The following is a 407978-nucleotide window of genomic DNA, read 5'->3' as shown; positions in this document are numbered from 1 at the left end:
GGTTCGACAGGCTCGCGATGACAAGTTTGCTAATGTTAGTCTTAGCTTGTCGAAGACCTGTACGATTGACTAATGGTTCGACAGGCTCACCATGACAAGTTTACTATCGCTAAGAGTTCGCCTCCATGTCAGTCTGAGCTTGTCGAAGACTTGTAAGAGCGACTAATGGTTCGACAGGCTCACCACGACAAGTTTGACCCGTCAGACTAAGCTTATAAAAGACCTACTTTAACTCTTTATTGTAAACAGCTTCATCGAAGCCAAAGAACAGAAAACCATCTTTCTCGATAACAGGGCGTTTAATCATGCTGGTTTTTTCTTGTAAAAGTTTAAGTGCATCTGCAGATGTTTTCACGCTGTCCTTAACAACCGGATCTAGTTGTTTCCAGGTAAGTCCCTGCTTGTTCATAAACTTTTCGTAACCTGCTTTTTCATTCCATTCCTGCAGCTTTTCGGCGCTTACACCCAGCTTCTTAAAGTCATGAAACTCGTAAGCTATATTGTTCGCCTTAAGCCAGTCAAGGGCTTTCTTAACGGTGTTGCAATTTGTTATTCCGTAAACTTTCATGAGGCAAATGTACTTATCGGTCCGATATTTACAGCAGGCAGTAACGTCTATGCGGTTAATCGCCTCCGGCAGTCTTTTCCACGTTTACCTGGCTTATTTTCGCCGCCTCTTTAACACCTTCGGTACTAATGTAAAAAGCTCCGGCGGGGTCAAACATCAATCCTTCTACCTGAGGGAACTCCTTTTTATCTACCTCCAGGTAGTACTTGGGTTTACCATCGGCAGATAACACCAGCACACGCTGGCTTGGCCCATCGGCAATATAGATCTCTTTGGTGGCCGGGTTTACCGCTATTTCTGATGGCCGAATTTCCTTGTGCTTTTTACCTTTTTTATTCGCCTTGACATTGTCATCGCAACTGATCACCGGGTCTGCCATATCCAGCGTGTAAACCGGCTGGTTGTTAAACTTGCGAGCGGGCAGGTCAAAACTAAATACCTTTTTTACTTTGCTGCCCTGGTCGCCATCCTTTTGCCCTATTAGCAACCTGTCGTTAGGTGCATCAAAAAACAGGGATTCTATGTTGTCTGTTTCTGTAAGGGGTAGATCGTACTGTTTAACTACTTTGCCTGCAGCATTCACTTCATACAGCTGCCCGTCAGAACGCATTACAAAAAAGCTGTTATGCGCGTAGGCAATGCCTTCGTAGTCGCCATTGTCGCTAAACCTTATCTCGTTGGCAATTTTTTTGGCTTGCAGGTCATATATGTAAATGATGCCTTTTTGATCCTGAACGGCGCAAACCTTGTCTTCGCCCATCCAGGCCATGCCTGATATTTCTTTTAAGGCTTTAGGCATCTCCCACTCTTTAGCAGAGATCAACTTGCCCGCCACACATGAACTGCTTTCGCCACCGGATTGCTCATCCGCTTTGGCTTTTTTATTCTTATCTTTCTTTTTTTCGTTTTTAGAACCTTTTTTATCCTCTGCGCCAGAGCTACCTTTTAAATGAGAAAAGGTTAACGCCGCTATCATTACCAATACAACTATACCACCGAGGATTATGCCTAATCTATACTCTTTCATGCTTATAAAAATTGGGTATCTATACTCCTTTAAGTAGAAATAACAAAGTTTGTTTTATAAAGCTAAGAAACATGCAAACTGATCTTACCCCCCTGATTACATACAGGTAATCTCGTCGGCCAGCACATACCGACAAAGACTGTTACCGCCCCTCTGCATACTTCCTGAAGTAACCGCATTCTTTAAGCACTTCTTTGTAATAGTTTGTTGCTGCGTATTTGCTTTTTAGTTCTTTAAAGCGTTCTCCGGCTTCAGGCATATCGTCCCCCGGTTCATAATTTTCATCATTGGCAAAGTGCTTATTGTACTGGCGGTTGCGGTCGCATTTACTCAGCAGGAACACGAGTTTTGCTTTTTGTTCGTTACCCGGAGCGTTGGCCAAAGCTATTTTGTAATACTTTTCGGCAATGTTGGGCGAGGTGAAGTAATCGCGGTAATCTTTATCATACAGATCGGGCTGATAAGCATACCCGGTGAGTTCTGTTTGGAAGAACACGCGAGAGTTGCCGTAATGCGTGATATTGTAATAAGCGTTGCCAAGCTTTAACGCGGCATTATACTTGTTTTTTCCGGAGCGAAGATCTTCCTTAAGCTGCTGTATAACCTCTAAGAATTTTAAGGAGGTGTAGCTTACCTTTGACTCTGCTGCATCGCAATCGTGGCAGTCGTTCAACCTGCTGGTGAACGGATCAGCCTGCAGTTTACCCAAACCTGCATCTTTTGCTTTTATCATGAACTTTAGCGCAGAGCCAATATCTTCTTTGTAGGTGGCAACAAGCGCCTGGTGGTAATACAACTGCTCGTATTTAACCGGAGAGTACCGGGCCATGGCTTTTTCGAAAGGCGATTTATTTACTTTAAGAAGCTGCTTTTCCAATGAATCAACACTAATACTGTCGGTGTAAATGTGCGGTACATCCTTAAAAAAGTTGGCTTTAACAAACTGGTGTTGTTTAATGTAAAGGCCGCCAATTTCGTTCTTCATCCATTGGATGGCGTTTGTAAATCTTAAGGCCTTAACCGTGGTTTTATTGTCCCGCAAATTAGCTAACCAGTTCAGCGGTTCTACCAGGTAGTTCTCTACACCGGCATCCATACGCTTTGCGGAGCGTACATACAATAAAATGCTGAGCAGCTTATATTGCGCTGTTACTTCGCTATTACCGGCCGGCAGCTCGTTTTTAGCGAGGGCATAATATTTCTGCGCACGTTTTACATCATAATGTAAGTAGTGAAGGTAGCCCGCCGCCATGTGCCAGTAATACGGCTTGCTAATACCTTTAACTGCTGATATTGAGTCAACCAGCCGTAGGCCGCGGTCGTTTGCCAAACTTTGCTGACGGGCTTTGATCAAAGCTTTATTGTAGGCAGCCTCGCGTGCGGCAGCGTTCTTTTCGTCGGCAAGTTTAGCTGCACTGCCATCTGTATTAAACGGAAATACGGTTTGATAATCGAGCTTGCTCTCGTCCACTTTGGCGTCGCCGGCTTCTTCTTCGGCCATGTTTACCAAACGGCTAAGCAGCAGATCCAGCTTTTCTGATCCGGGGTTGATAGCGGCTATCTCTTTAATGGCGCGGGCGGCATCGTTATTTATACCCAGCAAATGCCAAAGGGTGATGCGTTCTTCGGGTGTTTTAGCCAGTTTAAGTGTTTGGCGCCAGTCGGCTTCTTCCTGCGGGTGAAAGCTCCACTCGCTGGGCAGGTACATTTGCCAGGTGTAGTTGTAGCACAAGCTATAATGGTAATTGGCGTGCGCGTAATCCTTTTGGGCATACTCCGCACCTGCCAGGTAACCCAATGCCCGGTAGTACAACAAATTGCGCGGGAATTCCTTCTCGTACTTGTAAAATACCGGTTTTACGCTATTGCCTGTGGTATCGCTAAAGTATTGGTTACGCACCAGCTGAAACCACAACCGCTGCCTGATAAATTTGTCTTTAAAGGTTGCCAGCGCGCGGTTTATTCGTCCCTCGATATTAGCCGCAGGCTGCTTATGCGGCACCTTTTCATACCAGTAATCAACATCCTGCACAGCGTAGCTTTCGCAATCCTTAGAAAGTGGCAGGTAATTAAAAAACGTTTTGCCCCGGCCATCAAGCCGGGCAGCTACACGTTTATAAAGCGAATCTGCCCTGCGCGTATTGGCCTTGAATAAAAGAAAATTGATTTGAGCGGTGCTTAACTGCTGGCCAAGGTACTCCTGCCATTCAGCCACTACCAGGTCGTTATAGCGACGGTTGTTATCGCCTATAGGGCCAACATCATAGCCATAATAACGGTTGTAACCGTCGTAAAAAAATGGGGTGTAATGTTTATTAACAAAATACTCTGGTGCAAACACCGAGTTGTCATCATAGCCGATATCTGCACAAGCCCATACCAGGCCGGCACCGGAAATGACCAGGATGCTAAAAATGATCAGCGATAGTGTTGAGGACGTTTGCAGTAAACGCAGGCGGACCGATGTTAGATAGCTCATAAAATATCAATATCCTGTTTGGCAGCGGCGCTAATTTACCTGATAGTTGCTTAGCAGCCTCTTCCAGAGTGTTAAGGTTAGTTTCTTCAAGCTTAAAAGTATCGTTTTGTTTTATATAAATGCCTTTAAAAAAAAATGATGTTGTTGCTTTAAAAGCATTTTGGCCGGCGCGGATGAAGTTAGCGCTCCTCTGCAGATCAGCCCGGGTGATTTTAGTATAAAGGTTTACAATGCGGCTATCGCGACTTTGCACAGCCCAGGAGAAAACAGGTAAAGCTACATCCAGTTGCAGCGGATAACTGCCTATGCGTGCAAGATACCGCGCGGCATCGTTCTCGTTATAAATAGAGTTCGCCTGTATTCCCGCGCTTACTTTACCCATGTTGTAAAACATCAGCACGCCGCGGTCTGCAGGAGGCACACCGGTGCGCTCTCGGAATTTTACCTGGTGCAGCCGTATGGTTACTTGCAGGCTGCAATGCACATACTTTTTTAGCGCCTGCAAATAAGTGAAGTACTTTTCACGGGTGGCGTCCGTCCAGTCGCAGTCAATTTGAATTGCTTTATAGCTGATATGATGCCTGGAAGCGATGACCGAGATAAGCCGCGCGCTTTTGTAAGCAAGGCTATCCACATTGCTCAACGTTGTTTGAAGAAAAGCCTGATTGGTGATAAATACTACAGGGGTGACATCGATATTTTTCAACGAGGTACTCACGCTTAATGTGGCATTGGGAATAACTTGTTGACGGCGGGAGTCCCACTTGATATCAAAAAACCGCAGGTAGAGGCGGTTATCTGCTGTTTGCTTTAGCAGATCCTGCTGACCAGAGTTAAGCGTGTAATTGGTTTTCCAGTAATAGAACGCTGCTTTAGGCGGACCTTCCTGCCTGCAAGTACAAAATAGCAAGCAACAAACCGCGATAAAAGCTACCCTGCGGACTAACGACAACGAAACAACAGTCATATCAGCCCGCAAGATAGTAAAGCAAATTTAAGCTAGTGGTTTAATTCCTTGATCCGCCGCTGCTGGTATCATCGTTGTTTATACCGCGCTGGTTCTTTTTAATACTGCTGTTAAGCTTTCCAAACTTGTAGTTTACACCTACGCCGAGTGTCCTGTAGAAATTGTAGTTGTAAGAATAATTTGTAAAGTCTTTGGTACGGGTAGAGAAATCGACCTTAAAGAATTCCTTGAAAGGGCTGTTAACATAAACCGAAACATTCAGTTTCTTGTTCAGGAACTCTTTAGAGCCATTGAAGCCATAGCCAAACCAGTAATTGTCCGTACCCTGCAGCAACACGTACCGGCTATCAAAGCTGATGTTTAGCCCTACGCGGTACCCATCGTCAAACTTGTAACTGGCATAGCTGAACACGTGGCCCTGGTAGCCATTGTTCTTGAACAGTTCGCCGCCGTAATAGCCTTCCAGCCAGATGTGCAGCAGTTCAGCATTCATATTCACGTTGAATTTAGGCGTGATAGGATAATTAGTATTGAGGTCCAACCCCAGTGTTTTGTTCTTGCCCACGTTGGCATAAGTGGTAGTGGTTACAATACCGTTCACGCTGGATAAGTTTTGTATGGTATTGTTAGCAAACGAATAGCTGGCACTCAGGTTGAGCGATCCTTTCGAGAAGTTGCCGTAGCTCAGTTCAAAGTTGTTGTTTACCGACGGGCGAAGGTTGGGATTACCTGTGTTTATGTAATTGGGGTTAGACCGATCTGTAAACGGGTTCAACTGGTAAATGCCAGGGCGCTGTATACGCTGCGTAAAGCCAAAAGTTAAGCTACTGCTTTTTAAGCTGCGCTGCAACGAGAAAGATGGCACTACGTTGGTGAAGTTTTGATCGAGATTGGTAGCCGTTGATGTAAAATCAGCGTTGATGTTGGTGCGCTCGTAACGAACACCGCCCTTCAGGCTCCACTTTGTGAACTTTAAAGTGTAAGAATTATAAAGGCTGTATACATCCTGGTGGTAGTTAAAGTCATTGTCTTGGGTAGGGTCCGGAACGTAGGTGTTACTTGCTGCGTCAAATACATCCGTATGAAAACTGCTGAAGCTTTTGCGGTTGATGGCCTTACCGCCTGCTTCTATAGTCACTACCTTCAACGGGTGTATATAATCAAGCTGAGTCGTGTGCTCTTTCGTTCCTGCTGAGTTAAACTGATTATAATCTACCGCGTTGCCCGGGCTTACCATATTGTTGGTGCCGTTATCATTGTCGCTAAACTTGTACGACGCGGTAAGCAACCTGTCTTTATTGCCTTTAAAACCGCGCTGATAATTTACGCCAAAGTCCTTGCCGTTAAACTTGCCGTCGTTATTATTAGTGTTAATGTATTTTGATTCAACACCATTATCGTTCTGTTCGGTGTTGGTGGTACTCTCGCTGTTGTTAGCGTTTTTATAGTAGTTGAACTGTCCGGTAATGAGGTTGAGTGAATCTGCTTCAAAACTTAATTCTGTACTTACATAAGTGTTCTTGCCGCCGCTGCGCCTGCTGCCATTCTGCTCGATAAAGGATGGCGTGTTTAAAAAATCTGTACGGTTATAAAAATCAGCCGAGCGCGGCCGGCGCTCTCCCGTACCCGTAAAGCCGCTAAGCCCGAACTTACCCTGCTTTACGGTTAAGTTAGCGTTAGCGCGGTAACCAAAAACACTATTGTAGTTGCTGTTTAACGATCCGTTGTAACCTTGATCGGCATTCTTTTGCGTAATGATGTTAATAATACCTGCTAAACCTTCCGCATCATACTTAGCCGGCGGCGTGGTGATCACCTCGATCTTTACAATGTTGGTACCCGGCATCGCTTTCAAGATATCCGACGGATTTCGCGCCATAATAGCTGATTCTTTACCGTTCAGCAATATTTTGTAATTGCCGCTGCCACGCAACTTTATGGCATCATTAGCATCTACCGACAGTAAAGGTACTTTGCGAATCATGTCCAGTGCCGACAGGGTTTTACTTTCCGGATCGGCCAATACATCATAGCTCAACCGGTCTACCTCCTGCTTCATTAACGGACGTGCAGCTGTAACCGAAACTTCTTTTAATTGCTTACTGGATGGCGCTATCATCACCTTACCAAGATTAACGGTAATACCGCCTTTTACATCAATTACTTTGGTGGCGTAGCCGATAGATATAAGTGAAAGTTTGTAGGCTTTAGCCGGCAGGTTAACAAGTTCAAAGGAGCCGTCATCTTTACTAAGCGTGCTTTTTACCGGGGCATTTGTTGCTGCATCAGAGAGAGCTACAGTTGCATATCCTAAAGGCTTGTTAGCTGCGGAATCTACTACAATCCCTTTGATGGTTATCTGCTGTGTACCTTGTGCAAATGATGCGATCGATAGAAAACAGCAAACTGCTGCCAGTAAAAGTCTTCTCATTTAATAGATGTTTAGGTTAAAAGACGCACAAAAATAGCCTTCGTTACACCTAAAAGAAGCATTTAACAGTTATTTAACTAAATTTTTAGGTAACAAGCTTGTTACCATAAACTAGATGATGTTATTAGCATCTACTTATTACATTCGAAAATCAATTTATAATATGCTTAAAATATGGGAGCCTGGAGTGCGGCAATTTTGGGAAACGATACGTCCTGCGAAGTTTACGAACGCTTCATAGAACTTTACAATTCAGGTTACGACCCGGGAAGTATTTCTGCAATAGTGTTAAAAGAGCAGCAAGAAAACCTCAAATACGACCGTACAAACGTTTGGTTTGCGCTAGCATTGGCATGCTGGGAGTGCAAAGTGTTAACCACCAAAATTCTTAAAGAGGTAGAAGTTATTATAGATACTGGCGAGGACATCAGGTATAACGAAGGCCTGGATGCAGGAGCAGGTTTTTTTAAAGAAAGAAAACGAGTATTGGTTAATTTTTTAAAAAAGCTCTCAGTAGAAAAAAGTAAGCCTCGGCTGAAAAAAAAAGACCCTGTTAAAATAGAAAGTGTTTTTTGCGCCGGAATGTGTTTAACATACCAAAATCAACAGGAAAAATATATAGGCATATATATTACCAGATCCGAACATTTTAAAGATAAAGGAAGTATCTCATTTTGGTTTTTAAACTTTGAATCAGCACAATTGCCTTTATTACAAACATTTTTAGATGCCAGACCAATAGGTTTAAAAGAATTAGGACCCGAATGGAAAAGCAGGCGTTACATGGGTCATCACACAGAAATATCCTACACAAAGGATTCTAAAGCTGCTTTTTTCCGAAATGTACCAGCCTTGCTGCATTTGGTGGGAAAACTTCCGGTTTACGATGACAGCGTAACCAATAATAGCAAGTGGCATTATATGGATCTTTATAATCCAGATAGTATAATAACCGAAATAGAACTGATACGTACAGAATGGGCGACGCTTTCACCAGCGACGTTAACCCTTGGTAAATTGCTTAAGAAAGCTGGTGTAAGTTAACTACAGGCCTGTTACTTATTAAACTTAGTCATCGTTAACTCTGTACCTATAGTGCAAAAGCTTTTCACCATTTCAATAGACCGGTCTATTAGCGCGGGGAGCTCGGGGAGTTCGTCTTTATCAAAACCACTTAATACATAATCTACCTGGCGGCCTTTAGGGTAGTTGTCACTAATGCCAAAACGCAGGCGCGCGTAGTTGTTGTGCCCAAGCGTGGCTTCAATATTTTTTAAACCGTTGTGGCCTGCAGCACTGCCCTTTGGCTTTAGCCGTAGTGTACCTAATGGCAAAGCCAGGTCGTCCACAATCACCAACACATTCTCTACAGGTATCTTGAGCTCTTTCATCCAGTGGTTAAGGGCCTTACCACTAAGGTTCATGTAAGTTGTTGGCTTAATAAGGCACAGGGTACGACTTTTATAGTTTACCTCGGTGTAATAAGCCAGGCGCATATTGTAAAACTTTGCGCCTTCCTGCTTAGCCATTTCGTCCAACACCATAAAACCAATATTGTGCCGGGTATCGGCATATTCAGGGCCTATATTGCCTAATCCTACAATTAAGTATTTCATAACCGGTTGGCCCGCTTGCTTTACTATGGGCCGTGTAGCAGTGGGTGTTTGTTTCTTAAGATATTTACTAAAGTAGGGTTTAAAGCCCATCTTGTTTTTGCGGCAAAAGTAATTATTTTCTTTCGACTCCCCCTGCCTACTCTCTACGCGGCTTGGAGAGGGTGCAATCGACCTGTTTTAGTTGTTAGTGTCTAACGCAGGTCGCCTGTAGTGGATAAAGATTGGCGATTATGGCTGCAGGGTAAGCAAAAAGCGACAGGCATATACCTGTCGCTTTGATTCCCAGAGGGTCCCCCGTTAGGGGGTTAAGGGGTAATTATTTCTTACCTGAAGCAGCTTCCTGCTCTGCCTGACGCAGTGCACGTGAAGTAGTTACAGATACAATGGTATCTTCCTGAGCGTTGGTGATAGTCAGGTTTGGAACCTTAATATCGCTAACACGTACAGATTTACCAACTTCAAGAGCATCAATAGCAACTTCGATGTTGTCCAGATGATCTTTTGGCAATGCTTTTACGCGCAGTTTACGTAACTTTTGTACCAGCTTACCACCAACCTTAACACCAGGAGAAGTACCTGTTAATTTTACAGGGATCTCGATAGTTACCGGTTTGTTCTCATCTAACTGTAAGAAGTCGATGTGGATAAGCTGTTCTGTCAACGGGTGGAACTGAGCATCTTTAATGATGGCCTGAGTTGTTGTACCGTCTACTGTGATGTCGATGAATTGAACAACCGGAGTATAAATCACGGCTCTCAAATCAGCTGCGGACACAGAAAAGTGGGTTTGGGTAGCCCCACCGTAAAGCACTGCTGGCACTAAGCCCTGGTAACGCAGCTCTTTCGCGTCTCTTTTCCCTACGTTCTCTCTTGGAGAACCGCTAATAGCAATTGATTTCATTATTTATTTATTATTCAAAGCCACACCAACATGATGTGGATATTTTTAATCTTTTTTAATCTACCCTGAACAGCTGGCTTATAGAGCCGTGCTCATTTACGTTCACTATCGCTTTCGCGAAAAGCTCTGCGGTTGATAATACCCTTATTTTAGAGCTTTGCTGCTTTAGCGGGATAGTATCCGTTACGATAAGTTCCGTTAATGCGGAGTTCTCGATAGTTTCGTATGCCTTACCTGATAATACCGGGTGCGTACATACCGCTCTTACTGACTTTGCTCCTCGCTCCATAATTAGCCCGGCTGCTTTAGCCAGTGTACCTGCCGTATCGCATATATCGTCAATCAATACAATGTCCTGGCCGGTAACATCACCAATTATGGTCATGCTTTCTATTTCATTCGCACGCTTTCTGCGTTTATCACAGATAACAACTTCGGCGTTAAAGAACTTTGCAAAGCCACGTGCCCTGTATGATCCGCCCATATCTGGCGAAGCAATGGTTAAATTACCAAGGCCAAGGCTTTTTATATAAGGCACAAAAATGATAGATGCATCCAGGTGATCTACAGGAACATCAAAAAACGCCTGTATCTGCGCTGCGTGCAGGTCCATCGTCATAATACGGTTAATACCTGCAGCTACCAACAGGTTAGCCACCAGTTTAGAACCAATAGCCACACGTGGCTTATCTTTCCTGTCCTGCCTTGCTAAACCAAAGTAAGGTATTACTGCTGTAATGTAATGTGCAGATGCACGGCGCGCGGCATCTACCATCATCAGCAGTTCCATTAGGTTATCTGTTGGCTGGTGAGTGCTCTGTATCAGGAAAACATCGCATCCGCGGATACTTTCGTTGAAATGCGGCTGAAACTCGCCGTCGCTAAAACGTGAAAGAACTACATCGCCCAGGGGCTGGCCATAAGCATCAGCTATCTTGTCAGATAACTCTTTAGAACCAGAACCTGCAAAAAGCTTAACGGTATTAAACTGTAAAGGCATCTTTATTTACGATTTAGATTAAGAGCAATGTTAATCCTTATAATCTCAAACCCCTATAAAAAACTTCGGATTTCTTATTTTCAAGAGGTGTGTCCTGCATTGAAAATTCGAAATCCGAAATCATCTATTGTTGCCCGACCAGGATTCGAACCTAGACAAACGGTACCAAAAACCGTCGTACTACCATTATACTATCAGGCAATCTCCTTTGGCTAGCAAGCTCTCCGAAAAGGAATGCAAATATAAGACGATTTTTTACACTTCAAAAGCAAAATGTAAAAAAGTATTGCAGCCTTGTTTCAAGCGTTAAAAAGTGTTAATGTACCTTAAACATCCTGATACTTTTACTACTTTCGAAACTTCAAAAAACCTATCGTACAGCAAACGAGCTATGGACTATAAAAAGATAAATAACATTTTTGGCTGGGCTGCTTTCGCAATAGCCTCATTAACATACATTTTAACGCTTGAACCTTCTACCAGCTTCTGGGACTGCGGCGAGTTCATCGCTTGTATATTCAGGTTGCAGGTAGCCCACCAGCCGGGTGCACCTTTGTTTACCATGATAGGTAAAGCGTTCTCGTTGTTATCCATGGGTGATAACAACAAAGTAGCGTACTTCACTAACTTCTCCTCGGCACTGGCAAGTGGTGCTACTATTTTGTTTTTGTTTTGGACCATTACCGCACTTGCCAAAAAGTTATTGGTAAAAGCCGGCGAAGAAATGACCACCACCAAGGTAATTTTAATAATTGGATCGGGCTTAGTAGGTGCACTAGCTTATACTTACTCGGACACCTTCTGGTTCTCGGCTGTAGAGTCTGAGGTTTACGCACAATCTTCGCTCTGTACGGCAGTGGTTTTCTGGGCAATATTAAAGTGGGAAGCGCATGCCGACGAGCCATATGCAGACAGATGGATTGTTTTTATCGCCTACATAATGGGCCTTTCCATCGGTATCCACTTATTAAACTTATTGGTGATACCAGCAATAGGGCTTATCATTTACTTCAAAAGAGCTAAAAATGTTACTACTGGGGGCACCATTGGCGCATTTGCGTTAAGCATTGTAATACTTGCTGTAGTGCTTTGGGGTGTTATTCAGTTCACCGTTAAAGGCGCGGCTTTCTCTGACCTATTCTTTGTTAATACCCTGGGCATGGGTTTTGGTACCGGTGCAATAATCTTCTTCCTGCTGGTTGCGGCAGCGCTGGTTACTGGTATATACTTTACAGTTAAGCCATCTAACATTTTAATTATTATATCGGCCGTTTGCTTTGTTCTGCTGCTAACGTTTAGCGCCGGAATAGCAGGTTTTATAGGTGCAGCTGTTACTATCGCTTTACTAGAGTATGTGGTTAAGATACGTACCCGCCGCGCCGTACTTAATATGGTACTAATATCGGCGGTGTTCATCTTGTTCGGTTACAGCTCTTTTGTAATGATAGTTATCCGTGCTAAGGCCAGCCCTAACCTTAACAACAGTAATCCTCAGGATGCTTTTTCTCTTAACAGCTACCTTAACCGAGACCAGTATGGCGAAACCCCCTTGTTATACGGCGAGTTTTTTGATGGTAAGCCGGTAGAACAGACCGATGGCGCAACTATATGGCGCCGCGGGGAAAAGAAATATGAAGTTGCAGGCAAAAAGCTAAACACCACATATGACCACATGACGCTGTTCCCGCGCATGTTCAGCCAGAAACCTAACCACCCGGAATTCTACCGCGACTGGATGAAGATGGGTCCGCAGGATAGCCCAACAATGGGTACCAACCTTGGTTTCTTTGCCAGTTGGCAGATCAGCCAAATGTATACACGTTATTTCATGTGGAACTTTGCAGGCCGGGCCAATGACCTGGACGGGCAGACCAACGGTATTGATGGCAGCTGGATCAGCGGAGTTAACTTCGGTAAAGAATTGCCAAAATCTGTAACCACAAGCAATGCTTACAACCGCCTGTACTTTCTGCCACTTATTATTGGCCTACTGGGTATGATCTATCATTTCCGTCGCAACCAGCAAGATGCAGGTGTGGTATTGGTACTGTTCTTTTTTACAGGCCTAGCCATTGTGCTATACCTTAATCAGGACCCGCTACAGCCACGCGAACGTGATTATGCATATGCGGGCTCGTTCTACGCCTTTGCTATCTGGATAGGACTTGGTGTGCTCATGATTGCCGAGCTCATCAGCAAAGCGCTTAATCCAAAAATAGCTGCAACCGTGGCTACAGCTGCTTGTTTGCTGGCTGCTCCGGTACTTATGGCTAGCCAGGAATGGGACGATCATGACCGCTCTACTAAGCTTACGCCGCACGATATGGCGTACAACTACCTTAACTCGTGCGCTCCGAATGCTATTTTATTCTGCTTTGCTGATAACGATACATATCCGCTTTGGTATATACAGGAAGTTGAAGGTGTTCGCCCGGATGTACGTATTGTAAACCTGAGCTTGCTGGGTACCGATTGGTACATAAAACAGATGAAGCAGAAGATGAATGCATCTGACCCATTGCCCATCAGCATGCCTTATGATAAATTTAAGATGGGTGTGCGCGATGTAATTTATTTTGAAGACAGGCAGCTACCGGGATCAACCGAGTTGAAAGACATCTTTAATTTTATCACCTCAGATGATCCGCAAACCAAGCTTCCGCTGGAGAACGGTGAAACCACCAACTATTTGCCTACAAAAAATCTAAAAATGACTGTAAATGCGGATGAGGTAATAAAAGCAGGTGCCGTGCCTGCATCTATGCGCGACCGTATTGCCCCTGAACTAGACTTTACCTATCCGGGCAAATGGGTAACTAAGGACAACCTGGCCATTATGGATATACTTACCCATAACAACTGGAAACGTCCGGTATATTTCACCGTTACTGCCGGCAACGAGAACATGCTTGGATTGGACAAATACATGTATAACGAAGGTTTCGCGTTCCGCCTGCTGCCGCTGAAGCCTGATACCACCATACAGCCGCTGGAAGCTACCAACACCATGGTGATGTATAATAACATGATGAACAAATTCAAGTTCGGCCAGATGAAAACGGCTAAAAACCTTGATAATACATCCACCACTCTTTTTTATCCGCTGGTTACGCGTATGTATGCAGACCTTGCTGATAACATGATGAGGGAAGGGCATCCTGATATGGCTAAAAGCGCGCTGAAGAAGTATGCGGACAATATGCCTGAGAATATCACATCTCCCGAGTTGGCTATCCGCAAGTATTATATGCTGCAAACTGCATTTCATGCCGGCGATACAGCTTTCGGCCTTAAACTGATGAAGAACCTTGACGACTATATTATGGATCAGTTGAAGTACAACTACGCGGTTTACCAGCAAGATAGTAATAACGTAGATGTAAGGTCAGTACAACTGGCGCTATCAATGCTCAATGGTATGAACGGTGTAGCAAAAAGCGTAAACCAAACACAATGGGCTACACAAACTGATGCGCAACTAAAAGACTATAGCACCAAGTTTGGTGGGTTGCAGGCACCCCAACAATAGCATTCGCATAAAACAATTTGAAGGCCGGTACAGGTGTACCGGCCTTTTTTGTGTGTCAATAATTCAACGTTTGTTGAGGTAACAAATGTTAACTGCGAGTATCTAAATACAAAACGCACCTATGAAAACCATCTACAAAATATATCTCGCATTCCTGCTGTTACCTGCTTACAACCTGGTTCATGCTCAGGGCAAGGCTGCTATTATCGACACATTGATGCAGCGTACCCATCGCCTGGGTCTGTTTAATGGTAACATACTGGTGATTGATCACGGCAAGAAGGTTTACCAAAACGCAATAGGACAGGCAGACACAACGGGAAAAGTAAAACTTACCAGCGAATACCGCTTCCATATAGGCTCCATAGCAAAGGAGTTTAATGCAGTAGGCATTATGATGCTGAAAGAACAAGGCAAGCTCAGTCTGGACGACAAGGTGTCCAATTATCTGCCTCAATTGCCTGCATGGGCAAATAGTATCAGCATCAAAAATTTGCTGCAGTATACCAGCGGCATTCCCGACGTGAAATGGAAAACAGTTAAGAGCGATGCTGATAACATGGATGACCTCATGAAAGTGCAGCAACTGGACTTTGAGCCAGGTACAAAATACGCCTACAATAACAACAACGTTTTCCTGCGACGGCGCATCATCGAAAAAATAACAGGACTTAGCTTCAACCGCTTTGTTGAAGAAAGACTGTTGAAGCCGGCGGGAATGACAACAGCTATAGTTGATCCGAACGAGAACACTCCTTTAATGGCGATATCGTACAACAACAATAATCGCCCGGGCTCTTTTTTCTATCCAATAACCGGCTGGACGGCCGTTACACTTGCGGACTTCAACAAATGGGAACAGGCATTAGAGCAGTTTAAATTAATAAGCCCGGCTTCAACACAGATACTCCTGACACCATTTGCCCTGGGTAAGCAATGTGGTTTAGGTGGAGGTAGCATGCAGAACGATAGGCTGATACATCACCAACACGATGGCATTAGTATTAATTACCAGGCGTTGGTAGTTGCTGATCCCCTTAAAGGGCGTACCGTTATCCTGATGAGCAATAACAAGCAGAATAACGTTTATGACATTAACAACGCGCTGCAGGACATCTTAGATGGTAAAGCCTATGTACAACCCAAGCGTGCTGTAATCAGTGACTATCAACAGCAACTTGCAACAATGACTGGCGAACAGGTAATTGCGCTATTGAAAGACCTGAACGTTAAATATCCGGAAAAATACGACGTTAGCAGCGAAAAAGGTATAAACGAGGTAGGCTACGCCTTAATGAATAACAAACGGTTGGATGCTGCAATAGAACTGTTTAAGTACAACGTCGAGCTGCATCCAAATTCGGGCAATGCTTATGATAGCCTTGGCGAAGCCTACTACAATAAAGGTGATAAGGCAAATGCGCTTAGCAATTATAAGCGCTCCTTACAGTTAGATCCAACTAACACCACTGCCAGAACTATTATAGCTGAACTGGAAAAGTAATTCCGGTAAGCAGCATACGTAACGCTCACCCCAAAGTTTTGGCATTTCACCACATTTATTTTAAAGCGACAAAGGGTATGCTTTCATTTGAAACATGATGAAAGCATACCTTCGTAAATTCCACATCTATTGGTTACAACACTTCGCCCTGGTATGGCTTGTAACCAACATTTTCAACCTTGTAAACTACGCCTATAAGCTAAGTATATGGGGGCCAATGACGCTAAATGCAGATGGCACACCAATAACGGTTTGGCAGATGTTTGTTAGCCACAACTTTCAACGGCCAGATTACCTGTACCTGCTACTATTTACATTTTTGGTAGAACTAAATTACAGGTATACTTTCAAGAGGTATAACCTGGCTATATTTGCCGGTGTGGCAACTATTATCGCCGCGATTGGTACCGCTACCTCGCTTTACCTTAGCACAGGAGGGTTCCGGAACAAATATCCCGTAAACCTTTTAGAGCCCTGGGCCGCAGCTGTCACCTACGCTATTTTTTATGGTTTGGTACGGGAGTTCTTTTATCAACGCCTTTATAAACTTAAAGTAAGGGCTGAGCAATCGGACATCGAGCTGAACAGCCTAAAGCAGCAGCTTAACCCTCACTTTCTTTTTAATACCCTTAACTACTTATATGGTACCGCTCTGCAGGAAAAAGCAGAACGTACAGCTGAGGGCATTGACATGGTCGCAGCGATGATGCGCTACACCGTAACTGGTGTACAGGAAACATTTGTACCATTGAATGAAGAAATTAAATTTATTCGTAACTACATCGCCCTCCAAAAACTACGAATGCCCGTCAATACTGGCGAGCAGATCAGTGTCAACATCGATGTACCTGCTAGCGCTCTCAAGATAGCGCCTATGCTGCTACTCCCTTTCATTGAAAACGCTTTTAAATATGGCATCAGCAACCATCAAGCGAGTGTTGTTGAGGTAGACATGCGTTTATATCAAAAGAAGCTACAGGCTACTATAACCAATACCATTACCGTTGGTGCACATGGAACAAAAGGGACCGGGAGTGGCATTAGCACCTGTAAAAAAAGACTAGAGCTTTTGTACCCTCATACACATACGCTGGAAATAACGCAAACAGCAGATAGCTATCATGTAAATCTACTGATAAGCCTTTAATAACAGTCAATACTTATTACTAAATACTAAACTCATGAAAAGATCATTCATCATCTTAATGGCATTGCTATGCGCTTTACCGGGAGTTTGCCAGCAACTTAGTTCGTCCAGCAACTTTACAATCAGCCTCACAGCTAACAAAGTAGCACCGGGAACAAAACTGTACCTACTCTATCAAACAGATGGTAGCAAGTTTGTGGATTCTGCAACGCTGATAAAAGGTTGCTATCAACTATCTGGCAACATAACCAAACCCATTCGGGCAACAATGGTATTGGACACCCATAATAATGGGTTACAGACATTACTTAAAAAGCGGCAGCTAACGAGCGATGTATTACAGTTCTATATCCACCCTGGCGTCATTAAAGCAACAATAGGCAACACACTTGCCGAAACAACATTTATCCATTCGAACATTAATAAAGACTTTGCGATTCTCGAGGCCAGCCTCAAAACCATCTTTGATCGTGAAAAACAGCTCAGCAGCCGGATAGTTGCTGAGCAGGATACCGCGAAACTAAAGCCGCTTGAAAAAACATATGATAGCTTAAAAATAGCACGTATGCCAATATTAAAAGCGTTTATTACTGGCCACGCCAACAGCTTTATCTCTCTTGTTGCCCTACAGGAATACCACAGCAGGCTGCAAGCTGCAGATAATTATAAGCTCAATATGGTACATTTTAACGAAAGCAGAAGCATGTTTAGCAACCTTGCTGCTTCTGTTCAAAACACAACAGATGGCAAGCAATTTGCGCGTCAGTTTACTAATGTAACACGCTTAGCAGAAGGTGAAGTTGCTCCTGAGTTTTCCCAACCCGATGAAAACGGATCTCAGGTAAGTTTATCATCTTATAGAGGAAAATATGTATTGCTAAACTTTTGGGCATCCTGGTGTGGTCCATGCAGGCAGGAAAGCCCACAGCTGGTGAAATTATACAACCAATTTTCAAGCAAAAACTTTACTATCTTAGGCATATCACTGGATGATAAAAAAGGCCGTAAGGCCTGGCTGAATGCTATTAAAGTGGATGGTTTGCAATGGACACAAGTGAGCGACTTAAAGCACTGGGATAACGATGTAGTAAAACTATACTCAATCGCAGCCATTCCTCGGAATATTTTGATAGGTCCGAATGGCAGAATAATAGCCAACGGCATATCTGTAGAAGACCTAAGAATTAAATTGAACCAGCTTTTGCTTGCAAAATGATTGATGCTATTGCTATAGACGATGAACCAGTAGCACTTGATATTATCAGGATGCATACCGAAAAAATCCCGTTTGTAAATCTGCAGAACACCTTTGGAAGTGCGACAGCAGCGCTAACCTTTTTGCAAGAAAATACCGGCGTTAGCCTGATCTTCCTCGACATAAATATGCCTGGAATGAGCGGATTGGAGTTTGCCGCTCTTGCGCCGGCAGGTGTCCAGATCATCTTTACCACAGCACATGCCGATTATGCAGTTGCAGGTTTTGACATGGCGATAACCGACTTCCTGCTCAAGCCGATTAACTACAACCGCTTTTTGCAGGCCTGCACCCTTGCACTTAATCGTGCAGAGAACAAGGTTAAGCCCGATAACAACATACTTTTTGTAAAGGACGGGTACAAATTCGTCAAAATAGATCTGGCAAAACTCCTCTATATTAAAGCAGAGGATAACTACCTACATTTAGTCGAGCCGAATAAGCAAACGCTGGTAAGGATGACACTGCAAGAGTTATCAAAAAAACTACCCGCTACCTTTACTAAGGTGCACAAGTCGTACATTGTGAATACAGCGTTAATAGATCATCTGGAAAGCCACCAACTCGCAATAGCTGGCAATAAGATCCCGATAGCCAAGACTTTCTTAGAAAACCTTAAAAAAACGTTATCCATAGGTTGATAACAAAACGGCCTCCCATGTGGGAGGCCGTCTTTATATTGTTGCTTTTGAATTATGCTCCTGCAAGGGCCGCAGCGCCACTCACAATTTCGGTAAGCTCGGTAGTAATAGCTGCCTGGCGTGCCTGGTTGTACGACAACTTCAACGCCTTCAAAAGCTCACCGGCATTTTCGGTTGCTTTATCCATTGCTGTCATACGAGCACCATGTTCAGATGCATTAGAATCGAGCACTGCACGGTACAACTGTATCTTGATGTTCTTAGGGATAAGTTGCTCTACAATCTCTTCCTTAGATGGTTCCAGTATATAATCAACTTGTGCAGGGTTCACCTTATCCTTAGCTTTAAACGCCTCAGCCTTTGCTTCTGGCTTTTCTTCAGCTTTAGGTACAGGTAATAACTGCTCGGTGATAAGATATTGCACAGCGGCATTACGGAAGTGGTTATAAACAAGCTCCACACGGTCGTAGTCACCGTTAACAAAGCCCTTCATTACCTCTTCAGTTATTTTTGATGTATTTTCGAAGTTAAGGGCAAGGTACAGGTCGTTGTTGTTACCTATTACATTGTACTTACGGCGCTGATAATAATCCTGAGATTTCTTACCTATAGAAACGATAGAAACGTTGCCCGCCTTCATCTGCTCGCTATATTTTTCAGCAATAAGCGCGTTAGCTGCTTTGATAACGTTACTGTTGAAAGCGCCGGCCAAACCACGGTTAGATGACACTACAACAACCAATACACGCACAGGCTCGCGGTCCTGCAGGTATGGTGATGCGCCGTCTTCCAGACTCGATGACAAGTTGGATAGCAGATCCTTCAACTTATTTGCGTAAGGGCGTAATTGTACAATAGCGTCCGTAGCTCTTCTCAGTTTTGCCGCCGAAACCATCTTCATGGCCTTGGTGATCTGCTGAGTTGAGTTTACCGATACTATCCTGTTTCTTACTTCTTTTAAATTAGCCATTCTCTTTTATGAGCGGTTAATGGGAAGCAGTAAACAGTAAGCAATTCACTTACTGTTTACCGCGTATGTTTCGTTATTAGTATTTACCTGCCAGCTCCTTAGCAACTGTTTCCAGTACGCCTGTAAGCTGATCATCAAACTTACCTGCTTTAAGGGCAGCAAGTACTTCAGGGTGGCGAAGCTCCAGTTGGCTGGTGTACTCGCTTTCAAACTCCCTAATTTTGTTAACAGGTACGTTACGCATCAGGTTCTTAGTACCCAGATAAATGATAGCGACTTGTTTCTCTACAGATACTGGTGAATACTGGCCTTGCTTAAGTATCTCAACGTTACGAGCACCTTTGTCAATTACGTTCTTGGTAGAAGCATCAAGGTCAGAACCGAACTTAGAGAAAGCCTCGAGCTCGCGGTATTGAGCCTGGTCAAGCTTTAAGGTACCTGCTACTTTCTTCATCGACTTGATCTGCGCGTTACCACCTACACGTGATACAGAGATACCTACGTTAATAGCAGGACGGATACCGGCAAGGAACAAGTTAGATTCCAGGAATATCTGACCATCGGTGATAGAGATCACGTTGGTTGGGATATAAGCGGATACGTCACCGGCTTGTGTTTCGATGATAGGAAGCGCGGTTAACGAACCACCACCTTTTACAATATGTTTGATGGACTCCGGCAGATCGTTCATTTGTTGAGCGATGTTGTCGTTAGAATTGATCTTAGCGGCACGCTCTAATAAACGGCTGTGCAGGTAAAACACGTCACCAGGGTAAGCCTCGCGGCCCGGTGGACGACGCAATAGCAACGACACCTCACGGTAAGCAACAGCCTGTTTAGACAAATCATCATAGATGATCAAAGCAGGACGGCCTGTATCGCGGAAGTACTCACCAATTGCTGCACCTGCAAACGGAGAGAAGAACTGCATGGTAGCAGAGTCTGACGCGTTAGCAGCAACAATAATTGAGTATGGCATAGCGCCGTTCTCTTCTAACGTGCGCACAATGTTTGCCACGGTAGAAGCTTTCTGACCGCAGGCAACATATATACATATAACCGGCTGGCCGGCATCATAAAATTCTTTTTGATTGATAATGGTGTCAATACACACAGCTGTTTTACCAGTCTGGCGGTCACCGATTACCAACTCACGCTGGCCACGGCCGATAGGGATCATCGCGTCAATCGCTTTAATACCTGTTTGCAATGGCTCGGTAACCGGCTGGCGATAGATAACACCCGGGGCTTTACGCTCAAGCGGCATTTCGTAAGTTTCGCCAAGGATAGGTCCTTTACCATCTATAGGTGTACCGAGGGTATCCACAACGCGGCCCAGCATGCCTTCACCTACTTTGATAGATGCAATGCGACTGGTACGTTTTACAGTATCACCTTCTTTTATTTCGTCGTATTTACCAAGCAATACAACACCTACGTTGTCTTCCTCAAGGTTCAAAACGATGCCTTGCAGACCGTTGTCAAACTCAACCAGCTCGCCTGATTGTACCTTAGTTAATCCGTAAACGCGTGCAATACCGTCACCTATTTGCAGTACGGTGCCTACTTCTTCTAATTCAGATTCTGACTTAAAGCCGGCTAATTGCTGACGCAGGATAGCTGATACTTCGTCTGGTCTTACCTCTACCATTTTTGAATTTATTTTAGAGTTTTAATTTATTATTATTTGATTGCAGCTTGTGCAAAATCCTTCTTAACTTTCTTCAGGCTTGCAGCAATGCTGGTGTCAATCTGCCTGTCGCCTACTGTTAAAACAAATCCACCGATTAATGACGGGTCTACTTTCTCACTAAGCTTTACAGTACCACCTATTGCTTTCTGCACATCATCCAGCATCTTTTGCTTGTTAGCAACTGATAACGGAGTAGCGGTAACTACCCTGGCGCTGGTAATACGATTCTTTTGATTATACAGGTTAATGTATTCATTTGCAGTAGTTACAAGAACTTCACCGCGGCCTTTATTAACCATTATATTAAAGAAACCGATTGTAACCTTGTTTACGCTTTTACCAAAGATCTCAGCCAGGATGCTGCTCTTTTTGCTGTGCGATATGATCGGGTTAGCCAATACAGCACCCAGTTCAGAGCTTCCTTTTATGGTTTTAAGAAACAGCTCCATATCATCTTTAACCTCGCTTACAGTATTCTGCTCTGCTGCAAGGTCAATTAATGCTTTGGCGTATCTTAATGCAACTGTTACTTCTGACATATTTTAGTGATTAGTGGGTATCGAGTTTTTGTTAATTACTCAATGCTCACAACTCTTTATTACAATTTCACTTCCTTTAAAAGTTCGGCAACCAGGGCATCCTGCTTGCTACTATCTTCTAATTGCTTGCGCAAAACCTTCTCTGCTATCTCTAAAGATAAAGCAGCAACCTGATTTTTCACATCAGCCAGGGCAATTGCCTTCTGGTTGTTGATCTCGATACGGGCAAGCTCAATCTGGCGTGCACCTTCTTTTTGTGCGCTTTCTTTAGCTTCGCTTACAATCTGTTCTTTAACCTTGCGTGCTTCCTGTAATATAAGGTCGCGTTCTGCGCGTGCTTGTTTTAAAAGAACTTCGTTCTCGTTGGTAAGGCGCGCCATTTCTTCCTTAGCTGCTTCAGCTTTAAGCAAAGCATCTTCAATAGAACGCTCACGCTCATCAATGGCGCCCATAATAGGCTTCCAGGCAAATTTAGCCAAAATAAAGAACAACACTAAGAACGATACCGTGGTCCAAAAAACCAAACCTATCTCTGGGGTTACTAATTCCATTTGATATATATGATATTAATTAAATGTCATTGTTAATGACCGTATTCTGCCGCCAACCGCTGCAGGATACGGTCAATAATTTTTGTTGCTCCGGATTATTTTAAACCCAGGAACGATACAACCACACCGAACAGTGCAGCACCCTCAATAAGGGCGGCAGCAATGATCATCGCAGTTTGGATCTTTGAAGCAGCTTCAGGCTGGCGAGAGATACCTTCCATCGCTTTACCACCTACCTGGCCAATACCAATACCGGCACCGATAACCGCTAAACCTGCACCTAATGCAGCAATACTTCCGAACATTGTTTTAAAATTAAAGTGAATATATATTACAGTTATTTACAAAATTAATGATGGTGCTCTTCAATAGCTGTACCGATAAACAATGCGGTTAACAGTGTGAAGATGAACGCCTGCAATGCAGCTACCAACAACTCGAGCACATCCATGAAAACCACGAACGCGACAGATACAGGAGCTATAGCAAAGCTTTTAAATACAAAAATAAGTGATATTAAACTTAGCACGATAATGTGGCCTGCAGTGATGTTCGCAAACAAACGGATCATTAAGGCGAATGGTCGTGAAATGATACCCACTAGCTCTACCGGCCACATGATCGGGTAAAGCCAAACAGGTACATCCGGTGCAAAAATATGTTTCCAGTAGTATTTGTTCCCGTTAACATTCACCACAATTAGCGTAATAATCGCCAAAACAAACGTTACAGCAATATTACCTGTAAGGTTAGAACCACCTGGGAAAAATGGAATTAAGCCTATAAGGTTGTTTATGAAAATAAAGAAGAACACAGTAAGCAGTAGCGGCATAAAGCGCTGGTACTTATAACCTATATTCGGGCGGGCAATATCGTCACGCACAAATAGGATAACTGGCTCTAAAAATGATTGCAAACCCTTTGGGGCCTTACCCTCGCGCTTTTTGTAAGCAGAAGAAATCCCAAGGAAAATAATTAGGAGAACAAGTATAGACAACCACATGCTTACTACGTTCCTGGTTATCGAGAAATCTATAAGCTTCTTATGCATGTTAAGCATATTTGCACCTGCAGTAAGTTCTTCACCCGGTCCAACAATGCTTACCTTATCTTTTATTAAGCGATAAGTATAGTACTGTCCCTGGTAGTCGGCATGCCCGTGCTCGAAATGTTTCGATGAAAAAACCTCAACCCCTTTGTCGGTGTAAAGGATCACCGGAAGAGGAACTGTGGTAGTACCCCAAAGGTGCCAGCTATGCGAATCGGCAATGTGCTCCAGGATCACTTCACTCGGATTAAATTCCTCCTGATTGTGTGTTTCTGAAGCCTCTGAGGCATGTTCTTCTGCCTGCACAGCAAAAGTTTTACAACTAACGAACATCAAAAAAACGCCTAAAACGACGTTTAAAGCAACTTTTTTTGATTTCAAAATCCGGCTTAAATACATTTAATGAGTGTTTTTTGCTTCTAATTTTGGTGGCGCAAGTTACTCAACAAAACGTAAACTTCAAAGCCTGTATTCAAGAAATATACATAACAAAAATCAACCAGGAACACACCATGGCTGATGTGTATTTTTGACACAAAAATAAGTGCGAACCCCATGCAGGCAAGCATTTTTACAATGGTGGTTGCTAAAAATGTTTGGGCAAATAAATCAGGCTTTATCCGCTGTATGATCACCATAGATACGATCAGCATAAAAGTAAATAGGCTCACAAACGAAAAAAGCACCCAAAATTTGGGCACAAGCAAGTTTCCGCTACCTGTGTAGCTCAACAAAAAAGGCACCGATGCCAGTACTACCGTAAACACCAGGAACTTGATAATAGGTGTAAACACTTTCAACTTTTTGTAGATCTGTAAACTAAATATAATGATATAAAAACTCCAGCCAGTGACATGATTGCCGTTACCCACTTGGTAACATGACCTGTGCTCTCATCTATTTTGTACCCGGCAAATGTAAACGCCCCAATGATCACGATCATCTGGATAGCTATACCCATATACTTTGCATAAGAACTTGCCTGCGTGCTTGCGTCTGTATCTCTGTCATCTTCAATTTTAGCCATCCGCAAATTTATTGAACCTATTGCATACTATTTAGTAAATTAGCAATTGCTTTTTTAAACCATCTTTTGCCTTGAAGTATCTTTTTACAAAGCCCACGTTATACTTATATACAGCACTACTAACAGGCATAATTTTAGGTATATCCGGCTGTTCGCTCGAAAAGAAAAGCGCAGTTAACCGCGGCTTGCAAAATCTCACGGCGCACTACAACATTCTTTTTAATGCACGCGAAACGCTGCGTCAAAAACAAGAAGCTTATGCAACGGGCTTTATTGATGACTACAGCGAGCTGCTTTCCGTTTACCAGGATACATCCGCTACCCCACCCAATGAAGACAAAGATCTGGTTGCGACAAAGCAGCGAGCCAATAACATCATCAGTTTAAAAGAACAAAGTCACTACATTCCGGATGCATACTTGGTACTGGGTAAAGCCAATTATCTCGAAGCGAATTTCTTTAATGCTGTTGAATATTTCAACTACGCCTTGCTTATTGCCACACCTAAGCAGGAAGACCTAAAACAGGAGGCTCGTGTGTGGAAGGCTCGCTCGTTGCTTTACTTAAATAACAACGCTGAAGCAAAGCTTGTGATTGATACCGCTATCCAAAACGTTAATCCTAAAAGAGGCATTACGGCAGATGTTTACGCTACAAAGCTTCAATATGATATAAACACAGGCAATTATACCGAAGGCGAGGAAATGGCGAAGTTGGCTGTAGAAAAAGCCGGCAATAATTTACAGCGTATGCATTGGACCTACATTCTGGGGCAATTGCAGGAATTGAACCATAAACCCGGCGATGCAATTGTAAGTTACTCACGGGTGGCCCGGAGCAACGTTAGTTTTGACATGGCGTTTAATGCTACCTTAAACCGGATACGTATTGAGGACAGTCTAAACGGGGTTAAGGCCAGCCGCATAGCGCGGTTGCGCAGCTTAATACGTAACCCTAACAATCAAGACTTTATTGATCAGATATATTACCAGATCGGTCAGTTGCAGTATGTAGATAATGATGTTGATGGCGCAATAAAGAGCTATAAACAGTCTACTGCTGCAAGTCAAAAAAACCAAGGCCAGAAAGGACTATCTTATCTACGCCTGGCAGACGTGTACTTTAAAAATAGATCCGACTATGTTTTAGCAAAAAACTACTATGATAGTTCGCTTATAAACCTATCACCCAATTACCCAGGCTACATCAGCATAAAAAAGAAAGCCGACAATTTGCAATATCTTGCAGACAAGCTGGATATTATTGCACGGGAAGACACAGCGCAGATGCTTGCAGCTCTAGACGAGGTAGCACAGGCTAAACGTATAGACGAAATGGTAAACCGACATGTGCTGCAACAACAAATTATAAGCAACCCAACTGGCGGTAATGGAAACAGCACCCTTCCTCCTATTGATGAATACGGCAACAGCGCTTCGCCTCGGGCAAGTGTGCCAAACGGCACTAGTTTTTACTTTTATAACCCAAACGCCATTAGTCAAGGATACACTGATTTTAAACGAGTATGGGGCAACCGTAAACTGGAAGACAACTGGCGACGGAGTAATCGGTCGAACAGTGACATTACAATAAATAACACCAACACTGGCCGCAATATTGATCCGGATGCAGTGGCCGATAATATCCAGAAAAACCCCTCTCAGGTAGATGCGGGCACCTATCGCCAAGGTCTGTTACAAAGCTTGCCACTTACGCCCGAGCTTTTGGCAAAATCTAACCAACGCAGGTATGATGCCTACCTTGATATCGCTAACTTTTACAGGGATGTTCTTGATGACAAGGTTGAAGCTGCATTAGCTTACGAGAATATACTAAGGCTCTTCCCTGGCACGGACAATAAAGCTGCGATATACTATAACCTTTATAGGTTGTATAACTACGGCAACGCTCCTTTGTCAGATAAGTATCGGTCGTTGGTACTGAAGGAGTACCCGGAATCTCCATTTGCTAAAACCATTTTAAATCCCTACTATGGGAAACGTTTAAATGATGAAGATACCGGCTTCAGCAGCCTTTATAACCAGGTGTATGATCTTTACGCCACACGGAAGTATGCACAGGTAATTACCACAACCGATGGGCTACTGCAGCAGTATCCAAATAATCGGTATGCCGCCCAGCTCGCTTATCTAAAAGCTTTCGCCGCCGGGCACCAGGAAAAACTTGAGCCGTTTAAAGCTGACTTGCAACAAATTGTTGCCAAATACTCGGCAGACAAGCTGATTACGCCATTGGTAAACCAACATTTAGAATACATCAACTTAAACCAAGAAGAACTTGCTGCACGCGCGGTCGTGATAACTGATAGAGAAGCAAAGGATTTACAGTTTACCATCCCGATAGTGTATCAGCAGCAAACAGAATATCGCAAAGCATACACCGGCGGGCAGATAATAGCCGCTCCGGATGTACGAAAGCCAGAGAAAAAACAAGACCCTGCGACAGTAATAACTAAGGTTACACCTGCTATAATTAAGCGCGACAGCACACCTAATGCACCTGCAGTTAAAGAACCTGTAAAGCAGCCAGAGATTAGCCTTGAGGCACCGGATGAAAAGCCGGCGAACATAAAAACAAACTCCCTTGCCAAACCGCCATCCATATTCAGTAACAGGGACAGCACCAACTACTTTTTTGTTGTAAATGTAAATTCGGGTACAACTAATTTGTCGTCCTCTCGTTTTGGTATTGGTCAGTTTAATCGCGTGCAGTATCAGGGTAGCCCCATCAGCCATCAGCTGAAAAACGCCGGACCAGATAATCAGCTTATTTACGTTGGGCGTTTCTATTCCCTTGATGATGTAAAGAAATACGCCAGGCAAATTGTCCCTCTCCTTCCTGACATCATGAAGGTACCAAAGGGCAAGTACAGCTTTTTTATCGTAACCAAAGAAAATCTGGATAAATTAGCCGACGCAAAAATACTGGAGAGTTACGTAGATTTTTACCAGCAAACCTATTAATGTAATGGCAAACAAGATATATAGCAGAAATAATGCTAACGACAAAAACAAGCTTACCTCTCAGGACATCCGGAGATATAACTGGTACATATGGCGGCTGGTGATAGCCGGCTTTGCGTTTTTCGCTATCATGATCATGCTTATTGCTTTCCAGGTATTCGGTACGCTGCCGTCCTTTCGTGAACTGGAAAATCCTAAAAGCGACCAGGCCTCCCAGGTAATTTCGTCTGACAACCAGGTTATCGGCAACTACTATATTAAAAACCGTACTAGCGTTACTTACAAGCAACTATCGCCAAACGTGATAAACGCGCTTGTAGCTACCGAAGATGCCAGGTTTTATGAGCACTCCGGCATAGACTTTCAACGAACCTTCAGCATTTTAGCCTACAACTTAATCGGCAAAAAACAGGGCGGCAGTACAATTACTCAGCAATTAGCCCTTAACCTGTTTTCTGAACGGGCCAGAAACCCTTTCAAACGGATTATTCAAAAACTGCAGGAATGGATAACGGCTGTGAAGCTGGAACGTAATTATACCAAGGAAGAGATACTTACCCTCTACATGAACACTGTAGACTTTGGTGCTTACAACACCTACGGAATAAGCGCAGCTTCTCGTACCTACTTTAATACAACACCTGACAAGTTAACTCCCGACCAGGCGGCCATGCTAATGGGAATGATAAACGGCCCCGGTATTTACAGCCCGATCAATCACCCTGAAAATGCACTTAAACGCCGCAACTTTGTGTTGCGACGTATGGCTGAAGAAGGCTACTTAAGCGCAGGACAAGCAGAAGAGTTTAAACAAAAACCTCTTGGCTTGCAGTTTAAGATCACCGATCATAATGATGGTATGGCTACCTACTTCAGGGCCGTCCTGAAAAGAGAGGTTCAAAAGATTTTAGTAGACAAATCAATACTCAAGCCTGACGGCGTTACCCCTTATGATCTTGATCGCGACGGGTTAAAAATATACACAACCATTGATGCTACTATGCAGCAGTATGCTGAAGAGGCGCAAAAAGAATACATGCGCAATTTACAGGCACAGTTTAACGACCACTGGAAAGGTTATAACTTAAAAAAGGCTATACCAACTTTTAAGGCGTTAATTGATAAGGGTATGCACCGGTCTGACAGGTATGCTTCATTAAAGCAACAAAATAAAAGCGACGAAGAGATCCGTGAGGATTTTAACACACCCGCTAAGATGAATATTTTCACCTGGCACGGGGATGTAGATACGCTGATGAAGCCAATTGACTCTATTGTTTATTGCAAAATGATGCTGCGCAACGCCCTGATGAGCATGGATCCTACAACAGGCTATATAAAGGCTTGGGTGGGCGGAACAAACTTTGAGCATTTTAAATATGACCAGGTTAAAATGGGTACCCGCCAGGTTGGTTCAACAGCTAAACCGTTTACATATGCAGTTGCGATAGATGACGGGTTTTCACCCTGTATGCAAGTGGCCAACGAACCCATTACCATTACTGGCTACGGTGCTGACTGGAGCCCACGATCGTCGCCGTCCGAGACTGTGCCGGGCGTTATAACGCTGCGTACGGCTCTTGCCCGTTCGCAGAACTGGGTAACGGCTTATGTTATGAACGAGGTTAAACCGCAGCCAGTGGCCGACCTGATCAAGAAAATGGGGGTAACCAGCCCGGTACCGCCTTATCCATCCATCTGCCTTGGCACGTTTGACGCATCTGTGTTTGACATGACCGGAGCTTACAGTGCCTTTGCGAACGAAGGTGTATGGACAGAACCTACCTTCTTATTACGCATTGAGGACAAAAATGGCAACGTGTTATACAACAATACACCAAAGGTGGTGCAAGCCATGAACCCGCAAACAGCTTATGTAATGACGTATATGCTGAAAGGTGTGGTTGATGAAGGTACAGGCTGGCGTTTACGTGGCAAGTACGGTTTAACAAATCCAATTGGCGGTAAAACCGGCACCACTAACGATAACTCCGACGGCTGGTTCATTGGTATTACTCCGCAATTAGTAACTGGTATTTGGACAGGTTGCGAAGACCGCGATGTTCATTTCCGCTCTACCCGTTTGGGAGAGGGTGCAAATACGGCGCTTCCAATATTTGCCGGCTACATGAAGCGCGTTTATGCGAATAACAAACTTGGCATCAAAAAGAATGTTGATTTTGTTCCGCCTAAGAGTGGCGTTAGCATCACGCTGGACTGTGGCGCCTATAGCCAGCAACAAAAGGGAACTAACGAGGTGGAAAAGAAGCTGGACTTCTAAAAAAGAGTGATAAGTGTGGAGTAGTTGCGGACGAGTAATCCGCACTTACCCAAAACTAAGCAATGGATAAATTTGACTACAGGGAAGCCCTGAAAAACATACCGCACAAGCCTGGTGTATACCAGTATTGGGACAGCACTAACGAGCTAATTTACATTGGCAAAGCAAAAGACCTGCGCAACAGGGTAGGGTCATACTTTAACAAAGACCAACAGATAAATGCCAAAACAAGGGTGTTGGTGTCCAAGATCCGCAAAATAACCTTTACTATAGTTGATACTGAGGTTGATGCCTGGTTGCTGGAAAACAGCATGATCAAGAAGCATCAGCCGCGCTATAACGTTATGCTTAAGGATGATAAGACCTATCCCTGGATCATTATTAAAAATGAAAATTATCCCCGCATCTACTGGACAAGGCGCATCATTCGTGATGGATCTAAATACCTAGGCCCGTACGCTTCGGTAAGCATGATGCATACTATTTTAGGGCTGATTAAAGAAACTTACCCGCTACGTACCTGTAACTTGGCCTTAACTCGCGACAACATCGAAAAAGGCAAGTTCAAGGTATGTTTGGAATACCAGCTTGGTAACTGCAAAGGACCATGCCAGGACTATCAAAGTGAGGAGGATTACAACAATAATATAGAGGAAATTAAAGACGTACTGAACGGCAAAATAGGCACCGTAGTACGCAACCTTAAAGGAGACCTTGAAAAAGCAGTGAGCGAATTGAACTTTGAGCTTGCACACAGGTTGAAACGTAAAGCCGAGTTGCTGGAGAACTATCAAAGCAAGTCTACCGTTGTAAATTCTTCTATAACTGACGTCGATGTATTCAGCATAGCATCTGAAGAAAAATACGCTTTCGTAAACTTTTTGAAAGTGATGAACGGTACCATCACCCAAACACAAACCATTGAGTTAAAGAAAAGACTTGACGAAAGTGACGAAGAATTACTTACCATAGCTATAAGCGAATTCAGAAGCAGGTACAATAGCCATTCAAAAGAAATCATTGTACCTTTTGACATTGATTTAGAGGATGCCGGTAGCATAAAGTTTACCGTTCCTAAACTTGGAGAAAAGAAGAAACTGCTTGACCTCTCGCAAAAGAACGTGATGTTCTTTAAAAAGGAGAAGATAGATCAATACGAGAAACTTAATCCGGAGGTTCGTACAGAGCGCCTGCTTACCCAGATGATGAACGACCTGCGCATGAACCAGCTTCCGCGGCATATAGAGTGTTTCGATAACTCTAACTTTCAGGGTAAATACCCAGTGTCAGCCATTGTGGTGTTTAAAGATGGTAAGCCATCAAAAAAAGATTACCGGCACTTTAATGTAAAAACAGTAGAAGGGCCTAATGACTTTGCAACCATGGAAGAGGCAGTATTCCGTAGATACCGCCGCACACTAGATGAGGACACCGGTTTACCTCAGTTAATAATTATAGACGGTGGTAAAGGACAACTATCCGCTGCTATGAAAAGCTTAAAGCTGTTAGGTATTGAAAAACAAGTCACTATTATTGGTATTGCCAAGCGGCTGGAAGAATTGTTCTACCCTGGTGATCAATATCCTATGTACCTGGATAAACGATCTGAGACACTGAAGGTAATACAACAGCTGCGCGATGAAGCACACCGGTTTGGTATTACCTTTCACCGTAAAAAACGTGATAAGGGAACACTTGCTACTGAACTTGAACTTATAGAAGGGATAGGTAAAACAACAGCCGAGAAGCTTTTAAAACACTTTAAATCAGTAAAGAAGATACGTGAGGCAAGCGAAACAGATTTGCAGCAAGTGGTTAACCTGAAACAAGCTAAAGCTATAGCGCAATACTTCAGGCCCGAAGTAAGCGAGCAAAAAGCTGGCGGATTGCTTCCTTAAAACAAAAAGCCCTTGCATAATGCAAAGGCTCTGTATTTAAGTTTGAAGTTGGTCTTTTACTAGTACTGCCATAAGTTAAGTTCCCAATCCATCAGGCTCTTTTTGATCCTTTCAGATTCGTATAACTTATCAATACCCTGTGCGTAATCTTTTATACGCTCGTCTTTGTCGTTGGACTGTTTAACTATGTAGCTAGTGAAAATACGTTTAGCAAATACATCGTCAAAGCTTAGGCCAGTAGCATCATTGTTGCGGCTTACAGCTTCTTTGGTAGCTAATACCTGGCGAGCTTCAGGGAAGTATATCCAAAATGCCGGCTGATAATCTGTATTAACACCCACTGCAGCAGTTTTTACTTTAACCATTGGAGCTATGCCTATAATCCGTGGCTCAAAAATGGAGCGCTGGCGATCAAAAACCCAGTCTTCTTTAAGGCGGAACTTAACAACGCTATCTGCCTGAAAATCGCCGGCCACCACTTTTGAACCTGTTTTGTCGCCATTAGCATCAAAGGTATCCACAACACTGCTGTCGGCCATTTTGCTACGTGCCTGGCCCGCAGTCAACCGTGTCGAGAATGCATCTCCGTTAGGGTCATCCTTTGTAGTTACACTCGCATCATATGCAGTTAGTTCTCCTGCGTCGATCGCTGTTAATAAAACATCAATCAATCTTTGCTTGGGAGATGACAAATACTGGTTCATTTTTTCGCGGGTATCAATCTCTCTCCAAACACGTTTAGCAAAAGCCACATCACTTTCGCGAAGGTTAGCGTAGGGAGTAACACGTGCGCTAAGGATGTTTCCTTTTTTATAATAGCCATCTAACGGGCGATCAAAAGGTTTCGCAGCTAGCGCTCCCGCTTTCCTGGTGGTGTCCATTACAGAAGGTTGCAGCGCGGTGCTTCCGGCGCTACCAGCACCTTGTACTTTGGTTTTGCTTGTGCTTGTAACACTGCGCTTAGGTGTGGTTCTGCGCGCTTTTTTCCTTTGCTGTGCAAAGCCTACCGTGGTAAGCAGGCAAAGTGCAATTACTAAAGCTTTTGTCTTCATGTTTGTCAACTTTTAATTGGCCTGTAACACAATTGCGTCCAGCCCGCGCTGTGTTCCATCCGGACCTACAGCAATAATATCTTGTATAACAACCGTGGTGCCAGGTACAACCCCGTTCATTGCAGACCGCATTGCAGCACTAAGTTCGCCGCCGGTGGTTGATAACTGCACTGCATCCTGGCGTGGTTTTATTACAATAAGGCTAAACCTTGTTACATTAAATTTGGCGTCAAAATCAAAACCTTCAAGCTTGGCAAACACCCTGTCCTGAGAGCGTAAGTTAGCCGCACTTGTTCTGCCGCCGCTTTTACCTGCAAACTGCGGCTTAGGATCAGGGATGCGTTTTACACGGAAATCTGATGCACCTAATACCATGCCTTTATCTCCATATACAGTAACCTTTGCTGTGCCTGCACTACTTACTGTAGCCGTGTAGTGCCCGTTAGAGCCCGAAACAGATCCATTGGAAATGCTCACCTTCATGCTTTCCTTGGGTACACCCGGCGCCGATACCGACAATGGGTTAGGTACGCCAATATATAGCACATTCATCTTGTCAGGAGAAACCACAGCAGATGGTTTAGCAACCATGTAGCTACCGCTAACCGGATAACTTTCAAAACCACCGGCAAGCTTTTTAACAGCTAAAGTTCCGGTCCAGGTACGCAGGCCCTCTCCACTGGTGTTCACAGTGTAAGTTCCCACACCGTTTGACGTTGGAATATTAGAACCTCCTACCGTAATCGATGGATTGGTATGCGAATCGTAAGCAGTCAAATAAATTTCCGCTTTGTAAGGCTGTCCTGCAAGTATGTAGCTGCTTGGTGCAACTGCTACAGCTTTAAATTGGTTGAGCTTAACTTCTTGTACGTCTATTTTACCCAGTATTTGCTTAACAACATCGTTCTCAGCGTTTTTGGCATCAGCCTGAACTTTTGCGAGGGTTGTAAGCGCCGCGCCCAATGGTATACCTTCACCAAAGTAAGCATTCTGCCACGTTTTGTTTTCGTAACCCGGGCGACGTGGAGGATCGTTAGCATTTAATGAAAAGTTTACACCTTGCGATTCCTTACCCAGCAATTGTAGTAAGCGGGCTTTGGTAGCGTTAATCTTTTCTTTCAAAACGTCGGCTTTTTTTCCGTTGATCATCACCTCAGATGATATATCAAGGCTCTCTCTGGCGTTCACGTCATCTATATCCGCGTTAATGCCACCGCCTTTACTTATAAGCTCCTTTTTAATCTCTTCTATGTAGCTGTTGAGGTCATCAGCAGCTTTGGTAGCTTCCTGTGCCTGAGTCAAAAGCTTTCCGGCTTTCTCCGGATCCTCCTTTAGCTTTGTAGATTTAAAAGCATTGTAAGTTGTGTTTAAACTTGTTGTTACGTTGCTTCGGGAAGCATCTAAGCTTCTGGTTATATTTTTAAATGAATCTAGTAAACTATCCGGTACGTTAAGGGCAATAAGCCCTAAAAGCACCAGGTATAGTATACCTATCATTCGCTGTCTTGGGGTTTCTTTACCTCCGGCCATGCTCTCTTTGTTATACTGTTCTTCTCTTCAACTATACTATTAGCTAACGCGGGGTTGGTTCATGGCGCTTAACATGTTGCCATAGATGCTGTTCAGCGAAGCAAGATTTTTAGCCAAACGTCCAACTTCGTCTTTAAATAAACGCGAGTCATCTAAAGATTCGTTAAAGTTGTTCATAGTCAAAGACAAGTTTTTATAAAAGCTGTTCATCGCCTTCAAATGGGCACTTGAATCCTGTAGCTCAAGTTCATAAACTCCGTTCAACTCAGACAAGTTGCGGGCCAATTTATTAACCTGATCATGATATGCTTTAGAGTCCACATTAGAGTTTGCCATCTCTGAAAGATTAGCTGAAGCTTTTTCAAAAGCAATGCTCAAGTTATCATAACTGGCAGTTGCCTGTTTAACTTTGTTGGTGAACGCAGCTGTAGCTTCGCCGGCGTCAGTTACACGCGAGATGGCGCTAACTTTATCACCGAAAGTACGAAGCCCCTCGCCAAGGCTACTGATCAATTCCGGACCGATCTTAGCGTCAGTAAGCATTTTATCCAAAGCGACGGTATTTGAAAAGTTTGTTGCAGGAGCCACTGCTGGTCGTGCAGATACCGTTGGTAATTCGCCATGATAATCTTCGTTGAGTTCAGGATAAGCCCTTGTCCAATCAACTTCTTTCTCTTCCCTCTGAAAACCTAATATAAAAAACAACAATGCTTCTGCAATTAGTCCAATAGATATAAATGTACCACCATAAGGCCAATGCTGTATTTTAAATAACAAGCCTATGATTACTACCGTTGCCCCCCACGAAACGATGTTACTTATCCCAAATGGTTTCTTCTTCCCAGCCATAAATTTAAATAAAGAATGATGTTATAATTAGTTTTTGTTTTGATTAGCGTTTGTCCCTGATGTCGCGGCCAAGATACTTGGTAACGCAACGGAAACCGATATAAGATTTTGCGGTATCCTGATACTCGTAAGTACGTGTAGAGTTTTGAAGGAAATAACCAATATCTTTCCAGGATCCACCACGAACTACTTTTCTTTTAAGTACTTCCGGATCTGTTGATTTAGCTTCGTAGTTGAAAGTTGGTGCAAGGTCATGCACGAACGTGGTTGCAGACTCGTCATAAGCTGATAACGTCCATTCCGCAACATTACCCGACATGTTGTACAAGCCAAAGTCGTTAGGAAAGTAAGATCTAACGTTTACGGTGTAGGCACCCCCATCATCAGTGTAATTGCCACGGCCTGGTTTAAAATTGGCCATCAGGCACCCCTTAGCATTTTTGATGTATGGACCACCCCATGGATAATCAGTACCGATGCGGCCGCCTCGTGAAGCATATTCAAACTCAGCCTCGTTCGGCAGATCAAAAGGCAGGTTAGGATCAAGGCCCTTAGCGTGTTTAGCACCTTCACTAAGGCGGGTACGCCAAACGCTGAAAGCGCGTGCCTGGCGCCAGGTAACGCCGACTACCGGATAATTGCGATAAGCCGGATGTGAAAAATAGCCTTCAACCATTGGCTCGTTAGCAGCGTACGAAAAATCGCTTAACCAAACCAGCGTGTCCGGATAAACAGGAACGGTATCCCTAAAAATAAAGTCGGAGCGTTTTTTTGTTTTGTCGTTCTTGTAATTAGCGGCGTCACGCAGCACCATTAAAGAATAGTTGTATTTAAGCAACCGAACATCAATTTCGTTACGGTCAAATACCCTGTCATCACCCTGGTAATATAAACCCTGGAGTTTCTGCGCGTTAGCAGAAGCGTTCTTACCCCTGGTGCTAAAAATAGGGTTATTACGGGCATAGGTCCAGTTGATGTACTTTCTGCCGCTAGGATCAAGTCGTGCGCCTTTCTTAGGTTGTAAATAATATTTCTGATCGTTAAGATAGTTGGTTATTGCAATTGAATCGCGGACCCAAAAAACGAATTGCTTATACTTACTATTAGAAATTTCCGTCTCATCCATAAAGAATGGCGGAACAGTTACCTGCTTTGTTTGTGAAATTTGAGCGAAAGTGACATCCTGATCGGTTTGCCCCATTAAAAAAGTACCGCCTTTGATGTAGACCATGTTAAGCGGTGTAGTAGCTTTAAAGTTACGTTGCCTTACACCTACCACCTCACCGTTTCCTGCGCCGCCTGTACTACAACCTGATAATACCGAACCTGCTAAAACTACAATCAGAAAGTATATTTGCTTCATCTTATATCAAAAATCAATTACACGCTATTGAAATAAATGCCATATAACGCCCCCCGAATATATTAAATATCCTGCAATCCAAGGGAATAAATGTTTAACTAAATCTATAAAATACCTTATTACCACGAAATTGGTAATAATTTATCTCTTAACCAAACACCTAAAAAATTGTCAAAAACACCTGTTAACGTGTAATAACTTAGGCGCTTCTACGCAATATTGCTTTTTTTGTTGCAGCTTTTTTGGCGATTTTATCACTTATTAGCTTGTTTAACATATTGCTCAATGGCCATTGTCATTGACGGGGCGGCAGGGGTGGGCGCCGGAATGTCCAGGATAAGTCCCGCCTGAAGAACAGCCTTGTGTGTAGTAGCACCAAATGCTGCTATGCGGGTATTGTTTTGCTTAAAGTTAGGAAAGTTTTGATAAAGGGACTGAATGCTTGACGGGCTAAAAAATGCTATTACATCATAAAAAACCTCGGCAAGGTCACTTAGGTCACTGCAAACTGTACGGAAGAGAACCGCCGGAGTAAAATTGTAACCATTATCTAACAAGAACTTCTGCGTCTCTTCTGCAGCTACATCAGAGCATGGATATAAGAACTTCTCTCCAGAATGTTTTTTAAGAACTTCCGCTAAATCAGCGGCAGTTTGCTTACCAAAAAATATCTTGCGTTTACGGTACTGTATATATTTCTGAAGATAAAGCGCGATAGTTTCCGAAAGACAGAAATATTTCATTTCTACCGGCACCTCAAATCGCATTTCTTCACAAATGCGGAAAAAGTGGTCAGCAGAGTTACGGCTGGTAAATATAACAGCTGTAAAATCAGCCAGGTTGATCTTTTCTTTACGAAAGTCCTTTGCTGGTACGCCTTCCACATGAATGAACGACCTAAAATCGATCTTCAAGTTAAGCTTCTTAGCCAGTTCAGCGTAAGGATTTTTATCGTTCTCAGGTTTTGGGAGGGTAACTAATATACTCTTAACCTTTTTCTTTCTGTCTTCCAATGCTCTGCGTAATAAAAACTAACTACCTAAATCCGATGTCAAGTGCCTTAATTAATATTAATATGGGGCAAATTTCGAGGGCACAAAGATAGACAAATAAATAAAATTTATGAAATTGAAAATTGGAAATGATACCCACGCTGCTGCGAAGGTATTGCCACACGAAGATAATTACTGATAATAATAAGGTGACACTAAGCAGATAGGGGATAAATTTAGTAGCAATTAAGCTAAAACACAGTGCTACAGGTAAAAAAACAAACGTAATATTAAAATAAGTTAATGATAAAGTCATGATGTAATCACTAACCAGTTTGTTGATATTAAACACAAAGCCCAGGAATTTTAATATTAAAAACTTGCCTGCAAAAAGCGCCAGAATAACCACAGACAATGTTAAAAAAAGCTGAACGCCGCTAATGGTATAATAAACCTTGTAGTAACCCGTGGTAAGCAGGTACAAAAACAACCCAAAAGTGAAGCCAAACAGAAGAAACAGCCCTATAAAAATCCACGTCGTTATTGGGCTGTCTTCTTTACCGGTTTGTGTAGACTTCCGGCTGTAAAACGAAATAAAAATATTGCTAAGATCTTTTGTTGCAAAGATGTTAAGCAAAGCGGTGAATAGCAGCAGTACAATAATTACGGCTATAACCCACCTGTCGCGGGCTGGCCTTACGTGCCCATACCCCAAAATGCTTCGCTTAGTAGTAACGGCATTTTTTGCCAAATCTAAGAAGTGGTTACCTGTGTAGGTACTCGATTTAATAATGCTGTCTGCAAAAAGATTGGTGCGGGTACTATCTGGCCGTAATACATAAACAAGCCCCAGCGAGTCAGACACAGCTTTTTCTTCCAGCTTAATCGCTCGCGCTACCGAATCAAGTAAAGTCATTGGTCTTGGCCTGTATACGCGCCGCGGACTATCTACGCTGCCAGATACGCTATCTTGCTGTGCATACGCAGAGCATGCTAAGCCAATAAAACTAATGAAGATAAATAAAAATCTGCGTAACATTAAGTGCACAAATTTACCTCTTTAATTGTTGCCTGCAAGGTTGTTAAACAATTATAATGACCAGTTGCTGATACTTCAGCAATTGTATTGGTGTATTTGGGTACATGATTTAACCTATCTTTGAAGCCTGAAATTTAATACTACTTACATTGGCCGGTATTTATATACACATTCCATTTTGCAAGCAAGCCTGCCACTACTGCGACTTCCATTTCAGCACTTCGCTTAAATACAAAGAAGAAATGGTTATGGCGTTGTTAAGGGAAGCTGTTTTTCAAAAGGACTATTTAAACGGTGAACCTGTACAAACAATTTATTTTGGCGGAGGCACGCCGTCTTTACTTGGTGCTGAAGACATAAACCGGCTTATTGATACAATTACAAAAACTCATACCGTCAGTAGCGACGCCGAGATAACACTTGAAGCAAACCCGGATGATCTGAACGCCTCTAAGGTTATGGAACTTAGGGCTACTGCTATTAACCGCTTTAGCATAGGCACACAATCTTTTTTTGATGAAGACCTGCTATGGATGAACCGCGTGCACCGCAGCCAGGAAGCTGAGGCATCAATAATGCGGGTGCAGGACGCTGGCTTTGAAAATATATCTATAGACCTGATATACGGCTATCCGCTGCTTACTAACGAAAAGTGGAAACATAACCTTGACAAGGTTTTTACATTAGGTATACCTCATATGTCTGCGTATAGCATGACTGTAGAACCTCAAACAGCATTGGCATCTTTTATTAGTAAAAAAAGACAACCACCAATGAACGAAAGGCAAAGCGCTGAACAGTTCACCTTTATGATAGATGAAATGGAGCAGCGGGGCTTTGACCAATACGAGATATCTAACTTTAGCAAACCGGGGAAACACTCAAAGCACAACTCCAACTACTGGAAAGGTGTAAAATACCTGGGGATAGGTCCGTCGGCACACTCGTTTAACGGTGTTACACGCCAATGGAATATTGCCAATAATGCAAAATACCTCGATGCAATATCCCAGGCATCTATCCCGGCAGAAATTGAGCAATTAAGTGAGAACGACAGGTTAAATGAATACATTATGACGTCGCTGCGCACAATGTGGGGTGTGGACATTGAAAAGCTTGAAGCAATTGCAGTTGGCTCTTCCGCGATATTTTTAAAGGAAGCCGCACAATATGTTAACTCCGGTAAGTTATTGTTGAACAATAATGTTATTACACTTACAAAATCCGGCAAGCTATATGCCGACAATATCGCAGCAAACTTATTCTTCGCGTAATACGATATCTAGCTCTCTCTGGTTTTTAGTTTATTATCCCCGCCGGTTGTTATAAGTAACCAGCAAAACGGAAACTGCTATTTCACTTAAGGCGTATCTCCCAATATAATTTAAACAACATCATAAAATGAAAAAACTAATTATGGGAGTGCTGGCAATAGCAGCTTTAGCGTTCGCTCCAAAAGCTTTTGCTCAAACTAAAATGGTTGGCGGTGCAGCTATGTATCCTACCAAAAACATTGTAGAGAATGCTGTAAACTCTAAGGACCACACTACTCTAGTCGCAGCCGTGAAAGCAGCGGGTTTGGTAGAAACTTTGCAATCAGCAGGACCGTTTACGGTGTTCGCACCTACTAACGAGGCTTTCAATAAACTGCCTGCAGGAACCGTAGATAACCTAGTTAAACCAGAGAACAAAGCTACATTGACCAAAATATTAACTTATCACGTAGTTGCCGGTAAGCTAAGCGCAGCTGACCTTTTGGCGAAAATTAAAGCCGGTGGTGGCAAAGCAGAACTAACTACAGTAAGTGGTGGCGTTTTAACTGCAATGGTTAAAGGTAAAAAGGTTTATCTGGTTGATGAAAAAGGTGGAAAAAGTTGGGTAACCATTGCTGATGTAAACCAAAGCAACGGTGTAATACACGTAGTAAATACCGTGTTGATGCCGAACTAAGAGCAGGAATAACTCCAAAAAACAAACAATTAAGGGCAAGCCCGGCGCTATAAACGCCGGGTTTATTTTTTGTCAGCAAAAAATCAAAATAGATTTTGGCGGTGATACCAGTTGTTAATTTAATAATTTTGCTTGTTAAGAAATTGTAATTATGAGTTTGTTGTTAACCGCTATAGACAGAGTAGACCAAATCAGTAAAGAGGACTTTATAACTAACTACTTAAAACCGCGTAAACCGCTTGTAATTACCAAAGCAACAAAGAATTGGCCAGCTCTGCAAAAATGGAGCTTTGAATACCTAAAAGAAATTGTAGGCGATATTAAGGTTCCGCTTTACGACAGCAGTAAGGCAGACCCATCTAAACCGATAAATGCCTCTGCTGCAGAGATGAAGTTTGGTGACTACATAGATCTTATTCAAACGGAACCGACAGATCTGCGGATATTTCTGTTCGACCCTATTAAGCACGCTCCCAAGTTACTGGATGACTACCGGTCCCCTACCGACTTAATGGGCGGCTTCCTTGACAAATACCCCAACATGTTTTTCGGCGGAAGAGGTTCGGTAACGTTCCTGCATTACGACATTGACCTCGCTCATATATTTCATACTCATTTTAATGGCCGCAAGCACGTGATTCTTTTTGATCAGAAATGGAGCGAACGCCTTTATTGCATTCCATTTGCTACTTACGCACTTGAAGATTACGACATTGAAAACCCAGACTTCAGTAAATTTCCGGCACTGGATGGCATTGAAGGCCAGGAAACGATTTTGGAACACGGCGATACTTTGTTTATGCCAACTGGTTACTGGCACTGGATGAAATATCTTGATGGATCATTCTCTATATCATTACGTGCGTGGGATAGCTCGTGGGCTATTAAAGCAAAAAGTTTATACAATTTAACCCTGCAACGCAAGTTTGACGACGTCATGAAAAAAAACTTCAAAAAACGTTACATGGATTGGAAAGAAGAGCTTGCAATAAAACGCGCGAACAAAGCCTTATCACAAGGTAAACCTTTCTGATCGGCTGTTATTTAACATGCTAAAACTTCTTTAGTTCTAAAACTATAAGTTATAAAACCCGCAGGCCAAACTTTCGTAAAGGGCTGTTGTTTGTTGAGTGTTAATAATGGAAAATGTCGAGCCAAAACCAGCCTTTGATTCCGGTAGAGGAACAATTTAAAATAATAACCGATACTGCCCCGGTACTAATCTGGATATCCGGAGTAGACAAGTTGTGCTATTTTTTTAATGCTGGCTGGTTAAATTTTACAGGCCGATCAATGCAACAGGAAGTTGGAACTGGCTGGACAGAAGGTGTACATCCGGATGACTTGCAGCGCTTTTTGAAAACATATTATTATGCATTCGACGCTCGGCAGGAATTCAGAATGGAGTATCGGCTCAAAAGGCACGATGGTCATTTCTGCTGGGTGATAGATCATGGCGTGCCTCGATATACTCAAGATGGAGAGTTCGCAGGATATATCGGATCTTGTATGAATATAGACAGTGTATTGGAATCTGAACGGGTTAAAACAGATTTTATAAGCACCGAATCCTTTAAGAACGAACAGGCCTTAAATGAAGAGTTAGCCTCAACAAATGAGGAACTTACGGCCGCAAATGAAGAATTGGCATCAATAAACATTCAACTGGTATCTGCGCAGGGTAAACATGCTGCACTAAACAGCCAGTTGGAGGAAAAAGTACTTTTACGTACCGCAGAACTGGAACAGAGCGAGCAGGAACAACAAGCGCTTAACGAGGAGCTGGCGGCAACTAATGAAGAATTATCCGCTGCTAACGACGGCCTGTTGATTAGCCAGGAACAACTTGAAAATACCATTCGCGAACTTGCAGAAAGCGAACACCAGATACGCAGTCTGGTAGACAGCGCACCGTTTCCAATAGGTGTATACAAAGGCAGGGAGATGCGTATTATCCTTGCAAACCAATCAATAATGGATGTTTGGGGAAAAGGCAACGATGTTGTAGGTAAACTGTATTCAGAAATACTACCGGAGCTGTCTAATCAGCAGATCTATTCACAACTGGATGATGTATATACTACCGGCGTTCCATTCCACGCCCGCAACCAACGGGTTGACCTTGTAGTTGGTGGCAAGCTACAGCCCTACTATTTTAACTACAGCTTTACTCCGCTTTACGATACCGCAGGAACTATATATGGTGTTATGAATACCGCCGCGGAAGTTACCGATCTTGTATTAGCCAAACAACGTGTTGAGCAAAGCGAGAAGAAACTTGAGCAAAGCCTTGAAGACGTGCATAAGCTGCAGCGACAAAAGGACGGCTTTATAGGTATCGCAAGCCATGAATTAAAAACGCCGCTAACATCACTATCGGCTATTATACAAGTACTTACAGCAAAACTTAAAGATTCCACAGATCCGTTTATATCAGGTGGGTTAAGTAAAGCAACCGCTCAGGTCAAGAAAATGAGCAACCTGATCAACGGTTTTCTTAATATATCCAGGCTGGAGTCTGGTAAAATTTTGATAGAGAAGCATCAATTTAGATTGGACCAGTTGCTGGATGACGTGATCGACGAGGTACAATTGACAACCCAAAACCATCAAATTTCGCATTTATCACGCCAGTCGGTAAATGTTTTTGCCGACAAAGAAAAGATAGGCTCAGTTTTAGCTAATCTTCTCAGCAATGCTATAAAATACTCTCCTAAAGGCAGGCAAATAGACGTTAGTTACGAGGTGCAAAACAACATAGTAAAAGTTGCTATCCGTGATGAAGGTATGGGCATTAAACAGCAAGACCTGGACAAGTTGTTCGACCGATACTACCGTGTAGAATCAAATCACACACGTCACATATCCGGGTTTGGCATAGGGCTGTACCTAAGTGCGGAAATTGTTAAACAGCATGAAGGTAAGATATGGGCCGAAAGCGAAAGCGGTGTTGGGTCAACCTTCTACTTCACATTGCCGTTAAATTAACCCCACCTCTGAAAGTGGCTATACCTGTTCACGTGTGGTGCTTACGTAATTTTAACACCATTTTAACTGGTTATTCATTTTAAATTTATTATTTTGACATATCGGTGTAACCTTTAACTAATAACGGTTGGAGGTTTAACCTGTATCCCTATATGTGTTTCAAACTAGGCCCAATTGATACTGTCGATACGATTTCTGCTGAAGATTTTAGAAAGCATTATCTTAAGCCGCGCCGCCCGCTTATTATAAAGGGGCTTACAAGCAATTGGCCTGCCCGCGAGAAGTGGACACCGGAATACCTTAAGGAGGTTGTCGGCAAAAAGGTGGTACCTTTATATGATAACTCAAAGGCTGATCCATCAAAGCCTATTAACTCATCGGTAAAGGAAATGCCTTTTGATGAGTACATCGACCTGATAAGATCCACCCCAACTGAACTACGTATTTTTTTCTTCAACATTTTCAAGCAAGCGCCAGAACTACTTAATGATATCGTGCTGCCGAAAGATCTTATGGGTGGCTTTCTGGAGAGCATGCCTGCTATGTTCTTCGGAGGGTCCAACTCTGTTACTTTCCTGCATTATGATATCGATTTGCCACACATATTCCACACCCACTTTGGGGGCCGGAAGCATGTGATACTTTTTGAAAATAAGTGGAAACGCCGGTTGTACTGCATTCCCAACGCTACCTACGCGCTGGAGGATTACGATGTACTAAATCCGGATATCAAAAAATTTCCAGCTCTGGCGGGTGTAGAAGGCACCGAGGCTTTCCTGGAGCATGGCGATACGTTATTTATGCCCACAGGCTATTGGCACTGGATGAAGTATATAGATGGGTCTTACTCGCTTAGCCTGCGTGCATGGGATGCCTCTTTAAGCCGAAAAGCAGCAAGCATCTACAACCTCGCTGTAAAAGGAGGTTTAGACAGTCTATTGAAAATGACCCTTAAAAAAAACTATGCTCAATACCGCGAAAGGTTGGCAGTAAAATGGGCAGAAAAGGAATTAGCCGCCGGAAAGCCGTATTAAAATGTAAATGATGTTACCACGAAGAATTCCCGCCTGAGTCTCCCGAATCAGAGGAGCCACTGTCAGAAAAGCCGCTGTCATCTGATGATGAGGAATCTGAAGATGATGTATCAGAAAAGCCATTATCGTCAGATCCGCTGGTATCCCAATTACCCCAGTTACTCTGGTTGTTATCTTCAGTAATAGGCTTGTCGCGAAAGCTGTCACTGCCAGTAACCCTCCCATAATTGCTGTCACCAGCAGATGGTGCATCTACTTCAGAACGGTTCCGGTCTTGATAAGCACGCGCAGCGTAACCCGCTGCGGCTCCTAAAGCTGCACCGCCCAAAACACGTCCCCAACCAGACGACCCACCCGAACGTCCCGGTGAAGAATAGCGGCCGCCATATCCCGGTTGACCGTAATCTGGCGGATAGTTACCCTGATAGCCATTATTTAACGGGTACCGGCCCGACCTGGAACCCGTCCCAAATATTCTTTTAACAATCTTCCATACTATAACAATTCCACCTATCCACAAGAAAGCCTTAAACCAAAATTCAAGAGCCCCCATCTCTACGTCTTTTTCGGTAGTTGCAACGGCTTCCTGAGGCTTAGTTTTTTCAACTGGCACGTCGGCTTTTGGCGAAAAAGTTTCATGTATTCCGTTAACTAAAATAGTTAGACCTCCAGCGTAGTCTTGCTGCCTGTAAGCAGTTTTCATACTCGCTAATATATTATCACTTACTTCGCCGGTGATTATACTGTCAAGATTTGTGGCAACCACCAATTGCTGCTTATGTTCCGCAATTGCTGCCACGTAAACCATTCCTCTTTTATTCTTTCCGACGTGCCACTTTTTACCAATAAGATTAGCATACTGTTTTATTGTATACTTTGCCGGAATCTTGTTTACAAGCACTATCGCTAACTGTGCGGCGTTTTCTTTTTCTATAATATATATCTTTTGATTAAGGCGTTTGATATCCTCCTTGGACAACACTTTTGCTAAATCATTTACGTAAGTGTTTTTCTTTGGTTTTGGAATTTGGCCAGCAACAATAGTTGTAATAAAAAGCAAGAGCAGAAGAAGGTATGATCTCATGATTAAGGTTTGCAATTGAGACTAGCAAGTTATATACTTTCCTATTAAATAAAAAAATATACTAATGAAATTTTGCCATCATTCCTGATGCCCTAACTGGTATGGTCACAAACTATCTTCCACTCGCCGTTGATCTTGCGGAACCAAAGGGTAAAGTAGCCACCGGGCGTGTCCTTTTCCCGCTTAAGCGACCACGCGCCCATAACAAAAGCGTCTCTGTCGCCAAGTAGTTCTATCTTATCCAGCCTAAATGTAAGCCGTCCCATTGCCGCTTTGTCCGGGTAGCCTTTCTTGTAGCCGTCGTAAGTTTGCTGCCAGCCGTAGTTTGGCCCGCGTTTGCTGATGAACATCAGCGAGTCCGATTTCCAGTAGCCCTGCATAAAGCCCTCAAGGTCGCCTTTGCTCCAGGCAATCTCCTGGTCGTGCATCAGTTTCTGTATAGCTTCTTTATCCTGTGCAAAGCAAAAACTTGTTGCAAGTATCAATACTAAACAAAGCAGTGTGTTCTTCATACTTTAAAGATATAGATTTAAGAAACATTAATTGCAGGTTGCCCGTTAAGTAAACGCCCGATCATTAAAAATTAATTAGCTTTACGTTTTCAGCCCCAAAATATGAATAAACAGATACTGTGCTTTGGCGAGGTTTTATGGGACGCATTTGGCGATGGTAAAAAGGCAGGTGGCGCACCTATGAATGTTGCACGCCATTTGGTGCAGCAAGGCAACAATGTACTTTTTGCCAGTAGAGTAGGCGCCGATCTCTCCGGTGAGGAACTAACAGGCTTTCTAAAAACAAGCGGCCTTTATAGCAACCTGCTACAGCAGGATGAGCAACTGCCAACTTGCGAAGTGACAGTGCAACTGGACGAAAACAATACGGCTACATACGTTTTTCCGGAAAAGGTATCCTGGGACAACATCCAGTTTACAGATGAGCTGAGTACTGCTGCGCGTAACGCAGGTGCTATTGTTTTTGGCAGCCTGGCTTGCCGATACGATACCACTATGGACACGCTTGTACAAGTGCTTGACGAAAGCGACGCTATCAAGATTTTTGATGTGAACCTGCGCCCGCCGCACTTTACACTTGGCACCATCGAAGCTTTGGCCGCCCGTGCCAATGTTATTAAAATGAACGAGGAAGAAGCGCAGCTATTAATCCACAGTAGCAAAACCGGCGACCTCAAGGAAATGATAATGGAATTCCAGAGCAAATTTAACGCAACGGTTATATGTGTAACCCGCGGAGACAAAGGCGCTATTATCTGGAAAGATTTCCAGTTTTTCGAGCATCCAGGTTATAGCGTTGAAGTAGCTGATACCGTGGGTGCGGGCGATTCGTTCCTGGCAACCCTTATCACGGGTTTAATAAACGACGAACCTGTCCCGGACATCTTATGCAAAGCTTGCGCAGTAGGTGCATTTGTTGCCAGCAAGCGGGGCGCCAATCCTGAGTACAAAATAGACGAGGTGATGGCATCCTTGTCTTAATTGTCATGACAGGCTAACAATTGACTTTATTGGGCTGCAAGGGAAACTTTTGCAGCAAATAATCCGTTACTTTATATTCAGAAAGGGTACAACATGCGTGGTTACGGATTTTCGAATTTCAAACCCAACCAGATCCCCAAAGGCGGATTTGAAGAATTACTAAAACTTTTCCTGGAGCTGCTTAACTATACATCCGGCGATGCCGGTGAGGCATTATCGTGGCTTACCGAGTTGGATAAACAATACGGCATTACCAATGATGACTATGGTATTGGCGACTTTATTGATGAGCTTAAACAGAAGGGCTATCTTGACGAAGATAAGCAGAACGGTGAGTTTAACATAACTGCTAAAACAGAACAAAGCATCCGGCAATCGGCACTGGAGGAGATCTTCGGCAAGCTAAAGAAATCGGGTAAGGGCAATCACCGCTCACCGCAAAGCGGTCAGGGCGATGAAAAAAATGCCGAGCGGCGTGAGTTTGAATTTGGCGACAGCCTGGACCAGATAGACATGACGCAATCTATACAGAACGCGCAGGTAAACCATGGTATAGGCGGCGATTTCATGATGACGGAGCGGGATTTAGAGGTAGAGGAAATGGATTACAAAACCTTAACCTCAACTGTGCTGATGATAGACATATCGCACTCAATGATACTTTACGGTGAAGACCGCATTACGCCTGCTAAAAAGGTTGCTATGGCCCTTGCAGAGCTAATCCGGACCAAGTACCCTAAAGATACATTGGATATAGTTGTATTTGGTAATGATGCCTGGCCAATTTCGTTGCAGGACCTCCCCTATTTGCAGGTTGGCCCATACCACACCAACACTTATGCGGGTTTGGAATTGGCAACAGATATGCTTCGCCGGCGCAAAACGCACAACAAACAAATTTTTATGATAACCGATGGTAAGCCAACCTGTTTAAAGGAAGGTACCCGTTATTATAAGAACAGCATAGGATTAGACAGAAAGGTGGTGAACAAAACGCTGAACATGGCGGCGCAATGTAAAAGGCTTAAAATACCAATCACCACTTTTATGATTGCTAAGGACCCTTACCTGCAGCAGTTTGTACGTAAGTTTACAGAGACCAACGGCGGTAAAGCATTCTACAGCTCATTAAATAACCTTGGCGAATACATTTTTGAAGATTACGCCAAGAACAGAAGAAAAAACGTAAGGTAAGCTCCTCGATCCCATGAAGGGGAAGTAGGATGTTAAGCAGGGCTAATCAAAAACAATCATCTCATCGGTGAGATCATATAAACCGATGACATCAAACTAACGAATGAATTATAAAGATATAACAACACTAGGGCAGCTTAAACAATCGGGCTATGTAAGCCGGTCTGTTAAAGACGAGCTGCGTGCTAACCTTATTAAACAACTTCAAAAAAAAGAAGGTGGGTTTGAGGGTATTGTCGGCTTTGAGGATACTGTTATTCCAGATCTGCAAACCGCTATCCTGTCACGCCACAACATCTTACTGCTTGGTCTTCGTGGCCAGGCTAAAACACGTATTGCCCGTTTGCTGGTAAACCTGCTGGACGAGTATGTGCCTTATGTTGAAGGCTCGGAATTGTTTGACGATCCATTGGCGCCAATTTCCTGGTTCGCGCATAATCTCATCAAAGAAAAAGGTGATGAAACGCCTATTGGGTGGGTACACCGCAGCGAACGTTATACAGAAAAGCTGGCCACTCCCGATGTTACCGTTGCCGATTTAATTGGCGACGTTGACCCTATAAAGGCGGCCACCATGAAGCTGACCTACTCTGACGAACGGGTAATTCACTTTGGCCTTATTCCGCGTGCGCACAGGGGCATTTTTGTTATTAACGAACTTCCCGATTTGCAGGCGCGTATCCAGGTATCGTTATTCAACATACTGCAGGAGCGCGATATACAGATACGTGGTTTCAAACTACGTCTGCCGCTCGACCTGCAATTTGTGTTTACCGCTAACCCGGAAGATTATACCAATCGTGGTTCTATTGTAACACCTCTAAAGGACCGTATAGAAAGCCAGATACTTACCCACTACCCGCGTACGGTGGAGATCTCCCGTAAGATCACCCAGCAGGAGGCGTTACTATCGCCCGAGCAGCGTACTACCGTTGAAGCTGATGGTCTAGTGAAAGACCTGGTGGAGCAAATAGCTTTTGAAGCACGCAATTCTGAGTACATCGACAAGAAATCCGGCGTTTCTGCCCGTTTAACTATTTCCGCTTACGAGAATTTGATCAGCAATGCCGAGCGCCGCATGATCATCAATGGTGAAAGCTCTACTTTTGTACGCATTTCTGATTTCCTGGGCGTAATCCCTGCAATTACCGGCAAGATTGAGCTGGTATATGAAGGAGAGCTGGAAGGGCCGGGCAAAGTGGCCAATATATTAATTGGCAAGGCAATAAAAACGCTGATGCTGCAGTTCTTCCCTGATCCTGAAAAAGCCAAGAAGTCTAAAGCCCCTAACCCGTATGCAGAAATTGTAAACTGGTTTAGCGATGGCAACAGTATCTCGCTGGTAGATGACCTGCCGCAGCAGGAGTATAAAAAACTTTTGAACAGCGTACCTGGTTTAAAAGACGTTGTCAAAAAGTTCCATCCGCGTCTAAGCGAGAATCAGCAATTGTTATTAATGGAGTTCATTCTTCACGGACTTGCGGAGTTCTCACAGCTAAATAAAGGTTTCCTTGATAACGGCTTTGCCTTTTCGGATATGTTCAACAGCTTGTTCAATTTGCAGCCGGATGAGGACGACCTTGATAATGACGATGACCGCTATTAACTTTGCCGCTCATTTTAACATTTGTTGATGCAAGGTTCGCTGGCTACCATACTCCTTATTCCCGCTATTTTAGTTGTTGATGCTTACCTGCTTAAAGGTTTAAAAGCCGCTTTTCCCAAGCGTAAGTTTGCTGGGAAAAGCGGCTTTGTAATTTCATACTGGGTGTTTTCTATCACGCTGATCACTGCGGCGTTATTGGGCGTTTATTCACCCTTGGGTGCCGGCATACGTGCCGCATTCCTCTTCGGTTTCGCGTTGGTATTTATATTTAAGTTTTGCTTCCTTTTAGCAATGCTGATAGATGAAGTGCGCCGTTGGGTAATCTTGCGTGGAAAGAAGCGCAAAGCACAGCCCATAATTGAACAACCTGCGCCGGCTAAAGAAAAAACCGACAACATCCCCCGTTCAGAATTTTTGATGAAGGCCGGCTTACTGGCAGGTGTGGTACCGCTGGCTGCTATTAAACTGACCATGTCTAAGGGGTGTTATGATTATCATGTAAGACAGGTAGACCTCTACCTGCCAAACCTGCCGAAGGCTTTCGACCGAATGCGTATCGGGCAGATATCAGACATTCATTCTGGTAGCTTTTACAATAAAACCGCGGTTAAAGGCGGCGTGGAAATGTTATTGCGCGAGAAAACGGATGTAATTTTCTTTACAGGAGACCTTGTTAATAAAGAAGCCTGGGAGATGAAAGATTACCAGGACATTTTTACTAAGGTAAAAGCCCCGCTGGGTGTATACTCCATACTGGGCAATCACGATTATGGTGATTACAGCGAATGGAGTTCGCCAGCTGCTAAACAGAAGAACAATAATGCAATAATTGCCACCCACAAAAATATGGGTTGGGATATCCTGATAGACGAACACCGCCGCCTGAAGGTTGATGGTGAAGAGATAGGGCTGCTGGGCATAGGTAATTGGGGGCAGATGAGCCGTTTTCCTAAATACGGACGCATGGATAAAGCGGTTGTTAATACTCATGATTTGCCTGTTAAACTGTTGTTGTCTCATGACCCATCGCATTGGCGCGCAGAAGTTTTACCAAAGTACCCGCAGATTGATGCGGTATTTGCCGGGCATACACATGGCTTGCAGTTTGGTATCCGTACAAATGATTTTCAATGGAGCCCGATAGAATACGTGTACCAGGAATGGGCCGGATTGTACCGGGAGAAGCATCAGCAAATTTATGTGAATGTTGGTTATGGCTTCGCCGGCTTTGACGGCCGTGTTGGTATATTGCCCGAGATAACTATATTTACACTAAGGGCCGCCGAAGACCCCAACTACAAAGCCTAGCTACACTTTCGCATCTATGAAGAAATTACTGCTTGCTGCATTAGATTTTTTGCTCTTCAGTAATATATTCATGTCTTTATGCGCAGTAGCGCAGGCACTGGTAACTTTTCACCTGATTGATGCAAAACCCGTTCCTGCAGTTATTGGACTTCTATTTACATCAACCCTCGGTATTTACAACTTCAGCATTCTGCTTAGTAAACCCAAGCGGCCCGAGCTTTCGCCCTACCGGCGTGTACGATGGTTTTTTAGCCACAACCGCTTAATGGTGACCTTTACAATTGTATCGCTGTTGTCGCTTATTCCATTGTTTTTTTTGCTATCGATGGAGTCGCGCATATTGCTGATGTTTTTGTCGGTACTATCATTTTGCTATAGCCTACCACTGTTTACCGTCGGCGAACAGAAATTTGGGCTGCGCAATATCCCTGGCTTAAAGCCATTCCTGATAACAGTAGTATGGACGCTCAGTTGTGTACTGTTGCCCATTCTGGAGGCAGAGAATTTGCACATAGCTGATGTGAGCATGCGCGATACCATGATCCTGACAGCAAAGCGGTTCCTGCTTATTGGTGCGCTAACCGTTCCGTTTGATATACGCGACCTTTTCCAGGACCGGCAATCTGGCCTCAAAACAATTCCTGTCGCCTGGGGAGAAAAGAACGCTTACTTATTTTGCCAGTTTTTACTTGCCGGATATATTGTACTGCTATTCCTGTTCAGGAACAATGGTTTCAACAAAGACTTCTTTGCACTTGCTATAACCGCAGCATTAATGGGCTGGCTTATCTTCCGTTCTAAATGGGAAAAGAACGAATACTACTACTTTTTTTACCTGGACGGTGTACTGGTGCTGCAATATGTAGTATTGGTAATATTTAACTTCTTCTAAAATGCCGGCGAATTATGATAATTCCGCATCCTTTTACGATCGGCTATCAGGATTGGTTTTCGGGAAAGCGATTATAAACGCGCAAACCTTTTTACTAGGTCATATTCCTGCACATAGCAATATACTTGTTATCGGTGGAGGAACAGGGTGGATACTGGAAGAAATAGCAAAGGTACACCCCGATGGTTTAAGCATTACCTATGTGGAGATATCCGCAAATATGATGGATTTGTCGCGGAAAAGAAGCCATGGCGCCAACCAGGTGAACTTTGTTAACACCGCCATTGAAGAACTGGAAACTGAAATAGCTTTTGATGTAGTAATCACACCATTCTTACTGGACAACTATACCGAAGAACATCTCCCGGCAACCTTCAACCACATACACCGATTGCTTAAACCTTCCGGGTTATGGCTGTACACGGATTTTCAGCTTACCGGCAAATGGTGGCAACCTGCAATGCTCAAAAGCATGCTGTTGTTTTTTAAATTACTCTGCGGAGTAGAGTCGTGGCACTTGCCGGATGCAAAAGGACAATTTGCAAACTTTCATTACGAAATACTAGCTGGTAAAACTTTCTACCAAGACTTTATCGTTTCAAAAGCATACCAAAAGCCGGCTTAACAGGCACCTAGTACACGAACTTGTAACCAATTCCCCTGACTGTTTGCAGATATGTTGGCGAATCAGGGTTGTTCTCTATCTTTTTCCTTAGGCGTACAATGTGCATATCAAGCGTACGTGTGTTAACATCGGCGTTGTAACCCCAAACCTCCATCATCAGCTCTTCGCGATTGATCACTTTATTCTTGTTTTTTAAAAAATAAAGCAGAATTCTGTTCTCCAGAATGGTAAGCTCAGTTTTTCGGCCATCGCGTATAAGCAGGTGGGTATTTGGCAGATGTTCCATATTGCCAAACTTGTGCGACTCCGTCTTTTCACCGCTATTCAGCGAAAACTTTATCTTGCTGTCAATCATCGCAACAAGCACATCCATGTTAAAAGGCTTGGTGATGTAGTCAGACACGCCAAAGTTGTAAGCATCTATCTTATCTATATCCTGCGCTTTAGCAGTCATCATAATTACCAGCTTATCAAAGCCCTTTTCCCTTAAGCTAGCACAAACTTCGGAACCTTGCCTGCCCGGGAGCATCCAGTCTAATAGCACAATATCAGGCTGCTCGGCAAGAATCATTTTTTCAGCCTCGACGCCATTGCCAGATTCTAAAACTTTGTAGCCTTCGCTCTGCATGCGTTCCGCTACCAAAAACCGCAGGTTCTCGTCGTCCTCAACCAGCGCTATCTTAATTTCTTTGTTCATGTACTCTTATGTGTATCGCTTTAGCTTTCAAGTGGCAATGTAACAATAAACGTTGAACCTTCATTATATCTACTGTTCACCGTAATACTGCCGTTCATAAAATTCATTAATTCCTTACAGAATGCCAACCCGAGACCAACGCTTCCGTTCTGATTATATTGGTTCTCTATACGGTAAAACTTCTTAAACACATCCCCCTGCTCACTTTTATCCATTCCAATACCTTTATCTGCAAATGAAAATACAATATTTCTTTTATCCTGTTTTATACTGATCAGCAATTCCTTCTTACCCGGATGCGAGTACTTGTACGCGTTTTCCATTAAGTTCTGGAAAACGCTGCCCAGTAATACCGGATCGCTGTAAAAAGTACTAACGTTATCCATGATATATTTGAGGTTAAAGTCCGGATACTTTATCTTAAAAGTATCTATATACCCTTTAACAAACTGCTGAATATCTATCTCCTCGCGCTTTATACGTATAGAACGGTTTTCCAGTTGAGTAAACGACAGCAGCTTGTTCATCAATTCGTTCAGCTTATCCGCTTCTTCGTCCAATATTTTACCATAGTGTTTACGCTGCCGCTCACTAAGCTCTCCATCACCCCTTAAATTCGACCCGGCTATTTTAATAACACTTACAGGCGTTTTAAACTCATGTGTAAAATTGTTTATAAAGTCGTACTGGAGCTTGAATATTTTGAGGTTAACATTTAGGTTTCGGTAAATAAGGTAGCTAATAAGCACCAAGAAAAAGTATATCAGGAACAACACCGCGCCTATAGGAAGGTACCGTTTATCTATTTCGCGATTAAGATGACTTCTTTCGGAACTGAAGTATAATTTGAAGTTAGAGAAGGCACCAGGCAGGGCAACTTCTGTAATAATCTTTTCCTTTTCTACATCCAGCGGATCATACACCACCGGTTGAATGGTAACATCCTGGTAAAGCTCGGGATGGGTATTGTTTACCTTTAAAAAATGAGGGTCAAGCGAAAATGTAAGCATGTTCTGCTTACCAAAGTTTTGCGATTTACGATTTTTGAGCACCGCCCGGTAAATCTTTATATCCTCCCTACGTGGAATGTTGAGGTAACTTATTTTATCCGGATTAACGTTATAAAAGGTGCGAAATATTTCATCCTGCGAGGGCAGCCTTGTGGTGTCTGCCACATTAATAAAGTTGTGCAGCTTTAAGGCCATCTGTTTAAAATCATCGTCGTTAGCTACCGACATATCTTTCTGGCCGAAAACTTTGCCGTGCTTAGGCTTGTAACGGTAAACAGCCTTAACAAATATGCCTTGATCTGCTACAACCTGGCTTACCGGCTTCCCTATTTGTATATCGTAGAAAAGCACCTTTCGTACAAAAGGGTAACTTTTAAACACCGTATAAGCATAGTTGGCTGCGGATGCCGAATCAAGAAAGCCGTTGTAAGAGGTAATTTCCGGAATCTTGATCTGGAAAAAATCGTTGTAGGGTTTTATGGTTTGTTCCTGTACCTCTATTTTCTTGGATGTAAATTCATTCTCGACATACTTGGCCGTGAGCTTGTAGCTTACAAAAATAGCAATGACAAGCGTTACCGTTATCAGTACCAAAAAAGCAGTGATCAGTGTAAAGTTGGTTCGGTAAACGTGTTTTTTAGGCGCCGTCATAGCAGGTTAAGGTTTAACCTGCATATTTGTTCCCAGGAACTTTTCTATTTCGGCATACATCTCCATACGATTGTGCTCGCTACGGAAGAAGGCGCGCTCATTTTCTTTAAGCTGGTACGTTACGGGCACATTACGCTTCTTTAGCTCTCTAACAAACTGATTTAGTTCGCTTATGTTCGCCCTCGGATCTTTAGCACCCTGAAAAATCAGTAGCGGACTTTTAATTTTATCAGTATGGAAAACGGGCGATATTGCCCTCAACTGCTCCGCGTCCTTCTCCGGGTCACCTATCATTTCATAGGTCATTTTCAGGTAAGGCTTATAAAACGCAGGTGCATCCTTCAGGTAAGTAAAAAAGTTTATCACCCCGTATTTCACCACAGCGCAGTTGTATAGTTCCGGATGGAACGAGACACCGTAAAGCGCCGAAAAGCCGCCAAATCCACCACCGAAAATCGCGATTTTCTTAGGATTAGCTATCTTTTGATTGATAAGCCAGTGTACACCATCAGTTATATCACTTTGTATCTTACCGCCAACTTGTTTAAAGCCGGCCCTCCTGAAGGCTTTACCATACCCAGCAGATCCACGATAATTTACCTGGAAAACGGCATACCCGCGACTAGCCAAAAATTGCACCTCCGGATCATATCCCCATGAGTCGCGTCCCCAAATACCATCATGCGGCATTACAACCACTGGTAAATTCTTGCGCTCTTTATCTTTTGGTACGGTTAGGTATCCGTTAATGGTTAACCCATCAGTCGCTTTGAAACTAACCGGCTGCATGGCGCAAAACGCCGACGGGTTAAGCCCGCTATAAACGTCGCCGAGTTTGGTTAATTTATCCCTATCGCGCTCATATAAATAATAGGTTCCGGGAGACTTATCAGTATAAGTATTAATAACAAATTTATTCTCCAGGCTATCCCGATCTACCACGTTTACCTCATCACCTTTAAGCTTGCCCGAAAGGCTGCTGTATATTTTTTCGATATCGTTGCTCAGGAAATGCTTTTGCGGCTTTGCTTCATCCCACCAAACAAACTCCACGCGGCGCTTATTTTTGCTATAGGCCACATCCATTATATCCGCGTTAGCGCTGGCATACAACACCTTTACTTCACGACCGCTCTCAGCATCAATTTCAACCAAGGCAGTTTTATCACGATTAACGTTGGATAACGCATAGAAGTAGTTCTTTTCACCTGTGAAAGCAATCGGCTCTACCTTATCGTTAAAGTTATTTTTAATTACTGGCTTAAAAGCTGTTTGTTCGTTTAAGCGGAACAGTATAGTTTCGTTTACACCGTCCGATAACTTTTCCAGCCTGATGGTACCATCAGGCTCGGGGTACCATTTTGTTACGTTACCAGGGTTTTGTAAATACAGCTTTAGTTCACCTGTTTTAACGTTTAAATGGAACACGTCAAAGTTAGCAGGGTCACGCTTGTTTATAGCAACAGTGATAATATCGGGTTTTAGTCTATTGCGGTTTAATATACGTATGCGCGCATTATTCAGGTTAAGCAGGTTTTTGATCTTCAGGCTGGCAACATCCAGTGTAAAAACCCTGAACTCATCGTTAGCAATAATATCCTGAGTAAACACAATCTGGTTGTTAAAGGTCCAGGAATAGTCGCGTACAGAGTAATCGGTGTACGATGTAGCCATTTGCTCGTTACCCGTCTTTAACGACTTGATGTATATATTTTGTTTATCTTTATAAGGCTTGAGGTACGACACGAACTGCCCATCGGGAGAGATCTTATAGAAGCTCTTTTCCGGCGTTCTGAAAAAATTGCCAATAGGTATTTGCTGGTCTTCTTGTTGTTTACACGCACCCAGTAGTACAGCAATAGCAAAAAATAATAAAGTTCTTAAGCGGCCGGGCATTTGTATGTGGCTTATTAATTATCAGGGTCAAAGTACCTATTTAAAACAACGCAAATCTAAATGTCACTACAATTTTACCCTGTAACAACGTTATATACAATGCCTGGGCGCACATAAATATACAACATAAATGATGCGGTTTTTAGCCATTTTAATATTCACACTTGTATCTGCCACCAGGCTTTTTGCTCAAGATAACGATTTATTGCTTGCCCGCCAATATGCTCAAAATGGCGAACAACAGAAAGCGCTGGATATTTATCTGAAGTTGTATAGACAGGATAACGAGTTGTACTTTCAACAATATTTAAGCGCCTTGTTGAACAACAAAAAGTTTGACGAAGCCGAAAGCATCACAAAAAAGATGATTAAGCGGCACGCGGGCAGCAATGAGTATGTTATAGCCCTTGGATCGGTATACACGCAGCAGGGCCAGGCAGACAAAGCAGATGCTGTTTACTCGGACTTGATAAAGAACCTCCCGGCAGATCAGAATGAAATATCATCCATTGCCACCCAGTTTTACCAGAATGCCAATGTAGATTACGCGATACGCATCTTTTTACAAGGCAGAAAAGTGCTGCGCAACGATGCACTTTTTTCTTTTGAGCTGATAAATCTGTACCGCTATAAGCGAGATAAACCCGCATTAACAGAAGAGTACCTTAAGTTTCTACCGTCAAACCCGTCTTTCATAAACCAGGCGCAAAGCGTATTGGCAACAGTTTATGAAGGAAGCCAGGATTATGAAGCACTTAAGTTTACCTTACTTAAGCGCATACAAAAAGATCCGCAGCAGGTAGTATACATTAACCTGCTTACATGGCAGTTTTTACAACAGAAAGAATACGACCAGGCGCTTAACCAAACGCTTGCTTTAAGCCGCCGTACAAACGATGATGGAAGCAGTGTGTTTGAACTCTGCAGCACATTAGTAGCCAACAATGCTTTTGATGCTGCTATACGAGGGTATGAGTACATTATTTCAAAAGGTAAAGAAAATGCCAACTACGTGTCCGCCAAAATCGAAATTTTAAACACCAGAAATTTAAAGGTCACCAGTGGTAAATACACCCAGGCAGATTTGCTTAGCCTGGAACAGGATTATCTCACTTTACTAGAAGAATTCGGCCGGAACCGGGGTACACTATTCGCCATGGAAAAACTGGCAACACTACAGGCGTTTAAACTTCACAAGTTAAAAGAGGCACAATCCCTTTTAGAAGCAGCAGTTAACATACAAGGTGCAAGGCCTAACCTCATTGCGACCTGTAAACTTGACCTTGGCGATGTTTACCTGCTTAATAACCGTCCCTGGGATGCTACATTGGAATACAGCCAGGTAGAGAAAGACAATTCTGCAATCAGCACTGCTATTGGGCAGGAAGCTCTCTTCAGAAATGCGAAGCTTGCCTATTATATGGGCGATTTTACCTGGAGCCGCGGCCAGCTGGATGTTTTAAAAGCAGCCACTACGCAATTGATTGCTAATGATGCTTTAAATTTATCATTATTGATATCTGACAACTTAGCAGCGGACAGTACAGGCGCAGCGCTAAAGATGTATGCCAGGGCCGATTTGCTGATTTTTTCGGAACAGACTGAAAAAGCGATTAAAACATTGGACAGCATAGGCAAAAAATATCCTGAAAACGGCCTCGCAGCTGATATACTGATGGCAAAAACAAAAATTGCTATGCAACAGCAAGATTATGCTAATGCTATTACGCTTCTTAAACAAATTGCAGATAAATACCCCGACAACCTTTGGGCTGATGATGCGGTGTACATGCTGGGCGACATTTACGAAAACAGGCTTAGCAACCCCGATCTTGCCAAAACTTACTATCAGAAAATAATTGCCGATTATCCAGGTAGTTTGTGGCTTAACGAAGCCCGTAAGAGGTTTAGGCTTTTAAGAGGCGACAAGAACTCGTCCTAAGCTTTCCCGTCGTTACTCAACATTCTTTCATCTAAAATCATTTAGTACTTTTGCCGAATGATAATCTATAACGATACCTATATACTGGAAGATACTGTTGAGCAGGAATGGCTCACCTGGATGAGGGAAGTACATATCCCTGCTATTATGGCCACCGGCTGCTTTAGCTCACACCAGATACTCACCGTAATTGACTCTCCTAACGATGGTATAACCTACTGCGTACAGTTTATTGCAGACACCATCGAAAATTTTCAGGACTATTATCGCACCCATCTTTTTGGCTTTCAGAAGCTTCATCAACAGCAATTTGCCGAGAGGTTTGTATTGTTTAATACTTTGATGAAAACTGTAGACTAACCATGAACCTTACTGAAACTGTTATTCCGGGCGTATTGATACTTGAACCACGAGTATTCACAGATGACCGTGGTTACTTTTTTGAAAGCTACAGCAAGCGCACCCTTGCCGAACTGGGCATTGAAGCTGATTTCGTACAGGACAACCAGTCTATGTCACAAAAAGGTACTGTAAGGGGATTGCATGCTCAGGCACATCCTTTTGCACAAGATAAACTTGTACGTGTATTACAAGGAAGTGTAATGGATGTTGCAGTTGATGCAAGGGTAGGTTCGCCAACTTACGGCCGCCACGTAGCAGTTGAGCTTACAGCAGCTAACAATTGGCAGTTATGGGTGCCGGCCGGCTGCCTGCACGGCTTTGTAACACTGGAAGACAATACCATATTCACCTACAAAGTAACCAACTACTACGACAAGGCATCAGAAACAGGAGTAGTATGGAACGATCCTGAACTTGCTATCGGGTGGGGAATTAACGAGGCAAATGCAGTACTATCTTCAAAAGATCTGGAGCTTCCGGATTTTAAATCTTTTAAGAGCCCTTTTACTTACCAGGCATAAACATTAGCCGGTAAGGTCTCCTTTCCTACAAGTAATATTTACCATGGGTTAAATTTGCTATACAGCTCATTTAACCTTTTCGTGTTTCATGAACATTTTTCTTTTTTGTTAAAAAATACGTAACTTACACGTTACAATTAACGTACTAGAAATTGACCGGCCAGTCAACAACAATCACGAAAATTAACACATCTAACTGTTTCACTCACTTAACTTAACTTGAATTAACTCTACACTTACATGAAAACTAATTTGTTAACAAGAACAGGCTTATCAATAGCCTTGCTGTCGAGCGTATTATTAGCTTGCCAGAAAAACACTAAAACTACAGATGCTACACCGGTAGCTAAAACCGAAGTTTCCAGCCAAGCGCTTCAATCCATTGCCAACATGGGCTTTAGTACAGATGATGTACACAAGGTAAACGGCGGCTATTTAGTTGAAGGCGACATTATGCTTACCGATGAGAATATGGCTGATGCGGCTACCAGCTCTTTCCTTCGTGTTGCCGAAGCTGAGCAGTACCGTACCACTAACCTGGTAAAAAACCTGCCAAGAACAGTAACTGTATCGGTATCAAACCTGCCAACCGTGTATGCTACGGCAACACAAAACGCACTTGCCCGCTACAATGCACTTAACTTAACACTTAAGTTCCAGTTTGTAAGCACCGGCGGGCAGATCCAGGTGATTGGCTTTAACGAAGGCCCTAGCGGCGGTTACATCACCTTAGGCTCTTCAGGCTTCCCTACCCGTAAAGGCAATCCATACAGCCAAATACAAATGAATACTAACGCACAGGCTTACGGCACCAATCCGGATGTTAATTACCTAACTTCAGTATTACAACATGAGTTAGGCCATTGCATCGGTTTCCGCCATACCGATTATTTTGATCGCTCTTACAGCTGCGGTGGTACTGCAACAAACGAAGGTGCATCAAACATTGGTGCAGTTTTAATTCCGGGTACACCAGCCGGAGCTGATGCTGCTTCGTGGATGCTGGCCTGCTCTAACGGCGGCGACCGCACCTTTAATTCAAATGATAAAATAGCTTTGAATTACCTGTACTAAGCAAAACGTATTTCACAGTTAATGTTTAATTTATTGATTGGTAAAGGGGAGTGAAAATTCCCCTTTATTATTTCTACCTGCTATGATAAAAAAAGGGAGCTGCCTTTTATTAGTGATGACACTTTGTGCCACTTTATCTATGGCGCAACTTACCCGGTTTCAAAAACAGCTGAATACTATTTATACTACTAAGGCCGATCTCCAGCAAAACAAAACCGACACCAATAAATACTTTCTTGTGCAACTTAAAAGCCCTGCACATGCCGGCAAACTGAGGCTGGTTAAGCGCCTTTCTTACGATTACTACATTGCTGCTTCTACGTCCAAAATAAATACCGGCGAAAACCTGCTTAGCGTTGCACCCGCAAATGCCTTATGGAAAGCTACTGATGACCTGGCGTTACAAGCTGCATCGCACCCAAACAGCAGCAGGCAAGTTACCCTGGTGCTTCGCCATCAAAACGCAACAAGCGTTAACAACATCAGGGCCGTTGCTAATATCGTCTCTGCCAACGGTGATAACATTGTTGTAAATATCCCTCTGAAACAACTCTCGGCCTTACTCGCTGACGACAATTTAATTTTTGCGGCTCCCGTTCGAAAAGCACATGAAGAACTCGCCATAGGTAATCTGGATTTAGGTGTGAACAGCATAGCTGCTGTTACAAATGCCTACCCCGAGCTAAACGGCGCAGGCATTAATGTAAGCCTGAAAGAACAAACCTACGACGAAGCAGACCTTGATCTCCTTGGCCGCTCTTTTAATTCTGCACCTCGATCTGAAATTATTTCCAATCATGCTACTACGATGGCTACGCTTATTGGTGGCAGCGGCATATCTTACATTAAAGGCCTGGGCGCTGCTCCTGCAGTAAAGTTCACTTCGACAGACTTTATCACACTGTCGCCGGATAGCCTTCCTTACTTTACCAATTTCAACATTGCGCTGCAAAACCACTCCTACGGTACCGGTATTGAAAACTATTACGGTATTGAAGCGGTAGCGTACGATAAACAATTGTACGAGAACGACACCCTAATACATGTTTTTTCATCTGGCAACATTGGTACAAGTACACCTGCCACAGGCCTGTATAATGGATTAGCGAACGTAGCAAACCTGTCGGGTACCTTTAAGCAGGCTAAGAACGTACTGGTTGTAGGTGGTACCGGGCGCACCAATATTCCGGAGGCGTTAAGCTCCGCCGGCCCGACTTACGACGGCCGGGTAAAACCCGAACTCGTTGCCGATGGTGAAGATGGCACATCTGGCGCTGCGGCACTTGCATCTGGCACGGTAGCGTTAATGCAACAAGCTTACAAGCTAAAGTTTAACAAAAAGCCACCCGCAGCCCTTGTAAAAAGTATCCTGATTAATACTGCCGATGACCTTGGCACATCCGAATTAGACTTTAAAACCGGTTATGGAAAAATGAATGCCCTTGAAGCGGTAAAGTCCATCAACAACAATCGTTTTTTTTCCGGGACGGTAAGCAACCAAACGAAAGCCACTTACCAGGTAACCGTACTAGCCAATTGCAGTATGTTGAAAATAGCATTAGCGTGGAACGATGTACCCGCTACGCTGAATGCGCCTTATGCGCTCATTAACGATCTCGACCTGTCAATACAAACTCCTGCCGGCGAAAAACTGCTTCCCTGGGTATTAAGCAGCTATCCAAATACCGATTCGCTCACCAAGCCTGCAACCAGGCAACGGGATACACTAAACAATACCGAACAGATTACGCTTAATAATCCAGTAGCCGGGACTTATACTATACTGGTTAATGGCAGCCGGGTTACCACAGCGAGCCAACCATTCTACGTAGCCTACAATACAAAGCAGGCAAACAGTTTTGAATGGACGTATCCATCACCCTCCGACAAAATTCTGGCTACGGAAGACAATTACCTGCGGTGGCAAAATACCGTTAACGCTACCAACGGACAACTGAGCATCAGCTACGACCATGGCGCTACCTGGCAGGCAATTGCTTTCATCCCACTCTCCGGCGGATATTACAAGTGGAACGTGCCCGACGTTTTTACTAAAGCCATACTAAAGATGAGCATTAACGGTAATGATCATCTGAGTAAAGAGTTCACCATCTCCAAACCGCTAGGTCTGAATGTAGGCTTCGACTGTACCGATGGCACATTGCTTCATTGGAGCCCCCAGCCCGGTGCTACCAAATACATCGTTTATAACTTAAAAGATAACCAGCTACAGCAACTTACTACAGTTACCGACACCACCGTTATTATTCCTACTGCCATGCAATCCTCTAAATACTTTGCAGTGAGCGCCGTGGGGAATGGTTTTGAGGGAGTACGCAGTTATACCATTAATGCCACCACTCAGGGCACCGGTTGTTATGTTAAAAACATACTGGCAGAGGTAAATAACAACAACAGTATAAAACTAACGCTCAACGTGGGCAGCGTTTTTAATCTCAGCAACGTTACCTGGGAAAAACAAACCGGTATTAACAGGTATACAGATCTTGGCAACTCGGCCGTTACAACAGCGTTGAGCTATCAGTTTATAGATACTAATCCTAAAAAGGGGATCAACTACTACCGCGCCAGGCTGACCAAAACAGACGGGAGCGCCCTTTATTCTGATCTGGCAAGCGCTGTTCTGCTTCAGGCAAACCAGATCACCTTATTTCCAAACCCGGTAAGCACGCAGCTAAATATCCTCACCGGTGAGTTGAATACCTATGAGCTGAAACTGTACGATGCCATGGGTATACTTCGCTTTAGCAAAACGTTAAATGGCTTGCAAAACGCTATAAGTTTGGATGTTATACCGGGTATGTACATCTGCACTGTTAGTGCAAACTCCAAAATTTTATACCAGGGAAAAATTGTGAAGCTTTAGTAACAATATTGTGATTTAACAATCCTACAGGTGTTTTTAACAGATTTTAACAATTAAAAATTCTATTACTAAGAATTTAGTTATATCTTGTTCCCCCGTAAACCATCAGCATGAAGATCACAATTTCTACCCTCCTACTCTTTTTTCTTTTTTCTGCAGCGGCATTTGCGCAGAAAAGTTACTCTGTTAAAGGTGCCGCTATCGACTCCGCATCAAACGCGAAATTACTTAACGCCAGCGTCAGCGTTTTAAATGCTAAAGATTCCATTTTACGCAAATTTACCCGCGCGGGTACCGGCGGTATTTTTAGTATCTCGGGACTTAGCAAAGGCAACTACATCCTGATGGTCACCTACCCGGATTATGCAGACTACGTAGAAAAATTTACGCTTGACTCGGCCCATACCGACCGTAATTTTGGCAGCATCAACATGCAGCTCAAGTCCAGATTACTTAAAGAGGTACTGATTAAAGGTACCGTGTCAGCCATAAAAATTAAAGGCGATACTACTGAGTATAACGCGGCTGCATTTAAGATAGAACCAAATTCCAAAGTAGAAGACCTGATCAGGCAGCTACCTGGTATGCAGGTTGATAAGGATGGTAAAATTACCGCACAAGGACAAGCCGTACCAAAGGTACTGGTAGATGGTGAAGAATTTTTTGGTGACGATCCTACCCTGGTTACCAAAAACCTTCGTGCAGATATGGTGGATAAGGTGCAGCTATACGACAAGAAAAGCGACCAGGCTACCTTTACAGGTATTGATGATGGCGAGAAAACCAAAACGATAAACATTAAACTAAAAGAAGATAAAAAGAACGGCTACTTTGGTAAGGTAAACGGCGGTGTTGGTACCGATGGTTTTTACGAAAGCCAGGCTTTGTTCAATCGCTTTAAAGGCAAAGAAAAATTCTCTGGTTATGCTACAGCAGCTAACACAGGTAAAACCGGCTTAGGCTGGGAGGATAATAACAAGCTGGGCAACTCTGACGGTTTGCAGTTTGGCGATAATGGCGAGATCTTCATCTTTGGTGGTGGCGGCGACGATCTGGATTCCTTCGACGGAAGATACAACGGCCAGGGCCTGCCAAAAGCATACACCGGCGGCTTGCACTACGACAAAAAATTTGATGCCGATAAGCAGTCTATCAACACCAACTACAAAGCGGGTTCGCTGGAGGTTGATGGCACAAATAACAGCCAAACACAAAATGACCTCCCGGGCCGTTCATTAAAAACAAATGCCGACGGAACTGATAACAACTATATGTTCCGCCAGAAACTGGACGCGATGTACCAGGTAAAAATTGACTCCACCTCTAACTTAAAAGTAACGGTAGATGGTACGCTTAAAAACTCCCGTACACGCAGCAGTAACCTGTCTGAAAGTATGCAGAACGATACCTTACTTAACCGCCAGGATCGCAGCTTGCGTAACTACACCGATGCGCAGTTGTTTAACGCCACCGCCTTCTACAACAAAAAGCTGAAGAAAACGGGCCGTACTTTCTCTGTTAACTTCACAGTAGGTACCAGCGACAGCAAATCAAAAGGTAACCTTAATGCTACTACAGACTACTTTAAAGCGGGTCTGCTGGATAGCAGCCGCGTTATAGACCAGTATAAAACTAACGATATGATGAGCACCAAAGTGCTTACCAACGTTACCTATACCGAGCCGTTTAGCAAGTACTTCTCTGTGGTGCTTAATTACGGATTGAACATTAACAACAGCGAGGCTGACCGCAAATCGTTTGATCAAACCTCACCTGGTGTATACAACTCTCTTGTAGATTCCCTCAGCAGCGATTACAAATTCAATCAATTGGCTAACCAGGGTGGCGCTATCTTCAACTATAAAAAGGGCAAGCAAACTATCAACTTTGGTACAAAAGTTTCTGCCGTTCGGTTTAAACAGGTAGACCAGGTAACAGGCAACGACTTTAAACGCAACTTTACCAACTGGAATCCTACAGCAACTTATCAGTACAGGTTCTCTCAGCAAAAATCATTTAGCCTGCGTTACAATGGCAGCCCAACACAGCCAACGTTTGACCAGATACAGCCTATCCGTAACAACAATGACCCATTGAACATTACTATAGGTAACCCGGATCTAGGCCCGTCGTTTACGCACCGCTTTAACATCAACTTTAATTCATATAAAACGCTTACCGGTCAATATTTGTCTGGATACGGATCTTACTCCTTCACTACCGATCCGATAGTAAACAATATTACTACCGATACATCTGGCAAGAACACCATCCAGTACCTTAACCTTCCAAACAGAAAACAGGCAAACTACTATGGTGGCTTTTACTTTGACAGGAAGATAGCGGCGCTTGATTTTAATGTTGGCTTAAGCGCTAACCTTAATGGCAATACTTATTACAGTTTGAAAAATGGTGCAGAAAACAAAACCACATCTAACACCATAAGTGGCCGCTTAAACTTTAATAAATACGTTCAAAAGAAATTTTCCTTTGATATTGGCGCTGGTCCAACTTATACAACCGGTCAATCATCACTTAACCCCAACCGTAACAACAACGGCCGCGGCTTTAATGCAAACGGCAGGTTTAATGTGTACCTACCCGGTAAGATACAAGTAGGCGCAGATGGCGAATACCAGTACCAGGCGGCAACCCAGTCGTTTGATACCCCATTTGAACAAACCATCATCAATGCTAACATCACTAAGACATTCTTTAAGGCAGAAAACCTGAAATTAATACTTAGCGGTAATGACTTGTTGAACCAAAACTCTGGCTTTAGCCGCAACGCCAGCGGGTTATACATTTCTCAAAGCAGGTACACTACAATACGCAGGTACTTTATGCTATCGGTACAATGGGACTTTAATAAAATGGGTGGCGGAGCACCTGCAAAGAAATAACGATCATGAAAAGAATATCAATTATAGCCCTTATTACCTGCCTGTTCAGCGGCAGCTTACTGGCTCAAAACGCCCACTTTACTACCAGCGGTACTATTGAGTTTGAGAAGAAGGTAAATATGTATGCCTTCCTGAAAAAACGCATGACGCCCGACAACGAGAGCTTTTTGGCGCCTGCACTGGAGCAGTACAAAAAAACGCAGCCGCAGTTTAAAACACTAAAAAGCACACTCACTTTTACCAATAACAAAACCCTTTTTACGCCTGAGGAACCACCAGAAACCGCCAACAATAACTTTTTTGGTAATGAACCTATTGCGCAGCAAAACAACACCATCTTCACCGACCTGAACACCACCATTAGTACGGCTAATAAAAAGGTGTTTGAGCAAATGTTCCTGGTAAAAGATACCGTACGTAGAATTGACTGGAAGATAACTGATGAGACACGTGAAATAGCAGGTTACAAATGCCGCCGTGCCAATGCCGTGGTGATGGACTCCATATACGTAGTGGCTTTTTATTCTGAGGAGATCCCGGTAAGCGGCGGCCCCGAAACTTTCACCGGCTTACCCGGCATGATACTGGGTGTAGCGCTTCCGCACGAAAATGTTACCTGGTTTGCCACCAAAGTTACCGACCTGCCGGTTGCTGAAACATCGCTTAAAGTACCTAACAAGGGTAAAGCGGTGAACGCAGCAGGCCTGGCAACTACCCTAAAATCAGCATTAAAGGACTGGGGAGAATACGGACAGGTTTACTTTAAAATATTTTTGCTATAACCTAAACTGCATACAATGAACAAGCCCTTTGATAACTCAAAGGGCTTTGTTGTTTATCCCCTAACCCCCTAAAGGGGGAACAATAGTTTAATAGTTTCTTTATTTGACTTGAGCACTTAAGTTTTTCAAAGTTCCCCCTTTAGGGGGCTATGGGGTTCCGGATAAGATACTTTGCATTTTTAGCAGCGCTTTGCAGCGGTGTTTCGTGATTATAGCGACTCTGCTCAACAAAGAAGTATTTGCAGCCGCTGTGTTGCGCCGCTGATAAAAGCTTAGGAAAATTGATGATACCCTCGCCCAGATCACAAGCTGATTCCTCCTGGCTACCCTTTGGCAATCGCTCCTTCAGTACATCCCGCAGGTGCATCAGTTTAAAGCGGCCAGGGTGCTTAAACAGGTAGGTGTATGGATCGCGACCTTCGCTAACCGTATAGTACACATCCATCTGGAAATCTACCAACTGTTTATCAGTATTCGCCAGTAGCACATCAATTGGTAGTTGCCCGTCCACAGGCTTGTACGGGTAATCATGCGGATGGTAGCCGTAGCGCAAACCGTGCTTTTTGCAAATCTCGCCGCGCTTATTAAAATCATCAGCCGCTTGTTTAAATACGTCTATCGACTTTTGAGGGCCTAGCCACGGGCATATCAAATACTTCATGCCTATCGCTGACGATTGAGCGGCAAGTTGCTCGAACTCTTCAACCGGCATAGGATTATGATGGGTAGATACCAGCTTAAGGCCGTATCCGTTGGCAAGCTTTTGAAAAGCCTTGTTGTTCATGCCCCAAAACACGCCCTTGTCGCTGCCGTAGCTTTCCAGCTGAGTATAGCCCATTTTGCCCAGCTGCTTCAAGGTGCCTTCCGGATTTTTGGTCATTTCGTCCTTCACCATATAAAGCTGTATGCCCCGGTTTGGTAAGACGCGGGCATCACCAAACGCCAACGAGCCCGGCAACGGCATAGCAGCAGCCAGTATGCCGCTGCTGTATAAAAAGTTTCTTCTATCCATAAGCCTTTAACCCCCTAGCCCCCTAAAGGGGAGACAAGAGTTGAATATTTTCTTTATTGACATACTTCCCCCTTCAGGGAGTTAGGGGTTGTTGTTCCGGGTTTACAAGTCCCTTACGATAACTTCTCCACTGGTTTTATCTTTCAGAATCAGTTTTCTATCGCCGTGCGGAAGTATTTCTTCTTTGATAAGGTAATACTGCTCATCATAGCTGGCAAATTCAGTAGCGATTTTGGTATCGGTATTACCGCGCCAGTCGTCAAGCTGAACAGGTTCCCATACACCACTTTTAGCAGAAGCATAAGCCGCGTCGATAATCGCGTTTACAACATAACCGTCGTAAAAGGTCTCTGCCGGCTCACGGTTTTGCTCAATAGCCTCAAACATATCTGTAAACATGTGATTATAGCCTAACTCGTTTACCTCGTCGCCAACAGGAAATAACCACCCGCTGCTGCTCTCCGCCTTTTCGGCAACGTAGCCGCCGCCTTTACCGGTACTGAACATATCGAAGCCCGTACGTAAAAAGTTATTAAGCCAAATGGTGCCTTCCGTCCCCATCACCTCGTCGCGCAGGTCCATTCCGCCTCGGAAACACCAGCTCACCTCAAACTGGCCGATAGCGCCATTGGCGTACTTCACCATACCTATTGCATTATCTTCGGCATCAATAGGGTGTACCTGGGTAGCTGCCCAGCACATCACCTCAACCGGTCTGATGTCCTTACCAATATAGTTACGCGCGATCTCGATACAATGACAGCCGAGATCTACAATGGCACCGCCCCCGCTTTGTTCTTTGTTCCAAAACCAGTTGCTGTGCGGGCCGGGATGTGCTTCGCGGCTCTTGGCCCATAGTATCCTGCCCAGGGCACCTGCCTTAACACTTGCCAGCGATTTCAGGAACTTTGGTCCGTAGCATAAGTCTTCCAGGTAGCCGCCCATAATACCAGCCTGTTCTACAAGGTCAAGCATTTGTTTAGCCTCTGCCGCAGTACGGCCAAGCGGTTTGGTGCACAACACGTGCTTTCCTGCTTTGGCGCATGCTTCAACAGCAGCAAGGTGCAGATCGTTGGGGAGAGATATTACCACTACATCTACCTCAGGGTGTTCAATCACCTCCTGCATACTGGTGCTGTGGAAGGATAGCTTGTAATCATCAGCAAACTTTTTGGCTTTATCTGCACTCCGGCCGTACACAGCAAAAAGCTGATCTACACGTCGGTGCGCCACCAGCGAATCGGCATAGAACCGCGCAATAAAGCCGGAGCCGAGCATAGCAATTTTCATAAGTTTTGGTATAAAAGGTTTGAGCCGTTAAGATATGAAATTTTGCAATCTAAGCTGATCACATACTGGAAAAATGCGGAAGAGAATCGCCAGAGCTTTTGGGAAACCTAATTAAGATAGATCTGAAAACCGTTACAGCAACTGAATAGTTAATATACAAAAAAATCTGCTTTAATGCAAAAAATCATGAAAATAGCTGTTTCAAATGGTGTAAAAAAGTGTGGTTCTTGCTGGTAAATAAGCGATTAGATCAAGTGTTCATTTTCGATTTCACGAAAAAAACTGAACACTAAACCTGCATACATAAGCTAAGTGAACATGTAACATTCTTGTCAATTTCAAGTTCAGTTTTACAATTAAAAGAATTTTTAATACTTTCCGTAAGTAATTTACGACACAGTTAAACACACATTGTGTCGTGCTGTTAACAATAACAATGCACCAGGTTACCTCTACCATACATCTGCTCGAAGACTCGGTTTTTTACTACGTAATTACAACCGGCATGAACGGCACCTACACCTATGTAAACAGGCATTACGCACGTACTTTTGGCTACCGTTACTCAGACTTGGTAGGTCAACCCTACTTTATCACCATGCATAATGATGACCGGCGTGTTTGTGAAGAAACATCTGCACGTTGCTTTAACGAACCAAACAGGTCCTTTCCTGCAACCATACGCAAACATGATGGGCACGGCGGCTATGTGGTTACCCAGTGGGAGTTCCGCGCCATGATGGACGATAATGGTGAGCCCTTAGGTGTTTTTTGCCTTGGTCACAACATTACGGAGATGGTAAATTCAAACACTGAGCTGGAGAAGACAAAAATAGAGCTTGCAGATAAAACTACAATGCTGGAGCAAATAGGTTGGGAGCAGTCTCATGTGCTTCGCCGGCCATTAGCCAACATACAGGGGCTTACAGGCATACTCAGCAATATGGAACTAGATCAAAACATGAGCAACATATGTGATATGCTTACTGACAGCACCGAACAGTTGGATAAGGTAATTAAAGATATGGTTAAGAAAGCTGAAAATTAATCACTGTCAGTCCTTGGTTGTTCAGCATTATAAATGACTATAGTGTTAATTAACGAACTTGTCATGGTGAGCTTGTCGAACCATATGGCAGGAGTTCTTTCCGGGCGTACAGGTCTTCGATTACACTCAGACAGACGCTTGTAGAAAAGCTTATAAACAAAGAAACCCCCGATGCTTTCGCACGGGGGTTTAACTTTAAGATTTGGCACCGACCTACTCTCCCACATTTTACTGCAGTACCATCGGCTCTGGCGGGCTTAACTTCTCTGTTCGGAATGGGAAGAGGTGGACACCGCCGATATAGGCACCTGAATATTTTAATAGTTTGCAGTTTTGAGTTGCAGTTTGCAGTTATACTAACCGCTTGATGCTACTGTTCACTAAACAAACAATGACATATTATTGAAAGAAGTAATCTGTAAGAGAAAACAACAGCAAATTCTTCTGTTAGAGAAAGCTTCGGATAATTAGTATTACTCGACTTTGATGTCACCACCTTTATATCTGTAACCTATCAACGTAGTAGTCTGCTACGATCCTATAAGGAAGTCTCATCTCATGGCTAGTTTCGCACTTAGATGCTTTCAGCGCTTATCTATTCCCAACGTAGCTACTCTGCAGTACACCTGGCGGCATAACAGATTCACCAGAGGTTAGTCCAACCCGGTCCTCTCGTACTAAGGTCAGCCCCATTCAAACTTCCAACGCCCACAACAGATAGGGACCGAACTGTCTCGCGACGTTCTGAACCCAGCTCGCGTGCCACTTTAATGAGCGAACAGCTCAACCCTTGGGACCTTCTCCAGCCCCAGGATGTGACGAGCCGACATCGAGGTGCCAAACCTCCCCGTCGATATGAGCTCTTGGGGGAGATCAGCCTGTTATCCCCAGCGTACCTTTTATCCTTTGAGCGATGGCCCTTCCATGCAGAACCACCGGATCACTATATCCGTCTTTCGACCCAGCTCGACTTGTCTGTCTCACTGTCAAGCAAGCTTATGCTATTGCACTCCGCGTACGGTTACCAAGCGTACTGAGCTTACCTTTGAAAGCCTCCGTTACCTTTTTGGAGGCGACCACCCCAGTCAAACTACCCGCCAAACAATGTCCCCGACATTATCGGGTTAGACACCAAATACAGAAAGGGTGGTATTTCAACGTTGGCTAACCTACTCCTAGCGAAGCAGGATCACAGCCTCCCACCTATCCTACACATCCTGTATCCGATATCAATGTTAAGTTGTAGTGAAGGTGCATGGGGTCTTTCCGTCCCGTTGCGGGTAACCGGCGTCTTCACCGATACCACAATTTCACCGAGCTCATGGCTGAGACAGCGCCCAGATCGTTACACCATTCGTGCAGGTCGGAACTTACCCGACAAGGAATTTCGCTACCTTAGGACCGTTATAGTTACGGCCGCCGTTTACCGGGGCTTCGATTCAATGCTTCGCCTTGCGACTAACATCCCCTCTTAACCTTCCGGCACCGGGCAGGTGTCAGGCCTTATACGTCATCTTTCGATTTTGCAAAGCCATGTGTTTTTGTTAAACAGTCGCCTGGGCCTTTTCACTGCGGCTGATATTGCTACCAGCGCCCCTTCTCCCGAAGTTACAGGGCCATTTTGCCGAGTTCCTTAGCCATGATTCACTCGAGCACCTTAGGATTCTCTCCTCGACTACCTGTGTCGGTTTACGGTACGGGTTTTTATAACCTGAAGCTTAGCGGGTTTTCTTGGAAGTCTGATTACCTGAACTATCACCTTACCCGAAGGCTCAGTGTACTATCAGCTTTCAGCAAGTCTGGCGTACTTAACTACCAAACCTATACCTACGGCCTTTAACGAACTATTCCGTCAGTTCGCGTCAGTGTCACTACTCCGTCACCGCATCGCAGTTATAAAAAGTACTGGAATATTAACCAGTTGTCCATCGGCTACGCCCTTCGGCTTCACCTTAGGCCCCGACTAACCCTGATCCGATTAGCGTTGATCAGGAAACCTTAGTCTTTCGGTGGGCGGGTTTCTCTCCCGCCTTATCGTTACTTATGCCTACATTTGCTTTTCTACACCCTCCACAGTCAGTTGTCCTTCCTGCTTCACCGCATGTAGAATGCTCCCCTACCAGTACACTAAAAGTGTAATCCATAGCTTCGGTATAACGCTTAATGCCCGTTTATTATCCATGCCCGATCGCTCGACTAGTGAGCTGTTACGCACTCTTTAAATGAATGGCTGCTTCCAAGCCAACATCCTAGCTGTCTGTGCAATCGGACCTCGTTAGTTCAACTTAGCGTTAATTTGGGGACCTTAGCTGATGGTCTGGGTTCTTTCCCTCTCGGCCATGGACCTTAGCACCCATAGCCTCACTGCAGTGTATATTATACAGCATTCGGAGTTTGTCTGGATTTGGTAGGATTTGACTCCCCCGCACCCAATCAGTAGCTCTACCTCTGTATAACTTTACCACCACGCTGTTCCTAAAAACATTTCGGGGAGTACGAGCTATTTCCCAGTTTGATTAGCCTTTCACCCCTACCCACAAGTCATCCGGAAACTTTTCAACGTTTATCGGTTCGGTCCTCCAGTACCTGTTACGGCACCTTCAACCTGCCCATGGGTAGATCACAAGGTTTCGCGTCTACCTCCCCTGACTATACGCCCTATTCAGACTCGCTTTCGCTTCGGATCCGTGTCTTAAACACTTAACCTTGCCAGGGAAGAGTAACTCGTAGGCTCATTATGCAAAAGGCACGCCGTCACAGAACAAGTCTGCTCCGACCGCTTGTAAGTACACGGTTTCAGGTTCTATTTCACTCCCCTGTTCGGGGTTCTTTTCACCTTTCCCTCACGGTACTGGTTCACTATCGGTCTCTCAGGAGTATTTAGCCTTACCGGATGGTGCCGGCAAATTCCCACAAGGCGTCTCCGACCTCGCGGTACTCAGGATACCACTATCCTATTATTACTTACCCGTACGCAACTCTCATGCTCTATGGTGGGCCTTCCCATGCCCTTCCGGTTCATTTTAATATTCATGTTGTGGTCCTATAACCCCGTATATGCCGTAACATATATGGTTTGGGCTTCTTCCCTTTCGCTCGCCACTACTCAGGAAATCACTGTTGTTTTCTCTTCCTCTGCTTACTTAGATGTTTCAGTTCAGCAGGTTTGCGCATTTATGCAACTATTCTTCAAATAGTTAGGTTTCCCCATTCGGAAATCTGCGGATCAATTTATATTTGCTAATCCCCGCAGCTTATCGCAGCTTATCACGTCCTTCATCGCCTCTGAGAGCCAAGGCATCCCCCGTGTACCCTTTCTTACTTTCTTCTAATATCATTGCCGCTTTTGCTCGGCACGATACGTTTTTATTATTCGAGATGTCTCTCTTTTAATTCCGCTCGTATTGCTACTCGCTTCATCGTCCAGAAAAGACTCCCTACTGTTGTCTTCTCTTTCATTTTACTTCTTCCAATATGTCAAAGAACTTTACCCAATATGATATCGCTATCATAACTTGCATTATATCCTATCCCTCTCAGGAAACGGTGGGTGTGGTGGAGAATAACGGATTCGAACCGTTGACCCCCTGCGTGCAAGGCAGGTGCTCTAGCCAGCTGAGCTAATCCCCCTTTCAGATGTGTAGTCCCGAGCAGATTTGAACTGCTGACCCCTACATTATCAGTGTAGTGCTCTAACCAAGCTGAGCTACAGGACTGTCTTTTACCTACAATCTTGCCACTCGTATGGCGCACCACATGATGGCTTCATCTTCCGGGTTGTTTTTTTTGAGATCTTATTTAGAAAATTAATGCAGGTAACAGCCTTTCAGTGCTGTTATCTTAAAGAATACTTATTGCTTAAAGTTTGGGATAATGCTCCAGAAAGGAGGTATTCCAGCCACACCTTCCGGTACGGCTACCTTGTTACGACTTAGCCCCAGTTACCGACTTTACCCTAGGACGCTCCTTGCGGTTACGCACTTCAGGCACTTCCAGCTTCCATGGCTTGACGGGCGGTGTGTACAAGGCCCGGGAACGTATTCACCGCGTCATTGCTGATACGCGATTACTAGCGAATCCAACTTCACGGGGTCGAGTTGCAGACCCCGATCCGAACTGTGAACAGCTTTTGGAGATTGGCATCCTGTTGCCAGGTAGCTGCCCTCTGTACTGCCCATTGTAGCACGTGTGTAGCCCCGGACGTAAGGGCCATGATGACTTGACGTCGTCCCCTCCTTCCTCTCTATTTGCATAGGCAGTCTGTTTAGAGTCCCCATCATTACATGCTGGCAACTAAACATAGGGGTTGCGCTCGTTGCGGGACTTAACCCAACACCTCACGGCACGAGCTGACGACAGCCATGCAGCACCTAGTTTCGTGTCCCGAAGGACTAGAGCGTCTCTGCTCTATTCACTAACTTTCAAGCCCGGGTAAGGTTCCTCGCGTATCATCGAATTAAACCACATGCTCCTCCGCTTGTGCGGGCCCCCGTCAATTCCTTTGAGTTTCACCCTTGCGGGCGTACTCCCCAGGTGGAATACTTAACGCTTTCGCTTAGACGCTGACCGTATATCGCCAACATCGAGTATTCATCGTTTAGGGCGTGGACTACCAGGGTATCTAATCCTGTTTGATCCCCACGCTTTCGTGCCTCAGCGTCAATCACACTTTAGTAAGCTGCCTTCGCAATTGGTGTTCTGTGACATATCTATGCATTTCACCGCTACTTGTCACATTCCGCCTACCTCAAGTGTATTCAAGCCCATCAGTATCAAAGGCACTGCGATAGTTGAGCTACCGTCTTTCACCCCTGACTTAATAGGCCGCCTACGCACCCTTTAAACCCAATAAATCCGGATAACGCTCGGATCCTCCGTATTACCGCGGCTGCTGGCACGGAGTTAGCCGATCCTTATTCTTACCGTACATTCAGCCTCTTACACGTAAAAGGGTTTATTCCGGTACAAAAGCAGTTTACAACCCGTAGGGCCGTCTTCCTGCACGCGGCATGGCTGGTTCAGGCTTGCGCCCATTGACCAATATTCCTTACTGCTGCCTCCCGTAGGAGTCTGGTCCGTGTCTCAGTACCAGTGTGGGGGGTCATCCTCTCAGATCCCCTAAACATCGTAGCCTTGGTAAGCCGTTACCTTACCAACTAGCTAATGTTCCGCATGCCCATCTTGTTCCTATAAATATTTGATATCATTGTGATGCCACATCGATATTTTATGCGGTGTTAATCTCTCTTTCGAGAGGCTATCCCCCTGAACAAGGTAGGTTACATACGTGTTACGCACCCGTGCGCCACTCTCATCAGGAGCAAGCTCCCAAATCCCGTCCGACTTGCATGTATTAGGCCTGCCGCTAGCGTTCATCCTGAGCCAGGATCAAACTCTCCATTGTAAAATGTGTTGTTTGTATCCAGACCCTATTAAACTCAATCAATAGAAATCTGTAAAAAAAATATTCTCTTACATTATCCCATCGCTCTTCAAGCTTCTTCTTTTCAGTATAACTAATCCCGTGGGACCGTTACGCTGCATTCTAATCTTCTAATCTCTTTAAGAACTTTTCGCTTCTCCTCGCGGTTCAGCATTTATGTTATTGCATCATTGCGACGCTTAACTTTAATCTTTTGTTTTTCCCGGAAATCGCTTCCGGCTTTTTAACGTTATTTTTCAAATCTCGTTTCCGATTTTTTCTCCCTCGTTTTGGGACTGCAAAGGTAGAAAAGTTTTTTATTTCTGCAAAAATTATTTTTTAATTTTTTTGCCCTTTTCCGTTTCCTTATTTCAATTAACTACCGCAATTTCGTTGCCTCATTTGCGGAGTGCAAAGGTGCAAATAATTTTAACTCCTGTCAAGTGATTTTTTCACTTTTCTTAAAGTCTTTCCTATTTGCATGATGTCAGAGAACTAATCCCGCTATCTCGTTTGCGGGCTGCAAAGGTACGAACAGAAATTGCTTTCGCAAACGTTTGCTCAATTAATTTCACTCACTTTTCTTAAACCACTGTAAATGAATGCAGAAATTTAATCAGCCTTGTTGCCGGAGTGAATAAATAATGTAGTTAGGCGCCAAAACACCTGCTAATTATCCAAAAATTGCAACCTATAACCATTTCGGGATTGATTATAACATATCCACGGTTTCTGCTATATACCCTATTGTAACAAACGCACCGCCGCATTCAACGCAGGATAAATGCACGCTATATTATAAACGTATGCTGTCGCAACGTCACATTGATGCCAATAGACGCAGATAAATTCCTGCGTTAAAGAATCGAAGGCTTAAGAATACATACCAGACGACCGGATAAATTACACTATAAAACCTTCAACATACTAATAACACAGTTATAATTAGCATTTATTCGGTAGGCCTTTCATATATAGTATATATGCAACCCTCCTCCACAGCAACAGAATAGCTTGTCGTGTATCATATAAGCAAGCGTTAAAAGATGTTAAATCGTGCTACTATATATATAAGGAGAACAAACGCCGTTATATATTCGCCTGTTAAATAAATAATTGACGGGTCATGAATATTAACTTATCTTTGCAAAATGTTTAAAAAGCAACTACATATAATTTCGGGCGCATTGCTGTTATTGCTTATTGCGTTCGGGAGTTGTAAAAGCAAATACGAAAAGCTAAAAGCCAGTAACGATAACGCCAAGAAATACTCAGAAGCGGTTAAATACTATAATAAGAAGGATTACAGCAAAGCACTTGGTTTATTTGAGGATCTGGTAACACTTTACCGCGGTCGCCAGGGTGCAGAAGACCTTTACTACTATTACGCATACACAAACTATAAGCTAAAAGATTACGCAAGCGCGCGTTATCACTTTAAAACCTTTGCAGATACTTATCCGTCCAGCCCGCGTGCGGAAGAGTGCCGGTTTATAGCGGCTTATTGCTTCTACCTGGATTCGCCAATCTATTCACTGGATCAGGAGAACACCACTAAGGCTATAGAGGCATTACAGTTGTTTATAAACTTGTATCCGAAAAGCGACCGTGTTACCGAAGCTAGTAAGTTGATACAAAACCTGCGTGATAAACTGGAGAGAAAAGCTTACGAAAATGCTAAGCTATACCTTACTATAAGCGACTACCAGGCCGCTGTTATAGCCTTTAATAATACACTGCGCGACTATCCGGACACTAAGTATGCTGAGGAGCTTGACTTTTTAACCATCAAAGCTCAATATGAATATGCAAAAGTGAGCAGCGAGCCAAAGCAGGAAGAACGCTTTAACCAGGCAATTAGCTATGCTGACCAGTTTACCGAAAAATACCCAAGCAGCACCTATAGTAAACAAGCTACCGATTTAAAACAAAGCAGCGAGCAAGGTGCTTTGAAAGCCAAGCGCTTTATGGCTCAGCTTTCGGTGAACCCTAAGCTTGCAGAAAAAGTTGCGAAAAAGGATACAACGGCAACTCAGCCACCATCAATAAAAGACAGAGATAACCAGAAAATACCATATTAATTAGTAAAGATATATGAGCGCTAACAACACAAATAAAGGCACAGTTGCCAGCAGTACCGTAACACGCGACCTGCGCGAACTGGATGTAAAAACCGACAACATCTACGAATCGTTGGTGATCATGTCTAAACGTGCTAACCAGATATCTAACAATATCAAAGAAGAATTGCACCAGAAACTATCTGAATTTGCATCAGCAAATGATAACCTTGAAGAGGTTTTTGAAAACCGCGAGCAGATAGAGATCTCTAAACACTACGAGAGATTGCCAAAACCAACTTTGGTTGCGGTACAGGAGTTTCTTGAAGACAAGGTTTACTATCGTAACCCTGCAAAAGAAAAAGAAGCATAAGCTTCCTTAAATCTAAAGTTTAAAGTCAAAGTTCAAAGATCAGGTATCGCCGGTTTTTGAACTTTGACTTTTATTTTTTACTTTAACTTGTATGCTGGAAGGTAAAAAGATATTATTAGGCGTTTGCGGGAGTATAGCAGCTTATAAATCGGCCACGTTGGCGCGGTTACTAATAAAAGCTGGTGCAGAAGTACAGGTTGTGCTTACACCTGATGCTGCCAACTTTATTACTCCGCTTACACTGTCTACGCTTTCCAAAAAACCGGCATATAGCGAATACTTCAAAACCGAAACAGGAGAGTGGAACAACCACGTTGAACTTGGCCTTTGGGCCGACCTCATGCTTATTGCCCCGGCAAGTGCCAACACTATGGCGAAAATGGCCGGCGGGTTAGTAGATAATCTGCTTACCGCGGTTTACCTGTCGGCAAAATGCCCCGTGTACTTTGCCCCTGCAATGGACCTGGATATGTGGAAGCATGATTCTACAAAGCATAATATTGCCCAGCTAAAAACCTTTGGGAACATTATGATACCTCCGGGCAGTGGTGAACTGGCCAGCGGCTTGCATGGTGAAGGGCGTATGGCAGAACCTGAAGAGATACTCACATTTTTGGAAGCTGATCTGAAAAAGAATGTGCCATTGGCTAATAAAAAAGTGCTGGTAACTGCCGGCCCTACTTATGAAGCTATTGATCCGGTTAGATTTATTGGCAATCACTCTTCCGGCAAGATGGGTTTTGCTATTGCTGATGAATTAGCGGCGAAAGGTGCCGATGTTATTTTGATTGCAGGTCCTACGGCACAAAAAAGCACGTTTAAAAATATCCGGAGGATAGATGTTGTTAGTGCTGCCGATATGTTGCGCGAGTGCCTAACCTACTTTCCATCTTCAAATGGCTGCATTATGTGCGCCGCCGTAGCAGACTATACACCCGTAGAAGTTGCTCCTCAGAAAATTAAAAAACAGGAAGGCAGCTTAACCATTGAACTTAAGAAAACCACCGATATCCTTAAAACGCTTGGCCAGCAAAAACAGCAAGGGCAGGTATTGGTTGGCTTTGCACTGGAAACCGAGAACGAAGAACAGCATGCCGTTGGTAAGCTGCAGAACAAAAACCTGGATGCTATTGTGCTGAATTCTCTTAACGATGCCGGCGCTGGTTTTAAAAGTGACACCAACAAGATTACTATTATAGATAGCAGCTTGAATAAGACTGCTTTTAATTTAAAGGATAAAAGTGAAGTAGCAAAGGATATTTGTGCTAAATTTATATTCTTATTAAATCTATGAAGCGTTACTTTTTACTTGCTGGCTTGCTGTTGTCGTGCTGCTTTACCCAAGCTCAGGACCTAAGGGCACGGGTAAAGGTGCTCACACCCAAAATACAGGTTAGCAACAAACGCCTATTCTCTACACTTGAAACAGCTATAAAAGATTTTCTAAACGGCCGCAAGTGGGCGGCTGATGCGATTGGCCCGCTGGAAAGAATAGACTGCAACTTTGTACTGAATGTAAATGCTTGGGACGGCGGCAGCAACTTCAGTTGCGAGCTGCAGGTGCAATCATCCAGGCCGGTTTACAATTCGGGGTATACGACTACTCTGTTGAACATCAACGACAAAGATGTAGACTTTAGCTATACGGAAGGGCAGACAATTGATTACAGCGATCAAAATTTTCAAAACAACCTGAGCTCCGTAATGGCGTTTTACGCCTACATTATTGTAGGAATGGATTATGATTCGTTCTCGCGATATGGCGGAACAAACTACTTCCTGAACGCACAAAACATCGTTACTAATGCACAAACCGCCTCGTTTAAAGGCTGGAAAGCTTTCGACAGCAACCTAAACCGTTACTGGCTAGCCGAGAACCTTAACAATAAAATCTACAATAATCTTCGCGGTTTCAGTTACGACTATCATCGCAACGGGCTAGATCTTATGGCAGACAACCCGGCGCGTGCGCGCAAGGCTATAGCAGCATTATTGCCGCAGCTTACCCAGGTTGATCGCAAGCGTATAGGTTCTTACTACCCTCTGGCATTTTTTACCGCGAAGGATGAGGAATTAGTTTCCATATTCAGCAAAGCAAGCGGCACCGAAAAGATGCAGGCGATGAACACCCTTTTACAAGCCGACCCATCTAACGGCAACAAGTACGAAACGTTAAAATCGAACTAACAAGCAACCGCGCTTCAGGTTATTATTACATTATTCTTCATGTTCGTACCGGGTGTAACTGTATGAAAGCCCGCCGTTTTTGAGTATATTTGCGAACTTTTTTAGTATTTAATCGGCTGATTAAAACCCCTCAGCCCTTTACCTGTTTTTGCTGACATATATGAATGAAAAACAAATAGACCTGGGCGAGCAAAGTGAAGTTGAAGTGTATGGCGCCCGGGTGCATAACCTCAAAAATATAGATGTTTCCTTTCCGCGCAACAAGCTGGTGGTGATCACCGGCCTAAGTGGCAGCGGGAAATCGTCGCTAGCTTTTGATACGATCTACGCAGAAGGGCAGCGTCGTTATATGGAAACTTTTTCGGCCTACTCCCGCCAGTTTATGGGTGGTATGGAACGGCCTGATGTAGATAAGGTATCTGGCCTGAGCCCGGTTATTGCTATTGAGCAAAAAACAACCAGCAAAAACCCGCGCAGTACCGTTGGTACTATTACTGAGATATATGACTTTATGCGCTTACTTTTTGCAAGGGCGGGTGATGCTTACAGCTACACCACCGGCGAGAAAATGGAGCGCATGAGTGAGGACCAGATCCTGCGCACCATAACAGAAAAATTTGATGGGCAGCCTGTAAACATATTAGCACCGGTTGTTAAAGCACGTAAGGGCCACTACCGGGAGCTGTTTGAGCAGATACGCAAACAAGGATACCTGAAAGTATACGTTGATGGCGCCATTATGGACGTTGAGCCGAAAATGCAGCTGGACCGTTATAAGATACACGACATTGATATTGTGGTAGACCGGCTAGTGGTAAGTGAAGCCGACAGTAAACGCTTGTATACATCCGTACAGTCGGCACTTAAAACTGCCAAGGGTATCATCCGTATTGCTGATAAGGATAATAACGTAGCCTACTTTAGTAAATACTTAATGGATCCGGTATCGGGCATATCTTATGATGAGCCCCAGCCAAACACATTTTCCTTTAACTCGCCATACGGCGCATGCGAAAAATGCAATGGCCTTGGCTACATATTCGAGGTTGACGAAGCTTCAGTTATACCCAATCCAAAACTCAGCATTATAAATGGTGGCCTGGCACCTATTGGTGAATACCGCGAAACCTGGATTTTCCAGGTGTTAAAGGCATTGGGTAAAAAGTACGAGTTCTCGTTATCGGTTCCTTTAGAGAAACTCACACGCGAACAACTGGACATCATTTTAAATGGTAGTCCGGATATGATAACCGTTGCAGTTGAGTATAACAAATGGAACGTACAAAGCTACCAGATAACATTCGACGGTATCATCCGCATGCTGGAAGAACAACAGGAGCGCCGCAACGATGAAGGTATGGACGATATGGAAAACTATCGTGTACTGCGTACCTGCCCGGTTTGTAATGGCGCACGGCTAAAGAAGGAGTCGTTGCACTTTAAGGTCGACGAGAAGAACATCTTCGAACTCGCCACCATGGACATTACCACGCTTCAAAAGTGGTTCACTAATCTGGAGGACCGTTTGAACGAGCGACAAAATGTTATTGCAAAAGAGATACTGAAAGAAATACGTGCGCGCATTGGCTTTTTGCTGGACGTAGGTTTAAGTTATTTAACGCTTGACCGAACCGCTAAGACGCTATCGGGCGGCGAAGCGCAACGCATCAGGCTGGCTACACAAATAGGTTCGCAGCTGATGAACGTAATGTACATTCTGGATGAACCGAGCATTGGACTTCACCAGCGTGACAACGAACGCTTGATAAACGCGCTTAAAAACCTTCGGGATTTGGGCAATACGGTGTTGGTTGTGGAACACGATAAAGACATGATCCTGGAAGCCGATCATGTTATAGATATGGGTCCTGCGGCCGGTGTGCACGGCGGTCAAGTTGTCGCACAGGGTACCCCTGCCGAATTAATAACTAAACATACGCTCACAACATCATATATCAACGGCGAAAGAGAGATAGCGATACCAAAAAAACGCCGTGAAGGAAACGGAAAATTGCTGAGCCTTAAAAAGGCTACCGGTCATAACCTCAAAAAAGTTTCTGTAGACTTTCCTTTAGGTAAGCTTATAGGTATAACAGGTGTTTCCGGCAGTGGTAAGTCCAGCCTGATCACTGAAACATTGTATCCTATTCTTAACCATCATTTCTTCAGGGCGAAGAAACATCCTCTTCCTTATGACAAAATAGAGGGTTTGGAACACATAGATAAGGTGATTGAGATAGATCAAACACCTATTGGTCGTACACCAAGATCAAACCCGGCTACGTATACAGGCGTATTCTCTGATATCCGCAACCTGTTTGTGGCACTGCCGGAGTCGCGCATACGTGGTTACAAACCTGGCAGATTCTCCTTTAATGTTAAGGGTGGCCGCTGCGAAACTTGCCAGGGTGGTGGTATGAAAGTGATTGAAATGAACTTTTTACCTGATGTACAGGTGCCTTGTGAAGAATGCCAAGGTCGTCGGTATAACCGGGAAACACTCGAAGTTCGTTACCGTGGCAAATCCATTAGCGATGTTTTGGACATGAGCATTGAGGATGCCACACCATTTTTTGAACATATACCATCCATCTATCGTAAGGTAAAAACGCTGTTTGATGTTGGTTTGGGTTATATAACGCTTGGTCAGGCATCTACTACCCTATCCGGCGGTGAAGCGCAACGTGTAAAACTGGCTACGGAGTTATCTAAAAAAGACACCGGAAATACCTTTTATATATTGGACGAACCTACGACGGGCCTTCACTTCGAAGATATTAATGTGCTACTCGGCGTGATAAACCAATTGGTAGACAAAGGCAATACAGTTTTAGTGATAGAACATAACCTGGATGTGATAAAGGTTGTTGACCACGTGATTGACCTCGGTCCGGAAGGTGGCTCGGGTGGTGGCAAGATCCTGTTCAGCGGCACGCCGGAAGGATTGTGTAAAGTAAAGGAAAGCTTTACAGGGCAATTCCTGAAGAAAGAAATGGGAATAAAATAAACCTATACATGCGATAGCTACCGACCAGTACCTTTAAAACTTTCAAACAAAAGCTCGGCAGCATATCTTTACAGTATATGTTGCCATTACTTATTGCCGAACAGATCCGCCAGGCGGATGCTTACACCATTGCCAACGAACCCATAAGCTCTCTCGACTTGATGGAGCGTGCGTCCAAAGCTTTCGTAGGCTGGTTCATCAACCATTTTCAGGATAAGCGCAAAAGTATATCGGTGTATTGCGGCACCGGGAACAATGGTGGCGACGGATTAGCTATCGCTCGCCTGCTGAACGATCATGGCTACAATCTTATTAACGTTAAGATAACCAGGTTTTCGGCAAAAGCGAGTGAGGATTTTGAAGCAAACCTGCAAAGGCTGGGAGGTATAAAGCGTCTTGAAATTGGAAGTGGGGCTTTATTACCGCCCGAAAACAGCGACATAATTATAGATGCTATGCTGGGCAGCGGCTTAAACAAGCCGCTTGGGGGTGATTACAGAAAAGTTGTCAATTACCTTAATGGTTTGCAAAAAACCGTTGTTGCGGTTGATGTGCCAACCGGCTTTTTTACTGACGGCGAGATACCTGACGGTGCAGCGGTATTAAGGGCCGACCTCACCATCACCTTTGAACAACCAAAGATCAACTTTCTGCTTCCTGAATCCGCGCCATACATTAACTGTTTGGAAGTGGTAAAAATTGGGTTGGACAAATTGTTTGTAAACTCGCTGGCTACACCGTATTACTATATAGAAGAAAGCGATGCTAAAGTGATTATAGCCGAAAGGCATCGTTTTAGCAATAAAGGCACTTACGGGCATGGGCTAATTATAGCCGGCGCCGATGAAACTATGGGTGCTGCGCTGCTGTCATCATCAGCCTGCGCGCATGCCGGTGCCGGCTTAACTACCGCCTGCATCCCACAAAGCGGATTAACTGCGCTCAACAGCTACCTCCCGGAGTTGATGGCTATTGTCCGGAAGGATGATAACTTGCCGGAAATTAACCTGGAAAAGTATAGCGCAATTGGTATTGGCCCTGGATTAAGTAAGAATTTCGCATCGCTCAACTTGCTGAAACACGTTATGTCTAATTCTAATAAGCCAATATTGATTGATGCGGACGGGCTAAACTTGTTAAGCGAGAATAAAGAGTTGCTTAAACAGCTCCCGCCGGCCAGCATCCTTACGCCACATATGAAAGAATTTGACAGGCTTTTTGGCGAGCACAACAGTTGGTGGCAGCGCCTGCAAACTGCTAAAGCTAAAGCAGCTGAGCTTAATATTAATATAGTACTGAAGAATGATTACACCATAACGGTGTCGCCGGAAGGAAGATTATACTTTAACTCCACCGGGAACGCTGCCATGGCAACCGGCGGAATGGGAGACGTGTTAACAGGGATCATCACCTCACTTTTGGCACAAAAGTACGCGCCTACCCAAGCCTGTATTCTTGGCGTTTACCTGCACGGTAAAGCGGGAGACGAACTAGCTTTACCAAACCGGATGAATGTAGTTTTGCCTGGTAATGTGATAACTCAATTGCCTGCTACTATGGCTAAAATACTGGCATAAAAAAAACGGGTGCAAGTATCATACATCCGTTTTCCAAAACTATTAACTGATCTTATAAAGAACTAAATACTTCAAACTAGTATATATATGACGAGCGAAATATATAATAGTTACTAAACACAGCAATTTATTTTTGGTTTTTTGTGTAATAAAAATCCCCGGGAGTTTTGCTCACGGGGATAGTTCTTAATATTTTATATAAGCTAGTTTGTAGCACCTGCAACTACCATTTCTGTAATAGTTGGATTTACGCTTCCGCCCATTGGTTCAACAGTTACGGCAAACATTTCAGCAGCAGCAATCGCCTTCATTTCTTTAACCATTGAAGAATCCAACTTGCCTGCAGCGTCAAAAACACCAAGATCTATTGGTTTGCCACCCGCAATAGCCCAAAGCTGATACTGGTGTTTAGGATCATGAGCCGGCAACTTCATGCTCTTCATGTCGAGCATAATCTTTTTGTTAGACGTGTTCCAAGCCAGGGTCAAAGCTGCATCAGGAGACTTTGGCGTGCCTTTTAACCTTAACACTTTGTAAACCGGATCGCGGTAAACACCAAGTTCCCTATCCATCAAGTTAACTTGGTTGGCAATTTTCTCCCGCTCGGCGGTCATGGCAGTAAGTTGCGCATCGCGCTCCTGTAGCCGGTTATACAAATTTACAATGCCGTATATACTAACCAGCAGTAGTACCAGGCATGCAGCAAAAGCATATTTATAAAAATCACCCGTTCGCACATGCATCTCAACTACTTTCGCCCCGGTGTGTTCATCCTTTTCGGTTATATCTATTTCGGTGTGTTTGCGAGACTTGGTAAATATACGGTCATCTCCAAGATTGGTAAGCAGGCCGTTCAATATTTTTTCCCGCAAAGGTTCTGCAGGTTCAATAGCGTTGGCTTCTGCATAAAATTCCATCGAACGCTCTATATCTTCAATCTCCGCCTTAACATCAGCATGCTGGGCGGCCATTGCCTCCACTTGAAGCTTTTCTTCGGGGCTTAAATCGCCCAGAACATAAAGCTCCAAAATCCCTGACTCGATATACTCCCTGATGTTTTCCACTTTAATTGAAATGTTTTCTGAGTTGCTGTATCGCCATTCTTAACCGTGTTTTAATGGTACCCAGCGGCACGCCAAGTTCGTCGGCTGCTTCCACGTGGGTATAACCTTTAAAATACACCAGGTCAAGTATGGATTTTTGTTCGGGTTTTAAGGTAGATACCAAATCTCTGATTCCCAGCAACTCAGGCTTGTAAACCGTGTTTCTTTGTTCGTCTATAAAAGTTACGTTATTTTCAAGCTCCTGGTTTTTGTTCTGATTTTTATAGTCTTTTGATCGCACCTTGTCTATAGACAAATTTCGGGCGATATTGACCATCCAGGTAAACAGGCGGCCTTTTTCGGCACTATAGCCAGAAAAAGAATTCCAGATCTTAACAAATGTTTCCTGCAAAACGTCTTCAGCAACGGCGGTATCAGTGATGATGCGGGAGATAACACCAAACAACGAAGCCGAATACATATCGTATAATGCTTCTATTGCTACTTTCTCGCGATTACGAAGGGCACTTACCAGCTCTTCCTCTGACAGTGATATTTTTCTCTTCTTGCTCAACTCGGTGAAGATAGAAAGGAATAATTACATTTCAAAAAGGTGCTTCTCAGCATGGTAAGACGAACGCACAAGCGGTCCGCTTTCTACATACCTGAAACCTTTTTTTAATCCCCACTCCTTGTAAGCAGCAAACTGATCAGGGTGTATCCAATCTATAACCGGGTGATGGTTGCGCGTTGGCTGCAGGTATTGGCCAAGCGTTAAGATGTGTACTCCTGCCTGCAATAGGTCGTCCATTGCCTCAAGCACATCCTCTTCCTTTTCGCCCAAGCCAAGCATAATGCCCGATTTCGTGCGTAGGCCGCTGTCAGCTATTCGCCTAAGGGCTTCCAGGCTACGGTCGTATTTTGCCTGGATACGTACCTCGCGGGTTAAGCGGCGCACAGTTTCCAGGTTATGAGAAACTACTTCTGGCCGCACCGCTATTACACGATCAAGATTGTCCCATATGCCACGGAAATCGGGCAGCAGGGTTTCTAATGTCGTTTCCGGGCTCTCGCGGCGGATAGCGTTTATAGTTTCTGCCCAAATGGTAGATCCGCCGTCCTTTAAATCATCACGGTCAACAGAAGTGATCACGCAATGCTTTACCTGCATTAGCTTAACAGAGTTAGCTACACGGTTTGGCTCGTCGAGGTCGACTGCCAGCGGCCTGCCTGTAGCTACCGCGCAAAAAGAACAGCTACGGGTACATATGTTACCCAATATCATGAAAGTTGCCGTACCGGCACCCCAGCATTCGCCCATATTGGGGCAATTACCGCTTTCGCAAATGGTGTGCAATTTGTGGGTGTCCACCAAACCGCGAACATGTGCATACTCCTTCCCTACAGGGAGCCTTACTCTTAACCAGTCCGGCTTACGCTGTGGTTGGGTGGCAGGCACTACAGGCAATTCTATCATGTTACAAAAGTAAGTAAAAAGCCACTAAACAACTAAAGCACCGGCACAAGTTTTACACATGGTTGATGAACGAAAATGCTTTCCAACAGCGTCACCAATTAAATTACCGCCTTCGATTTCAACACTGGTATCCCGCATCTAAAAAATGTGGTTTTTGCAGATTCTTGCTCGTGAAAGCACCTATTTACGGTCTCGTTGATGCTATTTTTAAGGGCCGACCATCTCACGTCATAACTTTTAATTATATCGTATATTTGAGCAAATGCTCCCGAGATGATATCTTTTTCGCACCGCGTGTTTATGGAAGTTGCCGCCAACCTGAGTTTTTCCAAGGCAGCTCAGGTGCTGTTTGTAACCCAGCCCGCCATTAGCAAACATATAAAAGCTATGGAGGACCAATACAAAGTGGCCCTTTTTGAACGCAAGGGGAACAGCATTTTACTTACTAACGCAGGCATTAAACTAAACGAATACTTGCAGCAAGCAACCGATATAGAGCGCAAAATAGAATATGAGCTATCCATACTAAGCAATGCCGGGAGCGCTGCAGGACACCTACGTTTAGGGGCCAGTACTACCATTGCATTATATATATTACCGTATATTCTGTCAGGTTTCCAGCGGGAATATGCTAACGTGGGTGTACAATTGGTTAACCGCAATTCTGAGTATATCCTAAACGCACTGCTTAACCACGAGGTGGATCTGGGTATTATTGAAGCAGATAGCAAGTTAACCACCGTAACTTACAAGCATTTCATGAGTGACGAGGTGATACCTGTTTGCTCTGCAAAAAGCCCCTTGGCAGGTAAGTCATTAACATTAAAGCAGTTTGTAAAAACGCCGCTGGCGTTGCGGGAACGCGGTTCAGGGACGTTAACAGCTTTACTAAAATCCCTATCAACACTAAATATCAAACCAAGTGATTTATCGGTAAAAATCCGCCTGGGCGGTACCGAGGCACTAAAAAACTTTTTACTTGCAGACCAATGTCTTGGTTTTATGCCTCGGCCATCAATCATCAGGCAACTGGCTGAAGGTGAGTTGGTAGAGGTTCCCGTAGAGGGGCTTAAAATCACAAGGGACTTCTATTTCATTCGCAGGAAAGGCACTGAAGACTATGGTTTAACGGGCAATTTCATCAATTATGCAATTGCTCACGTTGCAGATAAGCAACTCGTGTCACAATCCTGATTTTCTTAAAACCTTCTGTTTATAAAGCTGTAGTTAATGTAAACAATTTAAAACTACTACTATGGCTAAGTTAGATAACAGGAGAGTAGCAATACTTACCGAAGAAGGATTTGAGCAAGTGGAACTTACCAGTCCTAAACAGGCTTTGGAAGAAGCAGGTGCAACTGTACACATAATATCACCCAAAAACGGAAAAATAAAAGCCTGGAACAAGACCGATTGGGGCATTGAGATAGATGTTGACAAAGAACTAAGCGCCGTTAGCCCTGATGATTACGATGCGCTGGTACTGCCCGGAGGTGTTCTCAATCCTGATAAGTTGCGCCAGAATAAAGATGCAGTAGCCTTTGTTTCGGCATTCCTTGATGAGGGTAAACCAGTTGCAGCAATATGCCACGGACCACAAACCTTAATAGAAACAGGTATGTTAAAAGGCAGAACACTTACCTCCTACCCGTCTTTACAAACCGACCTGGTAAACGCAGGCGTAAATTGGGTTGATGAAGAGGTTGTGGTTGACAACGGCTTGGTAACTAGCAGAACCCCTGCCGATCTGGAAGCATTTAACAGGAAAACAATTGAGGAAATAGGCGAAGGCGTCCATGAAGGATAGTTTGTCCTCTTACTAAACATTATTTAAAAAGCAGGAAACATCGTCCTGCTTTTTATCTTTACGCCCATGCCTAATCAAAAAGCCGCTGTAATTGGTGCCGGTATAGCTGGAATAGCTGCAGCAATCCGTTTAGCTGTTAAAGGTTATAAAGTGGATGTTTTTGAGGCAAATAGTTACCCGGGTGGTAAGCTCGCCGAGATGGTAATTGAAGGTTACCGTTTTGATGCAGGTCCAAGTTTGTTCACCATGCCGCAATACGTTGACGAGCTTTTTGAATTAGCCGGAAAAAACCCGCGTGACTACTTTAACTATCAAAAGCTGGAAGTGGTTTGCAAGTACTTTTATCCTGACGGTACCCGGATATGTGCATACGACGATACAGAGAGATTTGCCCGGGAAATAACTAATGCCACAGGAGAGCCAACTTCTACTATCATTAATTACCTGGCCAACAGTGCAGATATTTATAATATAACCAACCATGTCTTCCTGGAGCAATCACTTCATCAATTAAAAACGTACCTGCAATGGGGCACGTTTAAATCTGTGTTAAAGCTGCCGCAAATTGATGCTTTACGCAGCATGCACAATGCTAACAGGAAGTTTTTCAAGGATAAAAGGTTAATACAGTTCTTTGACAGATACGCTACTTACAATGGCTCCAATCCGTATCAGGCGCCAGCAACACTGAATGTAATTCCTCACCTCGAGCACCATTATGGCGCGTGGTTTCCTAACGGCGGGATGTACAGCATTACCTCGTCATTGGTACAGTTGGCAAAAGATTTAGGTGTCACCTTTACGTTTAACAACCGGGTAGATGAGATAGTCCTTATCAATAATCAAGCAAAAGGTGTACGCGTTAATGGACAAGACGTATTTAGCGACGTTGTGGTATCCAACATGGATGTATGGTTTACCTACAAGAAACTATTGAGCAAACACGTTAATTTGCATCCCACCGGAACGCTGGAGCAGCAACGAAGCAGTTCTGCACTTATCTTTTACTGGGGTATTAAAAGAACTTTTTCTGAGCTTGACTTGCACAACATCTTTTTTAGCAGCGACAATGGCGCTGAATTTGAACACGTTTGGAAACAAGGCACTGTTTATCATGACCCAACGGTGTATATTAATATAAGCTCTAAGTACAAATCAGACGATGCACCAGAAGGTTGTGAGAATTGGTTTGTGATGATAAATGTACCATCAAACGATGGACAAAATTGGGAGCAGATAATTAAAGAAGCAAGAGCCAATATCCAAAGTAAATTATCTAAAATACTTGGGGTAGACATTAGTAAGCTTATCGCCTGTGAAAATATATTAGATCCAATCAGTATAGAATCTAAAACATCTTCTTATAAAGGTTCTATCTACGGCACAAGTTCCAACAGCAAACTTGCGGCATTCCTCCGCCATTCAAACAAATCGACAAAGGTAAAGGGACTTTACTTTTGTGGCGGCAGCGTACACCCGGGCGGGGGTATACCATTGTGCCTTTTATCGGCTAAAATTACCAGTGAATTGGTAACTTAAACCAGCTGTGGTGTTTTGGCAACCGTATTTACTTCCTTTTTAACCATTCTCTCCAAAGCGTCTATCCACTTTGGCGAATCATTAAGGCTTTCGACCAACTGCACATGCTCACCGCCAAGTGCCTTAAATTCCTCTCCGTATTCTGTTGTTACCTCATAAACAGTTTCGAGACAATCGGCAACAAACGCGGGACAGAAAACCAGCAGCCGCTTTTTCCCTTCTTTAGCCAGCTTTTCTATAATCTCGCTGGTGTAAGGTTGAGCCCATGGATCGCTACCTAGGCGCGATTGAAAACAAACGGTATATCTCTCCCGCTGTAAATTCATCTTAGCTGCTATCAACCTAGCGGTATCATGCGACTGAGCCGAATAACAAAGCTTATTTGTATCGTTCAGCGTATTGCAGCAGCCGTCAACTTTTAAGCAGTAGTTGCCGGTATGATCACACTTTTTAAGCTGGCGCTGTGGTAATCCGTGAAAACTAAACAGTATATGATCGTAGGTATCAGGCTGATACTTTGCAGCATTGTCTGCAAAGGTTTCAATCATAAGATTATCGTCATGAAACGAATTTAAAAAGCTGATGTTAGGAATAGTTTGCCATTCCTTAACAATGCTCATCACCTTTTCCTGTACCGATCCCGTACTTGCAGACGCATATTGTGGGAACAAAGGGATAACCTGAATATCACTTATCAAAGCTTCTTTCAACCGCTTCAGGGCCGAATCTATTGATGGGCTTTGGTACCGCATTGCGAGTTCCACCATATACCCGTCACCAAGTCGCTGCTGCAACAATTGTTGTTGAAGTATGCTATAATGCAACAGCGGTGAACCTGTTTTTTCATCCCATATGGCCCGATAAAGCTTTGCAGACTTAGGTGCCCTAAACGGAACAATAATGGTTTTTACTAAAAAGGTGCGTAGCACAGGGTTTACATCAATGACCCTCGGATCCATTAAAAATTCATCAAGGTATTTGCGAACATCTGCGGTTGATGGGCTATCCGGTGTACCCAGATTAACCAGTAAGATTCCCTTTTTAGCCATAATTGAACTGCAAAAATAATAAAATTTCAGCCCTAAGTTCTTGAATGATCAACAACTTACAAAAAGATGATAGGCTGTAAACTTAGTTTTTAACCTTCCACAACTTCCACCAGGGCACCCATGGTGCATCATGATGTTCGTAGTGATACCCAAAAAAGTAACAAGTGACAAAAGCAATGATATGGTTTCGCTTTTGGCTTCGCGACTGATGCTTGTTGTCATGCTCTCCTTTATGAGGCAGGTAAGTGCCAAAGTAGAACAACTGCAAAGTGCTTAGCAGTGATGGCATCACCCAAAAAAGGATGAGATTAGCTTGAGGGATCCAAATCTTTAAAACATTGAATACAACTGCCATTACAACAATCTGCCACCATGCCAAGTAATTGCGTATAAACCGCACGTACCAGCTAAAGAAATTTCCATTATGGTAATCCGGGTCTTCATCAGAATGAACATGGTTGTGATGCTGATGATGCTTTGTATAAAGCTTAGGGTACCAGAAAGATGCGTAAAACAATGTACAAATTTGCCCTACCACATTGTTCACCATTTTATTCGGAGCTATCGTGCCATGCATAGCATCGTGCGCGGTGATGAACAAACCGGTATACAGATGCATTTGCACAATAATAAATAAATATAAAAGAGGTTTGCTAAAGTTTACCGGCGATTGCATTAGCAAAACGGTAGACGTGATCCAGCTGCCAATAACCACAATGGCAACTACTAGACCGGTATAAGAAGGTTTGTTTTTCAATTGAGATGTATACAGCAAAAAGCGTGCTGTTAAAACGACTCCAGTTTGGCTTTCACTTGTTGCATAAGCCACATAGGAGTTGATGTAGCCCCTGCTATACCTACTTTATCATTTTCAGAGAACATACCCGGGTCTAATTCGTCCAGGCTTGATACAAAATAAGTATCCGGATTATGCTTTCGGCAAACTTCAAAAAGCACCTTCCCGTTAGATGATTTCTTACCGGATACAAATACCACCTTGTTGAACTTAGCTGCAAATGCAGGTAGATCCTTGTCGCGATTACTTACCTGGCGGCAAATTGTATCATTAGCCTTTACTTCGTAACCGCGGGCCAGTAACTCATCTTTCACACTATAAAACTTCTCCATGCTCTTGGTAGTTTGACTATAAAGCGTGAAGCTAGACGGAAGGTCGGCATTATCCAACTCGGCGATGTCTTGAAAAACTAACGCTTCTCCGTTTGTTTGACCTTGTAAGCCAACTACTTCTGCATGCCCGTGTTTACCAAATATTAATATTTGTTCTTTATTATCGTAGGAGGTTTTTATCCGGTTTTGCAGTTTAAGTACAACCGGACAAGATGCATCAATGAGTGTAATATTATGCTCCAGCGCCAAACGGTACGTTTCTGGGGCTTCGCCGTGTGCCCGGATAAGCACTTTCTCGTTGTATAGATTCGCAAGATCAGCATGATCTATTATGCGCAAGCCAAGCGCCTTTAAACGGCTAACTTCCTCATCATTATGCACGATGTCGCCCAGGCAATACAAATAGCCATCTTCGGCGAGTATCTCCTCCGCCATATCAATAGCGTAAACTACTCCAAAGCAAAAGCCAGAGTCCTGATCTATAGTTACCTGTAAGTTTAACTCGCTCATTGTTTACAAAAATACGCATTAAGTGTTAAAGAGCATCTATCAATAAAAAGGATGAAACTTTGCCGACAAACCGGAGCTAATTATGCCCAAATCACCGTTGGACACTGATAATCAGTAGCAAAATACCGAAAAATACAAATTGAGTCAACAACAGAACTGGTGCAGCAATGCTTTGTTTTTTAAACCTGAACAGCTCAAACACAGATAACATTACAGCACTTACCAAAAACCAGCAGACGTAATTTTTCACTGGAATTGAACCTGTTGTCCAATGCCAGTAGTCAAACTTTATAGCTACGGGCTCTATTAATACATCCAGCAATACCAGTATGAGGCCTCCAATAATTATCCTTAATAGCCCACTTTTAAGCCTGCTTCGCTGTAGGGTAACCCCTGTAGCATATACCAACAGGAACCAATTTACCCCTATCATCAATGGTATATCAAGCACCTTGGTGCCTAGTGTTGCTCCATAGCCATAATCACCAAAGAGCCAGTGCTTGTGAACGCCGATCCACTCAACCAATACTCCAGCGGTAAAAACACAAGCAAAAAACGTCAAAAACCACACATTTATGGTACTGTGGTTCAGCGTGATGATCAGCAACATAAGCAACAGGTGCAAAACTACAACTTGCGTAAAAAGGGGCCGTGTTGAGGGTACCGCAAAACCAACCAGACCAACAAAATGGAACAGTATTATTACAGCCACGGCAACGCGGGAACTCAGGATGGTATTTTCCGGCCTTTCCATGTGGTGGATTTAGTGAAATACTTTTGTACAGATGTAACACCGATATGCAGCAGCGCTAACATCTGTAAAGGATGCAGCCATATGTTGCGGAAGGCGTTCTGGCCTGAGGCCAGCGAAATCATTACACGGCTCATAACAACCAGGGTGAGCATGATAGATACTAGGTTTGGATTTCGGGTAGCAAGGATAACAGCCGGGCCGCCAATGATCATGAGCAGATAAAATGCAAAGCCAACTATATTGTAATTGAATGCAGCCAGGAAGTTTTTGCTGAAGCCGTTGATAGCTTCGTTGTAGCTTTTATACATTCGGCAGCTTATCATACCGTTTGCCAGTAACGCCTCGCCATTTAGCTTTGCTGATTTCACCAGCTTCATTATTTCCACGTCCTCTACTATCTTGTCCTTAACTAATTGATGCCATTGATATTCTTTATAGGTTTCAGCGTCAAACAGCATAAACTGACCGCTAGCAGCTGATACAGAAGCACTCCTTACAAGGAACACCAGTCTTAACGGTAGCAGGTTAAGCAGAATAAAATGCATCAACGGCACTACAATCTTCTCGCCGGTAGTTTGCATCTCCTGGTTGGTAAAAAGGCTTAAAAGGGTAAGTCCCCGAAGGTGCATACGATGTACGGCGCTGTTAAGCAATCCTTTGTACACCTTTTCATCAGCATCTAAAAATAAATAGTATTTACCTTTCGCATGTTGGGCCAACTGGTAGCAGGCATAATTTTTACCCAACCAACCTGCAGGCAGTGGATTACCCCTTATCACACGGAACTGGCGGTGTTTAGCGCAAAACGCTTCACATAGCTCATAAGTTTTGTCGGTCGAGTTGTCGTCTAATACCAGTACTTCATAATAGCTGTAATCTTGCTCAACAATTGACTGCAGTAATGCGATAATGTCTTCTTCCTCGTTGCGTGCGGGGATCAGGATAGACACCTTTTCCGTATAGTGTTTGCCAATACGCGGCAGCTTAGGGTTAGAAACATAATTGAACAAGGTAACCGTAAACCTCAGTATCAAAAAAATAAATACAATGAGCAGTACTATGATCACTTATATCTCTATTTTGGTTTGCTGCTCACGACCAGCCTTATACAGCTCCTGGTAATCGCTTTGCAATTTGGTTATATCAAGTCCGGCATATTCCCTAACCGGCGCTTCTAAATAAACGTTCACATTTGGCTTTTTGTGCCTGAAGTACTGAATAAAAGTTGCCGCAAATATCACCTGGCATTTCTCTCCCGCCTTGTCTATCAGCCTCATTACGCCTTTCTCGAATTTGACTTCTTCTACAAAGTTTGAGTACAGCTTTCCCTGCGGGAACATCAGCACCAAATTATTTGCATCTTTCAGTAATTCTGCGGCATAATTTAGCGAAGCAATTACATCTTTGGAGGTTTTGTTTACTGTAAATGCCCCGCCGTACCGCAGCATACTACTTTTCCGGGCTGTCTCCTCCAGTATCATGACGTGAAACTTCTTCTTGAAAAGTTTCTCATTCAGGTAAAATAAAATAAGACCATCCCAAAAGCTGAAGTGGTTACCTATCAATAGCACCGACCTTTTCGGATCTACGAGAACACTGTTATAGGTAACTTCATGAAATTCGTTCTTCACCAACCTGTTTACATAGGTCCGGAAGATCCATTTCATGAACGGGTTACTTTTTGGGTAGAGCATGCGTTAATGTGCTACATTTACCTGTGCTGCCAACGCCTCGCGGTGAAAGCTGTTTACTTTTTTGGTCAGCTCATCAAAGCTCACTTCCCCGGCAACGCCGCAATCAAATAAATGAAAGTAAACAGATGGCTTTAAGCTCTCAAAGTAATCTACAAGCGCGCAATTGTAAACTATCTGGCAAGGGCCTTTAATGTTTTTGATCAGCCGCTCTATTCCCTTCTCTACTTTTATCTCGGTAGTATGGTTAGATATCAGTTCACCTTGAGGGAACACCACTACAAGGTTTTCAGTATTGTTTAGTAATCCGGCGGCGTATTGCAACGATTTAATCATCTCACGCGAGCTGCGGTTGATGGAAAAGCCACCAAAAAGATTGAACAACATCCGCTTTTGCAAGTGGTCCTCCTGCATCATAATGTACAACTTGCGTTTCAAGTGCCAATAGGCAAGATAGTTGCCCCATAGCCCGTCCCACCAGCTAAAATGGTTGCAAAGCAGCAAAACAGAGTGGCCCTCTTTTGGTGTAAAAGGCATTACTTCCAGCCGGTTAAATGCTTTACGCATTCTGTAACGCATGTAGTACGCGAACCAGTTGCTAAAAAGTGTTACGCGGCGGGCAGGTATCATCGTGGTAAATTTACTAAATACTCGTCCAATTCTTTCACTACCAACCAGTGCCCGAGCGCGACCTCGTGTACATTGGCCGTGGGTACGCTTTCAATAAAGGCAGTCGCTGCCGATTTAGGAAATAAGTTATCATCCTTTCCAAAAATCAGTTGGCAGTTGATATTATGCCTGCCAATTAGTTCAGCTACTTTCCTGGCATTTGGTTTTAGTAAGCGGATGAGGTTGAGTGTATAATAAACATCCTGCCGTTTTTGCTCGGTATCAATCTCGTTATACGCAATGTTATATAAACTTTGGTCAATAAATCCGGCCCGCTTCAACGCCTTAATTACCGAAGGTGCCAGCCACTTGCTTTTAGTAACAGTTCTAAAGAAGTACCGCCCGTGACGTTTGTGCAATAATATTTCAAACCCTTTGTAAACTGATAGGCCATCGGGTGCCATCAGAATAACATCGTCGATCATATCGCCATATTCTTCAATTAAAACGAGTACGATATTAGCACCTATGGAGTACCCCATAAGCGAAAAGCGCTGCTTGCCGTACTTAGCAAACCATTCTTCTACATAGCCCCTCACCATTTCGCGCGGCATGCCTGCGAGTATCTGTTGCTCTGTCCAGCCGGCTAGTTTGCTTTCTCCGTGAAAAAAATGATCGAAACCATAAACGTGGTACTTCTGCAAAATGGATCGTTCTAATACGTGAAACTGTTTGCCGGTCATCCCATACCCATGAAAAGCAAGCATAGGCTTACTGCCCTTGCCATATTCATGATAGTGCGCCTTGCCCAAACCCGGGAGATCCAAAAAACCCATAGCCGGCAATATTAATAAAAATTGAACTGATTTGTTTTGAGAGGGCGACTAATTACAACTTCGCTCCCTTGCCAATAATTAGCAAACTATAGCTTGTGCTTAGTGGTAATGTACTTTATAATGGCTTCGGTTGCGCCAACATTATCGCCCACATACTTTTTCGCTATAGCCGCAGCTGCTGCGCTTAACTGTTGGTCATCCATCAGTTGCCTTGCAGTATTAAGCAGTTCTTCCTCATTATTAACAACAAAGCCGGCATTAAGCGCTACTAAGTCGCGGGCTTCTTTAAACTTCTCGAAGTTAGGTCCAAATAATACAGGCATTCCAAACGAAGCTGCCTCAAGTGTATTATGTATACCCGCGCCAAACCCGCCTCCAATATAAGCTATCTCGGCGTATTGGTATAAGGCAGACAGCATACCAATGTTATCTATAATAAGTGTGTTTGCAGGCGTTTCCCTGCCGGTCAGTTGCGAATATCTGACGGTACTATCTACAGGTAGCAAGCCCATCAACCCGTTGATCTTCTCTTCTGATATTTCATGAGGGGCAATAATGAATTTCGACCCGGGGTGAGCTTTAATCAATACTGCCAGCAGCTGCTCGTCAGCAGGCCAGGTGCTGCCTGCTATAAACAGTTTACTATTGCCTTTAAAAGCAGCGATCTCCGGCAGTTCCTTTGGCTGTAAAGCATTTGCCCATACCCTATCAAATCTGGTGTCGCCACTAATGGTTACGTTAGTAACTCTGGCATTGTGCAGTAGATGTTTAGAGGCGATGTCCTGAACAAAAAACCAGGTAACTATTTTTAACATCCGCCTGTGTAAACTGCCATACCATCTAAAAAACACCTGCCCTGGCCTGAAAATACCAGATATCACATAAAGAGGCACGTGCGCTTTATGCAATTGATAAAAATAGTGGTACCAGTACTCGTATTTGGTGAATATTGCCATCTGCGGTTTAATGGCAGTTATAAATCTGGCGGCATTTTCCGCAGTATCTAAAGGCAAATAATATACCGCATCAGCCAGCGGTGTATTTTTCCTGATCTCATATCCCGAAGGAGAAAAAAAAGTAACCACCAACGGTTTGCCCGGATACATCTCGCGCATTCTTTCAAGTACCGGTCTTCCCTGTTCGAACTCTCCTAATGAGGCAAAATGAAACCAGATGCTGGATGGTAGAGGTTGTACAATTTGTCCTCTGCGCCCGTTTATCCACAAAGCTGCTTTTTTATTAAACAAGGCGGCAATACTTATCAGCAGGTAATATATCCGTATGCCAATGTTATATATAAACAGCATTTTATAAATTGTAATTATTATCTTCGTGCGAAAGCAAAAATAGTATATTGACAACAACAATAGCTTTTTAGTATCAACGCTTAAATAAATACCACCTGAACTTTGTTCTACCGTATAAAATCAACAATCAAATATGGCAAATCGTAAACGCATTTTAATTACCGGTGCAGCCGGCTTTCTGGGGTCGCATTTATGTGACAGGTTTATAAGTGAAGATTATCACGTTATTGCAATGGATAATTTAATCACAGGTGACCTGCGCAACATTGAGCACCTTTTTAAACTGGAAAATTTTGAGTTTTACAATCATGATGTTTCTAAGTTTGTGCACGTACCGGGCGAGTTACACTACATTCTTCACTTTGCGTCTCCGGCAAGCCCTATTGATTATCTTAAAATCCCGATACAAACCCTTAAAGTTGGTTCTTTAGGTACGCATAACTTACTGGGCCTTGCCCGTGCTAAAAATGCCAGAATGCTTATTGCATCAACCTCTGAAATTTATGGCGATCCGAATGTTAACCCACAGCCTGAGGAATATTGGGGTAACGTTAACGCGGTGGGTCCGCGTGGTGTTTACGACGAAGCAAAACGTTTCCAGGAGTCTATCACCATGGCTTACCATACCTTCCACGGCTTAGAAACCCGCATTGTACGTATATTTAATACATACGGCCCGCGTATGCGCCTAAACGACGGACGTGTGTTACCTGCTTTCATAGGCCAGGCTATCCGTGGTGAAGACCTTACTGTTTTTGGCGATGGTTCACAAACAAGATCATTCTGCTATGTAAGTGACCTTATTGAAGGTATATACCGTTTACTGTTTAGCGACTATGCATACCCTGTAAACATTGGTAATCCAAGCGAAATAACAATAAAAGAATTTGGTGAAGAAATAATAAAACTCACCGGCACCAAACAAAAAATGGTGTATAAGGATTTACCTTTAGACGACCCTAAGCAACGTCGCCCGGATATTACTAAAGCGCGTTCTATATTGGGTTGGGAACCAAAGGTATCCCGTGAGGAAGGTTTAAAGATCACTTATGAATACTTTAAATCGTTACCTCAGGAGGCCATTGATAAAATTGAACACAAAGATTTTACAACTTACAACAAGTAGTTGGTTTGCTCGGGCAAACCAACCTGATTTAATATGAAGATTTTAGTAACAGGCGGGCTAGGCTACATTGGCTCGCATACAGTGGTTGAATTGGTTGGGGCGGGTTATGAACCAGTTATTGTTGATAACCTTTCTAACTCCAACATCAAGATTTTAGATCAGCTCGCCAAAATAATCGGTTACAAACCCGCATTTTATGAGCTTGACCTGTGCGACGAAAAGGCTGTTCTGGACTTTGCCGCATCTGAACCTGAAATTGGAGGGGTGATACATTTTGCCGCTTATAAGGCAGTTGGCGAATCGGTAAAAGAACCATTAAAGTATTATCGCAATAACTTCTATTCGCTTATTAACCTGCTTAACGCATATAAAGGCAAGGCGCTGAACTTCGTTTTCTCGTCCAGCTGCACTGTATACGGTCAACCAGACGAATTGCCTGTTACCGAAGATGCTCCTGTGAAGGCTGCGCAATCTCCATACGGTAACACCAAGCAAATTGCCGAAGAAATACTTAAAGATGTAATTGCTGCCGGCAGTAATTACAAGATCATATCTCTGCGATACTTTAATCCAGTTGGCGCACATCAATCGGCGTTAATAGGCGAACTTCCACTGGGTGTGCCACAAAACCTTGTGCCTTTTATCACTCAAACGGCGATAGGTAAACGCGAAAAACTCACTGTGTTTGGTAACACCTACAATACACCTGACGGCAGCAACGTTCGCGACTATATCCACGTAGTAGATTTAGGTAAGGCTCACGTTGCGGCGCTTAAGCTAGCTGAAACAGAAGCGTTCACAGGCTTTGATGTATTTAATTTAGGCACTGGCAAAGGATCTTCTGTACTGGAGGTTATAAAAGCTTTTGAGAGCGTAACCGGAGTAAAACTCAACTACGAAATAGGGCCGCCTCGTGCAGGAGATGTAGAGCAAGTTTGGGGCGATGTTACAAAATCTACCGACGAGCTACACTGGAAAACAGAACTGGGGATTGAAGAAATGATGTCTTCTGCCTGGGCCTGGGAAAAGTATTTGGCTGAAAATCCGTTATAATACCGATATTTGCGAAGCCTTGTAATACGCCTTTGTGGGTGTGTTACAAGGCTTTGACTTGAAACACACTTTCCTGAATGAAAAAGATAATTATTACAGGCGGAGCTGGTTTTATTGGTTCACACGTAGTGCGCCGCTTTGTAAAAACCTATCCTCAATACCAGATCATTAACCTGGATAAACTTACCTACGCCGGTAACCTTGCTAACCTAAGAGATATCGAGAACGAACCTAACTATCGCTTTATAAAGGGTGATATTGTAGATCTTGCTTATATAAACAACCTGTTTGAAACGGAGCAGCCAGATGCAGTGATACACCTTGCGGCAGAATCTCACGTAGATCGTTCCATATCTAACCCGCTGGAATTTGTAATGACCAACGTGGTGGGCACCGTTAACTTGCTGAATGCCGCAAAACACATCTGGAAAGGCAATTACGCCGACAAAAGGTTTTACCATGTATCTACCGACGAGGTGTATGGCACGCTTGGTGAAACAGATATGTTTACGGAGACAACGGCTTACGACCCACATTCACCATATTCTGCATCAAAGGCAAGTTCAGATCATTTTGTAAGAGCATACCATGATACTTACGGCATTGATGTTGTAATATCAAATTGCTCTAATAACTACGGTTCTTTTCACTTTCCTGAGAAATTAATACCATTGGCCATCCATAATATAAAACAGCAGAAGGCTGTTCCGGTTTATGGTAAGGGCGAGAACGTGCGCGACTGGCTTTGGGTAGAAGACCATGCCCGCGCAATTGATGTTATCTTTCATAATGCGGCATCGGGTACTACTTACAACATTGGCGGGCACAATGAGTGGAAGAACATAGATCTGATTCAGCTGCTTTGCCGTATATTGGATAAGAAGCTGGGCAGAGCTGAAGGAGAGTCTGCAAAGCTGATCACCTACGTAACAGACAGAGCAGGACATGACCTCCGATACGCTATTGATGCCACCAAGTTGAAAAATGAGCTGGGTTGGACACCATCAATAACATTTGAAGAAGGGCTCGAAAAAACTGTTGACTGGTACCTGGCAAACGACGAATGGTTAAACGACGTTACATCTGGACATTACCAGGACTACTATAGCGAACAATATAACAACCGGTAAATAAATGTTTGGACTATTTAAGAAAAAGGAAGTTAAAAAAGTTAGAACGCTTGATTACGGGCCTATTGTTGTAGACATGCATTCACATGTATTGCCAGGAATTGATGATGGTGCGCAAACTCCTGAAGAGTCCATAGTTCTTATAAAAAAGATGATGGAGCTGGGCATCAAAAAGATTATTGCGACGCCTCACGTAATGGTAGATTACTATCGTAATGACAGCACTACTATATTCAATGCACTTTCTGTTCTTAAAGAAGAGCTGGTAAATCAGAACATAGACATTGAAGTAGAAGCCGCAGCTGAACATTACTTTGATGAGGTTTTTGAGAAGCGGATTGACGAACGTACCCTAATGACCATGGGTGGCGAGCAGAAATTTGTGTTGTTCGAGCTTTCGTTTATTAACGAACCACCAAATGTCATTCAAATGATCCAAAAGATGCGCGACGCGGGCTATAAGCCTATACTCGCGCATCCGGAAAGATATGGTTACATGGACATTGACCGATTGAGAATGATACGTAGCTGGGGATGTAACCTTCAACTGAATACTATTTCACTTACTGGTTATTACGGCAAGCCTACCAAGAAAATGGCTGAAGACCTGGTAGATGAGCAGATGGTTGATTTTATATCGAGCGATATGCACCATCCCCGCCATGCAGCAGCGTTTGAAGATGCTTTAACTACTGACTACGTAGAAAAATTATTGAACGATTATCCGCTGAAAAATAAGCTGCTGCTGCAATAAACATCGTTACTCGTAACGCAAAGCTTCTACCGGATCAAGCCTGGCTGCTTTCTTAGCCGGGTAAAACCCTGATGACAGACCAATAAAGGTACACAGCATTATAGCAAAGAATAACCACATCCATGGTACTACAAACGTACCACTGATTTGCACGGCTATTAAGTTCCCAACGGCCATACCTAATATTATTCCACCCAAGCCACCAATCAGGCAGATTACTATAGCTTCTATCAAAAACTGCTTGCGTATAACTGCAGGCGTTGCACCTATTGATTTGCGCAGGCCTATCTCGCGTGTACGTTCTGTAACAGATACCAGCATAATGTTCATCAAGCCTATTGCTGCGCCAAGCAGGGTTATAAAACCTATAGCAAAGCCTGCTACTGTAACACCATTTAAGTTATTGGTAAGCTCCTGCTGAATAGAGTCGCTACGGAAAATTTCAAAGTTATCATCCTCGCTAATGCGCAACCCGCGGATGTTCCTGAAGTAAGATGTTGCCTCACCAACAGTAGCATCAAGGGCGGTAGGATCGCTAATGGCTACAGTTATTTGAAATGAAGGTTTTGAGGTGGCAGCTATCTGGCGGGCTTTTACCACCGGTATAATGCAAAACTTGTCTCCTCCAAAACTATTGCTGCCTTTAGGCGCAAACACGCCTATTATCCTGAACTTGCTGGAGCCAAGCAAAATTGACTTGTTTAGCGGGTCCTCATTCTTAAATAACTTTAACCTTATCTCGTCGCCGATTATAACCACGTTAGCACCATGCTCCAACTCTGATGCAGAGAAGTTGCGACCTGAAGCCATCTTGTGCCCGGTGGTTAACAGGTAGTTCTCATTTGAGCCCGTTACAGAGATATTGGGATTTGTTTTAATGCTATTATATTTTGCTACCGCGGTACCAGTTACACTCAGGTCTATACGCACCTTTGCCGGCAGCTTAAAGCCTTTTTCAAAACGCGCTGCTTGTTCGTAAGTAATTACCGGGTACATTTTGCGGTGACCGCCCATACCAAAGCTAATACCCGAACCACGATTCTGGATGGTAAAGGAATTTGCACCCAAGCCTGCGAAAGCGTCGTTAGTGAATTGCTTAATACCTTCTATAGCTGTTAAAATACCTACAAGGGCCATTATACCTATAGCAATAATCAGCGCAGTAAGCGAGGTACGCAACCGGTTTCCACTTATAGATTGCAATGCAATAGATATATTTTCTCGTAGGGTAGTTTTTACCGCCATGCTGTAATTTTCAAAAACTTAGCGGTTTGACTGCATCATGATGCGCTTTGTTACAATCAGACTAAATTAAATACTTTGACGCGTTAGGCACATATCAATTAAAAAGCGCACCAATCTAAACTGATGCGCTTCTACTCAATCAGATAGCTGATCGTAATATATTTATTCTGCCTTACGCCTCTACTGCTTGCCCAATCAGGTTCTTTGCAACAAGGTATTCAGCTATTTGTACAGCATTGGTTGCTGCACCTTTACGCAAGTTGTCAGATACGATCCAGCAGTTAAGTGTTTTCTCCTGCGTTTCATCGCGGCGGATACGTCCGACAAAAACATCATCCTTATCATGCGCTTCAAGCGGTGTGGGATATTTAAGGTTAGCCACATCATCAACCACTACAATGCCAGGTGCTTTACTTAGCAAGTCCCTAACTTCCGCCAGATCAAATTCGTTCTCAAACTCAATATTAACCGATTCTGAGTGACCACCCATCACTGGAATGCGAACAGTAGTAGCGGTAACTTTAATATTCTCATCGCCCATTATTTTCACAGTTTCCTTCACCATCTTCATTTCTTCTTTGGTGTAACCGTTTTCAGTAAATACGTCTATATGTGGTAGAACGTTCAGGTCGATAGTATATGGGTAAGCCTTGGGGCCGTCAATACCTTTACGCTCATTAAATAACTGGTCTACTGCCTTCACGCCGGTACCTGTAACGGATTGGTAAGTAGATACTACTACACGCTTTATTTTATAAGCATCGTGCAATGGCTTTAAGGCCACAACCATTTGTATGGTAGAGCAATTAGGGTTAGCAATTATCTTGTCTTCCGGGGTAAGCACATCCGCATTTACCTCTGGTACAACCAATTTCTTGGTGGGATCCATTCTCCAGGCAGATGAGTTATCAATAACAGTAGTGCCCGCAGCCGCAAACAACGGTGCCTGCTCTAACGAAGCACTTCCACCCGCAGAGAAAATAGCAACGTCCGGCTTCTGCTTTATCGCATCCTCAACAGAAACCACCTTAAACTGCTTACCCTTAAAAGTAATTTCTTTGCCAATACTTTTTGCGGAAGCTACGGGGATTAATTCTGTAACCGGGAAGTTGCGTTCGGCTAAAACCTGCAACATCTTAGTGCCTACCAAACCGGTTGCACCTACTACTGCGACTTTCATTTTTGTTTATTGTTAATGATAATTAAATAGCAAAACTGGCTGCGATGCCAACATTGCATGTAAACGCAAATATGCGATTTTTAAACTAAACCGAAGATGAAAGACGACTGTTTTAGTATAATTTATTTGATTAAGAGTGCATCTATACCACTTGTAATTTACCAACCCTACGCTTGTTAGCTGTAAACTTTCCATTACGGATTGAGGTCATTTCCGCCAATTTTTTACCTTTGCAACCAAACCTGCATCTGCATGAGCGAAAAGATTTTTGTGATAGGGGCTAATGGCCAAATTGGCACCGAACTGGTAACTGCATTAAGGACTATACACGGCGCTGAGAACGTAATTGCATCTGATATAAACAGCCCGGTTTACGCGTTAAGAAATACCGGCCCCTTTGAATTTGCCAACGTGATGGACAAGGACAACCTGCATCACTTGTTTGACAAACATCGCCCTACGCAAGTTTACCTGCTTGCTGCAATATTGTCCGCAGTGGGCGAACAAAAGCCTAAGTTGGCTTGGGACCTTAATATGACCGGGCTGCTGAACATACTGGACCTGGCTGTTGAATTTAAAATAGCCAAGGTATTCTGGCCAAGTTCGATAGCGGTATTTGGACCACATTCACCCCAGTGGGACACTCCACAGTATTGCGTTATGGACCCTAACACTGTTTACGGTTTTAGTAAACTGGCAGGCGAGCGTTGGTGCGAGTATTATTTCACAAAATATGGTTTGGATGTACGCAGTATCCGGTATCCGGGCCTGATAGGCTGGCGTGCCAACCCGGGTGGCGGCACAACTGATTACGCTGTTCATATTTTTCATGAGGCACTTAAAACAGGCAAATATCAAAGCTTTTTAGCTGAAGGTACCGCCTTGCCAATGATGTATATGGACGATGCGATACGTGCAACAATAAGCCTGATGGATGCTCCTGCAGAGCGTATTACTATCCGGTCCAGCTACAACCTTGCAGGAATAAGCTTTACGCCGGAACAATTAGCTGATGAGATTAAAAAACGTTTGCCTGACTTTGAGATTAGCTATGCAGACAATGACCCACGCCAGGCAATTGCAGATAGCTGGCCAAAATCAATTGATGACAGCCAGGCCCAGCAAGATTGGGGATGGCAAATAGAGTATGACCTGCCAAAGATGACGCACGACATGCTGGATAATCTAAAGAAGACATTATAACATTGCGGTGCTGTAATACATTTATTCGGAAGTACAGTTATTTAAAAAATTATCAATATATTGATAAAAACGATAAATTGAGCTCCTTAGGAGATCGTTAGCTAATATGGGAAGAGCATTTGAATTCCGTAAGGAAAGAAAGTTTAAGCGCTGGGCTAAAATGGCAGTGCAGTTTACCCGTTTGGGTAAAGAAATTGTGATGGCAGTTAAAGCAGGTGGTGGCGACCCTCACACCAACTCGCGATTGCGTACCGCTATCCAAAACTCCAAGGCGGTTAACATGCCGAAGGACCGTGTAGAAGCGGCCATTAAACGCGCTACCAGCCGCGACGAAAAAGATTACGAAGAACTGGTTTACGAAGGTTACGCACAACACGGCGTAGCGATACTGGTAGAAACCGCAACCGACAACACCAACCGTACCGTGGCTAACGTACGTAGCTACTTTACCAAGTACGGTGGCACGTTAGGCAAAACCGGATCGCTGGATTTCATCTTCAGCCGTAAGTCTGTTTTTCGTTTTGATCCGGGAGAACGTGACCTGGAAGAACTGGAATTTGAACTGATTGATGCAGGCTTGGAAGACTTATTTGTAGAGTCGGACGAAGAAGGTAACGATATTGCAGTGATTCATGCAGCTTATGAGGACTTTGGCAAAATGCAGAAGACTTTAGAAGAGATGGGCATCGAAACAAAGTCAGCTAAGCTGGAGCGTATTCCACTTTCAACCACCGCCGTTACAGAAGAACAGGCAGCAGATGTGCTGAAAATAGTGGATCGCCTGGAAGAAGATGATGATGTGCAGGCGGTTTACCATAACATGGCCGAGTAACGTTCTTGTCAATGTTCAGCTTGGAAAGTTCAGGTAATTACCACTTGATGATTAAAAGTCTGCCTTTTAAGTAAGACCCGGAGGATGTTTAATGCCACTACTATCAACACGTAAGCAGGAAAAGAAAGTAAAGGTAACTTTTGCCAATGGTTTGCTTTTTGTGGAGAAAGCTGATGGAAAGCAGCAGGCATTTCCGTTGGAATGGTTCCCTAAGTTAATGAACGCTAGCGAAGAAGAGCGTGAAGACTGGGACCAAACAGATAAGGGATTGCGCTTTAACAAACTTGGCGTGGACGTGGACTTATAAGCTATAAAAATGACTTTCGAAGAGTTCTTCAATAAAAAGCGGATTGACCTCATGGCCCTGAAAGCTGGTGAGCCCGTACTATTTGCAGAGTTCCGGGAGCATTTTGAGCAAATGGGCGAAAAAAGCTTCGATCATACAAAAAAGTATTGGTTCAATAAATTAAGGTTACAGTACCATCTTGCACCGGAGCTAAAGCCGGAAAAAGTACACCTCGAGAACCGCCTTGCTGAACAAACCATTGTAGAAACACTGACAGAAAACATTCCTCAGGGTGAAAGTCAACAGCCAAAAAGTGATGAGGCACTGAGCTCTGCTGAAAAAGCATCAGGATTTAAGCCAAGGTTTAAAGCTGCAACCCCGATATCAACTACCAATACGCCTGATGTACAACATCCTGTATTAAAGGATAGCGCTACAGTTACTTCCGAGGTAAATGAAGCTGCCTCGACCAAAGATCAATCACTGGAGTACCAGCAGGAAAAAGAAGCAATGCAAGCCCTTGCGGACGAAACCAACAGGCCTGCTGATGATACACCAACTCCATCTGCGGGCACCAAACAACCCGGCTTTAAACCCCGGCTTAACGTAAAGATGACGAGTGGCGAAGCGCCCCAAACTAAAAAGCTCGAGCAGACACACCCTGACGACGAGAACCGGGTTATAGCTTCAGAACCAACATTGCCAGAATCAGAAAAATCGGAAGCGCCAAAGCCACCTGGTTTCAAACCAAGATTCAATATGAAAATGGCAGGTGCCAAGCCCCAACAGGAGCTAGGCACAGCAGAACCGGAAAACAAAGGACAGGAAGAAGAAGACGTTAGTTCAACAAACATTTCTACCGAATCTCAACAACCTGAAGCACCCGAACCGCTGCCAAAGGATGAGGGCGCAGCTAAGCCAGCCGGCTTTAAGCCCAGGTTTAACATGAAAATGGTTGCACCTAAGCCAGCTGAAACTAGAGAGTTTCGTGAAGATACCGGCGCCGAACCAGCAAAAAGCGATTCGGCAGATGACGCCTTAACCGTTGCACCGGAGCATACTACTGCAGAACCGGAGACAGACACAGCACCTAAAGCATCAAAACCGGCGGGGTTTAAACCTCGTTTCAATATGAAACCCAAACCTTCGCAAGAGTAATTTTATTTGATCATAACACCACATCATTATATGGATACCCAGGAACTTTTTAATCAGGATCGTGGCAGCGAAGAGAAGCCGAAAAAGCAAAGTCCGCTGGTAAGCCTCGAACGGGATTTAAAATTCTTTAACGAGTCTATTCACGAAGTAGCAGTAGATATCATGTCAGAAGGTATATCCTCTACCCCAATATTTATTGCACACCAGCACGAAGTTAAGCTTGGAGAAGTAATATTGGACCGTAATGAACTGAATACGGAGTGGAGCATACACGCTTCTACTATAGAGGAGTTTGTAGAAAAAGGGATTATCAAAAAGGAGTTGAAAGACCGTTTTATGAACACGTACAAAAATCCCAATGATTTTATGTGCCTTTTTGTGATCGTACCAGAGGGTGCAAATTTTGTTTATTACCCTTACACTAAGAGTTAATTACAGGCAGTTGAAATGTTGTAATGTTCGTTTATCTTTACGGCAACAGCAATTTCACCTTCAGTGATACTATACCGCAGCGAAAACCATGTCCGAGAAAAAGCTTCTTATACTCAACAGCCATCAAATACAGCAAAAGATAGACCGCATTGCTTACCAGGTACTGGAAGATAATTTTGATGAAGAGGAATTACTTATTGCCGGTATATTACCCAGGGGTAACCATGTAGCCGAAAGATTAAAAGCTGTATTAGATAATATCGCTCCGTTTAAAACAAGGCTACTGGTAATTGAACTACAAAAACAAAGCAGCAGTCTGCAGGCTAAGATCAACTTTGATATAGAGGAGTGCGCAAATAAAGTAGTTGTATTGGTTGATGATGTGCTTAACAGCGGCAAAACCCTGGCTTATGGCTTTGGGGTGTTTCTTGATGTCCCTCTAAAAAAGCTCCGCACCGTAGTACTTGTAGACCGAAACCACAAAAGCTTTCCCGTAACTACCGACTATGCAGGAATGGCATTATCTACTGTTATAAAAGAACACGTAAGCGTTGTTCTGGACCAGGAAGGTGAAGATGACGCGGTCTATTTGATGTAAATATAGGCTATCTATCAAGTCTCTGCCGCAATAGGGTTGTATTCTTACTTGGCTTTGATGCCGGTGACCTCCATCAACCCCTCTGCAGATATGGTTATACCGTTAACAATGTGCGTGGCCTGCTCATAGTACATTTCCCTTTCTTCAAGCTTTTGTGATATAAAGTTTACAAGTTCATCACCGCTTTTCCCCTGCACCAACGGCCGTTTAATGCGGGCATTCTCTAAGCGCTCGGCTAGTGTTTTTGGCGAATGCTTAATGTATAGTGATTGGCCCTGACTGTTCATCCAAACCATATTGTCAAAAAAACAAGGCAAGCCACCACCTGTAGAAACAATAACGTCCTCGGGGTACTTGGTCTCCTTTAATACCTTCGACTCCAGTTTTCTAAAAGCCTCCTCACCGTGAGCAGCAAAGTATTCCGCCACACTCATGCCTGCTTCTGCTTCGAGGGCGTTATCGAGGTCTATAAATGCGTAGCCAGTTGCAGCAGATAGCTTTTTACCCCATGTGGTTTTACCACATCCCATAAACCCTATAAGGAAGATCCGGCTCATTGCTTACTGAAGTATTGTTTTACGAGGTCATCGTATGATGGTACGTTGTGATAATGCCATTTATTTACAACAGTTCCGTTTTTTATCAGCATTATACCGGGGTTGGCGCGCACCATTGTTTTAAGCGGAACACCGTCTGCATAGAATACTTCGGCAACTAGCTTGTGCTGCTTTGCAAACTGCTCTGCATTTTGTGGCGCATTTGACGTAAGCAGTATAACACGGGTATTATAGTGTTCTATAAGGTTTGCAGCAAGCGCATTGAGCTTGGCCAAAGCAGCATTGTCCGCTTGTTCCAGATTGTCGGCCACAATCCATAAACTATAGTACGGACTTGAAAGAAGTTCCTGGTTATAGTTTGTGCCGCCGTTATCCTGAATGTTCAGGTCGCGTATTTTAGGTTCAAAGCCTTTTTTAACAAGCTTGTTTTCGGGGTTACCAATTATCTCCCAGTTAGTGTCTTTCCATATGGCCGTCTTCAGGTATTCTTTGTCAGTCATGGTTTTGGTATCACCTGTTTTCTTGTTCTTGAGATGGTAGGTGATCTCAAACCCATCCGGTGCGGCACCGGGTGGCGTTTTCATTTGAGCCAAAATATTGTTTCCCGCTTTATAAGGCAGAAAATCTACTATCGGCATGAAGTTGTAAGTATACAAGCCAAACCCCACAGAAATAACAGCAGCTCCTACTAGCAGTTTATCACCTAACTTCTGTTTAACTAACGGCTGTATGCGTTTACGATTTACAAAAAGCACCAGCACCAAAGCCAGCAGTACCATATCCTTTATGAACGACTGCCAGGGCGTAAGCGGGATTGCGTCACCAAAACAGCCACAGGTTTGCACTACTTTAAAATAGGCCGAGTAAAAAGTGAGGAAGCCAAAGAAGACAATAAGCAGCAGTAAACCCCAGACAACTTTGACGGCTCTTACACCCACCAGCAACGCGAAGCCAAGCAGCATCTCTAATGCGCAAAGAATAATTGCCATTGCAAGTGAAAAACTGCTCAAGAATGTTAATCCAAATACTTCGAAGTATTCCTCAAGCTTATAGGAAAACCCGAGTGGATCGTTAGCCTTTATCAGTCCCGAGAATATAAACAGCAAGCCTACGGCAATCCGGCACAACCAAACTAAACGGTTCTTCATTTTACTCCCAGCTTTATCAACGCAAACACCGAATAGTTAAGCATGTCCTGGTAATTAGCATGCACACCCTCAGAGGCAAGTGTTTGTCCTTGGTTATCTTCTATCTGTTTAACCCTCAAAATTTTCATCAAGATCAAGTCGGTAAGTGAGCTTATCCGCATATCGCGCCATGCTTCGCCGTAATCATGATTTTTAGCAAACATCAGGTCTTTGGTCTCTTTCACCTTCGCATCAAACATTTGTTCTACGTGTGCAGGCTCCAGTTCGTAAGACGTATTATCTGTACTGTCCAACTGCATCATAGCTATAACGCAGTAATTTACAATGCCAATGTACTCCCCCGTAATATCGTCCCCCACTTTAGAAATCTTTTTTTCTTCCAGCGTGCGAATGCGTTGGGCTTTGATAAAAATTTGATCCGTAATTGACGACGGACGAAGTATCCGCCATGCTGTACCATAATCGCGGGTCTTTTTCATAAAAAGGCCTTTGCAAACGTTGATGACCGAGTCGTATTCTGCAGATGTATTGCTCACTTGGAAAAACAAAACTCCTTTGGATTTATATGCGGTTGCAGGGCGAGTGTAAGTTATCCCATTTTTGCTCCTTTGGAAAAGGTGGCGCATATATTTGCTGAATAGCACTACAAAGGTAATTTGACTGTACCTTTGCTACCTAAACAAACAATGGCTAAAGATACGTTTTTTAGAAAAAAGGCCATCATAAATGCAGGCGGCAAATTGATAGAGCTCTCCTCACCAACCGTGATGGGTATTATCAATATAACACCCGACTCCTTTTATGCTGACAGCCGCAAGAACAGTTTGGATGATATTTTAAGCCAGGCAGAACGCATGCTGGCAGAAGGTGCAACCATCCTGGATATTGGCGCTTATTCCTCAAGACCTGGAGCAGAAGACATTTCTGCCGATGAGGAGCTGTACAGATTATTACCTGCAGTAGGCGCCATTGCAGAATCGTTCCCTAGCGCAGTACTATCCATAGACACGTTTCGTGCTGAAGTTGCGGAAGCTGCTGTAAAAGCCGGAGGACACATTATAAATGATATTTCAGGTGGGAGTTTAGACACAAACATGTTTAACACCGTTGCCCGTTTGCAGGTGCCGTATATCCTGATGCACATGAAAGGCACACCGCAAAACATGGTTAAGTTGGCAACTTATACTGATGTATTCAGCGAAGTGTTCGACTACTATGTGGAAAAGATCTATCAGCTAAAGCGCCTCGGTGTTCACGATATCATCCTTGATCCAGGGTTTGGCTTTGCGAAAACTGCAGAACACAGTTACGAGCTCATGAAGCGTTTGGATGAACTTGAACGTCTACAGCTGCCCATATTAGCAGGAGTATCACGCAAACGCATGATCTATGGCCTGCTGGGTACATCAGCTGACGAAGCGCTAAATGGCACTACTGCGCTTAACACCATTGCACTTATGAAAGGTGCAACTATCCTGAGGGTACATGATGTAAAGGAAGCAGTAGAAGCAATAAATGTCTGGGAAGCGGTGACCGCTTAATTTATTTTTCGATAACCGTATGATGGCCCGTCTGCTATAGATGTGCCAATAGTGATAGTGCTAGGGGTCTCTGTCCACGCATCGCTATAATCAGGATTAGTGAACTTTATAGTACCAAATGCCAGGGTGTCGCGGCGCTCGGTTATATTAATGCTAAACTTTCCTTGCTTTTGCACTTTACCGTCAAGATATCTAATGTAGGTACTATCTCTATTAAATTGATAGATGTCGCCGTTACCTGCTGGTACTTTCGCCGGTTGTGACCATCCACCCGAAATAGAAGCCAGTTCCCATTTTCCAAACAAGCCGGAGACTGGCACTACTTTTTTATCTTTTTTACAGGATGCCAGGAATGCTATAACAGCCATTAACAGTAAAGCCTTTTTCATAATGTGGGTTTATTGCTATTACGGGTAATTAAGCAGTTGTGCTACAGTAGGTACCTGAAATTTAAACTTCTCCGGCCAACGCCATCATCTTTAATATATCATCTACGTATTCGCGGCTGTTTGCCAGACGGGGCACTTTATGCTGACCTCCAATTTTGCCACGTTCTTTCATCCACGAAAAGAATGTTCCTTCAGCAACTTTGCGGACAAGCGGTCGACGAAGCGCCATATCCTTAAACCTTTTTGCATCGTAATCAGAATTTATGCGGCGTAAGGTCTCATCAAGAATATCAACAAACCTGTCAAATTCGCGCGGCCGTTCTTCAAACTCTATCAGCCATTCGTGCGCGCCACATTCATTATCGCTGAAATATACCGGTGCTGCGGTATAGTCGCGTACGATAGCGCCAGTTTGAGAACAAGCTTCTGCAAGTGCCCGTTCTGCATTATCTACAATCAGTTCTTCGCCAAATGCATTTATAAAATGCTTGGTACGGCCCGTAATTTGAATGCGGTACGGGCTTAACGAGGTAAATTTAACAGTATCGCCGATCATGTACCGCCAAAGGCCAGCGTTGGTACTGATAATAAGTGCATAGTTTTTGCCAAGTTCTACCTCATCCAATGTTAACGTATCGGGATGTTCGTCGTACAAGTTTTCTAAAGGCAGAAATTCATAGAAGATACCATAATCTAACATAAGCAGCATTTCGCCGGGTGTTTCCAAATCCTGAATACCAAAGAAACCTTCAGATGCATTATAAGTTTCCAGGTAATACATTTCGTCGTTTGGTATCAGCTTTCTAAACTGATCACGGTATGGAGTAAAGTTTACTGCTCCGTGAAAGTAAAGTTCCAGGTTGGGCCAAACCTCTAACAAGTTATTTTTACCGGTAATCTCCAGTATTCGTTTAAAGAGCAGGATATTCCATGTAGGCACACCGCTGATGCTGGTTACGTTTACATCCTTGGTGGCATACGCCATCTTTTCTATTTTCTCCTCAAAGTTCTCGAGAAGCGCTATGTCCAGGTGAGGTGTACGATAAAACTCAGCCCATAGGGGCAGGTTCTTCATGATCACTGCAGAAAGGTCTCCAAAAAAGGTATCGTCACTTAGCTGGCTTACCTGATGGCTGCCGCCGAGGGTGAGGCTTTTACCGGTAAATATGCGCGCATCAGGCCTGTTGTTAAAATAAAGGGTAAGCATATCTTTTCCCCCTTTGAAGTGACATTCCTCCAGTGACTCTTCACTTACCGGTATAAATTTGCTCCTGTCGCTGGTAGTGCCTGACGACTTCGCAAACCATCGTATCTCAGATGGCCAAAGGACATTTTGCTCGCCTTTGAGCATTCGTTCTATATAAGGCTTTAGCGTATCGTATGTTTGTATTGGTACCCGCTCCTTAAAATCAGTAAGATTTTCGATGCTTTTATAGTAATGCTTTTTGCCCCATTCAGTGTTTTCGGCACCGGCCACTAATTGCTCAAACCACTCTTCCTGTACTTCGTTTGGATACTTCATAAAAAGCTCTATCTGATGGATACGCTTTTTCATAAACCAGGTAAAAACAGAGTTTAAAATGGTCATACAGGATGTTTAGCAGTGCGTTTTGACGTGTTTGATAATTGGTTGCGACAAATACATAATTACCAATACCTGCTACAGCAGCTTTGGCGGGTGCACCGGCAGATTTAAACTAAAGAAATTTATTGAGCAAAAGTTTTTCTCTTCAGCACAAAATTTGCACCCAGGTATACTTTACGTACCAACTCATTAGCAGCCAATACTTCTGGCACGCCGGACTCTAGTATCTTCCCTTCAAATAGCAGATAGGCGCGATCTGTTATTGAGAGGGTCTCCTGTACGTTGTGGTCGGTTATCAAAATACCGATATTGCGGTGGCGGAGTTTTGCAACCATCGCTTGTATCTCTTCTACAGCAATAGGGTCTACACCAGCAAAAGGCTCATCAAGCAGAATGAAGTTCGGTTCGGCAGCAAGCGCCCGTGCTATTTCAGTACGACGCCGTTCACCGCCGGATAGTAAGTCGCCACGATTTCTGCGTACTTTATGCAGGCTGAACTCATCTATCAGTTCCTCTAGCTTATCCCTCTGCTTATCTTTAGGCATTTTACCCATTTCCAGCACCGCTTTGATGTTATCTTCAACTGTGAGTTTTCTGAACACAGAGGCTTCCTGCGCCAGGTAACCTATACCTTTCTGTGCTCGGCGGTACATTGGGTCTCCGGTTATGTCCTCATCATCGAGGTATATTCTACCTTCATTAGGCTTAATAAGGCCTACTATCATGTAAAACGACGTGGTTTTGCCTGCCCCATTTGGGCCAAGTAACCCAACGATTTCGCCCTGCGAAACATTGAACGTTACGTCGTTTACAACAGTGCGCTGTTTGTACTTTTTAATCAGATGTTCTGCCCGTAATATCATAAAGCCTGAGCCCTCTTTATCTCCCGTAACGTGAGACTGGTAGTATTGTTATATTATATGCCGCCGGTACTGTTTAGTTTAGTAGCTCACATTTACTTAAACGGAACCAAATCTAATCCCTTTTATATTCAATTGAATGCTTCGCTGCTCACGCCAAACATTCTCTTCGATGGTATAACACACATCAAAAGGTACATTCGGTTTTAACATTTGCAGGTACTCGCCATAATTAAAAGCAATACAGCTAAACGCTGCCGACCCTGGCTGTATTATATTCACTTTTATATGATTACCGCCTACCAGCCCTGCATTGCCGCTAACATACACATTTTTGGTTAGGAACACTGGTGCCATATTCTCCGGGCCGAATGGTGCAAACTGCGCCATTATCCTGAAAAATTTCGAATCGATATCGCTGAGGTTCAACTCCGCATCAATAACAATCTGCTGTGTTAGTTGCTCTTCGCTAATGCTGGTGCTTACTACTTCTTCAAACCGGTGCATAAAAGCGTCAACATTCTCGGGCTTCATAGTTAAACCAGCTGCATAACGGTGACCACCAAATTGTATCAGCAGGTCACTGCAGCCGCAAAGTGCTTCGTAGAGGTCATACCCTAATACAGAACGTGCGGAACCTGCCACGTGTCCGTTTGACCGGGTAAGCACCACCGTCGGCCGGTAATACTTCTCAGTTAACCGCGATGCTACAATGCCAATAACGCCTTTGTGCCATTTCTCGTTAAAGACCACCGTAGATTTGCGACTTATCAATACTTCATCGCCATCAATCATTCCCAGGGCTTCGTCAGTTATCTGCTGGTCATGCCCTTTACGTTCGACATTTCGGTTGTTTATCAAAAGACCTTGCTCCTTTGCCTCATCCTCATGGCAGGATATCAGGAGCTTTACCGCATCTTTTGCGTCAGCTATCCTGCCGGCAGCATTAATACGTGGCCCGAGCAGAAACACTACATCAGAAATGGTATACGGGCCACCACGGCCAGATACCTCCATAAGCGTTTTAATTCCAATGCAAGGGTCGTTGTTAATCTTTTGCAAACCAAGGTGTGCCAGCACACGGTTTTCACCTGTAATATGCACAATGTCGCAGGCAATGCTTATAGCGGCTAAGTCGTAATACTCAGCAACATGCTCAAAAGGCAGATCATGTTTTTGGGTATAAGCCTGGGCAAGTTTAAACCCGATGCCACAGCCGGATAGCTCTTTGTAAGGATAATCGCAATCAGCTCTTTTAGGATCCAGTATAGCTACGGCATCCGGCAACTCTTCTCCGGGTAAGTGATGGTCACAAATAATGAAATCGATATCAAGGGTATTTGCGTAAGCAATCTTATCAACAGACTTAATACCACAGTCAAGTGCAATAATCAGCGTGAAACCGTGCTCTGCAGCATAATCAATCCCCTGCGTTGATATCCCATACCCCTCTTTGTAGCGATCTGGTATGTAGTACGCTATATTTTCATGATGCTTTTTAAAGAAGCTATATACCAGCGAAACGGCCGTAGTACCATCCACATCATAGTCGCCAAACACCAAAATCTTCTCGTTTCGGGCTATTGCAAGGTCAATGCGATCGATGGCTTTTTCCATATCCTGCATCAGAAATGGATCATGCAGGTGCAGCTCGCTTGGCCTGAAAAAAAAACGGGCTTCTTCGAAATTGCTAATAGACCTATGAGCAAGCAGGTTAGCTAATACCGGACTTATGTTAAGCTCAGTTGCTAAATGCTCTACCACTTCAGTACTACCGGCACCTTTCAATACCCATCGTTTGGCCATATCAACAGAAAATAAGATGACAAAGATAGCGGTTTCGCATTAACCCTTACTAACGCCTCTGTCGCTAAAATACCATCAACATGAAAACGTATTTTGCCCTGGCTTGCTAATCCACAATTTACAGTTATCAAGTCATGCATGTATTTGCCCAAAGCATTCATTCCTAACGCTATCAACCACTTAACTATACAAATTATTATTTGCTAAAACCCTTTTAAACCGTATTTTTGCAAACTTAATTTTTAAATACAAAGATGTCAGCAACCGAGGTGAATACAAAAACTACAGCCCCAACCAATGTGGTGGAGAAGAAAGGTAGTTTTATTCAGGAGAATCAAAAAAGCTTACTATTTATAGCTGGAGCTATTATTGTTTTAGTTGTAATATACATTGCTTACTTAAGGCTTTACCTGGCTCCTCGTGAAGTTACTGCAGCTAACCAAATGCATGTAGCACAGGAATACTGGGCCAAGAAAGACTGGGACAAGGCTATTAAGGGTGCTGATAGCTATCCTGGCTTTGAGAAAATTATTGCTGATTACAGTAACACCAAAACTGCTAACCTGGCCTATTTTTACCTTGGCGTTGCATACCTCAATAAAGGCGAATTCCGTAAGGCTATTGATAACTTTAACAGCTATCGTGGAGATGATGTTATGGTGGCGGCAGAAGCTTACGGTGGCGCAGCAGACGCTTACGTAGAACTTAAAGATTACGACAAAGCAGAGACCTACTTTAAAAAAGCAATTGATAAAGCTAATAACCAGTTCTTATCTCCCGTTTACCTGAAAAAATTAGGCCTTGTTTACGAAGCTAAAAACGACAATAAGGCAGCTGCTGAAAGCTACAAGAAAATAAAGACAGATTACCCGGCAAGTGCTGAAGCTCAAAACATTGATGAGTATATTGCACGTGCTGAGGCAAAATCATAATTACTACAAGTAAAAGTAAAAAGGTTGAAAATGGCCCGCGTAATTTGCGGTAACATTTTCAACCTTTTTTATTTAAAAACTTTAAGCGACTAATTAATAACGATCAACGTATGGCATCATCATTAAAAAACCTATCTGATTTTTCAACTGCATCAGATATCCCGTCTGCAGAAGAGTTTAAATTTGGTATTGCCGTAGCAGAATGGAATGCCGAAGTTACCGGCGCTTTATACAAAGGTGCATTTGACACTCTAGTTAAATACGGCGCAAAAGAGGAAAATATACACAGCTACCCTGTTCCGGGTAGTTACGAACTTGTTGCAAGTGCCGACCTTTTGCTGCAAACGGGAAAGTTTGATGCTATTATATGTTTAGGCTGCGTGATACAGGGCGAAACCCGTCACTTCGACTTTATATGTGACGCGGTAGCAAATGGTCTGTATACTGTTGGTGTAAAATATGCTAAACCTGTTATATTTGGTGTATTAACCACTAACGACCAGCAGCAGGCTATTGACAGGGCAGGTGGTAAACACGGCAACAAAGGAGATGAGGCTGCTGTAACAGCAATTAAAATGGCCAAATTAGCTGCAACATTAAAGGAGTAAAAACGTATTATTGTGTTATAAAATAAAAAATGAAAAAAGCATTTTACATTGCTATTGTAGCTTTGGCGCTAGGTTGCAGCATATCTTCATGCTCTAACAAACTTTGTCCGGCTTATGGTTCTTACCCTAATAGGGGGAGGTAGAAACGGCGTGTTGTTTACCGCTTTAATTAAAACCTAAGCAGTTTTACATTGTATTAACTATTAACAAAGTTTATACTCGTAATTTTGCTTTATGGAATGGATATCGTTAGATACTGCGGCGCAGATAGATAATATTAAACAAAATCAAGGCTATAGTTTGATATTTAAACATAGCACACGCTGTTCTATCAGCATGATGGCTAAGAGGCGTTTTGAACTTGACTGGGAGAATCTGCCTGATGATATGCCCCTTTATTTTCTTGACTTGATTAAACATCGTGAACTATCGAATAAAGTTGCGACAGATTTCCAGGTACATCACGAATCTCCTCAATTGCTATTAATCAAAGATGGTGAATGTGTGCTTGATCAATCACACGGTGCTATTTCAGTTGACGAAGCGGTTTCGGTATTGAACTAAATATTATTTGATAGCTACAAAAAAATTGGAACTTAATAAAAAACGCCCGGCAAAAGCGGGCCTTATAATTTTATACGGTTTAAGAATTTATACCGAAAACGAAGATCCACAACCGCAGGTGCTTGCTGCATTAGGATTGTTAAAAGTAAATCCACGGGCATTCAATCCATCCTGAAAGTCTATCTGCATACCGGCAAGGTAAAGCCCGTGCGCTTTATGCATGTACACTTTAATACCATCAATATTGAATTCCTGATCGCCATCCTTCTTTTGATCAAAGCCAAGAACATAGTTCATGCCCGAACAGCCACCACCTTCAACACCAACACGCAGGCCAAACTCATCCGAAATCTCCTGCTGATCTTTAAGCTTAAAAAGTTCTTTAACGGCACCAGGCGTAAACGTAACAGGTGCGGTAAGGGTTTCAACAACAGCGCTCATCTTATTTTATATTTAAACACACAAATATAAGCTAAAATGCGGATTTTTGTTTCGGCCTGGATATTATGACCTCTGCCTAACATTACCTAAAATGATGCTTTACAGTTTACTAATCGACATTCTAAAATATTCCGTCGCTGGCATTGGCGTGGTTTACGTTGCTTTTTATATGCTTAAACCATATCTGGATAAATCTCAAAATTTGCAGATATTGGAGATAAAAAAAGCCGTAAGTACCCAAACGCTGCCACTTAAATTACAAGCTTACGAGCGCCTGGTGTTGTTTGTAGACAGGATAAACCCTGCTAATATGCTTATTAGGTTAAACGGCAACAACCTGTCTGCTTCCGAATTACAGGTAGTTATCCTTAACGAAATCCGCACGGAACTGCAGCACAACACTACTCAGCAAATATACGTAAGCACCCGCGCCTGGAGCGTCATCCGCAAGGTAAAGGACGATACCGTTTCCCTGATTAACAACGCTGTCCAGGGCTTGCCGGAACATGCCACCGGACTGGATCTTGGTCGGATACTATTAAACCATTTAGGCAAAGTTGAAGATAACCCCTATGACATTGCCACCAACTTGCTGCGCCAGGACCTGGAAGATCTTTTTTGACCTACCTTCAGCAATAGCTTAAACAAGCATAAATAAACCGGTTTACAGCCGTTTTCACGAGCAGAATTCTTTAAAAACCACACTTAATTACGCACAGCGATGAGTAAAAAATTCACCACTTCTTCCGGCATTGAAATTAAGGAGGTTTATACCCGGCCATCCGGTATGGAAGAGCTTCCCGGTGAGTTTCCTTACACTCGTGGAATACAAAAAGACATGTATCGTGGTAAGCCCTGGACCATGCGCCAGTACGCTGGTTTTTCAACTGCCGAAGAAAGCAACAAACGCTACCATTACCTGCTGGGTCAGGGAACGATGGGCCTTTCCGTCGCGTTTGACCTGCCTACTCAAATAGGTTATGATAGCGACCACGAACTAGCCGAAGGTGAAGTAGGCAAAGTGGGCGTCGCCATAGACTCGTTAAAGGATATGGAAATTTTGTTCAACGGCATAGAGCTGAAGAATATTACCACTTCCATGACCATTAACGCTACAGCCTCTATACTGCTGGCCATGTATATTGCCTTAGCGAAAAAACAAGGTGCAGACTTAAAGCAACTATCAGGCACCATTCAAAACGACATCTTAAAAGAATACGCAGCAAGAGGAACCTACATCTACCCTCCCGGCCCATCCATGCGGCTCATCACCGATATATTTGAGTACTGTAGCAAAGAAGTTCCAAAATGGAACACCATTTCTATTTCGGGGTACCACATACGTGAGGCAGGGTCCACGGCCGTACAGGAATTGGCCTTTACCCTTGCCAATGGCAAGGCATACTTAGAAGCAGCACAAAGTAAAGGGTTAGACATTAATGTATTTGCGAAAAGGCTGTCCTTCTTTTTTAACTGCCACAACAACTTTTTTGAAGAGATTGCAAAATTTCGGGCGGCAAGGCGTATGTGGGCCAATATGACTAAGGAACTTGGCGCGACCGACCCGTCTGCACAAAAGCTTCGTTTTCATACACAAACAGGGGGGTCTACCCTTACTGCGCAGCAGCCCATGAATAATATTGTAAGGGTAAGCATGCAGGCCCTGGCAGCGGTGCTTGGCGGCACACAATCCTTACATACCAACGGTTACGACGAAGCGCTTTCTCTCCCAACAGAGGCAGCAGCCAAAATAGCTTTACGCACCCAGCAGATCATAGCTTTTGAAAGCGGTGCTACGGATACTGTGGACCCGCTGGCCGGCTCGTTCTTCATAGAAGAGCTTACCAACGAAATTGAAAAAGCCGCCCAGGTGTATATTGATACGATAGATGCCATGGGTGGATCGGTGAAAGCGATTGAGCAGGACTACATGCAGCAGCAGATAGCAGCATCCGCTTATCAGTATCAAAATGACATAGAAAGTGGCGAAAAAACACTGGTGGGGGTAAATAAATTTAATGAGCCTGAACCTGTGGGAGATAGCGTTTTCCGGGTTGATGATGCGATCCGGCAGAAACAAATAGAGCAAAAACAGCGTTTAAAAGAAGAACGAAACAACGCAGAGGTAACACTTGCACTGCAGGAATTGAGAATTGCAGCCGGCGGAACAGCCAATCTGATGCCTCACATTTTAACCGCGGTAGAGCGCTATGCAACACTCGGTGAAATCGCGGATGTGCTCCGGGAAATATTTGGAGAGCATTAATTACAAGTTATTATTTTATCTAATTTTTAAAACGGATTTGCCTTTTAAATAAAGGCAAATTTGCGGGATTTTGTTGTTTAAACTTTGAAAAACGCCATTCCGTTGAATGTGAGCAGATAATGCAAAAACGCATGCGAAAGATATAATTTAATATGAATTTAACCTTAAAATAAGTGCCTTTTGGCAAAAAAATAATTAACAAAAAAACTAACATTTAATTTTTTGAACCGCTTTTTTTTTGAATATTCGATGTTCCGAAACGGCGAGAAAACCAGCTTAGCGGGATACTGAAAATCAAATAATTACTGATATTTATATGGAAAAAACTTGTACTACCGTTTGGAATAGTTGCTTGCAAATCATCAAAGACAACATACCGGCCCAGAGTTTTAAAACCTGGTTTGAGCCGATTAAAGCGTTGAGGATGGAAGGCAGCGTACTTACCATACAGGTTCCAAGTTTATTTTTTTACGAATGGCTGGAGGAGCACTATGTTGGCCTGCTGCGCAAGACTATAAAAAAACAACTGGGCGACGAAGGCCGGCTGGAGTATAATATAGTTGTAGAGCAGTCTACCAAGCAGCCTTATACCACCAATATGCCGTCAAACGGTAATGGTGCCGAATCTAAACACCAAAGCATGCCCATCCCTATTGCTATCAATAAGGATATAAAAAACCCATTTGTTATACCAGGCCTTAAAAAGCTCAACGTTGATCCTCAACTTAACCGTAACTACACGTTTGAAAGTTTTGTAGAGGGCGATTGCAACCGCTTAGCGCGTTCTGCAGGCTATGCTGTTGCAGCAAAACCGGGCGGCACGTCTTTCAACCCGCTCATGATTTACGGCGGTGTAGGTTTAGGTAAAACACACCTGGCACAGGCAATTGGCAACGAGATAAAACGCACCTTACCTGATAAGCTTGTTTTATACGTAAGCTGCGAAAAGTTTACCCAGCAGTTTGTTGACGCGCTAAAACACAACAACATAAACGACTTTGTTAATTTTTACCAGGCAATAGATGTGCTGATCATGGACGATGTGCACAACTTTGCTGGTAAAGAAAAAACACAGGACTTCTTCTTCCACATATTTAACCACTTGCACCAAAGCGGCAAACAGCTGATCATCACATCAGATAAGGCCCCTAAGGATCTGGCTGGTTTAGAAGAGCGTTTATTGTCGCGTTTTAAATGGGGGTTGTCTGCCGATCTGCAGGTTCCAGACTTGGAAACCCGTATGGCTATCCTGAAGAACAAGATATATCAGGACGGTATTGAACTATCAAACGATGTGGTAGAATATGTTGCCCACAACATTGATAACAACGTACGCGAACTGGAAGGCGCAATGGTGAGCCTGCTGGCACAAAGCACGCTCAATCGTAAAGAAATAGACCTGAACCTGGCCAAGCAAATGCTGAAGAATTTTGTCAAGAATTCTGCCAAGGAAATATCAATGGAATACATCCAGAGTCTGGTTTGCGAATACTTTGAGGTACCAATTGATATGGTGAAGTCTCAAACACGTAAGCGCGAGATCGTACAGGCAAGGCAAATTTCTATGTACCTGGCAAAGGCACACACCAAAAGCTCACTGAAATCGATAGGGCACTTCTTTGGCGGCCGCGACCACTCTACCGTGATCTATGCTTGTCAAACTGTAGAAGACTTGATAGACACCGACAAAAAATTTAAAGGCTACGTAGCCGATATTCAGAAAAAATTGAAGATGTCGTAAGACTCTTTTAATAATGTTGAGCCTCGCAAATTGCGGGGCTTTTTTTGTTTAGTAACTTTTAACTAACTTGTGTCAAACTAACCAGTCATGAAAACCTTTTTACTCGCAGTCACCGTATTTGCATTTTCCACATCCGCCTTTTGCCAAACTGATAAAGATGATGTTAAAAAAACCATAACAGCAATGTTCGATGGCATGCGCAAAGGAGATAGTACTGTATTACGCGGAACTTTCCATAAAGATATGGTACTGCAAAGCGTGGTAAATAAAAAGGATGGCACCACAGCGCTCCTTACCGAAAAAGCTGATGAGTTTGTGAAACAGGTGGGTACGCCGCACAAAGAGGTATACGACGAACGCATTACCTGGGGCGATATTAAGATAGATGGGGCGCTCGCAAGCGTATGGACGCCTTACAAGTTCTACCTTGGCAACCAGTTCAGCCATTGCGGAGTTAACTTTTTCCAACTAATAAAAACTGCCAAGGGCTGGAAGATCATTTATATTGTTGATACCCGCCGTAAAGATAACTGTCCTGAATAAGTAAATAGCCTACCTGTCTAATAAGTTGAAGAATGCTTCGCGGTAACTATCCCCGATGGGTATACAAGCATCGGCTACATAAATACGGTTCCGTTCGATGTAGCTGATGTGCTTAAGCGCTACAATAAACGACTTATGTACACGCACAAAATCCCCGGGAGGTAGCTGCTCTTCTGTCCGCTTTAAGGTTTGCAAACTCATTATGCGCGCTGCAGCCGTTTGTATGCTGATGTAGTTTTGCAGGCTCTCTATGTGTTGTATTTCACTTAAATTTACTTTTTGTATGCGATGTTCCGTTTTTACAAAAAGGTACGATGTGGCGCCCGGTTGTTTAAGCAAGTCCCCGGCCGGCCGTTCTGTTCCTTTACTATTATCCCCGGGAGTAAACGCCCTAAAAGCCTTTTCTGCCGCACGGTAAAACCTGTCAAAGGCTACAGGTTTAAGCAAGTAATCAACTACGTCATGTTCATACCCATCCAAAGCGTACTCACTGTATGCGGTGGTAAGTATGAACTTACTTGCGCTACCCACTATTTTAATAAACTGCAGTCCGTTTAGTTCCGGCATCTGGATGTCTAGAAAAATAAGATCAATAGCCTGATTGCGGATAATCTGCAGGCCTTCTACCGGGTTAGTGCTTGTGCCCGCCAAACGCAAGAAAGGAGTTTTTTCAACATACTGTACCAGTATATCTATCGCCAGCGGCTTATCGTCTATTATAAGGCAGTTAAGTTGCATCACGCGGATTTAATAAAAAGGTTCACCTCATACATTTCGCCATTGTCTTTTATCATCAACTGGTGTTTATCGGGATAGATGAGTGCTAATCTACGCCGCACATTGTTAAGTCCTATTCCGCCGGCATTATCTTTAAAACCGTTGTTCTTTTTGTTGCGGACGTTAAAAATCACTCCTTTGTTATCGGCATGCAAGTAAATATCAATTGGGTAATCAGGATCGTTCATCACCCCGTGTTTAAAAGCATTCTCTACAAAAGCAATAAACAACAGCGATGCCACAGGCTGATCGGCAATTAATCCTTCCTGCACAAAGTTGATGCAAGCGCTCCCTTTGGCACCAATCCGCTGCAGCGTTATCATGTTTTCCAGGTATTCTGCTTCGCGGTTTAGCGGCATTAAATTATCTGTTCCTTCGCGTAGCATGTACCTTAACATGGCCGATAGCTTCAAGAGCGCTTCAGGTGCCTGTTCCGACTTTTGATAGGTTAAGGAGTAAATATCGTTAATGGTGTTGAACAAAAAATGCGGGTTTACCTGCGATCTCAAAAAAGCGAGTTCTGTGGTAAGCTTTTCCTTTTGCAGATCCTGGTGCCGACGGCTGTTCTTGTACCAATTCTCGGCAAAAAAACAGATCATGCCGTACATAAAATAGGTAGGAAAGTAGTAGAAGAATACATTAGATATGTAACGGCTGGCTGGCCAGGGATGGCCTCTATAATTATCAAACCCAAGTACCGGCATAAAGTACTTATACTCCAAAAGATAACGCAGCCCGGTTGTAAATGCAACGCAGATTAAGGAACATATGAGCGCTAACCAGTATCTTTTACGAACAAATATCTGAGGAGCTATGCCAAGATAGCTACCATAAAAACAGCTCATTGCAACTATAGCATACCCAATTTCTATTAGCAGATACTTTGTATAGGGCTGGGCCGCTAGCGAACTATTTGCACTAGTAAAAAGGCTGCCCGCAGAAAATTTAGCATAAGAGTTGCCGCCGATATACAGCACCCAGAAACACACATGTAAAAGTATTACATACTTTTTCTTCATCAGCTAAATATATCAGGATGCCGCCGCCTTTGGAAACCTCAATATACGAAGGGCTTATTATTGATGACCAACCACCGCGTTTACATGATGAATTAAAAAGTTAAATAAATCGGCTTTCATCAATAACAATAGACCGTTGGTCAACTGTAATTGCGTGGGTGATTTATTGACTGGATAATTGTACAAATCAAATCACAACACATGAAAAAATTACTTGTTATTTGCCTGTGCAACCTGCCTATGCTGGCTTACTGCCAGGATAAGCTTACCGTTAAGGTGCACCCGGGTGTGGAATTATTTACCATTGTACAAATTCTGGCCGACAAATACCCTCAGCCAAACCCATCAGCCTACAGCAAAGAGGCTTTAGCATATTTTGAAAAGTATAAAGACCATCCTGCGGTTAAAAAAGTACGTTCATTCGAAAAAACGTATACAGACCTGGTGGAACTAGGCTGGTGTATGAGCGATTTCCCGACCATTAAAATCTACGAACCTGCAGATTTGAGCTGGTACAAAATGTATGGTAAGGAAAACGTACTGGAGTATATACGCCTTTGCCGCGACTTTTTTATCGATACAAAGTTTTGGAACTTTTACCAAGAGCACCTGTCGCGCTATACTGCATGGGGGACAACTATGCAGAAAAAGCTTGACTCGGTAGGATACATTAAAAATCTGCAGGATTTCTATCGCTTTAAGGCAGAACCGAAGTGGTATATCTGCATTGACCCGCTGAACAGCTGGGGATCGCACGCCATTATGACGAAGACCATCAACCCGCAGTTTGCCGACTTGCTGGTTTACAATACCGGATATTTTACAGAAAAAGGAAACCCAAGTACCGACCCCAATTTTGAATTTAAAAACTTTGAGAACCTAGTTTGGCACGAAGGAAGCCATGTTTATATAAACGGGTTAATGGAAAAGCACAAACAGGAAATTGACGCCATGGATTACCTTTTCAACAAGGACGATGACGGCATGCAGCGCAACAACATCAAAACCTGGAGGTATTGCCTGGACGAAAACATTGTAAGATCTGTAACTGCGGCATTGTACAACAAGTATAGGTCGCCACGGCTTTATAAAAGACAGATAGCGAAAGAAGTGTTGTCGGATTTTATTTATGTGGACGAATTGGCACCGTTTATAACAACCAACTACTTCAATACTAACAAATACAAGAACTTTGAGGATTTCTTTCCGGAGATCTTAAAATTTTTAAAGGAGAAACATCCGAAGACTGACAAGTAATTAGTTATTAAACTTGTAACATTCCAGTTATCAGTCCAGTACAGGGTTACCTTTCTTTCGTACGCAGTATCAATTAAAAACCAATTACGATCATGAAGACAAAAACCCTTATCCTGCTGGGAAGCATTGCTTTGCTGGCAGCCTGCAAAGGCAAACACGGAGACTATGAAGTGGTGAATACCGACAAACGCTCGATTGATGGTTACGAGTCGTCCGCAGCAGACACGGTTGTAACAGATAGTGCAGCTAAGGCTAAGCTTATAAAAACGGCCGACATAAGCTTTAAGGTTAAGAATGTACAACAAACCGGCGATACTATTTCTGCAGTAACGGCACGAATGGGTGGTATGGTTATGCATCACCAGATGACATCTAGCGTGAACAACAGCGAGGATATACGTATCAGCGACGACTCATTGATGCGGGTATCTGCTTTTAGCACAAGCGCCGACATGACCGTCAAGGTACCATCTGCTAGATTGCAGGAATTCATGACGAAGGTAAGCCATATGGGCCTGTATGTTACCCGACGGCAAATGGACATTGAAGATAAATCTTTAGATTACTTGTCGACCAAGCTAAAGCTACAAAGCCGTAAAGAGCTGGTAGCGCAGCAAAAAAGTGGTAAGGTAACTATAAAGGATCCGCAGAAAGTACTTTGGCTAAAGGACGATATGATAGACGGCCAAATAGAGAACCAGCGCATTGACCAGGATGTACGCTATAGTAACATTAGCCTCACATTTTTCCAAAGCAATACCATATTAAAGGAGATGGTTGCCAATGGCGATCCATCGGCATACCAGTTGCCGTTCTTTAAACGCCTGCTGATGGCTCTTGCAAACGGCTGGATGATATTTGTTGAATTTATTTTAGGCCTGGCAAATTTTTGGGTATTAATACTTGCCGGAGTAGCTTTGTGGATTGCCTATAAAGCTTATAAAAAGAATTACCCATCACCGGTAAGCAAAAGCATTTAGAACTTAACCCAAGTAACCACCACTCTCCTGCATAAAAAAAGCGGCCCGAACAAAATGCTCAGGCCGCTTTTTTATCATAACTCCGTTTAACCCAATTTTTTGTAGCGAATCCTTTTGGGTGCAACATCACCGAGGCGCTTCTTCCGGTTCTCTTCATAGTCGCTGTAGTTTCCTTCAAAAAAGTACACCTGAGAGTTTCCTTCAAATGCCAGTATATGCGTGCATATACGATCAAGGAACCAGCGGTCGTGACTGATGATCACCGCACAACCCCCAAAGTTCTCCAGCGCCTCTTCGAGGGAGCGGAGTGTATTTACGTCGATGTCATTGGTAGGCTCATCCAGCAGCAGTACGTTAGATCCTTTTTTAAGGGTGATAGCCAGGTGTACACGGTTGCGCTCACCACCTGATAGTACACCTACTTTTTTTTGCTGATCGGCGCCGTTAAAGTTAAACTTAGATACATATGCCCTGGAGTTTAAAGGACGGTTTCCTACCATCACGTTGTCCAGCCCGCCGGTAACGTTTTCCCAAACAGATTTAGCAGGATCAAGGTCGTCGTGCATTTGGTCTACATAACCCAGCGCGACAGTCTCTCCCACGCGGAAGGTACCCGCATCTGGTTGGTCCTGCCCGGTAATTAAGCGGAACAATGTTGTTTTACCGGCACCGTTCGGGCCTATGATGCCTACTATACCGGCAGGCGGCAGCGAAAAGGTAAGGTTATCAAACAAAACTTTGTCACCGTAAGCTTTGGTAACGCCGTTAGCCTCTATCACCACATTACCCAAGCGCGGGCCTGGCGGAATAAACAGTTCCAGCTTTTCTTCTTTCTCCTTTGTTTCCTCGGATGCTAATTTGTCATAGTTGGATAAACGGGCTTTTGACTTAGCATGACGCCCTTTCGGACCCATCCTTACCCACTCCAGCTCACGCTCCAGCGTTTTCTGGCGTTTGCTTTCACTTTTTTCTTCCTGGGCTAAGCGCTTAGCTTTCTGATCAAGCCACGACGAGTAGTTACCTTTCCACGGAATACCTTCACCTCTATCAAGTTCCAGTATCCATCCTGCCACATTGTCAAGGAAGTAACGGTCGTGCGTTACAGCTATAACAGTTCCTTTGTATTGTTTAAGGTGCTGCTCCAGCCAATCAATAGATTCCGCGTCAAGGTGGTTGGTGGGCTCGTCCAGAAGCAATACATCAGGCTCCTGCAACAGTAAACGGCATAGTGCCACACGACGGCGTTCACCACCGGAAAGCACAGCAATTTTAGTTTCAGGCTCAGGGCAGCGCAGTGCATCCATAGCGCGCTCTAGCTTGGTATCTATCTCCCATGCTCCAATTGCATCAATCTGATCTTGTAATTCGCCCTGGCGGCTCATCAGCTTGTCCATTTTGTCCGCATCGCTGTAGTACTCTTCCAGGCCAAACTTCTCATTTATGTCCTCATATTCCTTCAGCAGGGCCATGGTGGTAGCAACACCTTCCTCAACCACTTCCTTTACGGTTTTTTCAGGATCAAGCTCCGGCTCCTGGCTTAGGTAACCAACAGTGTATCCGGGCGAGAAAACCACTTCGCCTATGTTGGTTTTATCGATGCCTGCAATTATCTTCAGCAAGGAAGATTTACCGGATCCGTTAAGACCTATAACGCCGATTTTTGCTCCGTAAAAGAACGACAGGTATATATTCTTGAGTACAGTTTTTTGTGGCGGATAAACTTTACTTACCCCTGCCATTGAAAAAATTATCTTTTCGTCAGCCATGCTTTTAACGCGGTTTATTTAGTGGGACACAAATATAGAATGGATTTTTGCACCTGCGATTATTTTCATCTAAAATTCACCGGAGGTATTGTATTTTACAATGCAAATGTTTTGGTTTGTAATAAACCCAAACCACTTTACGGCCCCAAACGGATGTGCCGTATTGTCATACAAGAACATGACTATATGCCCTGCTAAATATAATTTGCATAATGGGCTTAAACAATTTACAGTAAACTATATCTAATTTATAGTTTTTACCGTAATTATATTAATTCTCAGGCGGTTTACGGAAGTACAAAACAAACAACTTCCGATTTTTATTTCATATTTACAGCCGGTGTATCATTATATTGTCTGTTTGCGATGAATGTAAAAAGTTGGCAATATTGTTGATAAATCTAAAAGCAATCGCCTGACTAATGAAAACAAAATTTTAGATTAGGACGATCATAATCAGAAAGGTATATATGGAAGCTAAATTTTCGCCTCGGGTTAAAGATGTGATACAGTACAGCAGGGAAGAGGCGTTGCGCCTCGGCCATGATTATATTGGCACTGAGCACCTTTTGCTCGGCCTCATCCGTGATGGGGATGGCGTAGCAATCAAATTATTAAAAGGGCTTACCGTTGATACTGCCAAGTTACGCCGTGCGGTTGAAGATGCCGTAAAAGGAACAGTTGGTACTAACGTACATATAGGCAGTATCCCGCTAACCAAACAAGCAGAAAAAGTTTTAAAGATCACTTACCTGGAAGCCAAGATATTTAAGAGCGATGTGATAGGTACCGAGCACCTGTTGCTTTCTATCCTGCGCGATGAAGATAACATAGCCTCACAGATACTGATGCAATTTAACGTGAACTACGAAGTTTTTAAAAGCGAAGTAGAGTCGCACAAAAATGATGTTACCGACGAAATGCCGGGATCATCAACAGGCGGCGATGACGACTTTAAAGAGGACGACGGCTTTACACAACCGAAGAAGGTATCTGACATCAAGTCAAAAACCCCGGTTCTGGATAACTTTGGACGCGACCTTACAAAAGCAGCGGAAGAAGGAAAGCTTGATCCAATTGTAGGTCGTGAGAAAGAGATAGAGCGTGTATCGCAAATCCTTTCGCGCCGTAAAAAGAACAACCCTATACTTATAGGTGAGCCAGGTGTTGGTAAAAGTGCCATCGCTGAAGGGTTAGCCCTTAGGATAGTTCAGCGTAAAGTATCCCGCGTATTGTTTAACAAGCGCGTTGTTACTTTAGATCTTGCATCGCTAGTAGCAGGTACAAAATACCGCGGCCAGTTTGAAGAGCGCATGAAAGCGGTAATGAACGAGTTAGAGAAATCTCCGGATGTTATCCTCTTCATAGACGAAATTCACACTATCGTCGGTGCAGGTGGTGCCTCAGGCTCGTTAGATGCATCTAACATGTTTAAACCAGCTCTAGCACGTGGTGAGATACAATGCATCGGTGCTACTACCCTTGATGAATACCGCCAGTACATTGAGAAAGATGGCGCTTTGGACCGTCGTTTTCAAAAGGTAATGGTTGAACCTGCCTCACCGGACGAAACCATCGAGATATTGAACCGCATTAAGGAAAAATACGAAGAACACCACGGTGTAACTTACACTCCTGAAGCGATAAATGCCTGCGTTACCTTAACCACCCGTTACATAACCGACAGGTTCCTGCCTGATAAGGCTATTGATGCGCTGGATGAATCAGGTTCTCGAGTGCACCTGACCAATATTCACGTGCCGCAGAATATTTTGGATATCGAGCAAAAGATAGAGCAGATCAAAATTGAAAAGAACAAAGTTGTTCGTAGCCAGAAATATGAGGAAGCTGCTAAACTACGTGATACCGAAAAGCATCTCTTAGAAGAGCTTGAGCAGGCTAAATCTGCGTGGGAAGCTGAAACCAAATCTAAGCGCTACACTGTATCTGAAGACAATGTGGCAGAAGTTGTTGCCATGATGACCGGCATACCGGTTCAGCGGGTAGGTCAGGCAGACAGCCTTAAGCTGCTGAACATGAATGACACTATTGCTAACAAGATCATAGGCCAGGATGATGCTATTAAAAAGCTTACCCGCGCCATCCAGCGTACCCGCGCCGGACTGAAAGATCCGAAGAAGCCAATAGGCTCATTTATCTTCTTAGGTCCTACAGGTGTTGGTAAAACAGAGCTGGCTAAAGAACTTGCCCGCTTTATGTTTGATACCGAGGATGCATTGATACAGATAGACATGAGCGAGTACATGGAGAAATTCGCTGTATCACGCTTAGTAGGTGCGCCTCCGGGCTACGTAGGCTATGAAGAAGGCGGACAGCTTACTGAAAAGGTACGCCGTAAGCCATACGCCGTAGTGTTGCTTGACGAGATTGAGAAAGCACACCCGGATGTATTCAACATTCTGTTACAAGTGCTTGATGAAGGTCAGCTGACTGACTCGTTAGGACGTAAAGTAGACTTTAGGAACACCATCATCATCATGACCTCTAACATTGGCGCACGCCAGTTGAAAGATTTCGGTCAGGGTGTAGGTTTCTCTACCAGTGCTAAGACAACTCAGGCAGAATCTCACTCTCGTGGTGTAATAGAGAACGCTTTAAAACGTGCTTTCGCACCGGAGTTCCTGAACCGTATCGACGACGTTATCGTGTTCAACTCGCTTGGCAAAGACGAGATCTTTAAGATCATTGATATAGAGCTGGCATCACTATTCGGCCGTGTGAATACGCTTGGTTACAAGATCGAGCTGACGCTTGCAGCAAAAGAGTTTATTGCTGAAAAAGGCTATGACTCCCAATTTGGTGCACGTCCGCTTAAACGCGCTATCCAAAAATATCTGGAAGATCCGATTGCCGAAGAAATCCTGAAAGGTGAACTATCTGAGGGTGACACCATGGAAGTAGATTACGACAAAGAAGCCGACGCGATTAAGATACTTGATAAAAACAAAACTGCCGGCGAAAACAAACCGGAAGAAGAGCAACAATCATAAGTTGTGATATAATTAAAGCCCTGCAGTACTACTGCAGGGCTTTTTTAGTTTAGATACTCTTCACTCCTTTGTTAATACCGGCCAATAATCTTCAGGTAGTAGTTCACCAATCCGGCTTGTTGCCCACGAATATCTAAATGACACAGCAGTAGGATTAAGGATGATTCCGTTAACATCAAAAAATAGCGGCTCATCCATAAAGTCTATACTACCAACTTGACCCCTATTACCATATTCTATTCCACCTACGCCAGTTTGGGAATGTGGTTCACCGGGGGGATAGTAAAATATATCAATATCTGATGGATAAGTTATAGAATATATTCCTCGTTTGTCAGTTCTGTGGACATAATTATTTGTTCTAAGCGTATCGTAAATTAAGAATGTACGTGTGACAGAGTCACCTGTTCTATAGTCTATCACCTTAGCATTAAATATTTTTTTTGCACAGAAGGGTCTTACCATAAAAGCTGAGTCTACTTTATTTGAAAGGATTGAGCGCAAAAAATGCTTCGGAGATCCATTGTATGCAAGTTGCCGGTTACGCTCCCAAAGATTTTTATCTTTTGATGTACCTTGCATTCCTTCAAAATAAGCAAAGCCTTCATAAGCTATTTTCATAGCTTGTCTATCTAAAAAAAAGTTTTCTAAATAATATCGAATTTTATAGCCAAGCGCTTTATTTTCTATCTCTAAGTACTCGTCCGCACTAGCAGTAAGTACGTTTTGATGCCGACTGAATTTTAAAGTTAATACCTCCGGATTAAGTATTCGGCACTTTAAACCAAATACAGATCCAAGAAACTCTTCTCTAAACAGCCTTAACTTCCTGGCTCTGTTAGGATCTCTACCCGAAATAGCAACTTCTTTTAACTCCAGAGTTTTTGGCTGCATCCTGATGTCTGCTCTTTGGGTATTTTGGTCTAAAAACAATTCTAGACTTTGACGCTCAAAACCCACAGCGCTTATTATCAAATTATAGTGCCCTTCAGTTAGCCTGCGCAAAACAAAGGTGCCGTCGGCAGTAGTTTTAGCACCAATTGTAGTGTTATTCATAAATACACTTGCGTCCGATAGGGCTTTACCGTCTGCTGCGTTGACAACTTTCCCAATAAGGGTAAATTGAGAAAATACTTCCAACGGAACCAATAGCAAAAATGTGAATAATGGGAAAACCCTGTACATAGGTTTAAAACCTTTTATTGATTGTAAGTAACTGTTAGATGGATAAATGGTTCTTAACTCTCTGTAATATAACACCATTTATTAAAATTTAATAATGTTCAAGTAGCACTAAACCTTTTCTATAAAAATTGTTCTTATAGATATATATAACCATCATGAAAAAAACTTTATCTATCCTGTGCCTGTCTATTATAATGCTGGCAGTTGCATCTTGTAAAAAAGAAACCATTGTTCAGGGGAACACCAATCAAACTGTTTATGCAACCAACGTATCTAATTGGGAACTCACCAATGATGGTGGTGGCTCTTACGTTGTTGACATACCTGTTTCAAAGCTCGACAAAACTTACAGCGAGTATGGTGCCGTATTAGTTTATATAACTAAACCCGGCGGTACCGAGTGGGAGCAGATCCCCGAGATATATGGCGGCCGTGCATTTAGTTTTACACATGACGTTGGCAGGGTTTCTATATATGCGCAAAACCCAACGGGCACACTTACTAAACCTGATCCTATTGACGTAAAAATAGTGTTGATCGACTCGAACATTGATTAATTATTAAACATAAACAGAAAAGGCCTTCGGATATCCGAAGGCCTTTTCTGTTTGTTTACTACTAAATGTCGACACTCTCTTGTGAGTGCAGGAACATTTACCGATTACTCTCCCATTCTTTCTATTACGGCTTGTGTAACGCCGGTTGTAGAAAAGCCGCCATCATGAAACAGGTTCTGCATGGTAACCATTTTGGTTAGATCACTGAATAAGGTTACTACATAATCGGCACACTGGTTAGCATCAGCATTACCTAGCGGGCTCATTCTTTCGGCATAGTTGATGAAGCCATCAAACCCTTTTACGCCGCTACCGGCTGTAGTGCGGGTGGGCGATTGTGATATGGTGTTAACACGTACGTGCTTTTTCACACCATATTGGTATCCAAAGTTGCGGGCTATGCTTTCCAAATATGCTTTATTATCTGCCATGTCATTATAGTCAGGAAATACGCGTTGGGCGGCTATATAGGTAAGCGCCACAACAGACCCCCACTCGTTTATAGCATCCAGCTTCATGGCTGTTTGCAATACGCGGTGAAAGCTCAATGCAGATATATCAAGGCCTTTATGGGTAAAATCATAATTATTGTCGGTATAAGGGATGCTCTTACGAACATTGAGGCTCATACCTATTGAATGCAGCACAAAATCAACCCCGCTGCCAAAATGCTCAAGAGATTTGGTAAACAGGTTAGTTACGTCCTCATTACTGGTTACGTCAGCTGGTATAACCGGCGCGTTGCATTCTTCGGCAAGCTTGTTCAGTTCGCCCATGCGCAGGGCTAAAGGTGAGTTAGTTAGTACTATTTCAGCACCTTCTTCATGGCAGCGTTGTGCCACTTTCCAGGCAATTGATTGCTCATTAAGGGCGCCGAAGATAATTCCCTTTTTACCTTTTAATAAATTGTAAGCCATCGTTTTTAGTTTTGTAAGTAGGGCAAAGGTAATTTTTATTTACGAATTCAGAATTGCGGATTTAGAAGGATTGTGTTTAGCTGCAATTACTTTTTAAGTAGCTCCCTGGCATTAAGCAGGGCACTTTCACCAGGTTTATCACCGCTAAGCATTTTAGCTATTTCCAAAACGCGTTCATCATCATTTAATTTCTTTATGCGTGTATTGGTAACAGCCGCATTATTGTCTTTGTATACAAAGTAATGGCTGTTGCCTTTTCCAGCAATTTGCGGTAGATGTGTAATAGTAATCACCTGTAAGTTGCCGGATAAACGTTCCATTACCTGCCCCACCTTATTAGCTACTTCGCCGCTTACTCCAGTATCAATTTCATCAAAAATAATAGTTGGCAACGCGGTATATTCCGCAATGAGAGATTTGATGCTCAGCATTAGCCTGCTCAACTCACCACCAGACGCTACCTTGCTCATGTCTGCCAGGGCATGCCCCTTGTTGGCCGAAAACAGAAACCGCACGTTATCAACCCCGTTCTTTGTAAGATTGTCGCCCGTCCTTTGTATTTCAGTGCGCCCTGCTTCTATTTCTAACGCAGAGTTATCCATGCCCATTTCTGAAAGAGTTGTCAAAACCTTAGTTTTTATGGCAGGTATTGCCTTCTTGCGATTGGCTGACAGTTGGGCTGCAAGCTCTTCAAGTTCTGTTCTGGCTGCTGCTATCTGCTTGTTTAATTTCTCTACCGCCTCGTCCCCAAAAACAGCCTGCTGTATTTTTTCAGAGAGGCTATTTTGAATATCCAGCAACTCGGCGTTGGTACTTACCCGATGTTTCTTTTGAAGATTGTAAATCAGGCTTAACCGGGTATTTACCTCTTCGGCACGCGCCTCATTTGTAAATGTTTTCTGCTCTAAGCCTTCTATCTCTGCTGCTATATCTTTTAACTCTATAAGCGTGCTCTTCAGTCGCTCGTTAAGTTCTTCAACTTCGGGCGTAAATTTTTCAATGCCTGATAGTTGTTGCCCAGCCTCGCGAAGCTGAATTATAGCCGATGTTTCTCCTTCATGCATCAGGTAATGCGCGCCCAGTAAATTGCGTTTAATTTCCTCTGCATTATTGAGCGTGTAAAGTTCTTTTTCTAACAACTCCTGCTCATCAGCACTCAGTCCTGCTTTCTCCAATTCATCGAATTGAAACTGATAGTAGTCTAGGTCTGCCTTGGCTTTATCATTCTCCTCTATTAATTGCTGCAGCTCACTCAAAGCCTTACGGTAGGCCTTGTACTTGCCTCTGTAATCATTCAGCAATTCTACGTGACCTGCAACCCCGTCCACAACCAGCAACTGAAACTCAGGGTCGTTTATTTCCCTTGTGGCGTGCTGAGAGTGTATGTCAATAAGCTTTTCGCCAAGTTGCTTAAGCGTGGTTAAATTTACCGGCGTATCGTTTACGAAAGCTCTTGATTTACCATCAGCAGATATCTCCCGGCGCAACACAGTATCGCTATCATAATCAAGATCATTTTCGTCAAAAAAGCCGGCTAAGTGAAATCCATTTATTTTAAATGCGCCTTCTATAACGCATTTCTTCTGCTGGTTGAAAAAGTACTTGCTCTCTGCCCTTTGCCCTAATATAAGCGACAAAGCACCAAGAATGATAGATTTACCTGCCCCAGTTTCGCCTGTTAGAATATTTAACCCGGCGTCGAACTCTATCTCCAGGTTATCAATAAGTGCATAATTGTTTATGGTCAGCTTTTGAAGCATAAAAAAAGTATCCTCGCTTTTGAGGATACTAAATTACGGTTTTAGAACTTACTGCTGATGCTTTTTCTGGATTACAACTGCATTAAAAACATCAACTTATTGTGTAATTAGGGCTTTTCTGCGGGCTCTGGCTTTTCAGGTGCTTCAGGCTTCTCTGGTCTTTCCGTCCTTTCTACCTTCTCGCTGTCATCTTTGTTGTCATTCCAATTAAAGTTTTGTGGATGTGTTTTTCTCCACTCCTTAACCTTTGCTTTAAATTCGGCGGATTGAGTGTAAGCCCTTAACTTATCTGCTGACTCCCTTAATAATTTCTTCTGCTTTTCAATCTCAGGATTATTTGCATATGCACGCATTTTGTCGCCCACCCTTCGCATGTCTTCCTGCTGTTTCTTCATTTCAGGATTGTTAAATGCCTCACGCATGCTTTCTCCCATTTTGCGCATTTCGTCACCGTCAAGGCGCATTGCGTCGCCGCGGTTCCTTATTTGGTCGCCCAAACTCCGCATGTGCTGAGTGGTTTGTTTAATCTCCGGCGATAATGTTTGATCCAACTCTGCCTGGTACTTTTTATGATTTTCGTCCCTGCTGTCATAATATTTATCATCGCTTATGCCATACTTTTTCTTAAGGCGATCGTTAGTGGCTTTAAACTCTGCGGAATTAAAATATGCCTCTACTTTTTTTCCTAAAGCTTCCATTTGCGCGCCGTTCTTACTCATTTCAGAGTCTTTACCGCCCCATTTTGCTTCAAATTCTTTGCCCAACTTTTCTTGCTTTGCAGTAATTTCTTTCATCCTGTCGCTGTTGTAAAAGGCCTCTATCTCCTTTCCGCGCTTCTCCAGGTCGGTACTGTAGGCTTTAAATTCATTACTGTCATAGTACTTACTTACAACGTCAGAATGCTTTTGCACCTCAGCACTTAGCTCCTCAAGTTTTTTATCCTTCAAACCATCGCTATAATTGTTATTGTAGTCGAAGTTGGTTTTGTATTGCTGAACTTTATACTTTTTGGTTTTCGCAGCAGTACGCGGTTTGGCTAAATTTTTCTTAGTAGTATCAGCAAACAGTTTAGTAATAATTTCCACAGGTCTAACTGGGGCAATTAATACTTTACCGTTCTTTATTTCAGGATTAAGCCAGGCTATGCTGCTTAAGCTGCCGAATAATAATATCATAGCAAGCACCAGGTGGCGCATGTTGCCTATTTTTTGTTTTGTTTTCATGATGCGTTCAATTCTGGTAAGTAAATATTGTTTTTTTGTAGTGGCGGCAAGCGCCAGTTGCAGGTTGCTCTGCCTGCACTCTTCAAGTTTGAGCAGCGCACGTGCGTAAATCAGCGGACTATTGGTAGTTTGTACAACGAGGTCGTCGCAGCAGTTCTCGCGTTCGCTGCTTATTAAACGATTAATCATCTGAGCAAAAGGATTAAAGAACAGTAAGGAATTCACGATCTGCTGCAGCAGATTGATCAGATAATCGTTTCGTTTTATATGAGCGAGTTCGTGCAGTAGAATAGATTCTGTTTCAGCAATTGAAAGGTTCGTAACAAGGGATACTGGCAGCAAAATCACAGGTTTTAAGAAACCGATCATGCAGGGCACATCAACCAACTCGCTAAATTTTACTTGCACATACCGGTTAATAGCAAGCGACTTAGCAAATTTGTCGGTAATAAACTGCATGTTCACGGCAGGTAAAAGGGCTTTCCTTATTTGATAAAGCCTTACCTGGCAATAGCTCAATTTAAAAAGGTTTATAAGCAACCCTGTAAGGTAAAATATCGAAACATACGGCAAAAACACCGATATTAAGTTATAATATCTACTCGCAACAGCCTCCAAAGGTGAAACATTATTTTTCAAATCAATAGGTGGTAAAAACATTCCACCCGACGCGTTAACATTGGAGGTCCAGGTAAAGTTGCCAGCTTCTCTAAACAGGGTAATAATAAACCATACAGATATGCCTAACATACCTACTACAGCGAGATTGTACTTCTTGATGGATGAAAATTGCGGAACCGCAATAAAAATCACACGCAGTACAACCCATATCAGTAGACCCTGCCAAAGTGAGTGAAGAATGGCTATACCTAAAACCTGGCTGATATTGTAAGATAGAACAGACATAAATTGCTATTTAATTCACTTTAATAAACCATTGTTATCTTTATCCTCTCCGCCATCGAACTTGTCTAAAAAGTTCCGGATAGCGTCTAACTCATCCTTAGATGCACGGTGCTGCCCAAGCGCCTGTATCACAAGGTCGGATGTTGAACCTTTGAAAACTGTAGATAAGATTTTATCTAAAGCGCCTTGCTGAGCCTGTTCCCGGCTAATAAGGGCTTTGTACAGATGTGTTTTTGCATCGGTGTTGCGCACCACTAATCCTTTTTCGTGCATTATCTGCATAAGTTTGAGTGTAGTTGTGTATCCCGAGTCTTTGTTTTTGGAAAGCTCGTCATGCACATCACGTACTGAGCACTCGCCTTTTTTCCAAATCACCTGTAGTATTTCCAGCTCGCTTTCTGTTGGTTTCAAGTCCATTTTATCCTTATTACGAATTCCTTCGTACAAATATGTACGATAAGTTTCGTATATCAAAATTATTTTTTAATTTCCCTTTAACAAGCTTGTTCTTATTAAGAGACATCTAGAACCATACTTGTGTTACAAGCTTTTGTCATTTATCTGCACATTCCACATCATAAACTTAGTTAGCTGTATATTTGCAGCACATTTAAAAACCATGGAAATTTTTGTGCTGGGCGAAGGCTCCTATTCTGTTGACGCTACTAAAAAGTTTATACCGTTTAATCCGGAGACAGACAGTCGCAAAGACAGACCCGGCTCTTTGTTCATACATGTTAATCCATTCCTGATTAAAACGGCCACGGATTTAATCTTGTTAGACGCCGGGCTGGGTTATAAAGATACCCGTGACGAACTGTTATTGCATCAACATATCCGCAATGCTGGTTTTGACCCCGAGGAAGTTACCCTGGTACTCATGAGCCATCTGCATTACGACCATTCCGGCGGATTAGTTGTAGAACGTAATGGAAAGCTGGAGCCAAGTTTTCCTGACGCCGAGCACGTGATTAATAAACAGGAATGGGAATACGCTCTAACAGGCGCCTCGTCTTCTTATCACAAAGAAATTTTTGAGTCGCTTCAGGGCAAAATAAAGCTTACGCTGGTAGACGGAGTTGGCGAGTTTAAGCAGGGAATAAGATACGAATTGAGTGCAGGTCACAGCAAATTTCACCAGGTGTTTTGGTTCGATATGGAAGGGAGCAAAGTTTTCTTTGGAGGAGACGAACTGCCCGAACCCGAGCAGTTATTACGAAAATTTGTTGCTAAGTATGATTACGACGGCCACCGCAGCGCCGATTTACGAATTGCATACGGCAAAATAGCGGCAGCTGAAGGATATACCTGTCTATTTTATCACGCCCGAGCTAATGCAGTTGGTACAGTAAGTTATAATGGCGAACAGTTTACGGTTACGCCTCTTCCTTAACTTCAAAAAGCTCTTTTATTTTATCTACGTTTAGGGGCTTTGATACGAAATCCTTTACGAGTGGATAAGAACGTGCTTTGTTGATGTCGTTGCTGAAAACAGAAGATGAGATAATAAAGATTTTTGTCTTACTAAGCGGGTCTATTCCTAAACGTTTATACTCGTCCAGGAACTCCCAACCGTTCATAATCGGCATGTTAATGTCCAGTAAAATGTAGTCAGGCAGTTTAGCCGGATCCTTTTCCTGGATCTCCATTAACTGGTCTATGGCAAACTTACCATTCAGGCATGCCATGATGTCTGTGTTCAATAATGCTTTCTTAATAAGCTTAATGGAGATAAAATTATTGATCTCATCATCATCAACCAATAAGACGCTTACGGTTTTGGTACTGTTAGGGCTCATATACGATCTTTATACGGAAGCTATAATCAAAAAGTTGTATTCCTATTAGTTGTAATTTACAAATATACAATCACTTTGCGGCGCAACGTAGTAATAAACGATTAGATTGAACAGACGGTTGTCCAACATTTTTGTTACATACTTACACCGGGTTTTTTTATTAGCTGTGTATAAAACAGTTAACCGCCACTGCTTAAAAGCTATAATCGCGTTCTACAAGGCAAATTCTTACTTTATATTTCTCATACCACTTATCTCGGCCATACTTTTGAGCAAGTAAATGACTGGTGTTCGCCTTCCATGTTCTGATTGAGTCCGTAGTTTTCCAGTAAGACACCGTTATCCCTGTATCGTTCCTGGCAGATTCTACACCTAGAAAGCCATCCTGCTCTGTTGCCAACCGCACCATCTCGGCAGCCATGTCACCGTACCCCTCATCAACACCGGTGCGGATGGACGTAAATATTACAGCGTAATAGGGGACGGGCGGAGTTTGAGCAATCATGTTATCGGGCGAAATAGCTTAATGCAGATCTGTCATTATTTCTCAAGATAAAACATTTTCCTGAAACAAGCTTTTAAAGTAGTAAGCTAAATCACACTACTATGAAAATCGTCAGATTAACTTTCCTGGCAACGGTATTAGTTATACTAACCTCCATAACTACTTATGCACAAAAGGTTGCTAACTATTCTGTAGGTAAGTCCGGTACAAGCACCTATCGTGGTTATAGTTTTTACGCTACCGGAACAAAGCCAACTGAAATAAGCTTCAGGAGCGGCGCCGACCGTAACGAAAGTAAAGTTACCTACAACGGCAAAGCGACATACAACGGCAAAAGCAGTTTCAAAATTACGCTCCCAGGCAACAAAGTGTACTACGTGTACCTTATTGGTGACAAGCTGGCGATAGTGAATGCCACATCCAAAAAAGCAGAGACTTTCAGCTGGGAGTACGAAGGCCCGGTAGATGGCCGCGGGACGTTTTGTGAACCATGCGCCGAGGACGAAAAAGAGGCCATTAAGCTGATGAAATCCAGCTACTTTAAATAGCTCAAGTGTTCAAAAGTGTTCAGCTTTTTTTGTGCCGACGCAGTTTGAACACTAAATACACGCCAAATAATTTCTTTTAAAAAAGCGCCAAATTGGCTCTGTAAAGCGACTTTTTGCGAGAAACCTATTCAGAAAACTTCAAAAACCGCACGAAAAAAAAGCACTAAAAAAAGATTTATTTGCATCGAAGCCAAATATTACAGGTAGTAGTTGGCGATTTTACTGCTACGAAAAAAGGCCACCCAAAGGTGGCCTTTAATGTTATAAAAAACTTATTCTCACGTGCCGTACTCCGGTGTAGTAACTTCACTTTCTTCAAACTCGTAATCGCTAAGGGGCGGGCATGAGCAGATAAGCGTACGGTCACCATAGGTGTCGTTCACCCTGCCTACTGAAGGCCAGAACTTGTGCTGCGCTACATAAGGTAGTGGGAAAGCTGCTTTCTGGCGGGTATAAGGGTGCTCCCACTCGTTGCTGGTGATAACGGCAGTTGTATGCGGCGCATTCTTTAACGGGTTATCTGCCTTGTCTGACAAGCCTTTTTCAATATCTTCTATTTCATGACGGATAGAGATCATGGCATCGCAAAAACGGTCAAGCTCATGCTTAGGTTCTGATTCGGTTGGCTCCACCATTACGGTACCTGCAACCGGGAACGATACTGTTGGCGCATGGAAACCGTAGTCCATTAAACGCTTTGCAATATCGCTCACTTCAACGCCTGCCTGCTTGAACGAACGGCAATCCAAAATCATTTCGTGTGCACAACGGCCGTTAGCGCCGGTATATAATACCGGATAGTGGCCGCTCAGGCGCGCTTTAATATAGTTGGCGTTCAGTATGGCGTACTTGGTAGCATCAGTCAACCCTTCGCCGCCCATCATGGCTATGTAAGCATGTGAAATGATCAGGATTGATGCTGAGCCCCATGGTGCCGCAGATACAGCGTGGATGGCCTTGCCATTATCAATATCAACAACAGCGTGACCCGGCAGATAAGGGACAAGGTGCTTGGCTACGCCAATTGGACCCATACCTGGGCCGCCGCCACCGTGAGGTATACAAAACGTTTTATGCAGGTTAAGATGGCAAACATCCGCGCCAATGTTAGCAGGACTGGTAAGGCCTACCTGAGCGTTCATGTTAGCGCCGTCCATATAAACCTGTCCGCCGTTCTGGTGTATGATGTCGCAGATTTCGATGATAGACTCCTCAAATACCCCGTGGGTAGATGGGTAAGTAACCATCAGGCACGATAGATCGTTCTGGTATTGTTCTGCTTTTAATTTCAGGTCAGCAACGTCGATGTTCCCGTTGTCGTCACATTTAACAACAACAATCTTCATACCTGCCATCGCTGCAGAAGCCGGATTAGTACCGTGTGCAGATGCCGGGATAAGCGCTACATTACGGTGGCTGTGCCCCCTATCATTATGGTAAGCACGAATAACCATTAAACCCGCGTATTCGCCTTGCGCACCAGCGTTAGGTTGCAGGCTCATAGCCGCAAAGCCGGTTATTTCACTTAACCATTTGTTCAGTTCATCAAACAGCTGCATATAGCCGCCCACCTGGTCGGCAGGGGCAAACGGATGCATTTTGCTGAATTCCGGCCAGGTAACGGGTACCATTTCGGTAGTTGCATTCAGCTTCATGGTGCATGATCCCAGCGCAATCATGGAGTGGCAAAGTGAAAGATCCTTTGCTTCCAGAGATTTTATGTAGCGCAGCATCTCATGTTCTGAGTGGTACGAGTTAAACAGCGCGTGAGTAAGGTATGCTGAAGTACGCTGCAAGCCGGCAGGAATTACCGACTCCACACTTTCTTTCAGAGTGTCAAAATTAGCATCATTCAGGGTTTTGCCTTTTACTTTAGCAAACAAGCGCACTAATGTCTTTACATCTTCAACAGATGTTGTCTCGTCAAGCGAGATGGTCACTATGCTGCCATTGTAGTGAAGATTTGCCTCGTTGTTCAGCGCTTCCGAATGTATCGGGCCGGCCAGTTCGCCCAGGTCAAACTTCAGGGTATCAAAGTAAGCTTCGTTCAGTTGTTGGTAACCCAGGGTGTTTAACGAGTTTGCCAGTAACACAGATAAGCCGTGTATACGCTCAGCAATCAGTTTTACACCTTTGGGGCCATGGAATACAGCATACATACCAGCCATAATAGCCAGTAGAGCCTGTGCGGTACAAATGTTAGATGTAGCCTTATCGCGGCGGATGTGCTGCTCGCGGGTCTGCAAAGCCATACGCAATGCATAGTTACCGGCAGAGTCAATAGTTACCCCAATAATGCGACCGGGTAAAGAACGTTTGTATTCTTCTTTAGTAGCAAAGAATGCCGCATGCGGACCACCAAAACCCATCGGTACGCCAAAACGCTGGCTACTGCCAACTACTACATCAGCACCCCACTCGCCCGGAGGCGTAAGAAGTGCCAGGCTCATCAGGTCGGCAACTACTGTAAGCTTTATGTTTTTTGCGTGAAGTTCGCTGGCAAAGTCGGCGTAGTTGTAAACCGCGCCATGGCCTGCCGGATACTGAACTATGGCGCCAAATACCTCGTCCGTTAGCTCGGCGGTACGGTGGTCGCCTATTTGCAGTTTAATGCCGTAAGGCTCGCTGCGGGTTTTTAAAATATCAATTGTTTGCGGGAAGAGCTCCTCGCTTACAAAGTAGGTGTTCGCTTTAGTGTTTTTACGCAGGCTGTACTGCATAAACATAGCCTCGGCAGCAGCGGTACCTTCGTCCAGTAAGGATGCGTTGGCAATCTCCATCCCGGTCAGGTCGCTTATCATGGTTTGAAAATTCAACAGCGCCTGTAAACGGCCCTGGGCAATCTCGGCCTGGTAAGGCGTATATTGGGTGTACCATCCGGGGTTTTCGAGGATGTTGCGCTGAATAACTCCAGGAACAATCACATCATAATAACCCTGGCCTATGTAGGTTTTAAAAACCTTGTTTTTAGAAGCGGTTACCTTCAGCGTGTTCAGGTAATCAAACTCACTTTTTGCAGGAGGCAAATTCAGCGGATTTTTTAAGCGTATACGGGCCGGAACGGTCTCGTCAATCAGTTGGTCTATTGTTTCCACACCAACCGTTTTCAACATTTTAGCGGTATCGCTATCGTTCGGTGCAATGTGCCTCTGCTGGAATTTTTCCTGGTAATCTATGTTCAGCTTCATTGAATATGGGTATCCCTTAAATTTACCGCAAAGGTACTATTTTGCTATACTAATAGCAATTGAGTAATAGTTTACTTACAATGGTTTTACAAGGGTGTTATACCAAAACTCAGCCCGTTCAACTAAGCGGCAACGTTACCGTTATCCGATAACCAGTTGCCGCAGATACGTCTGTATAGTATTCTCTAAACCATAGTAAAGTGCATCGCTTATTAAAGCATGACCGATGCTTACCTCATCTAAAGCAGGAATATTTTCTGCAAAGTATTTAAGGTTATGCAGGTCCAGGTCGTGGCCGGCGTTTATCCCCAGGCCAAGCTCATGCGCTTTTTCCGCAGCTTTTACGTAAGGAGCTAAGGCCTCTTCTTTGTTTTGGTGATAACCTGTCGCGTAGGCTTCGGTGTAAAGTTCAATGCGGTCAGTACCTGTTGTAGCAGCAGCCTCTACCATGCCAATGACAGGATCGACAAAAATGGAAACACGTATACCTGCATCTTTAAACACCTTAATAATGCCCTGCAAATACTGCTGGTTTGCAACGGTGTCCCAGCCATGGTTAGATGTGATCTGACCAAGTGCATCGGGCACTAGCGTTACCTGCTCCGGTTTTGAAGCGAGCACAAGGTCTACAAACTTTTGTTCCTGGCAGTTACCTTCTATGTTAAACTCCGTAGTGACGATCTTTTTAAGGTCAAACACATCCTGGTAGCGAATGTGGCGTTCATCAGGCCTGGGGTGCACGGTAATGCCTTGCGCACCAAAACGCTCGCAATCCTTTGCTACCTGAACCAAATCGGGATTGTTGCCACCGCGCGAGTTACGCAACGTAGCTATTTTATTGATGTTTACCGACAGACGTGCCATAGTATAGAATGTTTAGCGGCAAATATCAGCATTATGAAGCTCAAAAAAAAGACACCAGTTGGTCAGCGGTTATTCCAGCTTGTTTGGCACCTCAGTAGTAATCTCTTTCGAATCAATTGCCGCCTGAATGTCAATCCGAACTTCGGTCTCCGGATAATCAGTAACGTTTCTCATGTGCCCGGTTGCATAGTATTTACCGTCTGTTTTCTTAATCTTTTCTATCACAACCATCTGATTGCAAAAATAAGACAGGAGCGGTCGCTCATATTCTTTAAGCCAAACGAATACAAAGTTCCTGTTTGTGTTTGCGCCGTAGTTTAACTTAATATACTTACCGGGATAGAGCATTGCTCCATTGTAAGTAACGGTGTCTTTATTAAAGGTGGGAGATTGAGCCGATGCGTATACGGCTGCAAACATTAGCAAAGCAAGGAGTAGCAGGTTTTTCATGGAGATAAAGTTTTTAAGGATAATTGTAGTTTGGACTCGCAACAAGCTGCCAAGGTTTACTCTTCATCTTAAATTTTTATAACTTTATCCATGCCCTACATTTGCCCAAAGTGCGAACGCGAACTAGTAAACGAAAGTCAGCGACATTATTGCGCAAGAGTGAGCCTGGACGACCTATTTAAAGGCAAGCCTGACGAGTTATTGTTGTTGTTCGACAAATTGTTAGCAGAGGTAGCAGACTGGCCCGAAGTGCTGGTGGGGACCACACCCAACTGTGTAACTTTTGTACACCGCCAAACGTTTTTTGTAATTCGCCCGATGCAAAAGTTTCTTGATCTAAAGTTTTATACCCCAGAGAAGTTAGAGCAGCCACAACTCCATAAAAGCCTGGAGGTTGCGGGCCGTTACCAGCATAATCTTCGGTTAAGCAATGTAAACGAGCTGCAACCACAGGTATTTGCATGGATAAGGACATCTTATGACTTATTGTAAAAGGTTAAACCAAATTAGTCGCATCGCTAAACGATCTCGGGCCACGTATATCTTTTGTATTTATTAGAACATGATTAAACACGCGCTTGCCGCACTGCTGCTTATATTCGCTTTTACCACAGCTGCTTTAGCACAAGCTGACTTCAGATCGCTGGATAAATATGAGGTTTACTTTGGCCGCGCTGAACGCTTTGGGAAAACGTGGCTTACATTACGCCGTTTTGAAGATCATGGTCGTAAATTTTTGCTTTTAGTTGATCAGGCGACACTTAATACGCGAACCGACCTGGAGAGCAACTACACTGTGCAACAGATGCCTTTAGCAGATTTAAGAGCGGCCTTTAAAGCTTCACCCTATGTAAGAGCCCTCGCATCTGCAGAACAACACTCGGTAGCGGTGCAGGATGCTGGGATAGAGCGCGGGTTGCCAAAAGAGACAGGCATCAGCCTCACAGCAGATCTTTGTCCATCACACCGACCATTGGATAAGCGAGTTTTTGTTGATATTATCAGCCAATTCAAAGCCGTAGAGCGGCCGGTGCCGGCAGCCCTGTCTGTAAGTGGCTTATGGCTAAACAAGCATCAGCAAGACCTTGCGTGGCTTAAGCAGATGCAGAATGACCATGAAATTAACATCACGTGGGTTAATCACTCTTATAATCACCGGGTTAGTTTAAAAGCTCCGCTTAAACGAAATTTTTTGCTTGAGCCCGGCACCAATATCAATTATGAGGTTCTGGAAACTGAAAAGGATATGCTAAGGAATGGGCTGCTACCATCCGTATTCTTCAGATTTCCGGGCCTGGTATCTGATCAGCAACTGGTTTATAAAATCACCGGCTTCGGACTTATTCCAATTGGTACTGATGCCTGGCTTGCTAAGGGACAGCAGCCACGTGCGGGCAGCATTGTGCTGATACATGGTAATGGCAACGAACCGATAGGTGTAGAGGACTTTATAGAACTGCTAAAATCAAAAGCTGCCGACATTGCACATAAGCAATGGCTTTTGTACGATCTTCGCCAAACCGTCGACGATGAATTTGAGCAATAAAGCGTAAAAATGCATCAGCAAAAAAGGGACATGGCTCACACCACATCCCTTTCAGTCTATCTTGATTTCTGACTTTAATCGTCCTGATTCTATTTAGTAACGGTAGTACTCCGGTTTGAACGGGCCTTCAACAGTTACACCAATGTATTCCGCCTGATCCTGATCTAGTACTTCAAGTTCCACACCGATTTTAGCAAGGTGTAAGCGGGCTACTTTCTCGTCAAGATGTTTTGGTAAAGTATAAACCTTTTTCTCGTAAGCGTCGGTGTTTGTCCAAAGCTCGAGTTGTGCAAGTGTTTGGTTAGTAAACGAATTACTCATTACAAAACTTGGGTGACCGGTAGCACAACCCAGGTTTACCAAACGCCCTTCGGCAAGTACAATTACATCTTTACCTTCAATGGTGTATTTATCTACCTGAGGTTTTATTTCAATTTTGGTATTGCCGTAAGCACCGTTTAACCAGGCCATATCAATTTCATTGTCGAAGTGGCCAATGTTACAAACGATAGCTTTATCCTTTAAAGCACGGAAATGCTCTTCGCGAACAATGTTCTTGTTACCTGTAGCCGTAACAACAATATCAGCCTCGGCTATTGCAGTAGAAAGTTTCTTTACTTCGAAACCTTCCATAGCTGCCTGTAACGCGCAGATAGGGTCAATTTCAGTAACAATAACACGAACGCCAGCATTACGTAAAGAATCTGCAGAACCTTTACCTACGTCTCCGTAACCGCAAACAACACCTACTTTACCAGCCATCATTACGTCGGTCGCACGACGGATAGCATCCACTAATGATTCACGGCAACCGTATTTGTTGTCGAACTTTGACTTGGTAACAGAGTCGTTGATGTTAATAGCCGGCACCAATAAAGTACCTGCTTTCATGCGCTCGTATAAACGGTGTACACCGGTAGTTGTTTCTTCAGAAAGGCCTTTAATGCCCGCTGCCAATTCAGGGTATTTATCAAATACGATGTTGGTAAGGTCGCCACCGTCATCAAGTATCATGTTAAGCGGCTGGCGATCTTCGCCAAAGAACAACGTTTGCTCTATACACCAGTCAAACTCTTCGGCATTCATGCCTTTCCAGGCGTAAACAGAAGTACCGGCAGCAGCTATAGCAGCAGCAGCGTGATCCTGGGTAGAGAATATGTTACATGACGACCAGGTTACCTGTGCACCCAACGCCTGTAGTGTTTCAATCAATACAGCGGTTTGTATGGTCATGTGCAGGCAGCCTGCTATACGTGCGCCGGCAAGTGGCTGGCTCGCGCCATACTCCGCACGAAGTGCCATCAAGCCAGGCATTTCTGCTTCGGCCAATTCAATTTCTTTGCGGCCCCACTCGGCCAGTGAAATGTCTTTCACTTTATTCTTAACGTATGCAGTTTCTACTGTAGACATAATTTTAATTTTTCACAAAAATAGGCAATAAAAATCCCCGGAAGAAATGGTGTATCATCCGGGGAACTTTATTGCCCTATGGCAATCTTGTCTTTAATTATCTGTGCTGTTAAGGCTTACATGTTCAGGCTTAAATATTGCTTAGGGTTAACCGGTTGTCCATTCTTACGAATTTCATAATGAAGGTGCGGACCGGTTGAGCGGCCGGTAGACCCAACCTTACCAATAACATCTCCTACTGTAACGCGCTGCCCTTCGCGTACACTAATCTTGGATAAGTGGCCGTACCAGGTTTCCAAACCATTGGTGTGTTTTATTTTAACGCAGTTGCCGTAACCTCCTGCGCGGGATGCCCATATCACTCTGCCGCTTGCTGTACACTTAACAGCATCCCCCTTCTGGCCGCGGAAATCAAGTCCCGGATGAAATTCGCTTCCACCGAAATCAAAAGGATTACCACGGTAACCGAAAAACGAAGTAAAAGAGCTGAGCTTTGGATAACCCATAGGCATGTAGGCAATGTTATTTACCAGTTTATCTAAATAGGCGTTAAACTCGCTATACATTTTAGTATCGTTCTTTTTGTTGCTGATGTTAACCGTTTTAAAAGAAATACTATGCAGGCCGCGCTTGCTCAGGTAATTATTTATGCTTTTTAATTTTGATTGAATGCTTTCTATGTAGCCTACTGCTTTGCTGCGGTTGCCTTCCTTTTCGGCAGACGCAAGCATTGCATCTTCGGTGGTTTTTTCTATTTCACCTTGCAGCGTTGCAATCTGCGAGTGCAAACGGCTGTTTTCCTGGCTTTGCTGTACCACCTGGTTGTTAAGGCGCATAATGGCCGACATAAGCACCATTACCATGATAAGTACTACTGCTATACCAAATTTTAACCCGTTAAAGTGCTTTGCTTTTACCTGTACAACCCGCGGTTGAGGCTGATTTTTTTGAGAAATGATGCCCATTACCTAAATGCTCGATTTTTAAGTTTGTTCTTTAGTTAATTAATCAGGGGGTTCGGTTTTACCCGAACTGCAATTTAGCAAGAAGTTTTAATTTCCTGATAACGTGCCGAACATAATCCGAACGTCAATTATTGCAGTTTATTCTTTTACGCTCCCCTATTAATTAATGTTATGCTATTTTTGTAGAAATTAAGCGAATAGATATGTACCCAGAATATTTTGTAGCCCCGATGAGGGCAGAACTTACCAAAGTTGGTTTTGAAGAATTGAAGGATGCCGAATCTGTAGAGAAAGCTATAAAAAGCGAAGGCACCGTGTTTGTAATGGTAAATTCTGTATGCGGTTGCGCCGCTGCTAACGCCCGCCCTGCTGCACGTATGGCCGCGCAGAACGAAAAACATCCAGACAAACTGGTAACTGTTTTTGCAGGTATGGAAAAAGAGGCGGTAGATGCAGCCCGTAACTTGATGCTGCCTTATCCACCGTCATCACCATCAATGGCTTTGTTTAAAGATGGCGAGTTAGTGCACATTATAGAGCGCCACCAGATAGAAGGCCGGCCTGCACAAATGATAGCAGACAACCTGATAGGTGCTTTTGAGCAGTATTGCTAAGCAGAATCAAGAATAAAGAATTAGGATTCAAGATAAGGACATCATACATGTCAAAGGGCCGGAACTTAGTTCCGGCCCTTTGTTTTTCTCCTGATTCTTGACTCTTAAATCTTGATTCCCTTTCTCTTATTCGCTGCGTAAACTTCTTACAGGGTTAGCTAAAGCCGCTTTAATGCTTTGATAGCTTACTGTGCATATTGTTATAAATATGGCACAAACAGCAGTGCCGGCAAATATCCACCAGGAAAGTTCTGCGCGGTATTTATAATCCTGAAGCCAGCCGTGCATAAAGTAATATGCTGTAGGAATGGCAAGCAGCAGCGATATGCACACCAGCGTAACAAAATCTTTAGACATCATTTGCCAAAGACTAAATACAGAAGCGCCAAGCACTTTACGTACACCAATTTCTTTTGTGCGTTGCTCCGCCATGAACGATGCCATACCGAATAAACCCATGCAGCTAATGAAAATAGCGAGAATAGTAAAGAAGCCGGCGAGTTTACCAACACGCTCTTCAGTAGAGAATTTTTTTGAATACTCCTCGTCGGTAAAACGGTAATCGAACGGGCTACCCGGATCATACTTTTTAAATACGGCTTCTATGTTAGCCAGAGCTTCTCTGACCGGCACCTTAGGGTTCAAGCGGATGTCGATCATATTCGCGCTGTTCCTGTTGAAAGCAAATATGGTTGTCTTAACAGGTTCGTAGGGCGAAGACATTACCATGTCTTTTACTACGCCTATCACAGTTAACTTATCATCGCCATTCTTTACAATCTCCCCTATGGGATGTTTGAGATTCATAAACTTCACCGAAGATTCGTTAAGGATAATTGACATGGAGTCTGCCAGGTTATCCCTTGAAAAGTTACGTCCTTCTATTAACTTCCAGCCTGCAGTTTTGCCGAATTCAGGGGAAACAGGCACATAAGCAAAGTCGTCCTGCAGATCCGGGGCTTTATCTTTCCAGGTATAGCCACTATTGTTAGAATATACATCCGTCAACGGGCTACCCGATTCAGCTATTTCTACAATAGCGCCAGTTGACAGCAGATCGGTACGTACAGCCATGAAGTTCTTGTGGATGTCGTCGGTTTTCATGCTCATTTGTACCATACCTGTACGATCATAGCCAACCGGCCTGTTCTTGGTATGCTGTACCTGCCTGAACACTATAATTGTCCCTATTATAAGTGTAACCGACACGGTAAACTGCAGCACAACTAATATTTTGCGCGGGATAGCTGCAAACCTGCCAGCTTTGAAAGTACCCTTAAGCACTTTAACCGGTTGGAAAGAGGACAGATAAAAAGCAGGGTAGCTGCCGGCCACAACACCTGTAAGCAAACTAAAGCCGATACCAATTATCCAAAACACAGGGTTTAGCCAAAGTACGCTCATGTTTTTGTTGGCAACCTGGTTAAACCAGGGTAGTATCAGCAACACCAACACTATACAAAACACAAATGCAAAGGCCACTACTAAAAGGGACTCGCTGAAGAATTGACCAATTAACTGCGCCCTTATTGATCCGATAGCTTTACGAATACCTACTTCTTTAGCACGCTTTTCGGAACGGGCGGTGCTTAGGTTCATAAAATTTATGCATGCCAGCAATAATACAAAGCCGCCTATTATACCAAACATCCATACCCACTGAATAGCACCACCTGTATTAATACCATCTTTAAACTCCGAGTATAAACGCCATTTCTCCATAGGGTGCAGGAACAAAACGGGTTTAAAAGATGCACCAACCTTATCGCCTTGCGCGGCTATATTTTTTGCTTTGATATCGCGGATACGAGCATTTACTTTGTTGATATCTGCATTGTCGTTCAGCTGTACAAACAACTGGAATGAATTATTTCCCCACTGGGTGGCGGCCCTTTTAAGCCAGGGCTGCGTTGTCATATACAAATCCCAGGGAAGTATAAAAGACACATCGGTAAGGGTGCTGTTACGCGGCAGATCCTCGTATATACCGGTAACTTTAACCAGCTGCTGGTTATCTATCTTAACCGTTTTGTTCATAGGATCTTCATCGCCGAAAACTGCCTTGGCGGTTTTTTGAGACATAAGGATAGATGATGGATCTTTTAGCCCCGTGCGCGTTCCCTTGATCATTTTAAGACTCAGCATATCCGGCGCTTCTGCCTGCATAAAACTACCCTGCTGGTTAAGCTTTTTATCGCCGAAAGCAAGTATATGATCGTAGTTCCAGCTGGATAGCACTACGTATTTAAAGTCGTTACGATATTCGGCGCTTAGCTTTGTGCCTAAAGGTATAGGGATGGCAGTTTGGGTACCTATTTTTCCGTTGAAGGTTTGGTGCTGCATAACTTGTGCTATGCGGTCCTTGTTTTCAAAAGAACGGTCATAAGATAGCTCATCCCATATCCAGAGACCGATCAGCATAGCTACCGCCATCCCAACAGACAAGCCGGCAACATTGATAAAGGTGTGTGTTTTATTCTTAACCAGATTGCGCCAGGCAACTTTCAAGTAGTTCTTTATCATGATATTGTTGATTTTTAGGTACATAGCAAGCTAGCTTGCTATGTAAACAGATATAAGATATGTGCCAATATTGGAAGTTTCTGATTAACAATTAAATACAAAAATCACCAAATCAAATAATGTTCGATTACGAACGGTCTGTGTTCGGTATTAAACAAGAAAAGATGCAAAATTGCACCTCTTCTTGTAACTATTACTAACTGTAAGTAAACTACTTAAGCTCTTTGATTTTGATGCTGCGGTAGTCAACATCAAAGCCATGATCCTGCAACAGCAGGTGACCTTGCCTTGCCTCACCAAAGTCTTTCCAAACCTTGTACTTACTTATGGCAACCAGGTCTCGGTATTCTTTTGAGCCGCGATCATACTCTAACACCTTTATTCCGTTAAGATAATGCTCAACGTGGTTGTTGGGATACACTACCACCCGGCCTGTGTTCCATGCTCCTATCGGGTGCACAAACCGGCTTTGCTTTTTAGCGGTAATTAAGTCGTATAACGAAGCCAATGTGCGATTGCCATCCCGGCCAAGTTTAGCGTCGGGGTGTACGGCGTCGTCCAGCACCTGGTATTCCAAACCAATAGCCGAGCCTTGCGTTTTTTCGTCCAGCGTAACAAAGTATTTCACGCCGCTGTTCGCCCCCTTGCTCATCCTGAATTCAAACGAAAGATCAAATGCGGCAAATTGTCCGTCAGAAACAATATCTCCGCCGTTTGCTGACTCGCCACCATTAGCACCAATAACGCTGAGCATACCATTTTCTATCTTCCAGCCCTTAGCCGGAAACGTTGCTGCAGTAGCGCTATGCCAGCCTTTGTTGGTTTTGCCGTCAAAAAGCAGCTTCCAGCCGTGTTGACGTTCGTAGCCCGACAATTGATTAGATACAAGGTTAACTACATACAAGTTACGGGTGACAGGCGCCGGCTGAAGATTGGTTGTTTTTATCTGGATATTCTTAAAATATATCTTTTTGCCAGCCTGCCCTGCATCACTTATGGCATGTACCTGTAAACCTATAAAACCGGTTGCATCTACAGTATCCACAACCATGGCGGTCGGGATGCCGTTCACCCAGGTTTTGGTAGTATTGCCAATGCTTTCAATTTTTATGTGGTGATATTCTCCAGGTTTCCAGTCCACCTTTGCCGCTGCATTAAGTTCCATTGGGTACAGCCAGTCTCGGCGGCCTTCATCATATATTCCACCGGTCCATCTGCGTTCACTGGGGTCTACCTCACACTGGCGGCCATAAACAAGCCCTTTGCCTTCGTGCCCGGCAGGATTGTAATGGCTTCGTACCTGTACACCAGAGTTGGTGAGGTTGCTTTCTGTCATAACATCCAGTTCCAGCACAAAGTCGCCATATTCTTTATCGGTAACCAGGAACGTGTTGCCGCTATTAAGCACGGCCGTACCGGTAAGGACCCCATTAGCAGCAGTATACTCGGCGTTACCGGCTAATTTCTTCCACCCTTTAAGGGTACTTCCGTCAAACAAACTGGTGTAGCCCGGCTTTACCTGCGCTGTAGCTGCCCCAGCAAAACACGTCAATCCGGCAAGTGCCCAAAGTTTTAAATTGTTTTTCATTTTATTCGGGGTTGATGTTATACTTTAAGGTTCCAGCCTGGTTCATAATCACGTGTCCAAAGCTTCATTGCCTCAGCATCATGCAAGATATGGCCATTTGTTGCATCGCAGTTAAGCACCCGTCCGGTGCGCTGTGCAATGTTGCCTAGCTGTGGTATCAGGGTTGATTTATGTCCATTGATGATCGTTTGGTTCAATTGTTCGTTGCCCTGTATAGCGTTAACAAAATTTTGCAAATGCACTCGGTCCAGCAATTCTGTAGGGCTAACCTTGTTAGATGCATCTACCGGAGTTTCATCTTTAATTTCTTTCACTAGTTTATTGTCCATATCATAAACCTGATACCCGTTCCCTCCGCCATAGTAGATGGTACCGCCATCGCCATAAAAAACCACACCACGGCCCACGCCCTCAGAGTAATAGTTGTTACAGCTGCGGCCCTCCCAAGATAAGGCGGTGTTATTAGGAAAGTTAACCAGTATAGTTTGGGTATCCGGTGTCTCCCAGTCATCTTTAAATGCAAAGCGACCGCCTGATGAGGTTACCCGGTTGGGGAAGTCGACACCCAGCCCCCATCGCATCACATCTATTTCGTGCGTGCCGTTATTAAGGGCCTCACCGGTTCCCCAGTTCCAGTGCCAATGCCAGTTATAATGGATCAGGTTATCTTTATACGGCCTGCGAGGGGCATAACCTTGCCAAAGTTCGTAATTAAGATTGGCCGGAACAGGTGCCGGCTTGCCATAGCCAATAGATTTACGATTGTTGGTATACCAGCCGCGTGCAAAGTAAGCCCTGCCGATCACGCCATCATGCAGTTCCTTAATCATCTTTTGTACATTGTTGAAAGAGCGCCTCTGGCTACCCATTTGCACCAGTCGGTTATATTTGGCAGCCGCAGCAATTGCCAGTTCTCCTTCGTGTGGGTTATGGCTGCAGGGCTTCTCTACATACACATGCTTGCCGGCCTGGCAGGCCAATATAGTTGCAGGTGCGTGCCAATGGTCAGGCGCGGCAATTACCAGCGCATCAAGATCTTTCTTCTCGAGCAGTTTGCGTACGTCTGTTATAGCTTGGGGCTTTTTGCCGGTGAGTTTTTCTATATCTGCAATGCACTTGTTTAGTGCTACGCTATCCACATCGCATACGTAGCCAATTTCAACATCCGGAACTGCGGTAAGCTTTTGCGCCAGGAATGCGCCACGGCTGTTTACGCCCATTACGCCTATTACCACCTTTTTATTAGGCGAACCGGTATATAAACCATTGGCTAAGGTATTTTTACTAACGAGAAAACTAGTACCGCCCACAGCTGCGGTCCTGATGAATGTTCTTCTTTGCATAAGCAGATATTGTATAGGTAAAACAATAATTGGTATTGGCTAATTTAGTGGTTTTACCTACAGCTTTGTGTAACATTGATAGATAAATAGCGTCTTACCTTTCAATAAAATCTAATAATTTAGCTTTTATTATGCATGCATACTATTCAAACTAATTAACGAACTATGAAAACACTTTACGCTGCCCTCATTGGAGGCAGCATAAGCGCTCTGGCCATCAGCACAGCCTTTGCACAAGCACCCGCACCTGAAAGCCCAGCTTACAAGATGTACCGGGAAACTACTCCAAAAATAAACGACCTTGTACATACCAAGCTGGATGTTAGGTTCGACTACAAAAAACGCTACTTGTATGGCAAGGAGTGGGTTACGTTGAAGCCCCACTTTTATCCAACTGACAGCTTGCGCCTTGATGCCAAGGGAATGGACCTTAAGACCATTGCTATCGTAAAGAATGGCAAGAACGTGCCACTAAAGTTCACTTACGATAGCCTTACCGTTGCGATAAAGCTTGACAAAACTTACCAGGGCGGTGAAGCTTACACATTATATATCGACTATACTTCAAAACCTAACGAGTTAAAAGCGAAGGGAAGCGCAGCTATCAGCAATGCGAAAGGATTATATTTTATTAATCCTGATGGTACTGAAAAGGATAAGCCAACACAGATTTGGACACAGGGAGAAACTGAAAGCTCATCTTGCTGGTTCCCAACCATTGATAAGCCAAACCAAAAAACTACGGAAGAGATAGCGATGACCGTACCTGCAAAGTACGTTACATTATCTAACGGCCGCCTGGCTTCACAAAAAGTTAATGGCGACGGTACCCGTACCGACGTTTGGAAACAAGAACTTCCGCACTCGCCCTACCTGTTTATGATGGCCGTAGGCGACTTTAAAGTATACAAAGACAAATGGCGTGATAAAGAAGTAAGCTATTACCTGGAGCCGAAGTACGCGCCATACGCAAAGGACATTTTCGGCTTTACGCCTGAGGTAATGGAGTTTTACTCAAAAACACTTGGTGTTGATTATCCTTGGTATAAATATTCGCAAATAGTTGTTCGCGACTATGTAAGCGGAGCAATGGAGAACACCAGCGCTACCCTTCATGGCGAATATGTGCAAGGCACCAAACGTGAACTTGCCGACCGCTATTATGACGGCGGCCGCAGCACTATTGTGCATGAACTCTTCCACCAGTGGTTTGGTGATTACGTAACAGCCGAGAGCTGGAGCAACCTTACGGTAAACGAATCCTTTGCTGATTTTAGCGAAAGCATTTGGGCAGAGTACAAGTATGGCAAAGATGCAGGAGACGCGCACAGTTACGAAGCTATGCTGAACTATCTAAGCCAGCCAAATGCCAAAACCAAAAATCTTGTACGCTTTCATTACAATGATAAAGAGGATGTGTTTGATGTAGTAACTTACCAAAAGGGCGGGCGTATTTTGTACATGTTACGCAACTTCCTGGGTAAAGAAGCTTTCTACAAAGGCTTGAACATTTACCTTAAAACTAACGCCTTTAAAAATGGCGAGGCACAGCAGTTGCGTTTAGCAATGGAAGAAGCAAGCGGCCGCGATTTGAACTGGTTTTTCAATCAGTGGTATTATGGCGCGGGGCACCCGGTGCTGAACATCAGTTATAAATGGGACGAACCAACCAAGAAACAAACCGTTTACCTGGAACAAACACAGGATGGTAACGCGTTCGTACTGCCAATGGCTGTAGATATTTATGCAGGTGGCAAAAAAGTACGCCATAATGTTTGGATGCGCGATAAGACTGATACGCTTACTTTCGACGTAGCTTCTAAACCCGACCTGGTGAATGTTGACGGTGACAAAATATTGCTTACTAAAAAGACCGACACCAAATCATTGGACGAACTTTCGTTTCAATACTTTAATGCTCCTCTTTACCTGGATCGCTTTGAAGCTATTGACGGTGTAAAAGCACGCCAGACAGACGAGAAAGCACGTAAAGTTATTGTAGCAGCAATGCAGGACAAGTACTATGGTTTACGCTTGAAAGCAATTAATGCAGCTAACATCACAACCAACGACGACGTACGCAACGCGGCTGTACCGGTACTGGTTAAACTTGCACAATCCGACGAAAACAACCTTGTACGTGCTGCGGCCATAAACGCTTTAGGAAAGCTAAAAGCATCAGGCAATCTTAACTTGTTCAAACAAGCATATGCAAGCGACTCTTATGTGATACAAGGCGCTGCGATGAACGCTATTGGACAAATTAACCCAACAGAAGCACTCCAGCTGGCAAAAAGCCGCGAAAAAGATGCCGAAGGTGCCGCTAAACAAGCTGTGATAAACGTTTATGCAACATCAGGCACCGATGCCGAGTGGCCCTACGTTTATAATGCATTCAAGAATGCAGGCGATCCTAACACCCAGTTTGGCATGGTACGTAAAGTAGCAGATTTTGCTTCGAGGGTTAAAAATCCCGAATACGCACAGCAAGGGATTCAAGCTATTGGAGAAGTTGGCCTCAAGTACAAACAGTATGGCGTTGCTCCTTCAGTAATACAAATACTTAACGGCATCAAAGATGCGCGTACCAAAATGGGCGATACTGCTTCAGCAGCAACCGTAGATAAAGCAGTTGCTCCACTTAACTAGGCAATAGCCCATCTTAAATTACATAAACTACAAAGCCACCCTTTGGGTGGCTTTGTAGTTTTAACATATTTTAACTCGATTTAACATGTTACTAAGGAGTAGATTAGCTAACTTAGTATTAACAATACAATGATTATGAAAAAGTTGCTTTTGGTAATTATTTTAGCTGCCTGTTCGGGTGAATTATTGGCCCAAGGAAATGGGAATACAACCGTTCCACCATCAACCCTAAACAAAACGTTTCTGTTCAAACCAGATACTACCATAAACTCGCAGATTATAAAAGATTTATCGCAGGTACCGCAAACCAACATGAAAGCGCTTCCAAAAGGCATTTACGACATAAAAGCTTTAGACAAGATGCCCGTTATTGCTCTACAGGGTTATTCTAAAATGCCCGTTGTAAAACTTCGTGGGAGCTCTAAAATGCCCGTGGTTGGAAAAACTTCTTCTAAAAACGATGATGTCGTTATAGTAGAGCGTCCGTAAGCCTTATTGAAAATCTTTATTGAGCAGCTTCTCTAGTTCGGCGAAGCTAATGTTCATTTTTATACGCCCTTGTTTCGCGTATGATATCTCGCCGGTTTCTTCTGAAACTATAATGGCTGTAGCGTCATTTGCTTCTGTAACGCCTATTCCAGCTCTGTGCCTTAAACCAAATTGGGCAGGTAAATCGGCTTTCTCAGTTACAGGCAATATGCAACTGGCAGATTTTATTTTATTTTCTGATATCACCACCGCACCGTCATGCAAAGGGCTGTTCTTTTGAAATATACTCTCTAATAGCCGTTTAGAGATTTTGGCCTCCACCACTTCGCAGCTATTTTGATAGAATTGCTCGTCGTAATATTTAGCGAAAACTATAAGTGCCCCAGTACGGGTTTGCTTCATGCTTTTACAGGCGTCTACTATTGGCTTTATACGTGCATAATTGTTTTTTTCTGCTTCGGCTTTTCCAAAAAAGTACTTCCACCAGGCTTTGTTGCGCTGTAATGAGGCGTTTTTACCAACAAGCAACAAAAACCGCCGGACCTCCTGTTGAAAAACTATGATAACTGCGATAATACCTACATCTACAAACTTGCCCAATATGCCGGTAAGCAATTGCATATGCAGCACTCTTACTACCATATAAAGCAGGTAGATAGTAACCAAACCTATTACTATGTTGGCAGCTATTGTCCCTCTGATTAGGTTGTACAATTGGTAAATAATAAACGCCACCAACAGCACATCAACTACATCAAGAATACCAAGTTTTAAGAAGCTGAAATTGAAGGACTGCATATTACGAATGTAATAAGTTTATATGAAAGATTGCCGAACAGGCTTATAGATGAGAGCTATCAATTGAATGTAAATGTATCACTTGTTACGCTCTGTAGTGTATCGTACCAACTGCTCCAGCCCTGTGCGTGCATCACCTGCAGGGAAGGTATCAAGAATAGCAAATGCTTCATCCTGGTATTTTTTCATTTGTATCCCGGCATAATCCAATCCGCCGTTTTGCTTTACAAAGTTGATGATCTCGGTGATCTTTTTAGAATCATCATTATGGTTCTTCACCAGGTTAATAATCCGCTTCTTCTCGCTGCTGCCGGTATTACTTAGAGCATATATTAGCGGCAGGGTCACTTTCTTCTCTTTAATGTCTATGCCCAATGGCTTGCCAACGTCATCGGTGCCGAAGTCGAACATATCATCCTTTATCTGAAATGCTATGCCGATCTTTTCACCAAACAATCGCATTTTTTCTATTACTTCCTCGCTTGCTCCGGCGGAAGCTGCTCCGCAGGCACAGCACGCAGCAATTAACGACGCCGTTTTCTGACGGATAACTTCATAATACACGGTTTCCCCAATATCCATGCGCCGCACTTTTTCAATTTGCAACAACTCTCCTTCGCTCATTTGCTTGACCGCTTCTGATACGATCTTTAGCAAGCTGAAATCGTTATTGTTGATAGATAACAGCAGCCCTTTCGACAGCAGGTAATCGCCTACCAACACTGCTATTTTATTTTTCCAAAGCGCATTAATAGAGAAGAACCCACGGCGCTGATAAGAATTGTCTACCACGTCATCATGCACCAGTGTTGCGGTGTGCAGGAGTTCTACCAGTGCAGCTCCGCGGTGAGTGCTTTCGTTAATACCACCGCAGATACTGGCGGAGAAAAAAACGAACATTGGCCTTATCTGCTTGCCTTTCCGTTTTACAATATAATGGGTAATACGGTCCAGCAACGGAACAGAGCTTTGCATAGAGGCTTTAAACTTCTCCTCAAAAACATCAATTTCTGCAGCAATGGGTTTCTTTATCTCGTTGATGTTCAGCATCTGCGTTAGTGCGATAATACACCCGGCTTAGCAGCCGGATATTGCGGAGCAAACATAAGCTAAAAAAATATATCTGCGTAAAGCTGCCTCTTGTTTTAGCAGATTAAACCTTTAGCATTTAAAACACTCTATTAGGTATAACTTAGTAAGATAGAGTATATAAGTTTTGATTTTTGTGAGTTAGAGTTTTCGTTTTGAGCGGTTATCCATTGGGTAGCCGCTTTTTTGTTGCCCTTACGGATAAATATTTTACCTTTGCGTGCCCAAAACGGAGAGGTGTCTGAGTGGTCGAAAGAGCACGCCTGGAAAGTGTGTATACGCCAAAAGCGTATCGAGGGTTCGAATCCCTCCCTCTCCGCACTACAAACAAAACGCCTTGATTATGCATCAAGGCGTTTTGTTCTAACAATACTTTGCTGTTTATTAAGTAGATGATATTAGCTTCACTAATTTACATCAAACCAAAGTTTGGTTGTTAATACGTCAGCGCCCTGACCAGATACCGCGGACTGATAGTTAGTACCGTTTAAAGATTGCTCTGTACCCGGGTACAGGAATCTTAACGGCAATTTTCCGTTTAGAGAACCAGCTACCGCAGGCTGAAGCTGAGGATAATCTAACCTGCGCCACTCTGCAAATGCTTCTAATCCCTGTCCAAATAACGCGAGCCATTTTTGATCGCCTATGGATTTACGGAAGTTACCGGCATTATACTGTACAGCAGGTTGGCCAAGGTAAGTGGCAACATCAGCATCACTTACGCTATATTGCTTTAACGATGCTGTAATCGCTTGCTTGTATAGTTCACCTGCATTCTCTGTTGTAAAGCCCCTTGCTGCAGCTTCTGCACGGCCAAACAGCACTTCCGAATAACTTTGAATAACTGCCGGTGCACCTGGAGCAAGAAAATAGGCACCTGGTTTCGATGTTTTTGTAAAGCCCAGGTTGCTGGCATCCCCAACCAGCAATCCGTTTGGTATGCCCACGTAAGTATTTGGCGTGGCATCTTTTGTTTTGCTGGCGTAAACCGGCAGACGCGGATCATTCAGTGCAAAAAGCTTGTCAACAACAGTTTTGCTTATGCGGTAGTCATCCCTGGTGTCGAACAGGTTACTTATAGGATTTTGGTTTGGTGATGCCAGGTAAACCAACTGTGCTGTCTCGCTGTTGCTGCTTATGTAGCCGCTGCCCTCTGCCTGTATTTCGGCAAGCACCTGTTTAGCTTTATCGGGCTCGCGGTCTGCTATGCGCAAAGCTATCCGCAAGCGCAGCGAATTGGCAAATCTCTTCCATGAAGTGATGTTATTGCCGTAAATAACATCACCCAGGATTGCCGGTCCTGAGGCGTTCAACGAAGACTGCGCCGTTTTCAGGTCTTCCAACAAGGCGAAATACACATCCTTTTGCTTGTCGTAAGCAGGGGTAAGATATTGCGAAATGTTAGTCGCCTGGCTATATGGTATGTCGCCGTACGCGTCGGTAAGTAATTGAAAAGTCCATGAACGCAGCACCAATGCCACGCCTTTGTAATTAGACTGCGCGTCTGCCAGCTTTATTATCTGATTAAGATTCACTATGCTTTTGGAATAACCTACTGTCCACAACTCCTGGAAAGCATTGTTAGAGTAGATATACCTGTCCGGGTCGGTGTATTGTATTTTCGCCCAGTATTGTACAAACAGCAGGCTTGCATCCATGTTATTGGCAGTCCCCCAATACGTGTCGGCTGTGTTTTTTATAGCTGCAGTAAGCAGGTAATCAGGCTGCGCGTTTTCCGATGCGTTCGGACTTTTGTTTATCTCCTGCAGGTCCTTTTTGCACGACGCCGTTGATAGTATAACCGCGGCAGATAGTATTAATGCTGATATATGTTTGATGTTCATGATAGTTAGAATTTAAGATTAACATTAAAGCCAATGTTGCGCACAGTAGGCAGCGTCAGGTCTTCAAGGCCTTGACCGTTGCCGGTGTTAAATGCCGTTTCCGGGTCAATATTTGGCACTTTCTTGTGAATGATCCATAAGTTACGGCCAACAACCGATACTGTTGCCGCTTGCAGCCCTATCCCTTTTACCCACCTAGCCGGGAAAGTGTAGCCTAGCTTAACTTCCCTAAGCTTTATAAATGATGCGCTGTAAACAAAGGCCTCGTCGACATTGGTAAAGCCCTTATAGTAAGACTGTGCAGGTATAACTTTACTGTTTGCTGTGCCGTCTGCCTTTACCCCTTTCCATACCATACCGTCGTCATAAACAGTTTCGCCGTTTGGTGCCGCAGCACCTGCGTTAACTTGCACTGCATTAGCCGAAGTATTGTTACTTGGATAGTAATAGCTTAATCCGCCGTTTTGTGCACCACGGCCTGCTAGCGTTGATGCCAGCACCCCGGTGTAAGTTCCTGTTCTGTTGGTGTTAGAATAGATGGATCCTCCAAATCTGGCATCTACCAGGAAACCTAAATTAATGCCTTTATAAGAGAAACTGTTGTTAATGCTTCCGGAAAAATCAGGTGTGTACTTACCCAGATACTGCTTGGAAGGATTAATAACCGGCACACCGCTGTTATCTATAATGATATTGCCGGAAGCATCACGCTGGTAAGCGTTGCCAAACAGTGTACCGTAAGGTTTCCCCACTGCGGCAAGTACCTGCACCGTACGGTTGGTGCCAAGTATATAACTTTGAAGCCTGCCTTCTTCATCTAACGATACTACTTTGCTGCGGTTAAGCGAATAGTTCACGGTTACATCCCATGAAAAATCATTCTTTTTTATTGGCGTACCGCTTAGTTGTACTTCCAGCCCTTTATTATTAATTCGACCACCGTTTATCAGCTTTTGTGTATAACCTGTAGAGGGGCTAACATCCACATTAAGTATTTGGTTGATACTGTTTGTGTTGTAGACGCTAACATCCAAACGCACCCGGTCTCGCAGGAGTCCTGCCTCAAAGCCCGCTTCGCCGGAGGTTGTTGTCTCAGGTTTTAGGTTCGGGTTAAGATCTATACTATTAGCGCTCTGCTGCGGATTGGTGCCAAAAGGCGCTGTAAAGTTATATGTGTTGATGAGCTGATAAGGTGTAGCGGCCTTACCTACTTTAGACCAACCGCCTCTTAGTTTCAGGTAACTCAAAGCATCACCTTTAAAATCAAGTGCCTGAGATAATACCAAACTACCATTCACCGACGGATAGAAGTACGAAAGGTTTGCTACAGGTAAAGTAGACGACCAGTCGTTACGGCCGGTAAGGTTCAGGAACGCATAATCTTTATATCCGATTTGTGCAGAGGCAAAGTAACTGTATGTTTTAAGTTTGCCATAGTAATTTGATGATACCAGCGGGTCGCGTGAGTTACTAAGTGTGTAAAGGCCAGCAACTGCCAGTTTAGGTGCTATCTGGTCGTTTTGCTCGTTTACAATAGTACTTATGTTGCCACCAATAAATGCATCCAATGAAAAATCCTTATTTAGCTTTTTAGTGTACTGCAGCCTGCCTTCGGTATTGGTTTCGCTTACGTGATAAGCGTCTTCTTCATAAGAGCCGAATGGTGTTCCATTGGTACCATAGGCTACCTTTATTTTGCGACGGTCATTGTAAAAATCGGTACCGGTCCTAAAATTTGCCGACAGACCGCCACCAATTTTGTAATTCAGTTCGATGCTGCCAATCAGGCGATCTTTATACTGACCAACTGTATTCTCATACGCGATGAAATAGGGGTTGCTATAGTAACTATTGTTCCAGTTAAAGGTGCTGCCATCAGGGTTTCTGTAGTTTTTCAACTGGCTTATATCCACCTGGCGGCCAAACCATGTAAACTGAAGCATGGTGCTGGTTGCTCTGCGGCCGTAAGCGCCCGGGAGGTTACCTGCATCGTCTTTAATATAATTAGCTATAGTAGTAACGGTAAGCTTTGCTGTTGGCCTAAATGTGGTGTTCAATAAAAATGAATTACGGCCCAGTGATGAATTAGGCACCACACCGGTTTGATGCAGGTTATTGTATGACAACCTGAAATCATACTTGTCTCCGCTGCCTGCAAGTGCAACACCATTGTTTAGGGTGACACCTGTGTTAAAAAAATCGCGTACGTTACTAGGGTGCGCTACAAAAGGTACCGCAACACCGTTGGAATTGAATTGCGGGATCAATCGCCCATCCAACGGAGGGCCCCAGCTTTCATCCACACCATCGTTAACGCCTCCGCCCTTGCCATCCACGTAGCTGAATTTTCCGTTGGATCCCTGCCCAAACTGGTTTTGATAATCAGGGAAAACCTTCAATGTTGCAAAGCTGGTATTAGAGTTTATGGTGATGCCGAGCCCTTTAGCACCCTTACCTGTTTTAGTTTTGATTAGAATAACGCCTGCAGCTGCGCGATACCCGTACAGTGCAGCAGCGTTAGGCCCTTTAAGTACGCTTATAGATTCTATATCCTCAGGGTTGAGGTCTGAGATTGCATTAGGGAAGTCCCTTGAGCCGTTTGCACCCTGGAACTGGGAGTTATCTACTATAACCCCATCTACCACAAACAGTGGCTGATTATTACCCGATACAGATGTTTCACCCCGGATAACTATACGTGATGATCCCATATCGCCCTGGCTGTTGGTTACTTGTACACCGGCAACTTTACCGGCAAGCGCGTTTACCAGGTTGCTTTCTTTAGCTTCTGATATATCGCGCGATTTTAGGCTTTGCACCGCGTAACCCAATGACTTTTTGTCTTTGCTGATGTTAAGCGCGGTTACCACCACCTCGTTTAATGAATTTGCGGCTTCTACCAGTACTATTTGCAGCGGCGCGTCGGTTTGTGTTACCGTGATCTGTTGCGTGGTGAAGCCTAGGTAAGACACCCGCAGCACATCATTTGGTTTTGCATTAAGGGAAAACCTGCCCTGTACATCGGTCTGGGTGCCGTTGGTAGAACCCTGTACCGATACCGTAACACCGGGGAGCGGTTGCCCGTCTGACCGGGCGGTAACAACGCCGCTAACCTTAGCCGTTTGGGCAAGGGCAGTTTGCAGCAATAAAAATGGCAGTAGAGCCGCCAACAATAGCTTGTAAAGTTTTGACATGACTATTAATTGTAAAAGGTAAAAAATGCCCGTACGAAAGCCATAAGGCAGTTGCGCTGCAGTAAGCTATTGTAAAGGATGTTTAAATAATAAGAGGCTGCAAGCCTCAGCTGTATGGGAAATTAAATTAGCAGCAACAACGCATGCCTTGCATGAAACATGCAGATGAAGATAGCGAGTGATTAAAAAGCGAGCGCAATGTAAAATGTGTTTTCATAATAATATAGCATTAACAATATTGCTTTTTAGCCATCAAGATTGCACCGGGGAGATATTGTGTACTGATAAGCCTGACAGCTAAGCATGTATTGTAAACATTATCTCTTCTGCCAATGGCAGACAGGAATTAGCACCTTTATACTTATTGTACAGGTTGCTAAGACGTCACAGGGCCTTTCCCTCGGTCTTTCTTGATAACTATAAAGAACTATTTCGCTGCAAATATATAAATAAAATATAAAGACTATAGAATTTATAGATTTTATTCAAAATAAATTATTATCTCGCTTGCATTGCTTCCAATTACCACCAAACCAAGTAAACACCCGCCCTTGCACAATAAACAATAAGGCTGTGCTACTTGTTAGCTATGACAACTTACAAAGGCGACTTCAATCACCTTATTTATTAATTTACAACAGGTATTTGCAAGCAGTTAGCTTTACCTTTGCCTGGTAAAAACTATACATTATTTACTTTGACTAAAAGCATTTACATAGCCTCTGCTGAACCCTATAGCGGTAAGTCAGTTATTGCGCTTGGGCTGGTAGCCATGCTGCTGGGCAGGGCACAAAAAATAGGTTACTTTAAACCTATAATACCGCTTGCTCCGCAAGAACAGCCGGACAGCCATATACAAACCATCCTGTCGCACTTCCAACTGCCGCAGGCATATGCAGACACCTACGCGTTTACAAGGCAAGATGCAATGCAACACCTGAAGGACGGGCGACAAGGCGATATGCTGGACGCAATCATCAGCAGGTTTAAAACACTTGAAGCTGCCTATGACTACACCGTTGTAGAAGGCAGCGACTTTGCAGGCCCCGCTACAGCATTTGAGTTTGAAACAAACAGGTTAATTGCCAAAAACCTGAATGCACCGGTTTTACTGCTGGTATCTGGCGATAATAAAACTACTGCCGAGATTGTACAGGACACGCTCAATTTTTGGCGTGCTTACCAGTCGCACGACATACAGGTGCTTGCCGTGGTGGCCAATAGGGTGCAATCCACCCAAACCGCTGATGTGAAGCAACTGCTTATGGCGCAACTGCCCGAGAACATCCTGGTTTCTGTTATCCCTGCAGAGCAAACACTCGAAAACCCTACGGTAAACGACATTTTTGAACGTTTGAACGGACGTTTGCTCTTTGGGCGGGAACACCTTACCAACCAGGTAGATCATTTTGTAACCGGCGCCATGCAGGTGCCGAACTTTTTAAATTATTTAAAGGAGAACGTATTGATAGTAACGCCGGGCGACCGCGGCGATATTATTATCAGTTCGCTGCAGGCCAACTTGTCTGCAAGTTACCCCAGGGTTGCAGGCATTGTACTTACAGCGGGCAGTATACCCGAGGAGCCCGTAATGCGCCTGATAGAAGGATTGCAGAATGTTGTACCGATACTTACCGTAGACTCCGGCACTTTCGAGACTACCAACAACATCGCATCTGTTAAGGCGCGTATAACGCCTGACAATTCAAAGAAGATACAGCTTGCCATAGAAACATTTAACAAGTATGTAGATGTTCCTTCGCTGGAAAAAATGCTGGTGACCTTCCACTCGGACGCGATGACACCCCACATGTTCCAATACCAGCTTACACAATGGGCGAAACGGCAGCGCAAAAATATCGTTTTGCCGGAGGGTAACGATGACCGTATTCTTCAAGCCACTGCAAGGCTCATCTCCCAGCAATTGGTAAATATCACGTTGCTGGGCGATCCGGGAGAAATAGCGGCCTCCGTAAAGCGACTGGGTATAGATGTAGACTTAAGCCAGGTTAATATCATATCACCTGCTAACTCCTCCTTTTATGACGACTACGTGCAAACGCTTTATGAGCTTCGAAAAAGTAAGAACGTAACGCTAGAGATGGCACGCGACCTGATGACGGATGTATCTTACTTTGGCACCATGATGGTTTATAAAGGCCATGCTGATGGAATGGTATCAGGTGCTGTACACACTACGCAGCACACCATACGGCCCGCGCTACAGTTCATCAAAACCAAGCCGGGTATTTCTACGGTATCATCTATATTCTTTATGTGCCTGGCAGACCGGGTTTCGGTATTTGGCGACTGTGCCGTAAACCCCGACCCTACCGCAGAAGAACTTGCAGAAATAGCTGTTTCTTCGGCAGATAATAGTTCCAGGTTTGGTATCGAGCCGCGGGTCGCTTTGCTTTCTTATTCTTCGGGCACGTCCGGCTCGGGCGAAGACGTAGAAAAGGTAAGGAGGGCTACACAACTCGTACGAGAGAAGCGTCCGGACCTGAAAGTTGAAGGGCCAATACAATACGATGCGGCTGTTGATCCTGTAGTAGGCCGTCAAAAGCTGCCGGGGTCTGAAGTGGCCGGGCAAGCAAGTGTACTCATCTTCCCTGACCTGAACACCGGTAATAACACCTACAAAGCCGTACAACGCGAAACAGGCGCATTGGCAATTGGACCAATGTTGCAAGGGTTGAACAAGCCTGTAAATGACCTTAGCCGTGGCTGCACCGTTGACGACGTTTTTAATACAGTTATTATTACTGCTATCCAAAGCCAGGATAGCTAACTATACTCTTGCACATGAATATTTTTGTGATTAACTCGGGCAGTAGCTCTATTAAATACCAGCTCTTCATACAGGGATCTGTTACACCGCTTTGCAGCGGCCTTGTAGAACGGATAGGCCATAGTGACGCGCAGATAACTCATAAATACCGCCTTGATAACAAGGAAGATGTTATCCGTATAGAGCAGCCAATTGCAGACCATGAAGCAGGCATGCTGGCTGTAGCAGAGCTATTGACAAGAGCGGACATTGCCGTTGTACAAAGCGCAGCGGACATCAACGTTGTTGGCCACCGTATTGTGCATGGCGGAGAAACATTAACGCACACGACGGTTATAACCCCCGAAGTAAAAGACAGAATACAGGCCTTGTTTCCGATGGCACCGCTGCATAATCCCGGCCATTACGAAGGCATTAAGGTAGCAGAAAAAACTTTCCCAGCGGCTACGCAAGTGGCGGTATTTGATACCGCATTTCATCAAACCCTTCCTGAGAAGGCATTTCGTTATGCTATACCTAACACGCTTTATCATGAGCTTGGCATAAGGGTTTATGGCTTTCACGGGATCAGTCATCAATATGTTAGCCGGGAGGCAGCACACTACCTCAGCAAGCCGGATGCTAAAGTAATTACCATACACCTTGGCAATGGTTGCAGCATGGCCGCAGTAAACGCTGGTAAATGTATTGACACCAGCATGGGGCTTACGCCGTTGGATGGCCTTATTATGGGTACACGCAGCGGTAGTATAGATGCATCTGTACTGTTATACCTTACCGAACAAAACAACTACACTACGGAACAGTTGAAAAATCTGCTGAACAAGCAAAGCGGCATGCTTGGCTTAACAGGCCACAACGACATGCGCGATATAAGCGCGCTTTACCGGCAGGGCATTGTTGAGGCTAAGCTGGCTTATGAAATGTACGCCTATCGTATCAAAAAATTCATTGGCGCTTATGCGGCCGTTCTTAACGGGCTGGATGCAATAGTGTTTACAGCAGGTGTTGGCGAAAACGACGCGCTCGCACGCGAGCTGGTATGCCGAGATATGGAATACCTGGGCATCGGTATAGATACTGCCAAAAATGAATTAAGAGAAAGCGGTATTCGCGACATTAGTGCTCCCCAGGCAAAAACAAGGGTACTCGTGATCCCCACAAACGAAGAACTGGAAATAGCCAGGCAATGCCAGGACTTGTTGATGGGCGCCTGATCTATCGTTTTATATTTTTTAAGCGGGAATTGTAAATAATCGCATCAGTACTTATTGTTAATACTGTGCTAACATTACGGCTATAATTTTGGCGAACACAACATGCCGAATGAAAAACAGGAAAATTTATCTTATCGCAGGATTATCGCTGATTGCATTATCTGGATTTACCATCAGCAGCAACTTACTTATGCAACCCGCGGAGTTCCCGGCGTTTGATACAGAGGCTCACCGTGGGGGCAGGTCGCTCATGCCCGAAAACACCATTGTCGCCATGAAGAACGCCATAGACCTGGGCGTTACCAGCCTGGAAATGGACACCCACATTACGTCTGATAACGAGGTGGTACTTTCGCACGACGAGTTTATTAATCCGCTTTTCACGCTGGATCCTAACGGCCAGGAGATCACGCCCGAACAAGCCAAATCGCTGGTGCTTTATAAAATGAATTATGCTGATTTGAGTAAATATGATGTGGGTTCTAAATTGTACAGCAATTTTCCGAAGCAGAGGAAGGTAAAGACCTATATTCCGAAGCTTGGGGATGTCATTGACTCGGTACAAACCTATTTAAAGGCTAATCACAAGAAGCAGGTATTTTATAACATCGAGACAAAGTGCTCTCCGGCAGGCGACAATATCTACAACCCTGTACCGGAAGAATTTGTAAAGTTGCTAATGAATGTAATAGAGCAAAAGAAAATAACGCCATACGTGGTTGTTCAGTCATTTGACAAACGTACGCTGCAGATTATTCACGCGCGCTACCCCCAAGTGCGTACATCCTATCTTATCGCCAATAAGAACAGCTTAGAAACCAACATAGCCGACCTCGGTTACACACCATTTATTTACAGCCCGGCTTATAAACTAGTAAATGCTGACCTTGTTAAGCAATGCCATGAAAAGAATATTAAAGTACTACCCTGGACAGTAAATACTAAAGAAGAAATAGACGCGCTTAAAGCCCTCAAAGTGGACGGCATTATATCAGATGATCCTACGCTGTTTAACGTCAATAACTAAACCCTACTGACCGGCAGGTGTGTATTCGTAAACTACTTTGTACGCCTCGTTTTTAAGTTTGGAAGAAAGCTGGCCTATTGCCAGATCTTTACGCTGTGGTGTGGGCTCACAAACAGAGTAGGTTTTGCCTTTATATACTACGGGATCGCCAACAGGCTTGTCAAACTCTACCGCCATGGTAATGTGCGTAGGATAAAGCATAGCTATCATAGGCAGATTGTATATTTCCTTTACGAGGTAAAAGAACAATGCGGCACGGTCGTCGCAGTCGCTGTATTGCGAGGAAAGCGTTTGCTCGGGCGAAAGGCGCTTTTCATGGCCGTAGTTTTCTTCGTCGTTCTCGTATAAAAATGCGTAGCGGGTGAAGTGCATCAAATAGTCTACCCCTTTTACAGCGCTCATCCCTGAAACATTTTTCCGGAGGATCGGTATCAGCGAGCTATAGGTTACCTTGCTTACTGGTATGTTAAAATAGCTTTCGAAATCTACTCCCGGGTAGTTCATAAAAATCTTTCCCACTTCCGGGTTAAGCTTTATGTTGAAGTAGTATGCTTTGTGTTTATAGGTGAATTGCAGCTCCTTTTCCTCGTAACTTTCCGGGCTAAAATCAGGCATGCGGGTAACCTTGTAGGAGAAAGATTTAGTAGCGCCAGGAACCTTTACGGGTACAGGTACAGGAGGATCCTGGTTAATGTCTGCCTTGGCATAATCATGATAGTTAAGGCACATGTACTTTTCCCCATCGACATTAAACGAAGGTATATCTGTGATGTCCTCGTCATTTAGTACGTAGAAGATAACCTTATCCTTAGTAAGTGCCAGCCGGGCATCGTAACCCGAATGGGTCATCAAGAACCACTTATATAGGGTATACCGGGCATAATTGTCGGCTTTGGGGCTTAGCTGCTCGGCGGTTTTGCGTACAAGCTGATAGTACAACCAATCATTTAATTCATTCCTCGTTTTGTATGCGGTTAACGAATCAACCAGGGGTTTGTAATTACCGGCATTCAGTTGATTGTAAAATGATTTCACCGATTGCTGCGATAGCACCTGCGGTACATTAACCAATAAGGCTTTATCTATTTCGCTGTTGAAGGTACCATTGTAAAACTCAAAGCAAATGCGCTGGTTATCAGCCCGGGCATTGTTATAGGCCAGGCCGAAGATCAGGAAACACAAGACAATATGCCTGGAAGGCCGAAACATTGGCGTTTACAATTGGTAGTTTAAATTTACATAAAATTAAACTGGAATTAACAAGAAAAATTGTGTGAAAACCAATTGCAACAGCCCCGAGGAAATCAGCAGCCTACTTGAAAATCTTGAAGATAGACTTCCAGAACCAGTTCTCGTCCGCCTTAAGCATGGTCTCTAATGTTTTGTCTACATTTTTTGCAAGCTTATTAATGTCGGTCACCGATTGGTTAAAGGTTTTAAACGCAGGATCATTACTGTCGCCCTCAACTTTGGTTAGTTCGTTCAACAGCTTTATAATGGGGTCAAGCTCGCGTTTACGGCGTTCTTTGGCTACCTGGCGTGCAATGTTCCAGGTATCTTTGTCAGCATAAAAGTACTCTTTGCGCTCGCCGGCTTTGTGGCGCTTTTCCACCAAGCCCCAACTGATCAAATCGCGCAGGGTCATGTTGGCATTACCGCGGGAGATCTTCAGTTCTTCCATTATCTCCTCGGTGGTAAGCTCATTGGGAGTAACCAGCAGCAGCGCGTGTACCTGCGCCATAGTACGGTTAATACCCCATTCGGAACCTAGTTTGCCCCAGGCCTCTATAAATCTTCCTTTAGCTTCAGGTAACTGCATCTACAAATATAACCTATGTTCCGCAAATTTCAAAATGTTTTGAAAGTACAGCCACAGTATAGCAGGTGGTTAAGCAGCATTCCATTCATCAAGCACGTTCAGGAATTTTTCGGCATTAGCCAAATGCTGTTCGCGTTTGTTGTCGGGCATCTTGTCAAAAGTTTTCACCAGCATACCTAACCGCGGATTGCTTGCAAAGAATTTTCGGTGTACATGCATAAACCGCCAAAAGAGGCCATCCCATGTCTCCTGCCACTCACCTTTTGGCCAATCGCCCATTTTAAGCAGGTAATTACTTCCACTGATGTAGGGCTTGGTCATCATCAGCCCTCCGTCAGAGAACTGCGTCATGCCATAGGTATTGGGCACCATTACCCAGTCATAGGCGTCTATATACATTTCCATAAACCAGCGGTACACCTCGTCGGGATCAAACTCGCAAAGCAGCATAAAATTGCCCATCACCATCAAACGTTCTATATGGTGCGAGTAGCCGGTGTTCAGCACGCGTTTTATAACATTATCTACAGGTGCAATACCGGTGTTACCTGTCCAGAACTGGTACGGAATTTTACGGCTAAAGCCCCAGTAGTTTGTAGTACGCTGCTTAACGTGCTCTCGTTCGTACACCTGGTGTATAAACTCCCTCCACCCCATAATCTGCCTGATAAACCCTTCAAGCGAGTTCAACGGTATTTCCTGCTCGCTTGCCGTTTGCAGGGCTTTATCAATTACCTGGTTAGGGGTAAGTAACCCCGTATTCAACAAAGGCGATAGCACAGAGTGGTACAGGAAGCTTTCGCCTGTAACCATGGCATCTTCGTAAATGCCAAAGTTATACAAGCGCTGGTCCATAAAATCTGTCAGCCACTTTTCAGCTTGGTCATGATCCACGGGGTAAAAACCACCAAGGTTCCCAAAAGGAGATGCTGTTGTACCGGGGTTATCCGGGTAGCTTTTATTTACCCTTTCTGCAGCTTCTTTAACATAGTCGTTACTGGCTGGTGTATCCAATAGCGGCACCACTCCCGTTTTCGGGAAACGCTTGCGGTTATCGCTATCGTAAGTCCATTTTCCGCCAAGTGGTTTGTTATTATCTTCAAGCAGTATGTTCCGCTGTTTTCGCTGGTTTACATAGAAATTGGTTTGGAAATAAGTTTTCTGCTTATCAAAAAACTCATCAACATCTGCCCGGCTGTTCAACCACGCAGGGCTTTTGTATTCGGCCAGTTCAATGCTATTGCCGGCACATTGCCTGGCCAGGCGCCTTTCCAGCCAATTGTCTGCTGTTGCAGCATAATGTATAGTTTTAACACCTTGTTCTGCTAACCAGGGAACCAGCTTCCGAACATCGCAATGTTCGTCGTCAGCTGCAATGTAGTTCACCAGTATCCCCCTGGCAGTCAGCGCATCCTGGTAACACTTCATAGATGCGCGGTGCAGCACCAGTTTTTTCTTGTGAAAAGAGTACAGGTTAAAAAACAACGCCTCTTCTACCAGGTAAACCGGCCGGGTGCTGCTAATTGCAGGATGATGTTTAAACAGCTGATGAGGGAAAACAAGGGTAACACTTTCCATAGTTTTTGAACACTACTGACGGCGGTTTGTTTAAGGTTGCCGATGCATAATGATAGAACAAATAAAGAGAGGTTGCCTCTTCTTATTTGAAGCAACCTCTCCACATCAACCTACTAAAAGCCGGGTGTTTTACTTATTTACCGTAGCATTAAGCGTAGTTGCTTCGGTTAAATGCTCCTTTAATGTCGGCAGCTTTTCGGCAGCCAAGGCCCTGAAATCGCCTATATCTGCGTAGGTACTGGCTTTTTCAAATAAAGTAACCTGCTCCTGGTGCGATTTTACCATTAAAGCAGCGAAGGCTTTGTCAAACTCGGCACCTGAAAGGGGAGCCAGCGCGTTTAGCTGTTGCTGATGCGCTTCGGTCAACTGGGTAGGTACAGTAATATTGTTTTGAGCTGCTGTAGCTTTAAGTTCGTCGGTAGCTTTGGTGTGGTCTGTCACCATATGCTGACCATACTGCTTAACTTCTGCATTGCTAGCTTTTTGTAAAGCAAGCTGCCCGGCCTGTATCTCCAGCATGTTACCGCTTGCAGCCTGTGTGGTAAACTCCTGGCTGCTAATACGCATGCCATCGTTCTCTTCATCTTTACAGCTTTGTAAAGAAACAATACTACCTAGTAGCATCATTAATCCTAAAGTAAATTTTTTCATATTAGATCGTTTTACACCTTATCAAACAAAACCGTATCCATTCAGTACACCATGCCTATTTTGAGTATACCCGTACTTGTTCAGTCAAACTAAATAACATTCTGCAAAACAGCAGTTTATACATGCAGACTAAAAAACGTGTTAATCGTTAACGGCATGAGTAAGATGAGCACACAGGCGCGGCTTTTCGTACCTGATTTAGCACAATTGTATAATTTTTAGGATATAAATTATCATTTCAGTTAAACTAAATAAGTAAAACGAATGTTGTAGATAGAAAACAGATATGGAAAAGCCAATTTCACGACAAGCGCACGGCGCTATAGATTATGCATATGCTGCACTGGTACCCTTCCTTCCCGAGATAGCATCCTATAAAAAAGAAAAAAATGCTGCTTTACTCAGCAGGTTGTTAGGCGGTGGGGCACTGGCCTACTCTGCTTTAACCAAAGCTGAATGGGGCGTGTATAAAGTATTGCCATTTAAGGCACACCTGGCGGTAGATCTTTCGGTAAGCCTGTTTGCTATTGCATCGCCATGGCTGCTGGGCTTTTCGGGGAACAAACAGGCCCGCAATGCATTAGTAGCAGTGGGCGTTTCGGGGCTTATGGCATCATTGCTTACAGAAAGCGAGGAAATGAATCAGCCGAAAGCAGGGCTGTAACAGCATCAGAGGATGATGAAGTAATAAGCATCGTAGCTGTTGTCGATGGTCTCGCCTGTTATTCAGTTGAGTTGGTTAACCATACTACTTTTTGTTCGCTTTGATGGGGCTGCCCTATTATGTCGCTGTAAAGATGGGGCCGCCTCGCCTTGCGGTACCTGTAACCGCCAGCTTTAGTTAACGCATCGGCGCTTATTTCTGCTATTACAATCTCGTTGTCCAGGCTGGTACATTCGGCTATGATATCGCCATATGGGTCAATTATCATAGAGCAGCCATTCTTCAACTGGTCATCATCCATACCTATAGGGTTGCTGAATATGGCGTAAACAGCGTTATCGTAGGCTCGGGCAGGCAGCCACTTCATTAACCACTCGCGGCCTTTCAGCCCTCTGAACTCCTGTTTCAACAAATCTTTGTTGGCCTCCTTGTCAATCCAAAGGGCTGCATCAACAAAACCGGCACCCGGCCGTGTGGAAGGTGTGCACATTGTAACATGTGGCATAAATATAATGTCGGCCCCAAGCAGCGCCGTAGCCCGTACGTTTTCTATAACGTTATTGTCGTAGCATATCAATATCCCGCACTTCCATCCGCAAAGTTTAAACACTGTATAACTGTTACCGGGCTTTACATGCGGATTTATGAACGGGTGCAACTTGCGGTGCTTTGCTACCAGCCCGTTCTTATCTACACATACATAAGCCTTGTAAATGTCGCCCGCTGCATCGCGTTCAAACAATCCCGCCAGTATGGCTATGTTATACTTTGCGGCGTAACGGGTAAGTTCTGCTACACTCGGTCCGTCGGGCACATATTCGGCAACCTCCAGCAACTCCTGCCCGGTAAGGTGCCTGGCAAAACTGTAGCCGGTAATACTGCACTCGTGAAAAGCAATAGCGTCCGCGCCGCCAGCAGCAGCCTTGGCAGTTAGTTGCTTTATTACAGAAAGGTTGTACGCTTTGTCGCCGCTCCTGTTTTCAAACTGGGCGGTAGCTATCCTGATGTTCTGCATAGGTCATTTGGTTTACAGCCGGCAGCGCCGGGAGGGTAAACAAATATACTACTCAGCAAAAATTAAAACGGCACAAAAAAACCGTTTCGCCCTGCAGCGAAACGGTCTGTTTCAAATGTGCTCCGTAATATTTAATTACTTAGTTTACTGCCGTTAACATTGGCAGTGGCTTTTGCAGATAGCTATAATAATTATTATAGCCGTATTTCTTTGGCCTGTTGATGATCTCCTTCATCGCTATAAGCTTGTATACGTACGAGCCTGTTTCGCGGTTAAGAGACATCCGGAAGTAATTATCTTCCTTTTGCCTGTTTATGGCGCGCTCTAACTTAATAGAACCGTTGTTGTAAGCCGCAGCGGCAAGTGTCCAGCTGTTAAATTCGGCATACAGTTCTTTTATGTACTTACACGCCGCAATGGTAGACTTACGGATGTTAAGCCGTTCATCCTTACCACGGTTTACTTTAAGGCCGTAGCTGCGCGCAGTGCCGGGCATAAACTGCCAAATGCCCCTTGCCCCTTTTGGTGATGTGCCTTCGCGAAGGCCCGACTCTACCAGCGGAACAAACTTAAAATCTTCGGGGATACCGTAAGCTCTAAGTATAGGCTCAATAACAGGGAATAACTTGTCGGCCTTGGAATGCAGGATGTTAGACTGAACATTCCGGAACCGGTGGGTAGCTATTGATTTTTTTAATTTGTAGTCGACTCTTTTGTCGTTAACCGGCAATGCCTCATTCGCAAAATTGAAATTATCCTCAGCTTTTTCTGTTTTTAGAAACAGCAGATCGGCAGTAGTAGCCTCGATGAATTTTGGAGTAGTTTTTGCAGGAAGTACAGGATTTGTACTGAAAATGTTAAGTGTGGAAATGATAACCAGCACCACTATTACGGAGCACGTAACTAGATGTTTTTTACCCATTTCAAATAACTTATTTTAATTAAACAATGGTACAATGTGCCGCAAAGGTATGGTATACAAATCAGATTATCAAATACTTAATAGATACTTAGTGTTTCAGATTTGTACACTAAGGCAAAAAATGTGCGTTTAAAGTACTGTAAAGCCCGTTTTTGAACCGCATCAAAAACTTGTTCTTTTTAACAAAAAGTAGCGTAAAATGTTGTAATTTTGTCCTCTTCACGCTGCGAAAGCGCTAAACAAAAAAACATGGTATTTAAGAGACCAACAGGTAGTCGCGACGACAAGCCAAACAGATCAACCCGCCGTACAGACGGTGGCGACAACACATCAAAACGCAGTTCATCTGCACCCGGCAAACCTTATGGCAGCCGAGCCGCAGGCGAAAAAAAAGAATTCTCTCCGGGCCGCAAGCCCTCAAATAACAGATCATTTACAGGCAACAACCAACCGGAAGGCGACAGGCCTAACAGGAGTGGTAATGCGCCATCTTTTGGTGATAAACCGCGCCGGAGCCCAAGTGCACCTTCTTACGGAGACAAGCCGAAGCGCAATGCAGGTGCATCATCTTATGGCGACAACGCGCGCCGCGGAACAGGTGCACCATCATACGGTGATAAAAAGCCATTTAACCCGTCGGCTGAACCTTTTGGCAACCGTGCCGAAGGAGATAGCAACGAAAAAGGCGGCAGAAGAGGTTATGGCGACGCAGCATCTGGCGACAGGAAGCCGTATGGCGGTAAAAAGCCTTTTGTAAGCGGACAAACCAATACTGACAGGCCAAAGCGCAGCTTTAGCGGCGACCGCCCTGCCGGCGAAGGTAAACCACGTACAGGAACAGGTTACGCCAACAGTACCGGTAAAAAAGACTTCAGGAGTACAACATCGGGATTTAAACGCCGCGATGAGAACCGTAGCGAGGCAGACGCGCCTAAACGCACCATGCGCAGCCGTAAGAACCCTGTACAGAAAGAAAGTGACCTGATAAGACTGAACCGCTACATTGCCAACGCTGGCATTTGCAGCCGCCGTAAAGCTGATGAGCTGATACAGGCGGGCGTAATATCTGTAAACGGCGAGGTAGTGAACGAACTTGGTTACAAGGTTGACCCTATAAAGGACCTGGTGCGGTACAACGGCGAAGCGCTTAAACGCGAAAAGATGGTGTACGTACTGCTGAACAAACCAAAGGATTACATTACCACAACCGAAGACCCGCAGGAACGCCGTACGGTAATGCACCTGGTAGAGAAAGCAAGCAGGGAAAGAATATACCCTGTTGGCCGCCTTGACCGCAATACAACCGGCTTATTGCTGATGACCAACGACGGCGACCTGGCCGATAAACTATCGCACCCGCGCAACAATATTGTTAAGCTTTATAATGTAGAGCTTAACAAGAGCCTTACACAAGGCGACCTGAATAAAATAGAGTTCGGGCTGGAGCTGGAAGATGGTTTTATTAAACCTGATAGTATCAGCTATGTAACTGGTGGTACCAAGCGCGAAGTAGGCATACAGATACACAGCGGCAAAAACCGCATTGTACGCCGCATATTCGAAAGCCTGGGTTATGAAGTAGTAAAGCTGGATCGTTCGGTATATGCCAACCTTACCAAGAAGGATCTTCCCCGTGGCCGCTGGCGCTACCTTGACGAGAAAGAATTGATACAATTAAAACACCTGATATAACAAAAAGGCCGTCCCAAAAAGACGGCCATTTTCATGCCATAAGAAATCTAGCAATTCACCTGTAATAAAAAACGACTTTCCAAATTTAAGTTGTTTTTACCCTGTTTTTAAGTGTGGTTTTTAAAGGTACCTGCAAGTAAATCGCGGCAAAAACGGCCTTTTAGCTGCTATTAGCACAGGTTTTTCAATATTTTGACAGGGTGTTCAACTTGCGTTCAAAATGCATCGGCACAAAAAAAGCTGAACACTTTTGAACACCGGGCTACTTGCCGGTGTACTTGCCAAATATCTCTTCTACAGCTTTCGTCCGGAACTCAAACACCTTCTTAACCTGCTTACCAACCAGTATCTTATTGGTAATGCGACCTATAGGCCCGTAAGGTATGGCATAATGCAGCAGGTCTGTCATCTCCACCCCACCCGGTATTTCTTTAAAGTGATGCTGGTGATGCCATAAAGCATAAGGGCCAAAGCGCTGTTCGTCAACAAAGTACACTTTGTCCTGCACGTGGGTAATCTCGGTCATCCAGTTCATTTGTATACCAAACAGAGGCGATACCTTATAGGTAATGATCATTCCCGGGTACATCTTAGCATCACCATTGTAAGTAGATGTAACTATAAAGTTCATCTGCGGCGGTGTTATACGTGCAAGATTATGCGGCGAGGAGAAAAAATCCCAGGCCTCATCTAGGGTTATCGGCAAATTCTGTGTGAACTTTAAGAAATAGGTTTTCATACCTGTAATACGTGCAATGTGTTACAGCAGTTTGGTTTACAGCTATTAATTACTATTGCGTGGCAATTGGCAGCCCGCGCCTGCTCCATTCGCTCCAGGATCCTACATACAGTTTAGGGCCGGTAATGCCCGCGTGCTCCATTCCCAACAACGTGTGACAGGCTGTTACACCTGAACCGCAGTGTACAATTACATTTTCGGGCTTAACATCGCCAATAGTGTCTTTATACAAACTTGCCAGTGCCTGCGAGGTAAGATACTTACCCTCCGGCGAAAGGCTGTTGCTATAAAACAAGTTGACGGCACCGGGTATATGCCCGGCAACAAGGTCAAGCGGCTCGGTTAAACCCTGGTAACGAGCACCTTCGCGGACATCTATCAAAACCCTGCCCTGGTCCTGTGCCGCTTGTTTAACCTCCTCCAAGTCCACCGTGTGCTTGTACTCTTCCGGAATAGGATAAGTAGCGGCGGCAGCTGTGGGCTGGTAATCGGCGGTGCTAAGTTCTACACCTGCGTCAGTAGCTGCTTTAAGGCCGCCATCCAGCACCTGTACGTTGTTGTGCCCTATCGACCGCAGCATCCACCAAAGTCGGGCACCGCCCATTGCGGCATTCTTATCATCATAAACTATAACATGTGTATCAGGTGTTACACCCCAGCAGGCAAGCGTCTCGGCAAAGTCCTGCAGCGCAGGTAATGGATGCCGTCCACCAAAGGCCGGGTCATCAGGGTGCGCCGCAAGATCATCATCAAGCGTAGCGAAAATAGCGTTAGGTAAATGTCCCTGTAGGTAACGTTCCCTGGCGTTTGCGCCGGCGCGTACATCTACAATAACTACTGAAGGGTCAAATATCTTCGGATCGGTGACTTCTATTAAAGGTGACATGTTTATCAGAGATTAGACATTCGGAATTACTGCTTATTGGCACTGCAAGTTAGCAAATCCACTAATTTGTTTTGCAAGGCAAATGTCAATCCATAAACTGCCCCCGTTAAGCTGCTATTTACTGCACCATTTTATTAGCACAGCAGGAACTCGCAAATGCCTCAGGCTTTGCCTTGAACACAAAGCCCATGCTTAGGATGTATCCCATTGCCTCATGTAAAGCCTGGTTGCTCTTGAACATCGGGTTGGTGTTTATATCTGCATGCACCTCTAAGCCCACGTCATAAAGGTCCAGCAGATCACAAAGCTTGTAAGCTATATCAATGGATTTCTGCACCTCGTACAACATACGCTCTTTTATGCTCATCTTCTGGGAGGTACGCTCCTGGTGTATGAACATGAACGCACCCCGCTGTTCGCGAAGGAAAACAATTACGGTAGCAAAGTCCGTTACCGCTCCCTTTACCTGCGAATCTGTCCCGATACATACTTTGAGTTTGTTACCCAAGTTGGTTTCGCGTTCTATAGCGTGTTCAACCTCTTCCAGGATGGGTGTTTGGATCACCTCCCCGCTAAATTTTCTCCAGGTCATATAAAATTGTTTAGTGAATTTCTCTGCCTGACCTTTTATGGGTCTATAAAAATAAGCGATTAACTATTTTATAAACGTAAATATCCTATGATTTATTTGTTAACACTTGCTTGAATATTAACAAGTTACAGCCACAACCGCTTAGTAGGGACTTCATCGTTCGAAAACACTCAAGCTTTCCGGCACTTGCTATTGCCTTGGCCTTACTGTATCACAAGAAGGTGTTACACCTGATACACTTTTTCACCCCAAAAAACATTCATTTAGCTGTAAAACAATCACCTAGTACAAACTCATGTTACAGTTTTTGGAGCGATGTTACACTTTTTGGGCAATTTAGGGTTCGTGATACAGTCTGGATTAGCACATCCGCGAAAACATACCGCACAAAAAAAGCCGCTCGTGGTTAGAGCGGCTTTTGATTATCGTTGTAATCGCGTTATTGTTTAGCGCTGTATTTTCTTGCTTTTTTAACAGGCAGGTGAGGTTTACCTTCGGGGTGTATCTCTGGGGCACCTACCATGGTCATGGCGCAACGGAAACCAACTTCGGCACTTGATTCATCCTCGTCCATAAAGCGGCGTGCCGCAGGGTTCATCCAGTAAGCCAGGTCATTCCATGATCCGCCTTTGAATATCTTCGAATGGTCGTTCACCAAAGTAGTGGTACCATAAAGCACAGTGTTAACCGAGTCGTTCTCGCCACGGAAATCGGGGTTATAAGCTCTGCCGCTATATTTGATAGTGTTTGGCGTAGTTGGTGCATTGTTACCTGCAGGCTGCGTTGCGCCTGTTGACGGTATGGTACCGGCAGCCGCTGCATTGTTAGCCGCGTTCTGCTGTGCTATCATATCGCTGTACTTCAGCTTTTTGTTTGATCTTGCAGGATCCTTAATAGGGCGACCGTATTTATCTTTTGCATACAAACCCTTTGTTGGGTCGGCTAGGCGCTTGGTGGTAAACTCGTTACCACGGAAAGGGTTAAAATCTTCTACCTCCTCAAACGATGTTTGACGATAGGTATCGGCCACCCACTCGTTTACGTTACCGGCCATGTTATACAGGCCGAAATCGTTCGGCTCGTACGAACGTACAGGTGCGGTAATATCCGCCTTATCGTTCAGTCCGCCGCCAACACCGGCGTTGTCGCCCGCGCCGCGTTTAAAGTTGGCCAGTATTAAACCACGGGTTTTGCGGTTTGGAGAACGTACGCCAAGGCCGTTCCACGGGTAAACCTTACCGTCGTTTATGTTTTCAAATTCGGTATTACCGGCTAGTGACAGCGCTGCGTACTCCCACTCGGCTTCAGATGGCAAACGGTACCCTTGTTTAAGTATACCATCTTCCATACGTACCGGCCTGCGTGCTTTGCCGCCTTTGCTCAGGTCAACCGGCCTGTTCTTGCCGTCAACTCCTGCGCCTGTTATCTGGCCGTTCAGGTAAATATCTGTATTAAATGGTTGCTTACCGCCAGCTTGCGCAGTAGTACCTGCAGTTGCCGCTCCTTGTGCATTACGTGTCTGGCCGCCGCCAGCAGCACCTGCTCCACCGCCTTTAGTTGCATCTTTCCAGGTGGTCATGATGCCTTTTTCGCGCAGTATATTCTCGTTGGTACGGTCAGTACGCCATACGCAGTAGTCCTGTGCCTGGTCCCAGCTTACACCTACAACCGGGTAATCCTGAAAAGCCGGGTGACGCAGGTAGTTATCTACATAGGGCTCGTTATAGGATAGTGGTTTACGCCATACCAGTGTATCAGGCAAAGCATTGTAATATAATTCGCCATCTTCAGGAAAAGTAATGTTTATCCAGTGCAGGTAATCCAGCCAATCCTGGTTGCTTACCTCGGTTTCGTCCATATAAAAAGATGGTACAGTAACCCTGCGCCGTACGTTATTGTAATCGTAAGTAACATCCTGGTCGGCACTGCCGCCAAGTACAAAAGTGCCACCTTCAATAGGAACCAGGCCGGGTCCCGGGGTTGGATGCGCTTGTTTAAAACGCAAATAACCGCCGTTTGTACGGTCGTTATAGGCAAGGCCCGTCTTTTGCGATTGCTGACGTTTACTGCAGCTGCTCAGCAATGTGCCTAAACCCAACAACACCAAAGCAGTATTAGTAAAAAGTGCTTTCATACTATACAAAAATCTATTTGGAGGTAAATTTAACAAAATCAATACAAAATATCCTAATCACAGGCGATATTAATAACAGAACCTGTAGTGGTGGTTAAACGTATAAATTATACGGCTAGTTACATTATTTTAATGTAATATTGGTTTCAGCAGCCGGAAAGGCTGCCCCTGAGGTTTTATTAATTTGAATTTTAGAGCTAAATTGCACCCAATGAAGTGTATTTATACGAACAAGTTCCTGTTGTTTATTTTACTTGCTCTACCGGGTGTGGCTGCAGCGCAAACTTCTACCAACGGAAGCAATGCCAATGCTATTTCAACTGCGGTGCCTTTTCTTAACATCAGTCCCGACTCCCGTTCGGGGGCTATGGGTGATGCAGGCGTGGCCATTTCTCCGGATGTAAATGCTAATTACTGGAACCCCGCTAAGCTTGCCTTTTTAGAAAGCAACAACGACATTTCGTTGTCTTACAGCCCGTGGTTAAGGCACCTTGTGCCGGATGTTAGCCTGGCTTATTTAAGTTACGCCCATAAAATAGATGACCGCAATACTTTTGGCGCATCATTAAGATATTTCAATCTGGGATCGATACAACTGATTGATGATAACCAGAACGACCAGGGCACCTACAAGCCAAACGAATTGGCTTTAGATGGTTCCTTTGCCCGTAAGTTTGGCAACAATCTTTCCCTGGGTTTAACCCTACGTTACATACACTCCAATTTTTCCAGCGGATCATTTGCTTCAGGTGGCAGCACCGCGCAAAACGGACCAGGCAATGCGGTATCAGCCGGTGTATCCATGTTCTACAGTAAAAACTACGGCGATAGCTCTACTTTTGCTTTCGGTGCGCACATCTCTAATATTGGTTCCAAAATCTCTTACAGCGACGGCGGGACCAAATACTTCCTGCCAACCAATTTAAAACTGGGTGTTGCCAATACTTGGCGACTAAATGGATTGAGCAAGTTTACGCTGGCTTTTGATATTAATAAACTTTTGGTGCCAACGCCTCCCATCCGGGATGCAGATGGCAAAATCATTTCTGGCCATGATGATAATGTATCGGTACCGGCGGGCATATTCCAATCCTTTGGAGATGCACCGGGCGGCTTCAGCGAAGAACTTAAAGAAATATCTTTCTCTCCCGGAGCGGAGTATTGGTACAACGAAATGGTGGCCATACGTGCGGGCTACTTTTACGAAAACCCGGCCAAAGGCGGCAGACATTATGCCACGCTTGGTGTTGGTTTAAAGTACGACGTTTTTACTTTTGATTTTTCTTACCTGGCAGCAAGCCAGCAAAACAGCCCGCTGGCTAATACCCTTCGGTTCACTTTATCTGCAAGCTTTGGCGGCACCGGTAATGCCGGCAAAAGCAGCGCGGGTTCTCCTCAATAATAATGGCTAAAATTAAAGTTGGTTTCGGGTTTGATGTTCACCAGTTAAGAGAACAGCACCCTTTTGTTTTAGGTGGCGTAACGCTTGACCACCACGCGGGTGCCTACGGCCACTCAGATGCTGATGTACTGCTGCATGCCATATGCGACGCGCTTTTAGGCGCGGCCAACCTGCGCGATATAGGTTTTCATTTTTCAAACACTGATAACCGGTGGAAAGGCATCAGCAGCCTGGTATTGCTGCAGCATGTGGTTGAACTGCTGGCCGAAAAGAACTGGCAAATAGGCAATATAGATGCGATGGTTTGCCTTGAAGCACCTAAGATCAATCCACACATACCGGCCATGAAAGGCCACATTGCCAAAGCTGCCGGCATCAGCGAAGAAGACATTTCTATAAAGGCCACCACTAACGAGCAATTAGGCTTTATAGGCCGCGAAGAAGGTGTTGTAGCGTATGCCGTGTGCCTGATAGAGCGGCCGTAAGAGTTTTTCTTCTGATAATGAACTTTTCATAGTGAGCCTGTCGAACCACTGCCAGTGCGTACAAGTTTTTGACAAGCTCAGACTGACACGGAGGCGACAGGATAATGAACTGTCATGGTGAGCCTGTCGAACCATTAGCAGGGCGTACAAGTCTTAAACAAGTTTAGGCTGGCGGGCGGCGACAGGATAATGAACTTGTCATGGTTAGCCTTTCGAACCACAAGCAGGGCGTACAAGTCTTCGGCAAGCTCAGACTGACAGGGCGGCGACAGGATAATGAACTGTCATGGTGAGCCTGTCAAACCACTACCTCGCTAGCGCAAGTATGCAGCGCGGTGCTGTGAGCGGAGTACTTGTGCTATTTTTAAGAGTTTACAACTACTCGTTAATATTAATTGTACCAAATTTAATAACTGTATAGTGCGAGAGGCACAAGTACACCATGCTTTTGCCCCACGCTGCATACTTGCGCCAGCAAGGGGGGAATTTAGTAACAAAAGCAAGTTAAATCAGTTCTCCAGTTTAGATTTATAGGAAATCGCATTATGTTGATAAGACTCTGCAATAGTTGGCAGGACTTTTAACATGGCTTTGTTTGTCGCGTGGTTGCGTTTAAAGAAGTCTAAAACGGATTGAATTTCATCGGGCATATATTTAGTCGGTAATAAAGCGATTTCCTTTCCATCTTCTAAAGCAACATAATGTTTTCCATGTGCCGAATTAGAACCAAAAATATATAAAGTTGCTTTATTCACCTTGTTGCCAAATGTCGCGATAACACGATCAAACATATAGCCTTCTAATGTTGCAAGGTTGCTCGTATCACCCACAGTTTTCAATTGTTTTTGGGCAACTAAAAACGCTATCATTTTAACATGTCTTTTTTCCTTTATCTGTTGAGATAAAGTTTGTTTACTGCATAAAAGCAGAGCTGGCAGCAGTAGTATGAAAAATGTCTTCATAATATGTTTACAAAACCAGGAATTTTTTTACTAGCCCCGTTGCTAGCGCAAGTATGCAGCGTAGTGCTGTGGGCGGAGTACTTGTGCTATTTTCCAAGAGTTTACAACTGCTCGGTAATCAGAAGATCAGATCTTCACCACCGCTTGCAGCGCACCGCCGTAGCCTACGCCCGAGTTACGGCCCATAAAGGTATAAAAGCCGTTGGCGAACAGTGACAGCCGGCGACTAAACGTGTGACCGTAGTTGATGGAACCCTTGGTAAAAGCAAAATCGCGGTTAACGCTTAGGTTGGCGTTAAAGGTTTTATTAGAGCTGGAAGAATTTTGCCCACCTATTTCAAAACTTACCTGATTGCGCTTGTTAAGCGGTACACCCAATAATGCGGAATACAGGATTACGTTTGGTCCCTGGTGGTCGAAATACCGACGGTAACCCGTCTCCACATTGTAATAGCACCCTTTTAAGAAGTTGCCGTTGAAACCACCTGTATACATAAACTTAACTTCGGAACCGTAGGAACCGTAACCCAGATCGAGCCCTGTATCCTCGTTTTTGTACAACGGCACAATGCCTGATACCTGTACCGAGAAGTATGCTTTATAATCAAAATTCACTAATGCATAGCTTAGACCAACTTGCATATCGCCCAGACCAAAGGCTTCCTGGTATAAGTTGCCGGCGTCGGTTGCGGAGTTAGATATTTGATTTGGTGCCAGCACGTTAACAATAAGGTCCAGCCGGCGGGTAAGGCCATGTGCAAAGTATACACCGTAAGCAAAAGAGTTAAAGTAAGTACCCGGGGCGCCCTTTACTTTTTTGCCCTGCGCGTTGTAAGTATCTTTAGATGTGTAATAGTTAAAGGATGGCACCACAATATTGCGGTACTTGCCCACCGGCCAGCCGGCAAAAGCCCGTTGCCCGCTCGCCACTATCAACATCAGCAATAAAAGCGTAGTAGAAATTCTTTTCATAGGTATTCGGTTACGGCATCCGGAAATCTTCTTTCAGCCAATAATATTGAAATGTAAAGTAGGTAAAATTAACTTCATGGGCTTTGTCGGCCACGACAAAATACTCTTTGCCGCTATTAGGAAACTTGTTGTACATGCCAAAGCTGCAACGCGGCGGGCAAAATTCATCAAGCAAACCAATGCCCATCAAAGCTTTGCACTTTACCTGGTCGGCAAAGTTCTGCGGATCGTAATAATCCCACACCTTCAGCAACTTTTCTTTAGTAAAGCCCGGGTGCTTTTTAATATAATCATGAAAAACCAGCGTCGGCCAGGTATCTACCGGGTACGAGCTGCCAATTGCATAGCTGTCGTGCATATCGGCATACAACGGCACCTGGAAAGTGCACAACTTTACACGCTTATCCATAGCTGCCGTAAACACCACCAGGGCGCCACCCTGGCTGCCACCCTCAACCACAATCTTATCGGCATTAAGCCTCAGCTTTTCTGCGTTGGCCACTAAAAAGTCCATCCCGCGCAGGCAGTCCATGTAAGCGCCGCGGTAAATGTATTTGTCGCGGCTTTCTATATTTACCAGGTTATACTGCTTATAGTCGGGGGCTATCACATCCCGGCTGTTGCCGTTACCGCGTACGTTAATGGTAAATACAGCAAAGTCCTCCTTGTCATAGTCGGGCTTCATTTCAATTGTGTAGCCCGGCACACGGTAAAGTACCGGCCAGTTCTTGCCACCCTTAGGTACGGTAAGCCAGCCGCGGATGGTAACACCTTCCCACGATTTCATCTCGCACAGGTAAACCACCTTGTCTTTGGTAGAGCGTTTTTTATCTTCAGTTGCTTTAAACTCCGGTTTTATGCTTTTAAGCGTATCAATAGTACCTTTCCAGAAAGCATCAAAATCCACCGGTTTGTAAAGGATTGTTTTTATCTTCTCGGGGTCAATACCGAACACACGTTTAACAGTATCATCGTACTCGGTAAGGTTGAGCATAAAGTGTACGCGATAGAAACCAGGAACGCGTTTAGGCAGGGTAACGCTATACGTTTCCGACGAATTTTTTGTAAGGTGCACCGGTACTGATGCGGTGCTTAGTTGTTTAAAATCATCGGTAAGTACATTGTAGGTAAGTTTGCCATCCTGCGCGGTGGCGTAGGTGCTCTTTACTTTCAGTCTAAAATCTATCTGGTCGTTGCCCTTAAAAATGGCGTCCTTGTTGCCGGGTTTAACCTCGACAAAAACCTCCCCCTCGCTTTTTTCTTCGTCCTGTGCGGAGGCGCTGCTATAACCGGCCAGCAAAATGCTTATGGTGAATATGAAAAATTTAAAGCCTTGTAGTAATCGCATTTAGATGTATGGTTAAAGCTCCTGTTATACGGATGTAGTACGCTGTTTGTTCTTAATTAAAAAATCTGATTTACGAATGTAATGGTTCAGCGGTTCCTCAATCAGCCTGAATAATAATATTGACACGCCATTAAGGATGATGAAAGCATACAGCACATTCAAGCTGTCGTACTGGAAAGGTGAAACCCAGTCTACCCCCCATTTATCGTAAAGTTCAAAAGCTTTGTCGTTCCAGGTGTTAAAGCTGCTGTGCAGAAGATCGTACATCCACCCTAAATGGATAAGGTAAAATATGTATGAGCTTTTGCCCAGCAGTTCTACAAACTTGTTAGAGAGGATTTTTTTCAAGATAGTGGTCTCGGTAAGCAATCCGTAAAAGAATATAGCAATACTGGTAGACAACAGATAGTTGTTGGTAATAATACCCAGCGGATTGTGCAGGCCAGCAACTTCGCCCTTTGGTATAGGCAGCGTGCTCATGAACCATACACATACAAATATCATAATAAAGCCTGCGTAAGTGGCGTTGTTCTTTTGCGAGCCATCCAGCTGTTTCTTGCGCACAATAAGCGCCAGTTGTATCCCCACAAAGAACTCAAAGCAACGCCCCAGGAAGGTGTACAGCATCATGAAAGTAAAATTACCAAAGAACCCGTACCAGTTTACGTTACGGAAGATAAGCACCAGTATAGCACCAACACCCGTTATAATGATGGGCTGTATATAGAACTTTTTATACTTCTGCGCGAAAAAGAAAATAAACGGGGCTGAAAAGTAAAATAGCTCTTCTACGGTGAGGCTCCAGCCCTGTGCAATGCCGGTAAACTTAAGCTGATCAAAAAAGCCGCGCACAAAGGTGATGTGCATAAAGAACAATCCTATCGGGTTGGCAAAGCCATTGGTAACTTTTTGATCATGGGTAAAGTAGTAGGCCACAAAAGCCGCCAGCGTAAGCAGGAAGTACATTGGATAAATACGCGCAACCCTATTTTTAAGGTACTGTTTAAACCAGTCGCCCGTAAGCTGAAAAGTATTAAAATATCTGAAAGCAATTAAAAACCCCGAAAGCACAAAGAAAATGGTAACGCCAATGTGGAACTCGTTTAGAAATCGTTGCACGGCTTGAGGAAAATTTTCATCAAAGGCGTAAGCGTAGTGCGAAATGAAAACCAGGTATGCAGCCAGTGCGCGTACGCCGGTAAGTGCCGGTATATAGTTAAGAAGAGGTTTTTGCGACAAAACTTTAACTTATTATTGGTGTGCCTAAGATAATTTATTGCGTAAGATGTGCAAAATTTAAGCCACCAGGACAAGTATTCCGAAACTGTGTAGGGTTTGTAAGGTCCTGGGAAGCTTATTCCATGACGCTAAGGAAGCTATTGAGGCAGGGTTTGTTACGAATGCTTTGTACCACTGGCAGCCGGCTGCTGCTTTAAGCTTAGCATTGCTTTGATGGTTGTTACAATATCCTGCTTGTCTGCATCGCGAAGTGCATCCAGTGCTACCAGGGTAACCTTGCCTTCGTCTGTTTCCATGTCGATATGCCCGCCGGTTAACCAGGACTTGCGATAGCAGATATCTTTTATCTGCCCGTACGAAATGTAGCTGAGCTTATTAAGATCAATAGCCATCATATCATACTTGTTGCCTTTTGGGATGGTTTGGTAGTAAAAACCCTTTTGATCAATTTTGGCGCGCACAACACCCGTGGCGTACTTGAAGTAAAAGAACCCGGCAGCAGTAAGGCCTGCCTTGAACAGCAGCATTATAAGTGATAGAAAAAAGGAGTCCCAAGCTCTGAAATCGATCAGCACCGTTTGAACGTTATCCCACCAGGAATCGCTGAAGCTGATGTTCATAAAAGTAAATGTTAACCCTACCAGCATGAGCATAAAACCAAGGAACCTGCCGCGCCAGGGTGGTAAAGCGTAAAGCTTTTCAAAGGGTTCAGGCTTGGGTGCTTTCGCTTTCTTTTTGCTGTGCATATTGGTTGTTGTTAATACATTACAATACCAGTTTTGTTCTCCGCAACATGCAAGCAAAAGAGGGACGGGTAAATAGCCCGTCCCTTTAAGAAAGTTTTACAAGTACTAATATGATCTTACTTCGCCAGATTTACCAGCAGGTTTGGCGCGGCTGCAGGTAGCTTTACTTTGTAGCGGCGCATGCCGCCAAAAGCGTCTTCTTCTTTTATAAATTCATGGTTCTTTTTGCTGATCCAGAATGTCTCGGTAGCATGGCGGCCACCATTGTCGCTTTCGTTAAAGAGTTTCCAGCAGTCTACCTTTTGATTATCCAGCGTTGTTATCACTTCGCTGCCGGTAACTTTATAGATGATGTACTCCGGCTTGCCAAAACCTGCGTCGTAAAAGTTGATGGCGAATGTTTTGCCCGCGGCGAGCGGCAGCATCTCAAACGTTTCTATGTCCAGGTTCCAGTTGTAGCATGGCGACGTAAATTCCATCTTCATGTCCTTTTGAGTATTACCCGCAACGGTGTCGGCACCGGAAATGCCACTATTGCTCCAATTGAAGGACTTGTTTTTGCCTGCCACCGTTTCCGAGTGATATACCGGCGAGAAATCGCTTACCTTGTTAACGGAGTACCCGGTGCGGTAGCTGATGGTATCGCCGCCGTACCAGTGCTGCGTAGTGGCAAATACCTTTTGCCCGTCGCGGGTGGTTATCCGGGTGTCGCGCAGCCACAGCCAAAATCGCAGAACTTTGGGGCTGGCCGGGTTCTGAAAATAAACCAGGTACTGACGCATACCGGGTTTCAGCGTAGCGGTATTAAGGCGTTTGTCTTTAAGGCCGATGGTATCAACCTGTGCCGAGGCAACCTGGGGTGTAGAGGACAGGAACAGCGCCGCCAGCAGCGCGGCTATTAGTGGTAAGGTGCAGTTTGCTTTCATGATGGTTATGATTTAATTTTATTTGCAGGCAAATGTGCCGCGACATTGCTATGCCTCAAAGTAAGTTCAACCACAGGTGCAAAGTATTTAGCAGATTGGCGCTCAGCTTCAACAATCGCTTGTTATTGTATCTACAGCGCTAATTCGGGCATCCGTTTAACAGAAAGCGGTATTGGTTGAATATTTTGCCAGCGATGTTTAAACCGGCATCCTCCGTAAGAAATCCTTTGTACTTTTAGGCATGAAATGGTTTGGCGGAAAGCTCAGCATCGTACAAATGCAGTGGATGGCATGGGTCTTCTTCTTGGTTGTCATTATGCTTACGCTGCTGCAGAACGACAGCCCCGTACAAGCTTTTGCCTATGCCATGCTGACAACCGGTTTTTACGCCATCATTGTTTACGGTAACATCAGCTGGCTGTTTCCTAAACTGTATCAGCGCGGGCATATAGTGGCTTATGTTTTTGCCGCTATACTTTTCCTGGTGGCGGTTGGTGTGGTGCGCGGGCTGGTTACCTTTACCATTTACAACAGCTTTTTTGCCATGAAGCGGGAGCCAATAACGGCTAAGATCATCTTTAGCGTGGTTACCGGCGGCGTGGTTATCTTCCTTTTCAGCTTTGTGTTCCGCATTGCGCTGGCTTATTTCACGCTGAAAAAGCAGCAGGACGAGATCATAGCCCAGCGTACCCATGCCGAGCTCAACCTGCTGAAATCGCAGGTGCAGCCGCACTTCCTGTTTAATACGCTTAACAACATTTATTACGAAGCCTATAAAGAAGCGCCGCGTACGGCTGCATTAATAGAACGCCTGAGCGACATTATGCGCTATTTTGTTGATGAGAGCCCCAAACAACTCGTTTCCATAGCCAGCGAAGTGCAATTCATCGACAACTACATCGCGCTGGAAAAGATACGCATTCGTTACCCGGTAGATATCAGCTTCACCAAAAACTACAATACCGCCCTCGCTATCCCGCCTATGCTGCTCATGACCTTTGTAGAAAACATTTTTAAGCACGGTATTGATAAGAGCAGCCCACAAAACCATATTAGCCTGGTGCTGACTGAGGCTGACGGGCGACTTACCTTTACTGCCGAAAATACCCTGCCCAGGCAACCTGCCCTTACCGCTGCATCGGGTTTTGGTATAGCCAACCTGCGCCACAGACTCGCGCTTTTGTACGGCACCGACTTTGAACTGATCACCCAAAAAAATGCCGATATTTATACCGCCAGCTTAAACATACCTATAGCATGAACCTCAGGTGCCTTATTATAGATGACGAGCCAAATGCCGTAAGCCTGCTGGAAATGCTGATAGCGCAAACCACGCATTGGCAGTTGCTGGGCAAATGCTACAACGCGCTGGAAGCAATGGATTTCCTGAAGAAGAACACCGTCGACTTCCTGTTCCTGGATATAAACATGCCGCACCTTACCGGGATGGAACTGGCCGCATTGCTGCCGCGCGAGACCAGGATTGTGTTTACTACAGCCTATGCCGAACACGCTGCGGAAAGCTACACCTACCAAACTATAGACTACCTGCTAAAACCAATCACCCTTAAGCGCTTTGTGGCAGCCACCCAAAAGATAGAAGCCACATTCGCTCAGTTGCCTGTTACCGCGCCACTCCCATCGCCAACTGCCGCAGAGCCCGACGCCGGGTACTTTTTTGTAAAAACCGGTAAAACCCTGCGCCGCGTATTGCTGAATGACATACTGTACTTTGAGGGCGAAAAGGAATACGTTCGCCTGGTTACCTCTGCCGAAGAGTTGCTGGTGTACCGCCGGCTGAAGGACATAGAAAGCCAGCTGGCCCACCCTTTTGTGCGTGTACATAACTCCTACATTGTAAACACCCAATTGCTCAGCAAAGTGCAGGACAACCACATCCACACCGGCAGCAAGCAGATCCCCATCTCCGAAAAGTTCCGCGAGGGGTTCATGGCGGTGATCAATAAACGGCTGTTTTGATGATCTGCTTTTTAGCTTTGCTTTTCGAAGACCTATACGACCCGTTAATGACCCGAAAGTAAGCACCAACAAAAAAGCCCCTGCAGTTAACTACAAGGGCCTTTACTTTAGCAGCGGTATGCTGTTACAAGTTTATCTTTTTAAAATAGATGCGGTTGCGGTCTACCGTGTTGGTGGATGGCAATATCTTCTGCGTGAATTTATTATGCTTGTCATCTACAACGCCAAAGTCGTCGTCGTTTGAGATGACTAGTATGTTGCCCGGAAGCAAGGTAATGCCCTCGGCTTTGTCATGCGGGTAAACGGTTGGCAGGTCCTTTAACAGGTCCAGCACCAGGGTTTTCTTCACGGGCACAATGCCGGCAGCGGTTATACCCGCATTGTCTTTAAGTTCCTCAATAGTTTTGCCGCCGAAAAGTTTACCGTTCTCGCTATTGTTCGGGTCGCTTACGTCGGTGGCACCGGTAAGGTCAACCTTAAATATCTTTTTAAATGTAGCCGGGCTGGTTGGTGCACCACCGTAATCGCCATCGCGCTCTATAGTCAGGAAAGTAGTTGCGTTAACGGCCAGTATCTCGCTGCAGCCGGTAAGGCCCGGGTCTTCCATCAGGTAAACATATTGTTTGGTAGCTCCTGTGGCAATATCAAACGTAAGTATGCGCAGCACAACAGAATTAGAGGCCGATGCCTGTACCGGGTTGTACATTGGCGATTGCATTATGCCAACCAGCGTTTTACCGTCGGGCGTAATGGTGAGGCCTTCCATGCCGCGATTAGGGCGGCGTTTTGCAAATACCAGGGGCAGCTTACGGCCGCCTGGGCCGCTGCCAAACGGGTTAATACGCTCAATAGTTTTGCCGGTAGCATCAAAGTGAACTATGTGCGGACCGTACTCATCGCTCACCCAAAAGGTGCCGTCGCTTGCCAGTACAAGGCCTTCCGAATCGATACCATCTGCACTTGGCTGCAGGGCCGCGCCGGTAAGGTCATAAGGAATTTCGCCCGTAGCGCCACCGCCCGCCGGGTTCGGCAGGCCATTTAGTTTGCCGCCAGACGCGTTCTTAAATTCAATAACCTGTTCCTGTACCAGCTTCCCATCCTTAAGCCTGAACTTACCTATGGCCGGTGCAAAATCGGGCTTACCAATAATAATGGAGTTTTTGGTAGTGCCGGCAACATTGGGGCCGCGGTCTGTAAGCAGGTAAAAAACGGCAGGGTCCTTTGGGTCGGCAGCAAGGGCCGAGCCGTAACCGCCGTTGTAAACCTTAACACCTTCGGCCGTGGTCATCAGCAGCGCAGGGTCCGCAACTTCGGCCATATCAGGGTAAGTAAAAGGGGTATCTACTACCACCTGGTGGTCCTTGTTGCAACCGGCAACCGCCAGCGAAAGCACACAAGCACTTAGTAAAATTTTCTTCATCGGGTTAAGCAAAAATGTTTAAACCGCAAATGAAGCGTCCGCGTGTAAATTGGGTGTTAAGGGATTGATAAATGATGGGTGGGCGAGAGTCAGGTAAGTTGAGCGTGTTAGAAGCTTCTGAAAAGTAAGTGGCCACTTTAATTGCAATTGAGATCTTTACTTTCTGGACAGCAGTACAGAGTACCATAAATAGGTATATTGTATTAAAATATTCTGGTTGATGCAAAACTACTTTTCATACATTGATACAGCTCTTCGAGTTATTCATATAAATAGAAATTCTCCCTTATCTACAGAGGAAACCGAACAATTAAATATTTTTTTCGAAAGAGTTGAAAACTCAACTCACATGAGACAACAACTGGTAAGAACTCAAATCGCACAACTCTTCCAAAGAGATTCTAACATAGAAGCTTTATTGATACATGAATTCCACCACTATTTACAAGGGTTGTTTTATCCTTTTTTATTTTATGTTAACTGGCTCGAATTTGACAACTTAAATCAAGTTCGTACTCTCATTAAGAACAATAATGAGAGTAGCTTTAAATTAGATCATATTGGATTAAACGGCCCTTTTAAAGCAAACTTTGTTTATCTGTCGCAGAAATTTGAATTATATTGGACTGACAACAATGGCATTTATGTTAAAAGTTTTAGTGATGAGTCACTGTCAAATACCATTTTTAGTTTAAATGATCTTTTGGAGGACTGCACAACAGTTTTTCAGTATAAGGTTTCATTTCCTGATAATACAGCTGAAGACTTCCATAAGTATGTATTAAATCCTGCTAATAAATGCTATAGAAGGTTATATAAATTTCTAGTTAGTAGATTCACAAAAGAATTTGTCTTTGATTTGTTGCCAATCTTTGTTCAGGTTGCTTTTACTACTACTGAACCGATTGGAGCATTTTGCAACATCGTGTCTTTTGCTAATCTTAATTTTAGAGATTATAAATTATATTCATCTGAATTCTTACTTGACTTTTTCCTGAAAAAACTTGAAAGTGTACTTGGGGAATATGAAATTGACCCTTACAACGACACTTATGTACATGACTTGCCTAATAAGGTACTTAGACACAATGGAATTACTAAACTCATCGACTTTGCATTACAGCAAGATGAATTTCTTCACTACCCATTTGCATATCACGCAAAAAAATTCCACAACCTACAACTCCGAAATCCTAATCTTTTAACCGAATTAGTAGATATTAATAGAGGCAAATTTGAGAACTTGTTAAAAACATTTGAACCAATGGCCATTCACTTCCATTTCAATGAAATGAAAGGCAGAAATGGAACTTTAGTTATAAGCAACGACTATTCATCAACTCCTGGGCCTTTAGGATCAGATTACGGTCCCTACATAAAAGAAATTATCAAACTCAAAGAAATAGTTCAAGGATTAATTACCAAAGTACAAGACATTGTCCCTCCTAATTGTCATCACGTAACATGTCCCTATTATTCCTTAATGATTTGCAGAAAATACAACTCAATTCCAAGTAATTTTGACACATGCGGGTTTCCGGATTTATTTCAAACTATTTTCCATCGGAAAATCAATCTTTTAACAAAGACAATTGACAAGATAACCAAGCACGAGGCTGATGAAAGATGGCACTTCTACATTAAAAAATCTTTCAAAAAACGGCATTTCAACTACTTTGAACGTGAAAATATTTATGTCATTACGATTGGTAAAGGTGACTTTGAACAAGAAGAAAAACGCCATATGTTCAAAAATTTCCTAGATTACTTAATCGAGAAAAAAGGAGAAACAGAAGCCTCATTGTGTGGACGAATTGAACTAGATTTTTATGGCTTTGATGATGATCCTCGTGAAATCAACGTGATTCCGGAAACGACACGTTGGATAAAAGAAACATTTTCAGCGGTACCTTATTTTTTATGCTATATCAATTTTGATTCAGCAATAAATCATTTCGAATTTATTTTACCTTGTATTATTAAGCACAAAATGATCATAAATAAAAATGATGAACTTACTATATGTTTATTCGACGAAATCGAAAAAAAGCAATTTGTTCTAGCTCAAACTGAGTCATTTTTAACATTTTGCAAGAATAATCCAAAAGCTCCAACAGACAAACTATACCGTTTACTAACCAAATTTTATGGAATTTAGAATTACAGGAACTGAAAACGACCTACAAGCAATTCATCAGATTCTTTACGACTATGACAACCTAATACAAGTAGATGAAGAATATGGACCTAACGAAGGCTATCAAAAAGAACCTCTGGTTGTTGCGCTAATCACTATAGCATCATCAGCAGTGACGAGTATTTTAACCGCTTATTTAACATCAAGGTCATCTAAGAAGAATGCAGATGTTGAAATACACAAGATCAATAGTAGCAACGAAACTGAAAGGCTGAAGATATGGCTGAAAGAAAAAAGGAAATGGCGAGAAATAGAACTTAAAGAACTTGAGCTATTAAATGAAAAATATCATCTAGAGAAAAAGCCTTGATTGATCCAATTTGCTCAGTTCATAGTCTCATTACAAAAAACCAATCATTAAATTCTAGTTCAGTCCACTATTGCTAACAAGATTACCCACAGGATATTTATACAACCATATCCCTCCGATAATAATTACGGCGTAAGTTAACGACCAGGGGAGCACTACATTTAGTATAGAGGAATCCTGTTTGCTAAACAACACCACAAACGGCAGTATGGTAAGCGCAATGGCAATAAAGGTAAGCAATAGGCGGCCTTTTGGCGGGGCGATGTTCCGCCGGGCAAATTGTGCAGCACAAAACCACAGCACCAGCCAGCTTGGTATAGAAAACATAAACCCGTAGAACATGGAGAAACCTACAAAGCCAGGGCAGCCCCAAAACCGGTAGCTTCCATCCTGCTTAGCTGGTCGTACACCAGGAACATCACCGGGCCAAGGCACACGGCGGTGAGCCAGATCTTTAAAGTGTAGGTAAAGGCTTGTTTTGTCATGAGGATGGTTGATGTTGTAATTGGATAACAAGCTAAGGGGCTAATGGTTCGGCAGGCTCACTAGGACAGATTATCTAAACTTAACCGTGCTGTCAGTCTGAGCTTGTCGAAGACTTGTACGCCTGGGTAATGACAGGCTCGCCATGACAAGTTTGCATTGTCAGTCTGAGCTTGTCGAAGACTTGTACGTTGGCCAATGGTTCGACAGGCTCACCATGACAAGTTTGATCCTGTCAGTCTGAGTTGTCGAAGACCTGTACGCCTGGGTAATGGTTCGACGGGCTCACCATGACAGATTATCTAAACTTAACCGTAATGTCAGTCTGAGCTTGTCGAAGACCTGCACGCTGTGCTAATGGTTCGACAGGCTCACCATGACAAGTTTGATCCTGTCAGTCTGAGCTTGTCGAAGACCTGTGCGCCTGGCTAGTGGTTTTACAGGCTCACTACCAAATGCTGAAACATTGCCGCATGTGGGAAGAGATGGTACTGGGCCAAACGGTGTATAAGCAATCGTTTATGGGCAAGTTGTTTGGCCGGATAGCGCTGAAAGATATGTTAAGCGACAGGCCGTTAAAACCGAACTTGCCTAGTGTACCGTCGTTCAGGATTACAGACACCGGGGACACGGAAGCCGAAAAGCAGCGCTGGATAGCCCTGCTGCAACAGCAGGACCAAACACCCGGCAAGGGCTTTGTTCACCCGTTCTTTGGCAAGCTCACCGCCGAGCAGGCCGGCCAAATGGCATACAAACATATAGACCATCACCTGCGGCAGTTTGGCGTATAAAGTTGCCTGTCTATGCAGCCAAATCGGCAATTAAAAACATTGGAAAATTGACGCCAATTTTAACCTGTAGTTTACCCTATTACTTGCAAATTTATTTGAAAATAGCCCGCTAATTTGGTGTGGTTTTTAAAGAATACACACAACGTTTTTTGCAAAAAATTGCACTTCAGCGCTAATCTAAACGTTTTTTGTCCGCAGAGCACCCGCGGCAAAAAAGTGTTCAATTTGCCACCGGCACAAAAAACACTGAACACTTGAACACTTTTCCTACGACTCGGTGAGCTCTCCGCGGAGGTCCATTTCCAGGCAGCGTTTCACCTCTTTTGGGTCGTTTATTTCACCTAACAGGTACATCATTTTGGTAACCGCAGCCTCGTAGGTCATGTCGTACCCGTTAGCTACGCCAATATCTTTGAGTTGCTTGCTAGTTTCATAGCGGCCAAGTTCTACGGTACCTACCTTGCACTGAGAGATGTCCAGCACTACCTTGCCGTTGTCAATGGCGGTCTTTAGCAGGTCTATAAACCATTGATCCGTAGTGGTATTTCCCGCACCGAAGGTTTCCATAACAATACCGCGCACGTCGGCGTTAAGGATGGTCTCTACTACCTTAGGGCTTATACCAGGGTAAAGCTTCAGCACTGCTACGTCGCTCACCAGGTTGCTGTGTACCTTTAATGGGCCCTCACCAGGCTGGCGGATGTCGTTAGCACTAAAGCGCAGGTGCACACCGGACTCGGCAAGTATCGGGTAATTAGGCGACCGGAAAGCCTCAAACTTGCTAGAGTTGTATTTGAACGCGCGGTTACCACGGAACAATTTATAATCAAAATAGATACAAACCTCAGGCACGCGGGCATGCTCGTTCTTTTTTGACTTGGCAATCTCAATGGCGGTCATAAGGTTTTCCTTCGCATCAGTACGTATAGCGCTTATAGGCAACTGCGAACCGGTGAACACCACCGGCTTAGACAGGTTCTGTAGCATAAAGCTCAGCGCAGATGCGGTGAAGGCCATTGTGTCTGACCCATGCAGGATAACGAAGCCGTCCACGCTATCGTAATTAGCTTCAATAAGCCCGGCAAGTTCGCTCCACACCTCAGGGTTCATGTTGGATGAGTCGATGATCTGCTCGAACGAGTGTACCTTAATTTTGCAATTAAGTTTCTCCAGTTCGGGCACGTTATCCATTATCTGCTCAAAATTGATCGGGATAAGCACTTTAGTAACCGGGTCGGCCATCATGCCTATGGTACCGCCGGTATATATGATGAGTATTTGGCTCATTACGCAGGTTTATCGTTAATACGGTTATACGCCGAAAACTTTCACAGAGTTTTCGGTAGTGATGTGTGCCACGTCGGCAATGGTCGTGTTTTTTAGTCCCGCTACGCGCTGGGCTATGTACGTTAAATAAGAGCTTTCGTTAGGTTTACCGCGGTACGGAACAGGTGTAAGATACGGAGAATCAGTTTCTAAAACTATATGCTTTAAATCAATTTCCGGTATCACTTTGTCCAGTCCGCCGTTCTTATAAGTTACCACGCCACCTATGCCCAGATAAAAGCCGAGGTCAGTAATCTTCTGCGCCTGCTCCAGTGAGCCTGTAAAGCAATGAAATATGCCGCGCAGCAGTTCGTCCTTCTCCTGCTGTAAAACTTCGTACACCTCGTTAAAAGCGTCGCGACAGTGTATCACAATTGGCAGGCGCAGCTGCTTTGCCCATTTTATCTGCAGGCGGAAGGCTTGTATCTGCTCATCCAAAAAGGTTTTGTCCCAATAAAGGTCAATACCTATCTCGCCTATTGCGTATACCTGGTGCTTGTGTATTACTGGCTGCATCAATAGCAGTTCGTGTTCCCAGTTCTCTTTAACCGAGCATGGGTGCAGGCCTATCATCGCGTAGCAATTGTCGGGATAAGCTTTCAGCAGGTCATCCATCAGCGGCATAGAAGCGCTATCTACATTGGGCAGAAATAGCCTGCTTACACCGGCATCAAAACAACGCTGCATCAAAGCTGCACGTTTACTCTCGTCGGTTTCGTAATACAGATGGGTATGCGTATCGGTAAGCACCATGAGGCAAAAATAAAAAAGCCTTCGTTTGCAGAAGGCTTTTAAAGTGTCAATTTTTCTTTTTAGCAGCAGGTCGTTTCCTTACAGGCGATTTAGCAGCACCTTTTGCAGGCGCCGCGACCGCTTTCTTGGCACGGATAACCTTTACAAGTTCCACATCAAACACAAGGGTGTTAAATGGTTTGATATCCTCACCTGCCCCCTTCTCACCATAACCCAGGTCAGAAGGGATAACAAATGTTGCTTTCGAACCCTGGTTCAGCAGCAGCAAACCTTCGTCCCAGCCGGGAATAACGTTACCTGCACCTACTATAAACTTGATTGGTTCATAAGGGCGGCCGGGCATTTCTATACCTGCGGTTTTCGCCTCTGTTTGGATGCTGGTATCAAACACCTTACCACGTGCGGTACGGCCTACATAGTTTACATAAACGCTGTCGCCTCTTAGCGGCTTTATGCCTGCACCATGTTTGGTTACCACATATTTAAGCCCGGAAGCTGTAGGTGTTACTGCAAGCTTATGGTCTTTTATATATGCATCGCCAACTGCTAATTCGTCAGCTTTGTATTTTGCCATAGCCGCATTACGTTCTGCAATGGCATCGTTAAGACTTTGCACCTTATCAATTTTAACGGTATAATTGATGTAACCACCTTTTTTCAGGAAAGCAGGGATATCTGTTTCATGCCCTTTAAATACACTGTCTACCGGCACTTTAATAACCGCGCTATCCTGTACAGACAGTAGCTGAAAAACCTCCATAAGGTCGCTTGGGTTACGTGATGCCTGCACCTGCGCTTTTACCGGGCTACCCTGCGCATAAGTGCTAAACAGCAGCGAATCTTTATCAGTACGCTGGGTAACATTAAAAGTAATCACATCATTAAGCTTTACTTTTTCTCCAGTACCTTTTGCTACAATCTTGCATTGTACACCGCCGGCCAGCGTTTTGGTCTCCTGTGCGCTAGCCACACTAACTGCAAAAGCTGCTATAAACAGCGTATAAACAATCTTCTTCATCTTATCGCTCATAAAAAAGCCTCCCGCAAAGCAGGAGGCTGTATATCATTTCTTAATTATCTCATCGCAGGTGGCTGCGGTGCAGTTGTTTTAGGTGCATTAGGATTAGCTTTCACGATATCTACCACTTCTAACGTGAAAGTGATTGGCGCAAGAGCCGGAATCATCGGCGGAGCGCCCTGCTCGCCAAAGGCAAGACCTGACGGAATAACAAAAGTAGCCTTTGCTCCCTTGTTCAGCAGCTGCAAGCCTTCGTCCCAGCCTTTAATAACTTTGCCCTCACCTACCGGGATACGGATTGGCTGGTATTGGCGACGCGGGTCAACCGGCATTTTACTATCTTTAGCTTGTTTCTCAGCATCTTCTTTTACGCTGGTATCGAATATTTTCCCGTTAAGCAATTTGCCTGTGTAATTTACAACGGCAGTATCGCCGGCAACAATGTTAGGACCTGATCCCGGCTTGTCTATCTGGTATTGTAAACCCGATGCTGTAGTTTGCATCTTAAGCTTATTGTCATCTGCATACTTTTTAATTCTGGCGGGTTCAGCTTTCTTAACTGCTTCAATCTGGCCTTTCATATACTCAGATATTCTGCCCTGGAAAACAACATCAGTAAGGCTGCCGCGAGGGATAACCTTTTCTACTTTAATATCATACACCAGGTATTTGCCTTTTAAACCCGGTGGCTTTGGCTGGCCTTTTTTAAATACCGAATCGATATTCATTTTGAAGGTAGCGCTGTCGCCTTCGCTCAGCAGCAATAAACCGCTGGCGATATCACCTTTTTTAGAATTTGGCGGCATAACGCTTGGCGATGGACGGCCTTGCTCGTAGGTGCTGTAAATAACAGAATCACCTTCTGTTTTAAGTACAAGGTTCACGTTTAAAAAGTCGCCTGCTTTAATGTTGGTGCCCGACTTATCGGTATGTATATCGTAAAGCAACCCGCCTTCGGCCTGCTTAAATCCGCCTTTACAGCTTGCCAGGCCAGCGGCAGCAAGCGCTATAATCACTAAGTTTTTTCTCATTTTAAAGTTTACTGTATTAATAGTTTTTTATATTCTGGTAGTATTGATTTAAACTCTGACACCACCTCGTCAAGGCTTTTGTTTGATTGCCCGCCCGACGCGTTGCGGTGACCGCCGCCGCTGAAATATTTCTTGCATATTTCATTAGCCGGGAACTCTCCCTTAGAACGCAGCGAAAGCTTTACCATATCTGTCCGCTCTACAATGAAAGCAGCGAGCCTTATACTGGCAATAGAAAGCGCATAATTAACAATACCTTCGGTGTCACCGGTATTTACGTTAAACCGCTGGATGTCGGCTTTACTAACGTAAATAATGGCAGTATTGTATTCAGGTAGTATTTCAAGCTTATTTGCCAGGCAATGGCCCAGGAAGCGCAACCTGTTTTCTGATGAGCTATTATAAATAAGATCATGTATGCGCCAGTTAACCGCGCCTGCATCTATCAGGTCGGCTACTATACGGTGCACCTCTGCAGTGGTATTTGGTAACCTGAACGAAGCCGAATCGGTTAAAATGCCAGCATAGAGGCAGCTGGCCACGTCTTTGTTGATATATTCTTTATGGCCAAGCTCGTTAATAATAAACCCATAAACCAGTTGTGCGGTAGCACATGCGTTTATGTTCCAGCAGCGGTAATCATCAAAATCCTGCGGCTCCAGGTGATGGTCTATCATTACTTTATAAGCTTTGCTTGCGCCCACCAGTTCGCCCAATTGATTGATGCGGCTGAGGTGATTAAAGTCAAGGCAAAAAATAATGGCAGCTTCGGCAACCAGTAACGCTGCCTCTTCGGTATTTTCCGTATAGATGATTACCTCTTCGTTACCGGGCATCCAACTTAAAAAGTCGGGGTAATCGGTAGGGGCAATAACCTTCGCATGGTGTCCAAGCTGTACCAGATAGTTGTACAATCCTAATGACGAACCCATAGCATCTCCATCAGGTTTATGATGGGTGGTGATAACTATTTTTTGGGGCTGGGCTAAAAGTTCTTTAAGCGAGGCTAAATCCAACATCAATTATAAAACGAGGTGCAAAGCTAAATAAATTAATTAAATACAAGTGGCTTATTTATGCGTAAAAGCTTTATGTTTCAGATGTAAAAGCCTACTTTTGCACCAATTTTTAAATACAAAATGAAAACGAACAGAACATTTACAATGATAAAGCCTGATGCTGTTGCAAACGGGCATATCGGCGCAATTTTAGATAAAATAACCAAAGCTGGTTTTAAAATTATCGCCCTTAAATATACCGCTCTTACAAAAGAAAAGGCAGGCGAATTTTATGCTGTGCACCAGGAACGCGGCTTTTTTAATGATCTGGTAACTTTTATGTCTTCCGGTCCTATTGTAGCTGCTATTCTTGAGAAAGAAAATGCTATTGCCGACTTCCGTACACTAATAGGCGCTACCGATCCAACGAAAGCTGATGCAGGTACTATCCGTAACCTTTTTGCCAAATCAATTGAAGCAAATGCTGTACACGGATCAGACTCTGACGAAAATGCTGAAATAGAAGGCAATTTCTTCTTTAACGGATTCGAAAGGTTCTAGTAATCAACATATTTCAATCCGGTTGTAATTACTGTTGCAACCGGATTTTTTGTGCTCTTTTATTTCGGTTTCGTAATAAGTTTAGTACATTTACTTAAGTACCCGATTATTTACCTGATAAAGTTAAGATCATGAAGCTGCTAATTAAATACACTATCTACTCTGTTATTATAGTTGTGCTGCTTTCACTTGCTTTAGAGGTATACCGCTTTCACCCCGAAGCGCAGTTCGCTTTCATTTTCCCGGGCATATTTCTGCTGGCCTTTTCAAGTATAATGGACGATGCCATGAAAGGTATATCTTCACGCTTGCGCTTAGGACGCAGATAGGTTAGAGAAAAATAATTTCCTCCACCAATTGGGTTTTTGCTTCCTCATTAATGCCGGCAATTATTTGAGTGCGCATCATAACCAATTCGTTTTTAATTACGCTCGATTCCATTCTTACAAAAAGCTTTTTGTCACGTATATAAATTTCTTTTGTACGGTTGGCAACCGCTTTCCCAACCAGCTTTGGCCACAAAGTGGTTATTCCTGTTTCGTCGTACCGGCGCTTTAGCTTGTAAACATTAAGCATCTGCTCAATAGCTTCCTTAATGGATTTGTCGTTTGTCTTACGCATCAATATTTCCTCCGGCTACTTTAAATAACTGCACCTCAACGTCAATCGACTTAAAAATACCCTCCACTCGCGCTACGCTGGTGTCGGTTATTAAAACCTGCCCAAAATCATTGTTGCTCACCATTTGCATTAATTTTGTAACACGGCCCTCATCAAGCTTGTCAAAAATATCATCAAGTAAAAGCAAAGGCTTAAACCCTTTCTTTTGTGTCAAAAACGTGTATTGTGCCAGTTTAAGCGCGATTAAAAAAGATTTTTGCTGCCCCTGCGATCCGAATTTCTTCATGGGCAGAGCATGTATGTTAAAGCTCAAATCATCTTTATGGATACCTGCCGTGGTACGTTCCAGTATCCTGTCGCGCTCCAAATTTCGGTTAAGCAGGGTATTAAAGTTGTCTTTCAACAGTTGCGATTCATAAACAAGCTCCACTTCTTCTGCACCGTTACTTATAAAGCTGTAATGCTGGTTAAATATAGGCGTGAACACTTCCATAAACCCGCGCCGCTTTTCAAATATCCGCGTGCCCGATAAAGCAAGCTGCTCATCAAGCACAGCCATCAGGTCGGGGTCGTATCGGCCGGTATCCGCAATTTGTTTCAGCAGTGAATTGCGGTTAAGCAACACCCTATTATAAACTATCAGCTCATCCAGGTACTGGTTATCAGTTTGGGAGATTACGTTATCTATAAACTTACGCCGCTCTTCGCTCCCTTCTATAATGATGCTTATATCATACGGCGATACCATTACCAGCGGCAGTAAGCCAATATGATCCGCCAGCCGCTGATAGTCTTTTTTGTTGCGCTTGAACTGCTTCTTCTGATTACGCTTAATACTGCAGGCAACTACTTCTTTTTGACCGTTTTTTACAAAAACGCCGTTGATCATAAAGAAGTCGGCTCCTTGCTTAATCTGCTGGCTATCTATAGGGTTGAAGTAACTTTTGCAGAGCGACAAATAATGCACAGCATCCAGCAGATTGGTTTTACCTGCACCATTATTCCCTACGAAAGCGTTAACGCCTTCACTTAGCGTGATGCCGGCTTCTGTATAGTTCTTGAAATTTAAAAAGGATAGCTGCTGCAAATGCATGGGCTACAAATTTAGTTATTTTAGTTGATGATGATTAGGAATATATAGCCCTGCGAGTTCCGTTATTAGGGCATCAATTTTGAGGCTACATTATTGCGATAAAGGAGGCAATTTCCAATAGAACAGTCGCCGGAAGCATATCGAAGAATGCCTAGCCCGCTTTAAAGATAGAATTTACCACTCTCTTTGCGCGCAGCGGAGAGAGGGCCGACGGCGAAGTACGTGGGCGATTAAACTATAACGCGCTGCCTTGAACCACGCCGCGCTGCAGTATGCGTTGGTCTATAAAGTACTGTATCTCGCTTTTTTTAAGCCCCCAGTTTGGAGCAATGAGCAATTCACGATCGCTGAGGCCAAAAAGGCGTTGAATGATAATGTCCGGACGTACCAGCGGCAGCAGTTCGCAAAGAAAATCAGCGTACTCTTCCAGGCTGAACAGCTTAAAAGGTTCGCGTTTATATTTTACGCCCATCACACTGCCTTCTACAATGTGCAGGTGGTGGAACTTAACAAATTTTATCTGCTTAAAACGGTTTATCTCGTCGGCATAGGCCAGCATCATTTCGCGCGACTCGCCCGGTAAGCCAAAAATGGTGTGAACGCAAACATCCAGTTTGCTGTTCTCTACAAGTGCCAGGGCTTTTACCAGTTCGTCGTGCGTGCAGCCACGGTTTATCATGGCAAGTGTATCGTTATAAATGCTCTCCATACCCATTTCAAGGTCCACGTCGAACCTATCGGTATAGCTCTCGAGCAAGGCTATTTTTTCAGCATCTATACAATCCGGACGGGTGCCAACACTCAGGCCTACTATGTCTTCAGTGCCATAACTAAGCGCTTCGTCGTATAGCATTTTGAGATAATGTGCCGGCGCGTAGGTGTTCGTATTCGGCTGGAAATAGATAATAAACTTATCTGCTTTGTTCCCCCTGCGGGCACGTTCCATACCCTCAATCACTTGCTGGCGAACAGTGGGCGCGTTGCGGCTAACCGACGGCGTAAACGAATCTACATTGCAGTATGTACAGCCGCCATAGCCCTTGCTGCCATCGCGGTTGGGGCAGGTAAAACCGCCATCCACAATAACCTTAAATACCCTGTGCCCCGGGTACTTCTCCTTAAGCCAGGGGCCGTAGTTGTTGTAACCTTTCTCCCAGGTTGACGCTATGGTGTCGTTCTGCTGCATTAATGCAAAGATACGGTTTTTGATTGGCCGGGTACCTATTAGAGTGTTGACCGCGTGTAAATTGCTATCTGTATGTTAGAGTGTAACACAAAACTAATTTACGCTCCTGTAAATTGTTATGCTGATCGCTGAATTAAGTCCCATAGATTTCCATACAAATCTTGGAAAACCGCGACTGTTCCGTAGCTTTCAACTACTGGTTCCCGCACAAAGGTGATGTTATTGGCCAGCATGTTGTTATAATCACGATCAAAGTCATCTGTTTCCAGAAACATGAACACCCTTCCACCGCTTTGATTACCAACAGCGGCCAATTGCTGATCATTAGTCGCTTTCGCCAGCAGCAGGCAACAGCCTGCACTACCTTTCGGCTGAACAAGCACCCATCGCTTAAAACTGTTAAGCTGCGTATCCTCCACTAAGGTAAAGTTCAGTTTGTTCACATAGAAGCTTATTGCCTCGTCGTAGTCTCTAACTATAAGAGAAATATGGATAATGGATTGCTTCATGTTATATTAAGCTAGATTAGGAAATATTTTCTTGATATACACATCCAAGCTTTCATATTACCGCAGTTGTAAAAATTTGCTTGTTAATGCAGTAATCGATGCGGTAATTTTTCACCTTTACAGAAAGAAGCATTTCGTGAAACTCACCATACTCATCTCGCGCCTGCTACTGGGCTTTTTGTACCTCGTGTTCGGGTTGGATTATTTTCTGCACTTCATCCCGTACCAACCTCCTTTGCACCCGGGCAATGCAGGTATATTTAAAGCAGGGTTAATGGCAGCCGGTTACTTTTACCCCATGCAGAAAACTATTCAGGTGCTTGGCGGCCTAAGCCTGCTCATCAACCGGTACGCGCCGATAGCTGCTGTGGTGCTTTTCCCAATAAGCCTTAACGTACTGCTGTTCCATACCCTGCTTGCACCTGAAGGCTGGCTGATGGGCGTTTTCCTGATAGTACCCAATCTGCTTTTAGGCATGGGCTGGTGGAAATACTATAAGAGCATGTTTGTGGTTAAAGCAGAGTAACAGCAGCCACAACTCGTAAATTATAAGCCTTTCACCACGAACAATAACTATGCATGCATAGTTTATTTATTTAGATTTGCACCCCTAACCAATAGCCCTGCATGGAAAGTATTCTACCATATAACCCCACGCATAAAATACGTTTTGTTACCGCCGCCGCATTGTTCGACGGGCATGATGCTACCATTAACATTATGCGCCGCATACTGCAAAGCACCGGTGCTGAGGTGATACACCTTGGGCATAACCGCAGCGTGGAAGAGGTGGTTACCTGCGCCATGCAGGAAGATGTACAAGGCATTGCGCTTACCAGTTACCAGGGCGGCCATTTAGAATACTTTAAATACATGCGCGACCTGCTGAACGAGCGTGGGGCAGCACACATAAAAATTTTTGGCGGTGGTGGTGGTGTGTTCCTGCCTGACGAGATACAGGAACTGCACAGTTATGGCATTACCCGTATTTATACGCCGGATGACGGCCGCCACATGGGCCTGCAGGGTATGATTAACCACATGATGCAGGAATGTGATTACCTCACTCCAACCCTTTCAGATCAGGAGCAAGTGAATGATGTTGTTGCTATCGCGCGCAGCATAACTGCAGCGGAACTGGGCAATACACAACCAGCCACTACTCACAGTACTACACTCAGTCCGCCCGTGTTGGGCATTACCGGCACAGGCGGTTCGGGAAAGTCATCGCTGGTAGATGAGTTTGTGCGCAGGTACCTGATGCAAACTGATAAAACACTTGCTATTATTTCTGTAGACCCCAGTAAACGCAAGACCGGCGGAGCCCTCCTAGGCGACCGCATCAGGATGAACGCCATTAATAGCTCAAGGGTATACATGCGTTCGCTGGCTACCAGGCAGGCAAACCTGGCGTTGAGCAAGCATGTACAAGAAGCGATAGACATATGCAAACAGGCAGGTTACGATATGGTGATCGTGGAGACCTCGGGCATTGGGCAGTCGGACACGATGATCACTGATTACTGCGATGTTTCGCTTTACGTGATGACGCCTGAGTTCGGCGCGGCTACCCAGTTGGAAAAAATAGACATGCTGGACTTTGCCGACTTGGTGGCACTTAACAAGTTTGATAAGCGTGGCGCATTAGACGCGCTTAGAGACGTTCGCAAGCAGTACAAACGCAACCACCAGCTGTTTGATGCCAGAGACGAAGACTTGCCTGTATACGGCACCATGGCTTCGCAATTTAATGATCCGGGCATGAACACCCTCTTTGCCGCCATCATGCGGAAGGTACAGGAGAAAACCGGCGTTAGTTTAACCAAAGAGAATTCTACAATATCAGCCGGTGAAGGGGACTCTGAAAAGATATACATCATTCCGCCTGACCGGGTACGTTACCTGGCCGAGATAGCGGAAAGCAACGCTGCATATACAGAGTGGGTGAACGAGCAATGCCGTATAGCCCAGCAAATGTTCCAGGTAAAAGGCACCCTGGAGATATTAGAAAAGCATACGCCAGACTTTTCTAAGGAAGGAAATCCCACTGGAGTATCTCTACAAGATGCTTACACCCACCTGGACAGCCATCTGCATCCGGATTGTAAACGTTTGTTAAAGGAGTGGCCTGATAAAGTTGCCCGCTACAAAGGCGATGAATTTGTATATAAAGTGCGCGACAAGGAGTTCAGGCAGTCGCTGAAGTATACTTCACTAGCAGGATTACAGATACCCAAGATTGCCCTGCCCAGGTACGAGGCATGGGGCGATGTGCTGCGCTGGCTGCTTACCGAAAACGTGCCCGGCGAGTTCCCGTTTGCGGCAGGCGTTTTCCCGCTTAAGCAGGAGGGTGAAGACCCTACGCGAATGTTTGCCGGCGAAGGCGGGCCTGAGCGGACCAACAAACGATTCCACTATGTATCTATGGGCCAGCCGGCGCAGCGCTTGTCTACCGCGTTTGACTCGGTAACCCTTTACGGCGAGGACCCGCACATCCGGCCTGATATATATGGCAAAATCGGCAATTCGGGTGTGAGTATTGCCACGTTGGACGATGCTAAGAAACTTTATTCCGGGTTTGATCTTTGTAATCCCTCCACATCGGTAAGCATGACCATAAACGGGCCTGCACCTATGCTGCTGGGCTTTTTCATGAACGCCGCTATTGACCAGCAGTGCGAGCTGTACATCCGCAAGAACAAACTGGAGCATTTGGTTGAGGCTAAATTAAAAGAACAGTACGATGATAAGGGCAAGCGACGGCCTGCTTACGCCAACTTTGAAGAAACCTTCGTTAAAACTGCCGGTTCAGCAGGAGGATTACAAGGTGCCAACAATGGCCTTGGCTTAATGCTGCTTGGCATTACCGGCGACCAGGTGCTGCCTGCCGAATTATATGAAAAAATTAAGGGATCCGCTATCTCAAAAGTACGGGGTACCGTGCAGGCAGATATCCTTAAAGAAGACCAGGCACAAAACACCTGCATATTCTCGACAGAATTTGCCTTACGGATGATGGGCGATATGCAGCAATACTTCATCCGCAATAAAATACGCAACTTCTATTCGGTGTCTATCTCCGGGTACCACATTGCCGAAGCAGGGGCCAACCCCATAACACAACTGGCATTCACTTTAAGCAATGGCTTTACTTATGTGGAGTACTACTTAAGCCGAGGTATGCGCATAGATGATTTCGCGCCAAACCTATCGTTCTTCTTCAGCAATGGTATCGACCCGGAGTATTCAGTGATCGGCCGGGTGGCACGTCGCATTTGGGCTAAAGCGATTAAAAACAAATACAAAGGGAACGAGCGCTCTCAAAAGCTCAAGTACCATATTCAAACCAGCGGACGCTCGCTGCACGCGCAAGAGATTGACTTTAACGACATCCGCACCACCTTGCAAGCGCTCTATGCTATTTACGATAATTGCAACTCGCTGCATACCAATGCTTATGATGAGGCGATTACCACTCCTACCAAAGAGTCGGTACGAAGGGCAATGGCCATACAGCTCATCATCAATAGGGAATTGGGCCTTGCTAAAAATGAAAACCCCATCCAGGGATCGTTCATCATAGAGGAACTAACCGATCTGGTAGAGCAGGCTGTACTTACAGAATTTAAAGCCATTAACGACCGTGGCGGCGTGCTTGGTGCTATGGAGACCATGTACCAGCGCAGCAAAATACAGGAGGAATCGCTCTATTACGAAACCCTTAAGCATACAGGCGAGTACCCTATAGTGGGCGTAAATACATTTCTAAATCAAAAAGGCTCACCTACTATCATCCCTGCCGAAGTGATCCGCGCTACCGAAGAAGAAAAGCAGGCGCAGATTAAAAACCTGGAAGCTTTTCAGCAGCGGAATGCAGCCAAAGCGGGCGAATTGCTAAAGCGTTTACAGCAAATAGCGATTGCAGGCGAAAACATATTTGCCGAACTGATGGAAGTATGCAAGTATTGTAGCCTTGGCCAAATAAGCCAGGCCTTGTATGAGGTAGGCGGGCAGTACCGGAGGAATATGTAGCTTTTTTAAAAAGCTCAACATCTGGATTAACGCTTCATCCTTATCTTCGCCACATGGCAAACACCATCGAAGATAAAACCTTTACCAGCCTGGCCTTAGCAGACCTTAAAGCGACGGGCACTTACGAGAACTGCACTTTTAAAGCCTGCTTATGGCCAAAAGCTTACCTGAACGGTTTCATCTTCATCGATTGCGTGTTTGAAGATTGCGACCTGACACAAGCTGATCTTGGGAATTCAGGCCTGCAGAACGCGGTATTTAAAAACTGCAGGTTAAATGAGGTAAGTTTTAGTAAAAGCCTGGATTTCCTGTTTGCTGTTAATTTTGAAGGATGTGTGCTGGATCATGCTGTTTTTCACCGAAAGAAGAATAAAAAAGCCAGCTTTACGGACTGCTCACTGCGTGAAGCCGACTTTTCGGATACTGACCTTACAGACGCTAAGTTTATCAACTGCGACCTTCATCGCGCAGCGTTCAGCCAAACCATCCTCAGGAACGCCGACCTGCGTACGTCCTACAACTTCACCATCGACCCGGATGATAACGCAATTAAGAACGCGCGCTTTTCTGTCCACGGGCTGCCCGGGCTGTTAGAAAAATACGGTTTGCGGATAACCGGCTGATGTTTTAATTGGTTACCGGCAACCGTCTGCTTCATTAATGCGTAATTAAGGCATTGTAGCTGTGTAAATTATTGGTGACCAACACCTGGCAATCACAAACAATTTAAGCTGTTACCGTATTATAGTTTCTAACGCAGGTTATACTGCCATTAATCCAGTTTATGCCATTTATTGCATCCGTATCGGGTATTGCCCTCCCTTATAAAGTACCACAGGCTGAAGTTAAAGCGCAGGCACGGGCTTTGTTCGCGCCAAATTTTCCGCAGGTAGACAGGCTGATGCCGGCCTTCGACAATACGGAGATTGTCACCCGTAACTTCTGCAAGCCCATAAGCTACTACGCAGAACCGAACACCTTTGAGCAGCGTAATGACGACTATATCAGCAATGCTTTGGAGTACAGTATTAAGGCAATTGAGGAATGCGTTGCAAAAGCGGGCATTAACAAAGAGGAAATTACCGACCTGGTTTTTGTTTCGACCACCGGCTTAGCGACCCCAAGTATAGATGCACTCATTATCAATAAAATGAGGCTGGATCCGCACATCAACCGTATACCGGTTTGGGGCCTCGGTTGTGGCGGTGGGGTAAGCGGCATGGCCAAAGCCAATACACTGGCTAAAGCCAATCCGGATGCGATAGTGCTGCTGGTAGCGGTGGAGCTGTGTTCGCTCACGCTGATCAAGAATGACTACAGCAAGAGCAACTTTATCGGTAGCAGCTTATTTAGCGATGGGGTTGCAGCTGTTATTCTTAAAGGCGACAATCACACCAACAATACAGGCGTAAAACCCGTAGCGTCCAGCAGTAAGCTGTATTACGACTCACTTGAAGTAATGGGCTGGGACTTTAAAGACACCGGCTTTAAGGTACTTTTCAGTAAAGATATTCCTACATTTATTCACCAGAACATTCGGGGAGATATAGACGCGTTCTTAACCAAACAAAACCTGGAGCTAAAGGATATTAAGAACTTTATTTTTCACCCCGGCGGTAAAAAGGTACTTGACGCTTATGAGGACACTTTGCAGGCAGAAGGCGACTTTTTGAAGAACACCCGCCAGGTGATGAACGAAAACGGCAATATGAGCAGCGTTACTGTTTTGTACGTGCTGGATAAATTTATAACAGATGGTTTTGAGGATGGTTATGGCCTGATGCTGGCTATGGGGCCCGGCTTTAGCAGCGAAATGGTATTACTGGAAATGAAGAACAATTAGATATGGCTTTTATCATCTTTATTGTTTTTGTAATAGCCCAGCGCCTGCTGGAACTGGTCGTTGCGAAACGTAACGAAGCCTGGGCTCGCGGCCAGGGCGCAGTGGAATACGGGCAAGGCCATTACCCTTTTATTGTTGCGCTGCATACGTGCTTTATTATCTCCATGATTGTGGAATACTTTAGCTGGGGCGGTACTTTCAGCATCGTCTTCATTGTCTTATTCCTGCTCCTTATCTCGCTAAAAGTTTGGGCTTTATCCTCACTTGGCAAATACTGGAACACCAAAATCCTTCGTATACCCAATTCAGTATTCATCCGTAAAGGACCGTATAAGTACTTTAAGCACCCCAATTACTTTATTGTTATCTGCGAGATCATCGTTATTCCAATGGTTTTCGGCCTATATCTCACCGCTATAATCTTCACCCTCCTGAACGCTGTTATGCTTACAGTGCGGATAAGGGAAGAAGAGCGGGTTTGGGCAGAGTAGTCTGAATCAGAATTTACAGAATTTTAGAATTACAGAATGCCTTTCTTATTTACTGGTAGAGATGCCCTTGATGGGTTATAGCAGTAATTTCGGATAACTTGCTGATGATAATATGCATATTCGGCTTTTTACCTATCTTACCTTATCTATCTATGAAAAAACTAGTTGCCTGTATTATTGCTTTATTTATTTGCAATGCAGTGTTCGCACAGGCCGATAGTACTGTCTATGACAAATTCAACACATTTAATAACCAGGTACTAAAAGGCAAGGTGACCAAAGCAGAAGCTCAAAAAAGGTTTGCTGAGTTTAAAGCTTTCCTAGCAAAGCAAACGGCTCTTAACAATGTCACAACAAATAATAACACATGGACGTTTCCGCTTGAAGGCTACAGCTACAAGTCAATAGGCGGCATAAACGGCAACGGCTACTCCGACAAAGGCTTCAGGTACCTTGATGGCAATAAGCATGGCGCCCATCCTGCCCACGATATTTTTATCAGCGATAAAAATCAGGACTGTATGGACGACCGCACGCTTAAACCGGTAAACGTATTATCAATTAAAGCGGGAATTGTTGTTGCATGTACCAACCAGTGGGATGCACAGGGCAATATGCGCGGTGGCCGGTACATTTGGATATACCATCCTGGAGGTTTCTTTACCTACTATGCCCACAACCGCCAAATATTTGTTAAACCCGGTGATAATGTTCAACAGGGGCAGAAAATAGCAGAGGTGGGTCGCACAGGTTTTAACGCTTACAAAAAACGCTCGCCTACGCACCTGCATTTTTCGGCCTTTAAATTGGTCGATGATATACCCGAGCCCTTTAATCCTTATGCTCAACTTAAAAAAGCTACAACTAAATGAGATACCTGTTTATAACACTCCTGCTGCTGATTAATGCAACTTTCAAACCTGCTGATACAGTAAGCACGCGTTTTAACGCACCTGCAGGTTACCACAGGGTTGCAGCTCCTGCGGGTAGTTTTGGCGCTTACCTGCAATCGTTACCGCTGAAACCTGCGGGTACCCAAACTAAAACCTACAAGGGTGCAGTAGCACGTACCGACGCTTACACCGCGGCGGTTGTAGACTTAAGCATTGGCAACCAGGACCTGCAGCAATGCGCAGACGCTGTAATGCGCCTGCGTGCTGAATACCTGTACAAACAGGCTGACTATAAGGCCATCGCCTTTAATTTTACCAGCGGCTTTAGATGCGATTTTGTACATTATGCTGATGGTTACCGGTACAGCAGCGAGCGTTGGGTAAAAAAAGCAAACAAGGATTACAGTCACGCCAGCTTTATGCGGTATATGACACTGGTATTTAGCTACGCCGGCACTATATCCCTGGAGAAGGAACTAAAACCGGTTCAGAATACTGCAGCGTTGCAGCCCGGTGATATCTTCATCCGCGGCGGCTCGCCCGGGCACTGCTTTATTGTGGTTGATGTTGCAGAGAATGCATCGCATCAAAAGAGGTTTTTACTGGCACAAAGTTTTATGCCCGCACAAAACATACAAGTATTGCAAAATGGTTCGCCATGGTTCAGTTTATCAGAAACGGCAGATGTGCCTTATGGTGAGCTGATAGCGGCGAAATATCTACGCAGGTTTTAGCGTATTGCGGTAAGCGGAAAAGTAAATTAAAACAAAGAGAAGTTTTAAGAGGGAAAATAGGCATGGCTATTGCCATAGGCTATACACTTAATAATTTACTATGAAAGATCTGCTGTCAAACGCGCTCCATATATTCATCATTCTTATGATCGCCTGCTTCGTAGTCGGTGCCATATTAGCCATCACCGGCACGTTCGATCATTGGAGTTCGCGCTACGTACTGAAACGCCGCCGCCAGCGCCTTATGCGCAATCGCCGGGCCGAACTGAGGAACACCAAACAGCAAGTACCAAATACTACTCCGCATTATGAGTCACGTCCCAACCGTGAAAGTGCCAACTACAATGAAAGACGTGCTTAGCTACTGTTCATAGGTACAACTTTGCCTTCAAATGAAGGGCCTATGCTAAAAACGTGCAAATTTCAGCTTATTTCTTTTTCAACAGCTTTGTTGTGGTTTTTTGCTGCCCAGAAATGTGGTTTTTGCAGGTTTTTGTCTGCCATTATACAACCAGGCTTAACTTACAAGCAACATACCGAAAAGGGCAATATTAAGTGTCTGAAAACACTTAGTGGCTGTTAGAGTTTACATGTAAATTTGTTTACCGCTGTTACAAATTAAACCTTGAGAGCGTAAACTCATCTACAAAGTAATTAAAGACACTCACATGAAAAAGTTAATTGTACTAGCCGCGCTCATCGCATCAACCGCAACAACATTTGCCCAAACGGTAGATCTGCGCCGTAAAATAGAAGTTACCGGCATAGCCGAGCAGGAGGTTACTCCAGACATCATTAATGTTTCCATCTCACTTAAAGAGTACCTGGATGGCAAGAAGAAAGTAACCATATCACAACTTGAAAATCAGCTGGAAAAAGCAGTTGCTGAAGCTGGTATAGCAAAAGAAGATTTCACCATAAACAGCTTATCTTCATGGAATTACACTACTGAAAAAAAGAAGAATCCCGACTTTTTATCCAGCAAAACTTATGGCATTAAGTTCCGCGACCTGAACAAATTCGACCAGATTTTAAGCAAGGTTGATGCAAAGGGCATCCAGTATACCAATATTGACAGTTACGATTATTCTAAAATCAACGCAGTAAAAAATGACCTGAAACTCAAAGCATTGCTTGCGGCACGTGATAAAGCTGCATTCCTGGTAAACGGCTTAGGCGATAAACTTGGCAGTGCACTGAACATTGTAGAGAACGATAACAGCAGTTTTCCTAGTCCGCGCAACGTGATGTACATGGCCAAAGCATCAATGGCCGATGCAGCAGCACCTCAATCAGACGTAGACTTTAAAAAAATAAAACTTAGCTTTCAGATAAACGCTGTGTTCGAAATCAAGTAACAACACCTAAATAAAATAAAAAGCAGGGCTATTAGTCCTGCTTTTTATTTTTAAAAACAAGATTTAAATACATGGGTTAATATTATGAACTTTAAATTAATACCATGAAGACTCTGAAAGCACTTGCAATATCTACCCTAATAGCTTTAACCTTTGCTGCCTGTGACCCTAAAAGGAATAATGCAACGCTTGGCAGCGGTAACGATTCTTTAAATTCAGGCCCCAAACCCGATACCAGTCATGCAGCACAAGACTCCAGCCGTAAAGACTCAACCAGTAAAGGCAATGTAAACCCAACCGGTCACGCTACACCTCAGCATTAGACACGTGGTGCCGGCTAATCAGCTATATTACTAACTGAAAATCAGGCTTGACATTGTAAAAAGTACCTTTTACCTTTACAATACCTTAATTGATTTGAGCATGATCCGTACGCGTTCTAAAAGAGTGCTATTGGTTGCACCAAAAGCATTTCCCGAAAAGCAATTATCCGGTTACAATACCGTGCGGCAGGTCTCTGCTCCCGGTACAATCTTCCCTTCTATTTACGAATTTAAGCCCGACGTAATCCTTTTTGATCATGATCATATGGGCGCTAACCTGGAGAATGTGCTGCGGCGACTTAGCTCAAATCCGTTTTACCGTAACATAAAAATCTGCTGCTACAAAAGTCACGAGCACACCCAAATAGATGGTTTGTTAAAGGTACTTGGCGTTAACCATTTCTTTTATAAAAAAGATGTTGAACGGGTATCGAAAAGCAAGGCTGCACTGGATGCTATAAATAACATATTGGACGCTTCTATTGTGAACTGGGTTGCCGGTATAGCATAGTTAATGCTGCGTTCCTTTCCCCCACATAATCTTTACAAAGCGCTAACACATTTATCATAAAATGCTGTTAAACTTGCACGCTGTTAATCAATTGCGCAGTGTTTCGCAAAAGATCAATTTCAGCTTAAATCGTATCAGCACAAATGAAGATCGGAATTGTATGTTACCCCACATTTGGCGGTAGCGGGGTAGTAGCCACGGAGTTAGGTAAGGCCCTTGCCGACAGGGGTCACCAGGTTCATTTTGTCACTTATAATCAGCCTGCGCGTCTCGATCTCTTTTCAGAGAACCTGTTCTACCACGAAGTTGCCGTAAGTAATTATCCGCTGTTTGACTTTCCGCCTTATGAGCTTGCATTAGCCAGCCGACTGGTTGATGTAGTACGCTTTGAACAACTGGATGTACTACATGTACATTATGCCATCCCACACGCGTCTGCAGCGTTTATGGCCAAGCAGATCCTACTTACCTATGGTATCACTATTCCCGTAATAACAACGCTGCACGGCACGGATATCACCCTTGTAGGGCAAGATCGCACATACAAACCTGTTGTAACATTCTCTATTAATAAATCTGACGGTGTAACTGCGGTTTCCGCGCATCTACGAGACGATACTTACAAGTATTTCGATATAGAAAAGGACATTAAAGTGATCCCTAACTTCATCGACATGAATAGATTTAGTCTTAAGCCCAAGGATCACTTTAAGAAAGCCATTGCACCAAACGGAGAACGTGTGCTGGTGCATACTTCTAACTTCCGTAAGGTAAAACGCACCGAGGATGTAGTGAAGATATTTGCCGAGGTGGTAAAAACCATTCCTTCTAAGCTATTGATGGTTGGTGATGGCGGCGAACGCTCGTTATGCGAACAGCTTAGCCGCGATCTAGGCATTAATGAGCACGTAAGGTTTTTGGGTAAACAGGACGCTATCGAAGAGATACTATCTGTTGCTGACCTCTTCCTGATGCCATCTAAATCGGAAAGTTTTGGTTTAGCAGCACTTGAAGCTATGGCTTGCAAAGTGCCGGTAATAAGCACGAATACGGGCGGTCTTCCAGAATTGAACGTAGATGGCGTTACCGGTTTCCTGAAAGATATTGGTGACGTACAGGGAATGGCTGAAAAGGCGATTTACATTTTAGAGAACGATGCCCGTTTAGCACAATTCAAAGAAAATGCGCTGGCCCGTGCAAAAACGTTTGAATTAAGCAATATAATGCCGATTTATGAGAGCTACTACGAGGAGATTATCGCGCTTAGCAAACAGCAGGCGTAAATAGTTTGCAACCTTTTGGCATGAAGTATGTTAATAGCAGAACAAAAACATACAACAATCATGAAAAAGATATTATCCTCGTCCCTTGCCATTTTAGCTATAGCTTTGGTATTTACTGCATGTTCCAGCACCAAGAGTACTACTGCCGATGGTTCAACATCTGCCAGTGTATCCCGTGGTAAATTTGTTGGCACATGGACGTTGACGAATGTAAGTTATGATGGCTTAGTTCCAAACGCTGTACAAAACGTGTTTGATCAGGCAGCACCAGCAGCATTCATTGGCAGTACCTGGAAACTTACTAATAGCGGCAACGGATTATATACCCTAACTAATGGGCAGTCACAAACTATCTTCTGGTCTGTTTACAACGGTGGCAGCACCGGCACACAGTTTCAATTTAAGAAGCTTTATGAAGGTGATAAAGCTAAGAACGTAGCTGAAGGATACCGTTTAAATATCTCTTCTGTAAGCGATACCGGCATGACCTTAACTTCACCAGTTGCGGTGGGCAGCGGTACCGGCTACGTTGTTTACACCTTTACAAAGCAATAAAATACTTTAAGAACTTGCGTTCACAAGAAAGCCCTTATCAGTTTTGATAAGGGCTTTCTTGTTTTTACAGAATTGTAACGGTTACTGCGCAGGAGCAAACTTAAGGCAAACGGGACTGCCAATATCCAATCTGGATACAGCCTGCATCAGCTTGCCCGTGTTCTTGTCTATCCTGTAAACAAATACATTGTCGCTGTTTTGATGAGCGACCAGCAGGAAGCTGCCGGTTGGGTCAATAACAAAATTCCGCGGGCCTTTACCGCCACTTGGCTTACGGTCAATAAACGTAAGTTCTCCATTCTCCTGGTTAATGGAGAAAACGGTAATATCATTTGCATCACCACGGTTTGAAGCGTATAGAAAACGCCCATCCGGAGAAACGTGGATATCTGCCGCACCTGTAGAACCGGTAAACCCGTCAGGTAAAAGCGTTACAGTTTGTTTTTGAGTAAGCTTACCATTATCATAGTCAAAAACAGTTACAGCGCTGCCCATTTCCTGTATCAGGTAAAGATGCTTTTTGTCTGCAGAAAAATCGATATGCCTTGGGCCGCCACCAGGTGCTATGCTGTAAAATGCCGGTTTTGCGGGAGTAAGCGGATTATCTTTCTTTGCTTTGTACTTCGTAACATTAATTTTGTCGGTGCCAAGGTCTGTGTAAAAAACATACTTTTCGTCTGGGGATAAAACGGCGGTGTGTACATGCGCTTTTTCCTGGCGGGCGGCATTGGGGCCATGTCCCGGGTCGCGGATGGTTTGTACAGCCGGGGCAATCGAACCATCTGCATTTAGCGGCAGTACTGCAATGTTACCACCGCTGTAGTTAGCCACGAACAAACTCTTTTTAGCTTTATCGATAGATACATAACATGGCGCACCGCCTAAAGTAGATACTTTATTAATAAACTTCAACGCTCCCGTTTTTGGTTCGAATGAAAAAGCACTCACCTCTCCCTCATCGTTTTCATTCACGGCGTATACAAATTTGTTGTTGCTGGATATGCACAGGTACGAGGGGTTGCTTACGCCATCAATCTGGCTTAGGTATGCAACACGGCCCGTCTCGGCATAAAAGCGATAAACAGCTATGCCTTTGCTGCTGCCTTTTGTGTAAGCTCCAACTACAAGATCAAAAGTTTTGGGCATTGTTTTTTGTGCTAATACAATAACAGGCGATAGTAGTGCTACTATCAATAATAATCTCTTCATTATTCTTTCCGGGTTTATTGATTGCAAGTTAACAAAATCAATAAAAAAGCGGCAATTAATTGAATAACGCCGCTTTCTTAGAATGGTTTAACTTATATAAGACAGCTATTAGCCCGATTACTCAGGCGGCTCATCGCCTACCAGTGCCTGCTTGGATATGGTTACGTTACCAGTACGTTTTAATACACCCCAACTGCTAAGTTCGCCTTTGAGCGCCTTGCGGATAGATTTAAACAGGATGTAGTACATAAGCTGCCTCCACAAGAAACGCTGCGGTATAATGTAAATCAGCTTTTTATAGCTCTCTTTTTCCATTTTGAAGGCAACAACGGCTACCAGCATATCTACCAATACAAACACCAGGTAATAAGTAAGTATCTTCCACGGTTTATCACCCAGTAGTCCAAATATCATCATCAGGTCGGCCAGTGGCGAGAACAGCGGAAGAATGATCTGGAAGATGAGAATGTTTGGCATGCCTACCATCCCAAAAAAGTTATACTTTTTGTTGAACAGCGCATCCTTGTTCTTCCAAAAACTTTGCATTACGCCAAAGCTCCAACGGAAGCGTTGTTTTAGCAGCATATGTATCGTTTCCGGAGCTTCGGTATAGGCCACTGCCTCTGCACTGTTTCTTACAATATAGCCTTGTTTAAGAATACGCATAGTTAAATCGCAATCCTCCGCCAAAGTATCATAGGTAAAACCACCAGCCCTGAAGATGGCAGATTTACGAAACGCCCCTATTGCACCCGGCACAACCGTAATGCTATTAATTAAGTCAAACGCGCGACGATCCATGTTCTGCGCGGTAATATACTCTATAGACTGCCAGCGGGTAATAATGTTTGTTTCATTAGCCACTTTTACCGTACCAGCAACGGCACCTATTTCCTCATCGGTAAAATAGATCATCAGTTGGTAAATGGCATCACTTCGCAGTTGAGTATCGGCATCAATACAAACCACAAAATCACTCTGGGCATGTGATATGCCAAAGTTAAGCGCCGATGCTTTTCCGCCGTTTGGTTTGGTAAGTACTTTTACTAAAGGGTGATCGGCATACGCATCTTTTACTACCTGGTAAGTACTGTCCTTGGAGCCGTCGTCTACAAATATGATCTCAAAATTAGGGTACTCCAGCTTAAGAAGGCTCTCAATGGTAGCAGTAGCGGTAACCTCCTCGTTGTAAGCAGGGACGATAATACTTACGGGTGGCAGTTTTCCGGGTTCCGGCGTTTGCTTTTTATCTTCAAAAAACTGCCTTACCGCAAGTATCCCAATAAGAACTATTCGACCGATAGCAAGGAATATTGCAGATAGGAACAGGTAGAAAATAAACTTGTTACCCAGGAAAAACCCAACAATTACTACGTCATAAAATCTGCCCCAAAAAGTTTTATCATCAGATGTTGGTGGCGGCATCAGATCATCCTTCGTCTTGTCCAACACATCTGCAATGGTCGTAAATTGGTAACCATGACTTTTGAAGTAGTGGATGATCTCCGGCAGCGCTTTTACCGTCTCCTCACGGGTATCGCCACCTGCATCATGCAGCAATATCATCGATCCATTATCCCTCTGCCTTATAGTACGCGCAACAATACTATCTGCAGTAACGCCGGGCTGCCAATCCCACGGATCTATGGACTCGCCAATGGTAATATAGCTTTGCTTGCGGCTTTCAGCTACGGGTATTACCTCTGCTAGTGTTTGCGGCTCGGCATCTGCGTTAAATGGCGGACGAAATAGTATGGTACTGCGCCCGGTAACAGACTCGATCAGTTTGCGGGTGGCATTCAACTCCAGGATCACCCTATCCAGGCTGATTGTAGATATATCCGGGTGGAAGAAGGTGTGGTTACCTATTTCGTACCCTTCGTCATAGATTCGTTTAAGGAGCGGTATATTTTTCTCGGCCATTGAGCCCACCACGAAAAACGACGCTGGCACCTTTTCCTTTTTAAGGATGTCCAATATACGCGGTGTAAATTCCGGGTCGGGGCCGTCATCAAAAGTCAGTACAACTTTCCCTCTTTTTTGCCCGTACCGGCGTATAACATACTTAGTAGGGAGCTTAATATAATCCTGACCGGTAATTACAAAATTGTTGGGATCCATCTTCACGCGTATCTCTCCCGCACGCGGCACTGTTATTAAGTCGAGCACCTCTCCGCCTTCCCCTGCATAATCTATCTTATCATTTAAGCCAACGGTTGTCAGGTGCCGTATGTCTACCCCGGTCTTTTTCAACGAGTCAATAGAAAGGTTCTTTTGGAAGAACGTCCATAAGCGTGGGTCTTCGGCACCAAGCCTCCAAAGCGCTACACCGCCGGTGGCCCAATCATCCGCCATGCGGATGATGTTAAAGTTTGTTGCCGCGTCGGCAAAATAAATAGTATGGTCAAACCCATCGTTACCCAGGTAGCTAAAGTGCAGGTTGGCCGATACCGGATCAAACACGACGGTTTTTTTCTTCTCGTGCGCTGTACTAATTGCTTGTTGATAGCCTGCTGATACGCCAATGCTGTTTTCAGGCCAGTCATAACCACCTCCGGCAAAAGTTAGTATTACTTTTTCACTAGGTATTTGATTACAAACTTCGTCGAGTATTTCTTCCACCCAATGCTGGTTGCTCACCTCCCCGGCGTTACTACCATCATAATGCTGGTCTATTGCCATCACAAACAGGTAATCGTTTACGTGCTGCAAGCGTTTAAGATCATATGCTTCATCTTCCGGCACGACATTTTGTGTAACAAGCAGGCCATTAGCGTGCATAGTGGCATATAACTCCTTTTGGAAAGCTATATAGTTCTTTCCATTACGATCTTTTACATCGTCAAGGTCTACGTTTATCCCGTTAAACTTGTAGTGCTTAAGTTTACTTACCAGGCTATCTATAAAAGCAGTCCGCAACGGTTTACTGCCAAAAATATGCTCTACTTCATCTACGTCGTAACCACCCTTAACGTTATCATAATTGGATAACGTAACCAACACCTGCTTCTTCCAACGCTTATTAAGGTTGATAAGGCCGGTATCCAGCTGAGTTTTTAAAGTATCAGCATGCTGACTAAAGCCGAAGCCCTCCGTAACTACCATGTCCAGATGTTTGAGGTATTGCTGCAGCGAATTATAAGCCTGCGGCTCCCAAGGCCGGTAAAAAGCTACGTTTAGGCGATTTGCATTATTTGGGTGCTTAAGCTGATGGTGCCGGCGTGCACGCGCCAGTTCTTCTATAACAGCTTTCTCGACTTTAAAATCTTTATAGCGCTTAGATTTTTTTAGTGCATCGAGGTCCTCTTTAGAAATTTTTTTGGGGGCAGGGTCGAGATTGGGGAGCAGCGGATACTCGGTAGAAGTAATAGTTATGGCCGCAGCTATGCCACCAACAATAATTACAACAATAAAGAACCGGCTGATCCATTTAAAGCGGTTCCACCTGCCGGGATGATCAGCCTGAAAGACCTGTTTATTGGACATGAAAACTTCTTATAACGATAGGGTACTGCAAAGACAAAAACAATGCACTAATATATTATTGCTTGTGCGGCTGAACGTTTGAAAAATCGACGCCACATTTACAGTTGCTGCCACAGCTTTTTTTGGTAAACAGCTGCTTGTAAACCATACGGCCAACGTAAAATACAGCTGCTGCAAATAATACTACTATAATGATGGCCTGTATATTCATCGGTACAAAATTAATACTTTTATATATACGCAACTAGCGTTAAAAAAGTATACTATTATTTATGCATGAATGCAGTTGTGCCGCCTACCCAATCAAAATCTTTGTTATAACGCACACCTATCATCTTGCCGCGGCTTAAACGCGCCAGGTTGATGGCGAGAGTAGGCTTTTCGTCATTATCAGGCCATAGGTAAAGCAGGCGAACTTCAACCTTAACTCCACCATCAGGCGACTCCACCACCGGCTCATAGCTAACCTTCTCCTGCAGTATCCAGTTTTCCGGGTCAGTGATCTTTTCGATGTCGCCATCCATAATGTCTATGATGACACCCTGCCCTGCAAAGCTGAACAGCGGTTTAAGCACGTAGTTCTGCAAATCTTCGGGCACTTCTTTTACCTCGTGCAGGAACTGTGTTTTTGGCACATATGCACCTTTTAAGAAGGGCATTGTAAATTTACTTATGCGGTAGAACCAGTTAGGATGGGTTATCCATTCAACATCAAGCGGCTGCCGGATATCCGGCGCTTTATTGAAAATTTTAGGATCGTTATCTATTTCGTCGAATATCAACCTATTGTAGATGCGGCGAATGCGTTTTTTCTCCTCACCCATCATATAAAAAAGCTGATGGCCTTCTTGTATCAGTTCTTCAAGCGATACCACTGGCGTACCCAGGTATTTCTGCGTGATATAAAAATCAACAGCAGTTTTTTGATTAGGGGCATTCACGTCCATTAGCACCACCTCGTCCGGGCTGTAAGGGCCCAGGATGGTCTCTTTTAACAGCTGCAGGTATGATGCCTTGTCTAACCCGTTGAAAAAGATAGTTTGATTACCATGAATGTTAAAGGTGTGCCTGTAGTTTTCTGCAAGGTGCACCTGGAAGCCATATAGTGATGGAAAGCCCTGCAATTCAATCAGCTTAGGAACAACATTCCCCGCTTCGTCTTTACAAATGCCAAAATCCAATGCTATAAAGTGCGGGTGCCCGGTCTCATTGGCCACCTTCCACTTCTCAGGAATAGCCCTTTCGGTAAGTTCTTTAAACCCCGGCTGCAATATGGTATCTATGATCTCCTCTCCTGCCTGGATCAGCTTATCACGAAAGTCATCAGTGAGAAACACCGGAGACTCGGCAATGCGAAACTCAATAGGTTTTTGCAAGACTGCATTAAGAGACAAAAGGAACTCAGCGTACTTATCTTCGGTAAAGTTCTCATTAAAAGCTTTTCTCAGCAATGGGTTCATAATGGTAGCTATTTATAAAATCCAATTAATGATGCTGAATAATAGTACAGCGCGGCTTTAAACTACTCTTTCTACTCCCAGTATCGCTTCATTCAAAAAGTTCGGAATGATTGTTTTTTGGGTAAGTGCAATTTTATCAGGGTCATCCAATCGCTCCAGCATCTCTTTATACTTGGCTTCGCAATGCTCGTTTATCACCTCGTCTTTTTTGTCTTCACGCAACAGCATGCTTTTGATGCCAACAGGATCTGCTTCCGGGTGAAACTGCGTGGCAAAAAACTCTGGCGTAAAGCGTATAGCCATCATAGCACGCGGAAGGTCTACATACGGGCGTTCTTTTTCCAGTGCCAACAGCTCCATACCCAAATCATCGAAACGTTTACGATCAGAGTTGATTACCTGCCAACTGCGCGAGTCTACCGTGTAGAACGGGTCTGGCAATCCTTCAAATACCTGCTCATGCTGTGCCCCGGGCGTAAAGTGTACAGGCAATATCCCGAAAGACGGCGACTTTCGCATGTTTATTTCGCCGAGCTTGTACTTACGGCACATCAGCTGGAAAGAGTGACAAACAAAGAAAACGTGCTTCTTATCCGTCCTGTTACCCAAGTTATGATCTTCAAGTTTATCAATTAAACGAAAGTACTTCTTCTCCCATTCGCTGCCTTCACTTTCCAAAGGGCTACCTGGCCCGCCACTGGAAATGTAAGCATCGAAGTTCACGCCCGGCACCTGTGCTTTGCGGCGTACATCAAATACTTCGTAGGTTAAATTAAGGCCATGCTCTGCCTTATAGCGCTCCAGTATATTACGGAAACCACGCATCCCCTCGTTTGCAATACCATCGTACAAGTCAAGTATCGCAACCCTTATTTCCGGTTTATCTGTGTTCATCTATCTATCTCAGTATTTTCCATCAGGCAAATGCCCAGGCTATACTCCTTTTAAAGTTTGCGATGTAATGTAATCCACTACATCTGCAAAGTTATTATTTTGATTGTAAACGGCCAGTTGCCTGTCGGCGCCTGTACCATGCTCTAAAATTTTGTGTATGTATTGCAGGTCTTCCCTACAACCCAGGTCATCAACTACATCGTCTATAAAATCCAGCAGTTCCAGTATCAGTGCACGGGTGTTTACTTCAAGCTCCTTGCCAAAGTCAATCATCTTGCCGTCTATACCATACCGGGCAGCACGCCACTTGTTCTCGTTAATTAGCGCACGGTTATAGGTAATAAACTTCATATTTTGCTGACGAAGCTTATACAGCTTGGCGCAAATTGCCTGGAACAACGCTACAAAAACCATCGTTTCGTCCACCAGCATAGGGCAGTCGCAAATGCGGAATTCAATAGTCTCAAAGAACGGATGCACGCGCAGGTCCCACCATATCTTTTTCGCATTATCTATACAATTGGTTTTTACCAGCAGCTTTATGTAGTTGTCGTAATCTTCAATACTGGCAAAGTAATCAGGTATGCCGGTGCGCGGAAACTTGTCAAAAACCTTTGTGCGGAATGATTTATAACCGGTGTTTCTGCCCTCCCAAAAAGGCGAGTTAGTTGACAGCGCATAGACATGCGGCAGGAAATACCTCGCCTGGTTGGCTATGTGTATAGCCATATCGCGCGACTGTATACCAACATGCACATGCAAGCCGAAGATGAGGTTCGATCGGGCGGCTTCCTGCAACTCATCTACTATTTCAAAATACCTTGGGTGATCTGTTATCAACTGATGCTGCCAGTGCGAGAAGGGGTGCGTACCAGCAGCACCTATACGCAACCCAATATCTCCTGCAAGCTGCGCCACAGTACCCCTAAGCTTTGTCACCTCTGCACGTGCTTCTGCTGTATTGCGGCAAATGTGGGTGCCCACCTCAACCACAGCCTGGTGCATTTCGGCTTTTACCTGGTCTTCATGTATCTTTTGCGCGCTGTCAACAATCTTTTGCTCGTGCGACTTTAACTCCCTTGTTACAGGGTCTATCACCATGAATTCTTCTTCAACACCTAGGGTGAACTCGTTCATAATTGGTTAGTGGTTAGGTTGCATTTATTTCTTTGCTGCAGGCTTTTTAGCTTTCGGCTCAGCGGCCGCTTTTGCTTTCTTAGGCCTTAACTTTGGTTCTTCTTCAATCGGGTGGTCTACTGTGCTTACTGTTACATCCTTTATTTTAGAAGCCTTTGATTTAGCAACAGCTACCAGCGGTTTACCCGCCGTGCCCGATCTTACAAATTCTCCCCACGTAAGGTTATCCTGGTTGTCTTTTTGTGTTTTTGCACGCTCAATGGCATAATCGGCAGCGGTTTCTACCACCCATTCAAAATTATCCTGACCAACGCTGGTTACTTCTGCATCCGGTGCAGGGTTACAAAAATCAATCGCGTACGGTATACCGTCACGTACGGCAAATTCTACCGTGTTAAAATCATATCCCAGATATTGGTTCAACTTTAGAACATAGTCGGTAATTGTATCCAGCATCTTTTTCTCGGCCGGTGCTTTGCCGTGTTCGTAACGCAGATGGTGCGGGTTACGCGGTTCGTACTGCATAATACGTACATGCTTACCACCTATGCAATAGCAGCGGAAATAGTCATCAAATATGATCTCCTCCTGCAGCAGCATTACCAACTGTTTGGTTTGGGCGAATTTTTCCCACAGATCTTCTTTATCGCTTATCTTGTATACGTCGCGCCAGCCTCCACCATCAAATGGTTTCATGTAAGCGGGAAATCCGACATAATCAAATATAGCATCCCAATCTAAAGGAAAAGCCAGGTTGCGAAAGGAGCGATCAGTAGTGCCATCGGGATGATCCTTTGAAGGCAACAGCACAGTTTTAGGTACAGGCACTCCCAACTTAACTGCAAGCGCGTTATTAAAAAACTTTTCATCGGCGCTCCACCAAAAAGGGTTGTTAATAACGGCAGTACCGCTTATTGCAGCGTTCTTTAACGACGCCCTGTAGAAAGGCACATCCTGCGAAATACGGTCCACAATAACCGAGTAGCCCAGTGGCTCACCCTGTATCATTTTGTCAATACGAACAAACTCTGCCGAGATATTTTTCTCCGCCTTCTCGTTGATTCTATCTACAAAAGCCTGTGGGAAAGAGTTCTCTTGCCCAAATAAGATGCCTATTTTTTTCATGGTGGTATATGTTTATCGAATTAGTCAATTGTCATATTCAAGAACGTCGGCAATCATAAATGTATTTCCTGCCCGACTTACCTTAATATCTCTATGATGAATGTATTTCTCTTCTGTGTCCGAATCTTCAATAACAACATTAAACAGAAAAGCGTTGCCGCTTTTACTCTTTAATGAACATCTGGTGATCCTTGGTTTTACCCAATCCGGCTGACCTATTATGATGCTGCCTGTATTGGCAAGCTTTGTATTGTATCTATTGCTCCACTTTTTTGAAAACTGCGCCTCCGAAAGGCCATCATACTCCCGGCTTATAGCGTCTGTTTTATATTCCAGGTACTGCTTCGTAAATATCTTGCGTTCATAGTGAGCACTTACATCTGCCTTAAAGTAACGGTTTATACTATTCACCAGCCAGGTTTGCGCCTTAGCCTCGTCAGCAACTTTGTATTGAGATGCAGCAATATCCGTCGACCTCATCCAGCGTATTTCTGGTTGCTGTAACAAGCAAAACGTATAGAAAAGCAGGTACTTCATTACTTTAAGGTTGATAAATAGTGCGGGAACATTTCCTTCCAGATTGGCCAGTCGTGCATAGCATACGGTCGGATGTCCAACCAATGATTAATGTTCTTTTCGCGCAGAATGTTTGACATATTGATGTTGTAATCTTTGCAGATGTCATAGTCTGACGTTCCGAGAATGATATTCATGCGCCACAACCACTCATTGTTGCTTCCGGGTACAAAATCCACCGGATTGTTATAGTACACGTTCTCGTCATGGTAGCCGTCCGTAAACATTTTAATGTCAAATGCCCCACCCATGGTGAACAGGTGCGCCACTTCTTCCGGATGCTTAAAGGCAAAGTTGGCCGCGTGATAACCGCCAAAGCTGCATCCTGCTACACCTATTCTGCCAACACCCGTTTCATGCTGTGCCCAGGGGATCAGCTCATCGGTAAGCATTTTATCATACCACGCGTAATTGCGGGCGCGGTCTGCCGGATGGATGCCTTTATCATACCAGCTGCGGTCATCAATGGTATCGGGGCAATATATTTTCACCAGCCCCTCGTTAATAAACCAGGCAACGCTGTCGATCAATCCCTGATCTTTATTCTGGTGAAAGCGACCCTTAGTGGTTGGAAAGAGTATTACGGGATAACCCCGGTCGCCAAATACCAGCATTTCCATGTCCAGATTCAAGTTAGGTGAATGCCAGCGGTGATATTGCTCTGTCAAAGTATTTCTATTAAGATGGTAAGATAGCAGGATAGTGAGTAAATGTCAATATCATGCCAAATAAATGTGTCTTCACATTTTAATGAAAAGTACGCTTACCTTTGTGCCCCTTAATTGTTAAACTATATGTACCTATACAGTACAACTACTAAAATGACTATTACCACACAGGAATTAATAATAAACTCTGACGTACTCGGGCGCGACGTTACCTGCACCCTGTTGCTGCCATCTGACGAGGGTGTAATGGAGCCTATGCACCTGTTATTATTAAACGACGGGCAGGAACTGGGAAACTTAAAACTTGTGGATACCATGGAAAACCTGTACGAGCGCAACTGTTTACGCCCGGTACTTGTGGTTGCTATACATGCAGGTGAAGATCGCCTGCAGGAATACGGCATAGCAGGTAAAGCGGATTATAAAAACCGCGGCGATAAGGCCAACCTGTACACTCAATTTATTGTTAACGAACTATTACCAGGGATATACCAGGAGACCGGCATAGAGCATTTTGAAAGCACCGCTTTTGCGGGATGCTCCCTCGGAGGGTTAACCGCGTTTGACGTTGCCTGGAATAACCCGGAACTTTTTGATAAAGTTGGTGCTTTTTCTGCGTCCTTCTGGTGGAGAAGTAAGGACCTGGCGAAAGGTTATACTGCTGACGACCGTTTGATGCACAGCGTTATTAAAGCTACCGAAGGCAAACCGGAATTAAAATTCTGGCTGCAGACCGGTACCAGGGACGAAACTGCCGACCGGAACAAAAATGGCATTATTGATTCGATAGATGATACTATCGATATTATTATAGAGTTGGAAAAGAAAGGCTACACCCGCCCTGCAGACATACAGTACCTGGAAGTAGTAGGCGGTAAACACGATACAGAAACCTGGGGCAAAGCAATGCCCAAGTTCCTGTGCTGGGCGTTTGGAAAATAGATAGACATAAACGGGAAATTATCTTTTCTGCTTTAAAATGTTTTATTTGTCTGTTCGTCTTTAAGCTTACATGTACAACCTAATTCTTCCTCTTCACTCGCTTATCCGTTGGCTGGTGCTGGCCATTTTGCTGTTTGCTATATGCCGTTCTTATCATGGATGGCTCGCTAAAAAGGCGTATACCGACTTTGATAACAAGGTAAGGCATATAACGGCTACTATTTCGCATATACAATTCCTATTAGGATTGTGGCTATATGTAGTAAGCCCAATTACCACGTATTTCGTTCACAACTTCGGCACGGCAGTTCGGATGCGCGATGTACGATTTTTCGGTATGGAGCATGTCACCATGATGTTTATTGCCATTGCAATTATTACTGTAGGTTCATCTAAAGCTAAACGTAAGGCTAACGATCTTGAAAAGTTTCGCACGCAGGCCATTTGGTTCAGCATCGGATTATTAGTAATCCTGAGCTCTATTCCCTGGGCTTTTTCACCATTGGTACACAGGCCATGGTTTAGGGGATTCTAACAGCAATGCCGCTTAAATGCACAAAAGCAGATATCACAGTACGTTAGCGGATACATTAAGTTGGAATTAACTCTCCATCAAACAATTGTAAAAACCAGTTGCCGTTTTTTTATCCCATTTAATAACCGTACCTTTGCGCAAAATTTAGAGTCCGCATTTTATGCAAAAAATAAGAAATATTGCGATCATCGCACACGTTGACCACGGTAAAACCACTTTGGTTGACAAGATTTTACACAGCTGCGAGATCTTTCGCGATGGCCAGGAAACTGGTGAATTGATACTTGACAACAACGATCTTGAACGTGAGCGTGGTATCACAATCGTATCTAAAAACGTATCAGTTAAGTACAAAGACGTTAAGATCAACATTATTGATACTCCCGGTCACGCCGACTTTGGCGGCGAGGTTGAGCGTGTATTAAAAATGGCGGATGGCGTACTATTACTTTGCGATGCATTTGAAGGCGCTATGCCTCAAACCCGCTTTGTTACCCAAAAAGCTCTGGCACTTGGCTTGAAACCTATTGTGGTTGTAAACAAAGTAGATAAAGAAAACTGCCGCCCTGAAGAAGTTTACGAACAGATATTTGAACTTTTCTTCAACCTTGAGGCAACTGAAGATCAACTGGATTTCCCGGTTATTTACGGTTCGTCTAAACAAGGCTGGATGAGCACCGACTATAAAAAACCAACGGAAGATATCTTCCCGTTGATGGATGCAATTTTAGCTAACATTCCACCAGCGCCTATAAATGAAGGTACTTTGCAAATGCAGATCACCTCGTTAGATTACTCATCTTTCGTGGGCCGTATTGCTATTGGCCGTGTTGCCCGTGGTGTTATCAAAGAGAACCAGCCGGTATCATTGGTAAAACGCGATGGAACTATCCAGAAATCACGTATCAAAGAACTTTACACTTTCGAAGGCTTGGGTAAAGTCAAAGCTACGTCGGTAAGTGCCGGTGACATTTGCGCTGTTGTAGGTATAGACGGCTTTGACATTGGTGATACCATTGCTGATTTTGAAAACCCTGAGCAATTAGAGGTAATCAAAATTGACGAGCCTACCATGAACATGCTCTTCACTATCAACACCTCACCTTTCTTTGGTAAAGAGGGTAAGTTTGTAACATCACGCCACCTGCGCGATCGTTTGTACAAAGAGATGGAAAAGAACCTGGCATTGAAGATAGTTGAGACCGAATCTCCTGATTCATACCTGGTGTACGGTCGCGGTATTCTTCACTTGTCGGTATTGATCGAGACCATGCGTCGCGAAGGCTACGAGCTACAGGTTGGCCAGCCACAGGTTATCATCAAAGAAATAAACGGTGTTAAATGCGAGCCGGTTGAAACTCTGATTGTTGACGTACCAGGCGATGTTGCCGGTAAGGTTATTGAGCTGGTTACACAGCGTAAAGGCGACCTGCTTGTAATGGAACCAAAAGGCGATTTACAGCATTTAGAGTTTGATATCCCTGCACGTGGTATTATCGGTTTACGTAACAACGTACTTACTGCCACTGGTGGCGAGGCAATTATGGCTCACCGCTTTAAAGCATATGAGCCTTGGAAGGGCCAGATTCCGGGCCGCTTAAATGGTGTACTAGTTTCTATGGATACCGGCAAAACCACTGCTTTTGCAATTGATAAATTACAGGATCGCGGCCGTTTCTTTATCGATCCGGGTGTAGATATCTACGAAGGACAGGTACTTGGCGAGCATATTCGTGATAACGATTTGGTTATCAACCTTACTAAAGGCAAGCAGTTAACCAACATGCGCGCATCAGGTAGCGATACCAACGTACGTATAGCCCCTGCTATCAAATTCTCGCTTGAAGAATCAATGGAGTACATCCAGGCTGACGAATACATTGAGGTAACCCCGCAAAGCATCCGTATGCGTAAGATATACCTTAACGAGAACGAGCGTAAAATAAACGCTAAAAAGTTCCAGAGCCAGTAATTGGGTCTTACTTAATATAAAAGGCATCCGTTTTACGGATGCCTTTTTTGTACCCGGTGTTTGCAAAACCACCCAGCCTCTGTACATTAATCACTGCTCTCTAATTACTATCTTTGCCAGCTACCATGCGCATACCAAGCATTCCCGGTTTTGATCAGCAAGCTTTAGAAAAGTATTTTAAGAATACGGGGTGGTTGCTGATTGCCAGGGTAGGCAGCATGGTGGTCAAGTTTTTAATCAACAGCGTATTGCTGTCGAGGTATTTAAGTACTGAACAGTTTGGCATCTTAAATTACCCTATGGCTATTGTAACTTTTACAATGGCTATTGCTGCGCTTGGACTAGACGGTTTTATCACCCGCGAACTGCTGAACCATCCTGAACGTAAAAACACTTTATTAGGCACAGCTTTTTGGATGCGGCTTACAGCCGGTGTATTAACCTTACCGTTGGTATACATTGTTTACCTGCTGTTATCACTAGCAAAACCGCTGGAAACCCCGCTTACCTATGTATTAATAGTCGCCTGTTCCTCGGCAGTGCAATCGGTAAACATTATTGACAGCTTTTTCCAGTCCAGGGTGCAGGGAAAAAACATTATGTATGTTCAGGTATCCGGAAATATAATTTCCGCCTTAATTAAGCTTGTTTTCATCGTACTTAAGCTGCCACTGATCTGGTTTATCTGGTCGCTGTTGTTTGATACCTCACTACTGGCGTTAGGATACCTGGTGTTATATAAAAGAAATGGCAACAGCATTAGCGAATGGCGATACGATAAGCGCATCACGGGCTACTTGCTTAAACATTCGTGGCCGCTCGCATTCTCGGCCATCCTGGTAACTATATACATGAAAATAGACCAGGTGATGATACCTATGTTTACTAAAGCGAGCGAATTAGGTGTTTATGTAAATGCCGCTGCTTTAAGTGAAAACTGGTACTTTATTCCCGTGGCGATAGTATCTTCCGTGTTCCCCGCCCTGATACATGCCCGCAAAACAGATCCGGAGCGCTATCACAAACGCCTCCAGAACATGTATGATCTGATGATTGTACTTAGCGTAAGTATAGCGCTGGTAATGAGCCTGGGCTCTAACCTGATCTTCCACCTGCTGTATAAGCCGGCCTACTGGCCCGGAGCGCCTGTGCTATCAGTACATGTATGGGCTGGCGTGTTTGTTTTCCTGGGAAGCGCAAGCGGTCAATATTTAATTGCCGAAGGATACTTCAAACTCTCTATGCTTCGCACCGGTATTGGGGCCGTGGTTAATATCGTATTAAATATCTTTCTCATACCCGCATATGGCATTATTGGCGCAGCTTACGCTACGCTTATAGCTTATGGTGTGGCTACCTTTTTTATTATACTTATCCCAAAAACAAGGCAGCAGGGAGTAATGATGTTACGATCAATATTTTTAATTTCACTTTTTCAAAAACTAACAAACCGTTGAGCACATTTTCGTCATTAATAAAAGTACTGTCCAAGCCGTCGCATTTGCGTTCGTTGCTATCTTTTGGTAACAAAGGATACCTGGCCCAGATAGGCTGGTTCAAAGCTTTAGATAGCAAATCTCCTGTAGATGGTGAAGGCCGCCCTATTCCGTGGGTAACTTACTCCTTTATTGATTTTATAGAAGGCAGGCTGAACAAGAAGCTTTCAGTTTTTGAATTTGGCTCTGGCAATTCTACCTACTTTTACGCGCGGCTTGCCGGCAACGTAGTATCTGTGGAGCACGACAAAGAATGGTACAACAAGATAAAAAACTCACCTAAGCGAACCAAAAATTCAGAGATCATCTTTTCCGCCTTGCAAAAAGATGGTGAGTATTGCCGTATGCCATTAACGCTTAATAAGAAATTTGACATTATTATAGTTGATGGCCGCGATAGGGTAAATTGCTGTAAGCAATCGCTGGCGGCACTTAACCCCGGTGGTGTGGTAGTACTGGACGACTCGGAACGTAGTATCTATAAAGAAGGCGGTGATTTCTTAAGAGCGGCCGGCTACAGGGAACTCTCCTTCAGCGGTATTTCGCCTGGTTTGTTCTATCGTAAATCCACATCCATATTCTACAAAGCTGAAAACTGCCTTAATATATAATTATGGCTGATGACAAATTAAGCGGGAATGTAAAAACCGCGTACGACGAATTCTATCAAAAACATGACGAAGCCTGGCGCATGTTGGGCGCCAAATACAAGGCTCAGCATATTATTGAGGTTTGTGCCGGTAAAACGTTTAAAAAGGTGCTGGAAGTTGGGGCTGGCGACGGCAGTATACTAAAATACCTTGCCGACGCAAACTTTGCCCCCGAGTACCACGCTGTAGAAATATCAGCAAGCGGTGTAGCGCATATACAAACAAGAGATATAAAAGGCCTTGCGTCAGTACAGGAATTTGATGGTTATCATCTCCCGTTTGAAGATGACAGTTTTGATCTCATCATTCTCTCCCATGTACTGGAACACGTAGAACACGAACGCTTGTTACTCAGGGAGCTTAAACGCGTGGCTAAAAACTTCGTGATAGAAGTTCCGCTGGATTATAAACCTGGTGTAGATAAGCGTATAAACCATTTCCTGGCTTATGGGCACATTAATGTATATACACCTACTTCACTGCGGTACCTGCTCAAAACAGAAGGGTACGAAGTGGAGAAAGACCTTACCTCCATGATTGAACCCGAGGTAACTAAGTTTAATACTTACATCAACCAAAAGAAATCAAAAAGCTTTGTAACCAACCTCAAAATTGCTGCCGAATTTGCAGTGAAAGGTACCCTGAGTAAGCTTGGCGGCGAAAAAGCTACCGAGCGTTATGCAAATGCCTATACAGTGCTTTGCAGCAAAACAGGTAAACAGGCAAATATATTTTAAGTTCGGACTATCCACATCTTTGTTAATTGTCGACCCTTGCCCCTATAGCGCTTTTTGTTTATAACCGCCCGGAACACACCCGGCGGACAATAAGCTATTTACAAAAAAACCTGCTGGCAGATGAATCCCGGTTGTTCATTTTCTGCGACGGCCCAAAAACCGATGCAGATAACGCCAGCGTACAGCAGGTACGTGAAATTGCTGCCCAAACTATTGGGTTTAAATCTGTGAAAGTAATAGAGCGTCCGCAAAACCTTGGGCTGGCAAATTCTATCATCAGCGGGGTGACACACCTGGTGAATGATTATGGCAAGGTGATAGTTTACGAAGACGACCTGCTTTCCTCACCATATACGCTGCAGTTTTTTAACGATGCACTTGATCGTTATGTAAAAGAAGACAAGGTGATGCACATTGGCGCATATATGTTTAACCTTCCGGATAAAACCCTGCCTGAGACCTTTTTCTTTCGGGCTGCATTTAGCTGGGGCTGGGCCACCTGGAAACGCGCCTGGGACAACTTTGAACCGGATGTAGATAAACTGATGCGGCAGTTTGATAAAGAAAAGATCAACCAGTTCTCTATTGAGCATAGCATGAACTTTTGGAAACAGATGGAAGACTTCAAAGCCGGCAAAAACAATTCCTGGGCTATACGGTGGTATGCTTCGGTGTTTTTAAAAGGAGGGCTTACCCTAAATCCTTCACATTCGCTGGTGCACAACATCGGGCACGATGGCAGCGGCACACATTCCAATATAGAAAATACTTACACCGTACAAATATCGAAGCAGCCCGTTAAATATTTTCCGGATATTATTCAGGAAAATATACCGGCTTATAACGCTATCAAATACTTTCTCAAGAACCGGAAGGGTTCTTTACTGCAGCGTGGTTTGCGCCTTTTACAACAACTCAAAAGCAAATACATCAAAAAAACTTGAGTGAATGTTAAATACTTCAGCTTTGTTAACAAATAACATTAGTCTTGTACTCCTATAGAGATTATATTTGTAATATTATTAAACCAGTTATAAACCTAACGTTCTTTATGATTTAATAATAAGATCAGTAAAAAGCATAAAAGAGATGGCCTCCCGGTTTTCTCTTTTTTTGTTTAAAAACATGAGGGCACATTTGGTGTTATAAATAAAAATACCAAACCTATGATTGACGAAAAAGACACCGCTCCTGCAGAAAAAGACGGTAAATACGAGTTTATGATACACTATTCGGGTCGCGAGTTATCGTGCACCGTAGTAAAGGAACAAGACAAGTTTAACGTTTGTATAGACGACAACATCACCGCCGAGCTTACCTTACAGCAAGACGGCACATTGGTGCAAACCGCCGGTAACGACCTTCCGGACTCAGCCGTAGATTACATCAAAAAAAGGATCCTGGGCTAACGGCCCGATCATATTCACACCTTGATCTTGCTCATGCGTGCGCAGGATTAAGGTGTTATTCATTTCATTCCACACTTATTTACCAGTACTTTGACTACCGTAAACAACTTTAACCAAACGCTTCGCATTTTAATGCTCTTCGTATTGGTTTTTGGGATACTGTACGTTGGGGCTCCGGTATTTATACCGCTAACATTTGGTGCCATACTGGCTATGCTGCTACTGCCTGTTTGCCATTGGCTGCAGCGTAAAGGCGTAAATAACGGCATTGCATCGCTTTTAAGTGTTATTTGCCTGCTCCTGCTAATAAGCGGTGTTATCTTCTTGCTTGAAACGCAGTTAAGCGATTTGTTGCAGGACCTTTCCAAGATTGAGAAACGGGTTGCATCTCTTATTGAAGGGGTAAAAAGCTACATTCAAAACAGCTTCGGCATATCCAAGGCCGAGCAGCAAAAGATGATCAAAGAGCAGCAGGGTGGCGGTATGGAACGTGTAACCGGGCTTATTACCACCCTTGTAGGTTCATTCGCCGGTATACTTATAGATGCCATACTGGTACTGGTTTATACCTTTTTGTTCATTTACTTCCGTGCGCATTTTAAAGCGTTTATACTGCGCCTGCTAAGCCGAAATAACCGCGAAACCGCCAAAGATGTGCTTCAAAATGCAAGCTCGGTTACACAAAGTTACCTTGGCGGATTGGGCCTTATGATCGTGATGTTGTGGGTAATGTACGGCATCGGCTTTTCTATTGTTGGCGTGAAGAATGCCATCTTCTTTGCTATTTTATGCGGTATACTGGAGCTGGTTCCGTTTGCCGGTAACGTTACAGGCACATCCATTACGGTGTTAATGTCGCTTGCACAGGGTGGCGATTCAGGTACCATTGCTGGCATTCTCATCACCTATGGGTGCGTGCAGCTGTTGCAAACTTACATTCTGGAACCGCTAGTAGTGGGCGACAGGCTCAACATCAATCCCGTCTTTACCATTCTCATCATTGTCGTCGGCGAGGAAGTTTGGGGGATAGCCGGCATGGTGGTGGCGGTGCCGTTGCTGGGCATCTTCAAGATCGTTTGCGATAACTGCGAGCCGTTAAATGATATTGGTTTCCTGATTGGCCCGCCGCGGGAGAAAAAAAGCGATGAGGGAAACTTTCTTACACGATTGTTTAAAAAGAGCAGCTAAAAGCCTGTATTTTTGACGTGATGTTTGATGAATTCCTGGCGTACATGAAAACCCATGCCGAGCTTTCTAAAAGTGAGCTGGAGCTTTTATATTCCCGTGCAACGGAACGGGTTGTGCGAAAAAAGGAAATCATCCTGGGTAAAGGCGAGATCTGCCGCTATAAAATACTTGTAATTAAAGGGCTGCTGCGTACCTACCGCACCAAAGAGGACGGTACCGAATACATCATCCAGTTTTCGCCCGAGAACCATTGGACCACCGATCCGGAAAGCTACGAAAACCGCACCCCATCAAACTATATTGTAGATGCACTGGAAGACAGCCGTATTCTGCTGTGGACTAAAAAGGATTTCGACGAATTTCTATCTGTAATGCCCGAGCTTAAGCTCTTTTCAGAAAAGGTTAAGTCGGCCAGCCTTAGTATAAGCAGGCAGCGTATATTCAGCGCCATCAGTTCATCTGCCGAAGAAAAATACGACGAATTCATCAGTACCCACCCTGGTGTATTTGCACGCGTACCCCTGCACATGGTAGCAAGTTACCTGGGCTTATCGCGCGAAACATTAAGCCGCGTACGCAATTCGCAGGTTAAACGGTAAATTAAAACGGTGACAAATGTCCTCGCTATAGCACCGGCCATAGCGCACCTTTGCATAGTAATTTATCTGTTAAACTAAAAACATTAAACATGCGAGTATTTGTAACCGGCGCTTCGGGCTTTGTAGGCTCAGCCGTTGTTCAGGAACTTATAGCGGCAGGGCACCAGGTACTTGGCCTTGCCCGTTCAGATGCATCTGCACAGGCGCTTACTGCAGCGGGTGCCGAGGTGCACCGCGGAGACATTGATGACCTGGAAAGCCTTAAACAAGGGGCAGCACAATGCGATGGCGTTATCCACACCGCTTTCAATCACGATTTTTCTAGGTACAAGGCCAATTGCGAGGCCGACCGCCAGATCATCATCGCCATGGGTTCGGTATTAGAGGGGTCTCAACGGCCACTTATTATTACTTCAGGTACCGCGTTGGTAGCAGGCAACGGTGTTGCTACGGAGGACAGCAAGCCGGCAGTTACATCTGACATCATCCCGCGCCTTGCTTCTGATGAAGCTGCCGCGGTAGTAGCGGCACGCGGTGTAAACGTATCAGTGGTGCGCTTGTCGCCATCTGTACACGGTGATGGCGACCACGGCTTTGTACCTACGCTTATTAATATTGCCAGGGAAAAAGGTATTGTAGCCTACGTTAACGGGGGCGCTAACCGCTGGCCGGCTGTGCACCGCCTTGATGCTGCCCGCTTATACCGGCTGGCACTGGAAAACGGTGCTGCCAACGCAGTTTATCATGGTGCTGCTGAAGAAGGTGTACCCATGCGTGAAATAGCGGAGGTAATAAGCAAACACCTTAACTTGCCTGCGGTATCTCAAACACCCGAAGAAGCCGCTGCGCATTTCGGCTGGATATCCCACTTTGTTGCTATTGATAACCCTACATCCTTCCAGAAAACAAAAGATACATTGGGATGGGAGCCTACCCACCTATCACTTTTAGAAGACCTGGAAAACGGAACGTATTTTAAAAGTTAATCGTTCGGGAACGCTCATCATCCTGTAAACCCGGGCTGCATTGCCGGCAACCCGGGTTTATTATTTACGGCCGTTAACCCGTATACGGCATGATGCTCATTTTGGCTGTTTACAAACAGACACGACAAACCTGCGTTACCCCTAATATGACTAAAGCAGACGTATGCAGGGGCCGGGCAAGTAAGGTATTGATAATGACCATGTTCACTTTTTGGTGCCCCGCGGTTTATGCCCAATTCAACGATTCTACCTACTACCACGCCATACTGGCTTCTACGGGTTCTATCAATAAAACAAATAACGACAGGGCCTACCTGCTTAATAATTCCTTTGGTTTCGGCGTAAAAAAGAAAAGCATCGTCTTAAACTCCAGCAGCACCTGGATATATGGCAAACAAAATAGGGAGCTTACCAACAACGATTTTTCCTCGTCCTTAAACTTCGACCTGTATAAAACCTTTCCGCATTTTTATTACTGGGGACTGGTTAACTATAATACAAGCTACTCGTTGGGCATCAACAACCAGTTTTTAGCAGGGGCAGGTATTGCCTATAAGTTTATAGACAAGAAAGACCTCTATCTTAACCTAAGCGACGGTATCCTGTACGATAAAAGTAACTTGCTTGCCGACCTAATATATCACACCTATCGCAATTCATTTCGGTTACAGTTTCACATGCAGCTTAAAGACCTGCTTACCTTTGATGAAAGCAGTTTCCTGCAAAGCTCGCTTTCTAACGGAAACGATTACATTATACGATCCACCACTACACTAGGCATAAAACTACGTAAGTGGATAAGCCTGACCACAACACTCAACTATAATAAAATGAACATTACGCGGAGTGATAACCTCAACTTCACCTACGGGCTCACACTGGACAAGTATTTCTAGGAGTTATCTGCTAAATACTTAATTAAACATAGCTGCTCCGTAAAAGTATATTCATAAAAAAAGCCGGCTAATGGGCCGGCTTTCAAGTATCTTGTTATTCTCTCTTACTTCTTTAATCCTATTTCCCTCAGGCGCTCGTCAAGGTATTCGCCGGCTGTAATGTCTTCGTACATTTTTGGATGGTCGGCATCAATGGTCGACGGCAGGCAGGTAAGGTCCATACCTGATTTTGGGTGCAGGAAAAACGGAACAGAAAATCTCGAGTTCTTCATCTGCTCTCTTGACGGGTTCACCACCCGGTGCGTGGTAGATTTTAGCTTGTTGTTGGTGAGCCTTTGCAGCATATCACCAACATTCACTACCAGGTCCTCGCCAAAGGCAGTAACCGGGAACCAGGTATTATCGCGGGTAAGCAGCTCCAGCCCATCGGCACTTGCACCTATCAGTAACGTAATAAGGTTGATATCCTCGTGGGCACCGGCGCGTACGGCATCATCGGGCAGGCTATCCGGATCTGTTATTGGAAAGTAGTGCAGCGTACGCAATATCGAGTTGCCGTGCTCCACCTTATCATCAAAATAATTCTCGCTTAAACCCACGTACACCGCAATAGCACGCAACAGGTGCTTGCCTGCTGCTTCCAGCTTTTTATAAACATCTTCGGTAATAATATTAAAATCAGGCAATTCCTTCACCTGTATGTTATCCGGGTAGCTTGCCTTTTCAGGAGCATCATCTGGCAAAAACTGGCCTATCTGCCAAAACTCCTTCAGGTCAGGCACTTTAAGGCCTTTAGCAGTCTCTTTATTTTTTCCGGTATAGCCGCGCTGTCCTGCCAGTTCTGGTACTTCATACTGCAATTTAGTTTCTTCGGGCAGCGCAAATAACGCTTTAACCTGCTCGTACAATTTATCGATCAGCTCTTTACTTAAGCCATGGTTGGTGATGGTAACAAAGCCGGTTTCATTAAAGGCTTTGCCAATAGCATCAGAAAATTGTTTCTTTTCTTCGGCAGAGCCGTTGATGTAGGTGTTCAGATCAAGGCGCGGAATGTTTACAGTACTCATGATATCAGATTTATGCTTGCAAAAATATTCAATTTAAATACGGATGACAGGTAAATATCCTAAAATTTACCCGGTGTTTGTTTCTTCCTGATAATAAGGCCGAAAACTATTTATTGTTTAAACGTTTTAAGGTTAGTTGAGTCCTAATGTTGTAAACCTTCTATTATCAGGAAACTATTATGAAATACTTAAATAAATTACTGGGACTTGGCATTGTAGCGTTAGCGCTCTCTTCCTGCTCGCCTGCCGTTACTATGGCACAGGACGATGAATACCAGACCCAAAATAACGGATATATATCTAACCAGGAATTTTACGATGAGCTATCGCCCTACGGCACATGGGTTAATGATGCCAGGTATGGCGATGTTTGGGTACCTGATGTAGACCAGGACTTTCGCCCGTATGCAACAAACGGGCATTGGGTGTATACCGAGTATGGTAACACCTGGGTGTCTGACTATGACTGGGGCTGGGCAGCGTTCCACTATGGCCGCTGGACCTATGACGACTATTACGGCTGGGAATGGATACCAGGTAATGAATGGGCACCTGCCTGGGTAGACTGGCGCGAAAGCGAGGGCTACTATGGATGGGCACCGCTTACACCACAGGTAAGCTTTGATCTGGCCTATAGCAGCAACTATTATATACCAGACAATTACTGGTCGTTTGCACCGTACGCGTACATTAACTCCCCTAACGTATACAACTACTGTGTGCCTTATACCAGGGTACGTACCATATACGCACGCTCCAGCTATATACATGACACCTACAGGTACAATAACCGTCAGTTCTTTAGCGGGCCGCGCCGTGAGGATATACAACGCCGCACCAACAGGCCGGTACGTATGTACAATGTAACCAACATTAACCGTCCCGGTAGTACCACTATTAACAGCAATTCGGTTAATTTTTACCGGCCTAACATTCGTAACAACGGCAATGCACGCCCTACACGAGTGGTGGACGGGGCAGCTTACCGCCAGCAGAACCCCGGTCAGCGTATTGGCCGGAACGACGGCCGCTTTGGAGCGGTAACACAGGGCCAGAACGCACAAAGGCTGGCAAACGACGCACGGTCCAACAATCCCGACAGCAGGTATGTTAGGATTAATAATGACCGCAGAGGCATGGCTAACCCGGGCAACATAAATCGCCCCGGCATGAACAACGGTAACGGCCAGCAAGGCGGTACGTACCGCAACAGCCGTCCCGGTGACAACAGTAATAACCAGCAAACAGACCAGCAGCGCCAGCAGCAACGCCAGCAATGGCAGCAGCAGCGCCAGCAATGGCAGCAGCAACGCCAACAACAAGGCGGCCAGCTTACAGATGAACAGCGCCAGCAGCAGCAACAGCAAACACAACAATGGCGGCAGCAGCGCGAACAACAACGCCAGCAACAAGGGCAGCAGGGACAGCCAGGCCAACAAACCGACCAGCAACGCCAGCAGCAACAACAGCAAAGGCAGCAATGGCAGCAGCAACGCGAACAACAACGCCAGCAGCAGGGGCAACAGGGTCAGCAGAACGATCAGCAACGCCAGCAAATGCAGCAACAACGCGAACAGCAAAGGCAGCAGATGCAACAACAGCGCGACCAAATGCAACAGCAGCAGGTACAACGCCAGCAGCAAGACCAGGCCCGCCAGCAACAGCAGGAACAACAACGCCAGCAAATGCAGCAGCAGCGCGAGCAGCAAAGACAGCAGCAAGATCAGCAACGCCAGCAGATGCAACAACAGCGTGACCAGCAACGCCAGCAGCAGGAGCAACAAAGGCAACAACAAGATCAACAACGCCAGCAGCAAGAGCAGCAGAGGCAACAACAGGATCAGCAGCGCCAGCAACAACAACAGTCGCAAGGCCAGCGCCCAGGTCGTCCCGGCAGACCGTAAGCCATCCTTATTAGCATATAACGGACGCCATTATCGGGCGTCCGTTTTTTGTTTTAGCACCTTTACTTTACACCTGCAACTTACCCTATTGGTTGCAAATTTATTTTCATTTAGCGTTGTGAAATGGTGTGGTTTTTAAAGCATCCTGTATAGATTATCGGCCAAAAACAAGCATATTGATGCTATTTAAACAGTTTTTCGGCTACCGCTAACAAGTGTTCATAAAGCGTTCAAAATACGTTTGGCAAAAAAAGCTGAACACTTTTGAACAAAATCGTACCTAGGTCATTCTTGATAACCTACTTTAAAGCCGCGCAGCACTGTTTATTTTCGGTAAGTGCGAACTGGAGTTTGTACCTTATGAAAGCTTCGGGAAGTAAGTTTTTCTTAATTAATTTAACTCCAAATTAATTATGGCATGGTGGTTGCATAACACTTACCAAACAACATAAACTACCATGGAAACTACAGAAAAATCAGTTGAAGTACTAAATGACCTTATAGAGATTAATAATGACCGTGTAGATGGCTTTACCCGTGCGTCTAAAGACCTGGGAGAAGGCGATGCCGATCTGAAAACCGTATTTGAAAGCTTTGCAGGTGATAGCCGCCGTTTTGTACAGGAGCTTAGCCAGGCGGTTGGCCAAATTGGTGGCGAACTGGAAACCGGTAACTCGGTAAGTGGTACAATCCACCGTACCTGGTTGGACGTGAAAGCTACATTCAGTGGTCATGATCGCAAATCCATCCTTGAAGAATGTGAACGCGGCGAAGATGCTATCAAAAAAGCATACCGTGATGCATTAACAGAAAGCAACGGCTTATTGCCAGAGCACAGTCAATTGCTTGCACAACAGCAACAATTGATCAATGAAGGGCATGATACCATTAAGGCCCTTCGCGACGCACAGGTATAATCAGCTTTGATCTGATTAAATAAAAAGCCGCTCCTATTACGGAGCGGCTTTTTTATTTGATAGAATTGAAGTTTATGAAACTACTGCGCCGCTTTTATCGTTATATTTGTAATCATTATAAATAACTACTACCAAATACCCATACTGTGATCATACTGATTTTTTTCCTTTGCCACTGGTTCTTCTCGTTGTTCTTTCAAACATTTTTCCTGCACAGGTATGCCTCGCATAAAATGTTCACTACCAATAAGTTCTTTGAGCGCACCTTTTATGTAATGACTTATGTTTTCCAGGGATCTTCATTTTTGAACCCGCGTGCCTATGCAATCATGCACCGAGAGCACCATGCTTACAGTGACACCGAAAAGGACCCGCACTCACCACATTTCTTTAAGGACGTTTTCCAGATGATGTGGTATACTGCAATCAGCTACAAAATGCATGAAAAAAGACTGAAAGACCCTGAAGAACGCTTCAAAGGAAACTACCCTGAATGGAAATTTCTTGACTATGTGGGATCTTCGGTTATATCCCGTTTAATATTTGGTGGCTTGTATATCGCGTTTTACGTACAATTTGCTACTGAATGGTGGATGTTCCTTTTGCTGCCTATCCATTTATTGATGGGTCCAATTCACGGAGCGGTTGTAAACTGGTGCGGTCACAAGTATGGCTATGCAAACTTTGATAATAACGACAAATCAAAAAACACAACACCTTTTGACTTTTTGATGCTTGGCGAGTTGTTCCAGAATAATCACCACAAGCGCCCGAATAACGCAAACTTCGGTGCTAAATGGTTCGAGATAGACCCGGTGTACCCGGTGATGAAAATGATGCACTGGATGCGGATCATACGCCTGCGAAAAGCCTACGCTTAGAGGTAATAACAATCTAAAGTATAAAGGCCGGCAAGGAAATCCTTGCCGGCTTTCTTATATCCGGTTTTCTCTTGATTCTTGATGTCCTGCCTCTTAATTGTAAACACTATATTTGGTCTTTCTAAAATTCTATAGATGAAAGTATCGGTATTGGCGCAAAACTTAAGCGGCTCAGAGATCATAAAAATTGCAGGCGAGATAAACGAATTAAAAAAGCAAGGGCAGAAGATTGCTAATCTAACTATAGGTGATTTTGATTCTAATATCTACCCTATTCCTGCTGAACTAAAAGATGGCATCGTTAACGCCTATAACCAAAACCAAACCAACTACCCTCCTGCAGATGGCATCCTGAACCTCCGCGAAAGCGTTTCGGGTTTTCTGAAAAGCCGTATGGAACTGGATTATGCCGCTAACCAAATACTGATATCAGGAGGCTCGCGCCCCTTAATCTATTCGGCATATCTGGCCTTGGTTGATCCCGGCGACTGGGTGGTTTTTCCCGCACCGTCGTGGAATAACAACCATTACTGCGACCTCACCGGCGCCGAACCCATCATTGTAGAAACACGTGCTGAAAACAACTTCATGCCTACTGCAGAAGAGTTAAGGCCACACCTTAAAGGCGCTACACTGCTTGCACTTTGCTCGCCGTTGAACCCAACAGGTACCATGTTCAGCAAGAAAGACCTGGAGGAAATTTGTGACCTGGTGATTGAAGAAAATAAAAGCCGTTCAGCAGATCAAAAACCATTGTATTTACTGTATGATCAGATATACTCTCAGCTAACTTTTGGTGAGCACGAGCATTACAACCCGGTAACACTCCGTCCCGAACTAAAGGACTATACAGTATTCGTTGATGGCGGTTCTAAATGCTTTGCAGCTACTGGCGTACGTGTTGGCTGGGGCTTTGGTCCGGCCGGTATTATAGATAACATGAAGGCTATAGTAGGTCACATGGGTGCCTGGGCACCTAAAGCTGAACAGGTAGCTATGGCGGAATATTTAAAAGACGAAGCATCAGTAGACACCTATCTGGAGCAGCTAAAATCAAACATACAGGCGAGCTTAAACACACTGCACCAAGGTTTTCAGCAGATGAAGGCCGAAGGCTTAAACGTAGACTCGATAGAGCCAATGGGTGCCATATACCTTACTATAAAGGTTGACTGTATTGGCAAAACCACACCAGATGGCACTGTTTTGAACAACTCTGCCGACGTTAACTTTTACCTTATTAAAGAAGCCGGTGCAGCGTTCGTGCCGTTCTCTGCATTTGGTACAGGTGAAGATGTTGCCTGGTTCCGCGCGTCTGTAGGTGCAAGTACCCTTCAGGATATTGAAGCTTTGCTCCCAAGGGTAAAAGCTGCGTTGCAAAAGCTAAGCTAAGCCTATAAAATAAGTACTGTTTCGGTTGTGCAAAGCGAAACACCCGAAACAGTATTTTTACCTAAGCAGCTGTTTACCAAGCTTTACCAAAACGAAGCGAAACAACCCGAAACACTACAAAAACTTTAGCTAAGACAAGTAAGCGCTTGATCTTTAAAGCACTAACAAACTCCGGCAACTTTTAAGGCCTAAAGCGAAACAGGCAGAAGCGAAACAGTATACCGACCTTCTAAGTCCTTTACTAGGCCGCACTCGATATGTACTTAATCAGGCTCCTCTTTGCAACCGGTAACAGAGTTTGTTCTAATGGGAAAGTAATGTCGCTGCTTACATGGTATAATGCCGGGTTAGGCAGGTGCTTGCGGCGGCGGATCAGGTCAAGCTTTACCGCTTCGGGTGTATGGCTGATGCTCTGCTCGTAAGTTTCTACAAATTGCACATTTATTCCCCTGAATTTATCATCCTTATTCTCAAAAATACTCACCTGGTACTCGTATACATAGTTGGTGGTAGAATTGCCGTTGCGTAACGAAAAATAGCCGTGGTAAGGTAGCAATGGCACTACACCTACCGGGTCAATGTTCAAGCGGCTTTCTACAAAATCGTATATTTCTTTGCCGGTTTGTATAGCCGGGTTTATTTTACCCAATGCGTAGTAGATGATGCTTTCTATCTCTTTCATAGATTCATCATCTTCCACTATCTTCTTATAGGTGAGTTTAACAGCTTCTATATCTGCTTTAGTGAGCCGCTGAGGAAAAGCCTGCTGCAGGGCCGATTTATTGTTCTTAAAGTCGAGTAAGTTGTTGTAATGAAAAATAAGATCGCTCAGGTTGGGGTATAAGCGGCTCTTATCAAAATGCCGGTTTATTTCCTGCAGATAATCCAGCAGGATGTATTTCTTGTGCTCAAAATCTATCCGGCCCTCTATAAACCAATTTATGCCTAGTGATGCCATACTTAAATCAATTTAGTGATAGCTTAAATTAAATAAAAAACGTCAATTTGCATAATGAGTTACGGAACGCTTTTTTTAATACCTGTACCACTTGCCGATGATGCCGCGGCTAAGTCATTCACGCCCTATCTTGTTAATACGATTAACAGCATTAAAGAGTATATTGTTGAGAACGAAAAAACAGCAAGGCGTTTTTTAAAGGAAGCTGGCCTTAAAACGCCGCAGAGCGAACTAATCATTCACGACTATGGCAAACACCACCGTGAAAGCCCTAACATGGCAGAGCTGTTTAAAGGCCTGCTGGCAGGCACAGATGTGGGCCTGATGAGTGAAGCGGGCTGCCCCGGCATAGCCGACCCTGGTGCAGACATAGTTGCCGAAGCCCACCGCAAGGGCATTACTGTAGTACCGCTGGTTGGGCCAAGCTCTATTTTGCTAGCGCTAATGGCATCGGGATTTAACGGACAAAGCTTTACTTTCCACGGCTATTTGCCAATAAATAAAACTGACCGCAATCAAAAGATAAAAGAGCTGGAAAGCGCTGCAGAAAAAGCCAAACAAACGCAGCTGTTTATTGAGACTCCTTTCCGTAACGACAGCATGTTGGACGATGTACTGAAAACTTGCAAGCCGCAAACAAAACTCTGCATTGCCTGTGATATTACAGCAGCTACTGAATTTATAAAAACAAAGACCATTGCTGCCTGGAAAAAAGAAGTGCCCGATCTGCGTAAGCGTCCGGCTATCTTCCTGCTCTTCCATGGATAAATAATTGCATGACCCTACCCGCAAATGCCAGCGTGCTGATAATAGGTGCCGGGCCATCTGGATTGATGATGGCGGCGCAGCTGCTGCGTTATGGCATCATCCCGGTTATTGTTGATGCCAAACAAGGGCCAACCAACCAGTCCAAAGCTTTGGCGGTGCAGGCCCGCTCTATGGAAATATACCGGCAAATGGGCCTTGCAGATCGGGTAGTCAGCGAAGGTAAACCAGCCTCAGGAGCAGCTATACACATTTGGGGCAAACCGGCAGCCGAACTATCGCTGAGCAAAGCAGGCGTAGGTTTAACGCCGTTCCCGTATGTGTTTATGTACCCGCAAAGCAAAAACGAACGCGTACTGCTAGACTACCTTACCCTAAACTGTTGCCCGGTATACTGGAACACTACCCTGCAAAGTATTGTGCATAATGCTGATAACACCGAGGTGACTTTGCTAAACAACGGACAAGAACAGGTAGTAACCTGCAACTGGCTGATTGGTGCAGATGGGGCGCACAGCATTGTACGTAAGTCTGCCGGTATAACCTTCAATGGCGATACGTACCAGCATAAGTTCTACCTGGCAGATGTTAAACTTGCAGAAGGATTTCAGGACGACTTTGTACATCTTTTTTTGTCATCTAAAGGGTTTGCCGGCTTTTTCCTGATGCCGGAAGCAGGCGAGTACAGGGTTGTTGGCAATATACCGGTAGACCTTAGCGACAGGGAAACCCTCCAAATAGATGACGTTCTCCCCCACTTACAACAGGTAGCCGGATCTCCGGTTAATATTTTGCAAGTAAACTGGTTCACCAGCTACAAACTGCATCACCGCATGGCCGACAAATTCCGCAGCGGGCGCTCCTTTCTTATTGGTGATGCAGCACACATACACTCCCCTGTTGGCGGGCAGGGCATGAACACCGGCCTGCAGGATGCTTACAACCTGGCATGGAAACTGGCAGGGGTATTAAACGGAAAACTGAACGAGAGTATTTTAAACAGCTATGCCGATGAGCGCATGCCGGTAGCCCGGGATCTGCTTAACAGTACAGACCGCGTTTTTAACGTAGTAACATCGCAAAGCTGGGCAAACAACCTGTTCAAGAAGTATATAGCACCACAAATATTGAAGTTTGTTGGCAGCCGTGATAAGCTTAAAACTACCTTTTTCAATCAGGTATCACAACTGGGCATCAACTATCGCGATAGCAAACTTAACCTTCACCTTGGTAAGCTTACCAAAATTAAAGCAGGTGACCGCCTTCCCTTCCTGGAGATATATGATGAGAAAAAACAAGCCATGACGGATATTCACGCTTGGTGCAGCAAACCTGGTTTTACACTCATCACGGTTGGCGCTATTAAAGAGGATTATCTTTTTACGCTGGCTAAATGGATAACTCTTCGATATCCGGGCACACTAAACTTTTTCCACCTGCCTCCATCCGGAAAGAACCGCCACGTGCTGGATGCTTTTGAGATTGGTCCCGGGCAGCGCAAGGCAATTATTGTAAGGCCGGATATGTACATCAGCTACATGAATGATGTTGTAGATATAAGCATGATGGACAACTACCTTAAAAATGTTATCGGCTTTATTCCCGACAGGGCAGGTGTTTAAGTGCGCGCAGATCACAAGCACTAAGTTCCAATTGATCCTTAGCCGTGGATGGTCTCGCTTTTGCCGTAATTTTGTATCACGCTTGCTTCGTACTCTAAAAACTCTTTCCAGCGTTTATCTACATCTATCTCTACGGCGTATTTCTTAGCCAGGCGGATGAACATAGAATAGTGCGTAGCCTCGCTCACCATCAGCTCATGATAAAAGACAGCCAGCGCCTCGTCGTTTATGTTTTCTGAAAGCACTTTAAAGCGTTCGCAGCTCCTGGCTTCTATCATTGCCGAGAAAAGCAGGCGGTCTATCAATTGTGCCTCACGGCCTCCGCCAATAATGATAAACTTACGCAGTTCGTTTACATAGTTGTCTTTACGTTCGCGGCCAAGTGTAAAGCCACGTTGCAGTATAATGTCGTGCACGCGTTTAAAATGATCCATTTCCTCTTGTACCAGCATTGCCATCTCCTGTACCAGCTCGCCAAGATTAGGATTTTGTACAATAAGCGTAATGGCATTGCTTGCAGCTTTCTGTTCGCAAAAGGCGTGGTCGGTAAGCAGTTCTTCAATATTGCTTTCCACAACATTCTTCACCCAAAGCGGGTCGGTAGGCAGGTGCAGTTTAAGGATGGTTTTCTCACTCACAATGCAAAGATAGAAGATGAAGGGGAAAGCTAAAAGCCGAAAGCAGAGAGACTAAGGCCAAAAGCAGGAAGTTAGCTGAAAGCAAAAGCCTAAAGCTAAAAGCAGATAGCAAAGTGGCTAGGTAAGCGTCAAAACTAAAGATGAATTCTAGAGCAGCATATTTAAAGGCTTTTAGCTTGAGACTCTCTGCATTCAGCTTTGTCTGTACAGGCTTTTACTCTCTATAAACCGAAGTACAGATTCGGGTACAAAATATTGTACGTTCTTTTTTTCGGCAATGGATTTACGTATGAACGTAGCAGAGATCTCCATCTGAGGTGTCATCGTTATGGTGACAGACGGATGCGATGCAAATTCAGCATTCTCGTAACCGGGACGTGGATAAACAAATATTTGGTGATCGCGCAGGATGAGCTTGTAGTTCTTCCACTTGTGCAGGGTTGCCAGGTTGTCTGATCCCATGATAAGGGCAAACTCGTGCTCAGGGTATTTTTCCTTGAGATACGCTAGCGTATCAATGGTATAAGATGGCTGCGGGAGCTTCATCTCTACATCGCTTACGGAAATGTTAGTAGCGTTTTCCGTTGCCAGCTTGGCCATCTCCAGCCTGTCATAGGCGTTAATCAGATCGCCATATTTCTTTAGAGGATTCTGGGGCGACACCACCAGCCACACCTTATCCAGCGCGGTATAGTTGGCCATGTAATTAGCTATAATTAAATGCCCTACGTGTATTGGATTGAACGAACCGAACAGTAAGCCTATTTTCATATCCCCAGCCTCTAAAGGAAGATTTATTTTTCACAAAAGCCCCGGCCTGTGGAGTGTAAGAACTACCCCTAGTGTACCGGCGCGTTAATAAAATCTTTTACCAGCTTCTCCGCTTCCGTACAAGCCGTTTCAAGATCGTAATTTTTGAGGATAACATCAAATTGCGGCGCGTAGTTTAGTTCCTTTTCTGCTTTTGCAAAGCGTTCCTGCAGCTTCTCGGCACTATCTGTACCGCGGCCAGTGAGGCGCTCTATTAAAACTTCCAGCGATGGTGGCTGTACAAAAATAGCCAACGCCTGCTCTCCGTACTTACGCTTTAAGTGCATGCCGCCCTCTACGTCGATGTCAAATATCACAGTTTTGCCCGTTGCCCAAATACGCTCTATCTCGGTGCGCAGGGTGCCGTAAAAAGTGCCGCTATATACCTCTTCAAACTCAACAAACTGCTTTTTGGCAATTCGGTGCAAGAACTCCTCTTTACTTATAAAATAATAATCCTTACCGGTTTGTTCATCGCCACGCGCGGGGCGGGTTGTTGCCGATATGGAGAACTCCAGCTCCGGCATTTTGCCAAGCAGGTGATGAACTATTGTGGTTTTGCCGGCGCCTGATGGGGCAGAGAATATAACAAGTTTACCTTCGGGGTTCATAATGTATGGTTATCAGCCACAAGCGCTACAGCACGTTAAGCAGTTGTTCTTTTATCTTTTCCAGTTCCTCTTTCATGCCAACCACCAGCTTTTGCATATTGGCATCATTTGCTTTTGAGCCCAGGGTGTTTATTTCCCGCCCTATTTCCTGCGATATAAAGCCGAGCTTTTTACCATTTGCATCGGCTTTTTTCAGCGTTTCTAAAAAATACTCGCAATGGGTTTTAAGCCTTATCTTTTCTTCCGTTATATCCAGCTTGTCTATGTAGTATATTAATTCCTGCTCAAAGCGGTTCTTGTCTATGTTTTCTGCACCTACTGCTTCACTCAGGAACTGATTAAGGCGCTCGCGTATTACAGGTACCCGCTTAGGCTCTTCAACCTCTACAAGCTCCAGGTTCTTTAAAATAACACCAATGCGGTACTTTATATCCTGCTCCAGTACGTTACCTTCATCGCTTCTGAACTGCTGAAAAGCATCCATGGCCTGTTTAAAGGTCTTTTCAACCAGTTTCCATTCCTCATCAGATACTGTATCTTCCTCGTATCTCACTACTTCCGGCAGGCTTAAAGCCAACTGCAGCAGGTTTCCGCCGTTCTCGTTCAGCTCATCGCTTACCGCTTTTAATTGCTGATAGTAATTTTTAAGCAGGTCACGATCTATGCCGGCTGCTTTGGCTGTCTCGTTAGCCTGTTCAACGTTTATGGAAAGGTTTACCTTGCCGCGCTCTATTTGCTTGCTGCAATCAGTACGGAGCTGAAACTCTTTCTCGGAAAACATTTTTGGAAGCCGTAAAGACAGCTCAAGAAATTTGCTGTTAAGAGATTTTATCTCTACAGTGTATTTTGCACGGCCCGAGTCGGAAGTGGCAATTCCGTACCCTGTCATGGATTTTATCATGTGCAAAGATAGTAATTTAGTTGATTAGAGGTTAGCTATCATAAGGGCTAAACATGAGTGCTAAACCAACTAACGGCTAACATCCGGGCTGTATGTGACAGATTTACTTTAACATATTTTCACATTTCAACTCGTTATTATAAGGTAGATTTGCAGCCGAACATTATGCCTGTAAAGTGCCTCTTATCTCTTTTATTGCTGCTAACCCTATTTACTGCAAATGTTGCCGCGCAACAGGCAACGGGTGTTACCTACCGTAAAATATCTAACACCCGTATGGGAAACGTATTAGTTACTAATCTTAACAATCATGAGATTAGAATGAGCGATGAAGCCGGCAACTTCATGATCAAGGCGAACGTAGGCGATTCCCTCGAATTCAGTAAAACAGATTATACTCCCCAAAGGCAGGCATATAACGGATATGCCATGGTGGTATATATGCAACCTGAACTGAAGCTGGGAGAAGTGCGCGTAGTAGGCCAAACCAAAAGGCAGGAACTTGCAGAGGTATTAGTAAGCTACCGCAAGCAAGGCACGTTTTACAACGGCAACCCTCCTGTACTATCTTTTCTTACAAACCCCATTACTGGTGTATATGAGCTGTTCGGCAAAACACCGAATCGCGCGAAGCATTTTGCGCAGTTTGCCAAGAAAGAGTTAGAGTTATCGGAAGTGGACAGACGCTACAACAGGACACTTGTGAAACGCGTAACCGGCATGACGGACAGTACGGAAGTACAAAGGTTCATGGAGTACTGGAAGCCATCCTACGAAGACCTTAAAACCTGGGCCGATTACGACCTTATGAAGCACATTCAAAGCAACTACACCTACTTTAAAAAGAACGGTAACCACGGACCAGAATTGCCTAAGATTAATGCACCAGCGTCACTTGGTGGACCGGGCCCTATCAAGATCAAGAAACCATAAGATTTATAAGTGTAACTTTCGGTTTCCCATCTATGGGTTAGAAGCGTTAGATACCTAATGCTGTGCAAGCTTTCTCGGCAGCCAGCTTTTCAGCGTTCTTCTTGCTGAACTCTTTACCCGAACCAAGTACCTCGCCGTCTATAATAGCTTGTATGGTAAATAGTTTAGCGCTCTCGCCTTCCTGGTTGGTTATCACATCAAAGCTGATGTCTTTACCATGCCGCTGGCACCACTCAATTAACTTGCTTTTAAAGTTAGTTTCGGTTTGCTCCAGTTTATGAATATCGATGTGCGACTTAATAATGTGATTAATGAGGAAATTCTTGGTAAAGTCGTATCCTTTATCGAGATATACTGCGCCAATAAGCGCTTCGAAAGCGTCGCCAAGCAGTGAACCTTGCCTTCCGGAGTTTAATATTTTGGGGTCGAAATCAATCAGTTTATCAAAGCCAAGCTTTTTGCCAAGCGCATTAAGGTTGTTTCGGCTTACAATTTTTGATCGCAGTTCGGTTAAAAATCCTTCATCCTCGTATGGGTAAAGCTTAAATAGTACTTCAGCTACAACACTGCCCAGCACCGCGTCGCCCAGGAACTCCAGCCGTTCGTTGCTGTTCTTAACCCCTTTTTTTATGTTCTGCGCTACAGATTTGTGCCTGAAAGCTAAACGGTATAAAGACAAATTGCCCGGCACGAAACCGAGCAAATTCTTTAAAACCTTAACATATTTTCTGTTGGGCGAAAAATAAAGCTTGTAAAAGAGGCTAAGTGGCATCCAAAGAGGTTATTCCTGGTATTTCTTAAATATAACAGAAGCATTGTGCCCGCCAAAACCAAAGCCATTGCTTTGAGCCACGTTTACAACACGCTTTTGCGCTTTGTTAAACGTAAAGTTGATTTTTGGATCAAACGCCGGATCATCAGTAAAGTGATTGATGGTTGGCGGAATGATATCGTGCTTTAACGCTAATATAGATGCAATTGCCTCAACAGCGCCGGCAGCACCAAGTAGGTGACCGGTCATTGATTTGGTAGAGCTAATATTTATACGGTAGATCTCGTCTCCAAAAGCATCGGTTATTGCCTTTACTTCCTGAGGATCGCCAATTGGTGTAGATGTACCGTGTACATTCACATAATCAATATCTGCAGGAGTTAAACCGGCATCTTCCAAAGCAGCTTTCATTACCAGCGATGCACCCAAACCCTCAGGGTGAGGAGCCGTCATGTGATACGCATCGGCACTCATGCCTCCGCCTACCATTTCGGCATAAATCTTTGCACCACGCGCTTTAGCATGCTCCAGTTCTTCCAGTATTATGGTTCCTGCACCTTCGCCTGCAACAAAGCCATCACGATCAAGATCGAACGGACGTGAGGCAGTAGCCGGATCATCGTTACGGGTAGACAAGGCATGCATAGCATTAAACCCGCCAATACCTGCTTCGTTAATTATCGCTTCAGAACCACCGGTAATAAACATGTTCGCTTTGCCTAAACGCAGATAATTAAATGCATCAATAAGCGAGTTATTTGATGATGCGCAAGCAGAAACCGTAGTGAAGTTGGGGCCGCGTAAACCGTATTTAATAGAGATATGCCCGGGAGCAATATCCGCTATCATTTTAGGAATAAAGAAGGGGTTAAACTTAGGAGTGCCATCACCTTTGGCAAAGTTTACCACCTCATCTAAAAACGTTTTTAAACCGCCGATACCTGATCCCCAGATAACGCCTATACGGCTGGTATCTAGTTTCTCAAAATCCAATCCGGCATCCTTAACGGCTTCTTCTGTCGAAAATAAAGCATACTGAACAAACGGATCCAGCTTACGGGCCTCTTTACGGCCCAGAAAACCTTCCGCGTCAAAATTCTTTACTTCGCAGGCGAATTTAGTTTTGAACTTTTCTACGTCAAAACTCTTGATATAGGCAGCGCCGCTTACCCCATTGATTAGTCCGTCCCAGTATTCTGCTACAGAATTACCAATCGGAGTAAGCGCTCCAAGCCCGGTTACAACAACTCTTTTAAACTCCATTTAATAGTTTTAAGAGGAGCTTATTTAACGTTTTTTTCAAGGTAAGCAACAGCCTGGCCTACAGTACCGATAGTTTCAGCCTGATCGTCAGGAATTGCAACGTTAAATTCTTTTTCAAACTCCATGATTAATTCCACGGTGTCTAAAGAGTCGGCACCAAGATCGTTGGTGAATGAAGCTTCCGGGGTAACTTCACTTTCGTCAACACCCAGTTTTTCCACGATAATAGCTTTTACTCTTGAAGCGATATCAGACATAGTCTTAATTTTTAATGATTAATAAATTTTCAGTGCAAAGAAAAATAAATTATGTTAAATATCAAACCTAAAAAACTTCGCATAATTACGTGAACAATATTTTACAGCAAAGGTTTCAATTGGTAATTTAACGCCGTAAAAGTAATGATTTTGAGCAGGAAAAATTTAAAGTTTGAAATCGATTTTGATTTTGTGCTTATCGCGTTAACTACGTCCTTAAAAGACTACCGCATTTGCTACCTTATTAATAAGAGCCTTAACTTCAACTTCGTGAAGGTAGAGGATCTTGAGCTGGAAATAGGGGCTAATCAGTCGCCCGTGCTGTTCTCCAATTACCTGTACAGCTGGGAAAATACCGAGACAGATTTCATATTTATTGCCAACAAAGGTTACGAAGGGTATTTGATACCTGAAATGCGCGAGGCAGACTATTTTATGATTATTAAAAATTATATTGATGAAAGTGACCTTGAAACCATAATTTCGTCCCTAAATAAAATACCCGAAGTTGTTGCAGCTGTAAAGATTGACCCGAAAAAAGTAAAATCACGCGAAAATCTTTTATTTTAGCGGAAATTTAGATGTGTCAAGAATACACTACTGCACACAGCCCAGTTTAAACCCGACAGTATGAATTATTATTATAACCGCACCAAGATTGTTGCTACCATGGGGCCTGCATCAGCCAAGAAAGACGTTTTACTTTCTATGATCAGGGCCGGCCTTAACGTTTGCCGCCTTAATTTCTCGCATGGCAAACCAGAAGACCACAAGAAAGTTGTAGATATCATTCGCGAAATTAACAGCGAATACAAAACCAATGTGGGTATCCTTGCCGATTTGCAGGGACCTAAGATCCGCATAGGTTTAGTAAAAGATGGCGGTATACATTTAATAAACGGCACGCGCATAAACATTACTACTAAGGAGTGTATAGGCGACGACAGCCAGATATACATTACTTACGAAACCTTCCCGCAAGACGTACAGGCAAACGAGATCATCCTTTTAGATGATGGAAAGTTACAACTGAAGGTAATTGAGACCAACCGCCTTGATACTGTTATTTGCGAGGTTGTACACGGTGGTATATTAACATCACGTAAAGGTGTTAACCTGCCGAACACTAAAGTATCTATCCCGAGCCTTACCGAAGAAGACCTTTATAACCTGAAGTATGCTTTAGAGTGGGACCTGGATTGGATAGGCCTTTCTTTCGTACGTACCGGTCAGGACATTATAGATCTTAAACGCATCATTCGCGAAAGCGGTAAATCTGCCCGCGTAATTGCCAAGGTAGAAAAACCTGAAGCGATAGACAATATAGACGCTATTATAGAAGCTACAGACGGTGTAATGATTGCCCGTGGCGACCTAGGTGTGGAAATGCCGCTTGAAGAAGTGCCATTGCTGCAAAAGATGATTGCCCGCAAATGCCGCGATGCTGCTAAACCGGTAATTGTAGCTACACAGATGCTGGAATCAATGATTACTACCCCGCGCCCTACACGTGCGGAGGTGAACGACGTTGCCAACTCGGTACTGGATGGTGCTGACGCGGTAATGCTAAGCGGTGAGACCTCAGTTGGTGAGTTCCCGGTGATTGTTATCGAGACAATGGCCAAGATCGTTCGTAACGTAGAAGACCTGGGTTATCCGTTCAACGCTTCTAAAGCAGAGAACCTTGATCCAACATCACCTAATTTCCTGAGCGATAACCTTTGTGGTTCTGCCGTATACCTGGCCGAACATACAAAAGCCAGCGGTATTGTGTCTATGACCACATCTGGTTACACCGCATTCGAAATATCCAGCTACCGCCCTAAAGCCGGTACTTATATCTTTACATCTAACAGGCAGCTGCTTAACGCGCTAAGCCTGGTATGGGGTGTGCGCGCGTTCTTCTACGATAAACTGGAGAGCACCGACGAAACCATAAACGATGTAAACCAGATATTGAAAACAGAGAACCTTATCCGTACAGGCGATGTGGTAATTAACACTGCTGCTGTGCCTATCTCTAAACAAGGTAAAACAAATATGCTGCGTGTAAGCGTGGTAGAATAGTCGGAAGTTCGGAGACGGAAAGTCCGGAAGATAAAAAGAGGGTTACCGTGATGACGGTAACCCTCTTTCTTTTATTCTTTTAGCTATAAGATTGTGAAAAGCTAACCTGCATTCAGCCATACAGCCGGCCGGCTGCTCTGACCATCACTTGTATACGCGAGAAAGAGGAGTTGGATAAACGCAACGAAGTCCAAACAATGCGGCCTCAGAACAGGCGGTTACCTCAGGCCTTGAAACAGCATTTGCTTACAAAGCCTGTTGTGCAGCCGCGAGTTTTCTTTGGTTACTTTCTTTTGCGGAAAAAGAAAGTAACATCCACAGGCTTATCAATTATAACAAATTTACACCGCGGCATTGGCACATTAAATGCTAAAGCAGCCAAACCCAACATGTAGCTAGAATATCCGAACCTTGTATTACCCCTGCTTTGCTTTCTCTACGTAATTCTTAGGATCAAGCGCCGAAGGTGACCAGCTTTCAAGGAACTCCAATACTTTAGCTTTGCTATGGCCCTTGCCTTCTTCCAGGTACGATGAGTTTTGAGTATGCAGGCGATTACCCTTTCCGTCTAATACAATGAATACAGGGAATCCAAACCGTTGCGGGTAGCCCAATTCGGCAAGCAGCTTTTCATTCTTGTTCTCGGGGCTATAGTTTACGTGTACTACTTCGTAATTCTTTGTGAGGTAGTTATTAAGCGTGTCGTTTTTGGTAACAAGGTCATTAAAGCGTATGCACCATACACACCAGTTACCCCCAATTTGCAGCAACACGTTTTTGTGCGTTGCCGAGGCGCGCTTTACAGCTGCTGCGATGTCTGCCTTTGCATCTGCCGCAGGGTTATATAAATGAGGTTTGTCCTGTGCAGCGGCAATATTCACAAAGCCAACTACAGCTACTAACAAAAGAAACTTTTTCATATTGGTACTTAGTTTAATTTAACATAATCAAATGTAATTGCCTGGCCATTGGTACTTACGGGCGGGTAATAAAGCAATAGCCGGGTTTCGGTAAGGGCTTTTATCGTAACGTTCTGCGTCCGGGCGGGTGCGCCTGCTTCAGATGCCGGGTAAGAGAGTGTAAGCGAACTTTCTGACGACGTATAGGTTGGCTTGTTGGCATATGTTTCAGTATTATATATGTCAAACTCCCCGGTACGGTAGAACTGCAGATCGCTATAGCCTGCTTTGGTGTTGCTACCTGTCTCTGTTTTTACCAAAGCGCCGGCTGTAAAAGTTTGTACCGTGTCGGCAATGAGGTGCCATTTACCAACCAGCGTAACTCCTCCCGGATTGTCACTCTTCTTACATCCGAAGAAGACGGATAGCAGCACTATGGCCATCAATGCTTTTTTCATAGTTGATCATTTTTAGTGTAGATGCCCTAATATACGCAAAAACACATAAGGTGTGCTTAGCAGGGCGGCACTTAAAACAAGAAAGGCCGCTTTACGCGGCCTTTATATATTTGTATCAATCTTCTACCATTTCGCTGTGGGGTTGGCTTTCCTCCGGTTCGGGTTGCTTAAAATAGCGTCTCTGATTAAATAAGATCAGGACAACCCCTACTGATATTGCCGAATCGGCAAGGTTGAATATGGGCCGGAAGAATATAAAATCTTCTCCTCCCCATACAGGCACCCACGCCGGAAAATTGCCGGTGAGCAGCGGAAAGTAAAACATATCTACTACACGGCCATGAAACAGCGGCGCGTAGTGATAGATTACGCCATAGAAGGTCGAGTCAATAATGTTACCTACCGCTCCGGCTAAAATAAGGGCCACCATCATAATAAGCCCCCGGTGATACTTATGCTGAATTAAATATACCAGGCCGTAACCTATCCCGCAAACTGCTACTATACGAAACAAAGTAAGGGCAAGCTTGCCAAATTCACCGCCCAGTTCCATGCCGAATGCCATGCCGTTGTTCTCGATGTAGCGAAGCATACCACGGTTGCCAAGGAAGTGTATCTCCTCGCCAAGGAACATGTTCTTCCGCACCCAGATCTTAATGATCTGGTCGAGCAGTACAATCAATGCGGCAGTAAGGAAGGGTTTCGTATAAGCAGCCTTCATTTATTGCTTTAATTTTGCTTCCATAGTAAGCGTGGTGTGCGGTACCGCACGCAGGCGCTCTTTAGGAATAAGCTTGCCTGTTTCGCGGCAAATACCGTACGTTTTGTTCTCTATACGTACCAAAGCAGCTTCCAGCTGTTCAATAAACTTTTTCTGGCGGGCAGCCAACTGGTTTATTTGCTCTTTCTCTAAAGTAGCGGAGCCGTCTTCCAGTGTTTTGTAAGTACCGGCAGTATCGTCTGTACCGTTTGCGTTAGGCGAGCTAAGCGATGTAGCCAATGCGTTCAACTCTTCTTTAGAGCTGCGCAATTTTTCTAACAGCAGGTCTTTAAATTCTTTCAACTCTGCGTCAGAATATCTTGTTTTTGTTGATTCTTCTTTCATTTAACTTTTTCTATAGATATTATTAGTTCAATTCCGTCTATCTCTGCTTTGTCGCCTTCATGCAGCTCAGTATCAAGCATTACGCTGTCAGCTAAAATTTCGGCGCAAATATAGGATAAATTGTTTTCCAGCGCTTTCCAGATATTGCCCGGGCAATTCACCTTTACATTTATCCTGTCGGTAACTTCAAATCCTTTGTCCTTACGCAAGTTTTGTATCCTGTTAACCAACTCGCGCGCTATACCCTCCTGCTCTAATTCATCGGTTATCGTAACATCTAAAGCCACAGTTAGTTTTCCCAAATTTGCAACCTGCCAGCCGGGTACGTCCTCGGCTATAATTTCTACATCTGGAAGTGCTATCTGGTACTTGTTGTCCAGTACGGCAATAGTACCGTCTGTTTCCAATTGGCTTATGTCTGCCTGCTCAAAAGCGTTAATGGCGGCGGCAACGTCTTTCATGTCCTTGCCCACTTTTGCGCCCAGTGCCTTAAAGTTTGGCTTTATCTTCTTCTTAACAAAGCCGGCGGTATCGGTAATGTATTCAATATCCTTAATGTTGGTTTCAGACAGGATAAGGTCCTTCACCTTTTCTACCTGCTCTTTAAAGGTCTTATCCAGTATCGGCAGCAATATTTTACTTAGTGGCCTGCGTACGGGTATGCTCACCTTTTTACGTAGAGAAAGCACCAGCGATGATACATCCTGTGCAAGCTGCATACGCTCCTCTAAAGCGGTGTCAACCTGCGCTGCATTATATTCAGGGAAGTAAGCCAGGTGTACCGACTCAAACTCTTCCTTGCGGGTTACCTCGTTCAGGTCACGGTATAAGCGATCAGCAAAGAACGGCGCTATTGGGGCCATCAGCTTGCTGATGGTGATCAGGCAGGTATACAGGGTTTGATAGGCCGAAAGCTTATCTTCAGAATTGTCTGACCTCCAGAAACGACGGCGGCTCAGGCGAACATACCAGTTGCTCAGGTGCGCGTCTACAAATTCCTGTACGGCGCGTGCAGCTTTCGTCGGCTCAAAATCTGCGTAGAAAGCATCCACTTCCTTGCTTAATGTGTTTAGCAAAGAGATGATCCAGCGGTCAATCTCCGGCCGGTCGTTAAAGTCTATCTCGGCCTCGCTGTAATTAAACTTATCAATGTTGGCGTACAGCGTAAAGAAAGAGTAGGTATTATAAAGCGTACCGAAGAACTTACGGCGTACTTCGTCCAGCCCTTCTATATTAAATTTGAGGTTGTCCCATGGCGCGGCGTTGCTTATCATGTACCAGCGGGCAGCATCCGGGCCGTATTGCTCAATGGTTGCAAACGGGTCTACCCCGTTACCCAGACGCTTGCTCATCTTGTTGCCGTTCTTGTCCAGCACCAGGCCATTGCTTATTACATTCTTAAACGCTATGCCGCCATTACCTACAGCAGCATTCACTTCTTTCACGTCTTCGCTTGCTTCGCTCAGCATTACTGCTATGGCGTGCAGGGTAAAGAACCAGCCACGGGTTTGGTCGACACCTTCGGCAATAAAGTCTGCCGGGTAAGCGTTCTTAAACTCGTCTTTATTCTCGAACGGATAATGCCACTGCGCATAAGGCATAGCGCCGCTATCAAACCAAACGTCAATCAGGTCCGGCTCGCGGAACATTTTGTTGCCGTTTAATGAAGTTAGGATAACATCGTCCACATAAGGGCGGTGCATATCTTCCAGCTTAAAGCCTGAAGGCATAAAGCCTGCGGTTATCGATTTTTCAATCTCTGCGTTAAGCTCTGCTATCGAACCGATGCATTTTTCTTCGCCACCATTCTCCTCGCGCCATATCGGCAGCGGGGTACCCCAATAGCGTGAACGGGAAAGGTTCCAGTCTACCAGGTTTTCCAGCCAGTTACCAAAACGGCCGGTACCGGTGCTCTCCGGCTTCCAGTTAATGGTTTTGTTCAGCTCCACCATCTTGTCCTTTACGGCGGTGGTGCGGATGAACCAGCTATCCAGCGGATAATATAATATAGGCTCATCAGAACGCCACGAGTGCGGGTAGCTGTGTTCGTATTTTTGCACGTTAAACGCCTTGTTCTCTTCCTTAAGCTTTATAGAGATGAGTACATCAGTAGGCTTAAAGTCGGCAGCAGCACGTTCTTCGCTGGTATAATATTCTTCTTTAACATAGCGGCCGGCGTAGTCGGTTACTTCCGTAACAAAGCGGCCCTGCTTATCTACAAGCGGTACTTCTTTGCCTGTCTCATCTTTCACGAGTACAGACGGTACGTTGTTCTCTTTACAAGCTCTAAAGTCGTCCGCGCCAAATATAGAAGCGGTGTGTACTATGCCGGTACCATCGTCTGTTGTTACAAAGTCGGCCGGTATAACGCGGAAGGCGTTCTTCTCCAGGTCCTCGTTAGTTACATACGGCATCAGCTGGTAATAGTGGATGCCCAGTAACTGGCTCCCCTTAAACTCAGCCGCTACCTGGTAAGGGATCAGTTTGTCCCCATCCTTATAGTCCTCAAGTGAAAGATTTTCTGCTTCAGCCTTAAAATATTTTTTCACCAGGTCCTTAGCCAAAACCACGCAAACGGGTTTAAAGGTGTAAGGGTTAAAGGTGTTTATTTTAACATAGGTAATGTTCTCGCCAACAGCCAGGGCGCAGTTAGATGGCAGGGTCCACGGGGTGGTCGTCCACGCCAGGATGAACACATCAGTGTTCACACCATCGAACAAAAACTCCGAGTCACTGTCGCGCTTTACCTTAAACTGGGCTGTGATGGTGGTATCTTTTACCATTTTGTAGGTACCCGGCTGGTTAAGCTCGTGCGAGCTTAGGCCCGTACCCGATTTTGGTGAGTAAGGCTGCACGGTGTAGCCTTTGTACAGCCAGCCTTTTTTATATAGCTGCTGCAATATCCACCACAGCGTCTCAATATATTCGTTCTCGTAGGTTACATAGGGGTTTTGCAGGTCTACCCAGTAGCCCATTTTTTCGGTAAGGTCGTTCCACACGTCGGTATAACGCATTACCTCTTTGCGGCAGGCATCGTTATAATCCTTAACGCTTATTTTTTTACCAATATCGTCTTTAGTGATCCCGAGCGATTTCTCTACAGCAAGTTCAATAGGCAGACCATGGGTATCCCAGCCGCCTTTGCGTTTTACCTGGTAGCCCTTTAGCGTTTTGTAACGGCAAAAAATATCTTTAATAGAGCGTGCCATTACGTGGTGAATGCCCGGCATGCCATTGGCACTTGGAGGGCCCTCGTAAAAGGTATACGGCTTGCTTGCCGGCCTGCTGTTTATGCTCTTTTCAAATATGTTGTTCTGCTGCCAGAAGTCAAGTATATCCTTGCCTGTTTGCGACAGGTTTAACTGCTTATATTCCTTGTACATCAATATGTTCGCCTCGATTTTTAAAGGTTGCAAAAATACTGATTTTTATGTGAAAAAGTTAGAAAAGCCGCTGAATTTGGGTGATTTGAAAATGGCAAAAGCCAGAGTGCCGGTAAACGCCGGAGCGGGTAAGACCGGAAATTGCTTTGATCATAATGCCTAATTTTTGACCGGCAATTAAGCCTGATCGTTGTATCATCACACTGTATCACCTCTCAAAAACTGTAACATGGCAGCCAAAACTGTAACATGTTACAACATCTATATTTAATAAGTAATTGTAATATAACTACTTATCAATTTACAACATAATTTAAGTGTATCAGGTGTAACACCCTATCGTGTTACAGTTGTTACATTACGGAGTGCATCATATAGGCATTCTCATAACTATATTTGAACTATACAACCTTCATCAGTCTTATGAAACTAAACGCCTTACCTGTAATTGCCCTGTTTGCTGCTTTATCAGTTAGTTGCAACAGTAACGATAAAAAGCAAGCCGCAACAGAACACGTGGCCGACACGGCGCTTGCTGCCGATATAAAACACCACATTGCCGTATTGGCCAATGATTCGCTGCTGGGCCGCAAGCCATTTACAAAAGGTGAGGACAAGACCATAGCCTACATATCTTCTGAGTTTAAGAAGCTTGGTTTAGAGCCGGGCAATAACGGCAGCTACTACCAGGATGTACCTATGGTGGAAGTTACGCCTGCAGCAGCCCCCACTCTTCAGGTGAGCGGCAAAGCAAACCTTACAGGACTGAAATCGGGCATCGACTTTGTGGCAACCACCCGCCGGGAGATGGCGACCGTTGACCTGAAGAACTCGCCGCTGGTATTCGCAGGCTTTGGTGTAGTGGCACCAGAGTACAACTGGAACGACTACAAAGGCCTTGATGTAAAAGGTAAAACAGTGGTGGTGCTTGTGAATGACCCCGGCTTTAAAGCAAAAGAGCGCCTGTTTAAAGGCGATACCATGACCTACTATGGCCGCTGGACCTACAAGTATGAGGAGGCTGCAAGGCAAGGGGCAGCGGGTGTGATCATTGTACACCAGACCGAGCCGGCAAGTTACCCGTTCTCTGTTATCGGCAACAGCAATACCGGCGCTAAACTATACCTGCAGCAAGCTGACAAGCACATGAACCGCTGCCAGGTAGAAGGCTGGATAACAGAAGATGTGGCCAAAAAGCTGCTCGCCGGTGCGGGTATCAGTGAAGATATGCGCGAGTATGCACGAAAGAAAGACTTTAAAGCCGTTCCGCTGAACAGTACTATATCGGTATCTATCAAAAACAAGCTTAAGTATTCGTTGTCGCATAATGTCATAGCTACGCTTAAAGGCAGCACCACGCCAAACGAATATATACTCTACAGCGCCCATTGGGACCACTTTGGTGTTGGCAAACCCGATGCAAAAGGAGATAGCATTTATAATGGCGCTATTGATAACGCAAGCGGCGTAGCAGCCATATTGGGTGTAGCTAAAAAGTTTGTGCAGGCTAAAGAAAAGCCAAAACGCTCTATTGTATTTCTTGCAGTAACAGCGGAAGAACAGGGCTTACTGGGTTCCGAATACTACGGCACACACCCGGTTTATCCATTGAATAAGACAGTTGCCAATCTGAACATTGATGCCTTGTCGGCCTTTGGCGAAACCACCGACCTTTCCATCACCGGAAAGGGACAGAACGATCTCGACGACTACGTAGAAGCCATAGCCAAACAAAATGATTGGACCGTTACCGGTGATGCTACACCCGGCTCGGGCAGCTACTACCGCTCGGACCATTTTAACTTTGCAAAAGTTGGTGTTCCGGCGCTAGACATGCACACAGGCGTAGCCTCTGCTGATAAGGGCGAGGACTTTGGAAAGGATAAAGAGAAGGACTATAACGAGAACCGCTACCACCAGCCATCAGACGAATATACCGAAGAGATGAACACGGCGGGCATGGCCCAGGCAGCCGATGTTATGTACGCCATCGGCGTAAAGTTGGCAGGTGAAAACACTTCCCCCGGCTGGAAAAAAGGATCTGAGTTTAAGGCTATAAGAGATAAGTCGATGGTAAAATAGCCTTGCTTTTAACAGGTATTGTTCCTAGCTTTATTTATATGACAACAACAACCCGGTTTTACATTGCATTGATAGCTGCTATAGCATCGGTTATCGTGTTCATCTTATCAACGTACACACTGTCCTTCGGGAATGGAGAGGCCGCAAATTTCCTGCAGGGCTTCTCAGGCGGTCTTGGTTTAGGATCGTTCCTGGGTGTAATTACCTATGGCATTAAACTCCGCAAAGAAAAACAGGAACGACTTGCTGCTTAATAAATAGCACGGCTCGCGCCGCCATCTACCTGTATGGTTTGCCCGCTAATGTAGCTTGCCTGCTCAGATGCCAGGAAAGCTACTAGTGCAGCTAATTCGGCAGGTTCACCTATCCTGCCCAGCGGAATAGCTTTTGCTTTTTCCCTCATAGCAGTTTCGGTATCCACATCTTTAGGCAAGGTGTGTTTTATACGGTCAGTAAGTATTAGTCCCGGCGCTACGTTGTTGACCGTAATGTTGTAAGGCCCAAACTCGTCTGCCATCATTTTAGCCATACCTACAACGCCCATCCGCATGGCTGTAGAGAGCACAGAGTTAGCCAGAACCGCCTTTACCGATCCGCTGATAATATTAATAATGCGCCCGCTTCCGGTAGGTTTCATGTAAGGCAAAATAGCCTTGCTGGTGCGTGCCACGCTAAGCAGGTTCAAGTCAAACGCCTTCTGCCACGCTTCATCGTCAAAGTTTTCAAACTTATCGAAGGGCGGACCGCCTGCGTTGTTCACCAGTATATCTATGTGCCCGTAAGTTTCGGCAGCTTTCGCAATAAAAGTGCTTAATTCTTCGACTTTGGATACATCCACGGCAATAGCCACAATCTCGTTACTGGTTAATGCGGAAATCTCGGAAGCTACCTTATCCAGCGCAGTTTTATCCCTCGACCCGATGATCACCTTCGCGCCTTCTTCAGATAAGGTTTGCGCAATTGCTTTACCAAGACCTTTGCTGGCTGCCAGCACAACAGCTACCTTACCAATTAGTTTAAGATCCATATTATGGTGTAAGTATACAAGCAAACGTAAGAATTTTAGGCAATGATGCCTATTGCTAATACGTATATTTACGGCAATGAAAAATCAGGTTACCCGCACTATTTTACTGCTTGGCATATCCATTGGGCTATTTGCTATTGTACTTTTGGTGCCCGCTCCAAAAAACCCGCTTTGGTTTCAAATTATCCGCGGGGCATCGGGCGGCTTTGGTTTAGCGGGGTGCGTTAGCTTTGTAATGCTGCTTATTGATCAACTTAAAGCAGGCAGGCGTTAGTGCATAAGCACTAAAATATTTTTTTGCAAATTTGAACTACAGCTTGCTGATGAAAAAATTTCTGCTTGGTTTTACATTTGCCTTTAAAGGTTTATGCTATGCGTTTACTACGCAGGTGAACTTCCGTGTGCATGTATTTGCTGCTATAATTGCAATAGCAATGGGTTTCTGGCTGCACATCAGCGCTGCTGAATGGAACTGGATAATGCTCTGCATTGCCATGGTGCTCCTTACCGAATTGTTGAACACCGGGATAGAAACACTCACCGACCTTGTTTCTCCTGGCTACAATGTGCTGGCCGGCCATGTTAAAGACATAAGCGCTGCAGCAGTGTTGGTGGTTGCCTTTTTTGCTTTAATTACCGGGCTCATTATCTATCTGCCTAAAATTCTATTGCTTTTTGGCTATGCTGCATAAAACCCGCGGCATAGTTTTTAAAACCACCGACTACAGCGAAAGCAGCGTGGTAGTGCAGATATTTACAGAGAAGTTCGGCCTGCAATCCTACATTATTAACGGCGCCAGGAAACCTAAAGCTAAAATAAGCCGCAATATGCTGCAGCCTTTGCACCTGGTAGATATGGTAGTTTATCACAAAGCAGCAGGAAGCATTCAGCGAATATCCGAGTTGAAAAACCTGCCGGTATTGGTTAGTATCCCGTATGATATTGTGAAGAGCAGCCTGGCCATGTTCCTGAACGAAGTGTTATACAAAGCCGTTAAACAGCAAACACCCGACGAAAATATCTTCGACTTCATTTTTAACGCTATAGAATGGCTGGATCACGCCGCAACCGGAATCGCCAACTTTCATCTTGTATTTCTGGTACAGCTAACGCGCTTCCTCGGTTTTTACCCGCGTAGTACACAATCAGCAGATGCGATGTATTTTGACATGAAGGACGGCGTGTTCACCAACTATCGGCCGGAGAGCCTGTCGTACTTATCCCCTCCCCATACGCGCAACTTTCAAAACCTGCTGCAAAGCGGCTTCAGCCGCATAACAAATATAAAACTGAGCAACGATGAACGACGCTACCTGATTAATAAACTACTGGAATATTACGCTATTCATATAGAAGGCTTTGGAAACATCCGCTCACACGAAGTGTTGGAAGAAGTGCTGGGCTAAACCTTATTCAAGCACTACTTTCTCATGCTGATAGGGTATCTCTACGTTCTTAAAACCTTTTCCCTTTAGTTTTTCGGCAAAATGCTGCTGTACATCGTATTCACCATGTACCAAAAACAGTTTCTTTACCTGTGCAGGGTCCTGGCAAGACAGAAAATGCAGCAAGTCCTCATAATCGCCATGAGCGCTCATGCTTTTTATGGACTGCACATCCGCATTAACTGTGTATTGGTCGCCAAAAATATAGACCTCTTTTTCGCCGCGGGCCAGCTTGCCGCCTAAGGAGTTCGGCTCGGCATAACCAACCATCAATATAGTATTCTTCACGTTACCTATATTGTTCTTAATGTGATGCTTTACTCTTCCTGCTTCGGCCATACCTGATGACGAGATGATCACGCAAGGTCGTGTATCATCATTTAATGCGATTGACTCCTGAGTGCTCTGCACAAATCGCAATCCTTTAAAACTAAATGGATCATCGTCAACCTTCAGAACTTCTTCTACATCTTTATTATAAACTTCCGGATGATCTTTTAACACCTGGGTAGCTTTTTCTGACAATGGACTATCTACATAATAGGCTACGTCCGGCAACACGCCCCTAAGTTCAAGTGAATTCAATGCGTATAACAATTCCTGTGTACGCCCCACACTAAAGGCCGGGATAATTACTTTACCTTTTTTAATCTCACAGGTTTGCTTAATCACTTCCAACAACGCGTCCTCGATAGGTCCAATATCCTTATGTAGGCTGTCCCCGTAGGTTGACTCCAGCATGATATAATCTGCCTGCGCAAAGGTTTGCGGGCTTTTCAGCAGCAAGTCGCCGTAGCGGCCAACATCACCGCTAAAGGTAATCTGTGTTTCCTTAGCATTTTCCAGTACGGTTATGTGTACCGCCGCACTGCCTAAAACGTGGCCTGCATCTGTAAACTTAAAGCGGACACGCGGAGTAATTTCATATTCTTCATGATAATCAACAATCTTAAAGAGGCGCATTGCGGCTATCGCATCTTCTTCGGTATAAAGTGGATCTAATGGCGGCTGGCCTTTACGCTCGCGATGCTTGTTGCTGTACTCCACATCCTGCATTTGTATTTTGGCAGAATCCATAAGCAGTATCCGCGTAAGGTCCATGGTTGGTGCTGTGCAAAAAATCTGGCCTTCAAAACCTTCTTTAACCAGCCTGGGTATTAGTCCGCAATGGTCTATATGGGCGTGCGACAGTATCAGGTAATCCACTTTGGTGGGGTTAAATCCAAAATGCTCGTTCATGTCTTCGGTTTGCTCGCCCAGTCCCTGGAACATTCCACAATCCAACAAAATTGTAGTGCCGTCCTCAAGTCGCAACAGGTGTTTACTGCCGGTAACGTTCCTGGCAGCGCCGTGAAAAGTAATCTCCATTTATAAAAGGTTGTGCGGTAACAACCAAACATGCAAATAAAAGTTTACTTAATAAAAAACTAAACATTTAGTTTAATTTTTCCGTTTAAAGTTTTACATTCGTTTATTACTTAAGTAAGTTGCAAGATCAATTATGGAAATCAAAGAGTTAACCCGCGCCGAAGAACAGATAATGCAAGTGCTTTGGCAGTTAAAAAAAGGGTTTGTTAAAGATGTGCTAGACATTTTACCCGAGCCGAAACCAGCGTACAATACAGTATCAACCATTATCAGGATACTTGAAACTAAGGGCTTTGTAGGCCATACGGCTTATGGTAAAAGCCATGAATACCACCCAATCATCAGTAAAGAACAGTATAAAACTTTTGCTGCTGATAAACTGCTTACAGGCTACTTTGACAACTCGGTCAACCGCATGTTATCATTCTTCGTGAAAAAAGAAAAGATAGACCTGAAAGAAGCAGATCAAATAATGAAACTAATAGAGAAACTTAAAGACAAGTAGTTATGAGCTGGTGGAATTACCTTTTATTGGTAAACATTTACCTTGTACTGTTCTATAGCTTTTACGCGCTGCTGCTGCGGCGCGAAACTTTCTTCCAACTTAACCGCATTTACCTGGTAGGCGCGGCGTTGTTATCATTTTTTATTCCGATGATACAGTCAGATTGGATAAAAGACCTCTTTATTACTCAAAAAGTGCAATATGCCGTTTACGGTACGGCCGACATAAACATAACTGCACTTGCACCTATTAAGGACAGCCCATACACCATGGGGCAGCTTTTTGTAATGCTGTATGTTGGCGGAGTAGTGCTGCTGGCCTTGCGCTTAATGTGGCAGTTTATACTGTTAAGGCGCATTATAAAACAGGCCAGCCCAACTGCACCTTATTCCTTTTTTAACAAAATTAATGTGGACGAAGATGCCGAAGGCAGTGACGTTATACTAGCACATGAGGAAGTACATGCCAAACAGTGGCACTCTGCAGATGTACTTATTATAGAGGCGGTAATGATCATTAATTGGTTTAATCCGGTAGTCTATCTGTACCGTTTCGCCATAAAGCATATACACGAATACATTGCCGACAGGCAAGCCATTATAGCCGGCACAAACAAAGCAGATTATGCTATGCTGCTGCTGAGCCAAACATTTAGTACACCGGCGCACAGCCTGGTAAACCCTTTCTTTAGTAAAAGTTTGTTAAGGGAGCGCATCTTAATGCTGCAAAAGGACAGATCGGCACGCATTAAATTGCTAAAATACGGCATGTCTGCCCCGTTGTTTATACTAATGCTGGTACTATCATCAGCAACCATAAGCAACAGCAGAGCTGTAAGCAGCATAAATAATAAAGCCGAATGGGTATTTAACCGCCCGGCAGATATGCTGATACCTGCAGAAGGCCAGCCCGAAGATGCATTTAAAAAACAGTTAAGGGATGCCGACCTGGCACAGCTGATACAAGAAACCAAAGCGGCAGCAATTGCCGATACTTTAAATAACGGACAGGTATTTCTTCAGGTAGAACAGCAGCCAGGTTTCCCCGGCGGTGATGCAGCTTTTGGTACATACCTGGCACGGGTTATAAGATATCCTAAAAAGGCGCGCGAACTGAACATACAAGGACGCGTAATTCTATCCTTTATAGTTGAAAAAGATGGTAGCCTTACAGATGTTAAAGTGGTACGCGGCGTAGGATATGGTACCGATGAAGAGGCTGTAAAAGCACTTAAAAACTCACCGAAATGGATACCCGGAATGCAGAACGGCAAGAAAGTACGTGTACAATACGCAGTACCCATCAGCTTTAGCTTAGCGGAAGAAAAAACCCCTGTAAAAACATCAGCAAGCGCAGATGAGATCCAAATAGATCCTGCTCCGGATAACGAGATATTTACAGCGGTTGAGGAGGCGCCAACTTTTCCGGGTGGACAGGCTGCCCTTGTTAACTACATCCGCAGTAATATACATTATCCTGCAGAAGCACGTAAAAACAACATTCAGGGGCGAGTAATCACTTCCTTCGTAGTAGGCAAAGATGGCAAGATATTTAATGCCAAGATATTGCGCGGCATTGGCTACGGTGCCGATGAAGAAGCTGTACGTCTGATTAATGCTATGCCTAAATGGCGCCCGGGCATACAAAACGGAAAGGCCGTGCAGGTACAATACACTATACCTATCCTTTTTAGTTTAACTGTCGAAAATGAATCGCCGCAGGTGCAGTTACAGGGTAATACCACGCCGAACAAGTATGCTCTTGAAAGCAAAGATACCACAGCAAAGCAGCAAATTACCTTTGGCCTCAGAGGAGCAAACGACCCGGTTTATATACTTGACGGCAAAGAAGTATATGGCTTGGGCAACATAAACCCAAACACAATTGAAAGTATTTCGGTGATAAAAGATAAATCTGCCATCATAAAATATGGCGCAAAGGGTTTAAATGGCGTTGTTTTAATTACCAGTAAGAAACCCGTAAAAAAGTAAGTTTTTCAGTTTAGTTAATTATAAACCCGACGCCAACAGTTAACACTGGGGGCGTTTTTACTTAGTAGCTTTTACAACAATGTATGGCGAGAGTCCCTTGCTATCTACCGGCACCAGCCTGGTAATTGCTTTCCCGGCCAACCAAATGGTTTTTACAATTGTCTTGGTAAAGGTGTTTTGTACAGATTTATTCTCCAGCCAAACGCTAAACTTACCATGATAGTAAGCTTCCACATTTTTTAATCCAAGCGCTTCGCAGCTGCTTTTTAGCAGTGCAAGATCCATGCTATTGATGTTGTGTTTGTCGTAATTTTCTTTATCGAACTTACGCTGCACCCAGCCGTTAACACTTTTAAAGTTGGGCAGCGTAATAAACAACGTACCGCCAGGTTTTAAAAACTTGAGGTGCTCACCAACGATAAACTTAGTATCGTTAAAGTGCTCTATTAACCCAAAGGATAGCACCATATCATACAATTCTTCCGGCTTGTAAGCAAAAAGGTCCGCTTCTATGATGTTGACATCGTTTTCTTTAAGGTCGTTGGCAGAAAGCAACTTGTTTATGAGTTCCCGATGTATAAAGTAATCCAGCAACGTAGTGTTTAAGCCTTTATACTTTTTTAAGTAAATGGCGTAATACCCGGGGAATCCACCCAGTTCCACAGCAGTTTTGGCGTTGGTATCTTTGATGATCTTTCCAAGTATATCGCCAAAAACGTAATCCGGCTTAAGCTTAAATATAAGCCCAATCCGCGACTCCCAAAAAGATTTCCAAAATGCCCTGTCTGTTAAGTTATTCTCCATTTATCTGCTCACCCGGCAACAGCCGTAGTTTTATTTTCTAATACCCTTGCCGGGTTACCCACTGCTACACTGTTCGCCGGTATACTTTTTACTACCACAGCGCCAGCGCCTATGCTGCTATTATCGCCTATGGTAATATCACCTATTATGCAGGCGTTAGCGCCTATATCTACGTTGTTGCCTATTCTCGGGCAGTTGCTTAAAGTGCCATCAGCAAGTTTCTTATGCCCTATAGTCACTCCGTTTCGCAATGTGCAGCCCTCGCCGATAATAGTCTTGTAATTTACTACCAATCCTTGCCCATGATAGAAAATTAAATTTCTACCTGCACGAAGCTTACGTGGCAACTCTATTCCTAAGCTCCATTCCACAAAAAAACGGTAGAACATCAGGTACGGAAAAAAAATGATCTTAAGCAGCATGTAGTGGTTAATACCATTTACCAGGCGGAACATAAACAGCACCAAACGCGCCTTTATATTGCCCCTGTTGGCCTGCCAATCCTGGAAGAGATATGCAAAAGGGTTCATGCGCCGTTGTATATTAAACCAAATTTTTGGCACCTGTTAGGGTGAAGTGTTCAAAAGTAAAATTTTTAATTTTAGTATCAGTATACTTGCCCGATAATTGACCATGGCTATACAGGTTGCTTTGATAAACACGGCTGACTCGGGCGGCGGCGCTGCGGAGGCTTGCATGCGCCTGTTAAAAGCGTTACGTGAGCAGCAGGTTGATGCCACGCTTATAGTGCAACATAAAAAGCGCGACAACACGGCTGTTTACAGCATAGAGCGATCAGCCTGGGACAAAGCACGATCAAACCTTAACTTTTTAGCAGAGCGGCTGCCTTTCATTGCTTTGTACGAGCGCGACCGAACCGTCAGATTTGCGTTTTCCACCGCTAACACCGGCACCGATATTAGTCGGGAAAAAGTGATTCAGGATGCTGATATCCTCCACATCCATTGGACAAACTCCGGTTTCCTGTCAACAAACGACCTGAAGAAACTTATCCGGCTGAACAAACCGATTGTATGGACGCTTCACGACATGTGGCTTTTTACCGGGGGGTGCCATTACGCCGGTACATGCGACCACTTTAAGCGGGAGTGCGGCAATTGTTACTTCTTGCGTAACCCTCAACCAAACGATCTATCCCATACCGGCTGGCAACGCAAGAATCGCATGCTAATTAATACCGAAAACATTAGCGTAGTCACCTGCAGTAATTGGCTTGGAGAGGTTGCCAAAGAGAGTTCGTTACTACAAAATGCCAGCATACAAGCTATCCCCAATCCTATCGATACTAATGTATTCTCACCAAGAGAAAAAAATACTGCACGTAAAAAGTGGAATATAGATGCAGGTAAGAAGATCATTTTGTTTGGAGCTGCCAACATAGCCGACAGGCGCAAGGGCTTAATATACCTTATTGAGGCCCTACAGATACTGAAAGACACTTACGCTCAGACACAGGATATCGAAATAATAATCTTCGGTAAGAACAAGCGCTTTGATGTAACAAGCTTGGCGTTTAAGGTACATCAGCTCAGCATTATTACATCTGCTGAGGATCTGGCGGAAATATATAGCCTTGCGGATGTTTTCTTGCTGCCGTCCATAGAAGATAATCTGCCGAATACCATTATGGAAGCGATGTCTTGTGGCACACCGGCTGTCGCATTTAACACGGGTGGCATTCCGGATATGATAGATCATCAAATAAACGGCTATCTGGCAGAGTTCAAATCTGCGGCTGACCTTGCCGCAGGTGTACATCAGGTACTGTTTTCCGGTGATCATCACTTGATGGCACAGGCAGCAAGAACCAAGGTGCTTCAGGAATTTAATAACACTAAAGTTGCTGGTCAATACTTAACCCTCTACAATTCTTTGCTTGAAAGGAAACTGGTATGATGCCTACCCTCTCGGTAATTACCGTAGTTTACAACAATGTCAGGGATATTGAGCGCACTATTCGCTCTGTAGTAAATCAAACTTACACCAATATTGAATACATAGTTATAGACGGACAATCTACCGATGGCACACTCGCGATTGTCAAAAGCTATAGCAGCAGCATTAAGAAGCTAGTGAGCGAGCCTGATAAAGGCATTTATGATGCCATGAACAAGGGCCTTAACCTGGCTACTGGTGAATATGTAATTTTCATGAACTCCGGCGATGAGTTTTATGCTAACGACACTGTTGCAAAAGTTTTTGGAACGGCAGAAGATGCAGACATCTACTATGGTGAAACAGAAATGGTAGATGCCGAGCGAAACAGTCTTGGCCAGCGCCGGCATAAAACACCAGAGAACTTCAGCTGGCGGAGTTTTAAATACGGAATGAGCATAAGCCATCAAGCCATCTACATTCGGCGATCACTTGTTGCGCCATACGATAGTAAATACCAGCTAAGTGCGGATATAGACTGGATCATACGCGCAGCTAAGAAAGCCCGTAAAATTGTTAAGGTGGATGGTTACGTAGCCAAGTACCTGGTGGGAGGTATGTCTAAAGCTCGCCACAGGCAAAGCCTGCAGGAGCGTTTTAATATTATGCGCAAACACTATGGCTTGCTACCTACGGTACTTAATCATGCGGTTATTGCCGTCAATTTGGGTTGGTACTGGCTCAAAAATAAACGCACCAACGACTAGCTCTTTAAGTTGTTACAACCCGGCTGCTATTGCATCGTAAATGGCATCTTGTATTCTGGGCCGTATGTTTAGGCTGGACAGCTTGTTGCCAACATTTGGATGCACACGGTTAGATAGAAATACATAAACCAGGTTTACTTTAGGATCCACCCAAACACAGGTGCCAGTAAAACCGGTATGTCCATAAGTTTGCGGCGAAGCCAACTTAGATGGATAGTGCCTTTCGGCAATAGGGTCCCACCTGTCAAATCCCAGGCCTCTGCGACTTACATCGGTCTGTTTAGCAGTAAACAGATCAACTGTTTCGGGTTTAACATACTGAACACCGCCGTAACTACCGCGGTTTAGCATCATCTGGTAAATAATACCTACATCATTAGCACTGGCAAATAATCCGGCGTGGCCTGCTACACCGCCCATTAGCGCCGCAGTAGGATCATGAACGTAGCCGTCTATTAGCGTGCGCCGATCACGTTTATCATCTTCAGTTGGAGGGATGCGGCTTGCAGGAAAACGATTTAACGGTAAAAAGCCAGCCGTTTGCATACCGAGCGGATCATAAAACTGTTTCTGCACGTAAACGTTTTCAGGCGTAGCTGTGATCGTCTCAAATATCTGTTGCAAAAAGCACATCCCTACATCACTGTAAACGTATTGCCCACGTGTTTTTAGGGCTGAGTTTAACATGGCAGGCCACATTACATCTTCGAAATAGTTTTTACGAAGGTAGTATCCGTCATTAACTTTTGTGGGGTATGCTGCTGAAGAATCTGAGCTGTAATCTCCAGTCTTGATCTTGTCAAAGGTAGGGATATCAGGTATAAGGCCGGCCTGATGCTCAAGCAACTCTCGAACTGATAGGGTTCTTTTATTTGTTGGCCTGGTAGTGGGCAGGTAAGTACCGGCTGTAGAGTCCAGATTAAGCTTGCCCTGATCATAAAGCTGCATAGCCTCCATTGTTGTGGCCGTTATTTTGGTCATGGAAGCCAGATCATATATATCATCAATCCGGTTGGCTATCTTGTTATCGTAAGCATGGTATCCATAAGCCTTGTTATAAATCACCTTACCATCTTTAATAACCATTACCACGCAGCCAGGCGTAGCACGATTGCTTATTGCTTCGGCTGCAATTTTGTCTATAGCCTGTAAATTACTTGTGCTTACTCCTGCATCTTCAGGTACCGTATACTGTAAACGGGTCTTTGATGTTAGGGAACCACTCCCGGCAACGTATTTAGGAGTGAAAGTTTTTGTTAATTTCTGCGTGATAGCTACCCCGCCAAAAATTGCCTGGGCATTAAAAAAAGAGGACACTACCGATTGCCGTTCCGACCATAGTATAGGAGCAGTGATATCGTTTAACTTTATAAGACCAGGACTAGCTCCAATGTAAGAAACTACCACATTCTTGATCTTTTGATTTGTTGTGATAAAATCTATTACTTGCCGGTTGGCCAAATCTACGTCGGTAAGTTGTACTATCAGTGTAGTAAAGAACTTGGTATCCATAGATAGCGCGGCCGTTGTTTTTGCACCTAAGTACTCGTTGCCATTAAAGCTGGTTACTTTAGCATACTTGTTTAGCAAACTGTCAAACGCCATAAAGTTCCGCGAGAAAAAATGGACGCTGGCTATCTTGTTCACCTCCAGGTTCTGAAGCGGAATAGTCTGCTTTTCATTATTTAACAGAACTGTACTTTGTTCTACCGCTTTTTGCTCCTGCACATAAGCTTTCCCGGTAAAAGGTGGATTTTGCGCACATGCAGAGCTGAAAATTATAAATCCTGATAGCAACAGAAGGCAGGCATTGCGCTTACTTCTTTTCATATACTTTAACACCATTAACAAACGTCTTTAATACTTTAACAACCGGCAACTCGCTGCCTTTTACTTTCAATATATCTTTATCAAGTATTACAAAATCGGCATATTTACCAACCTCTATACTGCCTTTTTCTTTCTCCTCAAAGTTTGCTTTTGCTGCCCAAATGGTCATGCCCTTTAATGCTTGCATACGGGTTAACGCGTTCTCCATCTGAAAACCACCAGTGGGCAAGCCTTTTAAGTCTTTACGCTCTGCAGCAGCATAAAACGTATACATAGGGTTGATGTTTTCGACAGGAAAATCGGTACCAAGAGGTATCCAGCCATTTTGCTTCATCAGCGACTTGTAAGCATAAGCGGTTTTCAACCTTTCTGCGCCAAGGCGGTTTATGGCCCAACTCATGTCTGATGTGGCATGAGTTGGTTGCACAGAAGGTATAATACTGTAATTACCAAAATACTGTACATCCTCCGTTGCTACAATCTGCGAATGCTCTATACGCCAGCGCTTGTCGTTCTTGCCCTTTAACACATCCGCATATATTTTAAGGATAACACGGTTGGCAGAGTCGCCTATAGCGTGGGTACACATCTGAAATCCTTTAGCGGCTATCTTTTCGGCAACTTGTTTAAAATGTTCTTTGCTGCTTAGCAAAAAGCCATTCCAGTTTGCCTTATCAGCATAGGGCTTGAGTAAGCAAGCACCTCTGGAGCCGAGTGCGCCGTCAGCATACACTTTAAATGCCCGTACGTTTAAGCCTGGTGTTTTATATGCTCCGCGTTTAAACAGGTAATCGTAATTCTCTTCCTTATCAGCCAGCATTACGTACATGCGCATTTTTAGATCGCCTTTGTGCTGCAGCGCAGCAATAGTACTTACCATGGTGTAAGGAAGGCCACAGTCATCAACGGTGGTAAGCCCCACGGCAAAGCAATTCTTTTGCGCATCCAGCAGGGCCGCCTGTGTAATCTGCTCGGTAGGCTCAGGTATCTTACGTGTAACAATACCGACAGCGTTATCTACCAGAATCCCGGTAAGTTTACCGTCTACAGTCTCTATTTGTCCGCCAATAATAGTTTGACCGGGTTTGATGCCGGCGATATTAAGCGCTGCCTGGTTGGCAATTGCAGCATGTCCATCTACCCTGCTTAAGATAACCGGGCGCACCGGAAAAAGCGAATCCAGTTTGGCCTTATTAGGGAACTGCTTAGTAGTCCAAAGGTTCTGGTCCCAGCCATTGCCTATTATCCAACCTTCAGTGTTTTTTTCCGAGTAATTTTTAACGCTATCTAAAACCGCGTCCCAGCTCTTGGTGCCTACCAGTTTAACCTCCTGCAAGCCCAAGCCATATTCGTAAAAATGCGAGTGCGCATCGATAAACCCAGGATATACCGGCTTACCACCGGCATCTATCACCTCTTTAGCAAGGTACTTTTGTTCAAGTGTATCTGCATTACCAACGGCAATTATCTTACCGCTACTTATAACGAATGCGTTAGCTGTAGAAAACGTGCTATCTACGGTATAAACAATTGCATTTTTAACCAGGGTGTCGGCATTATATTCTTTTTGTTTGCACGCTGCGAGCAAGATGAAAAGAAGAGGCCACAATTTCTTCATACGATAAACAGGTGGATGTAAAATAGATAGCGTAAAATACTAATACAAGTAAAGGGCGGTAAAGTTATGCAATCAAATAATTAATTTAGCATCCGGAATTATTTGACCTCCGGCACAAAGAAGGGACCATTTTAGATGCCAGATATAATACAGCTTTTACCCGATTCGGTAGCTAACCAGATAGCCGCAGGCGAGGTGGTACAACGCCCGGCATCGGCTGTAAAGGAATTGATAGAGAACAGCATAGACGCGGGTGCGGACAAGATTCAACTCATATTAAAGGACGCGGGTAAAGCGCTGATACAAGTGATTGATAACGGCTGCGGCATGAGCCTTACAGACGCCCGTATGTGCTTTGAGCGGCATGCTACCTCCAAAATACGTAAGGCAGAAGATCTTTTTGCAATCCGAACCATGGGGTTCCGCGGCGAAGCAATGGCCAGTATTGCTGCTATTGCACAGGTGGAACTAAAAAGCCGCCGGCACGAAGACGAACTGGGCACCTGCATTACCATTGAAGGCAGCGAAGTAATAAAACAGGAACCCTGCAGCAGCAATACAGGTACATCCATATCCATAAAAAACTTGTTTTACAACACGCCGGCGCGGCGTAATTTTTTGAAGAGCAATCCTGTGGAAATGCGTCACATAATAGACGAATTTCAGCGTGTAGCATTGGCAAATCCGCAGGTGTTTTTAACACTGCACCACGACGGGCAGGAAGTCTATCACCTACCAGCGGCATCGCTAAAGCAACGTATTATTCACCTGTTAGGGAATAATTACAATCAGCGTCTGGTACCGGTAGAAGAAGATACCACCATTATAAAACTACACGGCTACGTTGGCAAGCCTGAGTTTGCTCGCAAAACCCGTGGCGAGCAGTTCTTTTTTGTAAACAACCGGTTTATTAAAGATGCCTACCTGAACCACGCGGTACTTACCGCTTTTGAGGAGTTACTTCCAGAAGATTCGTACCCGTTGTACGTGCTTTTTATAGATATCGATCCAAGTAAGATCGATATCAACGTACACCCTACAAAAACAGAAATAAAGTACCAGGACGAAAAAGCTATTTATGCCATCATCCGCTCGGCGGTAAAACGATCGTTGGGTAAATACAACATCACGCCAACGCTTGATTTCGATCAGGAAAACAGCATCGGTCACCTGATCACACCAAAGCCATTTGAAGAAATAGTACAACCAACCATTGCGTTCAATCCAAACTTTAACCCTTTTGCTGCGGAAAAGAAACCTAGCCGGGAGCTGCCTTTTCTTCGCGATAATGGTCCGAACGATCATCGTTCGGCAATACCTAAGAACTGGGACACGCTTTACGAGATAGCCAGACAGGAAGAAACTGTACAGCAGGAGATGCACCAGGAAAAAAGTATCCCGGTGGATGAACAGGAGATAACCAAAAGCGGCGAGAAGCAGTTTTTTCAGGTGCATAACCGCTTTATACTGTCGCAAATTAAGTCGGGCTTTATGCTCATCAATCAGCAGGCAGCGCATGAACGTATATTGTACGAGCGCTTTTTGCAGCAGCTGCAAAGCCACAGCGGGGTAAGTCAGCAAAGTTTGTTCCCTCAATCTATAACACTTAACAGCGCAGATTATGAACTACTACGTGAACTCCTGCCGGATATTCGGGCATTAGGGTTTGATGTACGCGAGTTTGGCCGGAATACTGTTGTAGTAGAAGGTGTACCAGCCGATATTAGCAATGCCAACGAACACGAATTATTGGAAAGGCTGCTGGAAGGTTTTAAAAACAACCTGGCTATATTGAAAGTTGATAAGCGGGATAATCTTGCCCGTTCACTTGCGCGCAACGCCGCTATTAAAAGCGGCACGAGATTGTCAATGGAAGAAATGAACCAGTTGATCGATCAGCTTTTTGCCTGCCAAATGCCTAATTTAGCGCTGAACGGCAAACCAGTAATCACTACCTTTACATTGAACGAACTAGCGGAGCGCTTTGAAAAGTAGTGCCCGACACAAAAATCGCAAGAAAAAATTTAGACTCAATAACAAAGCAGCGCATCTAGCGTCTTGCTAAGGAAACACGACAGAGAACATGCAATCACCTTTTGCCAATTTAACTCCGGTAGTAAAAAACCTGGTTATCATAAATATAATTTTCTTTATAGCAACTTACGCGCTACGCCAGTTTGTTGACCTTGAAGCATTATTTGCAGCTTATTACCCTACAAACCCAGCGTTTAAACCGTGGCAGCCTATTACCTACATGTTTATGCATGCGGGCTTTACCCACTTGTTTTTTAACATGTTTGCTGTATTTATGTTCGGGCCTTTATTAGAGCAGGTAATGGGCTCTAAAAAGTTTTTCAACTATTACTTTATAACAGGAATCGGTGCCTTTGCCTTATATATGCTGGTACAGGCTCTACAAATACATGCTGTCACCGGGGGCTTTACCGTACCTCACTCCGAACTGGATAGCTCTTATTTCCAATACGGCGGCGGGCAGGAACAGGCACAAAAGCTTTACAGCCTGTTTAACGGACCGATGCTTGGCGCATCGGGTGCTGTGTTTGGCATCCTTGTCGGATTTGGGCTTCTGTTCCCGGAATTGGAAATGATGATTATATTCATTCCCGTTCCAATCAAAGCTAAATACTATGTACTTGGTTACGTTGTGCTTGAGCTTTATTCGGGAGTTAGGCAGGCATCTGGCGACAATGTTGCTCATTTTGCCCACCTGGGTGGTGCGCTTATCGGCTTTATTCTGATAAAGATTTGGGGGCTGAGAAAGACAAACAATTTTTACTAATTATTATTAGTTAAATAGGTATATAAACCCTGTTTTATGAGTGCGCTTTGGAAAGATATCCAATACAAGATGTTACGGTCGGGCAATAAGCTTACCTTGCTCATCGGTATTAATGTTATTGTTTTTCTAGTTATAAATGTTACATCTGTCATAGAGCAACTATTTACAGGTTTTGGCAACAGTGTAATTAAAAGCTTTACTGACGAGTACCTCTTATTACCATCCTATCTCCCTAAACTGCTTTATCGTTTCTGGACGCCCTTTACCTACATGTTTATGCATGCGGGTGTGTTACATATCCTGTTCAATATGCTTTGGTTGTACTGGATGGGGCAAATATTTGAAGAATATTTAGGGAATAAACGCACCATTGGGCTGTATATACTAGGCGGACTTAGCGGCGGATTACTATTTATTGCAGCTTACAACCTTTTACCAGCCTTTACTGCTGTAAACGCGGCGCAGGGCGGCATTATAGTAGGTGCATCTGCAAGTGTAATGGCAATTGTCATAGCCACCGCCACACTACTTCCTGATTATACCATATCGCTCATTTTTATTGGACCTGTTAAGCTTAAATGGGTAGCTGTGTTCTATGTCATTATTGACTTCCTGGGCATAGCCGGCGGTAATGCTGGTGGTGAAATAGCTCACCTCGGCGGCGCGCTATTTGGCTTTGTCTATATTAAACAACTTCAAAAAGGTAACGACTGGATAGGTGGTCTAAACAGGCTGTTTTCGCCTAAGCCTAAGCTTCGTGTAGTAAACAACGAATCTCCTCAAAAAAAATCTTCCAATAATAAACCCCGACAGGAAGATATTGACCGTATCTTAGACAAGATCTCTGCATCAGGCTATGATGCGCTGAGCAAGCAGGAAAAAGAAACATTGTTTAGGGCCAGCAATAATAATGAAGGATAGTAAAGGACTAGGCTTTTTGGGTAAAGTTATTTTATGGGCCAACTGCGCCTTGTGCATTGCTTTATTGATTAGCTACCTTGCCCCATATACCGATCCTAGGAAAGTTTGGGTAATTGCTTTTTTTGGCCTGGCGTATCCCCCACTATTGGTATTTAATCTTATCATGATCGTCTATTGGATGGTGAGGGGCAGATTGTATTTCCTGCTATCATTAATTACGGTCATTGTCGGCTACAAAGTACTACTTAACAATGTCGGATTCAGGTGGAGCAGCAACGAGCCACGCACCGCAAATCGCAATGAAATAAGGATAATGACCTATAATGCCCACGATTTCAAGCGTTATGGATCAGACAATGACATATCAACCAAGCACGAGATACTGCAATTAATAGCAGAGAATGATCCGGACATACTAGGAATACAAGAGTTTTATACCCGAAAACGCGGGCAGTATGACATGATCGATTCTATAAAGAAGATCATGAAAAGCGAATTTTACTACTTCGAACCCTTCTCTGTTAATTACGATCAGGCTGAGGGAATGGCTATCTTTTCGCGTTACCCTATTTTTAACTTTGGCCTAATTGCCTTGTCCGGAAAGACCACTGGTAACCAATGCCTTTTTGCAGATATTCAAAAGGGTGATAAAAAGATCCGCATCTACAGTATGCACCTGCAATCGATACGGTTTGAACCGGAAGATTATAAATACCTCGGCGATGTGTCTAAGAAGGGCAAGGCAAATATGTCGGCAACCAAGCGCCTTGGCAGTAAGCTTAAAGCGGCTTTCCTAAAAAGGGCAGAACAGGTTTATACCGTTAAAGATCATGCAAAACAATGTCCTTATCCATACATATACTCAGGCGATTTTAATGATACACCTGCTTCATACGCCGTCAACGTTATGGCTACAGGTATGAAAAATACTTTTAGAGAAAAAGGCACGGGCATTGGCCGCACCTATAATGGCGATTTCCCAAATTACCAGATAGATTATATAATGGCAAGCTCACATTTTGATGTAAAAGGCTACCAGATCATCCAGAAAAAGTTATCTGACCATTACCCCGTAACTGCAGATCTGTTGCTAAAATAACCTCCCTCTCAATTGCCTGACCCGCTGAATATGACGTTTGATTAATGAGTAAGTAGTCTACTTCAGTCCTAAAAATTGTAAGTTTGCGCACATGGAACAAAAACTATTTGTTTACAACACTTTAACACGAAAAAAAGAAGAATTCATACCGCTGGACGCGCCCCACGTGGGCATGTACGTATGCGGCCCTACTGTATATAGCGATGTTCATTTAGGCAACTGCCGTACTTTTATATCATTTGATCTTATTTTCCGCTACCTGCTACACCTAGGTTACAAGGTGCGTTATGTGCGTAATATAACCGATGCCGGACACCTTGAGAGCGACTCGGACGTAGGTGAGGACAAAGTATCTAAAAAAGCTCGTTTGGCACAACTGGAGCCAATGGAGATTGTGCAGAGATATACTGTAGATTTCCACAACGTAATGCAAATTTTCAATGCGTTACCGCCGAGTATAGAGCCTACTGCTACCGGTCATATTATTGAACAGATAGAATTAGTAAAAGAAATACTAGCTAAAGGCTTTGCTTATGAGGTTGATGGGTCGGTATACTTTGATGTTGAAAAATACAACCAGACTCAGGATTACGGCATTTTAAACGGGCGTAAGCTGGAAGACATGCTGAATAACACCCGCAGCCTTGGCGGGCAGGACGACAAAAAAGGCAAGCTGGATTTCGCGCTGTGGATTAAAGCCAAACCCGAGCACCTGATGAAGTGGCCCTCACCGTGGGGCGTCGGATTTCCCGGCTGGCACTTGGAGTGCTCGGCTATGAGCAATAAGTACCTTGGACATAAATTTGATATACACGGCGGCGGTATGGACCTTATGCCAACCCACCACACCAACGAGATTGCTCAGAATGTAGCCAGCTGCGGGAATATACCAGCTACTTACTGGCTGCATACCAATATGCTTACTACTAACGGCCAAAAGATGTCCAAATCACTTGGCAACAGCTTTTTGCCGCATGAACTTTTTACCGGCGACCATCCGCTGCTTAAAAAAGGATACAGCCCGATGGTAGTGCGCTTCTTTTTTATGCAGGCTAGTTACCGCAGTACAGTAGATTTTTCAAACGAAGCTATTGAGGCAGCTGAGATCTTTTATAAAAAACTTGCGGAGTCTGCTAAAAAATTAACGACGCTTGAACAAAATACCTTAACAGTTGTTGATGACGAAGCTCAAAATGCTATTATAGCAGCCTGCGAAGATTGCTATACAGCAATGAATGATAATTTTAATTCGCCGAAAACGTTAGAAGCACTTAACAACTTGTCTAAGTGGATAAATTCGTTTGCTAACCAGACGCGTAATTCTGGAGAAATTAGCACTGAAACGTTTGAAAGGATGAAGAAAACTTATAACGATTTCTTTTTTGACGTTTTGGGTTTAAAGCATGAAGACAGCGACAATGCCGATACCGATGAACTGATGAGCCTGATAGTAAACCTTCGCAACCAGGCCAAGGCTAACAAAGATTACGCTACATCAGACAAGATACGTGAAGGATTAAAGCAAATAGGCTTTCAACTGAACGATAATAAACAAGGTACTACAGATTGGGTAAGGATTTAACCTATTTTAACTACCTCAACCCTATAAAGGTAAGCCGGGCATGTTTACTTTTACGAGCCAAAGCAATGTTATGCCCTTAACAGACACTATGAAAAAAATAATATTAGCTGCCATCTTTTTAGCCGGGTTTACCCAGGCATCCTTAGCTCAAACAAAACCTGTACAGGTTAGCAAAGTAGTAAACGCAGAAACCGACTTCAATAAATTAGTAGAACGTAAAGGTATTAAGGCAGGCTTCCTGGCTATGGCGGACCCCGAAGGCATTGTGTTCAAACCAAATGTGGTTAAAATATCTGAGTTCTACAGCACTATCGACAAGCAGCCCGGAAAGTTATCTTGGCAGCCTAAAGTAGCACGTATATCTGCAAACGGCGACCTTGGCTTTACCGCCGGCCCGTATGTTTATCAGAATGGCAGTAGCGAAGATGACAAGGTGTTTGGTCAGTATGTTTCTGTATGGAAACTGGATGCTGCTGATAATAAATTTAAGTTGCTAATTGATCTGGGTATACAGCACCCTGAGCCTGATGCAGAACAGGGCACAGACTTTAAAGAGCCTGACCTTTCCAAGCAAAAAGCGCCAAGCAAAGATCCTTTTAATGGTAAAGACATCATCATCAACAATGATAAATTGCTTAACCACTCGCTTGACCTATCTACCCTGGCGGCTTACAAAGAGTTTATGAGCCCTGAAGGCCGTTATTACTTCCCTGGCTTCGAGCCAATAATGGGTACTGATAAAGTAATGAAGTTTTTAGACAACGAAGGCATTACTATATCTGCACAGACCATTAACGGCGGCCGCTCAAGCAGTAACGACCTGGCTTACAGCTATGGTACAGCACGTATCAAAAAAGGCAATATCGTAAACAACTACAATTATGTACGCATCTGGGAGATTGATGCTTCCCACAAGTGGAACCTTGCCCTTGAGATATTCTCTACTGTAGAGTAATAGCTAAAACATATACTAAAACAGCCGCTGAATTGTAGCACAACTACACTCAGCGGCTGTTTTGTTTTTGACAAAAGTGTTCACGTTTTTTTGTGCCGGTGGCATTTTGAACACTTTTGAACACTTGCCCAAATACTTCTAAAAACCTGCGTTAAAAGCACCAATATGGCCGTTTTTACAAAAAAAACTATACGGCTACCTTTAAAAACCACACTAAACTGGCGGGCTATTTTAAAGTAAATTTGGAAGTAATAGGGTAAACTACAGGTTAAAATATAAGGCTTTTGTAGACCCGATATTTACCCTAATTCAGTGCAAACATCCTTGCTAAAATAGCGACTCGATAATGTCAGCTGCGGAGAGTCCATCTGCTTCGGCGTGGTAACTGCGCACTATACGGTGGCTGAGGATAGGTTTGGCAACCGCCCTTACGTCTTCAATATCCGGCGAGTATTTGCCATTCAATACAGCGTGGCATTTAGCGCCCAGGATCAGGAATTGTGAGGCACGTGGTCCTGCACCCCAGTTAAGCAGTCGTTTCACCTGCGGAGTAGCAAACTCACCCTCCGGCCTTGTTTTGCCTACCAGCTTTACAGCATATTCCAGCACGTTGTCTGCCACGGGTATGTTGCGTACCAGTTGCTGAAAATAAATGATCTGCTCGGCGTTCAATTGTTTGTTTACAGCAACGTCAATTGTGCCTGTAGTATTCTTTACCACTTGCAGTTCCTCTTTAAAGGTAGGATAGCTAAGGGCTACATTAAACATGAAACGGTCCAGTTGCGCCTCAGGCAACGGATAAGTACCCTCCTGCTCTATCGGGTTCTGCGTGGCCAGTACAAAAAATGGTTTAGCTAGCTTGTGTGTCACTCCTGCCGCGGTTACTGCTTTCTCCTGCATAGCTTCAAGCAGCGCTGCCTGGGTTTTCGGCGGAGTACGGTTTATTTCATCGGCCAGGATAATATTAGAGAACACCGGCCCGGGTATGAACTTAAAATTGCGGTCTTCTCCTAAAATCTCCGAACCGATAATGTCAGACGGCATCAGGTCGGGCGTAAATTGTATGCGCTTAAAATCCAGGTCAAGCACCCTTGCAACAGTTTGCACCAGTAAAGTTTTGGCTAGCCCGGGCACACCTACCAAAAGGCAATGCCCGTTACTGAAGATGGAGATGAGTACAAATTTAATTACCTCATCCTGCCCTACTATTACTTTCCCTATCTCGGCCCTGATTTGCTCATAAGCAACTTTCAAAGCATCGGCGGCCTCTACCTCAGAGCGGTGTTGCATACAATATAAGTTATTTTACCTGCGCTGTAGTGGTTGGAGTTAACCAGTTCTTAAGCACACCGCATGTTTGATATTCCGGATCGATCTTGATAAAAGTTTCTTTACGGCGCTTTTCAAACCACTGCGAAACGGTCTTGCTCAATTTATCTTCGGTTGCCATTTCCTTCAGCTTGGCAAAATCCTGCTCAAAGTTTGCTTTATGCGCATCGGTAACCGATTTAAGGTAAAGGATCTTATAGCTTTTTTTGTTCGTTTGCGGATCAGAGTACAATACCGGCTGCGAGAAAGTACCCACTTTTAAAGTATCTACCACAAGAGCAACCTGCGGGTCAAGCTTATCTGTAGGGATGTAGGTAGAACGGGTTTGTACGTTCTCGGCGTTAAGCATCATCCCGCCATTGTACTTAGTTTCTTTGTCGTCAGAGTAAATTGCAGCTGCGGTAGAAAAATCTATCGCTTTGTTGCCCTTCATCACATTGTACAAACTATCAGCGCTGGCTTTTGCCCTTACCAGGCTTTCTGCTGTAACGTTCGGTGTTATCAATATGTGGCGTACGTGTATCTGCTCGCCGCGGCGTTCTATCACCTGTAAAAAGTGAAAACCGTAATCACTCTCGAAAACAGGCGATATATCACCGGCCTTCATTTTAAAGGCAACTGCCGAAAATTCTTTTACATAACCGTTGCGGTCGTTAAAACCCAGGTCACCGCCCTCAGGTGCCGAACCGGGATCCTGCGAGTATAACCTGGCCAAAGCACCAAAGTCTTCTCCTTTTTTAGCGCGCTGGCGAAGTTCCTCTGCTTTTTCTTTATATAGCTGTTTTTCGTCTTTGGTAAGCTTAGGGTTAAAAACAATTTCCCCTACTTCTACCTCTTTATTAAAGCTGGGCAGGCTGTCTTTAGGGATAGCATCAAAATAACGCCTCACATCCTGCGGGGTAGTGTTCACTTTTTCGGTTATCTTTTGGCGCATACGTTGCGCCACCATTGATTCTTTAATGTCCGGGCGTATCTCGTCTTTGTACTGGATAATAGACCTGCCCAGGAAAGATTCGAGCTTTTCCTGGCCGCCGGCGCGCTGTATAAAGCTGCGCATACGGCGCTCTACATCGGCATCTACCTCGTCATCTTTTACCTGCACGCTGTCTATCACCGCCTGTTGTGCCAGTAGTTTTTGTGTAAGCTGGTTTTGCAGAAGCTGGCATTTTACCCTTGGATCGGGCTGTTGGCCACTTACCAGGTACTGTGCATATTGCAGCTCAATGTCCGACTGTAAAATAACGCTCCCGCCAACTATACCGGCAATTTTATCAAGTGTACGCACCGGCCCGGTTGGTTGTGCAGTAGTATCGGCCTTTGCATTGGTTGCAGGTAATGTTTGCGCCTGCGCCACAGACAGGATAAGGAAGATATTTAAAATGAATACGCCTAATTTTCTCATGAATTGCTTAAAACTATGTTGGGGTACTTCGCCCGCTAAACGTGCGAATTTCGGTAAAAATTATTAATAATAAATGTATAATTAAACCCTGTTGCGAATATGCTGATAATGCTTCGCGCTGATTGCCTACTTTTGGTTAAATTTTGTTAAAATATGATGAAGGTTGATAACCCGCTGGCTTTACGTTACCTGTTACAGGACGACCTGTACCTGCTGCCTGCTGATAAGGTAGCCAAACCCGCCCCGGTGGTACAACAACCCGTTCCTGATGTACAGAAGTCTGAAGAGCCGGAAGAATCACCTCTGCCTTTACAAACGCCAGTGGTTAAGTTTAATTATTTGGGTAGCAACAATAAACGCTTTGTAATACTGGTAAACTACCATAACGAAGAACACATAGCAGCACAGCACCTTACTGCGCTCACCAACATTTTAAAACGGCTGGAACTGGCTGTTGATGATGTGGCTATTTTAAACACGCACAAGCAGGCAGCTATTACCATGGATAAGCTTGTTAATGAGCTTGAGCCGCAGAAATTGCTGATACTAGGCAAGACAGCGTTACCCGCCGAAATAGCCAGGCTGGAACTGAATAAACCGATTACACACGGAAGTATTAAAACGCTGTACAGCTTTAGTTTTGACGAAATGATGAACAGCAACGATATGAAAAAAGCTTTCTGGGATCAAATGAAAACGCTGTAATATGCAGGAACTAGTATTCGCTACAAACAACCGCCATAAACTGGAAGAAGTATCAGCCAAACTTAACGGCCGTTTTAAATTGCTCACGCTGGATGACATTGGCTTTAACGATGATATAGAAGAGACCGGCACCACATTTCGTGAGAATGCCTCTATAAAAAGCAAACTGATATGGGACCGCTATCAGCTAAATTGTTTTGGCGATGATAGCGGACTGGAAATTGGTGCCCTAAACGGCGAGCCTGGTATTTACTCCGCACGGTATGCCGGCGCACATGGTGATCACCAGGCAAATATTAATAAAGTGCTGGAGAATCTTAGCGGGTCAGACAATCGCAAGGCACAGTTCCGCACGGTGATTTCGCTGATATGGGGAGGTGCCGGGCACTTTTTTGAAGGTATTGTTGAGGGGACCATCCGTACGGAAATGTCGGGCGCAAAGGGCTTTGGTTACGATCCCATTTTTCAGCCCAACGGTTATGACGCTACGTTTGCAGAGATGACCATGGAGGAGAAGAACGCCATTAGCCACCGCGCTATAGCGGTTGAAAAGCTGGTAGCATTCCTTAACTCAGCAGCCGAATAGTTATGGCTTTTTAACAGCGGTAGTATCCTTAACCTGTTTCTTAGTTGTATCCGCTTTAATGCCTCCAATAGGTTTCATTGCTGGCTTTACTATGGTCTTGTCGGCGGCAGGCTTTAACAAAGGAGCAGTCTTAACGCCGGTACTGTCCTTACTACCCTTTGGCAGCAACAATGCGGGTGGTTTGTTTTTCGCGGTATCAGCAGGCATTTTATCGCTTGTGCCCGGCTTTAACGGAGGCTTGCCCTTGTTATTCTTAGCGGCGGCAGCGGCTTGTTTGCGGCTGTATGACGGAATGATAGACTCCTTGGAAATCGGCCTTTCTTTTGGCTTCCAAATAAAGCCTTTCAGTATCCGCTCATCCTCCTTAAACTTAGCCAACGGGCCATATCTATGCTCCGGCTTGGTAACATTAAACACGTCGGTAGCGCTGTTATCCTTAAAGAGGATCCGCATCCTGGTGGTAAGGGAACGCTCCATGCCTGATACTTTACCGCTATCGCGGGAATAATAGATACTTTCGGCATTGCCCGATACATACATCCGGTCTAGCTTATCATCTTTAAAAAAGCCACGCATTCGCTTGCCGGATACCTGGTTAAAGTTCACCGAGTCGTCTTTTTCAATATTCACGATGAATGCCGAAGGGAACATCATCAGGTTATCAATCTTCTTATTGTGCATTTGCAACGTAATGGTATCGCCTGAGAGTTGCGATCCCTGCGTCCAGATGAGCGGGTTTACAAAGCAGCGGAGTGTGGAATCGGCATAACTGTAGAACATTGAATCTGACTTCGCCTGCAGGTCAGATTTAAAAAGCTTTGCATTATGGTAAGCCTTAACAATCCTGATGCGGGCGGTATCACTAAGTGTTATCGGCCTCACCTTAAATACGGGGTCGTTGTCAACCTCGTCGGCCACATCTCTTGGCGGCTGTTCCTGTCCGTTTGCTGCTTTCGGCTGCTGCCTGCCTTTGGCACCCTTATCGGCTTTACCATTTGCAGCTACAACCGGTGTGGCTTGTTTTTTTGGCAATCCAAACAGCAGCGGCAACATAATGCTATCCCGACGGCTGCCCGGCGGCCTTAGTACAAGCAGCTCCCCGCGCCTGTATTTGGAGCCTGCTTTGGCGTTTGCTGCTGCAGCTTTTATCTTGGTGGTATCGCGTATGCGGGAAAGTCGCTCCTTCTCAATCATGTCCTTATACGCCTTGTAGGTCATCATTTGGGTGACCAGTACATCGGCAGATATGTACACGGAATCGTGCTTGGTCTTCTCCCTGGGTTTTAGCTTCGCAAGAGAATCGACTTTTATTGAGGAATCCCGTTTAGCAAGCGTATCTGTACTCAGGGCTTTTACCGGCGTACCCAGCGGCGGCGCTTTAATAGGGCTGACTGGTGGAGTTGCTTTTACCGGAGTGCCCAAAGGCGCTTTAGCAACGTCTAATAATGGCGCTTTAATAGGAGATACTTTTTTACCCTTCCCTGCCTTAACATCTTTAGTAGCATTAGGAGCAACAGAGTCTTTAGCGGTAGTATCCCGTTCCTCAGTAACAATAACAACATACGGGTCCTGGGTTACCACAGTGCGCTCTTCATCTTTGTAATAGTTTGCCAGGTCGCCATACAAATTGGTTTTCTGCTCACTATCTGTAAATATCACATGCTTTACCGCACGGCCAAGGCCTGCTTTTTTATCATAAAACAGACTGTCCCCTTTTAACCTTTTTGTGCCCGATTTATACAAGTTCCTTTTACCAAAGAAGGCTTGTTCCGTAATGGTATTATACAAACCATTTTCGGTGTAGAGCGTGTCCTTCTTGTCTTTAGTATCGTAAATGTTGGTTGGGCCATAAAAGTAGGCTATGCGCGTACCCGAATTATACCGCATGGTGTCGGTTTTTATCAAGGCGTCGGGCGTAACCTCTACTACATCATAACGGAAGTAAGCATCTCTCGAAAAAGCAAAATAGTAGCCGTTCTTACTGGTAAGCGTGTTGTCTTTATTTACAATTTTGCCGCCCCCGGTATAGGTACCAATGCGGGTAGCCGTATTGTAGGTAAGATAATTGGTGGTGAGCGTCGCATCCTTGTCAACCATCTTTACGTTGTCGGTAAGGATAGCCACCTTGGTGTTGCCGTTATAATTAAGTTTATCGCTAAAGATGTTCAGCGTGTCACCCTGTGTAATGTTCACGTGGCCAAAGGCATCAAAAGCATTATCCTGCACGTAGAAGTAAGCACTGTCTGACCGCATTACCGAATAATCCTGCTGAAATATGCCTTGGTGTACCTTTACTACATCTTTTCCGTTTATCCTTACGTTCTCGGTACTTGAAGAGTGGATAAGGTTCACTACAGATCTTTTCTGCGCAAATGCAGTAACAGCAGTGAGTATAAAAAGGATACTAAAGACGTATTTTATCACAATGGCAAAATTAGTTTTTTGCTGGGGTTATTAAATTAATAATTTTGGCTAATGCTTCCTGTAGAACGCTTTACCGGGTTTATAAACCAACATAACCTATTCCGCAGGGACACCAAAATCCTGGCGGCGGTGAGCGGCGGTATGGATTCTGTTCTGATGGCGCATTTACTTAGTTTATCGGGTTATAATTTTGGCATAGCTCATTGCAACTTTATGCTCCGCGGCAGCGACGCGAATGCCGATCAGGAATTTACCCGACAGCTGGCTCAACAGCTTAACAAACCTTTCTATACCATTAACTTTGATACCGCAGGTTACGCATCAGAACATAAAATATCTATCCAGATGGCTGCCCGCGAGCTTAGGTATAACTGGTTTGATCAACTGATTAAAACCGAAGGCTTTGATACAGTTGCCCTTGCACACCATCAGAACGATACGATTGAAACAATATTGTTAAACCTTACACGTGGTACGGGCATCGCCGGACTGCATGGCATTTTACCCAAAAACGGTAACCTTGCCCGCCCCTTATTAGGCTTTACCAGAGAAGAAATAGAACGAATAGTAACAGCAGAGCGACTTGAATACCGGGAAGATAGTTCCAACGCTTCCACCAAGTATGCACGCAATAAGATACGGCATGAAGTTGTGCCGGTACTTAAGGCCCTTAACCCCAACCTGGAGGCTACCTTTGAAAACAATTTGCGCGGGTTTCGTGAACTGGAGCAACTGCTTGACGAAACCGTAGAGAAGCACCGCCGCCAGCTTGTAACGGTTGCGGACGACGAAATACGCATTGAAATTGATCAGATAGATAAGCTGTCGCCTAAAAGGCTGCTTATGTTTAAACTGCTGCAGCCTTATGGCTTTACTGAGCCGGTGGTAGACGACTTGCTGACTGCCTTAGGCAAACACGCCGGCAGGGTCTTCGAAAGCGGAAGTCATCAGTTGGTTGTCGATCGTAAAGAGATCATTATTTCTGAATTAGTGAAGCAGCCTTTTGAAGAGATTACCATAGAAGCTCATCAGCATACGGCTCACCTCGGCAGCTATAAGCTTACTATTTTACATGATGATAGTCCGCTGATCATCAGAGATAATCCTTTGGCAGTATCAGTAGATGCTGATAAGCTTAGTTATCCGCTTACCGTACGCAGCTGGCAGCAGGGCGATCAATTTTACCCTTTGGGGATGCGGACACGTAAGAAGCTGAGTGATTTTTTCGTTAGTGAGAAGGTGCCGCTCCATAAAAAGAAGGATGTACCCGTGTTAGTGAATGCCAATGGCGACATCATCTGGCTGGGCGGCTACCGGCCCGACAACAGGTACAAGGTAGATGATACAACTAAAAAAGTTACTATATTCGAACTCACCAAAATATGAGCGATAAAGCCGTTTTTACCGAAAAGCAGTACCTGGGCCGCGAGTGGATCCCTATTACCATTCGCCTGATACTGGCAATGTTTTGTTTCGCGGCATATTTCTTTACAGATGAGCGCGAACTAAACGGCGACCTGCTGGCAGTGGTTGGTTTTTCTATTATTACTATTTCTATCATCATGGGTTTCCTGCTGCACTTCCGCACCAGGGTAATCAATAAAAGCATATTGGTTGACGGGCTTTGGACAACCCGCCTGGTTAAAATAGACCTGAACAGTATTGTTAAGGTAGAAAAAGGGGTTTATAGCCGCTACTGGTTCAATAACCCCGTGTACAACCTGCACTCTAAAGGCACCATAAGATTTTACACAGCCGGTAACGACGCTATCCATCTAACAGATAGGGACGGACTGCTCTACATTATCGGATCACAGCATGCAAATGAGTTCCTGCGAGCCATACAAGAAGAAATGAAATCTTGATTCCTAGTGCGACCTAAAACTTGTAATATCAGTATACATATCCCTAAACGAGCTGCGGATACCAAAGGTGATCATTGCGGTTTTATCATTAAAAGCGCTGTTCTTCTCGGTGCGGTAAATACCACCAAGTTCCACACGTAAATTGGTCTTTGGATTAATTACGAATGCCACTTTCCCCTGCAGGTAAACCATATTGGTTGTTAAACCCTGGCCAATGTAATTCCCATCAAACTTAACCGGGTTGCGGTACGACAGGAAGATATTTTTACCATTGTTCTCCGCAGTACCTACATCAAGGCCGTAATGGCCAAGGTCTACTTCGCCGGAAAAGTCAAAACGCTGATAGGAGTAATTAAGCAAGCCTACGTATTCGCGGAAATTAGCACCCCATGGATGCGCAAGTGGCTCGCTGTTGGCCGAATAATTAATAATAGAAGAACGTTCTGAGTAGGTATATGGCCTTGCACTGTTGGTTTCGGCAAGGTAGTTCAGGTTCTTCACTCCAAACAGGTTAGCTCCCCTTACACCAAGCTGGTAGCCAAATTTATTACGGTAGCTACCCGGGTTAGAGAAGAACTGCTTAGACTCAAACTCATCAAGTGAGAACTGGCCGTAAGCTGTAAGGCCATCGCTTATCTTGTATTTGGTGGTAAGACCAATAAGCGCGTTATCCGGAGAACCATTAGAGGCTTCCACCGGGCGCAAGAAAATAAAAGGGTTAATATAGTTAAGGTCGAAACCATGCTTGTGCCCTGAGTCGTCCTGATCAGCCCAAATAACGGAATCGAAGAAACCAATGGACACCCGGTTGCTGACATTCCAGTCCAGGTAGTGGAATACGCCCCATTTATGCCGATCAATGAACAGATCACTGGTTGCAGCCGGATCATTAAAGTAGCCCCACATAGAAATGTATTTAACATTCCCAACGTTGGCGGTAACCCTGAAATAGGGATAAGGCGACGCATAATCTGACAAAAGCATAGAACGGTAACCATCACCCACAAAAGATTTGTCGCGCCCCGCAGAAAAGTTGAAGTACTTGCTAGGGGTGTAAGATACATTTGCTGTGATGTACCGCCAATTGTAAGCATCCGGATCGCTAGACAGCACACGGGCAACTGCAGTACCTGGTATGATGCCCACCTGATTAATATAAGTAGAAAGATAATCCGGGAACTTTGCATTGCTGAGGTACCCGGTAATGTTGTAAGATAATTTACTACCGGCAGCTGTACCACCAAGCTGTAAACCTATGGAACTGTAATGTGTGGTCTTCTTTCCGGAAAAATCCCGACCGATCTGGAAGTCGGGCAGCAGATCTGCGTAAAATGTTGATGTAGGCTTTTGGATATCAATTAGGTGCTCATTGAATATTTTGGCGTACGCGCCATCTTTTACAACGCCGTAGTTCACCAGCGAATCGTAACGGGTACTCAATAAAGAATCATCAGCGAAATATGGTTTAAATGCGGTGTGAACACGGGTTTTGGTGGAATATACTTCTGCATTCAGCTTTTGGAAAAACTGGTAAGAATAGGGTTGATATACAGACTGGGCCTTTACCGCACCCGCAGTAAACAGTAAAATTATACTGCTGATTATGGTTTTCTTCATAAATATAAAGACATGGGATTAACCCGATTTATTCAAAATAGTTTAAAGTTTTAAAGCCGCCGGCTCTTAAGCACTCATCCTTCTTTGCAAGGTGGAGATCTGCTTTTACCATATCTTCCACAAGCGCCTGCAAATCGTATTTGGGTTGCCAGCCTAGTTCCCGGTGCGCTTTGGATGGGTCACCAATTAACAACTCTACTTCCGTAGGCCTAAAGTATTTTGCATCTACCTTTACAACTGTTTGCCCGGGCGCCAGTACCGATGTATTAAGGCCCAGTTCCGCAACCGTACTTTCATCAACATCAATTATTACACCTTTTTCAAACTGATCTCTCCCGCTAAACTCAATAGTAACCCCCAACTCTGCGAAAGCCATTTTAATAAACTCTCTTACGGTAGTGGTTACGCCGGTAGCTATTACAAAATCCTCAGGTTTATCCTGTTGTAACATTACCCACATAGCCTCTACGTAATCTTTTGCATGGCCCCAATCGCGCTGTGCCGAAAGATTTCCTACATATAGCGTGCTCTGTAGCCCTAAAGCTATCTTAGACACCGCGCGTGTAATTTTTCGCGTCACAAAAGTTTCCCCGCGTACAGGGCTCTCATGATTGAACAAGATGCCGTTACAGGCATACATCCCATAAGCTTCGCGATAATTTACTATTATCCAGTAGCCGTACAATTTAGCCACAGCATACGGAGACCGCGGGTAAAACGGCGTTGTTTCACTTTGCGGCACTGCCTGAACCAGTCCGTACAACTCAGAGGTAGAAGCTTGGTACAAACGAGTTTTTTTTGTCAGACCCAATAACCTTATGGCTTCCAAAATCCGCAACACGCCTATCCCATCCGCATTGGCGGTATACTCCGGCGTGTCGAAACTTACCTTAACATGGCTTTGAGCGCCCAGATTGTAAATTTCATCGGGCTGAACTTCCTGTATGATACGTATAAGATTGGTAGAATCGGTAAGATCTCCGTAGTGGAGGTGCAGCCTTACGCCTGTTTCATGAGGGTCCTGATACAGGTGATCGACGCGGTCTGTATTTAAAGATGAAGCCCTGCGTTTAACGCCATGTACCTCGTAACCCTTTTTAAGTAAAAATTCGGCTAAATACGCACCGTCCTGACCTGTAATACCTGTTATTAACGCTTTCCTCATCAACTGCTATTGGGTTGAGTAATATAGTTCAGCAAATATTGCCAAAATAATTCAGAAAGCAGGTGTCGGCTAGTGGTTGGTGCTATATACCAGCAACAAAGTCCTCCAGATCCCGGTACCACTCTTCGCCGTATTTACGAATAAGGGGCCCTTTCAGGAACTCGTGCACTTTCACCTGCAGCTCGTTGCCAAAGCTGCATGCCGGGCTGCAAATGCTCCAGCGATCATAGTTCAACACATCAAACTCCGGGTAAGCGGTAATGCGGATAGGATATAAATGACAGGAGATAGGTTTTTGCCAATCTATGTCGCCGTGCTCATAAGCTTTTTCTATAGCACACTTCGTGATGCCGTTTTCCCAGGTAACATAGGCGCACTCTTTGTTCTTGTCTACACATGGGGTAGTGTAATCTCCTTCAAAGTCTGTTACGTGTGTGCCTTCCCGCTCTATAGTGGCAATACCTTTGGCGGTCATGTAAGGCTTTACCTTAGGGTAGATATCTTTTAATATCGCCAGTTCATCATGGTTTAAGGGCGCACCAGAGTCGCCCTCAAGGCAGCACGCACCTTTACATTTGTTTAAATTACAAACAAAGTTCTCTCTTATAACATCTTCGTGCAGTAAAACGCTGCCTACTTCAATCATCAGTTCTATTTTTTAACGGGGTTAAGCGGATATTTTAAACCGCTGGCCTGCGTAAGATCCATCACCAGGCTACCAACAACCAACTCCACATGAGCCTTAACAGGTATGCGGTTCTTGTCATCTGTAATCCACAAATATAGCATACTGTTTTTTCTAAATATGCGGCCGGGGATAATGGTGGGGTTAAACTTTAAACAATTAAACGTACCCAAACCGCACTTTACCTGTTCTTTACCCAGGTAAGTAATGGTAAGGGTGTGTATGCCATCTTCCAGAAAGTAGCGCAGGTCCAGCTTCTGCCCTATCTTCAAGCCAGATACATCAATGTTGCGGGCATAATAGTAGGCCGACAGGAAATCAAACACGTTGCCTTTGAACGGGTATTTACCACGATTGGCAGTAATAATGTCCTTTTCATGATCAAAGGTAACCTTGTCCGAGTGCTTGTAGCTGGCTTCTTTGCGTTCTTCACTATAATAATAAGGCAGCAGCGTATGCGGATCTATAAAGGTTTCATATCTATTCCGCACCTTAAAAAGCAGGTTAAATGTACCTGCAGTATTGGCGTTAGCAAAAATATGTAAAGCAGGTTTGCCTTCGAATTTTTGTGCGCTGTTCTCTACTTTTATTACCGCTTCTGCAGCTGTAAAAAAACCATACTTAAGCTTGTAGGTAATTTGCTCACCGGGCTGAAAAGCAACCTCATCCGTTTTGGTAACTTCCTGGCAAAAACTCTTGGTGAAGAAAAGCAGCAGCAAAAAGGGCAAGTAGTTTTTCATTCAAATTATAATCGTTCCCACGTGAGACGATGCAACCCAGCCAGCAGTTTAATCTTTACGCTTGTAAATAGGTACAGTGGAGCAAGGTTCGCCAAACATCAGGCTCTTTGCAACAGGTGTAAGCCTTTTAGTAAGCTCTACATAAGCTGACACTGGCACCGGGGTATCTCCGCAGCCCTTAATAACGAGCCGCTGATCCCGATATTGTTCAACGTCGAGGTTAGCTTCCATCTGCTTTGTAAACAGAACTGTCTCCAATACATCAGCGTCTCCAAATACAATGTCTTTCGCGTAAGGTGCCATACGGTTAGCAAGCAGCATATAAGCCCATGCCGGTACAATAGCGTCGGCAGAACAGGTTACTGCAATATACTTATTCTGGTACTGTGTCCAGTCATGTCCTTTTACAAAATCTCTAAAATCCTTCTCACGTAGAATAAGCCCGTGGAAAAGGTTTTCCTTTATATCATACACCACGCGTTCACCTTGTGGATAAAACTGCGCAGGGTCAATCGTTACCAGCCCGCTTTGCGCCACTTTATTAATGATGGTTTCCTGAATATCCATTTTGCCGTTCTTAATCAAAAAAAATCCGGCAACAGCTGTACGCTATTACCGGATACAAAAATACTTTAAATTTAGCTTATAAGAACTTAGCCCTGTTATCTTTTACAATAGCCTTATCTTTCAGTGCTTCCAACACCTGGTTGCCTGCGCGCTGCTCAAGCGTTTGTGCCAGGGTTTGTTTCTCCCTTACCAGGTTAGTTGCAGGTGCAGGGTTTACAAAGCTGTCCAAGCTTACCACGTAAACACCCTGTACACCATCAATAGGCTTAGATAGTTTGTTTGGCTGCAATCCAAATACAGTACCTATAACTTTATACTCGGCAGCTGCGCCTGGTATAACCGGGTTAGCAAATACTATATTTTGCAAAGGTACCGCTTTGGTGCCTGCTTTTTGCGCTACCTGATCTATAGAAGACGCACCGCTTAAAGCCGACTGGAATTTATCGGTAAGTTGTTTTGCTTTAACCCTGATCTTTACAGCAGGGGTTATTTCTGCCTTAACAGCGTCAAGGCTAAGGAAACCTACCGGCTTAATTTCGGCAAGGCGGGCTACTACATACTGATCGCCTATAGGGTAAACCTCTTCAGAGAAGTCTCCTTTATCTGCTTTAAAAGCCCACTTTACTAATGCACGTGCATTTTCAAGGCCCGGCAATACAGCAGCCGTACCAGTGATATCGAAAGCGTTCTTAACAGAAAGACCGGCTTTCTTTGCTTCCGCTTCGAAGTTGTCTTTATTTAAAGAGCTCAGGAATGCCTGCGCTTTATTGTAAACAGCATTTTGTGTTTGCTCGCTTGCCTCAAGTGGCTTATCTACCTGGGCAACCTTAACAACTTTAGATGATCCTTTTTGGCTTTGGATCTCGATAAGGTGAACACCAAACTGAGAGGTTACGATCTTCATATCGCCTTGTTTGCCATCAAATGCCGCGTCCTCGAAAACCGGGATCATAGCACCGCGACCAAATGTAGGCAGATCGCCACCGTTTGTACCAGACTGCTTGTCGGTAGAAAACTTCTTAGCCAAATCTGCAAAGGTTGCTTTACCGCTTTGTATTAGCGCTTTTAACGAATCGGCCTTTGCCTGTGCCCTTGGCAAACCACCTTCGGCAGCCGGGTCAAGCAGGATGTGACGTGCTTTCACTGAATCCGGACCAACTTTGGTATCTATAAGTTTAGCGATTTTATAGCTACCGTTAGAAAGGTATGGGCCGTAAGTAAAGCCTTTCTCTGCATTGAACATTACCGAATCCAGCTGCGGATCTAACCTTCCTTTTTTAACGTAAGCTATTGGCGTTTTTGTCTCAGAATTTACCTGAACAAATAGTGAGTCGTTGGTAGATGCCTTAAAGTCGGCAGCCAGTTTATCTACTTGTACTTTAATAGCAGCGCTATCCGCTTTAGACGGTGCAGCGTTAAAGCTTACGTAGTTAATGTTCCTTAACTCTTCTTTATTTTTAAACTCGTTTTTGTGCTCGTTGTAGTACGCATTAAAGTCGTCGTCTGTAGGAGTTACCTTGTTGTCTGGAATAGATGCATAATCCAAAACAGCATACTTAAAGTTAGCAAGCTTGTTTTTGCCCTGATATTCGTCCTGTGCTTCCAGCGAATTGATGTAAAGGCCATTGCTTACCAGCGACACATATTTTTGCTGCGTGCGGCTTTTAATCACTTCGCTTACAAAAGCAGCCCATGATGAAAGCTGAGCGGTATCTGCTTTATTAGACTGGATGTAAGTAAGGAACTGGTTTAACCTGGCACGATCAAACTGACCGGTTTGCGGGTCTGAGAACTGTCGCGCTATTTGTGGGTCAGGGTTGCTGCCGCTAACCATTGATTGTATTTCGGCATCGCCAACAACCAAACCTAATTTTTCAATTTCTTTACCCAGCAACTTCTCTGTTAAGAATTGGTTCCAGGTGGTTTCCTGTAAGTAGCTGGTAATTTGCGGAGAAATGCTTTGCCCTTGTTGTTTAAACTGGTTAGTAGCAATATCCAGCCTTTGGTTAAACTTGTTATAGCTTATCGCGCTGCCGTTCACTTCGCCTATATCAGTTTGGTTATCCCTGAAAATAGAACTTCCGGATTTGATCACTTCTTCGGCTACAAAACCCAGCAGTGCCAAACCAATCACAATTGCGAGAATTTTACCCATCCGCTCCCGCAAATAACTCATTATGCCCATATAACTCTTCTAATATATATTTTAATAGTTCTCAAAAAAGAGGCGCAAGATACAATTTTTACTAAAATTCTATTACACAAAAAATTGCGTAAAAATTACAGTGGATTTACTGCGCCAGGTTGTCGCCATTTACGTGAATAACACCAGTTGCATTCTGAAATATCGGGTGCAGCAGCTTATCATCGCTTGTAAAACTGGTACCGTGCATAATATCGCCGTTAGCTTTGGTCATCTCCACCATTTTAGTAGAATAAATGGTCTTCTTTTCGGTATCGTAAATCAACTGGTCCGACTTATAAACGGTGCCCTCTGTGTTGCGCGCAACAACGTTCTTCCTGAACTCCATAAATTTATTCTCGTTGCGGGTAACAGCAGAGTCGGACACGATAGTACCGGCTTCCTTTAGATCCTTGTCAAGAAAGATGATTTTGACACCTTTAGGCATAACGCTGATAGAATCCTTCTGCTTGCCCTGGTATTGCACCATCAAGGGGGAGATAACACGAAACTTCACTATAGCCGAGTCACTGAAAATAACATCTACTCCCTTGGTGGTTTGGATAGGTTTGGTAGCGTCGGCAGCTGCTATTGCTTTAATCTTGTTGATATCGTTCTCGCAGGCACTAAAAAACATTGCCGCGAAAAGAGCGGCAAATGTGTAGTGCTTTAAAGAAACCTGATGAACAAAATTAAGCTTAATCATACCTGTACTTCACAAACCATTGATCGTTCAGCGTAAAGGATAGGTGAAGGTTCACATACTTTTCTTTTACCAGATTGTTAGTAAGCGTTCCACGCTGGCCATATTCTGCCGAAAGGTTTATTTTGTAGAAAGCGTTGTTGTTACGTGGCAACGGCAAGCCTAACCCAAAGGTTGCAGCGTAGCGCTTTATATTGGTGTTATTTATGTTTAAGTACGTCTGATCGTATATCACCCCGAAGCGGTAGTCAACACGTGCAAGGTAACTTGATAGCGATGCTGCATTTGGTGTTACCTGGCCACCTACGTTAAATGTGCGGCTGTTCTGCAAACCTTTGTTCACACCGGCAACTGTAAGATTGCTCCAGTTACCTATGCTATAGTCGGCACCAATCAGGTATTTACCATCGTACTGGTAGCTTATACCAAAGTGATTTATCTGTGGCAACGCTACTTTTGCTTTTGGGCTCTGGCGGTTCACCAGGCTGTCAGTTGCTATATCCTGGTTACCATTTGCATCGGTGAAGTAGCTGCTTACAATGTAGCTATTGCGTGAATTCAACTTAGAGCTTGCTGATGCAGAGTAACCAAAAGTTAGGTGTTTACGTGGCGAAAAATCTATGCTGTACTGTACCCCGTAATCGTAAGTTAAACCGTTTATGGCGTTGCTTTCTTCTTCGCGTGAGTTTAGAGTGCCGAACAATTTAGGCACTTCTGTTGATTGGGTTTCCTTTAGGTTACCAAAAATGTAAGAGCCGTTGATACCCAGCGATAAACCACCAAAACGATGACCGTAACCAAAGAAGAATTTAGATAAGCCACCATCTCCTGAGTACAGGTAGTTAACTTCGTTTGTATCTGCAGGCAGACCGGTACCAAAGTTGCTTTGTTTTTGACGGTAATTGTAACCTAACTCCGAATACGGCATAAGGCCGAATGCGAAAGCAGATTTCTTAGATATTGGGAATGCGAACGCCAAATGGTTGTACCTAAAGCTGGCATTTGTTTGATTGCTCTGGCCGCTTTTAGTTAAAGTGTTGATGTTGCTGCTTACACCGGCATCAATAATAGTGTAATTGATTGACGCGTAAGACGCAGGATTTAGCGGATTAATATAGTTATAGCCGCTTATTTTGTTAATGGCAGTACCTATACCGCCCATACCAAGGCTTTGAGGCAATACACTCGGGCTAAGATCGCCGATACCATACCTGGAGTAAGGTGAACTTGTAGTAGCGGTAGATTGTGCATTTGCACCGGCCGCCGCTGCTGTTAAAGAAAGTATAAGTATGAACCGTATGTATCTAATCATTATGCTTGTATCGCTGCGTTTAATCCTTTAAGAACCAGGTAGGGTTCAATTTTTATATAGGGGGCAAAGATGCTATTTTTCAAAAGAGTATCAAAGAAAATACTATCGCCCCCGCTTAGTATGATATTGCACTCCCGGTGTGTATTTGTATAGCTTTCTATAAAACCTGTAAGCTCGTATTTTATCCCGTTTTGCACTCCCGAAGTAATTGCAGATGCGGTATCGTCTCCGCTACTCCTGTCAAAGCCTGCGTCGGCTTGTAACAACGGCAGCCCGCCGGTATAGTAATTCAAGGCTTTATAACGCATATTTAGGCCGGGTGATATGCTCCCTCCAAAATAATTTGTCTCTGCATCAACATAATCATACGTAATGGTTGTGCCCCCGCTTATAATCATGTTGTTTGTACCAGGATATAATCGATTAGCGCCCACTACCGCGGCCAGCCTGTCGGGGCCTAAGGTTGCTGGTGTTTTGTAATGGTTGTTTATACTTGTAGCAACTGTGCTGTTAAAGTTTATTGTATCAAACCGGTCTTCCAATTTCAGCAGCCAAGTGGCTTTCTCTTTCCTTACCGACGATATTATTGCTTTAGCGATGTTGTAGTCCGTAAATAAAGTGTCTATCTCCTCTTCAGCAGGATCGGCGTATTGCTTTACACACTGCAGTTCATCACCTTCAAACACCGCTATTTTCACCAGCGTGTTACCAATATCAACAACCAGGTTTGCCATTAGGCATTAGCCAACGCTATAATCGACTCGAAAATAGCCAAGCCATCCTGGTTGCCTACCAATGCTTCTGAGGCGCGCTCAGGGTGTGGCATAAAGCCAAACACGTTGCGGTCTTTGTTACAAACACCGGCAATATTCTCCAGTGAACCGTTAGGGTTAGCATCATCGGTTATATTACCAGCCTCGTCGCAATAACGGAAAAGTACCTGGTCGTTATCATTAATCTCTTTAAGCACATCGGCGTCTGCAAAATAGTTGCCTTCACCATGTGCAATTGGTATTTTTAAAGCACGCTCCGGCTCAATACCACGGGTAACCAGCGAGTTAGTGGTTTGTGGTTTAAGATAGATATTACGGCAGATGAACTTACGGGTTTTATTGTGCAGCAGCGCTCCCGGTACCAGGCCGGCTTCGGCAAGTATCTGGAAACCATTGCATATGCCAAGCACTTTACCACCCTTCGCAGCAAACTGTATAACTTCCTGCATAATAGGTGAAAAACGAGCGATAGCGCCTGAGCGCAAATAGTCGCCAAAGGAAAAGCCACCAGGTAAAACTATAAAGTCGGCACCCTGAAGATCATGATCTTTATGCCATAACCTAACCACATCCTGTCCCATAACATTTTGCAGTACGTGGATGATGTCTTCATCACAATTGGAGCCCGGAAATATTACTACGCCAAATTTCATGTTACAAAACTAACACATAAGCCCAAATAAGGACGAATGTAAAAGTTAAAAAGTGTTAAACTGGAAATATACTATGCTGATAAGCAGCAGCAAATACAATCCTTCGTAAAACCAACGCTTAGTTGCGTTATGAAAATAATAAGAAAAGAATACCGCCAAAGGCACTACGCACATGATAAAATGCGCAAGGTTAAAATCTGCTTTGATGTAAAATGAAAGCCCTGCAATAAGCAATACAAAAAACAACAACTGCAAGCATTTGCGCACCTGCACGTAGCTTTTGTAAAAATTTTGCTGAAGCTTAATAAAGTATAAAGCCAGAATAACCAGCACAGGCACCAGCACCAGGTAATTAAGATAATTTATCCTGACAGCATTGGGGAACTTTGAACCCAGCGGCGCCCATATGCGGAAGAAATTACCAAAACGTCCGCTCAAATAATAAATAACGGCCAGGAAGAAAAATACGGTTACATAGCCAAGTACGGCAGATACCCACTCGCGCCAGCTAAACGGGCGGAAAATGACAAGGCCGATCCACACTGCCAGGAACATGAATATGAATGGAAGATAGATTAGCGAACCAATTGCTACTATTATCCCCAGGTCATAAGCGGTGGACTTTGCATCATCGCCTTTGTAAAAGCTGGCCAGCTTAAACAGCATCCATATAAGCAGGAAGTTGCATATAAGCGGCGCACTTAATATCATGAACGGCTTAAAAAGTGACGCTACTGTCACGTACATTAAAGCCGGCAGAAAAGTGGGCTTGCCCAGCAGGTTATAATGATTAACGAAGTAGTTTACCAGCACTGCCTGCCCCAGCACTAAAATACCCGCCAGGAAAACATTAAGGGCGGTTGAAAAAGCGTATTCGTAAGTTACGGGTATCAGCAACCGTGCAAAAGGCTCCACAAAAATAAACTCTACCCTGTCTGGCGCGCTTACTATAAAACCAATACGCAGCAAGTAGAGCAGAATGGCAAGCCAAAGAATGCTGAGGGGATTATAAAGCTTAAAAAAGTTGACCATAGCGGCTTGCTTGTGGCGGCAAAATTAGCAGAAAAAGCGTATTCGGACTAATGGATTATTGCCGGGCGTACCGCTTTACCATATCATCTACAATTTGCGCCGTCTCGTCGGGGAAATCGACATTGATGCGTTTATCATCGGCAAGCCAGTCGTTAATGTGCGTAGAGAAGTCGTGCCCAATGGTACCTACAACCTTTACCCCAAGGTGCGATGCAGCCAGTGCATTACATTGCTGCTCGTACTGCCCCTTCATGGGTATCATCATTACTTTTTTACCCATAAACAGCGCTTCAGCAGGGCCTTCAAAACCTCCGCCGGTAAGCAGGCCGGCGCTGCTGGCCAGGCTGTTATTGAAAGCTTCGTTATTAACAGGAAAAATGTGAACGTTACCTTCGCGGTATGGCGACTTGGTACGTTTACTAAATACGTGCCATTCGGCATCTTTTGCCTGCCCCAGATTTTTTATAAGCGTATTATCGCCATAGGCGGGCAGGTATACGCTGTAATGCCCCTTGTTTGATGTTTCCAGTTTACGAATATCGGTACGTATAACAGGCGTATGAATAAAATCGGCGTAACGTTCAAAATGGAAGCCTATGTGATGCGTTGTTGGTGAGTAATACTTAAATAGCCACTCCGCATAGTTCCACTTTGCGGGACGGGGTGTTTTTTTGGACACGAACGAACACTGGTGACTTAACGATACCGAGGGCACGCCCTGAATGCGGCAGGCCCAGGCACTTACCGGTTCAAAGTCGTTTATAATTAAGTCATACTGTTTAAGCGGCAGGTTTCGCATATCGCGCCAAAGCTGCGGAAGGTTCATGATCTTAAAGGTAGCCCAATTATCTACACCTCCCTTTTTCCCAAAAACAAAGCTAAAACCATGAAAACGGTATTTAAGCGGCTGGCTCAGGCTAACTTCAGCTTCGGTGCCGCTTACCAGCAGGTCCACTTCGCCATACTGCTGCAAAAGGGGAACAATTTCACGGGCGCGACTGATATGCCCATTGCCGGTACCCTGTATGCCAAATAGTATTTTCATGGAGATAGAATTGCGGGCAATTTAGCAAACAAAAGTTTACAAGCGGTTAGGAAATGGTGAAACGAGAACGGATAGCTTATTTTACTCCGCTTCTTGCCTAAAACGTTCCAGCAGAACCTTCACGTCGAGCATAGCATTGAGGTCCTCTGCGTCGGATATATCCTCCTCATCAGCATCGGATTTAAAATCATCCGGGTTAAACTTGAAGACCCGCCAGTCGCCATTGTGGTACTCTAATGAAGTAAGGCTCTCTACCCAATCGCCGCTGTTCAGGTAAAGCACACTACCGGATTGTTCGGTAGATTGGATCTCTCTTATCTCGGCATGGTGGATATGTCCGCAAATAACGTAGCTGTAAGCTTTCTCTACTGCAAGATCGGCCGCGGTTTGCTCAAACTGGTTAATAAACTTCACAGCGTCTTTAAACTTTGCTTTAACTTTTTGAGAGAAACTCATCTTTTCCCGGCCCACAGCGGTAAGGAACCAATTAGTTAAGCTGTTGATGAGAATAAGTGTATCATACCCAACAGCACCTAATTTTGCAAGCCACTTGGAATGCTGCATAGTTACATCGAAAACATCACCATGAAATATCCAGGCTTTCTTCCCATCGATGTTCAGTACTATTTTATTTAGTAGCTGAAATGAACCAAGATTGAGGTCGGTAAACTTGCGCAGCATCTCGTCGTGATTGCCGGTGAGATAATACACAGGAACGCCTTCTGTAACAAACTTAAGTATCCGCCTTACCACCTTCATGTGGCTTTCGGGCCAGTAAGATTTACTGAACTGCCAAATGTCAATAATGTCTCCGTTGAGGATGAGCATCTTGGGTTTGATGCTCTTGAGGTACTTTAAAAGTTCCTTGGCGTGACAGCCGTAGGTGCCTAAATGCACATCAGAAATAATAACAATATCAACTTCTCTTTTCGCCATCAAAAATGGGGGCTATTATACAAGGCCGGTATAGTATCGGTCAGTATCAGAGTAGTTACCGGTTGCCGAAGGCTTTATTCCTCGTCGTCATCCTCATTTACCTTAAGCTCATAAGGGCTTAGGTAAAAGGCGCCGAGCAGTACCAGCAAACCAACTACAAACAAATAAGCAAATTCAAAATTCATCTGTCCTTGTTTAAGCAAATATCAGGTAATCAGGTTATTTTACTGTTAAGACTATATTAAATGTAAAAGGTTACTTTAACAGAAGAAGTTTTTTAGTCCCTTTCAATTCTTATACTAAGTTACCTCTTAAACATGAAATGGGAATGAAAATTGGGGCTTATTTAAATGTGTTAAAAGACGCTTTTATCCGCTCCATCTGCTTTAAATGATGCTGCAGGTGAACGCGTATGAATTTAAACCATTGGGCCGCATTTAGCATGCCCATTCGCGGATGCTGCCAGCGTGCATCGGTTGGTGCAGCAGCTATTAACCCGGCGGTTGTGGCTACCCGCTTGCGTACTTTAATTATCTGGTTACGGGCAGTCTCTTTATCTATTTTCGCAGGGGCCACTTTGGCAGCAGCTTCTTCAGGCACTTTTGTGTTAAAGGGTGGGAAAGCTCCCATAAGCAGGATGTACCAGCCTGTAAGTGTAACTCCGCCTTTTGATGGTGGGCAATTATCATGCGTACACCGCTCCAGGGCAATAGACGAACCCAAACTGGCTTTCATAATGTGGTCATACACCTCCGCATAGCTCCAGCCACCTTTGGCAGGCGTAACATCAAAGCTACTGTCTGGTATGGTGTCCAGCCATTCGCGGTAGCGGTCTAAAGCCTCGTCAATAGCGCGGCGCTCTTCAGCCAGGTTCATAGGATTAAAGTTAATTCTTTTAAATGATGTATCTGCATAGGTATGTCTGTAGGCTTATCTACCCGGAATGGGTTAAAATAAATAGCATCCATACCAAACCCCAAAGCGCCACGTACGTCCGCCTCCAGGCTGTCGCCAATCATCAGGCTTTCTTCTTTAGTAGTACCGGCAAGCTCAACCGCATGCTGAAAGATCAGCGGATCGGGTTTATTTACGCCAATCACTTCGGAAATGATCACATTTTGAAAGTATTTTCCCAGCCCGGTTCCGCTTACCTTTATCTCAGTAGATTCTTTAAACCCATTGGAGATCAAATGCAGTGTGTATCTACTTTGCAGGTAAGCCAGTGTTTCATGCGCGTGCGGAAAAAGATTTGTTTTATACGGACCAAGCCTTACATAGTCGTCCTCAAATGCAGCAGGTACAGCTTCGGGATGTACACCCATTTCCAGGAAGGTCTTCTTAAAACGGGTCTCGCGTAAAACATCCTTGCTTATTTTACCCAGGTGATAATCGGCCCAAAGCTGGTGATTATTACGGGTATATATTTCTATGAACTCCGCTGCCGACTGCACACCAATATCTGCCAGCTTATAAACGCTGTAAAGCTCCAGCAGGGTTTCTTCCGCATTGCGGTCAAAGTCCCAGATGGTGTGGTCAAGATCAAAAAAGATGTGTTTGTATACTTTGGAATTAAGATTGACGATGTCAGATTGCGGCGTAGAAAACATATAAGCAAAGCTAACAATTCAAAAATCTAAAATTCTCCTACGTAAGTCAACTATTCTGGTTCCCCTTTAGGGCGCTACGCCTTCTCCCCAAACGCCAGGTCTCCTGCATCTCCCAGCCCGGGTACAATGTAGCTCTTGCTTGTCATCTCTTCATCTACCGCGCATACCCATATTTTAGCTTTTGGTAAGTTCGCCCTTACATGGGCAACACCTTCTGCACTGGCTATTACCGCGGCAATGTGCAGTTCGGTTAGCTGGTATTGCGCCATCAGCTCCTTGCAAACCCTTACCACACTTTGCCCGGTAGCCAGCATCGTGTCTATCATGATCAACGACCGCCCGTTTAGGTCCGGGGCCGAAATATGGTCAACCTGGATGGTAAAGCTGCCGCTCTTTTTAGTTTTGCGGCAGGCGGTGATAAATGCAGAATCTGCTTGTTCAAAAACGTCCATAAACCCCTGGTGAAAAGGCAGACCCGCCCTTAGTATAGTTGCCAGTACAGGTTGTACAGTCGGCAGGTTTATGCTGGCGGTACCTAAAGGAGTTTGCACATCCTTTGCTTCGTAGCGGAACGATTTACTTATCTCATAAGCCAGTATAGTTCCCAGCTTTTGCTGGTTGCGGCGAAAACGCCCTTTATCCTGCTGAATAGCTGCGTCCCGCAGTTCGGCTAAAAACAAGTTGGCTATACTATCGGTTTTGTTCAGGATGAAGGGCATGGGTGATGTTAGATTTTTAATTTACGATCCCGGATTTTACTGCACGTATAAATCCGTTATAAAGTTTGTTAAATACCGTGGCATTAGCAATTCAATTACAAAAAGTATTAAGTATGCCCTGCTGACATAGGGCTGTCACCAACCCTCATTTACTTTGCTTTGCTTGCCAAACATGGCAAAGTCAAAATCGGTTACAAACCCGTAATCGCAAGCTGCTTATTGTTAACTTTGTACTAATGGATTTTAAGATAACTTCTCAATATAAACCCACAGGCGATCAGCCGAATGCCATACGCCAGCTTGTAGAAGGTGTACAAAACGGCGACCCGTTCCAAACACTTTTAGGTGTAACCGGATCGGGCAAAACGTTCACCATAGCTAACGTTATTGAGCAAACGCAAAAGCCAACGCTTATCCTCAGCCACAATAAAACCCTTGCGGCACAGCTTTACGGCGAGTTCAAGCAGTTCTTTCCGGACAATGCCGTAAACTACTTTGTTTCTTATTACGACTATTATCAGCCGGAGGCCTTTATCCCTTCGTCAAATACCTATATAGAAAAAGACCTCCAGATAAACGAGGAAATAGAGAAGCTTCGGCTTCGTACTACCTCGGCCCTCATGAGCGGCCGGCGCGATATTATTGTGGTATCGTCCATATCCTGCATCTATGGTATGGGTAACCCGGAAGATTTCGCGGCATCGGTATTTAAGTTTGCTGTAGGCACACGCATCAGCCGCAATGCTTTCCTGCACCGCCTCGTAGAGATCCTGTACGCCCGTACCACAGCCGACTTCAAACGCGGCACGTTCCGGGTAAAAGGTGATACGGTAGATATATTCCCGCCGTATATGGACCATGCTTACCGCGTTACTTTCTTTGGTGACGATATAGAAGAACTGAGCGCGTTCGATATTTCCTCCGGCAAGACCATCGAGAAGATGACGCACATGGTGGTTTACCCCGCCAACCTGTATGTTGCACCGCGCGAACGTTTTCAGCAATCTATCTGGGCTATTCAGGAGGAATTGGAAGCACGTAAAAAACAGTTCATAGACGACCAGCGCTTCCTCGAAGCCAAGCGGTTAGAAGAAAGGGTCAACTACGACCTGGAAATGATACGAGAGCTGGGCTATTGCAGCGGTATAGAAAACTATTCGCGCTTTTTTGATGGCCGCCTGCCGGGCATGCGCCCCTTCTGCCTGCTGGATTATTTCCCTGATGATTACCTGATGGTGATTGACGAAAGCCATGTTACCGTACCTCAGATAAGGGCAATGTACGGTGGTGACAGGTCCCGGAAGATCTCGCTTGTTGATTATGGGTTCCGTTTGCCTGCGGCTATGGATAACAGGCCCTTAAACTTTCAGGAGTTTGAACGTCTTGCGCCGCAAACTATCTACGTAAGCGCCACACCGGCTGATTTTGAATTAGAAAAATCGGGCGGTGTTGTGGTAGAGCAGGTAATACGCCCTACCGGGTTGCTGGACCCGCTGATAGATGTACGCCCGGTGATTAACCAGGTGGACGACCTGCTGGATGAGGTTGATAAAACCATTAAGATGGGCGACCGTGTACTGGTAACCACCCTAACCAAACGTATGGCCGAAGAACTTGCCAAGTACATGGACCGCCTTGGAATAAAATGCCGGTACATTCACTCGGAAGTAAAAACATTACAACGTGTGGAGATACTACGCGGCCTTCGTTTAGGTGAATTTGACGTGCTTATAGGTATAAACCTGCTAAGGGAAGGCCTTGACCTGCCTGAAGTTTCGTTAGTTGCCATTTTGGATGCTGATAAAGAGGGTTTCTTACGATCAGAACGTTCGCTTATACAAACCATTGGCCGTGCTGCGCGTAACGACCGTGGCAGGGTGATCATGTATGCCGATACGATAACTGACTCTATGGAAATAACGATGACGGAGACCAACCGCCGCCGTGAACTGCAGATAAAGTACAACGAAGAGCACGGCATTGTGCCAAAAACGGTGGGTAAATCTAAAGAGGAGATTATGGAGCAAACTTCCGTGGTCGACTTTAAAGGTGGTGTACAACAGGCTTATGTTGAAAATGAGGTTGCTACCCTCGCGGCCGACCCTATTGTACAGTACATGACCAAGGCCGACCTGAAAAAATCTATTGATAATACCCGTAAGGATATGCTTGCTGCTGCCAAGAACATGGACTTTTTACTTGCTGCTAAACTGCGCGATGAAATGTTTGCGTTGGAAAAAATGATGGAAGAGAAGTTTTCATAAATGCCTTGTGTTAAATAGGATTATGTAAATTTGAATTATGCAGTTCTCAGATCTTGACCTTAATAAAACGTACAGCTACGCCGATTACCTTCATTGGACCTTTGAAGAGCGGCTGGAACTTATTAAAGGTAAAATCTTTAAGATGACGCCAGCGCCCAATCTCTATCATCAGGATATTTCTGCTGTTGTGTCAAACGCTCTTTATAACTTTTTAAAGGGTAAGCCCTGCAAAGTTTATACGGCTCCTTTTGATGTACGGCTGCCGCGTACCACTGTCAGCGCAAATGAGAAGATATACACAGTAGTACAGCCTGACATATGTGTAATATGCGACATGACAAAGCTCGACAAACGAGGATGCACAGGGGCGCCGGATATTGTTGTAGAAATACTTTCTCCCGGAAACAACCAAAAGGAGTTGCGTAACAAGTACGAAGTTTACGAAGAATCGGGCGTGCTGGAGTATTGGATTGTTTCACCTCAGGATAAAACCTTTTTTAAATATGTTATGGCTGACGGTAAATTCCAACCATCTAAGCTCATGACCATCGGCGACATTATTACAACGCCTGTTTTACCTGGCTTTGAGCTGGACCTTGAAACGGTTTTTGCAGGCATAAACGACGATAATTTATAGTCATCCATTTATCATCAGGTGGGGCTAACATCATAAGCAAACAAAACTTACGTTATAGTACTTATATTTGTAAGCTAATTTTAACCAAATGCTTCTCATCAGGTTCTTAATTATATCAATTTGTGTGCTGTACATCCTGCGCAGCCTTGCCCGTATATTTATACCTATGCTTTTCCAAAGCGTAGTGAACAAGGCTCAGGAGCAGGCGCGCGGTCAGCAAAATTATCAACAGTACAAACGCCCCGAAGGCAAGGTGCAAATAGACCATATACCCGAGGGTGTAAATAAAGGCAAGGTGCCCGATAACGAAGGTGAGTTTGTAGATTACGAGGAAATAAAATAACAATGCTTCCCGAAAATTTATACAAACGGCGCCGTAACCATAACAACACCCCTCCGCTGGTGCTGCTTATATTGACCAACTGTATCGTGTTTGCGTTATTGATACAGTTTTTTGCCGCTTGCGATAAAGTGAACAACTTTTTTTGGGCTGCTTTAGCCGTACTTGCCTTTTACAACCTCTACACCATACGCCGCAACCCCGACGAGCACAACCGGCTCAACATCATTATCTACTCGGCCAGCATTATTGGCATGATCGTAACTTTTTACTTCATGAGCCGGCAGCCGCATAACTGTTAATTAAATCCGCTTTAAAGTTATCGTTCCTATTGTCGTTCAATTTCCTATTTTTGAGGATTAATAAACTGTCCCTTTAAATAATTTAAATGAATAACTGGTTCAAACGTAACGGCATACATTTGGCTGTTACCGGCATTTTCCTGGCGATTTGCTTCTTCTTCCTTACACCCGCATTCCAGGGCAAAACATTAGGACAAAGCGATGTGCTTGGTGCACAATCCACCCAAAAAGAAATTAACGATTACCGCGCAAAGGATACCACCATATTGTGGACTAACCAGATCTTTGGCGGTATGCCCACCTTCCAGATATGGGCGCCATACCCCAACAATATTACCACGCACGTAGTAAGCGCAGTAAAAGCAACCTTCCCTAACCCGGTTGATACTGTACTTATTTTGCTGCTGGGCACCTACTTTTTACTTAACGTACTAAAAATGAACCCCTGGCTGGCTGCTGCGGGAGCTGTTGCGTTCACCTTCTCGTCGTACAACATGATATTGCTGGTTGCGGGGCACTCCAACCAGGCCTTTGCCATAGCGCTGTTTGCACCTTTACTGGCAAGCATCCTGTTAACGTTAAGGGGTAATTACATAACAGGTGCTGCTTTAACGGCATTCTTCCTGGCTATGGAGATACGTGCCAACCACGTGCAGATGACGTATTACCTGATGCTGGCTATCTTTATTTTAGTAGGGATCGAGCTTTACCATGCGGTAAAGGCCAAAGCTACCGCACCGTTCTTTAAGGCAATTGGTTTGCTGGCAATATCCACCATCTTAGCAGTATCGGTAAACGCTTCTTTATTGTGGAGCACTGCCGATTACGGTACCGAAACCATCCGCGGTAAATCTAACCTGAAGGCAAGTGATAAAGAGCCAAATGAAGGCTTGGACAGGGACTACGCTTATCAGTATAGCCAGGGCGTTGCCGAGTCGGTTACGTTTTTGGTACCGAATGCCGCCGGCGGTGGTTCAGGTACAGAAACCCTGGATTCTAACTCCGAAGTAGTTAAAGTATTTACAGATAAAAGTGCACCTGTAGAGCAAGCCGTTAACATTGCCGGGCAAATATCTAACTTTCCGGGCATGTCTATGTACTGGGGTCCAAAACGCCCTTCTACGTTTGGCCCGTATTATTTTGGCGCGGTTATCTGCTTTTTGTTCGTGCTGGGGCTTATTGCGGTGCGCAGCCGCTTAAAATGGTGGTTGTTGGCTACGGTAGTACTCACTATGCTGCTTTCATTTGGGGGTAACTTTCCGTTCCTTTCAGATATCTTCTTTAACTATGTACCGTTATACAATAAGTTCCGTGCGGTAGAATCCATACTTGCGGTTACCGGGCTTTGTTTCCCAATACTCGCGCTGTTAGCCGTTAAAGAATTTATTGACAATCCGGACAAAGCCGACCTGTTTAAAAAATTAAAGATCACCCTGTACATTGTTGGTGGCCTAACCTTAATATTAGTAGCTGTACCTACGGTTCTGCTCAGCTTTAGGGCTTTTGACCAGGTGGATGGGGTAAATGCCTTAACTCAGGCCATGAAAGGCGATAGCGCTACCGCAAACGCTTTCTCAAACGCGCTGGTTAAAGACCGCACGAACCTGGAACGAGCCGACGCGATACGTTCCCTTGTGTTAATACTCGTTGCTTTCGGTTTGCTTTGGGCATTTGTAAAGCAAAAGATAAACGCCACTGTAATGTCGGTAGCGTTCCTGGTAGTGATATTGGTTGACCTATGGCAGGTAGATAAGCGTTACCTTAAGGACGCTAGTTTCCAGGACAAGGTAGAAGCAGCGCAAGCTGTACAACCACGCGAGGTAGACAACTTTATAATGAAGGATACCGATCCGGATTTCCGCGTGTATGACAACAGCGCAGCCATGAAATATGACCTGTTCAATCCCTTCTTCCACAAGAGCGTAAGCGGCTATTCTGCAGCCAGGCTAAAGCGTTACGAAGAGTTGATTGATAACCAGTTCACCAAAAGCATAAACCAGGATGTACTGGATATGCTGAATACCAAATACATCATCACTACAGACCCTAAGACAGGCACCGCCAGCATGCAGGCAAATTCAACCGCTTGCGGGCACGCGTGGTTTGTAAAAAGCGTAAAATATGTTGAGAACGCCGATGAAGAGATGAAAGCGATAAGCAGCTTTGCACCTAAAGACGAGGCGATGATAGACAAGCAATACAAAAGCGTTGTAGAAGCTAAGCCACTATCTGCCGACCCTAACGCTACCATCAAACTGGTAAGCTACAACCCGCAGCATTTGGTTTATCAAACCAGTTCTGCAGCTAACCAGGTAGCCGTATTTTCGGAAATTTACTACAATAAGGGATGGAAGATGTTTGTTGACGGTGTTGAACAACCTTACTACCGGGCGGACTACCTGCTGCGTGCGGCAACCATCCCGGTAGGTAACCATAAAGTGGTGTTTGATTTTCACCCGGCATCTTACTACACCGGCGAAGGTATCTCAATGGCAGGCTCTATCCTGATGGTGCTGGCCCTTGGTGGTGCAGCATTCACCGAGTTACGCAAAAAGAAAACACCGGAAGTTAAGAAAGCTTAACACCTGGCATACGATAAAAAGAAGAGGCTGCCCGTTAAGGAGCAGCCTCTTCTTTTTTTTGGAAAACTTAGGGCTATTTCATCGCCCTTTTACACCTGTATTTTATCCTATTACTTGCAAATAAACTTTAAAATAGCCTGCTTTTTTGGTGTGGTTTTTAAAGAATCATGCAAGTGCATTGTGTCAAAAACAGCCAATTTGGTGCGTTTAACGCACTTTTATTGCCTGATTGCACAAGTGTTCAAATTCAGCTTTTTTAGCGTCAACACAAAAAAAGCTGAACACTTTTGAACACCAGGGTCAATTAATCGATAAACTCAAAACGGGTATAAGGCACCAATACATCGGGTATTTTAATGCCGTTTTCGGTTTGGTTGTTCTCCAGTAAAGTGGCTACTATCCGCGGTAATGCAAGTGCACTACCGTTAAGGGTGTGCGCCAGTTGCGTCTTACCCTCTGCATTGCGGAAACGCAGCTTTAACCGGTTCGCCTGGAAGGTCTCAAAGTTGGACACGGATGAAACCTCAAGCCAACGCTGTTGTGCGGCACTCCAGGTCTCCATATCATACGTAAGCGCGCTTCCAAAGCCCATATCGCCACCGCAAAGGCGCAGCACACGGTAAGGGAGGCCAAGCTTTTGCAACAAGCCCTGCACATGCGCGCTCATTTCTTCTATAGCCTCGTAAGATCTGTCGGGATGCACTACCTGTACAATCTCTACTTTATCAAACTGGTGCAGCCTGTTCAGTCCGCGTACATGAGCACCGTAAGAACCAGCCTCCCTGCGGAAACATGGCGTGTGGCCACAGTTCCTCAATGGCAGCTCCTCACCTTTCAGAATCACATCACGGTACATGTTGGTAATAGGCACCTCGGCGGTTGGTATCAGGTATAAGTTATCTAGTCCTACAAAGTACATCTGCCCTTCTTTATCAGGCAGTTGGCTGGTGCCAAAACCAGATGCTTCATTCACCATCAACGGCACGCTCACTTCACTATAGCCGGCCTTTTCTGCTTCGTCTATAAAAAAGTTTATCAGCGCACGCTGCAGTTTGGCGCCCTTGTTCTTATAAACAGGAAAACCGGCACCAGTAATTTTCACACCTAGCTCAAAATCTATGAGGTTGTATTTGGCTGCGAGTTCCCAATGTGGTAAGGCACCTGCGGGTAGTTCGGGTTTGTTGCCGTTCTCCAGCACTACTTCGTTATCCTCAGGTGTTAAGCCCTTCGGCACAGATGAATGCGGAAGGTTAGGTAATATTACCAACTTATCCTGTAGCTCCTGCTCTACCGCACTTAGTTGCTCAGCCAACTGTTTGCTTTCTTCTTTCCACCTGCTGGTATTAGCTTTAATGGCTTCGGCTTCCTCTTTTTTGCCAGCGCGCATCAGTTCGCCAATTTGCTTGGCGGCGGTGTTAGCCTGTGATGATACGGTGTCCAGCTGGTTTTGAGCCGACCGGCGTTTCTCATCCAGCGCTATCACTTCATCTACCAGATCCAGCTGTTTGAAATTTTTTACAGCTAAACGTTCCAGAACCTGTTCCCTGTTATCACGGATATAACTAACTTGCAGCATTATTTGAATTTTAAAAAGGCAAAGATATAACAGTTGGCGGTTTACAGTAGCAGTTTGCAGTTTTCTTTCAGGAACTTAAACATTACCAGTAAAAGCTAACCGACACCTGCAAACTAATGAGCGGTAAACTCTTTTTAGTACCCACCCCAATAGGCAACCTCGAAGACATGACCTTCCGGGCCATTCGAGTGCTTAAGGAAGCCGACCTGATATTGGCTGAGGATACCCGTACTTCTGCACCAATGCTAAAGCATTTTGGAATACAGCAGAAGGTTTTCTCGCACCATCAACATAACGAGCACCAATCATCGGGGCAAATCGTAAAGTTTTTGTTGGAGGGGCAGAAAGTAGCGTTAATATCCGACGCAGGTACCCCTGCTATATCAGACCCTGGCTTTTACCTTGTCCGTGAAGCATTAAAGTACGATATTCCCGTGGAATGTTTACCCGGCGCCACTGCCTTTGTGCCCGCACTGGTAAACTCCGGCTTTCCTACTGACAAATTTTGTTTCGAAGGATTTCTCCCGCTAAAAAAGGGTCGGCAAACACGCTATAAATTCCTTGCTGAAGAGGAGCGTACCATCATACTTTACGAATCGCCTCACCGTTTATTAAAAACATTGGAAGAGATGATCACATGGTTCGGCCCAGAAAGACAAATCTCTGTATCCCGCGAGCTTACCAAAATGTTTGAGGAAACTGTCCGAGGTACGGTTACAGAAGTTAAAACTTATTTCGAAACGCACCCCCTCAAGGGAGAGTTTGTAATGTGTGTGGCAGGTGCGCCGGAAAAGCCCGCTAAAAATAAGTACAAAGACGAAGACTAATGTCGTACTAATATGGATGGCTACCTGCAAAGCGTACGTAAACAGTTTGAGTACTATAAATCTGTTGGTGAACGGACAATGGATCAGCTGACAGATGACGAGCTGTTTTGGAAACCAAATGAAGAAAGCAACAGCATAGCGACAATTGTAAAACATCTTTGGGGAAATATGCTATCGCGATGGACCGACTTTCTGACCAGCGACGGAGAAAAGCCCTGGCGGGAACGCGAAGCGGAGTTTGACAACGACATCAGAGACAAAGCCGAACTACTAACTAAATGGAATGAAGGCTGGCAATGCCTGTTTAACGCGCTGGATACCATCAACCAAGATAACTGGCAAACTGATATTTATATCAGAAACGAAAGACACACCATAACAGACGCCATTAACCGTCAACTAGCCCATTATCCATACCATGTTGGTCAGATTGTTTTTATTGCTAAGATGCTGAAAGCAGAAGCGTGGACATCGCTTACAATCGCCCGTGGTAAAACTGCCGAATTCAACAAAGAGAAATTTGGGAGTACAGATAACAAAGAAGTTTAATGAAAAGAAATACTATCCTGCCAGTTATATCGGGTTTATTGCTTTGGCTGGCCTGGCCGCCAACTCCGTATACCACCATCCTACTATTTATTGGCCTTGTGCCAATGCTGATTGTTATGGAAGGTATAATCAATTCTGATTCACCTAAAAAAGGCAAGCAGATATTTAACAAGACCTTTATAGGTTTCTTCATCTGGAATGTTCTTTGTATTTACTGGGTGTACAATTCTTTAAAAATTGTTGGTGCTGTTATTGCAATTCCAATCTCTCTTATCCCCTATGCACTCGGACCTTTGCTGATGTCAACCGCATGTTGGTTATATTATCGCCTACGGCTTAGAACAAATAGGATCATTGGACTTATAGGGCTGGTATGTTTTTGGATAGGCTACGAATATCTACACCAAAGCTGGGATCTTAACTTCCCGTGGATGACGCTGGGCAACGGCTTTGCCGTATCGCACCAATGGGTGCAGTGGTATGAGTTTACTGGCGTATACGGCGGCACTATATGGGTGTGGGCGGTTAACATCCTGGCTTTCCTAGCTTATCTAAAATTCAAACAGTCACAACAGAAACAAACCTGGGTAAAGCCGGCAATTGCAGCTGCGCTGGCTTTTTTACTGCCACTGGGTATATCATTGTATCGCTACTATAGTTACGAGGAACAGGTAAATCCATCTAACGTGGTTGTTGTGCAACCCAACATAGACCCCTATTTAAAACAAGACATACCGGCAACAAAGCAGATAGAAGAGCTTACGCATTTAAGCGACTCCGTCGCACAGCCAAATACTGAATTTTTCATCTGGCCCGAAACTGCTATATCTGAATACATTGATGAAGACCGTATTCTCAACAGCAACCATTACCTGCAGGTAAGACAATTCCTTAATAAGTATAAAAACGGGAATGTTATTACTGGCGGCGAGACCTACCGCGTATACGACAAGCTCGTTAACGAAACTGCGAGCCCTATGCCAGACGGTGGTTTTTGGGATAATTACAGTACAGCTATCAACATAGAAAACTCTCAAAAAGTACAATTTTATCATAAATCGAGATTGGTGCCGGGTGCCGAGTCGTTGCCTTTCCAAAACGCGTTGTTCTTTCTTAAGCCGGTATTTGCACATTTGGGCGGCGCTACAGGCAACTATACCATGCAAGCTGAACCGGGTGTATTTTACTCTCAAAGCGGGATTGGCTCTGCACCGGTAATCTGTTATGAATCGATATGGGGCGAATGGGTTGCTAAGTCGGTTAAAAGCGGCGCGCAATTTATAGCTATCATCACCAACGACGGTTGGTGGGAGAACACATCCGGTAAAGACCAGCATATGGACTATGCGAAACTCCGGGCGATAGAGACAAGGCGCTGGGTATGCCGATCAGCTAACACAGGTATTTCAGCATTTATCAATCAGCGCGGAGATGTAGTAAAGCACAGCAGTTGGTGGGTAAGATCCGCTTTGAAGCAAGACATCAACCTAAATTCTGACATTACATTTTATGTGGAGTATGGCGATTACCTCCCCAAATTAGGCACCATACTAGCACTTATGGGTATAGCGTTCCTGGTTATCAGGTGGCGAAAATAGTATTATTTGTTTCTGTAAGCGCTTTAAGGTATTGTTCACCTGTTTAAGAAGCATTCCTCTTGAGCATAAACTCCAGCAGATCGTTTATAGGCTGGCGGATGATCTTACCCACGTGAACACCATTTTCATCACACACCTGCTTTAACTCATCGGCAAATACAAAGGCTATGGAGCCCACAAAGTGGCATTTAAATTTGTTGTACTGCGAGTAGGATTTGATGTTACTATCAACAAAGTCCTGAAATATAGTCCTGAGCAAGTCTTGTGCATATCGGGTTTGCCTGATGCCGTACATGAACTTTGAAAAAGACGCTAACCAGGAATTTGCCGCCGGCTTCTGATAAACGTTCTTTATTACAATCTCCTTATCTAGGTGATATTCTTTGTTAAATAGGGTATGGATATCGCCCGGCATATTGCCATAAAGGAAATCAGTAACAAGGGTTTTGCCAATCATTGTACCGGCACCTTCATCGCCAAGTACATAGCCTAAGCCATGTTTACCATCGTGAATGTCCTCACCATCAAAGAAAGATATATTAGACCCTGTACCTAAAATACAGCAGAAGCCCTTCTCGTGCCCACAGGTTGCAAAAGCAGATGCAAGGAGGTCACTATCCACACTAATGTAAGACTGGGTAAAATAGACACTCAACGCGTTGGAGATGATCTCGTGTCTATCGGGGCTGGAGCAACCCGCGCCAAAAAAGTATATCTCTTCTACCTGTGAAGCTAGCGCAATAAGGTCCGGGATTTGATCTTGTAAAACTTTGGTGATCTCTTTTTCGGTGAGGAAATAGGGGTTTAATCCTACAGATCTGAATGCTTTTGGCGGCCCGTCAGGAACAGAAAGCAGCCAGTCTGTTTTGGAAGATCCACTGTCTGCAACTAAAATCATGTATTAAGTTCTTCCAGTACTTCGTAAGTAAGGGGTTTATGAATAAATCGTGCTACATGCCTGCTTTTACCGGAGTTTGCAATATCGGTAGGATCCAGCGATGAAGAAAGCATAAAGATTTTCACTTTGTCACTGTTCTCCAGATTCATGGCATCATACGCTTCTAAAAACTCGAAGCCACTCATAGTAGGCATCCTGATATCCAGAAAAATAACATCCGGTTTCACCGAACCGTCCCTTAATGATTCAAGCGCATCCTGAGGTGATTGCTGCACAATGATCTCCTCTGCAAAATTGCCGCTTTCTAAAATTTTGCGCGTAACAAAGTTGTCGATATAGTTATCGTCAACAAGCAGGCAAGTTTTATAGCGGATCTGCATTCTCCAAAAATAATCTTTTACAGCAATTATAAATACTTTATTGAATATTTATGCTATTGGTAATTTGCTTTAGAGTAACCTCCGCCATTTTTGCCTGATATTGGGCATTAAAGAAGGTAGATTGTGCATCGAGGTAGTTACGCTGCGCTTCCCGTACTTCCAACGGAGTGATGTTTCCTAGGCGGTATTTATCCAGTGTTATTTGCAGGTTTTTACGCGAAAGCTCTACATTACTTTGGCCAACTTTAATCAGGTCAAGCCCTGATAAATAAGCAACGTAAAAGTTACTGATTTGCGCTTCAACATCCAGCATAGTCCGTTTATAACTCAACTGAGCATTATCTATCTGGAGCTTGGCATTACGTTCCCGCCGCCATTGGTTAAACCCGTCGAAAATATTGATAGATGCGGTTAAGCCGTAGTTTAACCCATGCGTATTTTGTTGCAGGGTAAAGCCTGCCGGTGTGGTACTGCGGCCGAACGTATAACCAGATGTTACACCAACCACCGGAAAACGGGCAGAGCGTACTTGTCTTAGGTTAATATCTGCCAGGCGCTTATTTATTTGCGAGGACAAGATAGCAGGGTTTTGTGTTTGAGCCTTCGCTATTATGTCCCCCAATACCAGCGCCCGGTCTACAACTATGGTATCACCAACAGAGAAATCAGTTTGCAGGTTGCGCACCAGCAGCTGGTTCATTTGCACCTTAGTTTGCCTGAAAGACTGCAGCTGTGAAATCAATGCGGCGGTGTCTGTGTTCAGGTTTACCTGGGCATTGTACACGTCAAGGCGCGATACACGCCCTACCTGGAACTTATCATTAGAGTACCGCAATTGCGTACGGGATATCTCTATCGCGCCGCGCAAGGCTTTAATTTGTTCGTTCTGGCTAATCAGGTTGTAGTAGGTATTTATAACGCCGGCCACTGTGCTTTGTATGGTGTCACGCAGTCGTATATCGCCAAGCTGATCCAGTTGCTTTAACTGGTCGTAATTGGCAAACATGGCAAACCCATCAAAAATAGTCCAGTTAAGGTTCACCCCATAGTTACTGTTACTGTTATTAGCCCGCAGGTTATTCACCGTCCCGTCAGACCGAGTTTGCTTAACGGTTTGCCGGCTGTAGTTGGTGGCATAATCGCCTGTTACCAGCGGTAAAAAACCGGCATTACCTAAGGTAACATTATTGCCCGCGATAGTGGCATTGTTTTGAGACAGCTTAATGTTATAGTTGTTTTTCAGAGCAGTATCAATAGCATCCTTTAAAGTGAGTAAGGGGGCATCCTGTGCAGATGCATTGATATATAAAAAGCATCCTAAAATTAAGCCGGTAATGTATCTGATGTTCATGGCTTAATGTTTTTCAATAATTAAAGGCTGAGGATGAGTTACCGCCGACTCTTCAGGCGTTTCTGCATCATGGTTGATGCGGGTTTTAGATGCAATGATCATGTACATGGTTGGTATAATGTACAGCGTTAACACCAGCGAGAACAGCATACCGCCAATAATAACAATACCCAGCGAAACACGGCTCTTGGCACCGGCGCCTAAGGCCAGTGCAATAGGAACCGAGCCCAGTACTACAGCCAAACTGGTCATCAATATCGGGCGAAGGCGGGATGTAGCCGCTTCAATCACAGCTTCATACTTATTAAGTCCCGCTTCCATACGCTGATTGGCAAACTCCACTATCAATATACCGTTCTTGGTCACTAGCCCTACCAGGGTAATTACACCTATCTGGCTGAAAATATTAAAGGTTTGGTCGAACAGCCATAATGATATGAAAGCACCTGCAATAGCCAGCGGTACGGTAAGCATAACAATAATAGGGTCCTTAAAGCTCTCAAACTGTGCTGCAAGCACGAGGTAAATCAGCAATAATGCAAATAAAAATGCAAAGGCGATGTTTGACGAACCCTCCGCGTAGTCCCTTGAAGGCCCGCTCAGTTCGGTGCTAAAGGTATCATCAAGCAAGCTTTTTGATATCCGGTCCATTTCGGCGATACCATCACCAACTGTTTTGCCGGGAGCCAGTCCTGCCTGTATTGTGGCCGACTTAAACCTGTTGAAGTGATATATAGACGGTGGCGTTGCGCTCTCCTGAATTTTCACCACATTGTCCAGCTGTACAAGGCTACCATTGCTGCTGCGCACGTAAACAGACTTAAGATCCAACGGCTGATCACGGTTAGCGCGATCCACCTGGGCTATTACCTGGTACTGCTTACCATTTATCAGAAAGTAACTCAGCCTGCCTCCACTATAGTATAGCTGCAGGGTCTGGGCGATATCCTGCACGGCTACACCTAAATCTCGTGCACGGTCACGATCGGTTATCACGCGCAATTCCGGCTTGGTAAATTTAAGGTTCACGTCTGAACTGGAGAACACCGGGCTCTTGGCCACCTCGGCAAAAAACTCCGGCAAAACCTTACGCAGCTTTTCAAAATCCTGATTTTGGATAACGTATTGTACCGGCAACGATGTACGCGCGCCACTACCACCACCGCTAATGGTTTGCTCCTGTACCACAATGGCACGTGCATCCGGCATTTGCTTCAACTTACGGTTCATAAAATCAGCAATTTGCTGCTGCGTTCGCGTACGTTCGTCAGGTGGCACCAAACCAATACGGCCAAAACCTGAATTGGCCGAACCACCGCCGCCAAAGGATGGCGACACGATCTCGAGGTTTACGTTCGCCTCAGGTACCGAGTCTGCGACCAATTGGGCAACTTTATCCATATAGCGCGTCATGAACTCGTAAGTAGCGCCTTCGGATCCTGTAACAGAGTAGCGCAACAAACTGCGATCGTCCAGCGGAGCTAACTCCGATGGGGTAACCTTAAACAATATCCATGTAATAGCGAGCGATCCAACCAAAATAACAAATGACACCCAACGTTTCTTCATGAATCTTTGAAGCGATTCGGTGTAAGAGTTTGTCATGTTCTCGAAAAACGGCTCAGTTTTCTCGTAAAACTTTGATTTCTTTTGATCCTTACGAATAAGCTTCACGTTCAGCATCGGCGTTAACGATAGTGATACGAAAGCTGAAATTAATACCGATCCTGCTACAACAACCGCAAACTCGCGAAACAACCTGCCGGTAAAACCCTGCAGGAACATAATTGGCAGGAACACCGCGGCAAGCGTAACGGACGTGGATATTACCGCAAAGAATATTTCTGCTGATCCGGCAAACGCGGCTTGGCGTATGGGCATACCTCCTTCTACTTTTTTGTAGATGTTCTCTGTTACCACAATACCGTCATCCACCACCAAACCTGTCGCTAGCACTATACCCAACAACGTAAGAATGTTAATGGAGTAACCAAACACGTACATGATGAAAAACGCTCCGATCAATGACACCGGAATATCTATCAGCGGGCGGAACGCGATAAGCCAGTCCCTAAAGAATAAATAGATGATGATCACCACCAGCACGAAGGATATTATTAGCGTTTCCTTCACTTCCTCTATAGAGTTATTGATGAAGCGCGTATTATCCAGCGCGACTTTTACCTTTATATCTGGCGGCAGGTCTTTTTGTATCTGTGCAAGGCGCACATAAAAGTCTTTTGCTATTTGCACGTAGTTAGCACCGGGTTGCGGCACCACGTTAAGGCTTACCATAGGAACAAACGATTCCTTTAAAGCAGTTTCCTCATTTGCCGAACCCAATACAGCATAGCCAACATCATTCAGGCGAATAACCCGGTTGCTATCTGCACGTATGATCAGGTTATTAAATTCCTTTTCTGTAGTCAATTTTCCCAGCGCACGTATGGTAATTTCAGTATTATTTCCTTCCAGTTTACCTGCGGGCAACTCCACGTTTTCGCGGTTTAGGGCATCGCCTATGTCTGTTGCAGTGAGACCAAGGGCAGATAACTTTGAAGGATCTATCCACAGGCGCATTGCATACTGCCGCTGCCCCTGAATGTTAATGGCACTTACTCCAGGGATAGTTTGCAAGCCTTCCTGCAGCACGTTCTCAGCAAAGTCGTTCACTTGCATAATGTTCCGCTTATTACTGCTCACCGTCATCGTAATAATATTGTCGGCACTGGCGTCAGCTTTTGTCACTACGGGCGGGGCATTAATATCCTGCGGTAGCTGGCGCTGTGCTTGGCTTACTTTGTCGCGCACGTCGTTAGCTGCGGTTTCTAAGTCTGCATCCAGGTTAAATTCAACTGTGATATTACTCGAACCTACAGAGCTTGTAGAGGATATATTACGAATACCAGGCACGCCATTGATGGCTTTCTCCAGCGGCTCCGTTATTTGCGATTCAATAACATCTGCGTTAGCTCCGGAGTAACTGGTAGATACAGAAATAATAGGCGGATCCACGGATGGGAAATCCCTCACACCTAAAAAAGAATAACCCATAACACCGAATACTACAATAACGACAGACATTACCGTAGCCAGTACAGGGCGTTTTATGCTTACTGAGGATAAACTCATCTTGCTTACTTAATAACTTTAAGAACTTTTAATGGTGACTTTGGCCTTATTTGTATTAATCCAGACACCACCAAACTGTCACCCTGGTTTAAACCTTCTACTATCTGTATCTTGGTGTCAGTGCGCAGGTCGGTCTTCACGTCCTTTGCTGTTGCCACACCATTATGCAACACGTAAACCTTACTGCTTTTAATATCTGGTATAACACATTCTGTTGGCACCATAATAGTTTTTGGTATCTGGTCTAACGTCAGGTTTATTTTCGCGAACGAACCAGCGGTAAGTGTATTGTTCTCGTTTGGTGCTTTTGCACGCACCGTGATAGTGCGCGATGTAGCTTCCAAGGCCGGTTCAACCGCATAGACCGTCGCATTAAAGCTTTTCTGGGAGCTCTCCACCGTAAAGTTCACCTTACTTCCCTTACCTATCAATGGCAGGTATCTTTCCGGGACAGAAAATGTAACCTTTGCCGGATTTATGTTCACCAATGTTGCAATAGGTGTTGATGGGGAAAGGTAGCCGCCGGGGCTTACATTACGTAAACCTATTGTACCTGAAAACGGCGCCCGTATTTCTGTCCGGGCTATTTGCGCGCGTATAACGTCGGCCTGGGCCTTCATGGCATTGTAAGAGGATTGCGAGGTTTCGTACTCCTCTTTGCTAACAGCTTCTTTCTGGTATAGTAATTTGTTTCGGTTGTTAATATCCCGTGCCAGCACCATTTGCGCGTTAATTTGCTGTAACGATGCCTGCAGGTCCTGGTTGTAAACCTTCACCAGCAGCTGCCCTTTGCTTACCTTACTTCCTTCAGTAAAGTAAATGCCGGTAATGTTGCCCGCAGTTTGACTGATCAGATTTACCCTTTCGTTAGCATCAATGGTACCGGTAATATCTATCTGATTGTTTACAGCAGTATCCTTTACTATCATGATGTTAACAGCAACAGGCCCTCCTTTACCGCCGCCTTTACCGCCCTTGCCACCTTTTTCACCGCCGCCTTTGCCTGAACCGCCACCACCACCAGCGCCGCCGGCAACTGCTGCGTCTCGTTCTTTAGCTCTTTGGCTAAAGAATTTATTATAGATCAGAAAAGCAACCAATAGTGCCAGAAGGGTATAGATAATGTACTTTGTTTTCATTCAACGTGCGATAGATAGCTTTGATCGTTTTGTTTTCAGGTTTGCAATAGCTCCAGTCACCGTTTATTCAATGTAATCAACGGCTGCTGTTAAAATACGATTTAATTTAAACTTAAATGCATAAGTACTTATCATACACCATTTACCAGCAAACGCAAAACTAACCGCTGTGATTTTATTTTGATTGGATGTATCAACCATTTTACAACATATGCTATTTTCGTGCACAAAAAGTAAAAGCGAAATTTTTTTAACTTGCACCCATGAAAATGTCTAGACTTGTTGCCCTGGCCTTAATTATTCTTGTTATGAAACTTTCTCCAGCCGGCGCCGCTGTATCTCCAGTAAAAATATCTTATACGTTAACTTTCCCAGAAGCACAGGCGCATTACATTGATGTTGAAATGACTTTGACCGGGTTAAAACAGCCAACGCTTGACCTTAAAATGCCCGTTTGGACACCCGGCTCGTACCTTGTAAGAGAGTTTGCGAAGAATGTTGAGTCGCTAACAGCCACGGCAAACGGTAAGGCTGTTACAGCACCTAAGGTGAGTAAAAATACTTGGCGTATAAGCACTGCAGGTGTTTCTACTGTGGTTGTAAAATATAAACTTTATGCTTTTGAAGTATCGGTACGTACCGCTTTCGTAGACATCACTCATGGTTTTGTATCTACATCAGGTGTGCTGTTGTTCCCTAAAGGAATGTTAGACCAGCCATCTACTATCAAGATTGTTCCGTACAAAGACTGGACAACCGTCTCTACCAGCCTTGAAATGGTTGGCGGTGACCAGTTCACCCGCACTGCTCCAAACTATGACATCCTTTATGATTCACCTATTGAAGTAGGCTACCAGGATGTTTTCAGCTTTGACGTTGCAGGTGTTCAATATGATGTGGCTATGTACGGTGGTGGCAACTACGACAAAGAGCGCCTTAAAACCGACATGTCGAAAATTATAACCGCTGAAGCGAATGTATTTGGTGAAAACCCAAACAAGCATTATACTTTTATAGTACACAACCGTCAGCGCGGCGGCGGCGGGTTAGAGCACCTGAGCTCTACAGTATTGGGAGCGTCTCGTGATCAGTATGGCAGTGAACGCGGCTACCAAGGGTTTTTGAGCCTTGTAGCGCACGAGCACTTTCACCTTTGGAACGTGAAACGTTTACGCCCGATTGCATTAGGGCCTTTTGACTACGAAAACGAGAATTATACCACTAACTTGTGGATAGCAGAAGGCTTTACAGCTTACTATCAAAATATTATACTTAGGCATGCGGGAATCGCATCAACAGAAGACTATCTTGCTGATGCCGTTGGCGATATCAACATTGTAGAAAACCAACCAGGCACAAAAGTACAGCCTCTGGCTGAAGCCAGCTTTGACGCGTGGATAAAGTCATATCGTCCTAACGAGAACTCTTACAATACGCAGATATCTTATTACGACAAGGGTGCTGTGGTTGGTATGCTGTTAGACCTTGATATTATAAATGCTACTCAAGGCAAAAGCTCGCTGGATGATGTAATGAAATACATGTACATCACCTACTACAAAGGCAAAAAACGTGGTTACACGGATGCAGAATTTAAGGCAGGCTTTGAGAAATTTGCAGGCAAAAACCTGGATGATTTTTACGCCAAGTATATTAACGGTTTAGACCCTATCGACTATAACAAATATCTTGGTTATGCCGGTTACAAGATCACAGATCAGCTGGCACAAGGTAATGATCCATCGTTAGGTATCTCTACCGCAGCACAAGGCAACAAGCGCGTTATTAGCATGGTGTTGCGCGGTGGCGCAGGATGGGTAAGCGGTTTAAACGTAGGAGATGAGCTTGTATCTGTTGACGGCACTCCGGTAACAGATTATACTACCATATTAAATGGTAAAAAGGTTGGTGACAAAATTGTTGTTACCGTAAGCCGTGATGGTAAAGCGTACAACATCCCGGTTGTTTTACAGCGTAACCCGCGGGTACAATACAAAATTGAAGAAGTACCAAGCCCTACAGCACAGCAATTAGCTGTTCGTGCTAAATGGCTGAAATTGTAGGTATCAACTTTTCAAATCGAGCCCCTTCAAGTAAATGAAGGGGCTTTTTTGTTGTAAAACAGCCCAGTTGGCACACCCTGTTGTTTCTCCAAACGAAATTTTAGAAAACATTTAGTTGTGTTTATTTATTATATTGATAATTCACTATGTAAACACACTAAAAACATCTACCATGAACTCACTACTTTATACCATCGCCGTTATCCTTATCATTGGATGGGCTATAGGCGTATTTTTCACTGCAGCAGGCAGCTTAATTCACGTATTACTTGTAATTGCAGTTATCGCATTTATATTAGGTATCATCCGCCGGCCAACTGCGGTATAACCATAACAGAACATACAAGGCCGGGCTATAGTCCGGCCTTTTTGCATTTTATCTCATCATCCTAAACCTCAACATATTTCAAAACGAAGTATATGAAGATCCCATTTACTCCTCAATTGCTTGGCGACCTTATAGAAAAAGGATACACACACGTACTTGTTAGCACATCAACCGAGTCATCAACTGGTGAAGAAATTGTTCTTAAACCCGTTCGTCAAAAGCCTGATCTTGACAACCTTCCCGACGGTTATGAAACATTTTACGCGATTACGCGCGAGCCTATGGTAATGGTGTGCGGTATTGATGGCACCACCATTTCGATAGAGTACGAAACCCTTAATAATGACATTACCTCTGAGGACATCTTCAACGACAGTTACTTTAGGATGAGCGAGGACTTTTTCAAGCAAGTATTGGAAAGCCTGGAGGACTATGCGGTATTCACAACCGATAAAAACGGCGATGTCAACAGCTGGAACTCAGGTGCCGAAAAGGTTTTAGGCTATACGGAAGTGGAGATTATAGGTGCTAGCGCCAATGTGTTCTTCACTCCTGAGGATCAGATAAAACGAGCCCATGAAAAAGAGCTTGAGACTGCGTTAAAGGACGGTCGCGCTATAGACGAGCGCTACCACGTACGTAAAGATGGCTCCAAGTTTTGGGGCAGTGGCCTGGTGTTCCCGCTATATGATGAAGAACAGCAGCACCGCGGTTTTACTAAGGTTATGCGTAACCTGCGCGAACGGGAAAAGGCAGAAGAACACGGCGCACCATAAACAGAAAGTCCCGACACCAGAAAGCGTCGGGACTTTTTATTTGATGTGCTGTTCTAGTTTACAATATAGTTCCAGCCGTGAGTATCTGTAGCCTGGCCATACTTGATGGCATCCAGCGTTTTGAATACCTTTTGGGAGAACTCGCGGGTTTGCGGATCACTTAAGAAGTACTCCTCACCCTCATAGCTTATAGAAGCCACAGAGGCTATAGTAGCAGCGGTACCGGCACCAAACGCATCAGTTAGCTTGCCGTTTTTGGCACCCTCAATCAGTTCAGCCACTGACACCTTGCGTTCTTCTACAGGTATACCCCACTCTTTTGCAAGGGCAATAACGGTATCACGGGTAACACCATCTAATATGGTATCTTTAGTTTCAGCAGTAATTAGCACGCCATCCAGCAGGAACATCGCGTTTGCGGCGCCCATTTCTTCAACATACTTATGTTCTTTGGCGTCGGTCCATATTAACTGGTCGAAGCCTTCTTCTGCGGCTTTGCGGGCGGGCAGCATAGACGAACCGTAGTTGCCGGCAGCCTTAGCGTAACCCATACCACCTTCGGCGGCGCGGGTGTACTGCGTTTCAATCTTAACGCGTAATGGTTTAGAGAAGTACGGACCTACCGGACCAATAATCACCATGTACTTGTACGTGGCCGAAGGCGTTACACCCAGGAACGGATCCGTAGCGAACATGAACGGACGGATATACAAGGCATGGTTAGCCTTTGATGGGATCCAGTCGCGGTCAAGGTCTACCAGGGCTGCTATGCTTTGCACAAATACCTCTTCGGGCAGTGTTGGCATGCACAGGCGCTCGGCAGATTTGTTAAACCTGATAGCGTTCTTATCCGGGCGGAAGATACTTACCGTACCATCTGCATGTTTGTATGCTTTAATACCTTCAAAAAAGGCCTGCCCGTAGTGCAGGGCACTAATTGCCGGGCTTAGCTCAATTGGCCCGTAAGGCAGTATCTCAAAGTTCTTCCACTCACCGTCGGCGTAGTCGGCTACCAGCATGTGGTCGGTGAAGGTTTTGCCAAAAGGCAGGTTGTCAAAGTCGGTCTCCTGCAAGCGCGATTGCGCGCTTTTGGTGATCTTTATGTCCAGTGTGTCGGTCATGATAGTACGTATTGATAGGATAATGGCAAGTTAGAAAATTTTTTAGCCAAATAAAGCATTTCGTTTCGCTATGCTGTAAACTGTAACACGAGAAGGTGTTACACCTGATACACTTTTTCAAGCCAAAAAACAGTCATTTAGCTTGCTATCAGGTATTTAACAAAAACCCGTGTTACAGTTTTTGGAACCATGTTACAGTTTTAAGGCAATTTTGGCGTGGTGATACAGGTTTTTAGTAAGTGGTGAGTAGTGAATGGCGAATAGTGAGTGGGAACTGCCTACTAAATATAGCAAACTGCAACCGCAACTGCTACTACAAACTGCTACTACAACTCCCCTACTACCTTCTCCACCCATCCCCTGCCCCAGTTCTCTACTTCGTCAGCAGACCATAACGAGGGGTAGAAGATCCTTTTCTGAAAACGCGGCGGCAGGTACTTCTGCCAGTTAGTGCCGCCCGTGGCCCTTATCTCCTCCGGTTCGCGGTGCAGGTAGCGCACGGCCGATTTATAGTGCGACAAAGGCCAGTTCACGTTTACATTCACGTCCAGCTGGCGCAGCTGCTCTTCGGCGGCTGCCGTGCTTTGTCCGTTATATTTTAGCTGCTGTAGCAGCGCGTTAAAGTTGGTGGTAGTTACGCTTTTGCCCAACTCAATAAAGGTTTTGGCGTACTTTTTCTCGAACTGTTTAAGCGTGAGCGTTTTTTTACCGGTAGAAAGTTCGGTAGCGCCAAACTTCCAGTAAATGTACTCAAACTGCTCTTCCAGCGTGGCGCTGCGCAGGGCCTGGCGCTGGTCTGCCGCTACCAGGTTAATAAAGTCGGTAGCGTATATCTCAATCATGCGGTACTGCCCGCTCTGGAAACCGCTCGCCGGCAGTAACGACATCCTGAACTGCAAAAACTGCTCCTTCTCCATACCATCCACCATAATCTCAAACGAGTTGGTAAGCGCCTCAAAGTAGCGGTTTATCCTTTTGAGCCTGGCGGTAAAAAACTCCGCCGTAAGCGGGGCAGCGGCGGCAATTTGCCTGCACTCGTGCAGGCTCAGCTTAAAGTACAGCTCCGTAATCTGGTGGTACATAATAAAGATCTCTTCATCCGGGAACGGCGTTTTAGGGCTTTGCAGGCTCAGCAGCGTATCCAGGTGAATGTAATCCCAATAGGTCAGGAAATCGGCATGCAGCAAGCCATCCAGGTAGCTGGCCATATCCTGCCCCATAGCCTCGTACTTTTCCTGCAGCAGGGCCAGTTTTTGTTCAATTTCGGGAGAGATGCTCATTAGGGGCAAAGGTAGCAATTTGCCGTATTTTACCCCATACGGCTATAACCACAGCACCAGGCTTTAATTAATTGCATTTCAGCGAAAATAAACCGAGATTAGGTAAACCAAACACCCTTATCACTCATGACCATACCCGAACAGATAGAAGCCTACCTAACCAGCCAGCCACAGGCAAAACGTACCGACCTGCGCGCGCTGCATGCCCTTATGCTGCAAGCCATACCAGGCGGGAAGTTATGGTACGACGACGGGAAGAACAGCGAAGGCAAAATAGTAAGCAACCCCAGCATTGGTTACGGCACCCGCACCACCACCTATGCCGATGGCAAAACCAAAGAATATTACCAGGCAGGCTTAAGCGCTAACACCAGCGGTATCTCGGTATACATCCTGGGCATTGCCGACAAGGCCTATCTCGCAAACACTTACGGTAAAACCCTCGGCAAAGCCACGATAACCGGCTATTGCATTAAGTTTAAGAAGCTGGAGGATATTGATGTAGATGTGCTGGAAGCAGCGGTGAAGGATAGGTGGGGATGACGGGCGGAGGGTAGATTAAACAATTATATAGAGGGCACACGCGGCAGGCGTGCGCCAGCATAGGGCCAACATAAGATTTCCACAAAATCTATGGCGTAAGCATTTACTAAATTCGATCGTGACAAATTATATATTTTGTAAATTGGAGTCCTAATTGATTTAAATGATTGACCTAAAACAACGTGAAGTATTCAGACTAGCCGCAGTCTTGTATTCTGAAAGTAATTATGAAGTAAGTCCTAAGACAATACATCGTAAAATTATTGAATCCGTTTTTATAGATAATAAAAACTCATCCATAAGCATCGACCAAATTGTTAGTGTTATCGAGAATAATTACGGATTCATATTTTCTTATGATGAAGTGCATGATATAGTTGCAAACCAAACGGAAGAGAACTTTCTAATTACATATAATACTCAGAACGAGTTAATGGCTTGTTTAACAGCAAAAAGACGACTGCTGCTAGAATCCCGTCTGAATCAAAATAGTATCGATTACTTTATAGATGAATTCCTAAATATGAATTCAGAAACGTTTTATGCGTTAGACGGAAAATCAATCATTTACAAGTTTCTATACGAAATATTTAACAACAATATTTCGAGCTTTTCAAAACTTATTGACTATAAAAAAGATTTAACTGGAGCCATTAACATTGACGACTCCTTTAATTCGGTCGAAAAACAACTAATTAATACTTTTTTAATCTGGGATAATGATCAAAAAAACAAAGCAATTTTTGACATCTCTAGTTATGCGTTAGAATATTGCCTGATAACAAATAGTGAATCTAAAACGACTTTTCACCTTAAAAATTTAAAGAATAAAGTATTCTATTTGGACACTAATATAATTTTTAGAGCTATCGGTATTAATGGAGATAGCCGTTCAAACAAAACTACCACATTCTTAAATAAATTTAAAGATGCCGGCGAATCTCTCGTGATATCCAGTTTCACAACTGCTGAATACAAGTCAACTATTAAGTATTATATCGATCAAATAAAAAAGAAGAACTTTTCTAAAGTTAACCCTAAAACATTCAATCGCTTCAATAAGGATCCTGAATTTTTTAATTACTATCAACAATGGCGGATAAATCGAAATAATGACAGCCTTGAATATTTTGAATCATACTTGATGTCCGAATATGAGTCATTTAAAAAGAAGTTTGATATAAAAGAAGATTACCAACTTCCTTATAATGAAAAGAGCGACGAAGTAAATAATGTGATTACTGAACTAACCAACGATATATATTCTTTTAAAAACGCCGAAAAAACGACGCCGGTACGCTACGAAACGTGCATATCAGATGCCAAAAATATTTTTTTGATAAAAGAACGTCGTAATGGAAACTTTCGGAACGTATTTGAAACTAAATTCTTTTTCATCTCATCAGATCAAGCGTTAAGACGTTGGGACTTCAAGAATTCCTTATCCACTCCTACAGTACTGCTACCCTCTCAATGGTTAAGTATATTGTTAAGGTATGTCAGAAGAACCAGTGATGATTTTAGAAGCTTTGTTAGCTTTCTAAATCTATCACAAAATGAAGCCAACATCACGAACGAACAACTTCAGTTGATACTAATAGGAATAACTGAAATTACCGCAGACTTCGAAAAGCAATCTTCTATCGTTGAAGTAATGATAGAGAGGAAATTTAAGGGCATTTTGGAAAAGACTGCGTCAGATGATGAGATCATCGAGCGCTCTAGAGAGTTTGCTAAGTCTAAACTTGAAAAAGATTTAGATGAAATATCCCACCAACATCAACAACTCTCCGAAAGTTTAGCAGCACATGTTGAAGGAGTAAAAGCTGCTTTCCACGATATTGAAATAGAAAAACGGGAAAATGAGGAAAAAAACAAAATAATTCAAATTGAGAATCGGACTTTGAAAAAAGAGTTACGTCTAAAATACATTAAGAAGAAAATATTTTGGTGGAGATTACCTGCGTTTTGCCTCATCCCTGTCTTAGCGTGTGTAGTCGCGTTCTATATCCTTATATTCTGCTTCCCAAATTGGCCTTATAATTATTCGCACTATTTAATGATTTGGATAAACTCTTTACCTAAAGATAGCATTGAACATGATCTCTTAAAAGAGTGGGTGATCAATTTGCTATCATTAGGAAGTATAGGTATTTTAGGAAATATAATTCGAATAAGGCTGTTTGACAGCACGAAAAAAGCCGAGAAAATAGCTTCTATTGAAACTCTAATGCCATCCAAATATCTTTAGGTCAAATCAAAATCTTGTATGTATGTCAATGGTATCCAGAAAACTTCAAATATTTGTATCATCAACATTTTCCGATTTGCGAGATGAACGTCAAGTTGCAGTAGAAGCAATATTGGAAGCACATCATATTCCAGCCGGCATGGAACTATTTACTGCTGGTGGAACACAAATGAACGTTATTAAACAATGGATTGAGCAATCAGATGTATATTTGTTGATTTTGGGAGGTCGATACGGCTCACTCGATTCAGATAGCGGGAAAAGCTACACACACCTTGAGTATGAATATGCTTTATCTCTCAATAAACCAGTTTTTGCAGTAGTATTACACGATGACTTTATAAAAGCGAAAGTAAAATCTCACGGACCTGACATGATTGAAACCTTAAACGGTCAATTATATCAATCATTTAAAGGAATAGTAATGTCGAATTTAGTTTCAATTTGTTCCAACTTAAATGAGATAAAACTAGCAGTCATTCGAAAGTTATTAGACTTGGACAGGAATGAAGCTTTGGTTGGATGGGTTAGAGCTGATCATTCTGTTAACACCGGTTTGCTTGCCGAAGAATTAGCAAATCTTTCTAAGGAAAATGCAGAATTAAGAAAGGCACAAGAGCTATATGGCAAAACTTCAACTACGTACAATGGCTTGACTTTTGAAGAACTAAGCACATTATTAAGAAGTGAGGAAGTACCCTTAGCTGCCGAAAATTTATATGAATTTGTCAAAGAACTAGGAAGTTTAAAACTGGAACTCTCCGACTTTCGAAATTACTTCAACTGTAAAAGCGATGAAGAAGAAGATGTAGTTAGAGCTTTGTTACAAAAATATTCCCTTCAGGATAATGATGTTAGATTTACTCCTACGCTAAATCATGTCGGGCAGCAGTTTTATTTAAGAGCACTGGTTACAGACAAACTTTGATTAATCCCCCACGCTGGCGCACGCGTGGCGCGTGTGTCCTATTACCTTCAAAAGGAGCTTTAGCAAACAAATTGTGGCTTAGTTAGTGGAATAGAACAATGATGTATAATAGTAAAAAACAGATCTGATAGCACATTTCATTTTTTATTTTTCGAGGACAATATAAGGCCATCGGTAGCTACTATAGATAAAAGGTCTACCGCCTCTTCTGCTCGTCACAATCGCTTTAATTAAAAACTTTGTTCCAACTTCATAGTCATTTGTAAGTTCCTTGGAACATTCAACCATTATAGATTCTTCAAAAGGCGCTTGATTTGGTAGTGGTCTAATGTGAATCTTTCCATGTAATCCCGACGTTTTAGCGGGCATAAAACTCTCAACGATGATTTCAGTGTATTCTTTTTCCATTACGTATTCGTTTGTATCTTACTGATTAAAGTAACTAGATTCATCACTCCAGCAACTCCTTTAGCGCATTATACCAAGCCTTATCATGCGTATACAGGCCATTAAAATCTATAACCAGGTAAATACATTTGGTGGTTAGCGTTGAGGTATAATATTCTATCCGCAGGGGCTGCCAGAGTATTCCCCTGCTGCGTACCGAGTGGGCAGGGAAAGTATCATCAAACCCCAGGTACAGCTGCTTTATGTCGCTAAGTTTCAGGGTGAGGTCCTCGTCATCTTCCGCGCCTTCAATAATCAGCTCACAATTGGTCAGGGCAATGTTCCCGCTATGCCTGTGCAACGGCGGACTAAACGACATCATAGCCGACATCCTTTTATACTCCTCTGTAAATTCGGCCAGTTCGTGGCTGTAGCTCCACTTTACGGTACCCTGCAGCAGTAGATCTTCAGTCATATAGATAGGTGTTCAGTAGGAAATTTCCGGGAGATAAGGTAGCTAAATTTAACCGCAGTTGCCCGCTTAAACCTCACGTTAAAACTACATAACCGAATACTTCTTCGGCTTAATGCCGTGGTGCTGTTCAAGAAACCTTGCAGCGCGCGTATGGCTTGCGCTGCAAGGTTTTCACCTTAAAAGCTTTATTGTAGTCTGATGATTAACCTACTTAAACTTCATGTTCAGCGTAACAATGTTAGACGTGAGATTGGTTGAACGTACGTAATGCCCGTAACGCAGCTCCAGCATTTTTAAACGCTGCCAGCCAAAAACACCTTTAGGCGGACTGATGCGGAACCCTGCACCGAAGAAGCTGCTGTGCAGGTCGGCCAGGTCATAATCGCTGGTGTAATAGGCAGCACCCGGGTCGTGCTGGCCATAAGCGGCAAAATACCGCGTGCCCTGCTGCGTGTTGTACCGATAGTACGGGCTCACGGATACAAAAGGGGTAAGCTTTACGGGTACTTCCAGTTCGGCAGTGTGCGCCCTGATACCCCAGTTATCCATGTAGTAGCGGTAATAGGTACGAATGATAAAGCGGTCGTCCAGGAAGTAATTTAAACGTGCCGATATAGGTAACTTGTACCTGTTGCCGGGCAGGTTTTCGGCACGCAGGCTGCCGTCGGTAAAGTAATCGCGTTGGTAACGGGTAGAGAGCAGGCCATGCTGATAGGCAGGCTCTACGGTAAATAACGCCTGCAGGCGCGGGTTGATCACCTGCGATACAGAAAACGCGGCACTGAAGGAGTTACGCGGCGCCGATCCGTCGGCACTGTGGTCGCGGTCGTAACTTTGGCCCGGCGTGTACCCCGGGCGAAGCTCTACCGGTAAAATAACCTTCCAGGTATCTAAAAATGCCTGTAAGCGCATATCAAACTGCGTGTTCTTGTTTTTTGATAACAGGGTAAGGTTAAACGCACCCCCTACCGACTGGTAATCATACTCGTGCGAGTACGACGCGGTAAAACCGTAGGCATTGCCGGTAGCTTCGTTACTGCGGGTCCAGTTAAGTGACGGGTAAATGCGGTTATCTGATTTTGACGCTGACGATACGCTGAAAGGATCGATCTTATCTGACGAGGCTGACGAGTAATGATCGATACCCAACTCAAAAAGAAAGGTGTTTTTGCGCCCGCGCTTGTTGTAGTTAGATAATTGTATATCAAAAGTGTTGGCAAAATCGGTTAACCGTTCGGTACCGATACCACCTGTTACCGCCGAGTGGTTACCATCCTGGTGATAATAGGCCGAAACAAAATTGACTTCGTCTATTGTAAGCTTTTGAGCGTGATAGCCGGTGCTATCGGCCTTTGCGGGTACTGCAGGCGTAACCTGCGCATGTGATGCTAAAATGCCCAGGTAAAAAAAGGCGACGTGTAAGTATAATTTTCTCATTTAGCCATTTTTATTAATTACAGCCGCAACCGCCGCCGCTTTTGCCCCCGTTTGCTCCTGATGCACCCTCGCGGTATAGCTGAAAGCTTTGTTCGAACTTTTGAGCCGTGCGCGCGCGCAATTCCATTTCCGAATCGTTCAACCTGTTCTTCTGGTAAGGTTTTACCGACACGCACGACGCAAACGTGCTGCTGCACACAATGGCCAAAGCCAGCAATGCAAAGGTTTGATATTTTACTTTCATGTATTTACTGGTGCAGATTAATATTTTTTGATGTGTACAATCGGTCGTGATCATCTATAATAAGACATGCTACCCCTTTAAGCTGGTTAATTAAGTTTAGCCCCACCTTTACGCCCATTACCGTTACCGGGGTAGCCAGCGCGTCGGCCAGTTCGGCGCTTGGGCATATGATGCTTACGCTTTTAATACCGGTTACCGGCAGGCCCGTTTTAGGGTTAATGGTGTGCGAATATCGTTTACCATCAATAATAGCATATTTTTCATAATTACCAGATGTTGCAATGGCAGTGTTACTGATATTAAGCTTCGAAAAATAGGGCACCTCGCGGTTTGGGTCGGCAATGGCAACGGTCCATGGTTTACCATTGGGTTGTGTGCCCCAGGTTACAAGGTCGCCGGAGGCGTTCACTATGCCACTTTCTACACCGGCTTTTTGGAGCAGCATTTTAGCCTTATCAGCGGCATATCCTTTACCAATCCCGCCGAAGCCAATTCGCATACCGGGCTCTTTTAAAAACACTGTGCTGTTCGGCCTGTCTAAAACAATGTTTTGGTAATTTATCAGGCGTACCGATGCCCTTGCGATATCAGCGTGAGGCAATTGCTTCATATTTACATCAAAGTTCCAAAGACTTTTATCTATAGAACCATAGGTAATGTCAAATGCCCCCTGGGTAAGCTGCGAGATCTTCACCGACCGTTCTATCAGGTCGAACACTTCCTGGTCTACCTTTACCGGGGCAATACCTGCATTTTGATTAACCTGGTTGGTTTGGCTATCATCGCTAAAGGTAGTAAGCAAGGCCTCTATACGTTTTATTTCTGCGACGGCGTCGTCAATACGGCTTTGCGCCCACGTTTCGTCATCGCTTACTACGCTTATCTCGAAATGGTTTCCCATTAAGCGCATGCCGCGTTTAACAACACTAGGTGCAGCTACGGCCTCCCGGTTATTTGCCATGTTCAAACGCCTGAATTTGCGCTACAAACTGCGGGGTAGTAAGGTCCGGGTAGCCGTCCCAGGTTTTTAACACTTTTCCGTTTTCATCAAGCAGTAAAGTAAACGGAAACTTTCCTTCGGCATTATACTTTTCTGCCAGAGCCTCGTTTCGTTTCACCTGCTCTTTACTGAGCTGGTTTTTCTTCAACCGCGGGAAATCGGCGCGTACCAACACCAAATGATCCTGAGCATAGTCATTAAAAGCTGAGGTTTCCAGTATTTCCTTACGTAAACGGATACACGGTCCGCACCAATCAGATCCCGAAAAGTTCACCATTATCATTTTATGGCTTTGGTGGGCCTGCTGCTGTGCCTCATCAAAGTTGCCAGACCAAATGATCTGCGCAAAAAGAAAAAAGCTGATTAATAATAGTTTCATAATATCTTTTATATATGTAGATCTACTTACGTGGAGATGGCCTTTGTGTAAACGAAATACCTCGTTATAATATTTTATAGTACAAGAGTATATATTTTTTAGCAAACCGAATACTTCTTCGGCTTGATGCCGTGGTGCTGTTCAAACACCCGGGCAAAGTGGCTCAGGTTGGTAAAGCCCAGCTGATAGCCAACTTCCGACACGCTCAGGTGCTTTTCCTTCAAAAGCTGCGCCGCCTTAAGCATCCGCACGGACTGGTAGTACTCAAACACGCCCTTACCAAAGGTTTGTTTAAACAGCTTCCGCAGCTTAGGTTCGCTCATACCGGCCTCTTTCGCCAGCGCGGCTATGTTGGGCGGTTGGTCCAACTGCTGTTGTAGCTGCGCCTTTATAGCGTATATGGCTTTAATGTCGTTTATGTGCATGGCGCCGGTGGGTACGGCATCCCGCTGCATCAGTATGGCAAAAATAAAGCACAGCAGCTCCTCGCACTTCAGTTTGTAGTAACAGCTTTCCATGGGCTCCGGAACCGTGCGCAACAGCATTTCGCTAGCGGTATTTACTATTTCGGCAGAGATACCGGTCTCAAATATAAGGTTGTTGCCGGCTTGCAGCACGCTGGCCACCACCGGGTGCTCTATATGCCCGAACATGCTGTTAAGGTGCTGCCTGGACACCGCTATGGTTACGCTGCCAAAGGTGGTATCGCGTGGCATGGAAATAACGGATGATACTGCATGCCGGCAGATGAACAGGTTGGCCTGCTCGGTTAGCAGGTCCTTCGCCGGTTGGTGCTGTACCGGTAGAATTCCGCGCAGCATAAAGACAACATCTTCCTGTCCTTCGGCCAGTTCGCTGGTGCGCTCTACGTGAACGTCCTCCTTAAGGTAGTAGTTCCTGATCATCATGCGCAGGCCCCTCCCCCAGGCAAAGCCGGTAAGGTAACCACCGCCCTTGCTTTCGGGGATGTAGATGAAGCGGCCCTTAACGGTAGCACCTATCGCCTGGGCAAACTTTTGCGCAATGCCGGAGCCGGTGTCGGTAATGGATATTTTCATTCAGGACTATTTTATGATCAAAACGGGCTATTTTAATTACGAATATAGGCAGAGCTTTGGTCTATTAATTCACTTCAACAAAAAAGACATGTTATTAAAAGATAAACAAGTAGCCATAATAGGCGGCGGCCCCGGCGGATTAACCCTCGCCAGGCTTTTAAAGCAAAAAGGTATGAACGTAAAGGTATATGAGCGCGATGCCGACCAGTACTATCGCCAGCAGGGTGCAACGCTGGACCTGCACTACGATAGCGGACTAAAAGCCCTGCGTGTGGCCGGATTGATGGAGGAGTTCAAGAACGCCTACCGCCCCGGTGCCGAAAGGGTGACCATTACAGATAATAACGCTGAGGTGCATTACACCGAGCGCGATGCCGAGCCGGTTACCAACCTGGACGATGTGTACGCCCGTCCCGAGATCGACCGTGGCCCGCTGCGTGATATGCTGATTGCATCGCTGCAGGCCGATACCGTGGTATGGGACTCAAAGTTTTTGGAGCTGCAGGTGAACGGCACCGGGTGGACACTGATTTTTGACAATGGCACCACCGCTTACGCCGACCTGGTGATAGCTGCCGACGGCGCAAATTCCCGCGTGAGAAAATACGTTACCGACATAGCGCGCGTTTACTCCGGCCTTACCATAGTTGAAGGTAACGTGTATAACGCTGCTACCAACGCGCCCCGCTTATGGGAGTTAACCAACGGTGGGAAGGTGTTTGCCCACTGGAACAGTAAAACCATTGTACTAAGTGCCAAGGGCGAGGGCTCACTGTCCTTCTATACTATCACCAAAGAACCTGAGAGCTGGATAAAGTCGCCGGGGATCAACTTTAATCAGAAAAATGAGGTGTTTGGCTGGTTCAAACATCGCTTCAGCGACTGGAGCGATGACTGGCATGAGATATTTGCTAGTGATGAATCGTACTTTGTTCATCGTCCGCAGTATTATTGCCCGGCAAACCAAAGCTGGCAGCCGCTTGCAAACTTAACCCTGCTGGGCGATGCCGCGCATCAAACGCCGCCGTCGGGAGATGGCGTGAACCAGGCCATGCTGGACGCGGTTGATCTGTATGAGTCGCTTTGTACAGAAGGTCACTCCACGGTACCTGAAGCTATTGCCTTCTACGAAAGCAAAATGCTTACCAGGGCATCTGTAGTAACCGAAGAAGCCATGCAGCTTGTAAACGCGATGACCGCAGAAAACAACCTCCAATTCATGGTAGATTTTTTTCACACCAAAAACGAACTATAAGCAACAAATCTCAGTATTTAGTGACGGCGATATACATTAGTACAACGCCCCCAATATAAAAAAAGAAGTGTGCCATGGCTTTAATGTTCGAAGCATTGTCTATAAAGGATTTTACAAAGCCAACATTAGGCTGCCCATAGTTTTGCTGAAACCTCACCTGTTTGTTTACTATAAAATTAACAAAGCCGTATCCGACATTGAACAGGCAAAGGCAGGCAAACATCATCAGGATTATCTTAAGCCAGGTGCCGGCAAAAGCGTCACCGTATCTTGGCCGTATGTAATCAAACCATATTTTAATAGGGTATATAGATGCGCAGAAGATAGCCGGGTATAAGATGAATATCCACTTATTTGCCAGCTTTTTATTAAGAACATAATAGCAATAGGTGAAAACGGTAAAGTAAATGAGGTAGGCTACTATCTTTAACATGCTATTATGTGTTAGGTCAAATCTTAAGCCGATTTAAGCACATTAACAAATAGCAAGAGTAAACAGTTTAGCTTAAATCTTATTTTGATTATAAGCTAAACTGTTTGAGATAAAGTTATTTGTTGTCCAGAACATTTGATGCAACCGTTTTAGAAAGCCGAAATGCCGCAAGCAGGTAATAAAAAGCGCCGAAAGCGGCATACCCGCCCAAACTGGCAATCCCTTTTGTAGGGTCATGCGCCAGAATGATGAAAGACACGCCTGCCAGTACAGATTGGGCTCCGCTGATGATCATCGGCCATTGCCCGCCTAATACTTTTCTTCGGCGTAAACCGAGAATAAACTGTATCAAACCGGTGGCTATTGCCCATATGCCAAAAACTATCAACGCCTCGGGGACTCCTTTTTGCAAAGCAATGCCTGCTGCTACGGCTGTAACGGTGCTGATCGCGGCGTTGATATACTGTGGTAATTTAGAAGAAGAATTACCTTGGTTTGCGCGGATATCCAGGAAGGTGCCAACTACGTCCCAAACTGGATAGATCACCAGCAAAACGCTGGCTGCGGTTGCTGAAGTTTTTGCCAGGAGAGCTACCAGGATAACCCATGTTACAGAAAATGCTGTGCGAATAAAATATAGCTTGCGTAATGATCTTGCAGTTACAACTGCCTGCCCGGCAGCTGCTGCATTGATTGGAGTACTTGATGTCATGATGTTAAAATTTAAGTGCTTTTTGTTGCTACAAATGTGTGGAAGATCGCTCAGCGCGATTTTAACTTAAGTTAAAAGCGCATGTAAATATTGCAGTTCTATTACTATGGAAAGTTTTTACTTAGCAGCAAATAAGCACCTTATCTTAGCTTCAAATTGAAGACGTTATGACTACCAGGAACAACGATGTATATCAACATCTGAAAGATTTTGCCCAACTGAACGATAAAGACCTTACTGATAGCCAACCGTATTGGAAGCCCCGGAAGATTAATAAAGGAGATTTCTTTAATATGCAGAGCATGGTCTGCAATGATCTGGGGCTGATCGTGAAGGGTATATTCCGAATCTATTACCGCAATCCGGACACGAAGGAGGACAAGAACCTTTTCTTTTTTTCGGAAAACCAGTTTGTTGTATCGTTCAGGAGTTTTGTTTCCCGCCACGCATGCTGGTACTTTATAGAGGCAATGGAAGACTCTGAAATTTTCTTTATCTCTTATCAGAACCTTAATAGTCTTTATGAGACACACCCTAACTGGGGAAAATTTGGCCGGCTATTAGCCGAACACTTTTTTTCGGTTGCGCAAACCCGTACCGAGGAGTTTATTTTATTTTCGCATGAACAACGCTATTTAAGGCTGCTGGACGAACACCCAAATTATTGAGCGTATACCGGCTTACCACATTTCGTCGTACCTGGGCATCACTAATCCTTCTTTAAGCAGGATCAGGAAACGTGTCGAGAGCAAAAAGGTAAATAAGGGCACTTAGTTGAAAGATCTCCTGAACTCCAAAGGAGAAAAAGTGGTTTTGGCTTTAAACAACTTATTGAACGATTGCGGGTGCTCAAACCCCAGCTCGTACGCCACTTCACTTACCGACAATGTTGTGGCAGATAGCTTTTCTTTAGCCTTTTCAATAATTTTTGTATGAATAAGGTGCTGGGTATTTTGCCCTGTAAGTGACCTCAGCATATCGCTCAGGTAACTTGGAGATACATTGAGCTTTTCTGACAGATACTGCACCGTAGGTATACCATGGTTTAAGGATTTATTACTGGCAAAGTATTCGTCCATCAGGTCCTCCAGTTTTTGCAGCATTGTGTTGTTTACCACCTTACGAGTTATAAACTGCCTCTTGTAGAAGCGATTGGCATAATTAAGCAGCAACTCAATTTGCGAGATGATAACATCCTGGCTAAAATCATCTATCCTGCTGTTTAACTCCTCTTCAATAATCCCGAAAATAGACATAATCGTCGCCTTCTCCTTGTCAGACAGGTGAAGAGCCTCATTAGCCGAATAGGAAAAGAAGCCGTACTGCTTTATCTTTTTCGCCAGCGGATAGTTCCACAAAAAATCAGGGTGTATCAGTAAGGTGTATTGTGAACAAACATCCCCTTCGTTGTTGCCATGGTTGCCAATAACCTGACCGGGAGCGGCAAACAACAAGCCGCCTTCATCAAAGTCGTAATAGTGCTGTCCATACTTTAGCTTGCCGCCAATACTTGGTTTGTAGGCTATCTTATAAAAAGTAAGCACATGCGGTTGAGGCAATTTAGATGTGATGATGCGGTTAGTGGCTCCGTCTACCAGGCTGATAAGCGGGTGTGCTGGTGCTGGTAATCCAAAGGCCCGGTGCATGTCCGCCAGCGATTCCATTGGTTTAGCGGCTAACTCTTCCTTTTTCATTTAATAAAAATAAAGTAATTATAACCGTAAGCAGCAGCTTCGCCGGTTATAATTAAATTTTAAAAGATAATTATTTTGTTGTGCCCTGGGCCAATGCAGCTACTTCATCCCACTCCTCCCAAACTGCTATTCTCTCGTTATACGCCGCTTTGGTCGAGGCTAAATTGTTGCTGCCTAAGTTGATTCGCAATGGCGGGTTCCCGGCATCCACTATTTTTAAAACAGCGTCGGGTGTTGCATTGGGGTCACCTCTTTCAGAATTGCGTAAACCAACAAAAAACTCATCCTTATAATCCTTGTAAACATCGAGGCCTTCTGCAAACTTTAACGACTCCGGGCTACCAAACTCGGTAGCATAAGCTCCCGGCTCTATAATGGTCACTTTAATCCCGAACTGTTTAACCTCCTGGGCCAGGCTCTCGTGAATAGCCTCGAATGCCCACTTTGAGGAGCAATAATAACCAATTACCGGAAGTGTAACATGGCCCAGGTTGCTTGATGTACCCAGTATGTGGCCGCTGCCCTGCTCGCGCAATAAAGGCAAAGCCGCCTGTATCACAGAGATAGCGCCGAAAATATTGGTGTCATACATTGCCTTTACATCGTCAACGCTGGCTTCTTCTACCGTACCTACTAAAGAATATCCGGCGTTGTTTAATACAACGTCCAGCCTGCCAAAATGAGCGTGGGCCTGCTCAACGGCTGCCTTCACCTGGTCGGGCCGGGTTACATCCAGCTCTAGCGTAAGCACGTTTTCACCATATTGTTCTTTAAGCCCGGCAATGCTGTCCAATTGTCTCGCGGTTGCAGCTACTTTATCGCCGCGTTTTAACGCTGCTTCGGCCCAAACTCTTCCAAATCCCCTGGAACTACCGGTTATAAACCAAACTTTTTGTGTACCGGCATTATTAACTTGTTGTGTCATGTTTTTTGCTTTTAATTATAATAACAAATATCGGCAGGCAACATTAGCCTAATGTAGCTCAAATGAGGACATTTGTAGCCAAAATGAGGTACCAGTAATTGCTCATTAAGGCGAAGCTAATTCCGCACCCATCCTGCATTGGCAAAGTAGATTAGAAAAATAGACAAGCAAACTTCTCTTTTGCCACATATTTTTATAAGTTAGTTATGCCTAATGCCGCACCAATAAAATGAAACATCACTTTGCAGACTTTCTTGACAGGACCAATGACTATTGGAACATTGTTCCAAACAAGGAAAGGTATGCCTATGCAACCGATGCCGTCATTGCAGATAAGGCCTCAGTTAAGATCATGACGATCAGCAAAAGCCATATTAATTGGGAGCAGGTTTTGCAATGCCCAAATATTGAAGAGCTTACTTTGCATGATGCCGGTAAAAACCAGGTAGAGAAGATACAACAGTTAAAAGGATTAAAGAGGCTGAGGGTAACTTTCCTGCGTACAAAAGACATCAGTTTTTTAGAAAAACTACCTAACCTCGAAGAGGTTATACTTGAATATGTATCAGGATTCTCTGATCTTTCGCCGCTAACAAAACTGACTAAATTAAAATCTCTCCACCTGGAAAACCTACGTGGAGTATCCAACTTTAACAGCCTTAAGGGAATTAGCAGCCTAAGATATTTACATATAGACGGAACCCTTGATTGGAAGCAGCCAATACAAAATTTTACTTTTTTGACCGCACTTCCAAATCTTGAAGTATTCTCGTTGGGCTTTATAATAAGCAACACTGATTTTCCCGCTCTTCTTCCTTTGATAGAGTTGAAAAAAATAAAAAAAATTAATATTGGCCGGGCAACATTTACAACCAATGAGTATGCTTTTTTGGAAGCCGCCTTACCACAAGTGGAAGGCTGCTCTTGGGACCTGTGGTGGGATTACGACGGCAATTATGCCTTTTTAGGCAAGCGAGGAGGTTACATAAAAAAAAGCAGCCCAAACGCAACTGCGCGTTGCGAAGAGTTTACAGCACTTTACTATGAGATGAAAAAGCAATCAGAAGAAATTGTGCAACGCTATCGTATGCAAACAAAGCTTTAGCAGCCAAACTGAGGTGATCATTTAATAAATACCTGGTTATAAAAATTTTTAGATTTCACGGGTGATATTTCGCGCCTACATTACACATAGTATAAACAGCGATGGAAAACAACGATAACACCAGATTGCAAACGGCAGAACTGCGGGAGGCGTTCTTCCTTGATCTTTATAAAAAAGCGTTCCCCAAGGTAGCGCGCCATGTGGCGCGGATGGGTGGCAGTCTTGAAGAAGCGCAGGACATTTTCCAGGATGCTTTGGTGATCTATTATGAGAAGCTTACATCAAAGCACGAGGTAATTGTTAATGAGAAAACCTACCTGGTTGGTATTGCCAGAAAGTTGTGGCTTCAGCACCATAAAGTCACCAGTAAAAATCAGCCTTTGCACGACATCGACCAGGAAGCTGTAACCGACGAACAAGCGGCGACTGGGATATTACTACACTACCTTGCGACCGCCGGTAAAAAATGCATGGATCTGCTTAAAGCCTATTACTATGATGGCTTGCAGACTGATGATGTAGCTGCGCTGTTTGGCTATTCGGGTACACATTCGGTAACGGTTGCAAAATATAAATGCCTGGAGAAAGTAAGGGAAACAGTAAAGCAAAAATCATTAAGCTATGCGGACTTCGTTGAATAACATCAAAGCAATTGACGATTATTTATTGAATCGTCTTGCTCCTGCAGACGCGCTCTTGTTTGAAGCAAACACACTTTTAAACGTCGATCTGGCTGCAGATGTAAAGCATCAGCAAAATACATATTCAATGGTAAGGGAATATGGCCGGCAAGCCATAAAGGCAGAGATTATAGCCGTACAAAAAACCTTGGCTGAAGCGCCGCAGCACCGAAGCTTTATGCAGCGAATTGCTCGCCTGTTTAAAAAATAACAGGCCATTATAACTTACCGCTTACATATACAACAATGGACCAGAAAGACATAAATGAGAACCAAGGGTTAATTAAACATGTTTACGCCGCCTTTAACGCAAGGAATATTGACGGTATATTACAGGTGATGCATCCGGAAGTTAAATGGTCGAGGGCATGGGAAGGCGACTATGCGCATGGGCACGCTGAAGTTAGAGCATATTGGCAAAGGCAATGGACAGAGATTGACCCTAAAGTAACACCTGTGGGGTTTGGCGAAAGAGAGAACGGCACTTTAGAGATTGATGTTGATCAGCTGGTGAAAGACCTGGACGGCAATACTCTTTTTGAAGGGAAAGTAAAGCACCTATACACAATAAGTAACGGACTAATACAGCAGATGGACATTGAGAAGTAAGCTGTTAACAAAACTCAAAGAAACTTCTTCCGCTGCCGACGATAGCTGAGTTTAAACAAAGCTGATGGTTTTCTTAACAGATATACACCACAACCGTAATGGTGAGCAAAGCGGTTGTTTAACTTTCCTATCAGCGTCACCTCGTTTGCCAGTAAGCCGACCTCACTTGTTGGTTTGTCGGTAACATAGATAATGCTTTCGGACTCCAGAGTTCTCGGCGACCATAAAATAAAACTGTTGTTTGGCGATATGACAGGCACTCCACTCCTGTTGTAAAATGCGAGCGCACCTGTAAGTCCGTAATCTTCGGTGAGTATCACCTCGCCTGGCTGTTCGTGCGGATTAAGCAACAAAGTAGCCTGCTTTACTTTTGCAGCTGCCTCTTCCCAGCCCAGCATATCCGCATAGGTCTGCGGTATATCATGAACATGGCCATCGTCCCAGGTCAAGGGCGCTGTTACGTCCGAATAGGTACGCATCAACTTAAAATACTGTAAGGCCGACTTAAAAGGCAGCACCGGAGTTACCGCAGGTAGAGCAATTACAGCCGGTAAAATAAGCGATGCCATCAATCCAAGTTGCCAGGCTATATTCCTCGCTTTAAACATTTTTTCCCAGCAAACGCCACCCGCAGCAAATACTACCGGAAATGCGCCAAGCGGGTAATATATCTTACCGTTTAGAAGTACAAAGGCAGCAATTGTTATTAGAAAAGCCCAGGCAATAAAGCTGTAACCCCGATGCGGTTTACTGAAGATAAGAAAGCCGATACCCGCTAGCCAAATAGCCACACCTCCCCCATGAAAAAACAAAAATGGGATTAAGGATATCTTCAATCCGGTGTTCTGAACGCTCTCCCTTACAATACCAACATAATGAACTGCCGGGAAGTGATTCATGATCTGCCAGGCCAGATTCGGAGCTATTATCAGCAAGCAAAGCACTACCGGCAGAATGACTTCCTTATTCAAAATATCTTTTAGGCGACCTGATATGATGATGCCCAGTATCATCGCGACAAAGTATATCAGGATGGTGTACTTGTTCAATATGCCGAACGCAATTACCACCGCAAAAGCGAACAGGAACACGGGCCGTGAAGTCTGCAGGTAGCGAATAATCAGGAAGGCACTTAAGGTCCAGAAGAAATGCTCGAAGACAATGGGCTGTAGAAAGTAAGACGTAGCCAGCAGCGCTGGCGAACAAATAACTCCCATACAGGCTATAGTTATTGCCAGCCTTTTGCTCCCAAGATGGTAGGCTGTAAGGCCGGTCATGAACACGGTACATCCGGATACTAAGGTTGGGATAATCCGGAAAGCAAATGTAGAATTGCCGAAGCACAGGCTAGAAAACCGTGCAACAAACGCTATTAACGGTGAGGTATCAAGATAACCCCATTGCAGGTGTTTGCTTAAAGCAATATAGTACAGCTCATCAGCGTGTAATCCGTAATTGCCGTTAGCAACCAGGTGTATGCAGATCTTAATTATCGAAAAGGCTGCAATCAGTAAAAAGTATTTCTTCGGCATGCTAAATAGTGGTAGCAGTTCTATTTAACACACTTGGTATATGTTGTTTAATCGCACTGTGTCCCTTACCATATTTGGGTTTTTATATCAACCCGCTAGTCAGGTAATGGTTGAGCAATAAGAAAGTTTTTGTTGGCAAAGTGAATGTCTTACGTTACGGTATGCTGTTATTGAAAACAATGCATAAGGCAAGTTGTTCCATATACCGCTAACCGATAGTTAAGCCATGGGAATATTCGGAAACCTTCTTGGTAAAAGTACAGAGCCCTCTTCTCCTGTATTGAGTGAAGAAAATAAAGAAACTTTACCTGTTCTACCTGTTATAAAAAGAGCTGGTCAGCCAGGATTGTTGGAAGTTTATACAATTCCGTTTGTGCTAACCAATGGAAGAGAAACAGATCTGATGATTGCTTTTACTCAGGAATTGGACGGCCAGTTTTACTACTTAACTAAAGATGATCTAAACAATCCCGCTATTGATAACCAATTTCAACAATGGAAGGAAAATATAGGCAATTACAAATACGATCCTTACCTCCCTCAAAGCTTGAATTTGATGGGAGATATGCAAGACCGCATCGTATTTGCTGCCGGTTACGACAGGTCGGCTGAAAAAATACTTTCCGGCGCTTTTCTAAATAAACTTTGCGATATTTTAAAAACGGACCAGATAATTGTTTCCATACCCAGAAGAGGTCTCTTAATGGCTACCGGTTATCATGAAGAATTCGCCATGCTTGAAAATTTTTTTTACACTCACCAGGATGGCTGGCAAAATAACGACGATGGCGGTGAGCCAATAACAGAAATGGTGTTTGTTGCCAACAGAACCGGCATTATTTACGCCGCAGGGTTGGACTTTAGAATAAACCTGTATGAGAAGGACGGACAATATAAATTGTCATACTCCACTACCAGCGAATTATTCGGGGAAAACGCCGAAATAGATTTTAGGGCGATGTTAGATCGTAATAATGTTGAGGTTGCTACACTTCCGGATGCAGGATAAAACTTTAAATATTTCTTATATTTACATCATACAACAGGCGATGGTGCTCCGCCTAATTGAACCGCCCTAAAAAGGCTGATGGCGCCTACTCAAATAAGTTTTTATTTATTTGCATGTAGGTTATGTTTAAAAACGCGCTTAGTAATACTCTTCTTCTTTCTAAGTATTTAGTCCGGTGGATTATAATTGTATTTCCTGTAGCCGTTGTTATTGGCAGCATGGTAGCATTTTTCCTTTGGATCCTCAACTGGGCTATTTTGTTCCGGTTCGCGCATAGTTGGCTACTGTACTTACTCCCCGCTGCTGGTGTTCTTATTTATTTTTTTTATAAACTTTATGGCACCTCTGCCGAGCGGGGTAACAACTTAATCATTGATGAAATACATGAGCCCGGTGCCGGCGTACCTAAAAGAATGGCACCACTCATACTCTTCACTACGGCTATCACACATCTATTTGGAGGTTCTGCCGGACGTGAGGGCACTGCTGTACAAATCGGCGGCAGCATAGCGCATCTTTTTGCAGCCTGGTTTAAGCTGGATGAGGCTGACAAAAAAACCGTGCTCACCGCCGGGGTTGCCGCAGGCTTTGGCGCGGTGTTCGGTACGCCGCTTACGGGTACTATTTTCGCGCTTGAAGTGCTTACTATTGGCCAACTCAAATACACCGCATTGTTTCCATGCCTTATTGCGGGTTTAATAGGAGATGTTACTGTATCTGTTTGGGGCGTTCATCATACACCCTATCACATTGATGTGGTGAACACCGGGCAAGATTTTTACAGTGTTCACTTACCTGTAAGTTTATTACTACTAGCCAAAGTACTTTTATCGTCAGCAATCTTCGGGCTGGTAAGTATGCTGTTTGCACGAACTGTGTACATTGTAAAGGCTACAGCCTTAAAATGGATTAAAAAGGGTTGGCTTATTCCCTTTATGGGAGGCATTGTCATTATAGGGCTTACATTTATCCTTGGCAAGCCAGATTATCTCAGCCTCGGTGTACAGCCGGAACACCCGGCCGCTGTTACCATTGTATCTGCTTTTCAGCAAGGTGGCGCAGATTTTTTTAGCTGGTTGTGGAAGCTTATCTATACGGCTATCACGCTGGGTACCGGTTTTAAAGGCGGAGAGGTTACTCCACTGTTCTACATCGGGGCAACACTTGGCAATACCTTGGCCGACTTACTTAATGCCCCTGTAAGTTTATTTGCAGCATTAGGTTTTATAGCTGTGTTTGCAGGTGCAACCAATACTCCTTTGGCATGCACAATAATGGGGGTTGAACTTTTTGGCGGCGAGTATGCCATTTTCTTTGCTATTGCCTGCTTTACGGCATATTTTTTCAGCGGAGCAAGCGGCATTTATTCGGCACAACGAAACATAGAGGGTAAGCTTAGTATTGGCAAGTACACAGGCAAACTCTTCAACAGGTACAAACCTTAAGTGTTATCTTTTAAAAACATATTGCACCGATATTGTTATAGTAATTGATCACCAACAACCCTCTACACATGAAGATCAGTAAAATACTCATTGGCATAGACGACAGTAAATATGCTGAATATGCCGCTTCTTATGGTTTCGACCTAGCTAAGTCTTTTAACGCCCATGTAGGGCTGGTACATATTGTGGAACCAACGGTTATGCCGGTTTCAACTGTCGATTCTATAACCGGATTGCCTTTTGCAGGAACCGGAATGGAGGAAATGGAAGTCATCAACATACAAAATGAACTCTCGGACAACATTGTGGACCGCACCATAAAGAAATATGCCGGTGAGCTGCAGGTGACCCACTTTAACGAGTTTGGCGCAACTGCCGACGGCATTATAAGCTGCAGTAAAGAATTTGGTGCCGATCTTATTGTAATGGGTACGCATAGTCGTACAGGTATAGACCGGTTGTTAATGGGCAATGTGGCCGAAACTGTAATACGCACATCGCATATCCCGGTGCTGGTGGTACCATTGGCAGAGGAGAACAGGGACTGGGACCCTAATTTTGATTCCAGAGAGCCAAAGTAACCAGTAAACTGGTACTGTCCGGCTAGTATAGCAGCCTGAACTTTATAGTTTGCTCTATAGCTTTCAATTCGTTTAATACTTGCGGATCATAACCGGCATCAACGTCTGTGATTACATAACCTATTTGCGCGTTGGTTACCAGGAACTCACCCACAATGTTAATGTTATGCCGGGCGAATACATCATTTATTTTTGCCAGTATTCCCGGCACGTTACGGTGAATGTGTATTAATCGATGCGCATGATTGTTCCTTGGGGGCTGCAGGTCTGGAAAATTGCAGCTCGTGTGAGTACGTCCTTCGTTCATAAACGCCGTTACGCGGCGCGGTATAAAGTCCGAATTCCGGGGGTTATCCTTGGGGTCGTCGAATATAATAATACCATTCGCACAGGCAGCTTCCGCAAGTTTGCGGCTGCCCACCCGGCCAAAACAGCCAATCACCTTTAGCTTACCCGCCTGCTGCACCTGTTCCGGCGTGGGTTGATTATCCTCGTCGCAGAACAAAACACCTGCTTCCTGCAAGTACTTATCTTCTATGCTATCTCGATGGCGGATATTATAGCCTTCCTTCTTTACCAATGCCAGCGCTTCGTCGTCAATATCTCCAACTACCAGGCACTTAATCCTGTTCTTGGGGTATGAAATAGCTCGCGGCAGCTTGTTGATGTACAGGAATTCGTCGAAACTCGGAGTAATGTGGTCAGCTTTTTCAGCAACCGATTTGCGCTCGATGTTTTCAGTAAAAGCAAAGAACTTCTTAATCAGACCAGATTCTTTCAACTGAAAGTCGGAATATCCATCGCCAATGCCGTAGATATCGCCTTGCAGGTTCATTTCGCGCAAAAGTTTTACTTTGCCGCCCTCCTGCGATAAAGGGTTGGTTTTGTCGTAGCCTATTACATTACCTTCTTCATCAAACTCAAAAGTGTTGGCGTATATATTCTCTCTTTTAATGTGATACTCGGTAACCACCGGAATTATAAACTCCTTGAAACCGCCTGATACGATCAGCACCTCTTCCTGGTGATCTCTGAAAAAAGCAGTATTACGGGAGAAAGAGACAGATACTTTTTTCTTGAGGTGCGTAATCAGCTGTTTAAGATGATCACGATTGGCACAAAGCAGTTTTACGCGTTGCTGCAGACTTTCGGTAAAAGAAAGGCGGCCTTCCATAGAAGCATTGGTAAGATCCTCTATTTTCTTGTAGATAGCTTCCCTTTCCGGATGGCTCTTTAGGGAAATGCGGGCAAGCTCGTCAAGTGCTTCTACTTGTGTAAACGTGCTGTCGAAATCTATAATGAAGTACTGCTGCATGGTATTGTTGCGAATGCTTGTGCGCAAATGTGCGAATTTTGCCCGAAGTGTTTATGATAAAGCTTGTTTTATCAGAGATATTGCGACAAACCTTCAATTTACAAAAGGCTATATCCATTTTACCAGGTAATCAATAACATTCATCTTTCACTATCTCATAATTTCTAATATTTTTATAGCGATGCACCAGCCTGCCGTTAAACGAAAGATAAAGCCTTATCAACTTGTAGCGCTTATCTTCTTTACGGTATCCGGCGGGCCGTACGGTCTGGAGCCGCTACTAGCCTACGCTGGTGAACACTCGGCAGTTTTATTGTTGTTAGTAGTGCCTTTGCTTTGGGATGTTCCTGCAATATTTACCGTGCTTGAACTTAACAGCATGATGCCCGTAAACGGAGGATATTACCGTTGGGTAAAATTTGCGCTTGGCAACCGCTGGGGCTTTTACGAAGGCTGGTGGACCTGGATATACACCTTTGTAGACCTTGCTATTTATCCTGTACTTTTTGTTGGCTACGCATCTTACTTTTTCCCGGGGATAGAAGAATACCGCGTACCTGTATGCCTGGTTATTGTATGGTTATCTGCCGGGCTTAATATATTGGGTATAGTGCCGGTAGGCAAGGTTGCACTATTCTTAAGTGCTGCTGTACTGGCGCCGCTGATAGTGATGTTTGTGATGGCTTTGGCTAAGTTTAACGGCGGCATTAGCGTGCCGCACCAAACCTTGCACGGCCTTTCTTACTCTTCATTCGGCATGGCGCTGTACACCATTATGTGGAACTGCCTGGGCTGGGACAACGTTACAACCTATGCAGACGAGGTAGAAAAACCGGTACGCTCTTACCTTGTCTCGGTTTTCACGGCATTCGCGCTGGTAATGGTCATTTACTTTTTAGTGATTACGGTGGCAATAAACACTGGCATAAACCATCAGCTATTTAGTGAAGGCGGCTTCCCGGCTCTGGGCGAATTAATTGCCGGGCACTGGCTGGGAGCGGCGTTAGCTGCCGGCGGAATGGCTAGTTCGCTGGGCCTTTACGCAGCGATACTTCTGTCTGTTTCGCGGGTACCAAAAGCAATGGCCGATGATGAACTGCTGCCACGCAGACTTAACATACTACATTCCAGATTTCGAACACCTTATGTTTCTATATTGCTATGTTCAGTTGTAGTTAGCTTCATGATCCTTTGGCCTTTAGCCGAGCTATTAGTTATTGATGTAACCGTTTATGGTGCGGGTTTGTCGCTGGAGTATATTTCTCTTATCAAGCTCCGCATTAGCCATCCGAATACCGAGCGGCCATTTAAAATACGGCTCGGTACAACCGGGCTAATAATTGCCGCTATTGTTCCGTTTGGCATTTACTTCCTTGCGCTTTCCGGTGCCTTTGCTTCCGAGGGCGGAGGTATAATCGCTGCGTTGTTTGCCATTATTGTTTTATCAACTGCGGAAGGTATGTGGCTGCTTGTCAGCTGGAGAAAACCAAATCTTAGGCTAAAAGCAAACAGTTAAATACCTGCACTTTAAAACCGTTTGGCGTAACGGTGGTTATACTCATCCCTGCAACATTTTATTTATGAGATCCATTTGGAAAGGTTCCTTAGGCTTCGGCCTTGTAAGTATACCGGTAAAACTCTATTCGGCGGTGCAAACCACCTCACTTGACATGGACATGCTTGATTCCCGCGATCATGCCCGCATTCGTTTTCAAAGGGTAAACGAGAATACGAAAAAGGAGGTCCCTTACGATAAAATTGTGAAAGGTTATAAATTGGATAACGACTACGTTATTCTTGACGACAAAGATTACGAAGATGCCGCTCCTGAAAAAAGCAAGGTGATTGAAATTGAAAGCTTTGTTGATATTGCGGATGTAAACCCGATGTTTTACGAAACATCTTACTACACAGAGCCGGATACCAAGAATAATAAGGCTTACGCTCTGCTGCTAAAAGCCTTGCAGCAATCTAAAAAAGCGGGATTAGCCCGCTTTGTACTGCGCAGTACCGAAAGCCTTTGTATTGTGCATCCTCAAGGCAATGTACTTGTGGTTACCCGCATACGCTTTGGTCAGCAAATACGCGACACAGAAGAATTGAATATTGCCGAAGATGTAAACGTAAGCAAGAAAGAACTTGATGTAGGGCTTGCACTTATTAACCAGTATGCAGAGAAATTTGACGTTTCAAAATATAAGGATGAGTATCATGCAGAACTACTTAAAATAATTGAAGCAAAATCTAAGGGTAAACGCGCTACCATAAAGAAGTTAAAGCCACAAAAAGCCAAAAGCGACGATTTGTACGAGCAACTAATGAGCAGCCTAAAGGTGAAAAAAGGTGCTTAGTTTAAAGCATTTATACGAAATTTTATTTCCGTTCATTTTTACCCATTCCAGAAAACGGTCGTTTAAATTAAATTTATCTACTAAAATTAAAACTTCTTAGATATGGTAGTGTTGATATAATACAAAATTTAAAACATCTACTATCATGGCAACTACTAAAACAGCCGCTAAATCGGCATCAACCGCCAGTAAATCGGCGTCAAAAACTAAAAAAGCACCTGAGACTACAGAAAACGTAGAAGAGTCTGCTTTGAACGAATTATTCATCGACGAATTAAAAGATATCTATTGGGCAGAAACTCACCTGGTAAAGGCTTTGGCTAAACTTGCTAAAAAAGCTACTACTGATGAACTGCGCCAGGCAATTGAAACACATATAGAACAAACCGAAAATCAGGTTACCCGCCTGGAAAGTGTGTTTGAATCTATTGAAGAAAAAGCATCAGCTAAAAAATGTGAAGCAATGGCTGGATTGATCAAAGAATCAGAAGAGATTGTAAGCGACACTGAAGACGGTAGCATTACCCGCGATGCAGGTATTATATCTGCTTGCCAGAAGGTTGAACATTATGAAATAGCTTCATATGGTACTTTGAAAACCCTTGCTGGTGTGTTAGGTTATACCGAAGCTGTAGAGTTACTAGACGCTACCCTACAAGAAGAAAAGCAGACTGATGAATTGTTAACTCAAATTGCAGTAAGTGCAATTAACCAATCTGCTAAAAGCGAAAAAGAATAATTCTCTTTTAATCTTTTGAAAAGGGCAGCTTTAACGCTGCCCTTTTTTTGTGTGTTAAAATATGATAGCCGTCTGGCAATAGCTATTCAATTACCTCATAGTATTTATTTTGGCACTTATTTTGTAAAAAAATACCTATTAATTATAGCTTTTTACGTGTATTTAATGCTTTACTTAAAGTAATTAAGTAACCAGCAACAAAAATTTACAAATAATTAGCAAGTTTGCAACCTACTTTGTACATCTAACGTATATCAATCTATACGAAATGAACAGATCCTTAATTTATATAGTTGCTATAGTTGCGCTGTTTACGCAAGCCTGTAAGCTTGACCCTCCTATTTATGGGCCTCCGCCAAAGGCAGATTGGTCGCGAAGTTACCAGCCACTTAGTCCGAGCAGCTTTTGGAAGTATTCTATCGAGGCAGAAGGGCATGCACCAGATACTGCCACGCTTACTGTTACCGGCGAGGAACCGGTTATTAATAATAAAGTTTACCATACTGTTTACAGCGCATCTAAAACGGTGGCTGGCCCAGGATATATCTATAACGCAGATCATATTATTTCTATAAGAACAAATTCGCTAATATACAATGAGCTTTTGGAGCTGCAGTATGTAAATGATACAGTTAAGGTAGGCCAAAGCTGGACAGCTAATGTAACTGACAACGGTTTGCTACAGGGTGTTCCGGCAAGGATGATTGGAACAGCAGTTGCCGACAGCATTACACGAACTGTTAACGGAATTACCTATCCAAGGGTGAAACATACCCGTATACAAATCCAGCAAGATCACGGAGCAGGGTTTATAACTGTAGCCACCTATGACTATTATATAAACATGGGAGTCGGCGTTATTGAGAACGATGGAGTGCAGGCAGATGGAACCGACTTAGGGAAGCTTAAATTACTAAGCTACGCGATCAAGTAATTAAGCCTGGCGTTATGCTGAGGTATTTTTATATATTTATTTGTATGAAATACCCTTTACTTATATTACATTACCAAAACAGGCAGGCACGGTATAGAACAGATCAGAAACAGGAGGAGTTAAGGCCGGAAAAGTTCGACTGCTCATTTCTAATATAACGTGTTTGTATATAGTATTATAACAAAAAAGCCACTTTTGAACGGTGGCTTTTTTGTTATAATAAGTACAGATTACGGAGTAACAATAAATGATCCTACCAATAATTTCAATACTTCATCTTTAGATAGCGGCTCATCAAAAGAAGCTGTTACAACGCCGATAGAAGCTAAAGAACTTAGATTTACCCCACCTTGCGTAGTGTTTTCTTCACCAGCGTAGTTACCATCCGCTGCACCAGCTCCGGTATCGTTGCCTTTTGATGCAGAGCTCACAATGTAAGGCTTTATAGCCGGTGTTGCGGTAGTGCCAACCTTATGAGAATTAATTAAATAACGTAATGCTGAAGCGTGGCGACCTTCTACAGCGTGAATACCAAGTGCTGCAGTAAGTACTACCTGGTTGCCAAGCAAATTAGGAGCCTGACCCTTGTAAGCGCGAACACCTGTATCTTCAAATGCAGCTCCAACTGTTAAAAATGTGGTGTAGTTAGTAAATACATCAGGGAAAGGGCCGTTACCTTTGTTATTACCACCAGTATAGTCAACAGTTGGTGCACTTACTGGTGTGCCACCTAACTGACCAATTACGGTTTTAAGAAAGGCTACGTGTTTGTTTTCATCAGCACCAATCTGGCTTATGAACTTAGCGTCAACTCCGCCGGGTATGAAGCCGTTTGTAGCCAACCCTTTGTTGTAAAAACCCGCTTCCAGGTACTCCAGTGTTAAGGCGTAGTTAAGCACGTCTACAACGGGAGTTGTTGTGGCGCCATAAGCCTTTTTAAACATGGTACCCAAAGCAAATGGCAATGCAGCAACAGCAACCTTAGAGCCGAAGCTGGTTATATTTTTGATCGCGGCACGGCGAGGATTAAACCTGTCGTTTATTTCCGGATCTACTTTTTGTATTTCGTCTATTATGTTAAATAAATTCATGGTGATGTTAAGCTATAGGGTAATTAAAATTGGCTGCATACACTTTCTTCTTTAAAAGAGGGTTTACAGCTGCCAGTACCTCTGCAATAGTTGCCGAACGGTTTATACCGTTTTCATCTACCTGATCAGGATTTGCAAAGCTTCCCGGGCTTATAAGATTGGCAATCAAAGCTGCATGTCTTGCTTCTACAGAAACAATTTTACCAGCTATAGTCAGGTAATCAGCACTCTGGATCAGGTATCCGGCACCATCATAAGCTTTTACACCTGTGTCTTCAAAAGTTTTAGCAGCAGCAAGTACAGCAGTACGGTCACTAAAGTTGATAGAACTAAAATCTACCTCAAGTGCAGGGATTGCAGCCGAACCTAACGCCGTTTTAAAGAAGTCGCGATGTAATACCTCATGATCCTTAATGTCAGTCAGGTAAGCAGTTTCTGCTATACTGATGCCGCTGTATGGCGTTGCAACAACCTGCAAGTAAAACGCAGCCTCTAGTTGCTCAAGCGCATAGGCATAGTTAAGGATACCCACGTCGCCGGCACCAATATCAATGTAAGTGCCATCAGGGTTTTTAATATAATCTTTACCGCATGACGCTGCGCCAAAAACGGCTACTGCAGCTGCCCCGGCACCAGCATAACGCAAGAACGACCGCCTGGCCATGTTTGCTCCGCCTGTTGTAGGGTTAATGTTTGTTTCCATAGTTAGTAAGTTATTAGCTTATAGGTGTTAATTACCTGAACTAACGGACAATGGAAGTAAAAGGATTGAGCTAACCAGGAAAGTTGTTAGCTGTAAACAGAGTAGCAATTATAGGAGTAAGCTTAATTAGAGTAGGCCTTTTAAAACAAAAAAGGCCGAAAAACTCTCGCAGTCGTTCGGCCCTACATCTACCTATGAAAAACACCCTTTGAGAAGGGTATTAAGTTTAATTCAATTGCTGTGCCGAAAACGAAAACAGCTCTATTTTGATGTAGAACGCTCTTTTTCTCAACCATTAGTTTATTTATGTGGAGAAACGTTCTCAAAACATGGGGAAGTTTTCCCCATGGGCAAAATAATATTATCCAAAACACAATAGCGTGTAATTAGTTATCATTAAGATATTCGTAAATTAATAACTCCCAATGTTATAGCAGTATGGATTACAATGTATATTTATTGGCTACCGATCCTAATGATCCGTGCAGGGATGTTATCCACTCCAGAGATACTAACTTAAAGATCAGGGTTTATTGCTTAAACTATGATCAATTTACCCCTAACGACGGCGAGATACAGTTGTACGGGTACGCTCATGATAAACTATACGCTTTCGAGACTATTAACATAGCTGCCGAGGACGCCCTCGACGTGGTTGGTGCTATACAATGGTATGCAGACTATATAGAATTTCCGGATATGGAAATCTTGCCGGAGGACCCGCGCCCCGGCCATGAAATAGCCATGTAACACCATCTCGGAAAATTAACAAAAAGCCCCCATTTGTATTAAAGTGTTCAGCGTTTTTTGAGCCCAAAGGGTTTGAACACCTGCAGGCACACTAAACGTAATCGGTCAAAAAACCCGCCGGATAGCATCTATTTGGCCTTTTTGATCCTGAAAACTATGCAAGGACCTTTAAAAACCACACCTGTTTTGCAGGCTATTTTAAAGTTTATTTGCAAGTAATGGGGGAAATTACAGGTATTTCCCAACATGAAAATACGGCTGCTTAAAACCAGCAATATAAGTTGAAATTTAATTGGAAATACATTTATGCTATTAAACAACAGACCACCGTTCAAGTACGTACTAAGTAAACTAACGCCCGAGATCTATTACGTCTGCCTTACATCGGCAGCTATTTACGCCATCAGCATCGCTTTTAAACACGCCATCCCGCCGGTGCCAATTACCATCCCTACCTTTTTGGGAACAGCCATATCCATCATTCTGTCTTTCAAGTTAAACCAATCTTACGACAGGTGGTGGGAAGCACGAAAAATATGGGGTAGTATAGTGAACGATTCCCGCAACCTGGTTATTCAGCTGCAGTCCTTTGTAACCGGTGGGAACAAAGAAACTGTACGGGCCATTACCTACCGGCAAATTGCATGGTGTTATGCGCTTGGCAGGTCGTTACGCGGGCTGGATGCGCTGGATAGGTTAGACCGGCTGATTGACACCCATGAACTGGAAAACTATAAAGCCCACCAGAACAAGCCGCTTGCCTTACTACAGCAGAACGCTGCAGACATCACCGAGTTGAGAACTGCTAACCATCTTGATCCCTTCAGCCATGTACAAATAAACAACACCCAGGTAAGCCTCACCAATTCCATGGGCATGGCAGAACGGATTAAGAGCACTGTTTTCCCCAGCACTTACCGTTTGTTCCTGCACATGATCATTTACGTATTTACTATTATACTCACCATTGCACTGCGCGACATAGACTTTTACATTGCGGTGCCAACTTCCCTTATTATCGCCTGTTTCTTCTTTTTACTGGAAAGGACAGCAACACACCTGCAGGACCCATTTAGCAACAGGCCTACCGATACTGCTATGACGGCTATTGCCACCACTATTGAAATTAACCTGAAGCAACTAATTGGTGAAGCTAACGTACCAGAACCTTGTAAGCCTAACGACTTCTATTTAAATTAAGCTACATGCCGAAAAAGTTTAATAACAAAGAAGCCCTGCAATATTGCAAGGCTTCTTTGTTATAAGGATAAAGAGTCAATACGGTTACTCAACAGCTGTAGTCTCCCCTGTGGTTAAGTCTATTATAAACTTTTTGAAAGTACCGTTTGGAGCATCAAAAAATACGTGGAGAGTATTACCGGAAAATACCATATGCCCACTATAATTATTCTTTTTGCCATCAGCACTGGTAGTAGCGTCCTTATCTAATGTAGCAGTTGTAAAGTTTACTCCACCTAGCTTGTAAACCGTTTTGTTACCTACTCGTTGGCCCAATAACTCGTTTAGGGTATACACGGTAGAAATCTGGTGAAACTCGGTAGTCTCACCATTGGTCACTTTTGAGGTATAGTCAGACGTAGTAGTTCTTCCATCAATAGAAACGAAGGAATAATATGGGTCGAGCGTTTTAACCGCATAGTTAAGCGTTACGTTATAAACGTTGTTAAATCCGGTACCTTTTTCAGTAGTTTTCAAGGTATCTGCAAGTGTATAAGCATCTAACCGGTAGTTGTCATGGAAGTACCCGTTACACATATAAGTAAATATAGAATTACCAATAAATGTACGTGTAGTATCACCGCTTACAGCACTGCTGTCTTTAGTGCGTTTTACGGCAAGTCCGCAGCCTGGTTGCTCCATAGTTCTTACACTGCCTTGCCGAGTCTCGTTATTTTTAATCTTATCCGTATTATCAACATTCCCAGATAGAGATCTGTAAATGTCAAACGCGAGTTTTTTGCTTAAAACATCCAGATTAGATTTGGTGTCCGCTGGAGTAATAACAGTTTTTTTGCAGGATACATGCAACATTATTACTGCCGCTGAAATGGCCAGCATGCCTTTTAAAGAAATTTTCATGTAAGGTTTAAGTAATTGTATAATCTAATATGTACTGTTTCAGCTCAGCTTATCAAAAAACAATCCAATTATCAGTTAAGGTAATCTAGCTTTTACATGTCAATACATGTAGGAAAAAGTCCGCATTTTGGGGTATTTATTTCAACAGTACTCCTAATTTGCCGAAAATTTATTTATGATAGCACCATGACTGATCAGTTCTATTAAACATTAATGAGCGACAAGCTAAAGTGCAAGTTTATTGGTTAACACAACTTCGCGGTTTGCCAATAAGGGTATTATCTTACCAATTACTATATTCTTAAAATGGTCGGAATTGCGGTGCTCAGTTAACGCCGCTTCATCCCGGTAAGCTTCGGAAAGTATGATGGTATCAGGCGTTGCCCTGTCCTGAAAAACATTATAGTAAAGATTGCCTGGCTCATCGGAACTTTTCCGGGCCACTTGCGGCAACAGCTCTAAAACCGTTGCTAACTTACTTTCGGCAACCTGCCATTTGGCGAATACGTGTATACTTTGATCTTTCATGTCTTCTTCTTGATTGTTGTGGATATTAACATGCACGCTCCATGTGTAACGAACGTGCATACCTGTTAATTAAACTGTTTAAGCTTCTAGCAGAGCTACGATTTTCTCGCCAACTCCTTTTGCAGATGCCGGATTCTGACCTGTCACCAGGTTACCGTCTGCAATGCTGTTAGCCGACCAGGGCTCAGCAGCATGGAAGATAGCGCCTTGCTTTGTTAATGCGGCTTGTAAATCAAATGGCACATCAGCCCTGGCATAATTATCTTCTTCTTCAGTTGTGAAAGAGGCAATATTGCGGCCGTTTACCAGGTAACTGCCGTCTTTCAGTTTTACGTTGAGTAACGACACCGGCCCGTGGCAAACAGCTCCTACTACCGCATTGCGTTCAAAGGTTTCGGCAATAACTTTCTTTAGCAATGGGGCTTCGGGCATGTCCACCATAGGTGCAAGCCCACCGGGGATGAATACGGCATCATAAGTACTTACGTCTACTTTATCAAGCTGCGCGGCCTTTTGCATGTCTGCCCAACCTTGTCCGGTGAGGAAGTTTAGGTTATTCGGATCATCTGCAAGATTAAGAGCATCCAGGTAAGGCGTGTCGCCGGTTAAACTGGCAAAATCTATTTGGTAGCCAGCCTGCACAAACTCTGCATACGGATGCGCTACTTCGGGCAAAAATGTACCTGTTCTTCTTTTGTTTGGGCCAATGGCATTTGCATTTGATACAATAATTAAGATTCTCTTTTTCATGGCTTTTAATATTTGTTGATGTTTAATTTCCTTTGTTGATTACATCACAAATGTGAGCCATTTAGCCCTGCGGGAACGAGGACATAACGCACAGAAAAAGTGTGACCAGGATCACACACAACCTAAGCAAGCGGGCGCTGGCGGGAATAAAGGCGGCTTAAAGTTTCGCGGCTTACACCTAAATATTCGGCGATATATTTTTTGGGGATCTTTTGCATTAACTGAGGGTACAGTTTACCAAACTCTTCATAGCGTTGCTGCGGAGTGCCGGACAACAACGAGAGCACACGGCGTTGCAGCGCCACATAACCGTTGGTAAGCTTCACCCTGAAAAAGTGTTCCATCTTATGAAACTCTGCGGCCATGGTTTCCCTTCCGTTCAGCGTGGTACACAGCACTTCGGCATCCGCCATACATAACATGTGCAAAGTGGCTGCCTTATCTCCAAAGTAAGCCTGGTAGTCCGTCATCCACCAATTTTCACCGGCAAACTGTACTATGTATTCTTTACCATCCTCATCCAGATAAAACATCCTGAAGACACCCGTCAGGATCAGGTACTCGTAACTGGCTGCGTCACCCTCCTGAATAAGATACTGGTTTTTTTTTACGCGACGCAAGGTGAAGAAAGACTTAACCCGTTCAAACTCATAATCTGTAAGCTTAACTATTTCCTCGATGTGCTTTCTAAGTCTGTTCATTTACAAATTAAGTATTAACGCTTACCAGTAATTCTTCGCAAGATAGCTCTCCTATAGAAATGTGCCGCTATCAGCATCATCTTTACTGATTAAAAATAATTTACCTACCATTGTATAACTAACAAATTAGTTATACCTTCACATCAATGCTTAACTAATTAAATCATTATGAAAAATGCCATTAATGCTACAATAGCCACATGCTTGTTAGGATTATTATCTACAGCTGCATTAGCGCAAAGCCCACAGCAAGGTAAAGACTCTACAATAGTGGTCTCTCCGGGAGGCGTAGCGCTGCCATTTAAGAATGATGCCGGAAAAACGCTTAAAACTAACGAGATGTTCGCGCTGATGAAAACCGGAGATTACAAAATTGTAAAAGCGACTGACAAAAACAATCAACCTTACTGGCTGGTAAAAAGCGCACCCGGCGCAGGCAGGATGCAGTCCCCTACTATTGTTGTAAGGCCACATGATTGATTAACGCATTGCCGGTTCAACTTGCATTACCCAAGTGCTTTCCAAAGCCCTGGGTGCTCTGTTTACACCGATATCAACTTCACTTTAGCGCGTAACAAATTTCAGCAGAATACTTTGCAGCAGAGCAGGTATAGTTAAAGTGCTAAACTTTGGCTACAACAAACCGCTGCAGCAGTTTATGAAAAAGCTACCAGCTTTACTTTTGTTCTTAGCTATAACAGCACAATCAACCACATATAAAGTGACGCTGGACATGCAAACATGGCAGCCAGCAATACTAAGTGGGTCTTTGTATCGTACTTAACCAAAGCAGGCAAGGAAACAACGGGCTACATGCCGCTAACCGCTTTAAAAAAAGCGGACTAGATAGTGTCGTTTATACCGGAGTTGGCTATTCTGTACGCCCTAGCTGGTAATTGTGTACTATCTTACCGTCGTCTGATAACACCAACACCCCATGCACGTACTCTGCGTCTTCATCTTTGCGATAATCAACGGCGAAGCCCTTACTCCACTTGGTTGCCGAGTACAAGTTATACCGATCAGGCGGCAAGGCCCACTCCAACTTTCCTGTTTTTACATTAATTCGCTGGATGCTCACCGGCGGGTCGGAAGCGGCAGTAGTATTAACCACAATTAATAAGTTCTCGCCATCCTGATAAAGTATTTTCGGATTAAAATATTTTCTGCCAGGAGTGACATCCCGTTTTAGTATTTGCCCGGCTTGTTTAAAATATTTTACTTCAATTAACTGGTTTTGCTTTTGCTCGTCAGAGTAATCGCCCATGTAGTCGAATTCAAAGTAGTGTTCATTATACTTTTTCTTCCACAGTTCGTTAGCCTGCTCTTCCGTTTTAACCAAATCTTTTGTTTCGGGGAAGTAATAATAATTCACCCCCTCGTTGCTCATCACGCTGATCATAGGCTTGTAGTAATCAAAACTTACCCTCGCCACGCCAGAACTTAGTTGCGGAAAGCCCTTAAAAATGCTTTGAGTTACATCAATAAGCTGATTGTTCCTGGTATCAAGCTTTAACAAACTGGTATTGCACCCTTCAGCCAAAATCAGATGTGGCGAGTACGTTTTAAACGTTAGTAAACACCGGTCTTTTTGCTGCGCGTCATCGGCAATAACCCGGTCTGCTATTAACTTGCCATTTAAAGCGTTGTTAAACTGAACATGTAGCTCCTGCTCAGACTTATTGTTCCCTTTATCTATATAATCGGTCCCCAGGCGTAAATAAACAGGCTCACCGGTTACTGTATTGGTATACACAAAACTACTATAGTAAGACCGGGGTGGCTTATAGGAAGTACTGGTAATATATAAGTTAGTTTTTTTTGGCTGTACAACCATCGTGATAAGGTATACTGCCACAATAAGTAGAACTGCGCCTACCAGTATGTAAGCAGGTAGTTTAGAATTAACCGGCGGAGCAGAACTTACTCCTGTCGGCTGATAGCTATGACGAAAAATGTGCAAGTCATCACTATCCAAAAAATATTCTGTTCCACAGTTCTTGCAGACATAGAAATCGGGCTTGGTTTCTGTTTTGTCTGTGCTGCCGCAATGCGGGCACTGTATTGCTTTAATGTCTTTAGCCATAGCTAAGGGCTGAACATTTAAACCGGGTTTTAGGTTTGTTTCAGGATTACATATTGCACTTATACTTAAGTATTAATCAAACCGCATGCATGTTAGGCTGTTGACAATAACAACTCAACTTTAACACCATGTCATTAAAAAGCCTTTCGAAAACCCGCTGGAAAATAGAGCCTGATCGTGTAACTATATACCCTTACGGGGTATTTTATATATTCACTATTATAATTGCAGTAATTTTCACAGGGTTGTTGCTTCTCTATGTCAGCTCCCAAAATACTACTATAGCAGGGTCTTTACCATTTGTGCTAATGCTGCTGTTAATGGTGGTGTTGTTTTGGGGCTTTGCTTCTACGCATATCGAGTTCGACAATAAAATAGCTCGTATGCGTAAAATGCTGATGGGTATTATACCTACAACGTCTATCCCGTTTTCCGAGATACAAGGCATAAAGCCCGTAAGCAATATAGCAGGTGGCTATAATTACAGGTTGTTTAAAAAACAGACCATGTATGGTAAGGGTATAATTGTTTCTTCGGGTTATACAAAAAACGACGACCCGAATGCAATCGCCTTTGTAAATGAAGCAGTACCGTTGATACATAGCTACCTTGACCTGCACGATTCACCAGCTGATTTCCAGGCTGAGCCTCTTACATCTTACCGTTTCTTTGATCAGGAAGGCACCACATATAAATTAAAGACCAAAAAGATAGGTGCTATTATTTTCGGGTTATTCTTTTTGGTATGCGGCATTGCGCTGCTGAATGCCGGCACCAATGGTGTAATAGCAAAAGTATTTATAGTTGCAGTTACTCTTTTTCTTGCACTCATCTTCTTTAACGCCGCATTTACCCAAGTAACTTTCGACGCAGCAACACAAAGCATCACGCGGGTTGGTTTAGCAAAGTTTCTAAACCGCAGTTACCACTTCGGGGCATTTGCCGGTATCCAAACCGTGCGCAGATCTATAAACTTTGTATATGCAGGTACTGATATCAACATGTATTTTGAGGTCGCGGGCAAAAACGGCAAGCAAGACATAATGACGATCATGTCGCTCAGGAAAAGCACCGACATTGACCGTTTTATACGGGAGCTGCATCAGATGATGGAAATTTAGGGATTGTCTGGGTTCATCAGGTATGCTATAAAACCTCTGTAACGAATCACCTCTTCACATATTAAAAAAGCCTCGTATTTCTGTAAGGCTTTGTGGGAGCTGCCGATCGGACCAATGATTTGTCCCGATGTTAATCGGGATGCTCTGAAACTCGCAGTTAGGAAAACAAAAAAGCCTCACATTTCTGTGAGGCTTTGTGGGAGCTACTGGGTTCGAACCAGTGACCCTCTGCTTGTAAGGCAGATGCTCTGAACCAGCTGAGCTAAGCTCCCTTTGTTTTGGGACTGCAAATATAGAGTTTACAATTAATTCATCAAAAAAATATTTCAATTTATTTGTAACTCACATTAACTGAATTAAATAAAATTACGGCGCTGGATATTCCCTGTATAAAACTGCATTTTTGAAGTGCAGAAATTTATAGCTTACCTTTACAATTATATACCTAACAATGGCGCACGAACAAATATGCCTTGTAGAAGACGAGGACAAGGTTTCTTCGTTCATCAAAAAAGGATTACAGGAAAATGGCTACCTCGTTGATGTTTTTGCCGATGCGGCACACGCGCTGGCTGCCCTGATGGAACAAAGCTACAACGTAGTAATAATGGACGTGATGCTACCAGGTATAAGCGGAATAGATTTATGCAAGCAACTGCGGAAACACCGCCCATACCTGCCTGTACTGATGCTAAGTGCGCTGGACACTGTAGACGATAGGGTAAAGGGGCTGCATGCCGGGGCAGATGATTACCTGGTGAAACCGTTCCATTTTAACGAGCTGCTGGCACGCATAGAAGCACTATTGCGCAGGAACAACCTGCCTGCTGAGGAGGACCATATCTTAAGTTTTCATGGCCTTAAACTAAATACCTGGGACAAAACTGCCGAACGCGACGGCAAGCAAATTGCACTTACCGCAAAAGAATACAACTTGCTGGAGCTGTTCCTCCAAAACCCCAACAAATTACTTTCCCGCGATTTCATTCTTGAAAGGGTTTGGGGGATTAATTTTGATACGGGCACCAACACGGTAGACGTATACATGAACTATCTCCGTAACAAAATTCAAAAAGGGTTTGATCAAAAGCTTATTCACACTGTTATCGGTATGGGCTATATACTAAAAGCGTAGCGCAGAAATGAAGATTAAGAACCGCCTCTCGCTTTATTTTACGCTTATTAGCCTTGGCGCGTTGCTGGCCTGCCTTGCTGCGGTGTACATTGCGGTGCTTTCTTTTTCTACTGCCAATTTTTACAACCGGCTTACCGACCGTGTGGACCTTGCAGCAAAGCTTTACCTTAAAGCGGACGAGCTGGCGCCAAAAACTATCGAACTTGTACAGCATCAGTACCTGGCAAAGCTCCCCGATGAAGTGCTGAGGGTTTACGATGATAACAACCTTACTGCTTTTAAGGCTCAGCACAACGTGTATTGGCGCAGTGAGGTTATAGAACAGGTTCGGCGTGAGAAATACATAGAGTACGAAGATGGCAGGCGAAAAGTAGTAGGCAAATATTACCAGGATAACCAGGGAAACTTTGTAATACTGGCATCTGCTATTGATGATAATTCTCCGCGGCGAATGCGCAGGCTGGGCAACATATCAGTGCTCATGTTTACTATTTTTAGCGTTGTACTTTTTTTTGCCGGGCGGATGTTTGCACAGCGGGCGTTATCTCCGGTAAACAACGTCATCAACCAGGTGAGGCGCATAAGGGCTACCAACCTTCACCTGCGTGTAGAACAGGTGAAGAATCGTGATGAAATAGCCGAATTGATTGACAATGTGAATTTATTATTAGAGCACCTGGAGAATGCTTTCGAACTGCAGCAAACTTTTGTTGCTAACGCTTCTCACGAATTGCGCACACCGCTCACCAGCATAATGGGCGAGGTTGATGTTGCCCTTAGTAAGCCAAGAGATACCGAAGAATACCTGCGGGTGCTAAGTTCTATTGCGGCAGACGGCCGTCAATTGCAGGAGACCATTACCAGCCTTATGCAGTTAGCACAGGTAGAAGCGCATTATACCCGCGCAGCATTATCACCAGTCAGGCTTGATGAGCTGGTATGGGAGCTGGCAGACATATGGACCGATAAAAAAGGTGCGGGTAAATTAAAGGTAAACCTTGGCGCAATGCCTGAAGACGAGAATGCTTTAACAGTTGATGCTAACAAACAAATGCTCTTCATCGCCCTCAATAATATTGTAGATAACGCATTTAAATATTCCGGAGATAAGCCTGTAACGCTAAACTTTACAGCGAATGGCGAAATACTCAAACTAGAGGTGTCTGACGAGGGTAATGGCATTGCACCTGAAGACGCAAACAACATCTTTAAGCCTTTTTACAGGGGAAGTGCAGATCGTGCAATTAACGGTAGTGGCATTGGTTTATACATCACCAGCAAAATTGTTAGCCTGTTTAAAGGCACAATACAGTTAACGCCAAATACCCCGTCAGGAAGTACTTTTACCATCAATTTTCTACGATCTTCTGCCGGTAAAGAATTCTAATCTGCTTTTAATCTGGTTCTAATTCGCTTCTAATACCGCTACTATAGTTTTGGTGCTGTAAATACTATTGCACTCATGACGAAGTTAACCCGCCTTTTATCGCTGTTATTGTTAATGGCAGCTGTGAGCATCTCAAAGGCAAATGCTCAAACAGATACCCTCAGGCTTACTTTTAAAGACGCCGAGCAAATGTTTATGGCCAATAACCTCCAATTGCTCGCGCAAAAATATAATGTAGATGCTTCAAAAGCTTTAATACAGCAGGCCAGGCTGTGGGACAATCCTGTGTTGAGTACCGACCAGAACATTACCGATGCTACCCACAAATTTTTTGACCACAGCGGCACAAACGGCCAGATACTGGTGCAGCTAAGCCAGGTAATAAAAACAGCAGGCAAGCGCGGCAAGCAAATACAAATAGCAACCGACGACGCCAAAATACAACAAGCCCAGTTTGACGACCTTTTGCGTAACCTGCACTACAATCTCCTGCTGGACCTTGCCCAGATCGCAAGCCTGAACGATCAGCGAAAGGTGTACCAGTTGGAAATTGCATCAGCCGCGCGTATAGTGGAAGCTACGGATAAAGCCTACCAGGCAGGTAATAACTCCCTTAAAGATGTAGTACGTTTAAAAGCTTTATTGTTTGGCTTACGAAACGATCTGGTTGCAATAGACAGCCAATTGAATAGCCTGCAAAGCGAATTGAAAACCCTGCTGGTAGTAGATGCAGATAAATTTATACTACCCCAGATAACATATAATACCCCTGATGCGGTTTTGAACGCGGCTCTGCTTGCTGAGCAGGCCCGTACAAGCCGTGCTGACTACCTTGCAGATCGTTATCTGCTTGATCAAAACAACCATAACCTTGCATTGCAAAAAGCACTTGCCGTACCTGATGTTACTATTGGTGGAACTTACGACCAAAACAGCAGTTACGCCCGTAACTATGTTGGGCTTGAGATAAGCTTACCATTGCCCTTCTTTAACCGTAATCAGGGAAATATCAAATCCGCAAGGCTAAATGTATTGGGGCAGGAAGCAACTGTAAAGAACAGCGAATTGCAATTAAAGAATGATGTGTACTCGGCGGTACAGCAGTACAACATCAGTAAAGAATTGCTGGGTAACCAGGAAACTGACTTCTATAACAAATACGATCAAATTTACAGGGGCATGTTCAAGGCTTTTCAGCAGCGCCAAATTAGCCTGCAGGAATTTGTAGACTTTTTTGATTCCTACCGGGAAACCAAACTAAAAATACTTCAACAACAGCTTAACCTGCAGAAAGCCATTGCCGATGTTAATTACGCAGTAGGCTCAACAGTAATTAATCCGCTATAACTCACTTACAAAAACTAACAAATGAAAAATAGCATCATATATATAATTGCTGCTGCCACACTGGGGCTTGCAGCCTGCCAGCACGAAAAAAGCGGCACTATGGAAACCAAGCAGGTATGCATTAGTGATTCGCTTGCCAAGATGGTGAAGATAGACACTGCAAAAACCACACAAATGAAGGATGAGCTTTCCTTATCTGGCGAGGTGTCGTTTGATGAGAACAAGGTAGTTAAGGTATTTCCGTTTACCAGCGGGCAGGTGCTTGATGTAAAAGTATCATTGGGAGACAAGGTATCCCGCGGACAAGTGCTTGCCGTTATTCGCAGTGCTGATGTGGCTGGAAACTACACTGACCTGACCTCTACCCGGGCCGACCTTGCCATCAGCAAACGCCAGCTTGAACAAGCCGAATACCTGTACAAAAATGGCATATCAAGCGAACGCGATTACACCGAAGCTAAAGAAAACTATAACAAAGCACTTGCATCTAACAGCAAAGTACGCGACCAGATAACTATTAACGGCGGTGGTAACACCAACGCCAGCGGAACGCTTGTTCTTAAGGCACCTGGCGACGGCTACATAGTAGAAAAGAACATTGCTGCAGGCAACTTTATTCGTCCGGATAATAACAACAGCTTGTTTACCATCTCTGATATGAAAGATGTATGGATCTGGGCCAATGTATTTGAAAGCGATATAGCGAAGGTAAAATTGGGTTACGATGCTAAAATAACTACCCTGGCGTATCCCGACAAAGCCTTTACAGGTAAGGTAGACCAGGTAGGATCGGTACTTGACCCGGACAGCAAAGTAATGAAAGTACGTATAGCGCTGAGCAATCCCGGCATGCTTTTAAAACCGGAGATGTTTACTAATGTGCTAATCACCAATAAGGAAGCAAACAGTTCAGTTTCCATACCTGCATCGTCAGTAATATTTGACAGCAGTAAAAACTTTGTAGTTGTGTATAACAGCAAATGCGACCTGCAGGTACGCGAAGTTAACGTAATAAAAACCGTTGACGACATCACCTATATAGCTGCAGGACTGAAACCCGGTGATAAGGTAATATCAAAAAGTCAGCTCTTGCTTTATAACGCATTAACGGAAGACTAACTCCTGCAGCCCCACATTGCTCACACAAACATCTCCTTAAAAGAGGACACGTGCTATAGAACTATCAAAATCATGGATAAGCTAATTAAAAACATAATATATTTCTCGCTTAGGCACCGGGCAATGGTATTCTTCCTTACCGCTGTACTTGCCGTACTTGGAGTATGGAGCTATCTCAACACTCCCATAGAAACCTTCCCGGATGTTACAAACACCCAGATAATTGTTATAGCGCAATGGCCCGGCCGAAGCGCAGAAGAAGTAGAAAAGATGATAACCGTACCGATGGAAACGGTTTTAAACTCGGTACAAAAAAAGGTAAACCTGCGCACAACATCATCATTCGGCCTTTCATACGTGCGTATCATTTTTGATGATGATGTAGACGATTCTTTTGCACGCCAGCAGGTGTTAAGCCGTTTGCAAAACGTAGACCTGCCTGAAGGCGTTAAGCCCGAAATGGAACCGCCCTATGGCCCTACCGGCGAAATTTACCGCTATACGCTCAAAAGCCGGACAAAAACCCTGCATGAGCTCACCGCCATCCAGGACTGGGTGCTGGATCGTCAATTTAAATCTATTGACGGTGTTGCAGATGTTAACAGCTTTGGCGGCGAGGAAAAAACCTATGAAGTGAGTGTAAACCCATCTTTACTGCAAAAATACGGCCTCACGTCGCTGGATGTATTTAACGCCATTAACCGCAGCAACATAAACGTTGGCGGGGATGTGATTGAAAAGAATGATCAGGCTTTTGTAGTGCGCGGCATTGGCTTAATAAACAACATTAGCGAGATAGAAAACATCATCATAAAAAATGTCAATAATGTGCCCGTTCTTGCAAAAAACATTGCTGATGTTAAAGAGAGCGGTTTACCAAGACTGGGGCAGGTTGGCCGAGACCGGAATAACGATGTTATAGAAGGCATTATTGTTATGCGAAAGGGTGAAAACCCGGCTGAGGTGTTAACCAGAATCCGCGAAAAAGTAGCCGACCTTAATAACAATGTGTTGCCGAAAGACGTGAAAATAGACACCTTTTACGACCGAACCAACCTTATAGATTTTTGTACCGAAACCGTTATACATAATTTACTTGAAGGTATAATATTGGTTACGGTTATTGTATTCCTGTTCATGGCCGACTGGCGCACGACACTTACGGTTGCTATAATTATCCCCCTTGCGCTGCTTTTCGCCTTCATGTGTATGCGTATAAAGGGCATGACGGCTAATCTCCTTTCGATGGGAGCGGTTGACTTCGGGATTATAATAGATGGTGCCGTGGTAATGGTGGAGGGCGTTTTTGTAGCGCTTGACCATCGGGCAAAGGAAGTAGGCATGCAAAAATTTAACGGCCTGGCAAAATTAGGCTTGTTTAAGAACGTGGGCGCCGAAATGGGTAAAGCTATATTCTTCTCCAAGCTAATTATAATCACGTGCCTGATCCCAATTTTTGCCTTTCAAAAGGTAGAAGGCAAGATGTTCTCACCGCTGGCCTATACCTTAGGGTTTGCTTTACTGGGGGCATTACTGTTCACGCTTACACTAGTACCTGCGCTTGCCAGCATTTTACTAAAAAAGAATGTACGTGAGAAGCATAACCCGGTAGTGCTGTTTTTTGAAAACGGCATTCGCAAAATGTTTGCCTTTACCTATCGCAATCAAAAGCTAAGCCTGATAGTAGCATTCAGCTTTATGGCAGTAACCTTCTTTTCGGCAAAGTTTTTAGGTACAGAATTTCTTCCGCAGCTAAATGAAGGTGCGCTTTGGGTTACTGCGCAACTGCCAATGAGCACCTCATTGGAAAGCTCGGTAGCCGTTACAAACAAAATGCGCCAGGTTTTATCAACCTTTCCGGAAGTTAAGCAAACCCTTTCACAGGTAGGGCGTACAAACGATGGCACAGACCCTAAAGGCTTTTTTAATGTGCAGATACAGGTGGACCTTTTACCTAAAGATAAATGGAAACGAAAGATATCACAGGAGGAACTTATTGCCGAAATTGATAAAAAACTGAGCCAGTTCCCTGGTATAATATTTAACTACTCGCAGCCTATTATAGACAACGTTGCAGAGGCTGTCGCGGGTGTGCCGGCATCAATGGCGGTTAAAATATTTGGACCGGACTTTACAGTGCTTGATCAAAAGGCGGACTCCGTGATGGCAACCCTCAAGAATATAAAAGGTGTTGAAGATTTGGGTATTTTAAAGAACCTCGGCCAGCCAGAATTCAGGATAGAGCTGGATCAGCAAAAGATGGCCTTGTACGGGGTATCTACAGCGGATGCTAATGCCACTATAGAGATGGCAATTGGTGGCAAAGCAGCCACTCAGCTTTACGAAGGCGAACGTAAATTCGACATCCGGATACGTTACCAAAAACAGTATCGTGACACTCAGGACAAAATAGAAAACCTGATGGTACCAACACTTAACGGATCAAAAATTTCGATTAAAGAAATTGCTACCATTACCACGCAAACAGGTCCCGCGTTTATATACCGTGACAACAACACGCGCTATATAGCTGTAAAATTCTCTGTACGGGGCCGCGACCTTGGCAGCACCATTGCCGAAGCACAGCAGAAAGTGAATCAGCGTGTGAAATTAGGCAGGGGTTATTCTTTCACCTGGAACGGAGAGTTTGAAAACCAGATACGCGCATCAAATACCCTTGCACACGTGGTACCTATCTGCTTGCTCGTCATCTTCCTTATCCTTTACATAACCTTTGGCAATGCCAAGGATGCAGGTTTGGTGATCATGAACGTACCGTTTGCACTTATAGGTGGTATACTGGCATTGCATGTCACCGGCATAAACTTTAGCATATCAGCAGGCATTGGCTTTATTGCCCTCTTTGGGGTTTGTATTCAAAATGGCGTTATTCTAATTTCGGTGTTCCGCAAGAACCTGCAGGAAGGCATGCAACTTGATGAAGCAGTTCTCAGCGGCGTAGTGTCGCGCGTACGCCCTGTGGTTATGACAGCGTTAATGGCGGCAATCGGGTTAATGCCGGCGGCTATATCTACGGGTATCGGTTCCGAAACGCAAAAGCCATTAGCCATAGTAGTAATCGGCGGGCTTATTACTTCCAGTGTACTTACGCTGCTTATTCTTCCTATTATTTATTCCGTAGTTTACAGGTTCCTTCATAAACGGGAGAACCGAAAACTACTAAAGAAAATAGGCGCCATAAACGCCTAGTTCTAGATAGTGTTAATGTGGGAGGGTGGCACAGCAATGTGCCGCCCTTTATTATTGAGCTTTATTCACTAATGTATATTATTGCATGTTGAGATGAGCCTATCCTTCTTTTTGCGTGCCCAAAGTTGGTATTTCCAATAAGCAATCCACTTTGAAATCCGAAGTTGATTTCAGTCATCAACTGGTAAAATACAGAACTTCATCAGTACTACCGGGCGATACAATATCAGGCTGTTGCGTAAACCCAAGCTTCAGTAAAACATTTACAGATCTTGTGTTACCAGGTGTAACAATTGCGCAAAGTGACGGAATCTTCAATACCGAAACAGCATGCCTATAAGCAGCCAAAGTCATTTCATGCGCATAGCCTTGGCCATAAGCATCGGGCATTAAAGCATACCCAATGTCTGGCGTCGGTAAAGTGTCCCGTTTTATAATGCCGCACAAACCAATAGGGCTAGAAGTTGCTGTAAGGCTCACCAGCCACAGGCCATAGCCGTTTTCAAGATAACTTTTCACTGGGCCGTTTAGGATGTAGCGCTCAGCATCGCTGATAGAACGGACACCTTTGTCGCCAATATACTTGAGCCAGCCCGGTGAGTTAAACAGGTCTACAATAAAGGGAGCGTCTGCTAAGGTAAGCTCGCTTAAGGTTAAACGTTCGGTTTGGAGGATAATAGCCACTTTAAGGGTGCGTTAATCTACACTTACAGTTAAGCCTTCCTGCTGGAGTATTTTACGATAGATCTCCATCTCGGTAAATGAGCCTTCGAGTACAGCACATTTACCATCATTATGAACCTTCCACGCGATCTTTTCGGCCTGCGGCTCCGAATAGTCCAGGTACTTCATCATGCAATGAATAACGTGGTCAAATGTATTATGGTCATCGTTCCACAAAATAAGGCGGTGCATCTCTTTCAGCCCGGCCAATACCTCTTCTAGCGTGAAGGTCTCTTCCTGTACTTCGGTTGGCATATCTACAGCAAATTTACTCAAAAAAGCGTAAGTGAAACAGATAAAATCCTCGCCAGCATCAAATTATTCAACATTATACCTGTATACCTGCCTGCCAATATTACCTTCGCTATCAATACCTTCAATTACCACACGGTATTTACCCCTGCTACCCGCATTAAAGTATTCAAAGGCGGCCTTCCCGTCAGCACTGGTTGTTACGTTAGGATTCCAGTAAATAGTGCTGCGCAGGTCTGCAAGTTGTTTGTTCTCTTTAGGTGCGTCATACCTGGGTGAGTAAAAGGTACGTGCTTTGTAATATCCTTTAGGGTAAAAAGCCTTTATGCCCCTCCCGGTTATCGGCCCGGCGTAAGTCTCAGGCTCGTCGCCTCGCTTTGTAGTAATTACAATAACACCATTTGCCGCTCTGCCTCCGTAAATACCGGCAGTGCCGGCATTTCGCAGCACTTCTATACCAGCCACATCATTTATATTGATGGTGTTGATGAAATCGCCTTGTACATACATGCCATCTAGTATCACTTGCATTGGGCGATAACCACGCGTTGAATATGGGATGCCATTCCTGAATATCACGCCTAGCAGACGACCCTGCAGGCAGTCTGCCAGGTAAACGCAGCCGTAATTACGCATATCACGTGCAAGCAGCACCTGGTCGGCATTGCCCGGGCCATTAAGGTTTGCGGAATGCTTAAGTGCCTGCTTCTTTTCCCGAATAATTACCTCCTGCAATGGGATAACATGGTTGCCAACATTATACTGCCGTTGCGCAGCATACAACGCTTTTGCACTTTGGCTATAAACCGTTAGCTCGTTATGTATATCTGCCGAGAGGTCCGGGGCGTTTTTACCTGTACTTTTCGAAAGAGGGGCTATTGAGTCCAGACGAATTACTACATCGCGCTTATTTTTAGCGTTGCGTGCCTGTACTATTAAGCGCAGGCTATCATCAAAAGCCAGGTTGTTAAAAGAAAACCGTCCGTTTGCGTCAGTCAGGGTATCCAGCGTATAGTCTATATTATCTATATCAATAACTTCAACTTTACCGCCTGCTACAGGTTTACCGTCGGGACTGGTAATAGTACCGGATATTTGTAAAGCCTTCTCCAAGTTATAAGTATCCTGCTGCGAATTGCCGTTTATAACTTCCTTCCAATCGAACCGGTGATAACCTTGTGTTAGCATCAGCAGGTCCAAGTCAGCCCGAACTTTATCTGTTTGGCTATTGAAATAGTACGCCGGCTGTTCCACATAGCCGCGCAGGTCTGATGTAAGTAAAAGGCTAGCCAAAATGTTATTATCCGTATTTTCGTTTACCGGTACCTTACTCTCGTCAATTACGGATACTGAAAAGTTGCTCGCTACAGGTTTTCCGTCGTTGGTAGCTGTTACCCCTATTTTCACCTTTTGCCTTGGTGAATAGCTGTTACTTGCAGCAAAAGTCAACGCCAATTTGTTATTGTTTATAAACACCAGCCTTTCGTTTAACGGCTCGCCGCCCGCCGTAAACAGTGTAAACTGCGCAATACCAGAGGGGAACTTCTCTTTGCTTATTGTGGTTGTGAATGCTGTACTACCCGGCTTACCTGTTGAAGAAAAATATACCCTGCCACCACTTTGCCCAACTAAAGTAAGCGAAGGGGCTGATGCACTATTCATTATTGTGCGCGATGCCAAAACATTGACACTTATGTCCGTGCCATTATCGGTAACGGTCATTACATAACCCCGGTCTTGCACCTTCGGAAGCGGCACGTTCATTTGCGTACCATCGCTCGTAGTAATCCTGGCCACGTAGCTGACACCGGCTACAGGTGTAAGGTTAAACTTACCCATGCCCAGATGTGTACTGTTGAATGACGCTACCTGCTTGCCCTGTCCATCCACAACAACGCCATGCACATCTGCACCCAAGCCATTTGACCCCACGGCTTTAAACGCCACCTGGGATGGGAGACCATTTACCAGGTAACCGCTCTCCGGAAAGAATTGCACGTCGGGTTTAACTGATTGCCTGCTGGCTGAACCCGCAGCAACAGTTATGTTTCCTGAAGGACCTTTAGAAGCCATTCCACTCAGGATAGTAAATGCATGGTCGAAGAAGTACTCGTTGCCGGCATTGCGCATATAATTGGTATACGCCCGAATGTGATAGTTACCGCCTCGCAGAGTATCAGGCAGGGCAAAGTCACCGGCAGCAACACCGTTCGCAAGCTGCAACTTTATCGATTGCTTGGTAACATTACCAGCGTCCAGCAGGTCAACATTCACTACACCACTCAGGGTCGTTAGCCGGTGATCCGGCCCGGCAACTACGTACGCCTTGAACCAGATATCGTCGCCCGCTGCGTAGTAGGGTTTATCAAACTGAAGGTATACTTTTTCTACCGGGTGGGCAGAAACCCACCTGTCCAATTGCTGGCGAATGCGGTCTATTGGATCCTCAACAGATGCGAAACTGTATATGATAAGCAGTGCCGCGATTGCCGCAATGCCTGCAAGAAAACGTCTGTAATTCATAATTGTATAAGCGCGTTGTATTTAACGTCAAATACCTGCACTACTTATACATACAGTGCGTTTTAAAACTTGTTTTTCCACATCATGCTTTCCACCGGGCGCGTAGTTGGCTTGTTGTATTTAGCGTTGCTTTTGGTGTTATATAAGGTCTCTATCTCCCCTTCTACCACAAAGTAAATTAGCTGGCCTATCGGCATACCGGGGTATACTTTAACGGGCTGCGTGCAGGATATCTCCAAAGTCCAGGTGTTGCAGAAACCTACGTCACCCTTACCGGCTGTAGCGTGTATATCAATCCCAAGCCTTCCCGTGCTGGACTTTCCTTCCAAAAAAGGGACATGGCCGTGGGTTTCGGTATATTCTACCGTTACGCCTAAATAAAGGGTATTTGGCTGTAGCACAAAACCTTCTTTAGGTATCTCAAAATTTATGATCTCGTTGTGCAGTTTTGCATCCAATACGCGGTCTTTGTAGGTGGCAAGATGCTTGCCTAAATGCACATCGTAAGAGTTGGTGCCGAGGTGCTCGCGGTTAAAGGGCTCTATTATAATACTTCCCTTTTCTATTTCTTCGAGGATGCGCTTGTCTGACAGGATCATTATGGCTATTTATTGAGGTGCTAAAAATAGCGCTAATTGCCATTGCAGGCAATTTTTGTTCTGCACATTTAGCTAACAAGTTTTGTCCCAATAGTAGTCTGACAGATGTTGACCAGGAGCTATCTTACAACGTTTTGCGTCTGCATTGCACTACCGTGTATCTGGAGTTTACGGCAGCTTTCGCTGAGCGCCACAGCTATAAGTATTACAGCGGCTATGTATATTTTTTTCATTGTGATGATATAAAGTGTTTGGTACCGATATGACGTATACGTACGATGATTTGTTACACCCGGAGCTGAACGGATAACGAAATATTATATTTGTTTGATACAAGTTTGTTTAGCTTTTTGCACTTTTACTTCATGGCTATTGCGTACCGGCACCAGGTAGATGATGATACAGAATTTGCTTTATGGCGGATAGAAGAAGGTGCCGACGAGCTATACAAACAGCTGCAGCTGGACGACGACGAGAAGGCCTTTACTAAACAGCTAAGCGCAAGCAAGCGCTACCTGCATTGGCTGGGCACCCGCGTACTGCTTCGCAAGATGTTGAAAACGGATGAATACATTGACTGCAAGGTGGACGCGCACGGCAAACCTTACCTGGTCACACTGCCTTACCATATATCGTTAAGCCACTCTTTTGATTACGCTGCTGTAATGATCAGCAAAACAAGTCCGGTAGGTATTGACATTGAGCAAATAAAGCAGAAGGTAGAGCGCATTGCCAATAAATTCATGAACCAGGATGAACTTGCCGGCATTAACGAACGCACAAAAATACAACAGCTTTATGTAGCCTGGTGCGCTAAGGAGGCCGTTTACAAGTGCCATGGACAAAAGGAAGTATCTTTTCTGGACAATATTACTCTAAAGCCCTTCGCTTACGAAGGGCACGGCATTGTGGATGTAAGCCTTGCCAAGGCTGATACACGTATTGACTACGAGGTAAACTACCTGCAGTACGATGATTATATGATTGGATACGTAAAGGGATGAGCAGGAAGAATAAACAAGTTATATTACAAGATTGGGGCCTCACCGACTATAAAGAAGCCTGGGAACGGCAGGAAGCTATTTTCGGCGAAACCGTAAAGTTGAAAACAGAGTTACGCAACCGGCAAGTACTGACAGGAACAGGAGAAGAACAGGCCGAAGAGCCGCTTACGCCTAATTACCTTATTTTTGTAGAGCATCCTCACGTGTATACGCTAGGCAAAAGTGGCAAGCCAGAACACCTGCTATTAGACGCAGATGGATTAAAGGAGAAAAACGCGGCATACTACCCTATTAACCGCGGTGGCGATATTACTTATCACGGCCCGGGGCAGTTGGTAAGCTACCCGATACTTGACCTTGACAATTTCTTCACTGATATACACTTGTATTTACGTACTCTTGAAGAAGCCGTGATCCTCACCCTTGCAGACTACGAATTGCAGGCTGGCCGATATGCCGGCTATACTGGTGTATGGTTTGATGCGGATAACGAGAAGGCCCGAAAGATCTGCGCAATGGGTGTACGTTGTAGCCGTTGGGTTACCATGCATGGTTTGGCGTTGAATGTTAATCCTGACCTAAATTATTTTAAGAACATTGTGCCCTGCGGGATAGACGACAAGAACGTAACGAGCATGCAGCAGGAACTAGGCCGTGAAGTAAACATAAAAGAAGTTCAGGAAATCCTTACCAGACATATTTCCGTATTGTTTGGTATGGAGATCATATGAAAGCATTAGCCTTATTGGCCTTGATAATTGGCATCACCGCGTGCGGAAAATCCCCTTCACCGTTAATAAATACTCAAGCTACAACTATGCCCGGCAAACAACCCTTAACCTACCTGGCACTCGGTGACAGCTACACCATTGGCGAAGCTGTTGATCTGAAGCAGAATTTCCCAAACCAACTTGCTACGCAACTAACGGCTGCAGGATACCCCACCGATGCGCCTGCCATTATTGCACGTACAGGCTGGACCACCGGTGAACTTATTAGCGCTATTGAAGCAGGCAATACAAAGGGCAAAACATATGATGTTGTAACCTTACTTATAGGCGTGAACAACCAATACCGTGGCTACAGCAAGGATGCATACCGTACTGAGTTTGTACAACTCTTACAAACGGCAATTAATTACGCTGGCGGTAACAAGGCGCATGTTTTTGTATTATCCATTCCCGACTGGGGCGTAACACCTTTTGCAAATAGCCGCGACCGGCATCAGATTGCGCAGGAAATAGACGAGTTCAATACTATCAACGTTTCAGAGACCTTAAGAGCCGGCGTAAATTATACAAATATTACCCCTATTTCTAAGAAGGCAGCGACAGATGCTAACCTTACCGCCAATGACGGATTACATCCCTCTGCAGCAATGTACAGCCTGTGGGTAGAGCAACTGCTACCTGCTGTTAAAAGCGCTCTGCGGTAATATGAACAGGGTATTGCTGTGGCTAGTTCTGATAATTGCCGGCAAAACAGTAATGGCTCAGCAACCAGCATCCGTAACCGACTCCCTTAGCTATTTGGCGATGGGCGACTCATATACCATTGGTCGGCTAATGCCATCTGCACAAACTTTCCCGTTCCTGTTAGCAGCTAAATTAAACAGCAAAGGCGTTAAAACATTAAAGCCTGTTGTGTTAGCACAAAACGGATGGCGCACGGATGAACTGCTTAAGGCTCTTGGAGATACCGCCGTTAAACGCGATTACAATTTTGTAACTTTGGTGATAGGCGTAAACAATCAATACCAGAAAAAGCCAATTGAAGTTTATCGTACAGAATTTAAGCAAATTTTAGATTCAGCTATTACGTACGCCAAGGGCAACGCAAAACACGTCATCGTTCTTTCCATACCTGATTGGGGCGCCACCCCGTTTGCAACCGGTCGTAATCCACCTAAAATTGCGGCTGAGATTGACGCCTATAACGACATAAATAAAGAACTCACCAAAATAGCCGGTGCCAATTACATTAACATTACCAGCCCTACACGAGATGTCGCCGACAGCCAGGATATCTACGCGCCGGATAAGCTGCACTACTCAGGAAAGATGTACGGGTGGTGGGCAGACAAGGCTGCTGCCATAGTTAAAAAGATGATTAATTGACAGCTGGTTAAAGCAATATTCCGCCCAAATCTGCAGGAGAATAGTTGATAGACTTTAATGTTTTGTTGTCGTTAGTGCGATAAATCAGATACAGGCCGTCTTCTTCTTTATGGTGAGATTCGCTGCCATCCTTAGCTTTGTAATGAGCAATGGTTTGTTCAGCCTCTTCTATGGTTTTGCACGCCTTACTCATGTTTGAACGATGAACCTCGTCAAACAACTCCTTAAACTTCTCCCCCAAACCAAACTCAAGTATAGCACCTGCAAGCACGTATTGTATATCGCACAAAGCATCGGCAATCTCCACCAGGTTGTTATCTGCAATTGCCTCCTGTAATTCTTTCACTTCTTCGGCCAGCAAAGATACCCGTAGTGCGCAGCGCTCTTTAGAAGGAATAGCGGGGCTATCAACCACCGGATGTTTAAATGTTCTGTGAAATTCGGCTACCTGGTTCAAAGCGTTTGGCTCTTGCATGGCGTTTTTGTTTAGTGCGGAAAGTTAGGAAAATGAGATGTTTTGCAAGGCTTAATTTTATCAACAGGTTTTAATCACCTTGCACGGATTACCTGCCGCAAATACATTATCCGGGATGTCTTTCGTAACTACGCTGCCTGCTCCTATTGTGGTGTTATTGCCAATGGTAACACCCGGGCAAATAATTGCTCCGCCACCTATCCACACGTTGTTGCCAATGGTTATAGGTTTAGCTAGTTCAGGACCTTTAATGCGTTCGCTTGCCTGTAGCGGATGAAAAGCTGTATAAATCTGTACACATGGTCCGGCCATAAAGTTATCTCCTATAGTAACCATTGCACAATCCAGTATCACGCAGTTGAAGTTCATGAAAAAGTTTTCGCCAACCTGTATATGGGTGCCGTAATCGCAATAGAATGGCGGCTGTATATCTAATGTGCTGCACTTTCCAAGCAATTGCTCTAAAACCTCGTTACGAGCCTCTAACGGCTCAGCAATCATCTGGTTGTATTTGCTCATCAGCATCCGGGCACGGCTGCGCATATCAACAAGCTGCTGATCGCCTGCCACGTACAGTTCACCGTCGAGCATTTTTTGAAGTTCGGTTTTTGGTTGGCCCATAGGATGTGGTGTTATATTAAGCTATTAATATTGTAGAAGCAACAATTCTCTGGTTTATACTTTAGAATTAACACTCCGGCAAACTGATAGGGATATTTATAGCAAGTCCGCCGTCGCTGGTTTCTTTGTATTTGGAGTTCATGTCCAACGCCGTTTGCCACATGGTACGTACAACGGCATCGAGGCTAACTTTAGCTTTGTCCGGGTTACTTTGCAATGCAAGCTGACTTGCAGTAATTGCCTTTATAGCACCCATGGTATTCCGTTCTATACAAGGTACCTGTACCAACCCGCCAATCGGATCGCATGTCATACCCAGGTGGTGCTCCATAGCAATTTCGGCAGCCATTAAAACCTGGCGCTGGCTACCGCCAAGAACTTCGGTAAGTGCCGCAGCTGCCATAGCCGAGGATACGCCAATTTCTGCCTGGCACCCGCCCATAGCAGCAGATATGGTAGCGCCCTTTTTAAATATACTGCCTACTTCAGAAGCAGTACAAAGGAACTGTATAATACGCTCCTCATCAAAGCCGTCGCAAAAACAAATAAAGTATTGCAGTACTGCCGGGATCACCCCTGCAGCACCGTTAGTAGGCGCGGTAACTACCCGGCCAAAGGAAGCATTCTCTTCATTTACTGCAAGGGCAAAACAGCTTACCCAATCTAATATGCTTTGGAAACTGTTGCCCGTTTGGCGTATAGCGGCAACCCAGCCGGCATAGTCGTTATAACTTCTGCCGTTTATAAGGCGTTTGTTTAATGCAGATGCACGGCGCGCAACGTTAAGGCCGCCCGGCAGATTGCCGGTGGTATGACAACCGCGGTACATGCATTCCTGCATTACCTTAAATATATTCAGTATTCCGTATCTGGTTTCTGCTTCCGGTCGCCAGGCCAGTTCGTTCTCCTGTACTACTTCAGATATTTTTAGCCCTGTTTTAAGGCACCAGTGCAGCAGGTCACCTGCGGTGTCAACAGGAAACGGCAAGTCAACTTCTGCACGTTGTTGTGTTTGGCCGCCTTCCTTAACCACAAAGCCGCCACCTATAGAGTAAAACGTGGCAGTAATTGCTTTACCCGTACTTAGAAATGCCTGGAAGGTAACCGCGTTAGGGTGATAAGGCAGGCTCTCTGTAAACAAAAAGATCATGTCGTCATCATAATGAAAACTGATCAATTTTTTACCGGCCAGCAGCAAAGTATGGCTGAAATTTATCCCGTCTATCTTGCTATCTATTTTATCCACTGCAAATGTTACGGGGTCATCTCCGCTAAGCCCCAGCAAAATGGCAATATCAGTACCGTGCCCTTTCCCTGTTTTGGCAAGAGAACCATAAAGCAGCACCTTAATCTCCACAACGGCAGATAAGGCATCCTGCTGTTCTATTATGTGCAGAAATTGCTGGGCAGCACGCCATGGGCCAAGCGTATGCGAGCTTGACGGGCCGATGCCAATCTTAAACATATCGAAAACGGAAATCTGCTCTCTTTGCATTTGTGCAAAACTACTGATACTAACAGAATATTTTTTTGATTAGTATGTATTAATTCAGATCGAATAAATAACTTGAACGAAAATTTAAACATCAATCTTATCACCTATGGAAACTTACGATTCAGGTTCAGGCGGTGCCATTTTCGCGGTAATGGCGGCCATTTTTTCAATCCCAATGCTTATCATCTGGCTTATCAGCATTGTTGGCATGTGGAAAATGTATGAAAAAGCCGGCAAACCCGGTTGGGCTGCTATAATCCCGATCTACAACATCATTGTATTACTGGAGATCATTGGTAAACCGCTTTGGTGGTTTCTACTGCTGCTTGTACCTTGCGTAAATATCATTTTTGCCGTTTGGATGATAAATCTATTGAGTAAAAGTTTCGGACAAAGCGAAGGTTTTACCATTGGGCTATTGTTGCTCCCCTTTGTTTTCTACCCGCTGTTGGGTTTTGGTAACTACCGCTACGTGGGGCCTGCAGGTGCGGGCGCAGGAGCAACCGGCTTTAAACCTTATGATCCGGCAGACAATTACCGGGACCCCTTTAACACACCACCTCCTCCGCAAGTTTAATGCTTAATAGTTTATATATCCCCTGCAACCTTGTACTATTTGGTGCATGGCTGCAGGGGTATTTACTTCCATGTCCTTTTAAATTCCTGACCGGGATAGATTGTCCGGGCTGCGGGTTCCAGCGTTCGGTATTATCCCTTCTTCAGGGCAATTTACATCAAAGCTTTATATTGTATCCTGCTACCATTCCTTTACTAATGGTATTTGCGTACAGCGGGTTAGAAAGATTTTGGAAGCTGGACGACAATCGTTCGATTGTAAAAAAAACCATCTATATAAGTGTGGCGTCGGTCATACTTGTCAGTTACTGCCTCAAAATGACACACGCTTACCCGCATTAAATAACTTCAGCACGGGCAATCTGATGCGTATAGTCCTTAATTATAGTTTGCAAAAATCGGAGGTCGTTCATTTCAGGCGGCGGAGTGATGCCGAGGTGTTTTTTTATACGCTGGGCCATATTATAAACTACCACGTTGTTATCTGTCTTAATGTAGGTATTTATCACTTCGTTCACCAGGTCTATATCTTCACCGCTAAGTTGGGCAGCTTCCGGAAATAGTGGTATGTAATTATCTTCCGCAGCAACAAAAGCGATCTGACTCATGTTGGTACGCGGCTGTGTTTTTATAACAATAGTCCCCGCTACCAGGTCGCCAAGGCGCTGTACTTTCGTACTTATTGCAGCCGTTACTAAAGCCACGGAGCCCGCAGTAAGGCCAAAATCTATAATTCTCAACAGCCACCTTAATAAATATTGGCTTAGCCTGGGCTGTGCTCCATCCTGGCTGATCACCCTTACCTTCATTATCTTTTTTCCGATGGACTGCCCGTTCATGAAGACCTCACAAGCGAGATCGTAAAAAACGTACAGCACTGCATAGATGATAATTACAAACAAACCCGAAAAGTCCTGCATGTTAAGGCTGATGCCCAGTATGATAAAAAAGAAGTACAGCACAAAGAATATAGCGAAATCTATAATGCTGCCAACTATACGTTCACCTAAGCCGGCAAGCTCGTAATCAATATCTATATTTTGTGATGTGGTTATCCGTACGGTTTGCATGCAAAGAAATATTTATGCTCAAAATGCCTGTTTTTTATTGAATAATAAAACTTTTGTGATTATTTTAACGCCATAATAAAACCCGGACCGGATTAATGCGCGAACCTATTTTTGTTAAGCAGAACTCTAAAAAATGGGAGCGCTTTGAGTCATCTACTACCAGTGACGCGGATGAACTGGCAGACAGCTTCATACAAATCACAGATGATCTGGCTTACGCCAAAACATTCTACCCAAAATCTAAAACCACTACGTACCTCAACGGACTGGCCAGCAGGTTTCATCAATCCATCTACAAGAACAAAAGCGAAAAGGGCAATCGTTTTATAACTTTCTGGAGGTTTGAGCTGCCGCTATTATTTTACAGCTACCGCAAGCAACTGCTTTACTCATTCACTTTTTCCCTTGTATTTGCACTTATTGGCTGGGTGTCGGCAAAGTATGACGAAAATTTTATCCGGCTAATAATGGGTGATGAGTATGTAGACATGACAAACGCTAATATAGCCAAGGGCGACCCGTTTGGGGTGTATAAACAAAGCGGCGAGTTCTCGATGTTTTTCATGATTGCCGTAAACAATATCTATGTGTCGCTTAGCACCTTTGTAAGCGGTATTATTTTTTCAATAGGGACTGTTTATCAGTTGTTTCGTAACTGTTTAATGCTGGGTGCATTTGAGTACTACTTTTTCAGTAAAGGACTTGGCATGCAATCGGTGCTGGTGATATGGATACATGGCACACTGGAGATCTCGGCAATTATCATTGCCGGCGCTGCAGGGCTGGTATTAGGCAACAGCTTTTTGTTTCCTAAAACATACACCCGGTTGTTTTCATTAAAAACAGGAGCAATGGACGGTATGAAGATCGCCGTAGGCCTGGTACCTATTTTTATAACGGCTGCGTTTTTCGAGGGCTTTGTAACACGGCACACCGAAATGCCTGCATGGCTCAGTGTTAGTATCCTTGCGTCTTCACTCACATTTATAATATGGTACGTGGTGTTATATCCACGGGCACTCAACAAAAAGACATCGTATGGAACCTCAAGTTGAACTGGCAAAAACCCGCGATTTCGGCGAGGTAATTGGCGATACTTTCATGTTTATTAAACAGAACTTCAAAGAACTGCTGAAGAACTATTTTTTATTCTGCGGTGTGTTCATGGTATTCGGCTGCGTGGCTTTCGCGATGTCACAAGTAAGAATGATGAAGATCATGAATGAGGTGAATATTGAAGGCCCGAGGACCTTCTCTTCCATCTCCGGCTTTTGGTCAAGCTATGCTATAATTGGCATTGTAGGTATATCGGGTTATTGTGCAAGTATTACTACTATACTATGCTACTTAGCGGTTTATAAACGAAAAGGCAACTTAAAACCCACACCCGAGGAGATATGGAACTTTTTTAAATATTATTATTTGCGTGTTTTATTGGCCAGCATAGTAATGGTGCTTTTGCTAAGCTTCGCCTATGCGCTTTGCCTGATACCGGGTGTTTGGCTGTTCCCCATCTTTGGTCTCATATACCCTATTATGATCATGGAGAACACTAGCTTTGGGTTTGCTTTCAGCCGCAGTTTCCAACTCATAAAAGATAATTGGTGGATAACCGCTGGCAGCCTGTTCGTAATCTGGCTTATTGCCTATATAATGTCTATGGTATTTACTATACCTGCATCGGCGGCAAACCTGGCAAGCGCATTTATAACTCCTGGTAAAATGCAGAACCTTTCTTTGGGGAGCATTATATTTTCTGCTATTATGCAGCAGCTTGGCCAACTGATGTTCATTATTCCTACAATAGGCATATGCCTGTTGTATTATAACCTGGTAGAAACCAAAGAAGGTAGTAGCTTAATGGACCGCATTAGCAAGTTCGGCGAGCACAACCCTCAAACAGGCCTTCCAAACGAGGAGTATTGATGTTAAAAGCTGCCTGCCTTTTTATTTTCCTGCTTACTGCAACCCTGAGCCATGCAGCACCGGATACCGCTAAGGTACACCGCCCGGCTACACTGGTGATTGATACCGGCACAGTTGCGCAACGAACGTTTGACAAGACGGCTATAGAAAAGTTAAAAAGGCAGCCGGAGTTCGACTATCAGCAAAACTATGGCGGTCCATCACTTTGGACGCGCTTTTGGAAATGGTTTTGGTCGTTGTTTGAAACGAACGGTGGCGGAAAAGCTTTGGGATGGTTCCTTACATTTCTTAAATGGTTAATCTTAATAGGCGGGCCACTGGTAATTGTGTTGATCATCCTCAAACTTACCGGTATCGACCCATTAAGCATCTTCAGGCGCCAACCTTATACATCATTAGCTTATTCAGAGTCTGAAGAGAACATTCACGGGATTGATTTTGAAGCGGAGATTGAAAAAGCTGTTTCAGTTAATAATTACCGGCTGGCTGTACGGCTGCTTTACCTGCGCTGCTTAAAACAACTAAGCGACAGCGGACTAATCAACTGGCAAATAAATAAGACAAATACCAATTATATAAACGAGTTAACTGATAACATCCAAAAAGACACTTTTAAACAGCTGACGCGACAGTTTGAATATGCGTGGTATGGCGACTTCTTAATAAATGCCGACAGCTACCGTAGGATAAGCCAAATGTTTAACAACTTCAAAAGCAACGTCTCATGAAAGATTTTAAGATCTACATAAGTATAGGCATTGCACTGTTGTTGGCATACGTGGTTGCTCAGTATAACAAACCAAACCCAACAAGTTGGGACACTACTCTACGGTACAACGACAAGATCCCGTTTGGTACATACATCCTGTATAATCGCTTAAACGACATCTTCCCCGCTGCTACGGTCACCCGCACCAACAGGAGCGCCTATCGCGTGTTCAATGATAGCACGATGGCGCCCGGCAACTATCTTATTACAGCCAAAGCCGTCAACTTCAGCAAAACCGATTACGCAGCGATGGTGAAATTCATTAGCAGAGGCAATTCGGTACTCATCAGTACATTTGACATGAGCGATGCCCTTGCTAATACTTTGAAACTCAGCATCAGCAACGAGTTCGGCAAGCATTCTCCATTTCTGAATTTCACCAGCCGTAAGGTAAACAAAGATCTTGACTATCAATTCGACAAGCACACAGCCGACCAATACTTTAGTAAGTTTGATACAGCTAAAGCAGTTGTTTTAGGCCGTAACGAATACGGCAACAGTAACTTCATCCGGTATCGTTATGGTAAAGGCAACTTGTTCTTATTCGCAAATCCGCAGCTGCTTACTAACTATAGCTTGTTAAAGCCGATGGGAGCAGATTATGCTTCAAAAGTATTGTCGTACTTGCCCGCAAATGTTAGCCATATATATTGGGATCAGTTCCAAAACCACGACATAGCGGTAAATACATCCCCCATGCGCGTATTTTTTGAGTATGCAGCGCTGCGCTGGGCTTACTACATTGCATTAGCCAGTATGTTGCTGTTTGTTATTTACGAAGTAAAACGCCGGCAACGGATCATACCTATTGTAGACCCGTTAACCAACAGCACGCTGGAGTTTGTAAACGTAGTTGGCAAGGTTTACTATGAACAACGTGACAACGCCAATATAGCGTCTAAAAAGATCGTGTACTTTTCGGAACACCTGCGCAACACATTTGGTATAAAAGCGGGAACGTTTCAGCGCGAGTTTGTAGATCAGCTGGCAAGTAAAACCGGTATCGACGATCAGTTTGCTGATGAACTGGTGCGGTACATTAACTACCTGCTGCCACAAAGCAAGGTTACCGATCAGGAGCTTATAACATTAAACCAGTTAATAGAAAAATTTCACAAGCAATCCGGCTCATAAATGGAAAACGAAAATTTTGAACAACGTACCGATCTGGGCAGGCTCAGCAACGCTGTCGAGCAGATAAAAGCCACACTGTCTACCATTATTGTAGGCCAGCAACAGGTAATCGATTTAATTATCGCCGGGATATTGGCAGATGGCCATATACTGATAGAAGGTGTGCCCGGCGTTGCAAAAACCCTCACGGCAAAGCTTGTAGCCAAAGCTGTCGACGCGCAATATTCGCGCATACAGTTCACGCCTGACCTTATGCCATCTGATGTGCTGGGTACATCAGTATTCAACCCGCAAACAGCTTCTTTTGAGTTTAAACAGGGCCCGGTTTTTGGCAACATTATCCTGATAGACGAGATTAACCGCGCTCCGGCCAAAACACAATCGGCATTGTTTGAGGTAATGGAAGAACGCCAGGTGACCATAGACAGCCACACTTACAAAATGCATGAGCCATTTATAGTATTGGCTACGCAAAACCCGGTAGAGCAGGAAGGAACTTATCGCCTGCCGGAAGCCCAACTGGACCGTTTCCTTTTCAAAATCGAAATAAAATATCCATCACTTGAGGAAGAAATAACTATCCTTACACAACAGCATCAGCAAAAAACGCTCGAGCAGGTGAGCGAAGTTAAGCCTGTGCTCTCGGGCAGCGACATTGTTGCTTTAAGGCAGCAGGTGCGTGTGTTGTATGTAGAGCCAAAGATCCTGGCCTTTGCAGCAAGGATAGTTATAGAAACACGAAGTAACCGTTCTATCTATCTTGGCGGATCGCCACGTGCGTCTTTAGCCATTGTTAATGCGGCTAAGGCAATTGCAGCAATAAACGGCCGCGATTTTGTAACGCCAGACGATATTACATTAGTAGCAGCACCTGTGCTGAGGCACCGCATCATGCTTACGCCTGATAAAGAAATGGAAGGTGTTACGCCTGATGAAGTGATCGCTCAAATTATACAGAAAATAGAAATTCCACGCTAAGCTGTTGAAGAAGCTCATCAATCTGTTTTATACCAACTTGTTCCTGACAAGCCGCTTTTTCTTAGCGCTCTCAGCCTGTTCTGTATTCTTTTTATTCGCTTTTTTCTTTCCGTGGCTGGGCATCATACCCGAGTTAACATTTTGGTTACTGGTGTTGCTTATTCTTGTTGATGCCCTAATGTTGTACAGAGTTCGTACTGCTGTATTTGCAAAACGCCATGCTCCTGAACGCCTGAGCAACAGTGACGATAACGAGTTAGGGATTTATATCGAGAACAGGTACCCGTTCCCCATATCAGTAGGCATTATCGATGAGATTCCCGTACAGTTTCAAAAACGGGATGTTTGGTTTAAAACAACGTTGAAAGCTGGCGAACATAAGCTTATTAGTTATAGCCTAAGGCCTGTAAAAAGAGGCGAGTATGAGTTTGGCATCATCCGGGTATTTGCAAGATCGCCGATTGGCCTGTTAAGCCGCCGCCATAATTTTGAACAAGCCGAAACGCTGCCGGTATATCCGTCCTTTTTGCAGATGCGCAAATATGAACTCGTGGCCATTTCTAACCGGTTAAACGAGTTCGGCATAAAAAAGATCAGACGACTAGGGCAAAGCCGCGAATTTGAACAGATCAAGACCTATGTAGCCGGAGACGATCCGCGATCAATAAATTGGAAAGCTTCTGCAAGGCATGGCGCCCTGATGACCAATTCCTATACAGATGAAAAGTCTCAGCAGGTTTATTGCATTATAGATAAATCGCGCGTTATGAAAATGCCCTTCGAAGGTTTAAGCCTGCTGGATTATGCCATTAATGCTAGCCTGGTACTATCAAATGTCGCTTTGCTGAAGCAGGACAAAGCCGGACTGATAACGGTTGCAGAAAAAATAGGGAGCGTATTGCAAGCGGACAGAAAGCATGCGCAGATTAATAAGATACTGGAGGTATTGTACAAAGAAAAAACACGCTACCTGGAAACTAATATGGAAGCGCTGTACAGCACCATACGCAATGTTGTAAAGCAACGGAGTTTGCTGGTGTTCTTCACCAACTATGAAAGCCTGCCAGCTTTGCAACGACACCTGCCATTTCTCAAGCGGATAGCGCGGCATCACTTGTTATTGGTTGTATTTTTTGAAAACACGGAGCTAAAACACGTTACCGAGCAGCTTGCGAACGATGTGGAAAGCATCTATGTAAAAACAATTGCCGAAAAGTTTGCCTATGATAAACGCCTGATTGTAAAAGAGCTGGCGGCTAATGGCATACAATCTATACTTAGCACTCCAAAAAATCTAACCGTAACTACCATCAACAAGTACCTGGAGTTAAAAGCCCGGCAGAAGATTTAAAAAGCATCTGTCTAAAGTAATAACCTAAGCCATTCCGGGTAACTTAATGCCGGCAGCTTTTACGTCGTTAATAACTCTTTCCTGCAAGGCAATTTTGGTATGCAGAAAAAACGCAGGTTCAACCCATACCCTTATCGTAAAATGCATGCCATCGGCATCCAGCGTAAGTACGCCCACCCGCGACGCAGGTTCATCTAAAATATTAGGTGTTTGTTTAATGGCATTGTTAATGATGCCTTTTACCTGCTCTATATCTGCGCCGTAGTTCAGCTTAAAGTCAATATCCAGCCGGCGCTTGCCCTGGCGGGTAATATTGGTAATTACCTCGTTAAACAGCTTACCATTAGGTATAATAACAGTTTTGTTATCGGCTGTAAGTATCTCCGTATAGAACAATTGAATGCCCTGTACGCGACCATCCTGTCCCTGCGCTATAATATGGTCCTCCACATCAAAAGGTTTTAGAAGCAGAATAAGTACGCCACCGGCAAAGTTTTGCAGCGTTCCGGAAAGGGCAAGACCAGCAGCTACGCCTAAAGCACCTACCAGTGTAGCAAAAATGGTTATGGGGTAACCCATTACGCTAAGCACTGATATCACTAACAGCACATACAAGGCAGTAATGCTTAAACTAAGAAAGAAAGGGCGTAACGATGAATGAACCTCATGCTTGTGCATGCGGCTGGTAAGTTTTGTTCTTAAAAATTTAATGAACCATAAACCGGCGAAGAAAAGTACTATTCCTATTATGAACCGGGGGCCGTTAGTAACTAGCCAAACATGTATATCGTGGTAGAATTCTTTTAGCTCCATAGACGGGGCCAAAATTAAGGATTTTTGACTTAACTATAAATGGCCACGAAGAGCTCCGGGCCTTTAAACAGCACCCACTCCACTATCCTGCTGTGTATCTGCGTCTTCTTGTTTATCAAATGTTTCATAACATAAGCGTATGTTCAAACGCTATGCCTAAGCGTTGCTATAACAATTTGATTACGTAAAATTGTTAATTAGCGCTACAATGAGGTCTAAACCTGCCAGTACAGCCTCAAAACCTATATTTAACTCAGCTCCTACAATAGCAAAAAACATACAAACAAAAAACCCTGTACACTTTTGTGTACAGGGTTTAATATAGGTTTTCTATTCCCGTTAGGGTTTAGAGGGTATTACATCATGCCGCCCATGCCGCCGCCGCCCATTGGAGGCATACCAGCACCACCTTTGTCGTCTTCCGGCTCATCAGCAAGAACACACTCGGTAGTTAACAGCATTGAAGCAATAGAAGCTGCGTTCTCTAATGCTACACGGCTTACTTTAGTTGGGTCGATAACACCGGCGCCAATTAAGTTTTCGTAAACATCGGTACGTGCGTTGTAACCAAAGTCGGCGGTGCCTTCTTTAACTTTCTGCACAACTATAGAACCTTCGATACCTGAGTTCTGGCAGATCTGACGAAGAGGCTCTTCAATAGCGCGACGGATGATCTGGATACCAGTGTTCTCGTCGTCGTTAGCACCTTTCAATTCAGTTAAAGCAGCAACAGCGCGGATGAAGGCTACGCCACCACCTGCAACTATACCTTCTTCAACAGCAGCACGGGTTGCGTGCAATGCATCGTCAACACGGTCTTTTTTCTCTTTCATTTCTACTTCAGAAGCTGCGCCAATGTATAATACAGCTACACCACCGCTTAATTTAGCAAGGCGTTCCTGTAATTTTTCTTTGTCGTAGTCTGATGTAGTGTTCTCAATTTGAACACGGATCTCACCAACACGGGCTTTGATCTGCTCAGCATCACCAGCACCATTAACGATGGTAGTGTTATCTTTATCAACAGAGATTTTTTCTGCCTGGCCTAACATGCTCAGGTCCGCGCTTTCCAGTTTGTAACCGCGTTCTTCAGAGATTACGGTACCACCGGTTAGGATAGCAATGTCTTCCAGCATAGCTTTACGACGGTCGCCAAAACCAGGAGCTTTAACAGCTGCAACTTTCAGTGAACCACGGATCTTGTTTACTACTAATGTAGCCAGTGCTTCGCCATCAAGGTCTTCAGCAATGATCAATAGTGGCTTGCCGGTTTGTACTTGTTTCTCCAGGATAGGAAGTAACTCTTTCATTGAAGAGATCTTCTTGTCGTAGATAAGGATGTATGGGTTATCCAGTTCTACTTCCATCTTGTCAGAGTTGGTTACGAAGTAAGGAGATAAGTAACCACGGTCAAACTGCATACCTTCTACAGTTCTAACTTCAGTTTCTGTACCTTTTGCTTCTTCAACAGTAATAACACCGCTGGTGCCAACTTTCTTCATAGCGTCAGCTATCATTTCGCCAATAACTTCATCGTTGTTAGCAGAAATAGAAGCTACTTGTTTGATCTTGCCGAAATCGTCGCCAACATCTTGTTTTTGTGAACGCAGGTTCTCAACAACAGCAGCAACTGCCTTGTCAATACCGCGTTTAAGGTCCATTGGGTTTGCGCCGGCAGCAACGTTTTTAATACCCGCTGTAACAATAGCCTGAGCTAATACAGTTGCAGTAGTAGTACCGTCACCCGCAATGTCAGCAGTTTTTGAAGCTACTTCTTTAACCATCTGGGCACCCATGTTTTCAACAGGGTCTTTCAGTTCAATTTCTTTTGCTACAGTTACACCGTCTTTAGTTACTGATGGTGAACCAAATTTCTTGTCGATAATTACGTGACGGCCTTTAGGACCTAATGTAACCTTTACTGCATTTGCCAGGATATCAACACCGCGTTTTAGAGCGTCGCGGGCTTCTACGTTATATTTTACTTGCTTAGCCATTTTATTAAAATGTTTGAATTAGTGAATTAATGATTTAGTGAATGTTTTTAATTGCTGTTTATCAGTCAATCGTTAATCACTTATTGGTTAAAAACAGCGTAAATGTCAGATTCGCGCATGATCAGATACTCCTTACCGTCAACAGAGATCTCGGTACCGGCGTATTTACCGTATAATACTTCGTCGCCAACTTTAGTGGTCATTGGGATAAGTGTACCTGTGTTGTCGGCATATTTACCCGGGCCTACCGCTACAATAGTTCCTTTTTGTGGTTTCTCCTGAGCAGTTTCAGGAATGTAAATACCAGAAGCGGTCTTAGTTTCGGCAGCAGCAGCCTGCACGACTACCCTGTCTGCACTTGGTTTAATGTTTAATGACATAGTACTAACTATTTTGATTTATAATATTAAGTTTTCGCTGTAGTGTTATCATCAACTATGCCAAGCAGCAAAAATGTGCGCAAATGGCATTTTTTATGATGTATTGGCAGTTATGTTAATGCGAGGTTAAGTCATGAGCGCTAACAAGAATGCACTTGTGTCATGCTGTCAGGCAATGGTCATCAACAAAAAAGGCCTTGAATATTCAAGGCCTTTCTAAAGTTTTATTGATACTTATAATTACGGTTTCTTAGGAGCCGGAGTTGTAGCCGGTGTAGTTGGTAGGTTGATTGGTGCTGCCGCAGGTGCTGTATTTGCAGGTTTAGAAGCTTTCTTGATCTGCTCCATTAAAGCAGGATCTTCTGAACGCTGGCCACCGCCACCTTTAACCGATACGTTAATAACAAGTGATAATACCATTATGGCTATTGCTAAAACCCAGGTACCTTTTTCCAGGAAATCACCGGTTTTCTGCACACCCATTAACTGAGATGAGCTGGAAAAATTTGAAGATAAACCGCCGCCTTTAGGGTTTTGGATTAACACGATGAATCCTAAAAGGACACATATGATGATGGTAATGATTATTAATAATGAAGCCATTTATATTGTTATTAATTGGTCTTTTTTTCTAATTGTTCAATCTGGGCTGCAAAGTAAAGCTTTTTTTCCGGAATCTTCAACATCAATTTTTTATAAGTAGCTATGGCTTTATGATATAGCATCTGGTCGCTGTAGATGCGTGCCAGCGTTTCTGTTACTAACGCATCCTGATCTTCGGAGCTCTTTTTCGCCTTATTTTCATTATCCAATTTGTCTGCAGATAATGGTTTTATCTGCGGATCTGTCTGTATAAAGCGCTCGATAATTACATCTTCCTTCTTGTTGTGATCGAACTCCACCTTTGGCGGATCAACAATACCAATGCTGCTAACCGATGTGAGATTCACAATATTTTCGAAATATTGCTGCTGCAACTCATCACCTGAAGCTTTTTTTGACTCCTGCATAGTCGCTTCAGCCTGTGCTGCCGAGTTAACCGGCTCAGCATAAGGCTGGATTATCGATGCATGCTCCTTACGGGTTTTATCCAGCCACCACAGGAAGCTGTACGGCATTGTGTCGTCGTTATAGCGTGCAACTGCAGGCTCCGGTTCAATTGGTTTGGACTCCTCGGTTGCTGCTTGAGGGCTTTTAGGCTCTTCTACCGCGTCTTCGGATGGTTGTTGAGCGGGACTTTCAGGCTCTGCTTGATCGACATCCTCTGCTACAACCGCGAAACCTGTACGTAACTCATCCAGCTTTTTATCAAAGGAAAGATAGTCGGTAGCTGCTATGTTGCCATATATAAGCCGCTCCGTTTCAGCGTCAAATGCAGGCGGATTGACTGGCGACGCGGGTACCTCCTCAATTTCAGGTGTCTGCTCACCGGTTTCTTCTGTATCCAAAGCGAACTTATTGGATAATCCCGCAATGCCGATCTCATCTATGCTGACGATCTCGTCATACACCTCGTCATCTATCTCATCTTGTTTATGAAAAACATTCTCTACAGGGTAGTTGGCGGGTACCTCAATTGGCTCTACAGGATTTAAGCCAATAGCTTCCATCTCATATGCAGACAGCGAATGATCGTATGTAGGAATATTGAACTCACTTGACGCAGGAATAGAGAAGGTTGGTGTAGGCTCCTCCTCCAGAACACTTTCAGGCTGGTGAAACGTTGCTTCCCAAATACCCTCATGCCCCATCGTTTCAGTATTGCTGAAGGTTTCGTCCTCAACTACAGGTTCTGCCAGTTTAGACATATCCCACGGGTTGCTTTCCTCTTCTTCCTGCTCGCCAACTGGTGGTGCAGGTTCCTGATAAGGCACCTCGACAGGTTCAACGTTCTGTTGTTCTTCAGGCTCGTTAGCTACTGCTTCCTCAACATGCTCTGGTAAAGCTGGTGGCAATTCTTCAATTGCCGGCTCTGTTGGTACAACTTCCTCCTGTGCAGGAGCTTCCGTAACCATCAGGCTTTCTTCTGCAGCAACAGGCTCGTCGCTTACCGGGGCTTCTTGCGTAGCTTCCGGTTCGACAACAACCTCAGTGGTGACTGATGCTGTTGATTCCGCCGGTTCACTGCTGTTTAGCGATTTATTGATGCGATCCCTGGAGACAGGTAAAAGGCTGTCCGGGTCGTTTATGATCTTGTAAAGGGTTGAAGGGGTGAAATAAACCGAAGCTTTAGCAAGGTCTGAGGGTTCGCCGGTACGGGCGTATAGCATTTGCAGCAGTCCGCTTTGCGGGTTGTCCTGCACCAAACGCTCAAGCGCCTGCCTTTGCTGCTGCCCGTTCTCTGCCGGGTTGGCAAGCAGCTCCCACAAAATCTCCTTATATCTGTTCTCCAAGTTTTGATCCACCTGCCCTAAAACTACAAATTGCTTACCAATTATTAAAAGCCCTGTTGAAAATATCGTCGGTAAGCTGCTTGTTTATCTCCTGTATAAGCTGCTGCTCTTGTGATGATATATCGCCCGTGAAATCTCTGGATTTTGTAAACGACTCCTCAAAATTATACTTTTTATTGGCATCGTAAGTGTATTTAACGCTAACCGTAATAGTTAAACGGCTGGCGCCTGCTATTGGTGGGTTGTTAGGATTAGTTGCCTGGATAGATACCGGTGCTATGCTGTAGCCGGTTATCGCGCCGGAGAACGTAGCGTTTGATTCGCCACGAACAATGCTTATACTGGTTTGCGTACGAATCCTGTTCTTAAGCGACTCGGTAAACTGCTGGCTAAGAGTTGGTACCACCAGTTGTGCATTGTTCTCAAAGAATTGTACGTTAACCGTCTTAAGATCATCAGGGATGGTAGCGCCGTTAAGGGATATTTTATAAGAGCACGAATTGAACACCAGCACTACAGCCGCTAATAACAAACTAGTCAGGAAAACCCTTTTACGCATTTGGTGAGGTTATAAATTAAGTTCTTTAATCTTGCGGTACAGTGTACGTTCTGATATGCCCAGCTCATTTGCGGCAAGCTTGCGTTTGCCCTTGTGCTTTTTCAAAGCCTTACGTATCAGGTCCGATTCTTTATCAACCAGCGACAACGATTCTTCTACTTCTTCCGCATCGTGCGTAATATGGAAAGCATCATTGTTGTTGCCGTTGTTGGCCGCGTTGTTATTAACGGGCTGTTGCAAAGTAAATTGTGGCTCGGTATGGTTGTTTACAGGCAATTCAATATCCCTGTATAACTGGTTAAGCGTTTGTGTATGGTTGGCGTAGTTTGGCGATACACCCCCATGCTCAATAATATCTGCAACCAGCTTTTTAAGCTCGACCATATCCCGCTTCATGTCAAACAACACCTTGTAAAGAATGTCCCTTTCAGAAAAATCTTCCTTTGGTTGCGCATCCAAACGCATTGGTAAATTGCTGCGGCTGGCTTCATGCGGTATATACGTTAACAGGGTCGGCGCTGTAATTACCCGGTCGCGTTCCAGAACGGCCAACTGCTCGGCCATGTTCTTTAGCTGGCGCACGTTGCCGGGCCACGAGTAGTTGATCAGCACCTGCTGTGCCTCATCATCAAGCTGAATAGGCGGGGTGCGGTATTTATCGGTAAAGTCTGCCGTGAATTTCCGGAACAACAAGAAGATATCTTCTTTACGGTCGCGCAAGGGTGGTATGCGCAACGGCACGGTATTTAAACGATAGTACAGATCCTCGCGAAACTTCCCTGCCTTTACCGCGTCGTACACATCTACGTTGGTAGCTGCAATAACACGCACATTGGTTTTCTCTACTTTGGATGACCCAACACGGATGTACTGCCCCGATTCCAAAACCCTTAGCAGGCGGGCCTGTGTACCCAGTGGCATCTCGGCAATCTCATCTAAAAAGATGGTACCGCCGTTAACTGTTTCAAAGTAGCCTTTACGTTCGCCAACGGCGCCGGTGTAAGCGCCCTTTTCGTGACCGAACAGTTCAGAGTCGATAGTACCTTCAGGTATTGCGCCGCAGTTCACGGCAATGAACGGCCCGTGCTTGCGCGGGCTCATCTGGTGAATAATATGCGAAAATACTTCCTTACCACTGCCGCTCTCCCCTGTTATTAAAACAGAAATGTCGGTTGGTGCAACCTGGTTGGCTATAACTATAGCCCGGTTAAGCAAAGGCGAATTGCCAATTATCCCGAAGCGTTGTTTTATTTCTTGTACTTCCATACCCCCCAGCCCCCTAAAGGGGGAGTTTTTGTGTGTATTTTATTCTATATAGATATTTTCCCTTTATTTACGTCCAATGCGGACGTAACTCCCCTTCAGGGGGTTTGGGGGATAATCCTTCCTATCAGCGTAGCTGTTGTGCAGCGCTCTACCAGCACGTTGGCGTACTGCCCTGGTTTGTAATCTTCATGAACAGGGAAAACCACCATAGCGTTCTTATCACTGCGGCCGGCGTAGTCGTTGTTTGATTTTTTGGAAAAACCCTCTATCAGCACACGCTCAATCCTGCCCAGTGATTCCTGCATACGTACGTAAGAATACTGCTGCTGCTTGGCAACCACCTCTTTTAGCCTGCGGTGCTTCACCGCCTCCGGTATATCATCAGCATAACGCTTTGCGGCTAAAGTGCCGGGGCGCTCGCTGTACATAAACATATAAGCAAAGTCGTACTTAACGTAATCCATCATGCTCAATGTTTCCTGGTGCTCTTCTTCCGTTTCGGTGCAAAAACCGGTAATGATATCCGTTGAAATGGCACAGTTGGGGATAATGCGACGGATCGCGTCTATCCTGTTAATGTACCAGTCGCGGGTGTAAGTACGGTTCATCAGTTCCAGCACACGGGTATTACCGCTTTGTACCGGCAGGTGTATGTAGTTGCAAATATTGTCGTACCTGGCTATGGTATACAGCACCTCATCAGTAATATCCTTCGGGTGCGACGTAGAAAAGCGCACACGCAGGTCGGGGTGTATCAATGCAACCATTTCCAGCAGGCTGGCAAAATTCACTACCTGTACTTCGGCTCCTGCTGTAAGTGCTTCACCATCTTCTGCAGTTGTAGCACTCCACTTATAAGAATCCACATTTTGCCCCAATAGCGTAACCTCACGGTATCCCTTATCAAAAAGGCTTTTGCATTCTGCTACTATAGAGTGTGCATCACGGCTGCGTTCGCGGCCGCGGGTGAAAGGCACCACACAAAATGAACACATATTATCGCAACCGCGCATAATAGATACAAAAGCGTTGATGCCATTTGTATTCAAACGAACAGGGCTTAT

374 protein-coding genes, 5 tRNA genes, 3 rRNA genes and 2 riboswitches (1 of these 384 running past the window's edge) are annotated in these 407978 nt (G+C 44.2%); of the genes, 182 read left to right on the top strand and 200 right to left on the bottom strand.

All coding sequences use genetic code 11. The features are described from left to right. Positions 1–223: 223 nt before the first annotated feature. The 5 genes from AC59GT_RS03080 to AC59GT_RS03060 all read right to left on the bottom strand — a co-directional run bounded on the left by AC59GT_RS03080 (position 224) and on the right by AC59GT_RS03060 (position 7472). Positions 224–568: a Spx/MgsR family RNA polymerase-binding regulatory protein gene (locus AC59GT_RS03080; protein ID WP_497236278.1), complete on the bottom strand. Its 345-nt coding sequence runs from the start codon at positions 566–568 to the stop codon at positions 224–226. Between the two features lie 55 nt (positions 569–623). Continuing rightward, entirely contained in the window at positions 624–1595 is a 972-nt protein-coding gene (locus AC59GT_RS03075; protein WP_497236277.1) for an SdiA-regulated domain-containing protein, read from the bottom strand. A gap of 142 nt (positions 1596–1737) precedes the next feature. Beyond that, the gene (locus tag AC59GT_RS03070) at positions 1738–4074 is read right to left on the bottom strand and encodes a hypothetical protein (protein ID WP_497236276.1); all 2337 of its coding nucleotides are present in this window, start codon (positions 4072–4074) and stop codon (positions 1738–1740) included. Next, the gene (locus AC59GT_RS03065) at positions 4004–5041 is read right to left on the bottom strand and encodes a hypothetical protein (protein WP_497236275.1); all 1038 of its coding nucleotides are present in this window, start codon (positions 5039–5041) and stop codon (positions 4004–4006) included. Before AC59GT_RS03065 ends, AC59GT_RS03070 begins: the two co-directional genes overlap by 71 nt. 40 nt (positions 5042–5081) lie before the next feature. Further along, the gene (locus tag AC59GT_RS03060) at positions 5082–7472 is read right to left on the bottom strand and encodes a TonB-dependent receptor domain-containing protein (RefSeq protein ID WP_497236274.1); all 2391 of its coding nucleotides are present in this window, start codon (positions 7470–7472) and stop codon (positions 5082–5084) included. 285 nt (positions 7473–7757) lie between these two features. Between AC59GT_RS03060 and AC59GT_RS03055 the strand changes: the two genes are divergently transcribed. After that, positions 7758–8516 carry a hypothetical protein gene (locus AC59GT_RS03055; RefSeq protein ID WP_497236273.1) on the top strand — a complete coding sequence of 253 codons (759 nt, stop codon included), beginning with the start codon at positions 7758–7760 and terminating at the stop codon, positions 8514–8516. 11 nt (positions 8517–8527) lie between these two features. Here the strand turns inward: AC59GT_RS03055 and pth are convergent, their stop codons facing one another. The 4 genes from pth to AC59GT_RS03035 all read right to left on the bottom strand — a co-directional run bounded on the left by pth (position 8528) and on the right by AC59GT_RS03035 (position 11190). Beyond that, positions 8528–9088, bottom strand: coding sequence for an aminoacyl-tRNA hydrolase (pth, locus tag AC59GT_RS03050; protein WP_497236272.1), 561 nt, complete (start codon positions 9086–9088; stop codon positions 8528–8530). A 316-nt stretch (positions 9089–9404) separates the two neighbouring features. Beyond that, on the bottom strand, positions 9405–9989 hold the full coding sequence (locus AC59GT_RS03045; protein WP_497236271.1) for a 50S ribosomal protein L25/general stress protein Ctc: 585 nt from the start codon (positions 9987–9989) through the stop codon (positions 9405–9407). Positions 9990–10044: 55 nt separating this feature from the next. After that, a complete protein-coding gene (locus AC59GT_RS03040) occupies positions 10045–10989 on the bottom strand; it encodes a ribose-phosphate pyrophosphokinase (RefSeq protein WP_497236270.1) in 945 nt (314 codons plus the stop codon). 130 nt (positions 10990–11119) lie between these two features. Beyond that, positions 11120–11190 (bottom strand) — tRNA-Gln (locus AC59GT_RS03035). Positions 11191–11380: 190 nt separating this feature from the next. Here AC59GT_RS03035 and AC59GT_RS03030 point away from each other — a divergent pair. The 5 genes from AC59GT_RS03030 to AC59GT_RS03010 all read left to right on the top strand — a co-directional run bounded on the left by AC59GT_RS03030 (position 11381) and on the right by AC59GT_RS03010 (position 19065). Continuing rightward, a complete protein-coding gene (locus AC59GT_RS03030) occupies positions 11381–14518 on the top strand; it encodes a glycosyltransferase family 117 protein (RefSeq protein ID WP_497236706.1) in 3138 nt (1045 codons plus the stop codon). 121 nt (positions 14519–14639) lie between these two features. After that, positions 14640–16022, top strand: a complete 1383-nt coding sequence (locus AC59GT_RS03025) for a serine hydrolase (RefSeq protein WP_497236269.1) — start codon at positions 14640–14642, stop codon at positions 16020–16022. Positions 16023–16116: 94 nt separating this feature from the next. After that, complete coding sequence (locus AC59GT_RS03020) at positions 16117–17169, top strand: sensor histidine kinase (RefSeq protein WP_497236268.1); 1053 nt, start codon at positions 16117–16119, stop codon at positions 17167–17169. Between the two features lie 34 nt (positions 17170–17203). Beyond that, complete coding sequence (locus tag AC59GT_RS03015; RefSeq protein ID WP_497236267.1) at positions 17204–18385, top strand: redoxin domain-containing protein; 1182 nt, start codon at positions 17204–17206, stop codon at positions 18383–18385. After that, the gene (locus AC59GT_RS03010; RefSeq protein ID WP_497236266.1) at positions 18382–19065 is read left to right on the top strand and encodes a LytR/AlgR family response regulator transcription factor; all 684 of its coding nucleotides are present in this window, start codon (positions 18382–18384) and stop codon (positions 19063–19065) included. The genes AC59GT_RS03015 and AC59GT_RS03010 overlap by 4 nt, the downstream gene beginning before the upstream one ends. Positions 19066–19117: 52 nt before the next feature. Here AC59GT_RS03010 and atpG read toward each other — a convergent pair whose 3' ends face one another. From atpG to AC59GT_RS02970, 8 genes are all read right to left on the bottom strand, one after another. Continuing rightward, entirely contained in the window at positions 19118–20035 is a 918-nt protein-coding gene (gene atpG / locus AC59GT_RS03005) for an ATP synthase F1 subunit gamma (protein WP_497236265.1), read from the bottom strand. Between the two features lie 76 nt (positions 20036–20111). Further along, positions 20112–21686 carry a F0F1 ATP synthase subunit alpha gene (gene atpA, locus AC59GT_RS03000; RefSeq protein WP_117384372.1) on the bottom strand — a complete coding sequence of 525 codons (1575 nt, stop codon included), beginning with the start codon at positions 21684–21686 and terminating at the stop codon, positions 20112–20114. A 32-nt stretch (positions 21687–21718) separates the two neighbouring features. Then, complete coding sequence (atpH, locus tag AC59GT_RS02995; protein WP_497236264.1) at positions 21719–22267, bottom strand: ATP synthase F1 subunit delta; 549 nt, start codon at positions 22265–22267, stop codon at positions 21719–21721. Positions 22268–22326: 59 nt separating this feature from the next. Then, a complete protein-coding gene (gene atpF, locus AC59GT_RS02990; protein WP_497236263.1) occupies positions 22327–22818 on the bottom strand; it encodes a F0F1 ATP synthase subunit B in 492 nt (163 codons plus the stop codon). 95 nt (positions 22819–22913) lie between these two features. Next, a complete protein-coding gene (gene atpE, locus AC59GT_RS02985; protein WP_067187534.1) occupies positions 22914–23123 on the bottom strand; it encodes an ATP synthase F0 subunit C in 210 nt (69 codons plus the stop codon). A gap of 44 nt (positions 23124–23167) precedes the next feature. Then, positions 23168–24172 carry a F0F1 ATP synthase subunit A gene (gene atpB, locus AC59GT_RS02980; RefSeq protein ID WP_497236262.1) on the bottom strand — a complete coding sequence of 335 codons (1005 nt, stop codon included), beginning with the start codon at positions 24170–24172 and terminating at the stop codon, positions 23168–23170. A 113-nt stretch (positions 24173–24285) separates the two neighbouring features. Beyond that, entirely contained in the window at positions 24286–24660 is a 375-nt protein-coding gene (locus AC59GT_RS02975) for a hypothetical protein (protein WP_497236261.1), read from the bottom strand. 2 nt (positions 24661–24662) lie between these two features. Then, a complete protein-coding gene (locus tag AC59GT_RS02970) occupies positions 24663–24893 on the bottom strand; it encodes an AtpZ/AtpI family protein (protein ID WP_497236260.1) in 231 nt (76 codons plus the stop codon). Positions 24894–24964: 71 nt separating this feature from the next. Between AC59GT_RS02970 and porW the strand changes: the two genes are divergently transcribed. The 3 genes from porW to uvrC all read left to right on the top strand — a co-directional run bounded on the left by porW (position 24965) and on the right by uvrC (position 32056). Beyond that, a complete protein-coding gene (gene porW / locus AC59GT_RS02965) occupies positions 24965–27877 on the top strand; it encodes a type IX secretion system periplasmic lipoprotein PorW/SprE (protein WP_497236259.1) in 2913 nt (970 codons plus the stop codon). Between the two features lie 4 nt (positions 27878–27881). Then, the gene (locus AC59GT_RS02960; RefSeq protein ID WP_497236258.1) at positions 27882–30158 is read left to right on the top strand and encodes a penicillin-binding protein 1A; all 2277 of its coding nucleotides are present in this window, start codon (positions 27882–27884) and stop codon (positions 30156–30158) included. A 62-nt stretch (positions 30159–30220) separates the two neighbouring features. Continuing rightward, positions 30221–32056, top strand: a complete 1836-nt coding sequence (uvrC, locus tag AC59GT_RS02955) for an excinuclease ABC subunit UvrC (RefSeq protein WP_497236257.1) — start codon at positions 30221–30223, stop codon at positions 32054–32056. A 59-nt stretch (positions 32057–32115) separates the two neighbouring features. Here the strand turns inward: uvrC and porN are convergent, their stop codons facing one another. From porN to AC59GT_RS02925, 6 genes are all read right to left on the bottom strand, one after another. Beyond that, positions 32116–33108, bottom strand: coding sequence for a type IX secretion system ring subunit PorN/GldN (porN, locus tag AC59GT_RS02950; RefSeq protein ID WP_497236256.1), 993 nt, complete (start codon positions 33106–33108; stop codon positions 32116–32118). Positions 33109–33120: 12 nt separating this feature from the next. After that, complete coding sequence (gene porM / locus AC59GT_RS02945) at positions 33121–34638, bottom strand: type IX secretion system motor protein PorM/GldM (protein ID WP_497236255.1); 1518 nt, start codon at positions 34636–34638, stop codon at positions 33121–33123. A gap of 39 nt (positions 34639–34677) precedes the next feature. Further along, on the bottom strand, positions 34678–35487 hold the full coding sequence (gene porL / locus AC59GT_RS02940; RefSeq protein ID WP_497236254.1) for a type IX secretion system motor protein PorL/GldL: 810 nt from the start codon (positions 35485–35487) through the stop codon (positions 34678–34680). A gap of 43 nt (positions 35488–35530) precedes the next feature. Then, on the bottom strand, positions 35531–36850 hold the full coding sequence (gene porK / locus AC59GT_RS02935) for a T9SS ring complex lipoprotein PorK/GldK (protein WP_497236253.1): 1320 nt from the start codon (positions 36848–36850) through the stop codon (positions 35531–35533). A 254-nt stretch (positions 36851–37104) separates the two neighbouring features. Continuing rightward, positions 37105–37863, bottom strand: coding sequence for a uroporphyrinogen-III synthase (locus AC59GT_RS02930; RefSeq protein ID WP_497236252.1), 759 nt, complete (start codon positions 37861–37863; stop codon positions 37105–37107). Positions 37864–37885: 22 nt separating this feature from the next. Continuing rightward, a complete protein-coding gene (locus tag AC59GT_RS02925) occupies positions 37886–38758 on the bottom strand; it encodes a DUF4271 domain-containing protein (RefSeq protein WP_497236251.1) in 873 nt (290 codons plus the stop codon). Between the two features lie 272 nt (positions 38759–39030). Between AC59GT_RS02925 and hemW the strand changes: the two genes are divergently transcribed. The 5 genes from hemW (at position 39031) to AC59GT_RS02900 (ending at position 44853) form a co-directional block, all read left to right on the top strand. Beyond that, positions 39031–40155, top strand: coding sequence for a radical SAM family heme chaperone HemW (gene hemW, locus AC59GT_RS02920; protein WP_497236250.1), 1125 nt, complete (start codon positions 39031–39033; stop codon positions 40153–40155). A 127-nt stretch (positions 40156–40282) separates the two neighbouring features. Further along, complete coding sequence (locus tag AC59GT_RS02915; protein ID WP_497236249.1) at positions 40283–40831, top strand: fasciclin domain-containing protein; 549 nt, start codon at positions 40283–40285, stop codon at positions 40829–40831. Positions 40832–40982: 151 nt separating this feature from the next. Further along, a complete protein-coding gene (locus tag AC59GT_RS02910) occupies positions 40983–41864 on the top strand; it encodes a cupin-like domain-containing protein (protein ID WP_497236248.1) in 882 nt (293 codons plus the stop codon). Between the two features lie 113 nt (positions 41865–41977). Then, positions 41978–43819: an ATP-binding protein gene (locus AC59GT_RS02905; protein WP_497236247.1), complete on the top strand. Its 1842-nt coding sequence runs from the start codon at positions 41978–41980 to the stop codon at positions 43817–43819. A gap of 152 nt (positions 43820–43971) precedes the next feature. Continuing rightward, the gene (locus AC59GT_RS02900) at positions 43972–44853 is read left to right on the top strand and encodes a cupin-like domain-containing protein (RefSeq protein ID WP_497236246.1); all 882 of its coding nucleotides are present in this window, start codon (positions 43972–43974) and stop codon (positions 44851–44853) included. 13 nt (positions 44854–44866) lie between these two features. Here AC59GT_RS02900 and AC59GT_RS02895 read toward each other — a convergent pair whose 3' ends face one another. Both AC59GT_RS02895 and AC59GT_RS02890 read right to left on the bottom strand, forming a co-directional pair. Further along, the gene (locus AC59GT_RS02895; RefSeq protein ID WP_497236245.1) at positions 44867–45937 is read right to left on the bottom strand and encodes a TPM domain-containing protein; all 1071 of its coding nucleotides are present in this window, start codon (positions 45935–45937) and stop codon (positions 44867–44869) included. Positions 45938–46029: 92 nt separating this feature from the next. After that, the gene (locus tag AC59GT_RS02890; protein WP_497236244.1) at positions 46030–46449 is read right to left on the bottom strand and encodes a YybH family protein; all 420 of its coding nucleotides are present in this window, start codon (positions 46447–46449) and stop codon (positions 46030–46032) included. A gap of 102 nt (positions 46450–46551) precedes the next feature. On the opposite strand from AC59GT_RS02890, the gene AC59GT_RS02885 reads away from it, so the two are divergent. From AC59GT_RS02885 to AC59GT_RS02860, 6 genes are all read left to right on the top strand, one after another. After that, positions 46552–47430: a carbohydrate kinase family protein gene (locus AC59GT_RS02885; RefSeq protein ID WP_497236243.1), complete on the top strand. Its 879-nt coding sequence runs from the start codon at positions 46552–46554 to the stop codon at positions 47428–47430. A 93-nt stretch (positions 47431–47523) separates the two neighbouring features. Next, positions 47524–48624: a vWA domain-containing protein gene (locus AC59GT_RS02880; RefSeq protein ID WP_497236242.1), complete on the top strand. Its 1101-nt coding sequence runs from the start codon at positions 47524–47526 to the stop codon at positions 48622–48624. Between the two features lie 103 nt (positions 48625–48727). Beyond that, positions 48728–50230: a sigma 54-interacting transcriptional regulator gene (locus tag AC59GT_RS02875; protein WP_497236241.1), complete on the top strand. Its 1503-nt coding sequence runs from the start codon at positions 48728–48730 to the stop codon at positions 50228–50230. Between the two features lie 27 nt (positions 50231–50257). Then, a complete protein-coding gene (locus tag AC59GT_RS02870) occupies positions 50258–51538 on the top strand; it encodes a metallophosphoesterase (protein ID WP_497236240.1) in 1281 nt (426 codons plus the stop codon). Positions 51539–51554: 16 nt separating this feature from the next. Next, entirely contained in the window at positions 51555–52430 is an 876-nt protein-coding gene (locus AC59GT_RS02865; RefSeq protein WP_497236239.1) for a UbiA prenyltransferase family protein, read from the top strand. Position 52431: 1 nt separating this feature from the next. Further along, entirely contained in the window at positions 52432–53055 is a 624-nt protein-coding gene (locus AC59GT_RS02860; protein WP_497236238.1) for a class I SAM-dependent methyltransferase, read from the top strand. 7 nt (positions 53056–53062) lie between these two features. Here AC59GT_RS02860 and AC59GT_RS02855 read toward each other — a convergent pair whose 3' ends face one another. Genes AC59GT_RS02855 through AC59GT_RS02845 form a run of 3 tightly spaced genes read right to left on the bottom strand, consistent with a single transcriptional unit; the run spans position 53063 to position 57309 of the window. Continuing rightward, positions 53063–53752, bottom strand: a complete 690-nt coding sequence (locus tag AC59GT_RS02855; RefSeq protein WP_497236237.1) for a response regulator transcription factor — start codon at positions 53750–53752, stop codon at positions 53063–53065. A gap of 20 nt (positions 53753–53772) precedes the next feature. Continuing rightward, positions 53773–55413: a sensor histidine kinase gene (locus AC59GT_RS02850; protein WP_497236236.1), complete on the bottom strand. Its 1641-nt coding sequence runs from the start codon at positions 55411–55413 to the stop codon at positions 53773–53775. Between the two features lie 6 nt (positions 55414–55419). Further along, a complete protein-coding gene (locus tag AC59GT_RS02845; RefSeq protein WP_497236235.1) occupies positions 55420–57309 on the bottom strand; it encodes an alpha/beta hydrolase family protein in 1890 nt (629 codons plus the stop codon). Positions 57310–57439: 130 nt separating this feature from the next. Between AC59GT_RS02845 and AC59GT_RS02840 the strand changes: the two genes are divergently transcribed. The 7 genes from AC59GT_RS02840 (at position 57440) to AC59GT_RS02810 (ending at position 67820) form a co-directional block, all read left to right on the top strand. Next, positions 57440–59251, top strand: coding sequence for a tetratricopeptide repeat protein (locus AC59GT_RS02840; RefSeq protein ID WP_497236234.1), 1812 nt, complete (start codon positions 57440–57442; stop codon positions 59249–59251). A 57-nt stretch (positions 59252–59308) separates the two neighbouring features. Beyond that, positions 59309–59611, top strand: a complete 303-nt coding sequence (locus AC59GT_RS02835) for a DUF4286 family protein (RefSeq protein ID WP_497236233.1) — start codon at positions 59309–59311, stop codon at positions 59609–59611. A 2-nt stretch (positions 59612–59613) separates the two neighbouring features. Further along, positions 59614–60174 (top strand): dTDP-4-dehydrorhamnose 3,5-epimerase, encoded by a 561-nt coding sequence (gene rfbC, locus AC59GT_RS02830; RefSeq protein WP_497236232.1) that lies wholly within the window; start codon positions 59614–59616, stop codon positions 60172–60174. A gap of 240 nt (positions 60175–60414) precedes the next feature. Beyond that, a complete protein-coding gene (locus AC59GT_RS02825; protein WP_497236231.1) occupies positions 60415–61248 on the top strand; it encodes a M57 family metalloprotease in 834 nt (277 codons plus the stop codon). 82 nt (positions 61249–61330) lie between these two features. Then, on the top strand, positions 61331–64135 hold the full coding sequence (locus AC59GT_RS02820) for a S8 family peptidase (protein ID WP_497236230.1): 2805 nt from the start codon (positions 61331–61333) through the stop codon (positions 64133–64135). A gap of 110 nt (positions 64136–64245) precedes the next feature. Then, positions 64246–67038, top strand: a complete 2793-nt coding sequence (locus AC59GT_RS02815; RefSeq protein ID WP_497236229.1) for a TonB-dependent receptor — start codon at positions 64246–64248, stop codon at positions 67036–67038. A 5-nt stretch (positions 67039–67043) separates the two neighbouring features. After that, on the top strand, positions 67044–67820 hold the full coding sequence (locus tag AC59GT_RS02810; protein ID WP_497236228.1) for a GLPGLI family protein: 777 nt from the start codon (positions 67044–67046) through the stop codon (positions 67818–67820). Positions 67821–67959: 139 nt separating this feature from the next. Here AC59GT_RS02810 and AC59GT_RS02805 read toward each other — a convergent pair whose 3' ends face one another. Together AC59GT_RS02805 and AC59GT_RS02800 are read right to left on the bottom strand one after the other, a co-directional pair. Continuing rightward, entirely contained in the window at positions 67960–68832 is an 873-nt protein-coding gene (locus AC59GT_RS02805; protein ID WP_497236227.1) for a sugar phosphate isomerase/epimerase family protein, read from the bottom strand. 102 nt (positions 68833–68934) lie between these two features. Then, positions 68935–70122, bottom strand: a complete 1188-nt coding sequence (locus AC59GT_RS02800; RefSeq protein ID WP_497236226.1) for a Gfo/Idh/MocA family protein — start codon at positions 70120–70122, stop codon at positions 68935–68937. Positions 70123–70558: 436 nt separating this feature from the next. Between AC59GT_RS02800 and AC59GT_RS02795 the strand changes: the two genes are divergently transcribed. Next, positions 70559–71170 (top strand): PAS domain S-box protein, encoded by a 612-nt coding sequence (locus tag AC59GT_RS02795; protein WP_497236225.1) that lies wholly within the window; start codon positions 70559–70561, stop codon positions 71168–71170. Positions 71171–71370: 200 nt separating this feature from the next. Here the strand turns inward: AC59GT_RS02795 and rrf are convergent. The 5 genes from rrf to AC59GT_RS02770 form a co-directional block, all read right to left on the bottom strand. Continuing rightward, a 5S ribosomal RNA gene (gene rrf, locus AC59GT_RS02790) occupies positions 71371–71482 on the bottom strand. Between the two features lie 136 nt (positions 71483–71618). Next, a 23S ribosomal RNA gene (locus AC59GT_RS02785) occupies positions 71619–74498 on the bottom strand. 225 nt (positions 74499–74723) lie between these two features. Next, positions 74724–74800, bottom strand: a tRNA-Ala gene (locus AC59GT_RS02780). An 11-nt stretch (positions 74801–74811) separates the two neighbouring features. Beyond that, positions 74812–74886: transfer RNA gene (locus AC59GT_RS02775), tRNA-Ile, on the bottom strand. A gap of 166 nt (positions 74887–75052) precedes the next feature. Beyond that, positions 75053–76574 (bottom strand): 16S ribosomal RNA (locus tag AC59GT_RS02770). Together the 16S, 23S and 5S rRNA genes with 2 tRNA genes alongside form the textbook arrangement of a ribosomal RNA operon. Positions 76575–77743: 1169 nt before the next feature. Between AC59GT_RS02770 and AC59GT_RS02765 the strand changes: the two genes are divergently transcribed. From AC59GT_RS02765 to AC59GT_RS02740, 6 genes are all read left to right on the top strand, one after another. Next, complete coding sequence (locus AC59GT_RS02765) at positions 77744–78673, top strand: outer membrane protein assembly factor BamD (RefSeq protein ID WP_497236224.1); 930 nt, start codon at positions 77744–77746, stop codon at positions 78671–78673. Positions 78674–78686: 13 nt separating this feature from the next. Continuing rightward, on the top strand, positions 78687–79025 hold the full coding sequence (locus AC59GT_RS02760; RefSeq protein ID WP_117384413.1) for a DNA-directed RNA polymerase subunit omega: 339 nt from the start codon (positions 78687–78689) through the stop codon (positions 79023–79025). A gap of 91 nt (positions 79026–79116) precedes the next feature. After that, positions 79117–80319 (top strand): bifunctional phosphopantothenoylcysteine decarboxylase/phosphopantothenate--cysteine ligase CoaBC, encoded by a 1203-nt coding sequence (coaBC, locus tag AC59GT_RS02755; RefSeq protein WP_497236223.1) that lies wholly within the window; start codon positions 79117–79119, stop codon positions 80317–80319. Beyond that, on the top strand, positions 80316–81212 hold the full coding sequence (gene porD / locus AC59GT_RS02750) for a type IX secretion system protein PorD (RefSeq protein ID WP_497236222.1): 897 nt from the start codon (positions 80316–80318) through the stop codon (positions 81210–81212). The genes coaBC and porD overlap by 4 nt, the downstream gene beginning before the upstream one ends. Before the next feature lie 160 nt (positions 81213–81372). Beyond that, complete coding sequence (gene uvrA, locus AC59GT_RS02745) at positions 81373–84219, top strand: excinuclease ABC subunit UvrA (protein WP_497236221.1); 2847 nt, start codon at positions 81373–81375, stop codon at positions 84217–84219. A gap of 77 nt (positions 84220–84296) precedes the next feature. Continuing rightward, positions 84297–85796, top strand: a complete 1500-nt coding sequence (locus tag AC59GT_RS02740; RefSeq protein ID WP_497236220.1) for an NAD(P)H-hydrate dehydratase — start codon at positions 84297–84299, stop codon at positions 85794–85796. A gap of 203 nt (positions 85797–85999) precedes the next feature. Here AC59GT_RS02740 and AC59GT_RS02735 read toward each other — a convergent pair whose 3' ends face one another. The 3 genes from AC59GT_RS02735 to lipA are packed head-to-tail and all read right to left on the bottom strand — an operon-like array spanning position 86000 to position 88316. After that, positions 86000–86860, bottom strand: a complete 861-nt coding sequence (locus AC59GT_RS02735; RefSeq protein WP_497236219.1) for an anti-sigma factor — start codon at positions 86858–86860, stop codon at positions 86000–86002. Position 86861: 1 nt separating this feature from the next. Beyond that, the gene (locus tag AC59GT_RS02730; RefSeq protein ID WP_117384419.1) at positions 86862–87413 is read right to left on the bottom strand and encodes an RNA polymerase sigma factor; all 552 of its coding nucleotides are present in this window, start codon (positions 87411–87413) and stop codon (positions 86862–86864) included. 24 nt (positions 87414–87437) lie between these two features. Further along, positions 87438–88316, bottom strand: coding sequence for a lipoyl synthase (gene lipA, locus AC59GT_RS02725; RefSeq protein ID WP_497236218.1), 879 nt, complete (start codon positions 88314–88316; stop codon positions 87438–87440). Between the two features lie 273 nt (positions 88317–88589). On the opposite strand from lipA, the gene AC59GT_RS02720 reads away from it, so the two are divergent. From AC59GT_RS02720 to crtD, 3 genes are all read left to right on the top strand, one after another. After that, entirely contained in the window at positions 88590–89510 is a 921-nt protein-coding gene (locus AC59GT_RS02720) for a LysR substrate-binding domain-containing protein (protein ID WP_497236217.1), read from the top strand. A gap of 61 nt (positions 89511–89571) precedes the next feature. Continuing rightward, positions 89572–90123 (top strand): type 1 glutamine amidotransferase domain-containing protein, encoded by a 552-nt coding sequence (locus AC59GT_RS02715; protein ID WP_497236216.1) that lies wholly within the window; start codon positions 89572–89574, stop codon positions 90121–90123. A 66-nt stretch (positions 90124–90189) separates the two neighbouring features. Then, positions 90190–91662: a 1-hydroxycarotenoid 3,4-desaturase CrtD gene (gene crtD / locus AC59GT_RS02710; RefSeq protein WP_497236215.1), complete on the top strand. Its 1473-nt coding sequence runs from the start codon at positions 90190–90192 to the stop codon at positions 91660–91662. Here the strand turns inward: crtD and hemH are convergent. From hemH to AC59GT_RS02665, 9 genes are all read right to left on the bottom strand, one after another. Further along, entirely contained in the window at positions 91659–92711 is a 1053-nt protein-coding gene (gene hemH / locus AC59GT_RS02705) for a ferrochelatase (RefSeq protein ID WP_497236214.1), read from the bottom strand. The genes crtD and hemH overlap by 4 nt on opposite strands. An 82-nt stretch (positions 92712–92793) precedes the next feature. Further along, a complete protein-coding gene (locus AC59GT_RS02700; RefSeq protein WP_497236213.1) occupies positions 92794–93468 on the bottom strand; it encodes a fatty acid desaturase in 675 nt (224 codons plus the stop codon). Between the two features lie 29 nt (positions 93469–93497). Then, on the bottom strand, positions 93498–94349 hold the full coding sequence (locus tag AC59GT_RS02695) for a 4-hydroxy-3-methylbut-2-enyl diphosphate reductase (protein ID WP_497236212.1): 852 nt from the start codon (positions 94347–94349) through the stop codon (positions 93498–93500). A gap of 91 nt (positions 94350–94440) precedes the next feature. Further along, positions 94441–95103, bottom strand: a complete 663-nt coding sequence (locus AC59GT_RS02690; protein WP_497236211.1) for a carotenoid biosynthesis protein — start codon at positions 95101–95103, stop codon at positions 94441–94443. After that, entirely contained in the window at positions 95076–96170 is a 1095-nt protein-coding gene (locus tag AC59GT_RS02685; RefSeq protein WP_497236210.1) for a glycosyltransferase family 2 protein, read from the bottom strand. Before AC59GT_RS02685 ends, AC59GT_RS02690 begins: the two co-directional genes overlap by 28 nt. Then, positions 96171–96797 (bottom strand): 1-acyl-sn-glycerol-3-phosphate acyltransferase, encoded by a 627-nt coding sequence (locus tag AC59GT_RS02680; protein WP_497236209.1) that lies wholly within the window; start codon positions 96795–96797, stop codon positions 96171–96173. Between the two features lie 3 nt (positions 96798–96800). Then, the gene (locus AC59GT_RS02675) at positions 96801–97424 is read right to left on the bottom strand and encodes a 1-acyl-sn-glycerol-3-phosphate acyltransferase (RefSeq protein WP_497236208.1); all 624 of its coding nucleotides are present in this window, start codon (positions 97422–97424) and stop codon (positions 96801–96803) included. After that, entirely contained in the window at positions 97421–98239 is an 819-nt protein-coding gene (locus tag AC59GT_RS02670; RefSeq protein WP_497236207.1) for an alpha/beta fold hydrolase, read from the bottom strand. The genes AC59GT_RS02675 and AC59GT_RS02670 overlap by 4 nt, the downstream gene beginning before the upstream one ends. Before the next feature lie 86 nt (positions 98240–98325). Then, positions 98326–99546 (bottom strand): 3-deoxy-D-manno-octulosonic acid transferase, encoded by a 1221-nt coding sequence (locus tag AC59GT_RS02665; protein WP_497236206.1) that lies wholly within the window; start codon positions 99544–99546, stop codon positions 98326–98328. Positions 99547–99679: 133 nt separating this feature from the next. Between AC59GT_RS02665 and AC59GT_RS02660 the strand changes: the two genes are divergently transcribed. The 4 genes from AC59GT_RS02660 to AC59GT_RS02645 all read left to right on the top strand — a co-directional run bounded on the left by AC59GT_RS02660 (position 99680) and on the right by AC59GT_RS02645 (position 103609). Next, positions 99680–100672, top strand: a complete 993-nt coding sequence (locus AC59GT_RS02660; RefSeq protein WP_497236205.1) for a UDP-glucuronic acid decarboxylase family protein — start codon at positions 99680–99682, stop codon at positions 100670–100672. 33 nt (positions 100673–100705) lie between these two features. Further along, entirely contained in the window at positions 100706–101725 is a 1020-nt protein-coding gene (gene galE, locus AC59GT_RS02655; protein ID WP_497236204.1) for a UDP-glucose 4-epimerase GalE, read from the top strand. A 77-nt stretch (positions 101726–101802) separates the two neighbouring features. After that, the gene (gene rfbB, locus AC59GT_RS02650; protein WP_497236203.1) at positions 101803–102855 is read left to right on the top strand and encodes a dTDP-glucose 4,6-dehydratase; all 1053 of its coding nucleotides are present in this window, start codon (positions 101803–101805) and stop codon (positions 102853–102855) included. Positions 102856–102859: 4 nt separating this feature from the next. Further along, the gene (locus tag AC59GT_RS02645) at positions 102860–103609 is read left to right on the top strand and encodes a tyrosine-protein phosphatase (RefSeq protein ID WP_497236202.1); all 750 of its coding nucleotides are present in this window, start codon (positions 102860–102862) and stop codon (positions 103607–103609) included. Positions 103610–103615: 6 nt separating this feature from the next. Here the strand turns inward: AC59GT_RS02645 and AC59GT_RS02640 are convergent, their stop codons facing one another. Next, positions 103616–104854: an ABC transporter permease gene (locus AC59GT_RS02640; RefSeq protein WP_117384436.1), complete on the bottom strand. Its 1239-nt coding sequence runs from the start codon at positions 104852–104854 to the stop codon at positions 103616–103618. 172 nt (positions 104855–105026) lie between these two features. Beyond that, complete coding sequence (locus tag AC59GT_RS02635) at positions 105027–106034, bottom strand: aspartate-semialdehyde dehydrogenase (RefSeq protein WP_497236201.1); 1008 nt, start codon at positions 106032–106034, stop codon at positions 105027–105029. 252 nt (positions 106035–106286) lie between these two features. Between AC59GT_RS02635 and AC59GT_RS02630 the strand changes: the two genes are divergently transcribed. From AC59GT_RS02630 to AC59GT_RS02605, 6 genes are all read left to right on the top strand, one after another. Further along, positions 106287–107237: an NAD-dependent epimerase/dehydratase family protein gene (locus AC59GT_RS02630; protein ID WP_497236200.1), complete on the top strand. Its 951-nt coding sequence runs from the start codon at positions 106287–106289 to the stop codon at positions 107235–107237. Positions 107238–107343: 106 nt separating this feature from the next. Further along, positions 107344–108069, top strand: a complete 726-nt coding sequence (locus AC59GT_RS02625; RefSeq protein WP_497236199.1) for a YebC/PmpR family DNA-binding transcriptional regulator — start codon at positions 107344–107346, stop codon at positions 108067–108069. Positions 108070–108160: 91 nt separating this feature from the next. Continuing rightward, the gene (locus tag AC59GT_RS02620) at positions 108161–108376 is read left to right on the top strand and encodes a DUF2442 domain-containing protein (protein WP_497236198.1); all 216 of its coding nucleotides are present in this window, start codon (positions 108161–108163) and stop codon (positions 108374–108376) included. 9 nt (positions 108377–108385) lie between these two features. After that, positions 108386–109513: a hypothetical protein gene (locus AC59GT_RS02615; protein ID WP_497236197.1), complete on the top strand. Its 1128-nt coding sequence runs from the start codon at positions 108386–108388 to the stop codon at positions 109511–109513. 30 nt (positions 109514–109543) lie between these two features. Next, positions 109544–109945, top strand: a complete 402-nt coding sequence (locus AC59GT_RS02610; RefSeq protein WP_117384442.1) for a hypothetical protein — start codon at positions 109544–109546, stop codon at positions 109943–109945. An 88-nt stretch (positions 109946–110033) separates the two neighbouring features. Continuing rightward, complete coding sequence (locus AC59GT_RS02605) at positions 110034–110543, top strand: phosphoribosyltransferase family protein (protein WP_497236196.1); 510 nt, start codon at positions 110034–110036, stop codon at positions 110541–110543. A gap of 44 nt (positions 110544–110587) precedes the next feature. Here the strand turns inward: AC59GT_RS02605 and AC59GT_RS02600 are convergent, their stop codons facing one another. From AC59GT_RS02600 to AC59GT_RS02590, 3 genes are read right to left on the bottom strand one after another with little or no spacing between them, the layout of a single operon-like run. Beyond that, a complete protein-coding gene (locus AC59GT_RS02600; RefSeq protein ID WP_497236195.1) occupies positions 110588–111100 on the bottom strand; it encodes a shikimate kinase in 513 nt (170 codons plus the stop codon). Next, positions 111097–112248 (bottom strand): BT_3928 family protein, encoded by a 1152-nt coding sequence (locus AC59GT_RS02595; protein WP_497236194.1) that lies wholly within the window; start codon positions 112246–112248, stop codon positions 111097–111099. Before AC59GT_RS02595 ends, AC59GT_RS02600 begins: the two co-directional genes overlap by 4 nt. Next, positions 112245–112727 (bottom strand): DUF1599 domain-containing protein, encoded by a 483-nt coding sequence (locus AC59GT_RS02590; RefSeq protein ID WP_497236193.1) that lies wholly within the window; start codon positions 112725–112727, stop codon positions 112245–112247. The genes AC59GT_RS02595 and AC59GT_RS02590 overlap by 4 nt, the downstream gene beginning before the upstream one ends. Positions 112728–112934: 207 nt before the next feature. Between AC59GT_RS02590 and folP the strand changes: the two genes are divergently transcribed. Next, positions 112935–113789 (top strand): dihydropteroate synthase, encoded by an 855-nt coding sequence (gene folP / locus AC59GT_RS02585; RefSeq protein WP_497236192.1) that lies wholly within the window; start codon positions 112935–112937, stop codon positions 113787–113789. Here folP and AC59GT_RS02580 read toward each other — a convergent pair. The 4 genes from AC59GT_RS02580 to recJ all read right to left on the bottom strand — a co-directional run bounded on the left by AC59GT_RS02580 (position 113786) and on the right by recJ (position 118429). Beyond that, the gene (locus AC59GT_RS02580; RefSeq protein ID WP_497236191.1) at positions 113786–114178 is read right to left on the bottom strand and encodes a hypothetical protein; all 393 of its coding nucleotides are present in this window, start codon (positions 114176–114178) and stop codon (positions 113786–113788) included. The two genes, folP and AC59GT_RS02580, sit on opposite strands and share 4 nt — an antisense overlap. A gap of 61 nt (positions 114179–114239) precedes the next feature. Beyond that, complete coding sequence (locus tag AC59GT_RS02575) at positions 114240–115766, bottom strand: GH3 auxin-responsive promoter family protein (RefSeq protein ID WP_497236190.1); 1527 nt, start codon at positions 115764–115766, stop codon at positions 114240–114242. 119 nt (positions 115767–115885) lie between these two features. After that, positions 115886–116626, bottom strand: coding sequence for an LPS export ABC transporter ATP-binding protein (gene lptB, locus AC59GT_RS02570; protein WP_497236189.1), 741 nt, complete (start codon positions 116624–116626; stop codon positions 115886–115888). Positions 116627–116722: 96 nt separating this feature from the next. Then, a complete protein-coding gene (gene recJ / locus AC59GT_RS02565) occupies positions 116723–118429 on the bottom strand; it encodes a single-stranded-DNA-specific exonuclease RecJ (protein ID WP_497236188.1) in 1707 nt (568 codons plus the stop codon). Positions 118430–118683: 254 nt separating this feature from the next. Here recJ and AC59GT_RS02560 point away from each other — a divergent pair, with 254 nt between their 5' ends. The 3 genes from AC59GT_RS02560 to ytxJ all read left to right on the top strand — a co-directional run bounded on the left by AC59GT_RS02560 (position 118684) and on the right by ytxJ (position 120533). Next, positions 118684–119361, top strand: coding sequence for a tetratricopeptide repeat protein (locus AC59GT_RS02560; protein WP_117384453.1), 678 nt, complete (start codon positions 118684–118686; stop codon positions 119359–119361). 110 nt (positions 119362–119471) lie between these two features. Continuing rightward, the gene (gene ribH / locus AC59GT_RS02555; RefSeq protein ID WP_497236187.1) at positions 119472–119969 is read left to right on the top strand and encodes a 6,7-dimethyl-8-ribityllumazine synthase; all 498 of its coding nucleotides are present in this window, start codon (positions 119472–119474) and stop codon (positions 119967–119969) included. A gap of 234 nt (positions 119970–120203) precedes the next feature. Next, complete coding sequence (gene ytxJ / locus AC59GT_RS02550) at positions 120204–120533, top strand: bacillithiol system redox-active protein YtxJ (RefSeq protein WP_497236186.1); 330 nt, start codon at positions 120204–120206, stop codon at positions 120531–120533. 87 nt (positions 120534–120620) lie between these two features. On the opposite strand, the gene AC59GT_RS02545 is transcribed toward ytxJ, so the two are convergent. Further along, on the bottom strand, positions 120621–120974 hold the full coding sequence (locus AC59GT_RS02545; RefSeq protein ID WP_497236185.1) for a HesB/IscA family protein: 354 nt from the start codon (positions 120972–120974) through the stop codon (positions 120621–120623). A 91-nt stretch (positions 120975–121065) separates the two neighbouring features. Between AC59GT_RS02545 and AC59GT_RS02540 the strand changes: the two genes are divergently transcribed. From AC59GT_RS02540 to AC59GT_RS02525, 4 genes are all read left to right on the top strand, one after another. Next, positions 121066–121596, top strand: coding sequence for a DUF7935 family protein (locus AC59GT_RS02540; protein WP_497236184.1), 531 nt, complete (start codon positions 121066–121068; stop codon positions 121594–121596). 99 nt (positions 121597–121695) lie between these two features. Then, complete coding sequence (locus AC59GT_RS02535; RefSeq protein WP_497236183.1) at positions 121696–123240, top strand: acyl-CoA mutase large subunit family protein; 1545 nt, start codon at positions 121696–121698, stop codon at positions 123238–123240. 316 nt (positions 123241–123556) lie between these two features. Then, a complete protein-coding gene (dnaA, locus tag AC59GT_RS02530) occupies positions 123557–124981 on the top strand; it encodes a chromosomal replication initiator protein DnaA (protein WP_117384458.1) in 1425 nt (474 codons plus the stop codon). A gap of 87 nt (positions 124982–125068) precedes the next feature. Further along, positions 125069–125524, top strand: coding sequence for a nuclear transport factor 2 family protein (locus tag AC59GT_RS02525; RefSeq protein ID WP_497236182.1), 456 nt, complete (start codon positions 125069–125071; stop codon positions 125522–125524). 9 nt (positions 125525–125533) lie between these two features. Here AC59GT_RS02525 and AC59GT_RS02520 read toward each other — a convergent pair whose 3' ends face one another. Further along, a complete protein-coding gene (locus tag AC59GT_RS02520; protein ID WP_497236181.1) occupies positions 125534–126262 on the bottom strand; it encodes a LytR/AlgR family response regulator transcription factor in 729 nt (242 codons plus the stop codon). Further along, a complete protein-coding gene (locus tag AC59GT_RS02515) occupies positions 126262–127320 on the bottom strand; it encodes a sensor histidine kinase (protein WP_497236180.1) in 1059 nt (352 codons plus the stop codon). The genes AC59GT_RS02520 and AC59GT_RS02515 overlap by 1 nt, the downstream gene beginning before the upstream one ends. Before the next feature lie 201 nt (positions 127321–127521). Here AC59GT_RS02515 and AC59GT_RS02510 point away from each other — a divergent pair, with 201 nt between their 5' ends. Then, positions 127522–128577 (top strand): DUF4932 domain-containing protein, encoded by a 1056-nt coding sequence (locus AC59GT_RS02510; protein WP_497236179.1) that lies wholly within the window; start codon positions 127522–127524, stop codon positions 128575–128577. Positions 128578–128669: 92 nt separating this feature from the next. Further along, positions 128670–129557, top strand: a complete 888-nt coding sequence (locus tag AC59GT_RS02505; protein ID WP_497236178.1) for a DUF4349 domain-containing protein — start codon at positions 128670–128672, stop codon at positions 129555–129557. An 86-nt stretch (positions 129558–129643) separates the two neighbouring features. On the opposite strand, the gene ettA is transcribed toward AC59GT_RS02505, so the two are convergent. Further along, positions 129644–131323: an energy-dependent translational throttle protein EttA gene (gene ettA, locus AC59GT_RS02500; RefSeq protein WP_497236177.1), complete on the bottom strand. Its 1680-nt coding sequence runs from the start codon at positions 131321–131323 to the stop codon at positions 129644–129646. Positions 131324–131793: 470 nt separating this feature from the next. On the opposite strand from ettA, the gene AC59GT_RS02495 reads away from it, so the two are divergent. Next, positions 131794–134334, top strand: coding sequence for an ATP-dependent Clp protease ATP-binding subunit (locus AC59GT_RS02495; RefSeq protein WP_497236176.1), 2541 nt, complete (start codon positions 131794–131796; stop codon positions 134332–134334). 60 nt (positions 134335–134394) lie between these two features. Here the strand turns inward: AC59GT_RS02495 and AC59GT_RS02490 are convergent, their stop codons facing one another. Beyond that, positions 134395–135597, bottom strand: coding sequence for a carboxypeptidase-like regulatory domain-containing protein (locus AC59GT_RS02490; RefSeq protein ID WP_497236175.1), 1203 nt, complete (start codon positions 135595–135597; stop codon positions 134395–134397). Between the two features lie 77 nt (positions 135598–135674). On the opposite strand from AC59GT_RS02490, the gene AC59GT_RS02485 reads away from it, so the two are divergent. Next, positions 135675–136076, top strand: coding sequence for a hypothetical protein (locus AC59GT_RS02485; RefSeq protein WP_497236174.1), 402 nt, complete (start codon positions 135675–135677; stop codon positions 136074–136076). 104 nt (positions 136077–136180) lie between these two features. Here AC59GT_RS02485 and AC59GT_RS02480 read toward each other — a convergent pair whose 3' ends face one another. From AC59GT_RS02480 to AC59GT_RS02465, 4 genes are all read right to left on the bottom strand, one after another. Further along, complete coding sequence (locus AC59GT_RS02480; RefSeq protein WP_497236173.1) at positions 136181–136993, bottom strand: enoyl-ACP reductase FabI; 813 nt, start codon at positions 136991–136993, stop codon at positions 136181–136183. A gap of 86 nt (positions 136994–137079) precedes the next feature. Then, a complete protein-coding gene (gene recN / locus AC59GT_RS02475; protein ID WP_497236172.1) occupies positions 137080–138753 on the bottom strand; it encodes a DNA repair protein RecN in 1674 nt (557 codons plus the stop codon). 107 nt (positions 138754–138860) lie between these two features. Then, positions 138861–140882 carry a M56 family metallopeptidase gene (locus AC59GT_RS02470; protein ID WP_497236171.1) on the bottom strand — a complete coding sequence of 674 codons (2022 nt, stop codon included), beginning with the start codon at positions 140880–140882 and terminating at the stop codon, positions 138861–138863. Between the two features lie 15 nt (positions 140883–140897). Continuing rightward, complete coding sequence (locus AC59GT_RS02465) at positions 140898–141356, bottom strand: BlaI/MecI/CopY family transcriptional regulator (protein WP_497236170.1); 459 nt, start codon at positions 141354–141356, stop codon at positions 140898–140900. 145 nt (positions 141357–141501) lie between these two features. On the opposite strand from AC59GT_RS02465, the gene AC59GT_RS02460 reads away from it, so the two are divergent. Further along, positions 141502–142275, top strand: coding sequence for an MBL fold metallo-hydrolase (locus AC59GT_RS02460; RefSeq protein ID WP_497236169.1), 774 nt, complete (start codon positions 141502–141504; stop codon positions 142273–142275). Here AC59GT_RS02460 and AC59GT_RS02455 read toward each other — a convergent pair. Together AC59GT_RS02455 and AC59GT_RS02450 are read right to left on the bottom strand one after the other, a co-directional pair. Next, complete coding sequence (locus AC59GT_RS02455) at positions 142259–142681, bottom strand: response regulator (RefSeq protein ID WP_497236168.1); 423 nt, start codon at positions 142679–142681, stop codon at positions 142259–142261. The genes AC59GT_RS02460 and AC59GT_RS02455 overlap by 17 nt on opposite strands. A 193-nt stretch (positions 142682–142874) precedes the next feature. Continuing rightward, positions 142875–143186 (bottom strand): antibiotic biosynthesis monooxygenase family protein, encoded by a 312-nt coding sequence (locus AC59GT_RS02450; protein WP_497236167.1) that lies wholly within the window; start codon positions 143184–143186, stop codon positions 142875–142877. A 101-nt stretch (positions 143187–143287) separates the two neighbouring features. On the opposite strand from AC59GT_RS02450, the gene AC59GT_RS02445 reads away from it, so the two are divergent. Beyond that, positions 143288–143734, top strand: a complete 447-nt coding sequence (locus AC59GT_RS02445; protein WP_497236166.1) for a hypothetical protein — start codon at positions 143288–143290, stop codon at positions 143732–143734. 278 nt (positions 143735–144012) lie between these two features. Here AC59GT_RS02445 and gcvP read toward each other — a convergent pair whose 3' ends face one another. The 3 genes from gcvP to AC59GT_RS02430 all read right to left on the bottom strand — a co-directional run bounded on the left by gcvP (position 144013) and on the right by AC59GT_RS02430 (position 148236). Continuing rightward, a complete protein-coding gene (gene gcvP / locus AC59GT_RS02440) occupies positions 144013–146922 on the bottom strand; it encodes an aminomethyl-transferring glycine dehydrogenase (protein ID WP_497236165.1) in 2910 nt (969 codons plus the stop codon). A gap of 141 nt (positions 146923–147063) precedes the next feature. Further along, a complete protein-coding gene (locus AC59GT_RS02435) occupies positions 147064–147786 on the bottom strand; it encodes a pyridoxine 5'-phosphate synthase (protein ID WP_497236164.1) in 723 nt (240 codons plus the stop codon). Positions 147787–147855: 69 nt separating this feature from the next. Next, positions 147856–148236 (bottom strand): hypothetical protein, encoded by a 381-nt coding sequence (locus AC59GT_RS02430; RefSeq protein WP_497236163.1) that lies wholly within the window; start codon positions 148234–148236, stop codon positions 147856–147858. 90 nt (positions 148237–148326) lie between these two features. Between AC59GT_RS02430 and AC59GT_RS02425 the strand changes: the two genes are divergently transcribed. Then, the gene (locus AC59GT_RS02425) at positions 148327–148728 is read left to right on the top strand and encodes a DUF5655 domain-containing protein (RefSeq protein ID WP_497236162.1); all 402 of its coding nucleotides are present in this window, start codon (positions 148327–148329) and stop codon (positions 148726–148728) included. Positions 148729–148798: 70 nt separating this feature from the next. Next, positions 148799–149782, top strand: coding sequence for a polysaccharide deacetylase family protein (locus AC59GT_RS02420; RefSeq protein ID WP_497236161.1), 984 nt, complete (start codon positions 148799–148801; stop codon positions 149780–149782). A gap of 93 nt (positions 149783–149875) precedes the next feature. On the opposite strand, the gene ahcY is transcribed toward AC59GT_RS02420, so the two are convergent. Further along, positions 149876–151192 carry an adenosylhomocysteinase gene (gene ahcY / locus AC59GT_RS02415; RefSeq protein ID WP_497236160.1) on the bottom strand — a complete coding sequence of 439 codons (1317 nt, stop codon included), beginning with the start codon at positions 151190–151192 and terminating at the stop codon, positions 149876–149878. Positions 151193–151308: 116 nt separating this feature from the next. After that, positions 151309–152157: a peptidoglycan DD-metalloendopeptidase family protein gene (locus AC59GT_RS02410; protein WP_497236159.1), complete on the bottom strand. Its 849-nt coding sequence runs from the start codon at positions 152155–152157 to the stop codon at positions 151309–151311. Between the two features lie 203 nt (positions 152158–152360). On the opposite strand from AC59GT_RS02410, the gene AC59GT_RS02405 reads away from it, so the two are divergent. Beyond that, on the top strand, positions 152361–152771 hold the full coding sequence (locus AC59GT_RS02405; RefSeq protein ID WP_117384479.1) for a BrxA/BrxB family bacilliredoxin: 411 nt from the start codon (positions 152361–152363) through the stop codon (positions 152769–152771). Positions 152772–152897: 126 nt separating this feature from the next. Here AC59GT_RS02405 and AC59GT_RS02400 read toward each other — a convergent pair whose 3' ends face one another. The 3 genes from AC59GT_RS02400 to AC59GT_RS02390 all read right to left on the bottom strand — a co-directional run bounded on the left by AC59GT_RS02400 (position 152898) and on the right by AC59GT_RS02390 (position 158225). Then, positions 152898–155294 carry an ABC transporter permease gene (locus tag AC59GT_RS02400; RefSeq protein ID WP_497236158.1) on the bottom strand — a complete coding sequence of 799 codons (2397 nt, stop codon included), beginning with the start codon at positions 155292–155294 and terminating at the stop codon, positions 152898–152900. A gap of 211 nt (positions 155295–155505) precedes the next feature. Next, positions 155506–156882, bottom strand: a complete 1377-nt coding sequence (locus AC59GT_RS02395; RefSeq protein ID WP_497236157.1) for a 3-keto-disaccharide hydrolase — start codon at positions 156880–156882, stop codon at positions 155506–155508. Between the two features lie 17 nt (positions 156883–156899). Further along, entirely contained in the window at positions 156900–158225 is a 1326-nt protein-coding gene (locus AC59GT_RS02390; RefSeq protein ID WP_497236156.1) for a Gfo/Idh/MocA family protein, read from the bottom strand. Positions 158226–158390: 165 nt separating this feature from the next. Here AC59GT_RS02390 and AC59GT_RS02385 point away from each other — a divergent pair, with 165 nt between their 5' ends. Together AC59GT_RS02385 and AC59GT_RS02380 are read left to right on the top strand one after the other, a co-directional pair. After that, positions 158391–160874: a M1 family aminopeptidase gene (locus tag AC59GT_RS02385; RefSeq protein WP_497236155.1), complete on the top strand. Its 2484-nt coding sequence runs from the start codon at positions 158391–158393 to the stop codon at positions 160872–160874. A 135-nt stretch (positions 160875–161009) separates the two neighbouring features. After that, positions 161010–161363, top strand: a complete 354-nt coding sequence (locus AC59GT_RS02380; protein ID WP_497236154.1) for a hypothetical protein — start codon at positions 161010–161012, stop codon at positions 161361–161363. Positions 161364–161366: 3 nt separating this feature from the next. Here AC59GT_RS02380 and cdaA read toward each other — a convergent pair whose 3' ends face one another. After that, complete coding sequence (cdaA, locus tag AC59GT_RS02375; RefSeq protein ID WP_497236153.1) at positions 161367–162161, bottom strand: diadenylate cyclase CdaA; 795 nt, start codon at positions 162159–162161, stop codon at positions 161367–161369. A gap of 78 nt (positions 162162–162239) precedes the next feature. After that, positions 162240–163211, bottom strand: a complete 972-nt coding sequence (locus AC59GT_RS02370) for a polyprenyl synthetase family protein (RefSeq protein ID WP_497236152.1) — start codon at positions 163209–163211, stop codon at positions 162240–162242. A gap of 270 nt (positions 163212–163481) precedes the next feature. On the opposite strand from AC59GT_RS02370, the gene AC59GT_RS02365 reads away from it, so the two are divergent. Beyond that, positions 163482–163569, top strand: a tRNA-Ser gene (locus AC59GT_RS02365). Positions 163570–163657: 88 nt separating this feature from the next. Here the strand turns inward: AC59GT_RS02365 and AC59GT_RS02360 are convergent. Then, positions 163658–165094 carry a SusD/RagB family nutrient-binding outer membrane lipoprotein gene (locus AC59GT_RS02360; protein ID WP_497236151.1) on the bottom strand — a complete coding sequence of 479 codons (1437 nt, stop codon included), beginning with the start codon at positions 165092–165094 and terminating at the stop codon, positions 163658–163660. Between the two features lie 5 nt (positions 165095–165099). After that, entirely contained in the window at positions 165100–168288 is a 3189-nt protein-coding gene (locus tag AC59GT_RS02355; protein ID WP_497236150.1) for a SusC/RagA family TonB-linked outer membrane protein, read from the bottom strand. Between the two features lie 314 nt (positions 168289–168602). Continuing rightward, a riboswitch (SAM riboswitch) is annotated at positions 168603–168708 on the bottom strand. Positions 168709–168985: 277 nt separating this feature from the next. Here AC59GT_RS02355 and pta point away from each other — a divergent pair. The 3 genes from pta (at position 168986) to AC59GT_RS02340 (ending at position 173323) form a co-directional block, all read left to right on the top strand. Beyond that, positions 168986–171079 carry a phosphate acetyltransferase gene (gene pta / locus AC59GT_RS02350; RefSeq protein ID WP_497236149.1) on the top strand — a complete coding sequence of 698 codons (2094 nt, stop codon included), beginning with the start codon at positions 168986–168988 and terminating at the stop codon, positions 171077–171079. A 14-nt stretch (positions 171080–171093) separates the two neighbouring features. Continuing rightward, positions 171094–172296 carry an acetate/propionate family kinase gene (locus tag AC59GT_RS02345; RefSeq protein WP_497236148.1) on the top strand — a complete coding sequence of 401 codons (1203 nt, stop codon included), beginning with the start codon at positions 171094–171096 and terminating at the stop codon, positions 172294–172296. 109 nt (positions 172297–172405) lie between these two features. Further along, complete coding sequence (locus AC59GT_RS02340; RefSeq protein WP_497236147.1) at positions 172406–173323, top strand: glycerophosphodiester phosphodiesterase family protein; 918 nt, start codon at positions 172406–172408, stop codon at positions 173321–173323. Positions 173324–173326: 3 nt separating this feature from the next. Here AC59GT_RS02340 and AC59GT_RS02335 read toward each other — a convergent pair whose 3' ends face one another. The 4 genes from AC59GT_RS02335 to AC59GT_RS02320 form a co-directional block, all read right to left on the bottom strand. Beyond that, entirely contained in the window at positions 173327–174532 is a 1206-nt protein-coding gene (locus AC59GT_RS02335; protein ID WP_497236146.1) for a hypothetical protein, read from the bottom strand. Between the two features lie 103 nt (positions 174533–174635). Beyond that, entirely contained in the window at positions 174636–175142 is a 507-nt protein-coding gene (locus tag AC59GT_RS02330; protein WP_497236145.1) for a GbsR/MarR family transcriptional regulator, read from the bottom strand. Positions 175143–175211: 69 nt separating this feature from the next. Continuing rightward, positions 175212–176720 carry a cryptochrome/photolyase family protein gene (locus tag AC59GT_RS02325; protein WP_497236144.1) on the bottom strand — a complete coding sequence of 503 codons (1509 nt, stop codon included), beginning with the start codon at positions 176718–176720 and terminating at the stop codon, positions 175212–175214. Positions 176721–176849: 129 nt separating this feature from the next. Continuing rightward, positions 176850–177371, bottom strand: coding sequence for a DUF4142 domain-containing protein (locus AC59GT_RS02320; protein WP_497236143.1), 522 nt, complete (start codon positions 177369–177371; stop codon positions 176850–176852). A 286-nt stretch (positions 177372–177657) separates the two neighbouring features. Between AC59GT_RS02320 and AC59GT_RS02315 the strand changes: the two genes are divergently transcribed. Next, positions 177658–178035 carry a hypothetical protein gene (locus AC59GT_RS02315; protein ID WP_497236142.1) on the top strand — a complete coding sequence of 126 codons (378 nt, stop codon included), beginning with the start codon at positions 177658–177660 and terminating at the stop codon, positions 178033–178035. Positions 178036–178093: 58 nt separating this feature from the next. Here the strand turns inward: AC59GT_RS02315 and AC59GT_RS02310 are convergent, their stop codons facing one another. Both AC59GT_RS02310 and AC59GT_RS02305 read right to left on the bottom strand, forming a co-directional pair. Next, a complete protein-coding gene (locus AC59GT_RS02310) occupies positions 178094–179050 on the bottom strand; it encodes a nitrilase family protein (RefSeq protein ID WP_497236141.1) in 957 nt (318 codons plus the stop codon). Between the two features lie 139 nt (positions 179051–179189). Then, on the bottom strand, positions 179190–179972 hold the full coding sequence (locus tag AC59GT_RS02305; RefSeq protein WP_117384496.1) for a lytic transglycosylase domain-containing protein: 783 nt from the start codon (positions 179970–179972) through the stop codon (positions 179190–179192). Between the two features lie 249 nt (positions 179973–180221). On the opposite strand from AC59GT_RS02305, the gene AC59GT_RS02300 reads away from it, so the two are divergent. After that, positions 180222–181664 carry a pseudouridine synthase gene (locus tag AC59GT_RS02300; RefSeq protein WP_497236140.1) on the top strand — a complete coding sequence of 481 codons (1443 nt, stop codon included), beginning with the start codon at positions 180222–180224 and terminating at the stop codon, positions 181662–181664. 262 nt (positions 181665–181926) lie between these two features. Here AC59GT_RS02300 and AC59GT_RS02295 read toward each other — a convergent pair whose 3' ends face one another. From AC59GT_RS02295 to AC59GT_RS02280, 4 genes are all read right to left on the bottom strand, one after another. Then, on the bottom strand, positions 181927–182403 hold the full coding sequence (locus AC59GT_RS02295; protein ID WP_117384498.1) for an SRPBCC family protein: 477 nt from the start codon (positions 182401–182403) through the stop codon (positions 181927–181929). Positions 182404–182455: 52 nt separating this feature from the next. Next, positions 182456–183289, bottom strand: a complete 834-nt coding sequence (locus tag AC59GT_RS02290) for a sulfurtransferase (protein WP_497236139.1) — start codon at positions 183287–183289, stop codon at positions 182456–182458. Between the two features lie 118 nt (positions 183290–183407). Then, positions 183408–183881 carry a ribonuclease H-like YkuK family protein gene (locus AC59GT_RS02285; protein ID WP_117384500.1) on the bottom strand — a complete coding sequence of 158 codons (474 nt, stop codon included), beginning with the start codon at positions 183879–183881 and terminating at the stop codon, positions 183408–183410. Between the two features lie 439 nt (positions 183882–184320). Next, positions 184321–186015, bottom strand: a complete 1695-nt coding sequence (locus AC59GT_RS02280; protein WP_497236138.1) for an SUMF1/EgtB/PvdO family nonheme iron enzyme — start codon at positions 186013–186015, stop codon at positions 184321–184323. A 211-nt stretch (positions 186016–186226) separates the two neighbouring features. On the opposite strand from AC59GT_RS02280, the gene porV reads away from it, so the two are divergent. Then, entirely contained in the window at positions 186227–187417 is a 1191-nt protein-coding gene (gene porV / locus AC59GT_RS02275) for a type IX secretion system outer membrane channel protein PorV (protein WP_497236137.1), read from the top strand. Between the two features lie 2 nt (positions 187418–187419). Then, a complete protein-coding gene (ispF, locus tag AC59GT_RS02270; RefSeq protein ID WP_497236136.1) occupies positions 187420–187902 on the top strand; it encodes a 2-C-methyl-D-erythritol 2,4-cyclodiphosphate synthase in 483 nt (160 codons plus the stop codon). A gap of 509 nt (positions 187903–188411) precedes the next feature. Here the strand turns inward: ispF and AC59GT_RS02265 are convergent. The 6 genes from AC59GT_RS02265 to AC59GT_RS02240 form a co-directional block, all read right to left on the bottom strand. Then, on the bottom strand, positions 188412–188864 hold the full coding sequence (locus AC59GT_RS02265) for a hypothetical protein (RefSeq protein ID WP_497236135.1): 453 nt from the start codon (positions 188862–188864) through the stop codon (positions 188412–188414). Positions 188865–188990: 126 nt separating this feature from the next. Beyond that, positions 188991–189836 carry a hypothetical protein gene (locus AC59GT_RS02260; protein WP_497236134.1) on the bottom strand — a complete coding sequence of 282 codons (846 nt, stop codon included), beginning with the start codon at positions 189834–189836 and terminating at the stop codon, positions 188991–188993. Positions 189837–189846: 10 nt separating this feature from the next. Further along, positions 189847–191184, bottom strand: coding sequence for an acetylxylan esterase (locus tag AC59GT_RS02255; protein ID WP_497236133.1), 1338 nt, complete (start codon positions 191182–191184; stop codon positions 189847–189849). Positions 191185–191208: 24 nt separating this feature from the next. Beyond that, entirely contained in the window at positions 191209–192423 is a 1215-nt protein-coding gene (locus AC59GT_RS02250; protein WP_497236132.1) for an acyltransferase family protein, read from the bottom strand. Between the two features lie 155 nt (positions 192424–192578). After that, entirely contained in the window at positions 192579–193169 is a 591-nt protein-coding gene (locus AC59GT_RS02245) for a hypothetical protein (protein ID WP_497236131.1), read from the bottom strand. A 116-nt stretch (positions 193170–193285) separates the two neighbouring features. Beyond that, positions 193286–194095 carry a DUF3108 domain-containing protein gene (locus AC59GT_RS02240; RefSeq protein WP_497236130.1) on the bottom strand — a complete coding sequence of 270 codons (810 nt, stop codon included), beginning with the start codon at positions 194093–194095 and terminating at the stop codon, positions 193286–193288. Between the two features lie 241 nt (positions 194096–194336). Between AC59GT_RS02240 and AC59GT_RS02235 the strand changes: the two genes are divergently transcribed. Together AC59GT_RS02235 and AC59GT_RS02230 are read left to right on the top strand one after the other, a co-directional pair. Next, the gene (locus AC59GT_RS02235) at positions 194337–195356 is read left to right on the top strand and encodes a sensor histidine kinase (protein ID WP_497236129.1); all 1020 of its coding nucleotides are present in this window, start codon (positions 194337–194339) and stop codon (positions 195354–195356) included. Beyond that, on the top strand, positions 195353–196075 hold the full coding sequence (locus AC59GT_RS02230; protein ID WP_497236128.1) for a LytR/AlgR family response regulator transcription factor: 723 nt from the start codon (positions 195353–195355) through the stop codon (positions 196073–196075). Before AC59GT_RS02235 ends, AC59GT_RS02230 begins: the two co-directional genes overlap by 4 nt. 124 nt (positions 196076–196199) lie before the next feature. Here AC59GT_RS02230 and AC59GT_RS02225 read toward each other — a convergent pair whose 3' ends face one another. Continuing rightward, a complete protein-coding gene (locus tag AC59GT_RS02225) occupies positions 196200–197495 on the bottom strand; it encodes an esterase-like activity of phytase family protein (protein ID WP_497236127.1) in 1296 nt (431 codons plus the stop codon). A 220-nt stretch (positions 197496–197715) separates the two neighbouring features. Here AC59GT_RS02225 and AC59GT_RS02220 point away from each other — a divergent pair, with 220 nt between their 5' ends. After that, positions 197716–199653, top strand: a complete 1938-nt coding sequence (locus tag AC59GT_RS02220; RefSeq protein WP_497236126.1) for a hypothetical protein — start codon at positions 197716–197718, stop codon at positions 199651–199653. Further along, complete coding sequence (locus tag AC59GT_RS02215; protein WP_497236125.1) at positions 199643–200002, top strand: hypothetical protein; 360 nt, start codon at positions 199643–199645, stop codon at positions 200000–200002. Before AC59GT_RS02220 ends, AC59GT_RS02215 begins: the two co-directional genes overlap by 11 nt. Positions 200003–200056: 54 nt before the next feature. Here AC59GT_RS02215 and AC59GT_RS02210 read toward each other — a convergent pair whose 3' ends face one another. Together AC59GT_RS02210 and AC59GT_RS02205 are read right to left on the bottom strand one after the other, a co-directional pair. Next, positions 200057–200329 (bottom strand): hypothetical protein, encoded by a 273-nt coding sequence (locus AC59GT_RS02210; protein WP_497236124.1) that lies wholly within the window; start codon positions 200327–200329, stop codon positions 200057–200059. Between the two features lie 23 nt (positions 200330–200352). After that, on the bottom strand, positions 200353–200487 hold the full coding sequence (locus AC59GT_RS02205; protein WP_497236123.1) for a hypothetical protein: 135 nt from the start codon (positions 200485–200487) through the stop codon (positions 200353–200355). A gap of 453 nt (positions 200488–200940) precedes the next feature. On the opposite strand from AC59GT_RS02205, the gene AC59GT_RS02200 reads away from it, so the two are divergent. Continuing rightward, positions 200941–201276, top strand: a complete 336-nt coding sequence (locus tag AC59GT_RS02200; RefSeq protein WP_497236122.1) for a DUF1569 domain-containing protein — start codon at positions 200941–200943, stop codon at positions 201274–201276. Positions 201277–201543: 267 nt separating this feature from the next. Here AC59GT_RS02200 and AC59GT_RS02195 read toward each other — a convergent pair whose 3' ends face one another. From AC59GT_RS02195 to AC59GT_RS02175, 5 genes are read right to left on the bottom strand one after another with little or no spacing between them, the layout of a single operon-like run. Continuing rightward, complete coding sequence (locus tag AC59GT_RS02195; protein WP_497236121.1) at positions 201544–202563, bottom strand: asparaginase; 1020 nt, start codon at positions 202561–202563, stop codon at positions 201544–201546. Positions 202564–202587: 24 nt separating this feature from the next. After that, complete coding sequence (locus tag AC59GT_RS02190) at positions 202588–203355, bottom strand: TatD family hydrolase (protein WP_497236120.1); 768 nt, start codon at positions 203353–203355, stop codon at positions 202588–202590. A 46-nt stretch (positions 203356–203401) separates the two neighbouring features. Next, positions 203402–204385 carry an FKBP-type peptidyl-prolyl cis-trans isomerase gene (locus AC59GT_RS02185; RefSeq protein WP_497236119.1) on the bottom strand — a complete coding sequence of 328 codons (984 nt, stop codon included), beginning with the start codon at positions 204383–204385 and terminating at the stop codon, positions 203402–203404. Between the two features lie 44 nt (positions 204386–204429). Next, entirely contained in the window at positions 204430–205404 is a 975-nt protein-coding gene (locus AC59GT_RS02180; RefSeq protein ID WP_497236118.1) for an FKBP-type peptidyl-prolyl cis-trans isomerase, read from the bottom strand. An 8-nt stretch (positions 205405–205412) separates the two neighbouring features. Next, on the bottom strand, positions 205413–206423 hold the full coding sequence (locus tag AC59GT_RS02175; RefSeq protein ID WP_497236117.1) for a DHH family phosphoesterase: 1011 nt from the start codon (positions 206421–206423) through the stop codon (positions 205413–205415). 120 nt (positions 206424–206543) lie between these two features. Between AC59GT_RS02175 and AC59GT_RS02170 the strand changes: the two genes are divergently transcribed. Together AC59GT_RS02170 and AC59GT_RS02165 are read left to right on the top strand one after the other, a co-directional pair. Beyond that, on the top strand, positions 206544–206963 hold the full coding sequence (locus AC59GT_RS02170) for a nucleoside-diphosphate kinase (protein WP_497236116.1): 420 nt from the start codon (positions 206544–206546) through the stop codon (positions 206961–206963). Positions 206964–207094: 131 nt separating this feature from the next. Next, positions 207095–207292 carry a hypothetical protein gene (locus tag AC59GT_RS02165; RefSeq protein WP_497236115.1) on the top strand — a complete coding sequence of 66 codons (198 nt, stop codon included), beginning with the start codon at positions 207095–207097 and terminating at the stop codon, positions 207290–207292. 1 nt (position 207293) lies between these two features. Here AC59GT_RS02165 and AC59GT_RS02160 read toward each other — a convergent pair whose 3' ends face one another. The 4 genes from AC59GT_RS02160 to AC59GT_RS02145 form a co-directional block, all read right to left on the bottom strand. After that, entirely contained in the window at positions 207294–207584 is a 291-nt protein-coding gene (locus tag AC59GT_RS02160) for a DciA family protein (protein ID WP_117384520.1), read from the bottom strand. After that, complete coding sequence (gene recF, locus AC59GT_RS02155; protein ID WP_497236114.1) at positions 207577–208677, bottom strand: DNA replication/repair protein RecF; 1101 nt, start codon at positions 208675–208677, stop codon at positions 207577–207579. Before recF ends, AC59GT_RS02160 begins: the two co-directional genes overlap by 8 nt. Before the next feature lie 235 nt (positions 208678–208912). After that, complete coding sequence (gene mnmL / locus AC59GT_RS02150; protein WP_497236113.1) at positions 208913–209863, bottom strand: tRNA modification radical SAM protein MnmL/YtqA; 951 nt, start codon at positions 209861–209863, stop codon at positions 208913–208915. A 116-nt stretch (positions 209864–209979) separates the two neighbouring features. Further along, a complete protein-coding gene (locus AC59GT_RS02145; protein WP_497236112.1) occupies positions 209980–210372 on the bottom strand; it encodes a VOC family protein in 393 nt (130 codons plus the stop codon). Positions 210373–210508: 136 nt separating this feature from the next. Here AC59GT_RS02145 and AC59GT_RS02140 point away from each other — a divergent pair, with 136 nt between their 5' ends. The 13 genes from AC59GT_RS02140 to AC59GT_RS02080 all read left to right on the top strand — a co-directional run bounded on the left by AC59GT_RS02140 (position 210509) and on the right by AC59GT_RS02080 (position 222395). Then, positions 210509–210898 (top strand): DoxX family membrane protein, encoded by a 390-nt coding sequence (locus AC59GT_RS02140; RefSeq protein WP_497236111.1) that lies wholly within the window; start codon positions 210509–210511, stop codon positions 210896–210898. A 101-nt stretch (positions 210899–210999) separates the two neighbouring features. Then, positions 211000–214404, top strand: a complete 3405-nt coding sequence (locus tag AC59GT_RS02135; RefSeq protein WP_497236110.1) for a methylmalonyl-CoA mutase family protein — start codon at positions 211000–211002, stop codon at positions 214402–214404. A gap of 53 nt (positions 214405–214457) precedes the next feature. Further along, complete coding sequence (locus tag AC59GT_RS02130) at positions 214458–215027, top strand: pentapeptide repeat-containing protein (RefSeq protein ID WP_497236109.1); 570 nt, start codon at positions 214458–214460, stop codon at positions 215025–215027. A gap of 161 nt (positions 215028–215188) precedes the next feature. Then, positions 215189–216247: a type III polyketide synthase gene (locus AC59GT_RS02125; RefSeq protein WP_497236108.1), complete on the top strand. Its 1059-nt coding sequence runs from the start codon at positions 215189–215191 to the stop codon at positions 216245–216247. 2 nt (positions 216248–216249) lie between these two features. After that, entirely contained in the window at positions 216250–216738 is a 489-nt protein-coding gene (locus AC59GT_RS02120; protein WP_497236107.1) for an isoprenylcysteine carboxyl methyltransferase family protein, read from the top strand. 152 nt (positions 216739–216890) lie between these two features. Continuing rightward, on the top strand, positions 216891–217610 hold the full coding sequence (locus AC59GT_RS02115; RefSeq protein WP_497236106.1) for a M23 family metallopeptidase: 720 nt from the start codon (positions 216891–216893) through the stop codon (positions 217608–217610). Beyond that, positions 217607–218365 (top strand): DUF4846 domain-containing protein, encoded by a 759-nt coding sequence (locus AC59GT_RS02110; RefSeq protein ID WP_497236105.1) that lies wholly within the window; start codon positions 217607–217609, stop codon positions 218363–218365. Before AC59GT_RS02115 ends, AC59GT_RS02110 begins: the two co-directional genes overlap by 4 nt. 145 nt (positions 218366–218510) lie before the next feature. Further along, entirely contained in the window at positions 218511–218726 is a 216-nt protein-coding gene (locus AC59GT_RS02105) for a hypothetical protein (protein WP_497236104.1), read from the top strand. Between the two features lie 307 nt (positions 218727–219033). Then, a complete protein-coding gene (locus tag AC59GT_RS02100; RefSeq protein WP_497236103.1) occupies positions 219034–219723 on the top strand; it encodes an SIMPL domain-containing protein in 690 nt (229 codons plus the stop codon). 104 nt (positions 219724–219827) lie between these two features. Further along, entirely contained in the window at positions 219828–220046 is a 219-nt protein-coding gene (locus tag AC59GT_RS02095) for a hypothetical protein (protein WP_497236102.1), read from the top strand. A gap of 100 nt (positions 220047–220146) precedes the next feature. Next, complete coding sequence (locus tag AC59GT_RS02090) at positions 220147–220557, top strand: hypothetical protein (RefSeq protein ID WP_497236101.1); 411 nt, start codon at positions 220147–220149, stop codon at positions 220555–220557. A 143-nt stretch (positions 220558–220700) separates the two neighbouring features. Next, a complete protein-coding gene (gene bshA / locus AC59GT_RS02085) occupies positions 220701–221840 on the top strand; it encodes an N-acetyl-alpha-D-glucosaminyl L-malate synthase BshA (RefSeq protein ID WP_497236100.1) in 1140 nt (379 codons plus the stop codon). A gap of 60 nt (positions 221841–221900) precedes the next feature. Continuing rightward, complete coding sequence (locus AC59GT_RS02080) at positions 221901–222395, top strand: hypothetical protein (protein ID WP_117384689.1); 495 nt, start codon at positions 221901–221903, stop codon at positions 222393–222395. An 81-nt stretch (positions 222396–222476) separates the two neighbouring features. On the opposite strand, the gene AC59GT_RS02075 is transcribed toward AC59GT_RS02080, so the two are convergent. The 9 genes from AC59GT_RS02075 to AC59GT_RS02035 form a co-directional block, all read right to left on the bottom strand. After that, positions 222477–223604, bottom strand: coding sequence for a lactonase family protein (locus tag AC59GT_RS02075; protein ID WP_497236099.1), 1128 nt, complete (start codon positions 223602–223604; stop codon positions 222477–222479). A gap of 117 nt (positions 223605–223721) precedes the next feature. Further along, positions 223722–227090, bottom strand: a complete 3369-nt coding sequence (locus AC59GT_RS02070; protein WP_497236098.1) for a trifunctional glycoside hydrolase family 18/polysaccharide deacetylase/glycosyltransferase family 2 protein — start codon at positions 227088–227090, stop codon at positions 223722–223724. A 55-nt stretch (positions 227091–227145) separates the two neighbouring features. After that, complete coding sequence (locus AC59GT_RS02065; RefSeq protein WP_117384539.1) at positions 227146–227301, bottom strand: FeoB-associated Cys-rich membrane protein; 156 nt, start codon at positions 227299–227301, stop codon at positions 227146–227148. A 55-nt stretch (positions 227302–227356) separates the two neighbouring features. Continuing rightward, positions 227357–228550, bottom strand: a complete 1194-nt coding sequence (locus AC59GT_RS02060; RefSeq protein ID WP_497236097.1) for a hypothetical protein — start codon at positions 228548–228550, stop codon at positions 227357–227359. 57 nt (positions 228551–228607) lie between these two features. Further along, positions 228608–229444: a type 1 glutamine amidotransferase gene (locus AC59GT_RS02055; RefSeq protein WP_497236096.1), complete on the bottom strand. Its 837-nt coding sequence runs from the start codon at positions 229442–229444 to the stop codon at positions 228608–228610. 39 nt (positions 229445–229483) lie between these two features. Then, on the bottom strand, positions 229484–230581 hold the full coding sequence (locus AC59GT_RS02050) for a carboxylate-amine ligase (RefSeq protein ID WP_497236095.1): 1098 nt from the start codon (positions 230579–230581) through the stop codon (positions 229484–229486). A 24-nt stretch (positions 230582–230605) separates the two neighbouring features. After that, the gene (locus tag AC59GT_RS02045; RefSeq protein ID WP_497236094.1) at positions 230606–231706 is read right to left on the bottom strand and encodes an ATP-grasp domain-containing protein; all 1101 of its coding nucleotides are present in this window, start codon (positions 231704–231706) and stop codon (positions 230606–230608) included. A gap of 24 nt (positions 231707–231730) precedes the next feature. Continuing rightward, positions 231731–232243 carry a hypothetical protein gene (locus AC59GT_RS02040; protein ID WP_497236093.1) on the bottom strand — a complete coding sequence of 171 codons (513 nt, stop codon included), beginning with the start codon at positions 232241–232243 and terminating at the stop codon, positions 231731–231733. Next, the gene (locus AC59GT_RS02035) at positions 232243–232950 is read right to left on the bottom strand and encodes an esterase family protein (RefSeq protein WP_497236092.1); all 708 of its coding nucleotides are present in this window, start codon (positions 232948–232950) and stop codon (positions 232243–232245) included. Before AC59GT_RS02035 ends, AC59GT_RS02040 begins: the two co-directional genes overlap by 1 nt. Before the next feature lie 153 nt (positions 232951–233103). Here AC59GT_RS02035 and AC59GT_RS02030 point away from each other — a divergent pair, with 153 nt between their 5' ends. The 12 genes from AC59GT_RS02030 to AC59GT_RS01975 all read left to right on the top strand — a co-directional run bounded on the left by AC59GT_RS02030 (position 233104) and on the right by AC59GT_RS01975 (position 244360). Beyond that, positions 233104–233892 (top strand): alpha/beta hydrolase, encoded by a 789-nt coding sequence (locus AC59GT_RS02030; RefSeq protein ID WP_497236091.1) that lies wholly within the window; start codon positions 233104–233106, stop codon positions 233890–233892. Between the two features lie 70 nt (positions 233893–233962). Next, positions 233963–234427 carry a hypothetical protein gene (locus AC59GT_RS02025; RefSeq protein ID WP_497236090.1) on the top strand — a complete coding sequence of 155 codons (465 nt, stop codon included), beginning with the start codon at positions 233963–233965 and terminating at the stop codon, positions 234425–234427. A gap of 160 nt (positions 234428–234587) precedes the next feature. Continuing rightward, the gene (gene typA, locus AC59GT_RS02020) at positions 234588–236399 is read left to right on the top strand and encodes a translational GTPase TypA (protein WP_497236089.1); all 1812 of its coding nucleotides are present in this window, start codon (positions 234588–234590) and stop codon (positions 236397–236399) included. Positions 236400–236524: 125 nt separating this feature from the next. Further along, positions 236525–237856, top strand: coding sequence for a flippase (locus AC59GT_RS02015; protein WP_497236088.1), 1332 nt, complete (start codon positions 236525–236527; stop codon positions 237854–237856). Next, entirely contained in the window at positions 237853–238506 is a 654-nt protein-coding gene (locus AC59GT_RS02010) for an O-methyltransferase (protein WP_497236087.1), read from the top strand. The genes AC59GT_RS02015 and AC59GT_RS02010 overlap by 4 nt, the downstream gene beginning before the upstream one ends. Positions 238507–238508: 2 nt before the next feature. Continuing rightward, the gene (locus AC59GT_RS02005) at positions 238509–239282 is read left to right on the top strand and encodes a class I SAM-dependent methyltransferase (RefSeq protein WP_497236086.1); all 774 of its coding nucleotides are present in this window, start codon (positions 238509–238511) and stop codon (positions 239280–239282) included. A 26-nt stretch (positions 239283–239308) separates the two neighbouring features. Next, the gene (locus tag AC59GT_RS02000; RefSeq protein ID WP_497236085.1) at positions 239309–240226 is read left to right on the top strand and encodes a glycosyltransferase; all 918 of its coding nucleotides are present in this window, start codon (positions 239309–239311) and stop codon (positions 240224–240226) included. Between the two features lie 222 nt (positions 240227–240448). Next, positions 240449–240691 carry a hypothetical protein gene (locus AC59GT_RS01995; RefSeq protein WP_117384552.1) on the top strand — a complete coding sequence of 81 codons (243 nt, stop codon included), beginning with the start codon at positions 240449–240451 and terminating at the stop codon, positions 240689–240691. A 90-nt stretch (positions 240692–240781) separates the two neighbouring features. Beyond that, the gene (locus AC59GT_RS01990) at positions 240782–241879 is read left to right on the top strand and encodes an AI-2E family transporter (RefSeq protein ID WP_497236084.1); all 1098 of its coding nucleotides are present in this window, start codon (positions 240782–240784) and stop codon (positions 241877–241879) included. A gap of 20 nt (positions 241880–241899) precedes the next feature. After that, a complete protein-coding gene (locus AC59GT_RS01985; protein ID WP_497236083.1) occupies positions 241900–242478 on the top strand; it encodes a Crp/Fnr family transcriptional regulator in 579 nt (192 codons plus the stop codon). 89 nt (positions 242479–242567) lie between these two features. After that, positions 242568–243464 carry an SDR family oxidoreductase gene (locus tag AC59GT_RS01980; protein ID WP_497236082.1) on the top strand — a complete coding sequence of 299 codons (897 nt, stop codon included), beginning with the start codon at positions 242568–242570 and terminating at the stop codon, positions 243462–243464. Positions 243465–243610: 146 nt separating this feature from the next. After that, complete coding sequence (locus tag AC59GT_RS01975; RefSeq protein WP_497236081.1) at positions 243611–244360, top strand: DUF481 domain-containing protein; 750 nt, start codon at positions 243611–243613, stop codon at positions 244358–244360. A 104-nt stretch (positions 244361–244464) separates the two neighbouring features. Here the strand turns inward: AC59GT_RS01975 and AC59GT_RS01970 are convergent, their stop codons facing one another. After that, complete coding sequence (locus AC59GT_RS01970) at positions 244465–245427, bottom strand: isopenicillin N synthase family dioxygenase (protein ID WP_497236080.1); 963 nt, start codon at positions 245425–245427, stop codon at positions 244465–244467. A 179-nt stretch (positions 245428–245606) separates the two neighbouring features. Between AC59GT_RS01970 and AC59GT_RS01965 the strand changes: the two genes are divergently transcribed. The 4 genes from AC59GT_RS01965 to AC59GT_RS01950 all read left to right on the top strand — a co-directional run bounded on the left by AC59GT_RS01965 (position 245607) and on the right by AC59GT_RS01950 (position 250521). Further along, on the top strand, positions 245607–247331 hold the full coding sequence (locus AC59GT_RS01965) for a DUF6600 domain-containing protein (protein WP_497236079.1): 1725 nt from the start codon (positions 245607–245609) through the stop codon (positions 247329–247331). A 458-nt stretch (positions 247332–247789) separates the two neighbouring features. Continuing rightward, entirely contained in the window at positions 247790–248248 is a 459-nt protein-coding gene (locus AC59GT_RS01960; RefSeq protein ID WP_497236078.1) for a ferritin-like domain-containing protein, read from the top strand. A gap of 146 nt (positions 248249–248394) precedes the next feature. Next, positions 248395–249129: an acyl-CoA desaturase gene (locus AC59GT_RS01955; RefSeq protein WP_497236077.1), complete on the top strand. Its 735-nt coding sequence runs from the start codon at positions 248395–248397 to the stop codon at positions 249127–249129. 135 nt (positions 249130–249264) lie between these two features. Then, on the top strand, positions 249265–250521 hold the full coding sequence (locus AC59GT_RS01950) for a pyridoxal phosphate-dependent aminotransferase (protein WP_497236076.1): 1257 nt from the start codon (positions 249265–249267) through the stop codon (positions 250519–250521). A gap of 241 nt (positions 250522–250762) precedes the next feature. Here the strand turns inward: AC59GT_RS01950 and AC59GT_RS01945 are convergent, their stop codons facing one another. Next, on the bottom strand, positions 250763–251479 hold the full coding sequence (locus tag AC59GT_RS01945; protein WP_497236075.1) for a hypothetical protein: 717 nt from the start codon (positions 251477–251479) through the stop codon (positions 250763–250765). Positions 251480–251533: 54 nt separating this feature from the next. Here AC59GT_RS01945 and AC59GT_RS01940 point away from each other — a divergent pair, with 54 nt between their 5' ends. Together AC59GT_RS01940 and AC59GT_RS01935 are read left to right on the top strand one after the other, a co-directional pair. Further along, entirely contained in the window at positions 251534–252247 is a 714-nt protein-coding gene (locus tag AC59GT_RS01940; protein WP_497236074.1) for an SAM-dependent methyltransferase, read from the top strand. 8 nt (positions 252248–252255) lie between these two features. Continuing rightward, positions 252256–253866: an FAD-dependent monooxygenase gene (locus AC59GT_RS01935; protein WP_497236073.1), complete on the top strand. Its 1611-nt coding sequence runs from the start codon at positions 252256–252258 to the stop codon at positions 253864–253866. A gap of 38 nt (positions 253867–253904) precedes the next feature. Here the strand turns inward: AC59GT_RS01935 and AC59GT_RS01930 are convergent, their stop codons facing one another. The 4 genes from AC59GT_RS01930 to AC59GT_RS01915 all read right to left on the bottom strand — a co-directional run bounded on the left by AC59GT_RS01930 (position 253905) and on the right by AC59GT_RS01915 (position 256826). Then, positions 253905–254504: a MiaE family protein gene (locus AC59GT_RS01930; protein WP_497236072.1), complete on the bottom strand. Its 600-nt coding sequence runs from the start codon at positions 254502–254504 to the stop codon at positions 253905–253907. A gap of 192 nt (positions 254505–254696) precedes the next feature. Further along, complete coding sequence (gene nadD / locus AC59GT_RS01925; RefSeq protein ID WP_497236071.1) at positions 254697–255275, bottom strand: nicotinate (nicotinamide) nucleotide adenylyltransferase; 579 nt, start codon at positions 255273–255275, stop codon at positions 254697–254699. 68 nt (positions 255276–255343) lie between these two features. Beyond that, positions 255344–255925 (bottom strand): guanylate kinase, encoded by a 582-nt coding sequence (gene gmk / locus AC59GT_RS01920; protein ID WP_497236070.1) that lies wholly within the window; start codon positions 255923–255925, stop codon positions 255344–255346. Positions 255926–255950: 25 nt separating this feature from the next. Continuing rightward, positions 255951–256826 (bottom strand): YicC/YloC family endoribonuclease, encoded by an 876-nt coding sequence (locus tag AC59GT_RS01915; protein ID WP_497236069.1) that lies wholly within the window; start codon positions 256824–256826, stop codon positions 255951–255953. Between the two features lie 165 nt (positions 256827–256991). On the opposite strand from AC59GT_RS01915, the gene AC59GT_RS01910 reads away from it, so the two are divergent. Then, entirely contained in the window at positions 256992–257759 is a 768-nt protein-coding gene (locus AC59GT_RS01910; RefSeq protein WP_497236068.1) for a hypothetical protein, read from the top strand. Positions 257760–257805: 46 nt separating this feature from the next. Here the strand turns inward: AC59GT_RS01910 and rnc are convergent, their stop codons facing one another. From rnc to AC59GT_RS01895, 3 genes are read right to left on the bottom strand one after another with little or no spacing between them, the layout of a single operon-like run. Next, entirely contained in the window at positions 257806–258531 is a 726-nt protein-coding gene (gene rnc, locus AC59GT_RS01905; RefSeq protein ID WP_497236067.1) for a ribonuclease III, read from the bottom strand. Between the two features lie 9 nt (positions 258532–258540). Then, on the bottom strand, positions 258541–259794 hold the full coding sequence (gene fabF, locus AC59GT_RS01900; protein ID WP_117384569.1) for a beta-ketoacyl-ACP synthase II: 1254 nt from the start codon (positions 259792–259794) through the stop codon (positions 258541–258543). Between the two features lie 20 nt (positions 259795–259814). Beyond that, a complete protein-coding gene (locus tag AC59GT_RS01895) occupies positions 259815–260051 on the bottom strand; it encodes an acyl carrier protein (RefSeq protein WP_031266521.1) in 237 nt (78 codons plus the stop codon). A 150-nt stretch (positions 260052–260201) separates the two neighbouring features. Between AC59GT_RS01895 and AC59GT_RS01890 the strand changes: the two genes are divergently transcribed. Both AC59GT_RS01890 and pyk read left to right on the top strand, forming a co-directional pair. Continuing rightward, the gene (locus AC59GT_RS01890) at positions 260202–260621 is read left to right on the top strand and encodes an IPExxxVDY family protein (protein WP_497236066.1); all 420 of its coding nucleotides are present in this window, start codon (positions 260202–260204) and stop codon (positions 260619–260621) included. A 60-nt stretch (positions 260622–260681) separates the two neighbouring features. Then, the gene (pyk, locus tag AC59GT_RS01885) at positions 260682–262118 is read left to right on the top strand and encodes a pyruvate kinase (protein WP_497236065.1); all 1437 of its coding nucleotides are present in this window, start codon (positions 260682–260684) and stop codon (positions 262116–262118) included. 416 nt (positions 262119–262534) lie between these two features. Here the strand turns inward: pyk and AC59GT_RS01880 are convergent, their stop codons facing one another. The 5 genes from AC59GT_RS01880 to ileS all read right to left on the bottom strand — a co-directional run bounded on the left by AC59GT_RS01880 (position 262535) and on the right by ileS (position 267963). Further along, positions 262535–263038 (bottom strand): thioredoxin family protein, encoded by a 504-nt coding sequence (locus AC59GT_RS01880; protein ID WP_497236064.1) that lies wholly within the window; start codon positions 263036–263038, stop codon positions 262535–262537. 8 nt (positions 263039–263046) lie between these two features. Continuing rightward, complete coding sequence (locus AC59GT_RS01875) at positions 263047–263475, bottom strand: hypothetical protein (RefSeq protein WP_497236063.1); 429 nt, start codon at positions 263473–263475, stop codon at positions 263047–263049. Positions 263476–263590: 115 nt separating this feature from the next. Next, a complete protein-coding gene (locus AC59GT_RS01870; RefSeq protein ID WP_497236062.1) occupies positions 263591–264196 on the bottom strand; it encodes a lipoprotein signal peptidase in 606 nt (201 codons plus the stop codon). After that, a complete protein-coding gene (locus AC59GT_RS01865; protein ID WP_497236061.1) occupies positions 264197–264580 on the bottom strand; it encodes a TraR/DksA family transcriptional regulator in 384 nt (127 codons plus the stop codon). It abuts the gene before it with no gap. Then, the gene (gene ileS / locus AC59GT_RS01860; protein WP_497236060.1) at positions 264577–267963 is read right to left on the bottom strand and encodes an isoleucine--tRNA ligase; all 3387 of its coding nucleotides are present in this window, start codon (positions 267961–267963) and stop codon (positions 264577–264579) included. The genes AC59GT_RS01865 and ileS overlap by 4 nt, the downstream gene beginning before the upstream one ends. A 423-nt stretch (positions 267964–268386) precedes the next feature. Here ileS and AC59GT_RS01855 point away from each other — a divergent pair, with 423 nt between their 5' ends. Together AC59GT_RS01855 and AC59GT_RS01850 are read left to right on the top strand one after the other, a co-directional pair. Further along, positions 268387–270045 (top strand): M28 family metallopeptidase, encoded by a 1659-nt coding sequence (locus AC59GT_RS01855; RefSeq protein WP_497236059.1) that lies wholly within the window; start codon positions 268387–268389, stop codon positions 270043–270045. Between the two features lie 38 nt (positions 270046–270083). After that, the gene (locus tag AC59GT_RS01850) at positions 270084–270299 is read left to right on the top strand and encodes a hypothetical protein (protein WP_497236058.1); all 216 of its coding nucleotides are present in this window, start codon (positions 270084–270086) and stop codon (positions 270297–270299) included. Here the strand turns inward: AC59GT_RS01850 and AC59GT_RS01845 are convergent. Beyond that, complete coding sequence (locus tag AC59GT_RS01845; RefSeq protein ID WP_497236057.1) at positions 270296–271072, bottom strand: SDR family NAD(P)-dependent oxidoreductase; 777 nt, start codon at positions 271070–271072, stop codon at positions 270296–270298. The two genes, AC59GT_RS01850 and AC59GT_RS01845, sit on opposite strands and share 4 nt — an antisense overlap. Positions 271073–271148: 76 nt before the next feature. On the opposite strand from AC59GT_RS01845, the gene AC59GT_RS01840 reads away from it, so the two are divergent. The 3 genes from AC59GT_RS01840 to recO are packed head-to-tail and all read left to right on the top strand — an operon-like array spanning position 271149 to position 272479. Then, positions 271149–271346 carry a hypothetical protein gene (locus tag AC59GT_RS01840; protein ID WP_497236056.1) on the top strand — a complete coding sequence of 66 codons (198 nt, stop codon included), beginning with the start codon at positions 271149–271151 and terminating at the stop codon, positions 271344–271346. A gap of 49 nt (positions 271347–271395) precedes the next feature. Then, positions 271396–271764, top strand: a complete 369-nt coding sequence (locus AC59GT_RS01835; protein ID WP_497236055.1) for a diacylglycerol kinase family protein — start codon at positions 271396–271398, stop codon at positions 271762–271764. Further along, entirely contained in the window at positions 271754–272479 is a 726-nt protein-coding gene (recO, locus tag AC59GT_RS01830) for a DNA repair protein RecO (RefSeq protein WP_497236054.1), read from the top strand. Before AC59GT_RS01835 ends, recO begins: the two co-directional genes overlap by 11 nt. A 3-nt stretch (positions 272480–272482) precedes the next feature. Here the strand turns inward: recO and AC59GT_RS01825 are convergent, their stop codons facing one another. Then, positions 272483–273886: an MBL fold metallo-hydrolase RNA specificity domain-containing protein gene (locus AC59GT_RS01825; RefSeq protein WP_497236053.1), complete on the bottom strand. Its 1404-nt coding sequence runs from the start codon at positions 273884–273886 to the stop codon at positions 272483–272485. 133 nt (positions 273887–274019) lie between these two features. On the opposite strand from AC59GT_RS01825, the gene AC59GT_RS01820 reads away from it, so the two are divergent. Both AC59GT_RS01820 and AC59GT_RS01815 read left to right on the top strand, forming a co-directional pair. Beyond that, entirely contained in the window at positions 274020–274391 is a 372-nt protein-coding gene (locus tag AC59GT_RS01820; protein ID WP_497236052.1) for a BlaI/MecI/CopY family transcriptional regulator, read from the top strand. A 2-nt stretch (positions 274392–274393) separates the two neighbouring features. After that, positions 274394–276382 carry a TonB family protein gene (locus AC59GT_RS01815; protein ID WP_497236051.1) on the top strand — a complete coding sequence of 663 codons (1989 nt, stop codon included), beginning with the start codon at positions 274394–274396 and terminating at the stop codon, positions 276380–276382. A gap of 57 nt (positions 276383–276439) precedes the next feature. Here the strand turns inward: AC59GT_RS01815 and AC59GT_RS01810 are convergent, their stop codons facing one another. Together AC59GT_RS01810 and AC59GT_RS01805 are read right to left on the bottom strand one after the other, a co-directional pair. Next, positions 276440–277186, bottom strand: a complete 747-nt coding sequence (locus AC59GT_RS01810; protein WP_497236050.1) for a class I SAM-dependent methyltransferase — start codon at positions 277184–277186, stop codon at positions 276440–276442. Positions 277187–277194: 8 nt separating this feature from the next. Further along, positions 277195–277716, bottom strand: coding sequence for a serine acetyltransferase (locus tag AC59GT_RS01805; RefSeq protein WP_497236049.1), 522 nt, complete (start codon positions 277714–277716; stop codon positions 277195–277197). A 103-nt stretch (positions 277717–277819) separates the two neighbouring features. Between AC59GT_RS01805 and AC59GT_RS01800 the strand changes: the two genes are divergently transcribed. Continuing rightward, entirely contained in the window at positions 277820–279103 is a 1284-nt protein-coding gene (locus tag AC59GT_RS01800) for a glycosyltransferase family 4 protein (RefSeq protein WP_497236048.1), read from the top strand. Further along, entirely contained in the window at positions 279100–279849 is a 750-nt protein-coding gene (locus AC59GT_RS01795) for a glycosyltransferase family 2 protein (protein ID WP_497236047.1), read from the top strand. The genes AC59GT_RS01800 and AC59GT_RS01795 overlap by 4 nt, the downstream gene beginning before the upstream one ends. A 12-nt stretch (positions 279850–279861) precedes the next feature. Here the strand turns inward: AC59GT_RS01795 and AC59GT_RS01790 are convergent, their stop codons facing one another. Next, positions 279862–281679: a serine hydrolase domain-containing protein gene (locus AC59GT_RS01790; RefSeq protein WP_497236046.1), complete on the bottom strand. Its 1818-nt coding sequence runs from the start codon at positions 281677–281679 to the stop codon at positions 279862–279864. After that, complete coding sequence (locus AC59GT_RS01785; RefSeq protein ID WP_497236045.1) at positions 281666–283297, bottom strand: amidohydrolase; 1632 nt, start codon at positions 283295–283297, stop codon at positions 281666–281668. Before AC59GT_RS01785 ends, AC59GT_RS01790 begins: the two co-directional genes overlap by 14 nt. A gap of 135 nt (positions 283298–283432) precedes the next feature. Between AC59GT_RS01785 and mutL the strand changes: the two genes are divergently transcribed. From mutL to AC59GT_RS01755, 6 genes are all read left to right on the top strand, one after another. Beyond that, positions 283433–285292: a DNA mismatch repair endonuclease MutL gene (mutL, locus tag AC59GT_RS01780; RefSeq protein WP_497236044.1), complete on the top strand. Its 1860-nt coding sequence runs from the start codon at positions 283433–283435 to the stop codon at positions 285290–285292. A gap of 88 nt (positions 285293–285380) precedes the next feature. After that, positions 285381–286097 carry a rhomboid family intramembrane serine protease gene (locus AC59GT_RS01775; protein ID WP_497236043.1) on the top strand — a complete coding sequence of 239 codons (717 nt, stop codon included), beginning with the start codon at positions 285381–285383 and terminating at the stop codon, positions 286095–286097. 36 nt (positions 286098–286133) lie between these two features. Beyond that, positions 286134–287018, top strand: a complete 885-nt coding sequence (locus AC59GT_RS01770) for a rhomboid family intramembrane serine protease (RefSeq protein WP_497236042.1) — start codon at positions 286134–286136, stop codon at positions 287016–287018. Further along, positions 287008–288117, top strand: a complete 1110-nt coding sequence (locus AC59GT_RS01765; protein ID WP_497236041.1) for an endonuclease/exonuclease/phosphatase family protein — start codon at positions 287008–287010, stop codon at positions 288115–288117. The genes AC59GT_RS01770 and AC59GT_RS01765 overlap by 11 nt, the downstream gene beginning before the upstream one ends. Before the next feature lie 91 nt (positions 288118–288208). Next, positions 288209–289699: a cysteine--tRNA ligase gene (cysS, locus tag AC59GT_RS01760; RefSeq protein ID WP_497236040.1), complete on the top strand. Its 1491-nt coding sequence runs from the start codon at positions 288209–288211 to the stop codon at positions 289697–289699. Positions 289700–289787: 88 nt separating this feature from the next. Beyond that, positions 289788–290654 (top strand): hypothetical protein, encoded by an 867-nt coding sequence (locus AC59GT_RS01755; protein ID WP_497236039.1) that lies wholly within the window; start codon positions 289788–289790, stop codon positions 290652–290654. Positions 290655–290981: 327 nt separating this feature from the next. Here AC59GT_RS01755 and AC59GT_RS01750 read toward each other — a convergent pair whose 3' ends face one another. Next, positions 290982–291944, bottom strand: a complete 963-nt coding sequence (locus tag AC59GT_RS01750) for an AAA family ATPase (RefSeq protein ID WP_117384597.1) — start codon at positions 291942–291944, stop codon at positions 290982–290984. A gap of 10 nt (positions 291945–291954) precedes the next feature. Further along, positions 291955–293385 carry a peptidylprolyl isomerase gene (locus AC59GT_RS01745; RefSeq protein ID WP_497236038.1) on the bottom strand — a complete coding sequence of 477 codons (1431 nt, stop codon included), beginning with the start codon at positions 293383–293385 and terminating at the stop codon, positions 291955–291957. Between the two features lie 153 nt (positions 293386–293538). On the opposite strand from AC59GT_RS01745, the gene AC59GT_RS01740 reads away from it, so the two are divergent. Further along, positions 293539–294090: a hypothetical protein gene (locus tag AC59GT_RS01740; protein WP_497236037.1), complete on the top strand. Its 552-nt coding sequence runs from the start codon at positions 293539–293541 to the stop codon at positions 294088–294090. Between the two features lies 1 nt (position 294091). Beyond that, complete coding sequence (gene rdgB / locus AC59GT_RS01735; protein ID WP_497236036.1) at positions 294092–294676, top strand: RdgB/HAM1 family non-canonical purine NTP pyrophosphatase; 585 nt, start codon at positions 294092–294094, stop codon at positions 294674–294676. On the opposite strand, the gene AC59GT_RS01730 is transcribed toward rdgB, so the two are convergent. After that, a complete protein-coding gene (locus AC59GT_RS01730) occupies positions 294677–297100 on the bottom strand; it encodes an OstA-like protein (RefSeq protein WP_497236035.1) in 2424 nt (807 codons plus the stop codon). Between the two features lie 51 nt (positions 297101–297151). Here AC59GT_RS01730 and tilS point away from each other — a divergent pair, with 51 nt between their 5' ends. Both tilS and AC59GT_RS01720 read left to right on the top strand, forming a co-directional pair. Beyond that, a complete protein-coding gene (tilS, locus tag AC59GT_RS01725; protein WP_497236034.1) occupies positions 297152–298486 on the top strand; it encodes a tRNA lysidine(34) synthetase TilS in 1335 nt (444 codons plus the stop codon). Then, complete coding sequence (locus tag AC59GT_RS01720; protein ID WP_497236033.1) at positions 298483–298965, top strand: hypothetical protein; 483 nt, start codon at positions 298483–298485, stop codon at positions 298963–298965. The genes tilS and AC59GT_RS01720 overlap by 4 nt, the downstream gene beginning before the upstream one ends. A 3-nt stretch (positions 298966–298968) precedes the next feature. Here the strand turns inward: AC59GT_RS01720 and AC59GT_RS01715 are convergent, their stop codons facing one another. From AC59GT_RS01715 to upp, 16 genes are all read right to left on the bottom strand, one after another. Continuing rightward, on the bottom strand, positions 298969–300582 hold the full coding sequence (locus tag AC59GT_RS01715; RefSeq protein ID WP_497236032.1) for a gliding motility protein RemB: 1614 nt from the start codon (positions 300580–300582) through the stop codon (positions 298969–298971). Positions 300583–300610: 28 nt separating this feature from the next. Further along, entirely contained in the window at positions 300611–301747 is a 1137-nt protein-coding gene (gene gmd, locus AC59GT_RS01710) for a GDP-mannose 4,6-dehydratase (protein ID WP_497236031.1), read from the bottom strand. Between the two features lie 82 nt (positions 301748–301829). Beyond that, positions 301830–302393, bottom strand: coding sequence for a DUF3109 family protein (locus tag AC59GT_RS01705; protein WP_117384607.1), 564 nt, complete (start codon positions 302391–302393; stop codon positions 301830–301832). Between the two features lie 5 nt (positions 302394–302398). Continuing rightward, positions 302399–303172: a DUF3108 domain-containing protein gene (locus AC59GT_RS01700; RefSeq protein WP_497236030.1), complete on the bottom strand. Its 774-nt coding sequence runs from the start codon at positions 303170–303172 to the stop codon at positions 302399–302401. 48 nt (positions 303173–303220) lie between these two features. Next, positions 303221–303739, bottom strand: a complete 519-nt coding sequence (locus AC59GT_RS01695) for a DUF2480 family protein (protein WP_497236029.1) — start codon at positions 303737–303739, stop codon at positions 303221–303223. A 76-nt stretch (positions 303740–303815) separates the two neighbouring features. Beyond that, positions 303816–305915 (bottom strand): peptidylprolyl isomerase, encoded by a 2100-nt coding sequence (locus AC59GT_RS01690; RefSeq protein ID WP_497236028.1) that lies wholly within the window; start codon positions 305913–305915, stop codon positions 303816–303818. 115 nt (positions 305916–306030) lie between these two features. Further along, the gene (lptC, locus tag AC59GT_RS01685) at positions 306031–306627 is read right to left on the bottom strand and encodes an LPS export ABC transporter periplasmic protein LptC (protein WP_497236027.1); all 597 of its coding nucleotides are present in this window, start codon (positions 306625–306627) and stop codon (positions 306031–306033) included. Then, a complete protein-coding gene (bamG, locus tag AC59GT_RS01680) occupies positions 306620–307936 on the bottom strand; it encodes a BamG family beta-barrel-assembly machinery protein (RefSeq protein ID WP_497236026.1) in 1317 nt (438 codons plus the stop codon). Before bamG ends, lptC begins: the two co-directional genes overlap by 8 nt. Further along, on the bottom strand, positions 307936–308670 hold the full coding sequence (locus tag AC59GT_RS01675; protein ID WP_497236025.1) for a type III pantothenate kinase: 735 nt from the start codon (positions 308668–308670) through the stop codon (positions 307936–307938). Before AC59GT_RS01675 ends, bamG begins: the two co-directional genes overlap by 1 nt. Next, positions 308670–309362: a phosphoribosylformylglycinamidine synthase subunit PurQ gene (purQ, locus tag AC59GT_RS01670; protein WP_117384614.1), complete on the bottom strand. Its 693-nt coding sequence runs from the start codon at positions 309360–309362 to the stop codon at positions 308670–308672. Before purQ ends, AC59GT_RS01675 begins: the two co-directional genes overlap by 1 nt. Positions 309363–309407: 45 nt before the next feature. Next, positions 309408–310394: a DUF6427 family protein gene (locus tag AC59GT_RS01665; RefSeq protein ID WP_497236024.1), complete on the bottom strand. Its 987-nt coding sequence runs from the start codon at positions 310392–310394 to the stop codon at positions 309408–309410. Positions 310395–310449: 55 nt separating this feature from the next. Beyond that, positions 310450–311439 (bottom strand): glycosyltransferase family protein, encoded by a 990-nt coding sequence (locus AC59GT_RS01660; RefSeq protein ID WP_497236023.1) that lies wholly within the window; start codon positions 311437–311439, stop codon positions 310450–310452. Between the two features lie 81 nt (positions 311440–311520). Further along, positions 311521–312375 carry a UDP-2,3-diacylglucosamine diphosphatase gene (locus tag AC59GT_RS01655; protein ID WP_497236022.1) on the bottom strand — a complete coding sequence of 285 codons (855 nt, stop codon included), beginning with the start codon at positions 312373–312375 and terminating at the stop codon, positions 311521–311523. 342 nt (positions 312376–312717) lie between these two features. After that, complete coding sequence (locus AC59GT_RS01650) at positions 312718–313251, bottom strand: DinB family protein (RefSeq protein ID WP_497236021.1); 534 nt, start codon at positions 313249–313251, stop codon at positions 312718–312720. Then, the gene (locus tag AC59GT_RS01645; protein WP_497236020.1) at positions 313248–313982 is read right to left on the bottom strand and encodes a YjjG family noncanonical pyrimidine nucleotidase; all 735 of its coding nucleotides are present in this window, start codon (positions 313980–313982) and stop codon (positions 313248–313250) included. The genes AC59GT_RS01650 and AC59GT_RS01645 overlap by 4 nt, the downstream gene beginning before the upstream one ends. Positions 313983–314056: 74 nt before the next feature. After that, entirely contained in the window at positions 314057–314701 is a 645-nt protein-coding gene (upp, locus tag AC59GT_RS01640) for a uracil phosphoribosyltransferase (protein ID WP_497236019.1), read from the bottom strand. A gap of 236 nt (positions 314702–314937) precedes the next feature. Between upp and uvrB the strand changes: the two genes are divergently transcribed. The 5 genes from uvrB to AC59GT_RS01615 all read left to right on the top strand — a co-directional run bounded on the left by uvrB (position 314938) and on the right by AC59GT_RS01615 (position 320826). Then, entirely contained in the window at positions 314938–316965 is a 2028-nt protein-coding gene (gene uvrB / locus AC59GT_RS01635; protein ID WP_497236018.1) for an excinuclease ABC subunit UvrB, read from the top strand. 37 nt (positions 316966–317002) lie between these two features. After that, positions 317003–317602, top strand: a complete 600-nt coding sequence (locus AC59GT_RS01630) for a Uma2 family endonuclease (protein WP_497236017.1) — start codon at positions 317003–317005, stop codon at positions 317600–317602. Positions 317603–317690: 88 nt separating this feature from the next. Then, a complete protein-coding gene (locus AC59GT_RS01625) occupies positions 317691–317945 on the top strand; it encodes a DUF4834 family protein (RefSeq protein WP_117384625.1) in 255 nt (84 codons plus the stop codon). Between the two features lie 2 nt (positions 317946–317947). Continuing rightward, positions 317948–318244 (top strand): hypothetical protein, encoded by a 297-nt coding sequence (locus AC59GT_RS01620; protein ID WP_117384626.1) that lies wholly within the window; start codon positions 317948–317950, stop codon positions 318242–318244. An 86-nt stretch (positions 318245–318330) separates the two neighbouring features. Then, on the top strand, positions 318331–320826 hold the full coding sequence (locus tag AC59GT_RS01615; RefSeq protein ID WP_497236016.1) for a YfhO family protein: 2496 nt from the start codon (positions 318331–318333) through the stop codon (positions 320824–320826). Between the two features lie 304 nt (positions 320827–321130). Here AC59GT_RS01615 and serS read toward each other — a convergent pair whose 3' ends face one another. Continuing rightward, the gene (serS, locus tag AC59GT_RS01610; RefSeq protein ID WP_497236015.1) at positions 321131–322402 is read right to left on the bottom strand and encodes a serine--tRNA ligase; all 1272 of its coding nucleotides are present in this window, start codon (positions 322400–322402) and stop codon (positions 321131–321133) included. Positions 322403–322518: 116 nt separating this feature from the next. Here serS and rsmI point away from each other — a divergent pair, with 116 nt between their 5' ends. From rsmI to lnt, 3 genes are read left to right on the top strand one after another with little or no spacing between them, the layout of a single operon-like run. Next, entirely contained in the window at positions 322519–323229 is a 711-nt protein-coding gene (rsmI, locus tag AC59GT_RS01605) for a 16S rRNA (cytidine(1402)-2'-O)-methyltransferase (RefSeq protein ID WP_497236014.1), read from the top strand. A 12-nt stretch (positions 323230–323241) separates the two neighbouring features. Then, positions 323242–323778 (top strand): DUF1572 family protein, encoded by a 537-nt coding sequence (locus AC59GT_RS01600; protein WP_497236013.1) that lies wholly within the window; start codon positions 323242–323244, stop codon positions 323776–323778. Next, on the top strand, positions 323778–325376 hold the full coding sequence (gene lnt / locus AC59GT_RS01595; protein WP_497236012.1) for an apolipoprotein N-acyltransferase: 1599 nt from the start codon (positions 323778–323780) through the stop codon (positions 325374–325376). The genes AC59GT_RS01600 and lnt overlap by 1 nt, the downstream gene beginning before the upstream one ends. A gap of 43 nt (positions 325377–325419) precedes the next feature. Here the strand turns inward: lnt and AC59GT_RS01590 are convergent, their stop codons facing one another. Genes AC59GT_RS01590 through AC59GT_RS01570 form a run of 5 tightly spaced genes read right to left on the bottom strand, consistent with a single transcriptional unit; the run spans position 325420 to position 332276 of the window. Beyond that, on the bottom strand, positions 325420–326274 hold the full coding sequence (locus tag AC59GT_RS01590) for an N-acetylglucosamine kinase (protein WP_497236011.1): 855 nt from the start codon (positions 326272–326274) through the stop codon (positions 325420–325422). Then, on the bottom strand, positions 326271–326654 hold the full coding sequence (locus AC59GT_RS01585; protein WP_497236010.1) for a response regulator: 384 nt from the start codon (positions 326652–326654) through the stop codon (positions 326271–326273). The genes AC59GT_RS01590 and AC59GT_RS01585 overlap by 4 nt, the downstream gene beginning before the upstream one ends. A 37-nt stretch (positions 326655–326691) precedes the next feature. Further along, a complete protein-coding gene (locus AC59GT_RS01580) occupies positions 326692–328005 on the bottom strand; it encodes a TolC family protein (RefSeq protein WP_497236009.1) in 1314 nt (437 codons plus the stop codon). Positions 328006–328008: 3 nt separating this feature from the next. Beyond that, positions 328009–331137 (bottom strand): efflux RND transporter permease subunit, encoded by a 3129-nt coding sequence (locus AC59GT_RS01575; RefSeq protein WP_497236008.1) that lies wholly within the window; start codon positions 331135–331137, stop codon positions 328009–328011. Between the two features lie 5 nt (positions 331138–331142). Next, entirely contained in the window at positions 331143–332276 is a 1134-nt protein-coding gene (locus AC59GT_RS01570; protein WP_497236007.1) for an efflux RND transporter periplasmic adaptor subunit, read from the bottom strand. Between the two features lie 308 nt (positions 332277–332584). On the opposite strand from AC59GT_RS01570, the gene AC59GT_RS01565 reads away from it, so the two are divergent. The 3 genes from AC59GT_RS01565 (at position 332585) to AC59GT_RS01555 (ending at position 335443) form a co-directional block, all read left to right on the top strand. After that, positions 332585–334339: a M61 family metallopeptidase gene (locus AC59GT_RS01565; RefSeq protein ID WP_497236006.1), complete on the top strand. Its 1755-nt coding sequence runs from the start codon at positions 332585–332587 to the stop codon at positions 334337–334339. A 172-nt stretch (positions 334340–334511) separates the two neighbouring features. Beyond that, positions 334512–334667, top strand: a complete 156-nt coding sequence (locus AC59GT_RS01560; RefSeq protein ID WP_117384639.1) for a lmo0937 family membrane protein — start codon at positions 334512–334514, stop codon at positions 334665–334667. A gap of 92 nt (positions 334668–334759) precedes the next feature. Beyond that, positions 334760–335443 (top strand): PAS domain-containing protein, encoded by a 684-nt coding sequence (locus AC59GT_RS01555; RefSeq protein WP_497236005.1) that lies wholly within the window; start codon positions 334760–334762, stop codon positions 335441–335443. Positions 335444–335496: 53 nt separating this feature from the next. Here AC59GT_RS01555 and AC59GT_RS01550 read toward each other — a convergent pair whose 3' ends face one another. Together AC59GT_RS01550 and AC59GT_RS01545 are read right to left on the bottom strand one after the other, a co-directional pair. After that, positions 335497–336564 carry a branched-chain amino acid aminotransferase gene (locus AC59GT_RS01550; RefSeq protein ID WP_497236004.1) on the bottom strand — a complete coding sequence of 356 codons (1068 nt, stop codon included), beginning with the start codon at positions 336562–336564 and terminating at the stop codon, positions 335497–335499. 326 nt (positions 336565–336890) lie between these two features. Next, positions 336891–337844, bottom strand: coding sequence for a tryptophan 2,3-dioxygenase family protein (locus AC59GT_RS01545; RefSeq protein WP_497236003.1), 954 nt, complete (start codon positions 337842–337844; stop codon positions 336891–336893). A 126-nt stretch (positions 337845–337970) separates the two neighbouring features. Here AC59GT_RS01545 and AC59GT_RS01540 point away from each other — a divergent pair, with 126 nt between their 5' ends. The 3 genes from AC59GT_RS01540 (at position 337971) to AC59GT_RS01530 (ending at position 341566) form a co-directional block, all read left to right on the top strand. After that, positions 337971–338387, top strand: coding sequence for a DUF1801 domain-containing protein (locus AC59GT_RS01540; protein WP_497236002.1), 417 nt, complete (start codon positions 337971–337973; stop codon positions 338385–338387). A 163-nt stretch (positions 338388–338550) separates the two neighbouring features. Next, positions 338551–340638 (top strand): hypothetical protein, encoded by a 2088-nt coding sequence (locus AC59GT_RS01535; RefSeq protein WP_497236001.1) that lies wholly within the window; start codon positions 338551–338553, stop codon positions 340636–340638. Between the two features lie 22 nt (positions 340639–340660). Next, positions 340661–341566, top strand: a complete 906-nt coding sequence (locus AC59GT_RS01530; protein ID WP_497236000.1) for a DUF4062 domain-containing protein — start codon at positions 340661–340663, stop codon at positions 341564–341566. A gap of 144 nt (positions 341567–341710) precedes the next feature. On the opposite strand, the gene AC59GT_RS01525 is transcribed toward AC59GT_RS01530, so the two are convergent. The 7 genes from AC59GT_RS01525 to AC59GT_RS01495 form a co-directional block, all read right to left on the bottom strand. Then, the gene (locus tag AC59GT_RS01525) at positions 341711–341974 is read right to left on the bottom strand and encodes a hypothetical protein (protein WP_497235999.1); all 264 of its coding nucleotides are present in this window, start codon (positions 341972–341974) and stop codon (positions 341711–341713) included. Between the two features lie 43 nt (positions 341975–342017). Continuing rightward, positions 342018–342428, bottom strand: a complete 411-nt coding sequence (locus AC59GT_RS01520; protein ID WP_497235998.1) for a hypothetical protein — start codon at positions 342426–342428, stop codon at positions 342018–342020. A 207-nt stretch (positions 342429–342635) separates the two neighbouring features. Then, positions 342636–343865 (bottom strand): DUF3570 domain-containing protein, encoded by a 1230-nt coding sequence (locus AC59GT_RS01515; RefSeq protein WP_497235997.1) that lies wholly within the window; start codon positions 343863–343865, stop codon positions 342636–342638. 13 nt (positions 343866–343878) lie between these two features. Next, positions 343879–344109, bottom strand: coding sequence for a DUF4266 domain-containing protein (locus tag AC59GT_RS01510; protein WP_117384648.1), 231 nt, complete (start codon positions 344107–344109; stop codon positions 343879–343881). Between the two features lie 4 nt (positions 344110–344113). Then, positions 344114–345070, bottom strand: a complete 957-nt coding sequence (locus AC59GT_RS01505; RefSeq protein WP_497235996.1) for an FAD:protein FMN transferase — start codon at positions 345068–345070, stop codon at positions 344114–344116. Further along, positions 345060–345488, bottom strand: a complete 429-nt coding sequence (locus AC59GT_RS01500) for a thioredoxin family protein (protein ID WP_497235995.1) — start codon at positions 345486–345488, stop codon at positions 345060–345062. Before AC59GT_RS01500 ends, AC59GT_RS01505 begins: the two co-directional genes overlap by 11 nt. Before the next feature lie 98 nt (positions 345489–345586). Further along, complete coding sequence (locus AC59GT_RS01495) at positions 345587–346546, bottom strand: helix-turn-helix transcriptional regulator (RefSeq protein ID WP_497235994.1); 960 nt, start codon at positions 346544–346546, stop codon at positions 345587–345589. Between AC59GT_RS01495 and AC59GT_RS01490 the strand changes: the two genes are divergently transcribed. Beyond that, positions 346533–347801: an FAD-dependent oxidoreductase gene (locus tag AC59GT_RS01490; protein WP_497235993.1), complete on the top strand. Its 1269-nt coding sequence runs from the start codon at positions 346533–346535 to the stop codon at positions 347799–347801. The two genes, AC59GT_RS01495 and AC59GT_RS01490, sit on opposite strands and share 14 nt — an antisense overlap. A 10-nt stretch (positions 347802–347811) precedes the next feature. On the opposite strand, the gene AC59GT_RS01485 is transcribed toward AC59GT_RS01490, so the two are convergent. Both AC59GT_RS01485 and AC59GT_RS01480 read right to left on the bottom strand, forming a co-directional pair. Next, positions 347812–348234, bottom strand: coding sequence for a hypothetical protein (locus AC59GT_RS01485; RefSeq protein ID WP_497235992.1), 423 nt, complete (start codon positions 348232–348234; stop codon positions 347812–347814). Positions 348235–348349: 115 nt separating this feature from the next. Next, positions 348350–348946: a hypothetical protein gene (locus AC59GT_RS01480; RefSeq protein ID WP_497235991.1), complete on the bottom strand. Its 597-nt coding sequence runs from the start codon at positions 348944–348946 to the stop codon at positions 348350–348352. A gap of 167 nt (positions 348947–349113) precedes the next feature. Between AC59GT_RS01480 and AC59GT_RS01475 the strand changes: the two genes are divergently transcribed. Next, the gene (locus AC59GT_RS01475) at positions 349114–349614 is read left to right on the top strand and encodes a Crp/Fnr family transcriptional regulator (RefSeq protein WP_497235990.1); all 501 of its coding nucleotides are present in this window, start codon (positions 349114–349116) and stop codon (positions 349612–349614) included. Positions 349615–349716: 102 nt separating this feature from the next. On the opposite strand, the gene AC59GT_RS01470 is transcribed toward AC59GT_RS01475, so the two are convergent. Further along, positions 349717–350640 carry a helix-turn-helix domain-containing protein gene (locus AC59GT_RS01470; RefSeq protein ID WP_497235989.1) on the bottom strand — a complete coding sequence of 308 codons (924 nt, stop codon included), beginning with the start codon at positions 350638–350640 and terminating at the stop codon, positions 349717–349719. Positions 350641–350710: 70 nt separating this feature from the next. Beyond that, on the bottom strand, positions 350711–351565 hold the full coding sequence (locus AC59GT_RS01465; protein WP_497235988.1) for an SDR family NAD(P)-dependent oxidoreductase: 855 nt from the start codon (positions 351563–351565) through the stop codon (positions 350711–350713). 229 nt (positions 351566–351794) lie between these two features. On the opposite strand from AC59GT_RS01465, the gene AC59GT_RS01460 reads away from it, so the two are divergent. The 4 genes from AC59GT_RS01460 (at position 351795) to AC59GT_RS01445 (ending at position 353959) form a co-directional block, all read left to right on the top strand. Then, entirely contained in the window at positions 351795–352670 is an 876-nt protein-coding gene (locus AC59GT_RS01460; protein WP_497235987.1) for a hypothetical protein, read from the top strand. Between the two features lie 101 nt (positions 352671–352771). Beyond that, positions 352772–353311 (top strand): RNA polymerase sigma factor, encoded by a 540-nt coding sequence (locus AC59GT_RS01455; RefSeq protein WP_497235986.1) that lies wholly within the window; start codon positions 352772–352774, stop codon positions 353309–353311. Next, positions 353292–353561 carry a hypothetical protein gene (locus AC59GT_RS01450; protein WP_497235985.1) on the top strand — a complete coding sequence of 90 codons (270 nt, stop codon included), beginning with the start codon at positions 353292–353294 and terminating at the stop codon, positions 353559–353561. Before AC59GT_RS01455 ends, AC59GT_RS01450 begins: the two co-directional genes overlap by 20 nt. A 35-nt stretch (positions 353562–353596) precedes the next feature. Beyond that, on the top strand, positions 353597–353959 hold the full coding sequence (locus AC59GT_RS01445) for a nuclear transport factor 2 family protein (RefSeq protein WP_497235984.1): 363 nt from the start codon (positions 353597–353599) through the stop codon (positions 353957–353959). A 14-nt stretch (positions 353960–353973) separates the two neighbouring features. Here AC59GT_RS01445 and AC59GT_RS01440 read toward each other — a convergent pair whose 3' ends face one another. Then, positions 353974–355491: an ArnT family glycosyltransferase gene (locus AC59GT_RS01440; RefSeq protein WP_497235983.1), complete on the bottom strand. Its 1518-nt coding sequence runs from the start codon at positions 355489–355491 to the stop codon at positions 353974–353976. 226 nt (positions 355492–355717) lie between these two features. Between AC59GT_RS01440 and AC59GT_RS01435 the strand changes: the two genes are divergently transcribed. The 3 genes from AC59GT_RS01435 to AC59GT_RS01425 all read left to right on the top strand — a co-directional run bounded on the left by AC59GT_RS01435 (position 355718) and on the right by AC59GT_RS01425 (position 358526). Then, positions 355718–356500, top strand: a complete 783-nt coding sequence (locus AC59GT_RS01435; RefSeq protein WP_497235982.1) for a hypothetical protein — start codon at positions 355718–355720, stop codon at positions 356498–356500. Positions 356501–356527: 27 nt separating this feature from the next. Next, positions 356528–356595: riboswitch (Fluoride riboswitch) on the top strand. Between the two features lie 123 nt (positions 356596–356718). Further along, complete coding sequence (locus tag AC59GT_RS01430; RefSeq protein ID WP_497235981.1) at positions 356719–357945, top strand: voltage-gated chloride channel family protein; 1227 nt, start codon at positions 356719–356721, stop codon at positions 357943–357945. Between the two features lie 68 nt (positions 357946–358013). Further along, the gene (locus tag AC59GT_RS01425) at positions 358014–358526 is read left to right on the top strand and encodes a universal stress protein (protein WP_497235980.1); all 513 of its coding nucleotides are present in this window, start codon (positions 358014–358016) and stop codon (positions 358524–358526) included. Positions 358527–358548: 22 nt separating this feature from the next. Here AC59GT_RS01425 and AC59GT_RS01420 read toward each other — a convergent pair whose 3' ends face one another. Further along, positions 358549–359841, bottom strand: coding sequence for an HAD-IB family phosphatase (locus tag AC59GT_RS01420; protein WP_497235979.1), 1293 nt, complete (start codon positions 359839–359841; stop codon positions 358549–358551). A gap of 181 nt (positions 359842–360022) precedes the next feature. Here AC59GT_RS01420 and AC59GT_RS01415 point away from each other — a divergent pair, with 181 nt between their 5' ends. The 4 genes from AC59GT_RS01415 (at position 360023) to AC59GT_RS01400 (ending at position 363865) form a co-directional block, all read left to right on the top strand. After that, complete coding sequence (locus AC59GT_RS01415) at positions 360023–361357, top strand: APC family permease (protein ID WP_497235978.1); 1335 nt, start codon at positions 360023–360025, stop codon at positions 361355–361357. A 64-nt stretch (positions 361358–361421) separates the two neighbouring features. Beyond that, on the top strand, positions 361422–362192 hold the full coding sequence (ku, locus tag AC59GT_RS01410) for a non-homologous end joining protein Ku (RefSeq protein WP_117384663.1): 771 nt from the start codon (positions 361422–361424) through the stop codon (positions 362190–362192). A gap of 145 nt (positions 362193–362337) precedes the next feature. Then, the gene (locus AC59GT_RS01405) at positions 362338–362931 is read left to right on the top strand and encodes a YciE/YciF ferroxidase family protein (protein WP_497235977.1); all 594 of its coding nucleotides are present in this window, start codon (positions 362338–362340) and stop codon (positions 362929–362931) included. 268 nt (positions 362932–363199) lie between these two features. Then, complete coding sequence (locus tag AC59GT_RS01400) at positions 363200–363865, top strand: hypothetical protein (protein WP_497235976.1); 666 nt, start codon at positions 363200–363202, stop codon at positions 363863–363865. Positions 363866–364095: 230 nt separating this feature from the next. Here the strand turns inward: AC59GT_RS01400 and AC59GT_RS01395 are convergent, their stop codons facing one another. After that, on the bottom strand, positions 364096–364956 hold the full coding sequence (locus AC59GT_RS01395) for a ferritin-like domain-containing protein (protein ID WP_497235975.1): 861 nt from the start codon (positions 364954–364956) through the stop codon (positions 364096–364098). A gap of 7 nt (positions 364957–364963) precedes the next feature. Next, positions 364964–365659, bottom strand: a complete 696-nt coding sequence (locus tag AC59GT_RS01390; RefSeq protein WP_117384667.1) for a ferritin-like domain-containing protein — start codon at positions 365657–365659, stop codon at positions 364964–364966. 438 nt (positions 365660–366097) lie between these two features. Between AC59GT_RS01390 and AC59GT_RS01385 the strand changes: the two genes are divergently transcribed. Both AC59GT_RS01385 and AC59GT_RS01380 read left to right on the top strand, forming a co-directional pair. Continuing rightward, complete coding sequence (locus tag AC59GT_RS01385) at positions 366098–366409, top strand: hypothetical protein (RefSeq protein ID WP_117384668.1); 312 nt, start codon at positions 366098–366100, stop codon at positions 366407–366409. Positions 366410–366715: 306 nt separating this feature from the next. Beyond that, positions 366716–367609, top strand: coding sequence for a bestrophin family protein (locus AC59GT_RS01380; RefSeq protein ID WP_497235974.1), 894 nt, complete (start codon positions 366716–366718; stop codon positions 367607–367609). An 84-nt stretch (positions 367610–367693) separates the two neighbouring features. Here AC59GT_RS01380 and AC59GT_RS01375 read toward each other — a convergent pair whose 3' ends face one another. From AC59GT_RS01375 to AC59GT_RS01360, 4 genes are all read right to left on the bottom strand, one after another. Further along, positions 367694–368509, bottom strand: a complete 816-nt coding sequence (locus AC59GT_RS01375) for a hypothetical protein (RefSeq protein WP_497235973.1) — start codon at positions 368507–368509, stop codon at positions 367694–367696. Positions 368510–368734: 225 nt separating this feature from the next. Then, a complete protein-coding gene (locus tag AC59GT_RS01370) occupies positions 368735–369097 on the bottom strand; it encodes a putative quinol monooxygenase (protein ID WP_497235972.1) in 363 nt (120 codons plus the stop codon). A gap of 18 nt (positions 369098–369115) precedes the next feature. After that, entirely contained in the window at positions 369116–369787 is a 672-nt protein-coding gene (locus AC59GT_RS01365) for a type 1 glutamine amidotransferase domain-containing protein (protein ID WP_497235971.1), read from the bottom strand. 122 nt (positions 369788–369909) lie between these two features. Next, positions 369910–370488, bottom strand: coding sequence for a Crp/Fnr family transcriptional regulator (locus AC59GT_RS01360; protein WP_497235970.1), 579 nt, complete (start codon positions 370486–370488; stop codon positions 369910–369912). 168 nt (positions 370489–370656) lie between these two features. On the opposite strand from AC59GT_RS01360, the gene AC59GT_RS01355 reads away from it, so the two are divergent. After that, entirely contained in the window at positions 370657–370968 is a 312-nt protein-coding gene (locus AC59GT_RS01355) for a hypothetical protein (RefSeq protein ID WP_497235969.1), read from the top strand. A 391-nt stretch (positions 370969–371359) separates the two neighbouring features. On the opposite strand, the gene AC59GT_RS01350 is transcribed toward AC59GT_RS01355, so the two are convergent. Next, a complete protein-coding gene (locus AC59GT_RS01350; RefSeq protein ID WP_497235968.1) occupies positions 371360–372574 on the bottom strand; it encodes a hypothetical protein in 1215 nt (404 codons plus the stop codon). Positions 372575–372702: 128 nt separating this feature from the next. Here AC59GT_RS01350 and AC59GT_RS01345 point away from each other — a divergent pair, with 128 nt between their 5' ends. Further along, the gene (locus tag AC59GT_RS01345; RefSeq protein WP_497235967.1) at positions 372703–373695 is read left to right on the top strand and encodes a hypothetical protein; all 993 of its coding nucleotides are present in this window, start codon (positions 372703–372705) and stop codon (positions 373693–373695) included. A 197-nt stretch (positions 373696–373892) separates the two neighbouring features. Here the strand turns inward: AC59GT_RS01345 and AC59GT_RS01340 are convergent. Further along, a tRNA-Val gene (locus AC59GT_RS01340) sits at positions 373893–373967 on the bottom strand. A 179-nt stretch (positions 373968–374146) separates the two neighbouring features. Here AC59GT_RS01340 and AC59GT_RS01335 point away from each other — a divergent pair. The 5 genes from AC59GT_RS01335 (at position 374147) to AC59GT_RS01315 (ending at position 381893) form a co-directional block, all read left to right on the top strand. Further along, the gene (locus AC59GT_RS01335; protein ID WP_497235966.1) at positions 374147–374830 is read left to right on the top strand and encodes a response regulator; all 684 of its coding nucleotides are present in this window, start codon (positions 374147–374149) and stop codon (positions 374828–374830) included. 7 nt (positions 374831–374837) lie between these two features. Then, the gene (locus AC59GT_RS01330) at positions 374838–376217 is read left to right on the top strand and encodes a sensor histidine kinase (protein WP_497235965.1); all 1380 of its coding nucleotides are present in this window, start codon (positions 374838–374840) and stop codon (positions 376215–376217) included. A 75-nt stretch (positions 376218–376292) separates the two neighbouring features. Next, on the top strand, positions 376293–377564 hold the full coding sequence (locus tag AC59GT_RS01325; protein WP_497235964.1) for a TolC family protein: 1272 nt from the start codon (positions 376293–376295) through the stop codon (positions 377562–377564). Positions 377565–377585: 21 nt separating this feature from the next. Next, positions 377586–378683, top strand: a complete 1098-nt coding sequence (locus AC59GT_RS01320) for an efflux RND transporter periplasmic adaptor subunit (RefSeq protein WP_497235963.1) — start codon at positions 377586–377588, stop codon at positions 378681–378683. Between the two features lie 72 nt (positions 378684–378755). Next, positions 378756–381893 (top strand): efflux RND transporter permease subunit, encoded by a 3138-nt coding sequence (locus tag AC59GT_RS01315; protein WP_497235962.1) that lies wholly within the window; start codon positions 378756–378758, stop codon positions 381891–381893. A 177-nt stretch (positions 381894–382070) separates the two neighbouring features. On the opposite strand, the gene AC59GT_RS01310 is transcribed toward AC59GT_RS01315, so the two are convergent. From AC59GT_RS01310 to dcd, 4 genes are all read right to left on the bottom strand, one after another. Then, a complete protein-coding gene (locus AC59GT_RS01310) occupies positions 382071–382577 on the bottom strand; it encodes a GNAT family N-acetyltransferase (protein WP_497235961.1) in 507 nt (168 codons plus the stop codon). A 12-nt stretch (positions 382578–382589) separates the two neighbouring features. Then, the gene (locus AC59GT_RS01305) at positions 382590–382871 is read right to left on the bottom strand and encodes an ATP-dependent Clp protease adaptor ClpS (RefSeq protein ID WP_117384852.1); all 282 of its coding nucleotides are present in this window, start codon (positions 382869–382871) and stop codon (positions 382590–382592) included. 63 nt (positions 382872–382934) lie between these two features. Beyond that, positions 382935–385391 (bottom strand): carboxypeptidase regulatory-like domain-containing protein, encoded by a 2457-nt coding sequence (locus AC59GT_RS01300; RefSeq protein WP_497235960.1) that lies wholly within the window; start codon positions 385389–385391, stop codon positions 382935–382937. Between the two features lie 62 nt (positions 385392–385453). Further along, positions 385454–385990, bottom strand: coding sequence for a dCTP deaminase (dcd, locus tag AC59GT_RS01295; protein ID WP_497235959.1), 537 nt, complete (start codon positions 385988–385990; stop codon positions 385454–385456). Positions 385991–386355: 365 nt separating this feature from the next. Here dcd and AC59GT_RS01290 point away from each other — a divergent pair, with 365 nt between their 5' ends. The 4 genes from AC59GT_RS01290 to AC59GT_RS01275 are packed head-to-tail and all read left to right on the top strand — an operon-like array spanning position 386356 to position 389111. After that, positions 386356–386994 carry a 4'-phosphopantetheinyl transferase family protein gene (locus AC59GT_RS01290; RefSeq protein WP_497235958.1) on the top strand — a complete coding sequence of 213 codons (639 nt, stop codon included), beginning with the start codon at positions 386356–386358 and terminating at the stop codon, positions 386992–386994. Further along, positions 386991–387725, top strand: a complete 735-nt coding sequence (lipB, locus tag AC59GT_RS01285; protein ID WP_497235957.1) for a lipoyl(octanoyl) transferase LipB — start codon at positions 386991–386993, stop codon at positions 387723–387725. The genes AC59GT_RS01290 and lipB overlap by 4 nt, the downstream gene beginning before the upstream one ends. Then, a complete protein-coding gene (locus tag AC59GT_RS01280; RefSeq protein ID WP_497235956.1) occupies positions 387722–388429 on the top strand; it encodes an SGNH/GDSL hydrolase family protein in 708 nt (235 codons plus the stop codon). Before lipB ends, AC59GT_RS01280 begins: the two co-directional genes overlap by 4 nt. A gap of 1 nt (position 388430) precedes the next feature. Further along, a complete protein-coding gene (locus tag AC59GT_RS01275; protein WP_497235955.1) occupies positions 388431–389111 on the top strand; it encodes an SGNH/GDSL hydrolase family protein in 681 nt (226 codons plus the stop codon). Between the two features lie 7 nt (positions 389112–389118). Here AC59GT_RS01275 and AC59GT_RS01270 read toward each other — a convergent pair whose 3' ends face one another. From AC59GT_RS01270 to AC59GT_RS01260, 3 genes are all read right to left on the bottom strand, one after another. Beyond that, entirely contained in the window at positions 389119–389586 is a 468-nt protein-coding gene (locus AC59GT_RS01270; RefSeq protein ID WP_497235954.1) for a pyrophosphohydrolase domain-containing protein, read from the bottom strand. Between the two features lie 60 nt (positions 389587–389646). After that, positions 389647–390207 (bottom strand): sugar O-acetyltransferase, encoded by a 561-nt coding sequence (locus tag AC59GT_RS01265; protein ID WP_497235953.1) that lies wholly within the window; start codon positions 390205–390207, stop codon positions 389647–389649. A 67-nt stretch (positions 390208–390274) separates the two neighbouring features. Continuing rightward, complete coding sequence (locus AC59GT_RS01260; RefSeq protein WP_497235952.1) at positions 390275–391702, bottom strand: L-serine ammonia-lyase; 1428 nt, start codon at positions 391700–391702, stop codon at positions 390275–390277. Positions 391703–391808: 106 nt separating this feature from the next. Here AC59GT_RS01260 and AC59GT_RS01255 point away from each other — a divergent pair, with 106 nt between their 5' ends. Next, positions 391809–392279 carry a DUF5684 domain-containing protein gene (locus AC59GT_RS01255; protein ID WP_497235951.1) on the top strand — a complete coding sequence of 157 codons (471 nt, stop codon included), beginning with the start codon at positions 391809–391811 and terminating at the stop codon, positions 392277–392279. Then, positions 392279–392620 (top strand): DUF2752 domain-containing protein, encoded by a 342-nt coding sequence (locus AC59GT_RS01250; RefSeq protein ID WP_497235950.1) that lies wholly within the window; start codon positions 392279–392281, stop codon positions 392618–392620. The genes AC59GT_RS01255 and AC59GT_RS01250 overlap by 1 nt, the downstream gene beginning before the upstream one ends. On the opposite strand, the gene AC59GT_RS01245 is transcribed toward AC59GT_RS01250, so the two are convergent. After that, entirely contained in the window at positions 392617–393348 is a 732-nt protein-coding gene (locus AC59GT_RS01245; RefSeq protein WP_497235949.1) for an RDD family protein, read from the bottom strand. The genes AC59GT_RS01250 and AC59GT_RS01245 overlap by 4 nt on opposite strands. Positions 393349–393443: 95 nt before the next feature. Between AC59GT_RS01245 and AC59GT_RS01240 the strand changes: the two genes are divergently transcribed. Genes AC59GT_RS01240 through AC59GT_RS01215 form a run of 6 tightly spaced genes read left to right on the top strand, consistent with a single transcriptional unit; the run spans position 393444 to position 399506 of the window. Then, positions 393444–394403: a stage II sporulation protein M gene (locus tag AC59GT_RS01240; protein ID WP_497235948.1), complete on the top strand. Its 960-nt coding sequence runs from the start codon at positions 393444–393446 to the stop codon at positions 394401–394403. Further along, the gene (locus AC59GT_RS01235; RefSeq protein WP_497235947.1) at positions 394387–395274 is read left to right on the top strand and encodes a hypothetical protein; all 888 of its coding nucleotides are present in this window, start codon (positions 394387–394389) and stop codon (positions 395272–395274) included. Before AC59GT_RS01240 ends, AC59GT_RS01235 begins: the two co-directional genes overlap by 17 nt. Continuing rightward, positions 395274–396002: a DUF4129 domain-containing protein gene (locus AC59GT_RS01230; protein ID WP_497235946.1), complete on the top strand. Its 729-nt coding sequence runs from the start codon at positions 395274–395276 to the stop codon at positions 396000–396002. Before AC59GT_RS01235 ends, AC59GT_RS01230 begins: the two co-directional genes overlap by 1 nt. Then, positions 395999–397177, top strand: coding sequence for a DUF4350 domain-containing protein (locus AC59GT_RS01225; protein ID WP_497235945.1), 1179 nt, complete (start codon positions 395999–396001; stop codon positions 397175–397177). Before AC59GT_RS01230 ends, AC59GT_RS01225 begins: the two co-directional genes overlap by 4 nt. After that, on the top strand, positions 397178–398155 hold the full coding sequence (locus AC59GT_RS01220) for an AAA family ATPase (RefSeq protein WP_497235944.1): 978 nt from the start codon (positions 397178–397180) through the stop codon (positions 398153–398155). 4 nt (positions 398156–398159) lie between these two features. Next, the gene (locus tag AC59GT_RS01215; RefSeq protein WP_497235943.1) at positions 398160–399506 is read left to right on the top strand and encodes a DUF58 domain-containing protein; all 1347 of its coding nucleotides are present in this window, start codon (positions 398160–398162) and stop codon (positions 399504–399506) included. Positions 399507–399530: 24 nt separating this feature from the next. On the opposite strand, the gene AC59GT_RS01210 is transcribed toward AC59GT_RS01215, so the two are convergent. From AC59GT_RS01210 to miaB, 8 genes are all read right to left on the bottom strand, one after another. After that, positions 399531–400184, bottom strand: a complete 654-nt coding sequence (locus AC59GT_RS01210; protein ID WP_497235942.1) for a mechanosensitive ion channel family protein — start codon at positions 400182–400184, stop codon at positions 399531–399533. A 491-nt stretch (positions 400185–400675) separates the two neighbouring features. Beyond that, positions 400676–402316 carry a chaperonin GroEL gene (gene groL / locus AC59GT_RS01205; protein WP_497235941.1) on the bottom strand — a complete coding sequence of 547 codons (1641 nt, stop codon included), beginning with the start codon at positions 402314–402316 and terminating at the stop codon, positions 400676–400678. 80 nt (positions 402317–402396) lie between these two features. After that, positions 402397–402696, bottom strand: a complete 300-nt coding sequence (locus AC59GT_RS01200) for a co-chaperone GroES (protein ID WP_117384877.1) — start codon at positions 402694–402696, stop codon at positions 402397–402399. 240 nt (positions 402697–402936) lie between these two features. Further along, positions 402937–403299, bottom strand: coding sequence for a preprotein translocase subunit SecG (secG, locus tag AC59GT_RS01195; RefSeq protein WP_497235940.1), 363 nt, complete (start codon positions 403297–403299; stop codon positions 402937–402939). 11 nt (positions 403300–403310) lie between these two features. Next, a complete protein-coding gene (locus AC59GT_RS01190) occupies positions 403311–405089 on the bottom strand; it encodes a hypothetical protein (RefSeq protein WP_497235939.1) in 1779 nt (592 codons plus the stop codon). A gap of 34 nt (positions 405090–405123) precedes the next feature. Continuing rightward, entirely contained in the window at positions 405124–405648 is a 525-nt protein-coding gene (locus tag AC59GT_RS01185) for an LptE family protein (protein WP_497235938.1), read from the bottom strand. A gap of 9 nt (positions 405649–405657) precedes the next feature. Continuing rightward, positions 405658–406914 carry a sigma-54 interaction domain-containing protein gene (locus AC59GT_RS01180; protein ID WP_117384884.1) on the bottom strand — a complete coding sequence of 419 codons (1257 nt, stop codon included), beginning with the start codon at positions 406912–406914 and terminating at the stop codon, positions 405658–405660. Between the two features lie 95 nt (positions 406915–407009). After that, positions 407010–407978, bottom strand: partial view of a tRNA (N6-isopentenyl adenosine(37)-C2)-methylthiotransferase MiaB gene (gene miaB, locus AC59GT_RS01175; RefSeq protein ID WP_497235937.1) — the 3' portion only. Its footprint extends 489 nt past the window's final position; only the last 969 of its 1458 coding nucleotides appear in the window; its start codon lies beyond the right edge, outside the window; the stop codon is at positions 407010–407012.

Source organism: Mucilaginibacter sp. 320_HR (genome assembly GCF_059691875.1).
Note: the sequence above shows the minus strand (reverse complement) of the source record. Positions and strands in the feature narration are given on the sequence as shown.

What these genes read in the sequence shown, in the direction of transcription:
- AC59GT_RS03080 (WP_497236278.1), bottom strand. Translation starts at nt 568, where the DNA reads ATGAAAGTTTACGGAATAACAAATTGCAACACCGTTAAGAAAGCCCTT.
- AC59GT_RS03075 (WP_497236277.1), bottom strand. Translation starts at nt 1,595, where the DNA reads ATGAAAGAGTATAGATTAGGCATAATCCTCGGTGGTATAGTTGTATTG.
- AC59GT_RS03070 (WP_497236276.1), bottom strand. Translation starts at nt 4,074, where the DNA reads ATGAGCTATCTAACATCGGTCCGCCTGCGTTTACTGCAAACGTCCTCA.
- AC59GT_RS03065 (WP_497236275.1), bottom strand. Translation starts at nt 5,041, where the DNA reads ATGACTGTTGTTTCGTTGTCGTTAGTCCGCAGGGTAGCTTTTATCGCG.
- AC59GT_RS03060 (WP_497236274.1), bottom strand. Translation starts at nt 7,472, where the DNA reads ATGAGAAGACTTTTACTGGCAGCAGTTTGCTGTTTTCTATCGATCGCA.
- pth (WP_497236272.1), bottom strand. Translation starts at nt 9,088, where the DNA reads ATGAAATACTTAATTGTAGGATTAGGCAATATAGGCCCTGAATATGCC.
- AC59GT_RS03045 (WP_497236271.1), bottom strand. Translation starts at nt 9,989, where the DNA reads ATGAAATCAATTGCTATTAGCGGTTCTCCAAGAGAGAACGTAGGGAAA.
- AC59GT_RS03040 (WP_497236270.1), bottom strand. Translation starts at nt 10,989, where the DNA reads ATGCCTTTACAGTTTAATACCGTTAAGCTTTTTGCAGGTTCTGGTTCT.
- AC59GT_RS03030 (WP_497236706.1), top strand. Translation starts at nt 11,381, where the DNA reads ATGGACTATAAAAAGATAAATAACATTTTTGGCTGGGCTGCTTTCGCA.
- AC59GT_RS03025 (WP_497236269.1), top strand. Translation starts at nt 14,640, where the DNA reads ATGAAAACCATCTACAAAATATATCTCGCATTCCTGCTGTTACCTGCT.
- AC59GT_RS03020 (WP_497236268.1), top strand. Translation starts at nt 16,117, where the DNA reads ATGATGAAAGCATACCTTCGTAAATTCCACATCTATTGGTTACAACAC.
- AC59GT_RS03015 (WP_497236267.1), top strand. Translation starts at nt 17,204, where the DNA reads ATGAAAAGATCATTCATCATCTTAATGGCATTGCTATGCGCTTTACCG.
- AC59GT_RS03010 (WP_497236266.1), top strand. Translation starts at nt 18,382, where the DNA reads ATGATTGATGCTATTGCTATAGACGATGAACCAGTAGCACTTGATATT.
- atpG (WP_497236265.1), bottom strand. Translation starts at nt 20,035, where the DNA reads ATGGCTAATTTAAAAGAAGTAAGAAACAGGATAGTATCGGTAAACTCA.
- atpA (WP_117384372.1), bottom strand. Translation starts at nt 21,686, where the DNA reads ATGGTAGAGGTAAGACCAGACGAAGTATCAGCTATCCTGCGTCAGCAA.
- atpH (WP_497236264.1), bottom strand. Translation starts at nt 22,267, where the DNA reads ATGTCAGAAGTAACAGTTGCATTAAGATACGCCAAAGCATTAATTGAC.
- atpF (WP_497236263.1), bottom strand. Translation starts at nt 22,818, where the DNA reads ATGGAATTAGTAACCCCAGAGATAGGTTTGGTTTTTTGGACCACGGTA.
- atpE (WP_067187534.1), bottom strand. Translation starts at nt 23,123, where the DNA reads ATGTTCGGAAGTATTGCTGCATTAGGTGCAGGTTTAGCGGTTATCGGT.
- AC59GT_RS02970 (WP_497236260.1), bottom strand. Translation starts at nt 24,893, where the DNA reads ATGGCTAAAATTGAAGATGACAGAGATACAGACGCAAGCACGCAGGCA.
- AC59GT_RS02960 (WP_497236258.1), top strand. Translation starts at nt 27,882, where the DNA reads ATGGCAAACAAGATATATAGCAGAAATAATGCTAACGACAAAAACAAG.
- uvrC (WP_497236257.1), top strand. Translation starts at nt 30,221, where the DNA reads ATGGATAAATTTGACTACAGGGAAGCCCTGAAAAACATACCGCACAAG.
- porN (WP_497236256.1), bottom strand. Translation starts at nt 33,108, where the DNA reads ATGAAGACAAAAGCTTTAGTAATTGCACTTTGCCTGCTTACCACGGTA.
- porM (WP_497236255.1), bottom strand. Translation starts at nt 34,638, where the DNA reads ATGGCCGGAGGTAAAGAAACCCCAAGACAGCGAATGATAGGTATACTA.
- porL (WP_497236254.1), bottom strand. Translation starts at nt 35,487, where the DNA reads ATGGCTGGGAAGAAGAAACCATTTGGGATAAGTAACATCGTTTCGTGG.
- porK (WP_497236253.1), bottom strand. Translation starts at nt 36,850, where the DNA reads ATGAAGCAAATATACTTTCTGATTGTAGTTTTAGCAGGTTCGGTATTA.
- AC59GT_RS02925 (WP_497236251.1), bottom strand. Translation starts at nt 38,758, where the DNA reads ATGACTTTACTTGATTCGGTAGCGCGAGCGATTAAGCTGGAAGAAAAA.
- AC59GT_RS02915 (WP_497236249.1), top strand. Translation starts at nt 40,283, where the DNA reads ATGAAAAAACTAATTATGGGAGTGCTGGCAATAGCAGCTTTAGCGTTC.
- AC59GT_RS02910 (WP_497236248.1), top strand. Translation starts at nt 40,983, where the DNA reads ATGAGTTTGTTGTTAACCGCTATAGACAGAGTAGACCAAATCAGTAAA.
- AC59GT_RS02905 (WP_497236247.1), top strand. Translation starts at nt 41,978, where the DNA reads ATGTCGAGCCAAAACCAGCCTTTGATTCCGGTAGAGGAACAATTTAAA.
- AC59GT_RS02900 (WP_497236246.1), top strand. Translation starts at nt 43,972, where the DNA reads ATGTGTTTCAAACTAGGCCCAATTGATACTGTCGATACGATTTCTGCT.
- AC59GT_RS02895 (WP_497236245.1), bottom strand. Translation starts at nt 45,937, where the DNA reads ATGAGATCATACCTTCTTCTGCTCTTGCTTTTTATTACAACTATTGTT.
- AC59GT_RS02890 (WP_497236244.1), bottom strand. Translation starts at nt 46,449, where the DNA reads ATGAAGAACACACTGCTTTGTTTAGTATTGATACTTGCAACAAGTTTT.
- AC59GT_RS02885 (WP_497236243.1), top strand. Translation starts at nt 46,552, where the DNA reads ATGAATAAACAGATACTGTGCTTTGGCGAGGTTTTATGGGACGCATTT.
- AC59GT_RS02880 (WP_497236242.1), top strand. Translation starts at nt 47,524, where the DNA reads ATGCGTGGTTACGGATTTTCGAATTTCAAACCCAACCAGATCCCCAAA.
- AC59GT_RS02875 (WP_497236241.1), top strand. Translation starts at nt 48,728, where the DNA reads ATGAATTATAAAGATATAACAACACTAGGGCAGCTTAAACAATCGGGC.
- AC59GT_RS02870 (WP_497236240.1), top strand. Translation starts at nt 50,258, where the DNA reads ATGCAAGGTTCGCTGGCTACCATACTCCTTATTCCCGCTATTTTAGTT.
- AC59GT_RS02865 (WP_497236239.1), top strand. Translation starts at nt 51,555, where the DNA reads ATGAAGAAATTACTGCTTGCTGCATTAGATTTTTTGCTCTTCAGTAAT.
- AC59GT_RS02860 (WP_497236238.1), top strand. Translation starts at nt 52,432, where the DNA reads ATGCCGGCGAATTATGATAATTCCGCATCCTTTTACGATCGGCTATCA.
- AC59GT_RS02855 (WP_497236237.1), bottom strand. Translation starts at nt 53,752, where the DNA reads ATGAACAAAGAAATTAAGATAGCGCTGGTTGAGGACGACGAGAACCTG.
- AC59GT_RS02850 (WP_497236236.1), bottom strand. Translation starts at nt 55,413, where the DNA reads ATGACGGCGCCTAAAAAACACGTTTACCGAACCAACTTTACACTGATC.
- AC59GT_RS02845 (WP_497236235.1), bottom strand. Translation starts at nt 57,309, where the DNA reads ATGCCCGGCCGCTTAAGAACTTTATTATTTTTTGCTATTGCTGTACTA.
- AC59GT_RS02840 (WP_497236234.1), top strand. Translation starts at nt 57,440, where the DNA reads ATGATGCGGTTTTTAGCCATTTTAATATTCACACTTGTATCTGCCACC.
- AC59GT_RS02835 (WP_497236233.1), top strand. Translation starts at nt 59,309, where the DNA reads ATGATAATCTATAACGATACCTATATACTGGAAGATACTGTTGAGCAG.
- rfbC (WP_497236232.1), top strand. Translation starts at nt 59,614, where the DNA reads ATGAACCTTACTGAAACTGTTATTCCGGGCGTATTGATACTTGAACCA.
- AC59GT_RS02825 (WP_497236231.1), top strand. Translation starts at nt 60,415, where the DNA reads ATGAAAACTAATTTGTTAACAAGAACAGGCTTATCAATAGCCTTGCTG.
- AC59GT_RS02820 (WP_497236230.1), top strand. Translation starts at nt 61,331, where the DNA reads ATGATAAAAAAAGGGAGCTGCCTTTTATTAGTGATGACACTTTGTGCC.
- AC59GT_RS02815 (WP_497236229.1), top strand. Translation starts at nt 64,246, where the DNA reads ATGAAGATCACAATTTCTACCCTCCTACTCTTTTTTCTTTTTTCTGCA.
- AC59GT_RS02810 (WP_497236228.1), top strand. Translation starts at nt 67,044, where the DNA reads ATGAAAAGAATATCAATTATAGCCCTTATTACCTGCCTGTTCAGCGGC.
- AC59GT_RS02805 (WP_497236227.1), bottom strand. Translation starts at nt 68,832, where the DNA reads ATGGATAGAAGAAACTTTTTATACAGCAGCGGCATACTGGCTGCTGCT.
- AC59GT_RS02800 (WP_497236226.1), bottom strand. Translation starts at nt 70,122, where the DNA reads ATGAAAATTGCTATGCTCGGCTCCGGCTTTATTGCGCGGTTCTATGCC.
- AC59GT_RS02795 (WP_497236225.1), top strand. Translation starts at nt 70,559, where the DNA reads ATGCACCAGGTTACCTCTACCATACATCTGCTCGAAGACTCGGTTTTT.
- AC59GT_RS02765 (WP_497236224.1), top strand. Translation starts at nt 77,744, where the DNA reads ATGTTTAAAAAGCAACTACATATAATTTCGGGCGCATTGCTGTTATTG.
- AC59GT_RS02760 (WP_117384413.1), top strand. Translation starts at nt 78,687, where the DNA reads ATGAGCGCTAACAACACAAATAAAGGCACAGTTGCCAGCAGTACCGTA.
- coaBC (WP_497236223.1), top strand. Translation starts at nt 79,117, where the DNA reads ATGCTGGAAGGTAAAAAGATATTATTAGGCGTTTGCGGGAGTATAGCA.
- porD (WP_497236222.1), top strand. Translation starts at nt 80,316, where the DNA reads ATGAAGCGTTACTTTTTACTTGCTGGCTTGCTGTTGTCGTGCTGCTTT.
- uvrA (WP_497236221.1), top strand. Translation starts at nt 81,373, where the DNA reads ATGAATGAAAAACAAATAGACCTGGGCGAGCAAAGTGAAGTTGAAGTG.
- AC59GT_RS02740 (WP_497236220.1), top strand. Translation starts at nt 84,297, where the DNA reads ATGTTGCCATTACTTATTGCCGAACAGATCCGCCAGGCGGATGCTTAC.
- lipA (WP_497236218.1), bottom strand. Translation starts at nt 88,316, where the DNA reads ATGATAGAATTGCCTGTAGTGCCTGCCACCCAACCACAGCGTAAGCCG.
- AC59GT_RS02720 (WP_497236217.1), top strand. Translation starts at nt 88,590, where the DNA reads ATGATATCTTTTTCGCACCGCGTGTTTATGGAAGTTGCCGCCAACCTG.
- AC59GT_RS02715 (WP_497236216.1), top strand. Translation starts at nt 89,572, where the DNA reads ATGGCTAAGTTAGATAACAGGAGAGTAGCAATACTTACCGAAGAAGGA.
- crtD (WP_497236215.1), top strand. Translation starts at nt 90,190, where the DNA reads ATGCCTAATCAAAAAGCCGCTGTAATTGGTGCCGGTATAGCTGGAATA.
- hemH (WP_497236214.1), bottom strand. Translation starts at nt 92,711, where the DNA reads ATGGCTAAAAAGGGAATCTTACTGGTTAATCTGGGTACACCGGATAGC.
- AC59GT_RS02695 (WP_497236212.1), bottom strand. Translation starts at nt 94,349, where the DNA reads ATGAGCGAGTTAAACTTACAGGTAACTATAGATCAGGACTCTGGCTTT.
- AC59GT_RS02690 (WP_497236211.1), bottom strand. Translation starts at nt 95,103, where the DNA reads ATGGAAAGGCCGGAAAATACCATCCTGAGTTCCCGCGTTGCCGTGGCT.
- AC59GT_RS02680 (WP_497236209.1), bottom strand. Translation starts at nt 96,797, where the DNA reads ATGCTCTACCCAAAAAGTAACCCGTTCATGAAATGGATCTTCCGGACC.
- AC59GT_RS02675 (WP_497236208.1), bottom strand. Translation starts at nt 97,424, where the DNA reads ATGATACCTGCCCGCCGCGTAACACTTTTTAGCAACTGGTTCGCGTAC.
- AC59GT_RS02670 (WP_497236207.1), bottom strand. Translation starts at nt 98,239, where the DNA reads ATGGGTTTTTTGGATCTCCCGGGTTTGGGCAAGGCGCACTATCATGAA.
- AC59GT_RS02665 (WP_497236206.1), bottom strand. Translation starts at nt 99,546, where the DNA reads ATGCTGTTTATATATAACATTGGCATACGGATATATTACCTGCTGATA.
- AC59GT_RS02660 (WP_497236205.1), top strand. Translation starts at nt 99,680, where the DNA reads ATGGCAAATCGTAAACGCATTTTAATTACCGGTGCAGCCGGCTTTCTG.
- galE (WP_497236204.1), top strand. Translation starts at nt 100,706, where the DNA reads ATGAAGATTTTAGTAACAGGCGGGCTAGGCTACATTGGCTCGCATACA.
- rfbB (WP_497236203.1), top strand. Translation starts at nt 101,803, where the DNA reads ATGAAAAAGATAATTATTACAGGCGGAGCTGGTTTTATTGGTTCACAC.
- AC59GT_RS02645 (WP_497236202.1), top strand. Translation starts at nt 102,860, where the DNA reads ATGTTTGGACTATTTAAGAAAAAGGAAGTTAAAAAAGTTAGAACGCTT.
- AC59GT_RS02640 (WP_117384436.1), bottom strand. Translation starts at nt 104,854, where the DNA reads ATGGCGGTAAAAACTACCCTACGAGAAAATATATCTATTGCATTGCAA.
- AC59GT_RS02635 (WP_497236201.1), bottom strand. Translation starts at nt 106,034, where the DNA reads ATGAAAGTCGCAGTAGTAGGTGCAACCGGTTTGGTAGGCACTAAGATG.
- AC59GT_RS02630 (WP_497236200.1), top strand. Translation starts at nt 106,287, where the DNA reads ATGAGCGAAAAGATTTTTGTGATAGGGGCTAATGGCCAAATTGGCACC.
- AC59GT_RS02625 (WP_497236199.1), top strand. Translation starts at nt 107,344, where the DNA reads ATGGGAAGAGCATTTGAATTCCGTAAGGAAAGAAAGTTTAAGCGCTGG.
- AC59GT_RS02620 (WP_497236198.1), top strand. Translation starts at nt 108,161, where the DNA reads ATGCCACTACTATCAACACGTAAGCAGGAAAAGAAAGTAAAGGTAACT.
- AC59GT_RS02615 (WP_497236197.1), top strand. Translation starts at nt 108,386, where the DNA reads ATGACTTTCGAAGAGTTCTTCAATAAAAAGCGGATTGACCTCATGGCC.
- AC59GT_RS02610 (WP_117384442.1), top strand. Translation starts at nt 109,544, where the DNA reads ATGGATACCCAGGAACTTTTTAATCAGGATCGTGGCAGCGAAGAGAAG.
- AC59GT_RS02605 (WP_497236196.1), top strand. Translation starts at nt 110,034, where the DNA reads ATGTCCGAGAAAAAGCTTCTTATACTCAACAGCCATCAAATACAGCAA.
- AC59GT_RS02600 (WP_497236195.1), bottom strand. Translation starts at nt 111,100, where the DNA reads ATGAGCCGGATCTTCCTTATAGGGTTTATGGGATGTGGTAAAACCACA.
- AC59GT_RS02595 (WP_497236194.1), bottom strand. Translation starts at nt 112,248, where the DNA reads ATGAAGAACCGTTTAGTTTGGTTGTGCCGGATTGCCGTAGGCTTGCTG.
- AC59GT_RS02590 (WP_497236193.1), bottom strand. Translation starts at nt 112,727, where the DNA reads ATGAAAAAGACCCGCGATTATGGTACAGCATGGCGGATACTTCGTCCG.
- folP (WP_497236192.1), top strand. Translation starts at nt 112,935, where the DNA reads ATGGCTAAAGATACGTTTTTTAGAAAAAAGGCCATCATAAATGCAGGC.
- AC59GT_RS02580 (WP_497236191.1), bottom strand. Translation starts at nt 114,178, where the DNA reads ATGAAAAAGGCTTTACTGTTAATGGCTGTTATAGCATTCCTGGCATCC.
- AC59GT_RS02575 (WP_497236190.1), bottom strand. Translation starts at nt 115,766, where the DNA reads ATGACCATTTTAAACTCTGTTTTTACCTGGTTTATGAAAAAGCGTATC.
- lptB (WP_497236189.1), bottom strand. Translation starts at nt 116,626, where the DNA reads ATGATATTACGGGCAGAACATCTGATTAAAAAGTACAAACAGCGCACT.
- recJ (WP_497236188.1), bottom strand. Translation starts at nt 118,429, where the DNA reads ATGGCCAAACGATGGGTATTGAAAGGTGCCGGTAGTACTGAAGTGGTA.
- AC59GT_RS02560 (WP_117384453.1), top strand. Translation starts at nt 118,684, where the DNA reads ATGTCAGCAACCGAGGTGAATACAAAAACTACAGCCCCAACCAATGTG.
- ribH (WP_497236187.1), top strand. Translation starts at nt 119,472, where the DNA reads ATGGCATCATCATTAAAAAACCTATCTGATTTTTCAACTGCATCAGAT.
- ytxJ (WP_497236186.1), top strand. Translation starts at nt 120,204, where the DNA reads ATGGAATGGATATCGTTAGATACTGCGGCGCAGATAGATAATATTAAA.
- AC59GT_RS02545 (WP_497236185.1), bottom strand. Translation starts at nt 120,974, where the DNA reads ATGAGCGCTGTTGTTGAAACCCTTACCGCACCTGTTACGTTTACGCCT.
- AC59GT_RS02540 (WP_497236184.1), top strand. Translation starts at nt 121,066, where the DNA reads ATGATGCTTTACAGTTTACTAATCGACATTCTAAAATATTCCGTCGCT.
- AC59GT_RS02535 (WP_497236183.1), top strand. Translation starts at nt 121,696, where the DNA reads ATGAGTAAAAAATTCACCACTTCTTCCGGCATTGAAATTAAGGAGGTT.
- dnaA (WP_117384458.1), top strand. Translation starts at nt 123,557, where the DNA reads ATGGAAAAAACTTGTACTACCGTTTGGAATAGTTGCTTGCAAATCATC.
- AC59GT_RS02525 (WP_497236182.1), top strand. Translation starts at nt 125,069, where the DNA reads ATGAAAACCTTTTTACTCGCAGTCACCGTATTTGCATTTTCCACATCC.
- AC59GT_RS02520 (WP_497236181.1), bottom strand. Translation starts at nt 126,262, where the DNA reads ATGCAACTTAACTGCCTTATAATAGACGATAAGCCGCTGGCGATAGAT.
- AC59GT_RS02515 (WP_497236180.1), bottom strand. Translation starts at nt 127,320, where the DNA reads ATGAAGAAAAAGTATGTAATACTTTTACATGTGTGTTTCTGGGTGCTG.
- AC59GT_RS02510 (WP_497236179.1), top strand. Translation starts at nt 127,522, where the DNA reads ATGAAAAAATTACTTGTTATTTGCCTGTGCAACCTGCCTATGCTGGCT.
- AC59GT_RS02505 (WP_497236178.1), top strand. Translation starts at nt 128,670, where the DNA reads ATGAAGACAAAAACCCTTATCCTGCTGGGAAGCATTGCTTTGCTGGCA.
- ettA (WP_497236177.1), bottom strand. Translation starts at nt 131,323, where the DNA reads ATGGCTGACGAAAAGATAATTTTTTCAATGGCAGGGGTAAGTAAAGTT.
- AC59GT_RS02495 (WP_497236176.1), top strand. Translation starts at nt 131,794, where the DNA reads ATGGAAGCTAAATTTTCGCCTCGGGTTAAAGATGTGATACAGTACAGC.
- AC59GT_RS02490 (WP_497236175.1), bottom strand. Translation starts at nt 135,597, where the DNA reads ATGGTGTTATATTACAGAGAGTTAAGAACCATTTATCCATCTAACAGT.
- AC59GT_RS02485 (WP_497236174.1), top strand. Translation starts at nt 135,675, where the DNA reads ATGAAAAAAACTTTATCTATCCTGTGCCTGTCTATTATAATGCTGGCA.
- AC59GT_RS02480 (WP_497236173.1), bottom strand. Translation starts at nt 136,993, where the DNA reads ATGGCTTACAATTTATTAAAAGGTAAAAAGGGAATTATCTTCGGCGCC.
- recN (WP_497236172.1), bottom strand. Translation starts at nt 138,753, where the DNA reads ATGCTTCAAAAGCTGACCATAAACAATTATGCACTTATTGATAACCTG.
- AC59GT_RS02470 (WP_497236171.1), bottom strand. Translation starts at nt 140,882, where the DNA reads ATGTCTGTTCTATCTTACAATATCAGCCAGGTTTTAGGTATAGCCATT.
- AC59GT_RS02460 (WP_497236169.1), top strand. Translation starts at nt 141,502, where the DNA reads ATGGAAATTTTTGTGCTGGGCGAAGGCTCCTATTCTGTTGACGCTACT.
- AC59GT_RS02455 (WP_497236168.1), bottom strand. Translation starts at nt 142,681, where the DNA reads ATGAGCCCTAACAGTACCAAAACCGTAAGCGTCTTATTGGTTGATGAT.
- AC59GT_RS02450 (WP_497236167.1), bottom strand. Translation starts at nt 143,186, where the DNA reads ATGATTGCTCAAACTCCGCCCGTCCCCTATTACGCTGTAATATTTACG.
- AC59GT_RS02445 (WP_497236166.1), top strand. Translation starts at nt 143,288, where the DNA reads ATGAAAATCGTCAGATTAACTTTCCTGGCAACGGTATTAGTTATACTA.
- gcvP (WP_497236165.1), bottom strand. Translation starts at nt 146,922, where the DNA reads ATGAAGCTGAACATAGATTACCAGGAAAAATTCCAGCAGAGGCACATT.
- AC59GT_RS02435 (WP_497236164.1), bottom strand. Translation starts at nt 147,786, where the DNA reads ATGGCACGTCTGTCGGTAAACATCAATAAAATAGCTACGTTGCGTAAC.
- AC59GT_RS02430 (WP_497236163.1), bottom strand. Translation starts at nt 148,236, where the DNA reads ATGAAAAACCTGCTACTCCTTGCTTTGCTAATGTTTGCAGCCGTATAC.
- AC59GT_RS02425 (WP_497236162.1), top strand. Translation starts at nt 148,327, where the DNA reads ATGCCCTACATTTGCCCAAAGTGCGAACGCGAACTAGTAAACGAAAGT.
- AC59GT_RS02420 (WP_497236161.1), top strand. Translation starts at nt 148,799, where the DNA reads ATGATTAAACACGCGCTTGCCGCACTGCTGCTTATATTCGCTTTTACC.
- ahcY (WP_497236160.1), bottom strand. Translation starts at nt 151,192, where the DNA reads ATGTCTACAGTAGAAACTGCATACGTTAAGAATAAAGTGAAAGACATT.
- AC59GT_RS02410 (WP_497236159.1), bottom strand. Translation starts at nt 152,157, where the DNA reads ATGGGCATCATTTCTCAAAAAAATCAGCCTCAACCGCGGGTTGTACAG.
- AC59GT_RS02405 (WP_117384479.1), top strand. Translation starts at nt 152,361, where the DNA reads ATGTACCCAGAATATTTTGTAGCCCCGATGAGGGCAGAACTTACCAAA.
- AC59GT_RS02400 (WP_497236158.1), bottom strand. Translation starts at nt 155,294, where the DNA reads ATGATAAAGAACTACTTGAAAGTTGCCTGGCGCAATCTGGTTAAGAAT.
- AC59GT_RS02395 (WP_497236157.1), bottom strand. Translation starts at nt 156,882, where the DNA reads ATGAAAAACAATTTAAAACTTTGGGCACTTGCCGGATTGACGTGTTTT.
- AC59GT_RS02390 (WP_497236156.1), bottom strand. Translation starts at nt 158,225, where the DNA reads ATGCAAAGAAGAACATTCATCAGGACCGCAGCTGTGGGCGGTACTAGT.
- AC59GT_RS02385 (WP_497236155.1), top strand. Translation starts at nt 158,391, where the DNA reads ATGAAAACACTTTACGCTGCCCTCATTGGAGGCAGCATAAGCGCTCTG.
- AC59GT_RS02380 (WP_497236154.1), top strand. Translation starts at nt 161,010, where the DNA reads ATGAAAAAGTTGCTTTTGGTAATTATTTTAGCTGCCTGTTCGGGTGAA.
- cdaA (WP_497236153.1), bottom strand. Translation starts at nt 162,161, where the DNA reads ATGCAGTCCTTCAATTTCAGCTTCTTAAAACTTGGTATTCTTGATGTA.
- AC59GT_RS02370 (WP_497236152.1), bottom strand. Translation starts at nt 163,211, where the DNA reads ATGCTGAACATCAACGAGATAAAGAAACCCATTGCTGCAGAAATTGAT.
- AC59GT_RS02360 (WP_497236151.1), bottom strand. Translation starts at nt 165,094, where the DNA reads ATGAACATCAAACATATATCAGCATTAATACTATCTGCCGCGGTTATA.
- AC59GT_RS02355 (WP_497236150.1), bottom strand. Translation starts at nt 168,288, where the DNA reads ATGTCAAAACTTTACAAGCTATTGTTGGCGGCTCTACTGCCATTTTTA.
- AC59GT_RS02345 (WP_497236148.1), top strand. Translation starts at nt 171,094, where the DNA reads ATGAATATTTTTGTGATTAACTCGGGCAGTAGCTCTATTAAATACCAG.
- AC59GT_RS02340 (WP_497236147.1), top strand. Translation starts at nt 172,406, where the DNA reads ATGAAAAACAGGAAAATTTATCTTATCGCAGGATTATCGCTGATTGCA.
- AC59GT_RS02335 (WP_497236146.1), bottom strand. Translation starts at nt 174,532, where the DNA reads ATGTTTCGGCCTTCCAGGCATATTGTCTTGTGTTTCCTGATCTTCGGC.
- AC59GT_RS02330 (WP_497236145.1), bottom strand. Translation starts at nt 175,142, where the DNA reads ATGCAGTTACCTGAAGCTAAAGGAAGATTTATAGAGGCCTGGGGCAAA.
- AC59GT_RS02325 (WP_497236144.1), bottom strand. Translation starts at nt 176,720, where the DNA reads ATGGAAAGTGTTACCCTTGTTTTCCCTCATCAGCTGTTTAAACATCAT.
- AC59GT_RS02320 (WP_497236143.1), bottom strand. Translation starts at nt 177,371, where the DNA reads ATGAAAAAATTTACTTTAGGATTAATGATGCTACTAGGTAGTATTGTT.
- AC59GT_RS02315 (WP_497236142.1), top strand. Translation starts at nt 177,658, where the DNA reads ATGGAAAAGCCAATTTCACGACAAGCGCACGGCGCTATAGATTATGCA.
- AC59GT_RS02310 (WP_497236141.1), bottom strand. Translation starts at nt 179,050, where the DNA reads ATGCAGAACATCAGGATAGCTACCGCCCAGTTTGAAAACAGGAGCGGC.
- AC59GT_RS02305 (WP_117384496.1), bottom strand. Translation starts at nt 179,972, where the DNA reads ATGGGTAAAAAACATCTAGTTACGTGCTCCGTAATAGTGGTGCTGGTT.
- AC59GT_RS02300 (WP_497236140.1), top strand. Translation starts at nt 180,222, where the DNA reads ATGGTATTTAAGAGACCAACAGGTAGTCGCGACGACAAGCCAAACAGA.
- AC59GT_RS02295 (WP_117384498.1), bottom strand. Translation starts at nt 182,403, where the DNA reads ATGAAAACCTATTTCTTAAAGTTCACACAGAATTTGCCGATAACCCTA.
- AC59GT_RS02290 (WP_497236139.1), bottom strand. Translation starts at nt 183,289, where the DNA reads ATGTCACCTTTAATAGAAGTCACCGATCCGAAGATATTTGACCCTTCA.
- AC59GT_RS02285 (WP_117384500.1), bottom strand. Translation starts at nt 183,881, where the DNA reads ATGACCTGGAGAAAATTTAGCGGGGAGGTGATCCAAACACCCATCCTG.
- AC59GT_RS02280 (WP_497236138.1), bottom strand. Translation starts at nt 186,015, where the DNA reads ATGAAAGCACTTTTTACTAATACTGCTTTGGTGTTGTTGGGTTTAGGC.
- porV (WP_497236137.1), top strand. Translation starts at nt 186,227, where the DNA reads ATGAAGTGTATTTATACGAACAAGTTCCTGTTGTTTATTTTACTTGCT.
- ispF (WP_497236136.1), top strand. Translation starts at nt 187,420, where the DNA reads ATGGCTAAAATTAAAGTTGGTTTCGGGTTTGATGTTCACCAGTTAAGA.
- AC59GT_RS02265 (WP_497236135.1), bottom strand. Translation starts at nt 188,864, where the DNA reads ATGAAGACATTTTTCATACTACTGCTGCCAGCTCTGCTTTTATGCAGT.
- AC59GT_RS02260 (WP_497236134.1), bottom strand. Translation starts at nt 189,836, where the DNA reads ATGAAAAGAATTTCTACTACGCTTTTATTGCTGATGTTGATAGTGGCG.
- AC59GT_RS02255 (WP_497236133.1), bottom strand. Translation starts at nt 191,184, where the DNA reads ATGCGATTACTACAAGGCTTTAAATTTTTCATATTCACCATAAGCATT.
- AC59GT_RS02245 (WP_497236131.1), bottom strand. Translation starts at nt 193,169, where the DNA reads ATGCACAGCAAAAAGAAAGCGAAAGCACCCAAGCCTGAACCCTTTGAA.
- AC59GT_RS02240 (WP_497236130.1), bottom strand. Translation starts at nt 194,095, where the DNA reads ATGAAAGCAAACTGCACCTTACCACTAATAGCCGCGCTGCTGGCGGCG.
- AC59GT_RS02235 (WP_497236129.1), top strand. Translation starts at nt 194,337, where the DNA reads ATGAAATGGTTTGGCGGAAAGCTCAGCATCGTACAAATGCAGTGGATG.
- AC59GT_RS02230 (WP_497236128.1), top strand. Translation starts at nt 195,353, where the DNA reads ATGAACCTCAGGTGCCTTATTATAGATGACGAGCCAAATGCCGTAAGC.
- AC59GT_RS02225 (WP_497236127.1), bottom strand. Translation starts at nt 197,495, where the DNA reads ATGAAGAAAATTTTACTAAGTGCTTGTGTGCTTTCGCTGGCGGTTGCC.
- AC59GT_RS02220 (WP_497236126.1), top strand. Translation starts at nt 197,716, where the DNA reads ATGCAAAACTACTTTTCATACATTGATACAGCTCTTCGAGTTATTCAT.
- AC59GT_RS02215 (WP_497236125.1), top strand. Translation starts at nt 199,643, where the DNA reads ATGGAATTTAGAATTACAGGAACTGAAAACGACCTACAAGCAATTCAT.
- AC59GT_RS02210 (WP_497236124.1), bottom strand. Translation starts at nt 200,329, where the DNA reads ATGTTTTCTATACCAAGCTGGCTGGTGCTGTGGTTTTGTGCTGCACAA.
- AC59GT_RS02205 (WP_497236123.1), bottom strand. Translation starts at nt 200,487, where the DNA reads ATGACAAAACAAGCCTTTACCTACACTTTAAAGATCTGGCTCACCGCC.
- AC59GT_RS02200 (WP_497236122.1), top strand. Translation starts at nt 200,941, where the DNA reads ATGCTGAAACATTGCCGCATGTGGGAAGAGATGGTACTGGGCCAAACG.
- AC59GT_RS02195 (WP_497236121.1), bottom strand. Translation starts at nt 202,563, where the DNA reads ATGAGCCAAATACTCATCATATATACCGGCGGTACCATAGGCATGATG.
- AC59GT_RS02190 (WP_497236120.1), bottom strand. Translation starts at nt 203,355, where the DNA reads ATGGTGCTTACCGATACGCATACCCATCTGTATTACGAAACCGACGAG.
- AC59GT_RS02185 (WP_497236119.1), bottom strand. Translation starts at nt 204,385, where the DNA reads ATGAGCGATAAGATGAAGAAGATTGTTTATACGCTGTTTATAGCAGCT.
- AC59GT_RS02180 (WP_497236118.1), bottom strand. Translation starts at nt 205,404, where the DNA reads ATGAGAAAAAACTTAGTGATTATAGCGCTTGCTGCCGCTGGCCTGGCA.
- AC59GT_RS02175 (WP_497236117.1), bottom strand. Translation starts at nt 206,423, where the DNA reads ATGTTGGATTTAGCCTCGCTTAAAGAACTTTTAGCCCAGCCCCAAAAA.
- AC59GT_RS02170 (WP_497236116.1), top strand. Translation starts at nt 206,544, where the DNA reads ATGAAAACGAACAGAACATTTACAATGATAAAGCCTGATGCTGTTGCA.
- AC59GT_RS02165 (WP_497236115.1), top strand. Translation starts at nt 207,095, where the DNA reads ATGAAGCTGCTAATTAAATACACTATCTACTCTGTTATTATAGTTGTG.
- AC59GT_RS02160 (WP_117384520.1), bottom strand. Translation starts at nt 207,584, where the DNA reads ATGCGTAAGACAAACGACAAATCCATTAAGGAAGCTATTGAGCAGATG.
- recF (WP_497236114.1), bottom strand. Translation starts at nt 208,677, where the DNA reads ATGCATTTGCAGCAGCTATCCTTTTTAAATTTCAAGAACTATACAGAA.
- mnmL (WP_497236113.1), bottom strand. Translation starts at nt 209,863, where the DNA reads ATGCAGCAGAACGACACCATAGCGTCAACCTGGGAGAAAGGTTACAAC.
- AC59GT_RS02145 (WP_497236112.1), bottom strand. Translation starts at nt 210,372, where the DNA reads ATGAAGCAATCCATTATCCATATTTCTCTTATAGTTAGAGACTACGAC.
- AC59GT_RS02135 (WP_497236110.1), top strand. Translation starts at nt 211,000, where the DNA reads ATGGAAAGTATTCTACCATATAACCCCACGCATAAAATACGTTTTGTT.
- AC59GT_RS02130 (WP_497236109.1), top strand. Translation starts at nt 214,458, where the DNA reads ATGGCAAACACCATCGAAGATAAAACCTTTACCAGCCTGGCCTTAGCA.
- AC59GT_RS02125 (WP_497236108.1), top strand. Translation starts at nt 215,189, where the DNA reads ATGCCATTTATTGCATCCGTATCGGGTATTGCCCTCCCTTATAAAGTA.
- AC59GT_RS02120 (WP_497236107.1), top strand. Translation starts at nt 216,250, where the DNA reads ATGGCTTTTATCATCTTTATTGTTTTTGTAATAGCCCAGCGCCTGCTG.
- AC59GT_RS02115 (WP_497236106.1), top strand. Translation starts at nt 216,891, where the DNA reads ATGAAAAAACTAGTTGCCTGTATTATTGCTTTATTTATTTGCAATGCA.
- AC59GT_RS02110 (WP_497236105.1), top strand. Translation starts at nt 217,607, where the DNA reads ATGAGATACCTGTTTATAACACTCCTGCTGCTGATTAATGCAACTTTC.
- AC59GT_RS02105 (WP_497236104.1), top strand. Translation starts at nt 218,511, where the DNA reads ATGATCGCCTGCTTCGTAGTCGGTGCCATATTAGCCATCACCGGCACG.
- AC59GT_RS02100 (WP_497236103.1), top strand. Translation starts at nt 219,034, where the DNA reads ATGAAAAAGTTAATTGTACTAGCCGCGCTCATCGCATCAACCGCAACA.
- AC59GT_RS02095 (WP_497236102.1), top strand. Translation starts at nt 219,828, where the DNA reads ATGAAGACTCTGAAAGCACTTGCAATATCTACCCTAATAGCTTTAACC.
- AC59GT_RS02090 (WP_497236101.1), top strand. Translation starts at nt 220,147, where the DNA reads ATGATCCGTACGCGTTCTAAAAGAGTGCTATTGGTTGCACCAAAAGCA.
- bshA (WP_497236100.1), top strand. Translation starts at nt 220,701, where the DNA reads ATGAAGATCGGAATTGTATGTTACCCCACATTTGGCGGTAGCGGGGTA.
- AC59GT_RS02080 (WP_117384689.1), top strand. Translation starts at nt 221,901, where the DNA reads ATGAAAAAGATATTATCCTCGTCCCTTGCCATTTTAGCTATAGCTTTG.
- AC59GT_RS02075 (WP_497236099.1), bottom strand. Translation starts at nt 223,604, where the DNA reads ATGAAGAGATTATTATTGATAGTAGCACTACTATCGCCTGTTATTGTA.
- AC59GT_RS02070 (WP_497236098.1), bottom strand. Translation starts at nt 227,090, where the DNA reads ATGTCCAATAAACAGGTCTTTCAGGCTGATCATCCCGGCAGGTGGAAC.
- AC59GT_RS02065 (WP_117384539.1), bottom strand. Translation starts at nt 227,301, where the DNA reads ATGAATATACAGGCCATCATTATAGTAGTATTATTTGCAGCAGCTGTA.
- AC59GT_RS02060 (WP_497236097.1), bottom strand. Translation starts at nt 228,550, where the DNA reads ATGAACCCATTGCTGAGAAAAGCTTTTAATGAGAACTTTACCGAAGAT.
- AC59GT_RS02055 (WP_497236096.1), bottom strand. Translation starts at nt 229,444, where the DNA reads ATGAACACAGATAAACCGGAAATAAGGGTTGCGATACTTGACTTGTAC.
- AC59GT_RS02050 (WP_497236095.1), bottom strand. Translation starts at nt 230,581, where the DNA reads ATGAACGAGTTCACCCTAGGTGTTGAAGAAGAATTCATGGTGATAGAC.
- AC59GT_RS02045 (WP_497236094.1), bottom strand. Translation starts at nt 231,706, where the DNA reads ATGAAAAAAATAGGCATCTTATTTGGGCAAGAGAACTCTTTCCCACAG.
- AC59GT_RS02040 (WP_497236093.1), bottom strand. Translation starts at nt 232,243, where the DNA reads ATGAAGTACCTGCTTTTCTATACGTTTTGCTTGTTACAGCAACCAGAA.
- AC59GT_RS02030 (WP_497236091.1), top strand. Translation starts at nt 233,104, where the DNA reads ATGACTATTACCACACAGGAATTAATAATAAACTCTGACGTACTCGGG.
- AC59GT_RS02025 (WP_497236090.1), top strand. Translation starts at nt 233,963, where the DNA reads ATGTACAACCTAATTCTTCCTCTTCACTCGCTTATCCGTTGGCTGGTG.
- typA (WP_497236089.1), top strand. Translation starts at nt 234,588, where the DNA reads ATGCAAAAAATAAGAAATATTGCGATCATCGCACACGTTGACCACGGT.
- AC59GT_RS02015 (WP_497236088.1), top strand. Translation starts at nt 236,525, where the DNA reads ATGCGCATACCAAGCATTCCCGGTTTTGATCAGCAAGCTTTAGAAAAG.
- AC59GT_RS02005 (WP_497236086.1), top strand. Translation starts at nt 238,509, where the DNA reads ATGGCTGATGACAAATTAAGCGGGAATGTAAAAACCGCGTACGACGAA.
- AC59GT_RS01995 (WP_117384552.1), top strand. Translation starts at nt 240,449, where the DNA reads ATGATTGACGAAAAAGACACCGCTCCTGCAGAAAAAGACGGTAAATAC.
- AC59GT_RS01985 (WP_497236083.1), top strand. Translation starts at nt 241,900, where the DNA reads ATGTTTGATGAATTCCTGGCGTACATGAAAACCCATGCCGAGCTTTCT.
- AC59GT_RS01980 (WP_497236082.1), top strand. Translation starts at nt 242,568, where the DNA reads ATGCGAGTATTTGTAACCGGCGCTTCGGGCTTTGTAGGCTCAGCCGTT.
- AC59GT_RS01975 (WP_497236081.1), top strand. Translation starts at nt 243,611, where the DNA reads ATGACTAAAGCAGACGTATGCAGGGGCCGGGCAAGTAAGGTATTGATA.
- AC59GT_RS01970 (WP_497236080.1), bottom strand. Translation starts at nt 245,427, where the DNA reads ATGAGTACTGTAAACATTCCGCGCCTTGATCTGAACACCTACATCAAC.
- AC59GT_RS01965 (WP_497236079.1), top strand. Translation starts at nt 245,607, where the DNA reads ATGAAATACTTAAATAAATTACTGGGACTTGGCATTGTAGCGTTAGCG.
- AC59GT_RS01960 (WP_497236078.1), top strand. Translation starts at nt 247,790, where the DNA reads ATGGAAACTACAGAAAAATCAGTTGAAGTACTAAATGACCTTATAGAG.
- AC59GT_RS01950 (WP_497236076.1), top strand. Translation starts at nt 249,265, where the DNA reads ATGAAAGTATCGGTATTGGCGCAAAACTTAAGCGGCTCAGAGATCATA.
- AC59GT_RS01945 (WP_497236075.1), bottom strand. Translation starts at nt 251,479, where the DNA reads ATGGCATCACTAGGCATAAATTGGTTTATAGAGGGCCGGATAGATTTT.
- AC59GT_RS01940 (WP_497236074.1), top strand. Translation starts at nt 251,534, where the DNA reads ATGAGTTACGGAACGCTTTTTTTAATACCTGTACCACTTGCCGATGAT.
- AC59GT_RS01935 (WP_497236073.1), top strand. Translation starts at nt 252,256, where the DNA reads ATGACCCTACCCGCAAATGCCAGCGTGCTGATAATAGGTGCCGGGCCA.
- nadD (WP_497236071.1), bottom strand. Translation starts at nt 255,275, where the DNA reads ATGAAAATAGGCTTACTGTTCGGTTCGTTCAATCCAATACACGTAGGG.
- gmk (WP_497236070.1), bottom strand. Translation starts at nt 255,925, where the DNA reads ATGAACCCCGAAGGTAAACTTGTTATATTCTCTGCCCCATCAGGCGCC.
- AC59GT_RS01915 (WP_497236069.1), bottom strand. Translation starts at nt 256,826, where the DNA reads ATGATAAAATCCATGACAGGGTACGGAATTGCCACTTCCGACTCGGGC.
- AC59GT_RS01910 (WP_497236068.1), top strand. Translation starts at nt 256,992, where the DNA reads ATGCCTGTAAAGTGCCTCTTATCTCTTTTATTGCTGCTAACCCTATTT.
- rnc (WP_497236067.1), bottom strand. Translation starts at nt 258,531, where the DNA reads ATGCCACTTAGCCTCTTTTACAAGCTTTATTTTTCGCCCAACAGAAAA.
- fabF (WP_117384569.1), bottom strand. Translation starts at nt 259,794, where the DNA reads ATGGAGTTTAAAAGAGTTGTTGTAACCGGGCTTGGAGCGCTTACTCCG.
- AC59GT_RS01895 (WP_031266521.1), bottom strand. Translation starts at nt 260,051, where the DNA reads ATGTCTGATATCGCTTCAAGAGTAAAAGCTATTATCGTGGAAAAACTG.
- pyk (WP_497236065.1), top strand. Translation starts at nt 260,682, where the DNA reads ATGAATTATTATTATAACCGCACCAAGATTGTTGCTACCATGGGGCCT.
- AC59GT_RS01880 (WP_497236064.1), bottom strand. Translation starts at nt 263,038, where the DNA reads ATGAAAAAGTTTCTTTTGTTAGTAGCTGTAGTTGGCTTTGTGAATATT.
- AC59GT_RS01875 (WP_497236063.1), bottom strand. Translation starts at nt 263,475, where the DNA reads ATGAAAAAAGCATTGATGGCCATAGTGCTGCTATCCGTCTTCTTCGGA.
- AC59GT_RS01870 (WP_497236062.1), bottom strand. Translation starts at nt 264,196, where the DNA reads ATGAAGGCTGCTTATACGAAACCCTTCCTTACTGCCGCATTGATTGTA.
- AC59GT_RS01865 (WP_497236061.1), bottom strand. Translation starts at nt 264,580, where the DNA reads ATGAAAGAAGAATCAACAAAAACAAGATATTCTGACGCAGAGTTGAAA.
- ileS (WP_497236060.1), bottom strand. Translation starts at nt 267,963, where the DNA reads ATGTACAAGGAATATAAGCAGTTAAACCTGTCGCAAACAGGCAAGGAT.
- AC59GT_RS01855 (WP_497236059.1), top strand. Translation starts at nt 268,387, where the DNA reads ATGAAACTAAACGCCTTACCTGTAATTGCCCTGTTTGCTGCTTTATCA.
- AC59GT_RS01850 (WP_497236058.1), top strand. Translation starts at nt 270,084, where the DNA reads ATGACAACAACAACCCGGTTTTACATTGCATTGATAGCTGCTATAGCA.
- AC59GT_RS01845 (WP_497236057.1), bottom strand. Translation starts at nt 271,072, where the DNA reads ATGGATCTTAAACTAATTGGTAAGGTAGCTGTTGTGCTGGCAGCCAGC.
- AC59GT_RS01840 (WP_497236056.1), top strand. Translation starts at nt 271,149, where the DNA reads ATGAAAAATCAGGTTACCCGCACTATTTTACTGCTTGGCATATCCATT.
- AC59GT_RS01835 (WP_497236055.1), top strand. Translation starts at nt 271,396, where the DNA reads ATGAAAAAATTTCTGCTTGGTTTTACATTTGCCTTTAAAGGTTTATGC.
- recO (WP_497236054.1), top strand. Translation starts at nt 271,754, where the DNA reads ATGCTGCATAAAACCCGCGGCATAGTTTTTAAAACCACCGACTACAGC.
- AC59GT_RS01825 (WP_497236053.1), bottom strand. Translation starts at nt 273,886, where the DNA reads ATGGAGATTACTTTTCACGGCGCTGCCAGGAACGTTACCGGCAGTAAA.
- AC59GT_RS01820 (WP_497236052.1), top strand. Translation starts at nt 274,020, where the DNA reads ATGGAAATCAAAGAGTTAACCCGCGCCGAAGAACAGATAATGCAAGTG.
- AC59GT_RS01815 (WP_497236051.1), top strand. Translation starts at nt 274,394, where the DNA reads ATGAGCTGGTGGAATTACCTTTTATTGGTAAACATTTACCTTGTACTG.
- AC59GT_RS01810 (WP_497236050.1), bottom strand. Translation starts at nt 277,186, where the DNA reads ATGGAGAATAACTTAACAGACAGGGCATTTTGGAAATCTTTTTGGGAG.
- AC59GT_RS01805 (WP_497236049.1), bottom strand. Translation starts at nt 277,716, where the DNA reads ATGAACCCTTTTGCATATCTCTTCCAGGATTGGCAGGCCAACAGGGGC.
- AC59GT_RS01800 (WP_497236048.1), top strand. Translation starts at nt 277,820, where the DNA reads ATGGCTATACAGGTTGCTTTGATAAACACGGCTGACTCGGGCGGCGGC.
- AC59GT_RS01795 (WP_497236047.1), top strand. Translation starts at nt 279,100, where the DNA reads ATGATGCCTACCCTCTCGGTAATTACCGTAGTTTACAACAATGTCAGG.
- AC59GT_RS01790 (WP_497236046.1), bottom strand. Translation starts at nt 281,679, where the DNA reads ATGAAAAGAAGTAAGCGCAATGCCTGCCTTCTGTTGCTATCAGGATTT.
- AC59GT_RS01785 (WP_497236045.1), bottom strand. Translation starts at nt 283,297, where the DNA reads ATGAAGAAATTGTGGCCTCTTCTTTTCATCTTGCTCGCAGCGTGCAAA.
- mutL (WP_497236044.1), top strand. Translation starts at nt 283,433, where the DNA reads ATGCCAGATATAATACAGCTTTTACCCGATTCGGTAGCTAACCAGATA.
- AC59GT_RS01775 (WP_497236043.1), top strand. Translation starts at nt 285,381, where the DNA reads ATGCAATCACCTTTTGCCAATTTAACTCCGGTAGTAAAAAACCTGGTT.
- AC59GT_RS01770 (WP_497236042.1), top strand. Translation starts at nt 286,134, where the DNA reads ATGAGTGCGCTTTGGAAAGATATCCAATACAAGATGTTACGGTCGGGC.
- AC59GT_RS01765 (WP_497236041.1), top strand. Translation starts at nt 287,008, where the DNA reads ATGAAGGATAGTAAAGGACTAGGCTTTTTGGGTAAAGTTATTTTATGG.
- cysS (WP_497236040.1), top strand. Translation starts at nt 288,209, where the DNA reads ATGGAACAAAAACTATTTGTTTACAACACTTTAACACGAAAAAAAGAA.
- AC59GT_RS01755 (WP_497236039.1), top strand. Translation starts at nt 289,788, where the DNA reads ATGAAAAAAATAATATTAGCTGCCATCTTTTTAGCCGGGTTTACCCAG.
- AC59GT_RS01750 (WP_117384597.1), bottom strand. Translation starts at nt 291,944, where the DNA reads ATGCAACACCGCTCTGAGGTAGAGGCCGCCGATGCTTTGAAAGTTGCT.
- AC59GT_RS01745 (WP_497236038.1), bottom strand. Translation starts at nt 293,385, where the DNA reads ATGAGAAAATTAGGCGTATTCATTTTAAATATCTTCCTTATCCTGTCT.
- AC59GT_RS01740 (WP_497236037.1), top strand. Translation starts at nt 293,539, where the DNA reads ATGATGAAGGTTGATAACCCGCTGGCTTTACGTTACCTGTTACAGGAC.
- rdgB (WP_497236036.1), top strand. Translation starts at nt 294,092, where the DNA reads ATGCAGGAACTAGTATTCGCTACAAACAACCGCCATAAACTGGAAGAA.
- tilS (WP_497236034.1), top strand. Translation starts at nt 297,152, where the DNA reads ATGCTTCCTGTAGAACGCTTTACCGGGTTTATAAACCAACATAACCTA.
- AC59GT_RS01720 (WP_497236033.1), top strand. Translation starts at nt 298,483, where the DNA reads ATGAGCGATAAAGCCGTTTTTACCGAAAAGCAGTACCTGGGCCGCGAG.
- AC59GT_RS01715 (WP_497236032.1), bottom strand. Translation starts at nt 300,582, where the DNA reads ATGAAGAAAACCATAATCAGCAGTATAATTTTACTGTTTACTGCGGGT.
- gmd (WP_497236031.1), bottom strand. Translation starts at nt 301,747, where the DNA reads ATGAGGAAAGCGTTAATAACAGGTATTACAGGTCAGGACGGTGCGTAT.
- AC59GT_RS01705 (WP_117384607.1), bottom strand. Translation starts at nt 302,393, where the DNA reads ATGATTGAAGTAGGCAGCGTTTTACTGCACGAAGATGTTATAAGAGAG.
- AC59GT_RS01700 (WP_497236030.1), bottom strand. Translation starts at nt 303,172, where the DNA reads ATGAAAAACTACTTGCCCTTTTTGCTGCTGCTTTTCTTCACCAAGAGT.
- AC59GT_RS01695 (WP_497236029.1), bottom strand. Translation starts at nt 303,739, where the DNA reads ATGGATATTCAGGAAACCATCATTAATAAAGTGGCGCAAAGCGGGCTG.
- AC59GT_RS01690 (WP_497236028.1), bottom strand. Translation starts at nt 305,915, where the DNA reads ATGAGTTATTTGCGGGAGCGGATGGGTAAAATTCTCGCAATTGTGATT.
- lptC (WP_497236027.1), bottom strand. Translation starts at nt 306,627, where the DNA reads ATGATTAAGCTTAATTTTGTTCATCAGGTTTCTTTAAAGCACTACACA.
- bamG (WP_497236026.1), bottom strand. Translation starts at nt 307,936, where the DNA reads ATGATTAGATACATACGGTTCATACTTATACTTTCTTTAACAGCAGCG.
- AC59GT_RS01675 (WP_497236025.1), bottom strand. Translation starts at nt 308,670, where the DNA reads ATGGCAAACCTGGTTGTTGATATTGGTAACACGCTGGTGAAAATAGCG.
- purQ (WP_117384614.1), bottom strand. Translation starts at nt 309,362, where the DNA reads ATGAAATTTGGCGTAGTAATATTTCCGGGCTCCAATTGTGATGAAGAC.
- AC59GT_RS01665 (WP_497236024.1), bottom strand. Translation starts at nt 310,394, where the DNA reads ATGGTCAACTTTTTTAAGCTTTATAATCCCCTCAGCATTCTTTGGCTT.
- AC59GT_RS01660 (WP_497236023.1), bottom strand. Translation starts at nt 311,439, where the DNA reads ATGAAAATACTATTTGGCATACAGGGTACCGGCAATGGGCATATCAGT.
- AC59GT_RS01655 (WP_497236022.1), bottom strand. Translation starts at nt 312,375, where the DNA reads ATGGCGAAAAGAGAAGTTGATATTGTTATTATTTCTGATGTGCATTTA.
- AC59GT_RS01650 (WP_497236021.1), bottom strand. Translation starts at nt 313,251, where the DNA reads ATGAACCTGGCTGAAGAGCGCCGCGCTATTGACGAGGCTTTAGACCGC.
- AC59GT_RS01645 (WP_497236020.1), bottom strand. Translation starts at nt 313,982, where the DNA reads ATGTTTTCTACGCCGCAATCTGACATCGTCAATCTTAATTCCAAAGTA.
- upp (WP_497236019.1), bottom strand. Translation starts at nt 314,701, where the DNA reads ATGCCCTTCATCCTGAACAAAACCGATAGTATAGCCAACTTGTTTTTA.
- uvrB (WP_497236018.1), top strand. Translation starts at nt 314,938, where the DNA reads ATGGATTTTAAGATAACTTCTCAATATAAACCCACAGGCGATCAGCCG.
- AC59GT_RS01630 (WP_497236017.1), top strand. Translation starts at nt 317,003, where the DNA reads ATGCAGTTCTCAGATCTTGACCTTAATAAAACGTACAGCTACGCCGAT.
- AC59GT_RS01625 (WP_117384625.1), top strand. Translation starts at nt 317,691, where the DNA reads ATGCTTCTCATCAGGTTCTTAATTATATCAATTTGTGTGCTGTACATC.
- AC59GT_RS01620 (WP_117384626.1), top strand. Translation starts at nt 317,948, where the DNA reads ATGCTTCCCGAAAATTTATACAAACGGCGCCGTAACCATAACAACACC.
- AC59GT_RS01615 (WP_497236016.1), top strand. Translation starts at nt 318,331, where the DNA reads ATGAATAACTGGTTCAAACGTAACGGCATACATTTGGCTGTTACCGGC.
- serS (WP_497236015.1), bottom strand. Translation starts at nt 322,402, where the DNA reads ATGCTGCAAGTTAGTTATATCCGTGATAACAGGGAACAGGTTCTGGAA.
- rsmI (WP_497236014.1), top strand. Translation starts at nt 322,519, where the DNA reads ATGAGCGGTAAACTCTTTTTAGTACCCACCCCAATAGGCAACCTCGAA.
- AC59GT_RS01600 (WP_497236013.1), top strand. Translation starts at nt 323,242, where the DNA reads ATGGATGGCTACCTGCAAAGCGTACGTAAACAGTTTGAGTACTATAAA.
- lnt (WP_497236012.1), top strand. Translation starts at nt 323,778, where the DNA reads ATGAAAAGAAATACTATCCTGCCAGTTATATCGGGTTTATTGCTTTGG.
- AC59GT_RS01590 (WP_497236011.1), bottom strand. Translation starts at nt 326,274, where the DNA reads ATGATTTTAGTTGCAGACAGTGGATCTTCCAAAACAGACTGGCTGCTT.
- AC59GT_RS01585 (WP_497236010.1), bottom strand. Translation starts at nt 326,654, where the DNA reads ATGCAGATCCGCTATAAAACTTGCCTGCTTGTTGACGATAACTATATC.
- AC59GT_RS01580 (WP_497236009.1), bottom strand. Translation starts at nt 328,005, where the DNA reads ATGAACATCAGATACATTACCGGCTTAATTTTAGGATGCTTTTTATAT.
- AC59GT_RS01575 (WP_497236008.1), bottom strand. Translation starts at nt 331,137, where the DNA reads ATGAGTTTATCCTCAGTAAGCATAAAACGCCCTGTACTGGCTACGGTA.
- AC59GT_RS01570 (WP_497236007.1), bottom strand. Translation starts at nt 332,276, where the DNA reads ATGAAAACAAAGTACATTATCTATACCCTTCTGGCACTATTGGTTGCT.
- AC59GT_RS01565 (WP_497236006.1), top strand. Translation starts at nt 332,585, where the DNA reads ATGAAACTTTCTCCAGCCGGCGCCGCTGTATCTCCAGTAAAAATATCT.
- AC59GT_RS01560 (WP_117384639.1), top strand. Translation starts at nt 334,512, where the DNA reads ATGAACTCACTACTTTATACCATCGCCGTTATCCTTATCATTGGATGG.
- AC59GT_RS01555 (WP_497236005.1), top strand. Translation starts at nt 334,760, where the DNA reads ATGAAGATCCCATTTACTCCTCAATTGCTTGGCGACCTTATAGAAAAA.
- AC59GT_RS01550 (WP_497236004.1), bottom strand. Translation starts at nt 336,564, where the DNA reads ATGACCGACACACTGGACATAAAGATCACCAAAAGCGCGCAATCGCGC.
- AC59GT_RS01545 (WP_497236003.1), bottom strand. Translation starts at nt 337,844, where the DNA reads ATGAGCATCTCTCCCGAAATTGAACAAAAACTGGCCCTGCTGCAGGAA.
- AC59GT_RS01540 (WP_497236002.1), top strand. Translation starts at nt 337,971, where the DNA reads ATGACCATACCCGAACAGATAGAAGCCTACCTAACCAGCCAGCCACAG.
- AC59GT_RS01535 (WP_497236001.1), top strand. Translation starts at nt 338,551, where the DNA reads ATGATTGACCTAAAACAACGTGAAGTATTCAGACTAGCCGCAGTCTTG.
- AC59GT_RS01530 (WP_497236000.1), top strand. Translation starts at nt 340,661, where the DNA reads ATGTCAATGGTATCCAGAAAACTTCAAATATTTGTATCATCAACATTT.
- AC59GT_RS01525 (WP_497235999.1), bottom strand. Translation starts at nt 341,974, where the DNA reads ATGGAAAAAGAATACACTGAAATCATCGTTGAGAGTTTTATGCCCGCT.
- AC59GT_RS01520 (WP_497235998.1), bottom strand. Translation starts at nt 342,428, where the DNA reads ATGACTGAAGATCTACTGCTGCAGGGTACCGTAAAGTGGAGCTACAGC.
- AC59GT_RS01515 (WP_497235997.1), bottom strand. Translation starts at nt 343,865, where the DNA reads ATGAGAAAATTATACTTACACGTCGCCTTTTTTTACCTGGGCATTTTA.
- AC59GT_RS01510 (WP_117384648.1), bottom strand. Translation starts at nt 344,109, where the DNA reads ATGAAAGTAAAATATCAAACCTTTGCATTGCTGGCTTTGGCCATTGTG.
- AC59GT_RS01505 (WP_497235996.1), bottom strand. Translation starts at nt 345,070, where the DNA reads ATGGCAAATAACCGGGAGGCCGTAGCTGCACCTAGTGTTGTTAAACGC.
- AC59GT_RS01500 (WP_497235995.1), bottom strand. Translation starts at nt 345,488, where the DNA reads ATGAAACTATTATTAATCAGCTTTTTTCTTTTTGCGCAGATCATTTGG.
- AC59GT_RS01490 (WP_497235993.1), top strand. Translation starts at nt 346,533, where the DNA reads ATGGATATTTTCATTCAGGACTATTTTATGATCAAAACGGGCTATTTT.
- AC59GT_RS01495 (WP_497235994.1), bottom strand. Translation starts at nt 346,546, where the DNA reads ATGAAAATATCCATTACCGACACCGGCTCCGGCATTGCGCAAAAGTTT.
- AC59GT_RS01485 (WP_497235992.1), bottom strand. Translation starts at nt 348,234, where the DNA reads ATGTTAAAGATAGTAGCCTACCTCATTTACTTTACCGTTTTCACCTAT.
- AC59GT_RS01480 (WP_497235991.1), bottom strand. Translation starts at nt 348,946, where the DNA reads ATGACATCAAGTACTCCAATCAATGCAGCAGCTGCCGGGCAGGCAGTT.
- AC59GT_RS01475 (WP_497235990.1), top strand. Translation starts at nt 349,114, where the DNA reads ATGACTACCAGGAACAACGATGTATATCAACATCTGAAAGATTTTGCC.
- AC59GT_RS01470 (WP_497235989.1), bottom strand. Translation starts at nt 350,640, where the DNA reads ATGAAAAAGGAAGAGTTAGCCGCTAAACCAATGGAATCGCTGGCGGAC.
- AC59GT_RS01465 (WP_497235988.1), bottom strand. Translation starts at nt 351,565, where the DNA reads ATGACACAACAAGTTAATAATGCCGGTACACAAAAAGTTTGGTTTATA.
- AC59GT_RS01460 (WP_497235987.1), top strand. Translation starts at nt 351,795, where the DNA reads ATGAAACATCACTTTGCAGACTTTCTTGACAGGACCAATGACTATTGG.
- AC59GT_RS01455 (WP_497235986.1), top strand. Translation starts at nt 352,772, where the DNA reads ATGGAAAACAACGATAACACCAGATTGCAAACGGCAGAACTGCGGGAG.
- AC59GT_RS01450 (WP_497235985.1), top strand. Translation starts at nt 353,292, where the DNA reads ATGCGGACTTCGTTGAATAACATCAAAGCAATTGACGATTATTTATTG.
- AC59GT_RS01445 (WP_497235984.1), top strand. Translation starts at nt 353,597, where the DNA reads ATGGACCAGAAAGACATAAATGAGAACCAAGGGTTAATTAAACATGTT.
- AC59GT_RS01440 (WP_497235983.1), bottom strand. Translation starts at nt 355,491, where the DNA reads ATGCCGAAGAAATACTTTTTACTGATTGCAGCCTTTTCGATAATTAAG.
- AC59GT_RS01435 (WP_497235982.1), top strand. Translation starts at nt 355,718, where the DNA reads ATGGGAATATTCGGAAACCTTCTTGGTAAAAGTACAGAGCCCTCTTCT.
- AC59GT_RS01430 (WP_497235981.1), top strand. Translation starts at nt 356,719, where the DNA reads ATGGTAGCATTTTTCCTTTGGATCCTCAACTGGGCTATTTTGTTCCGG.
- AC59GT_RS01425 (WP_497235980.1), top strand. Translation starts at nt 358,014, where the DNA reads ATGAAGATCAGTAAAATACTCATTGGCATAGACGACAGTAAATATGCT.
- AC59GT_RS01420 (WP_497235979.1), bottom strand. Translation starts at nt 359,841, where the DNA reads ATGCAGCAGTACTTCATTATAGATTTCGACAGCACGTTTACACAAGTA.
- AC59GT_RS01415 (WP_497235978.1), top strand. Translation starts at nt 360,023, where the DNA reads ATGCACCAGCCTGCCGTTAAACGAAAGATAAAGCCTTATCAACTTGTA.
- ku (WP_117384663.1), top strand. Translation starts at nt 361,422, where the DNA reads ATGAGATCCATTTGGAAAGGTTCCTTAGGCTTCGGCCTTGTAAGTATA.
- AC59GT_RS01405 (WP_497235977.1), top strand. Translation starts at nt 362,338, where the DNA reads ATGGCAACTACTAAAACAGCCGCTAAATCGGCATCAACCGCCAGTAAA.
- AC59GT_RS01400 (WP_497235976.1), top strand. Translation starts at nt 363,200, where the DNA reads ATGAACAGATCCTTAATTTATATAGTTGCTATAGTTGCGCTGTTTACG.
- AC59GT_RS01395 (WP_497235975.1), bottom strand. Translation starts at nt 364,956, where the DNA reads ATGAATTTATTTAACATAATAGACGAAATACAAAAAGTAGATCCGGAA.
- AC59GT_RS01390 (WP_117384667.1), bottom strand. Translation starts at nt 365,659, where the DNA reads ATGGAAACAAACATTAACCCTACAACAGGCGGAGCAAACATGGCCAGG.
- AC59GT_RS01385 (WP_117384668.1), top strand. Translation starts at nt 366,098, where the DNA reads ATGGATTACAATGTATATTTATTGGCTACCGATCCTAATGATCCGTGC.
- AC59GT_RS01380 (WP_497235974.1), top strand. Translation starts at nt 366,716, where the DNA reads ATGCTATTAAACAACAGACCACCGTTCAAGTACGTACTAAGTAAACTA.
- AC59GT_RS01375 (WP_497235973.1), bottom strand. Translation starts at nt 368,509, where the DNA reads ATGAAAATTTCTTTAAAAGGCATGCTGGCCATTTCAGCGGCAGTAATA.
- AC59GT_RS01370 (WP_497235972.1), bottom strand. Translation starts at nt 369,097, where the DNA reads ATGCACGTTCGTTACACATGGAGCGTGCATGTTAATATCCACAACAAT.
- AC59GT_RS01365 (WP_497235971.1), bottom strand. Translation starts at nt 369,787, where the DNA reads ATGAAAAAGAGAATCTTAATTATTGTATCAAATGCAAATGCCATTGGC.
- AC59GT_RS01360 (WP_497235970.1), bottom strand. Translation starts at nt 370,488, where the DNA reads ATGAACAGACTTAGAAAGCACATCGAGGAAATAGTTAAGCTTACAGAT.
- AC59GT_RS01355 (WP_497235969.1), top strand. Translation starts at nt 370,657, where the DNA reads ATGAAAAATGCCATTAATGCTACAATAGCCACATGCTTGTTAGGATTA.
- AC59GT_RS01350 (WP_497235968.1), bottom strand. Translation starts at nt 372,574, where the DNA reads ATGGCTAAAGACATTAAAGCAATACAGTGCCCGCATTGCGGCAGCACA.
- AC59GT_RS01345 (WP_497235967.1), top strand. Translation starts at nt 372,703, where the DNA reads ATGTCATTAAAAAGCCTTTCGAAAACCCGCTGGAAAATAGAGCCTGAT.
- AC59GT_RS01335 (WP_497235966.1), top strand. Translation starts at nt 374,147, where the DNA reads ATGGCGCACGAACAAATATGCCTTGTAGAAGACGAGGACAAGGTTTCT.
- AC59GT_RS01330 (WP_497235965.1), top strand. Translation starts at nt 374,838, where the DNA reads ATGAAGATTAAGAACCGCCTCTCGCTTTATTTTACGCTTATTAGCCTT.
- AC59GT_RS01325 (WP_497235964.1), top strand. Translation starts at nt 376,293, where the DNA reads ATGACGAAGTTAACCCGCCTTTTATCGCTGTTATTGTTAATGGCAGCT.
- AC59GT_RS01320 (WP_497235963.1), top strand. Translation starts at nt 377,586, where the DNA reads ATGAAAAATAGCATCATATATATAATTGCTGCTGCCACACTGGGGCTT.
- AC59GT_RS01315 (WP_497235962.1), top strand. Translation starts at nt 378,756, where the DNA reads ATGGATAAGCTAATTAAAAACATAATATATTTCTCGCTTAGGCACCGG.
- AC59GT_RS01305 (WP_117384852.1), bottom strand. Translation starts at nt 382,871, where the DNA reads ATGCCAACCGAAGTACAGGAAGAGACCTTCACGCTAGAAGAGGTATTG.
- AC59GT_RS01300 (WP_497235960.1), bottom strand. Translation starts at nt 385,391, where the DNA reads ATGAATTACAGACGTTTTCTTGCAGGCATTGCGGCAATCGCGGCACTG.
- dcd (WP_497235959.1), bottom strand. Translation starts at nt 385,990, where the DNA reads ATGATCCTGTCAGACAAGCGCATCCTCGAAGAAATAGAAAAGGGAAGT.
- AC59GT_RS01290 (WP_497235958.1), top strand. Translation starts at nt 386,356, where the DNA reads ATGGCTATTGCGTACCGGCACCAGGTAGATGATGATACAGAATTTGCT.
- lipB (WP_497235957.1), top strand. Translation starts at nt 386,991, where the DNA reads ATGAGCAGGAAGAATAAACAAGTTATATTACAAGATTGGGGCCTCACC.
- AC59GT_RS01280 (WP_497235956.1), top strand. Translation starts at nt 387,722, where the DNA reads ATGAAAGCATTAGCCTTATTGGCCTTGATAATTGGCATCACCGCGTGC.
- AC59GT_RS01275 (WP_497235955.1), top strand. Translation starts at nt 388,431, where the DNA reads ATGAACAGGGTATTGCTGTGGCTAGTTCTGATAATTGCCGGCAAAACA.
- AC59GT_RS01270 (WP_497235954.1), bottom strand. Translation starts at nt 389,586, where the DNA reads ATGCAAGAGCCAAACGCTTTGAACCAGGTAGCCGAATTTCACAGAACA.
- AC59GT_RS01265 (WP_497235953.1), bottom strand. Translation starts at nt 390,207, where the DNA reads ATGGGCCAACCAAAAACCGAACTTCAAAAAATGCTCGACGGTGAACTG.
- AC59GT_RS01260 (WP_497235952.1), bottom strand. Translation starts at nt 391,702, where the DNA reads ATGCAAAGAGAGCAGATTTCCGTTTTCGATATGTTTAAGATTGGCATC.
- AC59GT_RS01255 (WP_497235951.1), top strand. Translation starts at nt 391,809, where the DNA reads ATGGAAACTTACGATTCAGGTTCAGGCGGTGCCATTTTCGCGGTAATG.
- AC59GT_RS01250 (WP_497235950.1), top strand. Translation starts at nt 392,279, where the DNA reads ATGCTTAATAGTTTATATATCCCCTGCAACCTTGTACTATTTGGTGCA.
- AC59GT_RS01245 (WP_497235949.1), bottom strand. Translation starts at nt 393,348, where the DNA reads ATGCAAACCGTACGGATAACCACATCACAAAATATAGATATTGATTAC.
- AC59GT_RS01240 (WP_497235948.1), top strand. Translation starts at nt 393,444, where the DNA reads ATGCGCGAACCTATTTTTGTTAAGCAGAACTCTAAAAAATGGGAGCGC.
- AC59GT_RS01235 (WP_497235947.1), top strand. Translation starts at nt 394,387, where the DNA reads ATGGAACCTCAAGTTGAACTGGCAAAAACCCGCGATTTCGGCGAGGTA.
- AC59GT_RS01230 (WP_497235946.1), top strand. Translation starts at nt 395,274, where the DNA reads ATGTTAAAAGCTGCCTGCCTTTTTATTTTCCTGCTTACTGCAACCCTG.
- AC59GT_RS01225 (WP_497235945.1), top strand. Translation starts at nt 395,999, where the DNA reads ATGAAAGATTTTAAGATCTACATAAGTATAGGCATTGCACTGTTGTTG.
- AC59GT_RS01220 (WP_497235944.1), top strand. Translation starts at nt 397,178, where the DNA reads ATGGAAAACGAAAATTTTGAACAACGTACCGATCTGGGCAGGCTCAGC.
- AC59GT_RS01210 (WP_497235942.1), bottom strand. Translation starts at nt 400,184, where the DNA reads ATGCACAAGCATGAGGTTCATTCATCGTTACGCCCTTTCTTTCTTAGT.
- groL (WP_497235941.1), bottom strand. Translation starts at nt 402,316, where the DNA reads ATGGCTAAGCAAGTAAAATATAACGTAGAAGCCCGCGACGCTCTAAAA.
- AC59GT_RS01200 (WP_117384877.1), bottom strand. Translation starts at nt 402,696, where the DNA reads ATGTCATTAAACATTAAACCAAGTGCAGACAGGGTAGTCGTGCAGGCT.
- secG (WP_497235940.1), bottom strand. Translation starts at nt 403,299, where the DNA reads ATGGCTTCATTATTAATAATCATTACCATCATCATATGTGTCCTTTTA.
- AC59GT_RS01185 (WP_497235938.1), bottom strand. Translation starts at nt 405,648, where the DNA reads ATGCGTAAAAGGGTTTTCCTGACTAGTTTGTTATTAGCGGCTGTAGTG.
- AC59GT_RS01180 (WP_117384884.1), bottom strand. Translation starts at nt 406,914, where the DNA reads ATGGAAGTACAAGAAATAAAACAACGCTTCGGGATAATTGGCAATTCG.